General features: G+C 69.1%; 445 protein-coding genes, 5 tRNA genes and 7 pseudogenes (2 of these 457 only partly in view). 206 read left to right on the top strand and 251 right to left on the bottom strand.

Going from position 1 to position 449,601, the window contains the following annotated elements:
• A protein-coding gene (locus ACQPYK_RS04470) for an MFS transporter (RefSeq protein WP_433250611.1) crosses the window boundary here: on the bottom strand, nt 1-333 show its beginning. The gene continues 1,158 nt to the left of window position 1, outside the view; 333 of the gene's 1,491 nt are visible here — the first part of the coding sequence; it begins with the start codon at nt 331-333; the stop codon falls past the left edge of the window.
• Between the two features lie 59 nt (nt 334-392).
• Here ACQPYK_RS04470 and ACQPYK_RS04465 point away from each other — a divergent pair, with 59 nt between their 5' ends.
• Nucleotides 393-3,446: a BTAD domain-containing putative transcriptional regulator gene (locus ACQPYK_RS04465; protein ID WP_433250608.1), complete on the top strand. Its 3,054-nt coding sequence runs from the start codon at nt 393-395 to the stop codon at nt 3,444-3,446.
• Here the strand turns inward: ACQPYK_RS04465 and ACQPYK_RS04460 are convergent.
• From ACQPYK_RS04460 to ACQPYK_RS04450, 3 genes are all read right to left on the bottom strand, one after another.
• Nucleotides 3,443-3,889 (bottom strand): SRPBCC family protein, encoded by a 447-nt coding sequence (locus tag ACQPYK_RS04460; protein ID WP_433250605.1) that lies wholly within the window; start codon nt 3,887-3,889, stop codon nt 3,443-3,445. The genes ACQPYK_RS04465 and ACQPYK_RS04460 overlap by 4 nt on opposite strands.
• Nucleotides 3,890-4,209: 320 nt before the next feature.
• Nucleotides 4,210-5,580, bottom strand: a complete 1,371-nt coding sequence (locus ACQPYK_RS04455) for an MFS transporter (RefSeq protein WP_433250602.1) — start codon at nt 5,578-5,580, stop codon at nt 4,210-4,212.
• 14 nt (nt 5,581-5,594) lie between these two features.
• Complete coding sequence (locus ACQPYK_RS04450; protein ID WP_433250599.1) at nt 5,595-6,098, bottom strand: cupin domain-containing protein; 504 nt, start codon at nt 6,096-6,098, stop codon at nt 5,595-5,597.
• Between the two features lie 112 nt (nt 6,099-6,210).
• On the opposite strand from ACQPYK_RS04450, the gene ACQPYK_RS04445 reads away from it, so the two are divergent.
• Nucleotides 6,211-7,083, top strand: a complete 873-nt coding sequence (locus ACQPYK_RS04445) for a LysR family transcriptional regulator (protein ID WP_433250596.1) — start codon at nt 6,211-6,213, stop codon at nt 7,081-7,083.
• Between the two features lie 67 nt (nt 7,084-7,150).
• Here ACQPYK_RS04445 and ACQPYK_RS04440 read toward each other — a convergent pair whose 3' ends face one another.
• Both ACQPYK_RS04440 and ACQPYK_RS04435 read right to left on the bottom strand, forming a co-directional pair.
• Nucleotides 7,151-7,720 carry a TMEM165/GDT1 family protein gene (locus ACQPYK_RS04440; protein ID WP_433250593.1) on the bottom strand — a complete coding sequence of 190 codons (570 nt, stop codon included), beginning with the start codon at nt 7,718-7,720 and terminating at the stop codon, nt 7,151-7,153.
• A 279-nt stretch (nt 7,721-7,999) separates the two neighbouring features.
• Complete coding sequence (locus ACQPYK_RS04435) at nt 8,000-9,379, bottom strand: MFS transporter (protein WP_433250590.1); 1,380 nt, start codon at nt 9,377-9,379, stop codon at nt 8,000-8,002.
• Between ACQPYK_RS04435 and ACQPYK_RS04430 the strand changes: the two genes are divergently transcribed.
• Complete coding sequence (locus ACQPYK_RS04430) at nt 9,372-9,563, top strand: hypothetical protein (RefSeq protein WP_433250587.1); 192 nt, start codon at nt 9,372-9,374, stop codon at nt 9,561-9,563. The genes ACQPYK_RS04435 and ACQPYK_RS04430 overlap by 8 nt on opposite strands.
• Before the next feature lie 230 nt (nt 9,564-9,793).
• A complete protein-coding gene (locus tag ACQPYK_RS04425) occupies nt 9,794-10,600 on the top strand; it encodes an SDR family NAD(P)-dependent oxidoreductase (protein ID WP_433250584.1) in 807 nt (268 codons plus the stop codon).
• A gap of 90 nt (nt 10,601-10,690) precedes the next feature.
• Here the strand turns inward: ACQPYK_RS04425 and ACQPYK_RS04420 are convergent, their stop codons facing one another.
• Both ACQPYK_RS04420 and ACQPYK_RS04415 read right to left on the bottom strand, forming a co-directional pair.
• Nucleotides 10,691-11,323 carry a response regulator transcription factor gene (locus tag ACQPYK_RS04420; protein ID WP_433250581.1) on the bottom strand — a complete coding sequence of 211 codons (633 nt, stop codon included), beginning with the start codon at nt 11,321-11,323 and terminating at the stop codon, nt 10,691-10,693.
• Complete coding sequence (locus ACQPYK_RS04415) at nt 11,316-12,563, bottom strand: sensor histidine kinase (protein WP_433250578.1); 1,248 nt, start codon at nt 12,561-12,563, stop codon at nt 11,316-11,318. The genes ACQPYK_RS04420 and ACQPYK_RS04415 overlap by 8 nt, the downstream gene beginning before the upstream one ends.
• Nucleotides 12,564-12,795: 232 nt before the next feature.
• Here ACQPYK_RS04415 and ACQPYK_RS04410 point away from each other — a divergent pair, with 232 nt between their 5' ends.
• Nucleotides 12,796-13,347, top strand: coding sequence for a hypothetical protein (locus ACQPYK_RS04410; protein WP_433250575.1), 552 nt, complete (start codon nt 12,796-12,798; stop codon nt 13,345-13,347).
• Nucleotides 13,348-13,590: 243 nt separating this feature from the next.
• Here ACQPYK_RS04410 and ACQPYK_RS04405 read toward each other — a convergent pair whose 3' ends face one another.
• The 8 genes from ACQPYK_RS04405 to ACQPYK_RS04370 all read right to left on the bottom strand — a co-directional run bounded on the left by ACQPYK_RS04405 (nt 13,591) and on the right by ACQPYK_RS04370 (nt 18,520).
• Nucleotides 13,591-14,628 carry a UDP-N-acetylmuramate dehydrogenase gene (locus tag ACQPYK_RS04405; protein WP_433250572.1) on the bottom strand — a complete coding sequence of 346 codons (1,038 nt, stop codon included), beginning with the start codon at nt 14,626-14,628 and terminating at the stop codon, nt 13,591-13,593.
• A gap of 55 nt (nt 14,629-14,683) precedes the next feature.
• Nucleotides 14,684-15,931 carry a CysS/YqeB C-terminal domain-containing protein gene (locus ACQPYK_RS04400; protein ID WP_433250569.1) on the bottom strand — a complete coding sequence of 416 codons (1,248 nt, stop codon included), beginning with the start codon at nt 15,929-15,931 and terminating at the stop codon, nt 14,684-14,686.
• A 114-nt stretch (nt 15,932-16,045) separates the two neighbouring features.
• On the bottom strand, nt 16,046-16,474 hold the full coding sequence (locus ACQPYK_RS04395) for a MaoC family dehydratase (RefSeq protein WP_433250566.1): 429 nt from the start codon (nt 16,472-16,474) through the stop codon (nt 16,046-16,048).
• A 1-nt stretch (nt 16,475) separates the two neighbouring features.
• A complete protein-coding gene (locus ACQPYK_RS04390) occupies nt 16,476-16,922 on the bottom strand; it encodes a MaoC family dehydratase N-terminal domain-containing protein (protein ID WP_433250563.1) in 447 nt (148 codons plus the stop codon).
• 264 nt (nt 16,923-17,186) lie between these two features.
• Nucleotides 17,187-17,351, bottom strand: a complete 165-nt coding sequence (rpmG, locus tag ACQPYK_RS04385; RefSeq protein WP_433250560.1) for a 50S ribosomal protein L33 — start codon at nt 17,349-17,351, stop codon at nt 17,187-17,189.
• A 78-nt stretch (nt 17,352-17,429) separates the two neighbouring features.
• Nucleotides 17,430-17,503: transfer RNA gene (locus ACQPYK_RS04380), tRNA-Met, on the bottom strand.
• Nucleotides 17,504-17,704: 201 nt separating this feature from the next.
• Nucleotides 17,705-17,777, bottom strand: a tRNA-Thr gene (locus tag ACQPYK_RS04375).
• Nucleotides 17,778-17,917: 140 nt separating this feature from the next.
• Nucleotides 17,918-18,520 carry a hypothetical protein gene (locus ACQPYK_RS04370; RefSeq protein WP_433250557.1) on the bottom strand — a complete coding sequence of 201 codons (603 nt, stop codon included), beginning with the start codon at nt 18,518-18,520 and terminating at the stop codon, nt 17,918-17,920.
• 192 nt (nt 18,521-18,712) lie between these two features.
• Between ACQPYK_RS04370 and ACQPYK_RS04365 the strand changes: the two genes are divergently transcribed.
• The 3 genes from ACQPYK_RS04365 (at nt 18,713) to ACQPYK_RS04355 (ending at nt 21,404) form a co-directional block, all read left to right on the top strand.
• Nucleotides 18,713-20,179 (top strand): molybdopterin-dependent oxidoreductase, encoded by a 1,467-nt coding sequence (locus ACQPYK_RS04365; RefSeq protein WP_433250554.1) that lies wholly within the window; start codon nt 18,713-18,715, stop codon nt 20,177-20,179.
• Nucleotides 20,180-20,227: 48 nt separating this feature from the next.
• On the top strand, nt 20,228-20,878 hold the full coding sequence (locus ACQPYK_RS04360; protein WP_433250551.1) for a fasciclin domain-containing protein: 651 nt from the start codon (nt 20,228-20,230) through the stop codon (nt 20,876-20,878).
• Nucleotides 20,879-21,092: 214 nt separating this feature from the next.
• A complete protein-coding gene (locus ACQPYK_RS04355; RefSeq protein WP_433250548.1) occupies nt 21,093-21,404 on the top strand; it encodes a hypothetical protein in 312 nt (103 codons plus the stop codon).
• A 78-nt stretch (nt 21,405-21,482) separates the two neighbouring features.
• Here ACQPYK_RS04355 and ACQPYK_RS04350 read toward each other — a convergent pair whose 3' ends face one another.
• The 5 genes from ACQPYK_RS04350 to ACQPYK_RS04330 form a co-directional block, all read right to left on the bottom strand.
• Entirely contained in the window at nt 21,483-22,232 is a 750-nt protein-coding gene (locus ACQPYK_RS04350; protein ID WP_433250545.1) for a GNAT family N-acetyltransferase, read from the bottom strand.
• A 126-nt stretch (nt 22,233-22,358) separates the two neighbouring features.
• Nucleotides 22,359-23,000: a LysE family translocator gene (locus tag ACQPYK_RS04345; RefSeq protein ID WP_433250542.1), complete on the bottom strand. Its 642-nt coding sequence runs from the start codon at nt 22,998-23,000 to the stop codon at nt 22,359-22,361.
• Nucleotides 23,001-23,147: 147 nt separating this feature from the next.
• On the bottom strand, nt 23,148-23,744 hold the full coding sequence (locus tag ACQPYK_RS04340; RefSeq protein WP_433250539.1) for a TetR/AcrR family transcriptional regulator: 597 nt from the start codon (nt 23,742-23,744) through the stop codon (nt 23,148-23,150).
• The gene (locus ACQPYK_RS04335; protein ID WP_433250536.1) at nt 23,714-25,276 is read right to left on the bottom strand and encodes an FAD-dependent monooxygenase; all 1,563 of its coding nucleotides are present in this window, start codon (nt 25,274-25,276) and stop codon (nt 23,714-23,716) included. Before ACQPYK_RS04335 ends, ACQPYK_RS04340 begins: the two co-directional genes overlap by 31 nt.
• A 167-nt stretch (nt 25,277-25,443) precedes the next feature.
• Nucleotides 25,444-26,094, bottom strand: coding sequence for a TetR/AcrR family transcriptional regulator C-terminal domain-containing protein (locus ACQPYK_RS04330; protein WP_433250533.1), 651 nt, complete (start codon nt 26,092-26,094; stop codon nt 25,444-25,446).
• A gap of 17 nt (nt 26,095-26,111) precedes the next feature.
• On the opposite strand from ACQPYK_RS04330, the gene ACQPYK_RS04325 reads away from it, so the two are divergent.
• Entirely contained in the window at nt 26,112-26,810 is a 699-nt protein-coding gene (locus ACQPYK_RS04325) for a DUF4386 domain-containing protein (RefSeq protein WP_433250530.1), read from the top strand.
• On the opposite strand, the gene ACQPYK_RS04320 is transcribed toward ACQPYK_RS04325, so the two are convergent.
• Nucleotides 26,803-27,297, bottom strand: a complete 495-nt coding sequence (locus ACQPYK_RS04320; RefSeq protein WP_433250527.1) for a hypothetical protein — start codon at nt 27,295-27,297, stop codon at nt 26,803-26,805. The two genes, ACQPYK_RS04325 and ACQPYK_RS04320, sit on opposite strands and share 8 nt — an antisense overlap.
• A 25-nt stretch (nt 27,298-27,322) precedes the next feature.
• Between ACQPYK_RS04320 and ACQPYK_RS04315 the strand changes: the two genes are divergently transcribed.
• The 4 genes and pseudogenes from ACQPYK_RS04315 (at nt 27,323) to ACQPYK_RS04300 (ending at nt 30,865) form a co-directional block, all read left to right on the top strand.
• Nucleotides 27,323-28,438, top strand: a complete 1,116-nt coding sequence (locus ACQPYK_RS04315; RefSeq protein ID WP_433250524.1) for a serine hydrolase domain-containing protein — start codon at nt 27,323-27,325, stop codon at nt 28,436-28,438.
• Nucleotides 28,439-28,570: 132 nt separating this feature from the next.
• Nucleotides 28,571-28,714, top strand: a pseudogene (locus ACQPYK_RS04310) (helix-turn-helix domain-containing protein); the annotation flags it as partial.
• Nucleotides 28,715-28,870: 156 nt separating this feature from the next.
• Nucleotides 28,871-29,701 (top strand): SDR family oxidoreductase, encoded by an 831-nt coding sequence (locus ACQPYK_RS04305; RefSeq protein WP_433250521.1) that lies wholly within the window; start codon nt 28,871-28,873, stop codon nt 29,699-29,701.
• A 933-nt stretch (nt 29,702-30,634) separates the two neighbouring features.
• Nucleotides 30,635-30,865, top strand: a complete 231-nt coding sequence (locus ACQPYK_RS04300) for a hypothetical protein (protein ID WP_433250518.1) — start codon at nt 30,635-30,637, stop codon at nt 30,863-30,865.
• Nucleotides 30,866-31,182: 317 nt separating this feature from the next.
• On the opposite strand, the gene ACQPYK_RS04295 is transcribed toward ACQPYK_RS04300, so the two are convergent.
• Nucleotides 31,183-31,270 (bottom strand) — tRNA-OTHER (locus ACQPYK_RS04295).
• 392 nt (nt 31,271-31,662) lie between these two features.
• Between ACQPYK_RS04295 and ACQPYK_RS04290 the strand changes: the two genes are divergently transcribed.
• The 11 genes and pseudogenes from ACQPYK_RS04290 to ACQPYK_RS04240 all read left to right on the top strand — a co-directional run bounded on the left by ACQPYK_RS04290 (nt 31,663) and on the right by ACQPYK_RS04240 (nt 44,925).
• Entirely contained in the window at nt 31,663-32,202 is a 540-nt protein-coding gene (locus ACQPYK_RS04290; RefSeq protein ID WP_433250515.1) for a winged helix-turn-helix domain-containing protein, read from the top strand.
• The gene (locus ACQPYK_RS04285; protein WP_433250512.1) at nt 32,199-32,726 is read left to right on the top strand and encodes a transposase; all 528 of its coding nucleotides are present in this window, start codon (nt 32,199-32,201) and stop codon (nt 32,724-32,726) included. The genes ACQPYK_RS04290 and ACQPYK_RS04285 overlap by 4 nt, the downstream gene beginning before the upstream one ends.
• Before the next feature lie 516 nt (nt 32,727-33,242).
• Nucleotides 33,243-33,596: a hypothetical protein gene (locus ACQPYK_RS04280; protein ID WP_433250509.1), complete on the top strand. Its 354-nt coding sequence runs from the start codon at nt 33,243-33,245 to the stop codon at nt 33,594-33,596.
• Between the two features lie 181 nt (nt 33,597-33,777).
• Nucleotides 33,778-35,101, top strand: a pseudogene (locus tag ACQPYK_RS04275) (IS701 family transposase).
• Between the two features lie 331 nt (nt 35,102-35,432).
• Complete coding sequence (locus tag ACQPYK_RS04270; RefSeq protein ID WP_433250506.1) at nt 35,433-36,041, top strand: RICIN domain-containing protein; 609 nt, start codon at nt 35,433-35,435, stop codon at nt 36,039-36,041.
• A 340-nt stretch (nt 36,042-36,381) separates the two neighbouring features.
• The gene (locus ACQPYK_RS04265) at nt 36,382-37,116 is read left to right on the top strand and encodes a hypothetical protein (protein ID WP_433250503.1); all 735 of its coding nucleotides are present in this window, start codon (nt 36,382-36,384) and stop codon (nt 37,114-37,116) included.
• A 1,107-nt stretch (nt 37,117-38,223) separates the two neighbouring features.
• Nucleotides 38,224-42,237, top strand: coding sequence for a hypothetical protein (locus ACQPYK_RS04260; protein ID WP_433250500.1), 4,014 nt, complete (start codon nt 38,224-38,226; stop codon nt 42,235-42,237).
• A 120-nt stretch (nt 42,238-42,357) separates the two neighbouring features.
• Nucleotides 42,358-42,585, top strand: coding sequence for a hypothetical protein (locus tag ACQPYK_RS04255; RefSeq protein ID WP_433250497.1), 228 nt, complete (start codon nt 42,358-42,360; stop codon nt 42,583-42,585).
• Between the two features lie 24 nt (nt 42,586-42,609).
• Nucleotides 42,610-42,852 carry a hypothetical protein gene (locus tag ACQPYK_RS04250; protein ID WP_433250494.1) on the top strand — a complete coding sequence of 81 codons (243 nt, stop codon included), beginning with the start codon at nt 42,610-42,612 and terminating at the stop codon, nt 42,850-42,852.
• 1,108 nt (nt 42,853-43,960) lie between these two features.
• Entirely contained in the window at nt 43,961-44,257 is a 297-nt protein-coding gene (locus ACQPYK_RS04245; RefSeq protein WP_433250491.1) for an Imm32 family immunity protein, read from the top strand.
• A gap of 107 nt (nt 44,258-44,364) precedes the next feature.
• Nucleotides 44,365-44,925 (top strand): NUDIX hydrolase, encoded by a 561-nt coding sequence (locus ACQPYK_RS04240; RefSeq protein ID WP_433250488.1) that lies wholly within the window; start codon nt 44,365-44,367, stop codon nt 44,923-44,925.
• On the opposite strand, the gene ACQPYK_RS04235 is transcribed toward ACQPYK_RS04240, so the two are convergent.
• A complete protein-coding gene (locus ACQPYK_RS04235) occupies nt 44,906-45,949 on the bottom strand; it encodes an XRE family transcriptional regulator (RefSeq protein ID WP_433250485.1) in 1,044 nt (347 codons plus the stop codon). The genes ACQPYK_RS04240 and ACQPYK_RS04235 overlap by 20 nt on opposite strands.
• A gap of 293 nt (nt 45,950-46,242) precedes the next feature.
• Between ACQPYK_RS04235 and ACQPYK_RS04230 the strand changes: the two genes are divergently transcribed.
• From ACQPYK_RS04230 to ACQPYK_RS04175, 12 genes are all read left to right on the top strand, one after another.
• Nucleotides 46,243-46,653, top strand: a complete 411-nt coding sequence (locus tag ACQPYK_RS04230; protein ID WP_433250482.1) for a hypothetical protein — start codon at nt 46,243-46,245, stop codon at nt 46,651-46,653.
• 391 nt (nt 46,654-47,044) lie between these two features.
• Nucleotides 47,045-47,761 carry a GntR family transcriptional regulator gene (locus ACQPYK_RS04225; protein WP_433250479.1) on the top strand — a complete coding sequence of 239 codons (717 nt, stop codon included), beginning with the start codon at nt 47,045-47,047 and terminating at the stop codon, nt 47,759-47,761.
• Nucleotides 47,762-47,922: 161 nt separating this feature from the next.
• Entirely contained in the window at nt 47,923-48,261 is a 339-nt protein-coding gene (locus ACQPYK_RS04220) for a hypothetical protein (protein ID WP_433250476.1), read from the top strand.
• A 151-nt stretch (nt 48,262-48,412) separates the two neighbouring features.
• On the top strand, nt 48,413-48,844 hold the full coding sequence (locus tag ACQPYK_RS04215) for a plasmid replication, integration and excision activator (protein ID WP_433250473.1): 432 nt from the start codon (nt 48,413-48,415) through the stop codon (nt 48,842-48,844).
• Nucleotides 48,841-49,161, top strand: coding sequence for a hypothetical protein (locus tag ACQPYK_RS04210; protein WP_433250470.1), 321 nt, complete (start codon nt 48,841-48,843; stop codon nt 49,159-49,161). Before ACQPYK_RS04215 ends, ACQPYK_RS04210 begins: the two co-directional genes overlap by 4 nt.
• A gap of 87 nt (nt 49,162-49,248) precedes the next feature.
• Complete coding sequence (locus ACQPYK_RS04205) at nt 49,249-50,661, top strand: FtsK/SpoIIIE domain-containing protein (RefSeq protein ID WP_433250467.1); 1,413 nt, start codon at nt 49,249-49,251, stop codon at nt 50,659-50,661.
• Nucleotides 50,658-50,858, top strand: a complete 201-nt coding sequence (locus ACQPYK_RS04200) for a hypothetical protein (protein ID WP_433250464.1) — start codon at nt 50,658-50,660, stop codon at nt 50,856-50,858. Before ACQPYK_RS04205 ends, ACQPYK_RS04200 begins: the two co-directional genes overlap by 4 nt.
• Entirely contained in the window at nt 50,851-52,518 is a 1,668-nt protein-coding gene (locus tag ACQPYK_RS04195) for a replication initiator (RefSeq protein ID WP_433250461.1), read from the top strand. Before ACQPYK_RS04200 ends, ACQPYK_RS04195 begins: the two co-directional genes overlap by 8 nt.
• A complete protein-coding gene (locus tag ACQPYK_RS04190; RefSeq protein WP_433250458.1) occupies nt 52,515-52,709 on the top strand; it encodes a helix-turn-helix transcriptional regulator in 195 nt (64 codons plus the stop codon). The genes ACQPYK_RS04195 and ACQPYK_RS04190 overlap by 4 nt, the downstream gene beginning before the upstream one ends.
• Complete coding sequence (locus ACQPYK_RS04185; RefSeq protein ID WP_433250455.1) at nt 52,706-54,070, top strand: tyrosine-type recombinase/integrase; 1,365 nt, start codon at nt 52,706-52,708, stop codon at nt 54,068-54,070. Before ACQPYK_RS04190 ends, ACQPYK_RS04185 begins: the two co-directional genes overlap by 4 nt.
• A gap of 681 nt (nt 54,071-54,751) precedes the next feature.
• The gene (locus ACQPYK_RS04180; RefSeq protein WP_433250452.1) at nt 54,752-55,432 is read left to right on the top strand and encodes a GntR family transcriptional regulator; all 681 of its coding nucleotides are present in this window, start codon (nt 54,752-54,754) and stop codon (nt 55,430-55,432) included.
• A gap of 40 nt (nt 55,433-55,472) precedes the next feature.
• Nucleotides 55,473-56,381 carry a phosphotransferase gene (locus tag ACQPYK_RS04175; protein ID WP_433250449.1) on the top strand — a complete coding sequence of 303 codons (909 nt, stop codon included), beginning with the start codon at nt 55,473-55,475 and terminating at the stop codon, nt 56,379-56,381.
• Here the strand turns inward: ACQPYK_RS04175 and ACQPYK_RS04170 are convergent.
• Nucleotides 56,378-57,739, bottom strand: coding sequence for a hypothetical protein (locus ACQPYK_RS04170; RefSeq protein ID WP_433250446.1), 1,362 nt, complete (start codon nt 57,737-57,739; stop codon nt 56,378-56,380). The two genes, ACQPYK_RS04175 and ACQPYK_RS04170, sit on opposite strands and share 4 nt — an antisense overlap.
• Before the next feature lie 537 nt (nt 57,740-58,276).
• On the opposite strand from ACQPYK_RS04170, the gene ACQPYK_RS04165 reads away from it, so the two are divergent.
• The 21 genes from ACQPYK_RS04165 (at nt 58,277) to ACQPYK_RS04065 (ending at nt 75,755) form a co-directional block, all read left to right on the top strand.
• Nucleotides 58,277-58,528, top strand: a complete 252-nt coding sequence (locus ACQPYK_RS04165) for a hypothetical protein (RefSeq protein WP_433250443.1) — start codon at nt 58,277-58,279, stop codon at nt 58,526-58,528.
• Nucleotides 58,528-58,731: a hypothetical protein gene (locus ACQPYK_RS04160; protein WP_433250440.1), complete on the top strand. Its 204-nt coding sequence runs from the start codon at nt 58,528-58,530 to the stop codon at nt 58,729-58,731. Before ACQPYK_RS04165 ends, ACQPYK_RS04160 begins: the two co-directional genes overlap by 1 nt.
• Nucleotides 58,731-59,189, top strand: coding sequence for a hypothetical protein (locus tag ACQPYK_RS04155; protein WP_433250437.1), 459 nt, complete (start codon nt 58,731-58,733; stop codon nt 59,187-59,189). The genes ACQPYK_RS04160 and ACQPYK_RS04155 overlap by 1 nt, the downstream gene beginning before the upstream one ends.
• A complete protein-coding gene (locus ACQPYK_RS04150; RefSeq protein WP_433250434.1) occupies nt 59,186-59,443 on the top strand; it encodes a hypothetical protein in 258 nt (85 codons plus the stop codon). The genes ACQPYK_RS04155 and ACQPYK_RS04150 overlap by 4 nt, the downstream gene beginning before the upstream one ends.
• 127 nt (nt 59,444-59,570) lie before the next feature.
• Nucleotides 59,571-61,451 carry a hypothetical protein gene (locus ACQPYK_RS04145; RefSeq protein ID WP_433250431.1) on the top strand — a complete coding sequence of 627 codons (1,881 nt, stop codon included), beginning with the start codon at nt 59,571-59,573 and terminating at the stop codon, nt 61,449-61,451.
• 10 nt (nt 61,452-61,461) lie between these two features.
• Nucleotides 61,462-61,896 (top strand): hypothetical protein, encoded by a 435-nt coding sequence (locus ACQPYK_RS04140; RefSeq protein ID WP_433250428.1) that lies wholly within the window; start codon nt 61,462-61,464, stop codon nt 61,894-61,896.
• 26 nt (nt 61,897-61,922) lie between these two features.
• The gene (locus tag ACQPYK_RS04135) at nt 61,923-62,807 is read left to right on the top strand and encodes a hypothetical protein (RefSeq protein ID WP_433250425.1); all 885 of its coding nucleotides are present in this window, start codon (nt 61,923-61,925) and stop codon (nt 62,805-62,807) included.
• On the top strand, nt 62,804-64,264 hold the full coding sequence (locus ACQPYK_RS04130) for a hypothetical protein (RefSeq protein WP_433250422.1): 1,461 nt from the start codon (nt 62,804-62,806) through the stop codon (nt 64,262-64,264). Before ACQPYK_RS04135 ends, ACQPYK_RS04130 begins: the two co-directional genes overlap by 4 nt.
• A gap of 141 nt (nt 64,265-64,405) precedes the next feature.
• Nucleotides 64,406-65,440, top strand: coding sequence for a hypothetical protein (locus ACQPYK_RS04125; RefSeq protein ID WP_433250419.1), 1,035 nt, complete (start codon nt 64,406-64,408; stop codon nt 65,438-65,440).
• 183 nt (nt 65,441-65,623) lie between these two features.
• On the top strand, nt 65,624-65,869 hold the full coding sequence (locus ACQPYK_RS04120; protein WP_433250416.1) for a hypothetical protein: 246 nt from the start codon (nt 65,624-65,626) through the stop codon (nt 65,867-65,869).
• Between the two features lie 122 nt (nt 65,870-65,991).
• Nucleotides 65,992-66,681: a hypothetical protein gene (locus ACQPYK_RS04115; protein ID WP_433250413.1), complete on the top strand. Its 690-nt coding sequence runs from the start codon at nt 65,992-65,994 to the stop codon at nt 66,679-66,681.
• The gene (locus tag ACQPYK_RS04110; RefSeq protein ID WP_433250410.1) at nt 66,681-67,844 is read left to right on the top strand and encodes a DNA cytosine methyltransferase; all 1,164 of its coding nucleotides are present in this window, start codon (nt 66,681-66,683) and stop codon (nt 67,842-67,844) included. The genes ACQPYK_RS04115 and ACQPYK_RS04110 overlap by 1 nt, the downstream gene beginning before the upstream one ends.
• Nucleotides 67,841-68,017 (top strand): hypothetical protein, encoded by a 177-nt coding sequence (locus tag ACQPYK_RS04105; RefSeq protein WP_433250407.1) that lies wholly within the window; start codon nt 67,841-67,843, stop codon nt 68,015-68,017. Before ACQPYK_RS04110 ends, ACQPYK_RS04105 begins: the two co-directional genes overlap by 4 nt.
• Nucleotides 68,014-68,301, top strand: coding sequence for a hypothetical protein (locus ACQPYK_RS04100; RefSeq protein WP_433250404.1), 288 nt, complete (start codon nt 68,014-68,016; stop codon nt 68,299-68,301). Before ACQPYK_RS04105 ends, ACQPYK_RS04100 begins: the two co-directional genes overlap by 4 nt.
• 12 nt (nt 68,302-68,313) lie before the next feature.
• The gene (locus tag ACQPYK_RS04095; protein WP_433250401.1) at nt 68,314-70,188 is read left to right on the top strand and encodes a DNA polymerase; all 1,875 of its coding nucleotides are present in this window, start codon (nt 68,314-68,316) and stop codon (nt 70,186-70,188) included.
• Complete coding sequence (locus tag ACQPYK_RS04090) at nt 70,185-70,571, top strand: hypothetical protein (RefSeq protein ID WP_433250399.1); 387 nt, start codon at nt 70,185-70,187, stop codon at nt 70,569-70,571. The genes ACQPYK_RS04095 and ACQPYK_RS04090 overlap by 4 nt, the downstream gene beginning before the upstream one ends.
• Nucleotides 70,572-70,767: 196 nt before the next feature.
• A complete protein-coding gene (gene ssb, locus ACQPYK_RS04085) occupies nt 70,768-71,181 on the top strand; it encodes a single-stranded DNA-binding protein (protein ID WP_433250396.1) in 414 nt (137 codons plus the stop codon).
• A gap of 89 nt (nt 71,182-71,270) precedes the next feature.
• Nucleotides 71,271-72,173: a bifunctional DNA primase/polymerase gene (locus ACQPYK_RS04080; protein WP_433250393.1), complete on the top strand. Its 903-nt coding sequence runs from the start codon at nt 71,271-71,273 to the stop codon at nt 72,171-72,173.
• On the top strand, nt 72,170-73,954 hold the full coding sequence (locus ACQPYK_RS04075) for an ATP-binding protein (RefSeq protein WP_433250390.1): 1,785 nt from the start codon (nt 72,170-72,172) through the stop codon (nt 73,952-73,954). The genes ACQPYK_RS04080 and ACQPYK_RS04075 overlap by 4 nt, the downstream gene beginning before the upstream one ends.
• A gap of 32 nt (nt 73,955-73,986) precedes the next feature.
• Nucleotides 73,987-74,373, top strand: a complete 387-nt coding sequence (locus ACQPYK_RS04070; protein WP_433250387.1) for a helix-turn-helix transcriptional regulator — start codon at nt 73,987-73,989, stop codon at nt 74,371-74,373.
• Nucleotides 74,373-75,755, top strand: coding sequence for a tyrosine-type recombinase/integrase (locus ACQPYK_RS04065; protein ID WP_433250384.1), 1,383 nt, complete (start codon nt 74,373-74,375; stop codon nt 75,753-75,755). The genes ACQPYK_RS04070 and ACQPYK_RS04065 overlap by 1 nt, the downstream gene beginning before the upstream one ends.
• A 123-nt stretch (nt 75,756-75,878) precedes the next feature.
• Here ACQPYK_RS04065 and ACQPYK_RS04060 read toward each other — a convergent pair.
• A tRNA-Tyr gene (locus ACQPYK_RS04060) sits at nt 75,879-75,960 on the bottom strand.
• 403 nt (nt 75,961-76,363) lie between these two features.
• On the opposite strand from ACQPYK_RS04060, the gene ACQPYK_RS04055 reads away from it, so the two are divergent.
• Nucleotides 76,364-76,858, top strand: coding sequence for a YajQ family cyclic di-GMP-binding protein (locus ACQPYK_RS04055; protein WP_433250381.1), 495 nt, complete (start codon nt 76,364-76,366; stop codon nt 76,856-76,858).
• Between the two features lie 477 nt (nt 76,859-77,335).
• Here ACQPYK_RS04055 and ACQPYK_RS04050 read toward each other — a convergent pair whose 3' ends face one another.
• From ACQPYK_RS04050 to ACQPYK_RS04040, 3 genes are all read right to left on the bottom strand, one after another.
• Nucleotides 77,336-77,758: a carboxymuconolactone decarboxylase family protein gene (locus ACQPYK_RS04050; protein WP_433250378.1), complete on the bottom strand. Its 423-nt coding sequence runs from the start codon at nt 77,756-77,758 to the stop codon at nt 77,336-77,338.
• Between the two features lie 166 nt (nt 77,759-77,924).
• Nucleotides 77,925-78,677, bottom strand: a complete 753-nt coding sequence (locus ACQPYK_RS04045; RefSeq protein WP_433250375.1) for an SDR family oxidoreductase — start codon at nt 78,675-78,677, stop codon at nt 77,925-77,927.
• A gap of 88 nt (nt 78,678-78,765) precedes the next feature.
• Nucleotides 78,766-79,269, bottom strand: coding sequence for an SDR family NAD(P)-dependent oxidoreductase (locus ACQPYK_RS04040; protein WP_433250372.1), 504 nt, complete (start codon nt 79,267-79,269; stop codon nt 78,766-78,768).
• 334 nt (nt 79,270-79,603) lie between these two features.
• Here ACQPYK_RS04040 and ACQPYK_RS04035 point away from each other — a divergent pair, with 334 nt between their 5' ends.
• The 3 genes from ACQPYK_RS04035 (at nt 79,604) to ACQPYK_RS04025 (ending at nt 82,544) form a co-directional block, all read left to right on the top strand.
• Complete coding sequence (locus tag ACQPYK_RS04035; RefSeq protein ID WP_433250369.1) at nt 79,604-80,602, top strand: hypothetical protein; 999 nt, start codon at nt 79,604-79,606, stop codon at nt 80,600-80,602.
• 20 nt (nt 80,603-80,622) lie between these two features.
• Complete coding sequence (locus ACQPYK_RS04030) at nt 80,623-81,198, top strand: pyridoxamine 5'-phosphate oxidase family protein (RefSeq protein WP_433250366.1); 576 nt, start codon at nt 80,623-80,625, stop codon at nt 81,196-81,198.
• 437 nt (nt 81,199-81,635) lie between these two features.
• Nucleotides 81,636-82,544, top strand: coding sequence for a hypothetical protein (locus ACQPYK_RS04025; RefSeq protein WP_433250363.1), 909 nt, complete (start codon nt 81,636-81,638; stop codon nt 82,542-82,544).
• Nucleotides 82,545-82,550: 6 nt separating this feature from the next.
• Here the strand turns inward: ACQPYK_RS04025 and htpX are convergent, their stop codons facing one another.
• The 7 genes and pseudogenes from htpX to ACQPYK_RS03990 all read right to left on the bottom strand — a co-directional run bounded on the left by htpX (nt 82,551) and on the right by ACQPYK_RS03990 (nt 91,245).
• The gene (htpX, locus tag ACQPYK_RS04020) at nt 82,551-83,402 is read right to left on the bottom strand and encodes a zinc metalloprotease HtpX (RefSeq protein ID WP_433250360.1); all 852 of its coding nucleotides are present in this window, start codon (nt 83,400-83,402) and stop codon (nt 82,551-82,553) included.
• A 74-nt stretch (nt 83,403-83,476) separates the two neighbouring features.
• Entirely contained in the window at nt 83,477-85,171 is a 1,695-nt protein-coding gene (locus ACQPYK_RS04015; protein ID WP_433250357.1) for an NADH-quinone oxidoreductase subunit N, read from the bottom strand.
• Nucleotides 85,168-86,781 (bottom strand): complex I subunit 4 family protein, encoded by a 1,614-nt coding sequence (locus tag ACQPYK_RS04010; RefSeq protein WP_433250354.1) that lies wholly within the window; start codon nt 86,779-86,781, stop codon nt 85,168-85,170. The genes ACQPYK_RS04015 and ACQPYK_RS04010 overlap by 4 nt, the downstream gene beginning before the upstream one ends.
• 174 nt (nt 86,782-86,955) lie before the next feature.
• Complete coding sequence (locus ACQPYK_RS04005; protein ID WP_433250351.1) at nt 86,956-88,938, bottom strand: NADH-quinone oxidoreductase subunit L; 1,983 nt, start codon at nt 88,936-88,938, stop codon at nt 86,956-86,958.
• 200 nt (nt 88,939-89,138) lie between these two features.
• Nucleotides 89,139-89,447, bottom strand: a pseudogene (gene nuoK, locus ACQPYK_RS04000) (NADH-quinone oxidoreductase subunit NuoK); the annotation flags it as partial.
• A gap of 2 nt (nt 89,448-89,449) precedes the next feature.
• Nucleotides 89,450-89,986, bottom strand: a complete 537-nt coding sequence (locus ACQPYK_RS03995) for an NADH-quinone oxidoreductase subunit J family protein (RefSeq protein WP_433250348.1) — start codon at nt 89,984-89,986, stop codon at nt 89,450-89,452.
• Nucleotides 89,983-91,245 carry a 4Fe-4S binding protein gene (locus ACQPYK_RS03990; protein WP_433250345.1) on the bottom strand — a complete coding sequence of 421 codons (1,263 nt, stop codon included), beginning with the start codon at nt 91,243-91,245 and terminating at the stop codon, nt 89,983-89,985. The genes ACQPYK_RS03995 and ACQPYK_RS03990 overlap by 4 nt, the downstream gene beginning before the upstream one ends.
• Before the next feature lie 202 nt (nt 91,246-91,447).
• Here ACQPYK_RS03990 and ACQPYK_RS03985 point away from each other — a divergent pair, with 202 nt between their 5' ends.
• Nucleotides 91,448-92,944, top strand: coding sequence for a protein kinase domain-containing protein (locus tag ACQPYK_RS03985; RefSeq protein ID WP_433250342.1), 1,497 nt, complete (start codon nt 91,448-91,450; stop codon nt 92,942-92,944).
• 74 nt (nt 92,945-93,018) lie between these two features.
• Here the strand turns inward: ACQPYK_RS03985 and ACQPYK_RS03980 are convergent, their stop codons facing one another.
• From ACQPYK_RS03980 to ACQPYK_RS03955, 6 genes are all read right to left on the bottom strand, one after another.
• Complete coding sequence (locus ACQPYK_RS03980; RefSeq protein ID WP_433250339.1) at nt 93,019-93,639, bottom strand: dihydrofolate reductase family protein; 621 nt, start codon at nt 93,637-93,639, stop codon at nt 93,019-93,021.
• A 161-nt stretch (nt 93,640-93,800) separates the two neighbouring features.
• A complete protein-coding gene (locus ACQPYK_RS03975) occupies nt 93,801-94,745 on the bottom strand; it encodes a hypothetical protein (protein WP_433250336.1) in 945 nt (314 codons plus the stop codon).
• 235 nt (nt 94,746-94,980) lie between these two features.
• Complete coding sequence (nuoH, locus tag ACQPYK_RS03970; RefSeq protein ID WP_433250333.1) at nt 94,981-95,934, bottom strand: NADH-quinone oxidoreductase subunit NuoH; 954 nt, start codon at nt 95,932-95,934, stop codon at nt 94,981-94,983.
• Nucleotides 95,927-96,487: an NADH-quinone oxidoreductase subunit C gene (locus ACQPYK_RS03965; RefSeq protein ID WP_433250330.1), complete on the bottom strand. Its 561-nt coding sequence runs from the start codon at nt 96,485-96,487 to the stop codon at nt 95,927-95,929. Before ACQPYK_RS03965 ends, nuoH (ACQPYK_RS03970) begins: the two co-directional genes overlap by 8 nt.
• Nucleotides 96,484-97,005 carry an NADH-quinone oxidoreductase subunit B gene (locus ACQPYK_RS03960; RefSeq protein ID WP_433250327.1) on the bottom strand — a complete coding sequence of 174 codons (522 nt, stop codon included), beginning with the start codon at nt 97,003-97,005 and terminating at the stop codon, nt 96,484-96,486. Before ACQPYK_RS03960 ends, ACQPYK_RS03965 begins: the two co-directional genes overlap by 4 nt.
• A 53-nt stretch (nt 97,006-97,058) precedes the next feature.
• On the bottom strand, nt 97,059-97,430 hold the full coding sequence (locus tag ACQPYK_RS03955) for an NADH-quinone oxidoreductase subunit A (RefSeq protein WP_433250324.1): 372 nt from the start codon (nt 97,428-97,430) through the stop codon (nt 97,059-97,061).
• A gap of 167 nt (nt 97,431-97,597) precedes the next feature.
• On the opposite strand from ACQPYK_RS03955, the gene ACQPYK_RS03950 reads away from it, so the two are divergent.
• From ACQPYK_RS03950 to ACQPYK_RS03900, 11 genes are all read left to right on the top strand, one after another.
• Nucleotides 97,598-99,112 carry a polysaccharide deacetylase family protein gene (locus ACQPYK_RS03950; protein WP_433250321.1) on the top strand — a complete coding sequence of 505 codons (1,515 nt, stop codon included), beginning with the start codon at nt 97,598-97,600 and terminating at the stop codon, nt 99,110-99,112.
• Nucleotides 99,113-99,181: 69 nt separating this feature from the next.
• Nucleotides 99,182-99,271: a putative leader peptide gene (locus ACQPYK_RS03945; protein ID WP_433250316.1), complete on the top strand. Its 90-nt coding sequence runs from the start codon at nt 99,182-99,184 to the stop codon at nt 99,269-99,271.
• A gap of 258 nt (nt 99,272-99,529) precedes the next feature.
• The gene (locus ACQPYK_RS03940; protein WP_433250313.1) at nt 99,530-101,383 is read left to right on the top strand and encodes a 2-oxoacid:acceptor oxidoreductase subunit alpha; all 1,854 of its coding nucleotides are present in this window, start codon (nt 99,530-99,532) and stop codon (nt 101,381-101,383) included.
• Nucleotides 101,376-102,422, top strand: coding sequence for a 2-oxoacid:ferredoxin oxidoreductase subunit beta (locus ACQPYK_RS03935; RefSeq protein ID WP_433250310.1), 1,047 nt, complete (start codon nt 101,376-101,378; stop codon nt 102,420-102,422). The genes ACQPYK_RS03940 and ACQPYK_RS03935 overlap by 8 nt, the downstream gene beginning before the upstream one ends.
• Nucleotides 102,423-102,660: 238 nt before the next feature.
• Complete coding sequence (locus ACQPYK_RS03930; RefSeq protein ID WP_433250306.1) at nt 102,661-103,635, top strand: NAD-dependent epimerase/dehydratase family protein; 975 nt, start codon at nt 102,661-102,663, stop codon at nt 103,633-103,635.
• Nucleotides 103,636-103,810: 175 nt separating this feature from the next.
• Nucleotides 103,811-104,476, top strand: a complete 666-nt coding sequence (locus ACQPYK_RS03925; protein WP_433250303.1) for a polysaccharide deacetylase family protein — start codon at nt 103,811-103,813, stop codon at nt 104,474-104,476.
• Nucleotides 104,477-104,654: 178 nt separating this feature from the next.
• Complete coding sequence (locus ACQPYK_RS03920; protein WP_433250300.1) at nt 104,655-105,578, top strand: glycosyltransferase family 2 protein; 924 nt, start codon at nt 104,655-104,657, stop codon at nt 105,576-105,578.
• 227 nt (nt 105,579-105,805) lie between these two features.
• The gene (locus ACQPYK_RS03915; RefSeq protein WP_433250297.1) at nt 105,806-106,873 is read left to right on the top strand and encodes a GNAT family N-acetyltransferase; all 1,068 of its coding nucleotides are present in this window, start codon (nt 105,806-105,808) and stop codon (nt 106,871-106,873) included.
• A 144-nt stretch (nt 106,874-107,017) separates the two neighbouring features.
• Entirely contained in the window at nt 107,018-108,334 is a 1,317-nt protein-coding gene (locus ACQPYK_RS03910; RefSeq protein ID WP_433250294.1) for a nucleotide sugar dehydrogenase, read from the top strand.
• Complete coding sequence (locus ACQPYK_RS03905) at nt 108,324-109,502, top strand: glycosyltransferase family 4 protein (RefSeq protein WP_433250291.1); 1,179 nt, start codon at nt 108,324-108,326, stop codon at nt 109,500-109,502. The genes ACQPYK_RS03910 and ACQPYK_RS03905 overlap by 11 nt, the downstream gene beginning before the upstream one ends.
• A 48-nt stretch (nt 109,503-109,550) precedes the next feature.
• Entirely contained in the window at nt 109,551-110,309 is a 759-nt protein-coding gene (locus tag ACQPYK_RS03900; RefSeq protein WP_433250288.1) for a methyltransferase domain-containing protein, read from the top strand.
• Between the two features lie 22 nt (nt 110,310-110,331).
• Here the strand turns inward: ACQPYK_RS03900 and ACQPYK_RS03895 are convergent, their stop codons facing one another.
• Nucleotides 110,332-111,237, bottom strand: a complete 906-nt coding sequence (locus ACQPYK_RS03895) for a glycosyltransferase (RefSeq protein WP_433250285.1) — start codon at nt 111,235-111,237, stop codon at nt 110,332-110,334.
• Nucleotides 111,238-111,275: 38 nt separating this feature from the next.
• Here ACQPYK_RS03895 and ACQPYK_RS03890 point away from each other — a divergent pair, with 38 nt between their 5' ends.
• The 3 genes from ACQPYK_RS03890 to ACQPYK_RS03880 all read left to right on the top strand — a co-directional run bounded on the left by ACQPYK_RS03890 (nt 111,276) and on the right by ACQPYK_RS03880 (nt 114,922).
• Complete coding sequence (locus ACQPYK_RS03890) at nt 111,276-111,839, top strand: dTDP-4-dehydrorhamnose 3,5-epimerase family protein (RefSeq protein ID WP_433250282.1); 564 nt, start codon at nt 111,276-111,278, stop codon at nt 111,837-111,839.
• A gap of 6 nt (nt 111,840-111,845) precedes the next feature.
• A complete protein-coding gene (locus tag ACQPYK_RS03885; RefSeq protein WP_433250279.1) occupies nt 111,846-112,748 on the top strand; it encodes a hypothetical protein in 903 nt (300 codons plus the stop codon).
• A 329-nt stretch (nt 112,749-113,077) separates the two neighbouring features.
• Nucleotides 113,078-114,922 (top strand): DUF4082 domain-containing protein, encoded by a 1,845-nt coding sequence (locus ACQPYK_RS03880; RefSeq protein ID WP_433250276.1) that lies wholly within the window; start codon nt 113,078-113,080, stop codon nt 114,920-114,922.
• 43 nt (nt 114,923-114,965) lie between these two features.
• On the opposite strand, the gene ACQPYK_RS03875 is transcribed toward ACQPYK_RS03880, so the two are convergent.
• From ACQPYK_RS03875 to ACQPYK_RS03865, 3 genes are all read right to left on the bottom strand, one after another.
• Nucleotides 114,966-116,411 (bottom strand): O-antigen ligase family protein, encoded by a 1,446-nt coding sequence (locus ACQPYK_RS03875; RefSeq protein WP_433250273.1) that lies wholly within the window; start codon nt 116,409-116,411, stop codon nt 114,966-114,968.
• Nucleotides 116,411-117,193 carry a hypothetical protein gene (locus ACQPYK_RS03870; RefSeq protein WP_433250270.1) on the bottom strand — a complete coding sequence of 261 codons (783 nt, stop codon included), beginning with the start codon at nt 117,191-117,193 and terminating at the stop codon, nt 116,411-116,413. Before ACQPYK_RS03870 ends, ACQPYK_RS03875 begins: the two co-directional genes overlap by 1 nt.
• Nucleotides 117,194-117,379: 186 nt before the next feature.
• Nucleotides 117,380-118,405: a hypothetical protein gene (locus ACQPYK_RS03865; protein WP_433250267.1), complete on the bottom strand. Its 1,026-nt coding sequence runs from the start codon at nt 118,403-118,405 to the stop codon at nt 117,380-117,382.
• 227 nt (nt 118,406-118,632) lie between these two features.
• Here ACQPYK_RS03865 and ACQPYK_RS03860 point away from each other — a divergent pair, with 227 nt between their 5' ends.
• Complete coding sequence (locus ACQPYK_RS03860) at nt 118,633-119,826, top strand: acyltransferase family protein (protein ID WP_433250264.1); 1,194 nt, start codon at nt 118,633-118,635, stop codon at nt 119,824-119,826.
• A gap of 108 nt (nt 119,827-119,934) precedes the next feature.
• Here the strand turns inward: ACQPYK_RS03860 and ACQPYK_RS03855 are convergent, their stop codons facing one another.
• From ACQPYK_RS03855 to ACQPYK_RS03815, 9 genes are all read right to left on the bottom strand, one after another.
• A complete protein-coding gene (locus tag ACQPYK_RS03855; protein ID WP_433250261.1) occupies nt 119,935-120,831 on the bottom strand; it encodes a hypothetical protein in 897 nt (298 codons plus the stop codon).
• A 160-nt stretch (nt 120,832-120,991) separates the two neighbouring features.
• Nucleotides 120,992-121,912: a glycosyltransferase family 2 protein gene (locus ACQPYK_RS03850; protein WP_433250258.1), complete on the bottom strand. Its 921-nt coding sequence runs from the start codon at nt 121,910-121,912 to the stop codon at nt 120,992-120,994.
• 17 nt (nt 121,913-121,929) lie between these two features.
• Nucleotides 121,930-123,456, bottom strand: a complete 1,527-nt coding sequence (locus tag ACQPYK_RS03845) for an oligosaccharide flippase family protein (RefSeq protein ID WP_433250255.1) — start codon at nt 123,454-123,456, stop codon at nt 121,930-121,932.
• A gap of 59 nt (nt 123,457-123,515) precedes the next feature.
• On the bottom strand, nt 123,516-124,592 hold the full coding sequence (locus tag ACQPYK_RS03840; RefSeq protein ID WP_433250252.1) for a hypothetical protein: 1,077 nt from the start codon (nt 124,590-124,592) through the stop codon (nt 123,516-123,518).
• A complete protein-coding gene (locus ACQPYK_RS03835; protein ID WP_433250249.1) occupies nt 124,589-125,878 on the bottom strand; it encodes a DUF4910 domain-containing protein in 1,290 nt (429 codons plus the stop codon). Before ACQPYK_RS03835 ends, ACQPYK_RS03840 begins: the two co-directional genes overlap by 4 nt.
• Nucleotides 125,868-126,911, bottom strand: coding sequence for an NAD-dependent epimerase/dehydratase family protein (locus ACQPYK_RS03830; RefSeq protein WP_433250246.1), 1,044 nt, complete (start codon nt 126,909-126,911; stop codon nt 125,868-125,870). The genes ACQPYK_RS03835 and ACQPYK_RS03830 overlap by 11 nt, the downstream gene beginning before the upstream one ends.
• A 5-nt stretch (nt 126,912-126,916) precedes the next feature.
• On the bottom strand, nt 126,917-127,594 hold the full coding sequence (locus ACQPYK_RS03825; protein ID WP_433250243.1) for a PIG-L deacetylase family protein: 678 nt from the start codon (nt 127,592-127,594) through the stop codon (nt 126,917-126,919).
• Nucleotides 127,591-128,385, bottom strand: coding sequence for a sugar phosphate nucleotidyltransferase (locus ACQPYK_RS03820; RefSeq protein ID WP_433250240.1), 795 nt, complete (start codon nt 128,383-128,385; stop codon nt 127,591-127,593). Before ACQPYK_RS03820 ends, ACQPYK_RS03825 begins: the two co-directional genes overlap by 4 nt.
• Nucleotides 128,382-129,617 carry a methyltransferase domain-containing protein gene (locus ACQPYK_RS03815; protein ID WP_433250237.1) on the bottom strand — a complete coding sequence of 412 codons (1,236 nt, stop codon included), beginning with the start codon at nt 129,615-129,617 and terminating at the stop codon, nt 128,382-128,384. The genes ACQPYK_RS03820 and ACQPYK_RS03815 overlap by 4 nt, the downstream gene beginning before the upstream one ends.
• Before the next feature lie 131 nt (nt 129,618-129,748).
• On the opposite strand from ACQPYK_RS03815, the gene rfbC reads away from it, so the two are divergent.
• On the top strand, nt 129,749-130,369 hold the full coding sequence (gene rfbC / locus ACQPYK_RS03810) for a dTDP-4-dehydrorhamnose 3,5-epimerase (protein ID WP_433250234.1): 621 nt from the start codon (nt 129,749-129,751) through the stop codon (nt 130,367-130,369).
• Here the strand turns inward: rfbC and rfbD are convergent.
• The 7 genes from rfbD to ACQPYK_RS03775 all read right to left on the bottom strand — a co-directional run bounded on the left by rfbD (nt 130,359) and on the right by ACQPYK_RS03775 (nt 137,160).
• A complete protein-coding gene (gene rfbD / locus ACQPYK_RS03805; RefSeq protein ID WP_433250231.1) occupies nt 130,359-131,216 on the bottom strand; it encodes a dTDP-4-dehydrorhamnose reductase in 858 nt (285 codons plus the stop codon). The two genes, rfbC and rfbD, sit on opposite strands and share 11 nt — an antisense overlap.
• On the bottom strand, nt 131,213-132,205 hold the full coding sequence (gene rfbB / locus ACQPYK_RS03800; RefSeq protein ID WP_433250228.1) for a dTDP-glucose 4,6-dehydratase: 993 nt from the start codon (nt 132,203-132,205) through the stop codon (nt 131,213-131,215). Before rfbB ends, rfbD begins: the two co-directional genes overlap by 4 nt.
• Nucleotides 132,202-133,269 (bottom strand): glucose-1-phosphate thymidylyltransferase, encoded by a 1,068-nt coding sequence (locus ACQPYK_RS03795; protein ID WP_433250225.1) that lies wholly within the window; start codon nt 133,267-133,269, stop codon nt 132,202-132,204. The genes rfbB and ACQPYK_RS03795 overlap by 4 nt, the downstream gene beginning before the upstream one ends.
• Nucleotides 133,270-133,271: 2 nt before the next feature.
• On the bottom strand, nt 133,272-134,726 hold the full coding sequence (locus ACQPYK_RS03790; protein ID WP_433250222.1) for a sugar transferase: 1,455 nt from the start codon (nt 134,724-134,726) through the stop codon (nt 133,272-133,274).
• Between the two features lie 279 nt (nt 134,727-135,005).
• On the bottom strand, nt 135,006-135,356 hold the full coding sequence (locus ACQPYK_RS03785) for a hypothetical protein (protein ID WP_433250219.1): 351 nt from the start codon (nt 135,354-135,356) through the stop codon (nt 135,006-135,008).
• A 311-nt stretch (nt 135,357-135,667) separates the two neighbouring features.
• On the bottom strand, nt 135,668-136,291 hold the full coding sequence (locus tag ACQPYK_RS03780; protein ID WP_433250216.1) for a GntR family transcriptional regulator: 624 nt from the start codon (nt 136,289-136,291) through the stop codon (nt 135,668-135,670).
• Nucleotides 136,288-137,160 carry a DMT family transporter gene (locus ACQPYK_RS03775; protein ID WP_433250213.1) on the bottom strand — a complete coding sequence of 291 codons (873 nt, stop codon included), beginning with the start codon at nt 137,158-137,160 and terminating at the stop codon, nt 136,288-136,290. The genes ACQPYK_RS03780 and ACQPYK_RS03775 overlap by 4 nt, the downstream gene beginning before the upstream one ends.
• 100 nt (nt 137,161-137,260) lie before the next feature.
• Between ACQPYK_RS03775 and ACQPYK_RS03770 the strand changes: the two genes are divergently transcribed.
• Together ACQPYK_RS03770 and ACQPYK_RS03765 are read left to right on the top strand one after the other, a co-directional pair.
• Nucleotides 137,261-137,761 carry a ribonuclease domain-containing protein gene (locus tag ACQPYK_RS03770; protein ID WP_433250210.1) on the top strand — a complete coding sequence of 167 codons (501 nt, stop codon included), beginning with the start codon at nt 137,261-137,263 and terminating at the stop codon, nt 137,759-137,761.
• A gap of 5 nt (nt 137,762-137,766) precedes the next feature.
• On the top strand, nt 137,767-138,126 hold the full coding sequence (locus ACQPYK_RS03765; protein WP_433250207.1) for a barstar family protein: 360 nt from the start codon (nt 137,767-137,769) through the stop codon (nt 138,124-138,126).
• On the opposite strand, the gene ACQPYK_RS03760 is transcribed toward ACQPYK_RS03765, so the two are convergent.
• A complete protein-coding gene (locus tag ACQPYK_RS03760; protein WP_433250204.1) occupies nt 138,036-138,377 on the bottom strand; it encodes a hypothetical protein in 342 nt (113 codons plus the stop codon). The two genes, ACQPYK_RS03765 and ACQPYK_RS03760, sit on opposite strands and share 91 nt — an antisense overlap.
• 241 nt (nt 138,378-138,618) lie before the next feature.
• Between ACQPYK_RS03760 and ACQPYK_RS03755 the strand changes: the two genes are divergently transcribed.
• Together ACQPYK_RS03755 and ACQPYK_RS03750 are read left to right on the top strand one after the other, a co-directional pair.
• Nucleotides 138,619-140,601: a sensor histidine kinase gene (locus tag ACQPYK_RS03755; RefSeq protein ID WP_433250201.1), complete on the top strand. Its 1,983-nt coding sequence runs from the start codon at nt 138,619-138,621 to the stop codon at nt 140,599-140,601.
• Nucleotides 140,598-140,954 carry a DUF742 domain-containing protein gene (locus ACQPYK_RS03750; protein WP_433250198.1) on the top strand — a complete coding sequence of 119 codons (357 nt, stop codon included), beginning with the start codon at nt 140,598-140,600 and terminating at the stop codon, nt 140,952-140,954. The genes ACQPYK_RS03755 and ACQPYK_RS03750 overlap by 4 nt, the downstream gene beginning before the upstream one ends.
• Before the next feature lie 58 nt (nt 140,955-141,012).
• Here ACQPYK_RS03750 and ACQPYK_RS03745 read toward each other — a convergent pair whose 3' ends face one another.
• A complete protein-coding gene (locus tag ACQPYK_RS03745) occupies nt 141,013-141,504 on the bottom strand; it encodes a GNAT family N-acetyltransferase (RefSeq protein ID WP_433250195.1) in 492 nt (163 codons plus the stop codon).
• Between the two features lie 118 nt (nt 141,505-141,622).
• Between ACQPYK_RS03745 and ACQPYK_RS03740 the strand changes: the two genes are divergently transcribed.
• The gene (locus ACQPYK_RS03740) at nt 141,623-142,249 is read left to right on the top strand and encodes a GNAT family N-acetyltransferase (protein ID WP_433250192.1); all 627 of its coding nucleotides are present in this window, start codon (nt 141,623-141,625) and stop codon (nt 142,247-142,249) included.
• Nucleotides 142,250-142,360: 111 nt separating this feature from the next.
• Nucleotides 142,361-142,699: a hypothetical protein gene (locus ACQPYK_RS03735; protein ID WP_433250189.1), complete on the top strand. Its 339-nt coding sequence runs from the start codon at nt 142,361-142,363 to the stop codon at nt 142,697-142,699.
• Between the two features lie 71 nt (nt 142,700-142,770).
• Here the strand turns inward: ACQPYK_RS03735 and ACQPYK_RS03730 are convergent, their stop codons facing one another.
• The 3 genes from ACQPYK_RS03730 to lpdA form a co-directional block, all read right to left on the bottom strand.
• Entirely contained in the window at nt 142,771-143,940 is a 1,170-nt protein-coding gene (locus ACQPYK_RS03730; RefSeq protein ID WP_433250186.1) for a PP2C family protein-serine/threonine phosphatase, read from the bottom strand.
• Entirely contained in the window at nt 143,937-144,743 is an 807-nt protein-coding gene (locus tag ACQPYK_RS03725) for an alpha/beta fold hydrolase (RefSeq protein WP_433250183.1), read from the bottom strand. Before ACQPYK_RS03725 ends, ACQPYK_RS03730 begins: the two co-directional genes overlap by 4 nt.
• Before the next feature lie 207 nt (nt 144,744-144,950).
• On the bottom strand, nt 144,951-146,351 hold the full coding sequence (gene lpdA / locus ACQPYK_RS03720; protein WP_433250180.1) for a dihydrolipoyl dehydrogenase: 1,401 nt from the start codon (nt 146,349-146,351) through the stop codon (nt 144,951-144,953).
• Between the two features lie 328 nt (nt 146,352-146,679).
• Between lpdA and ACQPYK_RS03715 the strand changes: the two genes are divergently transcribed.
• Entirely contained in the window at nt 146,680-148,821 is a 2,142-nt protein-coding gene (locus tag ACQPYK_RS03715; protein ID WP_433250177.1) for a discoidin domain-containing protein, read from the top strand.
• 251 nt (nt 148,822-149,072) lie between these two features.
• On the opposite strand, the gene ACQPYK_RS03710 is transcribed toward ACQPYK_RS03715, so the two are convergent.
• The 4 genes from ACQPYK_RS03710 to ACQPYK_RS03695 are packed head-to-tail and all read right to left on the bottom strand — an operon-like array spanning nt 149,073 to nt 152,045.
• Entirely contained in the window at nt 149,073-149,711 is a 639-nt protein-coding gene (locus ACQPYK_RS03710) for an NAD(P)-dependent oxidoreductase (RefSeq protein ID WP_433250174.1), read from the bottom strand.
• Entirely contained in the window at nt 149,708-150,544 is an 837-nt protein-coding gene (locus ACQPYK_RS03705; RefSeq protein WP_433250171.1) for an SGNH/GDSL hydrolase family protein, read from the bottom strand. The genes ACQPYK_RS03710 and ACQPYK_RS03705 overlap by 4 nt, the downstream gene beginning before the upstream one ends.
• Nucleotides 150,541-151,257 carry a hypothetical protein gene (locus ACQPYK_RS03700; protein WP_433250168.1) on the bottom strand — a complete coding sequence of 239 codons (717 nt, stop codon included), beginning with the start codon at nt 151,255-151,257 and terminating at the stop codon, nt 150,541-150,543. The genes ACQPYK_RS03705 and ACQPYK_RS03700 overlap by 4 nt, the downstream gene beginning before the upstream one ends.
• A complete protein-coding gene (locus ACQPYK_RS03695) occupies nt 151,254-152,045 on the bottom strand; it encodes an SDR family NAD(P)-dependent oxidoreductase (protein WP_433250165.1) in 792 nt (263 codons plus the stop codon). Before ACQPYK_RS03695 ends, ACQPYK_RS03700 begins: the two co-directional genes overlap by 4 nt.
• Before the next feature lie 62 nt (nt 152,046-152,107).
• On the opposite strand from ACQPYK_RS03695, the gene ACQPYK_RS03690 reads away from it, so the two are divergent.
• On the top strand, nt 152,108-152,614 hold the full coding sequence (locus ACQPYK_RS03690; RefSeq protein WP_433250162.1) for a MarR family winged helix-turn-helix transcriptional regulator: 507 nt from the start codon (nt 152,108-152,110) through the stop codon (nt 152,612-152,614).
• Nucleotides 152,615-152,749: 135 nt separating this feature from the next.
• On the opposite strand, the gene ACQPYK_RS03685 is transcribed toward ACQPYK_RS03690, so the two are convergent.
• The gene (locus ACQPYK_RS03685; RefSeq protein WP_433250159.1) at nt 152,750-153,187 is read right to left on the bottom strand and encodes a MarR family winged helix-turn-helix transcriptional regulator; all 438 of its coding nucleotides are present in this window, start codon (nt 153,185-153,187) and stop codon (nt 152,750-152,752) included.
• Between the two features lie 77 nt (nt 153,188-153,264).
• Here ACQPYK_RS03685 and ACQPYK_RS03680 point away from each other — a divergent pair, with 77 nt between their 5' ends.
• Together ACQPYK_RS03680 and ACQPYK_RS03675 are read left to right on the top strand one after the other, a co-directional pair.
• Nucleotides 153,265-153,885: a TIGR03086 family metal-binding protein gene (locus ACQPYK_RS03680; protein ID WP_433250156.1), complete on the top strand. Its 621-nt coding sequence runs from the start codon at nt 153,265-153,267 to the stop codon at nt 153,883-153,885.
• A 599-nt stretch (nt 153,886-154,484) separates the two neighbouring features.
• Nucleotides 154,485-154,655 (top strand): hypothetical protein, encoded by a 171-nt coding sequence (locus ACQPYK_RS03675; RefSeq protein WP_433250153.1) that lies wholly within the window; start codon nt 154,485-154,487, stop codon nt 154,653-154,655.
• 146 nt (nt 154,656-154,801) lie between these two features.
• Here the strand turns inward: ACQPYK_RS03675 and ACQPYK_RS03670 are convergent, their stop codons facing one another.
• Nucleotides 154,802-155,230 carry a deaminase gene (locus tag ACQPYK_RS03670; RefSeq protein WP_433250150.1) on the bottom strand — a complete coding sequence of 143 codons (429 nt, stop codon included), beginning with the start codon at nt 155,228-155,230 and terminating at the stop codon, nt 154,802-154,804.
• Nucleotides 155,227-156,096, bottom strand: a complete 870-nt coding sequence (locus tag ACQPYK_RS03665) for an LLM class flavin-dependent oxidoreductase (RefSeq protein WP_433250147.1) — start codon at nt 156,094-156,096, stop codon at nt 155,227-155,229. Before ACQPYK_RS03665 ends, ACQPYK_RS03670 begins: the two co-directional genes overlap by 4 nt.
• A gap of 93 nt (nt 156,097-156,189) precedes the next feature.
• Here ACQPYK_RS03665 and ACQPYK_RS03660 point away from each other — a divergent pair, with 93 nt between their 5' ends.
• Complete coding sequence (locus ACQPYK_RS03660) at nt 156,190-156,636, top strand: Lrp/AsnC family transcriptional regulator (RefSeq protein ID WP_433250144.1); 447 nt, start codon at nt 156,190-156,192, stop codon at nt 156,634-156,636.
• Nucleotides 156,637-156,757: 121 nt separating this feature from the next.
• Here ACQPYK_RS03660 and ACQPYK_RS03655 read toward each other — a convergent pair whose 3' ends face one another.
• Nucleotides 156,758-157,504: a hypothetical protein gene (locus tag ACQPYK_RS03655; protein WP_433250141.1), complete on the bottom strand. Its 747-nt coding sequence runs from the start codon at nt 157,502-157,504 to the stop codon at nt 156,758-156,760.
• A gap of 164 nt (nt 157,505-157,668) precedes the next feature.
• On the bottom strand, nt 157,669-158,367 hold the full coding sequence (locus tag ACQPYK_RS03650) for a sulfotransferase family protein (RefSeq protein WP_433250138.1): 699 nt from the start codon (nt 158,365-158,367) through the stop codon (nt 157,669-157,671).
• A 339-nt stretch (nt 158,368-158,706) separates the two neighbouring features.
• Here ACQPYK_RS03650 and ACQPYK_RS03645 point away from each other — a divergent pair, with 339 nt between their 5' ends.
• On the top strand, nt 158,707-159,285 hold the full coding sequence (locus ACQPYK_RS03645; RefSeq protein ID WP_433250135.1) for a dienelactone hydrolase family protein: 579 nt from the start codon (nt 158,707-158,709) through the stop codon (nt 159,283-159,285).
• A gap of 82 nt (nt 159,286-159,367) precedes the next feature.
• Here the strand turns inward: ACQPYK_RS03645 and ACQPYK_RS03640 are convergent, their stop codons facing one another.
• The 5 genes from ACQPYK_RS03640 to ACQPYK_RS03620 form a co-directional block, all read right to left on the bottom strand.
• Nucleotides 159,368-159,751, bottom strand: a complete 384-nt coding sequence (locus ACQPYK_RS03640; protein WP_433250132.1) for a hypothetical protein — start codon at nt 159,749-159,751, stop codon at nt 159,368-159,370.
• A gap of 43 nt (nt 159,752-159,794) precedes the next feature.
• Nucleotides 159,795-160,709, bottom strand: coding sequence for an LLM class flavin-dependent oxidoreductase (locus ACQPYK_RS03635; RefSeq protein WP_433250129.1), 915 nt, complete (start codon nt 160,707-160,709; stop codon nt 159,795-159,797).
• A gap of 29 nt (nt 160,710-160,738) precedes the next feature.
• Complete coding sequence (locus ACQPYK_RS03630) at nt 160,739-160,939, bottom strand: hypothetical protein (RefSeq protein WP_433250126.1); 201 nt, start codon at nt 160,937-160,939, stop codon at nt 160,739-160,741.
• 33 nt (nt 160,940-160,972) lie between these two features.
• A complete protein-coding gene (locus ACQPYK_RS03625) occupies nt 160,973-162,064 on the bottom strand; it encodes an NAD(P)/FAD-dependent oxidoreductase (RefSeq protein ID WP_433250123.1) in 1,092 nt (363 codons plus the stop codon).
• An 86-nt stretch (nt 162,065-162,150) separates the two neighbouring features.
• Complete coding sequence (locus tag ACQPYK_RS03620; protein WP_433250120.1) at nt 162,151-162,633, bottom strand: MarR family winged helix-turn-helix transcriptional regulator; 483 nt, start codon at nt 162,631-162,633, stop codon at nt 162,151-162,153.
• A 419-nt stretch (nt 162,634-163,052) separates the two neighbouring features.
• Here ACQPYK_RS03620 and ACQPYK_RS03615 point away from each other — a divergent pair, with 419 nt between their 5' ends.
• Complete coding sequence (locus tag ACQPYK_RS03615; RefSeq protein ID WP_433250117.1) at nt 163,053-164,192, top strand: sensor histidine kinase; 1,140 nt, start codon at nt 163,053-163,055, stop codon at nt 164,190-164,192.
• A complete protein-coding gene (locus ACQPYK_RS03610) occupies nt 164,189-164,845 on the top strand; it encodes a response regulator (RefSeq protein ID WP_433250114.1) in 657 nt (218 codons plus the stop codon). The genes ACQPYK_RS03615 and ACQPYK_RS03610 overlap by 4 nt, the downstream gene beginning before the upstream one ends.
• Here the strand turns inward: ACQPYK_RS03610 and ACQPYK_RS03605 are convergent.
• Entirely contained in the window at nt 164,835-165,524 is a 690-nt protein-coding gene (locus tag ACQPYK_RS03605; protein WP_433250111.1) for a DUF2306 domain-containing protein, read from the bottom strand. The two genes, ACQPYK_RS03610 and ACQPYK_RS03605, sit on opposite strands and share 11 nt — an antisense overlap.
• Before the next feature lie 275 nt (nt 165,525-165,799).
• Here ACQPYK_RS03605 and ACQPYK_RS03600 point away from each other — a divergent pair, with 275 nt between their 5' ends.
• The gene (locus ACQPYK_RS03600; protein ID WP_433250108.1) at nt 165,800-166,786 is read left to right on the top strand and encodes an NAD(P)-dependent alcohol dehydrogenase; all 987 of its coding nucleotides are present in this window, start codon (nt 165,800-165,802) and stop codon (nt 166,784-166,786) included.
• A 143-nt stretch (nt 166,787-166,929) separates the two neighbouring features.
• Here the strand turns inward: ACQPYK_RS03600 and ACQPYK_RS03595 are convergent, their stop codons facing one another.
• From ACQPYK_RS03595 to ACQPYK_RS03585, 3 genes are all read right to left on the bottom strand, one after another.
• Complete coding sequence (locus ACQPYK_RS03595; RefSeq protein WP_433250105.1) at nt 166,930-167,205, bottom strand: PIN domain-containing protein; 276 nt, start codon at nt 167,203-167,205, stop codon at nt 166,930-166,932.
• 142 nt (nt 167,206-167,347) lie between these two features.
• Entirely contained in the window at nt 167,348-167,578 is a 231-nt protein-coding gene (locus ACQPYK_RS03590) for a hypothetical protein (protein WP_433250102.1), read from the bottom strand.
• Nucleotides 167,579-167,715: 137 nt separating this feature from the next.
• Nucleotides 167,716-167,850, bottom strand: coding sequence for a hypothetical protein (locus ACQPYK_RS03585; RefSeq protein WP_433250099.1), 135 nt, complete (start codon nt 167,848-167,850; stop codon nt 167,716-167,718).
• A 126-nt stretch (nt 167,851-167,976) separates the two neighbouring features.
• Between ACQPYK_RS03585 and ACQPYK_RS03580 the strand changes: the two genes are divergently transcribed.
• Complete coding sequence (locus ACQPYK_RS03580; protein ID WP_433250096.1) at nt 167,977-168,657, top strand: NADPH-dependent F420 reductase; 681 nt, start codon at nt 167,977-167,979, stop codon at nt 168,655-168,657.
• Between the two features lie 430 nt (nt 168,658-169,087).
• On the opposite strand, the gene ACQPYK_RS03575 is transcribed toward ACQPYK_RS03580, so the two are convergent.
• The gene (locus ACQPYK_RS03575; protein ID WP_433250093.1) at nt 169,088-169,657 is read right to left on the bottom strand and encodes a CGNR zinc finger domain-containing protein; all 570 of its coding nucleotides are present in this window, start codon (nt 169,655-169,657) and stop codon (nt 169,088-169,090) included.
• Between the two features lie 71 nt (nt 169,658-169,728).
• Between ACQPYK_RS03575 and ACQPYK_RS03570 the strand changes: the two genes are divergently transcribed.
• Both ACQPYK_RS03570 and ACQPYK_RS03565 read left to right on the top strand, forming a co-directional pair.
• A complete protein-coding gene (locus ACQPYK_RS03570; protein ID WP_433250090.1) occupies nt 169,729-170,484 on the top strand; it encodes a class I SAM-dependent methyltransferase in 756 nt (251 codons plus the stop codon).
• 372 nt (nt 170,485-170,856) lie between these two features.
• The gene (locus tag ACQPYK_RS03565) at nt 170,857-171,534 is read left to right on the top strand and encodes a GAP family protein (protein ID WP_433250087.1); all 678 of its coding nucleotides are present in this window, start codon (nt 170,857-170,859) and stop codon (nt 171,532-171,534) included.
• Between the two features lie 452 nt (nt 171,535-171,986).
• Here the strand turns inward: ACQPYK_RS03565 and ACQPYK_RS03560 are convergent, their stop codons facing one another.
• From ACQPYK_RS03560 to ACQPYK_RS03545, 4 genes are all read right to left on the bottom strand, one after another.
• Nucleotides 171,987-173,321, bottom strand: coding sequence for a Dyp-type peroxidase (locus ACQPYK_RS03560; RefSeq protein ID WP_433250084.1), 1,335 nt, complete (start codon nt 173,319-173,321; stop codon nt 171,987-171,989).
• 23 nt (nt 173,322-173,344) lie between these two features.
• Nucleotides 173,345-174,361, bottom strand: coding sequence for a hypothetical protein (locus ACQPYK_RS03555; protein ID WP_433250081.1), 1,017 nt, complete (start codon nt 174,359-174,361; stop codon nt 173,345-173,347).
• 43 nt (nt 174,362-174,404) lie between these two features.
• Nucleotides 174,405-174,938, bottom strand: coding sequence for a hypothetical protein (locus tag ACQPYK_RS03550; RefSeq protein ID WP_433250078.1), 534 nt, complete (start codon nt 174,936-174,938; stop codon nt 174,405-174,407).
• Between the two features lie 465 nt (nt 174,939-175,403).
• Nucleotides 175,404-176,321, bottom strand: coding sequence for a LysR family transcriptional regulator (locus tag ACQPYK_RS03545; RefSeq protein WP_433250075.1), 918 nt, complete (start codon nt 176,319-176,321; stop codon nt 175,404-175,406).
• Nucleotides 176,322-176,402: 81 nt separating this feature from the next.
• Here ACQPYK_RS03545 and ACQPYK_RS03540 point away from each other — a divergent pair, with 81 nt between their 5' ends.
• From ACQPYK_RS03540 to ACQPYK_RS03515, 6 genes are all read left to right on the top strand, one after another.
• Nucleotides 176,403-176,711 carry a hypothetical protein gene (locus ACQPYK_RS03540; RefSeq protein ID WP_433250072.1) on the top strand — a complete coding sequence of 103 codons (309 nt, stop codon included), beginning with the start codon at nt 176,403-176,405 and terminating at the stop codon, nt 176,709-176,711.
• 25 nt (nt 176,712-176,736) lie between these two features.
• On the top strand, nt 176,737-177,372 hold the full coding sequence (locus ACQPYK_RS03535) for a hemerythrin domain-containing protein (RefSeq protein WP_433250069.1): 636 nt from the start codon (nt 176,737-176,739) through the stop codon (nt 177,370-177,372).
• A gap of 617 nt (nt 177,373-177,989) precedes the next feature.
• Nucleotides 177,990-179,243: a glycosyltransferase gene (locus ACQPYK_RS03530; RefSeq protein WP_433250066.1), complete on the top strand. Its 1,254-nt coding sequence runs from the start codon at nt 177,990-177,992 to the stop codon at nt 179,241-179,243.
• A 267-nt stretch (nt 179,244-179,510) separates the two neighbouring features.
• A complete protein-coding gene (gene helR / locus ACQPYK_RS03525; RefSeq protein ID WP_433250063.1) occupies nt 179,511-181,661 on the top strand; it encodes an RNA polymerase recycling motor ATPase HelR in 2,151 nt (716 codons plus the stop codon).
• A gap of 121 nt (nt 181,662-181,782) precedes the next feature.
• Nucleotides 181,783-183,138 (top strand): FAD-binding oxidoreductase, encoded by a 1,356-nt coding sequence (locus ACQPYK_RS03520; protein ID WP_433250060.1) that lies wholly within the window; start codon nt 181,783-181,785, stop codon nt 183,136-183,138.
• Nucleotides 183,139-183,431: 293 nt separating this feature from the next.
• A complete protein-coding gene (locus ACQPYK_RS03515) occupies nt 183,432-183,719 on the top strand; it encodes a hypothetical protein (protein WP_433250057.1) in 288 nt (95 codons plus the stop codon).
• Nucleotides 183,720-183,748: 29 nt separating this feature from the next.
• Here ACQPYK_RS03515 and ACQPYK_RS03510 read toward each other — a convergent pair whose 3' ends face one another.
• On the bottom strand, nt 183,749-184,717 hold the full coding sequence (locus ACQPYK_RS03510) for a helix-turn-helix transcriptional regulator (protein ID WP_433250054.1): 969 nt from the start codon (nt 184,715-184,717) through the stop codon (nt 183,749-183,751).
• Nucleotides 184,718-184,780: 63 nt separating this feature from the next.
• Between ACQPYK_RS03510 and ACQPYK_RS03505 the strand changes: the two genes are divergently transcribed.
• Entirely contained in the window at nt 184,781-185,167 is a 387-nt protein-coding gene (locus tag ACQPYK_RS03505; protein WP_433250051.1) for a VOC family protein, read from the top strand.
• A gap of 343 nt (nt 185,168-185,510) precedes the next feature.
• Nucleotides 185,511-186,002 (top strand): HAD family hydrolase, encoded by a 492-nt coding sequence (locus ACQPYK_RS03500; RefSeq protein ID WP_433258693.1) that lies wholly within the window; start codon nt 185,511-185,513, stop codon nt 186,000-186,002.
• 300 nt (nt 186,003-186,302) lie between these two features.
• Here the strand turns inward: ACQPYK_RS03500 and ACQPYK_RS03495 are convergent, their stop codons facing one another.
• From ACQPYK_RS03495 to ACQPYK_RS03485, 3 genes are all read right to left on the bottom strand, one after another.
• The gene (locus ACQPYK_RS03495) at nt 186,303-186,602 is read right to left on the bottom strand and encodes a helix-turn-helix domain-containing protein (protein WP_433250048.1); all 300 of its coding nucleotides are present in this window, start codon (nt 186,600-186,602) and stop codon (nt 186,303-186,305) included.
• The gene (locus tag ACQPYK_RS03490) at nt 186,599-186,955 is read right to left on the bottom strand and encodes a type II toxin-antitoxin system RelE/ParE family toxin (protein WP_433250045.1); all 357 of its coding nucleotides are present in this window, start codon (nt 186,953-186,955) and stop codon (nt 186,599-186,601) included. Before ACQPYK_RS03490 ends, ACQPYK_RS03495 begins: the two co-directional genes overlap by 4 nt.
• Before the next feature lie 162 nt (nt 186,956-187,117).
• On the bottom strand, nt 187,118-187,273 hold the full coding sequence (locus ACQPYK_RS03485; RefSeq protein WP_433250042.1) for a hypothetical protein: 156 nt from the start codon (nt 187,271-187,273) through the stop codon (nt 187,118-187,120).
• A 270-nt stretch (nt 187,274-187,543) separates the two neighbouring features.
• On the opposite strand from ACQPYK_RS03485, the gene ACQPYK_RS03480 reads away from it, so the two are divergent.
• Entirely contained in the window at nt 187,544-188,479 is a 936-nt protein-coding gene (locus tag ACQPYK_RS03480; protein WP_433250039.1) for a type IV toxin-antitoxin system AbiEi family antitoxin, read from the top strand.
• Nucleotides 188,480-188,552: 73 nt separating this feature from the next.
• Nucleotides 188,553-189,299 (top strand): hypothetical protein, encoded by a 747-nt coding sequence (locus ACQPYK_RS03475; protein ID WP_433250036.1) that lies wholly within the window; start codon nt 188,553-188,555, stop codon nt 189,297-189,299.
• Nucleotides 189,300-189,521: 222 nt separating this feature from the next.
• Here the strand turns inward: ACQPYK_RS03475 and ACQPYK_RS03470 are convergent, their stop codons facing one another.
• From ACQPYK_RS03470 to msrA, 3 genes are all read right to left on the bottom strand, one after another.
• Entirely contained in the window at nt 189,522-189,878 is a 357-nt protein-coding gene (locus ACQPYK_RS03470; protein WP_433250033.1) for a hypothetical protein, read from the bottom strand.
• Entirely contained in the window at nt 189,875-190,345 is a 471-nt protein-coding gene (locus ACQPYK_RS03465; RefSeq protein ID WP_433250030.1) for a hypothetical protein, read from the bottom strand. Before ACQPYK_RS03465 ends, ACQPYK_RS03470 begins: the two co-directional genes overlap by 4 nt.
• 257 nt (nt 190,346-190,602) lie before the next feature.
• Nucleotides 190,603-191,292, bottom strand: coding sequence for a peptide-methionine (S)-S-oxide reductase MsrA (msrA, locus tag ACQPYK_RS03460; protein ID WP_433250027.1), 690 nt, complete (start codon nt 191,290-191,292; stop codon nt 190,603-190,605).
• 133 nt (nt 191,293-191,425) lie between these two features.
• Between msrA and rarD the strand changes: the two genes are divergently transcribed.
• Together rarD and ACQPYK_RS03450 are read left to right on the top strand one after the other, a co-directional pair.
• Nucleotides 191,426-192,355, top strand: a complete 930-nt coding sequence (gene rarD / locus ACQPYK_RS03455) for an EamA family transporter RarD (protein WP_433250024.1) — start codon at nt 191,426-191,428, stop codon at nt 192,353-192,355.
• Between the two features lie 164 nt (nt 192,356-192,519).
• On the top strand, nt 192,520-193,395 hold the full coding sequence (locus tag ACQPYK_RS03450) for an AEC family transporter (RefSeq protein ID WP_433250021.1): 876 nt from the start codon (nt 192,520-192,522) through the stop codon (nt 193,393-193,395).
• 51 nt (nt 193,396-193,446) lie between these two features.
• On the opposite strand, the gene ACQPYK_RS03445 is transcribed toward ACQPYK_RS03450, so the two are convergent.
• Nucleotides 193,447-194,946, bottom strand: a complete 1,500-nt coding sequence (locus ACQPYK_RS03445) for a purine-cytosine permease family protein (RefSeq protein ID WP_433250018.1) — start codon at nt 194,944-194,946, stop codon at nt 193,447-193,449.
• Nucleotides 194,947-195,027: 81 nt separating this feature from the next.
• Between ACQPYK_RS03445 and ACQPYK_RS03440 the strand changes: the two genes are divergently transcribed.
• Nucleotides 195,028-196,584: a helix-turn-helix domain-containing protein gene (locus ACQPYK_RS03440; protein ID WP_433250015.1), complete on the top strand. Its 1,557-nt coding sequence runs from the start codon at nt 195,028-195,030 to the stop codon at nt 196,582-196,584.
• 35 nt (nt 196,585-196,619) lie between these two features.
• Here ACQPYK_RS03440 and ACQPYK_RS03435 read toward each other — a convergent pair whose 3' ends face one another.
• The 4 genes from ACQPYK_RS03435 to ACQPYK_RS03420 form a co-directional block, all read right to left on the bottom strand.
• Entirely contained in the window at nt 196,620-197,489 is an 870-nt protein-coding gene (locus tag ACQPYK_RS03435; protein ID WP_433250012.1) for a polysaccharide deacetylase family protein, read from the bottom strand.
• A gap of 87 nt (nt 197,490-197,576) precedes the next feature.
• Entirely contained in the window at nt 197,577-198,743 is a 1,167-nt protein-coding gene (locus tag ACQPYK_RS03430; protein WP_433250009.1) for a tRNA-dihydrouridine synthase, read from the bottom strand.
• A complete protein-coding gene (locus ACQPYK_RS03425; protein WP_433250006.1) occupies nt 198,740-199,405 on the bottom strand; it encodes a DUF1989 domain-containing protein in 666 nt (221 codons plus the stop codon). The genes ACQPYK_RS03430 and ACQPYK_RS03425 overlap by 4 nt, the downstream gene beginning before the upstream one ends.
• Before the next feature lie 271 nt (nt 199,406-199,676).
• On the bottom strand, nt 199,677-200,909 hold the full coding sequence (locus ACQPYK_RS03420) for a serine hydrolase domain-containing protein (RefSeq protein WP_433250003.1): 1,233 nt from the start codon (nt 200,907-200,909) through the stop codon (nt 199,677-199,679).
• Nucleotides 200,910-201,061: 152 nt separating this feature from the next.
• On the opposite strand from ACQPYK_RS03420, the gene ACQPYK_RS03415 reads away from it, so the two are divergent.
• Nucleotides 201,062-201,637 carry a helix-turn-helix domain-containing protein gene (locus ACQPYK_RS03415; protein ID WP_433250000.1) on the top strand — a complete coding sequence of 192 codons (576 nt, stop codon included), beginning with the start codon at nt 201,062-201,064 and terminating at the stop codon, nt 201,635-201,637.
• 163 nt (nt 201,638-201,800) lie between these two features.
• Here ACQPYK_RS03415 and ACQPYK_RS03410 read toward each other — a convergent pair whose 3' ends face one another.
• The 18 genes from ACQPYK_RS03410 to ACQPYK_RS03325 form a co-directional block, all read right to left on the bottom strand.
• Entirely contained in the window at nt 201,801-202,205 is a 405-nt protein-coding gene (locus tag ACQPYK_RS03410; RefSeq protein WP_433249997.1) for a MarR family winged helix-turn-helix transcriptional regulator, read from the bottom strand.
• 189 nt (nt 202,206-202,394) lie between these two features.
• The gene (locus tag ACQPYK_RS03405) at nt 202,395-203,390 is read right to left on the bottom strand and encodes a polyprenyl synthetase family protein (protein WP_433249994.1); all 996 of its coding nucleotides are present in this window, start codon (nt 203,388-203,390) and stop codon (nt 202,395-202,397) included.
• 14 nt (nt 203,391-203,404) lie between these two features.
• Nucleotides 203,405-204,955, bottom strand: a complete 1,551-nt coding sequence (gene nuoN, locus ACQPYK_RS03400) for an NADH-quinone oxidoreductase subunit NuoN (protein WP_433249991.1) — start codon at nt 204,953-204,955, stop codon at nt 203,405-203,407.
• Complete coding sequence (locus ACQPYK_RS03395; RefSeq protein ID WP_433249988.1) at nt 204,952-206,481, bottom strand: NADH-quinone oxidoreductase subunit M; 1,530 nt, start codon at nt 206,479-206,481, stop codon at nt 204,952-204,954. Before ACQPYK_RS03395 ends, nuoN begins: the two co-directional genes overlap by 4 nt.
• On the bottom strand, nt 206,481-208,322 hold the full coding sequence (gene nuoL, locus ACQPYK_RS03390) for an NADH-quinone oxidoreductase subunit L (protein WP_433258691.1): 1,842 nt from the start codon (nt 208,320-208,322) through the stop codon (nt 206,481-206,483). Before nuoL ends, ACQPYK_RS03395 begins: the two co-directional genes overlap by 1 nt.
• A 70-nt stretch (nt 208,323-208,392) precedes the next feature.
• The gene (nuoK, locus tag ACQPYK_RS03385; RefSeq protein ID WP_306860411.1) at nt 208,393-208,689 is read right to left on the bottom strand and encodes an NADH-quinone oxidoreductase subunit NuoK; all 297 of its coding nucleotides are present in this window, start codon (nt 208,687-208,689) and stop codon (nt 208,393-208,395) included.
• Nucleotides 208,686-209,498 carry an NADH-quinone oxidoreductase subunit J gene (locus tag ACQPYK_RS03380; RefSeq protein ID WP_433249984.1) on the bottom strand — a complete coding sequence of 271 codons (813 nt, stop codon included), beginning with the start codon at nt 209,496-209,498 and terminating at the stop codon, nt 208,686-208,688. Before ACQPYK_RS03380 ends, nuoK (ACQPYK_RS03385) begins: the two co-directional genes overlap by 4 nt.
• Complete coding sequence (gene nuoI, locus ACQPYK_RS03375; protein WP_433249981.1) at nt 209,491-210,006, bottom strand: NADH-quinone oxidoreductase subunit NuoI; 516 nt, start codon at nt 210,004-210,006, stop codon at nt 209,491-209,493. The genes ACQPYK_RS03380 and nuoI overlap by 8 nt, the downstream gene beginning before the upstream one ends.
• The gene (nuoH, locus tag ACQPYK_RS03370; RefSeq protein WP_433249978.1) at nt 209,993-211,339 is read right to left on the bottom strand and encodes an NADH-quinone oxidoreductase subunit NuoH; all 1,347 of its coding nucleotides are present in this window, start codon (nt 211,337-211,339) and stop codon (nt 209,993-209,995) included. The genes nuoI and nuoH (ACQPYK_RS03370) overlap by 14 nt, the downstream gene beginning before the upstream one ends.
• Nucleotides 211,336-213,759, bottom strand: a complete 2,424-nt coding sequence (locus tag ACQPYK_RS03365) for an NADH-quinone oxidoreductase subunit G (RefSeq protein ID WP_433249975.1) — start codon at nt 213,757-213,759, stop codon at nt 211,336-211,338. The genes nuoH (ACQPYK_RS03370) and ACQPYK_RS03365 overlap by 4 nt, the downstream gene beginning before the upstream one ends.
• Nucleotides 213,760-213,826: 67 nt before the next feature.
• Nucleotides 213,827-215,113, bottom strand: a complete 1,287-nt coding sequence (gene nuoF / locus ACQPYK_RS03360; RefSeq protein ID WP_433249972.1) for an NADH-quinone oxidoreductase subunit NuoF — start codon at nt 215,111-215,113, stop codon at nt 213,827-213,829.
• A complete protein-coding gene (nuoE, locus tag ACQPYK_RS03355) occupies nt 215,110-215,769 on the bottom strand; it encodes an NADH-quinone oxidoreductase subunit NuoE (RefSeq protein WP_433258689.1) in 660 nt (219 codons plus the stop codon). The genes nuoF and nuoE overlap by 4 nt, the downstream gene beginning before the upstream one ends.
• A gap of 86 nt (nt 215,770-215,855) precedes the next feature.
• Entirely contained in the window at nt 215,856-217,181 is a 1,326-nt protein-coding gene (locus ACQPYK_RS03350; protein WP_433249969.1) for an NADH-quinone oxidoreductase subunit D, read from the bottom strand.
• Nucleotides 217,178-217,855, bottom strand: a complete 678-nt coding sequence (locus tag ACQPYK_RS03345; RefSeq protein ID WP_433249966.1) for an NADH-quinone oxidoreductase subunit C — start codon at nt 217,853-217,855, stop codon at nt 217,178-217,180. Before ACQPYK_RS03345 ends, ACQPYK_RS03350 begins: the two co-directional genes overlap by 4 nt.
• Before the next feature lie 133 nt (nt 217,856-217,988).
• Complete coding sequence (locus ACQPYK_RS03340; RefSeq protein WP_184755084.1) at nt 217,989-218,540, bottom strand: NuoB/complex I 20 kDa subunit family protein; 552 nt, start codon at nt 218,538-218,540, stop codon at nt 217,989-217,991.
• 2 nt (nt 218,541-218,542) lie between these two features.
• Complete coding sequence (locus ACQPYK_RS03335) at nt 218,543-218,902, bottom strand: NADH-quinone oxidoreductase subunit A (RefSeq protein WP_012887354.1); 360 nt, start codon at nt 218,900-218,902, stop codon at nt 218,543-218,545.
• 121 nt (nt 218,903-219,023) lie between these two features.
• Nucleotides 219,024-220,301, bottom strand: coding sequence for a geranylgeranyl reductase family protein (locus tag ACQPYK_RS03330; RefSeq protein ID WP_433249961.1), 1,278 nt, complete (start codon nt 220,299-220,301; stop codon nt 219,024-219,026).
• Nucleotides 220,302-220,450: 149 nt separating this feature from the next.
• Complete coding sequence (locus ACQPYK_RS03325; protein ID WP_433249958.1) at nt 220,451-221,176, bottom strand: demethylmenaquinone methyltransferase; 726 nt, start codon at nt 221,174-221,176, stop codon at nt 220,451-220,453.
• Nucleotides 221,177-221,254: 78 nt separating this feature from the next.
• Between ACQPYK_RS03325 and ACQPYK_RS03320 the strand changes: the two genes are divergently transcribed.
• Nucleotides 221,255-222,520, top strand: coding sequence for a hypothetical protein (locus ACQPYK_RS03320; RefSeq protein ID WP_433249955.1), 1,266 nt, complete (start codon nt 221,255-221,257; stop codon nt 222,518-222,520).
• Here ACQPYK_RS03320 and ACQPYK_RS03315 read toward each other — a convergent pair whose 3' ends face one another.
• On the bottom strand, nt 222,521-222,718 hold the full coding sequence (locus ACQPYK_RS03315) for a DUF4229 domain-containing protein (RefSeq protein ID WP_433249952.1): 198 nt from the start codon (nt 222,716-222,718) through the stop codon (nt 222,521-222,523).
• 262 nt (nt 222,719-222,980) lie between these two features.
• Here ACQPYK_RS03315 and ACQPYK_RS03310 point away from each other — a divergent pair, with 262 nt between their 5' ends.
• Nucleotides 222,981-223,220: a BldC family transcriptional regulator gene (locus ACQPYK_RS03310; RefSeq protein WP_012887349.1), complete on the top strand. Its 240-nt coding sequence runs from the start codon at nt 222,981-222,983 to the stop codon at nt 223,218-223,220.
• A gap of 138 nt (nt 223,221-223,358) precedes the next feature.
• Here the strand turns inward: ACQPYK_RS03310 and ACQPYK_RS03305 are convergent, their stop codons facing one another.
• Both ACQPYK_RS03305 and ACQPYK_RS03300 read right to left on the bottom strand, forming a co-directional pair.
• Nucleotides 223,359-223,598 (bottom strand): hypothetical protein, encoded by a 240-nt coding sequence (locus tag ACQPYK_RS03305; protein ID WP_433249947.1) that lies wholly within the window; start codon nt 223,596-223,598, stop codon nt 223,359-223,361.
• Between the two features lie 10 nt (nt 223,599-223,608).
• The gene (locus ACQPYK_RS03300) at nt 223,609-224,313 is read right to left on the bottom strand and encodes a hypothetical protein (RefSeq protein WP_433249945.1); all 705 of its coding nucleotides are present in this window, start codon (nt 224,311-224,313) and stop codon (nt 223,609-223,611) included.
• Between the two features lie 244 nt (nt 224,314-224,557).
• On the opposite strand from ACQPYK_RS03300, the gene ACQPYK_RS03295 reads away from it, so the two are divergent.
• Entirely contained in the window at nt 224,558-224,857 is a 300-nt protein-coding gene (locus ACQPYK_RS03295; RefSeq protein ID WP_433249942.1) for a PLD nuclease N-terminal domain-containing protein, read from the top strand.
• A 116-nt stretch (nt 224,858-224,973) separates the two neighbouring features.
• Here the strand turns inward: ACQPYK_RS03295 and ccsB are convergent, their stop codons facing one another.
• The 5 genes from ccsB to ACQPYK_RS03270 all read right to left on the bottom strand — a co-directional run bounded on the left by ccsB (nt 224,974) and on the right by ACQPYK_RS03270 (nt 229,702).
• Nucleotides 224,974-225,948, bottom strand: a complete 975-nt coding sequence (gene ccsB / locus ACQPYK_RS03290; protein WP_433249939.1) for a c-type cytochrome biogenesis protein CcsB — start codon at nt 225,946-225,948, stop codon at nt 224,974-224,976.
• Complete coding sequence (gene resB, locus ACQPYK_RS03285) at nt 225,938-227,596, bottom strand: cytochrome c biogenesis protein ResB (RefSeq protein ID WP_433249932.1); 1,659 nt, start codon at nt 227,594-227,596, stop codon at nt 225,938-225,940. The genes ccsB and resB overlap by 11 nt, the downstream gene beginning before the upstream one ends.
• Nucleotides 227,597-227,679: 83 nt before the next feature.
• Nucleotides 227,680-228,414: a cytochrome c biogenesis CcdA family protein gene (locus ACQPYK_RS03280; RefSeq protein WP_433249929.1), complete on the bottom strand. Its 735-nt coding sequence runs from the start codon at nt 228,412-228,414 to the stop codon at nt 227,680-227,682.
• A gap of 23 nt (nt 228,415-228,437) precedes the next feature.
• The gene (locus ACQPYK_RS03275; RefSeq protein WP_433249926.1) at nt 228,438-229,007 is read right to left on the bottom strand and encodes a TlpA family protein disulfide reductase; all 570 of its coding nucleotides are present in this window, start codon (nt 229,005-229,007) and stop codon (nt 228,438-228,440) included.
• 56 nt (nt 229,008-229,063) lie between these two features.
• Entirely contained in the window at nt 229,064-229,702 is a 639-nt protein-coding gene (locus tag ACQPYK_RS03270; RefSeq protein WP_433249923.1) for a histidine phosphatase family protein, read from the bottom strand.
• A gap of 126 nt (nt 229,703-229,828) precedes the next feature.
• Between ACQPYK_RS03270 and ACQPYK_RS03265 the strand changes: the two genes are divergently transcribed.
• On the top strand, nt 229,829-230,695 hold the full coding sequence (locus ACQPYK_RS03265; protein ID WP_433249920.1) for a hypothetical protein: 867 nt from the start codon (nt 229,829-229,831) through the stop codon (nt 230,693-230,695).
• Here the strand turns inward: ACQPYK_RS03265 and ACQPYK_RS03260 are convergent.
• Nucleotides 230,688-230,960, bottom strand: coding sequence for a hypothetical protein (locus ACQPYK_RS03260; RefSeq protein ID WP_433249917.1), 273 nt, complete (start codon nt 230,958-230,960; stop codon nt 230,688-230,690). The genes ACQPYK_RS03265 and ACQPYK_RS03260 overlap by 8 nt on opposite strands.
• Nucleotides 230,961-230,966: 6 nt before the next feature.
• Between ACQPYK_RS03260 and ACQPYK_RS03255 the strand changes: the two genes are divergently transcribed.
• Nucleotides 230,967-231,791: an FUSC family protein gene (locus tag ACQPYK_RS03255; protein ID WP_433249914.1), complete on the top strand. Its 825-nt coding sequence runs from the start codon at nt 230,967-230,969 to the stop codon at nt 231,789-231,791.
• 33 nt (nt 231,792-231,824) lie between these two features.
• The gene (locus ACQPYK_RS03250) at nt 231,825-233,168 is read left to right on the top strand and encodes an alpha-amylase family protein (RefSeq protein WP_433249911.1); all 1,344 of its coding nucleotides are present in this window, start codon (nt 231,825-231,827) and stop codon (nt 233,166-233,168) included.
• Between the two features lie 165 nt (nt 233,169-233,333).
• Here the strand turns inward: ACQPYK_RS03250 and ACQPYK_RS03245 are convergent, their stop codons facing one another.
• Nucleotides 233,334-234,236, bottom strand: a complete 903-nt coding sequence (locus tag ACQPYK_RS03245; protein WP_433249908.1) for a LysR family transcriptional regulator — start codon at nt 234,234-234,236, stop codon at nt 233,334-233,336.
• Nucleotides 234,237-234,310: 74 nt separating this feature from the next.
• Between ACQPYK_RS03245 and ACQPYK_RS03240 the strand changes: the two genes are divergently transcribed.
• The gene (locus ACQPYK_RS03240; RefSeq protein WP_433249905.1) at nt 234,311-235,219 is read left to right on the top strand and encodes an EamA family transporter; all 909 of its coding nucleotides are present in this window, start codon (nt 234,311-234,313) and stop codon (nt 235,217-235,219) included.
• 249 nt (nt 235,220-235,468) lie between these two features.
• Here ACQPYK_RS03240 and ACQPYK_RS03235 read toward each other — a convergent pair whose 3' ends face one another.
• Nucleotides 235,469-236,047, bottom strand: coding sequence for a TetR/AcrR family transcriptional regulator (locus ACQPYK_RS03235; RefSeq protein ID WP_433249902.1), 579 nt, complete (start codon nt 236,045-236,047; stop codon nt 235,469-235,471).
• Nucleotides 236,048-236,151: 104 nt separating this feature from the next.
• Between ACQPYK_RS03235 and ACQPYK_RS03230 the strand changes: the two genes are divergently transcribed.
• From ACQPYK_RS03230 to ACQPYK_RS03220, 3 genes are all read left to right on the top strand, one after another.
• The gene (locus ACQPYK_RS03230; RefSeq protein WP_433249899.1) at nt 236,152-236,997 is read left to right on the top strand and encodes an SDR family NAD(P)-dependent oxidoreductase; all 846 of its coding nucleotides are present in this window, start codon (nt 236,152-236,154) and stop codon (nt 236,995-236,997) included.
• A 261-nt stretch (nt 236,998-237,258) separates the two neighbouring features.
• Nucleotides 237,259-237,705, top strand: a complete 447-nt coding sequence (locus tag ACQPYK_RS03225; RefSeq protein ID WP_433249896.1) for an N-acetyltransferase family protein — start codon at nt 237,259-237,261, stop codon at nt 237,703-237,705.
• A 203-nt stretch (nt 237,706-237,908) separates the two neighbouring features.
• Nucleotides 237,909-238,469 (top strand): hypothetical protein, encoded by a 561-nt coding sequence (locus ACQPYK_RS03220; protein ID WP_433249893.1) that lies wholly within the window; start codon nt 237,909-237,911, stop codon nt 238,467-238,469.
• A gap of 55 nt (nt 238,470-238,524) precedes the next feature.
• On the opposite strand, the gene ACQPYK_RS03215 is transcribed toward ACQPYK_RS03220, so the two are convergent.
• The 5 genes from ACQPYK_RS03215 to ACQPYK_RS03195 form a co-directional block, all read right to left on the bottom strand.
• Complete coding sequence (locus tag ACQPYK_RS03215; protein WP_433249890.1) at nt 238,525-238,725, bottom strand: DUF397 domain-containing protein; 201 nt, start codon at nt 238,723-238,725, stop codon at nt 238,525-238,527.
• 227 nt (nt 238,726-238,952) lie between these two features.
• Nucleotides 238,953-239,396 carry a DNA-binding protein gene (locus ACQPYK_RS03210; RefSeq protein WP_433249887.1) on the bottom strand — a complete coding sequence of 148 codons (444 nt, stop codon included), beginning with the start codon at nt 239,394-239,396 and terminating at the stop codon, nt 238,953-238,955.
• A 189-nt stretch (nt 239,397-239,585) separates the two neighbouring features.
• Nucleotides 239,586-241,529, bottom strand: a complete 1,944-nt coding sequence (locus ACQPYK_RS03205; protein WP_433249884.1) for an FtsX-like permease family protein — start codon at nt 241,527-241,529, stop codon at nt 239,586-239,588.
• 3 nt (nt 241,530-241,532) lie between these two features.
• On the bottom strand, nt 241,533-242,303 hold the full coding sequence (locus ACQPYK_RS03200; protein WP_433249881.1) for an ABC transporter ATP-binding protein: 771 nt from the start codon (nt 242,301-242,303) through the stop codon (nt 241,533-241,535).
• 71 nt (nt 242,304-242,374) lie between these two features.
• Entirely contained in the window at nt 242,375-243,253 is an 879-nt protein-coding gene (locus tag ACQPYK_RS03195; protein WP_433249878.1) for a CPBP family intramembrane glutamic endopeptidase, read from the bottom strand.
• Between the two features lie 168 nt (nt 243,254-243,421).
• Between ACQPYK_RS03195 and ACQPYK_RS03190 the strand changes: the two genes are divergently transcribed.
• The 4 genes and pseudogenes from ACQPYK_RS03190 to ACQPYK_RS03175 all read left to right on the top strand — a co-directional run bounded on the left by ACQPYK_RS03190 (nt 243,422) and on the right by ACQPYK_RS03175 (nt 247,351).
• On the top strand, nt 243,422-244,762 hold the full coding sequence (locus ACQPYK_RS03190) for a sensor histidine kinase (protein WP_433249875.1): 1,341 nt from the start codon (nt 243,422-243,424) through the stop codon (nt 244,760-244,762).
• Complete coding sequence (locus ACQPYK_RS03185) at nt 244,732-245,406, top strand: response regulator (RefSeq protein ID WP_433249872.1); 675 nt, start codon at nt 244,732-244,734, stop codon at nt 245,404-245,406. Before ACQPYK_RS03190 ends, ACQPYK_RS03185 begins: the two co-directional genes overlap by 31 nt.
• Nucleotides 245,407-245,526: 120 nt before the next feature.
• Nucleotides 245,527-246,132, top strand: a complete 606-nt coding sequence (locus ACQPYK_RS03180; protein ID WP_433249870.1) for a Uma2 family endonuclease — start codon at nt 245,527-245,529, stop codon at nt 246,130-246,132.
• Between the two features lie 100 nt (nt 246,133-246,232).
• A pseudogene (locus tag ACQPYK_RS03175) lies at nt 246,233-247,351 on the top strand (IS630 family transposase).
• Nucleotides 247,352-247,474: 123 nt separating this feature from the next.
• On the opposite strand, the gene ACQPYK_RS03170 reads toward ACQPYK_RS03175, so the two are convergent.
• Nucleotides 247,475-248,662: an FAD-dependent monooxygenase gene (locus ACQPYK_RS03170; RefSeq protein WP_433249868.1), complete on the bottom strand. Its 1,188-nt coding sequence runs from the start codon at nt 248,660-248,662 to the stop codon at nt 247,475-247,477.
• Nucleotides 248,663-248,829: 167 nt separating this feature from the next.
• On the opposite strand from ACQPYK_RS03170, the gene ACQPYK_RS03165 reads away from it, so the two are divergent.
• On the top strand, nt 248,830-249,417 hold the full coding sequence (locus ACQPYK_RS03165) for a TetR/AcrR family transcriptional regulator (RefSeq protein WP_433249865.1): 588 nt from the start codon (nt 248,830-248,832) through the stop codon (nt 249,415-249,417).
• A 34-nt stretch (nt 249,418-249,451) separates the two neighbouring features.
• Here the strand turns inward: ACQPYK_RS03165 and ACQPYK_RS03160 are convergent.
• Both ACQPYK_RS03160 and ACQPYK_RS03155 read right to left on the bottom strand, forming a co-directional pair.
• A pseudogene (locus ACQPYK_RS03160) lies at nt 249,452-250,570 on the bottom strand (IS630 family transposase).
• A gap of 100 nt (nt 250,571-250,670) precedes the next feature.
• Complete coding sequence (locus ACQPYK_RS03155) at nt 250,671-250,919, bottom strand: hypothetical protein (protein WP_433249862.1); 249 nt, start codon at nt 250,917-250,919, stop codon at nt 250,671-250,673.
• A gap of 26 nt (nt 250,920-250,945) precedes the next feature.
• Here ACQPYK_RS03155 and ACQPYK_RS03150 point away from each other — a divergent pair, with 26 nt between their 5' ends.
• Nucleotides 250,946-251,218 carry a hypothetical protein gene (locus ACQPYK_RS03150; protein WP_433249859.1) on the top strand — a complete coding sequence of 91 codons (273 nt, stop codon included), beginning with the start codon at nt 250,946-250,948 and terminating at the stop codon, nt 251,216-251,218.
• Nucleotides 251,219-251,239: 21 nt separating this feature from the next.
• Here ACQPYK_RS03150 and ACQPYK_RS03145 read toward each other — a convergent pair whose 3' ends face one another.
• The gene (locus ACQPYK_RS03145) at nt 251,240-252,757 is read right to left on the bottom strand and encodes an FAD-dependent monooxygenase (protein ID WP_433249856.1); all 1,518 of its coding nucleotides are present in this window, start codon (nt 252,755-252,757) and stop codon (nt 251,240-251,242) included.
• 75 nt (nt 252,758-252,832) lie between these two features.
• Between ACQPYK_RS03145 and ACQPYK_RS03140 the strand changes: the two genes are divergently transcribed.
• Entirely contained in the window at nt 252,833-253,561 is a 729-nt protein-coding gene (locus tag ACQPYK_RS03140; protein WP_433249853.1) for a TetR/AcrR family transcriptional regulator, read from the top strand.
• Here ACQPYK_RS03140 and hemL read toward each other — a convergent pair.
• Nucleotides 253,558-254,853 carry a glutamate-1-semialdehyde 2,1-aminomutase gene (hemL, locus tag ACQPYK_RS03135; RefSeq protein WP_433249850.1) on the bottom strand — a complete coding sequence of 432 codons (1,296 nt, stop codon included), beginning with the start codon at nt 254,851-254,853 and terminating at the stop codon, nt 253,558-253,560. The genes ACQPYK_RS03140 and hemL overlap by 4 nt on opposite strands.
• 264 nt (nt 254,854-255,117) lie before the next feature.
• On the opposite strand from hemL, the gene ACQPYK_RS03130 reads away from it, so the two are divergent.
• Nucleotides 255,118-256,356 carry a serine hydrolase domain-containing protein gene (locus tag ACQPYK_RS03130; RefSeq protein ID WP_433249847.1) on the top strand — a complete coding sequence of 413 codons (1,239 nt, stop codon included), beginning with the start codon at nt 255,118-255,120 and terminating at the stop codon, nt 256,354-256,356.
• Between the two features lie 279 nt (nt 256,357-256,635).
• The gene (locus ACQPYK_RS03125) at nt 256,636-257,850 is read left to right on the top strand and encodes a low temperature requirement protein A (protein WP_433249844.1); all 1,215 of its coding nucleotides are present in this window, start codon (nt 256,636-256,638) and stop codon (nt 257,848-257,850) included.
• A 44-nt stretch (nt 257,851-257,894) separates the two neighbouring features.
• Here ACQPYK_RS03125 and ACQPYK_RS03120 read toward each other — a convergent pair whose 3' ends face one another.
• From ACQPYK_RS03120 to ACQPYK_RS03095, 6 genes are all read right to left on the bottom strand, one after another.
• The gene (locus ACQPYK_RS03120; RefSeq protein WP_433249841.1) at nt 257,895-258,536 is read right to left on the bottom strand and encodes a bifunctional DNA primase/polymerase; all 642 of its coding nucleotides are present in this window, start codon (nt 258,534-258,536) and stop codon (nt 257,895-257,897) included.
• 192 nt (nt 258,537-258,728) lie between these two features.
• The gene (gene hemB / locus ACQPYK_RS03115; RefSeq protein ID WP_433249839.1) at nt 258,729-259,715 is read right to left on the bottom strand and encodes a porphobilinogen synthase; all 987 of its coding nucleotides are present in this window, start codon (nt 259,713-259,715) and stop codon (nt 258,729-258,731) included.
• A gap of 123 nt (nt 259,716-259,838) precedes the next feature.
• Nucleotides 259,839-261,419 (bottom strand): uroporphyrinogen-III synthase, encoded by a 1,581-nt coding sequence (locus ACQPYK_RS03110; RefSeq protein WP_433249836.1) that lies wholly within the window; start codon nt 261,417-261,419, stop codon nt 259,839-259,841.
• Nucleotides 261,416-262,288: a hydroxymethylbilane synthase gene (gene hemC, locus ACQPYK_RS03105; RefSeq protein ID WP_433258688.1), complete on the bottom strand. Its 873-nt coding sequence runs from the start codon at nt 262,286-262,288 to the stop codon at nt 261,416-261,418. The genes ACQPYK_RS03110 and hemC overlap by 4 nt, the downstream gene beginning before the upstream one ends.
• Before the next feature lie 44 nt (nt 262,289-262,332).
• Entirely contained in the window at nt 262,333-263,655 is a 1,323-nt protein-coding gene (locus ACQPYK_RS03100) for a glutamyl-tRNA reductase (RefSeq protein WP_433249833.1), read from the bottom strand.
• Between the two features lie 94 nt (nt 263,656-263,749).
• A complete protein-coding gene (locus tag ACQPYK_RS03095; protein WP_433249830.1) occupies nt 263,750-264,457 on the bottom strand; it encodes a redox-sensing transcriptional repressor Rex in 708 nt (235 codons plus the stop codon).
• Between the two features lie 289 nt (nt 264,458-264,746).
• On the opposite strand from ACQPYK_RS03095, the gene ACQPYK_RS03090 reads away from it, so the two are divergent.
• The gene (locus tag ACQPYK_RS03090) at nt 264,747-264,995 is read left to right on the top strand and encodes a glutaredoxin family protein (protein WP_433249827.1); all 249 of its coding nucleotides are present in this window, start codon (nt 264,747-264,749) and stop codon (nt 264,993-264,995) included.
• On the opposite strand, the gene ACQPYK_RS03085 is transcribed toward ACQPYK_RS03090, so the two are convergent.
• Entirely contained in the window at nt 264,985-266,766 is a 1,782-nt protein-coding gene (locus ACQPYK_RS03085; RefSeq protein ID WP_433249824.1) for an antibiotic biosynthesis monooxygenase, read from the bottom strand. The genes ACQPYK_RS03090 and ACQPYK_RS03085 overlap by 11 nt on opposite strands.
• Nucleotides 266,767-267,016: 250 nt before the next feature.
• On the opposite strand from ACQPYK_RS03085, the gene ACQPYK_RS03080 reads away from it, so the two are divergent.
• The 3 genes from ACQPYK_RS03080 to ACQPYK_RS03070 all read left to right on the top strand — a co-directional run bounded on the left by ACQPYK_RS03080 (nt 267,017) and on the right by ACQPYK_RS03070 (nt 269,363).
• The gene (locus ACQPYK_RS03080) at nt 267,017-267,613 is read left to right on the top strand and encodes a sigma-70 family RNA polymerase sigma factor (RefSeq protein ID WP_433249821.1); all 597 of its coding nucleotides are present in this window, start codon (nt 267,017-267,019) and stop codon (nt 267,611-267,613) included.
• A gap of 107 nt (nt 267,614-267,720) precedes the next feature.
• Nucleotides 267,721-268,413, top strand: coding sequence for a DUF5667 domain-containing protein (locus tag ACQPYK_RS03075; protein WP_433249818.1), 693 nt, complete (start codon nt 267,721-267,723; stop codon nt 268,411-268,413).
• 83 nt (nt 268,414-268,496) lie between these two features.
• Nucleotides 268,497-269,363, top strand: coding sequence for an HAD family hydrolase (locus ACQPYK_RS03070; RefSeq protein WP_433249815.1), 867 nt, complete (start codon nt 268,497-268,499; stop codon nt 269,361-269,363).
• 3 nt (nt 269,364-269,366) lie between these two features.
• Here ACQPYK_RS03070 and ACQPYK_RS03065 read toward each other — a convergent pair whose 3' ends face one another.
• The 8 genes from ACQPYK_RS03065 to proC form a co-directional block, all read right to left on the bottom strand.
• Nucleotides 269,367-270,401 (bottom strand): alpha/beta fold hydrolase, encoded by a 1,035-nt coding sequence (locus ACQPYK_RS03065; protein WP_433249812.1) that lies wholly within the window; start codon nt 270,399-270,401, stop codon nt 269,367-269,369.
• A 137-nt stretch (nt 270,402-270,538) separates the two neighbouring features.
• A complete protein-coding gene (locus tag ACQPYK_RS03060) occupies nt 270,539-271,627 on the bottom strand; it encodes a lysophospholipid acyltransferase family protein (protein ID WP_433258686.1) in 1,089 nt (362 codons plus the stop codon).
• 229 nt (nt 271,628-271,856) lie between these two features.
• Entirely contained in the window at nt 271,857-272,900 is a 1,044-nt protein-coding gene (locus tag ACQPYK_RS03055; protein WP_433249809.1) for an NAD-dependent epimerase/dehydratase family protein, read from the bottom strand.
• 23 nt (nt 272,901-272,923) lie between these two features.
• Nucleotides 272,924-273,022, bottom strand: a complete 99-nt coding sequence (locus ACQPYK_RS03050; protein ID WP_018654693.1) for a 30S ribosomal protein bS22 — start codon at nt 273,020-273,022, stop codon at nt 272,924-272,926.
• A 279-nt stretch (nt 273,023-273,301) separates the two neighbouring features.
• Nucleotides 273,302-273,505: a helix-turn-helix domain-containing protein gene (locus ACQPYK_RS03045; RefSeq protein ID WP_012887307.1), complete on the bottom strand. Its 204-nt coding sequence runs from the start codon at nt 273,503-273,505 to the stop codon at nt 273,302-273,304.
• Nucleotides 273,506-273,827: 322 nt separating this feature from the next.
• Nucleotides 273,828-274,643 carry a phosphatase gene (locus tag ACQPYK_RS03040; protein WP_433249805.1) on the bottom strand — a complete coding sequence of 272 codons (816 nt, stop codon included), beginning with the start codon at nt 274,641-274,643 and terminating at the stop codon, nt 273,828-273,830.
• A gap of 84 nt (nt 274,644-274,727) precedes the next feature.
• Complete coding sequence (locus ACQPYK_RS03035; protein WP_433249802.1) at nt 274,728-275,891, bottom strand: acetoin utilization protein AcuC; 1,164 nt, start codon at nt 275,889-275,891, stop codon at nt 274,728-274,730.
• 294 nt (nt 275,892-276,185) lie between these two features.
• Complete coding sequence (gene proC, locus ACQPYK_RS03030) at nt 276,186-276,980, bottom strand: pyrroline-5-carboxylate reductase (protein WP_433249799.1); 795 nt, start codon at nt 276,978-276,980, stop codon at nt 276,186-276,188.
• Nucleotides 276,981-277,106: 126 nt separating this feature from the next.
• Here proC and ACQPYK_RS03025 point away from each other — a divergent pair, with 126 nt between their 5' ends.
• Together ACQPYK_RS03025 and ACQPYK_RS03020 are read left to right on the top strand one after the other, a co-directional pair.
• Complete coding sequence (locus tag ACQPYK_RS03025) at nt 277,107-277,364, top strand: type II toxin-antitoxin system VapB family antitoxin (protein ID WP_433249796.1); 258 nt, start codon at nt 277,107-277,109, stop codon at nt 277,362-277,364.
• A gap of 37 nt (nt 277,365-277,401) precedes the next feature.
• Nucleotides 277,402-277,866: a hypothetical protein gene (locus ACQPYK_RS03020; RefSeq protein ID WP_433249794.1), complete on the top strand. Its 465-nt coding sequence runs from the start codon at nt 277,402-277,404 to the stop codon at nt 277,864-277,866.
• Nucleotides 277,867-277,911: 45 nt separating this feature from the next.
• Here ACQPYK_RS03020 and ACQPYK_RS03015 read toward each other — a convergent pair whose 3' ends face one another.
• A complete protein-coding gene (locus tag ACQPYK_RS03015; protein ID WP_433249791.1) occupies nt 277,912-279,066 on the bottom strand; it encodes a CU044_5270 family protein in 1,155 nt (384 codons plus the stop codon).
• Complete coding sequence (locus tag ACQPYK_RS03010) at nt 279,059-279,652, bottom strand: RNA polymerase sigma factor (RefSeq protein ID WP_433249788.1); 594 nt, start codon at nt 279,650-279,652, stop codon at nt 279,059-279,061. The genes ACQPYK_RS03015 and ACQPYK_RS03010 overlap by 8 nt, the downstream gene beginning before the upstream one ends.
• A gap of 205 nt (nt 279,653-279,857) precedes the next feature.
• On the opposite strand from ACQPYK_RS03010, the gene dnaK reads away from it, so the two are divergent.
• The 6 genes and pseudogenes from dnaK to ACQPYK_RS02980 all read left to right on the top strand — a co-directional run bounded on the left by dnaK (nt 279,858) and on the right by ACQPYK_RS02980 (nt 287,545).
• Nucleotides 279,858-281,729 (top strand): molecular chaperone DnaK, encoded by a 1,872-nt coding sequence (gene dnaK, locus ACQPYK_RS03005; protein ID WP_433249785.1) that lies wholly within the window; start codon nt 279,858-279,860, stop codon nt 281,727-281,729.
• 28 nt (nt 281,730-281,757) lie between these two features.
• Nucleotides 281,758-282,339 (top strand): nucleotide exchange factor GrpE, encoded by a 582-nt coding sequence (gene grpE / locus ACQPYK_RS03000; protein ID WP_433249782.1) that lies wholly within the window; start codon nt 281,758-281,760, stop codon nt 282,337-282,339.
• Between the two features lie 28 nt (nt 282,340-282,367).
• The gene (gene dnaJ, locus ACQPYK_RS02995) at nt 282,368-283,561 is read left to right on the top strand and encodes a molecular chaperone DnaJ (protein WP_433249779.1); all 1,194 of its coding nucleotides are present in this window, start codon (nt 282,368-282,370) and stop codon (nt 283,559-283,561) included.
• 2 nt (nt 283,562-283,563) lie between these two features.
• A pseudogene (locus ACQPYK_RS02990) lies at nt 283,564-283,816 on the top strand (heat shock protein transcriptional repressor HspR); the annotation flags it as partial.
• 259 nt (nt 283,817-284,075) lie between these two features.
• Nucleotides 284,076-286,658, top strand: coding sequence for an ATP-dependent chaperone ClpB (gene clpB, locus ACQPYK_RS02985; RefSeq protein WP_433249776.1), 2,583 nt, complete (start codon nt 284,076-284,078; stop codon nt 286,656-286,658).
• Between the two features lie 146 nt (nt 286,659-286,804).
• Nucleotides 286,805-287,545 (top strand): hypothetical protein, encoded by a 741-nt coding sequence (locus ACQPYK_RS02980; protein ID WP_433249773.1) that lies wholly within the window; start codon nt 286,805-286,807, stop codon nt 287,543-287,545.
• Nucleotides 287,546-287,662: 117 nt separating this feature from the next.
• On the opposite strand, the gene ACQPYK_RS02975 is transcribed toward ACQPYK_RS02980, so the two are convergent.
• The gene (locus ACQPYK_RS02975) at nt 287,663-288,193 is read right to left on the bottom strand and encodes a hypothetical protein (RefSeq protein ID WP_433249770.1); all 531 of its coding nucleotides are present in this window, start codon (nt 288,191-288,193) and stop codon (nt 287,663-287,665) included.
• Nucleotides 288,194-288,366: 173 nt separating this feature from the next.
• Here ACQPYK_RS02975 and ACQPYK_RS02970 point away from each other — a divergent pair, with 173 nt between their 5' ends.
• A complete protein-coding gene (locus ACQPYK_RS02970) occupies nt 288,367-289,254 on the top strand; it encodes a hypothetical protein (protein WP_433249767.1) in 888 nt (295 codons plus the stop codon).
• Here ACQPYK_RS02970 and ACQPYK_RS02965 read toward each other — a convergent pair.
• The 3 genes from ACQPYK_RS02965 to ACQPYK_RS02955 form a co-directional block, all read right to left on the bottom strand.
• A complete protein-coding gene (locus tag ACQPYK_RS02965) occupies nt 289,230-289,877 on the bottom strand; it encodes a TetR family transcriptional regulator (protein WP_433249764.1) in 648 nt (215 codons plus the stop codon). The two genes, ACQPYK_RS02970 and ACQPYK_RS02965, sit on opposite strands and share 25 nt — an antisense overlap.
• A 32-nt stretch (nt 289,878-289,909) precedes the next feature.
• Nucleotides 289,910-291,658, bottom strand: a complete 1,749-nt coding sequence (locus ACQPYK_RS02960) for an SDR family oxidoreductase (protein WP_433249761.1) — start codon at nt 291,656-291,658, stop codon at nt 289,910-289,912.
• Between the two features lie 155 nt (nt 291,659-291,813).
• Complete coding sequence (locus ACQPYK_RS02955) at nt 291,814-292,926, bottom strand: CapA family protein (protein WP_433249758.1); 1,113 nt, start codon at nt 292,924-292,926, stop codon at nt 291,814-291,816.
• 222 nt (nt 292,927-293,148) lie between these two features.
• On the opposite strand from ACQPYK_RS02955, the gene ACQPYK_RS02950 reads away from it, so the two are divergent.
• The 3 genes from ACQPYK_RS02950 (at nt 293,149) to ACQPYK_RS02940 (ending at nt 296,926) form a co-directional block, all read left to right on the top strand.
• Nucleotides 293,149-295,314, top strand: a complete 2,166-nt coding sequence (locus tag ACQPYK_RS02950; RefSeq protein ID WP_433249755.1) for a molybdopterin-dependent oxidoreductase — start codon at nt 293,149-293,151, stop codon at nt 295,312-295,314.
• Between the two features lie 101 nt (nt 295,315-295,415).
• A complete protein-coding gene (locus tag ACQPYK_RS02945) occupies nt 295,416-295,970 on the top strand; it encodes an HD domain-containing protein (RefSeq protein ID WP_433258685.1) in 555 nt (184 codons plus the stop codon).
• Between the two features lie 89 nt (nt 295,971-296,059).
• Nucleotides 296,060-296,926 carry a Rieske 2Fe-2S domain-containing protein gene (locus ACQPYK_RS02940; RefSeq protein WP_433249752.1) on the top strand — a complete coding sequence of 289 codons (867 nt, stop codon included), beginning with the start codon at nt 296,060-296,062 and terminating at the stop codon, nt 296,924-296,926.
• A gap of 161 nt (nt 296,927-297,087) precedes the next feature.
• On the opposite strand, the gene ACQPYK_RS02935 is transcribed toward ACQPYK_RS02940, so the two are convergent.
• From ACQPYK_RS02935 to ACQPYK_RS02910, 6 genes are all read right to left on the bottom strand, one after another.
• A complete protein-coding gene (locus tag ACQPYK_RS02935; RefSeq protein ID WP_433249749.1) occupies nt 297,088-297,960 on the bottom strand; it encodes a hypothetical protein in 873 nt (290 codons plus the stop codon).
• Entirely contained in the window at nt 297,957-298,559 is a 603-nt protein-coding gene (locus ACQPYK_RS02930; RefSeq protein ID WP_433249746.1) for a hypothetical protein, read from the bottom strand. Before ACQPYK_RS02930 ends, ACQPYK_RS02935 begins: the two co-directional genes overlap by 4 nt.
• A gap of 562 nt (nt 298,560-299,121) precedes the next feature.
• Nucleotides 299,122-299,349 carry a hypothetical protein gene (locus tag ACQPYK_RS02925; protein ID WP_433249743.1) on the bottom strand — a complete coding sequence of 76 codons (228 nt, stop codon included), beginning with the start codon at nt 299,347-299,349 and terminating at the stop codon, nt 299,122-299,124.
• Between the two features lie 29 nt (nt 299,350-299,378).
• Nucleotides 299,379-300,134: a sulfite exporter TauE/SafE family protein gene (locus ACQPYK_RS02920; protein ID WP_433249740.1), complete on the bottom strand. Its 756-nt coding sequence runs from the start codon at nt 300,132-300,134 to the stop codon at nt 299,379-299,381.
• Between the two features lie 78 nt (nt 300,135-300,212).
• Nucleotides 300,213-301,130: an SPFH domain-containing protein gene (locus tag ACQPYK_RS02915; protein ID WP_433249737.1), complete on the bottom strand. Its 918-nt coding sequence runs from the start codon at nt 301,128-301,130 to the stop codon at nt 300,213-300,215.
• Between the two features lie 92 nt (nt 301,131-301,222).
• Complete coding sequence (locus ACQPYK_RS02910; protein WP_433249734.1) at nt 301,223-302,017, bottom strand: ABC transporter ATP-binding protein; 795 nt, start codon at nt 302,015-302,017, stop codon at nt 301,223-301,225.
• A 66-nt stretch (nt 302,018-302,083) separates the two neighbouring features.
• Between ACQPYK_RS02910 and ACQPYK_RS02905 the strand changes: the two genes are divergently transcribed.
• From ACQPYK_RS02905 to ACQPYK_RS02895, 3 genes are all read left to right on the top strand, one after another.
• Nucleotides 302,084-302,803, top strand: coding sequence for a hypothetical protein (locus ACQPYK_RS02905; RefSeq protein ID WP_433249731.1), 720 nt, complete (start codon nt 302,084-302,086; stop codon nt 302,801-302,803).
• A gap of 622 nt (nt 302,804-303,425) precedes the next feature.
• Nucleotides 303,426-304,136 (top strand): TetR/AcrR family transcriptional regulator, encoded by a 711-nt coding sequence (locus ACQPYK_RS02900; protein WP_433249728.1) that lies wholly within the window; start codon nt 303,426-303,428, stop codon nt 304,134-304,136.
• A 164-nt stretch (nt 304,137-304,300) separates the two neighbouring features.
• The gene (locus tag ACQPYK_RS02895; protein ID WP_433249725.1) at nt 304,301-304,723 is read left to right on the top strand and encodes a hypothetical protein; all 423 of its coding nucleotides are present in this window, start codon (nt 304,301-304,303) and stop codon (nt 304,721-304,723) included.
• 101 nt (nt 304,724-304,824) lie between these two features.
• Here ACQPYK_RS02895 and ACQPYK_RS02890 read toward each other — a convergent pair whose 3' ends face one another.
• Together ACQPYK_RS02890 and ACQPYK_RS02885 are read right to left on the bottom strand one after the other, a co-directional pair.
• Nucleotides 304,825-305,457, bottom strand: coding sequence for a response regulator (locus ACQPYK_RS02890; RefSeq protein WP_433249722.1), 633 nt, complete (start codon nt 305,455-305,457; stop codon nt 304,825-304,827).
• Nucleotides 305,454-306,614, bottom strand: a complete 1,161-nt coding sequence (locus tag ACQPYK_RS02885) for a GAF domain-containing sensor histidine kinase (protein ID WP_433249719.1) — start codon at nt 306,612-306,614, stop codon at nt 305,454-305,456. Before ACQPYK_RS02885 ends, ACQPYK_RS02890 begins: the two co-directional genes overlap by 4 nt.
• 125 nt (nt 306,615-306,739) lie before the next feature.
• On the opposite strand from ACQPYK_RS02885, the gene ACQPYK_RS02880 reads away from it, so the two are divergent.
• From ACQPYK_RS02880 to ACQPYK_RS02860, 5 genes are all read left to right on the top strand, one after another.
• Nucleotides 306,740-307,405 carry an SDR family NAD(P)-dependent oxidoreductase gene (locus ACQPYK_RS02880; RefSeq protein ID WP_433249716.1) on the top strand — a complete coding sequence of 222 codons (666 nt, stop codon included), beginning with the start codon at nt 306,740-306,742 and terminating at the stop codon, nt 307,403-307,405.
• The gene (locus tag ACQPYK_RS02875) at nt 307,402-308,517 is read left to right on the top strand and encodes an S-adenosylmethionine:tRNA ribosyltransferase-isomerase (RefSeq protein ID WP_433249713.1); all 1,116 of its coding nucleotides are present in this window, start codon (nt 307,402-307,404) and stop codon (nt 308,515-308,517) included. The genes ACQPYK_RS02880 and ACQPYK_RS02875 overlap by 4 nt, the downstream gene beginning before the upstream one ends.
• A gap of 480 nt (nt 308,518-308,997) precedes the next feature.
• The gene (locus ACQPYK_RS02870; protein ID WP_433249710.1) at nt 308,998-309,156 is read left to right on the top strand and encodes a hypothetical protein; all 159 of its coding nucleotides are present in this window, start codon (nt 308,998-309,000) and stop codon (nt 309,154-309,156) included.
• A gap of 236 nt (nt 309,157-309,392) precedes the next feature.
• A complete protein-coding gene (locus ACQPYK_RS02865; protein ID WP_433249707.1) occupies nt 309,393-309,950 on the top strand; it encodes a hypothetical protein in 558 nt (185 codons plus the stop codon).
• Between the two features lie 250 nt (nt 309,951-310,200).
• A complete protein-coding gene (locus ACQPYK_RS02860; protein ID WP_433249704.1) occupies nt 310,201-310,881 on the top strand; it encodes a response regulator transcription factor in 681 nt (226 codons plus the stop codon).
• Nucleotides 310,882-310,954: 73 nt separating this feature from the next.
• On the opposite strand, the gene ACQPYK_RS02855 is transcribed toward ACQPYK_RS02860, so the two are convergent.
• Nucleotides 310,955-311,818 carry a lysophospholipid acyltransferase family protein gene (locus tag ACQPYK_RS02855; RefSeq protein ID WP_433249701.1) on the bottom strand — a complete coding sequence of 288 codons (864 nt, stop codon included), beginning with the start codon at nt 311,816-311,818 and terminating at the stop codon, nt 310,955-310,957.
• Nucleotides 311,815-312,528, bottom strand: coding sequence for a GNAT family N-acetyltransferase (locus tag ACQPYK_RS02850; RefSeq protein WP_433249698.1), 714 nt, complete (start codon nt 312,526-312,528; stop codon nt 311,815-311,817). Before ACQPYK_RS02850 ends, ACQPYK_RS02855 begins: the two co-directional genes overlap by 4 nt.
• A 115-nt stretch (nt 312,529-312,643) precedes the next feature.
• Here ACQPYK_RS02850 and serB point away from each other — a divergent pair, with 115 nt between their 5' ends.
• Nucleotides 312,644-313,867: a phosphoserine phosphatase SerB gene (gene serB, locus ACQPYK_RS02845; RefSeq protein ID WP_433249695.1), complete on the top strand. Its 1,224-nt coding sequence runs from the start codon at nt 312,644-312,646 to the stop codon at nt 313,865-313,867.
• Here serB and ACQPYK_RS02840 read toward each other — a convergent pair.
• Nucleotides 313,848-315,935 carry an FUSC family protein gene (locus ACQPYK_RS02840; protein ID WP_433249692.1) on the bottom strand — a complete coding sequence of 696 codons (2,088 nt, stop codon included), beginning with the start codon at nt 315,933-315,935 and terminating at the stop codon, nt 313,848-313,850. The two genes, serB and ACQPYK_RS02840, sit on opposite strands and share 20 nt — an antisense overlap.
• 370 nt (nt 315,936-316,305) lie before the next feature.
• Entirely contained in the window at nt 316,306-317,178 is an 873-nt protein-coding gene (locus tag ACQPYK_RS02835; protein ID WP_433249689.1) for a LysR family transcriptional regulator, read from the bottom strand.
• 84 nt (nt 317,179-317,262) lie between these two features.
• Between ACQPYK_RS02835 and ACQPYK_RS02830 the strand changes: the two genes are divergently transcribed.
• Both ACQPYK_RS02830 and ACQPYK_RS02825 read left to right on the top strand, forming a co-directional pair.
• Nucleotides 317,263-317,472 (top strand): hypothetical protein, encoded by a 210-nt coding sequence (locus ACQPYK_RS02830; protein ID WP_433249686.1) that lies wholly within the window; start codon nt 317,263-317,265, stop codon nt 317,470-317,472.
• Between the two features lie 2 nt (nt 317,473-317,474).
• Entirely contained in the window at nt 317,475-317,864 is a 390-nt protein-coding gene (locus ACQPYK_RS02825; RefSeq protein WP_433249683.1) for a VOC family protein, read from the top strand.
• A 331-nt stretch (nt 317,865-318,195) separates the two neighbouring features.
• On the opposite strand, the gene ACQPYK_RS02820 is transcribed toward ACQPYK_RS02825, so the two are convergent.
• From ACQPYK_RS02820 to ACQPYK_RS02805, 4 genes are all read right to left on the bottom strand, one after another.
• Nucleotides 318,196-318,669, bottom strand: a complete 474-nt coding sequence (locus tag ACQPYK_RS02820) for a SixA phosphatase family protein (RefSeq protein ID WP_433249680.1) — start codon at nt 318,667-318,669, stop codon at nt 318,196-318,198.
• 249 nt (nt 318,670-318,918) lie between these two features.
• The gene (locus tag ACQPYK_RS02815; protein WP_433249677.1) at nt 318,919-321,252 is read right to left on the bottom strand and encodes a sodium-translocating pyrophosphatase; all 2,334 of its coding nucleotides are present in this window, start codon (nt 321,250-321,252) and stop codon (nt 318,919-318,921) included.
• Between the two features lie 424 nt (nt 321,253-321,676).
• Nucleotides 321,677-322,123 carry an ATP-binding protein gene (locus tag ACQPYK_RS02810; RefSeq protein ID WP_433249674.1) on the bottom strand — a complete coding sequence of 149 codons (447 nt, stop codon included), beginning with the start codon at nt 322,121-322,123 and terminating at the stop codon, nt 321,677-321,679.
• A gap of 2 nt (nt 322,124-322,125) precedes the next feature.
• A complete protein-coding gene (locus ACQPYK_RS02805) occupies nt 322,126-322,476 on the bottom strand; it encodes an STAS domain-containing protein (RefSeq protein ID WP_012887265.1) in 351 nt (116 codons plus the stop codon).
• A gap of 155 nt (nt 322,477-322,631) precedes the next feature.
• Here ACQPYK_RS02805 and ACQPYK_RS02800 point away from each other — a divergent pair, with 155 nt between their 5' ends.
• Nucleotides 322,632-324,983 carry a DEAD/DEAH box helicase gene (locus ACQPYK_RS02800; RefSeq protein ID WP_433249670.1) on the top strand — a complete coding sequence of 784 codons (2,352 nt, stop codon included), beginning with the start codon at nt 322,632-322,634 and terminating at the stop codon, nt 324,981-324,983.
• A 210-nt stretch (nt 324,984-325,193) separates the two neighbouring features.
• Here ACQPYK_RS02800 and ACQPYK_RS02795 read toward each other — a convergent pair whose 3' ends face one another.
• From ACQPYK_RS02795 to ACQPYK_RS02750, 10 genes are all read right to left on the bottom strand, one after another.
• Nucleotides 325,194-327,095 (bottom strand): hypothetical protein, encoded by a 1,902-nt coding sequence (locus ACQPYK_RS02795; RefSeq protein WP_433249667.1) that lies wholly within the window; start codon nt 327,093-327,095, stop codon nt 325,194-325,196.
• Nucleotides 327,096-327,518: 423 nt separating this feature from the next.
• Complete coding sequence (locus ACQPYK_RS02790) at nt 327,519-328,019, bottom strand: Rv3654c family TadE-like protein (RefSeq protein WP_433258684.1); 501 nt, start codon at nt 328,017-328,019, stop codon at nt 327,519-327,521.
• Between the two features lie 45 nt (nt 328,020-328,064).
• Nucleotides 328,065-328,397, bottom strand: a complete 333-nt coding sequence (locus ACQPYK_RS02785; protein WP_433249664.1) for a TadE family type IV pilus minor pilin — start codon at nt 328,395-328,397, stop codon at nt 328,065-328,067.
• Between the two features lie 62 nt (nt 328,398-328,459).
• Nucleotides 328,460-328,696 carry a DUF4244 domain-containing protein gene (locus tag ACQPYK_RS02780; protein ID WP_433249661.1) on the bottom strand — a complete coding sequence of 79 codons (237 nt, stop codon included), beginning with the start codon at nt 328,694-328,696 and terminating at the stop codon, nt 328,460-328,462.
• Nucleotides 328,697-328,862: 166 nt separating this feature from the next.
• A complete protein-coding gene (locus ACQPYK_RS02775; RefSeq protein ID WP_433258682.1) occupies nt 328,863-329,189 on the bottom strand; it encodes a MerR family transcriptional regulator in 327 nt (108 codons plus the stop codon).
• A 661-nt stretch (nt 329,190-329,850) separates the two neighbouring features.
• On the bottom strand, nt 329,851-330,408 hold the full coding sequence (locus ACQPYK_RS02770) for a type II secretion system F family protein (protein ID WP_433249658.1): 558 nt from the start codon (nt 330,406-330,408) through the stop codon (nt 329,851-329,853).
• Between the two features lie 444 nt (nt 330,409-330,852).
• A complete protein-coding gene (locus ACQPYK_RS02765) occupies nt 330,853-331,551 on the bottom strand; it encodes a type II secretion system F family protein (protein WP_433249655.1) in 699 nt (232 codons plus the stop codon).
• A 2-nt stretch (nt 331,552-331,553) separates the two neighbouring features.
• A complete protein-coding gene (locus tag ACQPYK_RS02760) occupies nt 331,554-332,867 on the bottom strand; it encodes a TadA family conjugal transfer-associated ATPase (RefSeq protein ID WP_433249652.1) in 1,314 nt (437 codons plus the stop codon).
• Complete coding sequence (ssd, locus tag ACQPYK_RS02755; RefSeq protein ID WP_433249649.1) at nt 332,864-333,910, bottom strand: septum site-determining protein Ssd; 1,047 nt, start codon at nt 333,908-333,910, stop codon at nt 332,864-332,866. Before ssd ends, ACQPYK_RS02760 begins: the two co-directional genes overlap by 4 nt.
• Before the next feature lie 1,191 nt (nt 333,911-335,101).
• The gene (locus ACQPYK_RS02750; protein WP_433249646.1) at nt 335,102-335,875 is read right to left on the bottom strand and encodes an oxidoreductase; all 774 of its coding nucleotides are present in this window, start codon (nt 335,873-335,875) and stop codon (nt 335,102-335,104) included.
• Between the two features lie 394 nt (nt 335,876-336,269).
• Here ACQPYK_RS02750 and acs point away from each other — a divergent pair, with 394 nt between their 5' ends.
• From acs to ACQPYK_RS02725, 5 genes are all read left to right on the top strand, one after another.
• Nucleotides 336,270-338,255: an acetate--CoA ligase gene (gene acs, locus ACQPYK_RS02745; RefSeq protein WP_433249643.1), complete on the top strand. Its 1,986-nt coding sequence runs from the start codon at nt 336,270-336,272 to the stop codon at nt 338,253-338,255.
• 286 nt (nt 338,256-338,541) lie between these two features.
• Nucleotides 338,542-339,768: a Na+/H+ antiporter NhaA gene (gene nhaA / locus ACQPYK_RS02740; RefSeq protein WP_433249640.1), complete on the top strand. Its 1,227-nt coding sequence runs from the start codon at nt 338,542-338,544 to the stop codon at nt 339,766-339,768.
• 26 nt (nt 339,769-339,794) lie between these two features.
• Nucleotides 339,795-340,271: a phage holin family protein gene (locus ACQPYK_RS02735; RefSeq protein WP_433249637.1), complete on the top strand. Its 477-nt coding sequence runs from the start codon at nt 339,795-339,797 to the stop codon at nt 340,269-340,271.
• Nucleotides 340,268-341,191, top strand: coding sequence for an alpha/beta fold hydrolase (locus ACQPYK_RS02730; RefSeq protein ID WP_433249634.1), 924 nt, complete (start codon nt 340,268-340,270; stop codon nt 341,189-341,191). Before ACQPYK_RS02735 ends, ACQPYK_RS02730 begins: the two co-directional genes overlap by 4 nt.
• A gap of 133 nt (nt 341,192-341,324) precedes the next feature.
• Nucleotides 341,325-341,681 carry a DUF309 domain-containing protein gene (locus ACQPYK_RS02725; protein ID WP_433249631.1) on the top strand — a complete coding sequence of 119 codons (357 nt, stop codon included), beginning with the start codon at nt 341,325-341,327 and terminating at the stop codon, nt 341,679-341,681.
• Nucleotides 341,682-341,726: 45 nt separating this feature from the next.
• Here ACQPYK_RS02725 and ACQPYK_RS02720 read toward each other — a convergent pair whose 3' ends face one another.
• A complete protein-coding gene (locus ACQPYK_RS02720; protein ID WP_433249628.1) occupies nt 341,727-342,926 on the bottom strand; it encodes a MarP family serine protease in 1,200 nt (399 codons plus the stop codon).
• Nucleotides 342,927-342,998: 72 nt separating this feature from the next.
• On the opposite strand from ACQPYK_RS02720, the gene ACQPYK_RS02715 reads away from it, so the two are divergent.
• On the top strand, nt 342,999-343,550 hold the full coding sequence (locus ACQPYK_RS02715; RefSeq protein ID WP_433249625.1) for a HEAT repeat domain-containing protein: 552 nt from the start codon (nt 342,999-343,001) through the stop codon (nt 343,548-343,550).
• On the opposite strand, the gene ACQPYK_RS02710 is transcribed toward ACQPYK_RS02715, so the two are convergent.
• Both ACQPYK_RS02710 and nth read right to left on the bottom strand, forming a co-directional pair.
• Nucleotides 343,500-344,141: an NUDIX hydrolase gene (locus ACQPYK_RS02710; RefSeq protein ID WP_433249622.1), complete on the bottom strand. Its 642-nt coding sequence runs from the start codon at nt 344,139-344,141 to the stop codon at nt 343,500-343,502. The genes ACQPYK_RS02715 and ACQPYK_RS02710 overlap by 51 nt on opposite strands.
• 118 nt (nt 344,142-344,259) lie before the next feature.
• Nucleotides 344,260-344,916 (bottom strand): endonuclease III, encoded by a 657-nt coding sequence (gene nth, locus ACQPYK_RS02705; RefSeq protein WP_433249619.1) that lies wholly within the window; start codon nt 344,914-344,916, stop codon nt 344,260-344,262.
• Nucleotides 344,917-345,066: 150 nt separating this feature from the next.
• On the opposite strand from nth, the gene ACQPYK_RS02700 reads away from it, so the two are divergent.
• A complete protein-coding gene (locus tag ACQPYK_RS02700) occupies nt 345,067-345,747 on the top strand; it encodes a Crp/Fnr family transcriptional regulator (RefSeq protein WP_433249616.1) in 681 nt (226 codons plus the stop codon).
• Nucleotides 345,748-345,831: 84 nt separating this feature from the next.
• Here the strand turns inward: ACQPYK_RS02700 and ACQPYK_RS02695 are convergent, their stop codons facing one another.
• The 4 genes from ACQPYK_RS02695 to ACQPYK_RS02680 form a co-directional block, all read right to left on the bottom strand.
• The gene (locus ACQPYK_RS02695) at nt 345,832-346,620 is read right to left on the bottom strand and encodes an MBL fold metallo-hydrolase (RefSeq protein WP_433249613.1); all 789 of its coding nucleotides are present in this window, start codon (nt 346,618-346,620) and stop codon (nt 345,832-345,834) included.
• Nucleotides 346,617-347,447, bottom strand: a complete 831-nt coding sequence (locus ACQPYK_RS02690; RefSeq protein ID WP_433249610.1) for an NUDIX hydrolase — start codon at nt 347,445-347,447, stop codon at nt 346,617-346,619. Before ACQPYK_RS02690 ends, ACQPYK_RS02695 begins: the two co-directional genes overlap by 4 nt.
• A gap of 72 nt (nt 347,448-347,519) precedes the next feature.
• The gene (locus ACQPYK_RS02685; protein ID WP_433249606.1) at nt 347,520-347,978 is read right to left on the bottom strand and encodes a RidA family protein; all 459 of its coding nucleotides are present in this window, start codon (nt 347,976-347,978) and stop codon (nt 347,520-347,522) included.
• Entirely contained in the window at nt 347,975-348,130 is a 156-nt protein-coding gene (locus tag ACQPYK_RS02680) for a DUF4177 domain-containing protein (protein WP_012887236.1), read from the bottom strand. Before ACQPYK_RS02680 ends, ACQPYK_RS02685 begins: the two co-directional genes overlap by 4 nt.
• A gap of 245 nt (nt 348,131-348,375) precedes the next feature.
• On the opposite strand from ACQPYK_RS02680, the gene ACQPYK_RS02675 reads away from it, so the two are divergent.
• Both ACQPYK_RS02675 and ACQPYK_RS02670 read left to right on the top strand, forming a co-directional pair.
• Complete coding sequence (locus tag ACQPYK_RS02675; protein WP_433249603.1) at nt 348,376-349,380, top strand: ArsA-related P-loop ATPase; 1,005 nt, start codon at nt 348,376-348,378, stop codon at nt 349,378-349,380.
• Nucleotides 349,377-350,561, top strand: coding sequence for an ArsA family ATPase (locus tag ACQPYK_RS02670; protein ID WP_433249600.1), 1,185 nt, complete (start codon nt 349,377-349,379; stop codon nt 350,559-350,561). The genes ACQPYK_RS02675 and ACQPYK_RS02670 overlap by 4 nt, the downstream gene beginning before the upstream one ends.
• Before the next feature lie 71 nt (nt 350,562-350,632).
• On the opposite strand, the gene ACQPYK_RS02665 is transcribed toward ACQPYK_RS02670, so the two are convergent.
• Nucleotides 350,633-350,929 (bottom strand): WhiB family transcriptional regulator, encoded by a 297-nt coding sequence (locus ACQPYK_RS02665; protein WP_012887233.1) that lies wholly within the window; start codon nt 350,927-350,929, stop codon nt 350,633-350,635.
• Nucleotides 350,930-351,194: 265 nt separating this feature from the next.
• Between ACQPYK_RS02665 and ACQPYK_RS02660 the strand changes: the two genes are divergently transcribed.
• A complete protein-coding gene (locus ACQPYK_RS02660; RefSeq protein WP_433249596.1) occupies nt 351,195-353,468 on the top strand; it encodes a transglycosylase domain-containing protein in 2,274 nt (757 codons plus the stop codon).
• A gap of 207 nt (nt 353,469-353,675) precedes the next feature.
• Here ACQPYK_RS02660 and ACQPYK_RS02655 read toward each other — a convergent pair whose 3' ends face one another.
• Nucleotides 353,676-354,131, bottom strand: coding sequence for a GatB/YqeY domain-containing protein (locus ACQPYK_RS02655; RefSeq protein ID WP_433249593.1), 456 nt, complete (start codon nt 354,129-354,131; stop codon nt 353,676-353,678).
• A gap of 80 nt (nt 354,132-354,211) precedes the next feature.
• On the opposite strand from ACQPYK_RS02655, the gene ACQPYK_RS02650 reads away from it, so the two are divergent.
• Together ACQPYK_RS02650 and ACQPYK_RS02645 are read left to right on the top strand one after the other, a co-directional pair.
• Nucleotides 354,212-355,135 (top strand): metallophosphoesterase, encoded by a 924-nt coding sequence (locus ACQPYK_RS02650; protein ID WP_433249590.1) that lies wholly within the window; start codon nt 354,212-354,214, stop codon nt 355,133-355,135.
• Nucleotides 355,136-355,168: 33 nt separating this feature from the next.
• Nucleotides 355,169-355,242 (top strand) — tRNA-Pro (locus ACQPYK_RS02645).
• A gap of 490 nt (nt 355,243-355,732) precedes the next feature.
• Here the strand turns inward: ACQPYK_RS02645 and ACQPYK_RS02640 are convergent.
• The 5 genes and pseudogenes from ACQPYK_RS02640 to ACQPYK_RS02620 all read right to left on the bottom strand — a co-directional run bounded on the left by ACQPYK_RS02640 (nt 355,733) and on the right by ACQPYK_RS02620 (nt 358,621).
• Nucleotides 355,733-356,059, bottom strand: coding sequence for a hypothetical protein (locus ACQPYK_RS02640; protein WP_433249587.1), 327 nt, complete (start codon nt 356,057-356,059; stop codon nt 355,733-355,735).
• Between the two features lie 700 nt (nt 356,060-356,759).
• Nucleotides 356,760-356,948 carry a helix-turn-helix domain-containing protein gene (locus ACQPYK_RS02635; protein WP_433249584.1) on the bottom strand — a complete coding sequence of 63 codons (189 nt, stop codon included), beginning with the start codon at nt 356,946-356,948 and terminating at the stop codon, nt 356,760-356,762.
• Between the two features lie 50 nt (nt 356,949-356,998).
• A pseudogene (locus tag ACQPYK_RS02630) lies at nt 356,999-357,654 on the bottom strand (DNA-methyltransferase).
• A 26-nt stretch (nt 357,655-357,680) separates the two neighbouring features.
• On the bottom strand, nt 357,681-358,067 hold the full coding sequence (locus ACQPYK_RS02625) for an MBL fold metallo-hydrolase (RefSeq protein ID WP_433249581.1): 387 nt from the start codon (nt 358,065-358,067) through the stop codon (nt 357,681-357,683).
• Between the two features lie 14 nt (nt 358,068-358,081).
• The gene (locus ACQPYK_RS02620) at nt 358,082-358,621 is read right to left on the bottom strand and encodes a DUF4396 domain-containing protein (protein WP_433249578.1); all 540 of its coding nucleotides are present in this window, start codon (nt 358,619-358,621) and stop codon (nt 358,082-358,084) included.
• A 341-nt stretch (nt 358,622-358,962) separates the two neighbouring features.
• Between ACQPYK_RS02620 and ACQPYK_RS02615 the strand changes: the two genes are divergently transcribed.
• From ACQPYK_RS02615 to ACQPYK_RS02605, 3 genes are all read left to right on the top strand, one after another.
• Nucleotides 358,963-359,298, top strand: a complete 336-nt coding sequence (locus tag ACQPYK_RS02615) for a BlaI/MecI/CopY family transcriptional regulator (RefSeq protein WP_433249575.1) — start codon at nt 358,963-358,965, stop codon at nt 359,296-359,298.
• Nucleotides 359,299-359,404: 106 nt separating this feature from the next.
• Complete coding sequence (locus tag ACQPYK_RS02610) at nt 359,405-359,911, top strand: hypothetical protein (RefSeq protein ID WP_433249572.1); 507 nt, start codon at nt 359,405-359,407, stop codon at nt 359,909-359,911.
• 50 nt (nt 359,912-359,961) lie between these two features.
• Nucleotides 359,962-360,846: a F510_1955 family glycosylhydrolase gene (locus ACQPYK_RS02605; RefSeq protein WP_433249569.1), complete on the top strand. Its 885-nt coding sequence runs from the start codon at nt 359,962-359,964 to the stop codon at nt 360,844-360,846.
• A gap of 100 nt (nt 360,847-360,946) precedes the next feature.
• Here ACQPYK_RS02605 and ACQPYK_RS02600 read toward each other — a convergent pair whose 3' ends face one another.
• Both ACQPYK_RS02600 and ACQPYK_RS02595 read right to left on the bottom strand, forming a co-directional pair.
• A complete protein-coding gene (locus ACQPYK_RS02600) occupies nt 360,947-361,747 on the bottom strand; it encodes an IucA/IucC family C-terminal-domain containing protein (RefSeq protein ID WP_433249566.1) in 801 nt (266 codons plus the stop codon).
• A 247-nt stretch (nt 361,748-361,994) separates the two neighbouring features.
• Nucleotides 361,995-362,123: a hypothetical protein gene (locus ACQPYK_RS02595; protein WP_433249563.1), complete on the bottom strand. Its 129-nt coding sequence runs from the start codon at nt 362,121-362,123 to the stop codon at nt 361,995-361,997.
• Between the two features lie 57 nt (nt 362,124-362,180).
• On the opposite strand from ACQPYK_RS02595, the gene ACQPYK_RS02590 reads away from it, so the two are divergent.
• A complete protein-coding gene (locus ACQPYK_RS02590) occupies nt 362,181-362,549 on the top strand; it encodes a methyltransferase family protein (RefSeq protein ID WP_433258681.1) in 369 nt (122 codons plus the stop codon).
• A gap of 4 nt (nt 362,550-362,553) precedes the next feature.
• Here ACQPYK_RS02590 and ACQPYK_RS02585 read toward each other — a convergent pair whose 3' ends face one another.
• The 8 genes from ACQPYK_RS02585 to ACQPYK_RS02550 form a co-directional block, all read right to left on the bottom strand.
• The gene (locus ACQPYK_RS02585) at nt 362,554-362,835 is read right to left on the bottom strand and encodes a metal-sensitive transcriptional regulator (protein WP_433249560.1); all 282 of its coding nucleotides are present in this window, start codon (nt 362,833-362,835) and stop codon (nt 362,554-362,556) included.
• A 62-nt stretch (nt 362,836-362,897) separates the two neighbouring features.
• Nucleotides 362,898-364,259, bottom strand: a complete 1,362-nt coding sequence (locus ACQPYK_RS02580; RefSeq protein ID WP_433249557.1) for an MFS transporter — start codon at nt 364,257-364,259, stop codon at nt 362,898-362,900.
• A 143-nt stretch (nt 364,260-364,402) separates the two neighbouring features.
• A complete protein-coding gene (locus ACQPYK_RS02575; RefSeq protein WP_433249554.1) occupies nt 364,403-364,567 on the bottom strand; it encodes a MarC family protein in 165 nt (54 codons plus the stop codon).
• Between the two features lie 77 nt (nt 364,568-364,644).
• Nucleotides 364,645-366,867 carry a heavy metal translocating P-type ATPase gene (locus tag ACQPYK_RS02570; RefSeq protein ID WP_433249551.1) on the bottom strand — a complete coding sequence of 741 codons (2,223 nt, stop codon included), beginning with the start codon at nt 366,865-366,867 and terminating at the stop codon, nt 364,645-364,647.
• Between the two features lie 27 nt (nt 366,868-366,894).
• Entirely contained in the window at nt 366,895-367,890 is a 996-nt protein-coding gene (locus tag ACQPYK_RS02565; protein ID WP_433249548.1) for a hypothetical protein, read from the bottom strand.
• Nucleotides 367,887-368,096, bottom strand: a complete 210-nt coding sequence (locus ACQPYK_RS02560; protein WP_433249545.1) for a heavy-metal-associated domain-containing protein — start codon at nt 368,094-368,096, stop codon at nt 367,887-367,889. The genes ACQPYK_RS02565 and ACQPYK_RS02560 overlap by 4 nt, the downstream gene beginning before the upstream one ends.
• A 26-nt stretch (nt 368,097-368,122) precedes the next feature.
• A complete protein-coding gene (locus tag ACQPYK_RS02555) occupies nt 368,123-368,392 on the bottom strand; it encodes a metal-sensitive transcriptional regulator (RefSeq protein ID WP_433249542.1) in 270 nt (89 codons plus the stop codon).
• Nucleotides 368,385-368,903, bottom strand: coding sequence for a carboxymuconolactone decarboxylase family protein (locus ACQPYK_RS02550; RefSeq protein WP_433249539.1), 519 nt, complete (start codon nt 368,901-368,903; stop codon nt 368,385-368,387). Before ACQPYK_RS02550 ends, ACQPYK_RS02555 begins: the two co-directional genes overlap by 8 nt.
• 64 nt (nt 368,904-368,967) lie before the next feature.
• Here ACQPYK_RS02550 and ACQPYK_RS02545 point away from each other — a divergent pair, with 64 nt between their 5' ends.
• Nucleotides 368,968-369,591 (top strand): MFS transporter, encoded by a 624-nt coding sequence (locus tag ACQPYK_RS02545; RefSeq protein ID WP_433249536.1) that lies wholly within the window; start codon nt 368,968-368,970, stop codon nt 369,589-369,591.
• 219 nt (nt 369,592-369,810) lie between these two features.
• On the opposite strand, the gene ACQPYK_RS02540 is transcribed toward ACQPYK_RS02545, so the two are convergent.
• Nucleotides 369,811-370,020 (bottom strand): heavy-metal-associated domain-containing protein, encoded by a 210-nt coding sequence (locus ACQPYK_RS02540; protein ID WP_433249533.1) that lies wholly within the window; start codon nt 370,018-370,020, stop codon nt 369,811-369,813.
• A 125-nt stretch (nt 370,021-370,145) separates the two neighbouring features.
• On the opposite strand from ACQPYK_RS02540, the gene ACQPYK_RS02535 reads away from it, so the two are divergent.
• Nucleotides 370,146-371,303 (top strand): NAD(P)/FAD-dependent oxidoreductase, encoded by a 1,158-nt coding sequence (locus tag ACQPYK_RS02535; protein WP_433249530.1) that lies wholly within the window; start codon nt 370,146-370,148, stop codon nt 371,301-371,303.
• Nucleotides 371,304-371,336: 33 nt separating this feature from the next.
• Complete coding sequence (locus ACQPYK_RS02530; RefSeq protein WP_433249527.1) at nt 371,337-371,642, top strand: BlaI/MecI/CopY family transcriptional regulator; 306 nt, start codon at nt 371,337-371,339, stop codon at nt 371,640-371,642.
• A gap of 237 nt (nt 371,643-371,879) precedes the next feature.
• On the opposite strand, the gene ACQPYK_RS02525 is transcribed toward ACQPYK_RS02530, so the two are convergent.
• The 4 genes from ACQPYK_RS02525 to ACQPYK_RS02510 all read right to left on the bottom strand — a co-directional run bounded on the left by ACQPYK_RS02525 (nt 371,880) and on the right by ACQPYK_RS02510 (nt 376,065).
• Entirely contained in the window at nt 371,880-372,230 is a 351-nt protein-coding gene (locus ACQPYK_RS02525) for a hypothetical protein (RefSeq protein ID WP_433249524.1), read from the bottom strand.
• Between the two features lie 28 nt (nt 372,231-372,258).
• Entirely contained in the window at nt 372,259-372,537 is a 279-nt protein-coding gene (gene pspAA, locus ACQPYK_RS02520; protein ID WP_433249521.1) for a PspA-associated protein PspAA, read from the bottom strand.
• Nucleotides 372,534-373,307 carry a PspA/IM30 family protein gene (locus tag ACQPYK_RS02515; protein ID WP_433249518.1) on the bottom strand — a complete coding sequence of 258 codons (774 nt, stop codon included), beginning with the start codon at nt 373,305-373,307 and terminating at the stop codon, nt 372,534-372,536. The genes pspAA and ACQPYK_RS02515 overlap by 4 nt, the downstream gene beginning before the upstream one ends.
• A 220-nt stretch (nt 373,308-373,527) precedes the next feature.
• Nucleotides 373,528-376,065, bottom strand: a complete 2,538-nt coding sequence (locus ACQPYK_RS02510) for a heavy metal translocating P-type ATPase (protein WP_433249515.1) — start codon at nt 376,063-376,065, stop codon at nt 373,528-373,530.
• Between the two features lie 391 nt (nt 376,066-376,456).
• Between ACQPYK_RS02510 and ACQPYK_RS02505 the strand changes: the two genes are divergently transcribed.
• On the top strand, nt 376,457-377,113 hold the full coding sequence (locus ACQPYK_RS02505; RefSeq protein WP_433249512.1) for a DUF305 domain-containing protein: 657 nt from the start codon (nt 376,457-376,459) through the stop codon (nt 377,111-377,113).
• Between the two features lie 517 nt (nt 377,114-377,630).
• Here ACQPYK_RS02505 and ACQPYK_RS02500 read toward each other — a convergent pair.
• Complete coding sequence (locus ACQPYK_RS02500; RefSeq protein WP_433249509.1) at nt 377,631-378,263, bottom strand: TetR/AcrR family transcriptional regulator; 633 nt, start codon at nt 378,261-378,263, stop codon at nt 377,631-377,633.
• 147 nt (nt 378,264-378,410) lie between these two features.
• On the opposite strand from ACQPYK_RS02500, the gene ACQPYK_RS02495 reads away from it, so the two are divergent.
• Complete coding sequence (locus ACQPYK_RS02495) at nt 378,411-379,862, top strand: MFS transporter (protein WP_433249506.1); 1,452 nt, start codon at nt 378,411-378,413, stop codon at nt 379,860-379,862.
• Between the two features lie 13 nt (nt 379,863-379,875).
• Here ACQPYK_RS02495 and ACQPYK_RS02490 read toward each other — a convergent pair whose 3' ends face one another.
• Complete coding sequence (locus ACQPYK_RS02490; RefSeq protein WP_433249503.1) at nt 379,876-380,409, bottom strand: C40 family peptidase; 534 nt, start codon at nt 380,407-380,409, stop codon at nt 379,876-379,878.
• A 271-nt stretch (nt 380,410-380,680) separates the two neighbouring features.
• Between ACQPYK_RS02490 and ACQPYK_RS02485 the strand changes: the two genes are divergently transcribed.
• A complete protein-coding gene (locus ACQPYK_RS02485; RefSeq protein WP_433249500.1) occupies nt 380,681-381,427 on the top strand; it encodes a hypothetical protein in 747 nt (248 codons plus the stop codon).
• Nucleotides 381,428-381,969: 542 nt separating this feature from the next.
• A complete protein-coding gene (locus ACQPYK_RS02480; protein WP_433249497.1) occupies nt 381,970-384,867 on the top strand; it encodes a BTAD domain-containing putative transcriptional regulator in 2,898 nt (965 codons plus the stop codon).
• A gap of 194 nt (nt 384,868-385,061) precedes the next feature.
• On the opposite strand, the gene ACQPYK_RS02475 is transcribed toward ACQPYK_RS02480, so the two are convergent.
• From ACQPYK_RS02475 to ACQPYK_RS02445, 7 genes are all read right to left on the bottom strand, one after another.
• Entirely contained in the window at nt 385,062-387,398 is a 2,337-nt protein-coding gene (locus ACQPYK_RS02475) for an FtsX-like permease family protein (protein WP_433258679.1), read from the bottom strand.
• Complete coding sequence (locus ACQPYK_RS02470; protein WP_433249494.1) at nt 387,398-388,129, bottom strand: ABC transporter ATP-binding protein; 732 nt, start codon at nt 388,127-388,129, stop codon at nt 387,398-387,400. The genes ACQPYK_RS02475 and ACQPYK_RS02470 overlap by 1 nt, the downstream gene beginning before the upstream one ends.
• Nucleotides 388,130-388,323: 194 nt before the next feature.
• Nucleotides 388,324-390,303 carry a histidine kinase gene (locus ACQPYK_RS02465; protein ID WP_433249491.1) on the bottom strand — a complete coding sequence of 660 codons (1,980 nt, stop codon included), beginning with the start codon at nt 390,301-390,303 and terminating at the stop codon, nt 388,324-388,326.
• A 70-nt stretch (nt 390,304-390,373) separates the two neighbouring features.
• A complete protein-coding gene (locus tag ACQPYK_RS02460) occupies nt 390,374-391,393 on the bottom strand; it encodes a hypothetical protein (RefSeq protein ID WP_433249488.1) in 1,020 nt (339 codons plus the stop codon).
• Nucleotides 391,394-391,688: 295 nt separating this feature from the next.
• Complete coding sequence (locus tag ACQPYK_RS02455) at nt 391,689-392,414, bottom strand: YqjF family protein (protein ID WP_433249485.1); 726 nt, start codon at nt 392,412-392,414, stop codon at nt 391,689-391,691.
• 302 nt (nt 392,415-392,716) lie between these two features.
• Nucleotides 392,717-393,055 (bottom strand): STAS domain-containing protein, encoded by a 339-nt coding sequence (locus ACQPYK_RS02450; RefSeq protein WP_433249481.1) that lies wholly within the window; start codon nt 393,053-393,055, stop codon nt 392,717-392,719.
• Between the two features lie 143 nt (nt 393,056-393,198).
• Nucleotides 393,199-393,600, bottom strand: a complete 402-nt coding sequence (locus ACQPYK_RS02445) for an STAS domain-containing protein (protein ID WP_433249478.1) — start codon at nt 393,598-393,600, stop codon at nt 393,199-393,201.
• Between the two features lie 290 nt (nt 393,601-393,890).
• Between ACQPYK_RS02445 and ACQPYK_RS02440 the strand changes: the two genes are divergently transcribed.
• On the top strand, nt 393,891-394,637 hold the full coding sequence (locus tag ACQPYK_RS02440; protein ID WP_433249475.1) for a GAF and ANTAR domain-containing protein: 747 nt from the start codon (nt 393,891-393,893) through the stop codon (nt 394,635-394,637).
• Between the two features lie 64 nt (nt 394,638-394,701).
• Here ACQPYK_RS02440 and ACQPYK_RS02435 read toward each other — a convergent pair whose 3' ends face one another.
• On the bottom strand, nt 394,702-395,622 hold the full coding sequence (locus ACQPYK_RS02435; RefSeq protein WP_433249472.1) for a dienelactone hydrolase family protein: 921 nt from the start codon (nt 395,620-395,622) through the stop codon (nt 394,702-394,704).
• Nucleotides 395,623-396,060: 438 nt separating this feature from the next.
• Between ACQPYK_RS02435 and ACQPYK_RS02430 the strand changes: the two genes are divergently transcribed.
• Nucleotides 396,061-396,549 (top strand): inorganic diphosphatase, encoded by a 489-nt coding sequence (locus ACQPYK_RS02430; RefSeq protein ID WP_433249469.1) that lies wholly within the window; start codon nt 396,061-396,063, stop codon nt 396,547-396,549.
• A gap of 88 nt (nt 396,550-396,637) precedes the next feature.
• Here ACQPYK_RS02430 and ACQPYK_RS02425 read toward each other — a convergent pair whose 3' ends face one another.
• Nucleotides 396,638-396,778 (bottom strand): hypothetical protein, encoded by a 141-nt coding sequence (locus ACQPYK_RS02425; RefSeq protein WP_433249466.1) that lies wholly within the window; start codon nt 396,776-396,778, stop codon nt 396,638-396,640.
• Entirely contained in the window at nt 396,775-396,984 is a 210-nt protein-coding gene (locus ACQPYK_RS02420; RefSeq protein ID WP_433249463.1) for a hypothetical protein, read from the bottom strand. The genes ACQPYK_RS02425 and ACQPYK_RS02420 overlap by 4 nt, the downstream gene beginning before the upstream one ends.
• Nucleotides 396,985-397,185: 201 nt before the next feature.
• Between ACQPYK_RS02420 and ACQPYK_RS02415 the strand changes: the two genes are divergently transcribed.
• Nucleotides 397,186-397,590: a nuclear transport factor 2 family protein gene (locus tag ACQPYK_RS02415; RefSeq protein WP_433249460.1), complete on the top strand. Its 405-nt coding sequence runs from the start codon at nt 397,186-397,188 to the stop codon at nt 397,588-397,590.
• A gap of 142 nt (nt 397,591-397,732) precedes the next feature.
• Here the strand turns inward: ACQPYK_RS02415 and ACQPYK_RS02410 are convergent, their stop codons facing one another.
• Nucleotides 397,733-398,707: a hypothetical protein gene (locus tag ACQPYK_RS02410; protein WP_433249457.1), complete on the bottom strand. Its 975-nt coding sequence runs from the start codon at nt 398,705-398,707 to the stop codon at nt 397,733-397,735.
• Nucleotides 398,708-398,752: 45 nt separating this feature from the next.
• Nucleotides 398,753-399,346 carry a PadR family transcriptional regulator gene (locus ACQPYK_RS02405; RefSeq protein ID WP_433249454.1) on the bottom strand — a complete coding sequence of 198 codons (594 nt, stop codon included), beginning with the start codon at nt 399,344-399,346 and terminating at the stop codon, nt 398,753-398,755.
• Between the two features lie 155 nt (nt 399,347-399,501).
• Here ACQPYK_RS02405 and ACQPYK_RS02400 point away from each other — a divergent pair, with 155 nt between their 5' ends.
• Both ACQPYK_RS02400 and ACQPYK_RS02395 read left to right on the top strand, forming a co-directional pair.
• Nucleotides 399,502-400,119 carry a type 1 glutamine amidotransferase family protein gene (locus ACQPYK_RS02400; RefSeq protein ID WP_433249451.1) on the top strand — a complete coding sequence of 206 codons (618 nt, stop codon included), beginning with the start codon at nt 399,502-399,504 and terminating at the stop codon, nt 400,117-400,119.
• Nucleotides 400,116-400,559: a MarR family winged helix-turn-helix transcriptional regulator gene (locus ACQPYK_RS02395; protein ID WP_433249448.1), complete on the top strand. Its 444-nt coding sequence runs from the start codon at nt 400,116-400,118 to the stop codon at nt 400,557-400,559. Before ACQPYK_RS02400 ends, ACQPYK_RS02395 begins: the two co-directional genes overlap by 4 nt.
• A 313-nt stretch (nt 400,560-400,872) precedes the next feature.
• Here ACQPYK_RS02395 and ACQPYK_RS02390 read toward each other — a convergent pair whose 3' ends face one another.
• From ACQPYK_RS02390 to rhaI, 4 genes are all read right to left on the bottom strand, one after another.
• The gene (locus tag ACQPYK_RS02390) at nt 400,873-401,700 is read right to left on the bottom strand and encodes an alpha/beta fold hydrolase (RefSeq protein WP_433249445.1); all 828 of its coding nucleotides are present in this window, start codon (nt 401,698-401,700) and stop codon (nt 400,873-400,875) included.
• A 782-nt stretch (nt 401,701-402,482) separates the two neighbouring features.
• The gene (locus tag ACQPYK_RS02385) at nt 402,483-402,764 is read right to left on the bottom strand and encodes a hypothetical protein (protein WP_433249442.1); all 282 of its coding nucleotides are present in this window, start codon (nt 402,762-402,764) and stop codon (nt 402,483-402,485) included.
• A 540-nt stretch (nt 402,765-403,304) separates the two neighbouring features.
• A complete protein-coding gene (locus ACQPYK_RS02380; protein ID WP_433249439.1) occupies nt 403,305-405,347 on the bottom strand; it encodes a bifunctional aldolase/short-chain dehydrogenase in 2,043 nt (680 codons plus the stop codon).
• Between the two features lie 254 nt (nt 405,348-405,601).
• Nucleotides 405,602-406,774, bottom strand: a complete 1,173-nt coding sequence (rhaI, locus tag ACQPYK_RS02375; protein ID WP_433249436.1) for an L-rhamnose isomerase — start codon at nt 406,772-406,774, stop codon at nt 405,602-405,604.
• Between the two features lie 428 nt (nt 406,775-407,202).
• On the opposite strand from rhaI, the gene ACQPYK_RS02370 reads away from it, so the two are divergent.
• Nucleotides 407,203-408,678 (top strand): rhamnulokinase, encoded by a 1,476-nt coding sequence (locus tag ACQPYK_RS02370; protein ID WP_433249433.1) that lies wholly within the window; start codon nt 407,203-407,205, stop codon nt 408,676-408,678.
• On the opposite strand, the gene ACQPYK_RS02365 is transcribed toward ACQPYK_RS02370, so the two are convergent.
• The 5 genes from ACQPYK_RS02365 to ACQPYK_RS02345 form a co-directional block, all read right to left on the bottom strand.
• Nucleotides 408,659-410,542, bottom strand: coding sequence for an ABC transporter ATP-binding protein (locus ACQPYK_RS02365; protein ID WP_433249430.1), 1,884 nt, complete (start codon nt 410,540-410,542; stop codon nt 408,659-408,661). The genes ACQPYK_RS02370 and ACQPYK_RS02365 overlap by 20 nt on opposite strands.
• 220 nt (nt 410,543-410,762) lie before the next feature.
• Nucleotides 410,763-412,010, bottom strand: coding sequence for a formamidase (gene fmdA / locus ACQPYK_RS02360; RefSeq protein WP_433249427.1), 1,248 nt, complete (start codon nt 412,008-412,010; stop codon nt 410,763-410,765).
• Nucleotides 412,011-412,142: 132 nt separating this feature from the next.
• A complete protein-coding gene (locus ACQPYK_RS02355) occupies nt 412,143-412,790 on the bottom strand; it encodes an AmiS/UreI family transporter (protein WP_433249424.1) in 648 nt (215 codons plus the stop codon).
• Nucleotides 412,791-412,985: 195 nt separating this feature from the next.
• Nucleotides 412,986-413,261, bottom strand: a complete 276-nt coding sequence (locus ACQPYK_RS02350; protein ID WP_433249421.1) for an FmdB family zinc ribbon protein — start codon at nt 413,259-413,261, stop codon at nt 412,986-412,988.
• A 242-nt stretch (nt 413,262-413,503) separates the two neighbouring features.
• Nucleotides 413,504-414,328 carry an AraC family transcriptional regulator gene (locus ACQPYK_RS02345; RefSeq protein WP_433249418.1) on the bottom strand — a complete coding sequence of 275 codons (825 nt, stop codon included), beginning with the start codon at nt 414,326-414,328 and terminating at the stop codon, nt 413,504-413,506.
• A 65-nt stretch (nt 414,329-414,393) separates the two neighbouring features.
• Between ACQPYK_RS02345 and ACQPYK_RS02340 the strand changes: the two genes are divergently transcribed.
• Nucleotides 414,394-414,804, top strand: a complete 411-nt coding sequence (locus ACQPYK_RS02340) for a DUF2000 family protein (protein WP_433249415.1) — start codon at nt 414,394-414,396, stop codon at nt 414,802-414,804.
• Nucleotides 414,805-414,873: 69 nt separating this feature from the next.
• Here ACQPYK_RS02340 and ACQPYK_RS02335 read toward each other — a convergent pair whose 3' ends face one another.
• Both ACQPYK_RS02335 and ACQPYK_RS02330 read right to left on the bottom strand, forming a co-directional pair.
• Nucleotides 414,874-416,121: an MFS transporter gene (locus ACQPYK_RS02335; protein WP_433249412.1), complete on the bottom strand. Its 1,248-nt coding sequence runs from the start codon at nt 416,119-416,121 to the stop codon at nt 414,874-414,876.
• Nucleotides 416,122-416,347: 226 nt separating this feature from the next.
• Complete coding sequence (locus tag ACQPYK_RS02330) at nt 416,348-417,625, bottom strand: aminotransferase class I/II-fold pyridoxal phosphate-dependent enzyme (RefSeq protein WP_433249409.1); 1,278 nt, start codon at nt 417,623-417,625, stop codon at nt 416,348-416,350.
• Between the two features lie 137 nt (nt 417,626-417,762).
• On the opposite strand from ACQPYK_RS02330, the gene ACQPYK_RS02325 reads away from it, so the two are divergent.
• On the top strand, nt 417,763-418,644 hold the full coding sequence (locus ACQPYK_RS02325) for a DUF4429 domain-containing protein (protein ID WP_433249406.1): 882 nt from the start codon (nt 417,763-417,765) through the stop codon (nt 418,642-418,644).
• A 223-nt stretch (nt 418,645-418,867) separates the two neighbouring features.
• Here ACQPYK_RS02325 and ACQPYK_RS02320 read toward each other — a convergent pair whose 3' ends face one another.
• Complete coding sequence (locus tag ACQPYK_RS02320; protein ID WP_433249403.1) at nt 418,868-419,602, bottom strand: HNH endonuclease family protein; 735 nt, start codon at nt 419,600-419,602, stop codon at nt 418,868-418,870.
• Nucleotides 419,603-419,989: 387 nt separating this feature from the next.
• Here ACQPYK_RS02320 and ACQPYK_RS02315 point away from each other — a divergent pair, with 387 nt between their 5' ends.
• The 6 genes from ACQPYK_RS02315 to ACQPYK_RS02290 all read left to right on the top strand — a co-directional run bounded on the left by ACQPYK_RS02315 (nt 419,990) and on the right by ACQPYK_RS02290 (nt 427,079).
• Nucleotides 419,990-421,123, top strand: a complete 1,134-nt coding sequence (locus tag ACQPYK_RS02315) for an aminotransferase class V-fold PLP-dependent enzyme (protein WP_433249400.1) — start codon at nt 419,990-419,992, stop codon at nt 421,121-421,123.
• A 112-nt stretch (nt 421,124-421,235) separates the two neighbouring features.
• A complete protein-coding gene (locus tag ACQPYK_RS02310; protein ID WP_433249397.1) occupies nt 421,236-422,564 on the top strand; it encodes an ABC transporter substrate-binding protein in 1,329 nt (442 codons plus the stop codon).
• Nucleotides 422,561-423,478, top strand: coding sequence for a carbohydrate ABC transporter permease (locus ACQPYK_RS02305; RefSeq protein WP_433249394.1), 918 nt, complete (start codon nt 422,561-422,563; stop codon nt 423,476-423,478). The genes ACQPYK_RS02310 and ACQPYK_RS02305 overlap by 4 nt, the downstream gene beginning before the upstream one ends.
• Nucleotides 423,475-424,293 carry a carbohydrate ABC transporter permease gene (locus ACQPYK_RS02300; RefSeq protein WP_433249391.1) on the top strand — a complete coding sequence of 273 codons (819 nt, stop codon included), beginning with the start codon at nt 423,475-423,477 and terminating at the stop codon, nt 424,291-424,293. The genes ACQPYK_RS02305 and ACQPYK_RS02300 overlap by 4 nt, the downstream gene beginning before the upstream one ends.
• Nucleotides 424,294-424,295: 2 nt before the next feature.
• Entirely contained in the window at nt 424,296-426,044 is a 1,749-nt protein-coding gene (locus ACQPYK_RS02295; RefSeq protein ID WP_433249388.1) for a glycoside hydrolase family 36 protein, read from the top strand.
• Complete coding sequence (locus ACQPYK_RS02290; RefSeq protein WP_433249385.1) at nt 426,045-427,079, top strand: LacI family DNA-binding transcriptional regulator; 1,035 nt, start codon at nt 426,045-426,047, stop codon at nt 427,077-427,079.
• Between the two features lie 42 nt (nt 427,080-427,121).
• Here the strand turns inward: ACQPYK_RS02290 and ACQPYK_RS02285 are convergent, their stop codons facing one another.
• On the bottom strand, nt 427,122-428,090 hold the full coding sequence (locus ACQPYK_RS02285) for a magnesium transporter CorA family protein (RefSeq protein WP_433249382.1): 969 nt from the start codon (nt 428,088-428,090) through the stop codon (nt 427,122-427,124).
• A 52-nt stretch (nt 428,091-428,142) separates the two neighbouring features.
• Nucleotides 428,143-429,198 (bottom strand): FAD-dependent oxidoreductase, encoded by a 1,056-nt coding sequence (locus ACQPYK_RS02280; protein WP_433258678.1) that lies wholly within the window; start codon nt 429,196-429,198, stop codon nt 428,143-428,145.
• A 125-nt stretch (nt 429,199-429,323) separates the two neighbouring features.
• Here ACQPYK_RS02280 and ACQPYK_RS02275 point away from each other — a divergent pair, with 125 nt between their 5' ends.
• On the top strand, nt 429,324-429,845 hold the full coding sequence (locus ACQPYK_RS02275; protein WP_433249379.1) for a hypothetical protein: 522 nt from the start codon (nt 429,324-429,326) through the stop codon (nt 429,843-429,845).
• A gap of 131 nt (nt 429,846-429,976) precedes the next feature.
• Here the strand turns inward: ACQPYK_RS02275 and ACQPYK_RS02270 are convergent, their stop codons facing one another.
• The gene (locus tag ACQPYK_RS02270) at nt 429,977-431,224 is read right to left on the bottom strand and encodes a benzoate/H(+) symporter BenE family transporter (protein WP_433249376.1); all 1,248 of its coding nucleotides are present in this window, start codon (nt 431,222-431,224) and stop codon (nt 429,977-429,979) included.
• A 207-nt stretch (nt 431,225-431,431) separates the two neighbouring features.
• Here ACQPYK_RS02270 and ACQPYK_RS02265 point away from each other — a divergent pair, with 207 nt between their 5' ends.
• Nucleotides 431,432-432,001 carry a helix-turn-helix domain-containing protein gene (locus tag ACQPYK_RS02265; RefSeq protein ID WP_433249373.1) on the top strand — a complete coding sequence of 190 codons (570 nt, stop codon included), beginning with the start codon at nt 431,432-431,434 and terminating at the stop codon, nt 431,999-432,001.
• A gap of 147 nt (nt 432,002-432,148) precedes the next feature.
• Nucleotides 432,149-433,369 (top strand): MFS transporter, encoded by a 1,221-nt coding sequence (locus ACQPYK_RS02260; protein ID WP_433249370.1) that lies wholly within the window; start codon nt 432,149-432,151, stop codon nt 433,367-433,369.
• Between the two features lie 103 nt (nt 433,370-433,472).
• Here ACQPYK_RS02260 and ACQPYK_RS02255 read toward each other — a convergent pair whose 3' ends face one another.
• Nucleotides 433,473-434,219 (bottom strand): MBL fold metallo-hydrolase, encoded by a 747-nt coding sequence (locus tag ACQPYK_RS02255; protein WP_433249367.1) that lies wholly within the window; start codon nt 434,217-434,219, stop codon nt 433,473-433,475.
• Nucleotides 434,220-434,415: 196 nt separating this feature from the next.
• On the opposite strand from ACQPYK_RS02255, the gene rho reads away from it, so the two are divergent.
• Nucleotides 434,416-435,588, top strand: coding sequence for a transcription termination factor Rho (gene rho / locus ACQPYK_RS02250; RefSeq protein ID WP_433249364.1), 1,173 nt, complete (start codon nt 434,416-434,418; stop codon nt 435,586-435,588).
• 27 nt (nt 435,589-435,615) lie between these two features.
• On the opposite strand, the gene ACQPYK_RS02245 is transcribed toward rho, so the two are convergent.
• Nucleotides 435,616-436,074 carry a hypothetical protein gene (locus ACQPYK_RS02245; RefSeq protein ID WP_433249361.1) on the bottom strand — a complete coding sequence of 153 codons (459 nt, stop codon included), beginning with the start codon at nt 436,072-436,074 and terminating at the stop codon, nt 435,616-435,618.
• Nucleotides 436,075-436,304: 230 nt separating this feature from the next.
• On the opposite strand from ACQPYK_RS02245, the gene ACQPYK_RS02240 reads away from it, so the two are divergent.
• Both ACQPYK_RS02240 and ACQPYK_RS02235 read left to right on the top strand, forming a co-directional pair.
• Entirely contained in the window at nt 436,305-437,135 is an 831-nt protein-coding gene (locus ACQPYK_RS02240; RefSeq protein ID WP_433249358.1) for a putative RNA methyltransferase, read from the top strand.
• 176 nt (nt 437,136-437,311) lie between these two features.
• Nucleotides 437,312-439,078 carry a prolyl oligopeptidase family serine peptidase gene (locus ACQPYK_RS02235; protein ID WP_433249355.1) on the top strand — a complete coding sequence of 589 codons (1,767 nt, stop codon included), beginning with the start codon at nt 437,312-437,314 and terminating at the stop codon, nt 439,076-439,078.
• Nucleotides 439,079-439,255: 177 nt separating this feature from the next.
• On the opposite strand, the gene ACQPYK_RS02230 is transcribed toward ACQPYK_RS02235, so the two are convergent.
• Entirely contained in the window at nt 439,256-440,800 is a 1,545-nt protein-coding gene (locus tag ACQPYK_RS02230; protein ID WP_433249352.1) for a PP2C family protein-serine/threonine phosphatase, read from the bottom strand.
• A 120-nt stretch (nt 440,801-440,920) separates the two neighbouring features.
• Between ACQPYK_RS02230 and ACQPYK_RS02225 the strand changes: the two genes are divergently transcribed.
• The 5 genes from ACQPYK_RS02225 (at nt 440,921) to ACQPYK_RS02205 (ending at nt 448,039) form a co-directional block, all read left to right on the top strand.
• Entirely contained in the window at nt 440,921-445,114 is a 4,194-nt protein-coding gene (locus ACQPYK_RS02225) for a HAMP domain-containing protein (RefSeq protein ID WP_433249349.1), read from the top strand.
• A 1-nt stretch (nt 445,115) separates the two neighbouring features.
• Nucleotides 445,116-445,748: a response regulator gene (locus ACQPYK_RS02220; RefSeq protein WP_433249346.1), complete on the top strand. Its 633-nt coding sequence runs from the start codon at nt 445,116-445,118 to the stop codon at nt 445,746-445,748.
• Nucleotides 445,749-446,374: 626 nt separating this feature from the next.
• Nucleotides 446,375-446,542, top strand: a complete 168-nt coding sequence (locus ACQPYK_RS02215) for a hypothetical protein (RefSeq protein WP_433249343.1) — start codon at nt 446,375-446,377, stop codon at nt 446,540-446,542.
• An 81-nt stretch (nt 446,543-446,623) separates the two neighbouring features.
• A complete protein-coding gene (locus ACQPYK_RS02210) occupies nt 446,624-446,794 on the top strand; it encodes a hypothetical protein (RefSeq protein ID WP_433249340.1) in 171 nt (56 codons plus the stop codon).
• Between the two features lie 267 nt (nt 446,795-447,061).
• Nucleotides 447,062-448,039 (top strand): phosphotransferase family protein, encoded by a 978-nt coding sequence (locus ACQPYK_RS02205; RefSeq protein ID WP_433249337.1) that lies wholly within the window; start codon nt 447,062-447,064, stop codon nt 448,037-448,039.
• Nucleotides 448,040-448,217: 178 nt separating this feature from the next.
• Here ACQPYK_RS02205 and ACQPYK_RS02200 read toward each other — a convergent pair whose 3' ends face one another.
• Nucleotides 448,218-448,514, bottom strand: a complete 297-nt coding sequence (locus ACQPYK_RS02200) for a hypothetical protein (RefSeq protein WP_433249334.1) — start codon at nt 448,512-448,514, stop codon at nt 448,218-448,220.
• 258 nt (nt 448,515-448,772) lie between these two features.
• Here ACQPYK_RS02200 and ACQPYK_RS02195 point away from each other — a divergent pair, with 258 nt between their 5' ends.
• The gene (locus ACQPYK_RS02195; protein ID WP_433249332.1) at nt 448,773-449,027 is read left to right on the top strand and encodes a GntR family transcriptional regulator; all 255 of its coding nucleotides are present in this window, start codon (nt 448,773-448,775) and stop codon (nt 449,025-449,027) included.
• A gap of 243 nt (nt 449,028-449,270) precedes the next feature.
• Here ACQPYK_RS02195 and ACQPYK_RS02190 read toward each other — a convergent pair whose 3' ends face one another.
• Nucleotides 449,271-449,601, bottom strand: partial view of a DUF7507 domain-containing protein gene (locus tag ACQPYK_RS02190; RefSeq protein WP_433249330.1) — the end only. 1,232 nt of this gene lie beyond the right edge of the window; the window shows 331 of its 1,563 coding nt (coding positions 1,233-1,563); its start codon lies off the right edge, out of view; its stop codon occupies nt 449,271-449,273.

Genomic DNA, 449,601 nt, shown 5'->3' with positions numbered 1-449,601 from the left:
CAGTGTGGCGCCCGCGACGCCGAGCAGCGCCCTGGCCACGATCAGCATCTCCGCGCTGGTGGAGAAGGCGGCCACCACCGACAGCACGCCGAACGCGGCGGCGCCGACGAGCAGGAGCCTGCGCCTGCCGATCCGGTCGCCCAGCGTGCCCATGGTCACCAGAAACCCGGCGAGCATGAACGAGTAGATGTCCATGATCCACAGTTGTTGCGGCGCGGAGGCGCCGAGCGAGGTGCTCAGTCGCGGCAGCGCGAGGTAGAGGACGCTGACGTCGATGGACAGCAGCAGGGCGATGGAGGCGAGGACGCCGAGTCCGAGCCGGTTTCTTGTCATGGCCTCACCATGTCGCGGGGCGGTTCAGGTCTTCTTTCGGTGGACTTAAGGTCGGTGATATGCGCTTTGGGGTGTTGGGACCGCTGACGGTATGGACCGATGCGGGGCAGAGCGTCCCGATCCCCGGTCTGAAGGTGCGCGCGTTGCTCGCCGACCTGCTGGCCCACGAGGGCAGGGTGGTCTCCACCGACCGGCTGGTGGACGACCTGTGGGGTGACGACCTGCCGGGCAACGCGACGGCCGCGCTCCAGGTGCGGGTCTCGCAGTTGCGCCGCGCGCTGGAGCAGGCCGAGCCCGGCGGCAAGAACCTGATCGTCTCCCGGGCGCCGGGCTACCAGCTGCAGGTGGATCCCGACGCGGTCGATGCCCTGCGTTTCACCAGGCTGCTGGGCGAATCCCGGCTGCGGGAGGCGCTGGAACTGTGGCGGGGCGCGGCTTTCGCGGATTTCGCGGACTTCGAGTTCGTCCGTCCGGTGGCGGCCCGGCTGGAAGAGGCTCGGCTGGGGGCGGTGGAAGAGCTCGCCGAGGCACGGCTGGCGGCGGGCGAGCCCGTCGAGGTGTCCGAGCTCGTCGGTGAGCACCCGTTGCGCGAGCGGCTGCGCGCCGTGCACATGAAGGCCCTGTATCGGGCCGGGCGGCAGAGTGAGGCGCTGGCCGGCTACGGCGAGCTGCGCGAGCGGCTCGCCGAGGAGCTCGGGCTGGACCCCTCCCCCGAGCTGGCCGCGCTGTATGAGCGGATCCTGCGCCAGGACCCCGCGCTCAGCGGGCCCGAGCGGCGCCCCTCGAGCAACCTGCCCGCGGCCGTCGGCGAGCTGATCGGGCGCGAGGAGGCGGTGGCCGACGTGCGCGCGCTGCTGGAGACGGGCCGGCTCGTCACGCTCACCGGTTCCGGCGGCGTGGGCAAGACCAGCCTCGCGTTGGAGACCGCGCGCAGGCTGGCCGGGACGTTCGCCGACGGCGCGTGGCTGGTGGAGCTGGCCGCCTACGACAGGCACACGCCGTCGCTGGCCGAGGCCGTGCTCGTGGCGATGGACATCAGGGACGGCGCCGACGCCCTCGGCTCGCTCGACCGGCTGTCGGCCGCGCTGTCGGCCAAGGACATGCTGCTGGTCCTGGACAACTGCGAGCACGTGGTGGACCAGGCGGCCAAGCTGGCCGAGTTGCTCTTGCGCGCCGCGCCGGGCCTGCGGATCCTGGCCACCAGCAGGGAGCCGCTGGCCGTGGCCGGCGAGGCGTTGTGGAGCGTGCCCGCGCTGGAGGTGCCCGCCGGGTCGGGGCTCAGCGAGGTGGCCGAGTCCGACGCGGTCCGGCTGTTCGTGGCGCGGGCCACCGCCTCCGCCCGGGGGTTCACGCTGGAGGCGGACAACGCCGAGGCCGTCGCGCAGCTGTGTCGCAGGCTGGACGGCCTGCCGCTGGCGTTGGAGCTGGCGGCGACCCGGGTGCGCGCCCTCGGCGTCCACGAGCTGGTGGCCAGGCTGGACGACCGTTTCCGGGTGCTGGCCGGGTGGCAGCGGGGCGCGCCCGAACGGCAGCAGACGCTCATGGCGATGATCGACTGGAGCTGGACCCTGCTCACCGACGAAGAGCGGATCGTGCTGCGGCGGCTGGCCGTGCACGCCGACGGCTGCACCATGGAGGCGGCGGAGGCGGTGTGCGCCGAGCCCGGGCTGGACGTGCTCGACCTGCTGGCCAGGCTGGTGGACAGGTCGCTGGTGACGGTCGTGGACGGGCCTTCGGGGGTGCGGTATCGCCTGCTGGAGTCGGTGGCCGCCTACTGCCTGCGGCGGCTGGACGATGTGGGGGAGACGTCCCGGGTACGGCAGGGGCATGTCCGGTATTTCGTGACGCTGGCCGTACAGGCCGAGCCGTACCTGCGGGGCGGCGAGCAGGCACGATGGATGCGGCGGCTGGACGCCGAGGCCGCGAACCTGCGCACCGCACTCGACGCCGCTCCCGCAGACGACGCGTTGCGGCTGGTGAACGCGCTGGCCTGGTACTGGTTCCTGCGCGGGAGGCTGAGCGAGGGCAGACGAGCGCTGGCCAAGGCGCTGGCCGGGCAGGCGCGTGGCGCGCGGTGGCAACGGGCGCGGGCGTGGGAGGCGGGGTTCGCGCTACTGCTGGGCGAGGAGGTGGACTGGACGGACGCGTTGCGCATCGAGGATCGGGGCGATCTGGCCAGGGCACAGTGGTTCATCGGGCTCGGACTGACCGACCAGCGGGCCGCGCAGGATTTGGTGGGCAGCGCGCTGGCCACATTCCACGAGATCGGCGACCACTGGGGCGTCGCGGCGGCACTGAGCAGGCAGGCCCGTGACGCCTTCACCCGACGTGACCATTTCACGATAGAACGCGACGGCGGCGAGAGCGCCCGGCTGTTCGCCGAGCTGGGCGACCGCTGGGGGCGGTTGCAGGCGGGTGAGTGGCTCGGCGGGCTGGCCGAGACACGGCGCGACTACGCCGGCGCCGCCAGGCTGTTCGCCGCGGACCTGAGCGCGGCCGAGGAGCTCGGGCTGTGGCCGGACGCCGTACGACGGATGTCCTGGCTCGGCTGGATCGCCATGAGCCAGGCCGACTACGACCGGGCCATGGACTTCTGCGGGCGGGCCCTGCGACTGGCCACCGGCCAGGGCTACCGCGAGGGGCAGATCTTCGCCGAGATGGGGTACGGCTTCGCAGCCCGACGCGCCGGGCTGCTGGAACTGGCGGAAAATCACCTCAACCACCTGCTCGAAGGCGTCCCCCGCGATGGTGAGCCGGTGGTGTTCCTGCCCGACGTGCTGGTGGAGCTGGGTTTCGTCAGCGAGCTGCGCGGCGATCTCGACACCGCCCGCGCGCTCTTCCTGGAATCGCTCGTCGCAGCCAGGAAGATCGGCGATCCCAGGACGGCGGTGCTCACCGTCGAGGGGCTGGCCGCCGTCTCGCCCGGTGAGAAGGCCGCCGAACTGCTGGGGCTGGCGGCCTCGGCCAGGGCGGCGCATCAGACGCCGCCCAGCGACTCCGAGCAGGCCGAGCTCGACCGGATCACCCGCCGGGTCAGGTCCCAGCTGGACGAGGACGCTTTCACCGCCGCCTACGCGCGCGGCGGTGAGCTGACCCTCGACGACGCGGGCTAGCTGCCCGCCAGGTGCTCCGCCATCCGGTCGAAGAACTCGCTCCAGCCCGCCCCGGCCTGCTCGGCGTGCTCCTGGTCGGTGTTGACGCCGTACTGGTGGAAGCGCATGACCGTCGTGCCGTCCCCCTCCTCCAGCGTGAGCGTGACGACCGAGGCGGGGCCGTCTCCGGGGTTGTCGGGGTCGCCCATGGTGAACACCAGCCGCCCGGGCGCGGCGACCTCGCGGTAGACGCCGTCGAGCGTCATCTCGAAGCCCTCCTCGCCGACCATCGTGGCCCGCCAGATCCCACCGGGCCTGGCGTCGAGAACGATCCGGTCGGCGGGGGTGGCGAAGATGCGCGGGCCGAACCAGTGCGAGAAGCGCTCGGGCTCGGTCCAGGCCTCGTAGACCAGCTCGCGGGGAGCGTCGAAGGTGCGGGTGATCTCGTACTCGGCGGTCGTCATCGTTCTGCCCTCACAGGGTTCGTGGTCGGTTTCGACGAGATCCACGATGCCGGGGGGCTCTTACGGTCGACTTCCCACCTCCTTAAGGTCGCGTCTCCTCAAGGTCGCGGTCGGGCATGCGCGGCGCCGCACGACCAAAGATCGCGATCGGGCATGTACGGTGCCACACGGCCACGCCTGTCCACGCCTGCCCATGCCTGTCCACGCCTCAGACGTTCGCGGCACCCTCGAACAGGCCGGTCAGCGCCTCAGACCTTCACGGGGCCCTCGACCACTCCGGTCAGCGCCTCAGACCTTCACGGGGTCCTCGAACAGGCCGGTCAGCGCTCCGGTCCGCTCTTCGGGGCGCGCACCGGTGTCAGCGCGAGCACCGCGGCGGCCAGCGGGAAGCACGCCACCACGACGAGCACCCGGGACAGGCCCATCGACGGGGCCAGCGCACCGGCCACGGCGGAGCCGACGCCGCCACCGACGAAGAAGGCGAGGTTGAGCAGGCCCATGCCCGCGCCGCGCAGCGGCAGCGGCAGCCGGGCCGACATCTCCCCCGTGAGCACCACCTGGGTGAGGGCGAAGGAGGCCAGCGCCAGCGAGGTACCGGCGACCAGGAGCCACGCTCCGCCGCCCACGGTCCCCGCCACGGCGACGATGACACCCGTCACCGTCGCGGCGCCGGCCAGCAGCCACCGGCCGGTGCGGGCGCCGAACCCGCCCGCCATGCGGGACAGCACGGCGCCCACCACGGCGCCCGGCAGCAGCGCGGCGCCGACCGTGAGCACGCTCCAGCCGTGGGTCCTGGCCAGGATCTGGGGCACCGCGTACATCGCGGCGAACAGTCCACCGTAGACGCCGACGCCGATGGCCGCCGCGATCCAGAACCCCGCGTCGCCCACCACCGGGCGCGGCACGAAGCCGTCCCCTCTGCGCAGGACCTGCCAGACCAGGCCCGCCGAGGACAGCGCCAGCACGGCCGCGATCACCGCCGCGACCGTACCCGGCAGGCCCAGCGCCGGCGCCTGGATCAGCAGCAGCAACGAGGCCGCCGCGGTGGCGAGCAGGGCCGCGCCGACCACGTCCACCGGCCTGCGCGATCCCGGCCTGGTGACCAGGCCCAGGCAGAACGGCACAGCCGGCAATGACAGCGCCGGCAGCACCAGGGTGACCCGCCACGACAGCCAGGTCGTCGCCACACCGCCGATCAACGTGGCGCCGGCCGCGAACAGCGCCATGACACCGCCGTAGGTGGCCAGCACCCTGGCACGCCTGGCCGGATCAACGGTGGCGAGCAGGGCCAGGCAGCCGGAGGTCATCGCCCCCGACCCGGCCGCGAGGACCAGGCGACCGGCGATCAGCACGCCCAGGTTCGGGGCGGCCAAGCAGCACAGGGCGCCGGCCGCCAGTACCAGCGAGCCGACGGTCAGAGAGACGCGCACACCCCAGGAGTCGGCCAGCCGCCCGAAGACCGCGGTGCCGATACCGAGCGCGAGAGCGTGCGCGGTGAGGACCCAGGCCACCGCGACGGGCCCGGCGTGCAGTGCGGCCGCGACTTTGGGCAGCGCGACGCCCGCCGCGGTGACGCCGAACACCGCGGGGCCGAACAGGGCGCCGAGCCGTACCGCGGTCGAGAACGGCCCGATCGGGGCTGGATCGACGGCCACGGCGGGCGGCTGTCCGAGGGCGGAGGGGGAAGACATGGACGGTGCTTCTTTCATCGGGTGACGGAGGTCCGTGCGGCCTGCCAGGCCGCGCTGCTCACGAAGTGGACGTCGTAGCGTTCCTGAACGGCCGACAGGCTGTCCCTGCTCTCCTGGCCGCGGGCGACGCGCCCGAGATGCCGGAAGTAGCCGAACCGCTCGACGCCGGGTGTCATGACCACCAGCACCTCGGCGGTCGAACCCGCGGCGGCGCCGAACGCGTGTGGCACCCTCGGCGGCACCACTATGAAGTCCCCCTCGGCCACCGTGGTCAGCCGGTCGCCGAGGAGGAACTCCATGGCCCCGCCGAGCACGTAGAACGCCTCCGAGGACAGCGTGTGGTAGTGCGGACCGGCTCCGTCGGCGCCGCTGCTCATCGTGAGCCGGTTGGCGCCGAGCGCGCCCCAGGTGTCGCTGGCGTCGGCCAGCAGCCGGAACGCGCTGCCCGCCGACAGTTCCACCGCCTCGGCGGTCTGCGCGCCGACGACCAGGGCACGGCTCATATTCGAATCGCTCATGGGCATGCCCACTCCTTTCAAATGCTCGCCTCCATTCGAGCGTGGGAACATCCCGCGAACCAGAAGCAGTTGTCACCTGCAGAAATCTCGAATCGAGATGAATGGGGGGAGCGTGGAGCTCCGGCAGATGGAATACTTCCTCGCCGTCGCGGAGGAGGGCGGATTCGGCCGGGCCGCCGAACGCCTGAACATCGTGCAGTCCGCGGTGAGCCAGCAGATCCGCAGGCTGGAGCGCGAGCTCGGGCTGACGCTCTTCGACCGCTCGACCCGGCACGTCCATCTGTCGGCCGAGGGCGAGCGCCTGCTGCCCGAGGCCAGAGCCGTGATCGCCGCGGCGCACCGCACCCGGCAGGTCGCGGCCGAGATCATGGCGGGCACGGACGGCATCCTGCGCCTGGGCACGATCCACGGCCCGGGAGATCGGCTCTACCGCACCCTGGCCGAGTTGGCCGCCATCGCGCCCCGCCTGCAGGTGCGGCTCAAGGACGCCCCGCTGGCCGACCGGCTGGCGGCCGTACGCTCGGGCGAACTGGACGCCGCGCTCGCTCGGGCCCTGACCTCGGCTCCGGATCTGCGGCTGATCCCCGTCTGGACCGACCCGCTGTACGTGGCCCTGCCCGCGGCCCACCCGCTGGCGGCCGAGCCCCTGCTGCACCTGGAACAGCTCGCGCGCCTGCCCCTCCGGCTGGCTCCGAGGGAGAAGAACCCGCCCTTCCACGATCTGATCACCGATTCCTGCCGCGAAGCCGGGATCGAGCCGCCGCAGGGACCGCCGTTCACCAGCCTGCAGGAGACCCTCGCCGAGATCGGGTCGGGCGTTCCCTCCTGGACGGTCTTCTACGAGGTCTCGGGACTGCCGCCCGCGCTGCGCGTGACGTACCGGCCGCTCGCCGAACCGGCCCTCGTCACCTCGCTCGCCGTCCGCGACCGGCCGCTCACCGCGGCCTTGCGGCACCTGCTCGCCTCGTTCGGAGCCGGCCCGTGAGACGGCGGGGGCCAGGCCTCGTGAGCGAACCCGATGGGCCGGGGCCGGTCCGGCGCGGGTCGCCAGATCAGGTCAGCAGGGGCTCGACCAGCAGGACGACGCCGAAGATCGCGAACGCGGCGGCGGCGCCGTACCGGATGATCTTCTCGGGCAGGTGCTTGCCGAGCATCCGGCCGACCGCGATGGCCAGCGCGTCAGCGGCGACCATGCCGACCGTGGAGCCGAGCCAGGTGCCGAACCAGCCGTGCTGGGTGGCCAGCGTGATGGTGGCGAGCATGGTCTTGTCGCCGAGTTCGGCGAGGAAGAAGGCGACGGTCACGGCGATGATCGCCGAACGGGTGGTGCGCTGCGCCTTCTGCGACTCCTCGTCGGTCAGCTCGTCCCCGCGCAGCGTCCACACGGCGAAGCCGAGGAACGCCAGGCCCGCGACGATCGTGATCGCCGTGGTGGGGATCAGGTCACCGGCCAGCCGGCCCAGGCCGACGCTGACCAGGTGGACGACCGCGGTGGCCAGGGTGATGCCGGCCAGGACCGGCCACGGCTTGAACCGGGTCGCGAACGTCATCGCCATGAGCTGGCTCTTGTCGCCGAGCTCGGCGACGAAGATCACGGCGAGACTGATCCAGAACGCTTCCAACGAGATTGCCCTTCCGCACGCGCGACCGGGCCGGAAGGTGACGCCCGGGGAGCCGGGCACGCTTCGGCCCGGCAGCATCGGTGTATGCCTGCCAGGCCGAAGGTCTCGTCCGCCTGGATCGGATGGATTCCAGGCCCGCGCGACCGGGCGCCCGGAGGCGCCAGTATGTCGATCACGCGATTGGGACTACTCCCCCTCGGGTGTTTCCACTCGACTTTAACAGCCGCGAGCACTCGCTGATTCCCCGAGCGGGGCCTTCGACGACTTCCGGGCGTCTCATCACCGGCGGTGACGCCTGGAGCCCACCCGGGAGTGCAGCCTGACCAGAACCGGGATGGCGAGAGCGAAGACGATCAGCAGGGCGAGGCCGCTCCGCAGGGCGCCCGTCCAGTCCGCCAGGCCCGGCCGGCCCGCCCCGGTCGCGGCCCCGCCGTCGAGAGCCGCGAAGAAGATGGCGCCGACGGCCGTGACGCCGAACACGCCCGCCATCTCCTGAACGGTGCCGAGCACCCCGGCCGCCAGGCCGGCGTGGCGGCCACGGACCCCGGCCAGCACCGACGCGATCAGCGGCGACATCACCCACCCCATCCCCATCCCGGCCACAGCCAGGCCGGCCGCCAGGCGCTCGACCGGACCGGCGGCGGCGTGGTGCATCAGGGCCAGTCCGGCGGCCAGAGCCAGGCCGCCGGCGAACGGCAGCCGCCAGCCCAACCGGCCGGCCAGCCGCCCGGTGACCGCCGAGCCGGCCAGGAACCCCGCGTTGAGCGCGGTGACCAGCCCACCGGCGGCGGCCGCCGCCAGCCCCCGGCCGTCCTGCAAGTAGAGCGTCAGCACGAACGACAACCCGGCCGAGCCGGCGAACAGCGCCAGCACCGCGACCAGCCCCAGCGCGAATCCCGGTTCCCGGAAGATCGTCAGGTCAAGCAGCGGGGCCCGGCCGGCCGCGGTCCGCCGGTGCTGCCTGCCGACGAACCCGGCCAGCAACGGTACGGCGGCCGCCAGAGCGGGCCACGTCCAGGCCGGCCAGCCCTGCTCACGGCCCACGCTCAGCGGTACGGCCAGCGCGAGCAGCCCGGCGGCCAGCAGCAGCGCCCCGACCCCGTCCAGCCCTCGCCGGCCCGGACGCTTCTCCCCGGGGCCGCCCACTTCGGGCAGCAGGAGCGGGACCGACGCCAGCGCGACCAGCCCGAGCGGCAGGTTGACCAGGAAGCAGGTGCGCCAGCCCAGCCCGGCCGGGTCGGCGGCGACCAGCAGACCACCGATCAGCTGGCCGCTCACCCCGGCCAGGCCGACCGTGGTGCCGTACCAGCCGAACGCGCGGGCCCGGCCGGCGCCGGGATACAGCGCCGCCAGCAAGGCCAGCACCTGCGGCGCCAGCAGCGCCGCGGCCAGACCCTGGCCGATCCGGGCGGCGACCAGCACGCTCGCGGTGGGCGCCGTTCCGCAGACCGCCGAGGCCAGGGTGAACAGCGCCAGGCCGGCGGTGAAGACGCGCCGGGGCCCGTACAGGTCGCCCAGCCGTCCGGCCAGGATCAGCCCGGCCGCGTAGGCCAGCCCGTACCCGGCGATCACGAGCTGCATCGCAGCCGTGCCGGCCTGCAGATCCCGCCGGGTGGCGGGGATCGCCACGGTGACGATGAAGAAGTCGAGCGTGGTCATGAAGACCGCGACCAGAACCACCGGCAGAGCCCACCGGCCACTCCGATCCCTGCCCGGCGCCTCGCGCGAGCCGGCGGGTCGCGGCGATGAGGCGTACGGCTCCGGCGCTCCACGCGACTCGGGAGGGCACGGCGGGGAGGCGGGCGGCGTGATGGTCGGCATGTGGGGGATCTCCAGCGTGTGATCGCCGGCCCGTACCGGCGACGCCCCACCTTGGCCATCGACGGCTCATGGCGCTGGCGCATTTCGGCCGCCGATGTACCGGGGCGGGCACGACGAATTACAGGTCCGAATTCAGCTGAATCTGCTGGTCCGAATTCCGCCAGGTCCGGGTCGCACGCTGGGCATACGTTTGAGCCGTGAAGATCCCCGCCGATCAAGCGGGGCTCGACGGCAACTACGAGAAGGACATCCATGGATCTGCAGCTTTCCGGCCGCGTCGCGGTCGTCACCGGTGCTTCCAAGGGCATCGGGCTCGCCGTCACGCGCACTCTGCTCGACGAGGGAGTCCGCGTCGTGGCCGCCTCGCGTAAAAGCACTCCGGAGCTCGATGAGCTCGGCGGCGCCGGCCTGATCCACGTCTCGGCCGACCTGATGGACCCCGAGGCGCCCGCTCAGATCGTGGCGCGGGCCGTGGAGGAGTTCGGCGGACTCGACATCCTGGTGAACAACGCCGGCGGCCCGCCGCCCGGTGTGGCCCTGCCGCGCTTTTCGTTCCTGGCCCCCACCGACGACGACTGGCGGGTGATGTTCGAGTTCAACCTGTTCTCGATCGTGCGTGCCATCCGTGCCGCCATCCCGCCGATGCTCCAGCGGGGCGGCGGTTCGATCGTCAACGTCTCCTCGGGGAGCGCCCGGCTGCCCGCCCCCATGAACGTCGACTACAACGCCGCCAAGGCAGGTCTGAACAACCTGACCAAGGCGCTGTCGGAGGAGTTCGCCCCGCAGGGGATCCGGGTGAACACGGTCTCTCCGGGGCCCGTGCGGACGGCCTGGTGGACCGAGGAGGGCGGCGCGGCCGACATCATCGCCGCCCAGGCGGGCACCGACCGGGACAGCGTGATGGACAGCGTCGCACCGGAGATGATGAAACTGTCGACCGGGCGCCTCGTCGAGCCGCAGGAGATCGCCGACGTGATCGCCCTGCTCGCCTCGCCGCGTTCGGCGAGCACGACCGGCGCGGACTTCGCCGTCGACGCCGGGTTCCTCAAGGAGATCTGACCCGTTGGGGCCCGCCGGGCCGCCCGCCGTACAGGTGACCGCCGGCGAGCCGGCGCGACCGCGGCGGGCCGCCGGAGGAGCCGCGGGTCGTCAGGGCAGCAGCCCGCGTTCCAACGCTGTGATCACGGCCGCGGTGCGGTCGGAGACGTTCAGTTTCTTGAACGCCCGTAGCAGGTGCGTCTTGACCGTGGCCTCGCCGACGAACAGTTCCCTGCTGATCTCGGCGTTGGTCATGCCCTGGCTGACCAGACGCAGCACCTCGCGCTCCCGGCCGGACAGCGGCTGCCGTTCCATCCCCCGCGCCCGGAACAGCTTGGTGGCCAGTGAGGGTGTGAGGACGGTGTCGCCACGTGCGGCGGTCCGGACGGCGTTGATCAGCTCCACTCGGGAGCTTCCCTTGAGGAGGTATCCGGCCGCGCCGGCCTCCACGGCGCGCAGGATGTCGGAGTCGCTCTCGTAGGTGGTGACGATGACCACTTTGCTCTGAGGTGAACGCCGCAGGACGTGCCCCGTGGCGCTCACCCCGTCCATCTCGCCCATCCGCAGGTCCAACAGCACGATGTCCGGTTTGAGGGCGATGGCCAACGCCACCGCCTCCTCGCCGGAACCGGCCTGCCCGACGACGGTGATGCCGTCCGCGGACTCCAGCATCGCGCGCAGCCCTTCTCTCACCACCGGGTGATCGTCGGCCAGCAGCACCTCGATCGCCTTCTCCTCACCCATCGGTTGCCTCCCCGGACGCCGACTCCGCGGGCACCGTCACCGTGACGGTGGTGCCCTCTCCAGGATGGCTGCTGACCGTCGCCGCGCCACCGATCTCCGCCGCGCGGGACCGCATACCGCGCAGCCCGAACCCCTGCCGGTCCGGGTGTACGGCGAACCCCTCGCCGTCGTCCCTGACGACGAGGCGGACGGCACCGTCGTCATACGCCAGGACCACATCCACCCTCCGCGCCTTTACGGCGTGCTTGCGCACATTGGCGATCGCCTCCTGCGCGGACCGCAGCAGCACGACGCCGGCCACCATCGGCAGGGGTCTCTCGACGCCCTCGACCGAGCATCGGACGTCCAGTCCGACCTGGGCGGCCAGGCCGTCCGCCTGCCGCCGCACGGCCTGCGCCAACGAGCTCTCCCGCAGCGCGGGCGGTGCCAGCGCGGCGACGAAGTCACGGACCTCGGCCAAGCTATCCTGGGCCACCCGCCCGGCCAGCCCGAGATGGGAGCGCGCGAGGCCCGGAGCCTCGTCCAGCTGGGACTCGGCGGCCTGCACCAGGCTGATGATGCTGGTCAGGCCCTGCGCCAGAGTGTCATGGATCTCCCGGGACAGCCGCTCGCGCTCGGCGGAGATCCCGGCTTCGCGAGACAGCTGGGCGACGCGCTCCCGGTTTCGCCGCAGCTCGCCGATCAACTCGGCGCGTTCCCGGCTCTGCCGTACCGTCCTGCCGATCCACAGCCCGATAAGGACCGACAGCGCGATGCCGAGCAGCGACGTCGGCAGAACGACACCTCCGGCGACCGCGAACGCGCTTCCGCCCTGGAGCCACATCACCGTGACCGGCAGGAGGTTGGCCGGCAGGACGAGCGCGATGGCCCACGAGGTGGGCAGGCTCATCATGAGCATGGGGACCACGGCGAACAGCGCGAAGGAGCCCATCAGGTCGAACACGGCGGCGAGGGCGAACAGCAGGAACAGGCCGGCCGAGAAAACGATGTTCTTGCGGCCGGCGGGGCGGTCGGCCACGAGCCCCCGGCCCAAGCCGGCATACCAGGGGACGACCAGGGTCAGCGCGCCGATCGCGATCGCCCGATGCGCCTGCTGGCCACCGGAGGTGAACAGCAGCGCCGTGGTGACGAAGTAACAGATCGCGAAATAGCCGTCCCACAGGCCGAGCCAGCGGATTCTCGCCTCGGGGACATCGTTCGCGGTCGGCTCGGCCGCATCCGCCCAAATGTGGACATGCACCGCACAAGTCCTATCACTCCCCGCGCGATCGCGCCGATCCGAGACGACGATGGGACGCCCGCCACGGGTCACCGATCATGATCGGCCCATTCGCCTGTCCACCGGTCGGTGGACAGAGCGGCCCCACCGTCCGGTCGTCGCGCCGGAACGGGTGACGTCCGTAGCGTTCCCGGCGGTGAAGTGAACTCCGGTGAACAAGAGATCCGGTGAGAAGAGAAAGGGCAGATGTCGAATGAGCCCGTTTTTGACCGCGCTCATCGCCAGCGGAACGATTCTGGTCATCATCCTGGCGACCGACCTCGGTCGGCGCCGCGTCACCACCATGCGGATGCTGCGATCCCTGATCGCGGTCGCCGTCATCGTCGCGATCTTCGTTCACTCCCTGCCCATGGACGGAAACGCCCCCTCCTTCCAGCTCGCCGGCATCGGGACAGGCGTGATCTGCGGCCTGATCGCGGGGGCCCTGCTCCCCGCCCACCGGGACGCCTCCGGCGAGATCTACACCGTCGGCGGCCTCGGGTACGCACTCGTCTGGATCGTCCTCTCCAGCGCGCGAGTCGTCTTCGCCTACGGTTCCGAGCACTGGTTCGGCGAGGAGATCGTACGTTTCAGCATCGATTACAAGCTCAGCGGGCCGGACGTCTACTCCAACGCCTTCGTCTTCATGGCGCTGGCCATGGTGCTGGCCCGGACCGCGGTCCTGATGAGGAAGAGCGCTCGCCTGCGTGCCGCGACAGCCGTACCCGGGGTCGAGTCCGAGCAGCGATCCGGCAGCACGCGGTGACCCGGGCCGGGCCGGTGACCCGGCCGGATGTCCCGGCCGAGCGGGTGTCCGGGCCGGATGTCCCGGCCGGGCGGATGTCCGGGCCGGGCGGATGTCCGGGCCGGGCGGATGTCCGGGCCGGGCGGATGTCCGGGCGGGGCGGATGTCCGGGCCGGGCGGATGTCCGGGCGGGTGTCCCGGCCGGACGGGTGTCCCGGCCGGACGGGTGTCCCGACGCCCGGGGGACGACGAGCCTCGCCCGGCTCAGAGGTGGGCGCCGACCATCACGGGCTCGTTGACGAGGATGACGCCGAACTTCTCGCGCACGCCGTCCCGGACCTCACGGGCCAGGTCGAGAAGGTCGGCGGTCGTTGCCGACAATTCCGGATTTGTCATGGCAAGGGTGTGCTTGGTGGAGATGCGTGCCGGGCCGCGCCGGTAGCCCTTGGGGAACCCGGCGTTCTCGATCAACCAGGCCGCCGGGACCTTGACCGAGCCGTCCGGCATGTCCCAGCGCGGGAACCCGGGGGCGCGCAACTCCAGCTCCGCCGCCTCCCGGGCGGTGAGGAGCGGGTTGGTGAAGAACGACCCCGCGCTACGGGAGTCGGGGTCGCGAGGATCGAGCACCATCCCCTTGCCCCGGCGCAGCTCCAGCACCGCCGCGCGGGCCTCGGCCAGCGGCACCCGCTCGCCGAGAGCGACGCCCAGCCGGCCGGCCAGCTCCTTGTAGGCGATCGGGCCGGACATCCCGTCCTCGGCCAGCTCGTAGGTGACCGCCAGCACGACGTGGCGCCCCAGCTCCTCCTTGAACACGCTGTGCCGGTAGGCGAACCCGCACTCCCGCGCGGGCAGATCGCGGACCTGCCCACCCTTGCGGTCGTACACCCGCACACCGGTGATCGTCTGCGACACGTCCTGCCCGTAGGCCCCGACGTTCTGGATCGGCGTGGAGCCGACCAGCCCCGGAATCCCGGACAGGCACTCGATCCCCGAGCGCCCGTCCGCCACCGTCCGGGCCACCAGCGCGTCCCAGTCCTCCCCCGCCTGCACGGTGATCCGGTCTCCGTCGACCTTGATCCCGCGCGACGCGACGCGCACGACCAGCCCGTCGAAGCCCTCGTCCGAGACCACCAGGTTGCTGCCGCCACCGAGGACGAGCACCGGCTCGCCCGCCCGGTCCGCCGCCGCCACCAGCTCGACGATCTCCTCCGCCGACCCCGCCGCCACGAACGCCCTGGCCGGACCGCCCAGCCCCAACGTCGTGTACGGCGCCAGCCGTACCCCTGCAACCCGCTCAGTCATGCGCTTCCCCACCAGCCGCCGAAATCCGCGACCAGCCTACGTGTCATGGAGCGGCCTACGTGTCGCGCAGCAGCCTCAGCACGCGCTCATAGGTTCTACGCGACTCCCTTTCGCGGTAGCCGGGATCGACGTCGTGGTAACCACGGTGCCGCTCCTGATGGACCGGCAGGTCCCCGCCGAGGGCGACGAGGGTGCCCGGAAGGGTGAGGGAGAACTCCAGGTCGGCGTTGCGGTAGTAGCGGGCGCCCTCGGGAAAGGCGCCCGCCGCGAGCGCCGCGTCGCGCCTGACCGCGAACAGGTGTCCGAGCAGCCCACGGACCTCGCCGGGCTCCGCATCGTGCCACTCGTGACCGTCCGCCCCCGGGTTCACGCCCCGCCAGCCCGCCGCCGCCACGTCGTCGGTCAGCGCCCTGACCAGCGGGGTGATCGCGTCGCCGTCCAGGATCGTGGAGGTCTCCATGACGACGTGCACATCGGAGGTGTCGAGCTTGAGCAGTTTGGTACGGCTCTCGCCCCACCCCGCCGAGCCTCCCCTCCAGTGCGGGGTCTCGGCCACGTGCCAGGCCTCCACCCGCCGGGGGAACTCCTCGGCCAACTCCTCCAGGACGGCGCCGGCGCCGTCGACGTTTCCCAGGTCCAGACCGATGATCTTCGCCTCGGTCCGGGCGACCAGGGCGCGGACGCACTTACGCAGGTCGTCGGGCCAGCCGTCGACCACGAGTCCGACCGTCACGGTCAGCGGCGCGGCCGGCTCCTCGTGTTCGACCGGGCTGAGCGCCTCGTCGAGCCGTGACACCGACAGGCTCCCGTCCCACAGCAGCTGGGAGGAGACCATCCGCTCGGGGTCGCCCTCGTTCTCGTCCGAGCGGCCGACGAGCTCGGAGCCCTCGGGCTTCTGTTTCGGCGCCGCCTCGGTCTCGGCGACCCGCTCGGCGTCCAGGTGGCCGAGCCGCTCGGGCCGGGCCGGCGGATCGGCGACCTCGGCGACCCTGCCGGTGTCCATGGCGGTGGCGTCACGGCCGGCGGGCTCGGAGCCCGCCCCGGCCTCCGAGCCGGGCTCTGTGTCGGATTCCGGGGAGCCGCCCCGGCCGCCCGCGCCCGGCACGGGGACGGAGCTCACCGTGGGCCACACCTCGAAGGGGGGCTTGGGGATGAGCTCGAACCCGTCGCCGGCGTCGCGGACGAGCCAGCCTTCGGCTTCGATCTCGTCACGGAGCGCATCGGCTCCGGCGTAGTCACGGTTTGTCCGCGCCTTGGCCCGCTGCTCGGCGAGCCCCGTCACGTGAGGTGGTACTTCGCTCATCTCCGGACGCTACCCACGGACCGGGGGAAGAATCAGCCCCCCCGGCGCACGAGCCCGTCGGACGAGCCGAACCACCGCCCGGAGCTGCCGGGAACCAGGCCACCGGGGGCCCCGCTAGGTGAGCTGGACCACCGCGCGCGCCTTGGAGAGCACCCGGGAGTCGCCGGACTTGGCGGTCAGCGCGATCACCACGCGCTTGTCCTCGAGTTTCTCCTCGACGACGCCGCTCACCGTGATGACAGCCCCCTGGTCGTCGTCGGGGACGACCACCATGGAGGAGAACCGCACGCCGTAGTCCACGACCGCGCCGGGGTCACCGGCCCAATCGGTGACGAACCGGCTTCCCTGGGCCATGGTGAACATGCCGTGCGCGATGACGTCGGGCAGGCCGACGGTCTTGGCGAAGCGCTCGTTCCAATGGATGGGGTTGAAGTCGCCCGAGGCGCCGGCGTACATCACCAGGTTGGCGCGGCGAACCGGGTAGTCGACGGGCGGGATCTGCTGGCCCGTCTCGACCTCGTCGTATCTGACAGTCGCCGCCATCTCAGGCCGCCCCTCCACGCTCGACGATGGTGTTGTAGGTCGTGCAGACGGGCTCGCCGTCGACGGTGCTGACGTCGCTCTTGACGGTGATCAGCTCGTTGCGGCCGACGCTGCGGATGTCGGTCACCGTGGAGACGCTGACCAGCTCGTCACCGGCGTGGATCGGACGCCGGTATTCGAAGCGCTGCTCGCCGTGGACCACCATGGCGAAGTTCAGGCCGAGTTCGGGGTCGGCCAGGATCGACCCACCGGCCAGGCTGAACACGATGGGGAAGGTGGGCGGCGCGATCACGTCCGGGTGACCGGCGGCCTGGGCGGCCTCCCGGTCCCGGTAGATCGGGTTGTTGTCGCCGATCGCCGTCGCGAATTCTCTGATCTTCACGCGGCTGACCTCGTAGGGCGCGGAAGGCGCGGACGCCCGCCCGACGAAATCACGGTTCAGAGCCATCGTGCTCCTTTGCGGATACCGAGCTGGTGAGGCCGACAGTAACAGAACAAGATTCCAGGGCGTACTTCCCCAGGGCCGGCCACCAGAAAACCGTAGCCCGGGCCACGTCCGGCATCGGCTGTCGAGCATGGTCAACACCCGGGCGGGAAAGCTGTGCAGACACGACAAACCGGCGCCCTCCATGAGGACGCCGGTCTGCGTTCAGTATGTGAGTGCTACTGAAGTAGCCATCTCCCGCGGAGATCCGGGAGGCTTCGCAGAGACTTAGCGAGTCTCGCGGTGCGCCCTGTGCACCTTGCAGTTGGGGCAGTACTTCTTCAGCTCAAGCCGATCCGGGTCATTGCGCCGGTTCTTCCGCGTGATGTAGTTGCGGTGCTTGCACTCCTGGCAGGCCAGCGTGATCTTCGGCCTAACGTCGGTGGCAGCCACTTGGGAGTGCCTTTCTACGTTCGGGACAGTGGACAACCCAGCCCAGTCCCCTCTTGAGGAGGGGACCCGGAAGGGTAGTAGCGGAGGCCGGACTTGAACCGGCGACACAACGATTATGAGCCGTTTGCTCTGCCTGGCTGAGCTACTCCGCCTTGGCCGACGAAATCGATCGACCCTCGCAAGGATACCCGACGCGTAGAGTGCCTGCGTACTTGTGCAGGTCAGGGGCATCGCTTCTGAGTTTCCCCAGTATGCCCGTTCACGCGTCGGGAACCTTGAGAGTTTTCGGGTGACCGTTACAGCCTACCCAAGCCAAAAGCCCCAACCGAATGGCCAGGGCTTTTGATCTGTCGAGCCCCTTTACGGAATCGAACCGTAGACCTTCTCCTTACCATGGAGACGCTCTGCCGACTGAGCTAAAGGGGCCTGTCTGCTTCGCTTTCGCGCTGCGGACAGGTGTAACCATACACGGCTCGGGAGCACGATGCGAAATCAATCAAGGACCACCCGGATCACCGCACCCCCGTCATCGACACGCCCGCGCCCCCGCCCCACGGACGTCGTGCTCACGGCGTGGGCAGCGTCCCGACCAACGTGTCGGCGGGCTCTTCCGGCTTGGGAAAGTCGCCGTCGATGCCGAACCGGGTGAAGTACTTCTTTCCTCTCACCTTCCGCACGGCACCGAGGGTGATCGTCGCGGTGTACGGCTCGGCCAGACAGCCCGGCAGGCACCAGGTCCCGCTCAACCTGCCCCTGCCGACCGCCTTCTCGGGCCCCCAAGTGCTCCAGTTCAGCTCCCGCAGCGAGCTGAACTCCGAGGCGACCAGGTTCGCCGGCCGCTGATCGGCCCGCCCCTCCTCGGCCCCGTAGAGGTTGAACACGTAGACCGACTCCCGGACCGGGCCACCGTCCCCGGTCCCGGTCTTGATCCCGATTCCGGCCTCAGTTCCGGTTCCGGTCCTGATTCCGGTTCCGGTCTTGGTCTCGGTCCTGGTCCCGGTTCCGGTCTTGGTCTCGGTCCTGGTCCCGGTTCCGGTCTTGGTCTCGGTCCTGGTCCCGGTTCCGGTCTTGGTCTCGGTCCTGGTCCCAGTCGCGGCCGTTCCTGACCCGGCGGCCACGATTCCCGGTGCGAGCACGGCGATCGCCGCGACAATGATGATCTTTCGCACGCCTCCCCCTCTGTTTCCACCGTTCTCGCATGCCGACAGGGTCGAGGGGAGGGTTTTCAGCCGTCCGGCAGCCCGGATTGTCCGGGCTGTCCAGCAACGAGGTGAAGATCACCCGCCGGACGGCTTTCGAATCGAGGGCGGATTCCGGCCGAGCCGCGGGCCCGAGGTCTCCGAATACCTTCCGTGGCGAACATGAGACGCGTGGTGAGAGCGGGCGGGGCCGGACTGCTGTCCGCACTGGCCGCGCTCGGTGGCGCGGAGCTGGTCGCGGGGGCGCTGCAGCCCCGGTCCTCCCCCGTCGTGGTCGTGGGCGGCATGGTCATCGACCTGGCCCCCACCTCCGTGAAGGAGTTCGCGGTCGGCACCTTCGGGACCGCCGACAAGCCCGTCCTGATCGGCACGATCATCGCCCTTCTGCTGTGTCTCGCCTTCATCCTCGGGATCCTCGCCGGGACCGGCCGGCGGATCCCGGCGGCGGCCGGAGTGGCGGGACTGGGGCTCCTCGGCGCCGCCGCGGCGGCGACCCGGCCGGCGGCGGCGCCACTCGACGTGGTCGCGTCCCTGGCCGCGGCCGCCGTGGGAGCCTGCACCCTGCTCGCCCTCACCCGGCCGACTCCGCCCGCGAGCGGCCGCAGGACCTTCCTCCTGACCGGGGCGGGATCCGTCGCGGCGATCGCGGCCGGCCGCCTGCTGGCCTCCCGCGCACCGGCCACCGCACCGGCCCTTCCCCCGCCCGCCGACCCGGCCCGCCCGCTGCCCGCCGGGGCCGATCTCCGGATTTCCGGCCTGAGCCCGTTCGTCACCCCCACCCCGGACTTCTACCGGGTCGACACCGCACTGGCGGTGCCCCGACCCGCCCTGGACGGCTGGACACTTCGCGTCCACGGCACGCGCACGATCGAGCTGACCATGGCCGACGTGCTCAAGCGCGGGCTGATCGAACGCGACATCACCCTGACCTGCGTCTCCAACGAGGTAGGCGGGCCGTACACCGGAAACGCCCGTTGGCTGGGCGTGCCGCTGGCCACGCTCCTGCGAGAGGCGGGCATCCCGGCGGACGCCGACCAGTTGCTGAGCCGTTCGGCGGACGGCTGGACCGGCGGGACCCCCGTGGACGTCGTCATGGACGGCAGGGAAGCCATGCTGGCCGTCGGGATGAACGGCCGCCCGCTGACGGCGGAACACGGTTTCCCCGCCCGGCTCGTGGTGCCCGGACTCTACGGCTACGTGTCGGCGACCAAGTGGGTCGTCGATCTCGACCTGACTCGCTACGCCGAGGCGCGGGCCTACTGGACCGAACGTGGCTGGGCCACGGACGGCCCGGTCAAGACCATGTCCCGCATCGACGTCCCGGCTCCGTTCAAGCGACTTCGGGCGGGAGCCGTACAGGTAGCCGGAGTCGCCTGGGCACAGCACCGTGGCGTCGCGGGCGTCGAGGTCCGAGTGGACGGCGGCCCCTGGCACGAGGCCACGCTGGCCACCGTTCCGAGCCCCGACACCTGGCGGCAGTGGGTCTGGACCTGGCAGGCCACCCCGGGCAGCCACACCCTGGAGGCCCGCGCGACCGACGCGGCGGGCCACACCCAGCAGTCGTCCCGAGTGACGCCGTTCCCCGACGGGGCGACCGGATGGCACTCGGTCGTGGTCACCGTCGAGTGACCGATCCTCCCCACCCGTGAAATTCCACCACCCTGAAGGAGAACGACCATGAAGAGCAAGGTGTTCACCGCGACCGCCCTCGCGATCCTGGCCCTCACCGCCGCCTGCGGGAACGACACCGAGGCGAGCGACGGCGCGGCGAACCGCGCCACCGCTCCGGCCTCGTCTCCCGCCGAGACGGCCGCCACTTGGGCCGCCACTCAGGCCGCCACAGGGCCGGCCACGGCCGGCGGCCCGTTCGGCGCCGCCTGCTCGGCCGTGCCCGCCTCGGGCGAGGGCAGCTTCACCGGCATGGCCGACGACCCGGTCGCCACCGCGGCGTCCAACAACCCGGTCCTGTCCACCCTGGTCACCGCGGTCAAGAAGGCCGGCCTGGTGGACACGCTCAACTCCGCCAAGGACATCACAGTGTTCGCGCCCACCAACGACGCGTTCGCCAAGATCCCCAAGGCGACCCTCGACAAGGTCCTGGCCGACAAGGCCACGCTGACCAAGATCCTGACCTATCACGTGGTCTCCGGGAAGAAGACCCCGGCGGACCTCGGTGGCGCCTCGCTGGAGACGCTCCAGGGCGGCAGGCTGACCGTCAAGGGCACGGGCGAGGACTACACCGTCAACGACGCCAAGGTCGTGTGCGGCAACGTGCCCACCGGCAACGCCACCGTCTACATCGTCGACACGGTGCTCATGCCGAAGTGACCGTGCCCCGGTCGGTGACGCGGCCGGAGACCGGCATGGCGGAGGGGAGACGACCGAAGGGCGCCCCTCCGCCATGCCGCGCGTTGTCGGAGGGGCGTTCGGGCGCCGTGAAGGACCATTAATCTCCACCTGAAGCGGACCGAGAACGCGCAGCATGGCAAGGGGCGGCAGCGACGCGCCCTCAATTGCCATGTGATCGACATTGAGGAGCACGATGCTGCAGGACCGACGCAAGGAGACGATTCGGGCGCTTGATGAGAGTGACAGACCGCACTGGTACTGGCACGGGGTGGACGACGACGGCCACGTGTGGCTGTTCGAGACCGTCATCGACGACGGCGGAGAGTATTGGCCCGTCAGGCACGCCGAACTCGGATCGGACGGCCTCGCCCGCCGGTATTCGTGGAGCCACATCGAAGACGAGCACGGCTTCCTGGCCGAGGGGCCGATCTATCCGGACGACTTCGGGTTGAATCCGCTGACCGCGCAGGAGTTCGCCACCCTGTGGGAGGCGCTCAACCGGTAAGGCCGTACGGCCCGCCGAACCGGGCGTCGAACGGGCCGGCCGCCGAGACGCTCGACGGCCCCACCGCCCACACGGGCTTCACTCCAAGGTCCGCTCGTCGCCCGCGTCGCTCACCGGCCCGAGCCGGACGCTGAACTGCACTCCCAGCTCGCCGAAGCCGAGCGCTCGGGCGACACGTCGCGACGGCTCCGGGCGAGCCCTCCACTGCGGCAGCAGCCGGTCTTCCAGCGCGTCCTCGACCGCGGCTGAGGCCGCCCTTCGCGCGAGACCATGGCCGCGATGCCGCGGAGCCGTCAGGACGGACAGATGCGCCACCGAAGCGGGCCAGGAACGGTAACCGGCGGCGGCGATCACCTCCTCACCGTCACGAACGGCGAAGACCTCCGAGGTGACCTCCTCCAGACCGCTCTCATCCGCGTCCGCCTCTCCGGCGGACACCACGAGCGCACGGACGGCGGGATGGTCGACCGGTAGCCTGTCGACCGTGCCGGCCTCGTGCGCCATCCGGAAATCCCCGGCGTCCAGATAGGCCAAGGTCGCCGGTCCCAACAGGTCGACCACGTCCAGCCTCGCCCGTAGGCGATCGAGGTCGACGGCCGATTCGGCGACCCGCGTGCGCAGCGCGTCGCGCAGCGGCTCGACCAGGCTGCCATCCGGCACCGTTGCGATCGCGGCTCCCCCCAGGACGACGACCCCGGCCCATTTCGGCGGACACAGCCACGACTCCGGAGAGACGACAACGTTCACCCCGTCCAGGGGAAAGGCGACGGGTACACGAGCCAGGCCCGCCCACATCTCACGGGCGCGCCCCAGGGAGGTGGAGATCATGGAGGCATGATCTCCACCTTGGCGGTCCGGCGCGAGCGGATTCGCGCCCGCCGCCATCGCCGGGTCAGCGACGCGGATCAGGCGTACCCGACCGAGGAGAGGCCCGTCATCCGTCCACCCCTGCCGCTAGTCCTGCGCGGTGACCAGCCGAACGGCCAACCCTGTGAAGACCGCCCCGCTGAAGACGTTGAGTCCACGTGCCACCCGACGGCTGCGCTGGAGCATCAACGAGAGCCGGCCGGAGAGCAGACCGACCGAGGCATCGACGGCGAGGCCGATCAGCACCAGCGTGAGACCGAGAATCAGGAACTGCACCACCATGTGCCCGAGGCCGGGGTTCACGAACTGCGGCAGGAACGCGATGTTGAACAGGATCACCTTGGGGTTGAGCAGGTTGGTGACCATTCCCTGCCGGAAAGCCCGCAGCCGTCCCGGGCCCGGGTTTCCTGGCGTCGCCCCGCCGTCTCCGGCGGCGGGAGCGGAACGGTCGCGGAAGGCCCTGATCGCGAGGTAGAGGAGATAGGCCGCGCCACCCCAGCGCAGCACGTGATAGAGCACCGGCAGATTGGTGAAGAGCGCCGACATCCCGAACATCGCCGCGAGGGCGTGCACCAGCGCCCCGGAAGCCACTCCCAGCGCGGCCATCACCCCCGTGGCGGGCCCACCGCGTCCACCCATGGCCACGATGAACATCATGTCGGGTCCCGGAGTGACGCAGAGCGCGAGAGCGGCGACGAGGAAAGCGGCGTACAGTGACACATCTACCATGACGGCGATTCTCGCCTGCCCTGCCGCCGAGCAGTACCCGATTTCACATGTTGGAACAACATGCCGGGGCAACGGCTCACGGAAGATTTCACACGTCGGAACAGCATGCCGGGGCAACGGCTCACGGGAGCCCGGCCGTCACAGGGATCAAGGCCGGTATCCGATGTGGTGCAGCAGGATCCGCAACCGGCGCTCGATCTGCGCCGCGGTCACTTCTTCCTCATGCTGCAGAAGGACGAATCCGATCGGGCTGGACAGGATGTCCTGGACGGCGCTTGGTTCGGTGTCCGGCGGGAAGCGGCCGGCGTCGATGGCCTGCCGCGCGACCTCCGCCATGGCGTCCAACCGTGGTCGCAGGTATCGCTCGGTATAGGCGGCCACCAGTTTCGGGTAGTCCACCGAGGCGCCTACGACCCGCGCCATCAGCGCGCGGAACCGGGGCCGGCTGAGGAGGCCGGCGATGAAAGTGACCAGTTCGTCGATCGACTGCGCGACAACGGGCGCGTCCATGTCGGGGTTGCGAGCGTGTTCCAGCGCGGCCGCCAGGAGGTCCTCCTTGGATCGCCAGCGCCGGTAGACGGTCAGTTTCGCCACGCCGGCACGCTGGGCGACCGCTTCGATGCTGGTGCCCCCGGCGCCGCGCTCTATCAGCAGGTCCAAGGCCGCCTCCAGGATGGAAGCGTCGTTGCCGGGGTCACGTGGGCGGCCGCGCTCTACGCCGGCCACAGCACCTGGTTCAGCCATGTCGCCAGTTTGTCCGGTGCCGGACGGCCGCGCCAACCGATGTGCCCGTCGGGACGGATCACCGTCACGTCAGGTGAATCCGTCTCCACCGGCGTGAGCGCGACGACCAGGTCGGCGCCCAAACGCGCCGCGGCGACCTCGGCATGCCGGGCGGCGTCGCGGCGGTCGCCGGCGAGCACCACCCAGCGTCCCGATATCGCGGCGTGGAGCGTGATCTCGCCCCCGTCGGGGCGGCGGCACCTGATGTCCGGCATTCGGTCACCCGGCCGCAGGCCCGGCGTCCACCGGTGCGAGGTGGGGGCCAACGGTCCGCCCCGGTAGCCGATGCCGAGCTGGGATGCGGCCAGCCACAGCCGGCGCCGTACGGCGGGCAGGCGGAGGACCGGCAGGACCACCTTGTCGCGGACCAGGCGTTTCCACTGTGTGTCGGGCAACATGATGTCCACCGCGGTGCTGGTGGCCCTCAGGACGTTGCGGGCCAGCGGGCGCCGCTCGCCTTCGTAGGTGTCGAGGAGTCGCCGGTCGGCGCGGCCGTGAGCCACCAGCACCAGCTTCCAGGCGAGGTTTTCCGCGTCGCCCAGTCCGGTGTTCTGTCCCTGCCCGCCGGTGGGGCTCTGGATGTGCGCGGCGTCGCCCGCCAGCAGGATCCGGCCGCGGCGATAGGCGTCGGCGAGACGGCGGTGGATCCGGAACTCCGAGGCCCAGTGGACTTCGGTGACCGTGTCGAGGCTGACGCCGCTGCGGCGGGAGAACTCCTTCAACACCCGATCGGTGATCTCGCGTTCGGACAGCCGGTTCGGCAGGTCTGCCGGTGGTTCGGAGAATACCCGCCAGGTGTCGTCCGGCAGCGCGGTCACCGACAGCATGTGACCGGCGTCCATCCAGGTCGTGCTGCCGTTCTTGTCGTAGGGCCACTGGGCCCGCACATCGACCATCAGCAGGCGTTCGATGAGCTTGCGCCCCGGAAAGGCGATCCCGGCGAGCTTGCGAACCGTGCTGTGCGCGCCGTCACAGCCGACCAGCCAGTCGGTCTCGATCTGCTGTTCGGTGCCGTCGTCCGTCTGGACGGTAACGGTGACACCCCTACCGTCCTGCCGTGCTCCGTCCTGCCGCGCTCCGTCCTGCCGGGTACCGTCCTGCCGCGCTCCGACCAACCGGGTACGCCACTCGACGTCGCCGCCCAGTTCGCGCAACCGTTGCCGCATGGTCTTCTCGACCTCGGCCTGCGAGATCAGCAGTGCCTGTTTCGGCTGGTCCGCGGTTGCCTGGCCGATATGGAACCGCAGCACGGTGCGGGATCCCTCGTTGTAGGACATGTTGAGCGAGCGCTGCGACCGTTCCGGCAGGGTGCCGAGGGCGCCGATCCGTTCCAGCACCTCGACGCCTCGTGGTTGCAGGCCGAGCGCTCGCGAGGTGGTGGCGGGGCCGGCGGCCGCGTCGATGACTCGAACGGGGATGGCGTGCAGCGCCAGATGGATGGCCAGGGCCAGGCCGGTAGGGCCGGCGCCCGCGATGAGTACGGTGTCCGTCATTTAATAAACGGTACGGTATCGATTACTAATTTGGCGAGGACGGACGGATGTGATCACATTCACCGACCCCGGAACCTTGAATGATCTTGAGCTGGCACGGTTCACCCGCTCACGGCGGACAACCGTCGCGGTGGCCCTTCATCGGGGACGGAGCGGCCGGCCCGGCGTCAGCCACCGCCAGGCGTCGTGCCGCCGTCCCGCCGGGATCGACCGGTGGACGTCCACCCCTGCTGCCGGAGCCTTTCGAATCCGTCCAGGAGGAGATCCAGCGCGAACTCGAACTCGAACTGATCATCGCAACCCCGACCCACGATCGACTCCTCGTCGTGGGCCGCCGCCGTCGCCATCTCCGCGATATGGGGGTATCTCCCCGCCAGCTCGCGGAGCACGTCCGCTTGCACGTCCAGGTCGGAGGCTTGTGAATCGTCGAACAACTCCTGGGTGAACCCCAACATGCGGCTGCCCATGGCGTGCATCACGTGGTGGGTGAGATCGACGGAGAAGCCACCGGCCCGGAACATTCCGATCATCGAGTCCATGTACTCCAGTACGGCCGGCGTCGGGTTGCTTCGCGCCTCGATCGCCCGAGGCATCCAGAGGTGACGTAGCAGCACTCGCCGAGCCGAGAGGATCCTCTGCCGGACCGCACCCTTCCAGTCGGCGCCATGGACCGGCGGATCGATCTCACCGACGACGACATCGACCATGCCGTCCAGGAGTTCTTCCTTGTTGGCCACGTGCTTGTAGAGCGCCGCACGAGTGCGGCCGAAGCCATCGGGCCGGCCGTCGCCCGTCGTCGTCACCCACCGTCGACCCATCAACGAAAGAAGTCCGGGTGAACCCAACCAGAAAGATCGCGACAGTCGCGGGCGTGTTCTTCATCGTCACCGAGGTCGCCGCAATCGCAGGACTGGCCCTATACGACCCGGTGCTGAACAGCCCCGACTACATCATCGGCTCCGGCGCCGACACTCGCGTGTTCTTGGGGGCGCTCTCCGAGGTGATCCTCGCGATTGCCGTCATCGGCACCGGGGTGACATTGTTTCCCATCCTCAGGAGGCAGAACGAAGGAGTCGCCCTCGGTTACGTCTGCGGCCGCCTTCTTGAGGCCGCCGTCATCGTCGTCGGCATCATCAGCGTCCTTTCGGTCGTGACGTTGAGGCAGGACTTGGCGGGAGCCGCGAACGCGGACGCGGTCTCTCTCGTCGCCGTCGGCAAATCCCTGGTGGCGATCCATGAGTGGACGTTTCTGTTCGGGCCCAACTACGCCTTGGGGGCGAACACGTTGTTGCTGGCGTACTTGATGGACAGGTCCGCACTGGCGCCACGGTTCATCGCCGTACTGGGGCTCGTCGGAGGCATGATGATCTTCGTTTCGGCGACCGCGGTGATGTTCGGGCTCTACGAGCAAGTCTCCGTGTGGGGGTCGATCGCGGCGGTGCCGGTGTTCGCCTGGGAGGTGACGCTTGCCGTACGGCTCATCGCCAAGGGGTTCAAGCCCTCCCCCTGGATCCGTGTCGTGGATCTCATCTGAGCCAGAGCAGCAGGCAGGCGTTGGCACAGCTGAGCGACAGCGGGCGACGGCGGGCGACGAGCTTGTCCTGGCGGGTCGCGACGCCCTTGAAGCGATCGAGCCGGGCCGACCCCACGCCTGGCAACGACCCCCGATGAACCTGATCCGCGAGGCCACGGGGATACTGAAATGGTCGATTCACCTGGTACCGCTCATTAGCGCGGTACTCGGCTCCTGGGGTAAAGGCTGTGATGCCGACGATGAGGATTCCCCCGGCGAAGAATGGACTGAACACGCGCCACGGAGGACGTCGTTCCCGCAAAGCGCGCCCCACCCGCATCGCGGGACTCGCGCCTTGCGTCGCCCTCTTGATCGCGAGTTGCTCATTCGCTTCTGGGCCGACGACCACGGCACTCTGGGACACGTCGATTGGGCCGACCCGTTCATCACAGCCCGGCACGCCCACCGTAACCCGCTCCGCACCGAGCCGACCGGCGCTGAAGCCCATCGATCCCACCGCATTTCAGGCCGTCGTGGACGCCGCCGCCAAGAAGCTACTGGTCCCCGGGGCGGTGGTCCTGCTACGCACCCCGCAGGGGAAATTCGAAGCGAGGGTCGGCACCACAAAGCTGGGCACGCAGACGCCGCCGGATGCGGACACTCATGTCCGGGTCGCCTCGAACACCAAGACCATGACGTCGGCGCTGATCGTGCTGCTCGCCCAGGACGGCAAGCTCCGGTTCAACGACCCGGTGTCCAAATACGTCCCAGACGTGCCCAACGGCAAGAACATCGCCATCGCAGAGCTGCTGAAGATGCGGAGCGGGCTTTACAACTATACGGATGCGCCCGAGTTGGCGGCGGCTCTGGATGCCGACCCGACGAAGGTCTGGACGCCGCAGGAGGTACTGGCCATCGCGTTCCGGCACCCGCCGCGGTTCCCGCCCGGCACGTCCTACGACTACAACAACACCAACTACGCATTGCTGGGTCTGATAGCCGAGAAGGCCGGTGGGCGCCCATTGGCCCAGCAGTTCCAGGACCGACTGTTCGGCCCGCTCGGGCTGCGGCAGACTTCGCTTCCCGCCGCCGACGACAACTCCATCTCGGATCGCTACTCGCATGGCTACATGTACGGCGGATCCTCCTACGCGCTGGTCGACAAGCAGTACCCCGCCGACATGCGGACCGCCGCACGGAACGGAACCCTCCAGCCCGTCGACTACACCGACCAGAACCCCTCCTACGCCACCGCTGCCGGTGGCGCCATCTCCACGGCGGACGACCTGGCCACGTGGATCCGAGCACTGGTTTCCGGCAAGGTCCTGAACGCCGAATACCAGCAACAATGGCTCCACAACCTGCAACCCGAGGACCCGAGCACATCCGGTGGGAAGCAATACGGCTACGGCATCGCCTATCAACGTTTCGGGCCGAACGCCTCGATGTACTACCACGGCGGTGAACTTCCGGGCTTCAACTCGTTCATCGGTTACGACGCAGATAACAACGTGACGCTCGTGATATGGACGAACTTGACCCTGTCACCCGAGGGCAGGACTACGGCGAATGCCCTGCTGCCGACAGTTCTCAATGAGATTTACGTCGGGCCGTCGCTGTCGCCCACACCATCTCCTACCACCGAGTAATGCGGTCCGACATGTCATCATCGCCGCGGTGCGCGGCAGTAGGAGCAGGTCGGTCGTCTTCCACAGGTCATGGGTCGTCTTCCACAGGTCATGGCGGCCATGAGTTGCCGGAGACGCCCCTGATCCGTTCTCATCCCCTGGACATGCCTGCTGCCGAACCCGAGGCAGCAGACATCGGTGGTGCTTTTTTACCTGCGCAAGGGCGAGACGTTCAGCGAGCTCGGGGCCGGATTCGGGGTGCCCACGGCAACCGCCTGGCGGGTCTTCTTCGGATGGCTGACCAGCATCAGGACTCTCTCCGATCACTTTCATGGCGGGGCCGCCAGCGAAGCGCTGCTAAGGGCTGGTCCGTTGCTCTTCAAGGACGTGCTCGTGATCATCGGTGAGACGATGGGCCGCTCATGCTGTCTGAAGTGAAAGACGAGAACCTTGATGCCCCCTGTTCCGTTGAAGACCGCGATCGTCACGGGCGTGAGCCGCCGCATCGGCATCGGTTACGCGATCGCGCGCCGGCTGGCCGCGGTGCCGATGAACGTCTTCGCCTGCTCGTGGTCGCCGCACGACGCCCACCAAGCCTGGGGCGCCGATCCGCTCGGGGCGGAGGGGGTCATCGCGGCGCTGCGGGAGGAACTGCCCGAAGGCGCCGGGCGCATAGAGCACCTGGCGATCGACCTGGCCGATCCAGCGGCGCCCGGCAGGATCATCGCCGCCGCCCGCGAGCGGTTCGGCCGGGTGGATGTCCTGGTCGCCAACCATGCCCGCAGCGCAGAAGCCGGGATAGGTGAGCTGACCGCCGACGAGCTCGACCTGTGCTGGGCGGTCAACGTCCGGGCGACTCTGCTTCTGGTGCAGGAGTTCGCCGCCCAGCGCGATCTGGACGGCGGGCGGATCGTCACCTTCACCTCCGGCCAGCATCTGGAGCCGATGCCCACCGAGTTGCCCTACAGCGTCACCAAGGGGGCCATACAGCAGATGACGATCAGCCTCGCCGCCCCATTGACCGCCCGCGGCATCACCGTCAACTGCATCAATCCGGGCCCCGTTGACACGGGATACGCTTCTCCCGAGGACATGGAGAGGCTGGCCGCCCGGCATCCGCAGGGCCGGTGGGGCGCACCGGAGGAGGCCGCCGGGCTCGTGCGGTGGCTGGTCAGCGATGAGACCTCGTGGATCACCGGGCAGACCATTGTCAGTGACGGCGGCTGGTCACTGCGCAACGGAGTGCCGCCCCGAGCCGCTACGTCTCCGTCCAGCGATCGATAAGCGGGCCGCTTCAGGACGTCGTCTGGGACCAACGAGACCGTCACGGCCAACCTCTGACCTGCCCGCCCGGCAAGACTCTGATGGTTGTCGCTTGACACCTCAGGCAGATCGGATGTCAGCGTAGGCTGAGCCGATGATTTTACAGTCGTGACTGTTCTCGGCAGTTCATGGTCTCTGACCTGCGGAAGAGCTTCTCTCCACAGCAGCGATGATCTTGATCATCGCACGCATGCTGCATGCCTTCCCGTACCTACCAGGATGGCTCGATGCTGCGGGCAAAGGCTGAGATGCTCACGGAGCACCGGGTCTACGGGATCGATGAGAGAGATCTATCTGCAGTGTGCGGTCGGCCACAGGCGAACGCTGAGCGGTCATCCCCTGGGGGGCTACGACGGCGTAGCAGGAGTCCGATGGCGGCAGCGAGGGCAAGAAGGAAGGCGGTCAATACGAGCATTCGCCCATCGGGGCCGGACTCACCGCCGCCTCCGGTCGCGGCTCCCCTGATGGCGTCTTGACTATCTTGCCTTTCCCCTCCGCATGGGTCGGCTGCGGGCTCGAAGTCGCCGGTACGGAATCGGGTAATTGAACGCCTGCGGTTGCCGTGGCCGTATGAGTCGGCTGTGGACTTGGGGTTACCTGTACGGAATCGGTTGGCTGGCCGTCCACGGAAGCGACGGTGAGGGTGTAGGTCGTCAGAGCCGCGGTGTTCTGCACCTCGCACTGGATCGACGGTTCGTTGGGCCCGGTCCCAAAGTTGATGGCGGCCGGCCGTTACCGCCGCCCAATGGCGAGAGCTTCGACCACCGGCCCCAACCTCTTCCAGGCTCTCCGGGTGCTTCGCCTTCGCGACGGCCGCTCAGTTCTTTTACTGTCAACGGTAACGGGTGAGCGTTTTACGTCCCTCCGCGCAGAACGATCAAGAGGAGAAGCACGGTGAGTGCATTCGCGTGGATCGTGCTGGTGGTGCTCATCGGGGCGGGAGCGATCTGGATTCGAGACATCGTGAAGTCCAAGGGCCGGCCCCGCCGAACACGGGTGTCCTCACGACCAAGCCTCTTGACTGGTTATTACCTCGAACAAACCCATGGCAACGCTCAGGGAGTGATGCTCCTGGACCAAGCAGCTCGGCACGCTCGCGAACGTGAAGCTAAAAAAACCGGCTGACTAAACCTCTGATCCCCAAGCGACGGCGACAGCCTGGCACCGAATCAATACCGCCCTGAAGATCGTCATGCGGTGGCTGGTCTCTACTCAGGGTCGGGGGCGATCGACGGTCCGGGACTTCGTTTCTCAGTCCCGGCCCACTGAGGCGGCAAGCATCCCTCGTAGCGAGCGGGGAGAGTGTCAGCAGCCTTGATCCCGTGCCACAGGCGTGCCAGATCTCACGGGAAACGGCGGGGGATCACGGGGACTCATGGGTGAAGAACGAAGAAGGCCTCGCACCGCGTTTCCACTGGTGAGGGGCCTCTTTCTACTGATGTGGCAGGTGCAGGACTTGAACCTGCGTAGGCTGAGCCGACGATTTTACAGACCATTCCCGTTCCCAGGATGGCCTGGCTTCTGACCTGCGGCGTTATGCCTCCCCGCCGCTCTCGCCGCCATGATCATTGCGCGCATATTGCACGTCATGACCGACCCTGTTCGAGCGGTGGATACGAGCCGGTGACGTGTGATCGTGTAAGGCAGCGTTGCTATATCCCGTTGCCGTACACCCCGTACGTGGACGCAACCGTGTCTCCTGCCCGGAGCCGCAGCGTCTCATGCCGGCCAGACAGCCCCCGATCCTGTCTGAGTACCTCATGCTCTCAGGCTGTCACCTGGGAAAACAATGCAGACAAGCACTCCGGGCAACCTATGACGCCCAACTTTCTTCGTCAGTAGGTGGAGGTGGCACATTACTGAGGCTGAACTCGTGGTGTCGTAGCTCCTGACGTGTGTTGATTGCCGGGTAGACCCACATCATGAGGTACGCACAAGGCGGAGGACTTTCCACCGAGCGAAGAGCGTTCCGCGAACGACTACGGCTGCAGGCGGCCGAGCGGTTCGCCCGCGATAAATCCAGCACGGTCATCGCCCGGGACCTGCGGATCAGCGTCCGGTCCATCCAGCGCTGGAGAAAGGACCGGCAGAGCGGCGGGGCCGGCACACCGCACTCACACGGGCCGGCCTCCCTGCCCCGACTCGGCGAACAGCAGCTCGCCGCGCTGGAACAAGAACTGCTCAAGGGACCCGTCCGGCACGGCCGGCCCGATCAGCGCTGGACCCTGTCTCGCATCACGACCCTGATCGGCCGGCGCTTCCACCTGACCTACACCCTCCAAGGGGTGCGCAAGCTGCTGATCCGCAACGGCTACTCCTGCCAGATCCCGGCCCGGCGCGCCCTGGAGCGCGACCAGGCGGCGGTGACCGGGCGGGTGAAGGAAACCTGGCCGAAGGTGGAAGATCCGCGGCGGCGCTCGGCGCCTGGATCGTCTTCGAAGACGAGACCGGTCTGTCGATGACGCCGCCGATCGCACGCACCTGGAGCCCGCGCGGCCAGACCCCCGTCATCACCGTGCGGGGCCGGTCCCGGCGCCGGATCTCAATCGCCGCTCTGGCCTGCTACAAACCCGGGCACCGCTCCCGCCTGATCTACCGGCCCCGCCCAGACACCCGCCCCGACGGGCGCAAATCCTTCGCCTGGAGCGACTACCGCGACCTGCTGATCGCCGCACACCGCCGGCTCGGCGGCCCGATCGTGCTCGTCCGGGACAATCTCAACACCCATCTGACCGGTGGGATGCGTGCCTTCATCGCCGCCCAGGACTGGCTGACCGTCATCCAGCTGCCCACCTACGCCCCCGATCTGAATCCGGTCGAGGGCATCTGGTCGCTGCTACGGCGCTGCTTCCTGGCCAACGTCGCCTTCACCGGCCCGGAGCACCTGATCCGCACCGTCCGACAAGGACTGCGCACCCTTCAATACCGCAGCGACCTCATCGATGGCTGCCTCGCAGGAACCGGACTGACCCTCACGCTGGCATAACCACACACGACACCACGAGTTCAACCTCAGTAGGCGGAGGTAGTCGAGGCATCATGACCCGCGTCCGCCGGGCCAAGACCCGTCGTGAGCAGGAGGCCGCGGCAAAGACCGCCGAGCTGGCGGCGGCGCCTTGAAGGTTGGGGCGTGGCGGCCGCGGTCTGATCTTGTGCCTTGCCGAGCCCACCACTGTGATGTCAATGTCCTCGGCGTCAACATCGCCTGGCAGTCTCTCGACAAGGGTGTGCTCAAGGAGATCCTCGTGCTCATCGCGCTCGTCCTGCTCAGGATCGATCTGCAGGTCCCAGGCGATGACCGTGCTCGATTCATCTCGGGCGATATTTCGGCCGCCTACAGACACAGCCTTTCATGGAAGGCTCTTCGCTCGGCGGACAACCCTCCGCCCTGCGTATAACTCATGATGTCGATGTATACCGTAATCAATACATGCTTTCGCGAAGAGTGAAATCATGGTAAGTATCGTCTATGCGCCGATCTCTGACTGTACCTCTGACCCTTGTGTGCATCATCGCCTTTGGGGCCGCTGCTGTCGCTACCTTAGCGCTGGTCCTCCCTGACCAAAATCCTGCCGTATCGTATCCTGTGGCTGCTTCGTCGGCAGAAGTAATTCCAGAATCGACCACCCCTTCTTCTGCCGCTTTGCCTAAAATGCCTAAACTCTGGAATCAAGATGCGGAGACTGCAAGAACTACTATCACTGATCTCGGATTCGACGCAACTTTCCAGCCGGTGAATGGCCAGGACGTGAAGGTCCCGGCGGATTGGATCGTGATCGGTCAATCTCCTTTTCCGGGGACCATTCTTAAGAGCACCATCCCGATCATGTTTCAGGTCGCTCCTAAGAACTCCTAACAGGATGCAATCAGCAATTGGAGCGGCGCCAGCAGATGATGGCCTAGTACTCCAGCCGTAGATCGCGAGGTTGGGCGATTGTGCGCATGCGAATCTGTGGGGATAGGGCCACAACTACAATGAACGGCCACCGCTGTGATCATTCAAGTGTGATGGATCTGAAGATCATGCGGTGGCTGCGTTGGCCAAACTAGAACACCTCAGCGCCGCTCGTCTGCAGGCCGGACTGGACGGCACCTTCGCCCAGGCGGCGAGCCGCTTCAAGGGGCGGGAAGTACGGCTGCGTGCCCGCGCCTGCCTCCAGGGGCTGCTATCCGTACTTCAACGCACGACCGGCTGGTTGTTGGTCGAGCATGCTGGGGAAGCGACGCCGGACGGCATGCAACGGCTAATGTCGGTCGCCCGCTGAGACGTTGACGGGGTCCGCGACCATGTGATCAACCATCTGGTGCCGCCGATGGCGTGCTGGTTGGCGACGACACCGGCTTTGAGAAGAAAAGCATGTGTTCAGCCGGGGTCCAGAGGCAGTACACCGGCACCACCGGGAAGATCACCAACTGTCAGATTGGGGTGTTCCTCGGCTACGCCGTACCCCGCGGGCACGCTCTGCTGAACCGGGAGCTCTACCTGCCCCGCACCTCCGGGATCGCCAACGCCGGCCGGTGCGCCACAGCGAAGATCCCCGAGGAGGTGGGTTTCGCCACCGAACCGCAACTGCTGCAGGCGATGATCAACCGGGCGATCGCCGCCGGGATCCCGTTCGGCTGGGTGACGGCCGATGAAGGCCTACGGCGACAACTGGCCACTACGCCGTTTCCTGGAAAACCAGCAGATCGGCTACGTGCTGACCGTGGCCTGTGACCATCAGATCACCACCGGCACGGGCAAGGTCTGCGTCGATGTCATCGCTACCAAGCTCGGTAGGACGGCCTGGCACCGCCTGTCGTGCAGCAACGGCGCTAAAGGAGAGCGGCGCTACGACTGGGTACTGATCGCTACCACCGCCCCCCGCGCACCCACTGCCGATCCACCGCTCCATCAGCAGGCCGACCGAGTTGGCCTTCCACCTGTGCCACACCCCAGCCCCGGTACCGCTTGCCCGTCTGGTGGCTGTCCGGCGCCCGCTGGACGATCGAGTAGTGCTTCCAGACCAGTAAGAACGAGGCGGCCTTCGACCACTACCAGGTCCGGCTCTATCCGGCCTGGTACCGGTACATGACGTTGGCATGCCGGCGCCGGCCTTCCTTGCCGTCACTCGAGCCGCGCTGTTGGACGAAGACGATGTGGTTGACCAGGACAAACAGGCAGAGCATTCAGGTATGGGCAAGAAGGCCGGTGTCCGATCGATGATCATCCCTGTCAACGAGATCCGCCGCCTGTTCGCGTCGCCGACCCGGCCACCGCTCGATGAGCACCATGTTCGCCGGTGGTCCACGTGGCGGTTATGCCATCAGAGCCGAGCTAGACGATGCCACTACCAGCGGCAATGCCTCAGAGATCACTAAGTAAGGCTGGAGTGCAGAACATTCCTTTTATAGCGAGCGCCGCTCACGGTTGACCGAAAAACATTTTCGGCCTTCACACAAAAGCTATCCAACTGCTTGTTTTGTGAATACATCTCTCCGGTTAACTAAAATTGTTACTCTGCGCAAGGAGGGGTTTACCATAAGTGTTTAACGATTACCGTATTGCACAACGGGCCACTTGATGCTTAAGATCACTTTGTTCCAATACGTGACGAACATGGAACACGTAAGGCTATCGAATAGAGACTGTCGGTGATTGATATTATCGTGTATTAGAACGTCTTTATGTCCACTTCGGAGAAAGGTTCACATGCGTCATATAGCCCACCGTTCTTACCGCGCGCGCTTTATTGCGGTGTTGACCATGTTCGCAATCCTTGTCAGCATAACCCAGATAGCGTACGCCGATCAGTGGAGTCCTATCGGGACAGCCCGATATCGCAACATCTCCATCGGTGCCGGCGTGATGGATAACTATAGAGCCAGAAACGTGAACGGCAATCCCGTTGTTCTATGGCAGAGAGATAGCAATCCATACACCGCTTCACAGATGTGGTCGGGCTGGGTTCGAGATACTGATAATGCGGTCGTTTATTACGCTTATGCCAATAACAGCTATCCATCGGACTATTACGTTCTGACTGGCCATGGCGCGTCGGGAACAAGCAGTGGCGCGCCAGTCTACGTTCACAACTACCTAGCTCAGAACAATCAGCGCTGGTACTTAACGTGGTATGCCCCCGAATACAATCAATGCCATACAACCGGCACTTATTGTCAGGCCATGCGGCCAGTCGTCAGTGCAGGAATGTGCATCGACAACCCAAACAGCGAGTGGACGTTTGGCCGCCAGCTATGGGTGTGGGGATGTAACGGCACCGCGGCCCAGCTCTTTGAGCCGCTCGGCCCCGGAGTCTAACCAGGCGACCACCCCCTTCATTCTTCAAACGTTATTCAATACGCCGATAAATGGAAAGTAGTCCATGCGCAGCAAACTTCCCGTCGTCATAGGTGTAGCAGCAGCTAGCATCGGTATTTATGCGACAGTGCCGGCGATGAGCGCTATCGCCGCAGGGTACTTCCAACCCTCCGTAACCCCTACTCCGTCGCTCCCTGCCCTTCCCCAGCCACTCACCTCACCCTCCGTTCCCCAACCGGATGTTTCGGCGCCACCATCAACAGCCGATCCGGATGAGTCCGCAACCAAGGTAGACGAGCCCGCGATCGGAGCCATTCCTGTCATTCGTAGGGCGGCGGACTTGAAGCTGCCTCTGGATCAGTTCCGCTTGTCGGCTGATCAGATCAACACACGCAACCAGGCATGGGAGCGTTTAGAGCAAGCATGTATGAGCCGCTTCGGATTGGAAGGTATCGTCGGTTCCCGCCGACTTCCGCCTCGCCAATCACCACTGAGTGTGTTTTTAGACATTGAACAGGCAAAACACTCTGGTTACGACGCTCTGCAGATCAACAATACCGACTCAGGCCACCTACGGCGCACAACCCCAGCAACGCTGGAGCAGCAGCAAGCTGCGACGGGAGTATTCACCGGCACGACCCAAACTTACAACGGCCAGCCGGTACCCGCCGGTGGTTGTGAGGGTGAAGCCCGCGCTGCGATCATGCCGAAGAACGCTACTCCAGTGCGCGAAGACGCCAGCGACTTGGCGTTTAAGGCTGGCGGTCTGGCCTCTAGAGACAGCCGCGTTGTGAAGGCTACACAAGAGTGGGTTGCCTGTATGAAAGCGGCAGGGTTTAACTACACCGGCCCAAACCAGGCTCGAAATGATCCTCGTTGGGCTGCCCCCAGCAGTGCCGAGGAGAACACCATCGCAACCACGGACGCTCAATGCCGCGCCCGTACCAATCTCCTGAATATTCAGGTGGCAGTAGAGGTCGCATATCAAAATCAGCTAATCAATCAGCACAAGGACGAGCTTGCCATCTCCAAGAAGCAGCTCAGTGCGATGGTTAATAACGCTCAGGGATCCTAAAATACAAACAGCTGAGCGCTTTAGATACAATCCAAAAGATTAAATCGATCAACATTCAAGACTAGATTATTATAATATTTCAGGCTCGGTTCGGAAAAATGCCGGGCCTGAAGTTTTATTCAAATATATTGAGCCATTCCGGTCTTATCTTGCGGGATGCATGCTAGCCACGATGAACCATCTTGTTTAAAACAAGGAATCTCTAATGAAGTGGTTGCGACCCAGGTAAACCATCGCGCCAAGGGACGTGTGCGATTTTACCGCGCCGGGCTGCTGTTATCACCTCGGACTTCTATTTACCTGACCGACGTCCTGCGTCAGCGCTGATCAAAGATCGATTCCCCTTGGCGCCAGCTCATCCCTGACAAGCAGTCTCTCTTTGTCCTGGCCTATTTGCACAAAGGTGAGACGTTCGCCGAGGTCGCAGTGGGATTTGGGTGAGTCAGCAGTCGCCTGCCACTACGCCCACAAGACCGTCGAAAACCATCACTCTACTCGCCCAGCGCCCATCCCTCCTGGGGACATCTCAATCCTATCCTCTCTCAGTTGCGCACAAAGTTCGAACAGGTGCCTTCTCATGAATCGACCGTGCCCGACGACGGCGGGCCATCGTATAGATGTCTTTCCCCTTCTCTGGAACAGATCACCGGCTCGCCTTCATCTTTCTGTTCTTGCGAATCGAGAAGGCTTCCTGGCTCGATTGTGGTGCAACACCCTCTTCGACCAGATCATCTTCTTTTCGGTTCACGACCCTAACCCTGGTGGTGCTTAGTGCCGCGTCCCGTACTCAAAAAACTCGTCCTTAGTTCGGTCGCCGTCGGAACGCTCCTGTCCGGGGTGCTGGCATCGCCTACAGGCGGTGCGAGGGCCGAGCCGATAGGAGACAAAAATAAGACGGAAGTGACATCGCAGTCACCTCCCGAACCGTCGCCCGCCCTCTCTTACGTGCCCCCCGAGCAGCGAGATCGTGTCTTGTCAGAGGGATGGCGAGCGTCGAAGGATGTCGCCCTCGCCACGTCGGGCGACTCCACCGGTTTCCACGTGCTAGCCGCAGAGAGAAGCACCGGCTATCAATGGCAAACAGTTACCACGCTCAGCGAGCCGGGCATGGACACCGATCAGTGGATCGGAAACGCCTGCTTGACCGGGTCGGGAGACCGCGTGATGGCCGTGTACGCTCCCCGTTATTTCACCAACAGGTCCGCGCTCTTCGCGAGGGGGGCCTTCGCGGCGGTCATCGACATCAAGACCGGCGCGGTTACCAAGCTCAAGGACCAGGCCAGCCTGGCGTACTTCAATCCGGGCTGCGGTGACGGCGACACCGTCGCGCTCACCCAGGGCGCAGATGAGCAGCACCCCACCAGCCGGCTGCTCAGGGTAGAGACCGGCACGGGCAAATCCGCCGACCCCGTAGTGATCCGGGGGCAGATCACCTCAGCGGTTCCCTACAAGGAGGGGTATGTAGCGGCCAGAGGTGCCTCCCTCGTCTCCATCTCCATGACGGGGAAGGTGAAATCCTTGGTCGGCACTGCCTCCGTTCCCTTCGACATCCGGGTAGACGATCAAGGCGGGATAGCCTTCGCCGAAGCGGTAGCCGGGCGTACGACCGTCCGTTATTACCAGGGCGGTAAGACTCGGACCTTGGCCACGGGCGCTCTCGGCGAGCTTTCGATCCATGCAGGGAGCGGGGGCAAGGTCTTCCTTCTCGGAAAAGCGGAGCAGGTCCAAAACCTTCCCGGCACGGTGACTGTCCTGACCGCCCCAGCCACCGGTCAGGTCTCCTCCAAAGGCGAACTCGTCGTCACCAGCGCCGCCCGCCACAGCCTGCGGGAAGGGCCTCTCGGGAATCCCAAGGACACCGCGATCAACGGCAGCAGCGGGGTAGCCGGCGTGGAGGCCGTCGACGTGGTCGCCACGGTCCCCGGAACGAAGTCGACCTACACCTTCGAGGTGATGCCGAATGCCCAGGTAACGCCTAAGGCCGACACTGGGACCACGGTGAACCCGCGCCTGGCGGCCGCTAGGTCTCGCGGGCAGAAGGCAGCCGGCCTCGCCGCCGCGGGTGACACCGTGGACGAGGGGTACACCTGCGCGATCCCACGTAACAACCCCAACATCCAGGTCTACCAGCCGCACTGGCGGCAGGTGGAGTGGGCGGTGGACCAGTTGGTCTTCCAGCGGCTGACGTTGAGCAGGCCAGTGAACTGGAAGGGGTCGGGGCTTCCCAACTGGTCCCCTCAAGCGATGTTCCCCGCCGAAAGCCTCCAAGGCGGCGGACGCGTCCCCACGAACATCATGCTCGGCATCCTGGCTCAGGAGTCGAACCTCTGGCAGGCTCAGCGAAGCACCCTCGAAGGAGAGACCGGCAACCCCCTCATCGGCAACTACTACGGTCTCAACCTGTACGACAACGATCCGTCCAACGACTGGGACATCGACTTCTCCTCGGCCGACTGTGGATACGGGATATCGCAGCAGACCGACGGAATGAGGAAAGCAGGCTCCGAACGCCCCGGGGAGACCGCCTGGCCGGCCAACGTGCAGAAAGCGGTCGCCGTCGACTACGTGACGAACATCGCGGCGGGCCTTCGGACGCTGAGCCAGAAGTGGAACCAGATCCGCAGTGACACCAACGGCACTATGTTGGCCAACAACGGCGACCCCTCCAAGCTCGAGAACTGGTACTTCGCCCTCTGGGCCTACAACTCCGGCTGGCACCCCAAGTCGCAGGCGGCGGCGAACGGCGGAGCGTGGGGGCTGGGATGGACCAACAACCCCTCCAGTTCGGTCTGGCGTCCCGGCCGGCACCCGTTCCTGGACGGCAACTCCTACGCGGATGCGGCGACACCACAGTACTGGCCGTACCAGGAGAAAGTTCTCGGTTGGGCGGCATGGCCCATCACGAAAAGCTACTACGACAGCAGTCAGGGTAAGTGGCAGGAGCAGGCCGGATACAACCCCTCCTGGTGGAACAGCGCCACCTATCGCACACAAGTGGTGCCCACGGTTCTGCCGGGTCAGAGCAGCACGTCGTTCGTGGTCGACCTGAACGCCTTCTGCGTCGCGCCGAGCGGTGGCGGCGACAATCACAACAACTGTAATCCTGCGACCGGCACCCCTCCGGGAAGCACCGCCGGCACGTGCACGAGAAGCGATTTCAAGTGCTGGTGGCATCTGCCCAAAGTTTGGAAGACTGACTGCCCGTCCACGTGTGGGAACGAAGGAGCGATTCGGTACGACGCCACCTGGGCCTCTACGGAACGAGCGGAGCCGACCGACTACTGGACTCCGTGCCTAACCCCGGGGTTGCCTGCGGGTTCCCTGATAATCGACGACGTCCCCCGCACGGCTCCCGCGATCCGCGGCGGCTGCGACAACAGCGGATGGACGAACTCCGGAAGCCTGACCTTCACGTTCGACAAGAACTCGGCAGGGAAAGAGGTGTCCAAGGCCGACTTCCACCAGCTCGGCAATGGTTTCGGCGGCCATCAGTGGTTCGCCTATGCCCGCAAGAGCAGCGAGACGGCCTTCAAGGTGACGGGAACATGGACGCTAGGCCAGCAGATCAACGGCGCCGCCAAAGTGTTCGTGCACATTCCAGACCACTACGCGTCAGCCAAAGAAGCGAAATACGAGATTGAAACGGCGAAGGGAACGAAGAGCCGAATAATAAACCTGGACGGCACAGGCAACCGGTGGACCTCACTGGGTGGCTTCCTGTTCAACGGCACTCCTAAGGTGCAGCTGAGCACCGTCATGGAGAGCGGGACGGGGAAGGAGACCGTGGCCTGGGACGCCATAGCCTTCCAACCCATACAGGGAAATTACGTCGAGCACACGGTGGAGGCCGTCGCCCTATTCGATGAGAACCAGGACATTGATGCGGATCCGGTCTCAACATGGATCATGAACACTCCGCTCAAGAGCCGGCAGGCTCTTTACGACTGGGCGTTGAACGTGACCGGAAGCGTCATCGCTCTTCCCACCCGCCAGAACGGCCCGGCCGCCTCATGCGTAATGTCACCGGTGAAGGAGGCCATGCAGCGCTGGCGGCAGGAAGTGATCGAAGCGGGTACCGACCCGGTCAACCACCAACCGGGGAAGGGAATCGCCAACTGGGTTCACTTTGCCAATCCCTATACCGATCGACCGACCAGCCCCACCAAGCCGGCGAGGTTCGATACCGACGACACGAGTCACAAGATCAAGTCTTTCGTGAAGGTCTCCTTCATCGCCGACGGCGCCGGTAAGATCATTAATGGAAGCGAAGACGTCAACTTCGAGCACCGGACAGGCAACACCACCCTTCCCCACTTCGTCCTGGACTCGCTGTCGGCTCTGGAACAGGGGTACGGATATACGGCCCCCGATCTGAGCTACCGGATCGCCAACCTGAACCATCACGACGGCCGACTTACCGCGACAAACCCCAACAGCGACGGCATCCTCCCGGGCCGGGCATGGATCGACAAGGGCGCATCGACCTTGGCGGACGAGCAGGGGAAGACGACCAGTGGCGACAGCAGCTGCATCAAGGTTCGCTACGCCTCAGGCGGCATCATCGGATACGGCCCGATGCTCGGAACCGACGTCCCGGGGAGAGTCGAAGCCTGGCGCACCCGAATCCACTACGACGCCTTAGAGGCCGACAACAACGGAAACCCCCTGAACCCCAAGGTTCCCCAGGCAGTGTCCAGGGTCGCGGACGAAATATACAACGCCTTCTTCAAGTCGGGTAATACCGGCTCGATCTTCTACAACGCCCCACCCATCTGGCAGCAACTGGAATTTCTCCTATGCGGGGACGGATCACTTCGACAGATCCCCAACAACGGCTATCCCCTTCCGATTCTCAACTCCAGCCTCATGCCCGACCAGTACCTCTATCACAATGGGCAGGCAATAACTCAGGGCGGTAGTTACTCGGGAAGCTCCTCCCCGGTGCTGAAGGGTGATTTCGTCGGCTTCAGCCGAATTCCGTCCCCCACCGTCGCGATCACTCCATGGGGAGCGTGCGCTACGCTGGCACAGCGCGGAGGGAACCCTTGGGGAGTCATACCCCCGGCTACTGGTCCAGCGGATCCTGCAGCTGGCAACTTCTGCATTCCACCTTCTAGCTGATTCATAGAGGTGAGCGCCAGAAGGATGACCTTCTGGCGCTCAGTCGTTCATTTGTCTTTGCATAGCCGAGGAGGGAGTGGCGTGGGAGCTGGAGTTTTCGCATGGGTAGGCGTTCTAATCGTGTCGATCGCCTGGGCCGCCGCCCCATGGCCGGGAAAATGGTTCAAAAGGACAGTCCTCCTCGCCCACCTGGTGGCAACGGCATATCTGACGGCTCAGATCCTCTCGCCATATCTGGCGAATCAAGCGTTTTCGGCGATCGACTTCATGTCTGCTCTGTTTTTTCTGGGATTCTTCCTGGGCCCAGGGGCGCTCATTTCAGCTATCCGCCTGTTCCGTGATTTCTGAGCCCGCCCTTATCCGACGAGCGCCGTGGCCGACTTCTGGACGATCGATGCCGCCGATGGCGAAGTTGAGGACCTTGGTGCGCAGGTTGGACCAAACGCCTTCAGCCGGGTTGAGGTCGGGAGCGTAGGCGGGCAGAGCCAATGCGGAGCGTCGATGGATCAGCTCACCATCCTGATCAAGAACCGACTCAAACCCATGCAGTACTGGCCCGACCTGCTGGACGGGTTCATCGCCGGGACCGGACTCGTGATTTCCGACCCGGAATAACCCCCAGCTTTCTCGCTTAGTACAGCCAAGGCACTATCAGTTTAGGAAGTCTCTATCGCGCCTGCCGCTGAGCGGGAAAGAGGCTGACCTGCGGGGGAGCGGGTCGAGTGGCCGTGAGTCCCCGTGATTCCCCCTTGATCACCCTCCTGACGGGCACGCAACGGGCACGCGAGGGACATGGGGAACGTCTGCACCTTCGTCGCTCTGATGCTCGGTGGGCCGGGGTCGAGGAACGAGACCCCGGCCCGTCGATCGCCCCCGACCCTGCACGTAGATCAGCCACCGCCAGGCGATCGTGAGGGTGGCACCGCTCAAGGAGATCTTGCCTGAAGTTCAGCCTGTGGCAGGATAATGCTATGTCGATCACACGAAAGGGTCATGGCGCGTAGGCGTCCGGCTCAGATCCGCACTGATGGTCCATGGCGTTCGCAGAGAACTGCCACGGGAGTTTCGGCAATCCCGGGCCTGTCGTACCGGGGGCGTATCGCAGTCGCTCGTCTGGAGTACGAGCGCTACTGGCCTGGCGCGGCGGAAGAGGCGTTACGCGCTTGGACGCTGTTCTTACGGGATCCATGGCACCGGCTTTTCGATCCGGTGCAATCCTGTGGGGAGATGCTGTGCTGTCCTGATCCCGTCGAGCTTCGTGCGCTCTTGGATGCCGTGGTTCACGTCCTGCCCAAGAAGGACGCTCGTGTGCTCCGGGAGAGGATCGGTGACCTCGACGATCTCTGGTAGTTACCTATGACGTGAGCGCGCCTGGCGTCGATCCGGGGCATCCGGACGGGGAGGCGATGGGCGGCGGCGCGTCGCTGGGGTCGGCGAGTGCATCGGTCGTGGCGGGCTCGCGGTGCGGCTACGGCCCGGGTCGCCGCCGACCGGGACCGGCGCCCACGCCGCACGCCCGGTCGGCGTGCGGCAGAGGGCCGGGTACGGCGGCGCGGCGCGGCGCCGCTTGATGCCTACAAGAACAATTCGGCAATTGGCCTCGGCCGTTATGCCGTCCTCTCCTGGAGATGCTTGATGCTCGGCGGGTCGTCTCACGCAACGGTCCGTAACCGTGCAGGCGAGCGGGGCACGGTCAGCCGGTGAAGTCCGGCATTGTGTGGGCGTGGACGAGGTAGAAACGAAGAAGGTCATGCTTGAGGTGCCGAAGTACTCCGCAGACGGTGGATTACCCCGTCTCTGGCCGGACAACTACTTCCTTCAGGTTCTGGTCAGCGATGGTTACGTGACGATCGAGGGTGACCCAGCGGGCCTGCGGGGCTTGGCGGTGCAATTGCTATCGCTGGCAGAGGCTGATGTGCCTCCGGGCTATGGGCACGATCTGGATGACTTGCCAGCCGAGCTTGACCCCGGCTCGGTGCCGCTCACTCTGCTTAGGACTCTCGACACTGGCCACGCATAGCTGACGCTTCTCGAGCCCTATGTGGTGCCACTCGACATCTCTGAGGACGTGGCGGCTTTGTGCTGATGCCCGTGTACGTCGGAGATGTTGGGCTGTAGCTTCGCTGTGTGGCTACCAATGAGGAGCAGACGCGCTGGATCGTCCATGGCGAGCGGCTGATCTATGACAACCGGTGGATTCGGCTGGGCCTGGTTGACGTCGCGATCCCGGATGGGGAGCGGTTCGAGCATCACGTGGTGCATCTGGATCGAGCGGCTATCGCTGTAGTGGTCGATGACCAAAACCGGGTGCTCCTGATGTGGCGACACCGCTTCCTCGCTGACCGATGGGGGTGGGAGTTGCCCGGCGGGCTGATCGACGCGGGCGAGGATGCCATGACGACGGCCGCTCGTGAAGTAGAGGAAGAGACGGGGTATCGGCCCAAGGAGATCGAGCACCTGATCACCTATCAGCCGATGGCCGGCATGGTCGACTCCGAGCACAACCTGTTCCTCGTGCGAGGTGCAGAGCTGGTGAGCAAGCCGACCGGGGAGATCGAGGCCGATCTCATCGAGTGGGTGCCGATGTCGGAGATTCCAGAGATGATCGCCCGCGGTGACATCTGGACGTCGGGGACGTTGATCGGTCTTTATGCGGCGCGGGAGCGGCTCAACGGAGTGAGCGGGTAACCGCTCGGGCGAGTTCCTCGATGCGCTTGCGCTGACGGCGGGAGCCGGTCATGGTCGCGAGTTGCTGGGCGCGTTGGATGTGGGGTTGGGCCGCATCGGCTTCTCCTCTGGCGAGGAGGGCGTGGCCCAGGTCGCAGCGCACCCCGGATTCGGCGCGGTTGTAGGTGCCGTCCATCCCGGCCAGCGCTGAGCGAAGATCTTCGACGGTGCCAGGGTCGCCGAAGCGCACCAGGCAGTTGCCGCGCCAGCGGGCCAGGTGGTGAGCGTCCAGGGAGAGATACGGCATGCTCGCGTCGGCGGCCCCGTCCGGCAGGAGTGTGGCGGCCTGGTCGAGCGCCATGCGGCAGGTGGTCTCGTCGCCAAGGATCGCGGCGGCTTCGGCCTCGGCTGCCGACAGCCATGTCCGTAGCCGGTCGGGAATGCGGTCGCGGTGGGTGGTGTGGATGTATTGGAGAAGCTCGGTGGCTTCGGCCGGCCGTCCGAGTTCCACCAGGACGTAGGCCTGTTCGGCGGACACGTAGGCGAGCACCGCGGGATCGTCGGCTTCGCGGGCGGCGGCTTTGGCGTGCTCGTAGTGGTTCCACGCGTCGTTCAGGGCGCCGGTGTCGATGGCCTGCCAGCCGGCGAGTGATGAGGTCTCGGCGAGGACGTGGGCGAGTTGGGCGCGGATGCCGGGCCGTACGGCGTGCCGGTGAGCGCGTTCTACTTGGGCGATCTGGGCGCGCATCTTGTCGGCGATGGCGAGCCCGCCGAGTTGGCGGTCCAGGAGACGCAGGTTGTTGGTGTCGGTGGTGAGGATCATGACCATGGTGGAGTCGACAGCGGCGGCGGCCTCGATCCGGGCCATCAGCTCGTCGGCCTGCTCCTGGTGGTTGTCGCCGTGGTCCCCGGTGGGGGACGCGATGTCCACGGGGGCCAGGCCGAAGAGCATGCGGGCGTGGTCGGGTAGTCCGAGACCGGTGGCGATGCGCTCGTAGACCTCCAGGTCGGTGACCTGGCGTTGTCCTCGGATGATCAGACTCACATGGCCTTGGGCTATTCCAGTCGCCGCGCTGAGACGGGTCTGGCTCGCACCGTTGTGCTTGACAGCGAGCTTGAAGAGACCGGCTACGTCACGGTTTTTGAGGATTTCTCTGCTTTCGTCACGATCCCAGACCCAAATCGGTATTTCGATCGGATCGAAAGCATTCCCGTGCATTCCGTCCTCCGGTCATCAGTGCCTGAGGTGATGCATCGCTGTAGATCGAGACTCTATATTCTCGGCGGTATACCTGCGTGGGATAGGGAAGGAAAATTCGCCGGGACATTCTTTCCGGCATGACAACACCAGTTAAGTGCGCGGAATGTGATGGGCGCGGCTGGAAGATCGTTACCCGTCGTGGATGCGTGGCGGCCATGGGCCTGCACATGGAACTGTCCGCACGGGAAGACTGCCTTTACTGCGGCGGCATGGAGCAGCTCGTCGAGATGTTCGAGTGGGAGGTGTTCGTCACCTCCGACGGGACCGATGAGCTCGGGCCGTGCGGGATCAGCTCGGGACAGGCCACGGCGATGGACACGCTGCGCACGGAACTGCGCCGGATGGAGTCGCCCGGGACGGCCTGGGGACGGATCACGCATCGGGTCTACGATTTCGGCACCGTCCCGGACGACTGGTCGCGGCGGGTGATCTTCCGGGCGACGGTGGATCCGGCGGGATCGGTGCGCTTCGAGCGGATCGCATCTTGAGGGAGCAGACGGCCGCGTGGGTGACACCCTGCCCGGCTTTCCACCTTCCGCCGGCGCAGGACGGGCACCGGACTCTGTCATGGAGCGATCCGCGCCGATTCGAGCGAATTCGCGTGGTGGAATGGACCTGTCACGAGCACCGGATGACGTCTTATGAATTCTGTCAGGCGGGCGGCTTGGCCTTCATCCGGCGGACGGTCAGCGATAAGAAGAAAACGGTCATCGCGCAAAGCGACGCATGGTCTCACCGGGAAGCCCGCACCGTGTGGACGGCTCTGTTGTCCGGAATGGTGAGATAGCCGTTCTTCCCGCTGGCGGAGGTCCTGACAAGCCTATGCTCAGCCGGTACTGTGCTTATGCAGACAAGTGGAAGAGTGATCGGGCGGTTGACATGAGCATGGACTTCGCTCCGCCGAAGTATGCCCAGGTGATGACAGCGATTCAGCAACGGATCGAGGCCGGCGAATACGCTCCGGGTGCCATGCTGCCGTCCGAGACGCAGCTTGTCCGGGAGTTCGGCGTGGGCCGTACCACCGTGGTGCGGGCGCTGCAGACCTTGGCCATGCAGGGCTGGATCGAGCGTGAGCACGGTCGTGGCTCGTTCGTGAAGGGTCGCCCGGAGAGCGCACCGGATCGCGTCCGGCCCGGCCTGGCGGTGGCCGAACAGGCGGAGCACCCCGAGAGCGTCACCGATGTGCAGCGCCTTCCGGCTCCCCGTCACATCGCCCGTCTCCTCGGCGTTGACGAGCGGACCCCGGTGATCGTCCGTCGGCGGACGGCCCAGCAGGGTGGCCGGCTGTCCGCGGTGGAGGCCTTGTGGTTCCCGTTGGAGATCGCGCTCGGCACCGACCTGGACAAGCCCGAACCGCTGCGGCACGGAGTCCGTCAGCACCTCCAGGCGGTCAAGCACCTACGGTTCGACCACATCACCGAACGGCTGACGGCGCGCAGTCCCCGAAAGGACGAGGCCGAGTTGCTCGGCAGTTCCAAGCCCGTCCTCGGGGTGCTGGCCACCGCTCACAACGCGGCGGGGGCCGTGGTCATGGTTATGGAGGTGGCCTTGCCAGGTGATCTTCATGAGCTGCAGGATGTCTATCCCGTGACATAGGCCGACTTCGGGTGGTGCCATGCAGACCGTTACTCCCGTGCAGGATGAACCCTTACCCGAGAAGCGGTCGTCGAGAGCCGGGCGGTTGGGGTGCCTTGCGGCGGTACTCATACCGGTGATCGGCCTGTTCCTCCTCGTCAAGATCTCCATGTGGGTCAACGATGGCAAGCTGGCGGACATGGTCGATCGGTTCGAGCGCCACCCTCTCCCACCGGACCGAGTTGCTGGACTACAGCGCCCCTGACGGGTCCATCGCGCTTCGCAGCAACGGCAACCACTGCGACTACCGTGCCCGATTCACGCTAAGTACCCAGCTCACCGGACGCGAGCTCACCGATTACTACGCCGGGGTGAACATCGCAGGGATCGAAGGAGGTCAGGCGGCCATCACCGTGTGGATGGCTCAGCCAGCGAAGCGCTCGGCGTACTTTGACCGCGGGGTGGCGATCGTGGAGCTCTACGACAGCACCGGCGACGGCTTCGATTTCCGTTGCACCTGATCTGCCCGAGATTGTCTACCGGGTGAGCTAAGCCTTCTTCCGTCCGCCACGCTCAATCACTTGTGCGGACGAGTTGGAGAAGCTACTCTCAACTCAGTCGGACAAGTGGACAACCGAATGTCGGGCTGTCCAAAGTGAAAGGAACACCATCATGGCCATCCAAGGCCCCATCCCAATCGGCTTCGACCAGGTCTTCCCGCACGGCTGCTACATCGTCGGCGAGGTCGAACAGGTCAAGGACTTCGACGCCTCATCCAACGGCCGGACCGTCTACGCCAAGGACAAGACCACCGGCGAACTCATCTGGCAGGTCGCCGTCATGGACGCCGACCCCACCGTCAAGGCCGGCCAGAAGACCGTCGCCGTCAAGATCCTGTCCTCCGTCCAGCCGGTTCCCCCTGCCCCGCTACCCGGCCTGCCGTTCACACCGGTCGAGTTCGACCACATGACCGTCACTCCCTATGTCGGCCAGAACACCGGCCGCCTGGCCTGGTCCATCCGAGCACGGGCCATGCGCGCTCCCCGCACCGTTGCCACTCCCGCCAAGCAGAGCGCTGCGGTCGCCAAGGAGGCGGCGGCGTGAGCGAGCACCTGCCCTACACCATCGCCTCGGTATCGCTCGATGAGGACGGCACCCGGCTCAGTATCTCCTTCAACACCCCAGAGGTGCTGGTCACGGCGCTGGGTGCTCAGCGGGAGCGGCCGTTTCTGAGCCTGTCCACCACTGAGGCCAATGTGACGATCACCACCACCGGCTCGGGGCCGGTCACCGAACGGGACGTGACCCTCGCCCGAAAGATCGCCGATGCCGCCGCGCGCTACCTGGCCGACTGCGAACAGCTTCACGCCGCGCAGGCGGCGACTCCGATGCTTCCCGGCCTCGACGAGGACGCGGCCTGACACGTAAGCGGGGCCGCCAGAAGGTGCAACTTCCGGCGGCCCCCGGTTCTCCCTCTCACGCGAATTCAAGGAAGAGAGCTCAGCCTAATGTTCAAAAAACTGCCTGGCGACGAGGCACAACATCTCGTCTCCACCACCCCCGATACCGCCGTCGTCTTCCGCCCGGCCGTGGTCCGCACCCCGGCGATGGTGACCCTGATTATCTTCGCCTGGCGGCTGCTGGCCGGCGCCGTACGCCTGCTGTGGCGCCACCCGATCGCCTCGGCCGTCGTCGCCATGCCGTGCGCGCTGGCCTGGTTGTACGGCTGGCGCCTCGCCCTGGTCGTGGCCACGGTCCCCGTCTCGGTTCTCCTGCCCTGGGCGTTCTTCGACCGGGCCTCGTTCAACGCCTGGATCGGCTGGCATCTGCTGGCCTGGTGGCGGCTGGTGTGGGTCTACCGGCGGCACTGGCACTCGGTCATGGTCATCTCCGGCCTCGGCCGGCACTTACGCGGCCGGGACTACCTGCCCCGCCTCGTCGGCGTCTCCTGCACCTCCTGGGCCGACCTGGTCACGGTGAAGATCCTCACCGGCCAGGCTCCCAAGGACTGGTCCGACCGGATCGAACACCTGGCGCACGGGTTCGGCGCGCGCTCCTGCCGCGTCTCCGTCGCGCGCTCCGGCCGGCTGCTGATCGTCTTCCCCCGACATGACCCCCTCGCCACCCCGCTTGCGGCCGTACCGATCCCCGAGGAGGCGTCGGTGGGGCCGGTGGAAGTCGGCACCTGCGAGGACGGCAGGCCGTGGCTACTGAAGGTGCACGGCACCCACGTTCTCGTCGCCGGGGCCACCGGGGCGGGCAAAGGATCGGTCATCTGGTCGGCGATCCGCGGCCTGCTACCCGCTGTACGGGCGGGCCTGGTCCAGGTGTGGGCGCTGGATCCCAAGCGGATGGAGCTGTCCTTCGGCCGGACCCTGTTCGGCGACCGCTACGCCGCCAGCCCGGCCGACTGCGCCGATCTGCTGGAAGCGGCCGTGGCAGTGATGCAGGAGAGGGCCGACCGGTTCGCCGGACTCCAGCGCAACCACACACCCACCGTCGAGGACCCGTTCGTCCTGGTGGTGGTCGACGAGGTGGCGTTCCTGACCGCCTACCAGTCCGACAAGGGCCTCAAGCTCCGCATCTCCGCCGCGCTCGCGACCTTGACCACGCAGGGACGGGCGGTCGGCGTGGGTGTGCTGGCCGCGTTGCAGGACCCGCGCAAGGAGGTCATGAACATCCGCAACCTGTTCCCCGACAAGATCGCCCTCCGTCTCGACGAGTCCGAACAGGTGGACATGGTCCTCGGCGACGGCGCCCGGGATCGCGGCGCGCTGGCCGATCACATCTCCCCGATCCCAACCCAGGGCGCAGGCATCGGTTACGTGCGGCTGGAGTGCTCACCCGATCCGGTCCGGGTCCGCGCGGCCTACGTCTCCGACGCCGACATCCGCGCGATGGCCGGGGAGGTGGCGGCATGAGGGTCTGCTTCTACGGCACCGACGAGGAGATCACCCGCGTGTGCGAGCGGCCCTTCCTGGCCGTCCTGGGGCTGCGTCACCCTCAGCCCGTCCTGGCCTTCGAGCTGTTCGACATCAAGGTCAACGCCGATCCCTACGGGACCGTCGTCCGACTGTCCGCCGAGTTGTCCGAAGTGGAGGGGAGCGAGCGTGACTGACCCGAACAATCGCGGCCTCTCCCACGCCGAACGGCAGGCCATGCCGGTGGCGCTGGACGTCGCGGTCGAGATCGCCAAGCACAACGGCGTGTGCATCCACCCGGTGGTCCTGCGGCGGTTGGACACCCACACCGGCACCACCGAGGACGTCAACGTCCCGTGCGGGACCACGATGGAGGCCAAGTGCCCGCCGTGCGCCAAGCGCAACCGCTACCTGCGCATGGCCCAGTGCCGGGAAGGCTGGCACCTGGAGGCCGAACCCTCCACCACGCCGGATGAGCCGAATGAGGAACAGCGCTGGCTGGTGGAGTTTCGCGCGGACATGCAGGCTCAGCGCGATGCCGCCGACAAGGCCGGCGAGGACACCACCGATCTGGACGCGATGCTCGCCGGGTTGGACGAGGAGATCAACGCGGCCGGGATGCGGGGCAACCTGCTCGGCCGTACCGCCGCCAAGCGCAACCGCTCGACGAGGCGTCGCCAGGACGCCCCCGATCTGCCCAGGAGGGTGCGGCAGAACACCACGCTCGGGCGGACCTTCACCGGTTCGGACGGGGCCGCCTACCGGCCGTCGCTGTTCATCACCCTGACCTTGCCCTCCTACGGCCGTGTCCGCGCCGGCCAAGGCGTGCCGGTCGATCCGGACGCCTACGACTACCCGCGGGCGGCTCGGGACGCGCTGCACTTCTCCAAGCTCGTCGACCGCTTCGTGCAGAACCTCCGCCGGGTGGCGGGCTATGACGTGCAGTACTTCTCCTCCGTCGAACCACAGAAACGACTCGCACCACACCTGCACATGGCCGTACGGGGCACCATGCCACGCGCGGAGATCAAGGCGATCGCCGCCGCGACCTATCACCAGGTGTGGTGGCCGCCCGTCGATGAGGTGAAGTTCGACGGCGACCATCTGCCCGTATGGACCGAGCGCCCCCAGCGGGAAGACGGCACCCCCCACCCGGACGGCCAAGACGGCGACTACCTCGACCCATCCACCGGTGAACTCCTGCCGACCTGGCACCAGGCACTCGACCGGCTCGACGCCGACGACGAGGCCGAACCGCTGCACGTGATCCGCTTCGGCCCCCAAATCGACGTCCAAGGCGTCCTCGCCGGCACCCCGGACGCCGACCAGTGCATCCGCTACCTGAGCAAGTACCTGACCAAGAGCCTCGGCGACACCCTCGACGCCGACGACCCCGCACGCCGGGATCACGCGGCCCGGATGGTCGAGGCGCTGCGCTACGAACCGTGCTCTGCGGCCTGCCCGAACTGGCTGCGCTACGGCGTGCAGCCCAAGAACGCCAAGGCGGACATGACCCCGGGCCGGTGCCGGGGCAAGGCGCACAAGCCCGAGCACCTCGGCTACGCAGGCCGCCGCGTCCTGGTCTCGCGCAAATGGTCCAACAAGACCCTGACCGAGCACAAGCGCGACCGCCGCACCTGGGTCATGGAAGCACTCGGCCTGGCCGACGAGGTCCCCGACCCGCACCGCTACGTCTGGAAGCCTGTCCCGGCCGGCGACGACAACATCCCCTCCCTCGCCCTGCGGCTACTGCGCATGGTCGCCGAACGCCAACGCTGGCGAGCGACCCTGCTGGCCCTGGAAGCCAGAGCCACCGGACAAGACCATTCGGCAGTCGAGTTACGGGAGGCGGCGTGAGCAAGAACCGCGACCAGCTCATGACCGTTCCGGAGATCCTCGACGAACTCGGCGGCGTGTCCCGGCGCACCTTCTACCGCTGGCGGGAGATCGGTCACGCTCCCCAAGGTCTCAAGCTCCCGAACGGTGAAATCCGCATCTGGCGCAGCGAGTTCACCACCTGGCTTGAGACTCTCCGGGAGGCGGCGTGAACACCTCCTACGACGTGAAGTTCTGGGAGATCCGCCGGAACGAGACGAGCAAAACGCCGTCCTACGTGATCCGCTGGAAGGTCGGCGGTCGCCAGAAGTCCAAGACCCTGCGGACCAAGGCTCTCTCCGAGAGCTTCCTGTCGGACCTGCGGCAGGCGGCCAAACGGGGTGAGGCGTTCGACATGGAGACCGGGCTCCCGCTCTCCATGCTCCAGGCCAAGAGTGCCCGCACGGTTTTCGAGTTCGTGCGGGCCTACATCGACATGAAGTGGCCTCACGCGGCAGCCAAGAGCCGGGACAGCATGTCCGACGCGCTCTCGACGGTGCTCCCCGCGCTGACCAAGGATCGGCCAAGCCGTCCCGACGCCGAGACTCTGCGCACCGCACTCCGCAAGTACGCGCTCCTCCCCGCCGGTAAGAGGCCCGACGCTCCTCATGAGATGGCACAGGCGATCCGGTGGCTTGAAAACGCTTCGCTGGACCTGGCCGACCTGGGAGAGACCAAGATCGTACGACTGGCACTCGACGCGCTCGCCCTCCGTCTCGACGGCAAGGCCGCGGCCCCGAACACGATCGCCCGTAAGCGGGCGGTTCTCCATGCCGTGCTGGAGTACGCGGTGGAGTTGGAAGAGCTGGACGCCAACCCACTGCACAAGGTCAGATGGAAGCCTCCCAAGACCACTGAAACCGTCGACCCGCGCGTGGCGGTCAATCCACGGCAGGCTCAGGAACTCCTGACCATGGTCACCTACGTGGGCGGGCGCGGCCGGGGCCGGCGGCTCATGGCGCTGTTCGCCTGCATGTACTACGCGGCGCTGCGCCCGGCGGAAGCGGTCGGCCTGCGACTCCAGGACTGCCACCTGCCTCTTAAGGGCTGGGGACGGCTGACGGTCGACGTCTCCCGACCGGAGGTCAACACGCAGTGGACCGACAGCGGGGACGCTCACGAGGAACGGGGCCTCAAGCACCGCGGGCGTGCAGACGTACGGCCGGTGCCGATCCCGCCCGAACTGGTGAAGATCCTGCGGCGGCACATCGCCGAGTACGGCACCGGCGGGGACGGCCGCATCTTCCGTAGTGAGCGCGGTGGCGTGATCGCCTCGACGGCCTACACCGAGGTCTGGCAGGACGCGCGGGTCCTCGCCCTCACCCCTGCCCAGGTCGCCTCCCCCCTCGCCCGCAGGCCGTACGACCTGAGGCACGCGGCGGTCTCCCTCTGGCTCAACGCGGGCGTCTCGGCTCCCGACGTGGCCGAACGGGCGGGGCACGGCGTGGACGTGCTCCTACGGGTCTACGCCAAGTGCATCGACGGGCACAAAGAGATCGCCAATCAGCGGATCAGCGACGCGCTGACCGTATGAGACTCACTTCGCACGACCAGGGTCCCGGACACCCCCGGGACCCTTCGACGTTGTATGGCCGATTCTCCCTCGCGAGCCACTCCGAAAGCCCGGCGCGACCTGGGAAAACGACCTCAAGATCATTGCGCGTATATTGCGCGACCACCGACATGGGACCGCTCAGGGCGGCATACGGCTGCATGTCCTGGAAAAGCAAAAGAGCCCCTCGCGGGGCTCTGAGCTGGGAAAATCCCTGGTGGCAGGTGCAGGACTTGAACCTGCGTAGGCTGAGCCGACGGTTTTACAGACCCACCGCGAGAAAAGTCTGACCTGCGCATATGCAGGTTCGTACGCCTTGTCGGGAACGCACTGGGAATGAACGGCCAGGCTACTGGGGGCGATCGTGTCTAGCGCTAGCCATGTACCACCGTCGAGGCGCTGAGAGGCTCTCTAACAAGACCAACTCCGCTGGTATGCATTCCCATAAGGACGTGTCAGTTCGTCCGTCTATGGAGCGCTCAGCGCCTCTGTTTTTGTCGCACCGACTCAACTGTTCGGAGGGACTTGCACACACCGGCAAGCGCCGGTGCGAACACTTCCAGCCGCCTACACGGGTCTCAGGAGCCGACCCGTCCGCGCCGCGCCCGACACCAGCGCTTACCGTCGTAGCCTGAGGGCAATGTTCCTCGGCGAGGGAGCGCGATGAGTCAGAGTAACGAGCAGCCCACTTACATCCGAATCGCGAATGACCTCCGCACCCGGATTCAGGCCGGCGACCCACCACCGGGCGGCATGCTGGATTCCGACGCCGCCCTTGTGCGGACGTACGGTGTCGCTCGGGGCACCGTACGACAGGCGGTTGCCGAGCTGGAGCTTCTGGGCCTGGTAGTAAGCGAGATGGGCAAAGGTCGACGTGTCGTCGGTGAGGTGCCCGGTGAACCCGGTCCCCCCTCGACACGGTACGAGGTCGTAGCCGCAGCCCTGCGCCAGGACATCGTCAGTGGCACGCTCTCACAGGGCAGTCAACTCCCCCAAGAGATGGCGCTGGCGGAGCAGCACGGAGTGTCCAAGGGGACCGCGCGTCAGGCGCTCCAGATGCTGGCCGCCGAAGGGCGGATCACAGCGGTTCATGGTAAGGGCTGGTTCGTGGGCGACGCGCAGGGCGCGTTGACTCGAACTGACGAAGTTGCGGAGTTCATTCGAAAAGCGATTCTTACGGGAGACTTCCCGAGAGAATCGCGCATTCCCGGAGAGTCCGCGCTTGCTGAGCAGTACGGCGTAGCACGAGTTACTGTAAGACGTGCCATAGCCCTACTAGAAGCAGAGGGAATCATAGAGAGCAGGAGAGGGGTTGGACGAATCGTCACCTACTCCCATCAATAAGCGATAGTCCGTGAAGTGCTCAAAGAACAGGCGGGCTCCATTGAACGAGTCGCAGACAACTCCCTCACACTTCACTGCCTCCGAGGCGCGCAAAACCCTTGATGCCGCATGCCAAAAAATCGGACTCCACGCAGAAGAAGCAGCACTCCTCCGCTTAGGTGAAAATGCCATATTTCAACTCGCAACAGAGAAGGTAATCGTCAGAATCGCTCGTAGTACCGAAGTCCTCCCCGATGCGAGGAAGGAAGTGGCCGTTGCCGAATGGCTACGCGAATCAGATCTACCAGCGGCAGAGCCTGCTGACTATGAACAACCATTGGTGATTCAAGGTAGGCCGGTCACCTTCTGGCGCCTGATTGACAATAAAGGCGATAAAGCGAGCGTGAAAGACCTTGCTCGGATTCTCCGGCGGCTCCACCATCTCCCGGTTCCTCCAGGGCTGCCTCTGCCTGAGTTCGACATCTTCGGTCGGGTTTCCGAGCGCATCGCGAAGACAGAGGCGCTCTCGGACCAGGATCATGAATTTCTTACAGCCCGTCTCATCGAACTGCGCAAGAAGTCTGAGGACCTTCGCTACCCGCTGACTCCGTGCGCGGTGCATGGGGATGCTCATCAGCAGAACCTGATCGTCACTCTCGACGGAACGGTCTTACTCATCGACTTCGAGCGGTTCGCCTTCGGTCCGCCGGAAACGGATTTGGCCGTCACCGCGACAGAACGCCTCATCGGTTGGCACACCGCCGAAGAATATAAGAACTTCGCTGACACCTATGGGTTCGATGTCATTTCCTGGGAAGGTTTCCCTATACTTCGCGCGATCAACGAACTAAAGATGACCACTTGGCTCATGCAGAACGTCAATGAGAATAAAAAGGTTGCCCAGGAATTCAGAAAGCGCTTTTCCTCGCTCCGTGACGATGAAGCACCACGCTCGTGGACGCCGTTCTAGGCAATCGACGGGTACTTGCCGGCCACCAGTTCCCGGAAACTCTCGACTTCGCGGTTTCCGCGATACCCCTTCAAATCTACACAGAGATCGGAGACGTATCGGAGATAGCGCATCGACTTGAGAGAGCCAGCAAGCTCAACAGCTTCGGTCGCCAGGACAGCGGCTTGGCACGGCTCCCCTTGGTGGACGTATGTAGCCGCCTGTACCAGACGAATGAACGCGAGGGTGCGAGCGTAAACAGGATCAGTGAGTTCGAGGCATCGCCCGACGAATTCTTGCGCGATAAGCGGTTTCCGTAAATCCCGAAAACAGTGCGCGCCCTCTCCCGCTAGTTCAGCATCATCGAAATAGCTGATCCACTCAGGATCGTGGGCAACGTTCCGGCTCTCGAAGAGCTTTTCTGCCTCGCGAAGTACACGAGAGCACGCCGCATCGTCGCCGTTCCCTGCATGGGCTCTCGCCTCCATGGCAAGAAAGCTCGCCATGGTGGTACCGCTCGCGACCCCCTTCGAGCCCTCCTGCGCAGCCCTGGCAAGCTGTATCGCCTGCTGGAAGTTCCCCAGATAATTCGCTTGGTGGCTCATGTTGCCGAGTAGCCGCCCCCCGAGCATGCGATCACCCGCAGCCTGGGCGAGGCGTAGCGCTTGGATCATGTAGCGCTGAGCAAGACCGTGACGTCCCAGGTCGTAGGCCGTCCAGCCAAGAAGCTGAGCAACTTCAGCAGCGGCAGAGAACAGCTCCCGTCCAACGGATTCGGTGAACTTCCCATCCAGGAGCGGACTGACATCGCGAACGTAGTACTGCGCCAGTGCCGCGCGAGCATGCCCCCCGCCGAACTGGAAGTCCAGCTTCATAAAGAGCTGGGTGGTCATGCGAACGGCCCAGACATCGGACTCTCCCACATTGACCTGTGTGCCACTCCCCGCCGACAGTGGTTCGGGTCTCGACAGCAACCACGTCAAAAGCGGCTGCGTCCACGCAGAGGGCACCACAACAGCCTCTACAGCAAGCGGATCGTCCACCAAATCCCTGCGGGTGAGCCCAAGCAGCCTGGGGCCGACCTCAGGCACGGCATCGGCGTATTCAAGCCCCCGCTCCAGGGTCGTCGGCGTGAGCACCCCGCCCATGCCGATGTCCTCTAGGGAGAACCCCACACCGACTTTGCGACTCAGCGCTTCCACTATGAACTTCGCCGTCGTAGGCCGCGGCTGGACTCCCTCAAGCCAGCGCTTGACGTCCACGTGAGTACACCTGAGCGTCACGCCCTCTTCCTGCGCGACGAGCTGGACCCTCGACGCAAGCCCTTTGTTTGAACAGTCAGCCCGGCGCATGGCTTCGGCCAGCACGAGGTTAGGCATCCGGGACATCCTCACCTCCGATCATGCGGTTAAGGCCAGGATGACTCGCGTCAAGGCTCTTCGGCCACTTCTTCGCCAGAATCAATAGATCTTGTTCGTCCAGCTCAGGAGATAAATCACCCCCGAAAATCACCCCCTGAGCAACTGAGCACCTCCGCGATCACGCTGCCCCGAACCCCCTGCCCTGCGGTTCCCTGGAGTCAGTTGCAGGGATCAAGGTCCGGCACGGCGGAATCTCAAAGAAGCCAACCCGCAAGCCTTGACTCCTTGGAACTGTACATGTTCTATGTCTCTTAGAACCTGTACAGCAAGTAAGCCACATGCACGTCAAGGGGCCCCGGACAGAGGGGGCCGAGGTTCCCGGCACCTTGGCAGCCGGAGGGCAGGGCTCTGCCTGCAACGGGAGCAACCCATACCTCCCGCAAAGAGCCCCCGATCTACTGCCCCGATGGTCGCAGGCAGGGTTCGACTCCCTGCCGGGGCACTCCGACCACCCCCACCAACCCCTCGCATCCACCAGTTCAGAGAGGTACTCCCATGACGCCCCGCCACCCCGCCGCCTCCTGCGCATCGCTCGCGAAAACCGAGGCGGCATCCTCCCGGGACATCGACGTTCGCCCCCTGGCCTACGTGCTGACGCACATGCACCCCGACCTCAGCAAACCGATCCTGCCCGGCGAAAGCTGGAACGACATGATGGCCCGCCGCGCCGCAGCCGCCGACATCCTTGACGACCTGCTCACCGAAGCCGCTGACGAGCTGACCGACGCCGAGTCGGTGATCTGGTGATGGGCACCGCGACCTACCTCACCGTCGTGGCCGACCTCGCCGCGGCGATGCAGGTGCTGACCGGTGCTATCGAACTGGCCGCCGCGGTGCGGGATTTGACCAGCACGATCCACGACCAGCAGCCCCGCCGGCGGTTCTCGTCCGCTGACCTGTCCGACTGCACGTTCGAGGTGGCGGGCGCCCTCGCGAAAGGAGTTCTTTGATGAGCAGAACTTCATCCGGGCCGGAGTGGTCCGGGGACATGCTGGACCGCCCGGAGATGGTGGATGCGTTCACCTCTCAACTGCGGCGGAGTTTGTCGGATCAAGCCGAGTGGCTGTCCCGCATCCGGCGGGATGCCGAGGCCATGTGGAAGGCCAACCCGCCGGAGGGCTACTCCAGCTTCGAAGCGTGGTGGCGGCACCGCCGCATAGCTGGCCCGTTCGGTGAGATCCAGGAACTCCTGGAGAAGGCGGCCACGCTGACGTTCCAGTTGGAGGCCCGTTACCGGCGTGGCCGCCACGAGATCCCCGCCGCTCGCCAGGCCGACGCACAGGCCAAGCAGGCTCCCGAACTCGCACGCGGCACGGACTTCGCCGATCGGGCCAGGTCTGCCAGGCCCCGGCCGGTGTCGTCTGACGGCAGCTTCATGGACATGATCCGCGGGGAGCGGTCGGCATGAGCGGCACGACGACCGGGATGCCTCCCGAGGTGATGCGGCGCTTGCAGAACTTGACGCGGTTCTGGAACGAGCGGGTCCAGGCCGTCTCGACCGACGCCGACCTTGCCAGGGTGTGCTTCGACCGGGCCAAGGCCGCTGCCCGCCGGGCGCAGCGCACCGGCAACAACCCGCGGGCGATGCACGAGCTGGCCGAGTTGCTCGCGTCATGGGCGGCGCAGCAGGAACGCGCTGAAGCCATGCGTCACAGGGCGTGATGTTCATCTTCATGTTCATGCGCCGAACCTGGGCTTCTCGGGGGCCCAAGGCGCGACGCGCGTACGCGCGACGCGCGCGAGTCTACCCGGCCATATCGAGATTCAACCTTCCAGAAAGGAGGCAAATGTGAGCGACGACGACAGCGATGACGGCGGCGCGGTCCTCCCCTTCCCCCGCGTAGTCCTGCCGGGCTCCTTCGACGCCCCCGACCGGCCGGGTCCCAGGCCCGACTTCGAGGCTGACCCTGTCGGTGGGGAGCCTTCTCCAAGCGGAGCCTTGCCCCGCCTGCCGGCGGTCTCACCGATGGGACCTCCCCTGCACCTGACCGTGCCGGGCACGCCCGAGCCCGAGCCCGAGCCCGAACCCGGCGACGAAGAGGGGGCATTCACCCTGCCACTGCTGCAAGACCCCGATAACCCCAACGGTCGGGATACGGTCCAGCTCGCCATGGCGTTGATGACGGCCCTGGGCGTGGCCGCCGCACAGGGTATGTGGCACCGGGCTCGACACCGCCAGGCGCTCGCGGACCAGGCTCGCGCGCACGCCGACCGGGCACAGGCCAAAGCGGGGGGCACCGGTCACCGCAGCGGCGGCCCCAGCAGTGGTCACGGTGGCGGCCGGGGCGGGTCGAAGGGCGGCGGCGGGCTCCTGACGGGCTCGCGCCACGAGGGCGGCGGCTCGCGCCGGCGCGGTGGCGGCTCGGGGCACCCGGGTGGCGGCAGCCACCGCACGAAGGACCCCAAGCGGCCAAAGGGCCCCAAGAGCCCTTACGGCGGCGACGCGCACAAGCGCGGCGGCAAGGACGGTTACAAGGCCCCCAGGTCAACGCGCGGCGGCCGGAGGGCCCACGATCGAGCCGGGTATGGGCCCAAACGGCGCAAGCGCGGGAAGGCCACGAGCGGCGGACTCGGGGACGCGCCGTGCGTCCAGACGCGCAAACGACGCCCGAGCGGCAAAGACAGCAAGGACCGCACGAACGACCGCAAGCGCAAGAACGGCAAGAACACGAACGCTGCGGGTAAGCAGATCAGGCAGCCGCGCCGCACGCTGCGGTGGAAAGCCCCGCGCGCGAGCAAGCCCGGCCCCGGTGGGGACAAGGCACTCACGCCCGGCCGCAAGCGCTGGACCCGCACCCCACCCGGCACAAGCAAGTCGAGCACGCGCAGGCCGGGCGCGGGCAAGCGAGGCTTCACCCGCGGGAAGGGCAAGCAGAGCGCCAAGCGCTCACGCAAGTCCCGGTTCGGCACGTGGTCCTGGAGGAGTACGCCGGGGTGGGTGAAGCGCTGGCGGACCCGCCGCAAGGCGACGGCGTCCAGCTCGACCGGCTCGCCAGGTGCGACGGACGCACGCGGTGCGCGTGGCCGGGAGTCCTGGACCCGTACGGAGCCGCCGCCGTGGTCGGAATGGATGCGGCCACCGCCGTGGGCTGACCGGACGGTGCGGGTGACCGTCGAGCGGGTCGATGACCGGCCCTGGCCTCGCCCTGAGGCGTCGGCGATCACCGTGGGACAAGCGGCGCTGACCGCAGGCCCCGCCGTGCCGCCGGCCGCACGTTCGGCCTCGTCATCGGCGTCAGCAGCGGATCAGCAAGGAGCACCGATCGTGAGCATGCCCGTGAGAACGACCCAGTACGCGGATGCTGACCTGACCATCTACGACGTGATCGAGGCCGACGCCGACATGGCCGAGGAGATCACCGACGGGGTCGCCGACGCACGTGCGACGGCGGATGGCTGTGAGCAGTTGATGACTCGGTTGGAGGCTCTGTACGCCGAGATCAGCGACCTGAAGGTGCCGGGTGTCCTGCTCGGCATGATGGCGCTGATCATGGACAAGACCCAGACGGTCAAGGCCCGCGCCGAGGCGATCGCCGCCAACCTGCCCGCTGCCGCTGAGGCCGTCTCCGTCGCCGGGACCAACGCCGCCGCCCGCCACAAGGGGCTGGCCGATGCCGTCCGCGACGCCGGCCACACCCGCCCGGCCGAGCGCCAGTACCACGACGAGTAGGAGAAATCCCATGCACGAGCTGAACAGCGCACACAGCACCGGCGAGGTGGTCGCGGACAGCGGCGGCGTCATCTCACGGGTCGTCCGGTACGGCATCCTGCTCGTCCAGCTCACCGCGGCCGGCCTGCGGCTGCGCGGGCTGAGTGAGCAGGTGCGCGAGACGTACCGCTACGTCGAGGGCTGCTCGGCCTCCGTTGACCGCCTGGCCGACCAGATGGGCCGCTTGAGCGTCGATCCCGACACCGTGGGCGAGCACCACGGCGCGGCGACCATCATGCGGGCGGTCCTGGCCGACGCCGAAGCGATGGCCGAGGCCACCGAAGACCTGGCGACATCGTTCGAGCAGACCGCCGCCGCCCACGAGGCCGACTACGGATCGGTCGCCGCCGCCGCCAACGCGATGCCCGTCGCCATGGCTGACGCCGAGTTCTACTCCAACCGCTGACCACCTGGACCGAAGGAGGAACGATCGTGACCAGGCCCGTGATCCCGCCACCGCTGGCGCCGGTGGATGTGGAGCTTCCGCAGTGGCCCGCGCTGGTCAAGGCGCGTCGCCGCCTGGCCGTCGTACGTAGCGCGACAGGGCGCATGGCGACCCTGGCCGGGGCCACCGCGGCGGCGGCGGGCCTGTTCACCGGCGAGCTGACCGGCGCGGCCCTGCTGGCGGACGCTGCCCTCACCCTGGGGGGCTTGGTGACCTTGCGGTTGTGGAAGCCGCAGGGTCACCAGCGGGCCACCGCAAGCGTGCTCTACCTGATGCCCGGCACCAGCCTGGCCGCCCTTCTGGTCGCCGAGCAGGTCGTGCCAGGCATCCACTGGGGTGAGGCTCTGGCCCTGACCGTCTGGACAGCGGGGACATGGGTGCTGCGCCCGGCCGGCGTCGCCCGCCGCATGGTCTGCCCGCCGGCCCCCGCGCCCTCAACCGACCTGGCCCCGGCGCAGGAAGCGGCCTACGACCACCCCGCCGCCCAGTGGTGGGCCGAGCACGTCGCCATCGACGGCGGCGCGGCCCCCGCCACCGTGCTGGACGACGTCCAGCGAACCGGTGAGATGTCCATGCGGGCCGTGATCCGCTCCGCCGCCCCCGGCTGCCCCGTTCCTGACGTCTCCATCCGGCACCTGTCGGCCCTCATGGACATCCCCGAAGACGAGATCACGATCACCTCGGTACCCGGCCGCGGCGCGGGCGTGCGACGTCTGACGATCGGCCGGCCCGACGACGACCTGGCCACCATCTGGGCCAAGCACATCGCCCCGGCGGCCATGTCCGGCGCCGTACTGACCGGCGTCCGGGTTGGCCGCCCAGGTGCCGACTACACGACCACCCCGACGCCCCCCACGGAGGAGGACACGTGAGCGCGGTCATCGCCTCGCCCGGCGACGTGGTCGAACTGACCCTGGAAGTGCCGCAGGGCAAGGTGATCAGCTACGACCTGGCCGCGCTGTGCTCGGCACTGAACATCAACGACCCGACCCGTGTGGCCGTCGAGACGGACGGCCTACGGCGCGCGCTGGTCACGGTCTACCCCTCCAACCCGTTGGCGCAGGTGCGGGCCGTGACCCGCGAAGACCTGGTCATGGACCGGCACGGCCGGATCGTCACCGGGCTCTACCACAACGGCAGACCGGTCAAGAAACGGCTCTACGACCCCTCGACCGGCTCGGCGCAGCGGTTCTTGCTGTTCGGAACCACCGGCGCCGGCAAGTCTCGCGCCCTGCAAATCGAGCTGATCGCCGAGAAGATCAACAAAATATGTACCTGGCTCGCCGATCTCAAGCTGGGACAGTCGGTCCCCGAGGCCGAGGGCAACGTCGACTGGTACGCCCGCAGCCAAGAAGAAGCAATCTTGATGCTGATGGCGGCGGTGGCCGTCGCCCAAGCCCGCATGCGCCGCTACAGCGCGGCCGGCCGCAACAGCTTCGCACTCGGCGCGGACCCATTGCTGCACGTCCGCATCGACGAGGCGAACCGCCTGCTTGAGCGAGGGGCACCCTATCGGGACCTGGCGACCTACCTGATCAAGGAGCTGGGACGCACCGGCCGCTCCGTAGGCGTCAGCATCGGCCTATCCGCCCAGGCGTCCCACCTGGAAGAACTCGGCGGAAGCGACACGCTCAGAGCCATGCTCAAGGAAGGCGAAGTGACCCTGCTGCGCTGGTCGTCGTCCATGATGCGCCAGTTGGTCGCCGACGGCCTGCTGCCGGCCGGGGAACAGCTCATGCCCATCCCCAAGACGCTCGCCCCGCGCGAGCTGCGCAGCCAGTTCGACCCCGAACCCAACGACGACGAGGACGATGCCCCAGGCACACAAGGCATGGGCTACCTGTTGTCCGGCCCGCGCCCGACCGCGATGATGCGGCACCTACGGCTCGGCTCCATCGCCCCCCTGCCCGGCAAGGACCCAGAAATCCTGGCCCTGTACGGGAACGACGAGCCCCGCCGCCTGGAGGAGGTCTCCCACGAGGCCGCCGGCGTCGCCTACATGCTCCGCCACGACCCTGCCGCCATGGCGGCGCTGTGCGAGCAGTTCCGTCAAGCCCAACAGCAGAAAGGCGCGGGCCAGGGGACGGGCGCGGCAGGGACCGGCGAAAGCGGCGGGGGCGCCCCGAAGAAGATCCGCCTGGAGGACCGCGTTCGGACCGTCCTGGCCGAGGCCGACGCCCCGATGACCGCCGAAGACGTGCTTGCCGCCGTCAACGACGACGGCGGCAAGCCGGTCTCCCTCGGCTCCGTCCGCACCACACTCGGCGGGCTCGTGAAGAGCGCCGCGGCCACCCGCGTGGAGCACGGCCTGTACGCCCCCACCCGCTGAATGCCCCGTGCTGAGCGCTGCCCCGCACACCCACCCGCATCGCACCCGAAAGGAGGGATGGCCGTGGCCACCCAGAAAACCGCTGCACCCCCCGACACGCAGGCCGGACATGGGACGGCCCTATGGTGGACCATTCTGATCATGGGCACCACCGTCTCGGTGATCCTCAACCTCTGGCACGCCCTGTCACTCACCGGCCCTGAGACCGTGGCCGCCGCGAAAGCCGCCGGCAAGACCGCACCCGAGGTCGGCACCGGGCACCCGGTGCTGGGCATCATCTTCGCCCTGGTTCCCGCGGTGTTCGCCGCGCTGCTCTCCCACGGCCTGGTCAGCCCCATGGCGGCCAAGTGGTTCCGTGCGGCGATCCTGGCACTGTTCGCGGTCAGCATGCTGACCTCCATCGCCTCCCAAGCCGCCGTCATGCGCCCCTACGGCGGCGGCTACGGCGCCGAGTGGTCGATCCCCCTCGTGCTGGACGCCTCCGCACTGCTGGCCCTGCACTTCATCACCAAGGCCGCCACCACCGCCCGCGAGGCCATCGTCTGGGAACAGCAGGAGGCGGAACTGGCCGTCATGAAGGCGGAACTCCGCCCCCTCGTCGAGGCGGAACTTCGAGCGGAACTGGAGGCGGAAGTACAAGCCCTCCGGGCGGAACTGGAGACGGAAGCCGCCCGCACCCGCGAGGCGGAACGTGATGCCGTCCGCGCGGAAGTACAGGCGGAACTCGGGACCGAACTCCAGGCATCCCGGCGCGAGATGGAGACCGCGTTGGCTGCACGCGAGGTCGAGTTGAACAAGCAGCTCGCCGACCGTATGGCGCAGGCCGAAACCCAGATCCGCCGAGACGCCGAGAGCGACACGCAGCGGCGAGTCCGTCGTGCCGAAGTCGAGACCGAGGCCCGCGTCCGGCTCGAACTCACCGCAGACGCCAAGCCCAAGACCAGGGCCAAGACCGCCGCAACGCCTGCGAAGAAGACCACGCGCACCGATCTGAGCACCAAGGACAGGGCCCGCATCCTGCGCATCGACCGGCCCGGCATCACCGGCACCGAACTCGGACGTGCCCTGAATGTGTCCGACCGATACGGTCGCCAGCTCCTTGAACAACTGCTGGAAGAAGAAGCAGGGGCGCCCGACGTCTCCGCCTCAGAGGTCGTTCTCCGCGCAGTCAACTAAGCGCCGACCACGCCCCTCGGTTCCGCCTCTGAATTCCGCTCTCGGAGCCAGGGGTTCCGCCCAGAGTTCCGGCCGAAGTTCCGCCTCGACGACGGGGCGGAGTTCCGCTTTCAAGGCGTCCAGTTCCGCCGCCTGGCTCCGCCTCCCCTTCGTGTCTTCAACACCCATGTCCGGGAGTTCCCCATGTCCATTCTGACCGCGCTGACCACCCTCGCGATCTACTCAACCGCCGTAGTCGTGCTCGCGCTCACCGCCGTGATCGCCTACCGGCTCAACCTCAAGCGCCACCCCTTCACCGACTGCCGCCGCTGCAAGGGCACCGGAGAACGGCGTAGCTGGGTGTTCGCGCACTCCTTCGGCTACTGCCCCGACTGCCACGGCAGCGGACGCAAGATCCGCGCAGGCGCCCGCCTGCTCAACATCCGCTGATGTGAAGTCCGCTCGGCACTGAATCCCAGACGGGCGCGTACCAGCGTGGTCACTCCCGCCAAGAAGGCCCACGCCGGACGCGCCCGCACCCACCGATCTCCAGATCAGGAGGCGACTCCATCATGACCGTACCCGCCATACAAGCCGCAGCCGGGCCACGTGGCCCGGCTCTGGCCACGGCGCTGGACGCCGAGGCCAGCATCCAGCAGAGCATGGCGCAGGCCGTTCGGCTCGGCTACCGCGTCGAACGGCCTCACAGCCCTCGACGTCCCGGCACTGTCACCCTTCTCACGCTGACCGGCAGCCAAATCGCCCAGCGCGAGGACGTGGCCCCGCGGGACGTCACCGCCACCATCGCCGAACTTGTCCAGCCCCTCGACCCGAGCGGCGACCTCGACCGCGGTCGTTGGGGGCGCGGGCTGCACGATCGCCGCCCTGGAGTCTGCCGCTTCTGCAACAGCGGTGGGCCGGACGGAGACCACCAGCGCACGGTGTGCCGCGCCTGCGACATGCCGCAATGCCTCTACCCGCACGAGTGCCGCATCTGCTACGTGGGCTACCTCGACGGCGTCTCCTACGGCCTGTACGGCGACGAGCGTCTCTGCGGCTACCGGAGGTGTGCCAACCCGGCGGTTGCCAAGGCACCCCGTGTGCAGCGGGTGTGCCGCGATCACCTGGCGCGGGTGACCCGCACGTGGGGCGGCCGGACGATCAACCTGGCCGACGACATCACCGAGCGGATCGCGCTGCTCGGCCAGACGTACGGCGTCCCCGACTGGCAGCGCGCCTACTGGTTCGACGGGGGGGCGTGATGGACGTGCTCACCGCCACCGACGACACCCGTAGGGGTGTGAGCGGCCACCGGGTTCTCGCGCTGTGCGCCGGCTTCGGCGGCCTGGAGATCGCCATCGCCGCGGGGCTCGGCGGCCAGGTCGTCGCGTTCGCCGAGAACGACCCGTTCGCGGCGGCCGTGTTCGCCGCCCACCACCCCGGAGTGTCGAACCTGGGGGACATCACCTGTGCCGACTGGCACACCGTGCGGGAGCTGTACCGGCCGACCGTCGTGGCCGCCGGGTTCCCGTGCCGCAACATCTCCAACGCCGGACGAAGGGATGGAATCGGTGGCCAGTGGTCGAGGATCTGGAAGGACGTCGCTGCGGCTGTGGGCGTCCTTCGACCGCGTCTCGTGTTCCTGGAGAACGTGGCGGCGATCCGCTCTCGGGGGTTGGACGTCGTCGCCGCCGACCTGGCCGCGCTCGGGTATGACGCGCGGTGGACATGTCTACGAGCTGGTGACCCCGACGTCGGGGCGCCGCACCCGCGGGACCGGTGGTTCTGCCTCGCCCATCCCGCTGATGCCGACCCCGACCACCTCGGACGGCACTGGCGGCCCTGGGACCTCACCCAAGCGGCGCGGCGGGATGAACCTGCGCACCGCGGTGATCACGCTCCCGGCCCCGAAGGACGACTGAGCCTGCTGCCCACCCCGGCGGCCCGGGACTGGAAGTCCGGAGCCTCCAACCTGCTGGGCAGCAACAGCCGGCCGTTGAACGAGGTGGTGGTCAACCTGCTGCCCACCCCGAAGGCGTCGGACGGCCCGCACGGCGAGCCGAACCAGCGCGACAGTGGCGGCCGGTACTACCTGCCCGGCCAGGCCGTCCGCCTGGATGAGCGGTGGATCGCCGCCGACGGCACCGACTTCGGCCCCGCGATCCGCCGCTGGGAAGCCGTCACCGGGCGGGCGGCCCCCTGCCCGACCGAACCCGGCACCCGCGGCAACCGCCGCCTGAGCCCGGCCTTCGCCGAATGGATGATGGGCCTTGCCGCAGGTCACGTCACCGCCCTCGGCCTGCCCCGCAAGGAGCAGTTGAAGGTCATCGGCAACGGTGCCGTCCCCCAACAGGCTCACCACGCCTACGGGCTGCTGCTCGGAGCCGGCGCGACTGCGGCGCTCACCGGGGAGCGTGCGGCATGAGCGAATTCGCGATCGGCGATCAGGTGTACGTCCACTACGACCCGATCGCCTACGGCGTGATCGAGAAGGTCCGCGGTGACGAGTACTTCTGCCACCTGCGTGACGAGATCAGTGATTGGTGGGACTGGTACCCGGCCTCCCTGCTGAACAGACGCACCCGGCGGGCGACGTGACCGCGGTCCAAGACGGCCTGTTCACCGAACAGGCCGTCACCCCCGCGGAGGCCATCTCCGCCCCCTACCTGGGGGCGGACCCCGCGCGGGCATCGGATGCTTTGGCCGGTGACGCCTACGGGTGGCTGGCCGCGTTCCTACCCGCGCCGCGGGCGTTGACCTGTCCGCGCTGCGGCCGGCCGATGAGCTTGGCCACGGTGCCGTTGCTGTGGCAGTGCCCGCCCTGCGACGCCCCGGCCACCGCTGACACGCCATCCCTGCCAGGACGTGACCTGGCCGCCTAAGGAGGTGTCCCCTTGACTGTTTACACCCGCACCCACGCGGGCCACACCATGACCATCCACGCCCCGGCCGACGACGCCGACTTCGACCCCGCCGCGTTCGCGGCGTTCGTCGCCTCCGACCTGGTGCTGGGGCTGGATGTGGAAGGCCGGGCGATCGTGTCGGGCGGCCCCGGACACTTCGGCCCCGACGCCGGAATGCGCCTCCTGCAACTCGGCACCCCCACCGCCGCCTGGGTCCTCGACCCGACCCTGCCGCGGCAGCGAGAGGCGATCGAGCAGGTGCTGCGCGACCCCGGCCGGCGCTTCGTCACCCACACCACCTACGACGTACTCGCATGCTGGTCGGCGTTCGGGATCGCACTGGGGCAACGGGTGGCCGACACCCACCTGCTGAGCAAACTCATCAACCCTGACGAGCGCGCCGGCCACGGCCTCAAAGACCTCACCCGCCGCTACCTGGACAACGGCCTCACCCAGGCCGAACAAGCGCTGCACGAGCGAGCCCGGCAGTTGGCGCCGCGCGGCCACCGCGCCGGCGGCGGGGCCATGACCTGGGGCTGGAACAACATCCCCGCCACCGATGAGGCATACGTGGTGTATGCCGGGCTGGACGCCATCTACGCCCGGCGGCTGCTGCCGATCCTGCTGGCCAAGTGCGGCGCCTTCTCCCACCTGGTGAGGATGGAGCACTGGCTGGCGGCCCAGTCCGCCGGGATCACCCTCCGGGGCTTGTTGCTGGATCGCCCTTACACCGCCGCGCTGCTGGCGGAGACCGAGGCCGAACACCACGCCGCCGACGCCCTCATTCGTGAGCGGCTGGGGACGTCGGGCGGTTCCCCGAAGTTCGCCGCCTGGCTGGCCGAGCAGGTCACCGGTGTCGTGCTGCCGCGCACGCCGACCGGCCGGCCGCAGGTCACCGCTGACACCCTGGCGCAGTTGGACGCCGACGTCCAAGCCGGGCGAGCGCACCTGGCGCCGGGAGCCGTCGAGCTGCTCGCGGCGCGGCGGGCGATGGCGGCCACCTCCAACACCATCGCCAACCTGCGGTCCTTCCTGGCCGCCGCGGACGCAGACGGCCGTGTCCACCCCTCCATCAACACCCTGCGGGCCCGCACCGGCCGCATGTCCATCACTGCACCCGCGCTGCAAACCCTGAAGAAGCACGACCCGCGGCTACGGCACTGCTTCCGCGCTGATCCCGGCAATGTGCTCGTGTCCTGCGACTTCTCCCAAGTTGAAGTCCGCGTGGCCGCCGCGCTGTCGCGTGACCCGACCTTGATGCAGGTCATCGCCTCCGGGGTGGACATCCACGACGCCACCGCCGAACTCATGTACGGCAAGAGCTTCACCAAAGAGCAGCGCACCGTCAGCAAGCGGGCCACGTTCGGCACCATCTACGGCGGCGGTGCCCGCGCGCTGGCCGCTCAGACCGGGGTGTCGGTGGCCACCGCCCGCGGCGTGATCGAACGCTGGCGCCGCACCTACCCCCGCGTCATCAGCTTCGGCCAGGACATCGCCCAAGCCTCCGTGGTGATCACCGGCTCTGGCCGGCGCATCCCCGCCGACCCCGACCGGCCGTACGCCAACAGCAACTACGCCATTCAATCCACCTCGCGCGACCTGCTGGTAGCCGCGGTATACGAACTGGTCACGGCCCAGGGCCTGCACGATCGGCTGTGGCTGTTCGTCCACGACGAACTCATCGTGCAGGTCCCCGAGCACCACGCCGAGGCCACCCGGCACCTGCTGGCCCAGGCCATGACCACCACCTTCCGCGGCGTGCCCATCGAGGCCGACGCCGAGATCCTCGGCACCCACTGGGGCCACCTCACCGAACCCACCCCATCGCCAACACACGAGACCACGAGAAAGGCGCTACCGCAATGATCATCACCAACGAGCAAGCAGCCGTCCTCGAGCGACGCCAGGGCGACCGCCGACCCCGAGATCAGCCAGACAACGGACAAAGCGCCCTGGCCGCCCATCACCAGCCAGGACCACCTGCTCAACCGGGAGTCCACATGATGACCGAAGGCTTCTATGTCACCGCGCGTTATCGAGGTAGGGCGGCGGCTCTGCTTGGTCCGTACGACACCCCTGAGGAGGCGCTGGCCAACGAGCCGCGCGCCCGCTCCTTCGCTGTGGATCACTTCCGCGACGGCGGTTGGTTTACTTACGGCATCGCCATGGTGCCCGCGCAGCCTGGCCAGCCACTGCCCCTCGGCAAGTTGAACAGCCTCATTGAGCTCACAGAGGTGCTGGGGCCCTGAGCAACGCCAGGGCGACCGCTACCCCCGTCATCCAGCCGTAGCCGCCTCCCAGGACAACACCGGCCCCGCCCTCAGCTCAGAGAGCGGGGCCTGCCCATATCGAAGTCAACGCACAAGAGCCTCGGCCGCCAGCGGCGCCGAGGCTCTTGTGCATCCCCCGGCCTCTGGCCACCACCTGTGTAAGGAGTGCTTCGCCATGCCCACCGGACAGACGACCTTGACCATCATCGGCAACCTCACCGCCGACCCCGAGATCAGCCAGACGAAGGACGGGGTCGCGATGGCTCGGTTCACCATCGCCTCCAACCCCCGCTTCTATGAGCAGAGCAGCGGCACCTGGCGCGACGGCGACCCGCTGTTCCTGCGCTGCACCGCCTGGCGCCACCTGGCCCAGCACATCGCAGGGTCCCTCGCCAAAGGTCAGCGCGTCATCGCCACCGGCGTGCTGCGCCAGTTCGACTGGACCGACGCCGACGGCATCCAGCGCACCGGCTACGGCCTGGAGATCGACGACGTCGGCCCGAGCCTGCGCTGGGCTCTCGCCCGCCCCACCGCGGTCCAGCGCACCGCCGCCAGCGGCGCATCCTCCGCCGACGAACCGCCGTTCTGATCACGCCGCGGGGCGGCCGGTCACGCCACCGGCACGCCAGCCGCCCCGCCCACCATCTGATCAACCACGAGAGCAAAAGGACCTTCACCATGCCCGCACACACCATGTCGCGCCACCGGCCGCCGGCCCCGGCGTGGATGGCCGCCCGTGCTCGCGCGCTGACCGCCGCTACCTGGGGTATGGCGGTCTTCCCTCTCAGCCGCACCAAGCTTCCCGCCATCGCCACCGCGCACCCCGGCGACACGGTCCGCTGCACCGGCGGCTGCGGCAACCTGGGGCACGGCGTACATGACGCCAGCGTCGATCCTGGCCGTATCCGGGAGATGTTCGCCGCCGCGCCGTGGGCGGCCGGGTACGGCATCGCCTGCGGCTGGGCCCCACACCACCTGATCGGCATCGACCTGGACCGTAAGAACGGCCTGGACGGACCCGCCGCCCTCAACGCCCTTGCCGGTAAGCAGGGCCACACCGTACCGGACACCGCAACCGTGCTCACCCCATCCGGGGGGCTGCACCTGTGGATGACCGCCCCGCCCCACCTGCGCATCGGCAACTCCGTCAGCAAGCTCGCCCCCGGCATCGACATCCGCGACAGCGGCGGCTACCTGGTCGGCCCCGGCTCCATCACCCGCCGCGGGCGCTACGTCTTCGCTCCCGGCAGCCACCCCGACCGCATCGCCACCGCCCCCGCCTGGCTGCTGGCCCTGCTGACCACCCAGCACGCCCCGACCTGCACCAGCCCCGCCAACACCCATCCGGGGGGCGCGGGCCGGCTGGAAGGGCTGGTGCGCGTTGTCTTGGACTGCGGCCCCGACGACCTCAACAACCGCCTGTTCTGGGCCTCCTGCCGCGCATTCGAAAGCGACCACATCGACCCTGAAACCGCCATGGCCGCGCTGCTTCAGGCCGCCGTCAGCCGCGGCCATCCCGAACTGCCCGCCCGCCGCACCATCGCCTCAGCCCACCGCACCGCGAAAGGGGTTCGACCATGAGCGACAAGGAAAAGGGCCCATCCCAAGCCTCCCAGCTCGTCGCCCTGGCTCGCGCGGGCTACGACCTGGTCATGAGCGAGGACGGCCGCCCCTACGGCGTACGCCGGCGCGGCCCCAACATCGCCTTGCCGCTACGGGGAAAGGCTGGCCTGCGCGCTCAACTGGCCCGCCAGTTCACCGACGCAAGCGGCGGGCAGGTCCCCTCCAGTTCCGCGCTCACCGACGCCATGGCCGTGCTGGAAGGCATGGCCATGGCCACCGACCCTGTCCCGGTCCATCTTCGTGTGGCCGGCGGACCCGACCAGATCGTGCTCGATCTGGGCACCGCCGACGGCCGCTGCGTCATCGTCACCGCCGACGGCTGGAGCGTCCACAGCCGCTCGCCGGTGCTGTTTCGCCGCTCCGGGGCGATGTCCCCGATGCCCGAACCCGCACACAGCGACGGTGATGGCCTGGCCATGCTCCGCGGCCTGGTCAACATGGACGACCCCACCTTCCACCAACTCGCCGCCTGGCTGGTCGCCGCCTGGGTGCCACACATCCCGCACCCGGTGCTCACCTTCAAAGGCGAGCAGGGCACCGGCAAATCCAAGACCGCTCAAATGGTCATCAACCTGGTAGACCCCTCTGCGGCAACCAAGCGCTCTCAGCCCCGCGACGTCAAAACCTGGGCCACCCAGGCGTTCAACTCCTGGGCCCTGTGCCTGGACAACGTCTCGACCATCGCGCCGTGGCTGTCGGACACCCTGTGCAAGGCCGTCACCGGCGACGGCATCATCGACCGCGCCCTCTACACCGACGACGACGTCGTCGTCCTGTCCTTCCGCCGCGTCCTGGCCATGACCACCATCGACGCCGGCGCCCTCGCCGGAGACCTCGCCGAGCGCATCTTCATGCTCGACCTGCAACTCATCAGCGAAGACCAGCGCCGCACCGAACAAGAACTCGACCAGCGCTTCGAGGCCGACCGACCCGCCATCCTCGCCGCCCTACTCGACCTGCTCGCCAAAGTCCTGAACCGCTTGCCCAGCATCCACCTGGACCGGATGCCCCGCATGGCCGACTTCGCCTGCGTCCTGGCCGCCGTCGATGCCGTCCAGGGCTGGAGCACCCTGGAGACCTACATCGCCTCCGCCAACAACGTTGCCGCAGACGCCCTGGAAGGTGACCCCTTCGGTAGCGCCGTGGTGGCCTTCATCCAGCAGCACGGGCAGTGGAGCGGAACCGCGGGGCAGCTCTTGGAGCAGGTTCCGCCGCCGGACGGCTACCACCCCAAATGGCCCAAAGACGCTACCCGCGCCTCGGGGCAGCTCAAGCGCCTCGCACCCATCCTGCGGTCGGTCGGGGTCATGTTCGACGACACCGCTCGATCAGCGGATCACTACAGGCATCGGCTGATCTCCCTGAAGGCTCCTTCAGATATTGGCTGCAAAACAGCGTCCACAGCGTCCGTAGCGTCCACAACGCCGTCTGACCTGCGGAACCTTGTGGACGCTGAGGGCAACGCCAGCGTCCACACAGCGTCCACTCAGCGTCCACAAGGCCGCCTTGTGGACGCTGTGGACGCTGATGTGGACACTACGGGTCCGCCAGTGTCCACAAGATCAAAGGCATCTGAGCTGCCCAAACACCCGGTTGTGGACGCTGTGGACGCTGTGGACGCTGGATTACAGCCAATATCTGGCGACCACCTCCTGTGCCCCCACTGCGACCGCCCCATGGACCCCGCACTCACCGCCGCCGGAGCCCTCACCCACCCCGAATGCCATCCGAGTAAGTGATCGCACCTGGTACCCGGAAGGACACGCGCGCCGTGACAAAAGCCGACGTCAAAACAATCACCGTTGACCAAATCTGCAAAGATCTCAAGATCGCACGCAGCACCTTCTACGACTGGCGAAGCAAAGGTCGTGCCCCCCAGTGCCTGAAATTGCTTAACGGCAGCCTGCGTGTCCGGCGAAGCGCCTACCACAAATGGCTTTTTGCCCTGGAAGAGACTCCCACCGCCAGAGTTAATTGGGACGAAGAGAAACTCACCATCGAATACATCTGCGACGATCTGCGCATCAACCGCTCAACCTTCTACGACTGGCGGCAAAAGGGGTGCGCCCCCCAATGCTCCAAGCTGCCCAACAGCGACTTGCGCGTTTACCTCTCCGACTACGAACGCTGGCTGTCCCGCATGGAGGACGCATCCTGATGAAGGACATCACCTACGACGTCCGCATCCACAAGACCGAGAAACGAAGGAATGGCGAAGGCACGGTTACCTCCTACCGGGTCCTGTGGAAGGTTGCAGGAAAGTCCTGGAAAGAGCCCTACGCCAACGCCGCACAGGCGGATGCCTTCCGGTCAGAACTGATGACCGCTGCCCGCCGCGGTGAGGCATTCAGCACGATCACAGGGCGCCCGATCTCGTGGAAACGGGAGGAGGCCGTATTGAGCTGGTACAGCTTCACGCTGGCCTTCGTGGACGCGAAATGGCCGTATGCCTCGCCGAACCATCGACGCGGGATCGCCGAAGCGCTGGTTGACGCGACCGAGGCAGCACTAAGCACCGAGATCGGGGTTCCTTCTCGCGATATACGACGCGCCGCGCTCCGCTGGGCCTACAGCACCCGCATTCGCGAGGGCGGAGGACCGCCGCCGGAACTGGAAAAAGTCGTTCGCTGGCTCGACGAGAACACCCTGCCCATGTCCACCTTCAGCGAGCAGGGCGCGGGAACTGCGCTGGCCCGAGGAATTCTCGACAGGATCAGCAAGACACTGAGCGGCAAGCCCGCTGCCGCGAACACCGCCAACCGTAAGCGCATGACGCTCAACAGCGCGATGGAGTTCGGTCAGGAAATCGGTGTACTCACGGCCAACCCGCTCAAAGCCGTGAAATGGACCAAGCCTCGGACACTAACCACGGTGGACCCGCGCACCGTCGTCAATATCAGCCAAGCAAGGAGATTTCTCGCCGAGGTTGAAGCCAACAGCCAGCGAGGAAAACGCATGAAAGCGTTCTTTGGGTGCATGTATTACGCAGCTCTGCGCCCCGAAGAGGTAGTAGATCTGCGCCGGGAACACCTTCACAGCCTTCCCGAAGAAGGGTGGGGGGAGATGCGGCTTACCAACGCGGAACCACGGGCCGGAAGTCGGTGGACCAACAGCGGTCGGCCGCGAGAGCGCCGCGGGCTCAAACACCGCGCCGAAGGAGACACCCGGCGAGTGCCGATCCATCCTGAGCTGGTGGCGCTACTTCGAGCGCACCTTAACGAGTTCGGCACCGGCCCGGACCGGCGCGTCTTTATCGGCCCACGTGGTGGATTAATGACCGATCGCGCTTACCTGAAGGTTTTCCATGAGGCGAGAGCAAAGGCGTTCACCGCCGAAGAAGCCCTGTCGCCGCTGATGGATGTCCCGTACGCGCTACGCCACGCGGCCGTGTCCACGTGGCTCAACGCCGGGGTGCCGGCACCCCAGGTCGCCGAGTGGGCTGGACACAGCGTGGACGTCCTGCTGCGGGTCTACGCCAAGTGCATCCACGGCCAGGACGGTGAGGCCATGCGCCGGATTTCGGAGGCCACCAAGGGCTGATCCCGTGGGAACGCATTGGGAACAGCCAGCCGTAGAGCACCGTTGACAGCCGTAGACAGCCGGACATACGAGAACAGCCCCCGCACCGCGTTTCCGCTGGTGAGGGGGCTGTTTCTGCTGGTGTGGCAGGTGCAGGACTTGAACCTGCGTAGGCTGAGCCGACGGTTTTACAGACCGCTCCCTTTGACCACTCGGGCAACCTGCCGCGTCATCCGCTCGAGGCGGCGACAGGAAGAAGAATAGCGGACTTCCGGGCGTGACGTGACATCGACGGAGACTGCCCATCGATAGCCTGCCGTACCAGGACTTTCGTGACCTATGAGTCTTGTTTGTTCCGGCATCGCGAGGCTGGCACACGGGTGTCGACGGCTTGCCGCGGGGTCCTGGTGACGGTCGGCGCCTGGGGTGAGCCACGGCGGTCTCCGGCGAGGAGGGCACGCGTCACCTCGCGGCGTGCGGCGATACGCGGGCCGGCACCGATCCGCGGAAGCTTCTCGATCTTCCGGCTTCCTTCGACACCATCGTCCAGGTGTTGACGGTCACGTTCATCATGAGCCGATAGGTGAAGCGCTAGGGTCGGCATGAGAGCTAGAAAGGATAGTCGACGCATGGCCGACAGCAGTTTTGACATCGTCAGCAAGATCGACCATCAGGAGGCCGACAACGCGCTGAACCAGACGGTCAAGGAGGTCGGGCACCGATTCGACTTCAAGGGCACCGGCGCGACCATCGCCTGGTCGGGCGGCCAGAAGGCTGTCGAGATCAAGGCCAACAGCGAGGAGCGCGCCAACGCCGTCCTTGACGTGTTCAAGGACAAGCTGATCAAGCGAGGGCTCTCGCTCAAGATTCTCGACGCGGATGAGCCCAAGCTGTCCGGCAAGGAATACCGCCTCCTGGTCACCCTCAAGGAGGGCATCGACCAGGAGCACGCCAGGAAGATCTCGAAGATCATCCGGGATGAGGGGCCCAAGGGGGTCAAGGCCCAGGTCCAGGGTGAGGAGCTGCGGGTGAGCTCCAAGAAGAGGGACGAGCTGCAGGAGGTCATCGCCCTTCTCAAGGGCAAAGACCTGGAAATCGCCCTTCAATTCACGAACTACCGCTAGCAGACGGGCACTCACGGCTCTGAACTGCGCGTTCAGGAATTGATCAGCTCGGAAGGCATATCCGGGGCACACGGCCAAGGACACCGTCCACCAGGGGGAGCCTTGTCCTGTGCCTCGGGCCGCTCCTTCGCATGTGCGGCGACATGTGTGCGGCGAGCATCTACACGGTGACCGTGGACACGCCGCGCCTTCGGCTTCCAGAAGCTCTCGGAAGCCTCGATGCCGGCGATATGACGCCGACCGCTCGCACCCCGGTGAACGCTCGCACTCGCCGACCGCTCGCACCCCGGTGAGCGCTCGCACCCCGGTGAACGGCAAGGTCGCCGAGCGACACCGGAGACGTGCGGGTCGGTCATCTCCTTTCGTGATTCCCGCCGCTGATTTCCGCCGCACGAGTCATCGGTGTCCAGCCACAGGCCCGGCCGTGAGCCCAGGTGGCTCGATGGGCGGACAGCGACTCCGCCCATGAGGGGGAGGTCAGTCGTCGGCGCTGATCGGCAACAGGCCTTGTTCGGCGAGGACCTTCTTCGCGACGAAAGTGGCGTTGAGCGCCCTGGGCATACCGCAGTAGACGGCCGAGTGCAGCAATGCCTCCACGATCTCCTCGGGGCTCAGACCCACGGTAAGAGCAGCGTTGACGTGCATCTCCAATTCGGCCTCGCAGCCGCCCAGCGCGGTGAGCATGCCGAGCGTCAGTAGTTGCCGATCACGGGGCGGCAGGGTGGGGCGGGCGTACATGTCACCGAAAGCCCAGGCGACCGCCTGATGTTCGAGCTCGGGTGAGATGTCGCGGAGGGACTTGATGATCTTTTCTCCGGCTTGGCCGTCGATCTGCCGCATCACCTTCAGACCTTGCTCATAGCGTTCCTCACGCGTCATGGCACCGTGTTTGCCGGTCATGGATGCCGTCTCCTCGATTCGATTTGTCATTGGTGAACGATGCGAGCGCATCGATCCGCGAAAAAGCGATCCATCGATGTACGGCCGGGCGTCACCCTGAGGAGAGGTCCCGCCGTCACCGGAGATGGGCGCCGAGGCGGGGTTGGGTATGCGCCAAGGCAGGAGCTCAGGTGGTGCCGGCGGACAGACCACCGTCGATGGTGACGATGACGCCGCTGGTGTAGGCGGAGCGGTCGGAGGCGAGGAAGGCCATCATGTCGGCGATCTCGCGCGGATGAGCGGCGCGGCCGTGAGGGAATCGGGCGGCCATCTCGCGGAAGCGGTCGCTGGTCTGGATGAGTTTGGTGATCCTCTCGGTGGCGACCGGACCAGGGTTGACGCCGACGACACGGATGCCGTCGCGCAGGCTGGCTCCGCCCAGGGCGCGGGTGAAGGCCATGAGGGCGGCGTTGGCGGTGCTGCCGGCGATGTATCCGGCGTCGACCCGCTCACCCGCGGCGCCGATGTCATTGATGATCACGCCATGGCCGCGGGCCTTCATCCGGGCGTAGATGTGCCGGGTGAGGTTGATGTAGCCGAACACCTTCAGCTCCCAGCTTTCCCGCCAGGTGCGCTCGTCCACCGTTTGGAGCGAACCGGCCGGGATGTCGCCGGCGTTGTTGATCAGGATGTCGAGGTCGGGCAGAGTCTCGACGAGGGTGGCGATGTCGTGGGATCGGCTCAGGTCGACGGGGTGGATGTGGACGTCGACGCCGTACTGCCCGCCCAGCCGGAGGGCGAGCTCCTCCAATGCGTCTTTGCTGCGGGCGGCCAGGTGAAGGTCGCAGCCCTCCTCGGCCAGGACTTCGGCGACCGCGGCCCCGATGCCCTTCGATCCACCGGTGATGAGCACGCGCTTGCCACGAAGATGAAGATCCATTGCTTTCCCTTGCTGTTCTGTTCTCGCCGGAGGACCGATCACGCTTTGCTGGTGGGGAACGCCTTGGGGCTGAGGCCGAAGGTGGACATCAGGACCGGTCGCGAAGCCGTTCGGGCAGGCGTAGCAGGATGGGCAGCCCGTATCGCGTTTCCAGGCCGACGCCGTAGCGAACGGCTGCGCCGCCGATGTTGATCACACACCCCTGGGCGGCTCGGATGAGGGGCAGGAAGACCTGGGTGATAGCGATCTTGCCGATCACGTTGACCTTGAACTGGCGGCGTGACGCCGCCGTCGGCACGAGTTCCACGGGGCCGTCGACACCGAGGCCGGCGTTGTTGATCAAGCCGTCCAGGCCATGCTCGGCCAGGTGATGGGCGACCTGCTCGTGGGCCTGGTGAAGCGAGGCTTCCCGGCTGACATCCAGCTCCACCGGCACCACCCCGTCGAGCCCATGGAACAGGGTGCGTCCTGCCTGCGGGAAGCGCATGCCGGCGAACACCTGCCAACCGAGGCCGCTGAGGCGCTGCACGGTTTCGCGTCCTATCCCGCCTGACGCACCGGTGATGAGGACGCTCTTGCTTGGTCTGGGCACCCATCCTCCTATTACCTAGTTTTCGCTAGGTCAGCGTTACTTAGCACTGACTAGGTTGTCAACGCCGAAGCTTTTTGAGCAGTTCACAGGCCTGAAGGTGATCTGGTGCGAGCCGCCGCCCGGTGATCACCCTCGGCGGCCAACGCGCCTGACACCTCGCTCGTCCGGTGATCACTCTCGGCGGCCAACGCGCCTGACGTCTCGCCCGTCCGGTTCACCCGCCCGAGCGGATGGCCGGTAGGCCGGCAGGGGCGACACAGCGGGAACGTGGCTGATCCGTGACACAACCTTTCGCACCTGAGCCGCATCTATCCAGGTGACGAAAGGAACGTCGATGAAACCCTCGCGCGGATTGGCCGCACTGGCGGTCGCGGCAGCGGCCGCAACCATGATCATGACTCCGGCGGATGCGAAGACGGGAGCCGCATCCACCGACTCCGTCCGGTACTCCTGGATCAAGAGCTGCGGAAAGAAGGAGCCCAAGTCTCCTTGCGGCGGTTGGAAGCTGACCATGCGCAGCGGCAGGACCATCAAGCTGACCGACGCGCGGGTGAACCCGAAGCAGGCCGGCGGCAAGGTGGACAAGAGCTCCACCACCATGTTCGCGATCAGCGGTGACGGCCGGTTCGTGAGCTACATCAGGGGTGACAAGCTCGTCATCCGCGATGTGAACCGCGGGCAGGTCCGTCCGCTCCCCGGCAAGGCGGCCGATCTGCCCAAGGGGCTCGACCAGAGCGGCGTGGACCCGATGATCTCCCCCGACGGCTCGATCGTCGTGGTCGACTACTTCGACGACGCCGAGAAGTTGCCGACCCTGGTCGCCGACCTGAAGACCGGCAAAGTGGCCAAGCTGCCGGCGAAGAACAACGTGATGAGCTTCAGTCCCGACGGGCGGCATCTGCTGACCGGTCGGTTCACCGATGACAACATCACCGAGTTCGCGGTCTTCGACATCGACGGCCACGAGACCTCGCGCCAGGTCGTCCCGCAGATCGTGTCCAACAACTCGCCGGTCGCGCTGGCCGACGACGGGACCACCGTCGCGCTGATCGTCACCGGCGCGTCGAGCAAGCCTCGCCTGCGCACCTACGACCTGTCCTCGGACACCGTCTCCGACGCGGTCCCGCTCGGCATGCCCAAGAACGAGAGCGCGCAGCGTCTCTACTGGGACAGCGCCGGCACCCTGACGCTGTGGAACACCAGCGGCAACGACGAGGGCACCGTCGTGTCGGCGGTGAAGCGGACGGTGAACGCCGAGACGGGAGCCACCCGCAAGCTGGACTCCTTCACGGTCAGGGCCGACCCGTGGACCTGGTGGCTGCCCGGCGAGTAGCGACCGTTTATCTTCCCTTTATGGGGAAAATTCATGACAGGATCAGCGGCCGGCTGCGCGAGTTCATCGAGGCGCAGCCGGTCTACTTCGTCGCGACCGCCCCGGAGCAGGGCGGGCACGTCAACGTCTCCCCCAAGGGATACGCCGACACCTTCGCCGTACTCGACGACACCACGGTCGCTTACCTCGACCTGGACGGCAGCGGCGTGGAGACCATCTCCCACCTCCGCCAGAACGGCCGCATCACGATCATGTTCTGCGCCTTCTCCGGATCTCCCAACATTCTCCGCCTGTACGGCGCCGGCAGGGTGGTCGTGCCGGACGGCCCTGACTTCCCCGAGCTGATCAAGCACTTCGGCCCGCACCCCGGCGTCCGGTCGATCATCGTCGTCGACTGCGACCGCATCTCCGACTCCTGCGGCTTCTCGGTGCCGTTCATGTCCTTCGACGAGGACCGGACCCTGCTGGACGAGTGGGCGGGTCGCAAGGACGTGCAGCAGAAGCGCACCTACCGTGCCAAGAACAACCGCGAGAGCATCGACGGCATCCCCGGGCTCTCTCCGGAAGAGACCGATCCGGTCACCCAGCATTCCTGAGGGTTCCGACCTCGCAGGCCTCCTCACCCGCTGGTGACGGACGAGAGGAGGCCGGATCGGATCGCCATGACGGCTTCCGTGAGTTCGTGTGCGCCCATCGGCAGTCGCTGACGCGGACCGCGTAACGGCTTCCGTGAGTTCGTGCGCGCCCATCGGCAGTCGCTGACGCGGACCGCGTACCCGTTCACGGGAGACGCCGCCGGGTCTGGAATCTCCGCGAAGGGTCCTTCTCAAGGTCGCCGGACACCGACCGGAGCTCCTGCGGGATGGAATCACGAGGCGTACACCTGAAAGTCACCGGTGACCCGGCCGGCTCGGAAATGCCGCCCAATCCGGGCTCCGGTGACACTCCTGGTCGTACCGGCGCAATGCCTTCTCCGGCGCGTACAGTGACCGTAGGCAATGGTCCCCCTGCCGATGAGTTCAGGGGGCTCACGATGAGATTGTTCCGCCGACCGGCCGTTCTCGCCGGTGCGATCGTCGTGGCGCTGGGTGCGGGGGTGTCGTCGAAGGCGGACGACACGGCCACCGGATCTTCGGTCCGTTACGCCGGGCTGGCCGGGTGCGTCTGCGCTCCCTGGACGCTCTGGACGTGGGACGGTCAGGTGATCAAGCTCACCGACGCCCGGGTGTTCGCGGGAAAAACGGACAGGCGGCGGGCACCGCTGGCCCTGTCCCCTGACGGGGAATATGTCGCCTATTTCCGGCGAGAAGGCGGGGCGCTCGTCATCCGGGACATGTCCACGGGAAAGGTGAGCGAGGTCCCCGGGGTGCGGTGGTCGCGCGAGCTGCGCTCCACCCGGATCGACCTCGCCCCTGCCGGGCGTTACGTGGTCATGGGCAGCGGGCGGGACGACAGGATCCTCAACGCGCGCAGCGGGAAGAGCTCGACGGTACCGCCGGGCCTGCGGCCGTGGAGCTTCAGCTCCGACGGCAAGCTGATGCTCGCCGTCGACGACGAGTTCAGAGCGGGGATCTACACGACGGCCACCCTGGCCGAGAAGGGGCGCGTCCCCGTGGGGGGTGCGCTCAGCCCGGACGGCACGACCGTCGCCCACTTCACCGACGACGAATCCGCCATCGGCCTGTGGAACGTGGCGGCGGGCCGGCCCGGCAGCGGGCAGCTGATCGCGCTTCCCACCGAGAAGATCCCCACCCGGCTCCGATGGGATGGCGCCGACCACCTCGACCTGCAGATGGTCGCCTCCCAGACGATCAGGAAAAAGGTCGACATCGTCTACACCTGGTACCGGGTGGATCGGGGCTCGGGGCTCGTCCAGCTCGTGGACACCTTCACCGTGCCCGGCTCCGTCCACAATCCGATCGTCGCCGGCCTCAGCCCCTGAGCCGGGTCAACGACGGTAGCCGGCCATTCGCTCCAGCCGGGCGATGCGCTCGGCGGTGGACGGATGGGTGGAGAACATCCGGCCGAGCCCGGCGCCGCGGAAAGGATTGGCGATCATGAGGTGGGAGGCGGAGGCGATGCGGCCGTTCTCGGGGAGCGGCAACTGCCGGGCACCCATCTCGATCTTCCTCAGCGCCGAGGCGAGAGACAACGGATCACCGGTCAGCCGGGCTCCGGACTCGTCCGCCTGATACTCCCGGGATCGGGAGATGGCCATCTGGATCATTCCCGCGGCGACCGGGCCGAGCACCATCATGAGCAGGGCTCCGAGGAAACCGGGGCCCTCGTCGTCGTCCCCGCCGCCGAAGAACAGGCCGACGTAACCGAGGTAGGTGATCATCGTGGCGAGCGCGCCCGCCACCGAGGAGACCAGGATGTCGCGGTTGTAGACATGGGACAACTCGTGTCCGATGACCCCGCGCAACTCGTGCTCGTTGAGGATCTGAGTGATGCCGTAGGTCACGCAGACCGCGGCGTTGCGTGGATTGCGGCCGGTCGCGAAGGCGTTGGGCTGCATGGTCGGCGAGACGTACAGCCGGGGCATGGGCTGGCGCGCTTCGGTGGAGAGCTCACGCACGATCCGGTAGAGGGTCGGCTGCTCGACCTCGCTCACCGGTCGGGCACGCATCGCGGACAGGGCGATCCGGTCGGAGAAGAAATAGGCGACACCGTTGGTCACCAGCGCGACCAGAACTGCGATCTGCACGCCGGCGCCGCCTCCCAGCCACGCCCCCACCGCGATGATCACCGCGGACAGTGCGCCGAGAAGGACCGCGGTACGCAGACCGTTGTGGTGCACTACACCCCCCTCTCGGTTGATGCCGATTCACCAGTGCCAACGTCTTCGGCCAGGTCGAACGTTCCCGAGCGTGTTCAGCCCGAAGCGATGAAGGTCTCCGGCAGAAGGTCGAGCACCACCTGCGGGGCGGCCGAGAACACCACGGCGACGATGCCTGCCAGCACGATCGCCACGGCCACCGGCACCCATTCGGTACGGCTATCGCCGGCCGCGGGAGCCTCAGCGCCCTCGGTCACCGGAATCGGAGTGAAGATCCGCATGACCCAGGCGACGTAGTAGTAGAGCCCGATGACCGTATTGACGGCCATCACCACGGCCAGCCAGGCTCCGCCACCGTCGACGATCCCGCGGAAGACCACGATCTTGGCGAACAGCCCGGCCAGCCCCGGTGGCAGTCCGGCCAGGCAGATCAGGAAGAAGGCCAGGGCCAGGCCGGCCGCCGGGTTGCGGAACGCCAGGCCGCGATAGTCGTCGACCTCGCTGCGGGCACCGCGCCGGGACACCAGCATGACCACCGCGAACGCCCCGAGGTTCATCGCCGCGTAGAACACGAGATAGGCGATCGAGGCGCCCATGGCCTCGTCGTCGCGGACTCCCAGGGGCGCGAGGATGTAACCCGACTGAGCGACCGAGGACCAGGCGAGCAGGCGCACGGCATGGTGCTGGCGCAGAGCCAGGAGGTTGCCGACGGTCATGGTCAGCGCGGCGATGATCGCCACCAGAGGCGCCCAGACCGCGGCCTGGCCACGCAGGGCGGCGACCAGGATGAGGATCAGACCGGCGAATCCGGCGGCCTTGGAGATCACCGAGAGCAGGGCCGCCACCGGGACCGGAGCCCCCTGGTAGACGTCGCCCGCCCACGCGTGGAACGGGACCGCCGCGACCTTGAAGGCGAATCCGGCGAGCACCAGGACCACGGCCACGGTGAGCACCGGTGGCAGGTCGTGGGCGATCTGGAGTGTGGAGGTGTAGGCGTCCGAAGCCGCCCCGGCGGCGGGGGCGGCCTGCTCCGAGCCGGCCGCAGCTCCCGTGACGGGCTCCCGCAGGACCTGGGCCAGCCGGTCGAGGTAGACCGTTCCGGTCATGCCGTACAGCAGGGAGACGCCGAAGAGCATCACGGCCGTGGAGACCACGGAGACCAGGAAGAGCTTGACCGCCGCCTCCGAACTCCGGCCGTCGTAGCGTTTGAGGGCCGTGAGCGCGAAGACCGGCAGCGAGACCAGCTCCAGCGCGACCACGAGCATGACCAGATCCCGGGAGGCGGGCAGGGCGGCCGCGCCGACCAGCGTGCAGAGCAGCAGGAAATACCACTCGCCGACGGGGACGTCGCCGGAGGAGAGCTCCGCCATCGACAGCAGCACCACGATGACTCCGGCAGCCAGCGCGAGCCCCGCGAAGATCAGCGTGAAGTCGTCGACCACGAACGAGCACGGTGCCGAAGTGGCGTTGACCGGCATCCCCCGCCCTGACCAGAACTGACCCGCATCTCCTGATTCGAGAATCTTGGGGTCGAAAGCGCTGATGCCGGCCCTGGTGGGGCCGGAGAGCCCGGCGGGCACGCAGAAGGTCCGCATCGGACCGCCGCCCCGCGTGGCCTGCGCGACCACCGCCCCCAGGGCTCCCAGCACTCCGGCCAGGGTGACCGCGCCCAGCAGGGGACGCGCGTACGGTCTGTGGGGCAGGAAGGCGTCGAGAAGCAGGACGAGCCCGGCGGTGAAGGCGAGAACCAGCAGCGGCGCGACCGCGTAGTAGTCGATCGACTGGATCACGGTGCCCCCAGGAGGGTCCGAACCACCGGGCCGGTGACGAGAAGAAGCGTCTTCGGCCAGAGACCGAGCAGCAGGATCAGCGCGATCAGGGGCACCCAGGCGGCCAGCTCGTAACCGGACACGTCTCGCACGCCCGCGATCCCGACGCGCAACGCGACCTTCGGTCGGTCGCCTCCCGCCCCGCCCACCGCGGCGAGCACCGGAGCGTGAACGGTTTCGGTGGGCCGGCCATGGGTGACGCGGGAGAGCATGACCAGGAAGTAGGCGGCGGTCAGGACGGTGCCGAGACCTCCCAGGGCCATGAAGAGCAGGTAGAGCGGACGGGACAGTCCCGCGGCGGGTTCGAAGGCGCCGAAGAGAGCCAACAGCTCTCCCCAAAAGCCCGCCAGGCCGGGCAACCCGAGGGAGGCGACGCAGGCGAAGGTGAGCAGGGAACCGAGGTGCGGCAGGCGCGACAGCATGCCGCCGCCGAGCGAGGGCATGTCGGCGGTGCCGTAGCGCTCCTTGATCGCTCCGGCGACGAAGAACAGCAGCGCGGTGATCAGACCGTGGGCGATGTTGCCGAACAGGGCGCCGTTGACGCCGACCGGGGTGAGCGTCGCGAAGCCCAGCAGGACGAAGCCCATGTGACCGATGGAGGAATAGGCGATCATCCGCTTGAGGTCGCGCTGGGCCAGGCAGGCGAGGGAGCCGTAGATGATGCCGATCACCGCGAAGGCGCCCAGCCAGGGCGCCATGACCGCGGCGCCGCCGGGCAGGATCGGGATGGCGATACGGGCGAAGCCATAGGTGCCCATCTTGAGCAGAACACCCGCCAGGAGCACCGACCCGACGGTGGGCGCCTCGGTGTGGGCATCGGGCAACCAGGTGTGCAGCGGCCACATGGGGGTCTTGACCGCCAGGCCGATGCCGACGGCGACGAAGGCGAGCACCTGCACCGCGTGGGACATCCCCGTTCCCCTGGCTCGGGCGAGGACGACCATGTCAAGGGTGCCGGTCTGCGCCCAGACGAGGAGCAGACCGAGCAGAAGCACGACGGATCCGAGCAGGGTGTAGAGGATGAACTTGATCGCTGCCGCCCGCCGGGCACGTCCGCCCCAGACAGCGATCATGAAGTACATCGGGATGAGAACGACCTCGAAGAACACGAAGAACAGCAGCAGGTCGAGCGCGAGGAACGTGCCGATCATGCCCATTTCGAGGATGAGCAGCGTGAACACCAGAGCCCGGGGCCGGTTGCCGCCCGGTTCGGGCCGCAGCAGCTGCCCCGGCCGGTCGGCACGCCCCCAGCACAGGTAGACGAAGCAGAGGAAGGTCAGCAACGTGGTCAGCAGGACCAGCGGCAGTGAGATCCCGTCCATCCCGACGTGAAATCTGAGATCCAGCCCCGGAACCCAGGCCAGGTCCGTCGAAAACTGCATCCGGGCGGCGTCTGCGTAGTCGAACGCGGCGGCCAGCACCACCGACAGCGCGAACGTGACCCCGGAAACGGCCAGGCCGTGCAGCCGGAGCAGCCGCCCTGCGGCTGCGGTGTCCGCTCCGGCCGGTGCGAGCAGCGCGGCGGCTCCCGCCAGCGGCACTCCGAGGAGCGCGATCAGCACCCAGCTCATGGTCCGGTCCTCTCACCCGTCGTCGAGGTCGTGAACCGGCCGACGCGCCTGGTCGACGCGCCGAGGACGGCGCATCCGGGAAACGCGAGCAGAACGGCACTCATCGGCGCACCACCGCCGCCGGACGGATCGACGGCCGCGCCGCGACGATGGCCGGGGAGAACGACGGGAATCTCATCCGAAGATCACCGCCCCGACCGCGATGAGGAGGACGCCGGCGAGCAGGCCGGTGACGTAGAGCTGGGCGTTACCGTTCTGGGCCAGGCGCGCCAATCCCGCCAGCCCCACGGTCGCCCGGCCCGAGCCACGCACCGCGCCGTCGACCACACGATTGTCGGCGCGGGCGACCAGGCGGGCGAGTCCGAGCACGGGCCGGACGAACAGCGTGGCGTAGAGGGCATCGACGTAGAAGGCCCGCTCGCACGGGACGCGGAAGGGGCCGAGCACGCGGGCTGGATCTCCCGCAGGGTCGCTGCGCCACATCGCGTAAACCACACCGGCGCCCAGCAGTGCCACCACGACGCTGAGGGCGGCCGTGCCCCAGTGGACGCCGCCCACTCCGGCCAAGCCCAGGAGCAGGGCGGGGACGGCGAGAACGACGATCGGCCAGCGCATGGTGGCCGGCGCCTCGTGAACATCGACAACGTGCGCGATGCCCGGCGCCGGCTCGGGGAGGGCGAGAGCGGGTCGCTCGCCGAAGAAGGTCCGCAGCCAGGCACGGGTGGCATAGGCGCCGGTCACCGCGACCGTGGCCAGAGCGCAGCCGTACAACAGCAGGGCCGCCGCGTCGGTGAGCGACCCTGCGGACAGCGCGCGCTCCATGGCCACCAGCACCTCGTCCTTGCTGAAGAACCCACTGGCCGGGGGCAGTCCGATCAGTGCGGCGAAGCCGATCGTCATCGTCACGAAGGTGACGGGCAGCTCCCTTCGAAGCCCTCCCATCGCGCTCATCAGGTTGGAGCCGACGGCGTGGATCACCGCGCCGGCGCAGAGGAAGAGCAGGGCCTTGAAGGCACCGTGGGTGACGAGATGGAAGATCGCCGCGTTCTCGGACCCTGCGGCCAGGGCACCGGCCATGTAGGCGAGCTGGCTGATCGTGGAGTAGGCGAGGACGCGTTTGAGGTCGTCCTGGGCCAAGGCGGCCAGAGCGGCGCCGAGCATGCCGAGCGCGGCGAGGACCGCCAGCACGTCGAGGGTCGGGCCGGAACCGAGGAAGACCGGGTAGAGACGGGCGACGATGAAGATCCCGGCCGCGACCATGGTGGCGGCGTGGATGAGGGCACTGATCGGAGTCGGACCGGCCATCGCGTCGGGGAGCCAGACGTGCAGCGGCACCTGGGCGCTCTTGCCGGCGACTCCGGCGAGCAGCAGCATGGTCGCGGCGACGATCGTGCCGGCGGACATCTCCGGCACCTTGGCGACGACCTCGGCGATCCTGAAGCTGCCGGCCGCCGTACCGAGAACGAAGAGGCCGAACAGAAAGCCGACGTCGCCGAGCCGGGTGACCAGGAACGCTTTGACCGCCGCCCGCGAGTTGGCCCGATCCTCCCACCAGTGCCCGATCAGCAGGTAGGAGCACAGCCCCATGATCTCCCAGCCCACGTAGAGGACGATGAGGTCGGCCGCGTAGACGACCAGGAGCATGGCACTGGTGAACAGGCTGATGAACGCGCTGTAGGAGGGGTAACGCCGGTCGTCGCGCAGATATCCGACCGAGTAGATCTGCACGGCCAGCGCGACCACGGTGACCAGCACCGCGATGGAGGCGGCGAGGCCGTCGACGAGCAGTCCGACCGAGATCGGCACCGAACCCGTGTCGATGACGTCGAGCGTTCCGGTGACGCCGGCGACCCCGGGCGAACCGGTGGGCCCGGGCGAACCGGTGGGCCCGGGCGAACCGGTGGGCCCGACGGATTCGGCGGGGGCGGCGAACGGCCCGCCCCGCCCCGCGCTCGCGCCGGTCCGGTCGGCGTAGGCCAGCCAGAGGGCGAGCGCCGTGGAGATCGCGGTGGGCACGACCGCGATCCAGGCGGCCCTGCGGTTGGCGACCGCGTCGGCGGTTCCACCGCGCAGGCCCCGGGGGAATCGGGACCCCAGAAGCCCGACGATCGCCGCGGCGAACGGCAGCAGGATGGCGAGTGCGGCGACGGTGATCATGTCGTGTCCCCCGACCGCGTGACGGTTTCGGAGACGGCCTGGCCCGAGCCGGTGACGTCGGTGCGGGAGCCGGTCGGGCCCCTTGTCGAGTCCTGGGTCGAGTCCTGGGTCGGGTCCTGGGCCTGGGCCGGGTTCCGGCTCTCGGCCCGGCCGGTGGCGACGTCGGCGTGGGCGTGGGCGTGGGCGTCGGCGTGGGTGCCGGCGGGTTCGGCCAGGGCTCGGAGACGGTCGAGGTCTACGGTATTGCGATTGCGGTAGAGCGCGAGGATGATCGCGAGGCCGAGACCGACCTCCGCGGCGGCGATCACGATGACGAACAACGTGAGCACCTGGCCACCGTGCAACCGGTCGCGCAACCACACGTCGAAGGCCACCAGGTTGAGATTGACCGCGTTGAGCATGAGCTCGACGGACATGAGGACGAGGATCGTGTTGCGGCGGGCGAGCACGCCGTACACGCCGATCGAGAAGAGCAGCGCCGCCACGACGGCCGGATAGACGACGTGCAACGTCAGTCCCTCCCCCGGATGTCGGTGCGGGACAGGACGATGGCGCCGATCAGAGCGGCCAGCAGGAGAACCGAGAGCGCCTCGAACGGAAGCACCCAGTTACGAAAGATGCTGGAGCCGAGGTCCTTGGCCGAACCTCTGCCAGGCTCCAGCGGCGCGTAGGCCGTACGGAAGCCGTCGATCACCACGGTGACCAGCACGACGGCTGTGGCGACCGCCACGATCGCGGCGGCCGGTCGGTTGCGGCTGTCGAGGTCGGCGGTTCTGCCGATCGGAGCGCGAGTGAGCATGATGCCGAACAGGAGGAGGGCCACGATCGCACCGACATAGATCAGGATCTGCACCCAGGCGACGAACTCGGCCGTCAGGACCAGATAACCCCCGGCGAGTGCGCCGAAGCAGACAACCAGCCAGAGGGCGGCGTGGACGAGCTGTTTGGTGGTGACCACCAGCAGCGCCGACCCGACGGCCACCGCGCCCAGCAGCAGGAAGACGATTTCCTGCCCGGTCGGCGACAGATAGGACGGCACTTCGGTCACATCTCCTCCTCAGGCTCTCCGGTCGGGTCCGTGGAAGAATCCTGCTCTGGTTTTCCCACCGCCGGGGGCACGCCACCCTCGCCTGTGGACAACTTCTCGGCAGCCGGCTTACCTGTGGACGAGTCGTCCTTCTTCGGTAGGGCTCCCGGCGGCCGGATGGCCCGGACGTTGGCGTGTCCCGCCGAAGCCGTCCGCGCGGGCCGCGGCGGCCTCCGGCCGGACGGCGCCCCCGCCGCATCGGGCCCGCCCGCGACTCCGGACTCGCCCGCCGCACCGGGCCGGCCGGTGACGTCCGGCTTGCTCGCGGTGCCGGAGGTGCGCGTGGCCTCTGGCCCGCTCATGGTTTCGGGGGCACGCGTGGCGCCGGGTCCGTCCACCATGTCGGGATTGCCCGCTGTACCGGTCTCACCTCCCGCCGCGGACCTGCCCACCGTGCCATCCGGTGCGGTGTCACCCGGTCTGAGGGACGAACCCCGGTCGGCTCCCGGGGAGCCGGGAATCGGGCCGGCGGGCTCGGGCGCGCCGGCGGCCGTGGCGGATGAACCAGCCGTGCCGGTCGTGCCGGCCGTACCGGCCGTGTCAGCCGTACCGGTCGTGTCAGCCGTGCCGATCGTGCTTGCCATGCTGGCCGTACCGGATGAACCGGCCATGTCGGCGGGACCGGTCGGACCGGGCGTGTCGGTACCGGAGGAGCCGACGCCAGGCGCGCCGGTATCGGAGGAGCGAGGGACGGAGGCGGCGGCGCGGGGAACGCCGGGACCCGCCGGACCGGGGCGGGTGGGACGGGAAGCGGCGGCCAGTTCCTTCGGGGGGTCGGCGTTGGGCTCGTGCGCCGGAGGCGGGGGGACGGTCTGGACCCAGGCGGCGAGCTTGTCCTTCTCGTGGACGAGATTACGGATGTCGCCCTCGGCGTACTCGAACTCCGGAGACCAGAACAACGCGTCGAACGGGCAGACCTCGATGCATATCCCGCAGTACATGCACAGGGAGAAGTCGATCGCGAAGCGGTCGAGCACGTTGCGGGCACGGGGACGGCCGCCTTCGGGGGCGGGGAGGGTCTCCTTGTGGGAGTCGATGTAGATGCACCAGTCGGGGCACTCGCGGGCGCAGAGCATGCACACCGTGCAGTTCTCCTCGACCAGAGCGATCACCCCCCGGCTCCGGGGAGGCAGGTCCGGCCGAACTTCGGGATATTGCCGGGTCACCGATCTGCTCAGCATGTGGCGAAGGGTGACGGACAGCCCCTTCGCCAATCCCACTCCTGGTATCCGTGCCACAACTCAACATCATGGCGCATGGGAGTGAGCTCGGGAATGCGGTGGTCCGGCATAGAGGGATCCCCGCCCCTCCGGTTATCCACAATAGTTATCCACAGACTGTGTGTTCGATAACCGCATCCGTCTGCGGAACCGATATGGAAGAGGACTGCAAGGATCCTCAGAAATACGTATTGTTCGCGACATGTCGCACCAGTACGGCCCTGCCTGGCATCCGCAGCCGCCTCCGCGCTCCAACACGGGGTGGAGCGTGGTGTGGGCACTGGTGCCTCTGTTCACCTGCGGATTCGGCACGCCGTTCATCATGGGTCACGCCGCCTACCGCCTGCGGAGCACCACCCTGACCCTCGTCACGGTCCTCTACGGCCTCGGCATCGGGGTGTTCGTCGTCGGTGCGGTCGTCTACGGAGACTCCGACCTGATCCCGGTCTGGCTGGACACCGCACTGATGATCGGGCTGTTCGGCAACTGGCTCGGCGGCCTGGGCCACGCCCTGATCATCAGAGGGGCGGTGTTCCGGCAGCACCCACCGCGGTCCCCGTTCTCCACACCCGCCCCCTACCGGCACCCCGCCCCCCACCCGAGCCCGCTTCCCCACCCGAGCCCGCTTCCCCATCCGAACCACGCTCCCGCCCCGAACCAGATCCCCCGACCGGGTCCGGGGTCGGGACCGGGTCCGTCGGCGCCGTACCCGGCCACCGTCCCCACCGTGCCCTCGCAGCGGCAGACGGTCGCGCACCGGCCGCAGACCCACCACACCCAACCGCAACCCCACCACGGCCGGCCGCGCTACAACCCGACCCTTCACGACCCGAACCGGCCCGACCAGGTACGACACGACACGACCGGACCCGGCCGGGCCCACGACCAGGCTCACCACGGCCGGCCCCAGGGCGGCGCCCGGTCCCCCGAGGGCTGGCTGGGGCCGTACCGGCTGATCGGCAGCCTGGGCAGGGGCGGCCAGGGAACGGTCCACCTCGCGCTCACCCCGCAGGGACAGAAGGTCGCGATCAAGGTTCTGCACGAGCACTTCAACGGCAACCAGGTGGTGCGGGACCGGTTCCTGCGGGAGGTGGAGGCGACGCGCAGGGTGGCGACGTTCTCCACCGCCCGGGTGCTGGACGTCAACATCAACGACGACCAGGCCTATGTCGTCAGCGAGTACGTGGACGGCGTCTCCCTTGAGCAGCTGGTTCGCGACCAGGGCCCGCGCAACGAAGACGGGCTGACCCGGCTGGCCCTGGCCACGGCGGGCGCGCTGGCCGCGATCCACCGGGCCGGGGTGGTGCACCGCGATTTCAAGCCGGCCAACGTGCTGATCGGCGCCGACGGCCCACGAGTGATCGACTTCGGCATCGCCCGCGCTCTCGACCAGGTCACCGCGACGTCGGGCAACATCATGGGCACTCCGGCCTACATGTCCCCCGAGCAGCTCGCCGGGGGTTCCATAGGCCCGGAGTCCGACGTGTTCAGCTGGGCGGCCACCATGATCTTCGCTGCCTCCGGCCGCGTGGCCTTCGGCGAGGACACCATCCCCGCCATCCTCAACCGGGTGATCAACCACCATCCCGATCTGTCTCCCCTGCCCCGGTCACTGCGTCCGCTGGCCGCCGCCTGCCTGGACAAGCAGCCCGAAAACCGGCCCACGGCCGCCGACATCATGCTGCGGATCGTGAACTAGGCCGTTTCCCTTCCCCGCCGGCCCTGAGCACGATGCCCACCGGCGCGGTCGAGGATCCGCGCGCCGACCGGGGATCACGCCTGGGCGGCGGCACGCCGGTGTCGTAGCAGCACGACCTGGGAGTCGAACGTCCGTGACTCGACGAGTTCGAGACCTACCCGGTGGCGCTGCTGCTGGAAGGTCGGCTTGCCTCCGCCCAGGACCACCGGATGGACGAAGATCCGGTACTCGTCGATCACGCCGTGCTCGGTGAGGTGGGCGGCCAGCTCCGATCCGCCGAACAACAGCAGCGTGGCACCGGACTCCTTCAGCGCGGTCAGCTCCTCGACGACGTTCCCGCCGATCACCCGGGTGTTCCAGTCGGCCTTCTCCAGCGTGCGCGAGACCACGATCTTGGACGCCTCACGCCAGACCGGGGCGAAGGCCAGGTCGTGCTCGTGCGTCGAATACTGCTCGGCTCGCGGCCAGAAACTCGACATCATGTCCCACACCACGCGTCCGTACAGGAACACCTTGTCGTCGCCGGTCAGCTCCTGCGAGTAGGCCGACAGCTCCGGACCCATCAGCGGCCAGTCGAACTCGCCGTCGGGACCCTCGATGAAACCGTCGAGGGACTGGTGCACGAAGTGGATGAGCTTGCCCATGATGGCGCCCTGTCTCTGCGGATCTCCCGCGCCCTCGGGGCGCGCTGTCATCCGGGAGTCGGAGCCGTCGCCTGGTCCTCGACATCCGTCGACGACTTTTCTCGACTTTTCTCGGAATTCCTTCGACCCGCTCCTGCCGCGCCGGCGTCGGCCTCCTGCCGTGGCTCGGGTATCGCTCGTGTATCGCTCGGACGAGCTCCGCAGGGCACCGGCTAGGGCACCGCGTCCCGGACCTGGGCCGTCAGGGCGAGATACTCCTCGCGGCTCAGCTCGCGAGTCCGCAGGTCCAGCCCGTTGCGTACGGCGAAGCGCTCCGCCTCCTCGGGGTCCCACTGCCCCGGCAGGTGGAACAGCCCGTCTCCGGCGATCATCCCGCCCACGCCGGGCCCCGCCGAGTAGAGCAGCAGACCGGAGACGTCGATCTCGCGTGTCCTGCGCTCGGTCTCCAGCAGCAGCCGGCCGTGGACGGCCACCAGGCGGCAGCGCGGCGCGCCGTGCCGCCGGAGCACGCGACCGTCGGTCGCCCGGTCACGGGTTCGGCGCCGGCGACGGCCGATCCCGACGACGACGAGGGCCGCGACGGCGGTCACCACGGCCAGGACCAGAGCCACGACCCCGAGCAGGCTCATGCCCCTGGTGACGTCGCGGCCGGGATGCGTCATGTTGAGGACCACCAGCGTCGCGAAGGCCACGCCGTAGGCGAGCACCAGCCACATGAGCGCGTAGAGCAGCTGTTCACGCCACCAGATCTTCGGCGAGCCCATGGGCGGCCGCAGGCTTCGCACCCCCGGCACGCGCAGCCGCGGCAGCGGCGCGGCCGGACGACCCCAGGTCACCACGTGCCACCCCGGCGACCTGCGAGCGAGCGCGATGCGCGCCTCCTCCCCCGTGGCGAAGCGCCGCAGCTCGAATCCCAGGCCGTTCTCCCGGGCGAACTCCTCCACCTCGCGGCGCGAGCGGGAGCCGGGCGCTTCCATCATCACCAGGCCGGACTCGTCCAGCACCGCCAGGCCGTATCTCGTCCTGCCCCGGCCCGGGTAGCCGAACAAGAGCAGCGTGCTCGCCCGGTCCCGGCCGACGAGCGGCAGCCGTGCCGGCGGATGCTCCGGCACCTCGACGACCAGGTCGTCATTCTCCACGGCGAGCGCGAGAGTCATGCGTTCCGTCCTTGGCCTGTGATGTCACATACGGGTGTTCCTCCTTGCCCGGCGCGCACGCTTCGAACGTGTCCGGAGGGCACGCTTCGAACACGGGCCCGTCTTCCACGGCGAGGCGAAGCGCCGGTCCATCTTGTACGGCGAAGCGGCGCGCGCCGGCGATCCGCCACGCCCATCCGTAGATCACTCCGCCACGCCCGTCCGGAGATCACGACGGCGACGAGATCGTCCCGCGTCATCCCGCGAGAACTTTGACGACTCCCGTCAGGGCGAGCTGGACCAGCGCCAGCGGCACCAGACCGACCCAGGCGAGCTTCTGCAACTGGTCCTCGCGGAGCCGGGGGAAGCTCACCCGGACCCAGATCACCACGAAGACCAGGGCGAAGACCTTGATGAGCATCCACACCGGTCCGGGCAGGAAAGGTCCGTGCCAGCCGCCCAGGAACAGCACGCTGGTCAGCGCGGAGACGACGATGATCCCGGCGTATTCGGCCAGCATGAACAGCGCGAACCTGATCCCGGCGTATTCGGTCAGCGGACCCATGATGATCTCCGAGTCCGCGATCGGCATGTCGAACGGCGGCCGGCGCAGCTCGGCGAGCCCCGCCACGAAGAAGATCACACCGCCGATCGCCTGCCAGGGCAGCCACCACCACTGCCAGGACTCCACGATGCCCGGCAGGGACAGCGTGCCCGCAGCCATCGCGACGCTGGAGGCCGCCAGGACCAGCGGCAGCTCGTAGGACATGAGCTGGGCCGCCGAGCGTATCCCGCCCAGGACCGAGTATTTGTTCCCCGACGACCACCCGGCCATGATCGAGCCGAGGACGCCGACCCCCATCACGGCCAGGACGAAGAACAGGCCGGCGTCCAGGTCCACTCCGACCAGGCCCGGACCGACCGGGATGACGGCCATCACCACAAGGTAGGGGATCAGCGCCACCCCCGGTGCCAGGGCGAAGACGCGGCGGTCGGCGGCGGCCGGGATCACGTCCTCCTTCTGGACGAACTTGATCCCGTCCGCGATGAGCTGGGCCCAGCCGTGGAAGCCCCCGGCGTACATCGGGCCCAGGCGCGCCTGCATGTGCGCCATGACCTTGTGCTCGGTCTGCCCGGCCACCAGCGGCAGCACGAGGAAGACGACGACGATCCCGACGAGCCGGACGGCGGCGTCGAACACCTCAGCCATCACGCCCCCAGTCGGCGGGCACGCCCGGCGGGAGGGTCTTGCGGCGGCTCGGCGAGCCGTGGTCGGACTCGCCGGGCTCCTTGGCGCCCGGCCAGGCCTTGGCGACCCGGGCGGCCAGCACGAAGTCCTTGCGCAGCGGGAAGCCCTCGAAGCCGTCGGGCAGCAGCAGCGGGATCAGGTTCGGATGCCCGTCGAAGATCACACCGAACATCTCGAAGGTCTCGCGCTCGTGCCAGTCGGCGCCCCGGAAGACGCCGACCGCGCTGGGCAGCCGGGGGTCGGCGCGCGGAATCCGGGTTCGCAGCAGCAGGCGCGCGTGCGAAACGGGGTCGAAGACGTGGGCGACGATCGAGAACCCGTCCGGCGGGTCGTCCACCGCGGTCAGCCAGTCGAAGAACTCGTAGCCCTCGGATCGGGCGGACTCCAGCAGGTCGATCCAGTCATCGGCCTGGACGTCCACCGTGATCTCGCCGAACGACTCCGACACCTGGGCGCGCGGGCCGTACCGTTCGCGGAGGGCGTCCGGCCCCGTCGTCGCCTCACCGTCGCTCATGTGCTCGGCTCCTCACGGGAGAGAACGTAGCGGTCACCCAGGTTCTCGGCGGCGATCTTCTCCTGGAGCATCATGATGCCGTGCAGCAGCGCCTCTGGCCGGGGCGGGCAGCCGGGGACGTAGACGTCGACCGGGATGATCTGATCGACGCCCTTGGTCACGCAGTAGGAGTCCCAGTAGGGGCCGCCGGAGTTGGAGCAGGCACCGAAGGAGATCACGTATTTGGGGTCGGGCATCTGTTCGTACAGCCGCTTGACCGCGGGGGCCATCTTGTCGGTCACCGTACCCGAGACGATCATCAGATCTGCCTGCCGCGGGCCGTTGGCGAAGGGGATGACCCCGAACCTGATGAAGTCGTGCCGGCTCATCGAGGTCGCGATGAACTCGATCGCGCAGCAGGCCAGGCCGAAGTTGAACGCCCACAACGAGTAGCGCCGTCCCCAGTTGAGGATGAAGCGCATGGGCTTGGGCGCCAGCCGGGAGGCCGGCCCCACCGTGGGCATCGGAAGGTCCGCCATGACACTCATTCTCCTTCAGTGTCGACGGTCTGGCTCGCCCGGCCCCGCCGATGTCAGGTCCAGGTGAGCACGCGTTTGCGCCAGGCGTAGAGAATCCCCAGCGCGATGAAGCCCAGGAAGACGAACATCTCCACCAGTGTGGTCATCCCGAAGCCGGGGGCGGAGAAGACGGTCGCCCAGGGGAAGAGGAAGACCGCGTCGACCGCGAACACCACGTAGAGGTAGGTGAAGACGTAGTAGCGGACCTGAGACTGGGCCCAGTCCCCGCCGACCGGGTCGACGCCGCATTCGTAGGTGAGCAGCTTCTCGGGAGTCGGGCGGTGCGGGCGGAGCAGCCGGTTGACCGACAGCGCCCCCACGACGATCAGCACGCCGATCGCGAACAGCGCGAGGACCACCGCGTAGGAGCCGAAATACCCGCCCATGGATCCTCCCCGAGAGCCCTGCCGAACGGGGCCTCACCACTCACCTATAGCAGTATCCGCCACGCTCGTCACCCGGTGGGAACACCAAACCTTGAGGGATCAAAACCTTCTCCCGATTAACCCCAAAGGGCAGCAAAAAGCCCAATTCACCATCTACCGTGACACTCATGCCCAAATTGCGGTTCTTCGGAGGAATCGCGCTAGTCGCCGCAACCATAACCGGATGCGGCACGGCCGCTCTCTCCCCCACCATGGAGCGCCCCCTCCCCTCCGAGCCGACGATGATCAACTATGTGGACCCGGCGTGGGTCCACGGGCTCGACATCCGCAACGTGAGCAGAGGCGACTCCGACGATCGCCGCGAGCACGTGACCTACCCCGCGTTCGACGACGCCCCCTACCTCACCGAGAAGCTCCGCCGGACGGTCGTCGGCCAGCTCGACCGTTTCACCCGGGACGCCTCCATGAACAGCACCCTCCGCTCGGAGTTCAACGTGGACTGGCAGCTCACGGCCGCGTCCGACGAGGTGTACGGCGTGCGGCTGCGCATCGGCGAGTCCACCGGGAGTGGATGGTCCGAGGCCCGCACCACCGTCTGGTACGACCGGACGGACCGGCGCGCCCTGGACTCCAGCGCCCTGATCAGAGACGACGCCGCGCTGGCAGAGCTGGCCGGGCTCGTCGGCGATAAACTGGCCGACCGCGGACCGCAGGTGGATCCGCACGCGGTCAGGCCTGACCCGAAGCTGTTCGACTCCATCGGCTTCAACCCTCACGGCGATCTCGTCGCGGAGTTCGACGACTACCAGGTGGGGGGAGGCTCCCTCGGCCGCGTGGCGGTGGCCGTACCGGCCTTCGACGCGGAGCCGCTGCTGTCGGCGACCGGGATGCGCGCGCGGCGGGCGGCCATGGTGCGGTCGCAGACGCCGCCGATGGGATCGGACGAGTCCATCCAGGCGGCGAGCAGGGCCAAGCCGCCGGCGCGCAGCTCCAGGGCCGGCAGCGTGGACTGCGCGCGCGCCAAGTGCATCGCGCTGACCTACGACGACGGGCCCGGTCCGAACACCGGGCGGCTGCTGGACGTCCTGCGCGAGAAGGACGCCAGGGCGACTTTCTTCTGTGTCGGCTCCAACGCCTCCGTCCGCCCCGATCTGCTGCGGCGGATGCGGCAGGAGGGCCACCTCGTCGCCAACCACACCTGGTCCCACCGTGACCTGACCGCCCTGCCCGGCAGCAGGATCGCCGACCAGATCAACCTCGGCCAGTACGCGATCACCCAGGCGATCTGGCAGGTTCCGACGCTGGTGCGCCCGCCGTACGGCGCGAGCAACCTCCAGGTCGCATCCGTGGCGCGCAGGCTGGGCCTGTCGGTGGTCCGGTGGAGCGTCGACACCGAGGACCGCAACGATCCCAACCCCCGTGCCATCGCCGACCGGGCCGTCTCCCAGGCCAAGCCGGGAGCGATCGTCCTCCTGCACGACATCAACGGCTCGACCGTCGACGCCACTCCCGAGATCTTGCGGCGACTGGCGAAGAAGGGCTACACCTTTGTCACGGTCCCCGAGCTGTACGGCCCGGGCGGCATGCAGCCGGGCCGGGCCTACGACTCAGCCGCCTCCGGCGCCAGCACGGGCGAGTCCGGTATCGTCACGCGTGCGCTCGAGAAGCAGACAATGCCATAACCTGCGGCTATGACCACATAGCCGGAGGCGATGAGGCCGGCTTCCCGGTGAGACATATAGTTAGGCATCGTGACGTCAACTGTCCTCTTCGGCCGCCTGCACGTGGATCTGTGCCGGCTCGCTGCCGGGCTGTGTCGGGCCAACCGTCCGCGACCGTGACCCCACACGGGCCGCGCCACCCTGCCGCGCCCGTGGCTCCGGCGCCCAGGCCCCCGGCGGCTGCCGAAGATGTGCGACACACGTCACCTTCCTCCGCCGAGTGGAGCGCGAAAGATGCCGAAGGGATCGCGGGAGATCACGCGTGACTTCGAGGAATCTAGCAACGCGAAAGATTACGCGTCACTCCGAGGGATCTAGCATGGAAATAAGAACGCGCAACCAGCAACGGCGCCCTGCCGCGTCGAGGAGGACCGAGCTGTGACCAAGCAGGTTCAGCAACTCGACCGCGTGATCATCCGGTTCGCCGGAGACTCCGGTGACGGCATGCAGCTGACCGGTGATCGATTCACCGCGGGAACCGCGGAGTTCGGCAACGACCTGTCGACTCTTCCCAACTTCCCGGCCGAGATCCGCGCACCCGCAGGAACCCTGCCGGGTGTGTCGAGCTTCCAGCTCCACTTCGCCGACCACGACATCCTCACGCCGGGTGACGCCCCCAACGTGCTGGTCGCGATGAACCCCGCCGCCCTGAAGGCCAACCTCGGCGACCTGCCGCGGGGCGCCGACATCATCGCCAACACCGACGAGTTCACCAAGCGCAACCTGCAGAAGGTGGGCTACGACGGCAGCCCCCTGGAGGACGACTCGCTCGCCGAGTGGCGCGTCCACCCGGTGCCGCTGACCTCGCTGACCGTCAAGGCGCTGGAGGGCTTCGAGCTGTCCAAGAAGGACGCCGAGCGCTCCAAGAACATGTTCGCCCTCGGGCTGCTGAGCTGGCTCTACCACCGGCCGACCGAGGCGACGATCAAGTTCCTGGAGAACAAGTTCGCCAAGAAGCCCGACATCGCCAAGGCCAACATCGCGGCCTTCCAGGCGGGCTGGAACTACGGTGAGACCACCGAGTCCTTCTCGGTCTCCTACGAGGTCAAGCCGGCCCCGCTGGCCCCCGGCGTCTACCGCAACATCTCCGGCAACCAGGCGCTCGCCTACGGCCTGATCGCCGCCTCCGTGCAGTCGAAGCTGCCGCTGTTCCTCGGGTCCTACCCCATCACCCCGGCCAGCGACATCCTGCACGAGCTGTCCAGGCACAAGCGGTTCGGCATCCGCACCTTCCAGGCCGAGGACGAGATCGCCGGCGTCGGCGCGGCGCTGGGCGCCGCCTTCGGCGGGGCGCTCGGCGTCACCACGACCTCCGGGCCCGGTGTGGCGCTGAAGGCCGAGACCGTCGGCCTCGCGGTGACCACCGAGCTGCCGCTGATCGTGGTCGACGTGCAGCGTGCGGGGCCGAGCACCGGCATGCCCACCAAGACCGAGCAGACCGACCTGCTGATGGCCATGTACGGCCGCAACGGCGAGTCCCCGCTGCCGATCGTGGCGCCGTCCACCCCGTCCGACTGCTTCGACGCGGCCATCGAGGCGGCCCGCCTCGCGGTGAAATACCGCACACCGGTCATGCTGCTGTCCGACGGCTACCTCGCCAACGGCTCCGAGCCGTGGAAGGTGCCCAGCGCGGCCGAGCTGCCGGACATCTCCATCGAGTTCGCCTCCGGGCCCAACGGCGACGACGGCGTGACCTTCCTGCCGTTCAAGCGCGACACCGAGACCCTGGCCCGGCCATGGGCCATCCCCGGCACCGCGGGCCTGGAGCACCGGATCGGCGGCATCGAGAAGGCCGACGGCGCCGGCAACATCTCCTACGACCCCAACAACCACGACCGGATGGTCCGCCTCCGCCAGGCGAAGATCGACGGGATCGCCCACGACATTCCGCCGCTGGAGGTCGACGACCCGGACGGCGACGCCCGCGTCCTGGTCATCGGCTGGGGCTCCACCTACGGCCCGATCGCGGCGGCCGTACGGCGGATCAGGAAGTCCGGCGGCAAGGTCGCCCAGGCTCACCTGCGCCACCTCAACCCGCTTCCGGCCAACACCGGCGAGGTCCTGCGGGCCTACGACAAGGTGTTGCTCCCCGAGATCAACCTCGGCCAGCTCGCGCTGCTGCTCCGCGCCCGTTTCCTGGTCGACATCATCAGCTACAACCGTGTGCGCGGGCTTCCGTTCAAGGCCGAGGAGCTGGCCGGCGTGATTCAGGACGTGATCGACAGTGAGTGAGATTGCCAACGGCAGGGGCCTGTCCCTGGTCCCGAAGTCCGATGTCAAGCTGGGGATGAAGGACTTCAAGTCCGACCAGGAGGTCCGCTGGTGCCCCGGGTGCGGTGACTACGCGATCCTGGCCGCCGTCCAGTCCTTCGTTCCCGAGCTCGGCCTCAAGCGCGAGAACATGGTGTTCGTCTCGGGCATCGGCTGCTCGTCCCGGTTCCCGTACTACATGAACACCTACGGGTTCCACTCGATCCACGGCCGTGCCCCGGCGATCGCGACCGGCCTGGCCGCCTCGCGCCCCGACCTGTCGGTGTGGGTGATCACCGGTGACGGCGACGCGCTGTCCATCGGCGGCAACCACCTGATCCACGCGCTGCGCCGCAACGTCAACCTGAACATCCTGCTGTTCAACAACAGGATCTACGGCCTGACCAAGGGCCAATACTCTCCCACCTCGGAGATCGGCAAGATCACGAAGTCCACCCCGATGGGCTCGCTGGACAAGCCGTTCAACCCGATCTCGCTGGCGATCGGCGCCGAGGCCTCCTTCGTGGCCCGGACCATCGACTCCGACCGCAAGCACCTGCAGTCGGTGCTGCGCGAGGCCGCCGAGCACCGGGGCACCTCTCTGGTGGAGATCTACCAGAACTGCAACATCTTCAACGACGGTGCCTTCGACCAGCTGAAGGACCCGGAGCAGCGTGACGACATCACGCTGCGCCTGGAGCACGGTCAGCCGATCGTCTCGGCCTCCAAGGCGGTACGACGGTCGGCCGACGGCGGCATCGAGGTCGTCGCGCGCTCGGAGGTGAGCGAGGAGGAGATCCTCGTCCACGACGCCCACCGCGCCGACCCGTCACTGGCCTTCGCTCTGTCGCGCCTCGACGAGCCCGCCTTCGAGCACGTCCCGATCGGCGTGTTCCGCAACGTGGAGCGCCCGTCCTATGACGAGCTGATGGCCAGGCAGTTGGAGGACGCCACCGCCGAGGGCGGCCGGGGCGACCTCGACGACCTGCTGCTCGCCGGGGACACCTGGCGCATCGGCTGACAGCATCGACCCAGCGCCGACTGACAGCGCCGGCTGACAGGGCGACTGACAGCGCCGGTCGAAGGGCAAGACGACGATGAGGGCCGTTCAGGTGAGCGGCCCTCATCGGTTTTCCGCCGTAAAATCGATATTGCCCGTCCCGCCACGCGGGACAAGGTATGAAATGCATGGGCCTACCGGCCAGGTCTGCCAGCGAGAGCGTCCGACATGACTCGTTAGACACACGAGGAGAACGCCCATGCTCACCGTCCCCGCGCCCGGCGACATCCATGCCCCCGAACAGGAAGGTCCCGGCTGGTACGGCATGCGCGTACTGGTGACAGGCGCCACCGGGTTCATCGGAGCCCATCTGGTGCGACGTCTGGGCTCGCTCGGAGCCCAGGTCCACGCGGTCAGCCGCAAGCCCCGGGAGAAGACCGGCCGGGGCGAGACCTGGCACGTGGCCGACGTCAGCGACGCGGACGCGATCGAGAACCTGGTCCGCTCCACCCGTCCGGCTGTCGTGTTCCATCTGGCCAGCGAGGTCGCCGGCGCCAGAGACCCGCGGCTGGTCCGGCCGATGCTGGAGAGCAACCTGGCCAGTGTGGTCAACCTCCTGACGGCGGTCGCCGACAGCCCGGGCACCCGGGTGGTGCTCGCCGGGTCGTTGGAGGAGCCCCGGCCGGGCGAGGGAGAGGCGGCGCCGTCCTCGCCCTACGCCGTCGCCAAATGGGCCGCAAGCGGCTACGCACGGATGTTCCATCACCTCTGGGACATCCCGGTGACCACCCTGCGCATCGGGATGGTCTACGGGCCGGGCCAGCAGGACACCAGGAAGCTGGTCCCCTACGTGACGCTCTCGCTGCTGCGCGGCGAGGAACCCCGCCTGAGCAGTGGAACCCGCCAGCTGGACTGGGTCTACGTCGACGACGTGGTCGACGCCCTCGTCGCCGCGGGACGGGTCCCCGAGGCCGCCGGTCAGAGCCTCGACATCGGCACGGGCACCCGGACGTCCATCCGGGACACCGTGGAGCTGCTGGGCCGGATCGTCGGCAGCTCGCTGCGCCCCCGGTACGGCGCGATCTCCGACCGCCCGCTGGACAGCGCCCGGATCGCCGACATCGCCCCGGCCGCCGAGGTGCTCGGTTGGCGTCCCGTCACCGGGCTGGATGAGGGCCTCCGGCTGACGGCGGCCTGGTACGCCGACCGCCTGCGGCGCGACGCCTCGGCGTGACGTCACGCCGGGACGTCTTGGCGAGACGCCTTGGCGAGACGGAACGCCGCAGGAGCCGGTGTCCCGCGGCGCCCCGGCGTAACGGAACGTCGCGGGAGCCGATATCCACGGGAAGCGGAACACCGTTCGGCGCCCTTCCTCCGAGCGGGGCGCCGGACCAGAAACGAGGACACGGGTGGATACGGTCGTCAACCTCACGGTGCACGGCATCGGCCCGACCAGCCGTGAGCTCGACCCGGGCGAGGACACGACCTGGGTCAGCGTCGAGCAGTTCGAGCAGGTTCTCGACGCGGCGATTGGCCGCCAGGATGTCCGCATCACCTTCGACGACGGCAACGCCTCGGATGTGGAGATCGCCCTGCCGCGGCTGCTCGAACGCGGCCTGACCGCGGAGTTCTTCGTGTTGGCCGGGCTTCTCGGCCGGCCGGGCAGGCTGGACGCGGACGGGGTCCGAGAGCTGGTGGCGGCGGGCATGCAGGTGGGTTCGCACGGCTGGGCGCACCGCGACTGGCGGCGGCTGGACGACGACCAGGCGGGTGAGGAGATCGCCGGCGCCAACCGGCTTCTCACCGAGCTCACCGGACGGCCGGTGTCGAGGGTGGCCATCCCGTTCGGGTCCTACGACAGACACGTGCTCGGCAGGCTGAGGCGAGCGGCGGTGACCTGTGCCTACACCAGTGACGGAGGACGCGCCCGGCCGGGTTCGTGGCTGCAGCCGCGTAACAGCCTGCGCCACGACATCGACGCCACGTGGGCTCCGCGGGTCATCGACGGAACGCCTCCGCTGCCGCTTCGCGCCCGCCGGGTCGCCGCGCGGGCCTTCAAGCGCGCCAGGGGCTGAGCCGGTGTGCTCGCCGACGCGCCCGGTGATCTCCCGGGATTCGGAGCCGGCGTGCTCGCCGGTGGACCGTTGGTGATCTCCCGGGATTCGGAGCCGGCGTGCTCGCCGGTGAGCCGTGGTGATTTCTCGGGATTTGGAACGTGGTAACGACACCCCCGAGCCTGACGATGACGCATATATGACACCTGGTACCCCCCGGATCGCCGTAGTGATCGTCACATACAACAGCGCGGAGGTACTCGAAGGCTGTCTGGGTTCCCTCGCCGAGGGCGCCCAGGGCGTGGATCTCGCCCATGTCGTCGTAGCCGACAACGCCTCCAGGGACGACTCGCTGGGGATCGCGGAGAAGGCGGTCGAGCTCCCCATTCGTACGGTCCAGCTCGGCCGGAACGCCGGTTACGCCGCGGCGGTCAACGCGGGCATCAAGACGGTGGACATCCGGGAGCTCGACGCGGTGTTCGTGATCAATCCTGACTGCAGGCTGCGGCCGGGCGCGCTCGCCTCGCTCGCCGGCGTCCTGCGGCAGCCGGGGTGCGGCATCGCCGTACCGCGCCTGGTCAATCCGGACGGCAGCCTGCAGCCCTCTCTACGGAGGATGCCCACCGTACGCAGGGCCCTGGTGGAGGCGGTGATCGGCGGAAACCTGGCCGGCCGGATCGGCACTCTCGGCGAACTGGTCACCGACCCCCGGGAGTACGAGCGGCCCGGTGTCGCGGCCTGGGCGACCGGCGCGGCCATGCTCGTCTCCACCGACGTCATCAGGGAGATCGGCCCGTGGGACGAATCCTTCCTGCTCTACAGCGAAGAGACCGAATTCGCGCTGCGTGCCGCTGACCGGGGCTGGACACTCTGGTACGAACCGGCATCGGTGGTCGAGCACATCGGCGGCGACTCGGGGATCAACCCCACCCTCGCCGCGCTGCTCATCGTCAACAAGGTGAAGCTGTTCCGCCGGCGGCGGAGCACACCCGCCTCGTCGGTCTACTATCTCGCGGTCGTCCTCGGCGAGGGACTGCGCGCGCTCGCGGGACGCCGTACGTCGAAGGCGTCGGTCGTGGCGCTGCTCAGGCCGTCGCGCCGGCTCCAGAAGCTCGCGGACTGACCCGACCGCCGACGAGGGGAACGACAATGACCATGTCCGAGAGCGAAGCATCCGGCGAGCCGGACGGATCCGAGCCCGCCGGGCTCGCGACGGCAAGGGCCACACCCGTGGCAGACACAGCGGGCACGGCGAGCACGGCGAACGCAGCGGACGCAGCGGACGCAGCCCGGGTGGCGCGGACAGCACAGGCAGCACAGGCAGCGCAGGCAGCGCAGGCAGCGCAGACGGTGCGGACAGCGCAGACGGTGCGGACGGTCGGGTTCGACGCGCTCACCGCGCAGGAACTGGAGGCCTGGCACCTGCTGCGGGCGGCCAACCCCCTGCTGGACAGCCCCTACTTCCATCCCGGCTTCGCCGCGGCCGTGCACGCCAGCGGCCGTGAGGTGCGGGTCGCCGTGGGCCGGGACCGCGCGGGCGAGGTCTGCGCCCTGCTGCCCCACCACCGTGAGCGATCGCTGATCAGGCCCGCGGGATGGCCTGCGGCCGACTTCCAGGGGCCCGTACTCGCCGCCGGCTCCTCCTTCCCCCCGCTGGCGCTGCTCGCCGACGGGGTGCGCGGGTTCGCGTTCGACCATCTGCTGGAGAGCTGCGCGGATTTCGAGCCGTGGGTGGAGTCCCGGCGGCCGTCGCCCTTCCTGGACGTCTCCGGCGGCCTGGAAGGCTATCTGGGCCGGGTCTCGCGCAGCGGCAAGGACAACATGGGGCAGGCCCGTCGCCGCGCCGCCAAGGCCGAACGGGCTCACGGCGCCGTGCGGTTCGTCGCCGACGCGGCCGACCCGGAGATCCTGCGCCGGGTGGTGGAGCTCAAGCGCGCGCAGTACGCCGCCACCGGCGCCCGGGACTACTTCGCCGAGCCGGATCGCCACGACCTGATGACCCGGCTGCTGCACACCCGGGACTCCTCGTTCGGGGGTGTGCTGTCCACGTTGCACGCCGGCCCTCACCTGGTCGCGGCGCACTTCGGAATACGTTCGGAGAACGTGCTGCACTGGTGGTTTCCGGTCTACGACCCGGCCTTCGCCGGGCTCGCCCCCGGGTGGATGCTGCTGCGCGAGCTCGTCTGCGCCGCTCCCGCCCTCGGCATCTCGCGCATCGATCTCGGACGGGGCGACGACGAGTACAAACGACGCGCCAAGACCGGCGAGACACAGGTGTGCCAGGGGATCGTGACCCGAAGTTCGGCTCGGCAGACATTGCGGCGGGCACGCGACTCGATGGTCACGGCGGCGAAATCATCCGCGCTCGGTCCCGGCCTACGGCACATCGCACGCAAACTCCGGACGTTCCCACGATGATCGCGCCCGGCTTCCCGGGCGAGCACTTCTCGAAATCGTAACGATCCAAATAAACCATCCGAGTAACGGGCGAATCGGGCGAGGCTTGGAGAACGCCTCCTGCCCCGCGACAGCCGGCAAGCGATGCGATGGAGGCAGCGCACAATGAGAATCAGTGTGTTCGGGCTCGGCTATGTCGGTTGTGTCTCGGCGGCGTGTCTGGCGGCCAGCGGGCACGAGGTCATCGGCGTCGACGTCAATCCCACGAAGATCGACCTGATCACCCGGGGCCAGGCGCCGGTCGTCGAGGAGCGGATCGGCGAGCTGACCGCCGAGGTCGTGCGCAGTGGTGCGCTGCGGGCCACCACCGACGTCGCCGAGGCGATCAACGGGACCGAGATCTCTCTGATCTGCGTGGGCACGCCGTCCGCTCCCAACGGGAGCCTTTCCACCGCCTACCTGGAGCGGGTGGCCGAGCAGATCGGCCAGGAGCTGGCGGGCAAGAGCGAGCGGCACACGATCGTCTTCCGCAGCACCATGCTCCCCGGCACCTGCACCGACCTGCTCATCCCGATCCTCGAACGGGCATCGGGGCTGCGGGCCGGAACCGGCTTCGGGGTGGCGGTCAATCCGGAGTTCCTGCGCGAGGGCACGAGCGTGCGCGACTTCTTCGAGCCGCCCAAGACCGTCATCGGCGAGGTGGACGCCGAGAGCGGTGACGCGGTCGCCGCGCTGTACGAGGGACTTCCGGGCGAGGTCTTCCGGGTCCCCGTGGCGGTCGCCGAGATGACCAAGTACGCCGACAACGCCTTCCACGGTTTGAAGATCAGCTTCGCCAACGAGATCGGGGCGATCTGCCAGGCGCTCGGACTGGACTCGCACCGGGTCATGGACGTCTTCCTCGCCGACCGCAAGCTCAACATCAGTCCGGCCTACCTGCGGCCTGGTTTCGCCTTCGGCGGTTCGTGCCTGCCCAAGGACCTCCGGGGCCTGGTCTACGCGGCCCGGCGAGCCGACGTCTCGGTGCCGTTGCTGTCCCACGTCCTGCCGTCCAACGAGGACCACCTGCGCCGCGCCTTCGAACTGGTGACGGCGGCCGGCAGCCGCCGGATCGGGTTGTTCGGGCTGTCGTTCAAGCCGGGTACCGACGACCTGCGGGAGAGCCCGCTGGTGGAGCTGGCCGAGCGCCTTCTCGGCAAGGGATACGACCTACGCATCTACGACGCCAACGTCTCGCTGTCCCGCCTGATGGGGGCCAACCGGGATTACATCGAAAGCAGGCTGCCGCATTTGGGGGATCTGCTGAGCAATTCTGCCGAGGACGTGCTCTCACACGCCGACGTGTGCGTCATTGGTTGTAAGGACCCGGCCGTGCTGAGCGCGCTCGACGGCGCGGGAGACCGCACGATCATCGATCTCGTCCGCCTTCCCGACGCCGAAGCGCGCCGGGCACATCCTGGATACGTGGGCCTTGGCTGGTAAAGCACTCATCCTCGTCGAGAACCTTTCCGTGCCGTTCGACCGGCGTGTCTGGCAGGAGAGCACCACGCTGCGCGACGCCGGCTGGGACGTGCACGTCATCTGTCCCCGGGGCACCAAGCGCGACAGCGAGCCGTACGTCGAGCTGGACGGGGTGAAGATCCACCGCTATCCGCTGCGTGCGGCGACCGGCGGTCCGCTCGGCTATCTGCAGGAGTACGGCTTGGCGCTGTGGCACACCTTCCGGCTCGCCCGCCGGGTCGGACCGGTGGACGTCGTGCACGCCTGCAACCCGCCGGACCTGCTGTTCCTCGTGGCGAAGATGCTCAAGCGACGTGGCGCGCGGTTCGTGTTCGACCAGCACGACCTGGTGCCCGAGCTCTACCTGTCGCGCTTCGACCGTGGCAAGGACTTCCTCTACCGCGCCGTGTGCCGCCTGGAACGGCTCACCTACCAGGCGGCCGACGTGGTCATCGCGACCAACGAGAGCTACCGCGAGGTCGCGATCACCAGGGGCGGCAAGGAGCCCGGGAAGGTGTTCGTGGTGCGCAGCGCGCCGGCGGTCGAGCGGTTCCACCAGGTCCCGCCGGAGGAGTCGATCAAGCGCGGGAAGCCGCACCTGCTGTGCTACCTGGGTGTGATGGGCCCGCAGGACGGCGTGGACTACGCGCTGCGGTCGCTGGCCAAGCTCCGCGACGACCTGGGCCGTACGGACTGGCACGCGGTGTTCGTCGGCGCCGGTGACACCTTCGAGGACATGATCGACCTCTCCCGCGAGCTGGGCCTGTCGGACTCCGTCGAGTTCACCGGCCGGATCCCGGACGACGACCTGCTGCGCTACCTGTCGGCGGCGGACGTCTGCCTGGCGCCGGACCCGCTCAACCCGCTCAACGACGTGTCCACCATGAACAAGATCATGGAGTACATGGCGATGTCCCGCCCGATCGTCTCCTTCGACCTCCGGGAGGCGAGGGTCTCGGCCGGGGACGCCGCGGTGTACGCCCCGGCCAACGACGAGTCGGAGTTCGCCAAGCTGATCGCCCGGCTGCTCGACGATCCGCAGGAACGCCGCCGGATGGGTGAGATCGGCAAGGCCCGTGTCACCGGCCCGCTGTCGTGGGAGCGATCCAGGATCGCGCTTCTGGCCGCCTACGAGGCCGCCTGTTCCTGACGTCGGAGTCACCGCCGGCACCCGAGCCAGAACCAGAAAGGAACGGCCATGAGCGTGCTCATCGAGAGCGTCACCGCCACGGAGATCTCCTCCCTGCTGGAAAGCTGCGCCGACACGGGGGCTGCGGCCGCGGCCGGGATGGTGGAAGGACTGCGGCGGTCCTACAAATGGCTGCGCCGCACCACCGGCCAGCTGTTGTTCGAGCGCCGGTACGGAGTGCGGACCTCGGAGGTCGTGAGCCTTGAGGAGTTCGGGTTGGCCCGGCACGATCGGGTCTACTATTCGGCGGCGAACTGGCGGACCCTGCGGCGCACGCTGCCCCGGCGCGACGTCGGCGAGCACGACGTGTTCATCGACCTCGGTTCCGGCATGGGCCGCATGGTGCTGGAGGCGGCGTCCCAGTACCCGTTCCGGAAGGTGATCGGCGTCGAGCTGTCCGAGCAGCTCAACGGCATCGCGCGGGAGAACCTCGCGGGCACCCGCCTGCGCCTGCGCTGCAAGGAGGTCGACCTCGTCCGGTCGGACGTGCTCGACTACGACATCCCCGACGACGTCAGCGTGGTGTTCCTCAACAATCCCTTCCGGGGTGAGACCTTCGCGACCGTGATCGAGAAGTTGATCGCGACCGTGGACCGGAACCCGCGCCCGGTCACGGTGATCTATTTCAACCCGGTCGAGGAGGCGTTCCTGCTGGGCACCGGCCGCTTCCACCACGTCCGCACGGTGGCGCGCAGACGCAGGCCTGCGCAGGACGGCCCGTTCGGCACGGTCCGGGTGTACGCGATCACCGAGCGGGCCGGTGCCTGACCTCGCAGAACCCCCGCGCGTGCTACTTCCCGGTCCGGGAGCGGCTGCCGGCGTCCGTGCCCCACTGGACCCGGCCGCCGCGAGAGGAGCGCAGCCGGGTCAACGCCCGGTCCATGAGCAGGACGGTGAGATAACAGCCCGCGTCGAACGGACTCACCTTCCGCGCCGCCACGAGAGCGCCCAGGGAACCCAGCCGCAGACGCCCCTCGGGTGCCGACCGGCCCAGCTCGGCGAGCTGCCGGTTGCCCAGACGCACTCTCACCCGGCGGTTCAGGTGTGCCGAGACGGTCCTCGCCGGGCGCACCAGCGACCGGGCCTCGGACACCACCACCCGCTCGTGAGGCGCGAAGCCGCCGTGCACCCAGCCGTCGTCGGAGAGCACGTCCGGCAGCGGGAAGACCCTGGCGTGCCCTCGCTCGGTCAGGACGTAGACCCCGACCCCGGCCAGCGCGCGCAACGGCGCGATCAGCTGGTCGTGCACCTTGTGCATGCGCCGGGCGACCCAGCCGACCCCGTCCATGTCCAGTGCCGGGACCGGGGCGCAGGCGAGCACGCCGGGCCGGCCGGCGGCGGCGACGAGCGCGCGCACCGACTCCGCACCCAGCTCGACGTCGGCGTCCAGGTACACGCGGGGAAAGGTCAGGCAGGCCTCGTCGCCGAGCCGCAACGCGTTGGCCTTGCCCGGCACCGCCGTCTCCACGACGCGCACGCCCACCTGCCTGGCGACCTCCGCCGTACGGTCGGAGCACGCGTTGGCCACCACCACCACGTCGAACTCGCCCGGCGCCGTTCCGGCGAGCAACAGGCTCAGTCCGCTCGCGATGACGGCTTCCTCGTTGTGCGCGGGCACGACGACGCTGACGACCGGCCACCGTTCACCGGATGGCCCGGGGGCCGGCAGAACGTCCTCATCCGCAGCGCCGTTCACCGCAACGCCTCCCTATCGCCTCTGAAAAGGATGACCAGATGAGAGTAGAACGAACCAAAATCGACGGGGTGCTGTTGTTCATACCGACGCCACACCGTGACGACCGGGGGCTGTTCACCCGGACCTTCGACAGGGCCGTCGCCGAGGAGGCCGGGCTGGACTTCACGGCCTTCGTACAGGACAGCCAGTCCCGTTCACGGCAGGGGACGGTCCGAGGGATGCACGGCCGTTCCGGCCGGGGTGAGGCCAAGCTGGTGCGTTGCGCGCGTGGGGCGGTGCACGACGTGCTGGTCGACGCCCGCCCCGACTCCCCCACCTTCGGCGAGCAGACCTCGGTGCTGCTCGACGACGAGGCGTTCGTCACCCTTTACGTGCCCCCGGGCCTGCTGCACGGCTTCCAGGCCCTGACCGAGCAGACCGACGTCTGTTACCGCATCGACCGCGAGCACGACCCGGCCGAGGACCTTTCCGTCCGATACGACGACCCCGAACTGCTGATTCACTGGCTGCTTCCCGTGTCGGCGATCAGTGAGCGCGATCTTTCAGCCGGATCATGGGCACAATTGCGAGATCGGCTCTGTGGTCCGAACACGATGGAGTGAACGACAATGCGATGGGTCAGTCTGCTCGCCGTCACCTCGACGGTCATCGTGACGTTCCTGACGGGGTGCACCTCTTCTTCGGCCAAGAGCCCGGCGGGCAAACCCACCGGCACCCCCGGCGCGCCCACCGGTGCCGCCGTCCGCTGCCTCGGCTATCCGACCCCGGCCTGCACCGGCGTGCCACCCGGCGTCCGGCTGACCACGCTGGCCCTCAACGAGGACAACGCCGCCTACCGGGTCAAGACTCCCGGCACCGTGCTGGACGGCGTGCACATCCCCGGCGATCTGCTGATCCACGCCCCGAACGTCACGGTCAGGAACAGCCGGATCGACGGGCTCGTCATCAACGCCGACGGTCCCCGGAGCTTCCGGTTCACCATCACCGACTCGACCATCGGGCCCGCGAAGGGCTGCCAGACCCTGCCCGGTATCGGGCAGGACAAATACACCGCCCGGCGGGTGCACATCCGCGGGCACGGCGACGGGTTCCGGGCCTCCGGCGACGACGTCGTCATCCAGGACTCCTACGTCGATCTGTGTTCCAACCCGGGCGACCACTCCGACGGCATCCAGACCTACAACACCGGCAGGGGCCTGGTCTTCGACCACAACACCGTCGACCAGCGTCACGCCAAGGACATCACCGCGCCGATCTTCCTGGTCGACGAGCAGATCGTGGACGCCGTCATCACCAATAATCTGATCATGGGAGGCACCTACAGCATCCAGTTGAGAAACGGCCGGGGAAAGCTGATCATGCGCGGCAACAAACTGGTCGATAAATCCTGGGTTTACGGGCCGGTCGATTCGGAGTGCAAGGCGATCGACTGGGCGGACAACTCGCTGGTGACCATCGACGATCGCTATCGGGTCACCTCGACCGTCGGCCCTCTGGCCTGCGTGGGGTGACCGCCACCGGGCATCGGCCCGTTTCGGCGCATCAGGCGGCACGTTCCAACGAACCCGGGACCTCCGGCATCGGATACTCCGGCAATCGGTATTTCATAACTCTTCTGGGCAATACTCGCGAAACTGATGCATCTCTGTGACCTCACCCGCAACAATGGCCTCTGCGCGAGGACCAAACGGACACATTGTCGAGCCGACCGCAAATCGGCGCGGAGGTCAGAGAAATGACCAGTGCACACCCCCCACGCCGGGGTGGAAATAGCGAAGGCGGATTACCCGGCCGCCGGCGACCACGACCGGGGCTGATAGCGGTCCTGATCGTGGCCCTCGTGGCGGTATCCGTACCCGTTGTCTGGTTCGTCACCCGCGGTGACGTCACCGTGAAACAGGCCGCCGCCGAGCGGCCCGCACCCTCCACCGCCGAGCCGCAGAAGCCTCAGGAGGCGAGCTTCTGGTCGCCGAGCACCGCGGTGAAAGCCCGGTCGCGTGCCGACCGCACACCCGTCGAGCTGGGCATGCGCTTCACCGCCGCGCAGAGTGGCTGGGTGACGGGAGTCCGCTTCTACAAGGCCCGCGGCGACAAGGGCAAGCACACCGGAAGCCTGTGGACCGCCGGCGGGAAACGGCTGGCGAGTGTCACGTTCGCCGGAGAGAGCGCCTCGGGCTGGCAGGAGGCCCGCTTCGCCTCGCCGGTGCAGCTACGGGCCGAGCAGCTCTACACGGTCTCCTACCACAGCGCGGACGGCAACTACGTGGGGAGCAAGGGCTTCGACCCCGTCCGATCCGGCCCGCTGACCACGACGTCCCGCGACGCGGGCGTGTTCGGGTACGGCAAGAGCGCCTACCCGAGCCGGTCGAACCCCAAGGGATACAACTACTGGGTGGACGTGATCTTCCGCTGGCGTAACCGCCACCCGGCGCCCAGGCCCACGCGCTCGCCCGAGCCGTCGCGGTCACCGTCGGCGACTCCCGCCCCCGGTCCGGACGAGACACCGGACCCGAGCCAGACGGCCGGCCCCAGCCAGACGGCCGGCCCGAGCGCCGACCCGAGCCTGACGAGCAGCCCGAGCGCCACTCCCACCTCGGACCAGACGACCGGCCCGATCCCGACCGGCAGCCCGACCGGCAGCCCGAGCGCCACCGGGACCACCCGCCCGACCCACGACCCGACCCCGACCCCGACCCCGAGCACCACCAAAACCACCCGCCCGACCCACGACCCGAGCGCCACCCCCACGCCCCGTCCCACCAGGACCGCCACCCCGGCTCCCACGCCCAGCAGGTCCGCCACCCCGACTCCCGCCCCCACCAGGACCGGCGAGCCCACCCCGAGCCCCACCAGGACCGCGACGCCGAAGCCGACCTTCTCCCCGAGGCCGACGCTGTCCCCCGACCCGGGTGGCGGCGGCTGCGCGGGCTACCCGACGCCGGCCTGCACCGGCGTGCCGCCCGGCACCAAGCTGTCCATGAAGGCTCTCAACGAGGACGGCGCCGCCTATCGGGTCACCACGCCCGGGGCCGTGCTGGACGGCGTGCACATCACCGGTGACCTGCTCGTCCACGCCGACAACGTGGTCATCAGGAACAGCGAGATCGACGGACGGGTCATCAACGCCGACGGTCCCGACACCTTCCGCTTCACCATCACCGACTCGACCGTCGGACCCGCGAAGGGCTGCCAGACCCTGCCCGGCATCGGACAGGACAAATACACCGCCCGGCGGGTGCACATCCGCAACCACGGTGACGGGTTCCGGGCCTCCGGCGACGACATCGTCATCGAAGACTCCTATGTCCACCTGTGCTCCAACCCTCAGGACCACTCCGACGGCATCCAGACCTACAACACCGGCAGGGGCCTGACCTTCAACCACAACACCGTCGACCAGCGGGACGCCACGGACATCACCGCGCCGATCTTCCTGGTCGACAAGCAGATCGTGGACGCCGTCATCACCAACAACCTCGTCATGGGCGGCACCTACAGCATCCAGCTGAGGAACGGCCGAGGGAATCTGGTCATGCGCGGCAACAGACTGGTCGACAAATCCTGGGTCTACGGACCGGTCGAGGCCGACTGCGCCAAGATCGACTGGGCCGACAACTCCCTGGTGACGATCGACGGCGGCTACCGCGTCACCTCGACCGTCGGTCCGCTGCCCTGCAAGGGCTGAGCGAGCCGGCCGTACGAACCGAGCAGCCGGGCCGGGCGGGGCGTCAGTCCCCCGTCCGGCCCGGTCTGCGGAGCAGGACCTTGGCGGTGCCGACGCGAACCCGCCAGGGGGCGCCGGACTCGCGGGACTGCCCGGCCGTCTCGACCGCGCTGCGCAGCAGCGACCCGGTGGCGCCGACCAGCAGGAACGACAGTCCCGTGACGGTGGCGAAGGACAGCAGGTCGAAGGTCGCCGCTCCGATCAGCGGGACCACCAGGCAGGCGGCCAGGGTGAGGCCGAGGTCGCGGGTGCCGGAGTCGGTGCTGAGATAACGAGCCCGCAGCCCCGCGTAGATTCCGCAGACGAACAGCGCGACGACGGTCGCGATGCCGATCAGGCCGGTCTCCACCGCCGACAGAAGATACTGGTTGTCGAAGACCTGATGCTTGGGGGCGTACCAGGTGCCGGCTCCACGCCCCAACCACAGGTGTTTGGCGATCTCGTAGGCGGCGACCTCGTAGTCGTGCGTGCGGTAACGGACGCTGTCATCGGTGCCGGCGTTGGCGAACAGGTTGTAGAAGGCGCTGATGAGTCCCGGGGACATGAGCCTCATCAGGACCAGAAACCCGATCGTGACGAGCAGGGCCTGAACCCGCCGCCTGTTGGGCCAGCCGAGGAACATCACGAAGGCGACACCCGCCAGGCTGAGCACCGCCGACCGGGAGACCGAGAACATCAGGCCCATCCCGATCAGCCCAGAGCACACCCACCATCGCAGGGCCGGCTCGCCACGCTCACGGGCCTGGAACCCGTAGTGCACCGCGATCGGAAGGAGCATCGCGCACACGACGCCGAACTCGATGGGATGGCCGGTGGTCGCGGCGACCCGGCGAAGGTCGGATCTCGCGCCGACGAAACCGTCCTCGGAGGTGTAGCGGAGACCCGGAAGCGCCAGGTAACGGGTGAGGTCGAGGTCCAGCAGGAACTGGCAGGCTCCGACCACCGCGATGATCGCGCCCGTCACCACGACGGTCTTGAGCACGAAGTCCAGGCGCTCGGTGCCGCGGACCCCGTCGCACACCATGAGCGCGAGTCCGGCGGCGGCCACCAGCAGGATCAGGGCGTGGTCGGCCAGTTTGAGCTCGTCGGCGGGAAGATAGCCGTAGGTGGCGTATCCGAAGGTGGCCACCATCGCGGTCACGAAGACGAACAACGCGGTGCGCACCGGCGTACGCCCCTTCGCCATCCCCAGCGTGAGGGTGAAATGCGCGCACAGCCAGCAGAGGGTGGCGATGAGGGCGACCAGGTTGGCCGGGGTGATCGACAGCGGCAGCGCCCGGAAGACCAGGCGGGCAGGAATGATCATCAAGGCCGCGACGAAGAAACAGACCAGGGTCGCGCCGTCGGCGCGCTGCCGGACCGGGAGTGCGGGATCGGTCGTCGTGTTCGTCGTCGGCGCCTCACCACCCGGGCCGCCCGGAGAGGGGGCTCGGGTCGCCGCGGTCGTCATCAGCGCCTCACCGCCGGGCCGTCGGCCGGGAGACGGCCGTTGAGCGCGGCCGGGGCCGGCGAGGCCTTCTTCGCCTCCCCGGCGTCGGCGCGGTCGAGGGCGTCGGCACGCTCCAGGGCGTCGGCGCGGCGTCTGGCCCTGCGTGCCCGGGCGAAACTCTCGGCCATGAACGCGGCGCACAGGCTGGCCACGGCGCCGAGGCCCACCGCGGCGGCGACGGCGCGCAACTTCTTGCCGCGCTGTGCCTCCGGGGTGGTCGGCGGCACCGCCTCGAAGGTGGTGATGTAGGTCGCCCGGGGCGCTCTGACGGCCTGCTGGCGCTGGAACAGCTCCCGCTTGGCACGGGCGATGACCTTCGTCACGATGTCGCGCGCCCCGTCGGCCGTCGGGCTCTCGCCCTCGATGAACAGGAAGGGGCCCGTGGCCAGCGCCTCCGGGTTGTCACTGCCGTTGGTGACCTTGAAGGAGGTGTCGCCGCCCGCGACCGCGCCGAGCTCCACCGCCATGTCAGGCGTCCCCATCACGGTGATGAGGATGGAGGCGGAGACGTTGAGCCCGCGGTCGAAGTTGAGCATGGGGTTGGTCAGGCCGTTGGGGATGTCCGGGTTGCTCGGCAGGCTCCCGCCGGTGGTCGGGGTGGTCAGGATGAGGACCGCGCTGGAGATGTAGGTGGTGGGAATCGTCGAGTAGACGCCCGCGGCGGCGGCGACGGACAGGGCGAACGTCGGCATGACGATGTACCAGCGCCGCAACAGGACGAGGACCGTCCCCCAGAAGTCCATGCGCATCCTCCCCGAACCGGGCAGCGGTCAGCCCGACCGAAGCCTGCCATTGGTGATCGCCCGGGCCCGGGCGGGGTGTTACTCGGCGCGGAACCGTGGTCACGGCGGAAGACGCGTCGTGGTGAGACACCCGATACGACCGCTGATGACGACAAGTGATCCACAGTATCCGCACCGTGCCCGGCTTTACTTCTCGTGCTCGTCCCGGCCGCCGGTGCGCATGAACACGACCGTGTCCCCGCCCTGCTCACCGCGGTGTGCGAACGGCTCCTCGTCCTCGTCCACCACGACGACGAGCTGCACGGAGTCGTCTTGGAACGGTCCTTCCTGAGATTCGTACGGCACCGGCGCAGGGTAGACGGTCATCGGAGGGTCGTCGACGTCCGAGTCGTCACTGTGATCCCCCGGCCTGAACCCGCCGCTCCAGTCCGAGCGCCCCAACCCGCCGCCGTCATCCGGGCGTTGGAGCTCGCCGTCGCGATCCGGACGCCTCTGCTCGTCCGCACCGCCCGTGCCCCCCAGGTCGCTCACGCCGTTCGCGGGAACGCGACGGGCGGCCCGCCGGCCTTCCCGGATCTGCGTCACGCCGTACGCGACGCCGAAGCCGACGAAGAGCATGGCGAGCATCGCACCGACCGCGGCCGTCAGCTTTCCGGAGATCTTGGCCTCGGGGGTGGACGAGGGCACCACGTCGACGACCGTGATGAAGGTGGAGCGCGGGGCCCTGAGCGCCATCTGGCGGCTGGTCAGCTCCTTGCGGATGCGCTGTTTGGCCTTCAGCACCACGTCCTGGGCCGCGGCGGCGGACCTGCTCTCGACCTCCACGTAGACGAACGGGCCGTTGGTGCTGATGCCCAGCAGGTCGGGGTTGGTACGGCCGTCGTTGATCGTGATCTGGGTGGGACCGTCCTTCACCACGCCCAGCTCGGCCGCGACCTCCGGAGTGTTCATGGACAGGATGAGGATCCCGGCCGTGACGCGGAGGCCGTCGCTGAACTGCAGCAGCGGGTTGGTCAGTCCGATCGGCCTGGTCGGGTCGGTCGAGAGCGTTCCACCGGTGGCCGGAGAGGTCAGCACCATGGACGCGGTCGACACGTAGTAGGTGGGGATCAGGAAGAAGACCAGGGCCGCGGCGACGAGCGAGAGCACCAGGAGCGGAGGGCCGATGAGTCTCCGTTTGACGAGGCCGAAAATGGCTTTCCAGAAGTCCATATATCTCCGCCCCCTATTTGTGCCGGGGCACTGCCAACCCCCGAGGCAATACGATTACCAATCGAGAAGTACGGACTTCCCGTTACATCGGACCGGCAGGACACCAAACCGGTCGGCATCCCCTCATGGGATGTTACGTCTGGTGACCATACAACGATAGTCCCGTCGATAGGCCAAAAAGGGGCAGATGCCAGGGCCCATACCGGCCCGAGACGGGGGTTGATCGGATGGAGTCCTCCGAAGAGGGCACCGCAGGCGACTTGACCAGCACCGCCCCTCCGATTCCCGTCGAGCGCGGCAGGCTCGTGGGGCTGGACGGGATCCGCGGCGTGGCGGCCCTGTTCGTCATGGTGCATCACTGCTGGCTGCTGTCCTTTCCCGGTTACCCGGCCAGCACCGGTCCGGGCTGGCTCGGCTGGCTTCTCTACGGGCACTTCGCGGTGGTCGTGTTCATCGTGCTGTCGGGCTTCTCGCTGGCCGTCTCCCCCGCCCGGTCGGGCTGGCGGCTGGGTGGTGCGCGCCGCTTCGCCCGGCGTCGCGCCTGGCGCATCCTCCCTCCCTACTGGGCCGCCCTGGCGTTCAGTCTGGTGATCGCCTGGACCCTGGTCTCCCAGCCGGGAGAGGGCGCCCCCACGGCCAAGTCGGTGCTGGTCTACGGCCTGTTGCTGCAGGACCTCTTCGGCGCGCCCAGCCCCAACGGGGCCTTCTGGTCCATCGCCGTGGAGGCCCAGCTCTACCTCGCCTTCCCTCTGCTGCTGCTGGTCCTGCGCCGGGCCGGCGCGATCGTGATGCTGGTGGCCGTCACCGTGGTCGTGGCGGCGATCGGGGTGCTGGCGCCCAGCGTGCACCTCGTCGACATGCTGATGCGGCTGACTCCCCAGTTCGCCGTGCTGTTCGCGGTGGGCGTGGTCGCCGCGGGCGTCATCGGCGCGGGCGAGCGCGCACGGCGGCTGCCCTGGCACTGGCTGGCGCTGCTCGCCGCGGTCCCGGTGTTCGCGGTGATCGTGATACGGGGCTCCGTCTGGACGGTGGAACACTACTTCTGGATCGACATCGCGCTCGGCCCCGCCGTCGGCCTGCTGCTGGCGGGGGTGGTGACGGGCCGGCCGGCGCCCCTGGTCCGGCTGCTCGACCTGCGGCCGATCCGGACCCTGGGCTCCTTCTCCTACACGCTCTACCTGATCCATGCCCCGATCGTCGTGGTGCTGTTCCAGATGGTCGTCGCTCCGCACCTGCCGACCGGCCTTCCGTCGTTCCTGACCGTCCTGGCGATCGCCGCACCGGTGAGCCTGCTGACGGCCCGGGCGTTCGCCGCCGTCTTCGAGCTCCCGTTCCAGCGTCACCGCAGCCGGTCCGCACTGCGCGCGGCGGTCCGGGCCAGGCTGGCGCGGATGCGCGCGGCCGTGCGCCCCGCGCCGTAGGCGCCGGCGACACGGACGACAGAACGGCACGGACGGCACGGACGAAGCTGGGCAACGTTGGGCGACGTTGGGCGACACGAACCACGCCGGACGACACGGACGAGACCGTCAGCTCACCCGGGCCCGAGCCTCCGCCTCGTACTCCAGCGCCAGCTCCTCCGGCATCGGGTCCAGGTCGGTACAGCGCACGAAGTCGCGCAGGGTGGTGCCCGTGCACGCCGCGTCCACGTTCGCCGCGCCCCGGCGCGCGCGCACGTCGTCGATGTTCACGGTGCGGAAGTCGATGCTGAAGCGGGTCCTGCCCGAGGTGTTGGGGACCGTCGAGTGCAGCTGCGCGCCGGAGAACAGCATCACCCCGCCGGGCTCGGGCACCACCCGGACCTGCGGATCGAGCTCGACCTGCTCCTCCGGCCGGGGCTGCTGCCTGGTGTCGCTGCGCACGTGCTGGGCCGCGGTGAGCCGGCTGGTCTGGTTCCACTCGGCGTAGTCGTAACGGGCGCTGCCGTTGCGGACCGGGTGGTCGAAATACTTCGGGTGGAAGGCCATCACGTTCTCCGGAACCACCGGGTAGATCGGGATCCACCAGTTGAGCTGGTTGAACGGCGCGGAGTACCAGCAGTCGCGATGCGGGTGGAAGGCGTAGGAGATGCCGGAGGTGAGGTAGTCGTTGGAGGTGGAGGTGCGCAGCCGCGGAACGTCGAAGTAGGTCCGGTCGAGCGAGCAGCCGAGATCCTCCAGTACGGCCGGCAGCAGCTCCTTGCACCGGGGGTGATGGATGAACCTCGGCTTGAGCTCGGCGAGCAGGGCCGCGAACTCCTCGACCGGCATGTCGAACTGGGCGGTCTCCGGATCACGACCGCCGAACGCCTCGGTGATCAGCTCATGGGCGAGGCCGACGAGCTCCTTGGAGGCCGGCGTCGCGGAGTAGGTGAACACCTTCCCCTCGTAGAGCAGGCCGCGCCGGGTGTCGTCGTCCACCACGCTGTTGGAAAAGACAGTGGTCATCCTGACGTCTCTCCTTGTTCGCCGTCCGCGACCCGCCGGCCATGGCCCGCCGGCCGCATCCTGTGACTCGCGGTTCGTCTTCTCGGTCCGTGCTTGGTACTTGGTGCTTGGTGCCTCGGGTTCGGGGACCCGGCCGGCCTCTCGTGACTCCGGCCGCCGATCAGCGCCCGGCCGCGGACCGCTGGGGAAGCCGGCCCTTCAGGACGAGCTCGGTCGCCATCCGCCCGAGTTTGCGGCTGCGATGGGACACGGTCCGCTGCTGGCGGCGGGCGTACATCCGGTGCACGGCGGCACGCGCGCGACGGCGCTGCCGCTCGTCGAGACCCGACTCCCGCACCAGGTTCAGCAACTCCATGTACTGCAGGGTCATCGAGAAGTGCGACTGCCAGGCGGGCACCCCGAGGCGGCGTCCGATCACCCCGATGCGCTCGTGCTTCCAGTGGCGATGGGCGAGCACCTCGGGCACGTGGCCCCACGGACCGGCCAGTGCCAGCTTCGCGGCGAACACCTCGTCCTCGCGGAGCATGTTGCGCCGCGGGATGTCCACGACGCGATCGCGGCGCATCAGGCCGTACAGGGGATCGATCAGCAGGTGGCTCTCGTTGAGCATGCGCAGCATCTCGGCGAACCGGTCGGCCGGGTCGTCGGACAGCAGCCCCGTCCCCTCGTAGACGCCGGTCTGGGTGGTGCCGTCGGGATCGGTGTAGGACACCTGCGTGGTGACCAGGATGAGCCGCTCGTCCTGGGCGAAGGCGCGCAGCGAGCGGGAGACGCAGTCGGGCGCCAGCCAGTCGTCGTCGCCGACCCAGCGGAAGAACGCCCCCCGGGCGACCCGTCCGGCGTGGATGAAGTTGTTGAGCAGCCCCACGTTCTGCGGCTGCCGGTGGTAGGCGATCCGGCCGTCGGATCGCGCCAGCTCCCGGCAGAGCTCCTCGGTGTCGTCGGTGGAGGCGTTGTCGCAGATCACCAGCTCGATGTTCCGGTGGTCCTGGGCCAGCACCGATTCGACCACGCCCTCCAGCCTCGCGGCGCCGTTGCGCACCGGCAGTCCGACGGACACCAGCGTGTTGGAATCAACCATCCGATTTCCTTCTCGAATCAGCGGGAGCGTGCGGGGATCAGGTCGCTCACCCTGCCGCCCAGCTGCTTGAGCGCGGCCTGCGGCACGACGATGAGGATGAAGGTGAGCAGTCCCGTGCCGCCCGCCACGCACAGTTGGACCAGCGCGACGCCGTGGATGAGCTGGGCCAGCGCCGTCATGACGACCGCCGCGACCACGCCGCCCAGCAGCGGGCGCACCAGTGCGGAGGCGATCGGGGCGAGTGCCACTCCCGCCCGGTGCAGGGCCAGCGTCGCCAGCGGCAGCGCGACGAGGACGGCGACCGCAGCGTGCCCGATCGCCGCTCCCTGGATGCCGTCCACGCGTGCGCCGACCATCAGCGCGGGCACCAGCACCACCGCCCAGCCGAGGTTGAGCCAGACGGTGGCCTTGGTGGCGCCCATCGCGGCCAGGATGTCGAACGCCAGGGCGGTCAGCATCCGCACCACCATCAGGATCGCCAGGAAGCTCAGCACCTCGGCGGCGGGCGCCCAGCGCTCGCCGTACAGGAACACCACCACCGCGGGGGCGAGCGTGCCCAGCACGATGGCGACCGGCAGCACGATGGAGACCAGCAGCGGCACCGCGCGCCGCACGCCCAGCGACAGCGACTCCTCGTTCTCCTCGGCGAGCCGGGAGAAGCTGGGCAGGGCGACGTAGCGTACGGCGGTGCCGATGAGGCCCGGCACCCAGCTGGAGATGTTGAAGGCCAGCAGGTAGAAGCCGAGCAGGGTGATGCCGAGCACGTCGCCGACGATGACGTAGTCGGCGTTCAGCAACACCCCCTCGATGCCGAGGCTGAGGCACAGCGGCAGCCCGAACACCAGCAGCTTCCTGGCGACCGCCCGGTTCATGCCGAGCTTGATCCGCACCCCGGCGTAGGCGACCACCAGCACCCCGGTGACCGCGGCGCCGCAGAGCTGCCCCCAGGCGAAGCTGAAGGCCCCGGCGCCGTCGGCGGCCAGCAGGATGGACACCGGTGCGTTCACCAGGAAGCCCACCAGGTTCGCCTTGGTCAGCTTGTCCTGCTCGAACCTGCGCAGCAACGCCGCGCTGCGCACCGCGGTCAGGCCGTAGACGACGTTGGTGGCGCTGAGCACCCGGATCACCCAGGTGGCGTCCTCGCTTCCGGAGGCCTGGGCGAAGTAGGGGGCGATGACCCAGAACACCGCGTACAGGGCGGTGCTGGAGGCGATGGCCACGACCGTCGCCGTGGGCGCCATGTCCTCCAGCTTGCCCCGCCACTGCACGGTGGCCGCGATGATGCCGGCGTCGTTGATGTGGATGACGAACTGGCTGGCCGCCATTGCGATGGCGTAGACGCCGAAGTCCTCCGGCACCAGCAGGCGGGCGAGGACCAGGCTCATGGCGAACGAGCCCACCCTCATGACCAGGTTGCCGAGCACGCTCCAGCGCAGCCCGCGACCGGCCTGGCGGCCGATCTCCCCCACCTGGGAGGTGGCCGCGTCCGGCCCTTCGGGCTCCGCGTGCGCCGCGACCGGCTCCGCACCCTGTCTGTCTTCCATCTCTTACCTTTCACAGCCACCTGCCGAACCGCGACCGCCGCCTCAGCGCCCCGATTCGGTCAGGCGGGCTCCTCGATCCGCTCCAGCCAGATCTCCCGCCAGAACGGGATGAACTCCCGGGGACAGCTGACGGTGTAGGCGCCCGCGCACACGATGCCCTCCAGGACGATGCACGGGTTCTTCATCTGGAGCATCCGGCCGGTCTTCTCATCGATGCATCGATCGACCCGCGAGAGCACCCGCGCCGTCTGCCCGCAGTAACGCGACATCTCCTCCTCGAACCCCATCCCGCGATTGAGCAGGTCCTGGTTGAGGGTCGCGACGATCTCCTCCTTGGACTTGATCCGGACGAGCTCTCCCGGCTGGAGGTCGAGGACGACACTCGGCGTCGCACCGACGAGCCGTCCCTTGACGAACCCCCACCGGAGGCCTCCCTTGATGCGCAGCCAGCTTGGCAGCATCCGTCCGCTGCGGTCCTGGAAGCGGTTGAAAAGGCCGACGAGGAAGGCGCGCAACGTGAAGAAGGGGCCCGCGTTGCCGGTGCGCACATCCGTGACGTACTGCCGCAGGTCCTTCAGCGGCAGGCAGGTGGGCGCGGCCCGCAGCAACTCGGTGGCCTGGCAGGAGAAGCGTTCCTCCCCGTCCGGGCCGGGTTCCTTCCTCGCGGAGGCCTCGACGATCGGCAGGAGGCGGCGGCCGGCCGCGAGGCCTCCCGCGCCGCCGGGCGTCACGGAGTCGAGTGCGCCGCCGGCCTCGGTGCCGGGGCCGGGCGAGGTGGGCGCCGGAGGATCGCCGGGCTCCACCCGCTTGAGCCAGGCTTCCTTCCAGTAGATCAGGCAGGCCGTCTGGCAGCCGCCGTGCGCCTGGCCGCCGCAACGCGACCCGGTCAGGTGGACGGCGCGCTCCATCCGCCGCATGCCGGTGCGGCTGATCGTGTCGCACAGCTTGTGCGCCACCTTGTGCACGGTGAGGCGCTGCCCGCAGAAGGCCAGCATCTCCGGCATGAAGGGCAGATCCTCCAGTTCGCCCTTCTCGTCGAGCGTGGCCAGGATCTCGGCCTCGCTGAGCACCTCCACCGTCTCGCCGACCCGAAGGTTGAGCACCTCCGGATTCACGATGGTCTGGACCCGCGTCATCTCTGTTGCTCCTTGACCAGTCCTGCACCACGCAGGGCCTGTGCCGCATCCGCCACGGCGGCGAAGGGCAGGTCGGACCGTTCCGCGATGTCGAGCAGGCTGTGCTCTCCGTCGGAGAGATTCAGCACCCACAACATCGCCATCTGTGCCTGTTTGGTATCACTGCGACCGCCCAGCGACCCGTACAGGCCCCGCCTGCCGAGTTGCGGCTCGCCGTACGGGCTGAGGTTGACGTAGTGACGGTTGCGCTCCAGCACCCGGGTGACCTCCCAGCAGGCCTCCAGGGTGTCCGTCATCGCCTCGAGCGAAACGAAGTCCGGATTGTCGGCCGAGGTGTGGTATTCCGGGTAGCCGGCGTACGGTGTGCGGGTCAGGGAGCCGACCGGCAGGTTGAACCCGGGCGAGCAGAACTGCCGCTCGTCGTAGCCGTACGGGGAGAAGTCCACGATCTCGTGGGGCCGCCCCGAGGTCCGCAGGACGTGCCGCACCGCCCGGTCGATCTCCGCGTCCCCGCGCCTGCTGCGCTTGTAGGTCAGCGCGCCACTGTCTCCGGCGCAGGCGAGCACGAGCCCGTGCTTGACCCTCCCGACGCGCTCCTGGTTACGCGCCAGCCAGGTGATCGCGCCGATCGTGCCCGGCATGAACAGGAAGCGGTAGGTGTACCAGGGGCGGGCCTCGGCCAGCCGCCGCGCGAGCTCGGTCGCCACGACGATGCCCGCCAGGTTGTCGTTGGCCAGCGAGGGGTGGCACACGTGGCAGGAGACGATCACCTCGTCGGAGACCTGGCCCGGCACCACGTGCTCGCCGTAGGTCAGGTGGCCGTCGGCCAGCGTCGAGTCGATCATGACCTCGTAGTCGCCGTCCGGCAGGCCCGCCAGGGTGTTCTCCGACAGGCAGAACCCCCAGGTCTCCGCGTAGTAGCTGGTCCGGTACGGGATCAGGTCGGGTTGCTCGGGCAGCGTGTGCAGATGTCCGCGCAGCTCCCGCAGGGACATGGTGGCCGACACCGGAACGCTGTAGCCGACCACGTGCAGGTTGGACCGCGCGAAGTCGACCACCCGGGCGCCCGAGGCGTCCTTGATGTAGGCGTCGCGGATGTTCCACTCCCTGGGGACCGTCCAGTCGAGGACCTCGGTCCCCGTCGGCACCTCGTGGATGCGCAGCGGGACGGACTCCCCGACGATCTCCAGCGTGCGGCGCACCCCGTCGCCGGTGATGCTCCGGCACAGCGGGTAGAGCCGCTCGACCAGGGCGTGCATCTCACGCCCCACGGTCTCAATCGTCACCGGCGGCCGCCTCGTGCGGGCGCAGCGCGTCGTCGACGGTGCCCTCGGCGCGCCGGGCCGACAATCGCGCGAGCCTGGTGAAACGGTGCTGGAAATCGTGCTCGGTCAGGCCGAACCGCTTGTAGGCGTCGACCAGCTCGACCGCGCCCTCCTTGACCGTCCAGCGTGCCTGGTAGCCGGGCAGCGCCGCGCGAACGCGCGAGAAATCCACCCGGTAGGAGCGCGGATCCGCCCCCGCCTCGCCGGTGATCACCAGCTCGGAGCCGGGCACCGCCTCGACGACCTCGGCGGCGATCTCCGCCACGGTCACGTTGTTCCGCTCGGTGCCCACGTTGAACGCCCTGGCGTGTACGGCCTCCCGGGGGGCGGCCAGGGCCAGGACGAAGGCGTCCGCGATGTCGCGGGCGTGCACCAGCGGCCGCCACGGGGTGCCGTCGGACAGCACCCGCACCTCGTTCGACAGCAGCGCGTGTCCCACGAGGTTGTTCAGCACGATGTCGGCGCGCAGCCGGGGCGAGAACCCGAACGCGGTGGCGTTGCGCATGAACACCGGGGTGAAGTCGTCGTCGGCCAGCTTGACCAGGTCGTCCTCGACGCGGACCTTGGACTCGGCGTAGGGGGTCACCGGACGCAGCGGCGCGTCCTCGTCGACCAGGTCGTCGCCGCCCGAGGCGCCGTAGACCGAGCAGGTGGAGGCGTACAGGAACCGGCGCACGCCCGCCTCACGGGCCAGCCGGGCCAGGTGCACCGAGGCGTGGTGGTTGATGTCGTAGGTCAGCTGGGGCGTCAGCGAACCCAGCGGGTCGTTGGACAGCGCGGCCAGGTGCACCACGGCGTCCACCCCCGCAAGCTCACCGGCGGTGACGTCCCGCAGGTCGACCGAGTGGCCGCGGGGATCGTCGGGCACGGGTCCCAGGACGCAGTCGGCGAACAGCCCCGAGTCCAGGCCGATCACCTCGTGGCCCGCCTCGGCGAGCGCCGGGGCCATCACACTTCCCAGGTAGCCCTGGTGCCCGGTCAGCAGCACGCGCATCCGGTTCATCCTCCAGCCAGATCGATGGTCATCTTGTTGACGTGGAACGCCTCCGCGTAGCGAGCGTGACACTCGATTCCGCGGATGCGGGCCAGCCCGAGGAACGCCTCGCGGTCGTACCAGGGACGTCCTTGTTGTGAGGGGTAGTGCCGTTGGAGCAGGGTCACCTTCGCCTCCGCCACTTCGGGCGTGAGCGGCTGGTAGACCGACGGCCGTCCGAGGTCGCCGTCCCACTTGACGATCTCGTAGCCGAGCACCTGGTGGTCGCGGAAGGCCGTGGGCACCAGCCGGGCCAGGCCGCGGTGGTCCTGGTGGGCGTCCCCGGGGTGCGGGGCGAACAGCAGGTCCGGGTCGGTGCGCGCGCGCAGTTCCTCCACGGCGCCCTTCGCCTCGTCCCAGTGCGCGGGCAGCCGTCCGTCGGGCAGCTTCAGCACGGTCAGCCGGAGGTCGGCGCCGGGGCAGAAGGCGGACAACGCCGCGTGCTCCTCGTCCTCCCGTTCGGTGCCGCCGCCGGAGAGCACCAGCGCGTCCACCCGTACGCCTGGGCGGGCCGAGCAGGCCGTCAGCAGGCTGCCACCCGCGCCGATGGCGATGTCGTCGCAGTGGGCGGCGAGCAGCGCGATGCTCCCCACCCCGCCCGCCGCGGCGTTCACGGTCGTTGCGGCCGGCCGGAATCCGATCATGCGGTCCGCACCGCCGATTCGCGCTCCCACAGCGCCCATGGCCGGTCGCCGCGCGAGTAGGCCTCGTCGAGGGCGACCCGCTCCTTGACCGTGTCGGTCGGCCGCCAGTAGCCCCGGTGGGGGTAGGCGAGCATCCGGCCGCGTTTGGCGAGCTCGGCGCAGCCGTCCGCGACGAGGTCGCCGCCCGGCGGGATGTGGTCGAAGACCTCCTGGCGAAGCACGAAATATCCGCCGTTGACCCAGAGTGGCATCTCGCTGACCGGCGTGATCCCGCCGACCAGCCCGCTCTCGCCCAGCTCGACGCAGTGGAAGGTGTCCGACGGCGGCACGACCATCATGGAGGCGCCCGCGTCGGACGCGGCGAAGCGGTCGATGATCTCCGGCAGCGGCGCGTCGGTGAGCACGTCGGCGTAGTTGGCCAGGAACATCTCCTCGCCGTCCAGGTGGTCGCGGACCCGGCGCAGCCGCTCGCCGATCGGCGACTCGATCCCGGTCTGCACGAACGAGATCGACCACTCGGAGATGTCGGTGGACAGCAGCTCGACCTTCCCGCCGCGCAGGACGAAGTCGTTGGAGGTGGTCTCCTGGTAGTTCAGGAAGAAGTCCTTGATGTGATGCGCCCCGTACCCCAGGCACAGGATGAATTCGGTGTGCCCGAAGTGCGCGTAGTAGCGCATCACATGCCAGATGAGCGGCCGGGGACCCACGAGCTGCATGGGCTTGGGCGCGTCACCGGGGGTGCCGGTGCGCATCCGGGTTCCGTACCCGCCGCAGAAGAGGACGACCTTCACGGGTTCACCTCGACGATCTCCAAGCCGGGGATGGGGAAGACCAGCCGGCCTCCCCAGGCGTGCACGAAGGACAGCTGGCCGGTGAGCTCCTCGCGGAGGTTCCACGGCAGGACCAGCACGTAGTCGGGCCGGTCCTCGGCGATCCGCTCGGGCGGCAGGATCGGGATCCGCGTGCCCGGAGTGAATCGGCCGTGCTTGTAGGGGTTGCGGTCCACCGTGTACTGGAGCAGGTCGGCCCGCACCCCGCAGTGGTTGAGCAGCGTGTTGCCCTTGCCCGGCGCGCCGTAGCCCACCACGGTCTTGCCCTGCTCCGCCGCCTCTACGAGGAATTTCAGCAGTTCCCGCCGCACCCGGGCCACCCGGGCGGCGAACTCGGTGTATCCGGCGAGCTCGTGCAGGCCCGCGGCCTTCTCCGCGGCGAGCACCTGGCTCACCCGCTCACCCGGCTCGCCGGCCGCCTCCTGCGGCCGCGCCCACAGGCGGATCGAGCCTCCGTGGGTGGGCAGCAGCTCCACGTCCACGAGCGACAACCCGCCGGCGGCCAGGGCGCGCTGCGCCGAGGCGACCGTGTAGTACTGGAAGTGCTCGTGGTAGATCGTGTCGTACTGGTTGTGCTCCATCAGGGTGAGCAGGTGCTGGACCTCGATGGAGACCCATCCGTCGTCGGCCACCAGCGCCCGCAGACCCTCGGTGAACCCGACGACGTCGGGGATGTGGGCGTAGACGTTGTTGGCCACCACGAGGTCGGCGGGCCCGTGCTCCTCGCGCACCGCGGCACCGGTCTCCGGGCCGAGGAACGCCGTGACGGTCGGCACCCCCCGGTCCCTGGCCGCCTGGCCGACGTTCTTCGACGGCTCGACGCCCAGGCACCGGATGCCCCGGCCGACCACGTGCTGCAGCAGGTATCCGTCGTTGCTGGCCACCTCCACCACGAACGAACCCTCGTCCAGGCCCAGCCGCTCGACCGCCCCGCCGACGAACTCCCGCGCGTGCTCCACCCAGGAGGTCGAGTAGGAGGAGAAGTAGGCGTACTCGGTGAAGGTGTCCTCCGGCGTGATCAGCGGCGGGATCTGCGCCAGCCAACAGCCCGTGCACACCCTCAGGTGCAGCGGGTAGGTGACCTCGGGCTCGTCAAGCTGCTCGGCGGTGAGGAACCGCTCGCAGGGGGGTGTCGCCCCGAGGTCGACGACGCTGGCCAGGCTCGTCGAGCCGCATAGCCGGCAGGTTGTCATCAATACGCTCCCTCGCCGCGGAACGCGGCTCGACCGATCTGTTTCAAGGTCACTTCAGCGGGCGCGAACCCTGGGTTCTCGCCCGATCTTTCGGCGGTGTCACACCGGTCCGCTATGACATGCTTCGGCCCATGGAACCCCTCAGCATCGACGGAACCTGGTGTCATACGCCGCGCATCCACGCCGACCCCCGGGGTGCGTTCCTGGAGAGCTACCGCTCCGCCGACCTGGAACGATCCGTCGGGCATCGGCTGGATCTCGCCCAGGTCAACTGCTCGGTGTCCAGCCGAGGCGTGCTGCGGGGCGTCCATTTCGCCGACGTGCCGCCCGGCCAGGCCAAGTACGTCACGTGCGTCTCCGGGGCCGTCCTCGACGTCGTCGTGGACATCCGTGTCGGCTCGCCCACCTTCGGCCGGTGGGAGGCCGTGCGCCTGGACGACGAGTCCCGGCGCGGTCTCTACGTCGCCGAGGGGATCGGCCACGCGTTCATGGCGCTCAGCGAGCAGGCCACGGTCGTCTACCTGTGCTCCCAGCCCTACGCCCCCGGGCACGAGCACGGGATCCACCCTCTCGACCCGGCGGTCGGGATCGACTGGCCCGCCGACGTGGAGCCGCTCCTGTCGGACAAGGACGCCGCCGCCCCCACCCTCAAGGAGGCCCTGGACGCGGGGCTGCTGCCGGACCACGGCGCCTGCCTGGCCCACTACGACCACCTCGCCGCGGCCGGTCGCGACCGCGCCCCTAGTCGTTGACGAGCACATCGGATTCCCGCAGCGCCTCTCGCCAGTCCCGCATCGGCGGCAGTCCCGCCCCGCTCCAGCGGTCGTGTCCCAGCACGCTGTAGGCCGGCCGCGGCGCGGGGCGCGCGAACTCCTTGGCGGAGACCGGGTTGATCCGGTCCGGGTCCGCGCCGACCAGCTCGAAGACCTCCCTCGCGAGGCCGTACCAGCTCGTCTGGCCGGAGTTGGTGGCGTGGTAGATCCCCGGCGGGGGTGCGGCGCGCCCCAGCTCGACGATCCAGCCGGCCAGGTCACCGGCCCAGGTGGGCTGGCCGAGCTGGTCGTCGACGACGTCCAGGACCGGCCTGGTCCGCTCCAGGCCGGCTATCGTGCGGACGAAGTTCTTTCCGGCCGCGCCGTACAGCCAGGCGGTCCGCACGACGTAGCCGGTCTCGGGCAGCACCTCCAGCACGGCGCGCTCGCCGGCCAGCTTGGTGCGCCCGTAGGCGTTGACCGGGCAGGGCCGCGCGTCCTCGTGGTAGGGGTCCAGCGCGGTCCCGTCGAAGACGTAGTCGGTGGAGGGCTGGATCATCCGCGCGCCCAGGCGCTCGCACGCCTCGGCCAGCGCCCGGGTTCCGTGCCCGTTGACGGTGAGCGCCTCCGCCTCGCGCGTCTCGGCGTCGTCCACCGCCGTCCACGCCGCGCAGTTCACCACGACGTCCGGTCGGCACGCCGACACCAGATGCTGTACGGCGGACGCGTCCCGCAGGTCGAGCTCGTCTCTGCGAAGCGCCAGGACGGCCTCTCCCGCGGCCTTCAGGCGGCCCGACAGCTCGGTCGCGAGCATGCCGGAGGCGCCGGTGACCAACCACCGGGTCATGCGGTCTCCTCGCCCCTTCGCCCGGCGCCGGTGGCCACGAGCGCCTCGTCGTGGTCCGCGGCGGCCTGCCACCAGCCGGGGTTGTCGGCGTACCAGCGGACGGTGTCCGCCAGGCCCTGGTCGAACGGGATGCCCGGCCGGTAACCGAGCGCCCGCAGCCGGGAGTCGTCCAGGGAGTAGCGGCGGTCGTGCCCCTTGCGGTCCTCGACGTGCTCGACCATGTCCCAGCCGGCGCCGCAGGCCTCCAGCAGGCGGGTGGTGAGCTCGACGTTGGTCAGCTCCGCCGTACCGGCGATGTGGTAGACCTCGCCGGGCTCGCCGCGCTCTGCGACGAGGCGGATGCCCGCGCAGTGGTCGTCGACGTGGATCCAGTCCCTGACGTTGCCGCCGTCGCCGTAGAGCGGGACCTTGCGCCCCCGCAGGAGGTTGGTGATGAAGAGCGGGATCACCTTCTCCGGATACTGGTTGGGCCCGTAGTTGTTGCCGCAGCGCGTGATGGAGACCGGCAGGCCGTGGGTGACCGCGTAGGCGAGAGCGATCATGTCACCGCCCGCCTTGGCCGCGGAGTACGGCGAGCGCGGCCGTACCGGTGCGTCCTCCTTCCAGGAGCCGACGTCGATGGATCCGTAGACCTCGTCGGTGGACACCTGCACGACGCGCGGGGTGCCCGCGTCGAGGCAGGCCTGCATCAGGGTCTGCGTGCCGAGCACGTTGGTCCGCACGAACTCCCCGGCGCCGTCGATGGACCGGTCCACGTGGGACTCTGCCGCGAAGTTGACGACGACGTCGTGGCCGGGCACCACGTCGGCCAGGAGCCCGGCGTCGCAGATGTCGCCGTGCACGAAGTCGTGGGCGGCCCCCTCCAGGTTCGCCGGGTTACCGGCGTAGGTGAGCTTGTCGAGAACGGTCACGGCGACACCGTCCGCGCTGAGCATGCGGACGTAGTGGGAGCCGATGAAACCGGCCCCACCGACGACCAGGATCTTCATGAGCTGATCTGAACCTTGCTGTGATCGCCCAGCACGAGGCGGTGGGCTCTGGGGGTGGTGGGGGCGGGGGTGACCTCGACGTCGTGACCGATGAGCGAGGCCTCGATCCGGGACACCCCGGAGATCGAGGATCTGGGTAACACGATCGAGTATTCGATCTCGCTCTCCCTGATCACGCAGTCGGCCGCGATGGAGGTGAAGGGACCGACGTAGCTGTCCAGGACCCGGGCTCCGGCGCCGATGACGGCAGGGCCGACGATGCGGGAGCGCTCGACCACGGCCCCCGGCTCGACGACCACCCGGCCGATCAGCTCGCTGACGTCGTCGACCAGGCCGTCGACGCGGGCGTCCAGGGACTCCAGGACCAGCCGGTTGACCTCAAGCATGTCGGTGACGTTTCCGGTGTCCTTCCAGTAGCCGGATATGACGGTGGACTCGACCTCGTGCCCCTGCTGGATCAGCCACTGGATCGCGTCGGTGATCTCCAGCTCACCCCGCCACGACGGCTTGAGCTCGGCCACCGCCTCGTGGATCGCGGGGGTGAACAGGTAGACGCCGACGAGCGCGAGGTCGCTCTTGGGCTCGGCGGGCTTCTCCTCCAGCCCGACCACGCGTCCGGAGGCGTCGAGCTCCGCGACGCCGAACTGCCGGGGGTCGCCGACCCGGGTCAGCATGATCTGGGCGGACGGCCGGTCATGAACGAACCGGTCGACGATGCCGCTGATGCCGCCGACGATGAAGTTGTCGCCGAGATACATGACGAAGTCGTCGTCGCCCAGGTAGTCGCGGGCGATCAGCACCGCGTGGGCCAGCCCGAGCGGAGCCTGCTGGCGCAGGTAGGTCACCTGCAGGCCGAGCGCGGAGCCGTCGCCGACGGCCGCCTCGATCTCGGCCTGCGTGTCGCCCACCACGATTCCGATCTCCCTGATCCCGGCGGCGGCGATGGCTTCGAGCCCGTAGAAGAGCACGGGCTTGTTGGCCACCGGGACGAGCTGCTTGGCGGAGGTGTGGGTGATTGGCCGGAGCCGGGTGCCCGATCCCCCTGCGAGCACGAGTGCTTTCACTGCTAGTAGGCCCCTTCTCCGCGGGTGACGGCGCTCCAGGTTTTCCAGAGGATCTGCAGGTCCAGGAAGAGCGACCAGTTCTCGACGTAGCGCAGGTCCAGGCGGACCGACTCCTCCCAGGTCAGGTCGGAGCGGCCGCTCACCTGCCACAGGCCGGTCATGCCGGGCTTGACGACCAGGCGACGGCGCACGTCCTCGCCGTACTGCTTGACCTCCTCGGGCAGCGGTGGCCGCGGCCCGACGAGCGACATCTCCCCGTGGAGCACGTTGAGGAGCTGCGGCAACTCGTCGAGGGAGTAACGGCGGAGGAAGGCGCCCACGCGCGTGATCCTTGGATCGTTCCGCATCTTGAACAGCACGCCGTCGGACTCGTTGTGCCGCTGGAGTTCGAGTTTGAGCCGTTCCGCGTCGTTGACCATGGTACGGAACTTCACGACCTTGAACTCCCGGCCGCCTTTACCCACCCTGACCTGGCGAAACAGTGCAGGACCCGGGCTGGTCGCGCGGATCAGCACGGTGATGACCAGCATGGGAACGGACAGCGCCAGCAGGACCAGCCCCGCTCCGACCCGGTCGAAGAGGCTCTTGGCGAGATGTTTGGCACCGTCGAACTCGGGATGCTCGACGTGGAGCAGCGGCATGCCGGCCACCGGGCGGATGCTGATGCGCGGACCGGCCACGTCCATGAGCGCCGGCGCCACGAACAGGTCGGTGCGGGCGTCCTCCAGACCCCAGGCGAGCCGGCGCAGCGCGGCGCCGTCCAGCTCCGGGCAGGCCAGGATGGCGACGGCGTCGGCATTGACCTCGGCGACCACGTCGGCCACGTCGGTGAAGCCGCCGAGCACCGGGACCCCGTCGACGTCGATGGCCTCGTGACCGGCCGGCAGGCACGCGGCGACCACCGTCATCCCGTGATGCGGCTGCCTTCGCAGCTGCATCACCAGATCGAGCACCGACTCCCGATGCCCGACGGCGACCACCTGGCGCATGTATTCGCCGACGGATCGACGCCGGTGAAGCCGCTTGCGCATCCGGTAGCGGAAGATGACCGTGAGAACGAGGGCGAGCGGAAACATCGCCATGACGAAACTACGGGCGATCGTCGTCTGCGTGGCGTACGCCCCGATCGCGACGGCGGCCGTCAGACCGACCCCGCCGTCGAAGACCGCCCGGAACTCCTCTGTCCCCTCTCCGTGGGCGCGCTTGCGGTAAGCGCCTCCCACCGCCAGCGAGAACGGCCACGCCAGGGCGAGACCGAGCCCCAGCAGCGCCTCCGTTCCCGGAATGAACGCGCCGAACCAGAGCCGGACGCCCAGGACCGACTCACAGGCGATCACCGCACACGCGAGATCTCCTGCGAGCAGGATCCGCGCATAGGAACGTGTCCAGATGCTCGGAGCGGTGCGTACCGAACCGTTGAGGAGCGCAATAGCGGGCTCCTCTGTCCCCACCCTCATACCACCCCACCCTGACGCCCCAGCGTTAACAGATAACGGGACGCTCAACGCGTTTCAATGGTTGACAGGTTTCCCTAATGCATCAGGAGCGTGGATACCCGTAGAAATCCTAGTGATCAAGATCTGGCAGCGGAATAGCGTCCCACTGTCCACTACTGGCCGAAGTCGGGCAGACAGAACATCTTGACGGAACGGTCCAAACATGTAGGTTTTCCCACCGGATTCGACGAGGTCCGCCCCTCGCTCGCCGCGCGGCGGCCGGTGAGCAGCGGCCGGTGATCAGTCGTATTCGAAATCCGGAAAGGCGGAAGGCGGCTCGGGGCTGCGCCAGACGACGACGTAGTCGTCACGGGCGGCGTGCACCGCCTCACCGAGCCGGTCGAGGTCGAAGTCCGGGAGATAGCGGAGGCGGGTCAGGAAGGCGGTGTCGGTGGCCGACTTCGGCACCACGCACCCCTGACCGTCCCGATCCAGAAGTATGTACAGGATGTCTGATTCCGGGTCACCCCCTACCCGCACCTCGACGACGTCCTCCCACGCGAGGGCGTCGACGCTGCCGTCCGCATAGTGACGGGCCACGCCTTCTTCGGTGACATAGACGTAGGAGTCCGGCACTGAATTGCCGTGCATGGCCGCGATTGTGACGACTTCAGGGTGCCCGGTGCAATAGAAACGTCCAAGTCGGACGACCGGTCCGGGCCATGACCACGGACCGCCACCACGCGACCGTCTTGCGGCCCATCCGGTGACACGGTGCGACCGCGGCCGGCCCGTTCCGCCGACGGCCCATCGACGGCCCGTCTGTGGCTTGCCCGGCCCATCAGTGGCCCGTGGCCCGGCCGCCGGCGGCCCGCCGGCGGCCCGCCGCGGATCGCCGGCTCGCACCCCAGCCGTGGTCCAGCGGATCGCCGGCTCGCACCCAGCCGTGGTCCAGGGGATCGCTAGCTCGCACCCCAGCCGTGGTCCAGGTGGGCGGCGACGGCCCGCCTCGCGGTCTCCACCGGCCCCTGGCCGATCGCGTCGAGCAGGTCCCGATGCTCGGCGACCAGCATGTCCCGGTCGGCGTAGACGGTGCGCAGCCGTACCAGGCCGAGGCGGGTCTCGGTGGCCAGCGCGGCGTAGAGCCGCTCCAGCCTGGGGCTGCCCACCGCCACGATCAGCGCCTGGTGCAGCGCCATGTGCTCGGCCACCACCTCCGACCAGGAGGCGTCGCCGGGCAACTCGGCCATCCGGGTCAGTGCCCCGTCGGCCTCCTCGACCCGCCGCCCGGCCAGAGCGGTGGCCATGAGGTCCTCCAGCGGGCGCCGGACGAACATGAGGTCGTCCAGATCGGCCAGCGTCACCTCGGCCACCTGGGCGCTGCGGTGCCGTTCGCGCCTGAGCAGGCCTTCGTGCACGAGCACGGCCAGCGCCTCCCGCACGGTCGGCCGTGCCACGCCGTACAGGGTGGAGAGCTCCTGTTCCGGCAGCGTGGTGCCCGGGGCGATCTCGCCGGAGAGCACCCGGCGGCGCAGGGCGTCGGCGAGGGCGTTGACGGCGGAGACGGGACGGAGCGGAATGGTCACATCGACGACTCTATTGCCGCGCTCTCCACCCGGCGGCCGGAGCGCCGTTCGGGAAGGGCCACCACGGCCAGGCTCACCCCGAGCAGCAGCAGCCCCGTGATCGCGGTGGGCGTGAGCTGTTCGCCGAGCACCACCACGCCGAGCAGTGCGGCGACCGCGGGCTCGGTGAGGGCGAGGGTGGCGGCGGTCGCCACGGGAGTGGTGCGCAGGCCCCTGCCGTACAGGACGTAGGCCAGCGCGGTGGCGACGCATCCGAGATAGAGGGCGGTGAGCAGGCCGCGCGGCTCGGCGAGCCAGGCGGTGCCCGTCCACAGAAGGACGGGGAGCATCACGATCCCGGCCCCGCCGAACATGGCGCCCATCACCGCGCCGGAGGGGGCTCCCGCGCCGATCACCCGGGCCGCCGTCACCGCGTAGAACGCGTAGAGCAGGCCGCCGAGGAGGGCGAGCAGTATCCCGTCCACCCGTGCCTCGCCTCCACCGCCGGTGAGCACGGCACAGCCCGCGATCGCCACCGCGGTCGCCCCTGCCCAGCGCCGGGTGGGCGGGACCCGATCGAGCAGCCAGGACAGCAGGCCGGTGAAGACCGGGCCGCTGCCGATGGCGACCACGGTGCCGATGGCCACCCCGGTCCGGCTGACCGCGGCGAAGAAACACAGCTGGTAGGCGGCCACGGCCACCGCGGCCGGCACCAGCAGGCCCTTGCGCGGCAGGGATCGGAGAGCCGGCGCCGCGGCGACCGCGAGCACGAGACCGCCGACCACCAGACGGGCCGCGGCGAGGGAGACCGGATCGACGCCGGCGACGAGCAGTCCGGCGGTGCCTGCGGTGCCCCAGAGCACGGCGGCTCCGACAATGGCGAGCTTCATGGCTAAATTGTCTGACAACTAGACAATCTGGTCAAGTGCTCGCGGTACGGCAGCGCGTCCCCCGCGGTTTCCGGGGGCGCCCGCGGGTAACTTTGACCGGGTGAAGTCTCAGGGAGTGGCCGCGACCCTGGCGGCGATGACGCTGGCGGCGGTGACGCTGCTGAGTGGATGCTCGCCCGCCGGGTCGTCCGCCCGGCCGGGCACCGGCTCGGGCATCGGCTCGGACGTCCGGCCCACGGCGTCCGCCGGATCGGGCGGCCGGTCCACGACCTCGGCCAGGCCGGCCGTCACACCCCGTCCCGACGCGCGCGGCGCCCTGCCCGTCAGGGCGCTGTCCGCGCTGCCTCCCGAGGCCGCCACCACCTGGCGGCTGATCCGCGACGGTGGGCCCTTCCCCTACCCGCGCGACGGCGTGGTCTTCCAGAACCGGGAGCGCGTCCTTCCGATCAGGGCGCGCGGCTACTATCACGAATACACCGTGCCGACCCCGCGAAGGTCCGACCGGGGCGCCCGGCGGCTGGTCAGCGGCGACGGCGCCGGCGAGCTCTACTACACCGGCGACCACTACCGGTCCTTCGTCACCGTCGACGTGCGAAGGTGACCGGGTTGCCCAGGGGAACGTTCGAAGAGGGATCGCCGGCGGTGTTCGGTGCCAGGCGGCACACCGCCGCCACCCACCGGATCGACGGCTCGGCGGTCACCACCTCCGCCGAGGCCGTGGACGCGATCGCCGAGGCCCTGTCGTTCCCCGACTATTTCGGACACAACCTCGACGCGCTCTACGACTGTCTGACCGACCTGGCGTGGCTGCCGGCGGGCGAGCACCTGCTGTTCTGGCAGCGGGCATCGGCGCTGCGGACCGGCGACCGCCCGGCCTACGAGGCGATCCGCACCGTGCTGGCCGAGGCCGTCGCCGACGACGCCCCCGGCGAGGCCTTCCTTTCGGTCCTTCTCCTGACCGACTGAGCCGTCGCCACGCAGTGCGCGCAGAAGACCCCGTCCCGGCCCTCCGCACAGGTGCAGTACCAGCGCATCGCCCCGTCGACGGCCCGGAACTCCACGCGCGCGGCCCCGTCGTCCACCTCCGCCGTTACCAGTGACGGACTGAACCTGACCAGTTGCACCGCACCCGATCTCTCCAGCTCACCGCCTCGGACCAGCGCGGCCGGTGTCGCGCGGTCCACCTCCGGGCCGATCAGCTCCGCGATCCCCACCATGGTCTCCTCCCCCTCCTATAACAAAGACGTACTAGGGCAGGTGTTGGTTCGCAGTCCCGCGAAAGCTAAAAATCCTTTCTTGATATGAATCACCCGCATCTCTGGCCGCCGATGACCTACGTTGCTAGGGTTTCGCCACTGTTAAACGCACATATCCGTAGTGCGAGGTATTATGGTCGGCCGCAAACATTCGATCAGGTTCAAGATTTTCACCCTCCTACTTGTGCCGATCGTCTCCCTTGTGGCGATTTGGGCGTTTGCGGCGACTCTCACCTTCCAGAGTGGCCGGGCGCTGTTGCGGGCCAGCGAGGGCTACGAGCGCGGCATTCTCCCCACCCGGACGGTGACCACCGCCCTTCAGCACGAGCGGCTGCTGTCCCTGTCCGTCCTGGGCGGCGCCACGAGCTCGCGGGCCGAGCTCGACGCCCAGCGGATCCGGACGAACACCGCCCGGGCGGAGCTGGAACGGCTGGTCCCCTCACTCCAGGAAAGCACGGATCCGGCCGTTTGGAACCGTCTGGTCCAGCTGCTGACCGCGATGGAACGGCTCACCGACATCCGCAGCGGGGTGGACACCCGCGCGACCGACCAGTTGCAGACCCTCGACGCCTACACCGCGATCGTCGGGGCGGCCTTCGCCGTGTACGACAAGATCCGGATCTCCTCTGACGTCGGCCTGAACGATCAGACCCGCACCGTCGTCCTGGTAGGACGCAGCCGCGAGATGCTCAGCCAGCAGGCCGCGCTGATCGCCGGCGCCGTGGCCGAGGGCGGTATGAGCCCCGCAGAGCGCACCAGATTCGGCGATCTGGTCACCGGCCGCAGGCTGCTCTACACCATGGGGGTCAGCCAGTTCGACGAGGAGTTCCAGGGGCTCTACCGGAACCTGCAGGGCTCGGCGACCTACGTCTCGTTCGAGCGGATCGAGAAGGCCGTCACCGCGGCGAACAAGCCGGACCCCTCCTGGGCGGCGGTGGCGGCGAAGCTCTCCGACACCTTCGACGAGCTCGGTGGAGACGTCAGCGAGGGCATCACCCGGCGATCGGGGTCCCTCGCCACCGGCATCCTGATTCAGATCGGCATCGCGGGCGGCCTCGGCCTGGTCGCGGTCACGGTGTCCATCTTCGTCTCGATCCGGTTCGGCCGCCGGATCGGCGCCGAGCTCGTCGGCCTGCGGCAGGCGGCACTCGACCTGGCCAACAAGCGGCTGCCGGACGTGGTCGAACGGCTCCGCCGGGGGGAGGACGTCTGCTCCGAGGCGCAAGAGCTCAACCACGGCACCACCACCGAGATCGTCGACGTCGGCCGGGCGTTCTCCTCCGTCCAGCGGACCGCCGTCGAGGCCGCCGCCGGCCAGGCCCAGATGCGCAAGAGCGTCAACAAGGTCTTCGTGAACCTGGCCAGGCGCAGCCAGTCACTCCTGCACCGGCAGCTCGCCATGCTGGAGACGATGGAGCGGCGCGCCAGCGACCCGGAGACCCTCGACGACCTGTTCGGCCTCGACCATCTGACCACCCGTATGCGCCGCCACTCCGAGGGCCTGATCATCCTGTCCGGCGCGGTCCCCGGCCGCGGCTGGCGGGTGCCGGTCACGATCTACGACGTGGTCCGTGCGGCCGTGGAGGAGGTCGAGGACTACCAGCGCGTGATGGTGAACGTGCCGCAGGGCCCCTCCATGGTGGGCACGGTCGTGACCGACGTGATCCACCTCGTGGCCGAGCTGGTGGAGAACGCCGCCATCTTCTCGCCCCCGCACACCACGGTGAACGTCCGTGGCGAGATGGTGGCCAGGGGCTACGTCATCGAGGTGGAGGATCGCGGACTCGGCATCACCCCGGCGGAGATGGCCCAGCTCAACGAGCGGCTGGCCGGCCCTCCGGAGTTCGACCTGGCCGACAGCGACCGGCTCGGCCTGTTCGTCGTGACGCAGCTCGCCGCCCGGCACGGCATCCGTGTCTCGCTGCGTCCGTCCCCCTTCGGCGGCACCACGGCGATCGTGCTCCTTCCGGGCGAGCTGGTGGCCGACGCGCCCGAGCCCGCGACCGCCCGCTCGGCCGAGGTCGAGTGGACCTCCACCGACAGCGGTCTTCCCAAGCGGGTACGGCAGGCCGTGCCCGAGCGGCGGGCCGTACCGGCCGAGGTGATCGGATCGACCCCGAGCAGTGTGATGACGTCGTTCCGCGATGGATGGCGCCGCGCGGAGCAGGAAAGTGGGGCGGAATGACGGAACGCTGGCTCGACCAGGACGCCGGGCCCATAGTCCGCCCCTACACCCTCACCCGTGGCCGCACCCGCGCCGCCGGGGCCCGGTTCGACCTGATCGCCGTCTTGGTGGCGACCAGGACCCCACCGCCGGACCTGCCGCCCGAGCACGCGCGGATCATGAGGGCCTGCCGTATGCCGGCGTCGGTCGCCGAGCTGGCCTCGGAGACCGGAATGCCGATCGGCGTGCTCAGGGTGCTCCTCGGCGACCTGCGCGAGTCCGGCCTGATCACGGTGCGGCTCCCGGGCAGCAACCTCGCACTCCCCCAGGAAAGCGTGCTTCGCGACGTGCTCGCCGGTCTCAAGGCGCTCTGAGTCGTCACGCCGGTCGGCGGCCCTGCCCACCGCCTGTGACGGCTCGATCGGCGACGGCTCAGTCGGTGGCCAGGCGAGCGTGTCGCTCCACGTCGTATCGCACGCCCTCGTAGCTCAACTTGGCCCGCTCGACCCCCTCGGCCAGGAAGCCCGCTCTGGTCGCCACCGCGCAGGAGGCGGGATTGTCGAGCCGGTGGCCCAGCTCCAGCCGGAACAGCCCCCGCTCCCGGAACGCCCAGTCCGCCAGCCTCCGGGCCGCGGCCACGGCCACTCCGCGCCCTCTGGCGTGCGGCACGGTCCAGTAGGACACCCAGCCGGTGGCGTGCGCGTCGATGTTGCTCACCGCCACGTTCCCCACGACCTGGCCGTTCGCCACCACGGCGAACGCCTGCGCGTCGTCGCGGAACCCCCACAGCCCGATCCATTCCAGTGCCGCCCGGGGCGTGTCGATCGGCCGGGCCGCCTGCTGCGCCATGTCCGGGGAGCCGAACGCGCCGAGCAGGACCGGCACGTCGTCGGGCCGCCAGCTCCGCAGTTCCACCTCGGTCATGCAGTGCAGGCTATTGCCGCGGCCGGTGGTCCGGGAAGACCGGCCGTGCCCGGCCGCGGGTTCAGAAAACCACCCCAGATCTTGTGAGAGCGCTCCCACGAAGGACATCATTGCCTCCATGACGACTGTTCGGCCCTACCGCTCCGATGACCGCACCGCGCTCTACGACATCTGCGTGCGAACCGCGCACGACGGTGGCGACTCCCGGCACCTCTACCCCGACCTCGACCTGATGCCCAGCATTTTCGCAGCTCCATACGCCTTTCTGGAGCCGGACCTGACCTTTGTCCTCGACGACGGGGAGCGGGCGGTCGGCTACGTCCTCGGCACGGCCGACACCGCCGCCTTCGTCGAGGCCTTCCGCTCCTCGTGGCTGCCGTCGATGAGAGAGCGTTTTCCGGCCCTCGACGGTCCGGCCACGACTCCGAGCGAGGTGATGATCGATCTGATGTACCGCCCGGAGCGCATGCTCCTGCCGGAACTGGCCGCCTACCCGGCGCACCTCCATATCGACCTGCTCCCGGAGCACCAGCGCAAGGGCCACGGCCGGGCGCTGATGAACGCCTTCCTCGACGCGCTGCACCGCAAGGGGGTGGGGACGGTGCACCTGGGCATGGTCACCGCCAACACCCCCGCCCGAGCCTTCTACGACCGTCTCGGTTTCCACGAGATCCCGGTTCCCGATCCCGGCCCCCTCACCTACCTCGGCCGGGGGACGGATCGCGCGGCGGAGCCCGGCGTGTAGGGCCCACCCTCCTCCGGCGGGCCGGCTCCCGTCCGGACGCCGTTCGCATGATCGTCCGCATCCGATCGGGAGTCCCAGATAGTTCCGGGGATGGATGGGCACTCAGCACGTATGAGTGACGATTCGCAGAGGCACGACTTCCGCCGAGACGGCTTCGGGGACGAAACTCTGGGCCGCCCCAAAACGATGGGCGAGATAGCTGTGAACCTGGCGGTCAGCGAGGCGCTCGCCAATCACGGCCATCACGCGCTGGTCAACGCGCATGAGAGCGCGGCCGACAATCATGAGCTCATGGCGAGAGCGGGTGTGGGGGACATCGACGAGCACCTCGATCTGGCGCAGTGGCATCGCTGGTGCGCGATCGTGGAGGATCAGATCGCCGACGAGGCCGATCGGCGGACTCCGGCCCGACGGGACAACGGACCGGCCAGACGGGACGGCGACTCCTGAGCGTGGTGCCCGCCGCGGCGGCCGTTTCCGGGGAAAGACGCCGGACCTTCGGTTGAGGCCTCCTCCGGAGGCTACGGGATCTTCAGCACCACGATGGCGATGTCATCGCTGGGCAGGCCTGACTGGAACGCCATCACCTCGCCCATCAGGTTCTCGGCGATGGCCGCCGCGCCCTCGTCCCGCGAGGCGGCGAGCGTCTCCCGCATCCTCTCCTCGCCGAAGAACCCCCCGGAGCCGCGCCCCTCGACGACGCCGTCGGTGTAGAAGACGACGACGTCCCCGGGCGCGAGCTCGACGGTGACGTCGTGGAGTTCCACGGCGTCCAGGACGCCCAGCACGGTTCCGGGGCGGCCGATCATGGTGATCCCACGCCGGGAGACGTGTACGGCGGGCGGGTGCCCGCCCAGGGACAGGGTGAGGCGGAACCGCTCCCGGGCGTCCCGGTGGACCTGTGCGTAGACGGCCGTCAGAAACCGGTCCGTGCGCTCGGCCAGCAGCATCTCGTTGAGGGCCGCCAGGATCTCCGAAGGACGGCTCTGCCGGATGGGCGCGGCCCGCAGGGTATAGCGGGCCAGGCTGGTGACGACGGCCGCCTCCACCCCCTTGCCGCACACGTCCCCAAGGGTGAGCGCCCAGCCGTCAATGATCTCGTACATGTCGTAGAAATCGCCGCCGACCTTGTCCCCCCGCCCGGCCGGCCGGTACAGCCCCGCGACGTCCATCCCGGGGACGCGGGGCAGCGCCGGGGGGATGAAGCTCCGCTGCAGGGTCCGGGAAAGCTCGAACGCCTGTCTTTCCGATCGTTCCGCCCGCTGCCGCGCGTGCAGGAGCTCGCGTTCGTACTCCCGGCGGTCGCTGGCCTCGACCACACCGATCCAGATCTGCTCCGTCCGGGTGGGGGTCCGCTCCTTGCGCACCGCGTTGAGCAGGACCGGGACCCGCTGCCCGTCCGCGCACCGCAGCTCGACCGCGATCTCCCTGACCTGTGCCTGCAACGCCAGCAGCGGGGCGAAATGCGTCTCGTAGAAGATGCGGTCGCCGACCGCCAGCAGGTCGTGGATCCGGACCCGGCCGATCAGGTCCTGCCTGCGATATCCCGTCAGGTCGAGCATCGTGCGGTTGACCCTGATGATCGTGCCGTCGCTCCCGGTGGAGAGGAGGCCGCAGGGGGCGTCCTCGTACAGATCCTCCAGGTCCCCGGCGGCGTTCCCGGACGCCCGTTCGTCATCACGAGCGGTCACGGATCACCCGCGGACAGGAAGGCCTTGATCGCGGTGATGGTCTCCTCCGGGGCGCTGAGGTTGGGGCAGTGCCCGGTCGCGCGCATCAGCGTCAGCACGCTGCCCGCGACCGCCCGGTGGACGTAGGCCCCCACCTGCGGCGGAGCGAGCGCGTCGCTGGAGCACTGCAGGATCAGCGAGGGGATGCGGACCTTCGGGAGATCCTCGCGGTTGTCGGACAGGAACGTCGCCCTGGCGAACCGCTTGGCGATCTCGGGGTCGGTACGGCAGAAGCTGTTGGTCAGCTCCTCTCCCAGCTCCGGGCGGTCCGGGTTGCCCATGACCACCGGCGCCATCCGGCTCGACCATCCGAGGTAGTTGCTGTCGAGCGAATCGACGAGCTCCTCGATGTCGGCGTCGCTGAACCCGCCCACGTAGTCCCCGTCGTCGATGTAGCGGGGTGAGGGCGACACCATGACCAGCGTGCCGATCCGGTGGGGGGCGCGGATGGCCGCGAGCACGCCCACCATCGCGCTGACCGAGTGCCCGACGAAGACGGCTCCGGTGAGGTCCAGCTCCTCGCAGACGTCGAGGACGTCCTGGGCGTAGCCGTCGAGCGAGGCGTAGCGCTCGGCGGAGTAGGCGGACATCTCCGACTGCCCGGCTCCGACATAGTCGAACAGGACGGTCTCGTAATCGTCCTCGAAGGCGGGGGCCACATAGCGCCACATGCTCTGGTCACAGCCGAACCCATGGGCGAAGACCATGGGAACCCCGCCCCGCCGGCCGGCGACCTTGACGTTGTTGCGAGCCATGATGTCCATCGCCCGACTTTAGCCATCGCACAGACAAGGAAGAACATATACATCTATACGGCGTGATATAAGTTTTTTACATTACAAAAGTAATTTAAAGCGACATAGCCGTATGCATGCATTGAACATCCCGTCCCCGGTACGCGCCGCGGCGCGTACCGGGGACGGCCGGCCGCCCGCCTCTTCCTTTCCGGCCGGCCCGGCCGCCGCCCGGTCTCACATGTTGATCATGTGGCCCGCCAGCCCGTGGATCGCCTCCTTGACCGCCTCACCGAGGGTGGGGTGGGCATGCACGTTGCGTGCCACCTCGTGGACCGTCAGGTCCCACTGCTGGGCCAACGTCAGCTCGGGCAGCAGCTCGGTGACCTCCGGCCCGATCAGATGGGCGCCGATCAGCTCCCCGTGCTCGCCGTCGCTGAGGATCTTGACGAATCCGGTGACGTCGCCCAGCCCGTGTGCCTTGCCGTTGGCGGTGAACGGGAACTTCGCCACCTTGACGTCGAAGCCCTGTTCGTGGGCCTGCGCCTCGGTGAATCCGAAACTGGCGATCTGGGGCTGGCAGTACGTCGCCCGCGGGATCATCACGTAGTCGAGCTCCATCGTCTCCGCCTCCGCGATGGTCTCCGCCGCGATGATCCCCATCGCCTCGGCGGCGTGCGCGAGCATCAGCTTGGCGGTCACGTCGCCGATGGCGAAGATGTGCGGCACGCTCGTACGGCACAGGCCGTCGACGTCGACGGCGCCGCGGTCGGTCAGCTTGACGCCCGTGTTCTCCAGCCCGTAACCGGTGACGCGGGGCTGGAAACCGATCGCCTGCAGCACCTTGTCGGTTTCGAGCACCTCCTGCCGCCCCTCGCGCGAGACCGTCACCCGCACCTTGTCGCCGGATTCGTCGATGGACTCCACGCGGGTCGAGGTCAGCACCTCGATGCCGAGCCGCTTGTAGCGCCGCGCGAGCTCCGCCGAGACCTCCTCGTCCTCCAGGGGGACGATGCGATCGAGGAACTCCACGATCGTCACCTTGACCCCGTAGTTGTGCAGCACATAGGCGAACTCGACCCCGATCGCGCCCGCCCCCGCGATGACGATGCTGCCGGGGAGGCTGTCGCTCAGGATCTGCTCCTCGTACGTCACGACCCGCTCGGTCACCGACGTCCCCGGCAGCAGCTTCGTGGTCGCTCCCGTCGCGACGATGCAGTGGTCGAACGTGACCGTCTGCGCGCCGCCGTCGGAGCCGGTCACCTGAAGCGTGTTGGCGTCGACGAAGGTGCCGCGGCCGTCGTATTCGGTGATGCCGTTCTTCTTCATCAGGTAGTGCACCCCCTTGACCCGCCCGTCGGCGACCTTGCGGCTGCGCTTGAAGGCCTCGCCGTAGTCGAAGGTGACCTGACCGTCGACGCGGATGCCGTACGTCTTGGCCTCGTGGGTGAACAGGTGGGCGAGTTCGGCGTTGCGCAGCAGCGCCTTGGAGGGGATGCATCCCACGTTGAGGCAGACGCCACCCCAGTAACGCTCCTCGACGACGGCGGTGCGCAGGCCCAGCTGGGCGGCCCGGATCGCGGCCACGTAGCCGCCGGGGCCCGCACCGAGGACGACGAGGTCATAGTGAGTGCTCATGCATCGGACGATAGCCAAACGGCCGCACCCGGCCCGCTCGGGGCCCGCTACCGGGCCTACCGGGCCACCGGTCGCAGGTGAACACGGCCTTGCCGCTCATTGCCGGGGCTCCGCGAGCAGGCCGCGAGGCCGGACGAGACGGGACGCATCGCCGGAAAGATCGTGCACCGCGTGAACCCGGAATGAATCTGGACTTCCACTCTTGACGCCCATATTTCAAAGAAGTTAAATCAAGTATCAAAATAAGACGTTTATTTACTGTGAGTCACAAATCACGCCTTACCCGCTGTTAGACCTTCCACCCCCCGGATCCCCTGTGGAGACAAGCATGAGAGGTCTATCCCGTCCTGCCGCTTCATGGACCGCTTCGGCGGTCCTGGCGGCTCTGATGGCCGTACCGTCGAGCCCGGCCTTCGCGGACAGCCTGTTGTCACAGGGCAAGACCACGACGGCCTCATCGACCGAGAACGGCGGCACCGGCCCGGCCCTGGCCGTCGACGGCGACACCGGCACCCGCTGGTCCAGCGCGAGCACCGATTCCCAGTGGCTTCAGGTGGACCTGGGGGCCTCGGCGAGCATCAGCAAGGTCGTGTTGAACTGGGAGGCCGCCTACGGCAGCGGATACAGGATCCAGTCGTCCGAGAACGGGACCACGTGGACGGACCTGAAGACCGTCACCGGCGGTGACGGCGGCATCGACGCCTGGGACGTCACCGGCAGCGGCCGGTACGTCCGGATGCTCGGCGTCACGCGGGCCACCGGTTACGGCTACTCGCTGTGGGAGCTCGCCGTGCACGTCAGATCCGACGGCCCGCAGGTGCCCGGCGGCGGGGACCTGGGCCCGAACGTCCACGTCTTCGACCCGTCCATGTCCAGCGCCGCGATCCAGAGCCGGCTGGACGCGGTCTTCAAGCAGCAGGAGTCCGCGCAGTTCGGCACCGGGCGTCACGCCTTCCTGTTCAAGCCGGGCTCCTACAACGTGAACGCCGACATCGGCTTCTACACCTCGATCGCCGGCCTGGGGCAGTCACCGGACGACGTCACCATCAACGGCGGCGTGACCGTCGACGCGGGATGGTTCAACGGCAACGCGGCCCAGAACTTCTGGCGGTCGGCGGAGAACCTGTCGATCCAGCCGACCGGCGGCAGCAACCGGTGGGCGGTCTCCCAGGCCGCGCCGTTCCGGCGGATGCACGTCAAGGGCGCGCTGAACCTGGCGCCGACCGGATACGGCTGGGCCAGCGGTGGCTACATCGCCGACAGCAAGATCGACGGCGCCGTCGGACCGTACTCGCAGCAGCAGTGGTACACCCGTGACAGCTCTGTCGGCGGCTGGGTCAACGGCGTGTGGAACATGGTGTTCTCCGGGGTGGAGGGCGCCCCCGCCGGCTCCTTCCCCGAGCCGCCCTACACCACGCTGAACACCACGCCGATCAGTCGTGAGAAGCCGTATCTCTACGTGGACGGCAACGGCGGCTACCGGGTGTCCGTGCCGTCCAAGCGGACCGGCGCACGCGGTGTGAGCTGGGCGAACGGTTCCACCCCCGGCAGTTCGCTGCCCCTGTCCCAGTTCTACGTCGCCAAGCCGGGCGACTCGGCCGCGACCATCAACACCGCGCTCGGCCAGGGCCTGAACCTGCTCCTCACCCCGGGCGTCTACACCGTCGACCGGCCGATCGACATCACCCGGCCGAACACGGTGGTGCTGGGGCTCGGCCTGGCCACGCTGATCCCGGGCAACGGGGTCAGCGCGATCAAGGTGGCCGACGTGGACGGCGTGCGGCTCGCCGGGTTCCTGATCGACGCGGGCACCCAGAAGTCCGACGTGCTCGTGGAGGTCGGCCCGCAGGGGTCGAGCGCCGACCACGCCGCCAACCCGACCACGCTGCAGGACGTGTTCGTCCGGATCGGCGGCGCCTTCGCCGGCAACGCCACCACCAGCGTCGTGGTCAACAGCGACGACGTGATCATCGACCACACCTGGCTGTGGCGCGGCGACCATGGCGCGGGCATCGGCTGGAACGTCAACACCGCCGAGACCGGCCTGGTGGTCAACGGTGACGACGTGCTCGCCACCGGCCTGTTCGTCGAGCACTACCGCAAGTACGACGTGGAGTGGTACGGCGAGCGCGGTCGGACGATCTTCTTCCAGAACGAGAAGGCGTACGACCCGCCCAACCAGGCGGCCTATATGAACGGCGCCACCAAGGGATGGGCCGCCTACAAGGTCGGCGACGCGGTCACCACTCACGAGGGCTGGGGCCTGGGCAGCTACGTCTACTTCAACGTCGACCCGACGATCGAGGTGGACCACGCGTTCGAGACGCCGGTGAAGCCGGGCGTCAGGTTCCACAGCCTGCTCACGGTGTCCCTCGGCGGCAACGGCCGGGTCAACCACGTGATCAACGACACGGGCGCTCCCGCCTCCGGGACGGCGACGATCCCGTCCAAGGTCGTCTCCTATCCCTGAAGCACTGAAGCCCTTGAGGCGTTTGAGGCAGCCGAAGCGGTTGAGGCAGCTGAGGCCCTGAGGCATCGAACCCGCCTGATCGGCGGCGATCCCCACTCCGTCCGCCGATCAGGCGCTCCACCCGCGGGCCGTGGGCCTCTCCATCGGGGAGACCCACGGCCCGCCGTTCGCCACCGACCGCGAACCGCCGGCTGGATCCACAGCCATGCCACGGACGCGCCCCCGCTCGCCCGTGATCGGCCGAGGCCGCTTCACGAGGAGATCTCGACCGTCCTGCACCAGGTGTCACGGTCCTCGATGCGGTTAAGCATGCAGTGGGCGAGGTCCGCCCGCGAGACGGTCTTCGGGTTCTGCAGGTGCCGATCCATCGCCACCCGGTAGCTTCCGGTGAGCGGCCCGTCGGTGAGCATCGGAGGGCGGATGATCGTCCAGTCGACGGCGCTGTCCCTGACGATGCCTTCCATGGCGGTCATGTCGGCGTAGCCGTGGCGGTAGAGACGCTGGATGAGGAATCTGGTGACGAGCCGCTGGGGCAGCGGGATCCCGGGAGGAATGTCGAGACCGGCCGACGACAGGCACACCAGGCGGCGCACCCCGGCGTGGCGCATGGCGTCGATGATGTTGGCCGTTCCCCGGGAGTAGACGGTGGTGGGATGCTTGCGGTCCCTGCTGCCCAGGCAGGACAGGACCGCGTCGTGGCCTTCGACGGCGGCCTGCCACGTTCGCGGCTCCAGCGCATCCCCGGTGATGACGGTCGGCCGGGCGCGGCCACCCGCGGGAATCCGGTCCGGGGTGCGGGCGACGACGGTGACGTCGTGACCGGCGTCGAGCGCCTGGGCCAGGAGCGCGGCGCCGGTGCCGCCGGTGGGGCCGAAGACGAGCAGTTTCACGGCCGGTCCGCGCGGGTGCCGGCCAGCGCGTCGACCAGGGCGGCGGCCAGGGCCTGCTGGCCGGCCAGGGAGAGGTGCAGGCCGTCGTCGAGGTGGAAGTGCTCCGCGTTCGGCCCGGAGATGGCGGGGTGGCTGTCGACCGTGAGGTCCGGTTGCGCGTTCAGGATCTTCCTGATGGCCTCGATATCACGGTTGACCCAGGTGATCCCGGCTCGCTGGAAGTGCGGGTAGGCCGCGACGCGCGCCTCGTTCAGCGGAGTCGGGGTGATCCACGCCCATCGCGCCGCGGTACGCCGTACGGCGAGATCGTGCAGGGTGCGCAGGTTGCGTTCGGTCTCGTCGAGGCTGACCAGGGTCGGCTCGCCGGCCGATCCCAGACGCTGGGCGTCGTTGCCGCCGAGCATGCACAGCACCCAGTCCGGGCGATGGAAGGAGAGCCCCGGCAGCGCGGCCAGGGCCTGGGTGGTCGTCTGCCCGGAGATCGCCGTGTTGACCAGGACGATGCCGTCGGCGGGACGACGGAGATCGAGGATGTGACGCAGGATCTCGAACCACGACAGGAGGTCGTCGGTGGTGCTCTCGCCGACGGCCACGACACGCTGGCCGGGGGCGAAGGGCAGCCGGTCGACCTTTTCCGCGAACCCGGGGTCGTCGAGCAGTTCCGCCGCCGCGCCGCGGGCCTGTTCTTCGTGGGATCGGCGCACCTGCCGGTAGGCGGCCGTGTCCAGCCCGAACAGGACGGCCAGACGATCGTCGTCGAGCCCTCCGAGATAGCCCAGGACCTTCTCGGGGTGCTGGAACCGTACGAGTCGTTCGATCAATGCGGTGTTCATGCGTCCGTGTCCTTCGTGCGGGAACCGCTCTTGTTGGCTCGGGTGCGGGGCAGCAGGAACCCCGCGGTGACGAGCCAGGCCAGGGCGGTGAAGCGGGCTATGGGCAGCGAGATGGCCGCGTCGGAGACCAGCAGGGTGAGCGTGGACAGTTCGGCCACCAGGGCGATGGCCAGGCCGGCGAACGCGAGCGGGCGCGGCAGCAGACCGGCCAGCAGTCCCGGTACGGCGATGCCCGCCACGAGCAGCCCGAGGAAGACGACGTGCCCGGTGCCTCCGGTGGCGAAGGCGAGGTCCTGCAAAGCTCGGACCACGGCGGACTCGGCGAGCACCTCCGGGCGTGACAGCACCCAGCTGAACATCGCGGACAGGGCCAGCATGGCGGCGGCCAGCGCGCCGCCGACCAGGGCGATGGTGGCACCGGGCGCGCGGACGCCGAGACTGTGCAGGCGGGCCGAGGCGGTGGCCGCGTAGATCGCCATCGGAACCGAGGCGGCGAACTGCAGGAACCCGCTCACCTGCACGGCGTTTTGGTGATCGTGGAAGTAGGCCAGGATCTCGGCCGAGGAGCCGAACGGCGAGGGGAAGGTCTCGCCGCCCGCCATGACCGTGCTGACCACGATCCCGGCGAGGAACAGCACCGTGAACACGACGGCGAGGATCCCCAGCGGCGGCCCGGACTGTGCCTGTCGCGGGGCGCGCTCGACGGTCGTCACACGATCACCCGCCCGCCGGTCAGGTCGAGGGTGACCCCGGTGATCCAGGATGACGCGTCCGAGGCGAGATACAGCACGGCCTGGGCGACGTCGCTGGGCTGCCCGATGCGGCCGAGAGGGTAGGTCGCGGCCAGTTCGTCCAGTTGCCCGGCGGACATGAACCGCTGCATCTTCTCGTTGAGCACGGCGGAAGGAGCCAGGCAGTTGACGCGGACGCCCTGCTCGCCGACCTCGTTCGCCAGGTGCTTGGTGAACATCACCACGCCGGCCTTCGCCGCGGCGTACGCGGCGTTCGCACCGCTCGGCCGGCGGCCCGCCGTGGAGGACATGGTGATGATCGTCCCTTCGCCCCGCTCGAGCATGGCGGGCAGGAACGCGGTCACCGTCAGGTAGACCGAGGTCAGCTCGGACTCGATGACCGCGAGCCACCGCTCGGCTCCGAGCTGGACGGTGGGCGTCGGCGCACCCTGGCCGCCCGCGAACGCCGCGAGGATCTCCACCGGTCCCAGCGCGCGCTCGACCGTGTCGCGCATGTTCCGCACCGCGGCCTCGTCGGTGACGTCGCCGGGCGCCGCCACCGCCGTGCCGCCGTCCGCCGTGATCCGCGCGACGACCGCGTCGATCGCCGCCCGGTCGCGGCCGTTCACCGCGACTGCGACCCCGTTGGCCGCCAGGGCGCGGCAGGTCGCCGCGCCGATTCCACGTGAGCCGCCGGTCACCAGCGCGACCTTGCCGGCCAGGGCCGGATAGCGCGGCCAGTCCTCACTTACGCCATCGAGCACGTCCATCTCCGTTCTCTAATGTGAACCATTTATAGCACAGAACTATTTCCTGCCAGTACTATCACTGCATGACCACGCAGCCGCAGACCGGCCACGACGACGGATCGGCGCCGCGGTCCCAGCCGAGGGGCACGGCGTTCCTGCTCTCCCAGGTGGGCGCGCACGCCGCGGCGCGGTTCGCCGAACGGATCGGCGGCCTCGGGGTGGTCCCCTCCGACACCGGGCTCCTCCGGATGATCGCCACCCGGCCGGGGCGCAGCCAGCAGTCCCTGGCCGAGGAGCTGGGAGTCGTGCCGAGCCGGGTCGTCGCGCTGGTCGACGGCCTGGAGCGAAAGGGGCTCATCGAGCGACGGCGGAACCCGCAGGACCGCCGCAACTACGCGCTGCACCTCACCGACGAGGGCACGCGCGTGATGGCCGGAATGCGTGATCTCGCCTCCGCGCACGAGGACGAGATCTGCGCCGCGCTCGACGACGCCCAGCGCGCGCAGCTCACCGAGCTGCTCGAGGCCATCGCCGTCCAGCAGGGCCTCACCCCGGGCGTTCACCCCGGATACCGGCACCTGACCCGATGACCGTGGCGGGGAGCCGAGCCGGCGGAAGGTAGGCGTCACCGGCGGCGGCCGGGACGGCCGTCCCCGCACTCGGGCGGCGGCGGGATCGCCGTCCCCGCACCCAGGTGACGACGGCCGGGATCACCGCCCCCGCACTCAGGCGCCGGTGATCTCCTCGGGGGGCAGGGCGGCGAGCGCCTGCAGGGCGCGCAGGAACCCGCGCCGGTCCTCGGCCGGGATGCGCGCCAGCAGGCGCTCCTCCTTACGCCGGATGCCCGCCTGCGCGGAGTCGCGAACGCGGCGGCCTTCGGCGGTCAACGACAGGACCCGGGCGCGCCGGTCGGCGGGGTCGGGAGTCCGCTCGATGAGACCCTTCCGCTGCAGGTCGTCGAGATATCCGATGATGCGGGTCTTGTCCGCGCCGATGGACTCCGCGAGCGCGGCCTGGGTCCGCAGCGGCCGCTCGTCCAGCGCGAGCAGGACCACGTAGGCCCACATCGACAGGCCATGCTCGTGCAGCACAGGCATCTCGGCGTCGATCAGCGCCCGGCTCAGCGGGCTGATCATCGCGGCCAGGTCGGGACGGTCGTACACGACATCACACTATACGGATTGACCGATGATAAACCTCCGTAGATAATATGCTAGCGCTTACTATTTAAGGAGCCATCATGGACATTCGAGACCTGGACCGGCGCGCGGTGCGCGCGAGCGTGGAAGTGGTCGCCAGGGCGACGGCCGATGATCTCCGCAGGCCGACGCCGTGCGCCGATTGGACGTTGGCCGATCTGCTCGCCCACATGACCGTCCAGCACCGTGGCTTCGCCGCCGCGGCGCGCGGAGCAGGGGACGACCTGGCGGTGTGGCGGGTCCAGCCGCTCGGCGACGACGCCGTCTCGGTCTACGCCGAGGCCGCCGAACACGTGCTGGCGGCGTTCGCGGAAGACGGCGTGCTGGAGCGCGCGTTCACCCTGCCCGAGCTCGCGCAGTCCGGGTCCGACCGGAGCCCGGCGTTCCCCGCGGCACAAGCCATCGCCTTTCACTTCATCGACTACCTCGTGCACGCCTGGGACGTCGCCCAGGCGCTCGGCGTCGAGTTCACGGCGGACCCGGAGCTCGTCGAGGTCGCCTGGCCGATCGCCCAGATGGTCCCGGACGGCGAGCAGCGTCGCCTGCCGGGTGCCGCGTTCCAGCCGAGCCTGGCCGCCCCCGAGGGCGGCACCCGCTTCGACCAGGTCCTCGCCCTGCTCGGCCGCTCCACCGCACGAACCACCTCGCTCCCGTCGGGGTGACCTCGATGACAGGGGCCGAGGTCACCCCGACGGCACATCCCGGGAACCGGAACGATCCGTGGGGAGAACAGCCGAAACCCCGGCCGGAGGATCGGCGTGGAACCCGACCGGGAGAATCCGGGAGAATACCGTCCCACCGATGAGTTCATGCCGGGAGCATCGTCACAGCCGGCATGACACGACTTCTCCTGAACAAGAACGTCATCATCTACGGCGCCGGCGGGATCGGCGGCGGCGTCGCCGCCCTCTTCCCGCAGTTCGGCCTTCCGCCCGTCCATGTCGAGCGGGGCGCGTCCGGGGAGAAGGTCGCCTACGTTCGCATGTTCTCGGGAACGGTACGCGTGCGAGACCGGCCGCGGTTCGGTCGGGACGGTAACGGGGACAACGGGGGACCGAGGGGAAGGCCACCGCGATCAGCGTTTTCGATCGCGGCTCGGACGTCAGGCGCGCGTCGATCGCCGCAGGGCAGATCGGCAGGCTCTGGGGGCTCGACGACGTCCGGATCGGCGACACGCTCGGCGTACCGCGAACGAAGGCCGTAGAGCGTCGCCATTTCGCCCCGCCGACGTTGGAAACGGTCGTCGTCCCCCGCCGGCCGGGTGCACGAACTGCAGCAGCGGCTACCGGCCCTGACACGTGGCGAGGGCGTGGCGGAATGCGCCTTCGACCGCTACCAAGCGGTCTCCGGCACGATTCCGGCCCGGCCGCGGACGGACCACAATCCGCTCGACCGCAAGGAATACCTGCTGCACGTCGTACGGCAGGTCTGACATCCCGCCCGCGTCCGCCGGCCGCGCGTCAACGCGGCGCACCGCCTCGCGGGTCGGTAGATGACGGCAGAGCGTGCCGACGCCGACTCCCGCGTCCTTCGCGGGCGCGTGGGGCGGCCCGCATGAGCCGCCACCCGGGGTCGATGTCAGTGGTAGTAGCCCTCCACCGGTATGCGCGCCTCGTCGAAGAGGGCGGGGCCTTCGGCGGGGGCGTCGGAGAAACCGCCGCCGGGCGGTTTGAGGGTGGCGAGCTGGTCGCCGGACAGGGCGTAGACGACGCGGCCCAGGCCTGAGCGCGCGATGGCGCCGGCGCACATGCCGCAGGGCTGGCAGCTGGTGTACATGGTGGTGGCGGCCGCGGCGGCGGGATCGAGCTCGCGGGCCGCCCACCGGGCCAGCTTCAGCTCCGGATGGGCGGTGATGTCACGGTCGGTGAGAGAGGTGTTGTGCTCTTCGACCAGGACGGTGCCGTCCGGACCGGCCAGCAACGAGCCGAACGGCGGGTTGCCGCCGGCGCGCGCCGTAGCGGCCAGTTCGATGGCCCGGCGCAGGAGTTTCTCGTCATCGTGTGTCACTGTTGCTCCTTCGAGGTGTGGTCGGCGATCAGATTCTCCCGGGCCGCGACGGTCGCCAGTGCCTGCCAGGCCGGCTGCGGGCGGCGGGTCTCGGCCGGATCGCCGTTGAACGGGTCGAGCACGACGGTCTCGGCGCCGAGCGCGCGCAGTTCCTGCAGATCGTCATGGATCTGGTCGGCCGTGCCCTCGCCCGCGAGGCGTCCGGGATCGGTGATCGGCGTGTCGGTGAGCCGTAGGGCGATGCGGGGTGCCAGGGCCGGCATCGGCCGCCGCTGCTCGTGCGCGAAGCCCTTCATCCGCTCCAGTACCTCGCGCAGCCGCGACGGGGTCAGGCGCAGCGGATGCCACGCCTCGCCCAGGCGTACGGCCCGGCGCAGGGCGGCGTCGCTGCTGCCGCCGACCCAGATCGGGATGTGCCCGGCGCGGTAGTCCTGCTCGTCGTCCCAGGCGGCGCGCATCGCGCGCAGGTATTCATCGGTCAGCGCGCCGCGCCTTTCGAACGGCACTCCCAGGGCGGCGAACTCCTGCCGCGCCCAGCCGACGCCCACGCCCAGAACCAGCCGCCCTCCGCTGAGCCGGTTGAGATTGGCGGCCATGCGGGCCATGAGCAGGGGGTGACGATACGGGACGATGAGTACCGTGGTGCCAAGCTGGATCCGATGGGTGACGCCGGCCAACCAGGCCAGGGTGGTGAAGGGCTCGTAGAACGGCGCCGGATACTGCTCGGCGACGTCGGGCGTCACCGCGACATGGTCGGAGACCATGAGCAGATCGAAGCCGAGGCCCTCCACCGTCTGCGCCCACTGCCGCAGCATGTCGGGGTCGGTGCCGGGACCGAAGTTCGGGACATTCACGCCTATTCGCACCGCTTCAGGCTATCCACTGCCTTCGAAGTCACTGAAGAGCTTTCTCCCGGCATATAGCGACTTTGGCAGGGTATCTGCCGGTATATTCGGCGAATGACCGTGATTCTCGATCAGATCGACTGGTCCATCCTGGCCGAGCTGCAGCACGACGGCCGCATCCCGCTCACCGAGCTGGGTCGCCGGGTGAGCCTGAGCGCCTCGGCGGTGACCGAGCGGGTCAGACGGCTGGAGACCGAAGGAGTCATCACCGGTTATCGGGCCGAGGTGGACCTGGCGAAGGTCGGTTTCGCGGTGCTCGCCGTAGTCCGCCTGAAATATCCCGGCAACCGGCACGAGCCGCTGCACCGGCTGCTGGAGGAACGCTCGGAGATCCTGGAGTGCCTGCGCACCACCGGTGACGACTGTTACACGCTGAAGGTGACCGCGACGTCCATGCCGCATCTGGAACGGCTCGTCGGCGAGCTGTCCGGCTTCGGCAGCACCACGACCAGCATCGTCTACAGCCAGACGCTGACCTACCGCGGCCCTCGAACCCCGTGACCGGGCGCGCGGACGGAGACCGAGGCGCACAGGATCATCGAGGGCATCGGGGCTTTAGGGACGGACCGGGAGAACGCCCGAGCCCGCGCGCGAAGCGCGGACGGCGAGGTCTGCGAAGTCGTCAGCCGGAGACGCCGAGGAAGAAGGCGACCGGAATCAGGGCGACGGTCAGGACGACGGCCCACCACCTGGGGAGAGGACTCTCCTTCAGGACCGTGACACCGAGCGGCACCAGGGCGACAGCCAGGCCGAGGACGGCCGCCAGCGAGATCGGGTCGCTGCTGCCCTTGAGCACGCCGAGCGGCAGTCCCGCCGCGAGGGCGAGCGCCAGGCAGCGCGCGACACCGGCCGCGCCGGCGCCGAGGGCCCTGGCGCGGAAGGCGCCGAGCGCGAGCACGATCCAGCCGGTCATGATGAAGACGTTGACCACCTTGAAGACGTGGAAAGCGCCATAGGTGCCGCTGACGGCCTTCTGCGCCGCCTCCAGACCGAGAGCGTCCACCATCTGGAAGGCCAGGTGGCCGGCCCCCGCGTGGAAGACGCGGCCGAACAGGCCGAGAACCACCAGCGTGACCCCCCACCTGGCCCAGCCGGGGTGGGAGACACCGATCCTGCGGGACAGAGAGGTCACCGCGGGCCACAGGAGCACGCATCCCGCGGCGAAGAGGCTGTAGGAAAGGACCATCTGCCCTGGCTGCGCGGCATAGGCCGCCAGCTGGCCGGGAAAGAAGTCGGTCTCCTCGATCCGCGCCAGCACGCCCGCCAGGAGCAGCAACGGCCCGAGGACCAGGCCGACGCCCTCGACCCAGGGGACGGGGAGCGTCACACGGTCGGACGAGGAAACCTGCGGGATGTCGGTGAGCGTCATGTGGATCATTGAATCGGTGGCGGCTCGCGAGCACATGGGCGCTGAGGCGAGAATCAGGGGTATACCTGGCGCTACCCCTCTCTGTCACGCGCGGGAAGGGCCTCGGACGGCCTTCCCGAGAAGCCACCCGGGAAGGCCGTGGATCGATCCGTGTATCAGTGGATCTAAGGGGCCGCGTCAAAGGGCGAGATCATGTGGTCGCCCCGCATGGATCTCTCGAAATTGCGCCGCAGCCACTCGCTGTCGTTGAGATGGGGGAAGGCCTCACCCTCCGGGCGCTCGACACCGAGGAAGTCGCACAGCGGATCCCAGCCCTGGCTCGCCTCGAAGACCAGCAGCCGATCCGCGGGCAGGCTCTCCTGGACGGTCGCGACGTGTCGCCGGAACGCCTCGACGGCGTGCTCCTCGTCCGGCAGGTTCTCTCCGAACCGCCACGTGTCGCCGAAGGTGGAGCGCCCCATCATGTCCATCACGGGCCGAAAGCGCATCATCGGCTCCATCATCGGGGGCACCTCGTCCGTCGCCTCCAGGATGGCCCGAGGCCCGGACATCAGCGTCCGGAAGCTCGCATACCAGCGGTGTGCGTCGCGCACGGTGAGGATGACCTTGGCATCCGGATAGGCCTCCGTCAGCTCCCGCCAGAAGTAGCCGGCCGGCCAGTCCACCGCTGAGCGGTAGCCGTCGAGCACCTGCTCCCAGTCGGTCGGGCCGTCGGACAGGACGGGAAGCCATCGCTCGGCCTGCCCGGGCCGCGAGAGCACTTCGAACATGTGATGGCAGGGGCCGAACCCCAGCCGGTCCAGGGCCGCTTTGAGCGAGGTGGTGCCTGTGCGCGGGAAACCCGCACCGATCACTTCCAACATCCTCTGCCTCCTGGGGTCAGCCTGTGGTCAGCCGTACCGGCAAAAATTCTCTCCGCGATGAATTCTAAGGCGTTTCCTATTTTTCGATCGAACTAGTCGAGAATTCATCTTAAAAACTGATTCCGGCGCTACCTGGGCTGAGCCTCGACGGCGGGCCGCCGAAGGTCATCTTCCCCGCACAGAGGAGGTGACCGGTTCTCCGGCGGGAGGCGACAGCGCGGCATGTCCGGCACCGAGGTCTCCACGGAGGATGTCGGGGACTCAGGCCATACTCGTCTCGGCGGAGCCGCCCGGGCATCGCAGAGGGAAGCCCGGGCACCGCGAAGGGAGGGGAGCCATATGGCCGAGATGCTGTTGTTCCATCACGCGCACGGACTGACGTCCGGCGTCCGCGAGTTCGCCGAGAGAATCGAGCGGGCCGGTCACACCGTCCATGTCCCGGACCTGTACGAGGGTCGGGTCTTCGACACCCTCGAACAGGGCGTCGCCTATGCCCAGGAGGCCGGATTCGACTCGATCATCGAGCGCGGACGAGTCGCCGCCGAAGGGCTGCCCGGCGACCTCGTCTATGCCGGATTCTCACTCGGCGTCCTGCCTGCGCAGATGTTGGCCCAGTCACGAGCCGGCGCGAAGGGCGCGCTGTTGTTCCACGCCTGCGTCCCGACCTCCGAGTTCGGCGACGCGTGGCCCCCGGGAGTCCCGGTCCAGATCCACGGTATGGACACCGACGAGTTCTTCGTCGAGGAGGGCGACCTCGAAGCAGCCCGCACTCTCGTCCAGACGACCACGGACGCCGAACTGTTCCTCTACCCCGGCGATCAGCACCTGTTCGCCGACGGCAGCCTGCTTTCATACGACGAGCACGCCACCACACTGTTGACCGAACGTGTGCTTGGCTTCCTCGACGGCGTCAGGTAGCCGCGCGCCAACGGCGTCAGGTAACCGCGCCGCGGTGACACCGCATGGCACGTCGATTCATATTTCATCCACGGCAGACACATCACGACCTGCGATGCCTCGACTTGAGGTATTCGTTCACCCACTTCTTGCTGCTACGCCACATGCCGTCGTCCCCCTTGACCGCACGAAGTCGACCCCGTGCGGCAGCAACCCGGAGCGCATCTTCGGTGACGTCACGCGTCGCGAGAGCGGGTAGAGGGACGAGTTTGACCGGGCCGGCCACCGCCGGCATGACGAAGCGGTACAGATTTGTCGTCACGCTGCGTGCGATGAGTTCACCCAATGGGCCGAACTCGTCATTGTCGGCCCGACGCATCGCCTGAAGGTACTTGTCGCGGTCGCGCTTGCCTCCCGGAAACTTGGCGATCTCGTGCTGCCGGAAGTTCCCCGGTTCTTCGCCCGGCGGGCATGGACCGCATGTCACCGGTGATCAGGATGCCCAGGAGCGGAGTGACGAGAGACCGACCTCAGCCATTTTCCCTCGCGATCGCCTCGCGTACGGCCGGGACGATCTCCCTGGCCCAGCGGCCGAGGGTGACGAGGTCAGAAGCACCATGACCGGCTGAGAAGAGGATGAAGCCCGACGCGTCGTGCTCCAGCACGGCCTCGGTCAGTTCCTCGACCCACTGGCCGACGGAGCCGCCGACCCAGCGGCCCTCGCGGTCACGGGTGGTGGGCAGTGGCCGGTCGGTGATGCGGCCGGGGAAGTTGTAGATCGTGCGGATCTCGCGCGGATCGCGGCCCGCGGCCGCCGCCGCTTCGTCGATGATCGGCCGCGAGGTCCGATAGCGCTCGCTGCGCCAGTCCGCCGCGTGGCCGGGGATCCAGCCGTCGGCCACCCGGCCGGTGGCGGCCAGGGATTTCGCGCCGTTCGATCCGGTCCACACCGGGGGCGCGGCCACGGGAGCCGGCTCGATCTGGTGCACCTGGTAGTGGCGGCCCTGGTGGGTGACCGGCGGGCCGCCGCCCGACAGCTTCTTGATCAGGGTGATCGCCTCCTCGAAGGCGTCCACCGCATCGGCCGGTGACAGCCGCGGCACGCCCATGTCGGCGATCCGGTCCCACAGCCCGCCGGCGCCCATGCCGAGCACGACGCGGCCGCCGGACAGCGCCGACAGCGACGTCGCGGTCCGGGCCAGCATGGGAGCGGGCCGGGTCGGCAGGTTGGTGACGTTGGCGAGGCCGGCGATGTGCTGCGTACGTCCGAGGATGAAGCCGAGGGAGGCGTAGGCGTCCAGCCGTTCGCCGAGGTAGGGATGGTCCGACAGCGAGAAGATGTCGAGCCCGTCGCGGTCGGCCTGTTGCGCCATGCGCAGCAGCTCCGACACTTCGTCGATACCGGTATGCGCGCCGAAGCCGAAGACGACGTCGTGTCCAGACATGGTTCTGCCTTTCCTTTCGAATTCACTGATCACCAGGCGTACGCCCCAGGCGCGGGGTTGGCCCCGTTCGGCGCGGGCGGCGGGAGCAACACCTCCGGCTCGACCCAGCGGCTCATCAGGTTGCAGATCGACTGTTCGCTGATCAGAGCGAGGAAGTACCGCGAGCGTGCGGCCTCCTGGGCCTGGGCGATGTGCCGGCCGGCGAAGCCGGACGAGCCGAAGTAGAGCACTTTCCCTGATGGGTGTATCTCACGTGTGGCTCTTCAGGCGGAGCCGAACTGTTCGGTGAAGCGGCCGGTGAACAGGTCGGCCCCCTTGTACCGGACGACCGTCTCGACCGGGACGACGGCCGGGCCGTCGGGGGTGGGCAGCTGGCCGACGCCGCCACTCGATCCGAGCGGAAGCAGGATCATCGGGTGGGGCAGGGGCCGGTAGGCGGCCGTGGGCAGCTCGCCGTGCAGTTGGGCGATGATGTTGCGCGCCACCACCTCGGCGTGCTGCATCGCGTACCCGGCCATCTTGGCCTCGGGGATGTCGGTGATGTCGCCGATCGCGTAGACATGGTCGTACCCGCGGACGTTGAGCGTCTCGGTGACCGGGACCCGCCCCTGCGGCGTGCGGGTGGTGAGCCGGCCGTCGGCGAGGTAGTCGCTGTTGACGCGCACGCCGTAGGCGCGGAACCAGATGTCGGCGGTGATCTCCTCCCCGCCGGTGGTGGTGACGGTGAAGGTCCCGGCCTGGCCGGGCTCGGTGGTCGGCGGCGCGGTCAGATCGGCGCCCAGCCGCAGGCGAATGTCCAGCTCGTCGAGCTGACGGTGCAGGTCATGGCGCAGCTCCGGCTCGAAGGCGGGCAGCAGCCGCTCGGCCGGGTCGACGACGGTCACGTGCTTGTGCGGCCAGACCTCCTTGATCTCCCCCGCCAGCTCCAGGCCGACCGGCCCCGCGCCCAGGACCAGCACCCGCTCGGCACCGGCCAGCTCCTTGTGGGTCAGGCGGAGGTCGTCCAGGATCCGCTCGGTGGAGTCGGCGGTGGGCTTGGCCGGGTAGGCGTAGCCGGAACCCGTGGCCAGGACCAGGTAGCCGGCCTCGACCCGCTCGCCTGAGGCCAGGGTGACGCCGCCGGGATCCACGGACACCACACGGTCGCGGATCACCGTGCCCCGCGTGAGCCACTCGTCGTAGGGGAAGAACATGTTGCCGGCCCAGTCGGGCCGGGTCAGCGCCCGCAGCGAGCCCGCCGTGTTGACGAACGCGTCCCGGGGATCGATGAGGACGACCTCGGCCTCGGCGGTCAGCGCCTTGGCGAGTGCCGACCCTCCGTAGCCGCCGCCGATGACCACCACTGTACGATTCATAATGTGCACCCCGATCATCCGAAGAGGTTGAGTTCGTGCTACGAACCATATTAATTCGTAGCACGAACTGCAATCCCAGGGCGCTTTTAACGCTCGTGTTCCCGGTCCGCCCCATCGCCGGGCTCCAGGAAGACCACGGGGACCTTGTTGTCCAGCACGACGCGGCCGAGCAGGCGGGCGAGCGTGTCGCGGTCGGCGTCGGCGAGTCCCGTCGTCAGGTTCTCGATCCGCCGGCAGGTCTCGACATAGAACTCCTCCGCGAGCCTGCCCCCCTTCCTGGTGAGCGCGATCCGCACCGCACGCGAGTCCTGCGGATCCGGTGTGCGCTGGACCAGGCCGTTGCGCTCGGTACGGTCCACCAGGCCGGTGAGGCTCGACTTGGCCAGCCCCAGCATCGCGCCCAGCTCGCTCATGCCGTACGGCTGTGCCATCAGCACGCACAGCAACTGCCCCTGCTGGGAGGTGAGGCCGTACTCCCGGGCGGACTCGGCGTACACGGCGTTCACCAGGAACGTGGACCGCACCAGCGCGGCCACCGCTCCGATCTGTCCCTCATCACGCTTTCCCACGCGCTCAGAGTAACATTCATACACCCTAAAATTCGTGGGACGAACTACCTCCCTGCGATAGATCACCGAGCTGTCGAGTCAGCCGCCACGCGTTCACACCCTGCCGGGAAGGACCAGCCGTCGAGGCACACCATGACCACGACGCGCTGTCCGCCGAAGCCGGGTGCGTTCGCGAGCCGGACTTCGTCGAGTCCACCTCCGAGTCGCACATGACGGAGCCGCCCTCGGCCGGCAGGCGCTCCGGTCCGATGGGGCACCTGGCTTGACGCTGGTGCCGCCGATATCGCAGTAACCCAGCGCCGAATGGCTCTCGCCGTGCACAGTTCCAACCCGTGAACGGCGACCACGGGCTAACGCGACCCCGAGCGGAACTCCGTCCACAGATCGACGGCCAGCATGGACTCTCGTACCATGACTGCGTGGAGGGTTTTCTTCGCTCCGTATGGCACGAGCCCCGTCCCCCCGACCCTCCGCAACGGATGTGGCGAGACTGGGTGCTCGTAGCCGTGCTCGTGGCGCTCGCGGTGCTCGAAGGGACAGTGCGGCCGGATCTCCCCTGGCGAGCCCTCTCGATGATCCTCACCATCGGGCTGGTGCCCACGTTGCTGTGGCGCCGGACCAGGCCGCTGCTGATGGTCGCGATCGTCTTCGTCAGCACGAGCCTGGCCCAGCTGCTCACCGGCGGCGAGTCCGCGGAGACGAACACGATGGCGTTTCTGCTGATCGTGATGTACGCGCTGTTCCGATGGGGGTCCGGACGCGAGGTCGTGATCGGACTGGCGATCATGATCGCCGGAGTCGCCGTTCCCATCGCCTCCGGCCGTCTCGCCCTCCCCGACACGATCGGCGCGTTCGCCGTCATGTTCTCGGCCGTCACCCTCGGCGGGACGTTCCGCTACCGGTCCAGGGCGAGGACGCGCGAGCTCGATCAGGTCAAGCTGCTCGAACGTGAACAGCTGGCCCGCGACCTGCACGACACCGTCGCGCATCACGTCTCGGCCATGGCGATCCGCGCCCAGGCCGGCCTGGCGACATCGGCGTCGCGGCCCGACGCCGCGATCGAGGCGCTCCAGGTGATCGAAGCCGAGGCGGCGCGAGCCCTCTCCGAGATGAACGTCATGGTCCGCGTCCTTCGCCGGGGTCAACCGGTGGAGCTGACACCCGGCCGGCGCATCACCGACCTCCGGGAACTCGCCGACCGTCCCCGCGTCGGTCCATCCGTCGACGTGGAGATCTCCGGCGACCTCGACGGCATCCCCCCATCGGTCGGGGCCGCGATCTACCGCATCGCTCAGGAGTCGGTCACCAACGCCAGGCGACACGCGCGTCACGCCACCCGCATCGAGGTTCGCGTCGCCGCCGACGACACGTCGGTGCGCCTGCGGGTGAGCGACGACGGCGACATCGGTTCTATACGCCCGGCCACGTCGCCGGGATACGGGCTCATCGGCATGGCCGAACGGGCCGACCTGCTCGGCGGCACCTGCGTGGCCGGGCCCGACCCCGGCCGAGGCTGGACCGTGACCACCGTGCTGCCTCGGACGGGGGCGGCCACGTGAACATCCGGGTGCTCATCGCCGACGACCAGGAGATCGTCCGCACCGGGCTCGTGATGATCCTCGACGCCCAGCCGGACATCGAGGTCGTCGGCCAGGCCGCCGACGGGCGGCGAGCGGTCGAACTCGCGCGGCGTCTCCGCCCCGACGTTTGTCTGTTCGACATTCGCATGCCCGGCGTCGACGGCATCCAAGCCACCCGCTCCCTCGCCGGACCGGGCGTCGAAGACCCCCTCGCCGTCGTCGTCATCACCACTTTCGACCTCGACGAGTACGTCTACGCCGCCCTGAGAGCCGGTGCCCGGGGTTTCCTGCTCAAGAACGCCGGCACCGCCCTGCTCTCCCAGGCCGTCCGCGCCGCCGCCCACGGCGACGCGCTCATCGCCCCGAGTGTCACGGCGCGACTGCTCGGCGCCTTCGCCCACGCCGGGCCCGCCTCACCGCCGGTGCAACCCGTCGAGGCGCTCACAGAGCGCGAGGAACAGATCCTGGTCACCGTGGCACGTGGGCGGACCAACAGCGAGATCGCCGGCGAGCTTCACATCTCTCTCAGCACGGTGAAGTCCCACATCGCCAGCCTGATGGCCAAGCTGGGCGCCCGCAACCGCGTCGAGATCGCGATGTGGGCCTACGAGACCGACCGTGTCAGGAACTGAGCCGGGTACGGCGTCCCTCCCGCGCCATGACCCCCGGTGACCGCCGGTGGTCATCGGCGTGGCCGGTGAGGGTACGGGGTGAACGGACCGGCCGCCTACGGATGAGCCACTCGGCCACCGCGAGGTTGATCATCCACCCGGCGCCCATGAGCAGGGCTCTGGCGAACTCGCCGGGCGCGCCGAAGAACAGGAACCAGGACAGATGGGTCAGCACCTGCGTACCCGCGCCCAGAGCGATCGCGTAACCGCGGATCATCCAGGCGCGGTGCCCGGTGACATCCCGTCGCCGGATCGCGGCGAGGCCGAGGAGGATGGACACGACCATGGCCGTGCCGAACACGAGCCGGAAGCCGGTGAGGAGATCGCCGTCACCGGCGGGGCGGGGATAGAACAGGGTCATCCAAAGACCCGTGAGCGCCGCGACGAGTCCGCACGGGATCAGCAGCCGCCCGGCGGCGCGATGCCAGCCGGGCCTCCGGCGGCGGAACCCGGAGGCGAACTGGAAGGCCCCCAGAACGCTGTACACGCCGACGCAGAAAATGTGCGTCACCACGGGCGTGGGCACCGCGAAGAACCGCGCGTTCTCCGGCGTGACCGCCGCGCCGGCGATCAGCTCGTTGAGGCGCACGGCACCCGCGATCACGGGAACGGCGCTGAGCAGGATCAGCGCGGCGGGCACGAACCACCCCGCCCTCATGGAGGAGGCCGCGGGGGAAGTCCCCGCTCTGTTCCGGTCGTCTGCAGGCCGGCCGCTCCGCGGCGACCTCGGGGACGGGAGGCGTCCCGTCGTGCTCTCGTCGGTCATACCCCGATCGTGACAACCGGGGCGGCGCGGATCATCGATAGAACGGCCCGATCCTAACCGGCCGATCGTCCACCCAATCAGGCGTACTTTCGGCCGATGAGCCCTTCTTGCAGAGCTTCTACATTGCTCCTCAGTGGAAGGAGGATGTGATGAAGGCGTTCATCCTACGCTCGTACGGCTCCCCCGACGTCCTGGACCTCACCGACGTCGACATACCCGTGCCCGGTGAGGACGAGGTGCTGGTCCGGGTGCGGGCCACCTCCGTCAACCCGTATGACTGGCACAACATGCGAGGCGAGCCGTACATCGCGCGCCTGATGGGCGGCGGCCTCGGGCTGCGTGACCCGAAGCTCGAAATCCTGGGCGCCGACATGGCGGGGCAGGTCGAGGCGGTCGGCAGGAACGTGACGGGGTTCCGCCCCGGCGACGAGGTGTTCGCGGTGCTCAAGCAGGGCGGCTTCGCCGAGTACGTGTGCGTCCGGGAAGACGAGCTGGCGCCGAAGCCGAAGAGCCTGTCGTTCGAACAGGCGGCGGCGGTGCCGATGGCGGCCAACACCGCCCTGCTGGGTCTGCGCGACGAGGGACGGATCCAGCCGGGGCAGAAGGTCCTCGTCAACGGGGCTTCGGGAGGTGTGGGCACGTTCGCCGTACAGATCGCCCGGGCGTTCGGCGCGGAGGTCACCGGCGTCTGCAGCACGCGTAACGTCGACCTGGTCCGATCGATCGGCGCGAAGGAGGTCGTCGACTACACCCAGGAGGACTTCACGCGGAACGGACGGCGCTACGACCTCCTGCTGGACATCGCGGGAAGCCGCCCGGCATGGGCGTGCCGACGGGCGTTGACCCCCGGGGGGACCCACGTCGTCGTCGGCGGACCGGCCGGCCGTTGGCTGCAGCCTGTCGGTCACGTGTTCTCGGTACTCGCGATGTCGCCGTTCGTCTCCCAGAGGGCGGCCATGGCGGACGCGGTCCGATGCACGGAGAACAAACGGAACCTGTTGACGCTGACCGAGCTCATCGAGGCCGGGAAGATCACACCGGTCATCGACCGGCGCTACCCGTTCGAGGAGATCCCGGCGGCCATCGGATATCTGGAGGAGGGGCACGCCCCGGGGAAGGTCGTCATCGCGGTTTGAGCGAGCCTTCCCTCGCGGCGTGGAGACATGGCCCATGGCAGAAGCCCGAAACCGTCCTCGTGGACGCCGGGACCCCACCCGGACGGGTCACCTGGCTTGACGTTGGTGCCCGCCAACGCGATGTAGTCGGTGGCGTAAGGAGATCAGCCAGGCACCAGCGTGAAGGCGGCGACGTGTGCGGGCCGGACCACCGAGAAGTCCCTGGTGTCCAGGGTGAACACCTCGGTGATTCGAAGACGCTCGGCGACGGCGGCCACCGAGGCGTCAGCCGATCCGAGCGGAAGATCTGAATAACGCTCTACCAGGTCGGCGACGCGGTCGAGATCATCGTCGATGAGATCGACCAGGTGAAAGACTCCGGAGTTCAGCGAGCGCAGAAATCCGGCCTCCACCTTGGCTCCGCCGACCTTGCCGAGCATGTAGGAAACCTCGCCGGCTACGAAAGCCGGAACGAGGAGTTCCCGCCGTCGTCTGCGGAACTGGTTGACACCTCGACATAGACATCGTGTTTACGGTCATTTCGGATGGCAGCGGCAACAATCGGGCCGGTGTCAACGACGATCACACTTCGCGACCATACCCCCGGTGCAAGATCTCCTCAGCGCATTCGGCGAGGTCGTCCTGCTCGGTGGTCACCGACCCGAACCAGGCAGGCGGCCACTCCTGGTCCGGCTCGCCCTCACCGGAGTGGACGAGACGCAGGGTATGCGCGCGCACCTCATGAAGCTGGTCCGGCGTCAGCCGATCAACCAGCCGATGCATGTCCTCGTACTCTTCAGGAGCAGCGGTCATAGCCGGAGTCTACGCCAGCCGATCTGGAAAGCACCGATCTACCAGCGCATCTGCACCGGACCAGTGCGTTCGACTCCGACCGGCGACGGCCCACGCCCGGAAGTCGAGCGTGGGCCGTACGGCAGAGCGCTGTGGAGTCACTCCTCTGCCGGGACCAGGCCTGTCTGGCAGGCGCCCCACCCGGACGGGTCACCTGGCTTGACGGCGGTGCCTCCGATGCCGCGGTAGCCGTTGGAGACCTTGAACGAATGCTGCTGGCGGTAGCGCTTCACTTCAGGCCGTAATTCTCAGGGGCACGTGGCGTTATCCGAACCTCCAGGGAGCGACCAAGGGCCGGCGGGCCGCTGGAGAACCGGCCGACGAGGAATGTCCGGCCCGCAGCGGGGGTTGTGGCGCCTATGACGACAATCGCACTCATCGGCAGCGGGAACATCGGCGGCACCGTCGCTCGACTCTCCGTCGCGGTCGGCCATGACGTCGTGCTGAGCAACTCGCGAGGTCCGGAGACGTTGAAGGATCTGGTCGACGAGCTCGGCCCGAGAGCCCGCGCGGCGACCCCGGCAGAGGCCGCGGCGGCCGGGGACCTGGTGGTCGTCAGCATCCCGCTGCGGGCCTACCGCGAGATTCCGGTGGAGCCGCTCACCGGCAAGACGGTCCTCGACACCAACAACTACTACTCCGAGCGGGACGGGCGGTTCCCCGAGCTGGACGACGCGTCGGCCACGTCGAGCGAGCTGCTGCAAAGGCACCTGTCGGCGTCAAAGGTCGTCAAGGTCTTCAACCACGTCTACTTCGAGCACCTGCGGGCGCTGGCCCGGCCCGCCGGCGCGGCGGACCGCAGCGCTCTGGCGATCGCCGGTGACGACGCCGGCGCGAAGGACGCGGTGACCGCGTTCCTCGACACGATCGGATACGACGCCGTCGACGCGGGACCGCTGGCGGAGGGGTGGCGCTTCCAGCCGGGGACCCCTGCGTACGGCTCCCCCTACGCCGGCGACAACGAGAATTTCTGGGAGTCACCGGGAGTGCCGACCGACGCTGCGACGATCCGCGCCGCGCTGGACGCCGCCAAGCGCTGACACGGCCTGGGCACCCTGACTACTAATCCGGTCGCCCCACGGACTCCTTGACGTCCCCGCACAGAGGCGCACACCGAACACCGTCCACCGCCGCTCGACCATGGCGTCCGATGCCCGATCACGGTGAATGCCCCGCCTGGTTTGAAAAGCGGAAGGTCAACGAAGCCACCACGAGCCCGCAGCGGTACGGCTCACGCTCGGAAGACGAACGTGAGCCGTACAACAAGATCCGGAAGACTGCTCCGCCATGGCCACCAGGCCCGTCTGGCAGGTGCCCCGCCCCGGCGGGGCACCTGGCTTGACGTTGGCGCCGCCTAGACCGCGGTGTCCGCGGTGGCCACATGGCCGCGGAAACGGTCGGCCTCGTATTCGGCCTGTCAGGCCTCCCGGTGATCTATGTCGGCGATCGGCAGCCGTCACAAGCGCGTCCTCACGGGACTTTGCCCCTGGCGCGGAAGGCCGCGGTCTTGACGCGATTCTGGCACGCGGTGCCGCAGAACCGGCGGGTGCCGTTGCGGGACACGTCCACGTACACCCGGTCACAGTGCGGCGCCGTACACACGCCGAGACGGTCGTGGAACTCGCTTCCCAGCACGATCGCCAGCCCGGTGGCGCAGCTCGCCGCCCAGTCGCCGGCCATGGTGCCGCCAGGGCCATGGAAGTGCAGATGCCACGGTTCCCCGTCGTGCCGTTCGAGCAGTGGCCGGGCGCGGGTCTCTTCGAGAAGACCGTTGACCTGCAGGGCCGCCGCGTCGATGTCTCCCGTTGTGACGGCGTCGAAGACCACGCGCAGCCGCGCCGCGATCTCGGCGAGCTCACCGGCCTCCCCATCGGTGATCTCTCGGTGACTCGGATAGCCGGTCCGCAGGCCGCTGGTGGCGGCGGCGGCGAGATCGCGCGGCGGCAGGAAGGGACGGCCTCGCCGCTCTCCGGGGGTCAGTTCGTTGACCAAGCCCATCGCCACTCGGACGATCGCATCGGCGTGACTGTTGAAATCCACTTGACCAGTTACATCCTCGTGTTTTAGTTTGTGACTGCCACAAGCTTAAACGACAGTCACAGGAGATGATTGTGCTCACCCCCGATGCCGCACTCGAATGGATCGCACGCTGGGACCGCCAGCAGGAGGGCTACCTTCCTGACCGGGAGGAGCGCTTCACCGCGTTGATCGACGCCGTCGAAGCGATGGGCCGTCCCGATCCCCTGGTCCTCGACCTCGGCTGCGGACCGGGCTCACTGTCCGCCCGGCTTCTGGAGCGGCTGCCCGGGGCGACGGTGATCTCGATCGACGCGGACCCACTGCTGCTCGGCCTCGGCCGGGCCGCCTACCCCCATCTCACGTTCGCCTCCCTTGACCTGCGCACACCCGGATGGACCGACTCCCTGGGCCTGGACCGGCCGGCCGACGTCGCGATGAGCACCACCGCGTTGCACTGGATCTCCGGACCGGATCTCTCGAAGATGTACGCGGAACTGGCGACCGCGTTGCGTCCGGGCGGACTCCTGCTCAACGGAGACCACATGGAGACCGACGACACCACGCCGACCATCGCCCGTCTCGAACGCGCCGTGCACGACCGGGAGACCGAGCGCAGGTTCGCCGGCCGGCGCCCCGAAGAATGGCGCCAGTGGTGGGACGCGGTCGCCGCCGATCCCGCCTTCGCCGACCTCCACTCCGCACGCACCACCGCGGGCGCCGGCCACCACGGCGCGGAGTCCCCCCTGCTCTCCGAACATGTCAACGCCCTCCGCGACGCCGGCTTCACCGAGATCGGTCCCCTGTGGCAACGCGGCAACAACCGCCTCCTCTGCGCCGTCCGCGCCTGATCCGGCCGCACCCGGCCACGCGGCTGACCGCCTTCGACCACGGTCGTGGAAAACGACTCCGGCCCACGACCGGCACCGGGCGAGCCGGGCGATCCTGGGCCGAGATTCAGCCGATTGCGCAGGTCTACGCGTCACCGGAGGCCGGACCGGCCGGGCATGAGGCGCCGGTCCCACCGGTATCGCGATGAACCGGCCGGCGCTTGCCCGATCGTCGCCCACGCCTGCGCCGACGCATGCCACACCGCAGATGCGATGATGTGGTTGGGAGGGCTCCCGGGCGCCTTGGTCACCCGCGCGACGGCTTCGAGCGCGCGAGTCCGATCCCGAGCGCCCGGTCAGCGAGATCGTCTCCGATCGTCGTTGGAGGACGCCATGGGTTCGGCTCTCGGCGATGTGCTGGGGCTGGCGGCCGCGGTCGCGATCAGCCCGCTCCCGATCATCGCCATCATCATCATCCTCGGTACGCCGAGCGGGCGTCTCAACGGACTGCTGTTCACCCTGGGATGGGTCGTCGGGCTATTCGTGCTCGGCGCGGTGATGCTGGCGATCGGCGGGTCCGCCCCCGGTTCGACCCCGTCGAAGCCGGCCGCCTGGGTGGGCGGCCTCAAACTCGGGCTGGGCGTGGTGCTTGTCCTGCTCGGCGCGCGACAGTGGCACAGGCGGCCTCCCTCCGGTGCGGAGGCGGAACTGCCGAAATGGATGGCCGCGATCGACCGCTTCTCCCCGGCCAAGGTTCTCGGGCTCGGGGTGGTGCTGTCGGCCGCCAATCTCAAGAACGCTCCGCTGACCATCGCCGCAGGCGCCTCGATCAGCGCGACCGCGCTTCCCGCAGGGCAAAAGATCGCGACGCTGGCACTGTTCGTGATCATCGCGTCGTTGGGACTCCTGGCCCCGCTGGCGGTCTTCCTGTTCACGGGAGAACGGGCCAAGGCCACGCTCAGCGGCTGGCGAAGCTGGGCCGCCCGGCACAACACCGCCATCATGGCGGTCCTGTTCGGCGTGCTCGGATTGAAGCTGCTCGGAGACGGCATCGGCATTCTCGTCCCATAAGCAGCGGTGCACAACGCTCTCATAAGCAGCGGTGCACAACGCTCTCATAAGCAGCGGTGCACAACGCGGCAACAACCGGCTCCTCTGCGCCGTCCGCACCTGGTCCGGTCCACCACACCCGCTTCGAACCGCGCCAACGCCGATCGGGTCATGTGGGTCATGCCTGCCGCGACGGACAAGGCGAGCCGTTCGTCGTCGACGGCGACATGAAGGGCGACAGGGTGATGGAAGCAACCGCATAGATCTGGCCGGTGCCTGTCGCGGTACTTCACCCTTCGAGATCGCCGAGCCGGCGCAGAGCGCGTCGCCGTACTTCACCCTTCGAGGCCGCCGAGCCGGCGCAGAGCGCGTCGCCGTACTTCACCCTTCGAGGCCGCCGAGCCGGCGCAGAGCGCGTCGCCGTACTTCACCCTTCGAGGCCGCCGAGCCGGCGCAGAGCGCGTCGCCGTACTTCACCCTTCGAGATCACCGAGCCAACGCAGGGCGCTCAGTCCGGGCATGAAGCAGTACTCGCCGCCACGCGTGACGACGAACCGCGGCAGCGATGGCAGTCGCCGCCGCACCGGTCGCCGGGGGACGATGAAGTCGCCGGTGCCGTCGTTGGATCCCACCACGGGGTCTTTCGCGTCGTCCGCGCCGAAGAAGACGCCATCGTTCACCCATTGGGACTGGACGAACTCGAACTGCCGCCCGAGGTGCGCTCCGACGAACGCGAACATCAGTCCGCGGTCGGCCCCGTCGTCTTCCAGGACTCCCTCGGGCAGCAGCGGGCCGTACGCGGTGCCGCGTCTGATCATTCGGTGCAGTCTCGGCACTCCCGCCACCGACGCGTCGCGGGGATTGGCCCGGCGGATATGGCAACCGCCGGGAGTCGTGAATCCCGTCGGATCGTCCTCCTCGTAGAGGAAGCTGTTGTTGCGGCTCCGGTCGGCGCCGAGGTCGGGGTCGTCGTGCGGCGAACTGAGCGCCAGTGGCGCGCCGCTGCGCCAGCGTCCCATGATCTTCGCTGCCAGCAGTTCCTCGTCCTCGGGATCGGTGGCGTTGTCCTTCAGGTACCGCCGGAACATGGCGACACGCTGGTGGAGTTTGCGGAAGGCCACGTAGGTGCCGTTGCGGCCCAGCACCTCGGGCTGCGGGGTCTGGACACCGCCCATCTCGTCGCGGTAGCCGAGCACGAACTCCCCGGCCTTGAGCGGCGTCTCCAGCTTGTTGGATCCCTCGATGCCACTGCCCTCGACGACCGGATGGCTGATGCCGTCACGGTAGCCGAAGGGTTCGGTCTCCGTGGGCAGCGCGTAGCAGTCCTGCCGCCAGATCGCGGTCACACCAGGGAGCCGGTGATACGCCGGGCGGGCATGCTCGATGGCCGCTTCCAGCCGTGCGCGGTCAGGCGCGAGTGCGGTGAGCACCACATGGACAGCGGGCGTGCCCAGCGGAGGTTCCCAGTTCTCGGGCCCGCTGTCTCCGGTGTCGCCCAGTGCTTTCGCCCGTGCGGCCATCCCCTGCCGGAACTCCCAGGAGAACGTGTCCAGCGACTCCTGCGGCACTCCCAGTGCCCTGAGTCCGTGATAGGTGACCGCGACGCTCACCCACGTCTCGCCCAGGGGGCTCATCGATTCGGCGGCCGAGGTCACCACCGCGCTCGCGCGCCGCATCAGCTCCCGCCCGTGCGCGCGGTCGTCGATGCGGAACAGGATGTACGTCGCCGCGTACGGGGTCGGCCTGGAGCTGAGAACCCCGCGCTGGATGTCGTCGAGTTCGAGCTTCATGTGGGTTTGCTCGCTCACCTCGAACTCGCCTCCTTACAGCGCTATTTCGCTGAGACGATGTTGTTCCAGAAGGTGCGCAACCCTTCGTCAACACCGAACAGCGAGCTGAAGATCGTGGTGTCGGCCATGATCACGTCACCGGCCCGGTCACCGCTGGGCGGCATCCACAGGAACATGTTGAACTCGGTGTTGCCGGCCTCGGTGAAGGGATGTGGCCTGGACAGGTCGATCGGCTGTCTGCCCAGCACGTGGACGGCGTTCGGGTCGTCGGTGATCACGGCGTAGTGGGGGAGGTGCATGTGGAAGTTGAAGCTGGACACGCCTTCCAGCCACCCCTTGGTGTCCAGATCCCTGGCGATGGACAGAGGGACGCTCTTCTTCCTTTCCGCCACCGCGGGACGGAGCCCGTAACGGTTCTCGACGGGCACCCCCAGACCTGCCATCAACGATCGGGTGTACCTGCCGAAGCGTTGCTGGCGGGGCACCAGTGCGTCGCCGTGATGGCGATATTCCATATCACGCACCGCCATGTCATCCGATGCGCCGACATCGTGATGAGGTCCGAGGGCCAGGCAGGTTCCTTCGCGGGTGAGGAACTCGCGCACCGCCTCGATCTCGTCGGGTGTGGCGTCCTGCCCGGTGATCATGTGGTCCAGTCCCCACACGAACAGGGTGTCGGTGTCGGCCAGCACTCGCTCGTCCAGCGGAGTGTGGAAACCGGCCTGGTCGATGCGCTGATAGACGGGCACGGGGTGCCCGGTGGTCTCCTGGACGAACTGCTGGAAGGGCAGCCAGCCCCAGAAGAACAGTTCCAGCCCGCCCGCGATGCCCTGCTGGAACCGCAATGGGTCGGACCATTTCGGGTCCTCGTAGGCCGGCCACGTCACGCGGCGCACCTCGGTCATCGTGGAGAAGCGATTGTCCAGCTCAGCCGGGTTCCTGCCGGCCTCTGCCGGATAACTCCATGCGACATAGATGCTCAGCCGTCGCCGACCGGGGGTGTATTCGCGCGGTACATGGTTCTGGTTGTACGTGCGCGCGGTCCTGTACTCGTTCATCCCTCTCCGATCTACAACAGGGCGCGTGGGCGGCGGGCCGATGTCACTGCAGCTGGTCGAGCATCTCCGACAGGGCGCTCTTGATCTGCAGAGCCTTTTTGATCTCGTCGGCGGTGACGTACGGATACTCTCCGTACTCGATGAAGCTCGGGCAATGATGCTCACGAACGAACCGGATGAACGCCTCGGGGTTGGTTTTCCAGTCTTCGGGGAATCCTTCGAGATTCTCGAAAGCCGTGCTCACTCCTGCCCTGCTGAACAGCATGATGGCGTCTTCGGTGTATTTGTCGAAGTCGGTGTCGAAGATGCCCTGGTACATGAAACGTGTGTCCTCGTCGAAGAGCACCCAGCGCAGATAGTGCAACTTGAGCGGCGCGAGAAGATACGGGTCGCCTTCCAGCGCCTTGGCCAGCGTGTAACCGTAGTCGCGCATCGCATCAGCCCTGCCGGGCTTCACCTTCGCGATGATGGTGAACCCGTAACACGCCGGGGTCCTCGGGAAGACAGGGCCGTACTTCCCCTGCTCGAGGTGGTCGGTCTCCTTGGGGATGACAACTGCCTGTGGCTTGATCTCCATGCCGGTTCCTCCGTCGTCTAGCACAGAGAAGCCCAGACTACGAACAACGAGGGATAAATATGGTCAGGACACCGCATAAGGCACCCCCACATCTGCTCGCATTTCGGTTGACCGTCTTTTACGTCCCGCTGGCGGCCGTGAACCCGCGGACACCGATTCGGCAGGCGCGATCGGCGGATGAACGGCCGCCCGCGCTCCGGTGTGCCGCGTTACGAGCGCCCGAACGGTGTGCCGCGTTACGAGTGCCCGAACGGTGTGCCGCGTTATGTGTGCCCGAACCTGCCGGGCACCGCGGCCCGCGGTGGGAGTGGCCGCCAACGTCGCCCGCACCGATGAGCACGTGCGGGACATGGTGCCGACCGCATTGGACTCCCCCGAGCCGGCCAAGCGGGTACGGCACCAGGCCGGAGACGATGACGACCACGCCCGGATTCGGTCTCGGGCCATCCGTCGACCGTCCTCCGGTCAGGGCGTGGGCTGTAGGGCGGTTGGCGTGAAGGTGAGGGCGCCGAGGTCGCGTACGGTTTGGGCGAGGGCGCGGATGAGGTCGTTTTCTGCTTCGGCGCGCCATATCAGGGCATACACCAGGGGCCGCATGTCTCCGATGGGCAGCCACTGGATGTGGGGCATGGACCAATACCTGGTCACGTGGGCGGGAAAATTATGGATGATCTCGCCGGTGCCGACGAGATTGATCAGCTCGTCGGCGCTGGTCACGGGATCGATGCGCTCGATCGTCCGGCCTTGGGGGGTGTGGAAGGGCAGGTAGCTGTCCTCCCAGTAGTCCGGCATGCGCGGGACCACGACATGCGGGAAGTCGGCGAAGGCTTCCAGCGGAACCGACGACCGTCCGGCCAGCTCGTGGCCGGTGGAGACGGCGAGCACCCGGGGATCGGTGAACAGGACCGGTCCCACGGTCAGATCGGGCTCTTCCACCGGCAGCCATGCGATCAGGACGTCCATGTCGCCGCCGCGGAGCCTGGCGAACGGATCGACGAAGGAGGAGCGGCGCAGCTGCAGCTCCCATTGCGGGTGACGGGAGCGGAAGGTCTCCCAGTAGGGATGCAGATCGTGGACGTTGAAGGGCATCATGCCGACGCGCAGGTATGCGGTCTTGCCGCGCGAGGCCAGCCGGGCGCGTTCGAGGCTGTCGCGCAGGCCGGCGTAGACCGGTCGCAGATCATCGCGTAGCTGTCGGCCGACGGGGGTCAAGCGGATCTGGCGGCGGTTGGAGCGGTCGAACAACGCGCTGCCGATACGGCGTTCCTGCTGGCTGATCGCCTGGCTGACGCGCGCTTGCGACACGTGCAGCCGGGCGGCGGTCCGGCCGAAGTGGAGCTCCTCGGCCAGGGTCAGGAAGATCTCAATGTCCCTTAGCTCCATTTTGCCCCACTCTGCGACATAAGCCGCATGTTATCGAGGCCATGCGGAATCCGGCGTTGTTCCCGGTCGTGGTCTCGCCCGATGCTGGACCGGCACCACCATCACCACCACGGGAGACCTGGATGCGGACACTCACCTATTTCTTTCATCGGCTCGACCATCGCCGGGTTCATCGCCGGTCCCGAGGGGCGGCTCGACTTCTTCTTCCCCGTCGCGGACGACGTCACGGCGGCCATCCTGGCCGAGTTTCCCGAGACGGTGCCGACGCCGTTCCGCGGGCCGGCAGGTCTGGCCGACACATGGCCGGTTGGTCGCCGGGCGGCGGACGACCATGAGGGCGTTGTCGAGTGCGGGGCATCGGCGCCGCCGGTGAGCCATCGCTGGGGATGAACCGGTTCGGTTGAAGGAGAATGCCGTGAGTGACACGCTCGACATGACGATGATGCACGCCATGCACAACGCCCTGCGGCGGGAAGCGGAGCATCTTGCCAGGGTCACCGCCCGCTTCGACGGCGACCCCCGGAGCACCCTGTGCACCGCCGTCGGCTGGGACCTGCTCAAGAAGTCCCTGCACGTCCACCACACCGCCGAGGATCAGGTGCTGTGGCCCGCATTGCGTCAGGCCCTGGCGAACCGGCCAGAGGACCTGACGCTCCTGGAGGCGTTGGAAGCCGAGCACGCCGCCATCGCCCAGGTCGTCGAGGTGATCGACTTGGCACTGACCGATCCCGAATTCGGGCTGGACAGGCTCGGCGACCTCACCGACTCCTTGGTCACCGGCCTCACCGGACACCTCACGCATGAGGAGGACAAAGCCCTGCCGCTGATCCATGCGGTCGTGTCCCAGGAACAATGGGCGCGCTTCGGAGAGGTTCACGGCCGGCAGATGGGCTCCGAGGCGCACCGGCTCCTGCCCTGGCTCCTGGACGGTGCGAGCGGTCAGACCATCACCACGATGCTGGCCTCCCTACCCGAACCGGCATACCAGGCGTACCGGCACCAATGGCAACCCGCCTACACGAGCCTGGACCGCTGGAGCGCCGCACCATAGCCCGGCCCCACGTAAAAGAGGAGGCTGGGACGTGGGTGTTCTCCCGAACGTGGCCCGAGCCCCGAAGTGGCTCTGTGATAGATCGCGGGCGCACTTCGTAATCATTACGAGTGGGGCGTACCGTGCCGTGGCGTCCGCTCGGGGTCTGATCGCGTGGCTCGTTCTCGGGGACCCTCACCAGGAGAAAGGGGCCACGGAGATACGTCGCGAGTGGGAGCCGGAAGAGCTGATCGTCGCCGGATGACGATTGGAAGCTCGTCGGGAACAAGTCGGCCGCGTCTGCCCGATGGTGCTCACCGATGAGTGCCTGCGCGCGGCGATGCTGTCACACTGCCGGAAACCGAAGGTCGAGCCGCCGGGCCGGACCGAGCGGATCGTACGCAGTTGCCGGGCCCGGTTCGGGCGGGCCTCCTGCCGGCAGGTGACCGGCCGCTTGTCGGCCGGGTCCGCCGCGGCGCTGGGAGGTTGTCCGTCCACAGCGGACGGTGAGTGGAAAGGGGGTACCCACTCCTTTCCACTCTTAACGTATAGCGCACTGGGGGGCTTGCCACAAGACCCGGGGCGTGCCGCAGAATCGTCCACCGAGGCCGAAACCTACGGAAATGGAGATTAGCTAAGTGCGTGTGTTGTTGTTGACGTATGGGTCGCGCGGGGACGTCGAACCGATGGTGGGACTCGCAGTGCGGTTGCGGGCACTGGGCGCGGAGGTGCAGATGTGCGCGCCGCCGGACTTCGCGGAGCTGCTGGACGGTTTCGGCCTTCCGCTGGTGCCGCTCGGCCAGTCGGTGCGCGAGATGACGACCGGGGCGGTGACCGGGACAAAGCCGCTGCCGGCGGCGAGCATGCCCCAGCGCGCGGCCCAGATGGTCGCCGCGACGTACGAATCGGTCGCCGCGGTGGCCGAGGGATGTGACGCGGTGGTGGCGACCGGCTTGATCCCGGCCGCGGCCGCCGCGCGGTCGGTGGCCGAGAAGCTGGGCATCCCCTACGTGTTCGTGGCCTATTTCCCGACCTACCTGCCGTCGCCGCACCACCCACCGCTCGCGTGGACCCGGCCGCTCCCACCGGGGGTGACCGACAACCGGGTGCTGTGGGACCTGAACACCGAGAACATGAACGCGCTGTTCGGCGAGGCGATCAACACCCACCGGGCATCGATCGGCCTGCCCCCGGTGGACAACGTCCGTGACCACGTCTTCACCGACCGCCCGTGGCTGGCTGCGGACCCGATCCTGGGCCCGTGGCTGCAGCCGGCGGACCTCGACGTGGTGCAGACCGGCGCGTGGATCCGGTCGGACGAGCGCCCGCTCCCGGCCGGTTTGGAGGCGTTCCTGGACGCCGGCACACCACCGGTGTACGTGGGCTTCGGCAGCATGCCCATGCGCGACTCGCAGGACGTCGCCCGGGTGGCCATCGAGGCGGTCCGCGTGCAGGGCCGCCGCGTACTCCTCTCTCGCGGCTGGGCCGACCTGGTTCTTACCGGCGACCAGGACGACTGCTTCGTCGTCGGCGAGGTCAACCAGCAGGCACTGTTCGGCCGGGTGGCCGCCGTCGTACACCACGGCGGCGCGGGCACCACGACGACGGCCGCCCGGGCCGGCGCGCCGCAGGTGGTGGTACCCCAGATGGCGGACCAGCCGTACTGGGCCGGCCGGGTGGCCGAGCTGGGCATCGGCGCGGCACACGACGGTCCGACTCCGACCACCGAGTCCCTGTCAGCCGCGCTCAAGACGGCCCTGACCCCCGAGACCCGCGCGCGAGCGAGGGCCGTGGCCGGCACGATCCACACCGACGGGGCGACGGTGGCCGCGACGCTGCTGCTCGATACGGTCAGCGCGGTCAGCCGGGAAAGGCCGCCCGTGTCGGCGTGAACCACGCGGGATCGTCGAGCCAGGACCCCGAAGCCGGGCCAGGACCCCGAACACGGGCCAGGACCCCGAAGCCGGGCCAGGACCCCGAAGCCGGGCCAGGACCCCGAAGCCGAGAACCCGCGAACCCCCGGCGGCCTGAACCGGCAACGGTTACGAGGTCCACGCCAGGCAGAGCGTTGATCGCCATGACCACCAGATTCGTCACACCGGTCCAGACGCCTTGCCACGCGCAACGGTCGCAAGCGACCTCAGATCGGAGCCGATGCCATGAACCCCCTGACCACCAGCGCGTTCGACCTTCCCGACCACCTCTCCCCCAAAGCCGACCCGACACTGATCGCCGGCGACGAGCAACACTTCACGGCCATCGCCGACAGCCTCGAACAATCGATCACCGAACTGTCCGACCGCCTCGATACCGCCCGCAAGGCGCCCGGCGGCATCGGCCGCCAAGCGATGGACCGAGACCTGGAAATCCACCGGCTGACCACGCGGCTGCGCGCCCTGCGCCGCTTCGGCCTGGACCTGTGCCTGGGACACATCATCAGCACAGACCACCCCGAACCCCTCTACATCGGACGACTCGGCCTCACCGACAGCGCGGGCCGCCGGCTGCTGCTCGACTGGCGCTCCCCGGCGGCCGAACCGTTCTTCGGCGCCACCCACGCCAACCCCATGGGGCTGGCCAGCCGCCGCAGATACCGCTGGACCCGCGGCCGCATCAGCGACTACTGGGACGAGGTGTTCACCGCCGACGGATTCGAAGGACACGCCGCGCTCGACGACCAGTCCGCCTTCATCGCCAGCCTGGGCGGCAGCCGCTCGCCCCGGATGCGCGACGTGCTCGCCACCATCCAGGCCGACCAGGACGCCATCATCCGCGCGGGATCTCGCGGCGCTCTGGTCGTCGACGGCGGCCCGGGCACCGGCAAGACCGTCGTCGCCCTGCACCGCTCCGCCTACCTGCTCTACTCCGACCCGCGCCTGGACCACCACCGGGGCGGCGTGCTGTTCGTCGGCCCGCACCAGCCCTACCTGGCCTATGTCGCCGACGTGCTGCCCAGCCTCGGCGAGGAGGGCGTGCAGACCTGCACCCTGCGCGACCTCGTCGCCGAAGGCGCCACAGCGACGATCGAGACCGACCCGCAGGTGGCCGCCTTGAAGGCATCGGCGAAGCTGGTGGAGGCGATCGAGCCGGCCGTCAGGTTCTACGAGAACCCACCCACCACCGGGATGACGATCGCCACCCCCTGGTCCGACATCTGGCTGAGCGCCGAGGACTGGGCCGAGGCCTTCCACGCACCCGACCCCGGCACCGCGCACAACGATGCGCGCGAGCAGATCTGGCAAGAGCTGCTGACGATCCTGATCGACAAGCACGACGACGAGGAGGTCTCGGCCGACCTGCTGCGCAGGGCGCTGCTGCAGGACCGGGAACTGCTCACCACCTTCAACAAGGCGTGGCCACTGATCGACGCGGCCGACCTCGTGGCAGATCTGTGGTCGGTGCCCGCCTACCTGCGGATGTGCGCTCCCTGGCTCAGCCCCGAGGAGGTTCGGGCTCTGCGGCGCGAAAACGCCCAGGCCTGGACGGTGTCGGACCTGCCGCTGCTGGACGCGGCACGCCAACGGCTCGGCGACCCGCAGGCGGCACGGCGCAAGCGCCGCCATGACGCCTCCGTCGCCGCCCAACGCGAGCGGATGGCGCAGGTCGTCGACAACCTGCTCCAAGCCGATGACGACGGCGAAGGTCTGGTGACGATGCTACGCGGACAGGACCTGCAAGATGCCCTGGTCGATGAGAGCACGCTGCCCGGCACCGACCCGGACCTGCTCGCCGGCCCGTTCGCGCACATCGTCGTGGACGAGGCGCAGGAGTTGACCGACGCGCAGTGGCAGATGCTGCTGCTGCGCTGCCCGTCGCGGAGCTTCACCATCGTCGGCGACCGCGCCCAGGCCCGGCACGGCTTCACCGAGTCCTGGCAGCAACGGCTGGAGCGGGTCGGGCTGGAGCGGATCACCCTGGCCGGCCTGAGCGTCAACTACCGGACGCCGGAAGAGATCATGGCAGAGGCCGAGCCGGTCATCCGGGCCGTACTCCCGGACGCCAACGTGCCGACCTCCATCCGCAGCGGCGACGTCCCCGTCGTCCACGGACCCGTTGCGGATCTGGACTCGATCCTCGACACCTGGCTCGCCGCGCATGCCGACGGGATCGCCTGCGTCATCGGCGATCCCACGTTCCGGGCGAGGTCTCGTGTGCGGTCACTGACCCCGGAGCTGGCCAAGGGGCTCGAGTTCGACCTGGTCGTCCTGATCGATCCCGAGGCGTTCGGCGAGGGCATCGAAGGAGCGGTCGACCGCTACGTCGCGATGACCCGAGCGACCCAGCGGCTCGTGATCCTCACCAGCTCCTGACGGCAGCCGGACGAACACCACCGGCATCCGACCGCCTGGACGTCATCGTCCGGCAGCCCGCCGGCGACTACCAGCCCGGCCGGTTCGGACAACGAGGATTCTCCTGTGTGGAAGGAACATCATGAGCTCAGCGCTTGAAACCCTTCGCCGCGACTTCGGCGGCGACATCATCGAACCGGGCGGAGCGGACTACGAATCGGCCGCTCGCTCGGTACTGGCTTCGGGTGACCCGGCCTATGTACTGCGGCCCAAAAGCGTCGGGGACGTGCAAGCGGGCATCGGATTCGCCACCCACGCGGGGCTTTCGCTGTCCGTACGAGGCGGCGGCCACGGCTTTGCGGGCTTCGGCACCAACGACGACGGCGTCGTGATCGACCTCGGCACGCTCGCGAACGTGGAGATCATCGACAAGGAACGCCACCTCGTGCGGATCGGCGGCGGCGCCACCTGGGGCCAGGTCGCGGCCGCCCTGGCCCCGCATGGCCTGGCGATCTCCTCGGGCGACACCAAGGGCGTCGGTGTCGGTGGGCTGACGTTGACCGGCGGCATCGGCTGGAAGGTCAGGAAGTACGGCCTGGCCCTGGACAGCGTGGTCGCCGCGGAGGTGGTCACCGCCAGCGGAGAGCTCGTGCAGGCGAGCGCGAAGGAGAACCCGGAGCTGTTCTGGGCGATTCGCGGTGGCGGCGGCAGTTTCGGGATCGTGACCGCCTTCGAGTTCCTGGCGCACCCGACGACAGACGTCTTCCACGGCAAGATCGCCTTCCCGGCATCGGAGGCGGCCACCGTGCTCCCGGGGTGGGCCGACCACCTCCGCACCGCCGCCGAAGAGCTCACCTCCATCGCGGCCTTCGCCGGCGGGCCCGAAGCGCCGATCGAGATCTACGTCGCCTTTGACGGCGATGACCCGCAGCGCGCGGCGCAGGCGATCGACCCGATCCGCCGGCTCGGCACGGTGATCGACGACGATATCGCGCTGAAACCCTATGCGGACACGCTCGTGGACGGCATGACCCCACCGCCCGGCATCCGGTTCGTCACCCGAAGCGCATTCGTCGATGAGGAATCGGTGGGCGAGGTCCTTCGGATCCTTGCCGGGGTCGGGGCCTTGGAGCGGTCGCCGTTCATCGCCGTTCGCAGCGTCGGCGGTGCGGTCTCCCGCGTCCCCGACGCTGCCACCGCCTACGCGCATCGCCGAGCGGAGTTGATGTTCGTGACCGCCACCGCGGGTCCGAAGCCGGTCGTCGAGGCCGCTCGTCCGGCACTGGAAGCGCTCTGGGGGAGACTCGCACCTCACGTCAACGGCGCCTACGCGAACTTCCTCGATTCTGCCACCGAGGAGGATGTCGCCGCGATCTATCCGGCGGAGACCTACCGGCGGCTCGCGGCGGTCAAGCGCCAGTACGACCCCGGCAACCTGTTCGCCCGCAACCACAACATCCGGCCTCAGGAGGCCTTGCGGGCAGGCGAAGCCGTCTGAGGCGCCCCGGCCGGTTCGGATAACGGCCTTGGGGAACCTCGGTACAGCCGTCGGCGCTTAGATTGATCTTGGATAGCGGGGGACCCCGGCCACCCTGCCGGGGTCCCCCGCTGTGTTGGGGATCGGCGTCGTTCGTCGGAGATCCAGGACAGCGGTCATCTGGCGTTCGTCGGGAGTGAGGCTTCTGGTCAGCGCCTCCGTCTCACTCCCACGATGAGTACGGCGAGCCGCTGGCTCCCGTCGCTGGACGTCAGGCCGACCGGACAGGAGACGATGACGGCCTGGCCGAGGAGGTGCGGGCGGATGAGGAGCAGTTGGAGGAGTTGGCCCAGGCGTGGGCGGCGCGGGAGATCAGCCGTAAGGAGTGGATGGCCGCCCGTGCTCCGATCGATGCGCGGTTGGAGAAGGCGCGCGCACAGTTGGCCCGCATGTCGCGCACGTCGCCGCTGCTGACCTACGACCTGGGCCGTCCTCCGGGGCGCCACTGTCGGCGGGTCGGTGACCGGATCGTGTTCGACAAACGGGTGAAGGTCCTGCAGTTCGGCCGGTTCATTTCTGGCGAGTGCGGTGACACCGGTTGAGGCTCAGACCTCATATTTCGGCGCAACGCCTACCGCGAGGACCGGCCGCCCCCGTTGTCCTCGAACAGTTCCCGGGTACGGCGCAGCAGAGCCTCCCGGGCGTCGTCCGGGGAGAGGACCCGTAGTGGGGTACCCAGGCCGAGGAGGTACTGGGCGAGCTGGTCGGCGTCGTTGGCGCCGATTTCGACGATGGTGGCATCGGGCCCGTCCGGGTGATGGGTGCCGATCGTCGGTGGAACCAGCCGCAGGGCCTGGTCCATGGGGTGCGGGAGCCGGACTCTCCCATAGAGGGGGTACACGACGCTCGCGATGCCTCGGGAGACGAGGAGGACCGGGTCGGGCGGGTCGACGAGTTCGACCGGCTGTCCGGTCGGCTGTACTTGCACTACCCGATCGGCCCGGAACGTCCGCCACTGGTCCCGGGCCACGTCCCGGGCGACGAAATACCAGCGGAGGCCCGTGTGTACCAGGCGGTAGGGGTCGACATCCCGGACACTGGCCTTGCCTGCATGGTCGCGGTACGACAGACGGGTGCGCTCACCACGGCGACAGGCGGCGGCCAGTTCCAGCAGCCCACCGGGGGAGATCTGACGCCCCTCTGGCCTGGGAGTGTGCACGAAGGTGGCGTCCATCTCACCCAGCCGGTCCGCGATCCGAGGCGGCAGGACCTGCCGCAGTTTCAGCAGCGCCGATACTGCTGCCTGGTCGCTGCCGAGGACGCCGCTGAGCGCGGCCTCGCGTAGTGCGACGGCCACGGCGAGCGCCTCCTCGTCGTCGAGGATCAGCGGCGGCACCCGGGTACCGCCGCCGAGGCGGTAACCGCCCCAGGGCCCGGGGTCGGACTCGATGCAGTAGCCGAGTTCCCGCAGCCGGGCAACGTCCCGCCGCACCGTGCGTCCGGTGACCGCCATCCGCTCGGCCAGCTCGCGGCAGGTCCAGGTCGGCCGTGTGGACAGCAGCGAGACCAGTCGCAGCAGGCGGGCGGAAGTGCTGATCACATCCTGCAGTGTTCCTCATGACCAGGACCGGATCTGTCCTGGTCTCGTCCTAATGTCTCTCCCATGAGTACTGGAACCACAACCACACCGGCGATCCGTTTGCTGTCCGTCGACTTCGACTGCCCGGACCCCGTCGAGCTGGCCCGTTTCTACGGCGAGGCTCTTGGCCTGCCCGTCGTCTACTCCAGCGACGACTTCGTCCTGCTCGGCCGAGAGGGTTCACCGGGACTGGGTTTCATCCGGGTTGCCGACTACCGGCGTCCGACCTGGCCGGACCCTTCCCAGGGGAAGCAGGCACACATGGAACTGGGCGTCGACGATCTGGAGGCAGCTCAGGCACGGATGCTGGCCCTGGGCGCTGTGGAGCCCCCGGCCCAACCACATCCCGAGCAGCGGAGGGTCTTGCTGGACCCCGCCGGCCACCCATTCTGCATCTCCACGCAGGGCTGAGTGTCATCGGCCGACGATGGCCACGACCACGCACCCCCGCGGGACGGCGAACTCACCGTTGTCCTCATGGGGTTGTGATGGGCCGTGGGACTTCCCGAGCTGTGAGATCTGTCTGATCAGCTAGGACGGAGCCGAGCGGACCGCGTATTCCCGTTGCTGCTTGGCGCGGTGGCCGTCACTCCGGACCGGCAGGCTGGTGGTGGGGTTCGGCCGGCAGGCTGGTGGTGCCGCTCCGCTGGTGACCGGATACCCGCGCCGCAGGTACGCCTCGAGGTGTCCGCCGAGTGGAGGCCGGTTCCGGGGTGTGCTGGCGTTGCTGTTCGTCCGCTGTCGTCCTGAGGTGATGGACGGGCTGGCGCGGCTCGGCGCGGGCGGATGGAAGGTGGCCATCGTCACCAACGGGACGGCGGACGACCAACTCGGGAAGATTCAGCGGACGGGACCGGCCGAGGCCGTTGACGCCTACGCGCTTTCTGGTACTGAAGGCGTCCGCAAGCCGGATGTCGGCCTGTTCGAGATCGCAGCCCGACGGTGTGGCATGGCCTTGACCGGTAGGGGGTGGATGGTCGGTGACCACCTCGTCAAGGACATCGGCGGGGGACGGGCCGCCGGCCTCCGTACGGTCTGGACCGAGGGACATGGCCGGATCAGGAGCACGAGGCGGACCACGTCGTCACGGACGTGCTCCAGGCGATGGAGAACCTGCACAGCGAGCGCTGATCGAGGGACCACGCCGCAGCTTGCGGAGGAGCGCTGTACAGCAGTGCCGTACAGCAACACCGTCTTACGTGATCACATCCCACCGAACCGCATCTACCGTCTGACCAGGGCGTGAGCCCTCCGACCTGGGCCCTGCCGTTGACTCGTAATGAAGGGGTGCAAGACGACATCAGGACGGTTGTTCCGTCCGGGACGAAGATGAGCAGCTTGACCACGCCTGGCAGCGATACAGCTCACGCTCGGAAGATGATCGTGAGCTGTATTGGGAAAGCCAGGAGTGCTACTCCTCGGTCGTGACCAGACCTGTCTGGCAGGCGCCCCACTCAGATGGGTCACCTAGCTCGACGTCGGTGCCGCCGATGTCGCAGTGGCCAGACGAGCCCCGACACAAGATCTGGGGTGTCTCGGGCAGCCCTCAAGCGGCTGGAGCCTTCGGTGTCAGACGAACCTCGACATCCGCGTCCAGGGCGCGCGCCAGACGTTCCAGAACCGGCAATGTGGGGATGGTCCCGCCTGCCTCGAAGCGAGCCACCGCGGACTGGGTCATGCCGGCCTCCCGGGCCAGGTCGTTCTGGCTCCATCCCCGCCCCTCGCGCATCGTCCGAACCGTTCTGCCCAGCTCGTAGGCAATACGCGCAGCCTCATACGCCTCGGCTGCACCCGGCTCGGCCATCCGGCGATCCCTGAGCTCTCGCCAGCTTCCCTGTTCGCTCATACCGCTTCTTCTTCCTCGTCAACGGTGTGCGCCAACTCGATGCAGCGACGCATGGCCCGCCGAGCCCGATCGATCTCCCGATCGTCGCGTACCCGCGTCTTGTGGAACACGGTCAGGAGCACGATCCGGCGACCGGGCGCGATCCAGTACGTGAGGCGCATCGCGAACTCGTCGAGATGGAACCGGAGCTCGCGCAGCTTGCCGTCCAGCTGCTTGGTGTAGGGCTCCCCCAGCAGAGGCCCCTCTGCCGCAAGGAGATCGACATAAAAGGCCACCCTTGCGAACAGCGCCGAAGGCAGGTCTTCAAGCCACTTGCGAACTTCTGGTTCCAGCTCCACGGTACCCCAGCTCATAGCATCGATGCTATGAGCCGCACCTCTGTCACACCTCGCTTTCGCCCCAACACAATGATGACAACCATCCACCACCGGCAGGAGCACACCGACAAGACCGATCGGGCACATACGGCTTTCGCCCGGAAGATAAGCGTGAGCCGTAGGGGCGAGATCTGCCGCCTACTCCTCGGTGGGAGCCAGGCCCGTCTGGCAGGCGCCCCACTCAGATGGGTCACCTAGCTCGACGTCGGTGCCACCGATGCCGCAGTAGCCGCCCGGATTCTTGAAAAGGTACTGCTGGTGGTAGCACTCTTCTTCCGGCAACAACTCGCCCACGCAGGAAACCGGGCTTCAGAGGCGCCACGCCGACAACCGCCTCCGCTGGTTGTTCGGGAAATCCCAGCCTTCCGCCTTCAACGGAGTTAGGATTTTTCCCGAACGCCGAGGGACTGGAGAGCACCAATGGAGGCGAGGCCACAGCCTCAGAACGAGGTTGAAGTTCTGCGAGCCGGAATGGCTGTGCTAGGTGACCGGCTGCCGGCCGGGTGGGACGTCCAACCACTGAGCCGCGGACTGCCCGATGCTCGCTTCGACGCTCTCTGGAAGGTGACAGCACCGGACGGAACCTCGGTCGTGCTAGTCGTAGAAGCCAAGCGCGTGGTGGAGAGACGTGACACCGCTACGCTGCTCCAGCAGTTGAATGACGCGGCGGACGAGCATCCGGGCAGCCGTGGGGTTGTCGTCTCCCGATACCTGTCGCCGCCCGTGCGTAAGCGGCTCTCGGAAGCTGGCCTGTCCTACATAGACGCGACAGGGAACATCACCCTGAACGTCTCTCAGCCCGGTCTATACGTTGCAGATCGAGGGGCCGACCATGATCCGTGGCGCGGTCCTGGAAGACCGCGCGGAACGTTGAAGGGCGCTCCCGCGGCGAAGATCGTGCGTGCGCTGTTGGACCACGAAAGATCGTGGGCGATCCGTGAGCTGATCAGCGTCGCTGACGTATCTACTGGGTCGACCTACCGGGTGATCGAGTTTCTCGAGAGCGAGAACCTGGCAACACGGACCAGCTCGGGTGCAGTCATAGTTCCCGACTGGGTCGCGCTGCTGAGGCGTTGGAGCGAGGACTACGGGTTCGTACGAAACAGTCGCGTCACACGGTGGATAGCACCGAGAGGCCTACCTAACTTCATGCGGCGGGCGGCTGATAATCCCGCCCAGTACGCCATAACCGGGACCTTGGCCGCAGCCAACTGGGCCCCCTATGCTCCAGCCCGCTCCGCCATGATCTACACGACGGACGCTGAGCACACCGCCCAACTCTGGGATCTTCGCCCTGCTGACGCCGGAGCGAATGTGATGTTGGCCGAGCCGGAAAGCGACGTCGTCTTCACCCGTACCCTTACCGACACTTCCGGTCTCACGATCGCAGCACCACCCCAAGTCGCCGTCGATTTGATGACAGGCCCTGGACGCAGCCCCTCTGAAGCCGAAGAACTCATTGAATGGATGGCGCGACATGAATCCTTCTGGCGTAAGTAGTAGCGACATCCTCGTCCGATCTCGGTCCGCGCTTCTCGATGCATTGGCCGCGTTGGATGCCCATCGTGACGCTGTGATCGTGATCGGAGCACAGGCCGTCTACCTGCACACCGCGGGAAGTCCTGTCGCACTCGCCGAGACGACGAAGGACAGCGATCTCGCACTCGACCCGAGGGTCCTGGAGGACGATCCGCTTCTGGAGCAATCTATGGGCCGCGCGGGGTTCTACCGTGACCCCATTGGCGGACAACCCGGAGCGTGGCTGAACCCCGCGGGCATTCCCGTCGATCTGATGGTGCCCGAGGCTCTTGCAGGAGCAGGTACGAGGAACACGCGGGGAGCCCGCATCCCACCGCATGATCGCCGTGCCACCCGGCGCGCTCGAGGTCTCGAAGCCGCTGTCATCGACAACACGGTCATGGACGTGGCCGCCCTTGACCCGGCCGATGCCCGCGTATATCGAGTCAGAGTCGCCGGGCCCGCAGCCTTGCTGGTTGCCAAGCTCCACAAGATCGCCGAACGGGTTTCGGCCCCCCACCGGCTGAATGACAAGGACGCACACGACACGTACCGCATCCTTATCGACGTCAACACCGCTGAACTGGCCACCACGTTCAGGCTCCTAGCTCGTGACCCCATCAGCAGCGAGGTCACCGAGCAGGCGGTCGAACATCTGGCGGCGCTGTTCGCGGCAGGACCGGACGCGCTCGGCTCAATGATGGCCGGACGCGCGGAAGAGGGAATTGGCGAGCCCGAGACGGTTGCTTTGGCAACGTCTCTGCTGGCTGCTGATCTCGTGCAGGCATTGGAACGTACTTGAGCCCTCCGACAACTCCGCAGAGGGCTCGACCTCGACTTCAAGGCCTGGCCCTCTACGCTGACGAGGTCAGATTCCACCCAAGGGACTGAGCTACTCACCTGCCGACACGATGCCCACGGGGCAGGAGACACCGGTGCCGCCGATCCCGCAGTGGCCGCCGGAGTTCGGGAAGCCGCCGTGGTCTGGATGAGAGATCGCATGGTTGGGTTCCCGTCTCCGGTTTCAGCCGTCGGTGTCTTTCGGGTGGCGGGGCGAGGCATAGACGATCCAGACAGTGCGAGTGGCGTCATCGATGGCATAGCGGACGCGTCCGCCACTGGTGACCTCGAACTCCCATTGCTCCAGGCCCTGGCCGTTATGACGATGAGTCGCGAGGTCACCGCGTAGGCGATGTTGACGCTCGTGATCCGCCCGTGAGCGTGGATCGGCGCGCAGTGCCTCGAAACATCGGCGCGTGTTGCCCAGGGCGTGACGGCACAACTCCTCCCAGCCCTTGACCGCATCACCGGTACCGAACCGGATATCCCATTCGCCATCCGAAGGCGGGACCGTGACCCGGTCACCACGCTTCGGACTCACGCCGAAACCTCTACCGGCCCGAAGTCGCCACTTGTGGCCTTACGAGCCTGGACGTAGTGCGCGGGGTCGGCCTTGATCCGAGCGGTCGCCCGCCAGCCTGCGATGACTTCCTGCGTGGTGACATCGACATCGAGTTCCGCGGCGTCAGAGAGCGCCTCCACCAGTTCGAGGGTGAAGGCACGCAGTTCGGCGGAGGTGAGGTGACGAACCCAGGGGAAGACCTCGGGCATGGCGATGACCAGCGCGCGGGCGGTCGGATCGTGCTTGATGAGGGCGAGGAACAGACGAGATGCCGTAGCCAGTGTCTGCCCGCGCTGATCCTCACGGTCGGCGGCGGTCAGGTAGAAGTCCGGGGCATCGCGGTGGGTGACGCGTACTCGACCCAGGCGCGCGGCGCGTTCGGCGACGGCTCGAGGGTTTCTCGACAGGTCCGAGAAGGTGACGGCGTCGGCGTTGCTGGTGCTCACCCTGCCATCGTAAGTCAGAACACATTCTGAAGTTGGTGAACCGGGAAGGAGCGTCACACGACCGCCCCTCAGCAAGCAGGCCAAACCGAGCGGCCAAACGACTCTCAGTACGAAGAACAGCCATGAATCGTGCAGCAGCCCTTAGAAAGTCGCCCTGAATCAGTTCCCAGCTCGATGAAGGAGCAACGGCGAAGCCACACGAACGGGTACGACTCACCCTCAGGAGGCGGGGGCGAGCTGTACCAGTGAAGTCGGCGTTACTCCTCGGTCGGGACCAGGCCCGTCTGGCAGGCGCCCCACTCAGATGGGTCACCTAGCTTGACGTCGGTGCCACCGATGCCGCAGTAGCCGCCCGGATTCTTGAAAAGATACTGCTGGTGATATTCCTCGGCGAGGAAATAGTCCCTCGCCGGGGCGATCTCGGTGGTGATCTGGCCGTAGCCGGATTCGGCGAGCACCTTTTGGTAGGCGTCACGCGAGGTCAGCGCGGACTTCTCCTGCCCGGGCGAGTGGAAGTAGATCGCCGAGCGGTACTGCGTGCCGACATCGTTGCCCTGGCGCATGCCCTGGGTGGGGTTGTGAGCCTCCCAGAAGACGCGCAGCAGTTCCTCGTAGGAAACCCGGGACGGGTCGAAGACCACGCGGACGACCTCGGTGTGGCCGGTCTGGCCGGTGCAGACCTCTTCGTAGGTCGGGTTCTCGGTGTAGCCGCCGGCGTAGCCGACCGAGGTGGACACCACTCCCGGGGTCTGCCAGAACTTGCGCTCGGCTCCCCAGAAACAGCCGAGGCCGAAATCGGCGATCTCGGTGCCCTCCGGGTACGGCGGAGCCAGCGGAGCGTCGAGGACCGCATGCCGTGCGGGCACCGCCATGCGGGTGGCGCGACCCGGAAGCGCGTTCTCCGGGGACACCATGGAAGTCTTGTCCTTGCCGAACAGCCAGCCCATTGCGAACCTCCTTCTGAACCTTCTGACAGAGGCAACCGCCGGGGGCGTCCCGGTGTTCCCGTAAGAGACTCTTAACGATTGGACAAGTATTACTAATTTGTATTAAATTTCATAAGCAGACAAAATAGGTGACATGCCTGAATCGCGCCGCGGAGTCCTGTACGGGATCGCTGCTTACACCATGTGGGGTCTGTTCCCGCTGTACTGGCCGCTCCTGAAGCCCTCCGGCGCCCTGGAGATCCTGGCCCACCGCGTCGCGTGGTCCCTCGTCGCCGTCGTCGCCATCCTGGCGGTGCGGCGCCACTGGTCCTGGGTCCGAGAGCTTCTTCGCACTCCCCGGAAGGTCGGACTCCTCGCCCTGGCCGCCGCGATCATCACGGTCAACTGGGGCGTCTACATCTACGCCGTCAACACCGGGCACGTGGTCGAGAGCGCGCTCGGATACTTCATCAACCCTCTGGTCAGCGTGCTTTTCGGCGTCTTCCTCCTCAAGGAGCGCCTGCGGCCGTGGCAGTGGGGCGCGGTCGGGCTGGGCACCCTGGCCGTCGTCGTCCTCACTCTCGACTACGGCCGGCTGCCGTGGATCGCGCTGGTCCTGGCCGTCAGCTTCGGCACCTACGGCCTGGTCAAGAAGATCGCGCAGGTCGGCGCCGCGGAGAGCATGACCATCGAGACGCTGGTGCTCCTGCTGCCCGCCCTCGGTTATCTGGTCTACCTGCAGGGCCAGGGAGGCGGCACCTTCGGGAGCCTGGGAACGGGACACACCCTCCTGCTGGCGGGAGGTGGCGTGATCACGGCGGTTCCGCTGCTCTGCTTCACCTCCGCCGCGATCCGGGTGCCGCTCACCACGATCGGCCTGCTCCAGTACATCGCCCCGGTGCTGCAGTTCCTCGTCGGCGTGTTCGTCGTCCACGAGGTCATGCCGCCCAGCCGTTGGGTCGGGTTCGCCATCGTGTGGCTGGCCCTGTCCCTGTTCACCTGGGACAGTCTCCGTGCCGCCCGCGAGGCTCGCCGTACCGTGGTGGAGGCGGCGAGCGCGCGGATGGCCGATTCCAGGGCGTAGTAGCGCAGGCCGGCCGCCAGGCCGTGCGCTGTTCACGGACGCGGCGGGCGGACTTGCGCTGTTCACGGGCGCACGGCGAACGAACCGCGTGCTGTTCACGGGCGCACGGCGGGCGGACCGGGGTGGTGCGGGGGCGATGACCGGGCCCGGCTACGGTGTGCCTGGTGCAGGCAGTCATCGCGGCGTTCACCCCGATCTGGCTCATCGGCGCCCTCGGCTGGCTGACCGCCCGTCTCAGGCCGGCGAGCGAGCAGCTCCGGCGGGCGCTCACGGAGTTCGCGTTCACCATGGCGATGCCCGCCGTGCTGTTCACCACGCTCAGCCGTACCCCGCTCAGCCAGATCCAGCCGCGCCCGCTGCTCGCCTTCGCGGTCAGCACCTTCGTCGTCGGCCTGTCGGCACTCGCGCTGCTCGGCGGCAAACTGCCCGATCGGGTGATCGGCGCGATGTCGGCCGCCTACGTCAACTCCGGCAACCTTGGCATTCCCATCGGCCTGTACGTCCTGCACGACGCGACGTTCGTGGTGTCGGTCCTGGTCTTCCAGGTCCTGGTGGTCTCTCCACTGATCTTCCTTGGCCTCGGCGCCGAGCGCTCGTCCATTCTGGCCCCGCTGCGGACGCCGATCGTGGCGGCCTCGGTCCTCGGCCTGGGCGCGTCCGCCCTCGGCTGGCAGCTGCCCGAGCCGGTGATGCGCCCGCTGGAGATCCTCGGTGGCGCCGCGGTGCCGCTGGCGCTCTTCTCGCTGGGCATGTCCCTGTACGGCTCGGCCGTCGCCTGGCGTGGAGCCGGCCCGGTGGTGGCGCTCAAGCTGCTGGCCCAGCCGTTGGTGGCGTTCCTGGCCGGCCGCTTCCTCTTCCATCTCGACGGTCACGCGCTCTTCGCGGCCGTGCTGTTCGCCGGGCTTCCCACGGCGCAGAACACCTACGTCTACGCCGCCGAGTACGGGCGTCCCACCGATCTGCCCCGCGACGCCATCCTGGTCTCCAGCTTCCTGTCCCTGGTCACCCTCTCCGTCATCGCCCTGCTGGGAGCGGGATGACCGGTCGCGGCGGCGACCCGGGGTCGCCGCCGCACGGTGTGTCCTGCGCGGCTACACCGAGCCCGCGTCCACCACTTCCTCGGTCGCGCGGAACGGCACGGCGGTCACAGGGCGCGGGCTCCGGCAGCAGAGCAGGTAGTACAGGCCGCCGGCGACCAGACCACCGGAGAGCCAGGAGAAGTCGGTGTTGCCGAGCAGGCGGGCGATCGGGCCTTGCATGGCGGGTACGAGCCCGAACTGCCAGGACCATCCGGCGAGTACGCCCAGGGCGAGGCTGACCAGCGCGCGGGTGTTGACACGTCCGTAGGGGGAGGTCGCGGTGTCGTCGTAGAGGGCGGCGACGTCGGGCGCGCCCCGGTGTTTGACGAAGAAGTCGATGAGCATGATCCCTCCCCAGGGGCTGATCCACACGAGGATGGAGGCCATCCAGTTGTCGAACGCGTGGGCGAAGCTGCCTGCCTGGATGAAGACGACGAGCACGACGGAGGCGATGACGCCGGCGATCAGGGTGAGCTTCCACCGGGCGACGCCGATGCCGACGGTCAGGGCGGCCAGCGAGCACGAGTAGAGATTGAGGATGTTGGTGGCCACGGGCCCGTGCATGAGCAGGAGCAGCACCGGCAGCGCCAGCGCGCCGAACGCCTGGATCACCAGGCCCGACGGGTCTCCGCTGTCGCCGGCGCTGGCCAGCGCGGCTCCCAGCGCGGCCAGCCACACGGTCGGGACGTACGTCCCGAGGGCGGTGGCCCAGAAAACCGACCTGCCCGACGACCGCGGGCGTACGAACCTGCTGTAGTCCGCCGAGTACGGCAGCCAGGACACTCCCCAGCCGATGCCGATCGCGGTGAGCAGCTGGGTGACGGCTGTGATCTTGTCTCCGGGACCGGTCGCGCTCGCACGCGTCCAGTCCACGTCCGCGTGGGCGAGCGCGACCACGGTCATGACCAGCATGACCACCACGGTCACCGGCACCGTGTATTTTTCGAAGGTGCGGATGGCGCGGAATCCGTAGACGGCCAGGCCGAGTTGGAGCGCCATGATGGCACCCGCCACGAGGTATTTCAGCCCCATGCCTCCCTGCACCCCCATCCGGGTGAGGACCGCGAGCACCAGGTCCAGCACCACCCAGGTGTTGACGCCGACCCAGCCCATGGCGAGCAGTCCCTGGATCACGCCGGGCACCGCGGCGCCCCGGCGCCCGAAGGCCGCCCGGGCGAGCAGCATCTGGTTGACGCCGGTACGGTGTCCCATCACGTTGAACAGGCCGAAGACGGCGCAGCCGACGAGGTTGCCCAGGAAGATGACGAGCAGGGTCTCCACGAGGCTCAGCCCCAGCGTGACGCCGAGGGCGCCGAGTACCCAGTTGATGGGCGCGATGTTGGCGCCCGCCCAGATCCAGAACTGTTCCCAAGGGGTGGAGTCCCGGGATGCGGCGGGGACGGGGGCGATTCCGTGGGCGTCGAATGCCGTGTCCGCCGTTCCGGCGGGATTCGGTTGAATGTCCTGCATCGTGATCTCCGGTGGAGTCGAGGCGTTGAGCCTGTGATCCACCTCACTCAAGCATCGCCGCACCGGAAAGGCCTATGGATGAAGCTCTAGTGAATTCCTTGGGGCATTGGATATTCTGACATCATGTTCACCTTGAGGTCCCTCTCAGCCGACAGCTCGCTGGAGCTGCACGTGCTCGTCGAGGGGGACGGCGAGGCGCTCGACGCCGAGGCCCTGTGGGTTCACAACACCGAGCTGCCCGATCCCTCACCATATGTACGCGACAGAGAGCTCGTGCTCACCAACGGCCTGTGGCTGGAGACGGAGTCGGCCGCGGAGTTCGTCGCGAACGTCGTCCGCGCCGGAGCCGTGGGCATCGTCTTCGGACTACGCGAGGCGATGCCCGCCACACCGGCCGAGCTCGTCCACGCCTGCCGGCAGGCCGGGATGCCGCTGGCGGAGCTGTCGGTCGACGTGCCCTTCACCGCCGTGTCGCGGGCCGCCGCCGCGGCGGTGGCCGAGCAGCGGCAGCAGGCGCTGGTGACCATGGTGCGACGGGGAAACGCGCTGGCGGACGCGATCTCGCAGGGGGCGGGGGCCTCGGGCGTGCTCCGCGTGCTCAGACGCGACCACGATCTGCCGCTCGTCGTCGTCGATCGCATGGGACGGCTGCTGGCGACCGCGGGGGCCGAGCTGGGCGAGGACGGGTCACAGGTCGTCGCGGAGGGACTGGCGCGCCGGCCGCCGCCGCTGGAGCTGAACCTCGGTGAGGCCGGTACGGCGACGCTGTTCCTCGTCGGGGCGCTCGGTGAGGCCGACGCGGGCCTGGTGTGCCTGCTTCCGGCGCGCGCGCTGAGCAGGACCGAGCACGACGCGCTCGCCCAGGCCGCCCATTTCCTCAGCCTGGAGGTGGCCAGGCGGCAGGCGGTGCAGGCGATCGAGATGCGCTTCGCCACCGAGCTCCTGGAAATGATCCTGTCCGGCAGTTCGCGCGCGGCCGAGGTGCCGGCGCGCCTGGAGGCGTTCGGCATCGACCCGTCAGGCCCGCTGGCGGTGTCGGCTCTGGCCTTCGCCGGTGACGAGGTCGCGACGCTGCCTGGCCTGGCCGAGGCCGTCGTCGAGTTCTTCACCGCCGATGCCATGCAGGTCGTCGTGGCCGGCGGCAGTCAGGACGTGGTCGCCGTGTATCCGTGGCGGCACTCCGAGACCAAGCTGCCGGAGATGGCGGAGCGGCTGACGGCCTCGCTGTCTCGCCGGTTCGACGGGCGCCGGGTCGTCGCCGGCCTCGGTGGCATCGCGAGCGGGTGGGCGATGCTGCGCCCTCCGCTGACGGAGTCCCGGGAGGCGTGCCGGGTGCTCCGCCGCGCCGCGGGCCGGGGCGTCGCCCGCTTCGCCGAACTCGGCACCTACCGCCTGCTGCTCGGGACGCAGGACGACGACGCGCTGCGGCGGCTCGCCGCCGGCGTCCTCGACCCGCTGCGCGCCCACGACCGCGGCCACGGCGGCCAGTTGGAGGCGACCCTGCGGGCGTTCCTCGACCACCATGGCCACTGGGCGGCGACGGCCACCGCCCTGTACATCCACGTCAACACCCTGCGCAACAGGCTGGCCCGCGTCACCGAACTGACCGGGCGGGACGTCGGCACGACAGAGGGCAGAGTCGATCTCTTCCTGGCGCTGCAGGCCGACCGCGGGATGTGATCGACCGTCTCCGGGGACGGGCTGTTCGAGACGAGCTATTCGATCGGATAGACGTTCGCGTCGACCGAGAGGGGGCGCGTCTCGCGCGGGCTGAGCGCGGCGTCCTGCCCCGCTCGCACCGCCAGGTCCCGGCAGCGGAGGAACTCGACGTCTCCGCACTCCAGGGCGTACTCGACCAGCCGGCGCAGGGCCATCGCACGAGCCGGCCGCCCGGACAGGAACGGATGGCTGGTGAGGTTGAACAGGCAGCCGTAGTGGCGCATCGCGTCGAGCTCTCCGCGCCACATGCGTTCCACCTTCTCCGGTTCCTCGATCATCCAGCCGATGTGCGGCTGGGGGAGGAACGCGTACTGCTCCCAGTCGTCGAGCGACCAGTGCACGGGAAGCTCGACGAGCTCCCCGGAGCGGGTGGAGAGCCGGTAGGGCCGGTCATCCGCCATGAGGGAGGAGTCGTACAGCAGGCCGTGCTCGGCGACGAGTTCGGCCGTGAACCAGGTGGCCTCCCACATCGCCGCCCGGTGCCCGGAGATCTCCACCCCCTGGCGGGCGAAGACCTCCAGGGCCCGTTCGAAGTCGGCCCGCTCCTCCCCTTTGCTCATCGAGGTCGGAGCGCGGTGGCTGTAGGAGTGGTGAGCCACCTCGTGGCCGCGCTCGACGATGCCCGCCGCCAGGCCGGGCCGTTGCTCGGCCACCCATCCGGGGACGAAGAACGTCGCCGGCACCCCGAGCTCGTCCAGCATGTCGAGCAGCCGTGGGACGCCCACCTCCGGGCCGTACGCCTGGTGGGACATCGTCATGGCGTGCCGCGCGTAGCGCCTGCCATGGGCGAGGATCGGCGTCTCGGCGTCGACGTCGAACGTCAGTGTGGCGACGGCGGCGGCTCGGCCGCGCCAGGTGTCGGTCATGGGCGGTTCTCCTCAGGACGGTGAGCGTGACGGCCGGCCGTGCCGTATGCCGTGAACGGTGAACACGGCGATCGACCGTACCGCCTGTCAGGCGGACGCCGCCACGGTCGACTCCGCCGTCCGGCGGGACTCGGCCCACTGCCGGGCGTTGCGCAGGTGGACCATGGGGTGGAGCATCGCGTGGTCGAAGGCCTCCAGGTCGGTGCCGGCGGCCAGCCGCTTCGGAAGGTCGGGGTTGGCCAGCGCTCCGCGGGCGATCGAGAGCAGGTCGGCGTGGCCTTCGGCGATGACGCGGGCGCCCTGGCCGGTGTGGTGCATGTTGCCGTTGGCGATCACCGGCAGGCCGCTGACCTCGCGGGCCAGCGCGGTGATGGTCTGCCCGCCGTCGAGGCGCGCGGTCTCGACCCAGTCGCGTCCCTCACTGGCCACGTGGAGGTAGGTGGCCCCGGCCTCGGCCAGCCGCGCGAAGATCAGCTTCGCCTCCTCGGCCCCGCCGGGCCAGCGGTACTCGAAGTCGTTCACCTTGGTCTGCGACAGGCGGACGCCCACGCAGAAATCCGGTCCGACGGCGGCCCTCACCGCGGTGGTCACCTCGGCGGTCAGGCGGACCCGGCCCGCCACGGAACCCCCGTACCCGTCGGTGCGCCGGTTGGTGTAGTCGGTGAGGAACTGGTCGAGCAGGTATCCGTTGGCGCCGTGGATCTCCACGCCGTCGAACCCGGCCGCCTGCGCGTTCTTCGCGGCCGCGACGAAGCCCGCCACGGCTTCGGCGATGTCCTCCTGCGTCATCTCCTTCGGGACGGGCCACGGGCCCCTGCCGCCGTACTCGGGCATCTGCACTCCGCGCGGCCGGATCGCCGACGGGCCGGCGGTGTTCGACCGGTAGTGGCTTCCCTGCGTCAGGGCTCCGGCGTGCATGAGCTGGGCGACCATCCTGGCGCCCGCCGCGTGCACCGCGCCGGTGACGGCCCGCCACCCTTCCACGTGCGCCTCGGACACCAGACCCGGCTGGTTGAGATAGCCCTGGCTGAAAACGGTGTCGGTGTAGGTGCCTTCGGTGATGACCAGGCCGAACCCACCGTGTGCGAATCCGGCGTAGTAGTCGGCCATCTCGGGCGTCGGAATGCCGTTCGGCGTGGCCGATACCCGGGTCATGGGTGCCACGGCGAGGCGGTTGGCGAGCTGCAAGCCGCCCAGATGGAAGGGTGCGAGCGCCGGATGGGCGTAGGAGTCGGGAGTGTGCGAACGGTTCATGACAGAGACTGCTTTCCGGATCGGTGGGTCGCCCCCTGAGGGGCCGGGTCTTCGGCTTCGAGGACGTCGATCGCCAGCGAGGTGGGCACTCCGCCGTTGATCACGGCGATGTCCTGCGGGCAGGAGGAGACGACGACGACGCAGTCCATCTCCGCCCGGAAGGTGATGCTGTCGCCCGCGCCGGTGGCGGCGGGCAGCCAGCTGAGGTCGTCGTGCTCATCGACGGGGATGCGCATGAAGATGTTGATGGGCTGGGGCACGACCGGGGGGGCCGGGGTGAAGGGGGCCAGCGCCAGGCGGAGATTGTCCGCGCACGAGGCGTGCCATCCGGCGACGCCGAGTGAGGCGTACCGCTCCGGGTCACACGCGGCGATGAGCATGTCGTGCCGTCCGACGGAGGTGTCCTCGACCAGCGTCAGGACGGGACGGCGCCGGTTGGTGAAGAACTGCTCCCCCACCTTCGGGAAGAGGCGATCGATCTGGGCCCGGGTGTGCGAGGCGCTGTGGTGTTCGGAAAGGTCGTCGCGGGCGAACACGAACACGTCGCCCACCTGGCCGCCTTCCAGGTCCACCACGCGCACGCGCTGCCCGGATGACACGAGGACGGCACGCCCTTCGCGGGCGGGGACGACGGTTCGCTGAAGAGTCGGACTGACTGCCATGACTCGATCAAAACAGCTTCTCCGCCGACCGGTCTATGGAGGAAAATCCTGCTTTTCTGGATTTAGCTGTATGAATCTCTACTTTAACGGCGTACCGGTACCGCGCCGATCGAACGGCGCGGGGAAATCCCGGTGCCACCGAGGTCTTCCGACGCATGGCCTGGCGAGCGGGATTCCCTCGGTCATGTCGGTGGCCACCGTCACCGCGGTGGCGGTGGCGGTGGCGGCTGGAGGGGTTCGACGGCGGACAGGGTTTGCGGCCCGGTACGGCTTATCGGGACGTGGTCGGGCAGAACTCGGCGTCGAGCACGTTGGTGAGGACGCCCAGTCCGCTCCAGTCGCCGTTGACCTGGCTGGTGAGCAGGTGCTTGCCGTCACGCGACCCCATGGCGTACACCCATGAACCATAGGTCGCGCCTCCGTTGCCCCAGACCGTGACGCCGCACGACAGCTCCTGGGTGAAGACGCCGAGGCCGTAGCGGGTGGCGGGGATCCACGGGTGGGCCTTGCCGTTCACGCTGGTGTCGACGGGGTCGTCGAACATCTGGTGCTGCTGGGCGGGCGGCAGCAGGCGTCCACCCAGCAGCGCGCCGAAGAAGCGCTGGAGGTCACCGGTGGTCGAGACGATACCGCCGGCCGCCCAGGAGAAGGACTGGTTCATCTCGGTCGCGTCGTGGATCTTGGGGTTGGGGTCCTGGGAGAACAGGGTGGAGTAGTGCCGGGGGTGGGCGCCGCGGATCTTCGCCTCACTTCCCGGCAGGTAGGTTCCGGTCAAGCCGAGCGGGCCGATGATGCGCTGGTGCAGCTGCTGGCCGTAGGTCTTTCCCGTCGCCTTTTCGATGATCAAGGCGGCCAGGTAGTAGTTGGTGTTGGAGTAGCCGAAGCCCTTGCCCGGATCGAAGTAGGGCCCGGCGGCGTTGGCCAGGCCGATCTTCACCAACTGCTGCGGGGTGTAGGAGTCGTAGCGGTGCTCGTACCAGGCCTCACCTACGCCCTTGGCGAAGAACTCCTCGTCGTTGCCGTAGTTGAAGATCCCGCTGCTGTGGTTGAGCAACATGCGGATGGTGATCTTGTGGCCGTCGTAGCCGTTGCCCTGAACGAGGCCGGGCAGCCACTTCTCCACGGTGTCGTCGAGCTTCAGCTTCCGCTCCGCGACCAGTTGCATGACCACGGTGGCGGTGAAGGCCTTGGTGGTGCTGCCGATGCGGAACCGCTCGTGCTGCTGCCGCTTGCGGCCGGTCGTGGTGTCGGACACGCCCGCCGAGCCGAACCATCTGCCGCGGCGGTCACGGACCTCGGCGACCATGCCGGGAGCGCCGCTGCCGGCCACGGCGTTGTCGAGAGCGCGTTGCACTTCGGCGTGGCCGGAGGCGGGCTGTGTGGCTGCCGCGGGGGCCGCGGGGGCCGCGGACGCCGCGGACGCCGCGGGGGCCGCCACGGTGGCCCCCACCATCGTCACTGCGGCGAGGAGCAGTCCCGCCTTGGCGGAGAAGGACGTGGTCATGTCAATTCCTCTCAGGTGAGGGACGTCAGCGTGAAACCGACTGTCTCACTCGCGGTAGCGCTCCTTCAGTACGAAGTAAAAGCTAGTTTGCATTTATGAAACTGTCAACGTGACTGCCAACCGTTTCTTGGTTTATCTAGGTCAATCTCGTCATGTTTTGCAATGACCTTGTGATCGAATGCAAGATGCGGCCATCGCTTCTTGCAATGAAATGTTCGCGAACGCAATACTGTCCGTCTGACCGGCAGACACGCCGAGCGGACCGGGGACGGCAGGAGGCGAACACCGATGCCGGGAGCAGACTGATCCACCAGGACCGCCGGCACATCGCCGGCGGACTGGCCGAAGGGCTCACCTACACCGAGATCACCAGGCGCCTGGACCGGCCGATCTCGACCATCAGGCGGGAGGTGCTCCGCAACGGCGGAGCCGACGGCCACCAGGCCGACCGGGCGCACCAGGCGACCGAGGGCCGCGCGCGGCGGCGCGACCGATACGTCATCGACGCGGACGTCTGGTTCCGAGGCCGGCCGGCCAGCGCCCGCAGAACACCATGCCGGCCGACATCGCCCGCCAGGGAGCCGAATCCCTCGGCGCAACCACACCCGCCGACACCCGACTGCAGGACATCAGCCGGTTCTTCGAACACGCCGGTCGCCACATGGTCCAGGCGGCCGAGCAATGGCGACAGGTCTCTTCCGCGAGGCGGACGACACAGACGCCCTTGACAGAGGCGCCCTCGACACGGACACCCTGAACAGAGGCACCCTCGACACGGACGCCCTGAACAGAGGCGCCCCCAAAGGATTGACGCACCACGCGCGCGTCGCCGCTGACAGCGGTCTCACCGACGGACCGGGACGGCGACGGACCGGGACGGCGACGGGCCGCTCAGTCCGAGCCGCGCACCGCCGCGACCAGGGACGTCAGATCGGGGTCGGCGCCCGCCTTCTCCAGCGCGGCGGCCAGGGACCGCTCGTAGGTGGGCGTCGCCTCGGCCAGGCGCGCCAGCCCCTCATCGGTGATCACCGAGTAGACGCCGCGGCGGTCGTTCGGGCACAGGCTGCGACGGGTCAGCCCCGCCTCCTCCAGGCGGGCGACCAGGCGGGTCACCGAGCTCTGGTTCAGCCCCACGGCCTCGGCCAGCTCCTGCATCCGCAGCTCCCTGGCGGAGGTCGCGGCGAGTCGTCCCAGCGCGCGATACTCCGACAGCCCGAGCCCGTGTCCCCGCTGCAGCGCCTTGGCCAGCTCGGCTTCCACCCGGCTGTGCAGCACCACGAACCTGTTCCAGGACATCGCCGAGCCTCCGCCTTCGATCAGAGTTGACGAGAGTCTACATGCACATGCAACATTTGCCGGCACCTGTAGAACATCCGTGCGCGAGGGCGATGGCGGTGAGCATCCGGACACCGTCGGCCGGTACGCCCCCTACGACCCACGGCCCCTCCCGGACCGTCAAGGACCGCCGGGGGCGGGAGAAGGTCGTCAGCCGGAGCGCTCGACGACGTAGTCGCACAGGGCGAGGTAGGCGGCGCGGGCGGGGATGTCCGGCAGTGCGGAGAGGTCCTCGCGAGCCCGGTCGACCCAGGCGGCCAGCTCCGCGCGGGCTCGGGCCATGGCCGGGTTCGCGCGCAGCAGACGCAGGGTCTCCTCGACGTCCTCCTCGGCCACCGGGCCGGCCAGCAACTCGCGCAGGCGGGCGTCCTGCGGCTCGTCCGAGGCCAGGACGTACAGCACGGGCAGGGTCCGGATGCCCTCGCGCAGGTCGGTGCCGGGTGTCTTGCCGGACTCGACCGACTCGGAGGCGACGTCGAGCAGGTCGTCGCCGAGCTGCCAGCCCACCCCGATCGCCTCGCAGGCCCGGGTCAGGCGCTCGACGATCTCGGGCGAGGCGCCGCTCAGCAGGGCGCCGAACCGGCCGGAGGTGGCGATGAGGGAGCCGGTCTTGTCGGCCAGGACGTCGATGTAGTGGGCCACCGGATCCTCGCCGGAACGGGGACCGATGGTCTCGCGGATCTGACCGCGGACCAGGCGGGAGAACGTCTGGGCCTGGATCCGGATGACGTCGGGGCCGAGGTCGGCGAGGATCTCCGAAGCCTGGGCGAACAGGTAGTCGCCGGTCAGGATGGCCACGGTGTTGTCCCAGCGGGCGTTGGCCGACGGGGAGCCCCTGCGTACCGGAGCCTCGTCCATGACGTCGTCGTGGTAGAGCGTCGCCAGATGGGTCAGTTCGATGACCACGGCCCCGGACACCACCTCGGGCGCCTCCGGCGAGCCGAACTGGGCGGCGAGCAGCACGAGCATCGCCCGAAACCGCTTGCCCCCCGCCTCGATGAGGTGCTTGGACGCCTCCGTGACGAAGGCGTCCTCGCTCTCCACCGAGGTTCGCAGCAGCTTCTCGACCTCGGCCAGCCCTGCCGCGAGGTCCTGCGCCAACCGCTCGTCGACGAACGGCAGATCAACAACCGGTGGCGCAGCCATGAAGCCTTACTCCTCTAACGAATGAACAGCGCGGACGCAGCCTGGTCCGCGAGGTCGAGCACCGGCTGCGGGAAAATCCCCAGCACTACGGTAGCCGCTGCCGCCAGGGCCACCACAGCCGAGGTGCCCACGGTGGGCGCGGCGATGGTCGGGCCGTCGGCGGCCGGCTCGCTGAAGAACATCAGCACGATCACGCGGACGTAGAAGAACGCGGCGATCGCCGAGCTCACCACACCCACGATGACCAGCGGCAGTGCGCCGCCGGAGATCGCCGCCGCGAACACGGCGTACTTCCCGAAGAAACCACTGGTGAGCGGGATGCCCGCGAAGGCCAGCAGGAAGAAGGCGAAGATGCCCGCCAGCACCGGGGAGCGCTTGCCGAGGCCGGCCCACCGGGACAGGTGCCCGGCCTCGCCGCCCGCGTCGCGGACCATGGTGACCACCGCGAAGGCGCCGACCGTGGTGAAGCCGTAGGCGGCCAGGTAGAACAGGATGGCCGACAGGGCCTGCGTGTTCTGCGCGAAGGTACCGATCGCGATCACGCCGGTGAGCAGGAAGCCCGCGTGCGCGACCGAGGAGTAGGCGAGCATGCGCTTGATGTCGGTCTGGGTGATGGCCAGGACCGCACCGACGATCATGGTCAGGATCGCCACGCCCCACATGACCGGCTGCCAGTTCCACTCCAGGCCGCCAAGGGCGACCCAGAAGACCCGCAGCACGGCGCCGAAGGCCGCCACCAGCACGGTGGAGGCCATCAGGGCGGTGACCGCGGTGGGCGCGCCCTGGTAGACGTCGGGCTTCCATGCCTGGAACGGCGCAGCGCCGATCTTGAACAGCAGGCCGACGCCGAGCATCGCGGTGCCGATGAACAGCAGCGTGTCCTGGCCGGCGACCGTGCTGAGCGAGCCGGCGATGGCCTTGAGGTCGATCGAGCCGGCGTAGCCGTAGACCAGGGCCATGCCGTACAGGAAGAAGGCCGAGGAGAACGCGCCGAGCAGGAAGTACTTGACCGAGGCCTCCTGCGAGAGCAGGCGGCGACGGCGGGCCAGGCCGCACAGCAGGTACAGCGGCAGGGACATGACCTCGAGGGCCACGAACATGACCAGCAGGTCGTTGGAGGCGGGGAAGAGCAGCATGCCGCCGACCGCGAAGAGCAGCAGCGGGTAGACCTCGGTCTGGGCGAACCCGCTGCGGACCGCCTCCTCCTCGTCGGCGCTTCCCGGTACGGCCGCCGCCTGCGCGACGAACTGCTCGTCGTCGTTGATCAGCAGCACGCTGACGAAGGCCAGGATGAGGATGATGCCCCAGATGAACAGGGACGGCCCGTCCACCGCGACCGCGCCCATCGCCGCGGCCTTCTCCGGCAGGCCGTTGGCGGCCGTCAGGATGGTGGTGACGAACCCGCCGACCAGGGCCAGCAGCGTGAGCGGCACGTGAATCGACTTGCGCAGGTATCGGGGCGCGAACGCCTCGACCAGCACGCCGATGATCGCCGCGCCGAACACGATCAGCATCGGGGACAGCAGCGCGTATTCGATCGTCGGAGCTTGGATGGTGCCGTTCACTGCCCGGCCCCCTTCTTGTCAGCGACGGCTGGGGTGAACTTGTCCACGTGGACGTTGGACAGTGTCTGGTCCACCGCGGGGTTGATCACGTCGAGCACCGGCTTCGGGAAGAAGCCGAGGGCGATGATCACCGCGATCAGCGGGGCCACCACCCAGCGCTCCCGGGCGTTCAGGTCGGTGAAGCCCTTGACCGACTCGGCCGTCGGGCCGTTCATCGTCCGCTGGTACATCCACAGGATGTAGATGGCCGCCAGGACGACACCGCTGGTGGCGATGATCGCCGGGACCATGTAGCGCTCGTAGGTGCCCAGCAGGACCATGAACTCGCTGACGAACGAGGACAGGCCCGGCAGGGACAGGCCGGACAGGCCGGCGATCAGGAAGGTTCCGGCGAGCACCGGGGCGACCTTCTGCACGCCGCCGTAGTCGGCGATCTGGCTGGAACCCCGGCGGTAGATCAGGAATCCGGCGATCAGGAACAGCGCGCCGGTCGAGAAGCCGTGGTTGACCATGTAGAGGGTGGCGCCGGCGCCTCCGTGCGCGGTCATCGCGAAGACGCCCAGCGCGATGAAACCGAAGTGCGAGATCGAGGTGTAGGCGATCAGGCGCTTGATGTCGGTCTGGCCGATCGCCACGATCGCGCCGTAGACGATGCCCACGACCGACAGCACGATCACCAGCGGCGTGAAGAACTTCGCCGCGTCCGGGAACAGCTCCAGGCAGAAGCGGAGCATGCCGTAGGTGCCGACCTTGTCGAGCACGCCGACCAGCAGCACCGCGGCGCCGGCCGGGGCCTGGGCGGCCGCGTCGGGCAGCCAGGTGTGGAACGGCCACAGCGGCGCCTTGACCGCGAACGCGACGAAGAAGCCGAGGAACAGCCACTTCTGCGTGTTCGGGTCCTTGATGACCCCGACCAGCTCGGGGAACATGAACGTGCCCTTGGCGGCGATCACGTAGAGCGCGATCACCGCGACCAGCATGAGCAGTCCGCCGAACAGCGAGTAGAGCAGGAACTTCACGGCCGCGTAGGACCGCTGGGCGCCGCCGTACGACCCGATCATGAAGTACATCGGGATCAGCATGGCTTCGAAGAAGACATAGAAGAGGAAGACGTCGGTCGCCGCGAAGACGCCGATCATCATCGCTTCCAGCACCAGCAGCAGCGCGAAGTAGGTCTTCACCGACCGCTTGGGCGGGGCCGCGGCCCCGGTTCCGTCGGCGTCGTGCCAGGAGGCCAGGATCACGATCGGCACGAGCACCGCCGACAGCGCGATCAGCACCAGGGCGATGCCGTCCACGCCGACGCCGTAGTGCACGCCGAAGCGGGGAATCCAGTCATAGACCTCGGCGAACTGGAAGCGCGTCCCCGAGGAGGGGTTGAACTGGGCCGCCACGACACCGGTCAGCGCCAGCACGACCAGCGAGACCCCGAGGGCCAGTTGCTTGGCGAGCTTGTCGCTCTTGGTGAGGGAGACCCCGACCGCGCCCAGCACGGGCACGGCCATCAGGATCGAGAGCCAGGGCATCACATGTTCCCTACGTAGAGCAGCGCGCCAACGACCACGGCGGCACCGAAGAGAATGGACAACGCATAGGACCGTACGTAGCCGGTCTGGACGCGGCGCAGCCGCCCGGAGGTGCCGCCGATCATCGCGGCCAGGCCGTTGACCAGGCCGTCGATGCCACGGTTGTCGACGAAGACCGCGATCCGGGCCAGCCACTGACCGGGGCGCATGAACAGCGTCTCGTTCAGGGCGTCGCCGTACAGGTCACGACGGGCGAACGTGGTGAGGAACGAGCCGCGCGGGGCGACCACGGGCACCTCGGCCGCGCCGTAGCGGAACCAGGCGAAGGCGGCGCCGACCGCCACCAGCGCGAGCGTGGCCAGACCCGGGGCGCTGAAGGCGTGGAACTGCGGCAGCTCCTCGGGACGGCCGACGGCCGGGGCGAGGAAGAGCATGAGCCGGTTGCCCAGGATCAGGAAGGCACCCAGGACGATCGAGCCGATCGACAGGATGATCAGCGGGACCGTCATCACCGCGGGCGACTCGTGCGGGTGGGCGTCGTCGGCCCAGCGCTTCTTGCCGAAGAAGGTCATGAAGACCATCCGCGACATGTAGAAGCCGGTGATGCCGGCGCCCAGGACCGCGAGCCAGCCCAGGATCTCGTTGTGCTCCATGGCCGTCTCGATGATGCCGTCCTTGGTGAAGTAACCGGACAGCAGCGGGAAGCCGATGATCGCCAGGTAGCCGATGAGGAAGGTGATCGCGGTGACCTTCATCACCGAGAACAGCCCGCCGTAGCGGCGCATGTCGACCTCTTCGTTCATGGCGTGCATGACCGAGCCGGCGCCGAGGAACATGTTGGCCTTGAAGAAGCCGTGCGTGATCAGGTGCGCGATGGCGAAGGCGTAGCCCACCGGACCGAGGCCCGCGCCGAGCATCATGTAGCCGATCTGCGACATAGTCGAGCCGGCCAGGCCCTTCTTGATGTCGTCCTTGGCGCAACCGATGATCGCACCGGCCAGCAGCGTGGCCACGCCGACGATCGTCACGACCAGCTGCGCGGTGGGGGCGGCCTCGAAGAACGCGCCGGAGCGGACGACCAGGTAGACGCCGGCGGTGACCATGGTCGCGGCGTGGATGAGGGCCGAGACCGGGGTCGGGCCCTCCATGGCGTCCAGCAGCCACGACTGCAGCGGGAGCTGGGCCGACTTGCCGCAGGCGCCCAGGAGCAGCAGCAGGCCGATCGCGGTCATCGTGCCGTCGGAGGCCTCACCCGCGAGCGGGAAGACCTTGCCGAAGGTGACCGAGCCGAACGTGGACCAGATCGTGAAGATCGCGATCAGCAGGCCGAAGTCGCCGACGCGGTTGACGATGAAGGCCTTCTTGGCGGCGGTCGCCGCCGAGGGCTTGAACTGCCAGAACCCGATCAGCAGGTAGGACGCCAGACCGACGCCCTCCCAGCCGATGAACAGGCCGACGTAGTTGTCGGACAGCACCAGCAGGAGCATCGCCGCGACGAACAGGTTCAGGTAGGCGAAGAACCGGCGCCGGTCGGTGTCGTGCGACATGTAGCCGATCGAGTAGATGTGGATCAGCGAACCCACACCGGTGATCAGCAGGGCGAAGCTGATCGACAACGGGTCGATCAGCAGCCCCATGTCGGCGATGCCGGGGATGAACTGGTACAGCTCGATCGCCCGGCGGCGCTCCGACTCGGGCAGGCCCAGCAGCTCGACGAAGGAGACGACGGCCACCACGAAGGCGGCCAGCGACATGGCGACACCGAGGAGGTGGCCCCAGCGGTCGGTACGGCGTCCGCCGAGCAGCAGGATCGCGGCACCGAGCAGCGGCAGCGCGATCATCAGCCAGGAGACCCCGATCACTCCACCGGAGTGCTGGACGATCTCAACAGGAGATTGCACCGGCCACCTCTTAGTACTTCAGCAGGTTGGCGTCGTCCACCGACGCCGACCTGCGGGTTCGGAAGATCATCACGATGATGGCAAGGCCGATCACGACCTCGGCCGCGGCCACCACCATCACGAAGAACGCGATGAGCTGGCCGTCCAGGTTGCCGTGCTGCCGGGCGAAGGTGACGAACGCGAGGTTGCAGGCGTTGAGCATGAGCTCCACGCACATGAACACCACGATCGCGTTGCGCCGCGTCAGCACGCCGATGCCACCGATCGCGAACAGCAGCGCCGAGAGCACCAGGTAGTGAGTGGTCACTTGGCGTCCTCCTGATGAGCCGCTTCGCCGGCGACGTCGTCTTCCTTCGCGACGACGTCCTGCGCGATGACCTGCTTGATGAGCGCGGCCTTCGCCGGGTCGGTCGGCCTGACGCCGTCGTCCTCGTCGTGCCGGGCGAGCACTCGGTTGATCGACTTGGGCGAGACCGAACCGTCGGGCAGCAGGGCCGGCATGTCGATGGCGTTGTGCAGCGCGTAGGTGCCCGGACCGGGCAGCGGCGACGGCTGCGGGCCGGTGAACCGGGCGCGGGACAGGTCGCGCTGGGTGGCCTTGGGCCGGATCCGCTCGCGGTGGGCCAGGACCATCGCGCCGAGCGCGGCGGTGATCAGCAGCGCCGAGGTGACCTCGAAGGCGAAGACGTGCCTGGTGAAGATGAGCCGGGCCAGGGCGGGGACGTTGCCGCCCGCCTCCTGGATGGCGCCGCCGATGCCCTTGGCGGGGGCGAGCACCGTGTTGCCGATCCCCAGGGCGAGCAGGGCGGCGAAGCCCAGGCCCGCGACGGCCGCCCAGAAGCGCTGCCCCTTGATCGTCTCGACCAGCGAGTCGGCGGAGTCCACGCCGACGAGCATCAGCACGAACAGGAACAGCATCATGACCGCGCCGGTGTAGACGATGATCTGCACCGCGGCGAGGAAGGGGGCCTCTTGGACGGCGTAGAGCACCGCGAGGGACAGCATGACGACGCCCAGCATGAGGGCCGAGTAGACCGCCTTGCGGCTGAAGACGAGTCCGAGGGCGGCCGACACCGAGACGACCGCCAGCACCCAGAACGTGATGGTCTCACCCATTGTTACGTCCCAGCCGGTAGTAGTCCTCTTCGGTCTCGCCGAGGCGCATGGCGTGGGGCGGGGCCTCCATACCGGGGCCGAGCGGCGCGAGCAGCATCTCCTTGGTGTAGATGAGGCTCTCGCGGCTGGAGTCGGCGAGTTCGTACTCGTTGGTCATGGTCAGCGCGCGAGTCGGGCAGGCCTCGATGCACAGGCCGCACAGGATGCACCGCAGATAGTTGATCTGGTAGGTGCGCCCGTAGCGCTCGCCCGGCGAGAACCGCTCCTCGTCGGTGTTGTCCGCACCCTCGACGAAGATCGCGTCGGCCGGGCAGGCCCAGGCGCAGAGCTCACAGCCGACGCACTTCTCCAGGCCGTCGGGCCAGCGGTTGAGCTGGTGCCGGCCGTGGAAGCGCGGAGCCGTGGGCCGCTTCTCCTCGGGGTAGTTGACCGTCTCGACCTTCTTGAACATCGTGTGGAAGGTCACGCCGAACCCCTTGATGGGGTTCAGCCAATCAGTTGCTCCCACTGGGAACCTCCTTGCGCTCTACCCCGTGGTAGTGCGGCAGGTCGAGCGGCGGCACGGGGAAGCCACCCGCGGTCGGCTCGGCTTCGAGCTGGTCGAACTCGGCCTGGACCTGAGCGGCCTTCTCCTCCTTGCGCCTCTGCAGCACGCTGTCGAATCGCCACCACACGGCGACGCATCCGATGAGCACGATCGCGGCCAGGATCAGCACGAGCGACCGGTTCACACCGTCCATCTGCAGGGCCCTGACGGTGGCCACCAGCAGGATCCAACCGAGGTTGATCGGGATGAGGATCTTCCAGCCGAGTGCCATGAGCTGGTCGTAGCGGACTCGCGGCAGCGAGGCGCGGCACCAGATGAAGAAGGAGAAGACCAGCACCATCTTGAGGAAGAACCACAGCAGCGGCCACCAGCCGGCGTTCGCCCCGTCCCACAGGGAGATCGGGAACGGAGCCCGCCAGCCGCCCATGAAAAGGGTGATCGACACGGCCGAGACGACGAAGACGTTGACGTACTCGGCCAGCATGATGACCGCGAACTTCAGCGAGTTGGAGTATTCGGTCTGGAAGCCGCCGACCAGCTCGCCCTCGCCCTCGGGCAGGTCGAAGGGCACCCGGTTGGTCTCGCCCAGCATCGTGATCGCGTAGATCAGGAAGGACGGGATCAGCAGGATCATGTACCACGAGGGCATCGGGATGTTGAGGCCGCCGAGGGAGAGGGTGCCGCCGGAGGCCTGCGCGCTGACGATCTCCGAGGTGGACAGCGTCCCCGCGAACAGGAACACGCCCACGAACGACAGGCCCATCGCGATCTCGTAGGAGACCACCTGCGCGCTGGCCCGCAACCCGCCCAGGATCGTGTACGGCGAGCGCGACCCCCAGCCGGCGAGCACGATGCCGTACACGCTGATCGAGGCCATCGCCAGCACCAGCAGCACCGCGACCGGCAGGTCGGTCAGCTGCAGCGGCGTCTTGACGCCGAACATCGACACCATCGGCCCCATCGGGATGACCGAGAAGGCCAGGAAGGCGGGGACCGCGAGGACGACCGGGGCGATGAAGTAGATCACCTTGTCCACGGTCCGCGGCATCAGGTCTTCCTTCAGACCCATCTTCAGGCCGTCGGCCACCGACTGCAGCAGGCCGAACTTCCCGGCCCGGTTGGGGCCGTAGCGGTTCTGCATGCGGGAGATCAGCTTGCGCTCGAACCACACGCCGAAGAGCACGCCCAGCATCAGGACGATGAAGATGACGACGGCCTTGATGATGCTGATCCAGAGCGGGTCCTTGCCGAAGTCGGCGAGGGTCGGATCGGCCGCGGCTAGAAGAGTCCTCATGAGGCACTTCCGATCTTGACGATGTCACCGGCCGTGGCGCGCAGGTCACGGGTCACCGAGCGGCCGGCCGAGTTCGACGGCAGCCACACCACCCTGTCGGGCAGGTCGGCGATCCGCACCGGCAGGCTCAGCGAGCCCTGCTCGGTGGTGACGATGATCTTGTCGCCGTCGGCGACGCCGGACTCGGCCGCGGTGGCCGCCGACACCAGCGCCTCGCCCGTCCGGGCGGTGCCCGCGAGGTACGGCTCGCCGTCCTGCAGGCGGCCGTCGTCGAGCAGCAGGTGCCAGGTGGCCAGGACGGCCTCCCCCGCCTTCGGGGCGGTGGCCGTCCGGGCGGCGACGCTCGGGGCAGAGGCCCGCGAGCCGCGCCAGGCGCCGATGGCGCCGAGCTCACGGCGGGCGGCGGCGGGGTCCGGCAGGCCGAGGTGGACGTCCATGTGGTCGGCGATCGCGGAGACGGCCCGCAGGTCGCTCATGATCCCGGGGACCGGGAGCGCCTCCTCGAAGGTACGGCCGCGCCCCTCCCAGTTGACGAACGTGCCGGCCTTCTCCGACACCGTGGCGACCGGCAGCACCACGTCGGCGCGGTCGGTGACCGCGCTGGCGCGCTGCTCCAGGCTCACGATGAACGGGGTGTTCTCCAGAGCCGCCAGGGCGGCCTCGGGGTCGGCCAGGTCGTAGGGGTCGACACCGGCGACCACGAGGGCGTCGAGCTCCTCGTTCAGCGCCGCCGCCAGGATGGCGGAGGTGTCGCGGCCCGGGACCTCCGGGAGCGAGGCGACGTTCCATGCCCTGGCCACCTCGGCGCGGGCGGTCTCGTCGTCGGCCGGGCGGCCGATCGGCAGCAGGTTCGGCAGCGCGCCGGCCTCGACGGCACCGCGCTCACCGGCGCGGCGCGGAACCCAGGCCAGGCGGGCGCCGCTGGAGTCGGCCAGCCGTACCAGGGCCGACAGCGCGCCCGGCGAGGTGGCGAGCCGCTCGCCGGCGAGGATGATCGCACCCGGCTGCTTGACCGCGTCGGAGATCGGCGAGACGCCGGAGATCAGGTCCTCGACGGCCGCGGCCTCGGCGCCGGGCAGCGCGCTCACCAGCGTGCCGCCCATCTTGGCCAGCGCCTCACCGGCGAACGGCGCGATCGAGAAGACCTTCAGGCCCTTCTTCCGCCACGCCTTGCGCAGGCGCAGGAAGACGATCGGCGACTCGTCCTCGGGCTCGAAGCCCACCAGGAGCACGGCCGGAGCCTTCTCCAGGTCGCTGTAACGGATCTCGATGCCCTTGCCGGCGACGGCGTGCGCGAGGAACCGCGCCTCCTCCGCCGAGTGGGGCCGGGACCGGAAGTCGACGTCGTTGGTGCCGAGCGCGATCCGGGCGAACTTGGCGTAGCCGTAGGCCTCTTCGACGGTGACGCGTCCGCCGACCAGCACACCGGCCCTGCCGCGGGCCGCGGCCAGGCCCTTGGCCGCGGCGGCGAGCGCCTCGGGCCAGGAGGCCGGCACCAGGTGGCCCTCCTCGTCACGGACGAGGGGGGTCTTCAGCCGGTCGGGCTGGGTCGCGTAGGTGAAGGCCCAGCGGCCCTTGTCGCAGTTCCACTCCTCGTTGACCTCCGGGTCGTCCCCGGCGAGCCGGCGGGTGACCTTGCCCCGGCGGTGGTCGGTGCGCAGCGAGCAGCCGCTGGCGCAGTGCTCGCACGCGCTGGGCGTGGAGACCAGGTCGAACGGGCGGGCCTGGAACCGGTAGGCGGCGCCGGTCAGCGCGCCCACCGGGCAGATCTGGACGGTGTTGCCCGAGAAGTAGGACTCGAACGGCCGGCCGTCGGCCGCACCGACCTGCTCCTTGGCCCCGCGCTCGAAGAAGTCGATGAGCGGGTCACCGGCGATCTCATCGGAGAAGCGGATGCAGCGGGCGCACTGGACGCAGCGCTCGCGGTCGAGCAGCACCTCGGTGGAGAGCGCGACCGGCTTGTCGAAGGTGCGCTTCTTCTCCTGGAAGCGGCTCTCGCCCTGGCCGTTGGACATGGCCTGGTTCTGCAGCGGGCACTCGCCGCCCTTGTCGCAGACCGGGCAGTCCAGCGGGTGGTTGAGCAGCAGCAGCTCCATGACGCCGCGCTGGGCCTTCTCCGCGACCGGGGAGGTGAGCTGGGTCTGGATGACCATGCCCGGCGCGACCTCGATGGCGCAGGAGGGCTGCGGCTTCGGGAAGCCACGGCCGTTGCCGGCGTCAGGGATGTCCACCAGACACTGGCGGCAGTTGGCCGCCGGCTCCAGGAGCGGGTGGTCGCAGAACCGCGGGATCTGGATCCCGAGCAGCTCGGCGGCCCGGATGATCATCGTGCCCTTCGGGACGCTCACCTGGAAACCGTCGATCGTGACGGTCACCAGGTCTACCGGCGCCTGGGCCGGGGTCGTCGCTTCGACGGTCATGGCGCCTCCTCCGTCGGCCCCATGACCGAAACGGTGCTGTGCTTGCTGGTTGCCTCGCTCCGCTCGCTCACTTGGTCCCCCACACCGTGGACGGAGCGTGATCGAACGGGCAGCCGCCGATCTCGAAGTGCTTGAGGTACTCGTCGCGGAAGTACTTCACCGACGAGTGGATGGGGCTGGTGGCACCGTCGCCCAGGGCGCAGAAGGAGCGGCCCAGGATGTTGTCGGCGATGTCGGTGATCGTGGTCAGGTCCTCCTCGGTACCCTGACCCTTCTCCAGCCGCTTGAGCACCTGCTTGAGCCAGTAGGTGCCCTCCCGGCAGGGAGTGCACTTGCCGCAGGACTCGTGCGCGTAGAACTCGGTCCACCGCAGCACGGCGCGGACCACGCAGGTGGTCTCGTCGAAGATCTGCAGGGCCCGGGTGCCGAGCATGGAGCCCTTGGCGCCGACCGACTCGAAGTCGAGCGGGACGTCGAGGTGCTCGTCGGTGAAGATCGGCGTGCTCGACCCGCCGGGGGTCCAGAACTTGATCTGGTGGCCCGCGCGGATGCCGCCCGCCATGTCGAGCAGCTCGCGCAGCGTGATGCCGAGCGGGGCCTCGTACTGGCCGGGGCGGGTGACGTGGCCGCTCAGCGAGAAGATGCCGAAGCCCTTGGACTTCTCGGTGCCCATCCCCGCGAACCATTCGGCGCCGTTGGAGATGATCGAGGGAACACTCGCCACCGACTCCACGTTGTTCACGACAGTCGGCGAGGCGTACAGGCCCGCCACCGCCGGGAAGGGGGGCTTGAGCCGAGGTTGGCCGCGATAGCCCTCCAGGGAGTCCAGCAGCGCCGTCTCCTCCCCGCAGATGTAGGCGCCCGCTCCGCTGTGGACCACGAGCTCCAGGTCGAAGCCGGAGCCGAAGAGGTCCTTGCCGAGCAGGCCCTTGTCGTAGGCCTCGGCCACGGCCGCCTGCAGGCGGCGGATGACGTGCAGCACCTCGCCGCGCACGTAGATGAAGGCGTGGTTGGCGCGGATGGCGTAGGAGGTGATGATGACGCCCTCGACCAGCGAGTGCGGGTTGGCCATCATCAGCGGGATGTCCTTGCAGGTGCCCGGCTCGGACTCGTCGGCGTTGACCACCAAATAGTGCGGCTTGCCGTCGCCCTGGGGGATGAAGCCCCATTTCATGCCGGTGGGGAAGCCCGCGCCGCCACGGCCGCGCAGGCCGGAGTCCTTGACGGCCTGGATGACGGCGTCGGGGTCCATGCTCAGCGCCTTCTTGGCCGCCGAGTAGTCGCCGTAGCCCTCCAGGGTGAAGGAGTTGGGCTGGTCCCAGTTCGCGGTGAGGACCGGGGTGAGAGTCGTCATGGTGCCTCGGGGGCCTTCCATCCGTTGGCCTTGGCGATCTTGAGGCCCTCCAGGGAGGGGCCGCTCGCCGAGGGACCGTCACCGGCCAGGCCGTCGGGCAGCCCGGACAGCACCCGCGAGGCCTCCTTGAAGGAGCACAGCTTCTTGGGGCCGCGGGTCGGCGAGATCTCCTTGCCGTCCCTCAGGTCGTCGACGAGCTGCTTGGCCGAGGCGGGGGTCTGGTTGTCGAAGAACTCCCAGTTGACCATCATCACCGGGGCGAAGTCGCAGGCGGCGTTGCACTCCAGCCGCTCGAGCGAGACCTTCCCGTCCGGGGTCGTCTCGTCGTGACCGACGCCGACGTGCTCGGACAGCTCGTCCCAGATCTGGTCGCCGCCCATGACCGCGCACAGCGTGTTGATGCACACCCCGACGTGGTAGTCGCCCATCGGCTTGCGCTTGTACATCGTGTAGAAGGTGGACACGCCCACGACCTCGGCCTTGCTCAGGCCGAGCATCTCGGCGCAGAACTCCTGGCCGTCGTCGGAGACGTAGCCGTCCTCCGACTGCACCAGGTGCAGCAGGGGCAGCAGGGCCGACCGGGGCTTGGGATAGCGGCCGATGATCTCCTTGGCGTCCCGTTCCAGACGCTCGCGGACTTCCGGTGTGTACCCGATGCCCATGGTCGCGCTCCCCTCCTCATTCGCTACGCGGGCGGCCTCGTTCCTCGGCCGACCACTCCGCTCACTCGTCGGCTCGCCGCTCAACGGTCCACACCTCCCATGACGGGGTCGATCGAAGCCACTGCCGAGATGACGTCGGCGACCATGCCGCCCTCACACGTCGCGGGCATGGCCTGCAGGTTCGTGAACGACGGGTCGCGGAAGTGCACGCGGTAGGGCCGGGTGCCGCCGTCGCTGACCACGTGGGCGCCGAGTTCGCCGCGGGGCGACTCGACCGAGGCGTAGGCCTGCCCGGCCGGGACCCGGAAGCCCTCGGTCACCAGCTTGAAGTGGTGGATCAGCGCTTCCATCGAACCGCTCATGATGTGCGCGATGTGGTCGGGCGAGTTGCCCAGACCGTCGGGGCCGAGCGCGAGCTGCGCGGGCCAGCCGATCTTCTTGTCGTCCACCATGACGCGGTCGCCCTTGAGCGGGCCGGACAGGCGGTCCAGAGCCTGCTCAATGATCTTGAGCGACTCCTCCATCTCGGCCACGCGCACCAGGTAGCGGCCGTAGACGTCGGCGGTCTTCTCGGTCGGGACGTCGAACTCGTAGGTCTCGTAGCCGCAGTAGGGCTGCGACTTACGCAGGTCCCAGGGCAGGCCCGCGGCCCGCAGCATCGGGCCGGTGACGCCCAGCGCCATGCAGCCGGTGAGGTCGAGGTAGGCGACGTCCTTGGTGCGGGCCAGGTAGACCGGGTTCGCGTCGAGCATCTTGCGCATGTCCTTGATGCGCCCCGGCATGACCTTGAGCAGCTCGCCGACCTTGTCCACGGCGCCGGCCGGGAGATCGACGGAGACGCCGCCGGGCCGGATGTAGGCCATGTTCATCCGCAGGCCGGTGATGTACTCCATCACGTCGAGCACCATCTCGCGCTCGCGGGACCCGAAGAGGAACGGCGTGGTCGCGCCCAGCTCCATCCCGAAGGTGCCGATGGCCACCATGTGAGAGGAGATGCGGGTGAGCTCCATCATCATCACGCGGATGGCCTGGGCCCGCTCGGGGATGCGGTCGGTGATGCCCAGCAGCTTCTCGACGCCCAGGCAGTAGGCCGTCTCGTTGAAGATCGGCGCCAGGTAGTCCATCCGGGTGACGAAGGTGGTCCCCTGGGTCCACGTCCGGAACTCGATGTTCTTCTCGATGCCGGTGTGCAGGTAGCCGATGACCGTGCGGGCCTCGGTGACCGTCTCGCCGTCCAGGTTCAGGACCAGGCGGAGCACGCCGTGCGTGGACGGGTGCTGCGGGCCCATGTTGATGACGAGCTGCTCGTCCTGCTGGCCGGTGAGGGTCTCGACCAGTTCCGTCCAGTCGTTGCCGGAGACGGTGTAGACCTTGCCCTCGGTCGCCTCCTCGTAGGAAGCACTCACTTGTAAGACCTCCTCTGGTCCGGCGCGGGGACCTGGGCACCGCGGTACTCGACCGGAATGCCGCCCAGCGGGTAGTCCTTGCGCTGGGGGTGACCGTCCCAGTCGTCGGGCATCATGATGCGGGTCAGCGCCGGGTGACCGTCGAAGACGATCCCGAAGAAGTCCCACGTCTCCCGCTCGTGCCAGTCGTGGGTCGGGTAGACCGAGACCGTGGAGGGGATGTGCGGGTCGGCGTCGGGGCAGGACACCTCAAGGCGCAGGCGCCGGTTGTGCGTGATCGAGCACAGGTGGATCACCGCGCGCAGCTCCTCCCCTTCGAGGTGGGGGTAGTGCACGCCGGAGACGCCGAGCGACAGCTCGAAGCGCAGGGCCGGGTCGTCGCGCAGGATCCTGGCGACCTCCAGCAGGCGCTCGCGCTTGACGTGGAAGGTCAGCTCGCCGCGGTCGACGACCACGCGCTCGATCGCGTCGCCGAGGTCGCCGCCCAGCGCGCGCTCCAGTTCGTCGGCGACGGTGTCGAAATAGCCGCCGTAGGGGCGGGGAGTCGACAGCTGAGCCTGGCGCCGTACGACCAGGCGACCGTAACCGGAGGTGTCACCGGTGCCCTTGGCGCCGAACATGCCCAGGTGGGCGATCGGCTCCTCGGGGACGTCGGGGAGATTGTCCGTGCTCATCGGTCCCTCACCGCTCCTCGTTCGCTGCGCGGGCCACTCGTACCTCGCGGACCGCTGCGCTCACTGCGTCGGATTCGCTCCAGCTCATCGGTCCCTCACCGCTCCTCGTTCGCTGCGTCGGATTCGCTCCAGCTCATTTGGCGGTTCCCTGGTCGATCAGCGGGAGCGTCCGCAGCGCCTGCAGTTCGAGCTCGTCGATCTGCTTGGCGCGGTGCGCGCCGAACTTCATGTTCTGGATCTTGTCGTGCAGCTTCACGATCGCGTCGATGAGCATCTCGGGCCGCGGCGGGCAGCCGGGCAGGTAGATGTCGACGGGGACGACGTGGTCCACGCCCTGCACGATGGCGTAGTTGTTGAACATGCCGCCGCTGGAGGCGCAGACGCCCATGGCGATGACCCACTTGGGCTCGGCCATCTGGTCGTAGATCTGGCGCAGCACCGGGGCCATCTTCTGGGACAGCCGGCCCGCCACGATCATCAGATCGGCCTGGCGCGGAGACGCCGAGGCGCGCTCCATGCCGAAGCGCGCCAGGTCGTGCTTGGGACCACCGGTGGACATCAGCTCGATGGCGCAGCAGGCCAGACCGAAGGTCGCCGGCCACACGGAGTTCTTGCGCGCCCAGCCGGCGACCTGCTCGACCGTGCTGAGCATGAACCCGCTCGGAAGTTTCTCTTCAAGACCCATATCTAGTCCCAGTCCAGACCCTTGCGGCGCCACACGTACGCGTAGGCCACGAGCACGGTGACGATGAACAACACCATCTCGACCAACCCGAACATGCCGAGCTGGTCGAACGCGACCGCCCACGGGTAGAGGAAGATGATCTCGATGTCGAACACGATGAAGAGCATCGCGGTGATCATGTACTTCAGCGGGAAGCGACCGCCACCGACCGGCTGGGGCGTCGGCTCGATACCGCATTCATAGGCGTCGAGCTTCGCGCGGTTCCAACGCCTGGGACCGGTGAAGGGTGCGATCGTCACTGAGAAGACCGCAAATCCCGCCGCGAGAACGGCGAGCACCAGGATGGGTGCATACAGCTCCATCGCTACGCCTCCTCTCCCATCTCCACGCGCGCCGGCGCGCAGCTCATCATGTTGTTTTGTTTTGCAAGTTTATGCAGGGGGGTCATCGCTCTGGTTCCACGTGCGAAGGCGTCCGATGCGGTCATGCCGGTGGCGCGACCTTCGACAGAGCGTTGATGATGCGATCTGACGCATCGCCTCGCCGGTCCGTGAGATTAGCAAGGAGTTTGAGCGCGAAGCGCATCAGGTGGGGGTGCGGCAGCGCGTGACGGGTGAAGAAGTCCATCACCCCGCGGTGGCCGATGAGCTCCACGAAGCCCCGGCCCAGGGTGAAGTAGCCGCCGTAGGCGTCCTTCAGCGTCTGCGGATAGGCGCGCAGCACGCGCTCGCGCTGGGCGGAGGTCGCCCTGGCCAGCGCCTGGACGATGGTCTCGGCCGCGATCTGACCGGTCTCCATGGCGTAGGCGATGCCCTCGCCGTTGAACGGGTTGATCATGCCGCCCGCGTCGCCGACCAGCACCAGCCCTCGCGTGTAGTGCGGCTGGCGGTTGAAGGCCATCGGCAGCGCCGCCCCCCTGATGGGGGTGGTCATGTTCTCCTCGACGTAGCCCCACTCCGGGGGCATGCCCTTGACCCAGCGCTTGAGCAGGTCGCGGTAGTCCATGCCCTTGAAGGACTCGGAGGTGTTGAGCAGTCCCAGGCCCACGTTGGACGTGCCGTCGCCGACGCCGAAGATCCAGCCGTAGCCGGGCAGCAGCGTGTCGCCGTCCCACAGCTCCAGCCAGGTCTCCAGATAGTCGTCGTCGTGGCGCGGGCTCTCGAAGTAGGTCCGCACGGCGACGCCCATCGGGCGGTCCTCGCGCTTGTGCAGCCCCATCGCCAGGGAGATCCGGGTGGAGTTGCCGTCGGCGGCGACCACCAGGCGGGAGCGGTAGGAGACCTCCTCGCCGTCCTTCTTGGCGACCACGCCCACGATGTGGCCGCTGCGGTCGTCGAGGATCGGCGCGGTGACGTTGACCCCCTGCAGCAGGCGGACCCCGCCGCGCACCGCGTTGCCCGCCAGGATCTCGTCGAAGTCCTGCCGGGTGCGGACCAGGCCGAAGTCGGGGTAGCTGGACAGTTCGGGCCAGTCGAGCTCGAAGCGCATCCCGCCACCGACCACGCGCAGGCCCTTGTTCCTGACCCAGCCGGGAGCGTCGATGTCGATCCCCATGGCGATGAGCTGCTTGACCGCTCGGGGCGTCAGCCCGTCGCCGCAGACCTTCTCACGGGGGAATGTGGTCTTCTCCAGCAACAGGACGTCGAGCCCGGCCTGTGCGAGATGGAAAGCGGTTGTCGAACCGGCGGGCCCGGCGCCGACGACGATGACGTCGGCGTCAGCCTCAGCGACATTCCGCTGTACGGCGGCTGGCACGGTCACGGGACCTGTCCTGTCCTACAAGCTTCAACGGCCTCGGGGTGAGGGGCCCTTCGTTCCTTTGTGAAGGTCTTCACAAACTTGTCGGCCCGAAGTCTAACCCCTTTGAGGGGCGAAGTGTCAGTCGGGTACGGCTATCGCCTGCGAATCTTCTATGCGGGCTTATATGCACGATGAAGCGCCACGATGCCGAGGGTGAGGTTGCGCCAGGCGACCCGTTCCCAGCCCGCCCCCTGAATGACCTTCGCCAGGGCGGCCTGGTCGGGCCACTCCCTGATCGACTCCGCCAGATACTCGTAGGAGTCGTCGTTGGAACCGACCAACTTGGCGGCCTGCGGCATCAGCCTCATGAGGTACTGGGAGTAGATCAGGTCGAACGACTTGTTCGTCGGGTGGGAGAACTCGAGGATCACCAGGCGCGCTCCCGGCTTGGCGACCCGGAGCATCTCGCGCAGCGCCTGATCGGTGTCGTGGACGTTGCGCAGCGCGGTCGAGATCGTCACCGCGTCGAAGACCTCGTCGGCGAAGGGCAGCCGCAGCGCGTCACCGGCGACGAAGGTGACGCCCCGCACACCGCCGCCCGACAGGCCGGAGCCACCGCGCCGCCGCACGCCCGTGCGCAGCATGCCCAGCGAGAAGTCCGAGGCGATCGCCCTGGCGCCCAGCGTGGTGAAGGCGTCGGTGGAGGTGCCGGTGCCGGCCCCGAGGTCGAGGACGAGCTCCCCGGGACCCGCGTCGACGGCCGCCGCGGCCGCCTTGCGCCACAGCCGGACCTGCCCGAGAGAGATAACGTCGTTGACCAGGTCGTATCGCCGGGCCGTGCGATCGAACATCGCGGCGACCTCATGCGGTTGCTTGTCCAGCGAAGCGCGCGTCATGAGGACAAGCCTAGGGCTGCTCGGACAATCCACGGAAAGTAGCCGCTTGATTACCAAGAGTCTGCTAGAAATTGCCGAATGTTTGCCAGAACCACTTCCGTACTGGCCGCGGCCTTGATGCTGGTCCCTACCGGAGTCGCCGCCGCCGGCACCACGAAGCACAGCAGGGTCGTCTCGGCCGACCCGGTGAACACCACCCCGCACGTGCTCGACGGGATCGTCAACGCCATCACCCTGGTGGGCGGCACGGTGGTGGTCGGCGGCTCGTTCAGCCGGGTGCGCGACGCCGGGAGCGAGACGGTCCTCAGCCGCGCCAACATCTTCGCCTACGACCTGGCCACCGGGCGGGTCGTGCCCGGCTTCGAACCACGCCTCGACCGCCCGGTCAACGCGCTGGCCGCGGGCACCGGCGACACCGTCTACGCCGGCGGCGAGTTCGCGGCCGCCGGCGACGCGCGGACCCGGGGCCTGGCCCTGCTGCGCCTGTCGGACGGCTCGCCGGTGACCGGCTTCGACGCCCCGGTCCACGGAGGCGTGGTCACCAGCCTGGCCCGGCGTGGCTCGCAGCTCTACGTGGGCGGCGACTTCATCGGGGTGGGCCGCGCCTTTCGTACGGCCCTCGCCCGGCTGGACGCCGCCACCGGCGCGGTGGACCCGGGCTTCGCGATCCAGCCGGGCATGTCCCGGGGTGGCCGGGTCAAGGTGCAGGCGCTGTCGCTGGGCCGGGACCGGCTGGCGGTCGACGGCGACTTCACCACCCTCGACGGGTTGCCGCGTCCCCAACTCGGTCTGATCGACGTCGGCGCCCTGCCCGCGAAGGTCGCCGACTGGCGGACCGACGCCTACGCCGCCGACTGCCTGGAGGTCTTCCCGAGCTATGTCAGGGGCCTGGACTTCGCGCCCGACGGCAGCTATTTCGCGGTCGTCACGACCGGCGGGCCTTCGGAGGCCGGGAGCACCGTGACCGGGAAGATGTGCGACACCGCCGCGCGCTTCGAGACCTACGCCCGGGGCGAGGTGAGCCCGACGTGGGTGAACCACACCGGCGGCGACTCCCTCTACTCGGTGGCGGTCACCGGGGCGGCCGTCTACGTGGGCGGCCACCAGCGCTGGCTGGACAACCCCTTCGGCCGCGACTCGGCGGGGCCGGGCGCGGTGGAACGGCCGGGCATCGGGGCGATCCACCCGCGGACCGGGAAGGCGCTGAAGTGGAATCCGACGAGGGCTCGCGGAATCGGCGTCAAGGCATTCCTGGCCCACCGCGGCGGGCTACTGGTTGGTAGCGACACAACGCGGCTCGGCCACGAGTACCATGCCCGAGTCGGCATGTTCCCCTTGCCGTGATCACTCCCGATTCTTGGCGATTCGCGCACTCACCGCGTCGCGCTGCTTGGACAGCAGGACGTAACTGGCCACACCACTGACCAGGAATGCGGCGACCAGAAGGATCAATGGCTGACGCAGGCCGAGGAGATAGAGCACACCGGTGGTCACAAGCAGCAGACCTATCCGGGACGCGGTGTAAACGAAGACAGGATGCACAGCGTCGAGGTTACGTCACTGTGTCCGCCTGAGCACGACCATGAAGACGGAGCGGACGCTCTTCGCATCAGGCACGAGCGCTGCTAGTCTGCCCAACAGATGTGTTTCGTAAAGAAACAACCACGAGAGTCTCAAAGAGGCTCTATCATATAACAATCGGGCAGTCAGTCGATAACAACCCGTGATCTTTGATGAAAAGCACGGATAAATCAGGCTTCGCTCGGCACACTGGTTACCTGTCCGCCCGCTGGCAGGAAGCGGGATGCGAGGGGGAGAGATTGTGGAGAGTAGCAGCGAGCGTCTGCTGACGCCCGGAGAGGTTGCCGCCCTCTTCCGGGTCGACCCAAAGACGGTTACACGCTGGGCCGCGGCAGGCCGTATCAGCAGCATCCGTACCCCCGGAGGGCACCGGCGGTTCCGTGAATCGGAAGTGCACGCCCTTCTGCGTGGAGAGGACGTACTGACGGCCGAACGGCCGGCAGGCGAGTCCCCGCGCGTCTGACGACTTATGACGTCACACCATCGGTGATCCTGCGCGCCTTACCCGGAAGCCGCAGGGTCACCGTGGAGTCGTACGACTCCGCGCACCGCCCCGCAAGAATCGGGCAGCCTCCCCGTGACCGGCCGCCACTCCCTGGCGCTAGCTGTCCTGCTCGGCCTTGAAGGCCAGGAACTCCCGCTCCAGCTCGTCGTTGTCCTCAAGCCAGCGCAGCCGCCGCCGTGCCGACTCCTCCTCGGTGAGCGCCTCGGGCAGCCAGCGGTCGTAGTCCGGATCCCCCGGCGAGAGCTCCACGTACGCGTCACCGATCAGACGCCCGTCATCGCTGGACAGGCTCTGCGGCACTCGCAAAGTCCCGTCAGCGAGCCGGATGACGTACATCCCAGATCACCTAGATTCCGTAACGCCGGTTGAAGAACAACATGACATTGAGCGCCATCCGCGTGTCGCCGCCCAGCATGTCCACCAGGGCGGGGCGCTGCCGGGAGGCGATGGCGGCGAAGGCGTCGGCGAAGAACTCCCTGCGACCCAGCTCCCCCGCCTGGCGGTGGAAGCCCGAGGTCAGCACGGGGACGCACCGCTCGTAGAGGGCGGCGAACTCCGGCGAGTCCGAGACCCAGTCCCCGTGGGGCGCGTCCACGTCGTCCAGAGCATGGCCGACCTCGTGCATCATCACGTCGGGAGTGGGCGAGGGCCGGTCCCCCACCACGATCTTCCGGTCGCCGTAGGCTCCGGCGCAGATGTCCCAGGTGGCCCGGCCCGAGGGCAGCGGAGCACCGCGCAGGTAGCCCATGTCGTCCAGGTCGGGGACCCCGCCCTCGCCGACGTATATGCCCTGCAGGCCGTCGGCCAGCTTGTCCTTCAGCCGGTCCGGCAGCCTGGCGAGGCTCTCCACCGCCCGCACGACCTCGGGGGACGGCGGCCCCTGCCAGGAATCCCACTGACGGTGCAGGATGCGCTCAAGGCTGCCACAGTGCCGCAGGCCGTCACCCAGGTCGGGCAGGTCCGGAGCATTGGGGCGGGCTCTGGGGCGCTCGTCCTCCAGCTCGAAGTCCCGCCAGGTGTACTGCGGGCGGTCCACCACCGGGGCCGTCACGGTCCCCGCCCGCCGCTCGATCGGGGGAGGGATCTCACGCGGTGTCTCCCTGACGGCACTGTCAGTACGCTGCGATGGGCCCCGCTGCCACCAGCGTCGTCGATGACGGCCTTTGTCCGCCGAATTCGCCATCACACCCCCAGGGGAAGTGGCAACAGGTCCCACCGTACGACGCAGATCTTCGCCAGTCACCCGGAACGGAAGCGTTGCCACACCTCGGCGCCGGATGGCTTACAGTTCGGGCATGCCCCTGCTTGTCGGTCTGGCACTGCTCGCCTTCTGGCTCTACTGCTTGTTCGACGCCATCACCACGCCGGACGAGGAAGCCAGAAACCTGCCCAAACTCCTGTGGGTGATCATCATCGTGCTGCTGCCGCCCGTCGGCGGCCTGTTCTGGTTACTGCTCGGCCGCCCCGTCGGCCCCCACGCGCCCCGCACGCTCCTGCCCAAGGACAGGCCGGTGCGCCCCCAGGCGCCGAAAGGCCCCGACGACGATCCCGACTTCCTCAAGGACCTCGACCGCCGGCTGCGCGACGAGGACTAGCCGAGCGCGGCACGGGAGACGGCGGAGCAGGAAGGAGCGGGAAGGAGCGGGACGGGAAGGAGCGGGACGGGAAGGAGCGCGCCGGGGTTCGCCCTATCCGGCGCGCGGAGCCTCGATCAGCCCGGAACCTCGGCGTAGGAGTGCAGACCGCCGAGGAAGATGTTCACCCCGACGAGATTGAACATCAGGCAGCCGAAGGCGATGAGCTGCACGATCATGGCGGCCTTGCCCTTGAAGCCCGCGGTGGCCCGGGCGTGCAGGTAGGCGGCGTAGGCGATCCAGGTGATGAAGGCCCAGATCTCCTTGGGGTCCCAGCCCCAGTAGCGGCCCCAGGCCTGGTCGGCCCAGAGGGCGCCGGCGATGACGGCGAAGGTCCAGATCGGGAAGCCGATGACGATGGCCCGGTGCGCGACCCGGTCCAGGTCCGCCAGGGACGGCAGGCGGACGGCGGTGTCCTTCCTGACCAGGTAGAGGATGCCGGAGACCCCGGCCATGATGAACAGGCCGCTGGCGATGATCGCCGCCGTCACGTGGATCGCGACCCAGTAGGAGTTGAGCGCGGGCACCACCGGACCGGCCTGCACGTGCAGATACCGTACGGCGAAGCCGAGCCCGAGGGCCGCGGCCACCGTGACGAACGCGCCGAGGAAACGGGTCCCGTAGCGGATGTTCATGAACAGGAACGCGCTCACCGCCGCCAGGCACATCGCGACCACGAACTCGTACATGTTGCCCCACGGCCACCGGCCCACGGCCAGCCCCCGGGTGAGGACGGACGCCAGATGGGTGGCCCAGCCGAGCCAGGTCAGCCCGACCGCGACCGGACCGGCCCACACCGTCCAGGCGGAAGGCGCCTTCTCGACGGGGCCCGCCTCCTGCCCGGAAGCGGGCGGGGAGTCCGGCGGGGCGGTGGCCGCGCCACCGCCGACCGCGACGAGCGCGGGTTCCGCCTGCACCCCGGCCTTGGCCTTCGCCCGGCCGAAGCCCAGGTCGAGGGCGTAACCGATCATTGCGAAGACGTAGAGCAGCACCGTCGCCAAGATGAGCTGATCGCTCAACGTGGCGAGGCCGGCGTCGACCTCAGCGGGCATCCTTCACTCCTGGATTCAAAGCGGAGACGATCTCGGCGAACTCCTCGCTGAAATCGCTGCCTTCGGTGCGCGTCAGACCGCCCACCTCGACGTGTTTGCGGTGTCGTGTCGTCTGGTTCGCGGAGCCGCCCGGCGCCTCGCCCTCCGATGAGCCCTCCGCCGGATCTCCCACTGGGTCTCCCGCCGGATCTCCCGCCGAGAGCGTGCCCGTCGGGGCGTCCTTCACGCGCACCCACACCCTGCGGCGGCGGACGGTCAGGGAGAGCACCAGGCCGGCGACGGCCAGGGCGGAGGCCACGAACGCGGGCACCCGGCCCGGGTCGTAGGCGATCTGGAGGGCGATCCACTCCTTGACGCCGGTGAACTCGATCGAGCCCGCGCCGCCCGGCAGGTCGAGCTTCTTGCCCACGGCCAGCGGATCGGCCTTCATGACCAGCGGCTTCATCTTCTTCAGGCTCGTCGGATCGAGCTCGTAGACCGACTGGGGGCGGCCGTTCTTCATGCCCAGGTCACCGGCGAACGCGCCGTACACCTGGGCCGTGGGGTTGGCCGCGCCGGGGAAGACCGACACCCAGTCGCCGTCCATCGGCACGGTCGTCGGACGGAAGGCCACCAGGAGGCCCAGCTGTTGCGGCTGGGCGTCCGGCACCTTGATCACGCATTCGGAGGTGAAGTTGGCCGGCTGGACGACCAGGCACGGCACCGGGCCGTCGAAGGCGACCTGCCCCTTGCCATCCGTGATCTTGAAGGTGGGCGCGTACCCGTGGTCGATCAGGTAGGTCAGCGTGCCCCTGACGGTCAGCGGCTCGTTGACCTTGAGGACGTAGTCGCGCTCGGGCGCCCCGGGGGCGTCGGCGACCTTGAGCTTCGCCGCGAAGTCCAGGGGCTGGCCCTGCCGCTCGCCCCGGGCGATGTAGCTGGCCTGGAAGTCGTCGAGGGTGAAGGAGAACGGCTCCAGCGACTCGGCGTTCACCTGCTGGCCGGGCATGTAGCGGTCGTAGGCCGCGACCGTGTTGGCGAACCCGTCCCCCTCCACGACCAGCACGTTGCCGCGGTAGCCGTACAGCGCGCCCACCCCGACCGCGACCAGCAGCCCGAGCAGCGCGACGTGGAACAGCAGGTTGCCGGTCTCGCGCAGATAGCCCTTCTCCCCCGCGACCCAGCCGGGGCCCGTGGTCACCCGGAAGCGCTTGGCGCGCAGACGCGCCGCCGCCTCCTCGACGGTCAGATCACCGTCGAAGGAGGCGTACTGGGGCAGCCGGACCAGGTTGCGCGGCGGCGCGGGCGGCTTCCTGCGCAGCTCGCGCAGGTGAGCCGTGGTGCGCGGGAGCACGCAGCCGATCAGCGAGAGGAACAGCAGCAGGTAGATCGCGGCGAACCACGGCGCCTTGAACACGTCGAACAGCCAGAACCGGTCCAGCCACTCGGCCGCACGCGGGCTGTCGGTGAAGTATTGGGCGACCTTGGCGTCGGAGACGCCGCGCTGCGGCCAGATCGACCCCGGGATCGAGGCGAGGGCGAACAGGAACAGCAGGATCAGCGCGGTCTTCATCGACGTGAGCGTGCGCCAGAACCAGCGCGCCCACCCCACGGGGCCGAGCTGGGCGGGCCGCGCCTCGGGCCTGTTCTCGGTCAGAGTCGTGTTCACGCTCGCACTCGCTCGGCTGCTCGTCGGCTCGGGACTGGTTTCGCGCACCGCTCGCCCTCCGGCGACCCGCTCGGTTTCCTTCATCAGATCACCGGCTCGAATCCGCCGACCCATCCCTGCATCGTCACGATGAGCTCTCCCCAGAGCCCGGTGACGAGCAGCAGGCCGACCGTCACCAGCATGGCCCCGCCCACACGGGTGATCAGCGGCGAGTGGCGGCGGATCGCCTTGAAGGTGTGCAGGGCCTTGCGGTAGGCCAGCCCGGCCGCCAGGAACGGCAGGCCCAGACCGAGGGCGTAGGCGAAGGCGAGCAACGCGCCGCGTCCGGCGCTGCCCTCGGTGAGGCCGAGCGTGAGCACGACGCCGAGGGTCGGGCCGATGCAGGGGGTCCAGCCGAGGCCGAACACCACGCCGAGCAGCGGCGCCCCGGCGAGCCCCGCGGCCGGAAGGCGGTGGATGCGGAAGTCGCGCTGCAGACCCGGGATGACCCCCATGAAGGCCAGGCCCAGCACGATGGTGAGCGCGCCCAGCACCCGGGTGATGATGTCGGCGTTGCCGAGCAGTGCTCTGCCCAGCCCGCCGAAGAGCGCCCCGCCCGCCACGAACACCGCGGCGAAGCCGAGGACGAACAGCGCGATGCCCGCGACCATGCGCCCCCGTCTGGGGTCGGCGCTCATCCCGGTCACATACGACAGGTAGCCGGGGACCAGGGGCAGGACACACGGGGAGAGGAAGGAGACCAGACCGGCCGCCACCGCGATCGGCAACGCGAGGACGAGCGAGCCGCTCGCCACCGTGCTCGCCAGATCAGCGCTCATCGTGAGTCCACCGCCGCTTCGGGTTACCTCTCATCGCCGACCTTGGTGACCACGGCGAGAAGGTCGTTGTATTTGACCGCGCCGAGCGCGCGGGCGGCGATCCGGCCCTGGCGGTCGATGATCAGGGTGGAGGGGACGGCCGCCGGGGGGACCGTGCCCTGGAAGGAGAGCGCGACCTTGCCCGGCTGGTCGAAGATGCTCGGGTAACCGGACTGCTGGACGCGCTCGAAGGCGAGCGCGTCGGCCTTGCGGTCCTTGAAGTCGACGCCGAGGAACTCCACGCCGCCGGCCTTGGTCTTGGCCGCGATGTCCTTGAGCACCGGTGCCTCGGCCCGGCAGGGAGCGCACCAGGAGGCCCAGAAGTTCATCACCACGACCTTGCCCCTGTGCGCGGCGAGTGTGGCCGAACTCCCGTCGAGGGTCTCCCCCTGCACCGCCGGGGCGGGCTTGCGGTCGGCGGCCTCGAACATGGTGATCTTCCCGTCGCCGGCCACGAAACGGGTGTCCCCGGTCTGCGGTTGCGTCCCCTGGTTACCGGCGCACCCGGCCACGGTCAGGAGCAGCACGGCGGCGACGAAGGATTGTGCGCGCATCAGAGGCAGGGTCTCCCTGTACTACAACCGGTAGAGCAGTCACTCTACCGGCGAGGTCACGCGCCTGGCACAGTGGGGCGCTTGACGAGCCCACCTGCGGGTTCGCTGTAACCCACGCTGATCAGCCGGCCTCCCTCGAAGGAGAAACTGGTGAGGCTGGCCAGGCCGCACTGCCTGCGGCGGGGGTCGTGCGGCAGCCGCCTGCCCTCGGCCGCGAGCCGCATGATCCAGATCGGGAGCTGGTGACTGACCATCACCGCCTCGTGGCCGCGCGCCGCGTCGCGGGCGGTGTCGATCGCGCCCTTCATCCGCCGGACCACCTCGATATAGGGCTCGCCCCAGGAGGGACGGAGCGGGTTCCACAGGTGGCGATAGTGGCGCGGATTGCGAAAGAGCTTGTCGCCGTTGCCGACCGAGACGCCCTGGAAGATGTTGTCCGCCTCGATGAGCCGGTCGTCGAGCGTGACCTCCAGGCCGAAGGTCGCGGCGAGCGGGGCCGCGGTCTCCTGAGCCCGCTCCAGCGGGGAGGAGAACAGGGCGACGACGTCACGTCCGGCGATCGCCTTGGCGACCGTCTCGGCCATCTGCCGGCCGGTCTCCGAGAGGTGGTATCCGGGCAGCCTGCCGTACAGGACGTTAGCGGGGTTGTGCACCTCACCGTGGCGCAGGAGGTGGACGACGGTGGTCTCAGCCATGGTTACGCCAGCCTACCGATTAGTAGGGGCCGATAGCGCGGATAGACGAGTGGTTCTGGTCATGCCCTGGGGACGGGATTAGGGTCGTAACGGTCATCTTCGGCTTTCACTCCTAAAGGGTCGCTTTTGAGCCCGTTCGCGTTGGTCCTCGTCTTGTCCTCGGCCGTGGCCCACGCGAGCTGGAACCTGCTGAGCAAGCAGGCGGCCAAAGCCGACGGGATCGTCTTCATCTGGCTGGTGGCCGTCGCGTCCACGGTGCTCTGGAGCCCGCCCGCGCTCGGTTATCTGATCCTCACCGGCGCCCGCCTGTCCTGGACCGGCGCCGGGGTGATCGTCGCGAGCACCGCGCTGCACCTGGGCTACTTCCTGCTGCTTCAGCGCGGCTACCGCCACGGCGACCTGTCGATGGTCTACCCGATCGCACGCGGCACCGGGCCGCTGCTGGCCAGCCTGGTCGCCATCCTCTTCCTGGGCGAACACCCCGGCCCGGTGGGGATCACCGGCATCCTGCTGGTCGGGACGGGAGTCCTGCTGCTCGGTGCGGCCCGCAGGCCCAGCCGCGCGGATCTGGCCGGAATCGGGTTCGGACTGGCCACCGGGCTGTTCATCGCCGGCTACACCGTCTGGGACAAGCAGGTGGTGAGCGCCTTCGCGGTCGCGCCGATCCTGCTCAGCTACGGCGGCGAGTTCTGCCGGGCCCTCGCGCTCACCCCGTCGGCGCTGACCGCCCGCCGCCGGGACCTGCTCCTGCCCGTCTGGCGGGAGCACCGCACGCGCGTGCTGGGCGCGGCGGTGCTGGTGCCGCTCTCCTACCTTCTGGTGCTCATCGCGTTCACGTTCTCGCCGGTCAGTGTGGTCGCCCCGGTGCGGGAGATCGGCGTGCTCGTCGCGGTGGTGCTCGGCGGCAGGCTGCTGGCCGAGGGCGACCTGCGCCGGCGACTGCTGGCCGCCGCCGTCATCGTCGGCGGCGTGGTGACGATCGCCCTCAGCTGACGTCCTCCCCGGGCGCGGGCTTCTCCCTAGGCGCTGGGTCGTCCCCGGACGCGGAGTCGTCTCCAGGCACTGGGTCGTCCCCGCCGCCGTCGTCGTCGAGAACCTGGTCGATGAGGTCCGCGGCCAGACGCAGCATCCGGCGCTCCGCCGGAGACAGTGCCCGTGTCATCGCCCGGGCCAGCCAGGCATCGGAGTCGCGCGCCTGGCCGGCGCGGTTGCGACCGCCGCCGTCGCCGGGTTCACCGGCGCCGCCGTCACGGGCCACGGGTGGGTGACGGCGGCCGCGGTCGTGGTGATCGCCGCTCTGGCGGCGGCGCTCGGCGGTTTCAGCCGGTCCTCCGCCGAGTACAGCACCCGGTTCATCACGTTCGTCGTCATCACCACCGGCCTGGGACCGGTCGCCGACCCGGTCGCGGTGGGCGTGGTCTTCGGCCTGGGAGCCGGCGGGGCCGCAGCCGTCACGCTGCTCGCCGCGCTCACGACACGCGCCCTCGCCACCCGGCGCGGGCGTATGCCCGTCGGCGGGGAGAGCACGCCCTCGCCGCCGCCGCGGGCCCTGTTACGCCACTGGCGGGCGTCGCTGCGCACCCTGCGCGGGTGGCGGTACACGCTGCGGCTCACCCTGTGCCTGGCGCTCGCCGAGGTGATCGGGGTCCTCTGGCACCACTCCAAGGCCTACTGGATCGCCGTCACGGTGGTGATCGTGGTGCGGCGCGATCTCGGTGAGGCCCTGACCCGGCTCGTCCAGCGGGCCGCCGGAACCGCCGCGGGCGTGATGGCGGGCTCCGCGGTGCTGCTGTGGGTCCTGCCACCCTGGCTGCTGGTGCCGGTCGTGGCCACGCTGGCCGCGCTGCGGCCGACGTTGAAAAACCGCAACCACATGATGTACGCGATGGTGATGACGCCACTGGTGCTGCTGCTGCTGGGCGCCGGCGACGCCGTGTCGCCCACCACGATCGCCTACCGGATGGGGGACACCGTCGTCGGGTGCGTCATCGCCCTCTGCGCCGGTTACCTGCCCTGGCTCCATCCCCGGCTGAACCCGCCGCCCCGCGTCCCGGCGGGGCAGGAGTCCTCCGACGAGAACAGACCGTGAGTTCCAGGGAGAACGACCATGACAGGAGTGCCCGTGGCATCGTGGACCGATTACGCGATCTGGTGGCAGGTGTATCCGCTCGGTTTCACCGGCGCGCCCGCGGAGGCGCCGCCCGAGGGTACGCCGATCCGGCACCGGCTGCGCCGGTTGGAAGGGTGGCTGGACTACACGGTCGAGCTGGGCTGCTCGGGAGTCCAGCTCGGACCGATCTTCGCCGCCGAGACGCACGGATACGACACCGTGGACCACTTCCGGATCGACCCGCGCCTCGGCGATGACGCCGACTTCGACCACCTGGTGGCCGCCGCCGGGCGGCGCGGACTGCGCATCGCGCTGGACGGGGTGTTCAACCACGTCGGCCGCGCCTTTCCCGCCTTCGCGCGAGCACTGGCCGACGGTCCGGACTCCCCGGCCGCCCGCTGGTTCCGGCATCGGCCCCAGCCGGACGGGACGGTCGGCTACGACGTCTTCGAGGGCCACCGGCATCTGGTCGCCCTGAACCACGACGAGCCCGCCGTGCTCGACCACGTCGTCAACGTGATGAACCACTGGCTCGACCGGGGGGCGGCCGGCTGGCGACTGGACGCTGCCTACGCGGTCCCGCCCGGCTTCTGGCGGCGGGCGCTGTCAGAGGTACGGCGCCGGCATCCCGACGCCTGGTTCGTCGGGGAGGTGATCCACGGCGACTACGCCGGCTACGCGTCCCGCGGCGGGTTGGACTCGATCACCCAGTACGAGCTGTGGAAGGCGATCTGGAGCTCGCTCAACGACGGCAACCTCTTCGAGCTGGCCTGGACGCTCAACCGGCACAACGAGATCCTCGATTCTCTCGTGCCCCTGACCTTCGTCGGCAACCACGACGTGACCAGGATCGCCAGCCGGCTCACCGACCGGCGGCATCTCGGCCACGCCTTGGCCGTGCTGTTCACCGTGGGCGGCACGCCGAGCGTCTACTACGGCGACGAGCAGGCCATGGAGGGGGTCAAGGAGGAGCGGGCGGGCGGTGACGACGCGATCCGGCCCGAGTCGCCCGACGGTCCGGACGACCTGGCGCCGACCGGCCGGCCCGTCTACCGGCTGCACCAGCGGCTCATCGGCCTGCGCCGCCGGCACCCCTGGCTGGTCAGGGCCCGCACCACGGTCGAGCACCTGTCCAGCCGGGCGATCGCGTTGCGATCGCACACCGGCGACGGCGAGGACTGCGTCGTCGTGCTGCTGAACATCCACGACCATCCGTACCGGTTCCCGCTCGACCTCGGCGACCTCGGGGTCGCCGAGACTTCCGAGCCCGCGGGGAGCCCCGGCGATCCGACGCTCGTGCCCGCATACGGCTGGAGCGTCCTCATCCCCCTGCGCCCGGCCCGGCCGCCCCGGTGAGAAACCCCGCCCGACGCCCCGGTCAAAGACCCGCTCAGGCAGGCCTGATCAGGGAGGCCTGATCAGGAGCACCCGGTCGAAGAGGCCCTGTCGGGACGGCACTCGCGTGTTCGGACACCCGCGTGTTCGGACACCCGCGTGTTCGGGCGTCAGCGCGTTCGGGCATCAGCGGTGGTCGGCGGAGACCGCCCTGAGCGCGTCGACGGCGGCGCGGATCGCCGGGCGGCGGGCCGCGTCGCTGCGCCAGATCGCGTAGATCTTGCGGATCGGGCGCGGCCGGATCGGGACCACCCGGACCCCCTCGGGAACGAAGTCACGGCCGAGGCGGGGGATGATGGCGCATCCCTGCCCGGCGGCCACGAGGGCGAGCTGGGTGGGGTATTCGTCCGCCCGGCAGGTGATGTCGGGCTCCAGTTCGGCCGCTCGCAGCGTGTGGACCAGCCAGTCGTGGCAGATCGTGCCGGGCGAGGAGCTGATCCATCGTTCCCCCGCCAGCTCGGCCAGCTCGATCTCGGGCCTGCCGGCCATCGGGTGGCCGGCGGGCAGGATCGCGTCGGCGACGTCGTCGAAGAGGGTGGCCCGTGACAGCCCCTCGGGAATGGCCAGCGGCCGGTTCATCCAGTCCTGGATCACCGCGAGGTCGAGCTCTCCCCTGGCCACCTCGCGGACCTGCCGCTCGGGCTCCCGCTCGAACATCTCAAGCCGGAGGTCGGGGTGGCGCTCGTGCAGGTAGGTCAGCGCCGCGGGCATCAGCCCCCGGGCCGCAGTGGGGAAGGCCGCGATGCTCAGCCGTCCCACGACCTCCCCGCGCAACGCCTCGAAGTCGGCTTCGGCGGTCTCCACCAGCGCGAGGATGCGCTCGGCGTGGTCGGCGAGCAGCCCGGCCGCGTCGGTCAGCCGCACCCCGCGCCCGTTGCGCTCCAGCAGCGTCGCGCCGGTCTCCCGCTCCAGCTTGGCCAGCTGCTGCGACACCGCCGACGCGGTCACCATGAGCGCGTCGGCCGCCGCGCCGACCGATCCGTAGACGGAAACGGCGTGCAGGGCCTTGAGACGGTTGAGATCCAACATGTAAGCGATTCTAAATGGCCAAGGTAAGAAAGTCTCGCTTGTGCTGAATTATCGCCACAAACAAGGATGGAGAGATGAGAACACGGCATCTCTTCCTGGCCATCGGCCTCGCCGCCGTCTGGGGTTTCAACTTCGTCGTCATGGAAGCGGGCCTGCGACACTTTCCGCCACTGCTCTACGTGGCTCTGCGCTTCGGCCTGGCCGCATTCCCCGCCGTATTGTTCGTCGGCGGCCCGCGCGTGCCGTGGCGGTGGGTGCTGATCGCCGGAGCCACTCTCGGCGTCACCCAGTACGGCCTGCTCCTGCTGGGCATGCGGGCGGGCATGCCCGCCGGTCTCACCTCGCTCGTCGTGCAGGTCCAGGCGGTCTTCACCGTGATCCTCGCCGTGGTCCTGCTCAAGGAACGGATCACCACCCGCCGGATCGCCGGGATGGCCGTCGCGTTCGCGGGGCTGGCCCTGATCGCCCTGGACCTCGGCAACGGCGGCCCGGTCGGCGCGTTCGTCCTGGTCGTCGGTGCCGCGGCGGGCTGGGGCGCGGGCAACATCGCGGTCAGGAAGGCCGCACCCCCGGACTCGTTGCGCTTCATGGTCTGGCTGAGCGCGGTGGCGGCCGTGCCCATGCTGGGTCTTTCCCTGCTGGTGGAGGGGGTTCCCCGGCTGGAGTTCTCGACGGAGGGCACCCTGTCGGTCCTCTACGTCGCCCTGGTCTCCACCCTGGGCGGCTTCGGCGTGTGGGGTTTCCTGCTGAGGCGCTACGACGCCTCGGTGGTCGCCCCCTACAGCCTGCTCGTCCCCGTCTTCGGCATGTCCTCGGCCGCCCTGTTCACCGGCGAGCCGATCTCCGCCACGAAGCTCGCCGCCGCCGTACTCATCATCTTCGGCGTCCTGTACGCCAGCACCCGCCCGCGCGGCGCGGCCCGTGCCGTACCGGCCGCCTCCCCGGCACACCCCACGACGGCCGGAACGACGGCGAGCCCGTGACACTCCGGGCCGCCGCCCGGGAGCGGTGAGGTTCGCCGCCCGGAAGCGGTGAGGTTCGCCGCCCGGAAGCGGTGAGGTTCGCTACCCGGGAGCCGTGAGGTTCGCCGCGGTCCCGCCCGGGACGGCACAGGCGGGGCCCGGACCGGTCTCGCCACCGGACACCTCGTCCCACCCGGCGTCTCCCCGATGTCTCACCCGGCGTCTCCTCGATGTCTCACCCGATTCCTCACCCGGCGTCTCGCCGACGTCTCACCCGGCGTCCAGGACGCGCTCGGCCAGCCGGCGGGCGATGCGACCGGAGTCCACCTCCGGCCGGGTGGCGCCGGAGATGAGGGCACCCTCGACGATGAACAGCAGCTCGTCCGCCGCGCGGTCCGGGTGGGGATGCGGAAGCCCCTCAAGCTCGGCGCGCAGGATCTCATGGAGCCACTGCCGGTAGGCATGGGTCTCGGCGTGGACCGGATGATCCGGGTCGGTGAGCGCGAGGTCGGCCGCGATGTAACGGCAGCCCCGGAAGTCCGGCGAGGACACGATCCGGGTCAGGACGTCGAAGACGCTCATGATCCGCGCGCGCGGGTCGGTGCCGCCGGCCTCGATCGCGACCCGGTAGCGCTCCTCATCCTCGGCCGCAGCCACCCGGATCACCTCCACCAGCAGGCCGTCCTTGCCGCCGAAGTGCTGGTAAAGCGAACGGCGGGCCACATCGGCCTGCTTCAGGATCGCGTCGACGCCCACGCCGACGCCCTGGGTGTAGGTGAGCTTCCGGGCCGCGTCGAGCAACCGCTCGCGGGGTCCGGGCTTGGCCGCGGCCTTCGTCTCGGTAGTCATGAGACCAATTCTCGCTCGCACTTGACAGTAGATCAACCGGTTCATCTATTATGGCTTCAAGCGAGTAGATCGCTCGGTCTATCTACCAACGAGGGAGCAGCGTCATGGGAGTTCTGGACGGCAAGGTCGCGGTCGTCACCGGCGGCACCAGCGGCATCGGAGCCCGCACGGCCACGCTGTTCGCGGCGGAGGGCGCCCGGGTCGTGATCGCCGGACGCCGGACGGAGGAGGGCGAGAAGCTGGCCGCGGAGTTCGGCGGCACCTTCGTCCGCACCGACGTGTCCGTCGAGGCGGATGTGGAGGCCCTGATCGCCCACGCCGTCGAGCGGTACGGCCGGCTGGACGTGCTGGTCAACAACGCGGGCGACCCGGGGGCGGGCGGCAGCGTCGCCGACGCCGACCTCGCCCGCTTCGAGCAGACCTTCGCCGTGCACCTGGGCGGGGTGCTGACCGGGATGAAGTACGCCTCCCGGGTGATGCTCGGCCAGGAGTCGGGCAGCATCATCAACATCGCCAGCACCACCGCGCGCCTTGGGGGCTGGGCCGGCCTGGGCTACTCCGCGGCCAAGGCCGCGGTCATCCAGCTCACCCGGGGCGCAGCCGTCGAGCTGGGCGAGCACGGCATCAGGGTCAACAGCATCTCACCCGGCCCGATCCTGACCGGTATCTTCGCCAAGGGCGCCGGGATGGACGCGGCGGAGGCCGACCGCACCGCCGCCGCCATGGAGTCGGCCTTCACCGCCGCCCTGGAGATCTACCAGCCGATCCACCGGGCCGGCACCCCCGACGACGTCGCCCAGGCCGCCCTGTGGCTGGCCGGCGACGGCTCGGCCTTCGTCAACGGCCACGACCTGGCGGTCGACGGCGGCATCTCCGCGGGCCGCCCCGCCTCGGTCGCCCTGGCCGAGCGGGCGAAGCTGGCCAAGGCCTTCGCCGACCTGCGCGGCTGAACAGGCCGTGACGGCACGGCCCACGAAGCCGCCCGGCCTGGCCGCGTCCACCCCCGCCAGGCCGGGTGGCGAGACGACGCCGGCCGGAAGTGGTCACTCGCTTTCACTGGAAAGTGGCCGTATGACGACAGGCCACTCGTCCTTAGGCTGTGACGCCTGAACTCGTCGCGGCCGATCGGCGGGACACTCCCCTGTCACGCCGGGAAACGGACCGGGCCGGCCGCGCGGACCCTCGGCCCGCGCGATCCAGGGAGAGACCACATGATCGACGTCCGCAGGCTCCTTCCATCCGACAGGGATGCATGGGAGGGCCTGTTCCGCGCGTACATCGACTTCTACCAGCGAGTCGAGCCGGCGGAGATGTACGACAGGGCGTGGCGGGAGTTCCAGGCGGACACGCGCCTGCACGCCCTCGGGGCGACGCTGGACGGCGAGCTCGTCGGCATCACCCACTTCCTCGTCCACGCCAGCACGTCGGCCCCCGACTCCGACATCTGCTATCTGCAGGACCTGTTCACCGATCCGGCCGCACGCGGCAGGGGCGCGGCCCGCGCGCTGATCGCGGCCGTGACCGACTGGGCTCGGGCCCGCGGCTGCCACCGCGTCTACTGGAACACCCACGAATCGAACGACACGGCGCGACGCCTGTACGACAAGATGGCCGAGAATCGCGGCTTCATCCGGTACCAGATCGAGCTGCCGCACTGACGCCCACCCGGCCGATCGCGGAACGCGTCCCCCGGCGACGGCTCCGGCTTCGCCGCCCCGGGATGACGGGTGGGCGGGTGTGGACGGAAGCAGCCGTCCGGCGGCGGGACGACCCCTCGAATACGCCAGAACTTGCCGGGCCTTTGGCCCGCCTGAAGTGGAGTCCCCTTCCCCCACGTGTCACGGTGGGGAAGGGGAGTCAATTGTCATACATCCGCAGCTTCGTGCCTTGGATCGCGTTCGCGATCGTCAACGGGATCGACGTCCGTCACGGCGCGCTGACGGGCCTCGTCCTGGCCGCGGTGCTGATCGCGCTCAGCCTCCGGCAGGGCGCGGGCTGGGACGAGCTGGTGATCGAGCTCAGCGGCCTGGTCTTCTTCGGGGTGCTGGCCCTGGTCACCCTGGCCGTCCCGAACGCGCTACTGGAGGAGTACGCCACCGCGCTGTCCCTGGGCTGGCTGGCCGTCACCGCATGGGGGTCGCTGGCCGTCCGCAGGCCGTTCACCCTGGGCCTCGCCCGCCGGGTGACACCGCGCGAGGTCTGGGAGAACCCGCTGTTCCTGCGGGTCAACCGGGTCATCACGGCGGTGTGGGCGAGCGCCTTCACCCTCACCGCCGTGACGCTCGTCGTCCTGGCCCTCACGGCCCCGGACAACCAGATCGCGTCCGTCGCCGTCCAGATCGCGGGCTTCGCCGTACCGGCCCTGTTCACCGCCCGCTATCCGAGAACCGTCGCCCGCAGGCCCACGCCGTCACTGCCCTGACCTCGGCACCCGGCCCGTACGGCCGTCCCGAGTGTCGACCAGCACGGGGAGCCGATCAGCTCGGGCCGTCGAACTCGCCGTCCTTGACGCCGCCGACGAAGGCCCGCCATTCACCCGGGGTGAAACGGAGCCGGGGACCGTCGGGGTTCTTGGAGTCACGGACGAGGTAGTGGTCGCCTACCCGCGCGACCTCGACGCAGTCGGCACCGTTGCCGCTGCGGCTGCTCTTGCGCCAGGTGATGAGGGGAGAGTCCATCGGGGCTCTCCTGCGCTTTCTTCGTGTGAACGGATGGATCTCAGGAGAACCGCTCGGCCGCTCGCGCGATGAGCGACTTCGATTCCTCCGGGCTGAGCGCCGCCGCTCGCAGGCGGTCAAGTGTGAGCGTGTACCAGTGGATTTCAGTTTTGCGGGACACGACCGGCCGCTGTGACCGTCTGCGACCGGTCCTTCCTACGGATGTCCCGGGGATGTCCGGTTCAGTGCTACCGATCCGTTTCGGTGGCCACCCGGCCCGCCAGCCGCTCGTAACGCTGCCTGGCGGCCTGGGAGGTGCCGAGGCCGAGGCCGAAGGCGATCTCCTGCCAGGTGAGGCCGCGTCCCCTGGCCATCAACAGGAGCCCGGCCTCCAGCTGGTCCATCTCCGCGCGCGCCAGCGGCATGAGGGTCAGGGCGGCGGTGATGTCGGCGTTGTCCACCTCCGGCTCGCCCTCCTCCCGCACCGCGCCGCCTCCCGCGAGGAACGACACGAGCCTGATGGCCTCGTGCGGGCCGAGGACGTCGGGATGGACCTGTCGGGAGCGCTGCGCCTCGGTGGCCGCGTGCCGCTCGGCGATGCGCATGAGCGAGGCGTACACGCGATGCGCGCGCACCTGGCCTGCGTCAGGAGGGGTGAAGGGGTCGGACGACCGATCGGGCTCGAAAGACATGCGTCCAGGATGAACCATCAAACTATTTGTTGTCAACAAACTAAAGCAAACAAATTGTTTACAAGGAGAGAGTCCGGGCCTGCCCACCATCGCCACTGGCCGATCGGTCGCCGCTCAAGCCCCGAGTCCACGCGGACGGACACACCCCACCCTCGACGGTGGAACGGGAGAGCAGGACAGTGCCCCGGATCACTCCTTACCGCTGATCAGCGTCACCGGCCGTGACCTGGTCGCCGACAGCGTGGTCCATACGCTCGTCGCGCCGGTTACCACGAACGCCCCAACGACCAAGATCCCGAGCAGCTCCCATGGAATGTCGACGACCGGTCTCCCGACGGCTCGCACGGTGCTGGAGCCGATTCCGGCCAGTGCGCCCGCCGCCACCGCGCAGCCGAGGAGCACGCCGATCAGAGCCACCGCCCACGACTCGATCAGCGCCATCCGTACGACCTGCGCCCTGCTCAAGCCGGTCATCCGGGCGTTCGCGAACTCCGCTTTCCGCTCGGTACCGGCGATCACCACCGCGTTGATCACGGCTACCAGCGTGTAGAGGGCGGCCAGTCCCATGAGCACGGCCAAAATCCCCATGTTGCCTCGCCACTCGGCGGCGGACCTGGCGTCGGCCCACTCGGACACGGTGCTCACCCCGCCGATGCCGGCCGCGCCGATTCGCTCGGCGACCGCCGCGGGGTCGGCGCCGGGTACGACCTGGACGACGGTTTGGGCCGGCGCGCCCGCCACCAGTTCGGCGGGGATCAACTCGCGGGGCACCAGGAAGCTGTCGGCGTAGTTCTCCAGTGTCGCCGGCAGCATGGCGACGATCCGCAGCCTCAGTTTCCGCGCACCGATGCGCGCCGACACCGTGGAGCCGAGTCTCAAGCCCTCGCCGGCCATTCCTGGGCCGACCGCGATGGTCCGGCCGTGGAGCCTGTCCAGCGTGCCGAATCGCGGAGCCGGCCGGTACGTCCGCCGGTAGGCCGCCGCGTCCACCGCGACGACCCCCGAGTAATGGGTCCTCCGCAGTGCTCTTCCCTCGTCATGGTGCGTGGCGGTCACGGCCATCGGCACCGTGACCCGTACCGAGGCGACCGCGACCCCCGGCACCGCCGTGATCCGTTCCGCGTTCGATCCGGTCGAGTCCACGACCAGATCGCCCGCGACGATGCGCTTGAGATCCTCCCCGATGAGCCGTCCCAGCGATCCCAGCGTGCCGGACAGGCCCAGCAGCATGGCGACGAGCACGATCAGCGGTGCCGCGGTGGACGCGCTGCGGCGCACCCCGTCACGCAGGTTCGCCTGTGCGATCTCACCGAGTGTGCTCGCCCGCAGCACGAGCCCGAACAGCCTGCCGACGAGCGGGACCACCAGCGGGCTCAACTGGCTCAGCGCGACCGCGCCGGTCATCGAGACGGTCATCGCCACGACGAGTGCGCCCAGCAGGTCGGCCGACCGCGCGACCATCACCATCCAGACGGACAGTGCCAGGGAGGACAGGCCGAAGCACCACCTGAAGAAGGTCATCACCCGCGCGGCGGCGCCGGTTTCCCTCAGGGCTTCCAGCGGACCTACCTTCGCCGCCCGCCAGGAGGCCGTGAGCGCCCCGAGCAGTGCCACCCCGACGCCGACGGCAACGGAGACCAGGAGAATCCAGCTCTGCCAGCCGACGGAGAATCCGTCGGGCAGGAAGCCGAGCGCGATCAGCAGGCGGGACTGCACCCACGCCGCCGGCAGGCCGAGCACCGTACCGGCCCCGGTGCCGATCAGGCCCAGCAGCAGCGACTCCGACAGCAGCAGCCGGACCAGTTGGCCGCGGCTGCCGCCGACCAGCCGCAGCAGCGCCAGATCCTTACGCCGTTGCGCCACGGTGAAGGAGAAAGTGGAGGCGACGACGAAGACCGCGAGGAACCACGACAGCATCGCCGTCATGCCCAGCACCGTCGCGGCCCCGACGTATCCCTCCCGGATGCTCTCCTCGGCCTGCTTGGACACACCCGGCGGGATCTTCGGCTTCCCGGTGGCGACCAGCGCCAGCAGCGAGGACTGCACCAGGGCGACCCCCATCGCCACGGACAGGATCCCGCCGACGAAGAGCTGCCAGCGCTCGGAGAACGTGCTCATCGACAACCGCAGCACGACTCAGCCCTCCAGTCGCGCGAGCCGTTCGGCCACCTCACGCGCGGACGGACGCGTCAGGCGATCGACGATCCGGCCGTCGGACAGGAACACCACCGCGTCGGCGTGGGCCGCCGCGACCGGATCGTGAGTGACCATGATGATGCTCTGGCCCACCGAGCCGACCATGCCCCGCAGCAGCCTGAGCACCGTACGGGCCGAGGTCGAGTCCAGTGCCCCGGTCGGCTCGTCGGCGAAGAGCACGGCGGGCCGGGTGATCATCGCCCGAGCGATCGCGACCCGCTGTTGCTGGCCGCCGGACAGCTCCCGCGGCCGGTGCCGGAGGCGGTCTTCCAGTCCGACGCCGGCCAGCACCGCGCGTACCTCTTCGCCGGACACCTTCACGCCGGCCAGCTTCAGCGGCAGGGCGACGTTCTGCTCCGCGGTCAGAGAGCCGATCAGGTTGAAGCTCTGGAAGACGAAGCCGACGGTGCGCCGCCGCATCGCGGTGAGCACGCTGTCCGGGGCTCGCGTGATGTCCTGTCCGGCCAGGAGGACCTGCCCTCCGTTCACCTTCTCCAGACCGGCCGCGCAGTGCAGCAGGGTGGACTTCCCCGAACCGGACGGCCCCATCACCGCGGTCCACGAAGCGGCGGGGAAGCCGACGCTGACCCCCCTGAGCGCCAGCACCCGTCCGTCCCCTGCCCCGTACTCCCTGGTCACCTCGCGCAACTCCACCGCGGCCCGGGAAGTGCCGGCAGCCCACGATCGCCCGATTCCACCTGTCACCGTCATGGAGTCGATCCCATCGCCGAAACCGTCCCGGGTCTTCAGCCCTGGCCACCAACTCCGAGGTGTGCCTAGCCCTACCTGCCGCGGTGGGCCGGAGCGGGATCCCGGGCCGGGTCTCGGCGGGCATCTCCCGGAGAGGAACGCCGAGCCGGCACGAGCTGCCGGCTGATGACGATCCAGGCGGCGGCGACGGCCAGAGGTACCGCGGTGAGCACCGTGAGGGCCGTTTCGTCGAACTGCCCGCCCAGCAGCAACCCCGTGAGCAGAAAGAAGACCATGTTGTTTCCGGAATGAGCCAGACTCGCCGTCCAGATGCTGCCGCTGCGAAAACGAAGCCAGGCGAGAATGGTCTCCTGAAACAGAAGGGAAATCGTCCAGACCAGCAACCCGAGAGCGACGTTGCTGAAATTGATGTATCCAAGAAAAGCGAGAGGATAGTGCCAGACGGCCCAGATGATCCCCGTCGCGGCGACCGACGGCAGCGGGCGATCGGTGAACAGGCGGAGCCGCAGGTAACCGGTCCACCCGAACTCCTCACCCCAGTAGACGGGGACGAGCACGAGGACCACTCCCATCAACAGGGCAAGCGACGCCCATCCCGGGAGGCCGGGGACGAGATCGCCGAGCGGGGAGAGGTCCGGACTCCACACTCCCAGCGCCGCCGCCAGCCCGGCCGTCGCGGCCACCAGCACCAGCGGTCCAAGCCAGGCCACGAGGTAGTAGGACCACCCGCTCCTCAGGCGGAGAGCGAGTCCCGCGTCGCCGAATCCCTCTTTCGTCACCCAGCGGCGTACGATCACCGCCGCGCCGGCGGGAGCGAACCCGGCGGGAAGCTGCACCAGCGGGTTGACCACCGAAAGTCCCAGGAGCAGATGGGCGCAGAACAGCCACCCCCAGGCCACCCCGAAGGAAATGAGCAGAAATACCAGCAGCCCTTTCCTGTGCAAGGACATGAACCCGTCACCTTTTCCTGAACCAATGATCACGACATTTGCCCGGGTTCAGAAAATCACGCGGCCCGGCGGGCGACATCATCACCAGCCCCCAATCAGAGGTGGGGCCAGGCCCACCATGCCGGTTAGGGCCGGCCGGGTGGGCACACGAGCGGGTTAACCTGGCGCATGCTCCCCCGGAATCCACGAACTCCATTCGAATCGGTCGTCCGGCGCCGGTTCCTGGTCACCGGCTGGCCGTGGCGATCCCTGGGCTACCTGCTGACGTCGGCGGCGCCCATGCTCATGGCGGCGGTGCCGCTGGCCTTGCTCAGCCTGCCCTGGACCTTCGCGCTGCTGCGGACGACCGTGCCGGGCGACCGGCCGCCGCTCGGCACATTGGTGTTCCTCATCGCGCTCGGCGCCTTGCTGATCATGGGGTTCGGGCCGCTGATCGCTCTGCCGCTGGCAGAGCTGGAGCGTCTGCGCCTGCGCCTGGTGGATTCCCGGCCGGTCGCGTCCGGGCATCGCCGGCCACCGGCCCCGGGGCCGTGGGCATGGCTGCGTACCCGCTATACCGAGGCGACCACCTGGCGCGAGCTGGGCTACGCCTGCCTGCTCGTCACCGTGATACCGGCGATGTACCTGGCAGTCACGCTGCTCCTGCTGCTGATCGGCGTGTTCATCGCGAGTCCGCTGCTGACGCGCGGCGACACGGTGGCGCTCGGGTTCGGCCAGATCACCGCTGATGACGCACTGCCGTACGCGCTCATCGGTCTCGCGTCGCTCCCCACCCTCCCGTACCTGCTGGCGGTGCTCGCCGGCGCGCAGGGCGCCGTCGCGCGGACGATGCTCCAACCCGGATCCAGCGAAGATCTGCGCGCCCACCTGGTCGAAGTGTCGCGCTCACGCGCCCGGCTGGTGGACGCCTTCGAGGCCGAACGCCGGCGGATCGAGCGCGATCTGCACGACGGCGCCCAGCAGCGGTTGATCGCTCTGACGTTGCAACTCGGCCTGGCCCGGCTGGATCTGCCGCCCGACTCGCCCGCGAACCAGAGCGTGGCCGGCGCGCACGAGCAGGCCAAGCAGCTCATGGTCGAGTTACAGGAGCTCATCCGCGGCATCCACCCCCGGGTCCTGACCGACCTGGGACTGCCGGCGGCGCTGGGCGAGATCACCGATCAGACCCCGTTCCCGATAAGGGTCAGCACCGACCTGCCCGGACGGCTGCCGAGCCATATCGAGGGCACGGCGTACTTCGTGGTCGCCGAGGCGCTGAACAACATCACCAAGCACAGCGGCGCGACGGAGGCCGACGTGACCGCGCGCTGGCGGGGCGACGTCCTGACCGTCGAGATAAGCGACAACGGGAACGGCGGGGCGACTCCTGACGGCGGCACCGGCCTCATCGGCCTAGCGGACAGGGTGGCCGTGATGAACGGCAGAATGTTGCTGTCAAGCCCGGTCGGAGGGCCGACTCTCCTACGTGTGGAGCTTCCGTGCAGCCAGAACGACCTCCCATCCGAGTAGTTCTCGCCGAGGACGGAGTGCTGCTGCGCGAAGGTCTCAGCGGCCTGCTCGACAGATTCGGGTTCGAGGTCGTGGCCGCGGTCGGCGACGCCGACGCCCTCAGGGCCGCCGTCGCCGAGCAAGCCCCGGATCTGGTGGTGACCGACATCCGGATGCCGCCGGGATTCACCGACGAGGGGCTGCGCGCCGCGGTGCAACTGCGCCGCGCCCGCCCCGGCCTCGCGATAGTCGCCCTCAGCCAGTACGTGGAGCTGAGTTACGCCTCCGACCTGCTCGACACCGGTGACGGCAACCGGATCGGCTACCTCCTCAAGAACAGGGTGGTCGACGTCCAGGAGTTCGTCACCACACTGCGCCAGGTGGTCGACGGCGGGACCGTGATCGACCCCTACGTCGTCCGCCAGCTTCTGCGCCGGCATCACGACCCGTTGTCCCGGCTCTCCCCTCGCGAGCACGAGGTCCTCTCCCTCATCGCCGAGGGGCACTCCAACGCCGCCATCGCCAAACGGCTCGTCGTCTCCGAGACGACCGTGGGCAAGCACGTCGGCGGCATCCTCGCCAAGCTCGACCTCCCTCCTACCGAGGACACGCACCGCAGGGTCCTGGCCGTGCTCGCCTATCTCAGGAGCGGGGCCGGCCGGTAGAACGCGTCAGCCGTGCACAATGCGCCCCTTCTGCCCTCGACGGCGAAAGCGGGAGAGAATGAACGCAAGACAACGGAGATGATCTGAATGAACACACCGGGTGACGGGGACGATGTTACGGTGACCGACGTGAGTAGCGCACTCGACTACTGGCCTTCCCCTCCCCCATGGGGATGGACCGCCGACGATCTCGATCACCTTCCGGCAGAGGGACCGAACGGCGAGCCCGACTTCTTCAAGCACGTCGAACTCATCGATGGAGCTCTCGTCTTCATGTCCCCCCAGAAGCGCTTCCACCAGCGCATGATCCGCCGGCTCACCGAGGCTCTCGACAGCCAGACGCCGGAGCGCCTGTCGGCGGTTGATCAGATGGACGTCAAGCTCGGCCATCGGATGCGCCCCTGTCCCGACGTCGTCGTCGTCGACGCGGAGGCCGCCGACGACGACGAGCGGACGTTCTACACCCCCGCCGAGGTCCGCCTCGTCGTCGAGGTCGTCTCCCCCGAGTCCGAGGACCGCGACCGCAAGACCAAGCCGTTGCGCTACGCCGAGGCCGGGATCGCGCACTTCTGGCGGGTCGAGAACAACGACGGCAGCCCCGTCGTCTACGTCTACGAGCTCGACCCCGCCACCGGCGCCTACGGCCTCACCGGCATCCATCACGGACGGCTGACCGTCCCGGTCCCCTTCGCCATCGACATCGATCTGGACAGGCTGCCCCGCTAGTGCGGTGACCGGGAGGGTTCACCGGGTCGCTGCTCGCGGCGGTGGGGCCTAAGCGGGTTGGATGTGAGTCGTCAGATCCAGCTCGGCGCGGGGAGGCGTAGTGGCAGAGCCCGTCAGGGTCCGAAGACTCACCGACCAAGAAGGACAGAAACTCCAGCAGATCGTGCGCCGGGGCAGCGCCAGCTCCGTGCGTTACCGGCGGGCGATGATGCTGCTTGCCTCGGCCGGCGGCAACACCGTCCCGGTCATCGCCCGCCTGGTCGCCGCAGACGAGGACACCGTGCGCGATGTGATTCACCACTTCAACGAGGTCGGCCTGGCCTGCTTGGACCCTGGATGGGCGGGAGGCCGTCCCCGCCTGCTCAGCCCTGACGATGAGAACTTCGTCGTGGCGACGGCCACCACCCGCCCGATGAAACTCGGTCAGCCCTTCACCCGCTGGTCGATCCGCAAACTCCTCGCCTACCTGCGCACAGCACCCGGCGGATGATCGGGATCGGCCGGGAGGCGCTGCGCTGCCTGCCGGCCCGCCGCGGCGTCACCTTCCAGCGCACCACGACCTGGAAGGAGTCCACCGATCCGGACTACGACGCCAAGCTGAACCGGATCGAGCACGTCCTGGAACATTTCCCGGCCGGGTGTTGGCCTTTGATGAGTTCGGGCCGCTGGGCATCCGTCCCACGGCTGGTTCGGGCTGGGCCCGCCGTGGGCGGCCGGACCGGCTGCCGGCCACCTACCGGCGCACCCACGGCGTGCGCTACTTCCACGGCTGCTACTCCATCGGTGACGACACCTTGTGGGGGATCAACCGGCGCCGCAAGGGCATCGATCCCCCCTGGGCCGCGCTGAGTCGATCCGCGCCGCCCGCCCGGACGCCGCCCCGATCTACGTCATCCTGGACAACCTCTCGGCGCACAAGAACTGGCGCATCCGCACCTGGGCCAGGCGGCACAAGGTCGAGTTGTGCTTCACCCCGACCTACGCCTCCTGGGCCAACCCGATCGAGGCGCACTTCGGGCCGCTGCGGCAGTTCACCATCGCAGGCTCTGATCATCCCAACCACGTCGTGCAGACCCGGGCGCTGCACGCCTATCTGCGCTGGCGCAACGCCAACGCCCGCCACCCCGACGTCCTGGCCGCCCAGCGTCGTGAACGTGCCCGGATCCGCAGTGAAAAGGGCATCCGCTTCGGCGGACGCCCCCTCCCACTCGCTGCGTGATCACTCAACCCGGTGAACGTATGTGATCACCGCACTAGGTGCCAGCCGTGAACGGCTCAGGCGCCGAGGAGGGCCAGCAGGATTCCGGCGGTGGCTCGGCGTCGCGGAGAACGTCCCCGAAGGTCAGCCGAGCAGGGCTGATTGCAGGGCGTACTGCTTCAAGGTGATGGCCTCGGCGGTGCGGCGGGAGGAGTTGGCGGCCATCTGCTTGCCGGGCAGGTAAGGCATCAGGCGCATGTACTGGTTGAGGAAGGCGGTCAGCAACCGGCCCTGGGGGACGATCATCTTGCTGACGCCTTCGCCGGACTTCTGGGCGCCGTCGACGTAGCCGCGCATGGCTTCCTCGTAGCGGGCGAAGCCCACGCGGTGGTCGCCGCCCGCTGCCGCCAGCTCGCCGGCCAGGACGTACGCGCCGACCACGGCCAGGCCCGAACCCATGCCCGACAGCAGGCAAGGTGAGTAGGCGGCGTCTCCGAGCAGGGCGATCCTGCCATTGGACCAGGAATCCATGCGGACCTGGGCGACGGAGTCGAAGTAGAAGTCCGGAGCGTCCCACATGGCCGACAGCAGCCGCTGGGCTTCCCAGCCGACGCCGTCGAAGGCCTGGGCCAGGATCTTCTTTTGCTGCATGGTGTCGTGCCGGTCGTAGGCCAGCGGGGGCGTGCCGAACAGGAACATGGCTCTGGCCTCGGTGTTGTGGCGGGCGCTGTAGACGGCGACCATCTTGCCCGGCGGGCGGTAGGTGAGCCCGGTGTGGTCAAGGTCGAGGTAGTTGGCGATGGGGAAGACCGCGCAGTGCACGCCGAGGTGGCGGACGTAGGCGCTTTCGGGGCCGAAGGCGAGCGCGCGGACGGTGGAGTGCAGCCCGTCGGCCCCGATGACCAGGTCGAAGCGGCGGGCCGGGGCCGTCTGGAAGGTGACCTGCACGCCGGACTCGTCTTGGGTCATGCTGGTGATGGTGTCGTTGAACAGGTATTCGACGTCGGTGGCCGCGTAGAGGATGCGCGACAGGTCGCTGCGCAGGATCTCCACGTCTCCGGCGAACAGGTCGGCGGACATGTTGCTGAGCTTCTTGCCCGCGGCGTTGACGTAGGACATGGCGCCCATGCCCGTCTGCTGCCGCATGACCTCCCCCAGCACGCCCATCTCGTCCAGCACGGACAGGTGGGCTCGGCCGCGGAAGTCCACGGCGTGGCCGCCGGTGCGCAGGGCGGGGGCGCGTTCCACGACGGTCGGGGTGAAGCCGTAACGGCGCAGCCAGTAGGCCAGGGCGGGGCCGGCGACGCTGGCGCCGGAGATGAGGATGTTCACGCTTGCTCCATGGTCGTTTGCCGCGGGAGCCGACGCCCCAAGGCGGGTGCGGGAACCGGGCTCCCGCCCTTGGAAACGTAACGTAACGTTCGGCTGCTGTATTAACGCAGTCCGCGACCTCGACTGTCAAGAACGCAACGTCACGTTCTACGTGGTAGGTTCGGCGGGTGACTGGAAAGGCCGGCGCAAGCGCGCGCTCACGAGCGGTGATCCTCCAGGCTGCCCTCGACCTGTGCGCCGAGCAGTCCTACGCCGCGGTGACCATGGAGGCGATCGCCACCCGCGCCCGGGTAGGCAAGCCGACGCTGTATCGCTGGTGGCCCTCGAAGGGCATGCTGATCCTGGAGGCGGTGACCGAGCGGCTGGGCGAGCCGTACTTCACGATCCCCGACACCGGCGACCTCGCGACCGACATCCGCACCTGGATCCACACCGTCACCACGATCTTCACCGAGGAGGAGCTGCGTGGCATCCTCGCCGGCGTGGTCGGCTCGGCCCAGCACGACCCCGATCTCGCCGCCATCCTCCACACGCAGGTCCACATCCCCCTGTCGGAACGCAACCGCGAGCGGATCCGCGCCGCGCAGGAGCACGGCCAAATGGCCGGCCTCGACCCTTACCTGATGGAGGACATGCTCGTCGCGCCGCTGTGGTACCGGCTGCTGATCACCGGTCAGCCGATCGACTCCACCTACGCCGACATGGTCGTGGACGCTGTCATCAACGCCACCTCAGAGCCATCCCGAGACCACTAGTGCGGTGATCACATACGTTCACCGGGTTGAGTGATCACGCAGCGAGTGGGAGGGGGCGTCCGCCGAAGCGGATGCCCTTTTCACTGCGGATCCGGGCACGTTCACGACGCTGGGCGGCCAGGACGTCGGGGTGGCGGGCGTTGGCGTTGCGCCAGCGCAGATAGGCGTGCAGCGCCCGGGTCTGCACGACGTGGTTGGGATGATCAGAGCCTGCGATGGTGAACTGCCGCAGCGGCCCGAAGTGCGCCTCGATCGGGTTGGCCCAGGAGGCGTAGGTCGGGGTGAAGCACAACTCGACCTTGTGCCGCCTGGCCCAGGTGCGGATGCGCCAGTTCTTGTGCGCCGAGAGGTTGTCCAGGATGACGTAGATCGGGGCGGCGTCCGGGCGGGCGGCGCGGATCGACTCAGCGCGGCCCAGGGGGGATCGATGCCCTTGCGGCGCCGGTTGATCCCCCACAAGGTGTCGTCACCGATGGAGTAGCAGCCGTGGAAGTAGCGCACGCCGTGGGTGCGCCGGTAGGTGGCCGGCAGCCGGTCCGGCCGCCCACGGCGGGCCCAGCCCGAACCAGCCGTGGGACGGATGCCCAGCGGCCCGAACTCATCAAAGGCCAACACCCGGCCGGGAAATGTTCCAGGACGTGCTCGATCCGGTTCAGCTTGGCGTCGTAGTCCGGATCGGTGGACTCCTTCCAGGTCGTGGTGCGCTGGAAGGTGACGCCGCGGCGGGCCGGCAGGCAGCGCAGCGCCTCCCGGCCGATCCCGATCATCCGCCGGGTGCTGTGCGCAGGTAGGCGAGGAGTTTGCGGATCGACCAGCGGGTGAAGGGCTGACCGAGTTTCATCGGGCGGGTGGTGGCCGTCGCCACGACGAAGTTCTCATCGTCAGGGCTGAGCAGGCGGGGACGGCCTCCCGCCCATCCAGGGTCCAAGCAGGCCAGGCCGACCTCGTTGAAGTGGTGAATCACATCGCGCACGGTGTCCTCGTCTGCGGCGACCAGGCGGGCGATGACCGGGACGGTGTTGCCGCCGGCCGAGGCAAGCAGCATCATCGCCCGCCGGTAACGCACGGAGCTGGCGCTGCCCCGGCGCACGATCTGCTGGAGTTTCTGTCCTTCTTGGTCGGTGAGTCTTCGGACCCTGACGGGCTCTGCCACTACGCCTCCCCGCGCCGAGCTGGATCTGACGACTCACATCCAACCCGCTTAGGCCCCACCGCCGCGAGCAGCGACCCGGTGAACCCTCCCGGTCACCGCACTAGTCGACACGGCCGGCGAACCGGGTCGCGTTGACGATCCGCTCGATCTCGTCCTGTCCGGCCGTCGCCTCGCGCCCACGATCCGGCGCCACCGGCGGCAGGCGCCGCACGGCCGTTCGGGCGCGGCCGCAAGGGCGAGCCGGCCACGGTGTGAAACCCTCCACCCCCGCCGGCAGCGGCATGCCCGCCGGGTACGGCCGCAGCCTGTCGACATCAAGCATCTTGACGTCGAGATCAATATGGGGCAAGCCGCCTCCGGATCTCTTGATGTCGAGTGCGCCCGTTGCTGATCGGCGCGGTGATGACCGCCGGACCGGCGGGCTGGCGCGTGCTCGGGGCGGCGGTCGCGGGGCTGTCGGTCGCGCAACGGCGCGCCTGCCTGCGGCGGCTGGGCAGCATGCTCCCGGCAGCCGACTCCGACGTGCCGTCAGGGACCGTTCCCGCACGGGCACGTCCCGATGGTCGGGACGCCGCGGCTCCTGCCGGCGCGAAGGCGGCCAGGATCGCGATCGCCGACGAGATCCCCGAGCGGACGGCCCGCGCCTGAAGGCGTCGGCCGAAACCGCGACTAGAGGACGTCCTCGCCGGTACGGCCCAGCAGGCGGGCGAGGACGGGTTCGAGCCGGTCGGTGGCACCGGCCTCCGCCCGCCAGGCGACGAAGCCGTCGGGGCGGACCAGGAGCGCCCCTCCCCGGGGGATCTCCGGCAGATCGACGATGTGGGCGGCCAGGTCCAGGCGGGCGGCGGCGTCGAGCCAGGCCGCGCCTTCGGGGGTGGTCAGGACGGTGAAGCGGGAGGCGATCAGGTCGAGCGTCGAGACGCCCTCGGAGATCCAGACGTGGGGGACGCGGGAGCCCGGGGAGCCGTCGAGGTCGAGGGCGACGTCCTCGGTGGAGGGGAGCTCGGGCCGGGGGTCGATCACCGCGGCCGAGGAGTAGCGGTAGCCGAGGTTGACGACCGGGGCGTTGATGACGCCGGCTCTGGCACGGGCCTCCACCTGGGCGGGGCCGTGCTCCCAGTGCAGGCTCGGGTCGGCCAGCCGTAGGACGGCCTGCTCCAGGGTCAGCAGCGCCACCGGACGGCGCTCGGCCTCGTAGGTGTCCAGCAGCGCGGGTCCGGCCTCGCCGCGCAGGACCAGCGCCAGCTTCCAGGCCAGGTTGTGGGCGTCGGCGATGCCGGTGTTCATGCCGAAGGCTCCCAGCGGCGGCACGACGTGCGCGGCGTCGCCGACCAGGAACACCCGCCCGTCTGCGAAGCGGTCGGCGACCAAGCCCCTCATCCGCCAGCGCAGCGTGCTCAGGATCTCGATCTCCAGGTCCGGGGCGCCGAGGGCGGTGCGGATCATCTCGGGGGTGGGCTCGCGGTCGCCGCCGGTGAGAAAGGCCCACTCCTTCGCGCCGTCGATGGTCATCAGCATCCCCTGCGCCCGCGGGTGGGTGGTGTTGCAGGAGATGAAGCCGCGGCCGCCGGTCAGCTCGCTCAGGTCGGCGTGGAACAGGGTGTTCGTCATGGGCTCCCCCAGGTTTCCGGGGCCCGAGGCGGCGATGCCGAGCGCGGAGCGCACCCGGCTGCGGACGCCGTCGGCGGCCACCAGGTAGCCCGCACGGATCGTCCTGCCGTCGGAGAGCACCGCGGTGACCCCGTCGGCGTCCTGCTCGAAGGAGACGAGCTCGGCACCGTACTCCACGATCGCGCCGCGCTCGCGGGCCGCGGGCAGCAGGACCGAGTCCAGCCGGTTCTGCGGGCAGGTGCCGCGGAGCATGTTCGGGGTGTAGGTCATCGCCGCCATCGTCTGGGCGCGGGTCGGCCCCTCGGGGAGCGAGGGCAGCGCGGCCGCGGCCAGCGTCTCGGCGGTGATCTTCCCGAGGCTGCCGGCCGTCATGTCGATGGCCACCTCGTCCACGGCGCGGTCCAGGCCGACCTCGCGGAGCAGCTCCACGGTCCGCATGCCCACGCCCGTGGCGCGGGGGTGGACCTGCGGCCCGTCCTGGCGCTCGACCAGGTGCACCCGGACCCCGTGGTGCGCCAGGAACACCGCGGCGCTCAGGCCGACCGTGCCGCCTCCGGCGATCAGGACTTCGGTCACGATTTCTCCTCCATAATTCGGGAACACTGTACCCATTTCTGGGAACACTGTACCCACATAGGTACGATATGTGCCATGGGTGAAGAGAAATCAGTTCCCGAGCTGGTGTGGAACCGGCAGCCGTACGCGCCCCGGCGGGGGCTGAGCGTCGAGCGAATCGTCGAGACGGCGATCGGCATCGCCGATGCCGAGGGACTGGACGCCCTGTCGATGCGGCGCGTCGCGACCGACCTCGGGTCCGGCACCACCTCGCTCTACCGCTACGTGACCGGCCGCGACGAGCTACTGGACCTGATGGTCGACGCGACGGAAGGCGAAGACGTGCCGGAGCCGCCGTCCGGCGACTGGCGCACCGACATGAGAGGGATCGCCCGCAGGCGGCGGGCCGCGCTCCTGCGCCATCCCTGGCGGGGCTCCGTCATGGTGACCCGCCCGGTTCTCGGCCCCAACTCCCTGCGCCAGATGGACGTCGCGCTCACCGCGGCCGGCGGCCTGACCTCCGACATCACCCTGGCCTCCGACATCATCGCCCTCCTCGCCGACTACGTCTTCGGCGCCGTCGCGCGGGAGCTGGCCGAACAGCAGACGCAGCGCCGTACCGGGATGACCGAGGAACAGTGGCGCGCCGGCGTCGCTCCCTACATCCGCAAGGTCGTCGAGAGCGGCGTCTACCCCCAGTTCGCCCGCCGGATCATCGAAGCCGAGGACCACACCTTCGAAGAGCAGTTCGAGTTCGGTCTCGCCTGCCTGCTGGAGGGGATCGCCGGCCGGGCGGGCGAGACCGGCGATCCGCGAAACCCCTAGGAGGCCTGGGCGGCGGCCTTGGCGGCGAGCGGGAGGGCCTCGGCGATGCGGGACAGGGCCTCGTCGTCGTGGGCGGCCGACAGGAACCAGGCCTCGTAGGCCGACGGGGGCAGGTAGACGCCCTGGTCGAGCATGGCGTGGAAGAACGCCCGGTAGGCGGCGGTGTTCTGCCGCTGGGCTCCGGCGAAGTCGGTGACCTGCTCGTCGGTGAAGAAGACGGAGAACAGGCTGCCGGCCCGCTGCAGGCGGTGCGGCACCCCGGCGGCGGCCAGGGCGTCGGCGGCGGCGCGGCCGATGATCAGGGCCGAGGCGTCGACCCGGTCGTAGACCTCGTCGTCGCAGGCGCGCAGGGTGGCCAGCCCCGCGGCGCAGGCCAGCGGGTTACCGGACAGGGTGCCGGCCTGGTAGACCGGGCCCTCGGGGGCGAGGTGGGCCATCACGTCGGCCCGGCCGCCGAACGCGGCGGCGGGCAGGCCACCGCCCATGACCTTGCCGAAGGTCATCAGGTCGGCGTCCACCGGGTCCAGCCCGTACCAGCCGGCCTCCGACACCCGGAAGCCGGTGAGCACCTCGTCGACGATCAGCAGGGCACCGTGCGCGGTGCACAGCTCGCGCAGCTTGGCGTTGAAGCCGTCCAGCGGCGGGACCACGCCCATGTTGGCCGGGCAGGCCTCGGTGATCACACACGCGATCTCGGCGCCGAAGGCCTGGAAGGCCTCGGTCACGGCCTCGACCGAGTTGTAGGGCAGCACCACGGTGTCGGCGGCCGAGGCGCCGGTCACACCGGGGGTGTCGGGCAGGCCGAAGGTGACCAGGCCGGAGCCGGCCGCGGCGAGCAGGGCGTCGACGTGACCGTGGTAGCAGCCGGCGAACTTGACGACCTTGGACCGGCCGGTGAAACCGCGCGCCAGCCGCACCGCGGACATCGTGGCCTCGGTACCGGAGCTGACCAGGCGGACCTTCTCCACCGGAGCCACCCGCTCGACGATCTCCTCGGCGAGCTCGACCTCGCCGGGCGTCGCCGTACCGAAGGAGGTGCCGTCGCGCAGCGCCTCCTCCAGGGCCTGCACCACGGCCGGGTGCCGGTGGCCGAGGATCATCGGCCCCCACGAGCAGACCAGGTCGACGTAGCGGTTGCCGTCCACGTCGGTGATGTAGGGGCCCTGGCCGGAGGCCATGAAGCGGGGCGTGCCGCCGACGGCCCCGAAGGCGCGGACCGGGGAGTTGACACCTCCCGGGACGATCTCACGTGCGCGGGCGAACAGGTCCTCGGAGTTCTCAGTACGGCTCACGCCCTCCAGGGTAGTCACGGCGGCGACAGCCCCCGTCGGCACCGGTGGCCGGCCAACCGGAAACGCCGGTTCATCGCGGGAAACACCCGGGGCCCCCGGAATCCTCGCGGGACCGCCGAGCTCCGGTACGGCCGGCACTCACTCCCGCGCCCGAGGCGGCTCCCTCTCGCGGGGGAGCTCCAGGACCGCTCTCACCGGCGATCCCCGCCGGGCCCGCGATCTCCAGGATTGGTCCCGGCAGAAAGAACCGATCTGGAGGATGACATGAGGATTCGCCGCACCGTACTGGCCGGGCTCGCTCTCGCCGCGATCACCGTGGGGACGGCCGCCCCGGCCATCGCACAGACGGCCCAGACGGCCCGCACGAGCCCGGCCGCCCACGCCGGCACGTCCGCCGCCGCGCGGCAGGCCCTGCCGCCGGTGAACCCGGACGCGCTGAGCCGGGCGATCGCGGGGCTCCCCGACGCCGAGGGGACCGCCGCCCAGGTCCGGGTGGGCGGCTCCGGGGGAAGCTGGCAGGGCGTGTCCGGCGTGCGGGACCTGCGCTCCAAGCGGCCGGTGCCGGCCAACGCCCGCTTCCGGGCGGGAAGCGTGACGAAGGCCTTCACAGCCGCCGTGGTGCTCCAGCTCGTCGCCGAAGGCAAGCTGGACCTCGACCAGACCGTCCAGCACTACCTGCCCGGCCTGCTGCCCGACGGCTACCGGCCGGTCACGGTCGGCCAGCTGCTCAACCACACCAGCGGTCTGCCCCCGGCGGACCGGTCCAAGGGACTCCCCGCCGAGGAGACGGCCGACGGGTTCACCTGGATCTACAAGCGCCGCTTCGAGCACTGGACACCGGAGCGGATCGTGGCGCTGGCCGTACAGGATGACATGGAGTTCGAGCCGGGCACCGCGCAGCACTACCTCGACATCAACTACACCGTCGCGGGGATGCTGATCGAGAAGGTCACCGGGTCGAGCTACGAGCGGCAGGTGCGCGACCGTATCCTGCGCCCGCTGGGGCTGCGCGACACCTCCCTGCCCACCGACGACCCGTCCATCCACGGCCCGCACACCCACGGCTACCAGGTGCTGGACGGCAAGACGATCGACGTGACCGTCTGGGGCCACTCGATGGAATGGGCGGCCGGCAACCTCGTGTCCACGACCGCCGACCTCGACCGCTTCACCAGGGCGCTGTTCCGGGGCGACGTGGTCCCGGCGCCCCAGCTGGAGCAGATGTTCACCGTGCCGCCCAAGGAGGTCAGGATGTACGGCGACGCGAAGAAGGACGCGATCTACAGCATGGGGCTGACCCGGCTGGAGCTGCCCGGCGTGGGCGTCCTGTGGGGCAAGACCGGCGGCCGGTACGGCTATCTCACCGGCATCGGCGGGCTGCGCAACCCAGCGGGCACGGGCGAGTCGCCCCGCACGGTCGTCTACTCCTACAACTCGGTGGACGCCAAGTCCGAGAGCGTGAAGCCGAGGACACTCAAGATCATCATGGCGGCGTTCTCCTGACGGGCTGGTCGTAGACGTCGGCCAGCAGGTCGAGGACGCGCAGCGGGTCGGGCAGCGGGCGGCCCGGGGGACACGACCACACACGATCACCCACCCGCGATGCCTCGAACTTCGGCAGCGGACCGCCACCGCGCCCTGGGCTCTGTCTCAAAAGCGGCGTATGTCACCTACGATGATGGCCGACCGACACAGACGATCTCCATAAAAGTCGGGGAGGGCTCTCCTTCACGGGCGCGGCGGTCGTCGAGGTGGACGACATCGTGTTCCAGGGGAGAGCAAGTGGCAGTCCAGATTCTCCGATCACGACAGGAGAGCGCCAAGGTCGCCCCTGTCGAGCTGTTCTTCGACCTCGTCTACGTTTTCGCGATCACGCAGCTGTCGCACCTCCTCCTCGCCCACCTCGATGCGGCCGGGGCCGCGCAGACTCTGCTGCTCACGCTGGCCGTGTGGTGGGCGTGGATGTACACCGCGTGGACCACCAACTACTGCGACCCCGACCATCCGGTGCTGCGGCTGACGCTGACCGGGTTGATGCTGGCCGGCCTCGTCATGGCTGCGGCGCTACCGCAGGCGTTCGGCGCGCGGGCGCTGTGGTTCGCAGGCGCCTACGTGGCCATCCAGGTCGGGCGGACGATCGTGGTCTCGATCGCGGCACGGGCCCACCCGATCGGCCACACCTTCAAGCTCATCCTGGTGTGGCACGTCCTGAGCAGTGTGCTGTGGATCACGGGCGCCTTACTGGGGGGAACGGCCCAGGTGGCGCTGTGGGTCGTGGCGCTGCTGGTGGAGTATCTCGCGCCCTGGCACGGCTACCGCACGCCGTTCCTCGGCAGGGCGACGATCGTCGACTGGTCGATCGACGGCGCCCACATGGCCGAGCGCTGCGAGCTCTTCGTGATCATCGCGTTGGGCGAGTCGGTTCTGGTCACCGGGCTGACTCTGGCCGAGAACGACCACCTGACGGCGGCCACGGTCGCCGCGTTCGTGGTGGCCTTCCTCGGCAGCGTGGCGATGTGGTGGGTCTACTTCGACCGCACCGCCGAGGCCGCGGCGGAGGCGATCGCCGAGTCCGACGATTCGGGACGGCTCGGCAGATCGGCCTACACCTTCATGCACATCCCCATGGTCGCCGGCATCATCGTCACCGCGGTGGGCGACGAACTGGCGATCGCGCACCCCTCCGGGGGGACCTCGCTCGGCACCGCGCTGACCGTGCTGGGCGGGCCCGCGCTCTTCCTGACCGGGCACGCGCTGTTCAAGCGGGCCGTGTTCGGCTACATGCCGGTCAACAGGATCGTCGCGATCGGGGTGCTGGGGGCGGCCGGGGCGCTCGTGGCGCTCATGCCCTCGCTGATGCCGCCGCTCGCGCTCGCCGTCCTGGCCACCCTGGTCGTCTGGGGCGTCGCGGCCTGGGACTCCGTGCTGGCTCGCAGGCTGTCAGAGACACCTGCCGGCGACGAGCGACCGGCGGTCACGATGGACGTCGTCGGGTAGGGCGTCGCGGACAACCTCGGCGGGCGGAGCCCACGGAACGGGCCCTAGTCGCAGACGTCGGCCAGCAGGTCGAGGACGCGCAGCGGGTCGGGCAGCGGGCGGCCGTCCGGGGGACGCAGCCACGAGGCGGCCTTACCGGACGGCAGCGTCGAGGGCGGGGCAAGGACGTAGCTGTCGCGGCAGTGCCAGCGCAGGCCGGGCATCTCGTCGATGGTCGCCGGGCCGAAGTCGAGAGGGCAGGACCACCATTCGTCCTCGTCCTCGGCGACGTTGCGGGTGGCCACATAGAAAAGGACCCGGTCACCGTTGGCGGCGACCGGGCCCGTTGCGGAGCCGGCGGAGTCCATGCCCGCGAGGGCGGTCAGTCCGGCGGCGGCCGGTACGTCGAAGACGTCGAAGACGCGGCCCGTGGGGAGGATGACGTTCGCCTCCGGGTCGGACTGCCACCAGTGGCCGAGCAGCGCGGGGTCGGTCGTGGCCTGCATCTGCCAGGCCCGCGAGAGCGGGTGCGCGCCCGGGTCGGGACAGCCGACGCGGTCGCAGGAGCACGCGCGGGCGCCGCTGTGCAGCGGGCGCGCGCCGGGACAGCTCGCCCAGCCCAGGGCCGCGTACTCCAGCACGGAACCGATCGTCTGCTTCGGATGAGCTCGTCGCCTGCTACGACGAGTTCGTGGTACCCCCACCATTGTGTCCTCCGTCGTCCGCCCATCCCGGGTGCCCCCCGGATGCGATGACGTATCCACACTCTGATCAGCAAGGGAACTCAGACGGTCAGGGGCCACGCCACCTCGGACACATCCGCACCGGTATTCGCACTCTAACGCACAGACCACACGAGCAAGCGGCAAACCCCCAGTTCTCGGTATGTGCCGCTGGTCTCACCGGAGCTTCTTGGCCACCTCGGTCGCCCAGTAGGTGAGGATCATGTCGGCCCCGGCCCGGCGAATCGCGATCAGTGACTCCATGATCACTCGATCCCGGTCGATCCACCCGTTCGCCGCCGCGGCCTCGATCATGGCGTACTCCCCGCTGACCTGGTAGGCGGCCACCGGCACGTCCACCGCGTCACGCACCTGGCGCAGGATGTCGAGATAGGCCATCGCGGGCTTGACCATCACGGCGTCGGCGCCCTCGTCGAGGTCCAGCCGCACCTCGCGCAGCGCCTCGCCGGCCGATCCGGCCGCGTCCTGCTGGTAGGCGTTGCGGTCGCCGAACTGCGGCGCGCACTCGGCGGCCTCCCGGAACGGCCCGTAGAACGCCGAGGCGTACTTCACCGAGTAGGCCAGGATCGGGATCTGCTCGAAGCCGTCGGCGTCCAGCGCCGCGCGGATCGCGGCGACCTGGCCGTCCATCATGCCGCTGGGCGCGATGACCTGCGACCCCGCGCGGGCCTGGGACACCGCGGCGGCCGCGTAGCGCTCCAGGGTGGCGTCGTTGTCGACCTCGCCGCCGGGCGTCAGGATGCCGCAGTGCCCGTGGTCGGTGAACTCGTCCAGGCAGGTGTCGGTCATCACGACCATGCTGTCGCCCACGTCGGAGACCAGGTCGGCGACGGCCCGCTGGACGATCCCGTCCGGGTCGTCGGCGGCGGACCCGCGCGCGTCCTTCACCGCGGGGACACCGAACAGGATCAGCGCGCCGACCCCCGCCTCGGCCGCCTCGTGGGCGGCCTTGCGCAGCGAGTCGCGGGTGTGCTGGAACACCCCGGGCATCGAGCCGATCGGGTTCGGCTCGTCGATGCCCTCCTTGACGAACATCGGCAGCACGAACTCCGCCGGGTGCAGCCGGGTGCCGGCGACCATCCGGCGCATCGTCGCCGTACGGCGAAGCCTGCGTGGACGCGCGACGGGGAACTGGGCGGTCATCGTCTCTCCCTCTCCCCCGGCCATAGGGGATCAGGAACCGGGGGCCGTGTCAGGACATGGCTGGCTGAACTCGCGGGAACCGCCACGAGGTCCTCGGGCGCGAGCGTTCGCGACGGTTCCAGATTACTTGGCGCGGCGCCGGGCTCCTCGACGGGTCTGGGAGGGCCGGCGAGGAACGTCTCCGGCCGCGAGCGCGGCCTGCCGCTGCTTGGCACCATACTCGGCCAGCGCGGACGCGAGGGCCGAAGCCGACGGTTTGTCGGCCATAACGTCGACGCGGAGACCGAACTCCTCGGCCGTTTTGGCGGTCTGCGGGCCGATGACGGCGATGACCGTGACGTTGTGCGGCTTGCCCGCGATGCCCACCAGGTTGCGCACGGTGCTCGACGAGGTGAACAGCACCGCGTCGAAACCGCCGCCCTTGATGGCCTCCCGGGTGGGCGCGGGCGGCGGCGCCGCGCGGACGGTCCGGTAGGCGGTCACGTCGTCGCACTCCCAGCCGAGCTCGGTCAGCCCGGCGACCAGCGTCTCGGTCGCGATGTCGGCTCGGGGCAGCAGCACCCGGTTGATCGGGTCGAGCATCGAGTCGTAGGGCGGCCACTCGGCCAGCAGGCCCTCCGACGACTGCTCGCCGGACGGCATCAGGTCCGGCTTGACGCCGAACTGCACCAGCGCCCGCGCGGTGGCCTCGCCCACGGCCGCGACCTTGAGGCCGGCGAACGCGCGAGCGTCCAGACCGTACTCCTCGAACTTCTCGCGCACCGCCTTGACCGCGTTCGCGCTGGTGAACGCCACCCATTCGTAGCGGCCGGTGACCAGGCCCTTGATCGCCCGATCCATCTGCTGCGGCGTGCGCGGCGGCTCGACGGAGATCGTGGGGACCTCCTCCGGCACCGCGCCGTAGGAGCGCAGTTGCTCGACCAGCTTGGCCGACTGCTCCTTGGTCCTGGGCACGAGCACCCGCCAGCCGAACAGCGGCTTGGTCTCGAACCACGACAGCCGATCGCGCATGCCGACGGCCTCGCCGACCACGATCAGCGCGGGCTCGGTCATCCCGGCGTGCTTGAGGTCGGGGCCGATCCGGCCGAGCGTGGTCACCACGGTGTACTGCTCGGTGGTGGTGCCCGCGCTGCTGATCGCGACCGGTGTCGAGTCCGGGCGGCCCGCGGCGATCAGCGCCTTGCCGATCGCGACGGCCCCGGAGACGCCGTTGTAGATCACCAGGGTGCCGGCGCCCGCCGCGTGGACGCTCCAGTCGTCGACCTGGGTCGCGTCCACGACCCGGAACTCCGGCACCGACACCGCCGCGGGGATGCCCGCGTAGGTGAGCACCGCCGTCGCCGGGGGCACGCCCGGCACGATCTCGAACTCCACCTCCGCCTTGGCGCAGGCCGCGACCTCCTCGGTGATCGAGGAGAAGAACATCGGGTCGCCGGCGCAGAGCCGCACGACGCCGCATCCACCCTTGGCCGCCGTGACCGCCCTCAGCGAGACCGCGTCCTCCTCGGCCGCGTCGATGACCTCGACGTTCTCCCGGCAGTGGCGGAGCAAGGCGCCGTACGCCTCCCGGTCGAGCACGACGACATCGGCCTTTGAGAGCAGGTCGGCGCCACGGAGCGTGAGCAGGCCCTCGTCACCGGGGCCCGCGCCCACGAAGGCGACGAACCCGGCCGGGCGCTCGAAGGTGGTACTTCCGGAGCTCAATGTGCTTGCTCCCCTATCAACGTGCCTGCCCCTTCAGCGATCATCTCGGCCGCGAGGTCGCGTCCGAGATCCATGGGCGCCGAAAGGGTCCCGGCGGTGGACTTGCGCACCGCCCGCTTGCCGTCGACGGCGACGACAGCGGCGGTCAGAATTAGATTTTGCCCGTCATCGGCCGAATACGCACCCACCGGAGCCGCGCACCCCGCCTCCAGGGCGTTGAGCACCGCGCGCTCGGCGGTCACCGCGGCCCGGGTCCGGGCGTCGTCGAGCACGCTCAGGAACTCGATGAGGTCGGTCCGGTCGGCCCGGCACTCCACCGCGAGCGCGCCCTGACCGGGGGCCGGGAGCATCTCCTCGACCTCGAAGATCTGGGAGATCTCGGCCTCGCGGCCCAGCCGTCCGAGTCCGGCGGCGGCGAGCACGACGCCCTGCAGCTCGCCGGAGGTGACCTTGCCGATCCGGGTGTCGGCGTTGCCGCGGATCGGGACGTAGTCGAGGTCGGGACGGAGCACCCTGAGCTGGGCGATCCTGCGGGGAGAGCCGGTGCCGACCTTCGCCCCGGACGGCAGGTCGGCCAGCTTCGCGGCGCTCACCAGGGCGTCCCTGGGGTCGTCGCGCGGCGGGATCGCCGCGATGACCACGCGCGGGTCCTGCGTGGTGGGGAGGTCTTTCAGCGAGTGAACCGCGAAGTCGATCTCACCCTCGATCAGCTTGTCACGCAGCGCGCTGACGAAGACGCCGGTGCCGCCGAGCTGGGTGAGGCTGGCCTTGGTCACGTCGCCGAAGGTCGTGACGCCGACGAGCTCGACGGCCCGGCCGGTCAGCTCGGTGAGCCGGGCGGCGACCAGACCCGACTGGGTCGTCGCCATGAGGCTGCGCCTGGTGCCCAGCCTGAGTGGAGGGAGAACGCCGCTCACCTGCCCACCTCCTTCTTGCCGGTCTCCGCGTCGGTCCTTTCGATGCTTCTCACCGCGCGGGGGACCTTCGGGTCCAGGTCGAACAGCTCACGCAGCGCCTCCGCATAATGATCGCCTGCCGGGGACTCCGCGAGCTGTTTGACACGCACGGTGGGCTCATGGAGCAATTTGTCGACCACGCGCCTGATTGTCTGCGTGACCTCGTCCCGGACCCGCCCGTCGAGCTCCGGAACCCGGGCGACGAGCCGTCCGAGCTCCGCCTCGACCACGTTGGCCGCCTTGCTCCGCAGGGCGACCACGGTCGGGGTGACCCGTGCGGCGCGCTCGGCCGACAGGTAGGCCGCCACCTCGTCGGCGACGATCGCGCGCACGGCGGTGACCGCTTCGGCACGCCCGCCGTCGTCGGTGTCGGCGTCGGCCGCGCCGTCCTGCATCGACTCCAGGTCGACGAGGGTGACGCCGGGCAGCTGCCGTACGGCGGGGTCCACGTCGTGGGGCAGCGCGAGGTCCAGGAAGAACATCTCCCTGGCCGTCACCATGTCGGCGGTGATGACCACGTCGGTGGCGCCGGTGCACGAGATGACCAGGTCGGCCTGGGCCAGCTCGCGCGCCAGGTCGCCGAACTCGGCGGCCCGGCCGTCCACCTGCTGGGCCAGCCGTACGGCGCGCTCATGGGTCCGGTTGACCACCACGATGTCGGTGACGCCCGCCCGCTGCAGGGTCGCGGCCGACAGGGCGCTCATCGAGCCGGCGCCGACCACCAGGGCGCGCCTGCCCTGGATCGGGCCGAGGACGCGCTCGGCGAGGGTGAGGCCCACGCCCACGAGGGAGGCGCCGGCCCGGTCGATGCCGGTCTCGGCGTGGGAGCGCTTGCCCACCCGCAGGGCCTGCTGGACGAGCTCGTTGAGCGTCGGACCGAGCGTGCCCTCCTCCTGCGCGAGCTTGAGGGCCGAGCGGACCTGGCCGAGGATCTGCCCCTCGCCCAGGACCATCGAGTCGAGGCCGGAACCGACCGAGAACAGGTGCTCGACGGCCCGGTCCTCGTAATGCACGTAGAGGTGGTTCGACAACTGCTCCATCGGGACGCCCGAATGGATGCCGAGCAGCTCGGAGATCGCGGTCACCGCGGCGTGGAAGCGGTCCACCTCGGCGTAGATCTCGACCCGGTTGCAGGTCGAGACGACCATGGCCTCGGAGACGCAGGCGTCCTGCTGGACGGCGTGCAGCAGCTTGGCCAGCGCGTCACCGGAGACGGACACCCGCTCCAGCAGGGCCACCGGAGCCGTCCGGTGGCTGAGGCCGACGACGAGGACGCTCATCTGCCGTCCTCGACTCTCCGTGGACGTGGACGGGCCCGGTCTCCCTCGTCCTTTCGAGAAACGCGGCGTCCTCGGGCTTGCTCGTCGCGCTCGCTCACAAGTCCACCGCCTCGGGCCACTCCTCGGCCATCGCGGGCCCCCCAGTCATCCGATCCGTTTTGCGTTGCTCATGAAACGCAAGGATCTGCAATTCAATCGATAGGTCGACTTTACGGATATCGACGTCTTCAGGCACGGCAAGTACGACGGGGGCGAAGTTCAGGATGCTGGTGACCCCCGCGGCGATGACCCGGTCGGCCACCTGCTGGGCCGCCGCCGCCGGCGTCGCGAGCACCACGATCGACACTCCCCGCCGCTTGATCACGGCTTCCAGCTCGTCGATGTGCTCCACATTCAATCCCGCGATATGGTCGCCCACCACCTCGGGGTCGGCGTCGAGCAGGGCGGCGACCCGGAATCCTCGGGAGACGAACCCGCCGTAATTGGCCAGTGCACGACCGAGGTTACCCACTCCGACGATGGCAACGGCCCAGTCCTGGGTCAGGCCCAGCTCGCGGGAGATCTGGTAGATGAGATATTCGACGTCATATCCGACCCCACGGGTGCCGTAGGAACCCAGGTGGGAGAGGTCCTTGCGAAGCTTGGCCGAGTTGACCCCGGCGGCTACGGCCAGGTCCTCCGAGCTCACGGTCGCCAGGCCTCGCTCGGCCATGCCGTTCAGCGCGCGCAGATAGAGCGGCAGCCGGGCGACGGTCGCCTCGGGGATGCCACGTTCACGAGCTTGGGACAGACGGCGGATCACGTGCCGGAGCTCCAGGGGGACAGGCGGCCGGCGCGGCCCGGACGCGACGGATGACGAGGTGAGGCCACTGTCTTTCAGGTTAGTCCCTTTGTGAACCGATGCACAAAGTGGGGGCCGACGGGACCGGCCGGAAACCGGCGGCGGGTGCCCTGCCTCGTTACTCCCTACCTGTGGAAGGATCACCCACCCTGGTAGAAGAAGCGTAACCCGCCCTGCTACAGAGGTGTTTCTCCCTTATTGCGGAAAGGGGCTGCCTGCGGGAGCCCGGGACTCGGCTACCGTGGCGGACATGGCACCGCAGGACCACCGCATCACGCTGCTCGGCAAGCCCGGCTGTCACCTCTGCGACGACGCGCGGGCGGTGATCGACCGGGTCGCCACGGAATTGGGCGTTCCCTGGGAGGAGCGCGACATCACCGTCTCCGAGGAGGACCAGGCCGCATATTGGGAGATGATCCCGGTCACCCTCATCGACGGCGTCCAGCACGACTTCTGGCGCGTCGACGAAACCCGCCTGCGCGCCGCGCTCACAGCCTGAAGACCGCCGGAAGCGGCATCACCTTCGCGGCGTTCACGGTGAGCTCGATCACGTTGGTGGCGAGCACCATGTTCTGCCGCTCGCTGACGAACCGCTCCACGTGCGGCTGGCGCTGGTGGTCGGCGTAGGCGACCTCATCGCGATAGATCTCGTAGACGATGCGCTGGAGCGGAGCCGACTTCACCGAGTGACACGCGTAGATGAGCGTGTCGGGCTCGGAGCGGCGCACGGCCTCGACCGTCTCCTCGGCCAGCCGGTCGAACCTCTCGCCGGTGCCGTCGATCAGGGTGAGGACGGTCAGCATGCCGAAGGTGCTGGGTGAGGGACGGGAAGAGCCGCCCGGCTGCTCGGCCCCGCCCGGATATCCCGCGGCGGGCGGAGCGCCGAACCCCCGGTCGGGCCCCTGACCGTGACCGGAGGCACCGCCGAGGCCCCGGTCCGGCACCTGGCCGTGACCCGGGACACCGCCGGGGCCGGGGTCACGACCGTAGGCCGCGGACGCGCCGGCGGCCTGGTCGTACCCGGGCGGGGCGCCGAACGCCTGGTCGTATCCGGGCGAGGTGCCGAACGCCTGGTCGGCGGGCATGGGCTGGAGACTGCCGCCGGGATGAGCGCCATAAGCCGCGTCGGGCATGACGAACTCGCCGGTGCTGGGCCCGGACGGCCTGCCGGCGGCCTGTCCGGGGGGCCTGCCGTACTCGTTGACCGGGATGTCGTACTCGCCGGTCGCCTGATTGCCGGCCGGCATGCCGAACTGGCCGGTCACCGGAGGTTGCCGGGTGTACTCGCCGCCGCCGGCGGGCTGACCGGGGGCCGGCATGCCGTACTCGCCGGCCATGAAGGTGCCGGTGGCGGGACCGCCGAACGCCTCGTCCTGGCCGGGGGCCTGCTGCCGCATGCGCGCGGCGTAGTCGACGTCCTGCTCGCCCGCGCGGTATTCGGCCACCAGGTCGCCGAGACCGGAGCGGCGCGGGGACTCCTCCGGCAGGGCACGGCGGCCCGCCACCTGTACGTCCCGGGGGGGCGAAGAGGCCGCGCGCCGGCCGGTCGGCCGGCGCTCCTGCCCGCCGTCCTCCGGCTCGTCCTCGTCCTCGTCCTCGTAGGGCGCCAGCGGGCGGAGCACGGCGTACCAGACGGCGGCGGCGGTGACGCACAGCAGCAGCACGGTGAAGACCCCGGGCACCGTGAAGCTCACGGCTCCCAGCAGGGCCAGGCCGGTCGGGCCGAGCGCCAGGAGCGCGTGCATGTTGTCGGCGTCGTAGTCGTCACCCCCGCGCCAGCGCATGACCGCGATCGCGACGCCGCCCAGCAGGACGAGCACGACGGCCACGTGGACGGCTCGAAGCAGATAGGTCGGCGGCAGCCCCCAGTGCAGGCCGCCTGGCGGCAGGACCTTGGTGAACGCCGTGGCCTGCAGGATCGGGTCGACCATCATGATCACTGAGGCGATGACGGTGAACGCGGTGCCCAGCAGCCAGGCGGCGAACCTCGCGCCGGACTTGCGGGCCAGGAGCTGGATGACCCCGATGGCCAGCCACAGCGGGGCCAACATTGATCCGGCCAGCTGATAAATCCGGAACGTGGCCGACCCAAACCCCACTAAATGACCGGTTGCGATCACTCCGAGTGACACGCACAGTGCCGCCGTCGTGATACTCCAGGCGATCAGCCAGCCCTTGGGCTCGCTACGGAGCCGGCCGACGAGGGCGACGGTGGCGATGGCTGCGAGCAACGCACCGGCAAACGCGATGACAGCGACGAGGACTTCCATGGTGGCTCCAATGCTGCCGGACATTAGCCCCCAACCGGTAGCCGAACTGGTAGTCGACCCATCGGTCCGATTGAAACGACCGGCCCCACACCGTATCGGGCGATTACTGCTAGTCACGACGTTACGAAGTAGATTGTGGAATTGCCGGTTGATTTCTAGAGTGATCGGGCACGCCGCACCCCCTCCCCCACCGGGATAACGGATGCCAGACACGTGGCCATTCGCCGGGCCTCTCCGTACCGCTTCCGCGGTGGCCCAGCCGGTCCACAGAAATGAGCTCGCTGGACGCGAGGACGCCTCGGAGGATCTCCGGAGGCTCGTTCTGCGTGCCAAAACGGGGGACGCGGATGCATTTGGCACGCTCTACGACCGTTATCTCGACCTTGTCTACCGCTACGTCTACTTCCGGGTCGGATCCCATCCGCTGGCCGAGGACCTCACGAGCGAGACCTTTCTCCGGGCGCTTCGCCGGATCGCCGACTTCACCTGGCAAGGACGCGATTTCGGCGCATGGCTGGTGACCATCGCCCGGAACCTGATCACCGATCACTTCAAATCCGGTAGATACCGCCTGGAGGTCTCGACGGCCGAGGTGATCGACACCCCGCTCGACGGCCCGCACATCCCGGAGAACGCCGTCGTCACCGCGATGATCAACGACCGGGTGCTCAGCGCCGTCCGCGATCTCGGCCCCGAGCAGCAGGAGTGCGTGGTCCTGCGGTTCCTGCACGGCATGTCGCTGGCGGAGACCGCGCTCATCATGGGCAAAAAGAGCGGGGCGATCAAGGCGCTGCAGTTTCGGGCGATCCGTTCCCTCGCCCGCGCCCTCCCCTCCGACCTCGGCTGACCCCGGCTCCGATGTCGATGGCCGCCTACCGCGTAACCCGGCGCGCCGAGCCGTCGTTAGGCAAGTGACATCGATGGATCGTGTTCTGGGGGCGGCAGGGAGCGTTCATGGGTAAGTGGCTGCCCGGAATCTCGCGAAGATCGCAAGCGCGTACCCGGAACCGCGTGTCGGTGCTCGGCGCCCGGATGGGAGGCGGGCCGTGCCCCGAGTTCCGCACGGAGCTGCGCGAGCGCCTCGTCAGCGCCGCCGAGCAGGACGCCCTCACGGGCGCCGCCGGGCCGGACGGCCTTCCCGTCGGGCGGGCCGCCCCGCTGCGGTCCAGGCCACGCCTGTCGCCCCAGCTGCTGAGCCTGAGCCTGGCGGCCACGATGGCCCTGGCGGGACTGGCGACATACAGGTCGATGCCCGGGGACACGCTTTACCCGCTCAAGCGCGCCGCCGAGAGCACGCTGTTCCACCTGAGCGCCGACGACGCCGAACGGGCGGACCGCTCCTTCGACTACGCCGAGACCCGCGCCCGTGAGGTGGAGGAGCTCCTCGGCGCCACCCAGCGCGAGAACCGCCTGATCAAGGAGACCCTCCAGGCGATGGAGGACACCACGCGCTCGGCGGTCACCTCCCTCACCCAGGTGCGGCGCCACGACGCCAAGGACGAGGTGAAGAGCACGCGCAAGCTCAAACGCTTCGTCCAGAAACAACGCAACCAGATCGAAGGAATGCTTCCCAAAATGGATGTGGAGGAGCAGCGCCGGGCCCACGGCTATCTCAACTACATCGAGGGGCTGGAACCGCCCGAATGAGCGTTCTTCCCGCCGGGACGTCATCGCCCGCCGGTGCGACGCGCACCAATCACACCCGCCTGTGCCGGTTAAGCTGAGGTGCTATGAGGCGGCTGATACGACAGCGGGACGAACCGGAGATCGCCGGAGAGGTGGCGGCCGCGGCGGCCGTCGCGATGCCGATGGCCGACCCCGATCCGACCGCGGCCGCTTTCTTCGACGTCGACAACACGATGATGCGCGGAGCCTCCATCTACCACTTCGCCCGGGGCCTGGCCTCGCGCGGCCTGTTCACCACCAAGGACCTGCTCAAGTTCGCGCTCGGCCAGGCGGTGTTCCGGGTCCGCGGCGACGAGAACCCCGAGCACATCGCCCAGGCCCGCGAGACGGCGCTGGCGTTCGTGGCGGGCAGCAAGGTGGAGGACATCATCCGTCTCGGCGAGGAGATCTTCGACGAGGCCATGGCCGACCGGGTCTGGCCCGGCACCCGCGCCCTGGCCCAGAGCCACCTGGACGCCGGCCAGCGCGTCTGGCTGGTCACCGCGACCCCGGTGGAGCTCGCCCGGGTGATCGCCCAGCGCCTCGGCCTGACCGGTGCGCTCGGCACCGTCTCCGAGACCGTCGACGGCGTCTACACCGGCCGCCTGGTCGGCGACCTGCTCCACGGCCCCGCCAAGGCGGAGGCGGTCCGGGCGCTGGCCCGCCGGGAGGGCCTCGACCTGTCCCGCTGCTCCGCCTACAGCGACTCGGCCAACGACCTGCCGCTGCTGTCCCTCGTGGGCCGCGCCGTCGCGATCAATCCCGACAGCGAGCTGCGCGACTTCGCCCGGGAGAGCAAGTGGGAGATCAAGGACTTCCGCACCGGCCGTAAGGCCACCATGATCGCGCTGCCCGTCGCCGCGGGCATCGGCGCCGTCGCCGGCGGCGTGGCGGCCGCCGTCGCCCTGCGCCGCGTCTACCGCACCAGGTGAGCGCTATCGTCGCGGGTGAGCCCCCGTACGGCGGGCGACCCTGTCGAGCAGGCCGATCAGCGCTTCGTTGACGACCTCCGGGCGTTCGAGGCCGATCATGTGACCGGCCTCCGGGACCACGATCAGCCGGGCGCCGGGGATGGCCGCCGCGATGCGGCGGCTGTGGACCGGCGGGGTGAGCCGGTCACGGCCGCCGACCATGACAAGCGTCTCCACCGAGCCGAGCGCGGCCAGCGCGGCGGCCTTGTCGTGGACGAGGAAGTCGCGGAAGAAGCCGACCGTCACCTCGGTCGGAGTGGCCGCGGCCATGTCGTTGACGAAACGCACGTGTTCGCGCGAGGCACGCGGGCCGAAGGCGATGTAACGGGTCACGGGCAGATTCGTGCGTGACTTGAGGGCCGCGCTGCGGTCGATGACCGTGGCGCGGGTCAGCATGCGATCGAACACCAAAGGCGTGACACGGGGAACGAGCCGCCCGATCGGTCCGGGAAGCCCGAACGTGCTGCCGCTCAGCTGACCGGACGAGGTGCTCAGCAGCGCCACCCCGGCCACTCTCGCGGTGAAGACGTCGGGGTGGCGCCCGGCGAACGCCATGACCGTCATGCCGCCCATCGAGTGACCGGCGAGCACCACGGGCAACCCTTCGGGAACGGCCTTCTCGATCACCGCGGCCAGGTCGTCGCCGAGCCGGTCGATCGTGCACGCGCCGAGGGACCCGGCGGAGGACTCCCCGTGCCCGCGCTGGTCGTAGAAGACCAGGGTGGCCCGGCCCGCCAGCGCCTCCCGCTGGAAGTGCCAGCAGTGCCGGTTCATCACCCAGCCGTGCGGCAGGACCACGGCGAACTCCGGCGACTCGGCCTCCTCGACGTCCACCGCGAGCCGTACCCCGTCGTCGGTGACGACGGTGACCGACCTCCCACGATGCCCGCCGAGCACCGTCCGCGCCCGCGCCCCGCGCCGCCGTGAGACGACACCCAGGGCCGCTCCCACGGCGAGCCCCGTGACGGCGGCTTTTACGGCGGTACGGCGTGCGCCCATGGATGCTCCCGCGCTCGGGGGGTCGATGCTGAGCACACCATACCTACCGGATCCACCCGTTGTTAGACGCACCGCCTAATAAAAATCGGCGTAACCCGTCGCCGCGGACAACGCGGCGGGCAGCGGTCGGAAAGCCGTCAGAAGAAGGGCGGGAAGGCGTGGCCGCGCCGGAGGCGGAGCTCGTTCAGCTGCTGCTGGATCACCTCGCGCACCTGGTCGGTGAGGTTGAAGACCAGCATGGGGTCGTCCGCCTCCGCGGGATCGAACTGGTCGGTGCGGATGGGCTCGCCGAACCCGATCATCCACTTGGACGGCAGCGGCACCAGGCCGAGGAGCCCGAACCAGGGAAACAGCGGGGTGATCGGCAGGTACGGCAGGCCCAGGGCCCTGGCCAGGAAACGCAGGTCACCGATCTTGGGATAGATCTCCTCCGCCCCCACGATCGAGCAGGGGACGATCGGCACGCCGGCGCGGATGGCCGAGGCGACGAAGCCCCCTCGGCCGAAACGCTGCAGCTTGTAGCGCTCGGAGAACGGCTTGCCCACGCCTTTGAAGCCCTCGGGGAAGACGCCGACGAGCTCGCCCTTGCGCAGCAGGCGGTCGGCGTCGTCGCGGCAGGCCAGGGTGTGACCGGTCTTGCGGGACAGGTGGCCGAGCAGCGGAAGCTGATAGACCAGGTCGGCGCCGAGGAGACGGACCGCCCGGCGCTCGGGGTGGTCATCGTGCAGCGCCACCTGGAGCATGAGCCCGTCCAGCGGGAGGGTGCCCGAATGGTTGGCCACCACGAGGGCCCCGGAGTCGCCCGGAACGTTGTGCATGCCGACGGTCTCGACGCGGAACCAGTGCCGGTACAGCGGGCGGATCAGCTCCAGCAGCACCTTGTCGGTCAGCTCGGAGTCGAAGCCGAACTCGTCGACCTCGTACTCCCCCGCGACGCGGCGGCGCAGGAAGGCCAGCAGCTCGGCCAGGCCCCGGTCGTCGTCCAGGTCGCCCTGCTCATCGTCCCGGTCGCCCCGGTCATCGTCCCGGTCGCCCCGGTCATCGTCCCGGTCGCCCCGGGATGACGCCGGCCCCTCGCCCCCGGGCGGGAAGCCGTGCCCGCCGGCCGGGGAGTCGTGCGGCACGGACGAGGGCTCATCCGGCACGGACGGGGACTCGTGCGAGGAGCGGGCCCGGGTGATGGGAATCACCTGGGCGTCGTCCGCCTCCGCGGGCTCACCTGCTATGTCGGTCACCAGGCACCTACAGCGTCAAGGCCCCGTCCTTCAGGGCGAGAAGGAAAAATGCGGAACGGTTCTACATTATGGTCTTTGTCTTTCGTTGTGATCGGGTGAAGGTGCCCCGGCCGGCGACGGCCGGACCGGCGCCGTCCGATCGCCCCGGGGACGCGACGGCGCGACGATGATCCTCCAGCCGTCAGGCGGGGCCGCGAACCGCCGGGCCTCGACCGGTCCGTCAGGAAGTGGGGGAATGCCGGCTCGTCACCACGTGGGACAGCAGGTCGATCATGGCCGAGGGGAGGCCGCCGGACAGGTCCCGGGCGCGGACGAAATCCTCGAAGGCGGCGGCGGTCGAGAACTTGGGCCTCCAGCCGAGGGCGGCGGTCAGCCGGGTGGTGTCCACCGCGCGGCCGTGACACATCAGACGCAGCTGCTCCGGGGAGAAGTCGACCAGCCCCGCGCCGCGGGCGAGGTCCCCCAGGAGACGGAACGCGGGAGAGGGCACGGGCAGCGAGAGCAGGCCCGCCCTCCGGGCGCACTGCGACAGCAGGAGCACGCCGTCTCCGGCCACGTTGAACGTGCCGGGATGATCCTCCATCGCCATCCGCCTGAGGACCTCGACCGCGTCGTCCTCGTGGACGAACTGCAGTCGGGGGTCGAACCCGAACACGGTCGGCAGGACGGGCTGGGTGAAGTAACGGGTCAGCGGCGAATCGACGCCGGGCCCCATGAAGTTGGCGAACCTGAGCGTCGAAACGGTCACGTCGCCTCGCCGCCTGGCGAAGCCACGGATGTAGCCCTCGACCTCCGAGGCGTCCTTGGCGTAACCGTGGGTCGGCGGTTCTCCCGGCTCGGCGTCCTCGGTGAAGACCGCGGGGTCGTTCGGGGACGAGCCGTACACCGCGGTGGTGGAGCGCACGACGACACGGCGGACCGTCGCGGACCGCTGACAGGCACCGAGCAGTTGCATGGTGCCGATGACGTTGTGCTCCTTCATGAGCATCCGGCCACCGCTCCGGGGAGGAGCGCTCACCAGGCTCATGTGGATCACCGTGTCGATGTCGGCGGCCGCGATCACCTGGGCGATGTCGGGGCTGCGCAGATCGACGCGGACGAACTCCGTCCGGCCGAGAGGTACGCCGCCATCACGTGAGAGCGAGGGCGGCGGCACCGTGTCTACTCCGATGACCCGGTCGATGTCCGGGTCGGCAGCGAGAACGCTCGCCACTCGGGCGCCGATGTGGCGCGAGACCCCGGTGACAAGCACGGTGTGGGTCATCGGCGCCTCGCAGATCCGCGTTACTACTTCTTGTTACGCCGCTGAATACGGGTCTTCTTCAGAAGCTTGCGGTGCTTCTTCTTCGCCATGCGCTTACGGCGCTTCTTGATCACAGAGCCCACGGGACCCCCAGGTAGCTGGTAGCCGAGATTGTCAAACCGGTGTGCGAACAACACACCGGCTCAACAGACTACCGGCGATCCACGGTAGATCTCCCCCTGGGGGGATCCCGGGCACTTGGAACTCACGACGTGACGACCACGCCGCTACCTCACTGAAGCCTGGACCCGCCGTCCCGGTCCGACCGGGACACCCGGGCCCGCTGGTCGCCCGCCGCGCCGACCTCGTGACCGGTGCGTCTGTCACCGGTCACTCCACTCGTCACCTCGGGCTCGCTCGCTTCAACCCGCCTCGATGTAGGCGTCCCTGAGATAGTCGTGCACCGCCTGCTCCGGCACCCGGAAGGATCGACCGACCCGGATGGCCGGCAGCTCGCCCGAATGCACGAGTCGGTACACAGTCATCTTGGACACCCTCATGACCGTGGCCACTTCGGCCACCGTCAGGAACTTCACCTCGCTGAGAGGTCTTTCGCCTGCACCCATCGGACGCCTCTTCCGCACGTGTTTCCGGGTTATCCCCACTGGTGCCATTGCTCACGCACGTGTACTGCCGTCAGCGTAAGTCGGGACTCCGAGCGCGCAAACCCCCTACTTTCTCAGCCTTCGCAGTCCCACGTCAGCGAAATCAAGAAACTCGCTGGCCAGCAGCAGGACCGCACCCTTCGCCTCGATCTTGGAACGGACCAACTGTCTCTTATTAGAGTCGCCCACAATCCTCAAAAAGTTGGCAAACGGTCGGCGAGCGCGATGGAATGCAGGCGCGAAAAGCCCGTATAGGTATGGCCCGATTTGCGCAACCCTCGCCTCAGAGGGCTCGCACGACCCTCTCGACCAAGTGGTTCGTCAGCGGATCGTAATGTCTGGGTAGCACGTTGTCATCAAGCGGGACGGTCACCGCGATCTTGCCTTCCGCCTCGCCGACGAAGAGAGCCGGGTCGTTGCTGTCGGCGAATCCGACCGTGAGGATTCCCGCCTCACCCGCCGCGCCGGCCCAGCCGTGGTCGGCGACCACCAGGTCCGGGCGGTCGTCGCCGAGCTCTGCGAGCATGGCCCGCATCGGGGCCGGGTCATGGGTGTGCACGAAGGCGCCCCGGTCGGCCAGCATGGCGACGTCGTCCATGTAACGGATCTCACGCTTGCGGCCGAGTCCGGTGCTCCAGTAGGACCAGCCCTCGGCCGGCCCCATCAGGGTCGCGTCGCACTCCCTGGCCAGCCGGGCCAGGGCCATGTGGACGGTGAGCAGGCCGGTGGGGTGACCGGTGGCGAAGAGGATCCGGGCGCCGCCGGTCCGCAGCACCGCGGCGATCGTGTCGCCCATCGCCTCGACGGCGTCGATCGTGCGGTCCGGATCGATGGTGTCCTGACCCTCGCGGTGCTCCGGGTCGGCCACCACCCCGGCGGACTTGGCCATCAGCTCCAGCACGTCGTGATAGGACCAGCGGCCTTCCGGGACCAGGCCGAACATGTAGTGCGGGTCCCGGTTGCCCAGCGACCTGTAGTGGTCGAGGTTGTTCTCCCGGCTGGTCGCCACGTCACCGGCGATGCGGGTGCGGATCAGATGCTCACGAAGGTCGTCTCGTGTCAACGGCGACGCTGCGCGTCGCAGCTGCGGCGCTGCCAAGCTGTGATCTCCCTCGTCACTCATCCGTTCGCCCCTCTCGCGCTCCTCGCGCCCCGATCCGGCTCGCCGGCGCGATCCTCGCGGTCACGGCAGGGGGTCCAGACCGTGGAAGGGGAACACGGCTTTCCTGGTCGCCATGATGGCCCGGTCGATCGGGTCCGCTGGGTCATAACCAGCGGAGAAATCACTAAATTCCGGGCTCCTGCCATCGGTCAGCGTCAGCGGCGGCGTCTGCCCGGTCCGCTCCCTGACCAGCCGGCGCCACGCCTGGGGGGTGACGGTGGCAGGGTCGAGCGGGTGCCCGGAGACCTCGGCGATCAGGTGGGTCCACGCCCGGGGCACCACCTGCACCAGCTCGTATCCCCCGCCGCCGGTCACGACCCACCGGCCGCCCGCGGTCTCGTGGGCCAGCTCGTGCAGCGCGGCGTAGGCGGCGCGCTGGGCGTCGAGGCTGAGCATCATGTGGGCCAGCGGGTCCAGCGCGTGGCTGTCACAGCCGTGCTGGGTGACGAGGATCTCCGGGGCGAACTCCCGCAGAAGCGGCGGGACCACCGCGTGGAAGGCCCGCAACCAGCCGCTGTCGCCGCAACCGGCGGGCAGCGCCACGTTGACCGCCGTGCCCTCCGCGCCGCGCTCCTCGGGGAAACCGGTGCCCGGGAAGAGCGTGCGGGGGCTCTCGTGCAGGCTGATGGTCAGCACCCGCGGGTCGTCGTAGAACAGCGCCTGGACGCCGTCCCCGTGATGGACGTCCACATCGACGTAGGCGACGCGGGAGGCCCCCTGCGCCAGCAGCCAGCCGATCGCCGCCGCCGGGTCGTTGTAGACGCAGAACCCGCTCGCTGTGGCGGCCATCGCGTGGTGCAGGCCCCCCGCGACGTTCACCGCGTGCTCGGCCTCGCCCGTCCAGACCGCGCGGGCCGCGGCCAGGCTCGCACCGGTGATCAGGGCGGAGGCCTCGTGCACCCCGGCGAAGGCGGGGTTGTCCTCGGTGCCGAGCCCATGAGCCGGATCGGGCCGCCCGGTCGCGGAGACCCGCTTGACGGCCTCGATGTAGTCGCGACTGTGGACCAGAGCCAGCTCGTCGTCGGTGGCGGGGGCGCAGCCGGTCACCTCGACCGCGTCGAGCACCCCGAGCTCCTTGGACAGCGCCATCGTCAGCTCGATCCGCACGGGCGCGAGCGGGTGCCCGGCCCCGAAGTCGTAGGAGGTGAGCGCGTCGTCCCAGACGACCCGTACGGACCGGCTCATGCGCCCTCCCTGTTCGATCGCGACGTTGCGCGTCACTCGATCGCGACGTTGCGCGGCACGGCGCGCTCGCTGATCGATCTTCCCCGCCCCGGCCGACGTTACCGCACGGGCGCGGAAGCGGGTTTACACAGTTGCGACAGAGGACAGAACGGTTTTCATCTGAGCGAAATATCAGCACTTATTGCGGTAACTCCGCGCCCTTCGTCCCGGTACGGCATGCCGTACCGGACCATCAGGCCGGGACCGCCCGGCGCAGCCCCCGCACGGCCGGCACCAGGAGCAGGCCGTGAGCCGTCAGCCGCCGGCGAGCTGGCGGCTGCGGTCCCTGGCGGCCTCGATCGCGGCCAGGAAGGCGGCTCGGACGCTGTGCCGCTCCAGCTCGGCGATGGCCGCGATGGTCGTGCCGCCCGGGGAGGTGACGGCCTCGCGGAGGATCACCGGGTGCTCCCCGGAGTCGCGCAGCATGATGGCCGCCCCGACGATCGACTGGGTGACCATGTCGAGGGCGGCGGCGCGCGGCATGCCCAGCAGGATGCCCGCGTCGACCATGGCCTCGACGAGATAGAAGAAGTAGGCGGGGCCGCTGCCGGACAACGCGGTGGCGGCGTCCTGCTGCGACTCGGGGATGCGCAGCACCTTGCCGACCGGCCTGAGCAGGTCCTCGGTCCGCCTGAGGTGCTCCTCGGCGGCGTGGGCGCCCGCCGAGATCACGCTCATCGCCTCGTCCACCAGGACCGGCGTGTTGGACATGACCCGGACCACCGGGATGTCCGCGCCGAGCCGCGACTCCACGAACGACGTCGTGATGCCCGCCGCGGCCGAGATCACCAACCGGTCGGCCGGGACGTGCGCCGCGATCTCGGTCAGCAGGGACCCCATGTCCTGCGGCTTGACCGCGAGGATGATGGTGTCGGCGCTCTTGGCGGCCTCGGCGTTGGAGACCACCTGCACGCCGTAGCGCTCCCGCAGGGCCTCGGCCCGCTCCGCGCGCCGCGCGGTGACCAGCACGTCGCCCGGTTTGAAGCCGGCCCGGAGCAGCCCGGACAGCAGCGCCTCGCCCATCTTGCCGGTTCCCAGAATCGCGATCATGTCGGCGCACCTTGCGTGAGAAGAAGTGGTTGACCAGCCTAGGGGATCGGCTCCCGCGAGCGTCCGAGGTCATGCATGGTGGCTGTGTGCAGCACATTCAAGGGTTGTCGACATCGGAGGGTTGACATGGCCGTCACTCGGATCGACATCGATGACGAGGCCCTCGCCGAAGCCATGAGGATGCTGGGCACCTCGACGAAGAAGGACACCGTGAACGCGGCCCTGCGGGAGCATGTGGCCCGGGTCAAGCGGATCGAAGCGCTGGAAAGGCTCTCTGCGCGTGCGGAGCGAGGCGAGTTCGACGACGCGATCGAAGCACGGCGGGCAAGCAAGGCGGCACGGCGGCAGATCCTCCCTCGACCCGCGGTCTCGCCGATGCGCTGAACCTCTCCGGGTTCCGATCCGTTGCAGGGGTATGCGTATGATCGCGACCTCTCTTCTGGCCGGAAGCCTGCTGCTGGTCCTGGGCTGCGGCGCCGAACACAGCGCCGCGACCACCGGAGCCGGCTCCTCCGCCGCCCGCGGCCCCTCCCAGCCGGTGAGCCACACGGTGCCTCCCCGGGTCGAGCCCACGCACGGCCCCGAGCCGACGACGCCCAAGGGTCACACCGACCACCCGCGCAGGGTGCGGTGGCTCTCGGCGAAGCCGTCCAAGGACGGCCGGAGCCTGCGGATCACCTGGTGGTCCGGGGTGGAGCCCTGCACCGTGCTCGACCGGGTCACCGTGCGGGAGACCCCCAAGCGGGTGACCGTCACCCTCTGGGAGGGCCCGAGCAGCAAGGCCCGCGACGTCGCCTGCATCGCCGTCGCCGTCCAGAAAGTGACGACCGTCAAGCTCAAGGTCCCCCTCGGCGACCGCAAGGTCGTCGACGGCGCCAGGCCCTGAGGGCCGGCGCGACTCCCGCGTCCAGTCGGGAGTCGCGCCGGAGGGTCAGGGAAGGAAGGGGACCTTGCGGCACCCCTTCAGGGGCTCGGGCCGCTGGTCGGTCCAGTCCTGCTCGAGGAAGAGCGTGTAGCCCACCACGGTGCCCTTCGCCATGTCGGGAAGGCCCTCAAGGGCGGTGTGCTGCAGGGCGAGCACCCGGCCCGTCCGCCGGTCCAAGACGAGCTGCCAGTCCATGTGCACCCCCTCGTCACCCACCCGCGAGCTCAGCGACCTGCCCGTCGTGTTGACCCTGACCCCGAGCCCGGTACGGCCGAGCGGGTCGGTCACCTCCCCCAGGACCTCGGTTCCGGGCAGCTCGGCGAGCATCCGCAGCACTCCGGCCTGGAGCTTCGGGCTGGCGGGAAACTGCAGCAGCCAGTTCCCCGCCGTCGCATAGGTCCCCTCGACCTGCTCCTCGGTGAGGTTGGCCTGTCTCCGCTGGTCGTGGAGAGGGCGGAGGAACCGCCGCAGCCCCTCCGGATCCGTGGGGATCGAGTCCAGGTCCCCGGGAGTCAGGGGGCCGTCCCACCTGCCGTTCCGGATCGCCGCAGGGTCGGCCTTCCAGGCGTATCGGCAGTCCGCGGGCGCCGCGGTGACCTTGGCCGGCTCGCACTTCTTCTCCTCGGGGAGGCACCCCTCGGTGTACCGCCACTGCGTGGGGGAACCCGCCGCACGCCACCTGCTCTCGTCCTGCGGCCGGGCGGGACGGCCCTGGGTCCGGGTCTGCCTGAGAGTCGTCTCCCCCGCCTTGCGGGGATGCCATGAAGACCTCTCGGTGGTGGCGTAGATCAGGTAAGACTTGGAGCCTTTGACCAGCGGACGTTCGAGATGACCGTCGACCAGCTTCCTGTACCAGTAGGCGCCGCTCCCCTCGGGGACGCGCTCCGCGGCGGCGGCGAGGTCGTACAACGCCTGCTTCCCGCTCGGAGACGTCGCCACCCTTGTGGCGGGACCGCCTCCTGCTCCGACGCCGGCCGTGACGGCGACAGCCACGGCCGCCGTCGCCGCGGCGGTGGCGACGGCCCACGTCCAGTGCCGGCGTCCGTGTGGAGAGCGCCGGGACTCGGGGGCAGTCAGGCGGTCGCGGGCGCGGGCGACCACCTCGGGGGACGGCGGCGGGGCGTCCGGCAGCGAGGACGCCAGCAGGGTGATCTCATCCATCGTGGTCCTCCTTCAGCGGGTTGACCTCGCCGAGCGCCTTGCGGAGCTGCCGGCGGGCTCGGTTGAGCCGGGACGCCACGGTCCCGTAGGGGATGCCGAGCGCGGCGGCCACCTCGGCGTGGGCGAGGCCGCCGAGCGCGACGAGCAGGACGACGTCGCGGTCGCGCTTGGCCAGGGCGGCCAGCGCCCCCGCGAGCCGGCCGGTCACCTGCCCGGCGGCGACCCTGGCGGTCACGGCGTTCTCGTGGCCGTCCACCTGACCTGCCGCCTCGGTACGGCTGAGCGCCTTCCAGCGGCGCACCTCGCTCCGCCGGTGTTTGGCGAGGAGGTTGGTGGCTATGCCGTACAGCCAGGGCCGGACGCCGCCCCGCGCGGCGTCGAAGCGGTCGCGGTCGCGGAAGGCGACCAGGAAGGTCTCGGATGCGATGTCGTCGGCGGCGTCGGTGTCCAGGCGGCGGGCGACGTAGCGGTGGATCTCGGCGACGTGGGCGTCGAAGACCCGGTCGAAGTCGTCGCGCGGCGACCACTCTCCGGTCTCGCGCCCGAGATCGAGACCGGAAGAGCCGAGATCGGAAGAGCCGATCACGTCCCGGTCCTCGGACCGGGATCAGGGGGAGCGATCACGCGTGCTCCTTCGTTGGGAGACAGGGAACGCCTGCTGTTTCCCGAAGGGCGGGAATGCTTTCACGCCGCACAGGGTTGAGCGGCATAGACTCAAGTCGTTTGACAAACCTCGCACGAGGTTCCACTATGAGTCTGACCGACTCAACTTTGACCACAAGGACGTACTCATGGCACGTGCGGTAGGTATCGACCTGGGGACGACCAACTCCGTCGTCTCGATCCTCGAGGGCGGTGAGCCCACCGTCATCGCCAACGCGCAGGGCTCGCGGACCACGCCGTCCGTGGTCGCCTTCGCCAAGAACGGCGAGGTTCTCGTCGGTGAGGTCGCCAAGCGGCAGGCCGTCACCAACGTGGACCGCACGATCCGCTCGGTCAAGCGCGAGATGGGCACCAACTGGTCCGTCGAGATCGACGGCAAGAAGTTCTCCCCGCAGCAGATCAGCGCCTTCGTCCTGCAGAAGCTCAAGCAGGACGCCGAGGCCTACCTGGGCGAGAAGATCACCGACGCGGTGATCACCGTCCCGGCGTACTTCAACGACGCCCAGCGCCAGGCGACCCAGGAAGCCGGCACCATCGCCGGCCTCAACGTGCTGCGCATCATCAACGAGCCCACCGCCGCGGCGCTCGCCTACGGCCTGGACAAGGAGAAGGACGAGACCATCCTCGTCTTCGACCTCGGCGGCGGCACCTTCGACGTGTCCCTGCTCGACGTCGGCCAGGAGGACGGTCACGGCTTCGTCGAGGTCAAGGCCACCAGCGGCGACAACCACCTCGGTGGTGACGACTGGGACCAGCGCGTCGTCGACGAGCTCGCCACCCGGTTCAAGAACGCCCACGGCGTCGACCTGACCAAGGACAAGATGGCCCTCCAGCGCCTGCGCGAGGCGGCGGAGAAGGCCAAGATCGAGCTCTCCAGCCAGTCGGAGACCTCCATCAACCTGCCCTACATCACCGCCTCGGCCGAGGGCCCCCTCCACCTGGAGGAGAAGCTCACCCGCGCCGAGTTCCAGCGGATCACCGCCGACCTGCTCGAGCGGTGCAAGGGCCCGTTCAACCAGGTCGTCAAGGACGCCGGGATCAAGGTCTCCGACATCGCCCACGTGGTGCTCGTCGGCGGCTCGACCCGCATGCCCGCGGTCGCCGAGCTCGTCAAGGAGCTGACCGGCGGCAAGGAGCCCAACAAGGGCGTCAACCCGGACGAGGTCGTGGCCATCGGCGCCGCCCTCCAGGCCGGCGTGCTCAAGGGCGAGGTCAAGGACGTCCTGCTGCTCGACGTGACCCCGCTGTCGCTGGGCATCGAGACCAAGGGCGGCATCTTCACCAAGATCATTGAGCGCAACACCACGATCCCGACCAAGCGCTCGGAGGTCTTCACCACGGCCGAGGACAACCAGCCGTCGGTGCAGATCCAGGTCTACCAGGGCGAGCGTGAGATCGCGGCCTACAACAAGAAGCTGGCCACCTTCGAGCTGACCGGCATCGCCCCGGCGCCGCGCGGCATCCCGCAGATCGAGGTCACCTTCGACATCGACGCCAACGGCATCGTCAACGTCTCCGCCAAGGACCTCGGCACCGGCAAGGAGCAGACGATGACGATCACCGGCGGCTCCGCGCTGCCGAAGGACGACATCGAGCGCATGATGCGCGAGGCCGAGTCCTACGCCGAAGAGGACAAGAAGCGCCGCGAGGACGCCGAGACGCGCAACAACGCCGACTCGCTCGTCTACCAGACCGAGAAGTTCCTCGGCGAGAACGCCGAGAAGGTCCCGGACGACATCAAGACCGAGGTCAACGAGTCCCTCGCCGAGCTCAAGAAGACGCTCGAGGGCACCGACTCGGCGGAGATCCGCACCGCCGCCGAGAAGCTCGCGACCGTCAGCCAGAAGATGGGTTCGGCGATCTACGCCCAGTCGCAGGCCTCCGAGACCGCCGCCGGCGCCCCCGGTGCCGAGAACGCGGCCGGGCAGGAGTCCGACGACAACGTGGTCGACGCCGAGATCGTGGACGACGAGCCGAAGCGCGAAGACGGCAAGAAGTGACGGCGGGAAAGCCGAGGGGAGCGCGAGCGTGAACACGCGTGAGAACGGTTCCGGAGAGGAGCCGGTGATCCGCGACAACCGCAAGATCGACCCGGAGACGGGCGAGGTGCGCGAGGCGGTCAAGGAGCAGGTCGACAAGGCCGCTCCGGCCGCCGACCTCGCCTCGGTCGAGCTGGCCACCCAGCTCGCCGAGCGCACCGCGGACCTGCAGCGTCTCCAGGCGGAGTACGCCAACTACCGCAAGCGGGTGGAGCGGGACCGGACCGTGGTCAAGGAGCAGGCGGTGGCCGGCGTGCTGGCCGAGCTGCTTCCGGTCCTCGACGACATCGGCCGGGCCCGTGACCACGGGGAGCTCACCGGCGGCTTCGCCAAGGTGAGCGAGTCACTGGAGGCGGCCACCGGGAAACTGGGGCTGAGCACCTTCGGCACCAAGGGCGAGCCCTTCGACCCGACGGTGCACGAGGCGCTCCTGCACAGCTACTCCCCGGACGTCACCGAGCCGACGTGCGTGGAGATCCTGCAGTCCGGCTATCGGATCGGCGAGCGGGTGCTCCGCCCGGCGCGGGTCGCGGTCGCCGAGCCCGAAGAGCCCACGTCAACCGACAACTGATACTCCCATATCTGCGAAGGAACGGAAGATGAGCACCAAGGACTACCTGGAGAAGGACTACTACGCCGTCCTTGGTGTGCCCAAGACCGCCACCGCCGAAGAGATCAAGAAGGCGTACCGGAAGCTGGCCAGGCAGTATCACCCGGACGCCAATCAGGGCAGCACGGAGACCGAGGCGAAGTTCAAGGACGTCTCCGAGGCCTACGACATCCTGTCCGACACCAAGCGCCGCAAGGAGTACGACGAGGCGCGGACGCTGTTCGGATCCGGACTCGGCGGTTACGCGGGAGGTGGGGGGGCCGCCCGCGGGGGCGGGTTCCCCTTCGACCTGGGCGACCTGTTCGGCGGCACCGGCCAGCAGCAGCAGGGCGGCGCCGGCGAGCGCATCGGCGACATCTTCGGGGGCCTGTTCAACCGGGGCGGTGCCGCCGGCCGTACCGGCGGCACGACCACCAGGGCGCGGCGCGGCCAGGACATCGAGTCGGAGGTCACGCTCTCGTTCGGCGAGGCCGTGGACGGCGCCACCGTCTCGCTGCGCCTCACCAGCTCCGCGGCGTGCACGGGATGCGGCGGCACCGGCGCCAAGGCCGGGACCACCCCGCGGGTCTGCCCGACCTGCGAGGGCACCGGCGCGGCCAGTCGCAACCTGGGCAACTTCGCCTTCTCCGAGCCGTGCCGCGACTGCAAGGGCCGCGGCCTGCTGGTGGACGACCCGTGCCCGGTGTGCGAGGGAAGCGGTCGGGGCAAGAGCACCCGCACGATCCAGGCGCGCATCCCGGCCGGGGTCGGCGACGGCCAGCGCATCAAGCTCAAGGGCAAGGGGGCGCCCGGCGAGAACGGCGGCCCGGCCGGTGACCTCTACGTTCAGATCCACGTGAAGCCGCACCCGGTCTTCGGCCGCACCGGCGAGAACCTGACGATCACCGTGCCGGTCACCTTCGCCGAGGCCGCGCTCGGCGCCGAGATCAAGGTGCCGATCCTGAAGGGCCTGCCGGTCACGCTGCGCATCCCCGAAGGCACTCCGAACGGCCGCACCTTCCGGGTGCGGGGCAGGGGGGTGCCCCGCAAGGACGGCACCAAGGGCGACCTGCTCGCCACGGTCGAGGTGCTGGTGCCCCAGCACCTGGAGGACAAGGCACGGGGCGCCCTCGAGGAGTTCCGCGACGCCACGGCGGGCGGTGACCCCCGGGCCGACCTCATCCAACAGGCCAGAAGCGAGTAGCCATGGAAGCCAACTACTTCGATCTGTCGGACGACACCCCCGTATACGTGATCTCGGTGGCGGCCCAGCTCTCGGGCCTCCACCCGCAGACCCTGCGACAGTACGACCGTCTCGGCCTGGTCAGTCCAGGCCGCACGTCGGGGCGCGGGCGCCTGTACTCCACCCGTGACATCGTGATGCTCCGCGAGGTCCAGCGGCTCTCCCAGGAGGAGGGCATCAACCTCGCGGGCATCAAACGAATCCTGGCGCTGGAGACCGAGGCCCTTCGCCTGCGTGACGAGAACCACCGCCTGCGCGCGGAGATGGCCATGATCCGCGCGCTGATCCAGTACCAACTGCCACCCGCCTGACTCCACGAGGCAGGGGGCGAGCCGCGACGCGGAGCGTCGCAACCGACACGCGGGGGCGCGCCGGTGGCCTTCACCCACGGAGCGCGGGGGAAGGGCGGCCCCGCGGCCAGTGAAGGCGCCGGTTACCGGCGCCCCAGCCGCCGAACGGAGTGAGGCAGACAAGCATGGACTACAAGCTCACCCAGAAGAGCCAGGAGGCGGTCTCCTCCGCCATCAGGCGCGCCGCCGCCGAGGGCAACCCGGAGGTCGCCCCGGCACACCTGTTCACCTCGCTGCTCGGCCAGACCGGCGGCACCGCCGTACCCCTGCTGGAGGCCGTCGGCGCCGACTGGAAGCAGCTGCGCACCGAGGCCGAAAAGCAGCTCGCGACCCTGCCGAAGGCGCAGGGCGCCACGGTCAGCGCCCCGTCGAGCTCCCGGCAGCTGCTCACCGTGCTGAACACCGCGGCGCAGCGGGCCAACCAGCTCGAAGACCAGTACGTCTCCACCGAGCACCTGCTGGTCGGGCTCGCCGCGGACGGCGGCCCGATCGCCGCGCTGCTCAAGGCCGCCGGCGCCACCCCCAACGCCCTGCTCGACGCCTTCGAGAAGGTGCGCGGGCACGCCCGGGTGACCAGCGAGACGCCGGAGGACACCTACCAGGCGCTGGAGAAGTACGGCGTCGACCTGACCGAGCAGGCCAGGGCGGGCAAGCTCGACCCGGTGATCGGCCGTGACTCGGAGATCCGCAGGGTCGTCCAGGTGCTCAGCCGGCGGACCAAGAACAACCCGGTGCTCATCGGCGAGCCCGGCGTCGGCAAGACCGCCGTGGTCGAGGGCCTGGCCCAGCGGATCGTCGCCGGCGACGTCCCCTCCAGCCTGCGCGACAAGCGCCTGGTGGCGCTGGACCTGGGCGCGATGGTCGCCGGCGCGAAATACCGCGGCGAGTTCGAGGAGCGCCTCAAGGCCGTGCTCAGCGAGATCAAGCAGAGCAACGGCCAGATCGTCACCTTCATCGACGAGCTGCACACCATGGTCGGCGCGGGCGCCGCCGAGGGCGCGATGGACGCGGGCAACATGCTCAAGCCCATGCTGGCCCGGGGCGAGCTGCGGATGATCGGCGCGACGACGCTGGACGAATACCGCGAGCGCATCGAGAAGGATCCCGCGCTGGAGCGGCGCTTCCAGCAGGTCTACGTGGGCGAGCCCACGGTCGAGGACACCATCGCGATCCTGCGCGGCCTCAAGGGCCGCTACGAGGCGCACCACCAGGTCCAGATCGCCGACAGCGCCCTGGTCGCCGCCGCCGCCCTCTCCGACCGCTACATCACCTCCCGCTTCCTGCCGGACAAGGCGATCGACCTCGTCGACGAGGCCGCCTCCCGGCTGCGGATGGAGATCGACTCCCGTCCGGTGGAGATCGACCAGCTCCAGCGGAACGTGGACCGGATGAAGATGGAGGAGCTCGCGCTCGCCAAGGAGACCGACGAGGGCAGCCTCCAGCGCCTGGAGCGGCTCCGCAAGGAGCTCGCCGACCGGCAGGAGGAGCTCAACGCCCTGGTCGGACGCTGGGAGCGGGAGAAGGCCGGGCTCAACCGGGTCGGCGACCTGAAGAAGAAACTCGACGAGGTGCGCGGCGCCGCGGAGCGGGCACAGCGCGACGGCGACTTCGAGGCCGCCTCGCGACTGATGTACGCCGAGGCTCCCAAGCTGGAGGCCGAGCTCGCCGAGGCCAGCGCGGCCGCCCAGCCCGACGATCCCATGGTCAAGGAGGAGGTCGGCTCGGACGACATCGCCCAGGTCATCTCCTCGTGGACCGGCATCCCCGCCGGACGCCTGCTCGAAGGGGAGACCGCCAAGCTGCTGCGCATGGAAGAGGAGCTCGGCGCCCGGCTGATCGGCCAGAAGCAGGCCGTCCAGGCGGTCTCCGACGCCGTACGGCGGGCACGCGCGGGCATCTCCGACCCCGACCGGCCGACCGGCAGCTTCCTGTTCCTCGGCCCCACCGGCGTCGGCAAGACCGAGCTGGCCAAGTCGCTTGCCGATTTCCTGTTCGACGACGAGCGGGCGATGGTCCGCATCGACATGAGCGAGTACGGCGAGAAGCACAGCGTGGCGCGCCTCGTGGGCGCCCCGCCCGGCTACGTCGGCTACGAGGAGGGCGGTCAGCTCACCGAGGCCGTACGGCGCAGGCCGTACACCGTGGTGCTGCTGGACGAGGTCGAGAAGGCCCACCCAGAGGTCTTCGACGTCCTGCTCCAGGTGCTCGACGACGGGCGGCTGACCGACGGACAGGGCAGGACCGTCGATTTCCGCAACGTGATCCTGGTCCTCACCTCCAACCTCGGCTCGCAGTTCCTCGTGGACCCCACGCTGGACAAGGAAGCCCAGCAGACGGCCGTGATGAACGCGGTCAGGAGCGCTTTCAAGCCGGAGTTCCTCAACCGGCTCGACGACGTGATCCTGTTCGACGCGCTCGGCGTGGAGGAGCTGTCCAGGATCGTGGACCTGCAGGTGGCGCATCTGGCCAGGCGGCTGGCCGACCGGCGGCTCACGCTGACCGTGACCCCGGCGGCACGCGACTGGCTGGCCCTGACGGGCTACGACCCGTTGTACGGCGCACGCCCGCTGCGCCGCCTGGTCCAGTCGTCGATCGGCGACCGGCTGGCCAAGGAGGTGCTCTCCGGCGAGGTGCAGGACGGCGACGAGGTGCTGGTCGACCTCGACAAGGCGAACGACGTCCTGGAGATCGGCCCGGTGCGGGCCTGACCGCCCCGGCCGCCTGACCGCCCCGGCCGAACCGGCCGGGGCCCGGGTAAGGGCTTGACCACCATTGGGCTAAGCCCGCCCCTTGTCAATTCCCCGCTGTTACCTTCGGCAGTCGTCGTACTACCGAAAGCAACAGGAGGATGTGAATGTCCAACGCATCACGGAACATCCGGGGGATCCTCGCGGTGGCGGCGCTCACGGCCGGCGTGAGCTGGGTGGTGACCGCTCCGGCGTCGGCCGGCGGCATGTCCTGCCACGGGCAGGACGTGGTCGAGGTGTTGCAGACGCCGGGATCCGTGGCGGCCGTCTGCGAGGAGACCGGCGGCGTCAGAGGGGGCACGGCCGTCGGCAGGATGACGGCGCCCGGCGGTGAGGCGGCGGCGACCGTGGACCGGCTCGCGCGGATCGCCGGCCTGCCGGGCCTCTCCCGGGCCTCGGCGGTGGTCAGCTTCGCCGACACGGCCGGCGTCGCGGCGGGCGCCGGACTGCCCGCCCTGCCCTCCGGGATGCCGGGCTTCTCCGGCCACTCCCCGGCCGGGACCCTGGCCTCCGCACCGGACCTGCCCGGCCTGCCGGGCACCCCGGGCGCCGAGCTCACCAGGCTCCCGGTCTCGACGGTGCCCTCGGTTCCCGCCTTCACCGATTCGGCGGGCGCGCTGTCCGACGGCGCGGCCCTGCCGCTCCGGCTACCGCACCCGGCCTCGGTGAAGGCCGTGACGGAGGACCTGCCGGCCGCGATCGAGCCGAAGGTCCCGGCCCTGCCGGAGACCGGCCCGGCCGACATCGCCCCGTCGAAGGTCACCTCGAAGGTCACGTCGGAAGTCGCGGAGGGGACCTCCGAGCTCCCGGCACTGGACGGGGTGCTGCCGGCCCTCGGGATCGAATAGGTCCCGCGGCCGCCGTACACGAAGAGGGTCACGCCCGTGAGGCGCGGCCCTCTTCCGATCCGCCTCCCGGCCGGGCACGGCTCAGGGCCGGCGTCCCCGCCCAACGTGACTCACGTGTCAGTGGGACGCGTCGAGCAGGGCGTCGAGCTCGTCCTCCGGCAGGCCCAGGTCCACCCGGATCCGGTAGCGGGTGCGTAGCAGCGCGGTGTACTCCCAGCTGCCCTGCACCGCTGTCTGCGCTCCCTCGGTGGCCCAGTAGTGGGCCTCCCGCAGCTCTCCGTAGGCGACCAGGGTTTCGGCGACCGTGAGCGCGGTGGCCGGGCTCACCCCGCCGTCGGCCCGGATCGCCTGGATCACCTCCCGCCCCTCGTCCGGCTGTTCGAGCTCGAAGAGGGTGTCGGCGATCCCCGCCCGGGGATCGACGCTCACCTCGCCGCCGTCGTCCACCGCCCGCTGGAAACAGTCGAGAGCGCGGGCGGGCTGTCCGGCCTGCCGCCACTCCTCCGCGGCGAGCACGAGAATCGCCGCCCGTGAGATATCACCGGACACGTATACCTTCACCAGCGTTTCCAGCCGCCGGGCGAGGTCTTCGTGGTCGTCGTCCAGGAGTGCCTGCTCAAGCAACCGATCAAGTTGCTCATGTGTCACATGCGCCACATCGCGAGAGTACCGAGCGGCGCTCGACTTCGTCCGCACAACGGCAGGTATTCCTTGTGCAACCCCACGTAAACGATTGCCTACGGTGCGCGTGTTTCCGCAGGAAAACGGGGATATGGCAGGCGACTCCTGCTATCGGGACGCTGCTGTTCGAAGGAGCTGCGATGGGTATGTCCAAGCAGACCACCTTCACGCTGACGTTCCTGGTAGGTCTCTCCGTGCTCGTTCCCGGGTCGGCTGGATATCTGTCCGCCAAGATGGACGCCGTCCAGCGGGCCTACCGCGATCTCCTCTCCCTGGAGAGCCGTCTCCACGAGGAGCGGCTGCTCGCGGCGGCCGAGCAGCCCCGGCTCCAGACGATCGCCGTCCCGGCGATGCCCTGCGCGATCCTGCCGCTGTCCCCGACGAAACGCGGGAAGCCGCACGCACCCCCCGCCCTCATCCCCGTGCCGGTCGAGGCCCTGCCGCGGGAGGCGCTCCCGGCCGAACCCGAACCGGCCGAGGGCCTGCGGATCGAGCCCCTGCCCGCCGAACTTCAAGCGGCCGAACCGGCTGAACCTGCGGAACCGGACGGCGGGAGGATCGGAGACCGGCCGGCCCTGGCCGAAGACGAGCGCGGAAACGGGAGCGAGAACGGGAACGGGCGGCGGGACCACCGGGAGCGGATCATCATCTCCGAGCAGGACGCCGTCGAGGAGGAGCCGCTGCCGTCCGGGTCGCTGCGGAAGATCCCCGCGAGGACCGACGGCGCCACGGCCGATCGGGGAACCACGGCCGATCGGGGAACCGGCCGCCCCGGCTCTGATCGGGCAACCGGCTACTCTCCCGGGCGGAGCGCCGGCCGACCCGCTTCCGAGCAGGCCGATGGTTACTCCCCGCCCGGCCGGAGCCCCGGCGACTCCGGCTCCGGCCCCGGGTTCGACTCCGGCCCCGACGGCTCCGACCCCGGGTTCGACTCCGATCCCGACGGCTCCGGCTCCGACTCCGGTTACGGCTCCGGGCAGGAGGCCGGCCGCCCCGGCCCCGGTCAGACCGAGGCGCCGGCGAACTGACGGTTCAGGTAGCCCCGCACCAGGCGCTTGGCCTCGGCCACGATCTCCGGGGCCCCGCAAGGATCGCGCCGGAAGGCCAGCTTGAGCACCGCGTCTCCGGCCTCGACCGCCACGAGGATGGCCAGGTCGAGCTCCTCGCTGTCGGTCAGGCCGTACTCCTGGAGAAGGAGCCCGCGCAGCCGGCCGGCGATCACCGTGTTGTTGTCGGACACCCCGTCGAGCAGGTTGAGATCGACCACGTCACCGAAGTGCAGGGAGCGGAAACCGGGGACGGTCCGGTGCATCTCCACGTATTCGTCGATGATCGCGTCGACCGCGTCCCACCAGCCGGCGTAGTCCTCCCACAGGAAACGCCGCCCGACGCGGGAGACGAAGCGCTCCACGTGGCGCCGGGTCACCGCCTGGACGATGGCCCGTTTGTCGGGGAAGAACTGGTAGACCGAGCCGATCGCGACACCGGCGCGCTCGGCGATGCGGGTGGTGGACATCGCGTCGTAACCGACCTCGTCCAGGAGGTCGGCGCACGCGTCGAGCATCCTCTCGACACGCCGCGCGCTCCGTCGCTGGGTGGGCTGACGCCGCAGCGAGGCCTCGCCGGGCTCTTCGACAGGCAGGGGGGACACCCCACCATCTTGCCCGCCCGACCCCCTTCGGGTCAGTCCCTATCCAGCAATCGCGAGATTTCTCCGGTCCCGGAGAGCCTGGCCAGGCGGCGCAGGGCCGCCGGAGAGATCCGCGAGAGCGCGTAACCGATCTTCCCCTCGGCGTTCACGGCGACGAGCGGCCGGTCGTGGTGCACCGCCCGGAGGATGTGCGCGGCCACCCGCTCCGGTGGATATCCGCGCCGGGCCAGCGCCCGGTCCGCACCGGCGGCCAGGGCCGCGCGGTCCACCGGCGCGTCGCCGCCGCCCACGTAGGTCGCGTTGTCCGCGATCGCCGTGGAGACGAAGCCGGGGCAGATCGCGGTGACCCCGATCCCCTGACCCGCGAGATCCGCGCGCAGGCAGTCGCTGAGCATCTTCACCGCCGCCTTCGACGTCGAGTAGGCGGGCAGCGTCCTGCTGGGGACGAACGCGGCCAGCGAGGCGATGTTCACGATGTGGCCGCCCTCGCCGCGCTCGGCCATCTGGGCGGCGAACAGGCGGCAGCCGTGGATGACGCCCCAGAGGTTCACGTCCAGGGTCCGCCGCCAGTCGTCGGCCGAGTGGTCCAGGAATCGGCCGGCGACCGCGATGCCGGCGTTGTTGACCACGATGTCGGGCACGCCGTGCTCGCCCCGGACGCGCTCGGCGAAGCGCTCCATCTCCGCGGCGTCCGCGACGTCCACCCGGTAGGCGTGTGCCGTACGCCAGGTCTTGGAGATGGCGTCGGCGGTGCGCCGGGCGGCGGCGAGGTCGATGTCGGAGCAGATCACCTCGGCCCCGTGCGAGGCGAAGGCCCGCGCGGTGGCCCGTCCGATCCCGCTGCCCGCCCCGGTGATCACCACCAGCCGGTCCTCGTACGGCCGGCGCTCCCCCACCCGGGCCCGGCGCAGCTCCCTGGAGGGCGGCGCGCCCTCGATGTGCCCGGCGAACTCGGCGATCATCCTGGCGATGACCTCCGGATGGCTGCGCTGCGCCCAGTGCCCGGCGGCGATCCGCCGGTGCCACATCCGCGGCACCCACCGGTGCAGGGAGGCCAGGAGCGCGGGCGAGACGAAGACGTCCCCGGTGCTCTCGATGAGCTGGACCGGCGTCTCGACGACGGGCTCGGCGCGAGGGGGGCGACCCGTGGCGAACATGTTCGTCCGGTACAGGCCGAGGCCGTTCACCGCGTCCTCGACGAGGGTGTCCGCCGGGTGGCCGGGACGCGGGGTGATCCCCTCGGAGAGCCGCATGGTCCGCTCCAGGATGCGGGGCATCACGGTGCGCCAGGCCAGCTCGGGGACCACCGGGGCCTGGAACGCCCCTATGTACCAGGAGCGCAGGAGCTGCCCGGCGACCTCGCTGCGCCTGCCGTGTCTCATGAAGTGGGCGGCCTGCTCCAGGCCGGGACCGCCGAAGGAGGTGAAGGAGGCGATCCGCTCCTTGATTCCCGGCCTGCCGGCCAGCTCCCATCCCTGGATGGAGCCCCAGTCGTGGCCCACGAGGTGCACGGCCGGCTTGCCCACGGCGTCGAGGACGGCCGCCAGGTCGGCGGCCAGACGGTCGTAGGCGTAGCCGGCGTGGTCGCGCGGAGCGCTGGAGCTCCCGGCCCCCCGGACGTCGTAGCGGACCACGTGGAAACGGTCCTTCAGCAGGCCGGCGACCTCGTCCCAGACGCGGTGCGTGTCGGGGTAGCCGTGCATCAGCAGCACCGTGGGAGCGGCTGGATCGCCCTCCTCGAACAGCGCCAGCCGTACGTCACCGGACTCGACCCATCGCATCGCGGCCTCCTACTGGACGGATTGTCCAAACAGTAACCCGGCGAGACAGGGCTCCCCCAGCCGGGCCCGCGGCCGAGACCGGCGGGCTGGGCCGAGGGCTGCGGCGGACTCGGCCGAGGCCGGTGGGGGGTTCGGCGGACAGGCCGGTGGCGGGCTCAGCCGAGGCCGGTAGCGGGTTTGACGGACAGGCCGGTGCAGCCGCGCAGCGCCTTCCAGCCGGCGACGGCCTGCTGCCGGCCGGCGCCGTTGAGCGGGATGGGCACCCCGCCCTGGATCGTGGCCGGGGTCCACTGCTCCTTGAGCACCTTGCGGCCGTCGATCGTCAGGGTGAGCACGCCGGTCCTGCCGGTCTCCGGGCCCGAGTTGTAGAAGGCGAAGTTGCCCATGCCGTAGTTGACGTAGCTGTTCTTCAGGTAGCCGCCGCCGAGCAGGATGTGCGCGTGGCCGCCCACCACGACGTCGGCTCCGGCCGCGACCAGCTTGGGGGCCAGGTCGCGCTGGGCCTCGTTCGGGCACTTCTGCAGCTCGGTGCCCCAGTGCAGGTGGACGATGACCGTGTCGGAGTTCTTACGCGCCCTGCGCACCTCCTGGATCAGCCGCGCCTCGTTCTTGGCCGAGGCCAGGCCGCCTTTGTCACCGCTCGCCGTCCACGCCTGGATGAACTCGGAGTCGAGCACCTGGGTGGCGCCGATGACGGCGACACGGTTGCCGTTCACGGTCGTCCGCCACGGCCGGTAGGCCTCGGCCTCGTTCCTGCCCACACCCACGATCGGGAACTTCGAGCGCTTGATCGCGGCCAGGGAGTCGGTCAGCCCGCTCTGCATGTAGTCCATGCCGTGGTTGTTGGCCATGGACGCGACGTCCACCCCGGCCGCCTTCAGCGCGGTCAGCGCGGAGGCGGGAGCCCGGAAGGTGAACTGCTTGCCCGGCGCCGGGGTGCCGCCGGTGGTGATCGCGGTCTCCAGGTTGACCATCGCGAGGTCGGAACGGCTGAGTACCTTGGCGATGGGGCCGAGCGCGGTCCGCGGGTTGGCGTCCAACCGGGATCGCAGCACCCCCTCGAAGTGCACGTCGCCTCCGAAGGAGATCGTGTACGGCTCGCGCTCGGGGGTGGGCATGGCCTCGTCCGGCGTGGTCGGCTTCTCGGCGACGTCCGGCGTCGTCTTCGGCGTCGAGGATTCGGCCGCCGAGCAGGCCACCAGGAGCAGAGCGGAAAGGGCGGCGGCGGCGGCGGCCATACCGAGGCGGCGCGGGATATACATGTCCATCGGTATCTGAGGATGCCATCTGATCAGTGGTATGTGGCACAACTTGGCCGTCGAAGACCCGATTCCTCCAAACTTGGATGACTCAATCATTTCAATCGTTCACGTTATGGGCATGGCGTGTGCCGCGTGGAGGACGACCGACCGCGCGAGGCCCTCCGAGCGCCTTCCCCTCGTCCTTGAGCCGGGCCATGATGGGTTCATTCGTCGAACCCAGGAGTGCCGATGAGAACCGCGCACCGGACCTGCCCCCTCTGCGAGGCCGTCTGCGGCCTGCGGCTCACGCTCGACGACACCGAACGCGTCACATCGGTCAAAGGTGATCCGGACGACCCCTTCTCCAAGGGGTTCGTCTGCCCCAAGGGCGCGAGCCTGGGCCGCCTCGACGAGGATCCCGACCGGCTGCGCGTCCCGCTGGTCCGCACCGGCGACCAGTGGCGTGAGGTCACCTGGGAGGAGGCCTTCCGGGTGGTCGAACGGGGCCTCGGGAGTGTCGTCGACGCCCACGGCCGCCAGTCCCTGGCCGTCTACCTCGGCAACCCGAACGCCCACTCCATGGCCGGCGCCCTGTACGGCCCGGCGCTGATCCGCGCGCTCGGCACCCGCAACGTCTTCTCCGCCAGCACCGCCGACCAGATGCCGAAACACGTCTCCTGCGGCCTGATGTTCGGCGACCCGCTGGCCATCCCGGTGCCCGACCTGGACCGCACCGACCACCTGCTGATGCTCGGCGCCAACCCGCTGGAGTCCAACGGCTCGCTGTGCACCGCCCCCGACTTCCCCGGTCGGCTCAAGGCGCTGCGCAGGCGCGGCGGCAAGCTCGTCGTCGTCGATCCGCGCCGCACCAGGACGGCCGCCCTGGCCGACGAGCACCTGTTCGTACGGCCCGGCACCGACGCCTATCTGCTGCTCGGCATCGTCCACACCCTCTTCGCAGAGAGCCTCACCGCGGTCTGCGTCGAGGTCGAGGGCCTGGAGGAGGTCCGGCGGCTGGCGAAGGAGTTCGCGCCGGAGACGGTGGCGCCGATGTGCGGGGTGCCCGCCGGGGAGATCGCGCGGCTGGCGCGCGAGCTGGCCGCGGCTCCCACGGCCGCCGTCTACGCCCGCATCGGCACCTGCACCGCAGAGTTCGGCACCGTCGCGCAGTGGCTGGTCGACGTGGTCAACGTCCTGACCGGCAACCTCGACCGGCCCGGAGGCGTCATGTTCGCCAAGCCCGCCGTGGAGACCGGCCGCAGGAGCAGGCCGTACACCACGGGACGCTGGCACAGCCGCGTCCGCGCGCTGCCGGAGGCGAACGGCGAGCTGCCGGTGGCCACTCTCGTCGACGAGATCGAGACCCCGGGCGAGGGACAGGTCAGGGCGCTGGTCACGGTGGCGGGCAACCCGGTGCTGTCGGCGCCGGGCGGTCACCGGCTGGACCGGGCCTTCGGCGGCCTGGAGTTCATGGTCTGCGTGGACCCGTACCTGAACGAGACCACCAGGCACGCGCACGTCATCCTGCCGCCGCCGCGCGTGCTGCAGACGCCGCACTACGATTTCTCGCTGCTGTCCTTCGCGGTGCGCGACTACGCCAGGTTCTCCCCGCCGGTCCTGCCGCTGGAGCCGGGACGGCCGTCGGAGGCCGAGATCCTGGCGCGGCTGACGATGATCGCCTCGGGGCGGGGGGCGGACGCCGATCCGGCCGCCCTCGACGAGTCGATCATCGACCAGATGCTGCGCAAGGCCGTCGAGACACCCGGCTCGCCGGTCGAGGGCCGGGAGGCGGCCGAGCTGCGCGCCTCGCTGGAGGGGTCCACCGGGGCCGAGCGGCGGCTGGACGCCATGCTCAGACTCGGCCCCTACGGTCTGTCCCTGGCCGAGCTCCTGGCCAACCCGCACGGCATCGACCTGGGCGCGCTGCGGCCGCGGCTGGCGGAGGTGCTGCGCACGGCCTCGGGACGGGTGGAGCTGGCTCCGCGGCAGCTGGTCGCCGACCTCGCGCGGCTGCGGGAGCGGCTGGCCGTACGGCCCGCGGAGATCGTGCTGATCGGACGGCGCCACCTGCGCTCCAACAACAGCTGGCTGCACAACGTGGGACCGCTGGTCGGTGGAAGCAACCGGTGCACGCTGCAGATCAACCCGGCCGACGTGGCCAGGCTCGGGCTCGGCGGGCACGCGCTCGTGCGCTCGGCCGGCGGGCAGCTCGTCGTGCCGCTGGAACCCACCGATTCGATCATGCCCGGAGTGGTGAGCCTGCCCCACGGGTGGGGACACGCCGGGACCGCGCAGGCGGTCGCGGCCGAGCACGCGGGAGTCAACGCGAACATGCTGACGGACGAGTCGGTGATCGACATCCCATCCGGAAACGCCGTGTTCAACGGGGTTCCGGTAACGGTCAGCCCCGCATGATCCCATGATCGTTCGGAAAAGGGGGATCGGCTCGCATTAGGCTTGCGCGGGTGACCACCCCTCCAGAACAGGACCGCCTGCACGCTCAGCTCACCTTCGCCATGGAGATCGACAAGCTCAGACGCGTCGTCCGCCGCAACACCCTGATGGACGGGTCGCGGCGGGAGAACGACGCCGAGCATTCGTGGTACGTGGGCATGCTGGCGATGGTCTTGGCCGAGCACGCCCCCGCGGGCACCGACCTGGACAAGGTCGTCGCGATGCTGCTCGTCCACGACATCGTCGAGATCGACGCCGGAGACACGTTCATCTACGACGCCCGCGCCGTCGAGGCCCAGCTCGGCATCGAGCGCAAGGCCGCCGACCGGATCTTCGGGTTGCTCCCCGACGACCAGGCGAAGCGGCTGCGCGCGCTGTGGGACGAGTTCGAGGAGCGCAAGACCCCCGAGGCCAGGTTCGCCAAGGCCCTCGACAGGATCGCGCCGATCATGGCCAACCACCACAACGAGGGCGGCACCTGGTCGCTCTACAAGGTGACGGCCGAGCAGGTGCTGGAGAAGGTGAGGATCATCGAGGAGGGCTCGGTGACCCTGGGCGCCTATGCCACCGAGATCATCGAGCTCTCCGTCAGCCGGGGGCATCTGGCGCGTGCATAACCTCATTCCCGGGTAGGTCCCTATGGGTTGAAAGGGGGGCGAGAGTGAAGGAAACAGTGAAAACAGGACGTCAGACTTTCAGGCGTCTGGTGGGTCCGGTCGACCTCACCGACCGGGTCGAGCGGTCGACCAGGATGGACCGGCCGATCCAGGCGGTGGCCAAGGCCGTGCGCCGGCGGATAGGGCCGGGACGGCTACGTGACCTGCTGCACGGGGTGCCCCTCGGTAAACCCCTTCATCCGCCGCTCGCCAACGCCAGCGTGGGCTTCTGGGCGGCCGCAGCGGTGCTCGACGTGATCCGCTCCGATCCGCGGGCGATACGGGCACTGCTCGCCAGCGGGATCGCCACCGCGGCGCCCGCCGCGGCGGCGGGCATCACCGACTGGTCGGTGCTCCACCGGGAACAGCAACGGGTCGGGTTCGTGCATGCGATCGCCAATCTGACCGCTTTGGGCCTCTACACCGGCTCGCTGGCCCTGCGGTTCGCCGGAGACGAACGGCGTGGCCGGCTGTTGTCGTTCGCCGGGCTGGGCGCCGCGAGCCTGGGAGGCTACCTCGGTGGACACCTGGCCTACCGGCAGGCGGCCGGGGCCAATCACGCCGAGTCCGTCGGCCACCTGGTCCCGCTGGGCTGGCACGATCTGTGCGAGATCAGCGACCTGCCCGACGGACGCCCGGTGACCCGGCGACTCGGCTACATCGACCTGTTCGTGCTGCGGGTGGGCGACGGCGTCACCGTGCTCGCCGACAACTGCTCCCACCTGGCCGGACCGCTGCACCAGGGACGCCTGATCTCCGAGGAGGGCACCGCCTGCGTGGTGTGCCCATGGCACGGGAGCACCTTCCGGCTGTCGGACGGAACGGTCGCGCACGGCCCCGCCACGGCCCCGCAGCCGTCCTTCGAGACCCGGGTGCGCCGCGACGGGGTACTGCAGGTCCGCCCCGCCCTGACCTAGCACGGCGATCGCATTCCCTCACCGTGTTCGGTGTCCTCCGGGGCACCGGTACGGCGAGCGGTGACGCCGGGCGGGTCCTGGTGCCCGGTACGGCGAGCGGTGACGCCGGGCAGGTCGTGCCCCGGTACGGCGAGCGGTGACGCCGGGCGGGGTCGGCGCGGTCATGGCGGGGGCGGCGGGACGAACTGGACCCGGACCGCGGAGTCGAGCGGAACGACCAGCGTGCCGTGGTGCTCGGCCCAGGTCGCGGGCACGAGGAAGAGCCGTCCGTTCGACTCCGCCAGGAGACGCAGCCCTCGATAGCGGTACCGGAACGCCTTCCCCTTCTTCAGCCGGTGTTCCCGGACGCCGGGGACGACGATCTCCAGTGCCTCCTTGGTGTCCAGGATCACCTCGGGCCGCTGCGGCAGTCTCTCCAACTGGGTCACCGCCTGCCCCCGCCCGGTGGCATGGGCGAAGCTGTTGGTCGCCCAGATCAGCGAGAGCACCACCACCCCTGCCGCCAGCAGCAGGGCCGCACGCTCCGCTCGATGCGGCGCACGGCCCAGCGCGCGCAGCAGGAGCCGCTGTCCCGCCGTGAGCAGCAGGACGCCCACGGCCATGCTGAGCGGCGTCAGGGCGATGGGCCGTTCCGTCGCCGCGATCTCCGGCACCACCACGCCCATGATGCCGCGGATCGTGAGGGCGACGCCGACGGCGACGGCGGCGACCGTGACCACCACCCGCGCCCTCCTGCCGACGCGGTCACCGTAGGCGGGCCAGGCCAGCAGGTAGAGCAGCACCCCGGCGAGCACCACGAGGATGATCAGCCCCAGCGGGACGTACAACGCCTCCACCCCGAGCAGCACCAGGTCCTGGGGGGCGAGGTCGACCACCTCGAATTCCACGCCGAAATACAGGAAGCGCGCGTAGGTGGCGACGTACCCGAAGTAGAGGAGCAACCCGCCGATCACCGTCGTCGGCGCGAGGACGCCCGCGACGGCGACCAGCCTGTTCTCCAGTTGCCGCCCCTGGCCGGCTTCCTCCTCCGTCACGAGCCGTCCGGGGCGGACGGCTCCGACGACGTGCCGGCGCTCTGGGAGACGTCGGCGGTCGGGGAGGCGTCGGCGGTCGGGGGCGGCTCCGGGCTCGCGGACGGTTCGCCGCCGGAGTTCTCGTCAGGGTTCCCGTCGAGCGGCGTGCACTCCTCCTCGGGTGTTCCGCCGCTCGGGGCGGCGCACGCGCGCAGGATCCAGGAGGAGTCGGTCCAGCGGACCGGGACGGGCCGGTCCGCTGAGGGCCGGGGATCCTTGTCCGTCAACCCGGCGCAGGGACCGTCCGCGGGTTCGGGATCGCGGCACTCCGTCTGCAGGGTCAGCACCAGTGTGCCGTGCGCGTCGACCGCGGGCCGGCTGCGTACCCGGACCGCGACGACGCATATGCCTTCGTGAAGGGGGCCCTCCCAGAGCGGCCGGAACTCGTCCACGTTGATCCGCGGCAGGGAGGAGCCCGCACACGTGCGGCTCAGCGTGTAGGAGGGCTCGCCGCATCGGGTGCCGGCGCCCGCGATGGTGAAGACCTGCGGCGTGGCCGGCCGCTGCGACACGGACACCCCCACCACTTTCACTTCCGCGTCCGTCTTGTCGTTGTACATGAATATGCACTGGACGCTGGGGAACGGACCCGACGGTGAGAACTCACCGAGAATGGCGGGGAAGTCTCCGGAAAGGGTGGGGCCCGCCACCTTGATGACGGGCTCCTCTTCCTTCCCTTTCCCGTTCAGGCCGGTGCCGCCGTTACCGTTATTGTTTCCCGACTTTCCGATTTTTCCGTAATCCCCGTTTTTGGAATGCCCGGAAACACCCGGGTCTCCGGCACCGGAGCTCTGCCCGGCAGGGTCGGCGGAACAGGCGGCAAGGGAAAGGGACAAGGATGTCAGCAGCGCGGCGAATATGCGAATGGCACGCACGGGGCGGGGTCGCGACACATGCCCATGATTACCCCCGGCACGGTCACGCCGCGAGACTTCTCCGCTGAATTATCGCGATTTATCAAATCGTGCTTTACGATGCCCGGATGATTCACTGCTCCGCCGTCACCCCCTGCCGTCACCGGACCCGGCGACAGGTCCGGCGGCGGGTCCGGCACGCGGCCGACACCGGGCTGACGCAGGGCCCGGCACAGAGCCGACGTCCGGCCCGTCCGCCCGGAAGACCTCAGTCCGGCTTGCCGTCGGCCGGGTGCTCGACCAGGGCAAGGATCCGGCTGGACATGAACCGGGCGGTGCGCACGGCCGTACCGCTACGGGTGACCTCGCTCACCTCGACCACGCCACCACGGCGGTTGGCCACCTCGACCCGGCGGCCCGCCTTGGTGGCAACGACTTCGTAGGTACGCGAACTGTCGCCCGCGTCGATGACGATCTCTACCTTGTCGCCCTTCATATCCGTTTCATACCCAAAAACTGATCAGTTTATCCGTACACCAGTTTGATTATCGCCAGAATACCGATGCAAACGATGAAACCGCGCAGAATGGGGGCCGGCAGCTTTCTGCCGACCTTCGCACCCAGGAAACCGCCGATCGTGGCACCCAGGGCGACCAGCGCCACCGCTCGCCAGTCCACCTCCGCGACCACCGTGAAAAGGACCGCGGCGGTGGCGTTGACCAGCAGCGAGAGCACGTTCTTGGCGGCGTTGACGCGCTGCAGGTCATCGTCGAGGAAGCTGCCGAGCAGCCCGATGAGCAACACTCCCTGGGCCGCGCCGAAATAGCCTCCGTAGATCCCGGCGGCGAACACCCCGATCCACAGCCACGGCCCGCCGTGCGGATGGGGATCCTCCCTGCGGGCGCTCAACCAGCTGTTGAGCCGCGGCTGGATCACCACGAGAACGCACGCCAGAGCGATCAGGACCGGCACGACCACGTTGAAGGTGCGGGAGGGGAGGAAGAGCAGCAGCACGCCGCCGATGAGGGAGCCGAGGATCGAGGCGACGCCCAGCCTGATCAGCCGCTCACGCTGTCCTTTGAGCTCGGCGCGATAGCCGAGCGCGCCGGTCAGCGACCCGGGCACCAGACCGATGTTGTTGGAGACGTTTGCGACGATCGGCGGCAGCCCCACGGCCACCATCGTCGGGAACGTGATCAGCGATCCCGAACCGACGACGGCGTTGATGCCCCCGGCTCCGACTCCGGCCGCGAAGATCGCGGCGGCCTCCCACGGCGTCATGACGCCCTCCTCACTCGTACGGCTCGCGCCCATGAACGGTGCACGGCACTCACCGGATGCTAGGAGGAAGGTCACCGCTCAGTCGGCGGCGGGGGTGTCCTTGGCTCCGAACAGGCCTCCGAGGCTCTCCAGCGCCCCGCCCATCTCCGACGGCACGATCCACACCTTGTTGGCGTCGCCCTTGGCGATCTCCGGGAGCGTCCGGAGGTATTGGTAGGCGAGAAGCCGCTGGTCCGGCCTGCCCTCGTGGATCGCGCGGAAGACCATGCCGATCGCGTCGGCCTCCCCTTTGGCGCGCATCGCCTGCGCCTCGGCGTCGGCCTGCGCCCTGAGCACCACGGCCTCCGCCTCGCCCCGCGCCTTGAGCACCTCGGCGTGCTTGTGCCCCTCAGCGGTGAGGATGGCCGCCTGCTTGTGCCCCTCGGCGGCGAGAACGGCGGCCCGCTTGTCGCGGTCGGCGCGCATCTGCCGCTCCATCGAGTCCTGGATGGACGCGGGCGGGTCGATCGACTTGAGCTCCACCCGGTTGACCCGGACGCCCCACTCCCGGGCGACGTCGCCGAGCGCCCCGCGCAACCCGGCGTTGATCTCCTCGCGCGAGGTCAGCGCGCGCTCCAGCTCGACGCCGCCGACCACGGTGCGCAGCGTGGTCACGGTGAGCTGCTCCATCCCCGTCAGGAAGTCGGCGATCTCGTAGGTCGCGGCCCGGGGATCGGCGATCTGGAAGTAGACGACCGTGTCGATGGAGACGACGAGGTTGTCGGAGGTGGCCACCGGCTGTGGTGGAAACGAGACGACCTGCTCACGCAGGTCGATCGTCTGCCTGATCCGGTCGATGTACGGGACCACCAGGTTCAGCCCGGGCTTGAGCGTCCGGTGGTAGCGGCCGAGCCGTTCCACGATCCCCGCGGTGGCCTGAGGAACGATGTGGACCGCCCGGAAAAGCGAGAAACCCGCGCCGGCCATCACGACAAGTGCGGCGATAAGCGATTCCATAGGTCACCCCGGACGGTCGAGTCAAGTGGATCTCCCGCCCGGAAATGATATTTCGTTTTCCCGTTGTCAACCCTTGAACGACTTATCAGGTCTCAGAAATGATGCGCCCGGGCGTACCAGCGGCCGTCGAGCCCGCGCTCCAGGTTGAGCGGGACGCCGAAGGTCCGCGACAGGTTCTCGGCGGTCATCACATGGTCGATCGGCCCCTGGGCGACCACCGAGCCGTGCCGCAGCAGCAGCGCGTGGGTGAATCCGCTGGGCACCTCCTCCACGTGGTGGGTGACCAGCACCATCGTCGGCGCCTTGGGGTCGTGCGCGAACGTCGCCAGCCGGCGGACCAGGTCCTCCCGGCCACCGAGGTCCAGCCCCGCGGCGGGCTCGTCCAGCAGCAGCAACTCGGGGTCCGGCATGAGCGCACGGGCGATCTGCACCCGCTTGCGCTCGCCCTCGGACAGCGTGTTGAACCGGCGGCGGATCAGATGGGCGCAGCCGAGCTGGTCGATCAACTCGACGGCACGGGTGACGTCGTTGGAGTCGTACTCCTCCGTCCACCGGCCGAGGATCGCGTAGGAGGCGGTGAGCACCAGATCGATGACCTTCTCCTCCGGAGGCACCTTCTCGGCCAGCGCGGCGCTGGCGAGCCCGATGCGGGGTCGTAGATCGAACACGTCACTTTGGCCGAGCCGCTCGCCCAGGATCTCCACGATGCCCTCGGTGGGGAACAACATCGCCCCGACGACCTGCAGCAGCGTCGTCTTCCCCGCGCCGTTGGGACCGATGACGACCCATCGCTCGTCCTCGTGAACGGTCCAGTCGATGTCCCGCAGCAGGGCCGCCCCGTCCCTGCGGACGGTGACGTCCTGTAGCCGAAGCACCTGACCGCCCATCCCTCACGCCTCCTTGAGAATCGCTCGAACAAAACCTATTGCAGGACAAGCGCATATCGTGGATCGGTGCACCCTGATTCACCGATCTCGGCCACCTTCGTCTGCTGGGGCAACGCCTGGCTCGCCGGACAGGTCGGCCTCGACGAGGCCGCCGACCGCGTGGAACGGCAGGCCGGTCCCCAACTCGTCGCCGGAGAAACCGGCGACGTCCCCCTCCGCGGCTTCCTCGCCGACCTCCGGGTCGAGGGTATGAGATCCCTGCGCCTGGCCCTTCCCGTCGCGGGCGACCCACTCGGACTCACCGGACCGCCCCCCTTCAATTCCGCGGCCATCGAGGCCGGACAGGCGGCGATAGCCGTGCTCCCCAGCAGGTGCCTCGGCCTGGTCCCCGTGCGGGACCGCCGCGGGTCATCGTACGCCGGGGTGCGCTGGAGCGTGCTGGAGGCCAGCGTCAACGCCCCGGACATCCCCTCCCTCGCCGAGGCCGAGCACGCCCTGACCCTCGCGATGCACGCGGCCACCGACGCTCTGCTCGGCGTGGAAGGCCCGGCTCAGGGGCACCGGCGGGTGAAGACCGTCGACGACGGTCTGGCCCCCGGCTACCCCGCCCGCGCCCACCGGGTCGCCGCCCTCGCCGCCCGGCTCGCCGCGGTGCTCCGGGTCGCCGACGACCGGGGACTCACCTCCGGCCAGATCACCATCCGCGGTAACGCCCTGCGCGAGCTCGACCGAGCGGTACGGCGGGCGCGCGTGGCCGCCCACCACGCCATCACCGAGCTCGTCTAGCCGATGGTTCGTCGAGGCGCCGGACGTCGACCTCCTGCCGATCTCGGAGCGACGCCGGGAGGCGTGAGACGTCCCCGCGGCGTCAGTGGGCATGCGGGCCACCGATTCCCTGCGGCCTGCCCGCAGGTACGAGCCAGAGGGCGAGGACGGCGGAACAGGATGACGGCGAGCGCGAGCGGCACCAGGGTGGCGGCCACCGGCCGGCCCGTGTCACCGGCTTCGACCAGGCCGTAGATGAGCGAGGCGGTGGCGGCGGTGACCAGCGGCGCGCCCGGCACGTCGATGCGTGGCCGGGCCTGGCGGCGACTGGCGGCCGGGAGGGTGAACGGGGATGTTCACCACGGTCACATCGAGGATCAGCATGAACTGAGCCACCCCGATCAGGGCGAGCGTCCACCGGCGGCGCGGCTGCGACGGCGGCTCGGCTCGGCTCGGGGAAGCGCGTGTGTCGGGTCATGCGCGGTATGGCTCATCGGAGGGTTCTCTTCTCGCCGTCCCGGAGCGGTCCGCCGCCACGAGACGCTAAGTCGAACATCGGTGTACGATTTAATGAAAATACCGGGGAGGGGTATCTCCAAGACACGCAGATCCGGCCCCGCAAGATCGGTCGTACGCTGGGCCCATGACGCCAACCAGCGGTCGGCGGGGCCGTACGGATTCCACGGAGGGCTCGCCACGACGGCGGGCGGACGCCGAGCGGAACATGGCGGCGATCGTCGAGGCCGCCCAGCTCTGCTTCCGCGCGAACCCCGACGTCACCATGGCCGACATCGCCCGCACCACCGGAGTCGGCCGCGTCACCCTGTACGCGCACTTCCCCTCCAGGGAGGTGCTGCTGAAGGCCGTCGTGGTGCGCGCGATCGCCGAGGCCGACGTCGCGCTCGCCGACGCCATCGGCAGCGACGACCCCGCCGACCAGGCCATGGCGCGACTGATCCGGAGCTCATGGCGCACGCTCGACCGATTCGGCAGCCTCTCGGCGGCGGCGACCCGCCACCTGGACCCCGACTGGCTCCGCGACCGGCACGACAAGCCGATGCGCCGCGCCGAGCTGCTGATCACCCGCGGCCAGGAGGAGGGCGTCTTCCGCGGCGACCTCCCCCGCCACTGGCTGGTCACGGCCGTCTACAGCCTGCTGCACGCCGCCGCCGTCGAGGTCGATGCCGGACGTCTGGAGACCGCCGACGCGGGACGGGTCCTGGAGGCCACCGTCCTCAGCGCACTCACCCACACCCCCGGACACGCCGAGGTTCCGCCCTACCGGCCCGAAGCTCCCGAGCTCGGACCGGATCGGCCGTCCCCGGCGGACCATCCCCCGGAACCGATCGCATGAGTCACCCGGCCCCCGGCCTCGGTGCGGCAACCGGCTCTCGTGACAGCCTCACGGAGTGCGTGAACGGGTTGCTTGACGTGTGATCCGGCAGCCTTCACCATAAACTGAACATATGTGTTCAGTTTATCGAGAGGTGCCCGATCATGGGTAGAGGTGGCGCAGCGGTGCTGAGCACGGACACCACGGTGGTCCTGCTGGCGGCAGGGCTGATCTTCCTGTCGGCGTTGGTGCTGGGCGTATGGAAGTACCGGCAGATGACCGTCTCGGTGGAACACGTGGCTCACCCCTACGTGGACATGGCGCATCGAGCCGCCTTGCTCTACTCGTTCGCGACGTTGCTGCTCGCGGTGTTCGTCGAGCTCAGCGGCTGGTCGGCATCGGTGAATCTGGTGGCGGCCGGTGTCGTGATCCTGTTCTTCGTGGCCGCGATCGCGACCTACGTCCACCACGGCCGGCGTCGTGACACCGACAACCAGCTCCGCCACCCCGTGCGCGGCACATCCGCGTTCATGGTCTCGCTGATCGTCGGCGAGATCGGCGGCTTCACCGTCCTTCTGGCCGGTTTCGTACAGGCACAACTGTTGTGAGCCGAGTGTCGACGCATGAGGCCGCGCCATCCGGGGCCGAGCCGGCGGGCCTCGAAACGGCCGGCACGCCAGGGCCGTCATGAACCGCCGGGATCACGCGATCAGGCCAGGCCGTGCCGTACCGCGTAGAGGGCGGCCTGGGTCCTGTCCTGCACGCCCAGCTTCATCAGCACGTTGGAGACATGGGTCTTCACGGTCTTCTCCGCCACCGCCAGCTCCCGGGCGATCTCGCGGTTGGACCGGCCCGAGGCGATCAGCGTGAGAACCTCGCGCTCCCGGTCGGTCAACGGCACCGCATGCCTGGCGACCGCGGGCGTGGAGGCCGGAGCGGACAGCATGGCCTCGGCGGCCTCGGGGGCCAGCAGCACCTGGCCTCCGTGGACGGCGCGGATGGCCTGGACGAGCGCGGCGGGATCGACGTCCTTGTAGAGGAACCCGGAAGCGCCTGCCCGCATCGCGGGGGCGACGTCCTCCCGATCGCTGACCGAGGTCAGCACCAGCACGCGCGGCGCCAGCCCGTGCTCCCCCAGCCGGATCAGCGTGCCGAGACCGTCGAGAACCGGCATCTTCAGGTCGAGCAGCAGCACGTCGGGGTCGAGGGAGGCGACCAGGGCGACCGCCTCGGCGCCGTCGGCCGCCTCCCCCACCACGTCGAGGTCGTCCTGCAGGTCCAGGAAGGTGCGCAGGCCCTGCCGGACGATCGGATGATCATCGGCGATCAGCACGCGGATCACGCGGGCACCTCCATCCGCACCAGGGTCCCGCGGCCGGGCTCCGACGTCACACGCACGCTCCCTCCCAGGGCCTGCGCCCTGTCCTCCATCGACGCGATGCCCAGCCCCCGCCCCGCGGCGGCGACCACGTCGAACCCGGCCCCGTCGTCACGCACCTCCAGGATCACACGGTCTGCCTCACAGCCCAGCCGTACGGCGACGGCCTGCGCCGCCGAGTGCCGGGAGGCGTTGTGCAGCGCCTCCTGAGCCACCCTCAGGACGGCCACCTCCGTCGCCGGTTCAAGTGCGCGGACCGGGGTCTCCTCGAACGTGAACGACGCCGGATGCAGCCGGTCCAGCAGACGCACGTGCTTGCGGAGCGTCTCGGCCAGGCCATGGCGGTCGAGCTCGGCCGGACGGAGCTCGACGATCACCGCGCGGAGCTCGGCCAGCGCCTCCCCCGCGAGCCGCTCCACCCGCTCCAGCTCCCCCAGCGCCCTGGCGGGGTCACGGGTCACCAGCGAGGCCGCCGCCTGGGCGGTGAGCCGCAGCGAGAACAGCTTCTGGGTCACCGCGTCGTGCAGCTCGCGGGCCATCCGGGTGCGCTCCTCCGCCAGCGCCAGCTCCCGGCCGCGCTCGTAGAGGCGGGCGTTGGTGAGCGCGATCGCGGCATGCGCGGCGAACATGGTCAGCAGCCGCTGGTCGGCCTCGGTGAAACCGCCGGGGATCTGCTTGTTGGACAGGAAGATGATGCCGAGCACCTGGTCGCCGTCGCGGATCGGCACCCCGAGGAAGTCCTTGAGCACCGGATGGGCGCGCGGCCAGTATTCGAACCTCGCGTCCCTGCGGATGTCGGGCAGCCGGACCGGCGTCCCCTCGCGCAGCATCGCGCCGAGCATGCCGTGCTGGCGGGGCATGGGCCCGATCGCGTCCCATTCCTCCTCCGAGATGCCCTCGGCGACGAACTCGGCGAACGCCCCCTCGTCGTCGGGCACGCCGAGCGCGGCGTAGCGGGCGTCCAGCAGCTGCCTCGCCGACCGCACGATGACCTGGAGCACCTCTCGGACGGACAGGTGCCGGGTCACCGCGAGAACGGCGGAGCTGACCGCGTACAGGACCGCGTCCCGGCCCTCGGCGGAGCCCGCCCCATACGGGGCCGCGTCCTGGTCTTCGTTCACGGAAAGACTTTAGGCGCCGTGACCGACCGGCCGCGTTACGCCGTGGGTCCTAGGTCCATCAGCCCATGGGGGGACCGGCCCTACGGCCGATGCGCATGAGATGTCCGGTTCCTACCGTCGAGGACATGACGAAGACCGCACTCATCACCGGTGCCTCCCGAGGACTCGGCCTGGCACTGGCCCGTTCCCTGGCCTCCGACGGCTGGCGGCTCATCCTCACCGCGCGAGGCGCGGACGCGCTTGAGTCCGTCGCCGGTGAACTCGGCGCCGTCGCCCTCCCCGGGGACGTCGCCGACCCGGCCCACCGGGATCGGTTGGCGCACGCCGTACAGGACCACGGCGGCCTGGACCTGCTGGTCAACAACGCCTCCGGGCTGGGCGCGGTCCCGCTCCCGCGCCTGGCCGGCTACCCGCTCGACACCCTTGAGGATCTGTTCAGGTCCAACGTGCTGGCCCCGCTGGCGCTGGTCCAGCTGCTCCTGCCCGGACTCAGGGAGCGGCGGGGAGCGATCGTCAACATCTCCTCCGACGCGGCGGTACAGGCCTACGAGGGCTGGGGCGGTTACGGCGCGACCAAGGCCGCCTTGGAGCAGCTGTCCAACGTGCTGGCCGTCGAGGAAACGGAGATCGCGGTCTGGTGGGTCGACCCGGGCGAGATGAACACGGCGATGCTGGCCGACGCGGTCGGCGCCGGGGACGCGGCGGCGGCCCCGGAGCCGGAGACGGTCGTGCCCACCCTGCGGCGGCTGATCGGGGAACGTCCGGCGAGCGGCCGGGTGAGCCACTCATGAGCGGGCTCGTGACGGACGCCATGGCGTCCGGCTTCGTGCTCCCGCACGAGCTGGAGGCGAACGAGCCACCGGAGGCGCGAGGACTGGCCCGCGACGGGGTACGGCTGCTGGTCTCGCGCGGCGACACCGGGGAGATCGGCCACCACACGTTCGCCGACCTGCCCGGCCTGCTCCGCCCCGGCGACCTCCTGGTGGTCAACAACTCCGCCACCCTTCCGGCCGCGGTCCGGCTCGACCGGCTGGCGGTGCACTTCTCCACCGAGCGCGAAGACGGGAGCTGGCTGGTGGAGCTGCGCCGCCGTACGGGAGGACGGACCGACCCCGGGAGCGCGGGCGCCGACCGGGACCCGCGCAAGCGGCGCGCGTCCGCAGGTCGCGCGGCCGTGAGCACGGACACGGCCGACGAGCCCTACGGGGGCGGCGCGGCCGGAGAGTGGCTGCCCCTGCCGGGCGGGGCCACGCTGCGTCTGCTGGAGCGGGAGACGCCGCGCCTGTGGCGGGCCCGGCTGGACCAAGACGTCCCTTCCTATCTGCGCCGGTACGGCGTGCCGATCCGCTATTCGTACGTGGATCGGGACTGGCCGCTGGCCGACTACCAGACCGTCTTCGGGGTTCGGCCCGGCAGCGCGGAGATGCCCAGCGCCGGGCGGCCGTTCACCGCCGGGCTGGTGACCCGGCTGGTCTCGTACGGGATCGGCCTCGCGCCGATCACTCTGCACACCGGGGTGGCCTCACCGGAAAAAGACGAGCCCCCCTACCCGGAGCGCTTCGAGGTGCCCGAGACCACCGCGCGACAGGTCGAGTCCACCCTCCGGTCCGGAGGCCGGGTGATCGCGGTGGGCACGACCGTGGTGCGGGCGCTGGAGACGGCCGCCCTGGCCGACGGCCACGTGCGGGCCGCGCAAGGCTGGACCTCCCACATCGTGACCCCCGCGGCCGGGGTACGGGCGGTGAGCGGCCTGATCACCGGCCTGCACGAGCCGCGCTCCAGCCATCTGCTGATGCTGGCCGCGATCGCCGGGTCCGAACTGCTCTCGCGGTCCTACGCGGCGGCGCTCGGGGAGAGCTACCTCTGGCACGAATTCGGCGACACCCATCTGATCATCCGGTAGCCAGTCAGGCACAAGGGGTTTCCAAGTCGGTCGTCCCATGCTGGGACGGCAATCGACGGGGGAACACCGAATTCCGACTGGAGTAAGAAATGCGCCGGCACCTGACCGCCTTCGCCGCCATCGCCCTGGCGGGAGGCATGCTGCTCACCCCTGCCACCGCCAACGCCGACACCAACGCCGACGCCGCCACGGCCGCGTCCGCCGCGGCCCGCCTGGCACCGGCACTGTCACCGCTGAAACTGACCGCCTACTATCCGCGCCGGGCCTACGCCGGCGACACGATCACCTACACGCTCAAGACCAGGAACGTCGGCGACTGGGCCACCGACATCGCCTACGTCGGAGGTTACGTTCCCAAGCAGGCGCGCAAGGTCCGGATCACCGGCCCCCTCGGGCTCCTACTGCGAGGTCGACGGGCGCGAGGCGGGCTGCCTGCTCGACACCCTGAAGCCGGGCAGGTCGGCCACGATCAAGGTCAAGGTGTGGCTCAGGGACAGCGCGCGGGGCACCGCGACGGCCGAGTTCGCCTCGGCGTCGATCGACGTGCCCGCGGGCGGTCTCGACACCCTGAACATCCGCGGCATCGACACCGGCACCGACCTGAAGTACGTGCGGGTGAAGACCAGGATCCTCCGGTGACCCGCAACGGTCCGGGACACGGCTCGCATCCGGGTTCCGGGCGCCCGCGGGCGGCTGCACGAAGCGAGTCGCCCGCGGTGGGATTCACGCCATTCCATACGGCCGGCGCACAACGTCTTCATGATAAATCACTTGAAAAGGTAGATTTTTACTTTACCTAATATTTGTGATAAAACGCTGCGGACTTCGACGGGGGCGGTCGCAGCGCCTCCGTACCCTCAGCTGGGAGACGTTTGATGCGCCACCCGATCTCCAAGATCGCCGCTCTTGCCCTGGTCGCTCCGCTCGCGGGCACGATGCTGCTCGCCACGCCGGCCTCGGCCGCTCCCACCAAGGCTCCCGCCGCGGCCGTCAAGAAGGCCGACGACCCCTACTCCTCGTTCGACATCCGCGTCTTGGCTCCGAGCAAGGTCCGGACCGGCGGAAAGATCTCCTACACCATCCAGGCCACCAACAAGGGCCCCCACCTGGCAGACTCGTTCTTCATCGGCGGCGTGCTGCCCAAGGGCTCCAGGATCATCCAGGCCTACGGCCCCAAGGACGCCGAGTGCGACTCCTACAAAGACGGCTTCTGGTGCTGGTACCCCGACGCCCTGAAGGTCGACGACAAGGCGGCCATCAGGATCGTGGTGAAGCTCGACAAGAGCTCCAAGCGCACCGCCACCGCCGTCCTCGGCGTCGACACCGTCGACCTGCCGACCGGCGCGGAGAACCTCAGCCGTGACGAGTTCGAGCGCATGGGCTTCAAGCGCTGGTACTTCGTGAAGAAGGTCAAGACCAAGATCACGCGCTAGGTCCTGTCGCACCTCGTGAAAGCCTCCACCCCGCCAGGGGCGGAGGCTTCCCGCGTTCCTGGGGCATGGTTCACCGGACACGGGCTCGCCGGACGCAGGTTCGCCGGACACGGGCTCGCCGGGCATGGCTCGCCGGACACGAGAGCGAGAGACGGGAGCGGAACGCGGGAGATGCGGACAACCTCATATGCGCCGGCGCCCCCGACCCGGCAGGATTTCCCCATGACCGCTTCCGAGCACCGCACGGCCCATGGCTGAGCTGAGGATCGTCCTGGCCGAGGACCACTACCTGGTACGAGAGGGCACCCGCCGCCTCCTGGAGGCCTCCGGGGAGATCGACGTGGTGGCGGCCGTGGGCAGCGCCGACGAGCTGCTCGACGCCGCCCGGCGGCTGCGGCCCGACGTGGTGGTGACCGACATCAGGATGCCCGGCTCGGCCGGCATCGTGCGCGCGGGCATGGAGGGGATCGACGCCGCCCATCGGATCCGGGAGTCCTCGCGGGACATCGGAGTCGTGGTGCTCTCCCAGTTCTCCGACGCGCTGTTCGCGCTGGACCTGTTCCGGGACGGCACCGAAGGCCGGGCGTACCTGCTCAAGGACCGGGTCGGGGACATCGACGAACTGCTCGGCGCGATCCGGTCGGTGGCCGCGGGCGGATCGGTGATCGACCCCAAGGTCGTGGAAGGCCTGCTGGCCAAGCGCGGGGTGAGCGACGCCCCGCCGCCCGCCGAGCTGACGCCCAGGGAGCTGGACGTGCTGCGGGAGATGGCTCACGGCCTGTCCAACGGAGGCATCGCCCGTGCCCTGCACCTGTCGGTCTCCGCCATCGAGAAACACGTGAACTCGATCTTCATGAAGCTGGCGCTGGAGAACAGCCCCGACACCCACCGCCGGGTGGCGGCCGTCATCGCCTACCTCGGGCCGCGGTGACGGGAACGCCCGTCTTCAGGCCGTACCGACGCAAGCGCCCGCTATCGGACCGCGGTGACGGGAGCGCCCGCTTTCAGGCCGCGATCCTGGCGCTGTGGACGGACGGGGCGACCACCACGGACGCGATCGACGACTCCGCCGCCCAGGCCAGGGACCTGCGATCGCGGGCCTGGACCGCGGGCAGCAGCGTCACCTCCACGGTCAGCCGCCGAGCCGCGGCCACCCGGCGGATCGAGGCCGACAGGGTGTCGTCGCCGACGTAGGCGGCCACGGCGGCAGGGACGCCGTCCGGACCCAGGTATCTGATCGCCACCGGCCGCACCGGGGCCCCGGCGTCCAGCGCCGCCTGGAACACCGCCGGCCGGAAGGCGCCCATCTCCCTGCCGCACCAGGTGGTGCCCTCGGGGAAGGCCGTCACCGGGTGGCCCTCGCCGAGAGACTCCGCCACCCGGCCGACCGCCCCGGGCAGCGCGGACAACCGCTGCCTGTCGATGAACAGCGCACCGGCACCCATCGCCAGCGCGCCGATCACCGGCCAGCTCAGCACCTCCTGCTTGGCCAGCGGGCGCGACGGCAGCACAGCGGCCATGACCAGCGGGTCCAGCCACGACACGTGGTTGGCCACGATCAGCGGAGCCGCCTCGGAGGCGGGGACGGCACGCGGCCCGGCGGCCGAACCGGCCAGGAAGGCGAAACCCTGCCGCACCTCGACCCGGACGCCGAGGACTCGTAGCACCAGCCGGGACCAGGCGCTCGCCAGCCGGATCCGCCCGGTCACGTCGAACCCGCGGGCGACGAGCGCGAGCACCGTCCCGACGAGAACCACCAGCGTGGCGGCCGCCACCCGCAGAACCCTGCGCGGCGGGGACACCGTGCCCTCGACGGGCGTGAGGCAGGTGGCGGGCATGCACGGCGCCACGGGGAGCCACGGATTCATGCGGAAGCTCCCAGGAAGTGTCGCAGGTAGCGGGGATCCAGATTGGCCATCGACAGCAGGACGAAGAAGTCGGCCGTGCCGAAGTCGAGGTCGTGAGCGGGCGGGCCACAGACCCACGCGCCCAGCCGGATGTAGCCCCGCAGCAGGGCGGGCACCTCGACCCGCTCGGGGCTCGGACCGCCGTGCCAGGGGCGGTGCGGGGTGACGCGGTACTGCGAGGGCGAGAGCGGCAGCCGGTCCATGACCCCGGCGGCATCGGCCACCGGCACCGAGCAGCACCCGGCCAGCCAGCCGTACCCTCCGGCGAGCATGTAACGCGCGATCCCCGCCCACATCAGCCCGACCACCGCGCCGCGCCGATGATCGGCGTGCACGCAGGCCCGGCCCGCCTCGACCATGTCCGGCCGGATGCCGGCCAGCGCGCCGAGGTCGAACTCGGAATCGGAGTGGAACCGATCGGCGTTGCGGGGGGTGAGCAGCCGGTAGGTGCCGACGACCTCGCCCGTGTCGCCGCGCCGTACCAGCAGATGATCACAGTAGGCGTCGAGCGGATCGACGTCCAGGCCGGTGATGGGAGTGTTCAGCCGGGCGCCCATCTCCTCGGCGAACACCTGATGGCGCAGGCGCTGGGCCTCACGCATCTCGGCGGCGGTGGTGGCCAGCCCGACCGTGTAACGAGCGACGCGGTGCTCCGTGGAGGTGGTCGTCATGGCTTCATGAAGACAGCCGCAGGTGACGTGGGACGGAAGGGGACCGCGAACTTCAGGCGTCCGGATGATGAACCGCATTCACGCTCGTTTCCAGGGCCAAGTAGCTTAGATATCGATGAACCAGCGCACGCTTCTGATCACGTTGACCGGCCCTGACCGACCGGGCGTCACCTCGAGGCTCTTCTCCGTCTTGGCCGGTTTCCCCGTCGTCGTCGCCGACGTCGAGCAGGTCGTCATCCGCGGCCGGCTCACCCTGGGCGTCCTCGTCGCCTACGCCGGCGACACCCCCACCGGGACGGGCAGCACCATAGGCGCCCTGTGGACCGCCGTTGAGCGGGCCGCCGAGGACATGGGGTTGCAGGTGGAGCTGTCAACCGGCTCCGACCCGCAGGAGAAGCGACGGCGTGGCCGGCTGCACGTCACCGTGCTCGGCTCGCCCCTGCAGCCCTCCGCGATGGCCGGCATCGCGGGCCGGATCGCCGCGGCCGGCGCCAACATCGACCGGATCGAGCGGCTGTCCAACTATCCGGTGACCTGCATCGAGCTGGCCGTCTCCGGCGCCGACCCCGACGCCCTGCGGGCCGAGCTCGCCGCCGAGGCGTACGCCCAGCAGGTGGACGTGGCCGTGCAGCGCACCGGCCTGCACCGCAGGGCCAAGCGGCTCATCGTGATGGACGTCGACTCCACGCTCATCCAGGCCGAGGTGATCGAGCTGCTGGCGGCGCACGCGGGCTGTCTGCAAGAGGTCGCCCGGGTCACCGAGGAGGCGATGCGCGGTGAGCTCGACTTCGCCGAGTCGCTGCGCCGCCGGGTCGCGCTGCTGGAGGGCCTGCCCGAAGAGACGTTCGAAAAGGTCCGCAAGGAGCTGGTGCTCACCCCCGGCGCCCGCACGCTGGTACGGACGCTCAAGCGCCTCGACTACCGGTTCGCGATCGTCAGCGGCGGATTCACCCAGCTCACCGACGCCCTCGTCGCCGATCTCGGCATCGACTACTCCGCGGCCAACACCCTGGAGGTCGTGGACGGCGTGCTCACCGGGCGGGTCGTCGGCGACATCGTCGACCGTCCTGGCAAGGCGCGGGCGCTGGAGCGTTTCGCCCGCGAGGCGGGCATCCCGATCACCCAGACCGTGGCCATCGGCGACGGCGCCAACGACCTGGACATGATCGCGGCGGCCGGCCTGGGCATCGCGTTCAACGCCAAGCCGGTGGTCCGCCAGGCCGCCGACACCGCGGTCAACGTGCCCTACCTCGATTCCATCCTCTACCTGCTCGGCATCCCGCGCGCCGAGGTCGAGGCCGCCGACGCCGAAGACGGCGTCACCGTCGTGGAGCGGTGAGCGAGGCCAACCGAACGGCCTCCGCGCTGAGCCCCTTCAAGGTCGGTCGCGCCGCGGCGGCGTGCATGATCCCGCGGCGCACCCCGGTCATCCGGTCGGCCGCGCCCTCGGCCACCTCATCCAGCCGGCGCGCGGCCAGCACGTCCACATGCGCGCCCAGCTCGTCCAGGACACCGTCCAGGTCGTCGGCCGGCGCCTCCGGACGCTCCGTCCTGATCGCTTCGGCGACGTTCTCCAGCCGGTCGGCGACCATGTCGAGGACCGTCGCCGTGGGTCCGGACTCCTCGCTGGGCGGTGGCACGGCGAACAGTGCCAACGCGTTGTCCCGCAGCCGCTGAGCGGCCGTCACGGCGTCCCTGAGCCGCCGCGGCGCGCCGCCCCCGGGTTCCTTGTCCAACCGATCCAGCGAACCGGAGAACCGGTCGGCCGCATTCGCCGCGGCGGAGACCCTGGCGCGCACCTCGTCGGGGTCCTGGTCGATCAGCGACCGGACCAGCGCCGCGTGCTCTTCGAGCATGTCGGCCATCCTGCGGGTCAGCTCCACCCGCTGCCCCCGAGGCCACAGCAGCCTGGCGAAGAGCAGCGCAAGCGCCCCGCCCGCGATCGTGAGAGCCATCCGGACGGCCGCCGCGCCCCAGCCGAGGGGCACGGAGAAGTCCGACAGCATCAGCGACAGCGGCGTGGCGAAGACCGTCCAGTAACCGTAGCTGGCCCCTCGCAGCGCGAACCCCGGCACCGCGCAGACCGCGATGAACAGCAGCAGGTAGAGATGGCCGGGCGCGACCGCCAGCACCACCGCCGCGGCCGCCGCGCCCACCGCCGTGCCGATCGTGCGCAGCGCCACCCGCTCCACCGTGTCGCGGTAGGCCGGACGAAGGCTGACGATCACCGTCACCACGAACCACTTCGCGTAGTGCTCGTGGGTCACCAGCATCAGCGCCATGGCGAGGGTCACCGCCAGGCCCAGCCGTACCGGATGACGACCGGTCGAGAACACGGGCTTGCGCAACCGGCCGAACCTGGGCAGGCGCGGCCCGACCTCGACCCCCTCGACCGCCTGCTGCGCCACCGACCGCACGGCCATCCCGATCCGGTCCAGGCATCGGCGGACCTGCCCGAGGAGCGCCGCCGCGGGCAGCGGCGCGCCACCCGTGTGAGCGGTCCGGCGGATCTCCTCGACCCGGTCGGCGAAGCGCCCCATGGCGGCCAGCGCCTCGGGCAACGCCACCGGGCCGCCGAGCGTCACGGCCTCCCGCAACGCGCCGGCCAGCGCCCCGGTCGCCGCATCCAGCTCCCCGGCCCACTCCACGCCCATGTCCTCCCGTACGGCCGCCGCCCGCAGCACGCGCAACGCGACGGTCTCGTGGAAGACACGGGTCAGTGTGGCCAGCAGCCGCTCCAGGGCGCGGTCGTCCTCCTCGGAGACCCGGTAGAGGGAGAAGGCCCTGGCCGCCTCGTCCCGCGCGGTGACCCCGCGGCGGCGCAGCGCCTCCCAGCTCTCGTCGGACAGCGGGGCCCGGCCCGCGGCCTCCAACAGGTCGGCGAGTGCCGTACCGGCCTCCTCGAAGGCCGCACGCAACGGTTGCAGCCGGCGCACCGGCCATAGCACGACCAGGAACGACGTCATCAGCAGGCCACCGGCCGCGGTGATCCCCATGTGGACCGGCACGCTCATGTCCGACGGGGCGAAATACGTCAGAGCCACGGCGAGCACCGACGAGACACTGATCACCGGCCAGTAACCGCCCGCCATGGCGACCAGACCCACCACCACGGCGGCCGGCCAGGGATGAGGCTGGATCAACGCGCCGAGACCCGATCCGAGCGTGACCATGAGCGCGGCGACGAGCAGCTTGCGGGCGCGCTCCCCGTACGGCAGGCCCGGGGCGTCCCCGAAGGCGGTGAGATAGCCTCCCAGAGCCATCGCGGCGCCCTGGGGGACATGGCCGAGCCTGACCCCCAGCAGCAGCGGCAGGCAGATGCCCAGCGCGCACAGCAGGCCGTATCCCCAGGCCGGGCGGCCGGAGATCACGAAGTCGCCACGCAGCGCCTCGGCGATCCTCCGCATGCCACCCTCCGAGGTCGTCAGGACGGGGAGGTGGAACCGCTCCGCCCGTCTTCCGGGTGCATAATGCTCCCCGCCTTCCAGGGGTTTAATGCGCGTCGCGCCCCTGGCGCCGGATATCGGGGTTGAGAAACGCGGGAACAGCCGTTGCCGCCAAGAAGGATCTTGAAGGTTGACGATGCCGAGACGGGTGCCAGGAACGACACCAGATCCTGCGATGGTCGATAGCCTGTCGCCTATCGGATGAAAGGAGCCGTGCATCCGGCTTCTGATGGGAGCTCCCCAGCTCATTCGAGGCCGAGCACCACCGATCGCCGCCCGCGCCGGCTACAGCGACCCGCATGCCCTGTGCCGCGCCGTACCTGGCAGCGAGTCAGCCCGCGGCCTCGACGAAGGCACGCATTCGCGCGGTGACGCCCTTGGCGCGCCAGATCAGACCCCATTTCAGAGGCTTGGCGTCGTTGAACGGGACGTACACGATGTCGGGGCGCGCGTAGTAGAGCCGGGCCTGCTCCCCCACGGGGAAGACTCCCTGCCCCGCGCTGACGAGAGCCAGGATCTCCTGGAAGGTATCGGCCGACGGGCCGGGCTCGATGGGCCGGCCCGAGGGGGTTTGCCTGGGCGTTCGGTCCTCGCGCCAGGAGTCGGGGATCGCACCCGCCGCCTGGATCACCTTGTCCCGCGCCAGGTCTTCCAGGGACACCGAGGTACAGCGGGCGAAGGGATGCCCGGCCGACACGGCCAGCAGCCGCGGCTCGGTCATCAGCACCGGCCCCATGACCAGGTCCGGGTCGCGGAGGGGGAAAGCGGCGACCAGGAGGTCGACCTCACCGATCCGCAGCCACTGGACGGCCACGCTGATCTGGGCCTCGCGGATCTGCACCTCACAGTCTGGATGGCGCATGTTGAACCGGGCCGCGGCCTGGACCAGCAGCTGGCCCGCGGCGGCGCTGACGAAGCCGATGCGCAGCGTGCCGCTGACGCCGCGACTGGCGTCGGTCGCCCTCTTCAGCCCTGCCTGGATCTGCTCGTAGGCGGGCCGGAGATCCTCCAGCAGCTTCTCCCCGACCGGCGTCAGCCGGACGCTGCGACTGGAGCGTTCGAACAGCGCACCGCCGATCAGCCGCTCCTGCTTCCTGATCGCCTGACTGACCCGCGCCGGGGACACATGCAGCCGCTCGGCCGTGCACCCGAAGTGCAGCTCCTCGGCCAGGGTCAGAAAGATCTCTATGTCCCGCATCTCCATGCACGCCCCCTTAACCACAGGATTAAGGATTGTTGCAGGATTCGTCGTTGATCCGCGCAGCAGATCGAACGGATGCTTGACCTCGTGCGCAAGCCCGTTTACTACATCGACGGCTTCATCGCCGGCCCCGAGGGGTGGTTCGACTTCTTCGCCTTCGAGGGCGACCTCGCGGCGGCCGTCCTGGCCGACCACCCCGAGACCATGCCGGGCCCCGCCCGCGAACCGCTGGGGATCGCCGGCAAGATCTCGATATCCGGACTCCCGGACCACGAGCTGGCCCATCACGGGAGATAACTGTGAACATCATCGCCTCCACCGTGTCGCTCACCGTCGACGACGTGGCCGCCTCCAGCCTGTTCCTCACCTCCCACCTGGGCTTTCGGGAGGTGATGGCCGCCGAGGGGTTCGTCTCCCTGACCCGGGACGACGCGGCGCCCGACATCGTCCTGCTGCGGCGCAGCACCGAAGTGCTGCCCGAAGGCCTGCACGACCAGCGCCTGGCGGACCTCATCGTGGCCTTCACCGTGACCGGCATCAACGCCGAGGAGGAACGCCTACGCGGTGAGGGCGCCAACATCACCATGCCACTGCGCACCGAACCCTGGGGCGAGCGACTGCTCCAGCTCACCGATCCCAACGGCGTGGTGGTCCAACTCGTCGAATGGATCGCCCCCGCCGGAGCCTGATCAGAACGTCTCCAGATCCGTCGATGACGGCAACTCGGTGAACGTCGAGTACGCGGCGACCTTCTCATCGGTCAAGGACTCCACGGGCCTGAGCGCCAACCGTGTAGATCACCTGTTTCCGCCACGTGATTCACCGTTGAACCCCAGATCACCTTCACCTCAACCGCAGCTCAACGCCATGATCCTTCTCAGCGCCAACGGCCGTTCCTACGTTTCTCGACCCCGGATATGTCCCCGCGGTCTTCGGGTGCTCAGTGCTCCTCGGACTCAGTGCTCCTCGGACTCAGTGCTCCTCGGACTCAGTGCTCCTCGGACTCAGTGCTCCTCGGACTCAGTGCTCCTTGGGACGCCAGCGGGCGATGCCACGGCCCGCGTCGAGCCCGGACCATTCACCCTTGGCCTCGATGACGGCGAACGCGCCGGGCGGGAACCCGGTGTCGCCGTCTCGCGTGGTGAGCTGCATGACCAGCTCGTGGACACCCGGGTTGTGCCCGACCAGCGCCAGCGTGCGGACCTCGGGATCGCTGCGCCGGATCAGCGTCAGGAGCTCGTCGGCGTAGGCCTCGTAGATGGCCGGCTCGAAGGTGATGTCCGCGTCGGGCAGCGCCAGGGTGGCGGTCTGCCTGGTCCGCATCGACGGCGAGCAGAGCACCAGGTCGGGGCGGAGGTCCAGGTCGGTGAGCGTCTGGCCGGCCTTGCGGGCGTCGCGCTCGCCGCGCGCGGTGAGAGGACGCTCGCGATCGGCCAGACCGGGGATGTGCGCCGCCTTGGCGTGCCGCAGCACGACCAGCGTGCGGGTCGTCACCTCGCCGCCCACATGGCGAGCCCCACGATCACCGCGAACACCGCGACCATCGCCAGCAGGATCAATACGAGCGTCTTGCCTCCGGAGGGCTGCTGTTCCATACCGCCAGTTTCCCATCGAAGGGCCCCGCTCATGCGGAAGGGGTGCGCGGCATCGCACACCCCTTCCGGACGACCTCGTTCACCCCTTCCAGGTGATCTCGTTCACCCCTTCCGGATGACCTCGCTCACCTCTTCCGGATGACCTCGCTCAGCTCGAAATCGGCTCGCGCTCGCGCTTGACGTTGTTCTCCTCGGTCGGGGCGATGCTCGCCGACCGCCGCTTGGAGACGACCACCGCGCCGACGACGATGCCCGCCGCGACCACGGTGACGCCGATCCGCAGTGCCACATTGTCGGCGTAGGTCACCACGGCAGGAGCGATCAGCAACGCCACCAGGTTCATCACCTTGAGCAGCGGGTTGATCGCCGGGCCCGCGGTGTCCTTGAACGGGTCGCCGACGGTGTCACCGATGATGGTGGCCTCGTGGGCCTGCGAGCCCTTGCCTCCGTGGTGGCCGTCCTCGACCAGCTTCTTGGCGTTGTCCCAGGCGCCGCCGGAGTTGGCCAGGAACACCGCCATCAGCGTGCCGCAGGCGATGGCGCCGGCCAGGAACGCGCCCAGCGGCGCATAGCCCAGGGCGAAGCCGACGGCGATCGGCGTGAGCACGGCGAGCAGGCCGGGCGTGGCCAGCTCACGCAGCGAGTCGCGGGTGCAGATGTCCACGACCCTGCCGTAGTCGGGCAGCTCCGTGCCGGCCATGATCCCCGGCTTGGTGCGGAACTGCTCGCGCACCTCGAAGACCACCCGCCCGGCGGCCCGGCCGACCGCCATGATGGCCAGACCGGAGAACATGAACACCACCGCCGCGCCGATGATCAGACCGACCAGCACGTTCGGGGAGTCGACGCTGAGGCTGAACGCGCTGAAGGAGCCCAGCACGTCCTTGACCCCCTGGGTCGCCTTGGCGAGCTGGGTCTCGATCGCCGTCCGGAACGCGCCGAACAGCGCCGTCGCGGCGAGCACCGCCGTCGCGATCGCGATGCCCTTGGTGATGGCCTTGGTGGTGTTGCCCACCGCGTCCAGAGACGTGAGCGCCTGGGCACCCTCCCCGTCGACGTCCCCCGACATCTCGGCGATGCCCTGCGCGTTGTCGGAGACCGGGCCGAAGGTGTCCATCGACACGATCACCCCGACCGTGGTCAGCAGCCCGGTGCCCGCCAGGGCCACGGCGAACAGGGCGATGGTGACGTTGCCGAAGCCCAGCAGGAACGCCCCGTAGACGGCGGCGCCAATGATCAGCGCCGAGTAGACCGCCGACTCCAGGCCGACGCTGATGCCCGACAGGATGACGGTGGCGGGGCCGGTGCGGGCGCTCTCCCCGATGTCCTTCACCGGGCGACGGTTCGTCTCGGTGAAGTAGCCGGTGAGGATCTGGATGGCACTGGCCAGCACCAGGCCGATGAGCACCGCCCCGATGGCGATCAGGCGCGGGTCGGTGGTGATCGCGGCGATCTCCGGGCTCACCCCGGTCAGGTCGGCGAAGCTGCTGGGCAGGTAGAGGAAGGCGGCCCCGGCGACGAGGATCGCCGAGATCACGGCGGAGATGAAGAAACCGCGGTTGATCGCGGCCATGCCGGAGCGGTCGCCGCTTCGCGGTGAGGTGGTGAAGATGCCGATGATCGCGGTGATCACGCCGATCATCGGCACGATCAGCGGGAACACCAGGCCCTCGGTGCCGAAGGCGACCTTGCCGAGGATCAGGCTGGCGACGAGCATGACCGCGTAGGACTCGAACAGGTCGGCGGCCATGCCCGCGCAGTCACCGACGTTGTCGCCCACGTTGTCGGCGATGGTCGCGGCGTTGCGCGGGTCGTCCTCGGGAATGCCCTGCTCGACCTTGCCGACCAGGTCGGCGCCGACGTCGGCGGCCTTGGTGAAGATGCCGCCGCCGACGCGCATGAACATGGCGAGCAGCGCGGCGCCGAAGCCGAAGCCCTCCAGCACGGCCGGGGCGTCGCCGCCGTAGGTGATCACCACGATGGCGGCGCCGAGCAGGCCGAGACCCACGGTGATCATGCCGGCCACGCCACCGGTGCGGAAGGCGATCCGCATCGCGACCTTCTCGCCGGACTCACGCGCCGCCGCGGCGACGCGGACGTTTCCACGGACCGCCAGCCACATGCCGATGAAGCCGGTCAGCGCGGAGAAAACCGCGCCGACCACGAAGAAAACCGATCGGCCGATGGCCACACCGGTCGATTCGGCGGGGAGGAGATAGAGCAGGAAAGGGATCAGGATGACGAACACCGCGAGCGTCCGGAACTGCCGCGCCAAATACGCGGAGGCTCCTTGCTGTACGGCGCGCGCGATGTTCTGCATGCGCTCGGTGCCTTGACCCGCGGCGAGCACCTCCCGCACGAGGACGCCGGCGACGGCGAGTGCGAGCAGGGCCACGACGGCCACCACTATCACGATGTTGAAATGGGAACCGCTCAGGGACACCGCTGGCTCTTCGGCAACGGCTAGATGGAGCTCAGACATCGACTCTCCTCGGCAAGACGGGAACACGTCCTGCCCGGAGCACGCCGCGGTGGGTGGTCGGCAGACGGAGCGGCGCACTCCGGGTGTTGGCAGTGCCGCTTCCGGTTGCGTCCGCAGACTTCCCACGGAATTGAGCCCGTTTACGGGTCGATCCGAAGGACAAACCTTGGCCGGTGCCGGGAGTCTACGCAGCTACGACGCGGATATGAAGCCTCTGCGCGCGGCCAATTAATGGCGCGCCCAGTAATCGCTGTCGACCAGCCTGCTTATAGGGTCATTTCGCCTGTCGCATCAAATTCCAAACCCCTATTTCCCCCCTGTTTCGGTCTGGACATATCAAAATTATGTTTTGACCGAAAATGAGGGCTCCATACGAGTAGCCGGGCGCGTCCGATGGACGCGCCCGGCTACCGAAGCTCCGCTGTCAGGCCGGAGACAGGCCGTTGGTCGCCGCGGGCCAGCTCATGCGAATGCGCATGCCCTTGGGGCTCGGGTAGACCTGGACGTCATCAGCCAGTCCCACGATGACCGCAATGCCGAATCCGGTCATCAGAGTGTCGGGAAGCTGCCCGAGCGGATCGTCGAACCGTAACAGCTCGCGTTCCTGCTCAAGCTCGTCACTGGGGGCGGAGTCGGTGACGATCACCTCGAACCGCCCCAGATCATCACGCAGCTCGATGCGGATCGGCTCTCCCGGGCAGTGAAGGCGGTGTGCCTCAACAGCCCGGGAGCATGCCTCACCGACGGCGAGCCGTACCTCGTCCAGCAATGACTCCTCAACGCCGGTGCGCCTGGCGATCGCCGTGGCGACCAGGCGTGCCGTGCGCACGTGCGCGGGGAGAGCGCTGAACGTCAGCTCGACGGTAGCCACGACTACTTGTCTCGACCGTGGGCTTCCTTGGCCTCTTCCACCGAGGCGTAGATCCCGAAGACCTTGGTCAGCCCGGTGATCCGGAAGATCTTCAGGATGCGCTCCTGGGTGCAGACCAGCTCCAGAGAGCCGTCGTGCGCCCGAACTCGCTTGAGCCCGCCGACCAGGACACCAAGGCCCGTTGAGTCAAGGAAGTCCACCTTCTCCATGTTGACCAGAAGATGGAAGTTCCCCTTGTTGACCAGGTCGATCAGGAGCTCACGCAATCTGGGCGCGGTGTAGACATCGATCTCACCCTCGACCTCGACGATGGTGAGACGGTCCTCGGAATGGTGGTCCAACTTCAGATCCACAGATCCTCCAGCGCCTTGCCTGCGAAAAGTACCTATTCAGGCGTGACTCCTGGGACCGGGTGGCCCCCAGACGACAAGCCCCGACGCGCGGCATTCAACCATGCGTACGCTCAGTGTCTATACGAAATCACGATTCCCGGCGACTCTGCCCACAGATGCCAGACTGGAAACCAGTGACTCCGCCCTCATCCTCCTCGCTCCGAGCGGGTTCCGCGCTCACTTACCTGCTCGGCGTTCCCGCACGTCGTGACCGCGTGACCCACGTGGAGCACGTTCCCGCACGTCAGGCCGGTCAGGCCCGCTGGCCGGACTGGGTTCCCGAGAGCCTGGTTACGCGCTGGGCGAACCACGGCATTTCGGGCCTATGGCCTCATCAGGTCGAGGCAGCTGAACTGGTTCATCGTGGTCAAAACGTGATCATTGCCACAGGGACCGCCTCGGGCAAATCCCTCTCCTACCTGGTACCCGCCCTCTCCTCGGTGATCGAAGGCGGCACGATCCTTTACCTCACCCCTACCAAGGCGCTGGCCGCCGACCAGCTCCGCGCCCTCGACGAACTCGGCGTCTCCGAGCTGCGCGCGGCGACCTTCGACGGCGACACCTCCTTCGAAGAGCGCGACTGGGTCCGCCGGCACGCCAACTATGTGCTGACGAACCCGGACATGCTTCACCGCACCCTGCTGCCCCGGCACGCCCAGTGGTCGTCCTTCTGGCGGCGGCTGCGGATGGTCGTGGTGGACGAATGCCACGGCTACCGGGGCGTCTTCGGCTCCCACGTGGCGCAGATCCTGCGCCGCCTGCGCCGGATCTGCACGCGGTACGGCTCCCGCCCGGCCTTCCTGCTCTCCTCGGCCACGGCCAGCGAGCCCGGGGCCTTCGCCGCACGCCTGACGGGCCTGCGGACGGCCGAGGTGACCACGGACGCCTCGCCTCGGGGGGCGACCACCTTCGCCCTGTGGGAACCTCCCCTGACCGATCTGCGCGGCGAGGGCGGCGCCCCCCTTCGCCGCCCCGCCACCGCCGAGAGCGCCGACCTCCTCGCGGACCTGGTGATCGCCGACGTCCGTACCCTGGCCTTCGTCCGCTCTCGCCGCGCCGCCGAGTCCGTGGCGCTCACCACCCGGGCGAAACTCCAGGACCTCGTGGTCGAGGTGGGGGCGCCCGGAGACCTGCCGGACAGGGTGGCGGCCTACCGGGCCGGATATCTGGCCGAGGACCGGCGCGGACTGGAGAAGGCGTTCCGATCGGGTGACCTGCTCGGGCTGGCGACGACCAATGCCCTGGAACTCGGCGTCGACGTGTCGGGACTGGACGCCGTGCTCATCGCGGGATGGCCGGGGACCCGCGCCTCGCTCTGGCAGCAGGCCGGACGGGCGGGACGAGCGGGACAGGACGCCCTGGCAGTGCTGATCGCCCGGGACGACCCGCTGGACACCTATCTGGTCCACCACCCCGAGGCGCTGTTCGGCCGACCCGTCGAGGCGATCGTGCTCGATCCCGACAACCCCTACGTGCTCGGCCCGCACCTGTGCGCCGCCGCCGCGGAGATTCCGCTCACCCGGGATGAGCTGGAGATCTTCGGCCCGACCACCAAGGAGGTGCTCGCGAGTCTGACGGGAGAAGGCCTGCTCAGGGAACGCGCCACGGGCTGGTTCTGGACCAGGCGGGAACGGGCCACCGACCTCGCCGACATCCGGGGCGCGGGCGGTGCGCCGGTCCAGGTGGTGGAGGCGTCGACCGGCCGGCTGCTCGGCACCGTGGACGAGCCGTCGGCCCACACGAGCGTGCACACCGGAGCCGTCTACGTCCATCAGGGTGAGACGTATCTGGTCATCGAGCTCGACCTGGAGGCGGAGGTCGCGCTCGTCGAGGCCGGAACCCCCGACTACACGACCTTCGCGCGGGACGTCACCGACATCTCCGTCCTGGAATCTCTCCGCTCGCACCCACTCGGTCCGGGAGAGCTCCATTTCGGCTCCGTGGAGGTCACCCGCCAGGTCGTCTCCTACCTCAAGCGCCGCGCCCAGAGCGGCGAGCTCCTCGGCGACGAGACCCTCGACCTGCCCCCGCGCACGCTGCGCACCCGCGCGGTGTGGTGGACGCTGCCCGCTTCCGTGATCGTCTCCCTGGCCGAGGAGGGCCTCGATCTCGGCGGAGCCGCGCACGCGGCGGAGCACGCCTCCATCGGCCTGCTGCCGCTCTTCGCGACCTGCGACCGCTGGGACATCGGCGGTGTCTCCACCGAGCTCCATCCCGACACCGGGCTGCTCACCGTCTTCGTCTACGACGGTCACGAGGGGGGCGCGGGCTTCGCCGAACGCGGCTACGCCCGTGCTCTCGACTGGCTCACAGCCACCCGCGAGGCCATCGCCTCCTGCGAGTGCGAACGCGGCTGCCCTTCGTGCATCCAGTCGCCCAAGTGCGGCAACGGCAACGAGCCCCTGGACAAGGCGGGAGCCCTCCGGCTCCTCGCCGTCCTGCTCTCTCTCGACGCTCCGGAGCCCTGACGGCCCTCGGGAACCGGACACCACTGAGAAGCCCCGACCCCAGGAACCCGGGCACTGCGGAGAAGCTCCGATCCCGGTAGCACGGGCACCACGGAGAAACCCCGACCCCGGTAGCACGGGCACTGCCGAGAAGCCCCGACCCCAGGAACCCGGACACCACTGAGAAGCTCCGATCTTGGTTGCCCACGCCTTCATCGTGGAGGCGGCCGGTCAGTCACCACCGTCGCGACGGCCGCCGGGGTAAGAGGGATCCTCTTCGTCTGCGGCCCAGAAGTCGGTAGCTCCCGGCTGCGGGCGCTCCCAGAAACCGCTGTCTTCCATGGATCGGGGCGCGGGAGGGAGGTAGTCGTCCCACCGGTCACCGATCCGGACTGCGATCGGAGCGACCGCCCTCACCTCGGGAATCGGCGCTGCCACGGGCAATGCCTGAAGAGAGGGCTCAGACCGGGATATGACCGCGGGTCCGCGGACTCCGGATCCGGAAGCTCCCGATTCGGCTTCGGGGCATGTGTCCGGCCGCTCGGGAACCCGGTCGGGCGAGGCTTCCCGAGCGAGGGCCGAGGCGTGAGGGGCGGAAAGCGGCTGTACCGGAGAGTGAGTGGAAACCCGCCGCACCGAGGAAGGCCGCACGGAAGCCGAGTGCGCCGAACCCTGCTGGAAGTCACGAGTCTTGACCACGGCGAGAATGACCGCGGGCCGCCGGACGGCGGATGCCGTGGAAGCAGCCGTCGCCGGAGCGGCCGTCGCAGGAGCAAATGACCCGGAAGCGGATGTCCTGATGTTTCCGGCCATCTTGGAAGCGATCTTGGGCGTGTCGTCATCGCTGGGGTCGAAGTCCGTCGCCACCGCTTGGCCACCACTGGTGTGCGCGGCCAGCAGTTTGCGGCGGAACCAGGCACCGCCATGTGCACCGAGCAACAGCAGGATGAGGGCACCTGCGATGAAGATGCCGTACTGGCTGATCCCGCCGACCGGAGACTCCGAAGATCGCGCCATGATGTCGGTCTTCGTCGCCGGCATGGTGTCCGTCCCGGTGCTCATGGAGTCAGCAGCCGACTCCGGTTCGGCCTCGGCTCTCCCCTTGGTGTCAATCCCCTTGTCGTTTCGCTTGGCAGGCGGCCGTGCGACCTTGTTCGCCCCTTTGTCCTTGCCCCTGTCTCCGCCCTTGTCTCTGACCGTCTCCGAGTCTCTGCCCTTGTCTCTGACCGTTTCCGAGAGACCGGGCCTCCTCGCGGGCACGACCGCCGACTTCGGCGACCGTGTCGGGGCCGTCGTGGGCTTCCTGGCAGGCAGCCGCGGCAGGTCCTGAATCCCACTCTGCCTCTTGTCGGCCTTCTTGCCGCCGCTCTTTCGGCCCTGCTGGTCGCTTGTCGGGTTTTTGCCGGTTTTCTGCTGATCCGCGCTGTCGCGCGTCTCGGCGCCTTTCTGGGTGTCGGTGCTCTGGTCGTTCTGCGGGACCCCCGGGGCGGGGACTCTGATCGAGACGACGGCCGATTCTCCCGAGGAGAGGGTGCCGCCATTCCCGTTGCTGCGCAGCGCCTGCACCATGAACCCGATCCGCTGGCCGGCCGCCTTCGCGGGAACCGACAGGGTCGCCCTGCACGAACCGCCGGAACAGGCGCTGCCCACCTGCACCGAACCGACCTTGCCGGTCTGGCTCGTGGAAATCTCGTAGCCCTGCAGGTCGGGCTCTGCCCCCTTGTTCCAGGTCACCACGGCGTGGTCGCCTTGCAATCTGGCGGCCACTCCGCTCGGCGGTGCCGGAGGAACGGCCTGCGTCAGGGTTTCACTGGTTTGATGCCATTCTCCGCCGAGGATCTTGCCTTTCTGCTCAAGCCTGATCTCATAACTTCCGTTGGGGCGATCGCGAGGATCCCACGAGTAGGAGACCTTTCGATCCCCTTTCGCCACCTGCCGGCCATTGACGAAAAGGACGGCGTCGAAAAGCGGATCGACGGTGCCGGAAAGTGTCACCGCCTGGTTGGAAGTGACTCGCGAGGGGACGTCCAACCGCGCCACGGCCTGCGCCGGGCCCGGGGCTGCCAGCACTACCGACACGGACACGATCGGTGCGATGACCGCCACGGCGATCAGCCTGCGAACCGTCGTCACGACGTTTCCCTTCGTCGAGATCCGCACGCCGCTCGGCCACTCGCGGTGCGAGTGGTCGCACGGCGACCGGACGCGCCAGTCCTCCAGGCCGACTCGCATCGGCCCGGCCCGCCGAACCTGCCGTCGCGATCAGAACGGGCGGCTCGGCAGCGCCGTGCAGCCCTGGAACTCGCGACCTCCCCTTCCCATGGCTGGGAACGAGACAGCATGGACCATGGGTAAGCGGAACCTTACGTGAGATTTCCGATTTTTGGACATGCCGTCTAAGAAGTCGTGATTCGATTGCGACCTTGCCTCTCAATGACTCGGTAGCCTTGTCGAATCCCTCTTTTCCCGGAGTCCTCACTTGTCCTCACCGGCTTCTCAACGCCGAACTTCTCAACACCGAACTTCTCAGCACCGAGCTTCTCAACGCTGAACTTCTCAACCGATGGGGCCGGCGATGTGAACGGGACCGGCACGTGCGTCGGCCGTGATCGCCCGGTCGCCGACGACGGGCAGCGAAAGCCGCACCACCGCCTGGACGTCGGCGATTCCGTCAGCGCCGACGACGCATCGCATGATCCTGGCTCCATTGGATTCGGCCAGCGAGGAGGCCTCGGCGCATCCGCGATCTGGAGCGGCGAACGCCAGCCGCGCGGCGGCGAGTGCGCTCAGATCGGCGGCAGCCTGGACCCGATGACGGGCCACCCTGGCCGCGCCGGCGAACATGACCGCCGTGGCCACCGCAAAGATCAAGGCAATGAGCCCGACCGCCCAGATCGTCGCCGATCCTCGGTCTCTTTCTCTCGACTCTCCGGCCCCGACCCCTCCCGGCCTTCTCCCCCCGACCCCTCCCGGCCTTCTCCCCCCGGGCTTTCTCGGCTCTCTGACCCCAGGCTTTCTCGGCTCCCCGGCCTCGGACCCTCCCCGCTCTCTGCTCACAGGCTCCCCGCTTCCCACTCTTGAGGCCGACGTCTCCAGCTCGGCTCACCGTTCCACCCCCGGCTCGGTGGCGGAGAACGCGGTCGCGCCAACGGTGACGCTCGGAAGCGAAGCGCCCCATCGAGGTCTGACGCTCGCCGACACCTCCACCCGGGTCATCTCCGCACTTCGGGTCACCACGACGTGCGCGCCGGCCGGAGCAGCTGCCAGAACACCGTCTCGCACCTGCTGCAGCGGCTCACCCCGCGACGCGGCCCGAGCCCCGGCCCGAGCCGCGTCCACGCACTCCAGTTGCGCCCCGACCGCCGACACCGCCCACAGTGCGGCGGCCAGCACCACCACGACACCCGGCAGAACCATCGCGGTCTCCGCGGTCACCGACCCCCTCGACCGGTAGGACCGATGGGACCGGTGGGAGGAGACTCTTCGCCCGTCGGCAGTCACCCGGCCACGGTCAACGCCCGGTTGATCAAGCCTGAGATCATTTGCTGGACCTCTGGGCTCGTCACCACCTTGAAAAGGAGCGCGGCGAAAGCACAGGCGGCGATTGTGCCGACCGCGTATTCAGCGGTGGACATGCCCCGATCGCGACCCGCGCCGGTTGTCAGCAGCGCCCATCGGGCGCGCAGCCACCGTGATCGGTCACGCAGGGCGCCGTCAGCGGTCGATCGAGCCATCGTTTCCTCCCGGAAATCCGGCCGGGTCCAACGCCCGGCATCTGTTGCACCAGATTTCCCTACGGACACGCAGCCGCGTGGACGCGAACGGCATTCTGTGGAATTCGCCTCACCGCCTGTGGACAACGATGAAGCGTGGTCACCGGAAAGACTCGGGTAGCCGCGGTTACGCCGGCTCGTCCCGTTTGGCCAGCTCGGCGTTGAGCCGTAGAGCCTCCGCCAGTTGATCTTCCAAAATGATGATGCGGCAAGCAGATTCCAGGCCGGTTCCCTGGTCGACCAGTTCGCGCGCCCGAGCGGCGAGGCGGAGCTGGTAGCGGGAGTAACGGCGATGGCCGCCACTCGACCGCTGTGGCTCGATCAACTTCGCGGTCCCGAGACTGCGCAGAAACGCGGGGGTGACGCCGAGAATCTCCGCGGCGCGACCCATCGAGTAAGCCGGATAGTCATCGTCGGCGAACTTGTCGGCCGAAGCCGAAGGAACTGAACCCATCACACCTTCCGGGAACGCGGACAAGGGCCCCGGTGCATATAAGCACCGGGGCCCAGAGAGTTTCAACACCATCTACCGACTATCACGTCGGCTTTTCGATTTAGCACAAACCTCCTCGTATGGGCAGGGCACTGGAGCGCATATTCGCAACCGGAGACCACCTTCCATTTCGTGGAGCTGTGTCACCCGTCCGGCAATGCCGCATCCGCCACGGGCGATCCTGATGGCGCCTGAACCTCCCCTTCCTCTTATACGAAGACTTGCGATTCTTCCATCGCGGCTCGATGGCCGCCTGTCGGCCGGTCGCCCCGCCGGAGCCCTTTCACTGTCCTGGCCCCGCCGAGCCCGAGCGTGCCGTCGAACTTCCACGGCAGGTCATCGTCGCCATGCCGCATTGATCTTCACTGCGACAAGACAAAGACTAGCCGCATAGGCTCAGGATGTCTACCATGGCCACAACAGATTTAAGCCGATGGTCAAGCTAGACAATCTGCACATCGGACAGCATGCCCGCCGGCCGAGATGGCCGCCAGGCAGGGAGGAGCCGATGCTCGACTCCTCAAAAAAGATCCTCCATCACCGGCGACCCTTCCCGCCTGTCCACAGGCCCTACCTCCACCTGTGGACAAAATTGGGGCAGTCAGTAGAAACCTGTGGATAACTAAGGAAGCAGCACGTCACCGGCGAGACCGGCCACAACGGGAACGATGCCGAGGAAGACGAAGGCCGGCAGGAAGCAGAGGCCCAGCGGGGCGACCGCCTGAACCCCGACCCGTCGAGCAGCGGCCGCCGACGCGGCGCGGGCGGCGTGGCGCGAGTCGTCGGACAACCTGGCGAGAACGTCCGCCACCGGGGCTCCGCTGACGGCGGCCCGGCTCATCGTGCGGGCCAGCGGAGCCAGCGCGCGTTCGGCCGCAAGGACCTGCCAGGCACGCTCCGGCGCGGCACCCAACCTCAACTGCCCGCTCACCCAGGCCAGCCGGTCACCGAGCGGACCGCCGAGAGCCTCAACGGTGACATCGATGGCCCCGGTGATGGGCTGCCCGGCACGCAGGCAGGCGACCATGAGATCGGCCGCCAGCGGTAGATCGGCCATCACCCGATCGCGTTCCCGGCGAAGCCGGGCCGGCTCCCGTCTTCGGACGAGCACCAACGCGACCACCGAACCCGCCACCCCGGCCACGACTCCCGGCACTCCACCGACGAGGAGAAACACCATCAGCCCGATGGCGATGGAAAGTGCCGTCTCTCCCCGGCTCGGCCGCCGGCTTCCAGTCGAATCGCGGACCGCTCCCGTATGTGGGGAGAAGGAGGACATCCGGGCCCCGGACGATGCTTCAGCCGGCCCCGCCGAGCGCTTCCGCCAAACTCGATGGAGGCGCTCGGCGGGATCATCGGGTGAAACCCACAGCCACCCGACGACCCCGGCGAGGGCACCGGCAAGCAAGATGATCACTAGTTTCGCTCCTCACATTCGCCCGGCCACGAACCGGGACAACGAGCCGCACCCGAATCCACCGGGAACCGGGGTGTCGTATCGACACCGTTCTCCAGAGCCGGCAGGCAGCCGCAGCTGACCTGACGCCGTTGAACGGAGAGCGGCCCGGGCGCGACAGCCTCCGACGTCTCACGAGCTGGAGAGTGCGTTGCCGGCCGGAGAGGGTCAGGCCTGTTGGGCATGAGTGATCAGCCGATGAGTCCACCACAGGCCGCAGCCGTCGAGCCCGAGACCGACCACCAGGCAGACCAGACCCGCCGGGCTGCCGAGCAGGAAATGCAAAGGGCGCATGCCCAGGCCCATCGCCATCAGGAGGCCGAGCACGGGGAGCCCTGCCAGCAGGCGGGCGGTGGCGCGGGGGCCGGCCAGCTGGGCGGTGACGTCCTGGCGGTGGGCCTGCGCCTCTCTGAGAGAACCGGTCACGCGATCGACCAGGACCGACAGGGCTGCCCCGACGGTCACACTCGCCTGCCAACAGGCGGCCAGCCCGCGGAAGGCCTCGCCCCCCTGCTCGGGTGCCGCAGCCAGCAGCGCCGCCGGGACATCGCCGCCGTCTCTCGCGGCGGCGATCAACGGCCGCAGTGCGACCGGATCGGGAAATTCGGCGGCCGACACGGCTCTGGCCAGTGCCTCACCGGCCGTTCGGCCGGCGGCCAGCTCGGCCGCGAGCCCCTGGCACAGCTCGATCGACGCGGCCCGCCAGGCAGCCGTTCGCCTGGACGGCCGTGAGCGGCCGATGAATCTCGTGCGAAGCGAACGCGATTCGCCCTGGGAACGTCGCCGTATCCACCACAGGCGCGCCGTTTCAGGATCGGGCCCGGTCCACAGCCACGCGGCCAGGGCGGCAAGGAGAACGGCCATCATCGTCATGACGGTGTCCCATGGACGTCCGGGACACGGCCCTCGGGTGGCCGGGGTGTCATGGCGGGGTCGTGCGTCCGCTCGCGGTGACGGTCGAGCCGCCCGGGATCGTATGGTCTGCGCGTCGGGCCGGATGAGGCGGTGAGTCCGGACGCTCGAGCCGCGAGAGCGGGAAAACCCGGGCCGGTGGTCACTCGACCGTCCGAGGAGAACGCGAGGGCGGCCTCGGCATCGACCAGGCCCGAGGGGCGGCGGGTCATCATGCAGATCTCGGCCACCCGGCGGCGGCCATCGGCGTGATCGCGGACCAGATGGATGACGACGTCCAGCGCGGCGGCGATTTGGCTGTGCACCGCCTCACGGCTGAGGCCGGCCGCGCATCCCAGCGCTTCCAGACGGGGCGGCACATCGGCCGCGGTGTTGGCATGGAGGGTGCCACAGCCGCCCTCATGCCCGGTGTTCAGGGCGGCGAGAAGATCGACGACCTCGGCGCCCCGGACTTCACCGACGACGAGACGGTCCGGGCGCATGCGCAGAGCCTGGCGGACGAGGTCACGTAGACAGACACCACCGGCTCCCTCAAGATTGGCCGGACGCGACTCCAGGCGCACGACGTGAGGGTGCAGCGGTCTCAGCTCCGCCGAGTCCTCGACCAGAAGCAGCCGGTCACCGGGGTCCGCCAGGGACAGCAGGGCCGACAGCAGAGTCGTCTTTCCCGTGCCCGTGCCGCCGGTGACGAGGAAGGCGAGCCGGGACTCGATCACCGCGGTGAGCACGGGGACGGCGTCGGATCTGATCGTGCCGGCTTCGACCAGGTCGGGAAGGGTGAAGGTGCGGCGAGGCGGAAGCCGCAGGGACAGACAGGTGCCGCCGGCCGCCACGGGCGGCAGGACCGCGTGCAGCCGGACTCCTCCTGCCAGGCGAGCGTCGACGTAAGGGGAAGCATCGTCGAGACGCCTGCCGGCGGCGGCGGCGAGGCGCTGGGCGAGCCGCCGGACGGCGTCCTCTCCGGGGAACACCACCGAGGTCCGGCGCAGACCACGGCCGTCGTCGACCCACACCTCGCGCGGGCCGTTCACCAGAACGTCGGTGACTTCGGGCTCGGCGAGCAGCGGCTCCAGCGGGCCCGCGCCGATCAGATCGGCGCACAGCACACGGGCCACCGCCAGGATCTCCGCGTCGCCGAGCACCGCCCGTTCAGCCCGGAGCGCGACCGCGACGTGTGCGGCGCTGGGCTCGACCCCGGCCCGCGCCAGCCGTACCCGGACCGCTTCGACCAGCTCGGGGGAGACCGATGTCGCGATGTCGGGCTGTTTCATGTCTCTGCGCCGAGCATCGAGTGGAGGAACGAGGCGCAGAACCGGCCGAGGGAGGTCCGGCGGCCGATCGGGGGGACGTCGCCACGGTTGAGGGCGGCACTGAGACGGGGCTGATCGGGAAGGCTACCCGCATACGGCATGCGGAGTGAGGTCGTCACTACCTCGTCGTCCAGGACACCGCCACGCACGACGGCCCGCACATCGCCGGTGTGCTTGCGCAGCCCGGCCAGCACCTGGGCCGCCGCGAGCACGCCGCGCACGTCGGCGGTGACGACCAGCAAGGTGACGGCGGCCCTGCTCAGCGCCTCCGCGGCAGCCTGGTCGGGGTGGCGGGGCAGATCGACGACCACCAGGTCGAAGCCCCTTCGACCGGCTTCGAGGACCGAACGCATCGCCTCGGCCGGGATGGGCTCGACCTCACCACGGTGGAAGGAGAGCAGGGTCAACTCGGCGAAGGTGGGCAGCGCGGCCTGAAGCGCGGTGAAGCTGACCCTGCCCTCACGGGCGACCAGGTCGGACCAGCGAGCCCCATCGGCTTCCTCCTGGCCGAGAAGCAGGTCCAGGCCTCCACCGAGCGGATCGGCGTCGATGAGCAGGGTGCGCAGGCGCCGCCGGGAAGCACTCAGCGCCAGCGAGGTGGACAGGACGCTGGCCCCCGCTCCCCCACGCCCACCCGCGACGCACACCACGATCCCCGCTCTGGCCGCCGGCTCCACGACATCGGCGAACTCGTCGACCAGCTGTCGCTCAGCAGAGGGCAGCTCCAGCACGGCCTGTGCGCCGACCGTGACGCATTTTCGCCAGGTGTCCGGATCTTCGGGAGTGCGGGTGACCAGGATGACCCGGTGCCGGGGCGGTGGCCCGGTCGCGGCCAGGGCGTCGGCCATGTCACTGCCGACCACGACCAGTGGAGCGCGGTTCCAGTGGGGCCGGGCGTGTGCGGGAACATGCGCGACGTCAAGCTCGGCTCCGGCGGCGGCGGCGACGCGGAGCAGATCGTCGAGCAGGTCATGATCTTCGGTGATGACCAGAGGGCGGTCCAAGGGTGCCTCCCTGAAGTGCGGAGGACCTACTCTCCGGGGGAGTTCGCCTTGGCCGAGTTACCGAACGCCGCTCTGTGGACAACCTCGACGAGGCCGACGTCACCTGTGGACGAGACTCCGCACCTCCACCGCCCGCAATCGCCTGTCCACAGTGGATCCCATGCGAGGAGACGGGCAGCCCGCCGAACCGCGGCGCGGCGACCCCGGAAAAGCGGCGATCCCGGGCCGACTGGCGGCCCAGGGGAAGCGGCGGCCCCGGGCCGGCTGGTGTTCCAGGGGAAGCGGCGGCCCCGGACTGTTGGCGACCCAGGGAAAGCGGCACCTTCGAGTCGGCTGGTGTCCCCAGGAAAGCGGTGTCCCCGGAAAAGCGGCGATCCCGGGCCGACTGGCGGCCCAGGGGAAGCGGCGGCCCCGGGCCGGCTGGTGTTCCAGGGGAAGCGGCGGCCCCGGACTGTTGGCGACCCAGGGAAAGCGGCACCTTCGAGTCGGCTGGTGTCCCCAGGAAAGCGGTGTCCCCGGAAAAGCGGCGACCCCCGCTGGGGGGTAGCGGGGGTCGCCGACCGGTCCGGCTCTGGGGGGGTAGAGCCGGTCCCGTTTCAGAAGAAAGCCTTCAACGGTTCACCGGAGCACGGCAAGGGATCGAAGAGCCACCCGTGCACAGTCACTCCAGTAAGGGGAGATACCACCTCATGCTGCCCGATCAACTCAAGTTTCGTCGAGGAGTAATCCCTGTTTTTGATGGTTTTTCGGAGTAACGGTTGTGTCGCGGCGCGCCATTCAATGACATAAGTCCCAAATGACCTATTTTGATCACAGAGAGTGATCGAACATACCTTCCACCCGAGCCGTCGCCCTCCATCTACCCCTCCGGGGTACCGGGCGTTTTATCCACGAATGTCCCCCGATCTGTAAAGGTCTTGGTCTCAGGGGTTCCCATCTCTCAGGATCCGGCATAGAAAGGTGACACGGACCACATGTCCGGGCACGGCCGCCGGGCACCCACGTGCCGCCGAGCCGCGGGAGGCACCGTCGGGACGGGCTTGTCCCATCCCGAGGATCTACTGGTGCACGCTTGGTAACCCGGCTGGACGTGCCGGCGACGGCGTCCCATACCAGGGGCGCCGTTTGCCACGGAAGACGGCGTCCCCACATCGGGGGCGCCGTTCGCCGTGGAGGTGGGAGTGCCCGCGATCAGCCCCGCTGCATGGCCTCACAGATCGCCGTGGCCTCCCTGACACCGAGGGTCACCGCCGAGGCACAGTGCCGCACCCAGGTGGCGACCCCGTCGGGAGTCCCGCTCAGGTAGGCCTTCAGGCCCTCGGCATAGGCCGGCCCGAGTTCGAGGTGCCCCAACTCGACGGCCGCCAGCGACTTCGGATCGAGACCGAACTCCACCAGCGTCAGCCGCTCCGCCGCCCGCGCGACCACCCCGTCAGCCGATCCGAACGGCCGAAGCACCGCCAGCTCCGCGTGCACGATGGCGGCGAGGACCACGGCGGACGCCTTGGAGGTCCGCGTCACCAGCTCGACCAGCCCGTCCACCCGGACGACCGTCTCCTCCGGCCCCGGCGCGGCGCCCAGCCCCAGAAGGTCGGGCGCCTCGACGGTGTCCCGGGGCCGGCCGAGGTCGTCGGTGAGGCCCGCGGCGGCGAGGGTGTGCAGCCTGGCCAGCACCTGGCGCGGGGCCGTGCGCCAGGTCGGGCCGAGCCGTCCCAGCTCGGCCGACACGCGCAGCGCGCCCTGAACGACGGGGTCGGTGACCTGCGGGATGGCCTCCAACGGAACGTCCACCCCCTCCAGGGCGGCGGAAGCCCGCGCACCGCGCAGGGCCGACCTGGCCGACACCTCCGGACTCTTGCGCCGCAGCACGCGATGCCCGTAGAGCCGGTCCACAGCCTTGCGCGCGTCGGTGACCGCCTCGGACACTCCGGGCAGTTCGGCGATGACAGCCAATGGGTCGCTCACGCTCCCCGACCCTACCGGCCGGTTAACAAGACCCCGACCGCGCCACCGGACACCTCACCGGGCGGTCCCGGCCCCGCTCGCCGGACACATCGGCGGGCGTTTCACCGAAACGCGCGACGGGCCGTTCGGCGAACACATACCGCCGTCCACCGCACTGCCCTGATAAAAGGCTTGGAACGCGTTAAAGAGCGTGAAATAACGCTTTATACATTCTTATGGTGTCGAAAACACAACGGTTCCGCCGCAGTTGTTACACGGCGTCATGGTGGTTGTGAACCACATGCCCCGCTGCCACCGGTTGGTACAGACCTGTCTAGACCTCTTGTGGCAGGTACCTCTGGCCTGGTGAAGTGGGACACGACCAGTTCGCCTAGCAGTACGTAAGGAGTGCGCAGTGGCCCCGGAGACCCCTGGTTCCGAGTCGCGTGAGACCCAGGAGACCTTGTCGAACCTGCTGCACGAGACCCGGCGGTTCGCACCTCCAGCCGACCTGGCCGCGGCCGCGAACGTGACCGCCGACGCCTACGACGAGGCAGAGCAGGACCGCCTGGCGTTCTGGGAGAAGCAGGCCGACCGGCTGGCCTGGTCCAAGCGCTGGGACACCACCCTTGAGTGGAACCCGCCCTTCGCCAAGTGGTTCGTCGGCGGAGAGCTCAACATCGCCTACAACTGCGTCGACCGCCACGTCGAGGCGGGCCGCGGTGACAAGATCGCCTACCACTGGGAGGGCGAGCCCGAGGGCGACAGCCGTACCCTCACCTATTCCGACCTGCAGCGCGAGGTCGCAAAGGCGACCAACGCGCTGCAGGAGCTGGGTGTCGGCAAGGGCGACCGCGTCGCCATCTACATGCCGATGATCCCCGAGCTGCCGATCACGATGCTGGCCTGTGCCCGCATCGGCGCGATCCACTCGGTGGTGTTCGGCGGTTTCTCCTCCAGCGCGCTCAGCGGAAGGATCCAGGACGCCGACGCCAAGATCGTGGTCACCGCCGACGGCGGCTACCGCCGGGGCGCGCCCAGCGCGCTCAAGCCGACCGTGGACGAGGCGGTCGAGGAATGCCCCGGCATCGAGCGCGTCCTGGTCGTGCGGAGGACCGGCCAGGAGGTGGGCTGGACGGACAAGGACGTCTGGTGGCACGACCTGGTGGATCGGCAGCCGGACGTCCACGAGGCGCGCCCGAACGACGCCGAGGACCCCCTCTACATCCTGTACACCAGCGGCACGACCGGTAGGCCTAAGGGCATCCTGCACACCACCGGCGGCTACCTGACCCAGGTCGCCTACACCCACCACGCGGTGTTCGACCTCAAGCCGGACACCGACGTCTACTGGTGCACCGCCGACATCGGCTGGGTGACCGGCCACTCCTACATCGTGTACGGCCCGCTGGCCAACGGCGCGACCAGCGTCATCTACGAGGGCACCCCGGACACCCCGCACCGGGGCCGGTTCTGGGAGATCGTGCAGAAGTACAAGGTCACGATCCTCTACACCGCCCCGACGGCGATCCGCACCTTCATGAAGTGGGGCGACGACATCCCCGCCAAGTACGACATGTCGTCCCTGCGCATCCTGGGCAGCGTCGGCGAGCCGATCAACCCCGAGGCCTACGTCTGGTACCGCGAGCACATCGGCGGCGACCGCTGCCCGGTCGTGGACACCTGGTGGCAGACCGAGACCGGCGGCATCATGATCAGCCCGCTGCCCGGCGTCACCGCGGGCAAGCCCGGCGCGGCCATGCGCCCGCTGCCCGGCATCAGCGCCGACGTGGTCGACGACCAGGCCAACCCCGTCGGCAACGGCGGTGGCGGCTTCCTGGTGCTGAACGAGCCGTGGCCGTCCATGCTCCGCACGATCTGGGGCGACGACCAGCGCTACATCGACACCTACTGGTCCCGCTTCGAGGGAATGTACTTCGCCGGCGACGGTGCCAAGAAGGACGAGGACGGCGACCTGTGGCTGCTCGGCCGCGTGGACGACGTCATGCTCGTCTCCGGCCACAACATCTCCACCACCGAGGTGGAGTCCGCGCTGGTCTCCCACCCGAAGGTCGCCGAGGCGGCCGTGGTCGGCGCGACCGACCCGGTGACCGGCCAGGCGATCGTGGCGTTCGTGATCCTGCGCGGCAGCGCCGAGGAGAGCGACGACATCGCCACCGAGCTCCGCAGCCACGTGGCCAAGACCCTGGGCCCGATCGCCAAGCCGCGCCAGATCCTGGTCGTCCCCGAGCTGCCGAAGACCCGCTCCGGCAAGATCATGCGGCGTCTCCTGCGCGACGTGGCGGAGAACCGCAGCGTCGGCGACGTCACCACGCTGGCCGACAGCACGGTGATGAACCTCATCTCCGAGAAGCTGCCCAGCGCCAAGAGCGACGACTGAGCAGACGACCGAGCGCCGGAAGGCGCTGAGGGCGCGGATCCCCGTCACGGGGTCCGCGCCCTTCGCACGGGCACCCCCGCCCGCCTGTCCGCGCGTTTCACACAGGCACCCCCGCCCTTACGTCCCGCCCGCCTGTCCGCGCGTTTCACACAGGCACCCCGCCCGCGGGAGAAGCCGCACCCACCCAGAGTCCCGTTTGAGATACTTCGATAGGGTTTAACCAGGTGTGCCGGGAAGTCTGGTCGGCCGGCGAGGGAACCGCCCTCGCCGCATTCCCGGAGGTCCCATGCGTCACGCCGTCGAACTCTGGCCCTTGCGGCCGACCGTCCGATACGCCCGCCAACTCGCCGAGGCGCTCCGCACCGAGACCGTCGGCGGCGTCATCATGCTGCTGGCCACGGTCGCCGCGCTGGTCTGGGCCAACGTCTCGCATGACTCCTACGAGACGCTCCGCACCGCGACGTTCGGCCCGGCCTTCCTCCACCTCGACCTCGAACTCGTCGAATGGGTCCAGAACGGCCTGCTCACGATCTTCTTCTTCGTCGCGGGAGTCGAGGTCAAGGAGGAGTTCGTGCACGGCGAGCTCGCCAACCTCCGCAAGGCCGCGCTGCCCATCCTCGCCTCGATCGCGGGCATGGTCGTTCCCGCTCTGGTCTACCTCACGGTGAGCTGGGGCGCACCGGACGCGGGCCGCGGCTGGGCCGTCCCCACGGCCACCGACATCGCCTTCGCGCTGGCCGTACTGGCCGTGACCGCCAGCGCGATGCCCGCCGCGTTGCGCGCGTTCCTGCTGACCAGCGCCGTGGTGGACGATCTCGGCGCGATCACCGTGATCGCCGCCTTCTTCACCCGGCACCTGAACCTCCTGGCCCTGCTGGGCGCGGTGGCGGTCATCGCCCTGTACGGCCTGCTGCAGGCCCGGCACGTGCGCGGCCTCTGGCTCTATCTGCCGCTCGCCCTCCTCGCCTGGTATCTCGTCGAGATCAGTGGCGTTCACGCGACCGTCGCCGGGGTAGCTCTGGGCTTGATGACCCGTGTACGCAGCGGCCCGGACGAGGACAGATCCCCCGCCGAACTGGCCGACCACTACATCCGCCCGGTGTCGGCGGGCTTCGCGGTGCCCGTGTTCGCGTTCGTGTCCGCAGGGGTCGTGCTCAGCGCGGAGAGCCTCGGCGCGATGCTCACCGACCGCGTGGTCCTCGGCGTTATCGCCGGGCTGGTCGTCGGTAAGTTCCTGGGCGTCTTCGGCGGGGCGTGGCTGGCCGTACGGCTCGGCTTGGCGAAACTGTCGGAGGAACTGCACTGGCGGGACATGGCCGCTGTCTCGATACTGGCAGGGATCGGGTTCACCGTTTCCCTGCTCATCGGCAGCCTGGCCTACGGCGATGATCCGGAACGGGTGAACGCGGTGACCACCGGGGTGCTCGTGGCGAGCCTCATGGCCTCGGTCCTCGCGGCGATCCTGCTCCGGGTGCGCGTGCGCAACCACCTCAACGCGCAGGATGATGTCTGATACCGGCGCTTGATAGGAGATCGCTCATGACACTGAATCCATCCACGGAACCACAGCAGGAGGAATCGCTGGGCGCGCTGGTCGCCGCGGCCAGCGACCAGATCTCCACCCTGGTCCGCGCCGAGATCGAGCTGGCCAAGACCGAACTGCGGTTCGACGCCAAACGGGTCGGCGTGGCCGCGGGGCTCTTCGGGGCCGCCGCGTTCATCGCGCACCTGTGCCTGATCCTGGCCTCCTTCGCCATCGCCTACGGCCTGGTCGCGCTCGGCCTGTCGACCTGGCTGGCCTTCACCATCGTCACGGTGTTCTACCTGATCGTGGCCGGCCTGCTGGTCTTCTTCGCCACCCGGCGGCTCAAGGGCCTGACCGGGATGAAGCGGACGTTGCGCTCGCTCAAGACCCTCAAGAGCGGCGAGGGCGAGTCCGGCGTCGCCGTCTCGCCCGCCCCGCCCACCGCGGGTCAGGTCGGCTCGCATCGCGCGCCGGTGAGCCCGGGCCGGTGAGCCGTCCCGACGAGTCCCTGGCCAGGGTCGAAGGCCCGTGGACCCACCGTTCCGTGCACGCCGGCGGCACCCGCTTCCACATCGTGGAGGCCGGTGAGGGCCCGTTGGTGCTGCTGCTGCATGGATTCCCGCAGTTCTGGTGGAGCTGGCGCAACCAGCTCGTCTCGCTGCCCGCGGCGGGCTACCGCGCCGTCGCCGTCGACCTGCGGGGCTACGGTGCCAGCGACAAGCCGCCGCGCGGCTATGACCTGCCCACCCTGGCCGGCGACGCGGCGGGGCTGATCCGGGCGCTGGGCGAGACCGGCGCGATCGTCGTCGGCCACGACTGGGGCGGGCTGCTGGCCTGGACCATGTCCGTGCTGGACCCCAAGGCGGTCCTGCGGCTGGTCCCGGTTTCGGCGCCCCATCCGCTCAGGCTCCGCTCCGCGCTGCTCTCCGATCCGTTCGGCCAGCTCAGGGCGAGCGCCTACGCCCTGGGATTCCAGCTGCCGTTCCTGCCCGAGCACCGCCTGACCGCCAACGAGGGCGCGATGGTGGGGCGGCTGCTGGATGAGTGGTCCGGGCCGAGCTGGCCGGAGGAGGAGGTGGCGAGGACCTATCGCGAGGTCTTCCGCATTCCCACCGTCTCCCACTGCGCGGTGGAGTATCACCGCTGGTTCGCCCGCTCCCAGCTCCGCCCCGACGGCCTGCGCTACGCCAGGACCATGCGGGGCGAGATCGACGCGCCCACGCTGCAACTGCACGGCGCGCTGGACAGGCACGCCCTGCCCCGCACCGCCCAGGGCTCGGGGCGCTACGTGACGGCCCCCTACCGATGGCGGCTGATCGAGGGCGCGGGTCACTTCCCGCACGAGGAGCGCCCGGAGGAGTTCGACGCCGAGCTCATCGGCTGGCTGTCCGACTCGGAACCCGACCGATGACCGCGGCGGGCCCACACCCGGACGAAAGGCCGCGTGAGCGATGACCGCCAGAGACCGGGACCCGGACGGAAGGCCCCGCAACCAGCGTCCCCGGGACGCGTTCGGACGTCCGCTGCCCCACGGAGCACAAGGCGTGGAGCGCGTTCCGGACGACTACGCGCCGAGCGCGGAGGAGGCCCTGGCCGAGGCGCGCCGGCTGCTCGGCGAGAACCGGCCGTTCCACGCCCACGAGGTGCTCGAAGGCCGGTGGAAGACCAGCCCCGGGCAGGAGCGCGAGCTCTGGCAGGGGTTGGCGCAGATCTGCGTCGGCCTCACCCATCTTCAGCGGGGCAACCGGCGGGGGGCGGCGGCACTGTTCGCGCGGGGCGCCGACAGGATCGGCCGGTACGGCGAGCCGTACGAGAAGATCGCCCTGACCGCCCGGGGGCTGGGCGGCGCGGAGGCCCCGGACGCCGCGGCGGCCATCGCCGCGATCAGGGACCTGCTCTAGTCCTCGGCGGTCACGGGCCCTCGGACCTGCTGCCTGCCGCGGAGCCTAGTTGCTCCGGTCGCAGTCCTGGGTGCCCACCGGGTTGAACAGCTTGGAGCCGTCTTCGGCGTCCGGCGCCACCTCGGCGGCGGTCAGCACGAAACCGGTCTCCTGCTGGTCGAGGGCGGCCGCGAAGACGACTCCGTAGACCCTGCCGTCCGGGGTCAGCAGCGGGCCGCCGGAGTTGCCCTGCCGGACCAGGCCGCGGATCGAGTAGACCTTGCGGATGACGTTCTTGCGCTCGTAGATGTCGGCGCCCTTGGCCTGCTGCTGCCGTCGGATGCGGGCCGCGTTCATGGTGAAGCCGTGACCGTGCGGGAATCCCGCGACGATGGCGTCGTCGCCCTTCTCCGCGGTGCCGTCGAAACGCAGGATCGGCATGTTCAGGTCGGGGACGTAGAGGATCGCGATGTCCCTGTCGGGGTTGTAGAGCACGACCTTGGCCGCGTGGGTGTTGTTGAGGTAGTCGGTGACCTCGAGGTCCTGGTCGACCCCGGCGACCACGTGCGCGTTCGTCATGATCTTGTTCTGCGAGTAGACGAACCCGGTGCCCTCGATGTGCCTGCGGCAGCTGGAGGCGACGCCCTGCACCTTGACGATGCCCCGGCGAGCCCGGGTGAGCTGCGCGCCCTTGGGCACGCTCTGGTCGGGCGGCGGCACCTCGGTGAACTGGTTGCCTCCTATGCCGTCGAACACCTTGGGGAAGCCGGAGGTGTCGATGAAGGTCTTGATCGGCTTCTGCATGTCCTTGGCGACCTGCGGTATCGCCTGGTCGACGGTGCTGATCAGCAGGGATTTGTGCACCTGCTCGCTGAGCAGCGTGAACTGCGAGAAGGTGATCAGGGAACCGATCAGCCAGGCCACGATCAGCACCGAGAACGCGCTGGCGAAGGTGCCGCCGACCGCGTCGACCACCTTCGCGGGCTCCCAGGTGACATGGCTGCGGACCACCGCCCCGATGGTCGAGGACGCGAACTGCCCGATCGTCGCGGCGAGGAAGACGATGACGATGGCCAGCAGCGCCCGCTCGGTGTCACCGTCGACCAGGGCGCCGGCGATCGGCGGGGCGATGAACATGCCCAGCAGGGCACCACCGACGAACCCCACGAAGCTCAGGGCGCCGATGATGAACCCTTGACGGTATCCCGACACGGCGAAGGCCACCATCAGGGCGATCAGGATGAGGTCCAGGAGATCACCGCTCACCCCTTAACGGTATCCAGCCACCGGCCCGCGCGTGCACCCCTTCTGGTAGGCGCCTGCGGTTATCGTGGCCATATGGCAACGATCGGGGGGTCGGCGGCCGTGGAGTCTCTCATCGAGACCGCGCTGCGGGACCAGGACCACGACGGCACGATCCGCTGGCAGGCGGTCACCGTGCTGCACGCGCGGGGTGATCTGGAGACCTTCACCGCGGCCCGGCGGCTGTGCGCGAGCGAGGCCGCCGCCGAGCGGATGCTCGGGGTCGACATCCTGGGCGGGCTCGGCTTCGTCGACCGGAGCCTGCCGGTGCTGCGCTTCCTGGCCGCCAGCGAGGACGACCGCATGGTGCTCTACTCGGTGCTGATCGCCTTCGGCCACCTCAGGGACCGCCGCGCGCTGCCCTCGGTGATCGCTCTGGGCGAGCACGCCGACCCCAGGGTGAGGTACGGCGCCGCCTACGCGCTGCCCAACATCATGGGCAGCCCGCCCGACCCGATGGGCCTGGCGGCCCTGCAGCGGCTGACCGAGGACCCCGACGAGGACGTGGCCGACTGGGCCCGCCTCGGGCTTGCGCTGTCAACGGGAGGCGAGGTTGAGCACGTCCGGCGGCAGGTCTTCGATCCGTGACCGGTCCCAGGGAAGCTCGAAGCCCGCGTCAGAGAGCACCCCGTCGAGCACTCCCGCGGTGAAGCCCCACACCAGCAGCCCGCGCACCCGGAACGCGGGGCCGGAGTAGCCGCTCGGGTGGCGCAGCCTGAGCCGGTTGGCCGGATCGACGAGCTCGGAGATCGGGACGCGCTCCACCGCCTCCACCTCGTCGGGCGAGGCCGCGTGCACCACGCAGGGCGTGTGCCACCAGCCCAGCACCGGGGTGACCCGGTTGTCGCTGCGCCAGACGTAGAGCTCGGGCATCGTGCCGACCACCTGGACGCCGGCCGGGTCGAGGCCGGTCTCCTCCCGGGCCTCGCGCAGCGCCGCGGCGATCGGTCCGCCGTCCTCGGGATCCACCCCGCCGCCGGGAAAGGCGGGCTGTCCCGCGTGACGGCGCCCGCGCGAGCTGCGCTGGATCAGCAGCACGTCGGGGCCGAGCGGGCCCTCACCGAACAGCAACAGCACCGCGGCCGGACGGCCGCCCGACTTCGGCGGGCGCAACGGCAGGGGCACCGGCGTCCCCGCGACCCGCTCGGCCAGCGTCTCCAACCATCCGGGCACTTCCACGGGCACACCTCCGGTCTCTGCAACACGGCGCCCCCTCCCGTTGCTTCCCGGTCGCGCGGCCGATTCCGAAAATCGCACGGCCGATCACGAGAAGGGGCCGGTCACGGGAAGAAGCGGGTCACGAGAAGGGGCCGGGGCGTACCAGTTTGGCGGCCTGGACCGAGTCGACGGGGCCGATGCCGTACGAAGGGCACAGCGCGGCCAGCGGGCACACGCCGCAGGCGGGCCGGCGGGCGTGGCAGATGCGGCGGCCGTGCCAGATCATGCGGTGGGACATCATCGTCCAGTCGCGTTTCGGAATGAGTCCCGCGACGACATGCTCGATCTTGACCGGGTCGGTCTCCTCGGTCCAGCCGAAGCGGTGGGTGAGCCGTTGGAAGTGGGTGTCGACCGTGATGCCGGGAACCCCGAAGGCATTGCCGAGCACCACGTTGGCGGTCTTGCGGCCGACGCCCGGCAGTGTGACCAGGTCCTTGAGCTTTCCGGGGACCTCGCCGCCATAGCGGTCGCACAGCACCTGGGCCATGCCCATGATGCTGTTGGCCTTGGCCCGGAAGAAGCCGGTGGAGCGGATGACGTCTTCCAGCTCGGCCCGGTCGGCGCTCGCGTAATCCTCCGCCGACTGGTATTTCGCAAACAGTGTCGGGGTAACCATGTTGACCCTTTTGTCCGTACACTGCGCAGACAAGATCGTCGCGACCAGCAGCTCCAACGGGGTGCGGAAGTCGAGTTCGCAGTGCGCTTCTGGGTAGGTTTCCGCCAGAATGCGATCCATTCGCCGAGCGCGACGAACCAGGGCAAGCTGGGATTCACCAGCACGACTGACGTTGCGGGGCACCCGGACAGCCTACGCGCATGGGCCCCTTGAGAGTCGCTCGGTGGGATAGGTCACAATGACTGCGTGAGCCGTGAAACAGGAGGCACTGTGAACACCGACGACGTGCTGGGCAGGGCCCCTCTGTTCTCGGCGCTCGACCGCGAGGGCGCCGCCGCGCTGCGCACGAGCGTCTCGGAGGTGGAACTGTCCAAGGGACAGACCCTGTTCAGCGAGAACGAGACCGGGGACCGCCTATACGTGGTGCTCGAAGGCAAGATCAAGCTTTCCAGGACCGCTCCCGACGGCCGGGAGAACCTGCTCAGTGTGCTCGGCCCGGGCGAGATGTTCGGCGAGCTGTCGCTGTTCGACCCCCGTCCCCGTACGGCGTCGGCCACCGCATTGACCGACGTGCGCCTGGCCGGGTTGGGCCACGACGACCTCCGCCCCTGGCTGACCGGTCGTCCCGAGGTCGCCCTGCACCTGCTGCGCGCCCTGGCCCAGCGGCTGCGCCGTACCAACGACGTGCTGGCCGACCTGGTCTTCACCGACGTCCCCGGCCGGGTCGCCAAGGCCCTGCTCGACCTGGCCGAGCGCTTCGGCCAGCGGATCGACGACGGCGTCCGGGTCCACCACGACCTCACCCAGGAGGAGCTGGCCCAGCTGGTCGGCGCCTCGCGCGAGACCGTGAACAAGGCCCTGGCCGACTTCGCCCAGCGCGGCTGGCTGCGCATCGAGGCCAAGGCCGTGGTCATCATGGACCTGGAGCGACTGCACAACCGCTCGCGCTAGTCGTCGCGACGGACCTGAAGCCACTGCACGACCGCTCGCACTGACCGTCGAGACGGATCTGGAGCCATTGCACGACCGCTCGCGCTAGCCGTCGAGATAGGCGAGCTGGGCCCGGACCGACATCTCGGCGGCCGGCCAGAGCGACCTGTCGACATCCGCGTAGACGATCTCGACGATCTGCCCCGGAGTCTTCGCGCCCCGCCCGCGCGCGTCCCGGATCTGGTCCAGCCGCCGCCTGCGGTGGGCGATGTAGCCGTCCAGCGCGCCGATCGGGTCGGGCAGCACCGGGCCGTGACCGGGCAGCAGCGCCTCGGCACCGACCTGCTCGGCCCTCGCGCGAAGCCGGTCGAGGGATCGTAGATAGTCGGCGAGGTCGCCGTCGGGGGCGATGACGGTGGTGCCCCGGCCGAGCACGGTGTCGCCGGTCAGCATCGCCCGGTCCTCCGGCAGCCAGAAGCACAGCGAGTCGAACGAGTGGCCCGGCGTGCCCACCACGTGGAGCTCCAGCCCGTCCACGGTGAGCACGTCGCCCTCGGCGAGGCCCTCGTCGCCGAGCCGGTGCCCCGGATCCAGGGCCCTGACCGGCGCGCCGACCAGCTCGGCGAACCGCCCGGCGCCGCCGCTGTGATCGTGGTGCCCGTGGGTGAGCAGGATCGTCGTCACCCTGCGCCCGTGGAGATGGGCGGCGACCCGTTGCAGGTGGGACTCGTCGTCCGGTCCCGGATCGACGACCAGCATCTCCTCCCCGCGGCCGATCACCCACGTGTTGGTGCCGTCCAGGGTCATCGGGGACGGGTTCGGGGCGAGGAGGCCGAACGCGTGGGTCGTGCCCGACCCATCGGGCCCATCGAGGGGGATCCGCAGCCCGCTCATGCGGTGCCGAACCTTTCGTAGTCGTCGTCGAGCACGATGCGCATCTCCCCGTCCACCTCGGCGATCTCCGGCATGAAGGTGACGATCTCACGCTCGGCCGCGAGCACGTCGGCCACGGTGGTGTAGTCGCGCAGCTCGCCGAGCGTGCGGTAGGTGGGGGGCATCAGGAAGATCTGGCCGTTCCTGGCCCGGTCGACCGCGTCGGCGGGCCGTACCCAGGCGACCTGGTCGGCCTCGCCGCCGACGTCGCGGGTGCGCTGGCCCGGCGGGAGGGCGGCGACGAAGAAGCGGGTGTCGAATCGCCGGTGCTCGATCTCGGGGGTGATCCAGTGGGTCCAGGGGCGCAACAGGTCGGAGCGCAGGACCAGGCCGCGCGCGTCCAGGAAGTCGGCGAACGACAGACTCCGGTCGATCAGAGCGAGCCGGTCGGCCTCCCAGTCGTCGCCGGTGGTGTCGGCCACGACGGACTCCGCGGACGGCCCGGCCAGCAGCACGCCCGACTCCTCGAACGTCTCCCGCACCGCGGCGCAGACCAGGCCGCGCGCGGTGCTGTCGTCCGCGCGGAAGATCGCCCCCCACTCGGCGGGCGAGGGCCCGGCCCAGGCGATCGCGTGGTCGGTGTCACGGGGATCCACCGAACCGCCCGGGAAGACGTAGGCCCCCGCGGCGAAGGCCATGCTCGCCTTGCGCCGCAACAAGTAGACCTCGACGCCCTCGCGGAGGATGACCACTGTGGCGGCGTCCCTGGCCGGGACGGGTTTCACCCGCCCGGCCAGGATGTCACGCGCGCGCTCGCCGAACTCGCCAGGAAGCGGAACCCCACCCATACCGACCCTCCACCCGAACAACACTCGGTTTCAGGATCCATCATGTGGCACGGCTCCCGCGGCCGACAATCGTCAGCGAACCTCGGCGATCAGCTCGACCTCGACCGGCGCGTCCAGCGGGAGGACGGCCACGCCGACCGCGCTGCGGGCGTGCTTGCCCGCCTCTCCCAGAACCTCGGTGAGCAGCTCGCTGGCGCCGTTGACGACCTGCGGCTGGCCGCTGAAGGCGGGGTCGCTGGCCACGAAGCCGACGACCTTGACGATCCGGACGATGTTCGACAGGCCCCCGGCCACCGAGGCGACCGCGGCGAGGGCGTTGAGCGCGCAGGTCCGGGCGAGCTCGCGGGCCTCCTCGGGGCTGACCTCGGCGCCGACCTTGCCGGTCGCCGCGAGCTTACCGTCCACCACCGGCAGCTGGCCCGAGGTGTAGACGTAGTCACCCGAGCGGACAGCCGGGACGTAGGACGCCAGCGGCGTCACCACCTCGGGCAGCGTCAGGCCGAGCTCCGCCAGCCTCTCCTGCGCCGTCACTGCTTCGGCCGCTTCAGGTAGGCGACCAGCTGCTCGGGGTTCGGCCCCGGCACGACCTGGACGAGCTCCCAGCCGTCCTGGCCCCAGTTATCGAGAATCTGCTTGGTCGCGTGGACCAGCAGTGGCACCGTCGAGTACTCCCATTTCGTCATGTGGGACACATTAGCGAGACGGCTCCGGCCGGCGGTTCCCTACCGGCCTTCCGGCACGCGGGAAGCCGGTCGCGGCCTCCGCGTGGACGCGAATACCTCCGAGCGAACGCCGAGCGAACGCGAACGCCTCCGAGCGGACGCGAATGGCACGAGTGGGCAGGATCACTATGACAATCCGCATCTGGAGTCCCACCAGTGGACGGTCCCGGCGAATCGTCAGGTGGCCGTTGGGTAGCCTTCGAAACGTGAGAGCTCGCGACACCGATTGGGACGGCGTACGCCTCCACGTCGTCACCGGCAAGGGCGGCACTGGGAAGACCACGGTGGCCGCCGCCCTCGCCCTCGCCCTCGCCGCGGACGGCCGCAAGGTCCTGCTGGTGGAGGTCGAAGGCCGACAGGGGATCGCGCAGGTCTTCGACCTGCCGCCACTGCCGTACGAGGAGAGGAAGATCGCCGTCGCGCCCGGCGGCGGAGACGTCTACGCGCTGGCCATCGACCCCGAAGAGGCCATGCTCGACTACCTTGAGATGTTCTACGGCATGCGCCGGGCGGGCAAGGCCCTGACGAAGATGGGCATCGTCGACTTCGCCACCACCATCGCCCCCGGCTTCCGCGACGTCCTGGTCACCGGCAAGACGAGCGAGGCCGTCCGCCGCAAGGGCAAGGACGGCAGGCGGGTCTACGACGCGGTCGTGCTCGACGCGCCGCCCACCGGCCGGATCACCCGCTTCCTCAACGTCACCAACGAGGTCGCCGGCCTGGCCAGGGTGGGACCGATCAAGAACCACGCCGACCTGGTGAACGGCGTCGTGGCCTCCCCCGAGACCGCGGTGCACTTCGTCACGGTCCTGGAGGAGATGCCGGTCCAGGAGACCATGGACGGGCTCGGTGAGCTTCGCGCGGCCGGCCTGCCGCCCGGCGGGATCTTCACGAACATGGTCAGGGAGTCGCTGCTGCCCGCGTCCGTCCTCGACGACGCCGGCAAGGACAGTTTCGACCCGGCCGAACTGGCGCTGGGCCTCAAGGCGGCCGGGCTCGCGGACGGCAGCTCCGACGCCGCCGTCGTGGCAGAGGCCCTCGCCGAGGAGATCGCCGAGCACGCCCGCCGTACGGAGCTGGAACGCCGTGAGAGGCTGTCGCTGGCCGAGTCCGGACGCCCTCGCTACGAGCTGCCGCTGCTGGCCGACGGCGTGGACCTGGCCGGGCTGTACGAACTGGCGGAATCGATCCACACCCAGGGAGCGGCATGAGCGAGCGGGCCGGCAGGCAGCGGACCGTCCCGGTCCTCGACCTCGACGCGATCATCGACGACCCGGGCACCCGGATCATCGTCTGCTGCGGTTCCGGCGGCGTCGGCAAGACCACCACCGCGGCCGCGCTGGGGCTGCGCGCGGCCGAGCGCGGCCGTTCGGCCGTGGTGCTCACCGTGGACCCGGCCCGGCGGCTGGCGCAGTCGATGGGCCTCACCGAGCTGGACAACACTCCCCGGCTGGTCGCGGGTGTGCAGGGCGAGGGCCGGCTGCACGCGATGATGCTCGACATGAAGCGGACCTTCGACGAGATCATCGAGGCGCACGCCGACCCCGAGCGCGCCCGCCAGATCCTGACGAACCCCTTCTACCAGTCCCTGTCGTCCAGCTTCTCCGGCACGCAGGAGTACATGGCGATGGAGAAGCTCGGCCAGCTGCGCCGGTCGGGCGACTGGGACCTGATCATCGTGGACACCCCGCCGTCCCGCTCCGCGCTGGACTTCCTCGACGCTCCGGAACGGCTCGGCCGCTTCCTCGACGGCCGGTTGATCCGGCTGCTGATGGCTCCCGCCAAGGCGGGCGGGCGCAGCGCGTTCAAACTGCTCAACGCGGGGTTCGGCCTCGTCGCCGGCGCCATGACCAAGCTGCTGGGCGCGCAGGTGCTCAAGGACCTGCAGACGTTCGTCTCCGCGCTCGACGCCGTCTTCGGCGGGTTCCGGGTTCGCGCTGAGCAGACCTACAAGCTGCTGCAGGCCCCCGGAACCGCGTTCGTCGTCGTGGCCGCGCCCGAACGCGACGCCATGCGTGAGGCGTCGTACTTCGTGGAGAGGCTGGCAGAGGAGCGCATGCCCCTGGCCGGGCTCGTGGTCAACCGGGTGCACCGCGCACCGGCCGCCGTGCTGTCGGCGGCGCGCAGCACCGCGGCGGCCGAGGACCTGGAATCACGGGGCGAGCACGAGCTGACCGCAGCCGTGCTGCGGCTGCACGCCGGCCGGATGCAACTGGCCGCCCGCGAGCACCGCGAACAGGAGCACTTCGTCTCCGCCCATCCCACGGTGCCCGTGGCACAGGTCCCCGCGATGTCGGAGGACGTGCACGACCTGGAGGGACTGCGCCGGATCGGCGAGCTGCTGGCCGCGCGGACGGGGCTCGGATCGGAGGGCCTGAGGCAGGGCGCCTGAGCGGCGCCCGCCCCGGACACGCCAATGTACGGCTGGCGCCCCGGCGCCAGCCGTACGGAATCGGCGCGAACTCAGCCCGCGATCAGCTCGTTCGTTCGCTCGTACTCTTCTTTGGCCAGCTCCAGCAGGTCCCGCCAGGAGTCGACGTCCGGTCGCCGGCGCAGCAGCGCCCGGCGTTCGCGCTCGGTCATCCCGCCCCACACCCCGAACTCGATGCGATTGTCCAGCGCATCGGCGAGGCACTCGGTCCGGACCGGGCATCCTCGGCAGATCAGCTTTGCTCGGTTCTGGGCAGCGCCCTGAACGAACAGCGCGTCAGGATCCGCACCCTTACAGGCCGCACGGGAGGTCCAATCCGTGATCCACATTCGACCCCACTCCCCTTAGGTGGTCAGTCGTGACTTGGGGCCGACGGGCGCGGGCGTCGAGCCTCCGTATTCAATTGCCGCAGAAGGAGAACGTACGCAACCAGACGTTCAGGCCGACAGACCCCGGCGGGACCAATTTCTCGCATGGTCATCCACGGCCATCTGGCCGGGAATGACTAGTCACCTGACCCGGTACGTGCGCGACGCGTGTCGAAATAGTGTTCCGTTACCGTTTGGGTCATCCGTCCGACGTACCCTTGGACACGTGCAAGCTCAAGGCAAAGATCGGAAATCGGCGGCCGGCAACGTGGTACGGCTGCTCGCAGCGGCCACGGCCGCCGGCGTATTGGTCGCTGCCATCGCGCTTCCGGCGGTGGGCGGCGCGGGGTTGACCGTGAACTCCACCACGGAGGAGCTGCACCTGCTCCCCGAGGAGCTCAAGGAGCCCCCGCTTCCGGAGAAGACCACCCTGCTGGACGCGAACGGCAAGCAGTTCGCCCAGTTCTATTTCGAGAATCGCGAGTCGGTGACGCTCGACCAGGTCGCCGACGTCATGAAGACCGCGATCGTCTCGATCGAGGACTTCCGGTTCTACCAGCACGGGGCGATCGACCTTGAGGGCACCTTCCGCGCGGCGGTGCGGAACGCGACGAGCGGCTCGGGCACCCAGGGCGGCTCGTCCATCACCCAGCAGTACGTCAAGCAGGTGCTGTACAACAGCGCCGAGACCCCGGAGGAGAAGGCCGCCGCGATCGCGCCGACCCTCTCCCGCAAGCTGAACGAGCTGCGCTACGCGATGGCCGTCGAGGAGAAGTACACCAAGGACGAGATCCTGGAGCGCTACCTCAACATCGCCTACTTCGGCGCCGGCGGCTACGGCATCCAGGCCGCCTCCAAGCGGTTCTTCGGCAAGCCGGCCGACAAGCTGAACCTGTGGCAGGCGGCCACCCTGGCCGGGGCCGTGCAGGACCCGAACGGCACCGACCCCAACGGGGGCAGGGCCAAGCAGAAGCTGCTGCTGGAGCGGCGCAACATCGTCCTGGACCGGATGGCCGAGCTCGGCAAGATCACCAAGCCGGAGGCCGCAGAGGCGAAGACCAAGAAGCTCGGCTACAAGGACGTCCCGGCCCCCGGCGGCTGCGAGACGAGCCAATACCCCTACTTCTGCGTCTACGTCCGCGAGGAGATCCGCAACAACTCCGAGTTCGGCAAGACCCTCGACGCGCGCGTGAGACTGCTGCAGCGCGGCGGCCTGACGATCAAGACGACGCTCGACCCGAAGATGCAGGATGCCTCGGAGAGGGCCATCCGGAAGTTCGTGAGGACCAGCGACAAGCCGGTCGCGGCGCAGGCGATGGTCGTGCCCGGCACCGGCGCCATCAAGGCGATGGCGACCAGCCGGACGTTCGGTGGGGCCAAGAAGAAGAACGAGACCATGATCAACTTCGCCGCCGACGGCCTGCACGGCGGCGGCGCGGGCTTCCAGGCCGGCTCCACGTTCAAGCCCTTCACCCTGCTCACCGCCCTGGACCAGGGCATGAAGCTCAACGACGGCAACACCACCGGATCGGTCTACACCGCTCCCAGCTACAGCTCGTTCCGCGACTGCGAGGGCAACACGCGCGGCGCCCCCGACCACGACGTCCACAACTCCAGCGAGGGCGGCGGCGGCTTCAAGTCCCTGACGACCGGCACGCTCGGCTCGGTCAACACCTTCTTCCTGAAGCTGGAGGAGCGGGTCGGCCTCTGCAACGTGGTCAAGATGGCCAAGAAGCTGGGCATCAAGCGGGCCGACGGGGGCAAGCTGCAGGAGGTCGAGACCTTCACGCTCGGCGTCAACGAGATGGACCCGGTGACGGTCTCCGCCGCCTACGCGACGATCGCCGCCCGCGGCACCTACTGCAAGCCCATGGCCATCACCGAGGTCCGCGACCGCAACGGCAAGGCCACTCCGTACAAGCCGAAGTGCAGCCAGGTCCTGGACGAGGAGGTCGCCGACGCGGCCACCCACATCATGTCCGGGGTGTTCACCAAGGGCACGATGAGCGAGTACGGCGGCATCGACCGCCCGGCGGCGGGCAAGACCGGCACCACCGACGGCTACACCGCCGCCTGGTTCGCCGGCTTCACCCCTGACCTCGCCTCCGCGGTCAGCCTCGGCGACCCGCGCGGCGCCTTCAAGCACGACCTGGTCGGCGTGACCATCGGCGGGCGCTACTACAGCTACATCTACGGCGCCACGATCTCCGGCCAGATCTGGCGCAACTCCATGCCCGCCGCGCTGAAGGGGGTCGAGCCGACTCCCTTCACGCCGGTGAACATGAGCCGCTTCGGCGGCTGCTCGGGTGCCTGCGCGCCCCCGCCGCCGGCCAAGAAGCCGGGCAGGACGGACGGCGACAGCCCGGGCGACAACGGCTTCGTCGTGAACAACGGTGACGGCAACGGCGGCTTCCCCTACGACGGCGACCGCGGACTCTCCGACGACGGCGACGGGTTCTCGGGCGACGGCGGCGACGCCAACGTCCCGATCGTCCCGTAGAACTCCTCCAGAGACGCCGGAGCCCTCCCTGAGACATCAGGGAGGGCTCTTGCCGTATGGGCGCGAGAAGCCCGTCAGGCGGGCGTGGAGCCCTTCCCAGGCCGCGTCAGGCGGGCGTGAAGCCCCTCTCAGGCCGCGTCAGGCGGGCGCGCACGGGCCTGAACCCTTCTCCGGTCGTCAGCCGGCGCGCACGGCCTGCGCCCTTTCTCAGGCCGTCAGGCGGGCGCGCACGGCCTGAGCCACCCGGCCGCCCTCGGCCCGCCCGGCGACCTTGGGGGTCAGGACCTTCATGACCTGCCCCATCGCCTGCGGCCCGGCCGCGCCGCTCTCCGCGACGGCCTCGTCCACGAGCCTGCCGAGCTCCTCGTCGGAGAGCTGGGCCGGGAGATACTCCTCCAGCACGGCCTGCTCGTCCACCTCGGCCTGCGCCTGCTCCGTGCGACCGGCGCCGCTGAACGCCTCGGCCGCCTCGCGGCGCTTCTTGGCCTCCTTGGTCAGCACCTTGATGATCTCGTCGTCGGAGAGCTCACGCGCCGTCTTCCCCGCGACCTCCTCGACGTTCACGGCCGCCAGTGCCATGCGGATCGTGCGGGTACGGATCTCGTCCCGGCTCTTCATGGAAGCCGTGAGATCGGCCTTCAGCTTGTCCTTCAATGCGCTCATGCGGTCCATCTTGCCGTCTCACCAGCTCCGCCGTATCCCAAGTTTCCTTCAGGGAGCCCGATGTCAGGCATGATGAGAAGGTGAGGAAAGCAGCCGCGGTGCCCCTGTCCCTGCTCGGTGTCGGCATGGCCGGCCTCGCCTACGCCTCGGTCGTCGAGCGCAACGCGTTCCGCCTGCGGCGCTTCGACGTGCCCGTGCTGAAGCCCGGCCAGCGTCCGGTGCGCATCCTGCACCTGTCCGACCTGCACCTCACCCCCGGCAGGCGGATGCTCATCAACTGGGTCCGCTCGCTGGGCGACCTCAAGCCCGATCTGGTGGTCAACACCGGTGACACCATCGCCCACCCAGACGCGGTCGGCCCGCTCCTGCACGCCCTGGAGCCCCTGCTGTCACGTCCGGGCCTGTTCGTCTACGGCTCCAACGACCTCTACGCCCCGCGCCCCAAGAACCCCGCGCGCTACCTCTGGCGCACCTCCAAGGGGGACCACCGCCAGACGATCCCCTCGCTCCCCTGGGAGGAGCTGGGCGCAGGCATGGCCGTCGAGGGCTGGCTGGACATGAACAACACCACCGCCCGCATCAAGGTCGGCGACCTCGACGTGGCCGTGGGCGGCATCCACGACTCCCACATCAACCGGGACCGCTACGACCTGATCGCCGGCCCGGCCCCGGCGGAGGCGGATCTCCGCCTGGGCGTGATGCACTCCCCCGAGCCACGCAACATGACCCGCTTCGCCGCCGACGGCTACCAGCTGCTGCTCGCCGGCCACACCCACGGCGGTCAGCTCTGCATCCCGTTCTACGGCGCTCTGGTCACCAACTGCGGCATCGACCGGGCCCGCGTCAAGGGCCTGAGCCGCCACGACTCCGCCTACCTCCACGTCTCCGCCGGCCTCGGCACCAGCCCCTATTCCCCGGTCCGTTTCGCCTGCTTCCCCGAGGCCAGCCTCCTCACGCTCGTCCCCCGCCGCCGAAGCGACGCAAGCACCCGCGAAGTCCGCTAGACTTTCCCAAGCACGAGCAAGACCGACGTGCACCGGGGTGTGGCGCAGCTTGGTAGCGCGCTTCGTTCGGGACGAAGAGGTCGCAGGTTCAAATCCTGTCACCCCGACTCCATTTCCCGAGGTCAAGGGCCTGGTCATCAGAAATGATGATCAGGCCTTTTGCTTGTGGACCGCAGTTGGACCGCGGCAGTGAACGGGCCTGGACGACCCTTACAGTCCTAAGCCGACACTGTGCGACCCTCATCACAAACAGGTTGAACACTCGCTCACAAGTCCTCGGTCTTCGCTCTGGACCGCGTAAGGGCTACGAGTCACGGAAACCCACCTGAAGCTTCCAGCTCAACCGAACGCGCCAACATCCACATCGACTGCGCCACCGGCGTGAAGGCCTCCCGCCCCTAACCCGACATCGTGTTGCGAATGCTGCGCGGCGGCGACACCTTGAAGGTCACTCAGCTCGATCGACTCCCCCTCAGCCCCCTGCCTGAGGAGTATCACGGTTGTCGGGTCGGGCCGGAGCGCGGTGCCGACCTGCGGTCAGTCCGTTTCCCCGGCCCGACCGCCGACCCGTGGGCCAGGTCATGGGCACTGCGAGCTTTAGAACAGACCCAAGCTCGCCATGATCAGTAGGGCGAGAGTCACCGTTCCGGCGAACGCCACACCACCTTTGCTGATGGCGGCAGGAAGCTCTGCTCCACCAGCTCTGGCCAGGAAGCCAGCCATCTGGGCGATGATGATCCCGATAAGGACGGCCACGATGACAAGCAGGGCCTTCAAAGGGGTCATGCTCATTTCTCTTTCACGGGGGATGGAGTGCGGTGCGCTGGTTGCCAACGCACAGCACATAGGGCCAGTGGTTGATTCACAGAACATCGGATAATCCGCATGATGATGTTTGGTGACCGCGCTGGCTGGAGCCGTCATCCCCACGTGCTCCGTCCACGCACGTTGTTGGGTCCTTGTGGGACCCACTCCGCGCTATGGCGCTTTCTCCGACAATTTTGGCATACACCTACATGTCGCCGGGTCGAAATTTGCTTTCGTAACCAATCATCTAATTCAGACATTGGAGACGTCTCGCATGCCCACAGCAAGAATCGCGCGGGTCGGTTCTACCGTCGTCTGCGTGACCAGGTCCGCACGGCTGCCAGGTCCACCGGATCTACAGTCACGCCATCGACCTCAACGTCCAGCCATCGACTCGATACGGTCATTGAGCCCGCGGTTTTCGTTGAGGACCAGTACCATGCCCACGGATCCGGGGTCGCTCCCAGATGCCCTGAGACTGATCTCGCCCCAGGGACCTAGAGGATGATCGCCTCGGTGGCCAGGAGTGACGGACGACGGGAGAGACGGAAGCCGATGGTGCGGCGATGAGAGTCGCGGCGCTCTCCCGGTCGGCTCCGCAGGTCATGAGCCCGAAAGTCATGCGGGTTTGCGGGACTTGCCGATGACCGAAGGATCCGACGTCGATCTACTATCGATGATCAATGAGCCATACCAGTCAACGGAGGAGCATTTGCGCATCTCCTACCCGACTTCGTGAACCCGCGCCCTTCATTTAATGCCCGTACATCGGCATATCTAGTGCCCGGAAAGATAGTTTCCGGGCACTAGAAGAGCATCAGCAGCGGCGACGTTCATCGCCGAGGGTCTCGTCCTCAGCGGATTGGGGCATAAGCAGTCGGATCAGATCCGATGTCGAGACTCGGTACAGATCTCCGATCCGGACGATCCGAACAGGGAACTCGTCAGCTCGGGCGAGTTCGTACGCCTTGGTTCTGCCGATGCCAAGCACGCGAGCTGCAGCCATCAAGCTGAGGGTGGGCGGGAGATCCTGAAGATCGCGGTGAGTTAAATCCTTCATGGCTGGGCCCCGTCAGTAATCTCCACCTCTCGGATCCGGGCGATGGCGAGTTTCGCGAATGGCTCGCAGAGTTCGATGCCGGTGAACTGCCGTTCGAGTTGCCGGGCGGCAAGAGCGGTCGTTGCCGTTCCGGAGAACGGGTCGAGGACGGTGCCGCCGGGCCGGCAACCGGCGGCAATGGCCCGTGGGGGATGCCGATGGGGAACGGGGCGTAGTGGACGCCCTTGTAGGGGCGGGTGGAGATCGCCCAGACGTCGCCGGGGTTGTGACCGCCGGGGTGGGCGGTGTCGTGTTCCTGGCCGATGGGGTGTCGTGTTCCTGGCCGATGGGCTGCGGCGCGGTGCCGTACTGTCTGCCGGACGCTGCCGCCTGGCCGTACTTGCCGTCGGGCGGCCAGGGCGCCTGGATGGCGTTCGGTTTCATGCCGCCTCGGCGGGACCGGCGTGAGAGGGGCCGATCTGCGGTGTACGGCTCGCGAATGGCGTCCAGGTCGAACCCAGTAGTAGCGCTGCTTGACGAGCAGGAAGATGAGCTCGTAGCGGGTGGAAAGCCGGTCCAGGGCAGGCTGCGGCATCGTGTTGGGCTTGTGCCACACGATGGCGTTGCGCAGGATCCAGCCGCCCTGCTGAACTGCCGACCCCTGCTCATCAATGAGGCACGGCCTGCTGAGTGGGCCGGTCAGGGCGAACCGAGGAGCGTGAAGCCAGCGCCCTTCCTGCGGACCGTTCCCGTGCGGGTGAGATGCGTGGCCAGGAAGACGCCTTCACGGTCGGCGAGGTCGTTGAGCACGCGGTGGCGGGAAACCGCCGCCTGGCCGGGGTCGTCGCACAGCGATGAGGAGATGTCCGGGCGGCTCAGCTGCAGGGGATGATGAATCAGGTCGCCTCCGATCACCGCGGTCCGGCCGCCGTCGCTGATCTCTACGACGAGATGGCCGGGGGTGTGCCCGGGAGCGGGCAGCAGTCGTACGACGTCGTCGATCCGATGGACTCCGGTGACCAGGTCCAGCAGGGCGTCCTGTACGGCTCGCCGGGTGCGGCGCACCCGGCGATCGGTCCGGTCCACGGGGGCCTTCGTCGTCAGTGGTGGTAGGCGTGGACCACCGCGTGCCCCTTGCCCCTGCCGATGATCCACTTGTTGATCGGGGTGGTGACCAGGAAGGCCACCAGCAGGGAGAGCGCCAGAGCGCCCCAGAACAGACCGGAGGCGAGGCTGGCGTTCATGGCGCCGGGGAGCACCATCATCACGCCGTTGTCGGCGATCTCCATGACGATGATCGACACGGTGTCCGCGGCGAGCGCCAGCCGTACGAGCTCACGCCAGCCCAGACCGGCCCTGCGCAGCCCCATGATGGTGAGCGCGTAGCCGAAGAAGAACGCCAGAACGATGGCCAGGACGATGGTGGGCCCGTTTGCCAAATCCAGCGCCGTGCCGATCACCATGCCGAGTACCTCGCCGATGGCGCACCCGGTCAGGCAGTGCAGGGTCGCCGACGCGGCCGTCCGCCACGTCACCTTCCCCGTGTGACCAGCGTGAGAGTGCCCCATGTGCGCGTGTGCATCGTGGCCGTGGTGCCCCTCGTGCCCGGCGTGATCCATGTGGTGGGCGGCTTCCGACATCCCAATCTCCTGACTCATACGTCATCTCGCCCGGCGACCATATACGTACGGGGGGTATCTTGCAATGACTTTTCGGTCGGAAGGCTCAAAAGCATCGAGACCGCACGGATAGATCACTTCACCCCAAAAGGGAATTCCGGGAGACGCGACTCTACTACGGGCGATCGGTGTGGGAGTCGAGAGGGTATCGGTGATCACCATGTCGCCGACTCGGCAGCTCACAGGTCGGCGGCGGGAATGACGCATGGCCGGGCGTCTACGACGGCCAGTAGCATTGAATGATCGCAGGTAGAGGGGAGTCTCGCACGATGCGTGGTCTGGGAGACCTGGAGTAGGCGATCATGGATCGTCTGTGGTCGTATCACCGGCCCGCCTCGGTGAGAAACGTGCTCGAAGACCTGCGCCTCGAGCGAGACATCGCTTACACCACCGTCATGACAGTGATGGACAAGCTGCACACCAAGGGCCTGCTCCGCCGCAAGCAGGTCGGACGCGCCTACATCTACGAGGCGGTCGCCACGAAAGAGGCCTACACCGCTGAGCTGATGCGCAACACGCTGGCCTCCAGCGGTAACCAGGCGGCCACGCTCGTTCACTTCCTGGAACGGCTGACCCCGCAGGAGGCCGCGGCGCTCGATGCCGCGCTCAAGGTGTGTCCGCCCCGGAGCCGCGCATGACGGCCGCCGCCGTCCTGATGTCGTACGCCGTGATCGCCACGGCCGTGTTTCCCGGCTACTGAGCCGGGGTGAGTGGGCCGAGCGCGCTCCTCGTCTGGCGATCTCCGTGTGGTTGGCCGCCTGCATCTCCGCGGCCGCCTCCGCGGTCCTGTCGGCACTCGCCGCCGCGATCCCCGCTAACGTGATCGGACACAGGCCGACCGAGTTCTTCCAGGCGTGCGCGGACATGCTCTCCGATGACGCGGCCGTCGCCGAAGCCTTCCCCCGGGCCTTTTCCCGCCTTCCGCTGTTCGCCCGGGCGAGGAGCTCGATCGCGCGGCTGATCGAGCTCCTCGCCGACGTCGCGGCTCGCCGCCATCCCTGTATCCATATCGCCGCTGCCCTGGTACAGCCGGCCACCGGCCGAGCTTCGTTCTTGCTGGGGGCCGGCGGCGAGACCGCTCTCACCCGTGTCAAGCGCATGCTCAGCCCGGCCGTTCCCCTCGGGTGCCGGGAACGTATCGCAGGGCTCGCCGCCGTGGCCCTCCTCCTCGCCGGCCCCGTGGTCGTGGCCGCGATTCCCGGTCTGGGCTCGTTCCTGGCCCACCGCTGTCATGGCATCTCGATCTTCTAGCCGCCGAGTTGTCTACGATAGTAAGTAGTAGCCAAGGATAGGCTGCTGGTGTGGCCTCCATCGATCAACATCTCCGCCTGCGCACCGGCGCCGTCCTGGCACTTCTGGCTTTTTTCGGTACGGCGTGCACCGAGGGGCCGTCTGAGGAGGCGGCCGGTCCAGCCGATCCCGGAATCGGTCACGTCCACGGCCTTGGTATCGATTCCTCCGACGGCACGGTCTACATCGCGGGGCACTACGGACTGTTCCAGGTTGGGGCCGCGGGCACGGCCCGGCGCGTCGCCGACCGTATTCAGGACCACATGGGCTTCACCGTGATCGGTCCGAAGACCTTCCTCGCCAGCGGGCACCCGGCGGCAGCGGACGTTCCGTCTGGTGGCTCTCCACACCTGGGCCTGATCCGCACGACGGACGCCGGCGTCACCTGGACCTCGGTGTCGGAGGCGGGCACCGCCGACTTCCATTCGATCCAACCGGCGGGAGCGGACCTCTACGCCTATGACAGTCAGAAAGGACAGGTACGGCGCAGTGCCGACGAAGGGCAGACCTGGGTGCCGGGAGCGAAGGTAGAGGTGATCGACCTGGCTGGTCACAAGGAGGAGCCGAATCGCGTGTACGCGACCACACCGGACGGCCTCCAGGTCAGCTCTGACGGCGGCATGAATTTCACCGTGATCGCCGGCGCCCCGTTCCTCTCCCACGTGGACTCTCCGAGCAAAGACGAGCTGATCGGGCTCGACGCCGACGGCCAGGTGCAAGCCAGCAAGGACGGCGGCGAGACTTGGCGGGCATCTGGCCGCCTGCCTGGCCAGGCCTCTGCCTTCACCGTCGTCAGCCGGCAGCGTCTCCTCGCGGCCATGGAGGACGGGACAGTCATGGAGTCGCCAGACGGAGGGCGCACGTTCTCGACCATCTACCGGTCCGCTTCGAGTTGAATCGGGAACAAGATGCGGCCGTCTCCCCGGGACTCATGTCGGCTTTCTGAATGCGGGCCGGTCGACCTGCGGGTAAGGCGTTGTGAACCGTGCAGCCGGATCAGTGCGGGACGGCACCACCTGTGAGGATCCGACGGTAGTTGGCCACGCGGTCCTCCACGCTGTCGAGACAGCAGCTGGCGCATTTCTCGCCGTGATCCGCGGTGTAGAACAGGCAGCACGTCCGGCGCAGATAGAACAGTCCTTCCCGGCCCCCCTCGGCGAGCCGGACCGTCTCGCCGAGCCTGCCCAGCTCCTGAGGGCAGGCCGCGAGGAACTCCTCATGCGCGCGCTGCAGCGCGTCGACGTCGGCGTCCGGGATCCTGCTCGCGGCCCCGAAGGCCGCGGCGCATCCCTGGGCGATACCGCCGTTGAGCTGGCGCCTGCCTGCCCGGCTGCGCACGCGCAGCGCGTCGGCGAGAGGAAACAGGTGATCGTCGAGTACCTGGTTCACGAGCAGCCCCAGCCGTTCGCCGGCGGTCATGCCCGAGACATCGGCCAGCTGCGGCCTGCGCAGCGCGACGGCCTCGAACCCGTGATGATCACTGAGTCGGAGCGCCACGTTCTCCGGCCGGACATCCAATACCACGCCGTACAACGCCCAGGCCAGCAGCGCGGAAGCGGTCACGGTGCCGGCGTAGACCGCCATGACCGTGAGAGCGACCGCGTGTGCGGACACCTGGCCGCTGCCCACGCGCTCGGCCTCGAGAACCTGAGCCAACTCCGTCGATGCGGGGTCCAGCAACCTGTCTGCGGGGATCCAGCCCTCCTCCGAATCCAGGCCGACTTCCAGCCGATAGCGCTCCCCGTAGCTCGCGAGGGTCTCCAGCATGGTGATGAGGTCAGTGGAGGGATGGGTCACGGTCTGCAGCTCCTGGAGTGACGGACGGCGGTGGCCGCGAACAATTCTGCGCTATCGCGCCACCTAAGCCGATCTGGGTATCCATGGGGCACATCGGGCCAATTGCCCTAATGTCGCCCCAAGGCCTGCCACTTGCCGAGCATGAGCCCTCCTCTAGGCGAACGCGGCCCGAGGGCGCCCTCAAAGTGCTGAAAAGCCGACGGAGTCAGACATGAGCCATGCCTGACGCCGTCGGCTGTCACGTGATCTAGAGCCGGTCGAGGAGCTTCTGCATCTGCTCGATCTCCATCTGCTGCTGAGGGACATCCGCGCCGGCGGGCACCTGTGGAACGAACTGATCGGCTGGACGGGCGATCCGCACCTGAGCCCGTTCCACCTGGCCGGCTATTTGGCGATCGGCGGCGGATTCTGGCTCATCTCCGCGGCCTGGAGGGTGCTGCGCGACGCCGCTCAGCACGACCGCCTGGCGGCCACCGGCCCGTACGCGTGGGTCCGGCACCCGCAGTACGACGGCTTCATACTGATCATGATCGGGTTCCTCCTGCAGTGGCCGACCATCCCCACGTTGATCATGTTCCCGATCCTGGTGCTCGTGTACGCGCGACTGGCCCGTAGCGAGGAACATGAGGTCGCCATCCGGTACCGCGACCAGTGGGAACCCTACGCCGCCCGCACTCCCACGTTCTGGCTCTCGTGTTCCTGCTCTGCGCCACGGGGTTGGCGGTGTACAGACCGAAGGGGCGGATCAGGCTCAGTGCGCCCTCGACGGCGTAGGCGGCGGCACTCTCTCGATTTACTTTGAAGAATCAGGAACGGACAAGTCTTGCGATGGCGTCCGAGGCCTCCTTGACCTTCTCCTGGGCCTCGGGGCCGCCGTTTCTGGTGGCCTCGGCCACGCAGTGAGCCAGGTGCTCCTCCAGGAGGGAGAGGGCGAACGACTGGAGCGCGCTGGTGGCCGCGGACACCTGGGTCAGGATGTCGATGCAGTACTTGTCGTCGTCGACCATGCGCTGCAGACCGCGGATCTGACCCTCGATCCGGCGCAAACGCCGGAGATGGTCTTGTTTGGTGTCGCTGTATCCAGCCATGTCCACTCCCTCTTCCTATCTCACCACCGTACGTCCCTGGGGTATCTGAGAGTGGGTTCTTTTCACGCAAGGGCTGCCGGCTGCTGCGCCTCCTGCGCGACAGCCTTGGGCCGCCTCATGAACGACACCGTGGCGACCACGCCGATCGCCGCGACCACTGCCGCGCCGACGAAGGCTGCGTTGGTGGAGCCCTGGCCGGTGGCGATGGCCGTCATCACGGCCAGGCCGAGCGCGGAGCCCACGTTGTACGTGGTGTTCACGATGCCGGAGGCCAGGCCTGCTTCTTCCGGCCGCACGCCGGACATGGCTGACATCATCGCGGGGATGTAGGCCAGCGACATGCCTACCGCCGCGATCAAGCTCGCGGGCAGCACATCGGTGACGAACGATCCGTTCGCGCTGGCCAAGCTCAGACCGGCGATTCCCACAGCGAGGACGCCCAGGCCCAGCACGATGAGCGGCTTCGCGCCGAAGCGACCGAGCAACCTGGCGGTGATGCCGACCATGAAGATCATGACGGCGACGGTCATGGGCAGCAGCGCCGCGCCGCTCGCGAAGGAGCCGTAACCGAGGGTCTTCTGCAGGTAGAGGTTGAGGAAATACCACATCGGGATCCACGCGGCGCCCAGGAGTGCCATGGCCAGGTTGGCAGCGGTCAGGCCAGGGGTCTTCCAGATGGCGAGCGGCATGAGGGGCTCGCGGACCGAACGCTGGATGAGCAGGAAGGCAACCAGGAGAACGACAGCGCCGACTCCGGCGAGCCAGTCGGCGGTGACGATCGCGTAGACGGCGAGGGCGACGCCCGCGGTCACAGCGATTGCGCCGAGCCAGTCGACCGACCCGCGCTTGCCCTCGGTCTTGGGCAGCAGCGCAGGAATGGCGGCCAGCGTGGCCAGGCCGATCGGGATGTAGACGATGAACACCCAGGGCCAGCTCAGGTACTCGGTGATCACGCCGCCGAGGAAGACGCCTGCCGTACCGCCCGCGGGTGCGGCGGCGCCGTACAGGGACATGGCCTTGCCCAGCTCACGCGGGTTGTGCCCGAACAACATCATCAACAGCGTCATCGCGGCGGGGGCGATGAGGGCTCCGCCGACGCCCTGGACGGCGCGCCCCAGGATCTCCACCCACGCGGTGCCTGCTGCTGCGGCGATGACCGAGCCGGCGGTCAGGACGACCCAGCCGGTGGTGAAGATCTTGCGGGCGCCGACCAGGTCGGAGAGCTTGCCGCCCAAGAGGAGCAAGCCGCCGAAGGCGACGACGTAGGCGTTGAACACCCACTGCAGGCTGCTGTCGGTGAAGCCCAGCTCGCGCTGCATATCCGGCAGGGCCACTCCGATGATGGACGTATCCATGATCACCATGAACTGCGCGGCGGCAAGCACGACGAGCGCCCACCACCGACGCGGATTAACGGTAGACACGACGTTCTCCTTTCGCCTGATACCTAGGAGGGGTATCTGAGATGCAAGGAACGTAACATACCCCCCAGGGGTAAGACAAGGTGGCGGCGGGCCGGGTTACGCCGGAGGCCCCGTGGCCTCCGGCGTTGGGCTGCTGTATCGCCTCAGACCCAGTGCAGGACCGCCCCGGCGACGAGCTCCACGGCTATGGCCGCAGCCAGAAGCCCCATGATCCGGGTGACCAGGTTGAGCCCGTTGTCCTTGAGCAGCCGCCCGGCGGGATGGACTCGGTAGCCGTGGAGAAGCAGGGGATCGTCCAGCGCAGCCACACCGCGACCATGTTCGTCCCTCCTCTCGAGCAATCTGGTGTCCGGTGGCCCGGGATTCCCGGACCACCGGCGTCTTGTTACTTGAAGCTGCGCAGGCGCAGGCTGTTGGTGACCACGAAGACGCTGGAGAAGGCCATCGCCGCTCCCGCGATCATCGGGTTGAGCAGGCCCAGCGCCGCGAGCGGCAGGGCGGCCACGTTGTAGGCGAAGGCCCAGAACAGGTTGCCCTTGATGGTGCCCAGCGTCCGGCGGGAGAGCCGGATCGCGTCAGCGGCCACTCGAAGGTCGCCGCGGACCAGGGTGAGGTCCGAGGCCTCGATCGCCGCGTCCGTCCCCGTGCCCATCGCCAGGCCCAGGTCGGCCTGGGCGAGCGCGGCGGCATCGTTGACGCCGTCACCCACCATCGCCACTGTCTTACCCTCGGCCTGGAGCTTCTTGACGACGTCCACCTTGTCCTTGGGCAGGACCTCGGCGATCACCTCGTCGATGCCGACCTCGGCCGCGACGGTCTTGGCGACCGCCTCGTTGTCGCCGGTGAGCAGCACCGGGGTGAGGCCGAGCGCCCGCAGTTGCCGGATGGCCTCCTTGCTGGTCGGCTTCACCACGTCGGCCACCACGAGGATGGCCCGGGCCTTACCGTCCCAGCCGACGGCGACCGCCGTACGGCCGGCGGCCTGAGCCTCCTGGAAGGCGCGCTCCAGTTCGACGGGCAGGTGCTGCGACCACTCGGCCAGCAGCTTGGGCCGGCCGACCAGGACGGCGTGGCCGTCCACGATGCCCTGGACGCCGAGGCCCTCGACGTTGGCGAAGTCCTCCACCGTGGCGGTGGACTGCGCGGCGCGGGCGATCGCCTGGGCGATCGGGTGCTCGGAGGCGTGCTCCAGGGCTCCGGCGAGCTTGAGGACCTCGTCGCGGTCCTCACCCTCGGCCAGGTGCACGTCGGTGAGGGTCATCTTGCCCTCGGTCACGGTGCCGGTCTTGTCGAGGACGATCGTGTCGATCTTGCGGGTGGACTCCAGCACTTCCGGGCCCTTGATCAGGATGCCCATCTGAGCACCCCGGCCGGTGCCGACCAGCAGCGCGGTCGGTGTGGCCAGGCCGAGCGCACAGGGGCAGGCGATGATCAGCACGGCCACCGCGGCCGTGAAGGCGGCCGCCGCGCCGGACCCGGCACCGAGCCAGAAGCCGAGGGTGCCGAGCGCCAGAGCGATCACGATCGGGACGAAGATGCCCGAGATGCGGTCGGCCAGCCGCTGGACCTGGGCCTTGCCGGTCTGGGCCTCCTCCACCAGCTTGGCCATCTGGGCCAGCTGGGTGTCGGAGCCGATGCGAGTGGCCTTGACGATCAGCCTCCCGCCCGCGTTGACGGTGGCGCCGGTGACGGAGTCGCCCTGCCGTACCTCCACCGGGACCGACTCGCCGGTCAGCATGGAGGCGTCGATGGCGGAGATGCCCTCTTCGATCACGCCGTCGGTGGCGATCTTCTCGCCCGGACGGACCAGGAAGAGGTCGCCGACGTTGAGCTGGTCGGTGGGAATCCGCCGGCCGTCGACGAGCTCGACCTCCTTGGCGCCCAGTTCGAGCAGGGCGCGCAATGCTGCTCCCGCGCGGCGCTTGGATCGCGCCTCGAAGTAGCGTCCGGCCAAGATGAACGCGGTCACACCGGCGGCGGCCTCGAGATAGATGTTGCCGGAGCCGTCACTGCGGGCAATCGTGAACTCGAACGGGTGCGTCATACTCGGTACGCCTGCCGTACCGAAGAACAAAGCCCACAACGACCAGCCGAGCGCGGCTAGCGTGCCCAGGGACACCAGAGTGTCCATGGTCGCCGCGCCATGCCGCAGGTTGGTCCAGGCGGCCTTGTGGAAGGGCCAGCCCGCATAGACCACCACCGGAGCGGCCAGCGTCAACGACAACCACTGCCAGTTGGTGAACTGCAGCGGTGGGATCATTGCCATCGCGATCACCGGAACGCTCAGTACCAGGCTCGTGATCAGGCGGTTGCGCAGCGGACGGAGCTCGTCCTCCGGCTCCTGGACCTCCTGGCCCGACTCCGCCTTCGGCGGGGCGGGGAGAGCCGCGGTGTAGCCGGCCGACTCCACTGTGGCGATCAACCGCTGCGGGTCAATGCCCTCGGGAAAGGTCACCTTCGCCTTCTCGGTGGCGTAGTTGACCGTCGCGGTGACGCCGTCCAGCTTGTTCAGCTTGCGCTCGATCCGGTTGGCGCAGGACGCGCAGGTCATGCCACCAATGGATAGCTCGATGGCGCCTTGGCGCTGGTCATCGGTAAGCGGAGACATCACCGCTCCTTTCTGTGCGTCCTGCTATCAGTGCTTGTGGTCGTCGCCGTGCTCGGTGGAGCTGGGCGTGGGCTTCGCACTCGGCTTCACGGTGGTGTCCTGCCCGGCGCCGAGGGTGAAGTCGGCGGTCCGGACCTTGCCCTCATGCTGGAAATCGAGGAAGAGCCGGTAGTCGCCGCGGCTGGGCACTTCGGCGTAGAAGACGATCTCCGGGCCGGGCCGGGTCTTGCCGTCGCCGGGCTCGCCGTCGGGGTGTACGTGGAGGTAGACCAGGTCGCTGCCGCGCAGGGCCACCAGGTGCCCGTAGGCGCCGAGGTAGGGCTGCAGGTCGGTGACCGGCTTGCCGTCCTTGCTGACCTTGAGGGTGAGCTTGCTCGCCTGGCCGGGGAGCAGCTCGCCGTCGAGGGTGACGGTGTAGCCGTCGACCTCGGACGTACGGCTGGCCGCGGGCAGCGCCTTGGGCGTGTAGTCGCCCGCAACGAGCAGGTCGCCGCCGAGCGTCAGGGCCTGACCGCCGGTCGGCGCGAAGTCGGCGAAGGCCCGGTAGGCCCCCGCCTCGGGCAGCGTCAGCTTGACCGACCAGACGCCGCCACCGGCCTCGACCGGGTGGAGATGCTGAAAGGTGCCCAGGTCACGCGAGACGACGATGAAGTGGAGCTTCTTGTCGTGCTGGACCTGGTAGTCGGTGACCGCCTTGCCGTCAGGGCCGGTCACGGTGAACTGGAAGTCTGTCGGCTCGCCCGGCTTGATCGTCGCGGTGAGCGGGGTGAGGGTATAGCCGTTCTCGGACACTTGGAGCCCTCCAGGGGTATCGTTCTCGACCTGTTGCGCAGGAGCGGTGTGCTCTCCGTGGCCTGCGGTGGCTTGCGGAGCCGAAGTCGCCGCGGCGTGGCCGCCGCTGTCATGGCCCGGCTTTGCCGGCTCCCCGCCCAGCGGTCCGACGACGTTGCCGAGCCCGAGCGTTCCGCCGAAGATCACGGCGAGGCCTGCCACGTAGGCGCCGAGCTTCGCTGCGGTGTTCATGGGTTCACCACTTCGTATCCGGCCTCTTCGACCGCGGCGCTGATCTGCGCTGCGTCGACCGGGCTTTCACTCGTCACGGTCAGCAGCCCGGTGGCCAGGTCGACTTCGACCTCGGTCACGCCGGCGACCTCGCCGACCTCCTCCTTGACGGAGCTGACGCAGTGTCCGCAGGTCATGCCCTTAACGGTGTAGGTGGCGGTAGCCATGACAATCACCTCTCGTCTTGTGACTCTTATGAACGGACCAGGCGCGCGATCGCGTCGGCCGCTTCCTTGATCTTGATGTCCGCCTCGGCGCCGCTCTTCCGCGTCGCCTCCACGACGCAGTGGGCCATGTGCTCTTCCAGGAGGACCAGGGAAAAGGACTGCAGGGCGCTGGTGGCCGCCGAGACCTGGGTCAGGACGTCGATGCAGTACTTGTCTTCGTCGACCATCCGCTGCAGGCCTCGCACCTGCCCCTCTACCCGGCGCAGTCGCCGCAGGTGAGCCGCTTTGTCATTCATCGGGCTCGAGTCCGATCAACAGGTTGAAGGCGCCGGTCAACAGGTTCAGCGACACCAGGCCGACGATCTCCGCGATCACCCGGTCGCTCCAGCCATGAGCTCGCAGCTCGGCCACGTCCTCGTCAGAGAGGGACGAAGGCTCGGCCAGCACCCGCACGGCCACGGCGATCAAGGCGGCCTCGCGTGCGTCGGTCGAGGTGCCCTGGCGGGCCAGCTCGATGTCCCCTTCGCTGAGCCCTGCTGCTCGCGCCGCCTTGGTGTGCGCCGACAAGCACATGGCGCAACCGATCCACTCCTGCACTGCGAGCGAGATCTTTTCGCTCAGCGGGCGGGGGATCTTCACTCGCTTGATCGCGCGGGAGAAGTCCAGGTAGCCCTGAAGTAGTGCGGGCGAGTGGGCCATCGTGGCCACCATGTCGCCCACCCCGCCGCGCCTGGCGACGATGTCGCTCAGGATCTCGCGGGACTTGTCGGGGGCTTCCGATGGGTCAAGTGCTTGAAGGCGTCTCATTGTGTCCTCCTCATCTGCCGCTAACGCTATACCCCTAAGGGGTATTCCGGAACCCCCTATGGGTATGCATAATCCGAACGCGAGTGTTCGGATTATTGGCGGATGCATGAAGAACCGAGGCTGGGCTGTACTGGTCCTGCTGTGCTTGGCGCAGTTCATGTTGATCATCGACATCACCGTGGCGCAGGTCGCACCACCTGCGATCGGCAGCGGACTGGAACTCGACCGAGAAGCCCTCACCTGGGTCGTCACTGCCTACACGCTGCGCTTCGGCGGACTCATGGTGCTGGGCGGCCGGTTGGCCGACACCCTCGGCGCTCGGCGGACGCTGCTCGCCGGACTGGCCGTCTTCACCGCGGCTTCATTGCTGTGCGGTCTGGCCTCGACCAGTGCGCGGCTGATCGCGGGCAGGGCGTTGGCGCCGCGCTCCTTTCCCCGGCCGCGCTCGCCATCATCACCGCCACGTTCGAGGCGAGAGGCGCAACCGCGCGCTGGGTGTTTGGACGGCTATCGGCGGCAGGCCGGTGGCCATGGGCGCCTTCGTGCTCACCGCCGTCGGGGTCGCGCCGATGACCCGCATCTCGCCGGATTCGAACGCCTACGCCACCCTGCCGCCGACTCTGTCATCGCCGCCTTCGGCATCGGGCCAGCGTTCCCCGCGGCGAGACCGGTGTGGCTTCGGGTGTGATCAACAGCTTCCAGCGCAGGGCCTGCTCATCTTGCAGGTTGCCGGCGTAGAAGATGTCCCAGCGTGTACATGCCGCATACGCCGAGTGCGAGCATGATGAGCAGGAGTCCGCGCAACAGGCGCGAGCGCCCTTTCTCGGCCAGCTTCCCACCGGCCGTCACCATCCACATTGATAGCCGGGCGTCGGGCCCGAGACGTGCCGCGCCCGACGCCGGCCGATCAAACCAGAACTACCTCGTATCCCGTCTCCTCGATGGTGTCCATGATGACGGCGTTGTCGATGGGGCTTTCCGCGGTCACGGTGACGTGACCAGTGGCGAGCTCGACGTCCACGCTACTGACGCCCGCGACCGTACTGACCTGGTTCTTCACCTTGGTGGCGCAGCCGTTGCACGTCATGCCCGTGACCTTGTAGGTAGCGGTGCTCATTTCGTCCTCCTTGTGAGGATACCCCCCATAGGTATCGCCTTGTGCACCATATGTTGATCTCCTTCTCATGTACACGTGATCCACATCACATCCATATATATACCCCTACAGGGTATGTTCGCCCCATGAACCGAATCACTGTGGTTGGTGCGTCGCTGGCCGGGCTGCGAGCGGTGCAGGCTCTTCGACGCGAAGAATTCGACGGCGAGGTCACGCTGATCGGCGCGGAGACCCATTTGCCTTACAATCGCCCTCCGCTGTCCAAGAGCGTCCTGCAGGGCGACGACGACGTCACGCTGCCAGGAGCCGAGGAACTTGGCGACCACTGGCTGCGAGGGCGCCGGGCTGCCGCCCTCAACACAGCCGACAAGATCGTCACGCTCGACGACGGCTCGGAGATCGGCTACGACGGGCTTGTCATCGCAACCGGCGCACGGCCGAAGCGGCTGGCTGAGCATCCTGCAGGCGTGCACACCCTGCGTACCATCGAGGACTCTCTGGCTCTCCGTGCCGAGCTGGAGGGAGGACCGCGGCAGGTCGTTGTGATCGGCGGCGGCTTCATCGGCGGTGAGGTGGCCTCCACCGCCCGGTCACTCGGCCACCAGGTGACTCTGATCGACAGTGCTCCCCATCCCATGCTCGCCACCGTGGGATCCGACACCGCGCTCTGGCTTGCCGCTCATCACCGTCGCAACGGCGTGGAACTGGTGTCCGGGGTCCGGGCGATCGGCTTCGAAGGTGAGACGCGAGTGGAAGGAGTACGGCTGAGCAACGGCGTGACCGTCCCCGCCGATCTCGTGATCGCAGGCATGGGCGTCGTGCCCAACACCGAATGGCTCGCGGGCAGCGGCTTGACCGTCGAGGACGGCGTGGTCTGCGAGCCGACCTTGTACGCCAAGGGAAGCACCGACGTCGTGGCAGCCGGGGACGTGGCCCGTTGGCCGCACGGCCTGTACGGTGACTCGCTGGTCCGGGTCGAGCATTGGGCGACGGCCAACGACCAGGGCGCGGTGGCCGCTCTCAACCTGCTGGCCGGACCGGAGAACGCGAAGCCGTACGCGGACCTGCCCTCGTACGCCACACACATGCACGGAGCCCGGATCCAGACGGCGGGTCTCCCGCACCTGGCCGACGAGGCCAGGGTGCTCGCGGGCTCGGTGGAGGAGGACAGCTTCGCGGTCGGTTTCGCTCGGAATGGTCTCCTGGTGGGCGCGGTGGCCGTCAACGCCCCCAAGGAGCTGATCCGCCTCAAGCGCCGGGTTGTCGCCGGTGAAGCTCTCTAGCTCCGCATCCACGATCCTCGTTAGCGTTGACGGATGCGCCGCCTGGGTGAACTCGAGTCCGCGATCATGGAACGCATATGGTCGTACAACCGTCCGGCCTCGGTGCGCGACGTGGTCGAGGACCTCCACATCGACCGGGAGATCGCCTACACGACGGTGATGACCGTGATAAACAAGCTCCACACCAAGGGCCTCCTGAAGCGCCAGTTCGTCGGCAAGGCGTACATCTACGAGACGGTGTCGTCGAAGGAGACCCACACCGCAGAGCTGATGCGGGAGTCGCCGGCCAGCAGTGGCAATCGGGCGGGCACCGGCTTTCGCGCTCGGCGTGGGTGGTGAGACGGTGATCCTCCGCGTTGCGACGAAGGGCGCACTGTCCGATAGGCGATGACTGCCAGCAGCGCACCCGCCAGGGCTCCGGAAGAAGAAAGGTTCAGCAGGCGGGCGGCCTGTCGTCTTCGATCCGGAGCGCTACCGGCAGCGCAACACCGTCGAACGCTGTTTCCAGAAGATCAAGACCTGGCGCGATCCGGCTATCCGCGACGACAAAGCCCCGGAAGGCTACGAGGCCGGACTCTACCTCCGAGGCTCGGTCATGTGGCTGAAACTCCTCACCTCAACCACATGATCCGAACTCTGAACAGCTCTTAGAGCCTGCCCCGCCGCCTCAACCTTGGCGAGGTCCGTTCCTGACTTATCGGGCGCTTCAAGGGCGTCCTCGATCCGCTCGGCGATCGCCTCCCGGTTCTCGGGGGTGTTGAGGACGAACGAGATCGCCTGCAGCACCAGATCATGGGACTCATCACTTTCATCGGGCTCGTCGGCATTCGCGGCCAACGAAAGCGCGGCGAGAATGAGGACGGCGGCGTCCAGCATCAAGATCACGCGGCTGAGCCGCCGCGGCACGATGGCCTGTGCGATGTTCACGCCACGCATCCCTGATGCGCGGTCCCGGTCAGCCGGGGATGAGGCCCTCCTCGGCGAGAAGCGAGCGCACCTGTTCCAGGGTGGTGTCCTCATCGGGCAGGACCAGTTGCGAGGCGGCCAGGACATCGGCCGGAAGCGCCGTGCCGAGACGGCGGACGGCCTCCAGCAAAGCCTGGAGGGTGGCGGCGAACGTCTCGGCGTCACCGGTCTCGACGGCGGCCTGCAGCCGGTCGTCGAGCGCGTTGAGTTCATCCAGGTATCGGTCGGCGATGTCGAACTGCCCTTCGCCGAGAATGCGCACGATCATGATGTGCCCTCCTGTCCGCGTCGTTCGTCGCCGGTGGATTCGGTGGACAGGGCCGGAGGGGCAGGTGCGGCGTGCAGCTGCCGCTTCATCTGGGCCAGTTGTTCATCGATGTCGCCACCTGCGGTGATCCCGTCCAGTTGAGCTTGGAGGTCATCGTGTCCCGCGGGCAGTGTGGCGTCCTCCAGGGCGCCGGAGGCGAGCAGCTCGTCCAAGGCGCCCGCGCGGGCCTGCAGCTGAGCGGTCTTGTCTTCCGCTCGTTGGACGGCCAGCCCGACATCGCCCATCTCCTCGGAGAGGCCGGTGACGGATTCACGGATCCGGGTCTGGGCCTCGGCCGCGGTATAGGTGGCCTTGATCACCTCTTTATGGGTGCGGAACGCCTCCGTCTTGGCCTGCAAGCGCTGGCTCGCGAGGGTGAGCCGGTCCTCCTCGGCGCGGAGCGAGGTGTGCTGGCCCTTGAGGTCCTCCGCTTGGGACAGGACGGCCACGCGACGGGTCAACGCCTCCCGGGCGATCTCCTCCTTGCCCGAGGACAGCGCCTGCTGCGCCTGCCCCTGGAGCTTGGCCGCGGATTCCTGCAGCTGGTTCAGTTGTAGCTCCACGCGCTTACGGCTGGTGGCCACGTCCGCCACACCGCGGCGGACCTTGTTCAGCAGCTCCAGCTGCCTGGAGTAGGAGTAGTCGAGCACCTCGCGGGGATCTTCCGCGCTGTCCAGTACTTTGTGCGCCTTGATTCGAAACAGGTCCGCGATGCGGCGGGCAAGGCTCATCCCGGTCCTCCTGCTCAGATCGGGTGGGCACTCCCGAACGGAGACCCCCTTTGTGAACCACAGTGCACCCTCGGCATCGGAGGGGGACGTCTCTTTGGTCCCGATCACAGGGGACCAAGGTCCTACGATGAATAGTTGAATCGTGGGCTTTGGAAGCGTTCTATGTCCTCGACATCGAACACCACCCAGGCGTGACTCGGCGGAATCTTCCGGGTGCCGATCACGTCCGGGTGCTCTCGCCCGGTGGCGACTCGGTGGGGGCGGGCAGGTGAAGCCTCTTGAGGGTCAGGGCGTTGACGGCGACGATGACGCTGGAGCCCGACATCGACAGCGCGGCGATCTCCGGGCGCAGCACGAGGCCGAAGGCGGGCTCGAACAAGCCCGCGGCGATGGGCAGGGCGACGGTGTTGTAGCCGATCGCCCAGCCGAGGTTCTGGCGCATCTTGCGCAGGGTGCCGCGGCCGATGCGCAGCGCGGCGGGCACGTCCAGCGGGTCGGAGCGCATGAGCACGACGTCGGCGGTCTCGATGGCCACGTCCGTGCCGGCGCCGATGGCGATACCCAGGTCGGCCTGGGCGAGGGCGGGGGCGTCGTTGACGCCGTCGCCGACCATGGCGACCTTGCGGCCCCCGGCCTGCAGTGCGGCTATCCTGGCCGCTTTGTCGCCGGGCAGCACCTCGGCGACGACCGTGTCGATGCCCAGCCGCCGCGCGATCCGCCGCGCGGTGGCGGCGTTGTCGCCGGTGAGCATGACCACTTCGACGCCGAGCTCGTGCAGGACGGCCACCGCCGCCGCGGAGGTCTGCCGGGGCGCGTCCGCGAGGCCGATCACCCCGGCCGCGACGCCGTCGACCGCGACCATGACCGCGGTGCGGCCACCGGCGGCCACCTCGTCCCGTTGCGCCGCCAGCCCGCCGAGTTCCACACCGTCGCGCTCCAGCAGGCGGCGGTTGCCCACCGCCACCCGATGCCCGGCCACGTCGGCGACGGCGCCGTGGCCGGGCACGTTCTCGAACCGCCCGGCGCGCAACGGTTCCAGGCCGTGGGCGTCGGCGTGGCGGACGATCGCCTCGGCCAGCGGGTGTTCGGACTCCCGCTCGACCGCGGCCACCAGCCGCAGCAACTCGTCGTCGGCGATCCCTTCGGCGATGACGTCGGTGACCTCCGGCTCGCCCCTGGTCAGGGTGCCGGTCTTGTCCATCACCACGACCTGGACGCGGGCGGAGGTCTCCAGCGCGACCGCGTTCTTGAACAACACGCCGCGCTTGGCGCCGAGCCCGGTGCCGACCATGATCGCTGTCGGGGTCGCCAGGCCGAGCGCGTCGGGGCAGGTGATGACCACGACGGTGATGGCGAACAGGATCGCCACACCGAACGGCGCGCCGGCCAGCAGGAACCAGGCGGCGAAGGTGAGGCCGCCGCCGATCAGCGCGACGAGCACCAGCCAGAAGGCCGCCCGGTCGGCCAGCCGTTGCCCGGGGGCTTTGGAGTTCTGGGCCTGCTGGACGAGCTTGACGATCTGCGCCAGGGCGGTGTCGGCTCCGATCTTGGTGGCCCGCACGCGCAGCGTGCCGTTGCGGTTGATCGTCGCGCCGATGACGGCGGATGCCGGCTGCTTGTGCACCGGCAGGCTCTCACCGGTGACCATGGACTCGTCCACCTCGCTCTCGCCGTCCTCGACGACCCCGTCGACCGGGATCTTCGCCCCGGGGCGCACCAGCAGCAGCTCGCCGGCGGCGACCTCGGCGGTGGGCACCTCGACCGGCTCGCCACCGCGGATGACCACCGCCCTGGGCGGAGCCAGGTCGAGCAGGGTGCGGACGGCGTCGTTGGCGCCGCCCCGGGCGCGCATCTCGAACCAGTGCCCCAGCAGCACGAAGGCGGCCAGCACGGTGGCGGCCTCGTAGAACACCTCGCCGCCGCCGGTGAAGGTCACGACCACCGAGTACAGCCAGCCCGCGCCGACCGCCACCGCGACCAGCACCATCATGTCCAGCGTGCCCGCGCGCAGCGCCCGCACCGCCCCCGTGAAGAAGATCCGGCACGAGTAGAAGATCACCGGCAGGCTGAGCAGCAGCGTCCACACATCCCGGCGCAACCCGAACGGGACCGGCAGGTCCAAGCCGAGCACCTCGGTTCCGATCGGCGACCACATCACGATCGGGACGGAGAACAGCAGCGCCACCAGGAAGCGGTTGCGCATGTCGGCCACCATCGCGGCCATCGACATCCCGGCGTGCCCGCCGTGGCCCGTCATCTCGTGCGGGGAAGGCGGTGCCTCTGTCCCACCACGGGGCGCGTGCTCCGCATGGTCCATCGCCGCAAGCCCGATGTGAACGTCGTGGTCAGCATGCCCGACGGGCGTTTGCCGGCCGGGCCGGTGGTGCTCCGGCAGCACGGCGATATCAACCTGCCCCCGTTCTCGGGTGACTGTGCGGTGTTCGCCATAGCCGGCTGCCGGCGGGTCCGGCTCGGCCATCGGATCGCAGATATGGGAGGGCACCGACTGGCCGGCGCAGTGGTAGCCGCACTCGATCACCCAGATGCGCAATTCGGCCAGCGAGGTGCGGGCCGGGTCGAACACCACGGTCGCCGTCTGGGCGACCGGGTTGACCTCCACCTCCAGCACTCCGGGACGACGGCCGAGCCGGGCCGCCACGACGTTCTGTTCCGAGGCCCACTGCAGTCCGCTGACATCCAGGATCGCGGTGCCGCGCTCTTTGCCCTCGCTGTGACGAGCGCGCAGGTGATCCGTCACAGGCCGGCCTCCTTCACGGTAGGAGGGCGCCGGAGCCGAAACGCTCCTATCGTTCATCGTAGATCCGTCGCTATGCGAGTCATTCGCATGACGTTTCGCCCAGGCATGGCCATCAGGGTTCGACCCCGGTGGTCTGACTGGCGGTGCCAACCGCGACTCCGGCCCTGATTACCTATTGCGGCACTTTCCGGTCAAAACGTCAATCTTTCGCCGATCCTGTCAAAACCTGCAGGTCACCCCGTATGGCCAGGTCGTCTCCCGGGCACATACGCGCTACGTCTGGCGCGGCTTTCGACTCTCCTTATGCGGGCCGAGCGCACACGCGGGAAGCCCGCGACCAGCCCCGGCAAGGCATGACGGGATTCGAGGATCCGGAAAAGGAGCGACACCCATGTTCATCGGCCGATCCGTCAGCCGCAGGCTCGCGTTGACCGTCACGGCGGGAATCGGCACGCTCGCACTACTCACCGCCTGTGGGGGTGACAAAGGCGCCATGGCCGGACTCGTCGACACGCCCAGCGCTGCAACCACCTCCCCGGGCCAGCAGCCGAATGCGCCCGTCAACGACGCGGATCGCATGTTCGCGCAAATGATGATCGAGCACCACAAACAGGCCGTGGAGATGGCCGAGCTCGCCGAGACGCGCGCCAAGAGCCCGCAGGTCAAGAGCCTGGCCGCCAAGATCAAGGCCGCTCAGGAGCCAGAGATCGCCACCATGACAGGTTGGCTGTCGGAGTGGGGCAGGCCTGCAATGCCCTCTGGAGGTGAGGAGCACGACATGTCCCCGATGCCCTCCCCGGGGATGGAGGGCCACATGCCCGGAATGATGACCGACGAGGACATGAAGAAGCTTGAGGCGGCCAAGGGCACGGAGTTCGACCGCATGTTCCTGCAGATGATGACCGATCACCACAAGGGCGCGGTCGAGATGGCCCAGATGGAACAGAAGCAGGGAGTGAATCCCGCAGCAAGGAAACTCGCCGAGACCATCGAGATCACGCAGCAGATGGAGATCGAGCAGATGCGGAAGCTGCTCGATCGGCTCTGATCCATGGTCTCGCGATCCGCTGGATGGGGCCCATGTCATCGTGTCTTTGTGCCCAGCAACAGGCCGACCTGCTGTGGCATTGGCCGTACCGCCGTGCCGGTGATTTCGATTATTACTATGATTAATAGTAATAATCGCTCTGAATGCTCCTCGCGTTTGCCAGGGCAGAAGAGCAAGGGGGTGAGGGAGGGATGAGACGGGAAGGAGCTCTCACCGGGAACGACGGCGAGACCTTAGCGGGATCTGCCATGAAGACACACCCGTCCGCAGACAAGAACGGTAGAGGTGATCGTCGACGCGCATGCGGCATGCCAGTGCGATCATCGGCCGAATGTCCGCGCTCTTCGCCCTCCTCGCCGGAGCGAGCAGGAAGTGACAAGATTCCTGGCCGAATTCCTGGCTGATCAGGATGGTTCTTGAGGCTGCGGCTCCGAGATGCCCTCGTCCCCTGCGGACTCACCGGCCAAGCACGCATTGCCGAAGAGAAGCCAGAGCATGGAGACACGCCGTCGGCGGGCTATGCCCCGATGGCGGACAGGAGCGTCGCCTCCAGCACCTCGGGGGCGGCCTCCGGCCGTAGGCGGCCGGAGTCGACCTCCGCCGCGGCCGTGTGCAGCAGGCTGTAGAAGACGGAGACGAGCCAGCCCTCGGGCAGGTCGTCGCGGATCGTCCCCTCCCGACGCCCCCTGTCGATCATGTTTCGGACCCGGATCAGTGGCTCGTCGTGATGTTCGCGCATGCGCTCGGGGCCCAGCACACGCAGGGCGGCCTCCTGCAGGCGGCCATACCGGCTGAGAACCTGCCAGGACGAGCGGATCAGGCTGCCCAGTGCCCGCCGTGCGGTCGCCTCCTCTGATGTCTCTCCGTCGAGTACGGCGTTGGCTTCCCGGACGGCGTGCGCCATGACCGCGTCCACGAGCTCCTCCCGGGAGGAGAAGTGGCTGTAGAGGGTGACCCTGCCGACCCCGGCCACACGCGCGATGTCCACCATGCTGACCTCAGGGTTCTCGCTGAAGGCCGTCACCGCGGCGTCGATGATGGTCGCGATGCTCCGTTCGGCGTCGGCCCGGCGCCGGCCGCGTGCGGAGGATCCGGGGCGGGGGTCGCGCGCCGGTGCTCCAGCGTCTGCTTCCTTGTGCGTGGTGGCCATGACGGAAGAGTAGGCGATGCCTTCCCCGCACCTCGATCGCATTCCATGTTCGACATACCGTACCCCAGCATGGTTAGACTAACCCGAACATAGGTGTTCGATTTATGGGGCCGGGTATCAAGCCGCCCATCATCAGGAGGTCACGTCATGAGTCATGGTCATCCCGTGCACGTCGCGCGGCCCGACACCCAGGCAGCACCCGATTCCCGAGGATGGACGGCACTCGTCCTGCTCTGCTTGGCGCAGTTCATGCTGGTCGTCGACATCACCGTCGTCCAGGTCGCCCTGCCGAGCATCGGCGGCGACCTCGCCCTCGACCGTGAGGCGCTCACCTGGGTGGTGACGACGTACACGCTGTGCTTCGGCGGCCTGATGGTGCTCGGCGGACGGCTCGCCGACGCGTTCGGGGCGCGGCGCACGCTGCTGGCGGGGCTCGGCCTGTTCACGCTCGCCTCACTGGCCTGCGGCCTGGCTCCGGACGGCATCGTCCTCATCGCGGGGCGCGCCGTGCAGGGAGTGGGCGCCGCCCTGCTGTCGCCATCGGCTATGGCGATCATCACGACCACCTTCCACGGCCCCCGGCGCAACCGCGCCCTGGGCGTATGGGCGGCGATCGGTGGGACGGGAGCCGCCGTGGGCGTGTTGTTCGGCGGCGTTCTCACCGCCGGTCCGGGCTGGGAGTGGGTGTTCTTCGTCAACGTGCCCATCGGGCTGCTGGTCCTCCTCATCCTTCCCCGGGTCGTACATGCCGATGGTCCGCGGCCGGAGCGCCGACGGCTGGACGTGCCCGGTGCGCTCATCGTCACCGCCGCGACCGCTCTGCTGATCTACGGCCTGGTCAACGCCGGTGACGCCGGTTGGAATGTGGCCGAAACCCTTCTCTCCCTGGGAGGGGCGGCGATTCTCTACGTGGTCTTCGTGATGGTCGAGCGCAGCGTCAAGGCGCCCCTGATGCGAGCCGAGACGCTCGCCCGCCGTCCGGTGATCTCGGGCGCGTTCGTGATGCTGATCGCGACGGGCCTGATGCTCGCGCTGTTCTTCCTCAGTTCGCTGTACCTCCAGCAGGTGCTCGGGTTCGGCGCGCTGCAGACCGGCCTGCTGTTCCTGCCGGTCGCGATCGCCATCACCATCGGCGCGCACCTGGGCGGCCACCTCATCGGGAAGGTCGGCGGCCGGCCCGTCGCCGTGACCGCGTTCCTGCTCACCGCTGCCGGCGTGGCCCTGATGACCCGGATCTCCCCCGGGAGCAGCGCCTACACCACCCTCCTGCCCGGCTTCATCGTCGCCGCTGTCGGTATCGGCCCGGCGTTCGTCACCGCCACCACCACGACCATGGCCAACGTTCCCCACTCCGAGGCAGGTGTGGCCTCCGGCGTCATCAACACCTTCCACGAACTCGGCGGGTCAATCGGGATCGCCGTCGTCTCCACGGTGGCTTCCGCAAGTCTCGTGCCCGGCACCGCCGACATCGGCGGTTTCACTGCCGCGCTCACCTCGTGCGCGGTCATCGCGGCAGTCGCGGCAGCGGTCGCGCTCGGACTGGTGCCGCCCGGCAAGCCGTCCGGGTCCTTCGTCGGCCACGGGCATGGAGGACACTGAAGGTCCACCCTCATCAAGGCCGGACGGCGCCGAGGAGGCGCCCCCACCAGTAGTCATCGAGGTCGACGACCTTGACGATGTCACCGGTCGGTGGGGCGTACACCATCTTGCCGCCACCCGCATACATTCCCATATGACCGAGACCCTTGCTGAACAGCAGGTCGCCGGGCTGTAACCGGTTCAGGTCCAGTGGTACTCGCCTGCTGGCTCCCCAGCTCCATTGTTCCCAGGTGGTGCGAGGGAGATCGAGCCCGGCCCTGCGCCAGGCGGCCTGAACGAGGCCTGAACAGTCGTACGATCCTGGACCTTCACCGCCCCTGTCAGTTTTAGAAAGGGGCAGCGCGGCTTCTTCACCCGCGACGACGGCGGCGCGGTCGTGGGCGTCGACCTGGCCGGCCGGCTCTTCAGCCGGGTCCCGGTCACACCCAGAGCAAACGGGCGAAAGGGCGAGGAAGGACGGGCCGTAGGTCGCGGCGGTGTTCAGGTGGCGAAGCCCAGTGCCATGGCGGCGATGACATAGGCGGTGGACATCAGAGAGGCTCCTCATCGGGCGGGTTCCGGATCGGACCGGTCCGGCCGGGTGTTTCAGTCCGTCACTGGCTCGACTCCGCCCGGCACGCGAACGTGACGGCAAGGGCGGATGATTCTGCCGACCGGGGGGCGACGCGATCGCGTAGGCCTGGTGACGCGAGCCTTGGCGACACCCCGGCCCCGCCTTGGCGACACCCCGGCCCCGTAAAGCGCTCTGCAATCGGTTCCGGATCGCCGGGGTGGAGGCTGTGACCATCTCACAGCCATCCACACCGAAAGGCACCGCGATGGAGCAGACGTTCGCCTCCCTGCCGGCAGATGAGGACCTGGTTCCCCACACCGATCTCAAGGGCTGGGCACAGAAGGCCCGCATGTTCCTGCAGGAAGCGATCAAGACCGACCAGTCCAGCGGGGCCTTCGCGGACGCTCTGGAGGCGCTACGGCGCAGGATGGCCTCCCTGGAGAGCTCCCTGCTCGGCGGCACCACCGAGAGCGAGGCGCGCAAGGCGTTCATCACCTGGGTACGAGAGAAGAGCACCGAGGGCGCCTGGGCCTACTACGCGGCCAAGAAGGTCGAGGCCGACCGGCTCAAGGCCGTCGAAGAAGCCCGCAAGACACACGCTCTACGGATCGACCGCGCCAGGAGCGAGGCCATCAAGTTACGCAACACCCCTGCCGTCATGGGCTCCGCCTACGGCACCGTGGTCGCCGGACTGTCCGACACGGCCTCCGACGACTACTGGATCGGCACCAGCGGCGCCTACACGCGCGCCGACCAGCAGCACCCGGTGATGCGGGAACTGCTCGCCGACGTCGGGCAGGCGGAGGCATGGCCGGTGGAGGCATGCGCCGAGGTCGACGCCATGAACCAGTACCTCATCGCGCGCGGCTTCACCAGGAAGAACCAGATCCCGCTCGGCACGCTGTACTTCCACGCCGAGACCTGGAACTACGAGGCGTCCAAGTGGCAGTCCCGCAAGACCTGTGGAAACTGCTCGGCCTGGATCAAGAAGATCGACGGGCGCCGCTGCTGAGCCACGCCCGGCCAACGGTTCCGCTACCGGCTTCGTCCGTAGTGCTCCTGCCTTCCGGCCGGGGGTGAAGCGACGACGTCGACCCGGTCCTCCCGGACCTGGTTCTCGACCAGCTCGGCCGCCCGTCGTCCCAGGGGCGTGCCTGACGCGGTGGGGGTTGCTCGTGCCGCAGGCCAGGCACACCACCCGGTCCCACAGCTCACCGTCTTGCTCCCAGACCTCGCCGGCGACAGGGGAGTCACGTCCCAGCGCGTCGCCTCGCGGAGGTCCGGCGGCGTCCTCCACGAGCAGGACTCCGACGGGTGAGGATCGCCTCAGCCGTCTGACTCCGTAGACGATACGAACGGTGACGTCCTCGGTGCCGCAGAAGCGGGAGATGCCGTCGATGAGGCCGTCATCAGAGTCTGACCAGCATCTTGCCGAGGTCGGCGCCGCGCGTCATGTCCAGGAAGGCCTGGGGATCCTGCTCGATGCCCTCGGCGACGGTTGTGCAGGTGGCCACGCACGATCGGCTGGGAGTCGGCTGGGGCTAGCCTGGCCTGATGCGATTCGGAGTTCTCGGTCCGCTCTCGGTGTGGGCTGCCGATGGGACGCCCATACGCGTTCCCGAGCTGAAGGTCCGCGCGCTGCTCGCCGACCTGCTGATGCACGAGGGGCGAGCGGTGTCGGCCGACCGGCTCCTGGACGACCTGTGGGGCGAGGAGCTGCCGGGCAACCCCTCCAACACGCTGCAGACCAAGGTCTCCCAGCTGCGTCGCGCGCTGGGCGATCGGGAGTTGGTGACCTACCAGCCGACCGGATACTCCTTGGTCAGCGACTCGGTGGACGCCATCCAGTTCGCCGGGTTGATCACCGACGCGCTGGCGAGCGAGGACCTGCGGGCGAAGGCCGACCTGCTGTCCGACGCGCTGGCACTGTGGCGCGGCCCCGCGTACGCCGACTTCCGCGACTCCTTCGCCCACGCCGCCGCCTCCCGTCTCGACGAACAGCGCTTGACGACGCTCGAAGAACAGGCGGAGGTACGGCTGGCACTCGGCGAGCACAGCCGCCTGGCCGACGAGCTGGGAGAGCTGGTGGCGGCGCATCCCCTTCGGGAGCGATTGCGGGCGGCTCATCTGCGCGCGCTGTACCGGTCCGGCCGGCAGGGCGAGGCGCTGGCCGGGTACGCCGAGCTGCGCGCCCAACTGGCCGACGAGCTGGGTCTCGATCCCGGTCCCGAGCTGGTCGCGCTCCACCAGGCGATCCTGGTGCAGGACCCGGCGCTGGCGCCCGCGCCCGTGTCGCCTTCGACGAACCTCCCCGCGCAGGTCACCTCGCTCGTGGGCAGGCAGGAGGCGGTGGCGGAGGTTCGGGCGCTGGTGGATTCCTCCCGGCTGGTCACGTTGACCGGTCCGGGAGGGGTGGGCAAAACCCGGCTGGCGCTGGCCGCCGCTTCTTCGTTCGAGTTTCCCGACGGTGTGTGGCTGGTGGAGCTGGCGGGAGCCACCGGGCAGGTGGCCGAGCTGGTGGCCGCCGAGCTGGGTGTTCGGGACGAGACTTCCTCTCCGCCTCAGGTCCCCGTGGCGGATCTGGCGAATCGTCTGGCCGAGGCGTTGCGGCGGCGGCGGCTGCTGCTGGTGCTCGACAACTGCGAGCACCTGGTCGACGAGGTCGCCTCGTTGGTGGAGCTGCTGCTGCGGACGGCTCCGGGGGTACGGGTGATCACCACCAGCCAGGAGTCGCTGGCTCTGCGGGGAGAGGCGCTCTTCGTGGTGCCGCCACTCGACCAGGCGAGCGCGGTCGCGATGTTCGCGGCCCGCTCGGGCTTGTCGCCGGACGCGTCGTCGGAGGCCGAGAACGCGCGGTGGGTTGAGATGATCTGTCGGCGTTTGGATGGGTTGCCGCTGGCGTTGGAGCTGGCGGCGGCCCGGGTGCGGGCGCTGGGCGTGCGGGGGGTGGCCGAACGGCTCGACGACCGGTTCCGGCTGCTGGGGAGCTCGGGGCGGGGCCGGCCCGCCAGGCAGCAGACGCTACGGGCGGTGATCGACTGGAGCTGGGAGCAGCTCACCGAGCCGCAGCGGGCCGCGATGCTGGCGCTGGCCGTCCATCCGGGCGGGTGCACGCTGGAGGGAGCCGAGGCGGTCGGGGTCGATCTCGACCTGCTCGACCAGCTGGTGAACAGGTCGATGGTGACGGGCGCGCCCAGATACCGGCTGCTGGAGAGCGTGGCGGCCTACTGCCTGGAGCGGCTCGACCGGGACGATCCGGTGATCGGGCTCAGGGACGCCTACTACACCGAGCTCGCCGTGCGGGCCGCGCCTCACCTGTACGGCAGCGCCCAGCGGCATTGGCTGGGGCGGCTCGACGAGGAGGTGCTCAACCTTCGGGCGGTGCTGGACTCGGGAGGGTCCACGCGACTGGTCGAGGCGCTCACCTGGTACTGGTACCTGCGGGGCAGGCATCAGGAGGGGTATCGGCACACCAAGGGGACGGCCTGGGGTGCCGGGTTCGCGATGTTGGCGGGTGCCGGCCGTACCGAGGTGAAGGAGTTTCCCGACGCGAGGTCGCGCTGGTTCCTCGCACACGCCTGTCTGCACTTCGGGGACGTGAGCACGGCGGCGGGGCTGCTGGACGAGGCGTTGGCGCGGTTCAGGGCGCTGGATGATCGATGGGGCGAGGCGGCGGCGCTGGCCGGCCGTACCAAGCAGGCGATGTTCCAGGGCGACTTCGCGCTGGCTTCGCGGAGCGGCGCCGAGAGCATGGCGATCTTCGGTGAGCTCGGGGATCGGTGGGGGCAACTGCAGGCGTCGGACATGCTCGGGTACCTGGCGGAGGTCACCGGCGATCACGCGCGCGCTGGACGGCTGCATCGGCAGGGGTTGCGGATCGCGGAGGATCTACGGTTGTGGACGGACGCGTCCTACCGGTTGTCCAGTTTGGGAAGGGTCGCGCTGCTGACTGGTGATTTAGAGCGTTCTGTGGAGTTCCACGAGCAGGGGTTGCGGCTGGCGAGCGAGCAGGCGAATCGTTTCGCCGAGGAGTTCGCCAGGGTGGGGCTCGGACTGGTGGCCCGTCGATCAGGTGACCTCGATCGGGCGGAGGAGCTGTTCCTTGAGTCGCTGGCGTGGAATCGGCGGCTTGAGACGGAGTTCGGGGTGCCGTTCTACGGGGTGACGTTGATCCTGGCCGAACTGGGGTTCATCGCCTCGGGGCGGGGCGAAGTGGGTGCCGCTCGGGCGCTGCACCTGGAGGGGCTGGCCGCCGCTCGCGAGGTCGGCGATCCGCGCTCGGTGGCGCTGGCGCAGGAGGGGCTGGCGGAGGTGGCGGCGCTGGAGGGGTCTTTCGAGGAGGCGGCCCGGCTGCTTGAGGAGGCGGCCGTGCTCAGGGAGTCGGTCGGTGCGCCCCTGCCGCTGGCCGAACGCGGCGACGTGGACCGAATCCGCGAGATGATCGCCCCCTGACCTCCGCCCCCTGGCCTCCTCGCCCTCCCCTGATCACCCGTCAGAGCTCCGGGTGGCCGCGCCGGAGCTCCGGGTGGCGGCCATCCGGCCAGAGCTCCGGATGGCCGCCATCGCGCCGCTCCACCGCCGTGGGTACCGGTGGACAGCCGACCCGCCGTGCCCGGCGAAGTCGGCCGGCCACCGAGGACGACCCGTTACTCGCGGGCGCCGAGCGCGTCGGTCGGGCGGACCCTCAGCGTGAACCTGGCCGGGACCGCTGTGGCCACCAGCGCCAGGGCCGTCACGGCGGCGACCACCGCGAGGTAGGTGTACGGCGGCACGTACGGCAGCACCGATCCCGTCATCCCCACGCTGAAGGCCGCCAACGTCACCAGCGAGATCACCGTTCCGATGGCCACCGCGACGGCCGTCGCCGTCAGCGTCTCCGTGCGCAGCATCCGCGCCGCCTGCCGCCGCGTGGTACCCACCACGCGCAGCAGGGCGAGCTCCCGGGATCTGGCCAAGGTGGACATGGCCAGCGTGTTGACCACGGCGATCGCGCAGAAGGCGATGATCAGGCCCATCGCGACGTAGGTGACCGCCGCGTTGGGAGTGCCCGTCTCCGCCGCCTCGACCTGGTCGAGCACGTTCACGGCGGGTAGCGCCCGCTTCAGCGCTTCGCGGTCCCCGCCAGAGACCAGGACGGAGCCCCGGGGGTCGTCGACATGGCCGGAGACCAGCCGGTGGGAGAGGATCAGGTCACCGAAGCCGAGGCCGCGGGCGTAGATCGCGGCGACCCGCACCACGGCGGGTTGGCCGTCGCCGAGCACCAGCCGGATCTGGCCGCCCAGGCCGACGTCGAGGCGGTCGGCGGCGGTACGGCTGACCGCCGCCGACGTGTCGCCGAACCCGTCCAGCGAGCCCGCCACCACGCCCAGGTCCATCGTCTGGTTCAGACCGTCCGGTGTGACGGCCTGGACGGCGTATTTCTCAAGGTCGATCCTGACCGAGGTACGCAGCACCTCGGTGGCGGCGCGTACCCCGGGCACCGCGCGCGCCGCGGCCGCGGACGCGCCCGGGCCGAGCACGTAGTCGGCCTTGACCCCGGCGCTCACCTCGCCTTGGGCGGCGTGTCCCATGGTGGTCTGCACGAACAGGATCGTGCACGTCATCGCCATCATCAAGCTCAACGGTGTGATCATCGAGGCCAGCCGCCCGCTGCCGGCGCGCAGGTTCTTCTTCGCGAGGTGGCCGGCGACGCCGGGCGCCCGCAGCGGCAGCGCCGTCGCCGCCCGGGCGATCAGCGGCGCCAGCAGGGCGACCGCGGTCGTCCACACCAGCGCGGTCAGCATGGTGACGGGGCTGGAGGCCGCCTCGACGGACAGGAAGGACAGCAGGATCGTCAGCGCCACGCCGCCGGCGAGGGCGAGCAGGCCGGCGATCAGACGTGTCCGCGGGAGCCCGGCCTCGGGCATCGCCGTCTCGCCCAGCGCCTCCACCGGCCTGATCCTGGTGATACGGCGGGCGGAGACGCGCGCCGCCACCCAAGCGGCCACCAGAGTGGTCACTACCGCGACGATCGAGGGGAACGGGCTGACGATCAGCTCCAGGTTGCCCGGCATGGCCCCCAGCGCGACGAACCTGGTCCGCAGCCAGAACCCCAGCAGGATCCCGGCACCGGAGCCGAGCAGCCCGGCGACCACGCTGATGAGCAGAGCCTCGCCGCCGATGAGCTTCCTGGTCTGCCGCGGCGTCGCGCCGACGGCGCGCAGCATGGCGATCTCACGCCGGCGCTGCTGCATGGACAGGGCGAACGTGCCCACCACGACCAGGATCGCCACCAGCAGCGAGGTGCCGCCGAGCGCGCCGCCCAAGCTGATGAGCTTGACCCTGGCGTCCTCCGCCTCGGGAAACTCGACCGCGCCGCGCTCGTCGCCGGTGTACGCGACCGCGCCCCGGATGGTAACGTCGACCTGGGGGAAGACGCCGATCGCCGTCACCAGTCCGGTGTGTCCAGCCAGGCGGCGGGCCTCGCCGGTGGTGAAGAAGATCGTGTCCTGGCTGGGCAGAGCCTGCTCGGTCACTCCGACCACACGGTAGCCGGGGACCGCTTGACCGGAGTGGCGAGCGTCCACGACCACTTCGTCGGCGGCTCTGGGGGCGCGCCCCTTCGCGATCGTGAAGGGGGTGAGCGCGGCGGACTCCCAGCCGTGGGCGGTGAACCCGGCGTAGGGGAAGGTCACCTCGGTGACCACCTTCGTGACGGCGGGCAGACGCTCGATCTGCGCCGCGACGGAGGCGGGGATCCACCTGCGCTCGGACAGGGGCTTGGCCTTCTCCTTGCCGCTGTCCTTGGTCTGCCTGACGTACTGGTCGCCCGCCACGATCACCGGGGCGCCGGCGTACCGCTCAGGTGACACGCCGCCTCGCAGGCCCGTCTCCAGCAGCATCCCGCACGCCGTCACCAGCGCGGCAGCGCACAGCAGGGCCACGAACGCGCCGGCGAATCCGGCCTTGCGATGCCTGAGCGTGCTCAACACGAAGGAGATCATCACTTCCACGCCCCCAGCCTGGTCATGCGCTCGGCCACCTTGTCGGCGGTCGGAGCCGTCATCGCGTCCACGATCCGGCCGTCGGCCAGGAACAGCACGGTGTCGGCGTACGCGGCGGCCACCGGGTCGTGGGTGACCATCACCACGGTCTGGCCCAGCGCGGAGACCACCTCCCGCAGCAGGGTGAGCACGTCGCGAGCGGTCATGGTGTCCAGCGCGCCGGTCGGCTCGTCACCGAACACCACCTCCGGCCTGGTCACCAGTGCCCTGGCGAGCGCCACACGTTGCTGCTGGCCGCCGGAGAGCTGGGCCGGACGGTGATCGGCACGTCCACCGAGCCCCATCCTGTGCACGATCTCGTCCAGCCAGGCCCGGTCGACCCGGGCGCCGGCCAGCATGAGCGGCAACGTGATGTTCTCGGTCACGGTCAGTGCGGAGACCAGGTTGAAAGCCTGGAAGACGAAGCCGACGCGGCTGCGCCGGAGCTCGGTCAGCGCGTTCTCATCCATGCCCGTCAGGTCGGTGCCGCCCAGCCGTACCGCTCCCGAGCTGGGGAGATCGAGACCGGCCGCGCAATGCAGGAACGTGCTCTTGCCCGAGCCCGAGGGGCCCATGACGGCGGTGAAGGTTCCCCGGGGGATGCCGACCGACACCTCACGCAGGGCCGCCACCGCGCTCTGGCCCCTGCCGTACACCTTGCTCACCGCGTCCAACCGCACTGCTTCTGTCATGGGCTCAAGCATTGTGATCTGCGCTTTCCGTCACCAGAGAGCTGATCACGACCCCGTCATGACTTCATCATGATCCGGACATAATGGACAGGCGACCCGCGTCACGATCGTCGCCGAGCTCGACATCCGTGGCCGCGCCGATACCGTGCATGTCGCATGTGTCGCGTGCGTGTCGCGTCCGGTGCGGGCTGCACCTAGGCGGGAACCCAGGCGAGCGTCGGAACCGTGGCGATCAGCTCGAACCAGTCGTCCTGCCGGGAGACGGCCAGCCGTCCGTCGAGCGCCGCCAGCCGGGTGGTGAGATTGCCGATTCCGGCCGAGTCCCGGCGCCCCTGCGGGGAGCGCACTCCGTCGTTTCGGACGCTCAGCCGTACGGTACCGTCCTGTACGGACGTCGTGATCGTGCACCGGCGGGCCGAGCTGTGCCGCAGGATGTTGGTGACGGCCTCCCTGAGCACGATGCCGAGCGTGGTGTCCACCTCCCTGCCGAGAGTGGAGCGGTCCAGGTCGAGCACGACCTCGATGCCCGTCGCCGCCAGTAGCGAGCGGGCCGACTCCGCCTCCGCGGTCAGTGACAGCTCCCCGTGCTCGCCCGACACCGTCCGCAGGTCCGCCATCGCCCGCTCGGTCATCGTCAGGACGTCGTCGAGCTCCTTGCGCGCCCGCTCGGGGTCGAGCCGACGGGCGAGCTCGCATTTGAGCAGGATCGCCGCCAGGGTGTGCCCGAGGAGGTCGTGCAGGTCGCGAGCGGCACGCAGCCGTTCCTCGACTATGGCCGCGCGTGCCGGGCCGTCCCTCGACTCGTGCAGTTCCCTGGCCAGCCGGGCCAGGGTGAGGAGCCCGTACACGACCAGGCCGCTCACCACCGTGCTGATGGCGTAGTTCACGGTCAGCGGGACCGGCAGGCCGAGCAGCACGGCGGCGATCGCGACGACCGCCACCACCACCGCCACCAGCGGCACGGCCACCGCCCACGAGAAGGCCAGCAGGATCGGCCCCGCCAGGAACCCCGCCACTCCCAGCCAGGCCTGTCCGAACACGGGGATCGGCGCGAACGTCAGCACCGCCATGATCGACAGCGCCACCGGGTGACGCCCCTCGACCGATCGAAGCTGCATGAAGACGATGACGGCCAGCAGCGCGGCCGGCCACAGCGAGCCGGCCAGCAGCAGCGCCTTGACCGAGAACCCCACCAGCATGGTCGCCAGCAACGCCATCGACAGCATGCTGTCGCGGGCGGGCGGGACGGGTGGGTGCGTGGTGGGCAGCGTGGCCGCCACGGTCATCACGGCATCACCGGTGAGCTCGACGGTGAGTGTGCCTCCCGCCGCCTCGACCTGGGCCGGCAGGTCGCCGAGGCTCTCGTCGCCCGCGGTTCGCGCACCGTCGTTGGAGACGCGCAGCCGTACGGTGGCCCCCTCCGTGAAGGTCTCGATGAGGCAGGTGGTGGCCGTGCGCCGCCGCACGATCTCCGTCACGACCTCGCGAAGCACCGCCGCCAGGAGCGCGCCCGCCGGGCCGAGCGGTTCCGCGTGGCCCACGCGCACGTCCACGGCGACGTCCGCGGCGGTCAGCATCGCCTTGGCGGTGGATATCTCGGGAGCCAGGGACATGGCCCGATAGTCCGCCGCCGCGGCCCGGGCATCGGCCAGCGAGCGGCGCGCCGTCTCCACGTCGGGGGTCCCCACCCGCGCGCCGGCGGCGATCGTGGTGAGCGCTCCGCCCAGGCCCGCGCTCAGTTCGGCGGCGATGCGCAACCGTTCCTCGGCCGCCGCCGTCATCGCCAGCGACAGCCTGGCCGCGTTCACCTCATCGATCCGGTCGATCATCCTGGTCAGGCCGTAGACGATCAAAGAGATCAACACCATGCTGATCACCGAGTCGACGGGGCCGAGCAGGGCGGCACTCGCCATCACCACCAGGGCGAGCGGCCACAACGGGGTCAGCAGCAGTGACCCGCCGACGAAGCCGAGGACGCCGACGGAGGAATCGAACAACAGCACCGACCCGTACGCCAGGACGGCCTGGAGTGCGACCAGCCACCGCGAACGCCACCTGACGAAGGCGACCTGCGCCCCGAACACGGCCAATGCCAGGGGAGACCCGGCCACCACGTAGACACTTGCGAAAGCCGCGAACACCACGACAACGATCAGTTTTGCCCGCTTTTGCACCCGTGCAGCCTAGAAGGCGGCTTCTCGCCGCCCGGAGACGGGGACCGGTCTTCACCGGCTCTTCACCGGCTCAGCGAGAACCGGCGGGGGCGGGCGATCCGGCGAACGCCCTGGACGGGGCGGCGGGAACCCGCCGGGCGGAGACGGCCAGGATCACGGCCGCACCTGCCGACACCAGCCCGGCGAGACCGGCCGCGGCCTGGAGCGTCAGCGCGTCGGGGTGGACGAGGGCCTGTCCGCGCTGTGCCTGCCACAGCACCAGCGCGGTGAGCCCCGCGTAGCCGAACGCGGCGACGATCACCAGGGCCGTGCGGGTGGCGGTACCCGCGAGGACGGGGAAGCGGCGAGAGAGCAGGCGCAGACCGATCGCGACCAGCGGCAGCACCTGAAGGGCGTGCAGGCCGACGAAGTGCGCCACCCGCAGGTCGCCCGAGCCCGTTTCCCAGCCGGTGACCGGCATGGCGGCGCCGCCGTCGGGCCCGCCCACACTGTGCGCGCCGATCGTGGCCAGCTCCAGCCCGCTCGCCAGTCCCTGCGCCTGGCCCGGGGTCGGAGCGGTCATCAGGTAGCCGACGGACATGCCGGCGAGCGAGATGACCAGCCCGAGCGGAATCGCCCACGCCATCGCCCGGTCCACCCGGCGCTGCGCCACCAGGAAGATCCCGATCCCGAACGTCAGCAACCAGCCCAGGTATGCGGCGCCGCCCATGACCATGAACATGGTCTCGTCCAGCCCGGTGGAGAAGTTGTAGTGGCTGTGGACGCCGCGTGCCGCCTGGAAGGTGATGACCGAGATCTCCGGTATGACGAACCCGCCCACGGTCACGGTGCCCAGCCACCACAGCGTCCGCCGCCACCGCTCGGTCTGCCCGATCATCCAGGCCAGCGTGATCGCGTACAACCCGAAGGACATCGCGAATTTGAACGGCTTGAGCCACACTCCCTGGCCCAGCAGCGTTCGCTCGTCGACCACGAGCCCCACCGCGCTGACGACGGTCAGCACCGCCATGGCCGCCGCACAGTAACTGAGCGGGCCGTGCCACGAGAACGCGGCCTTCCGAAATTCCCGGCGCTGAAGCAGGGCACCCATGATGACTCCTTCGCATCGACTGAGTACAACCCTGCTGATCGGCGAACGCGCCGACCAGAGACAGGATCACCAGCCCGGCATGACCTCATCACGAACCAGACATCTCGCACGTTCGCCCAGGGAGCGCCGAACAGCGGCAGGCGATCGCCAACGCGCCGCCCGCCCTGAGCCGCCTCGCGGAACTCGGGCAGGACCTGTCGTGAGACGGCACCGGTCGACCTCTTGGACGTGCTCGCTCAGCCTCTCCCCTGCCACACGCCGAGTGCGCCGTCCACGCCACCGGACCCTCCTGGCCCTACGGCCGGCTCCAGTTCCACATCCCCACCCGCACTCGCACCCCCGCAGAGGCGTGCACGATCGGATCGTGGTCCGGAGCGCAGAGACCTCCCGCCTGGACGAGCCCCTGATCGAGGTGGGTCAGCCGGGCGCGCTGCAGCGGCCACGGCCGATGCTCGACCTCGGCGTGGGCCGGCCTGCCCCCGATGACGGTGAACAGCCGATAGCGTTCGGTGAGGAAATCCGTCAGCTCATCCCGCTCGGAGTCGGCCAGCGGTGCGCCCAGCTCCACGCCGACGTCGCATCGGGCGCCGGCAGGTCCTGGCCAGCGGCGCCGGCAGCGGTAGGCGTGCCGGCCGCTCTCGGCCCGCACGGACATGTCGGACCAGTGGTAAGGCAGCCGGTAGCCGGCCCGGGCACCGAGAACAGCGGCAAGGCGCCCGGCGTCCAGCGACAGGAACCACAGGCCGCTGCGCCCCCGCGCGTCCCGTACGTACGTGCGCACGTTCGTCTCGGGAAACCGCGACAGCCACGGCAACACCGGCATGCCGGGCACGCGTACGTCCGTCATCAGGAAGGGCGTCAGGCCGACCCAGGCGGAGCCGTCGAACTCCTCCACCGTGAGCCCGCCGGGGAGCAGCGACTGGACCAGCGCGGAGGGGTAGCGCCAGTGGATGAAGGTCATATGCGACCACCGGTGGTACATCACCGGCTTGGTGACCCGCGGGACCTGTGTCGTTCGCACCCTTCGCCCCTACCCCGGTGAAGACGATTCAGCGCAGCACCCGACGGGTTCACCGGCCGGCCGCGGCGGAACGCGGCCGGTATCGGCACGACGGAATCACCAGGGCGCACCGCGGGAAGGCAGGGCGGCGAGTGGTGGAACACGCCGGACAAAGCTGGATCCACCCGGAAAGGCGCGGGATCCAGCTTTGTCCGGCGAGGCTCGGGGATCCATCGGGCGAGGCCCGGGTGGGGCCCGGGGAGAAGCCCGGGTGGCGCAGGTGAATCCTCCTCCGGAGGGCCGATGTCGATGCACCCGGGTGGCTACCGGTCCATGACCACCATGAGGTCGATGTCGGCGAGGCAGATTCCGGCCGATCTGCTCACCTGAAGAATCCGTTTCAGGGTTCCGTGGGCGTAGGCCAGTCGCAGCCAACCGCCCGCCATGGCCGCGCGGTGGTGGCCTTCCAGCAGGGCCCACACGCCGGCCGAGTCACAGAAGGTCAGGTCGGCGACGTCAGCGACGATGCGAGCACGGCCCTGGCCGATCATCCGGTCGATCACCCGGCGAAGACGGCCGACGGAAAACCGGTCGAGCTCACCGGTCAGCGTGATCACCGAGCAGGCGCGGTGATCGGTGACGGTGATCGACAGCTTGGTCATGCGGACTCCTCTCGCATGGAGGCGGAGACGACGTCCGCGGGCGGAACGCGTGGACAGGCCTTCGAGACGAGGCGGTTCACCGGGTCGTGACCGGCTCCTGTCGTTGTGGCGGGGCCGCCGGCGGTCGGGACGAGGCTCGCAGGTCAGGGAGGTCCGAGGGCGGCCACGGAGGACAACGGCCGGCCGGCCTCCTCGCGCAGGGCTTGGACGACGGTGGCGTACACCCGGATCGGGGAATCGGACAGACTTGTCGGCGGCCGCTGCATCAGGTCTGTCAGCCGCCGCAGCACAGGCGTGGGTTCGGCGAGGACCAGGGCTCCGCCGATGGCGACCAGGATGGTGTGCATGCCGGCCAGCACCCGGAATCCGCACACGTCGCAGAAGCGCAGACGGTCGGCGGCCACGATCAGATGGCGGACGCCCTGGCCGGGCAGCGGCAGCAGCACCGCCTCCAACAGGGCCGCGGTGCTGACGTCGAGCTCGCCGTCGACGGCGACCACGGCCGTGTCCTGCCGCACGCCGGACACGTGTACCGAAAGGTTCATCGAAGGCTCCCGACGGGCCGGTCCGGGCCGTCGGCGGTCGGACGGGCGCTGCGGGAGCGGGTAAGGAGAGATCCGATCGAGAACACGAGGCGCTCACCTCCGCGGGCGTGGCGAAAAGGCGGCCACGTCTCTGGACCTACCCTTACCTATACCCACCGGCGCGGTCTTAGCCACCTTTCCGGCCGTGCGATGCTGGAAGGGTCGCCGGGGGCACTTCGCACCCGTCGTCCAGACGTCTCGTCGCCGGTGGCCGGTGGGGCGCACCCCCAGAAATCACAGGCGATCCGCTCGTGACCTCGCCGTTCACCACCTCCGATCCCGCCTGGCCGGACGGGCTGCTGGGGCTGCTGCTGTCCACCGACACCTTCGAGACCTTCCTGCACGAGCTGACCGCGCTGACCGTCAAGGCGCTGCCCGAGGGCAGCATGTGCGGCATCACCGTCGCCCGCGACTCCAAGGCGGCGACCATCGCCAGCAGCGACGACCTCACCCTGGCCGTCGACCGGATCCAGTACCGCACCGGCGAGGGCCCGTGCCTGGACACCCTGTCCGGCGGCGGCATCCACTACATCACCGACACCTCCGCCGAGCCGCGCTGGCGCGCCTTCTGCACCGAGGCCTTCGCCCACGGGGTGCGCAGCTGCCTGTCGCTGCCGCTGCCGTTGATGGGGTCGGCCGGCATCGTGGGCGGCTACAACCTCTACAACACCCACCCCGACGCCTTCGACGACGACGCCCAGACGCGGATGCGCGCCTTCGCCAGCAACGCCGCCGGCACCGTCGCCCTGGCCCTGCGCATCACCGACCAGTCCCGGGTGAACACCGACCTGCGCAACACCCTGGCCTCGCGCAGCGTCATCGACCAGGCCATCGGCATCATCATGGCCCAGCAGCGCTGTTCCGCCGCTAACGCGTTCGCCCTGCTCAGCCGCGCCTCGCAAAACCGCAACCTCAAAGTCCGCGACCTGGCCGCCGAGATCGTCACCACCGTCGGCGGCCAGGAACCCGACCTCGACACCTTCGAACCCTCCGCGTGAAGGACGGCCCGAAACTCCTCGGCCAGGCCAGATGGCGGCTCGGCTAGGCCAGGTGGCGGCTCGGCTAGGCCAGATGGCGGCCGAACCAGTCGAGGGTGCGCCGGTAGGCCTGGGCGGCGGCGCCGGGGTCGTAACGCTGGCCGGTATCGTTGAAGAAGGCGTGATCGACGCCGGGGAAGGTGACGATCTCGTACGTCAGGCCCGCTCTTTCCAGGGCGGCCTTCGCCCGGTCACGGGTGGCGTTGACCCGGTCGTCCCGCCCGGCGTAGATCGCCAGGACGGCGGCCGTGGAGCCGGAGAAGTCGGCGTTCTCCGGAAGCGGACCGTAGAACGGGACGGCCGCTGACAGGCGCAGCTCGTCCGAGGAGAACAGCAGCCAGACCATGCCGCCGCCGAAGCAGAAGCCGACGGCGCCGAGCTTCTTACCGGGAGCGCGCCGCTGCAACTCGTCCAGGGCGGCCTTCATGTCCGCGGCGAAGCGCTCCCCCGAGATGCCGCCCAGGGCCGCGGTGACCCGCGCCGGATCACCGAAAGAGGCGGTTCCGCCCTCTCTGGACAGCAGGTCGAGGGCGAGCGAGGAGTAGCCGTCGGCCGCCAGGCGTCCGGCCACCGACCGGATGTGGTCGTTGAGCCCGCGGTTCTCGTGGATGACCAGCACCGCGCCCCGCGGGTCCGCAGCCGCCGCCCAGGCGCCCTGGAGGGTGATCCCCTTTTCGGGGCCCGGGAAGGTGACGGCCTCGGTGGCCAGGGGCGACGGGCCGACCGGAGAGGCGGAGGCCGACGGAGTTCCGGTGGAGGTCGCGGGTGTGCCGGTGGAGGTCGCGGCGCTCTCCCGGTCGGCTCCGCAGGCCGCGAGCAGAGCGGTGGCGGCGGGCAGGGCCAGTCCCAGGAGGGTCAGGCGGCGCAACGCCTCACGACGTGGGATGAGCCCGTCGACGTGGTCGAGCGCGACCTCTTCTGCGAGATACCGCTGGAAGGGCGTCATCGCTACACGTTAGAAGGGGACGGCGAAAGCCAGCGTGAACCAGGGTGTCATGCGGTCTTCAAAACTTGTCGATGGCCGGGAAACGCCGGTCACGCCTTCGACCGCCGACCATGTCGTCCGGGCTCCGGTCGCGCCGCGGGCCGGAGCCCGGCCCGGCACCTCGACCTCTCGGCACCTCAGCCACACGACACTTCGGCCACGCGACACTTCGGCCACGCAGGAGGGATGCTTCCCGCTCCTTTGCGGCTCGGGGCGGGCTTGTGAGTCGAACGCCCGACCGGCCTACCATCGAAGAAGCGGCGACGTCCGCTCGGCGGTGGACCTCGCCGTGGTCGTCCGCTCGTGACCGCCTCGCCGTACGGCCGGCGGGTCTCGCTTCTCGAACCAGCAGGACAGTGAGAGCCCGCAGGCTCCACGCGTCGGCCGGAGGGGGATGAGATGCGCTTCGACATCATGGTGGAGACGCCACGGGGTTCGCGCAACAAGTATGAGATGGACCAGGACAAGCAGCGGATCCGGCTGGACCGGCTGCTGTTCACCGCGACCGCCTACCCCTACGACTACGGCTTCATACCCGGCACCCTCGCCGAGGACGACGAACCGTTGGACGTGCTGGTGCTGGGTCAGGCACCGACCTTCCCGGGCTGCGTGATCAGCGTGCGCCCGGTCGCGGTCTTCTGGATGCACGACCAGCAAGGCCCCGACGCCAAGGTGTTGTGCGTCCCCGACGACGATCCCCGGTTCGCCCACGTCCAGGACATCGGCGATGTCGCATCGCACGTGCTCAACGAGATCGGCCACTTCTTCGAGGTCTACAAGGACCTCGAACCGGACAAGAGCAGCGACACCCGTGGCTGGGAGTCCCGGATGAGTGCCGAGGCCCTGGTGCGGAAGGCTCGGCACCGCTTCGCCGCGCTGCCCTTGTGAGGGCCGGGGTCGTCTCCTGGCGCAAGGGACAGGTGACGCCGCTCTCTGACGCCGGGCCGCGGCGTCTCGTGCCGGCCGCGAACCTTCCTCAGGCGGCTCCCGTCAGGCCCCGCAGGGCCAGCCCCAGCCCCACCAACCCGCGCCGCGAGCGCACAGCGCCCTCGCTCCGCTCGGACCGCGCCCGTTCCAGCAGCGCCACCTGGACGCCCAGAGTGTGGGTGACGGTCACGATGGCCCCGACGACGAGGGCGTCGCGGTGATCTCTCGCCAGCCCATCCGGTCGGCGAGAAAGCCGTCGCTGAACGTCACCGTGCCCGGCGTCGCCACGGTGACGAACAGGTGGCACGTCAGACGGCCGGTCACCAGTCCGCCCTGGCCGGGCGCATAGGCGAATCCGGTCCCGGAGAGCCGCCAGGCCATGGTGGCCCCGTTCACCGCCAGCCGCTGCGCGGCGGCGAGATCGGCGCATCGGGTGGCGCCGTACGCGGACCGGTCGGCTCACTGGATCTCGGATCGTCCGCGGACATGTGCGCGCCCCGGCGCCGGACGGTCATCTCAAGGGATGGGACCGGCCAAGCCTGGCCTGCGGTGGTCGGGTGATGTAGCTTTCTACGCTCCCGAGCGAAGGAGTTCACCATGCCCGCGACCGCGCAAGAGATCTTCGAACGTTATGTCTGGGCCGGGATGACCCGCGACGCCGCCGCGCTGGCCGAGATGTTCACCGTCGACGGCGTCTTAGAGGCGCCGCTCGTCCCGGCCGATCACGCCTTCCCGCGGCGGCTGGAGGGACGCACGGAGATCCACCGGGCGATAGCCGCGTACTACGAACGATCGACCGACACCGACCGCAAGGTGAACGTGGCCGAGTCCCGGTACGTGCTGCACGCCACCGCCGACCCCGACGTGTTCATCGCCGAGATCGACACCGCCCTCGACGGAAGCGGCGGGACCACGCGCATGTCGCTGGTACAGATCTTCCGTCTCCGCGACGGGAAGATCGCCCTGCTGCGCGACTATTTCGCGCCCGAACAGATGGATTGAGGAGACACCGGCCGCCCGGACGCCCGACACTCCCGTCCGCGAAAGTCTCAGTCGATGCGCCGCGTCGCCCGGTCGACCGTGGTCACCCGCTTCCGCGGACGGGAGAGAAGGAGAGAAGAGGTCGGGAACGTGCGTCGGGGCCTTATCCGCCGATCTGCTCGATGAGCTTGCGGTAGGTGGTGAAGGCGGGCTTGGGGGTGTAGTCGTCGGTGAGGAGGCCGAACTGGTGGAATATGTCGGGGACGGCGCTGTCGGCGTCACGTAGGGAGAAGTGGGTGTAACCGCTGACGTTGAGCCTGGTACGGCAGGCCGCGATCGCCTGGACGATCGTTTCGAGCACGTGGGCCTGGTGGTCCGGCGTACGCCCCGGTCCGGTGGGCCAGCCGTTCTCGGTGATGTGCAGGGGAGTGGCCTCGTCGATGCCCGCGGGGGTCAGGCACTGGGTGCGGTGGTGGTCGAGCAGGCCGATGACGGCGTCGTGGAGCTGCTCGACGGGGATGGGCTGGAAGACGTCGGGGAAGAAGTCCAGGCCGATGTAGTCGAGGGCGTCTAGGAACCGCCGCCCGCCGGCGCCGGTGATCGAGGCGATGAAACCGGCGGCGGGGCCGAACAACGGCGTGGTGTTGAACCCGACCTTGAGATGGTCCATGCCCTGGCGGCGTGCTTCGTCCTTGGCCGCGACGACACCCTCGATGAGGGCCTCGCTCACCCGAGGATGGCGTCCGTCGTAGGTCGGCAGGTTCGGCTCCTCGGTCACCTGCAGGGTCGCGGTGTGGGCCCCGTGGCGGCGGACCAGGTCACGGACGAAGTCGGTGTATCCGGCGACGTCGCCGCTTCGCGACTGGTACTGGGCGACGAGGTCGAGGACACGCCCGTCGCCGGTGTACTGCTCGACCCGGTCCGGGGCGGGCGCGGAGGCGTCGCCGGGGTCGGCGAAGCCGACGTAGCCGCGCACCAGGAAGGGTCGGCCGTCGGGCTGCAGCAGGGAGAGAGCTTCGATGATCCGGCGCGGGTCGTCGGCGGGGCCCTGGGTGAGGCCGCCGACGTCATCGCCGATCATTCCACCGGGATAGATCCCGAAGACGAAGCCGTCAGGGGTTTCGCTGGACGAGGTCATGCTGGAGTCCCTTCGATGGTCACGGTGTCGTGCCGGTCTGGTGGATCACGGTGTAGTGCCGGTCTCGTGGTCGCCGGGCCATACGAGGGTTCCGGCCCTGATCTGCTCGACGGTGCCCGTCACCCAGTCGAGTTCGCCGCGCGTCATGTGCAACGCGTATTCGGCCTCGATGACGAACAGGCGCGGCACCTGCCCGGATGCCAGCGCCTCGGCAAGGGCCCGCTGGTCGTCGGCGATGACGGCACGGAGCCGATCGGCCCGTTCGAGCAGCGCCGCCTCCGCCCCGCCGGCCCCCAGGGCGCCGAGGTAGGCGACGGCGGTGAGGAAGAGCGGGTACTCACGCCGGGGGTTACGGATCTGCTCGTCGAGCCGCCGGACGAAGGCGTCCCGACCGGCACCGGTCAGCGCGTACACCGTACGGGCCGGTCTGTTCCCCTCCTGGACACGAGAGTGGACCGTGATCCACCCTTCTCCCTCCATAGCGGCCACCACGTCGTAGAGCGATCCCCGGTTGATCCGCACGCTGGCGTCCTTGCCGCGCTCGCGGAGCACGGCGGCCATCTCGTAGGGGTGCATGGGCCGCTCTATCAGCAGGCCCATCACGGTGAGGGCCAAAGGATTGTCCGCGCTGCGCGCCATAGTCGCCTCCTGATATCAGGAATCGACTATAGCGGAGCACCAAAGCTCGTCGAGCGGTACGGCCGGTGCCCCGCGCATGAACACGCCCTCACGGCGACCTCCGGCGGAGGCTCTATGGCTTTGACAACATGTTGTCGTTATGACAATATACTGTCATGAACAAGATCTACCACGCGGTATACGAGACCATGGCGGACTGGGAGACCGGGCACGCCACCGCCCACATCAGGAACGGCCAGTACCACAGGGAGCCTGGCCGCTATGAGCTCGTCACCGTCGGCCTCACGACCGAACCGATCACCACCATGGGCGGCCTGCGCGTCACCCCTGACATCTCGATCGACTCGATCAAGGATGCGGCGATGCTCATCCTGCCCGGTGCCGCACTCTGGGACGAAGGTGACGAGCTCGCCCCCTTCGCCCGCAAGGCTCGCGAGCTGCTGAAAGCGGGCGTGCCGGTCGCGGCCATCTGCGGCGCGACGGCCGGACTGGCTCGCGAAGGGGTTTTCGACACTCGTGGCCACACCAGCGCCGCGCTGCCGTACCTGCAGATGCAGCAGGGGTACGGCGGCACGGAGCACTACGTCGAAGCGCTTGCCGTGACCGACGGAGACCTCATCACGAGCACGCCCACCGCACCGGTCGACTTCGCCCGCGAGATTTTCGCCAAGCTGGATCTGTACACCCCGGAGGTGCTGGACGCCTGGTATCGGCTGTTCGCGCACAGCGACGCCTCGGCTTTCGAAGCACTGATGGCACCATCGAGCCCATGAGTGAGACAGGAGATCTGCTGTCGGAGGCCGCGCTCACCGTCTACCGCCTCAACGGGCAGTTCCTCGGTGTCGGCGACATGCTCGCCAAGCCGGTGGGGATGACCGTCGCCTGGTGGCAGGTGCTGAGCGCGGTCCTCGACCACCCCATGTCCGTGGCCGAGATCGCTCGGCTACGCGGGCTCACCAGGCAGGGTGTGCAGCGGGTCGCCGATCTGCTGGTGGATCAAGGCCTGGCCGGGTACGAGCCCAATCCCGCCCATCGCAGAGCCAAGCTACTGCGGCCCACCGCGAAGGGCGTGGCTGCGGTAGAACGGATCGACCCCGACCTGGAGGCACTGGCGAACCGGGTGGTGGACGAACTCGGCCTCGACGGCCTGAAGCAGATCATCGAGGCGCTCAAGCAGCTCTCTGCCGCCCTCGACCAGGTCACTGGTCGGTGAGCGTCGCGTTCCCCCTCGCCGTCGCCGACGCGATCTACGTCGGCTCGGGCGGCTACGGGCTGTTCAAGTAGCTCACCCCCGCCGCCGACGGAACCGGAAGGTCGCCGGACGGACCGCCTCGTGCCGGCTTCGTACGGCCGGCAGGAATGCCGTGGCGGCTCGGATGATGACGACCGGCCACGACCCGGGTCGAATGTCACGGCCGACGACCGTTTTCAGGGAATGCCGACCGGGCATACGCCGATCCGGCCGGGAACCTCGGGGACGAGGTTCCCGGCCGGATGCCGTGCCGAGCGTCGCGGTGCTCCTCTCATCAGGGCTTGAAGTAGTCCACCAGCACGGGGGCCAGGGCCTTCATCGACACGTTGTGGTTCTGCCCCTCCAGCGCACGATGCCGCGCGTTCGGCACCACCCCCGCCACCTCCCGCGCCGCCTGCCGCAACACCACCGGACTCTTCTCCCCCGCGATCACCAACGTCGGCACCGCCACCGACGCCATCTGCTCCACCGGCAACGAGTAATCCCCCATCACCGCCGCGTCATACGGCAACGTGTTGGCCACCGCCTTCAACCGCGACCACATCGGCAGCAACCGCATCACCGCCACGAACACCCCCGGCACCCCGAACACCTTGCTCATGAAGTACTTCGCCGCCTCCCCCCGCCGACCCGCCGCCACCAACTCCTCCAACCGCTCCCGATGATCCGCCGGCGGCCGATGCCCCTGCTCCCCCACCATGAACGGCGGCTCGTACAACGCCAACCTGCCGATGGGAAGCCCATGCGCCGCCGCCTTCAACGCCAGCACCGCCCCCGACGACAACCCCCACACCGACGCCGACCCCCCGGCCTCCCGAATCAACGCCTCGATGTCCTCGATCTCCCGCTCCACCGCGTACGACGCGCTGTCGCCGCTGTCACCCCGCCCCCGCCGGTCATAGTTGAACACCGTGAAATGCTGCGACAACAGCTCCGTCAGCTCCACCAGCCCCGGAAACGCCCGGTAACTGAACGCCCCACCCACCAAAATCAGCGCCGGCCCCCGGCCCACCCGGTCATAGGCGATGGCCGTGCCGTCCTTGGAAAGGACCTTGCTCATGGTGGGGGTGCTGCTGCTGTTGCTCGACGTCACCTTGGTCATGGAATTCTCCTTGTCATCGTGTGCGCGGTCCGGGATGGACATGCGTCGCGCTCTACCGGCCGGGCACGCGGGCTTCAACGCGTGATGGCTTCGAGTAGTCCGGCATGGGTCACCGGGGAATCCGGCGTGGATCACGAGAAAACGGGCCGATGTCATGGTCGGCAGGTAGGGCCTGCCCGTCCTTCCGGACGGCCGTCAGGTCTGATGGTGGGAAATGGACAGGGTGGACTGGGCTGTTGGTTCGGGACGGGTCGGGTGATCGGATGGTCGGGTCGTATTGGTCCGGGTGGTCGGGTCGGTTCGGTCCAGGTAGTCGGGTCGGTTCAGGTGGTCGGGTCGAACTGGGCGGGTCGGTTCAGGTGGTCGGGTCGGACTGGTCGGGTCGGTTCGGGTAGTCGGGTCGGTTCCTTTCCGTTCCACGGCGGCGCAGGCCGGTGGAAGCGTCGTGTGCGGGTGCGCCTCGCGGTGGCGCGAAGTGTGCAGGTGCGCCTCGCGATGGCGCGGAGTGAGTGGGCAGATCTGCCGTGTCGGAGTGCCGTGGGTGTCGAGCACGGGTGGCGGCGGTGTCGAGAGCCGCGGTCGTCGTGGCGCGGATCCTTGCGCCGGTCGTGTCCTCATCCGGTCGGGCCGGAGGACGACGTCTTCAATCTTCCATGTCTGATGTCTTTACGTCATTTCCGGAAATATGATCGCCCTGTCGTCCTCCTTTTTCTTACAATTTTCTATGGTTTCAAAAGGATTTATCGCATCAATTGAGGGGCTCATTTCGCCGAGTGCCCCGTTCAGTCCCAGGTGGTACCGGCGGTCGTGGCGGTGGAGTCCCAGGTGGTCCCGTCGGTGGAGTCCCACGTGGTGCCGTCCGTGGAGTCCCAGGTGGTGCCGGTGGTGGAGTCCCAGGTGGTACCGGTGGTCGCCGTGAGGGCGGCGACGTGGGCCTGGTCGCCGGCGGAGGAGAAGGCGGTGTAGCCGCCGACGGCGACGGCGCAGGCGATCACGCTGGAGACGAAAGCGGTGGAAATCCTGGCGGCGGTGGAGCGGACCGGGGCGGTGGCGGAGTTCGTCATTTTCAATCCCTTTTCCCTGGGGCCGTGTATTTGTCCTCGCACAAACAACTTTGCGCTATGCACAGCCCGGGAACCAGGGAAATCAAAGTCAGCAAGTTGCCCGCCGATGACCACTTCCTGTCAGGCACACGCTGGACAGGAATGCGTCCTCTGCCCGGAGAGAGGCGTCCCGAACCACCCCGACCTGCGACGATACGCCGCGGAGCCCGCGGTGCAGGAAACTGCCACCGCCACGGAGAGCGCGTTTCTCCTGGTCAGGAGGGTGTGCCGGGTCGCAGCGGGAGGGTGCCGTGCTGGCCGGGCTCAGCTGCCACGATCTCGGGATCACGTGCCGGCGCGCCGGCGGCCGACCGCGTCGTCAACGCCGTCGCCGCCCATGCCATCCGGCAAGATCTCGCCTTCTACCGTAGACGCCCGGGCGTGCGATGTCACCGGTGGCGTGAACCGCGTGCGCAGGTGGCGGCCCAGACCGACCCCCGCCAGAAGCGATCTCCGCGTGGACAGCCCCTACGGGGCCCTCGATGGCTACCGACGCCGGGGTCACCGCAGGAAGGCGGCGGCGACCCCGGCGTCAACGGGAATGTGCAGGCCGGTGGTGAGCGACAGCTGTCCGCCCGTGAGCGCGAAGACGGCCGCGGCGATGTGCTCGGGCAGCACCTCGCGCTTGAGCAGAGTCCGCCGGGCGTAGAACTCGCCGAGCTCGTCCTCCGGCACGCCGTAGACCGCCGCCCGGTTGGCGCCCCACCCGGAGGCGAAGATCCCCGATCCACGGACCACGCCGTCGGGGTTGACACCGTTGACCCGGATGCCGTGCCCGCCCAGCTCGGCGGCGAGCAGCCGGACCTGGTGGGCCTGGTCGGCCTTGGCCGCGCCGTAGGCGAGGTTGTCAGGACCGGCGAAGACCGCGTTCTTGGAGGTGATGTAGACGATGTCGCCGCCCATGCCCTGGTCGATCATCACGCGCGCGCTCTCCCTGGAGACCAGGAACGAACCGCGGGCCATCACGTCGTGCTGCAGGTCCCAGTCGGCGACGCTGGTCTCCAGCAGGGATCGCGACAGTGACAGCCCGGCGTTGTTGACGATCAGATCGACACCGCCGAAGGCCAGCACCGCCTGCCGGACGGCCGCGACGACCTGCTCCTCCTCGGTGACGTCCACCTGTACGGCGGTCGCGACGTCCCCGGGCCGGTGGGCTCCGCCATCGAGCTCGGCGGCGACCTTCTCCGCGGCGGCGATGTCACGGTCGGCGACGACCACGCAGGCGCCCTCGGCCGCGAGCCGCCGGGCGGTGGCGGCGCCGATGCCCGATCCGCCGCCGGTCACCAACGCGACCCGGGCGGCCAGAGGCCTGGCGGAAGGCATCCGGCGGAGTTTGGCCTCCTCCAGCTCCCAGTACTCGATGCGAAACTTCTCCGCCTCCTCGATCGGCGCGTAGGACGACACCGCCTCGGCGCCGCGCATCACGTTGATCGCGTTGACGTAGAACTCGCCCGCCACCCGGGCGGTCTGCTTGTCCCTGCCGAAGGAGAACATGCCCACGCCGGGGACCAGCACGATGGCCGGGTCGGCGCCGCGCATCGGCGGCGAGTCCGCCGTGGCGTGGCGGTGGTAGTAGGCCGCGTAGTCCTCGCGGTAGGCGGCGTGCAGTTGCGCGAGCCGTACGGTCACCTCCGCGAGGGGCGCGTCGCCGGGCAGGTCGAGCACGAGCGGGGCGACCTTGGTGCGCAGGAAGTGGTCCGGACAGGAGGTGCCGAGCGCGGCCAGCTCGGGGTGGCGCTCACGGGACAGGAAGTCCAGGACCACGGCGGTGTCGGTGTAGTGGCCGACCTGCGGCAGGTCGGTGCTCGCCAGTCCCCGCAGGAGGGGGAACAGCGCCGCCGCCCGTTCTCGCCGCGCCGCCCGCGCCAGCGGCTCGTGAATCATCGGGCCGAACGGTTCGGGCCTGCCGTGCTCGGCGAGGTAGGCCTCGGCGGTGCGGATGACGTCCAGCGAGTTGGCCTCGCATTCGGCGGAGGTGTCGCCCCAGGTGGTGACGCCGTGACCGCCGAGGATGCAGCCGACGGCCCGCGGGTTGGCGTCCTTGATCGCGGCGATGTCCATGCCGAGCTGGAAGCCGGGCCTGCGCCACGGCACCCAGACCACCCGGTCCCCGAAGATCCGCGCCGTCAACTTCCTGCCGTCGGCGGCGGTGGCGATCGCGATGCCCGCGTCCGGGTGCAGGTGGTCCACGTGCGCCGCCTCGACCAGGCCGTGCATGGCGGTGTCGATGGACGGCGCGGCGCCTCCCCTGCCGAAGGCGCAGAAATCGAACGCGGCGACCATCTCGTCCTCGCGCTCCACCCCCGGATACACCGCGGTGAGTGCCCGCAGCCGGTCCAGCCGCAGTACGGCCAGGCCGTCCTCGGCCAGCGTGCCGAGATCCCCGCCGGAGCCCTTGACCCACAGCAGCTCCACCTCGGAACCGGTCACCGGATCGATGGCCAGGCCCTTGGCCGAGGCGTTGCCGCCCGCGAAGTTGGTGTTGCGCGGGTCGGAACCGAGCGCGTGCGAGCGCCGCAGCAGTTTCTCAACCGGCGAAGACATGAAACATCCCCCAGGAAGTCAACAGTGATCTCACGGTGTTCCGGTCCCCGCCTCGCCACCCGGAGTTCCGGCGGTACCGGGCCCCGAGATGAGAGCCCGGCGATGAGGGCTCCGGCGACTCGGGAGGCAGGAGGCGGGAGGCAGGAGGCAGGAGGCGGGAATCGAGCGGGACACGGAAATACGGCGGAAGCGGAATCAGTCGGGCCACGGGAAGCAGGCGGGACGCGGAAATACGGCGGGACGCGGCACCGGCATCAGGCGCCCCAGCCCGCCTGGACGCCGCCGGCACGCTCGGCGACGATCTTCTCGAAGTAGCCGGAGCGGGCGTAGGCCGCCATCGGGTCCGGGTCGAGGCCCATCTCCTGACGCAGCTCGGCGAGCAGCGGCCGGACGTCGGTGTCGTAGGCGTCCATCAGCACGGCGTTGGCGGCCAGCACATCGCCCTCGGCCTGGGCCTTCGCCAGCGCGTCCCCGTCGACCCGCAGTGCCTTGGCCGTGGCCTCCTGGATGTTCATCACCGAGCGGATCTGGCCGGGAATCTTCGGCTCGATGTTGTGGCACTGGTCGAGCATGAACGCCACCCCTCGCTCCGGTTCGGCGTGCCGGTCGGAGAGGGCGCCGCCGCGGATCACCTCATACATGATCCGGAAGAGCTGGAACGGGTCGGCCGCGCCCACCATCAGGTCGTCGTCGGCGTAGAAGCGGGAGTTGAAATCGAAGCCGCCGAGCTTGCCCGCGCGGAGCAGGAAGGCGACGATGAACTCGATGTTGGTGCCCGGCGCGTGGTGCCCGGTGTCCACCACCACCTGCGCCCGGTCGCCCAGCCGCAGGCAGTGCGCGTAGGCGGTGCCCCAGTCGGGCACGTCGGTCGTGTAGAAGGCGGGCTCGAACAGCTTGTACTCCAGCAGGAACCGTTGTCCCGCGCCCAGCCGTTCGTAGACGGCCGTCAGCGCCTCGGCCAGCCGGTCCTGCCGGGAGCGGATGTCGTCCTGGCCCGGATAGTTGGTGCCGTCGGAGAACCACAGCTTGAGCGTGCCGGACCCGGTGGCGTCCATGACGTCCACACAGGCCAGCAGGTGGTCCAGTGCCTTGCGCCGCACCGCCGGATCGGGGTTGGTGACGCTGCCCAGCCGGTAGTCGTCGTCCTGGAAGACGTTGGAGTTGACCGCGCCGATCCGCACGCCCAGCTCGGACGCGTGCCGGGCCAGGTCGGCGTAGTCGTCCACCCTGTCCCACGGGATGTGCAGCGCCACCGTCGGCGCGATCCCGGTGAAGGCGTGCACCTGCGCCGCGTCGGCCAGCTTCTCGTAGGGGTCGCGCGGCACGCCCCGCTGGGCGAACACCTTGAACCGGGTGCCGCTGTTGCCGTACGCCCAGGAGGGGGTCTCGATGGCCTGCGCCCGCAGCGCGGCCTTGACGTCGCTCATGAAAGTCTCCTCGCCGCGGGCACGGCGTGCGCGAACCGGGCGCACGCCGTGCCCGTGCCGACCGCGCCACACCCTTCCACGTTAAAAACGTTTTAGAAGATTGCCCGGGACACTAATTCCGGGAATCAAGACTTGTCAATGGGTCGTGAAGAGGCTGTTTCCAAAGAGTTACGGCACTCTCGCCGAGAGGAACGGCACCGCGCCGAGCCCCGATTCGAGCAGAGTCTTGCCCATTATGGCTAACACGTTTTAATCTATGCCGAGCCAAGGGAACCGTAGGCGGGCGAGGTCGGCGTCGAGGAGACCGACCGGCTCGCGCGGATCCTCCCGGCACGGTCTCGAACGTGCTCGACCGGCCGGAGCGCGTGCCCCTCACGATCCGGGCGCGGGCCGGTGGCGACCGCCCGACGACGAGGGGTGAGTGACGAATGAGCGTTCACGCGGCGGTGGATCTGGGCGCCTCCAGCGGGCGGGTGATGACCGCGAGGATCGACGGCGAACGGATGAGCTTCACCGAGGTGCACCGGTTCGCCAACCGCCCGGTCCGGATCGGGGGGACCCTGCACTGGGACGTCCTCGCCCTGTACCGGGGGGTGCTCGACGGGCTGCGTGCGGCCGGGCCCGTCGACTCCATCGGCATCGACTCCTGGGCGGTCGACTACGGTCTGCTCGACGGCGACGGACGGCTCATCGGCAACCCGGTGCACCACCGCGACGAGCGAACCGCCGGGATCATGGAGCGGGTGACCGCCGAGCTGGGCGCCGACGCGCTCTACCGGGTCGGCGGCGTGCAGTTCCTGCCGTTCAACACGCTCTACCAGCTGCTCGCCGAACAGGGCCTCGACCGCGCCAGAACGCTGTTGATGATCCCGGACCTGCTGACCCACTGGCTGACCGGCTCCGTCGGCGCGGAGACCACCAATGCCTCCACCACCGGGCTGTACGACGTGCGGACCGGCGACTGGTCCTGGGAGCTGACCGGCCGGCTGGGCCTGCCGGCCGCGATCCTCCCGCCGCTGCGGCAGCCGGGATCGGCGTCCGGCACGCTCCGCGCCGAGGTCGCCGCCGAGACCGGGCTGCCCTGCTCGACCCCGGTCATCACGGTGGCCTCGCACGACACCGCCTCGGCGGTCGCTGCGGTGCCCGCCGGCACCGGCCGCTTCGCCTACGTCTCCTCCGGCACCTGGTCGCTCGTCGGGCTGGAGCTCCCCCGGCCCGTCCTGACCGAGGAGAGCCGTCTGGCCAACTTCTCCAACGAAGGCGGCCTGGACGGCACCATCCGCTACCTGCGCAACGTGATGGGCCTGTGGATCCTGCAGGAATGCGTGCGCGCCTGGGGCGACGCCGACCTGGCCGGGCTGCTCGCCGCCGCCGCGCATGCCCCGCCGTTCCGCGCGGTGATCGACCCCGACGACCCGGCCTTCCTGCCGCCCGGCGACATGCCCGCGCGGATCGCCGCGTTCTGCCGGTGCACCGGCCAGCGGCCCCCGGCCGGCCGGGCCGAGACCGTGCGATGCGTGCTGGAGAGCCTCGCCCTCGCCTACCGCCGCACGATCCGCGACGCCGTACGGCTCAGCGGCCAGGACGTGGAGGTCGTGCACGTGGTGGGCGGCGGCGCCCGTAACGGGCTGTTGTGCCAGATGACCGCCGACGCGACCGGCCTGCCGGTGGTCGCCGGCCCCGTGGAGGCCGCCGCCCTGGGCAACGCCCTGGTCCAGGCGCGCGCCCAGGGTCTGGTCTCCGACATCCGCGCGTCGGTACGGCGCAGCGAACGACTCGACACCTACCACCCTCGCGGCGAGGAGGAGGCATGGGCCCGAGCCGAGGCCCGGCTGGCCATCGATGATCGACGCCTGCCCGCCGCCCCGGTCGGAGGCGGCCCGGTCAGTGCACCGCCTCGATGACCGGCTGCTGGTCGAACTGCGTGCGGTACAGCTCCTCGTAACGACCGCCCGCGGCGAGCAGGTCGGCGTGCGTGCCGCGCTCCACGATCCGTCCGTCCTCGACCACGAGGATGAGGTCGGCGGCCCGGACGGTGGAGAGCCGGTGCGCGATCACCACCGAGGTCCGCCCGGCCAGCGCCTCGCCCAGCGCCTCCTGCACCGCCGCCTCCGAGGTGGAGTCGAGGTGCGCGGTGGCCTCGTCGAGGATCACCACCCTCGGGCGAGCCAGCAGCAGCCGCGCGATCGTCAACCGCTGACGCTCTCCGCCGGAGAGGCGGTATCCGCGCTCACCGACGACGGTGTCGAGCCCGTCGGGCAGCGCCGCGATGAGGTCGGCGAGCCGGGCGCGGCGCAGCACCTCCCACAGCTCCTCCTCCGGCGCCCCCGGCTGGGCCAGCAGCAGGTTCGCCCGGATCGACTCGTGGAACAGGTGCCCGTCCTGCGTCACCATCCCGAGCGTCTCGCGGATCGACTCGGCCGACAGGTCGCGGACGTCGACACCGGACAGGCGCACCGTGCCCTCCTCGGCGTCGTAGAGGCGCGGCACCAGCTGCGCGATCGTCGACTTCCCCGCCCCCGAGGACCCCACCAGCGCCACCATCTGCCCCGGCTCGGCGCGGAACGAAACTTCGTGCAGCACCTCGACGCCGCCGCGCGTGTCGAGGGTCGTGACCTCCTCCAGGGAGGCGAGAGACACCTTGTCCGCCGACGGGTAGCCGAAGCGCACCCCGTCGAACTCCACCGACACCGGCCCCTCGGGCACTCTCCGGGCGTCCGGCCGCTCGCTGATCAGGGGCTTGAGGTCCAGCACCTCGAAGACCCGCTCGAAGCTCACCAGCGCGCTCATCACCTCCACCCGCGCGCCGGCCAGGGCGGTCAACGGCGCGTAGAGGCGGGTGAGCAGCAGCGCCATCGCGACGACGGCACCCGGCTCCAGCCGCCCGCGCAGCGCGTAGAACCCGCCGAGGCCGTAGACGACGGCCAGGGCCAGCGCCGAGACCAGCATCAGCGCGGTGACGAACACCGACTGCACCATCGCCGTGCGCACCCCGATGTCGCGCACCCTCCGGGCCCGCGCGGCGAACTCGGCCGACTCGTCGGCGGGCCGGCCGAAGAGCTTCACGAGCGTCGCCCCGGGCGCGGAGAACCGCTCGGTCATCTGCGTGCTCATCGCGGCGTTGTGGTCGGCCGACTCGCGTCTGAGCCGCGCCAGCCGGGTGCCCATCCGCCGCGCGGGCAGCACGAACACCGGCAGCAGCACCAGCGCGAGCAGGGTGATCTGCCAGGAGGTCCCGATCATCACGGCGAGCGTGAGCACCAGTGTCACGAGGTTGCCGACGACGCCGGAGAGGGTGTCGCTGAACGCCCGCTGCGCGCCGATGACGTCGTTGTTCAGCCTGCTGACCAGCGCGCCGGTGCGGGTGCGGGTGAAGAAGGCGATCGGCATGCGCTGCACGTGGTCGAAGACCGCGGTGCGCAGGTCGAGGATCAGGCCCTCGCCGATGCTCGCCGACAGCCACCGTGTCAGCAGCCCGAGCCCGGCCTCGGCCACGGCGATGACGGCGATGAGCACGGCGAGGACCACGACGACGTCCGCCGCCTCGCCGTTGACGATCGCGTCGACGACCCGGCCGGCGAGCACGGGGGTCGCCACCGCCAGGGCCGCCGTCACGACGCTCAGCGGCAGGAACCACATCAGCGCCCGGCGGCGGGGCCGCGCGAACCCGCCGATGCGCCGCAACGTGGCCATGGAGAACGGCCGCCGCTCCTCCTGCGCGTTCATCGCCTGGTAGAGCGACGTCCACGCGGTCGCTTTCATGTCCATCGCGCTGTCTCCAGGGTCCGGGGTGGTTTACGACGATCCCATAGGGCACCGACAGAAATCCCTCGCGGGCCGCCGTCGCCTCCGATGAGAGGGCGATACGGGAGAACCATAAAACCTCAACAATGCTTGAGGTCAATTCCTCGTCCGGAGCCTGAACAGCCGAAAGGCCTGCCCCGTGACGGGGCAGGCCTGTGAATCTCATCCGGTCACGTCCCACCGGTCAGGACGTCACGGCACATTGCCCCCTGTCCTTCTTGACGGGTCCCTCCGGGTTCGGGCGCACGTCGAAGTCGAAGATCTCCGTGGGCAGGTAGAGGGAGCAGCAGGCGTTGGGGATGTCGACGATGCCGCTGATCCGACCCTCGATGGGCGCCGAACCGAGGAGCAGGTAGGCCTGCTCGCCGGTGTAACCCCACTTCTTGAGATATTCGACGGCGTTGAGACAGGCACGTCGGTAGGCGACCGTCGCGTCGAGGTAGTAGTTCGTGTTCGTGTCGTGGTCGACCGAGACGCCGATGAACGACATGAACTCCGAGTAACGCGGCTCGACGTTGCCCGGCATGAAGATCGGGTTGGTGCTGACGCCGTACTTCTCCATGCCCCCCTTGATGAGGTCGACGCGGAAGTCGATGAAGCCCCCCATCTCGATCGCCCCGCAGAAGGTGATCTCACCGTCGCCCTGGCTGAAGTGCAGGTCCCCTCCCGAGAGCTTGGCGTCCTTCACATGGACGGGGTAGAAGACCCGGGCCCCGCGGGTGAAGTTCTTGATGTCGTGGTTGCCGCCGTTCTCCCGGGCGGGAACGGTGCGGGCGCCCTCGGCGGCGACCCGCTCGGCCACCTCGCCGGTCGCGGTTCCGGCGAGGGCGTTGTCGCGCAGCGGCGGCAGGCCCAGCGGCGGAACCCGGTTCGGGTCGGTGTCGATGAGAGCCTGCTCCCGCTGGTTCCAGCTCGCGAGCAGCTCCGCCGACGGCGCCGTGCCGAACAGGCCGGGGTGGGTGATCCCGGCGTACCGGACGCCGGGCAGGTGACGGGATGTGGCGTAGATGCCGTGGAAGTCCCAGATCGCCTTGTAGGCGTCCGGGAAGTAGTCCGTCAGGAAGCCACCGCCGTTCACCTTGGCGAACACGCCGGTGTAGCCCCATCCCTGGCCTGGCGCGCCGCCGACCTGCTGGGGCACCGGGCCGAGATCGAGGATGTCGACCACCAGGAGATCTCCCGGCTCCGCCCCCTCGACCCCGATGGGACCGCTCAGCATGTGGGCGTGGGTGAGGTCGACGTCCCGCACGTCGTTGGCCGAGTCGTCGTTGTGCAGTTGGGCGTCGGTCCACTCACGGCACTCGACGCGGAACTCGTCCCCGGGGCGCACCGTGGCGGCCACCGGTATGTCCGGGTGCCATCGGTTGTGACCCGGTACTTTCTGATCACGCATCGACCTTGCCTGGTCCACGCTGAACACGACTTCTGGCATGACGAGCCCTCCTCTTGAATCAGATGCGCGCTCTTTCGAAGCGGATGCGCGCCGGTGGTGCATCGACGGGTCACATCACCTCCTCCCGGACGGGCTCGCGGCCGGACCCTCGGGAACGGCCGGCGGGCGGGTCTAGTGGGCGGGGATCGTCTCCCCGCCGGCGGGTCCCGCCCGGCTGGAAAGCGCCCCGCGCTTCCTCGTCAGCGGCCACAGGGCCGCGAACACCACCACGCCGAAAACGAGCAGGACCGTGGCGACGATGTTCTGGTTCCAGCGCTGCCAGTAGCCGGTGAGGAGGAGGAACGACGGGATGGCCGCCGTGACCCATCCCTCGATCGCCGTCACCCAACCCGTGTAGGTGGTCAGGTTGGCGTGCTTCAACCCCAGCAGCAGGAAGAACAGGAACCACAGGAACGCCCAGTAGAGCCAGATGACGGAGAAGGGCCGGTCCCGCAGGACCCGGAAGTTCGCGAACGAGTACCCCAGCGCCATGACGGCCACGAACAGCGAGAAGTAACCGACCCCGGTGGTGTCGAAGGTTCCGAGCAGCCCGACCCCCACATACAGATAGGTGAATCCGAAAAGGAAGATCCCCGAAGCGCCGAGGATCGCATCGGCCCTGTTACCAGCGGTGATGATCAGCACGATGGGCGTGATGACCTGGAGCGCTCCGACGAAGAGGTTCAGGATGCCCGCGGACCGCGGGTCGACCCTGCCCAGGAGCATCAGCCCATTGATGAAGAGCACCGCGCCGACGTAGAGCAGTCCGACTACTCCCATCCGTGACACCCCCTAGTGCCTGTGACAGGGATTCAGGTGGGCACCGTGATCCACGCCATGCGGCGACACGACCGTGCCCGTGACCATGTCAGCCGGGTAGGCGTCTGTACGCCGGCCTTCGCCGGGCCCAGGCATCGCCGAACCGGACATGCAGTGGATGTGTAGGTGTAAACGTGTTGTGTCGTGTTCTGCCGTTCACGGCCGGGGCAGGTGCGCCAGCGCCGGATGCGGCGGCCGCGGAGACCGCCGGTGGGGAACGCCGGAGACCACCTCGGGCGCCTCCCGGCTCCGCTCCTCGCGATCGAACGCGCCGGACAGCGCCGGATGCGTCCGGTAAATGTTGGGCGGAGAGAAGGCGCGATGGGCGTCGCGCCCGCACGTGAGGCAGTCACGAGACGCCGGTGCGGTTCCTATCGGCAGGTGAACGTCGAACCGACCGCAGTCCGGGCAGACATATTCGTAGGTCGCCATAGGCACCTCCACTCCGCCCGTCCGGAGAGGAGGCCTGTCGCCTCGGGCTCTCCGGCTGACGGCACGGCGGATCCGCGACGAATCGGGTCCACAGCTCCCGGATTACCCGAATGCAACCGGCCTGTCAAGACATGAAACACACCCGTCGCCCGACTCTCGGTAAGGCACCTACCGCAGGTCAGAGGCGTATTACGGGCTCTCTCGGCCGCGTTGTCGCCGGTTCGCCCGACACGCTCGGCGGTTCAGCCCGAAGCACGGCGATAAGTGCCCGGTGTGATCCCGTAGGAGCGGACGAACCAGCGGGTCAGATGGCTCTGATCGGCGAACCCGGTCTCCGCGGCGACAGTGGTGATCGACGTGCCTGCCGCCAGGAGCTTGCGGGCGGCGTGCAGGCGGACCTGGCGCTGGTAGTCGCTCGGCGCCATGCCGTACGTCGCCCGGAAGGCGCGGTAGACGGCGAAGCGGCTGGAGCCGGCGGCCGTGGCCAGCGCGTCGGCGGTGAGATCTGTTCGGTAGTCGTCCCGGAGCAGCTCGGCCACCCGTCCGGCGACGGCGGCTCCCGGGGAGCGGCCGGTGCTGCGCCGTCCTGGGCCGCGGACGGCCGCGCGGCGCACCATGGCCAGGACGACGGCGTCGAGCAGCTCGTCGCTCAGCAGCGCGGGCGCCCCACCGAGAAGAGCGGCCTGCAGGCGGCGCAGCCCGGCGGCGAGCTCCGGGTCGTGGACGACCGGATCGGCGAACAGCGGCAACCCGGCGGGGCGTCCCGCGGACTGGGTCAGCGCGTCGGTGACGAGCTCCGGTCCGATGTGGACGATCCGATAGGTGAACCCGAGCGCGTCCGCCGCCTGGCCGTCGTGCGGCTCGTCCGGGTTGAACGCCATCACCATTCCGGCCGTGCTCGTGTGGCCGGAACCCCGGCAGGTGAACGCCTGCGCCCCGTCGTCGGTGACGCCGAAGGAATAGGTCTCGTGGCTGTGCCGGTGGTAGACATGCCGCTCGAAGTGGGCGTGCATCGCCTCCAGCCGCCGCTGGGGCGACCTCCAGTAGCGGGACCAGTCACGTGCCATGGGCATATTGTGCTCACCGCACGAGCGTTCAAGACCGGCGGGACCGGCGTGGCCATGCTGGGTCCATGCGTTTCGACACGAAGATCGGCATCGTGGTGCGTGCGGACCTCGCCGCCTGGCAGAAGCTCAACGTCACCGCGTTCCTGGCGAGCGGGGTGGCGGGCGGCGGGCCGCAGGTGATGGGCGAGCCGTACGCCGACGGATCGGACAACCGTTACCTGGCGATGTTCCGCCAGCCTGTCCTCGTCTACGCGGCCGACGCCGCGGGCCTGTCCGCCGCCCACTCCCGCGCGCTGGCACGCGGGCTGGACGTGGCGCTCTACACCGAGGAACTGTTCAAGACCGACAACGACGACGACAACCGGGCTGCGGTGCGCGCCGTGCCCGGTGACGAACTCCGGCTGGTCGGCATCGCGGTGTACGGGCCGCGCACCGCCGTCGACAAGGTGCTCAAGGGCCTCGCACTCCATCCTTGAAGATCACCGGCCCCTCAAAGGCATGGCCTCTGAAAGGCGCCGACCACGAAGGACGTCCGGCCCCGGCGGTCAGGGAGAGGGCACCTGCCGAAGAACGCCGGTCGCCGGGGCCGCCGCCCGGGTCCGCTCGGCCCAGCGTACGGCCGGCCCCATCGCGAAGCCCGCCAGCAGGAACAGCCCGCCCAGCAGGAACCAGCCCGGCGGACCCCAGGTGACGATCAACGCGGTGAGCAGCAGGGGGCCGAGCATCCTCGCGACCGCCGTACCGGCGCCGAAGAAGCCCTGGTACTGCCCCTGCTTGTCCGCCGGGGCCAGGGCGAACCCGATCTCCCAGGCGCCCGAGGCCTGCATCATCTCGCCCAGCACCTGCAGGCAGGCCGCCACGAGCAGGACGGCTCCGGTCACCCACGCCGTGGACCCGGCCGCCGACAGCGCGAACACCGCGCACGAGGCGAGCATCACCAGGCCGGCATGCCGTACGGCCCGCGAGGCGGTGCCCAGGCCGGTCACCCGCCGGGCCACCCGCACCTGGAAGAGCACGACGCTCAGCGTGTTGAGCACCAGCAGCGCCGACACCGTCCAGCTCGGCGCCGCGGTCCGCTGCACGATCCACAGCGGGATCACCAGGCTCAGGAGCGGCATGTAGAGCAGCATGATCATGTTGAGGAGGGAGATCAGCGCGTACGGCCTGTCCCGGAGCACCGCCAGCGCGGGCTCTCCGGCGGGAGCGGGCGGCGAGGGCGGCACGACGGGAAGCCGGAGCAGCACCAGGGCCGAGGCCAGGAAGCTCAGGGCGTCCATCGCGAAGACCGCCAGATACGCCTGCCGGGTGTCGAAGTGCAGCGCCAGGCCGCCGATGGCCGCGCCGACCGCCAGGCCGGCGTTCACCGTCGCCTGCAGGTAGGCCCGGATCTCGGTCCGCTTCGCCTTGTCCACCAGCCCGGCGAGCAGCGCCTGCCGGGCGGCCCCGAGACCGCACTGGCAGCAGGTGTAGAGGCAGGCGGCCAGGACGAACAGGGCGAAGGACCGGACGAACAGGAACGAGCCGACAGCCGTGCCGGTCGCCACGGCCAGCAACGCCGCCGTGCCCCGGGCTCCCCGCCGGTCGGCGAGGTGCCCGAGCGGGACCCCCGCCACGAACCCGAGGGCCCAGCCGAGGGTCAGTCCGAAGCCGACCTGGGTCGGGGAGAGCCCCACGATCCGGGTGAAGTAGAGCGCCGAGCACACGTAGTAGGCGCCGTCGCCGAAGGCGTTGGTCAACTGCGCCAGGGCGAGAACCCGCGGCGGTCCCGAGGAGGGGATGATCCTGCTGAACATGGGGCTCCCTGGTCATCACCGATGAGCCGGGTGATGTGGACGCCGACCGCCGCGTCCCGCTCTCCTCGCCCGCCGTGAGCGCTGTGTGGACCACACCCTGCTGTGTAGATCACACTCTAAGGAGCGCGCCACTTTCCCATAAGGTCCAAAAGCCACCAAATCGGTTGGGCCACATCGCGCTGTTCTCGCCCGCGACGTGGCCCGATGTCCTCTACCCGCCCGTCCTCTACTCGGCCTGCGCCAGCAGCTTCTCGGTCCCGACGAGACGCACGCAGACGGCCAGACCGGCGATGGCGAGTTCAAGCTCGTCCAGCTCCGGGTAGGTGGGCGCGATGCGGATGGTGCTGTCGCGGGGGTCGTTCCCGTACGGGTGGGTGGCGCCCGCGGGCGTCAGCGCGATGCCCGCCTCGGCCGCCCGGCTCACGACCTGGCGCGCGCAGCCCTCAAGCACGTCGAGGGCGATGAAGTAACCGCCCGGCGGATTGGACCAGGACGCCAGGCCGGTGCCGCCCAGCTCCTTGGCGAGGATCAGGTCCACCGCGTCGAACTTCGGCCGGATCAGCTCGCGATGCCGCCGCATGTGCTCCAGCAGGCCGTCCTCGTCACGGAGGAACTCCACGTGGCGAAGCTGGTTGATCTTGTCGGGGCCGATGGTCCCCTTGCCCATGTGCCCCAGGAGCCAGGCCACGTTGGCCGGAGACGAGCCGAAGAAGGCGACGCCGCCACCGCTGAAAGTGATCTTCGAGGTGGAGCCGAAGACGAAGGCGCGGTCGGGGTTGCCGTGTTCGGCGCAGAGCGCCAGCAGGTCGGCGATCTCCACCGGCGTGTCCGTGAGGTGGTGCACGGCGTAGGCGTTGTCCCAGAAGATCCGGAAGTCCGGCGCCGCCGCGGGCATGGCCGCCAGGCGCCGCACCGTCTCGTCACTGTAGGAGACACCGCTGGGGTTGCTGTATTTGGGCACACACCAGATGCCCTTGACCTGGGGGCCTTCGCTCACGAGCCGCTCCACGACATCCATGTCGGGGCCCTCGTCGTTCATCGGCACGGCGATGAGCTCGATGCCGAACCGCTCGCACAGGGCGAAATGACGGTCGTATCCGGGAACCGGGCACAGGAACGCGATCCGCGGCTCCTCCACCCAGCGGCGCCCGGCGCCCGGCAGCTTGCTCAGGAGGGCGTGCACGATGGAGTCGTGCATCAGCGAGAGGCTGGAGTTGCCCGCCGCGACCAGCTGGCCGGCGGGCACCTGCAGCAGGCCGCTGAACAGCGCCCGGATCTCCGCCAGGCCCTGCAGCCCGCCGTAGTTGCGGCAGTCGGTCCCGGCGGCGGCGGTGTGACCGTCGGGCAGGGTCAGCAGGGCGGAGGACAGGTCGAGCTGCCGCCCCGACGGTTTGCCCCGGGTGAGGTCGAGGGAGAGTCCTCGCCGGACCAGGGCGTCGTAGTCGCGCAGGGCGCGGTCACGCTGAGCGGTCAGCTCATCGAGGTTCAGGGCCGAAAAGGTCACGGGGGTTCCTCCGCCTGCCGGTCGCGGGTGGACTTCGAAGGATAGAAGACCTTCCGGCACGACCGGAACCCGAGCCCGAGCAGAGTCGCATGTCAGGCGGGCCCGTACATCGGCGACGATCGCCATAAGATCCCGATATGGCGGAGGTCATGGTTCGAGACGGGACGTGGACGTTCGACGGCGAGATCCTGCGGATCGTGCCCGGCCACGATCGGGGGGTGCACAAGCTGCGGCAGCTGCTGGGCGAGGTGGCCGTTCCGCTGGCGGCCGTGGGCGGCATCGCCTACGAGCCCGGCAAGAAGGGCGGTCGGCTGCGACTGCGGCTGCGGGAGGGCGCGGACCCGTTCACCCGCGCGACGCGCGGGCGGATCGCCGACACCGCCGACCCCTACCAGCTGGTCATCGACGCCGACCGTACGGGCGTCGCCGAATACTTCGTCGACGAGGTGCGCAACGCCCTGGTGATCGAGCAGGTGCCCGACGGCCCCAGCGACCGCTACCTGCTGCCCGGCCCCCAGCTGCCGGTGACGTTGCCGGGGGGCGACGGCACCGCGACGTTCGACGGCGAGTCGATCCGCGTCGAGTGGAACTGGTCGGTCGAGAGCGTCAAGAAGTCCGCAGGACCCCAGCTGTTCGCGCTGCGGGACCTGACCGGCGTGGACTGGACCCCGTCCGCCGGACTGGAGAACGGGCACCTTCGCTTCCACGTCAGAGGCTCGGCGCACAAGCTGGCTCCCAAGCACGACCCGTACTGCCTGGTGCTGTGGGGCTGGGAGAAGGAGACCCGGATGGCCGCGTTGTTCGTCGCCGCCCTCGTCGCCCGGCTGCCGCACCCCTCGGACGCCTCGCAGCCGCCCGCCCTCGAAGCCGCCGCGCCGGCGGCGCCCGCCCCCTCGGGCGATGGTGACCCGGACGCGCTCCTGCGCCGCCTGCGTGAACTGGGCGAGCTTCGCCGTGACGGCGTGCTCACCGAGGAGGAGTTCATCACCGCCAAGCAGGCGCTGCTCCGGCGCCTCTGACGGACACCGCTCCGCCGTGCGCGGAGGACGCCGTACACGGAGGACCCGGGGAGCGGGAGAACGCGGAGAGCGGGAGGACGCCGTGCGCGGAGGACCCGGGGAGCGGGAGGACGCGGCAGACACGGGGACACAAGGGATACGGCGGACACCGAGAACGCGGCGGGCACGGGAAACGTGGCAGGCACCGGGATCGCGGCGGGCGCGGCTCGTGGGGACCCGTGGCCTAGCGGCACTGGGCGAGCATGATGGCCTTGTCGGCCCGGGTGACCGGCAGGGCGTATTTCACCGCGACCTGGGCGAAACGCACGACATAGGCGCAGCGCACCCGGCGTACCGGCGGAAGCCATGAGGCCGGTCCCGAGCCGCCCTTGGCCTGGTTGGCGTCGCCGTACACGGGGATCAGGTTGAGCGGGTCGTTGGCGATCCGCAGCCGCTTGGCCATCGGCCAGCGGGAGGCGCCCATCCGCCACTCGTAGGACAGCGGAATCACGTGGTCGACCTGCACCTCGCCCGGCCGCTGCTTGCGCCACCGGATCGTCCTGCCGGTGTAGGGGTCGCGCAGCTTCATCGAGACGACGACGCAGCGCGACCCCCGTCGGTATTTCACGTACTCGCCGTCTCGGGCGAGCAGGTCGTTTCGGGTGCCACAGCCGTTGCGCGCGTACGGCACGCCCTTGGCCGTATCGGCCCAGTTGTCGCCGAAGCGGGCTCGCGTGTATCCCCTTTTCGGCCCCATCCTCCTGACCCGCAGCTTCTTGATGAGCCGGATCGCCACGACCCTGTCGCGCCCCGATCTGAGGGGGGCCAGACCGGGGCGCGTGCCCCGCGGGTTGTCGAGCGGGGCGACCCTCGCCTTGGCCGCCGAGGCGGAGGCCCTCGCCCGGTCGTCCCCTTGAGTCGCCAGCCCGAACATCACCGCGGCCCCCAGGACGACGGCCATCACACCCCGACTGCCCACCCGTGCCTCCGTAAAGGATCGCAGACCGAAACATGACCGATTCCCGTAACGACGCCGTTGACACGGACCATTGGGATGGATCTTCGTAGCGCCCCACGGACGAACGCCTCACGGGCGGGAAAGGGCTGATGCCGGGCGACGACGAGCGATCAAGAGAACAGATGTGACATGTCACATCTGGAGCCCCGTTATGAAAACTTCCCCCGTCCACATCTTGCCAAGTCCTCCATGTGGCGTGATATGAACGTTCAAACAAAATTTTGCCGTCATATCGGGCATCCGAAAAGTCTCGACCAGACATCCTGCCCTCCACGGCTTCCCAGTTGCTCCGACACCGCGCCGCCCCTCACTCCGCGAAAGCCTCCCGAGGTGTTTCCCCCATTGAATATGAACGTTCAACTTACTTGGGACGACTACCTGACCCAGTTCGGTGAGCCCGCGGGCTACCTCGACTTCGCCAGGATCGGTCCGACCTCCCATGAGGTCGCGACGACGCTCATCGACGCCGCCCGGCTGAGCAGGGGGGACTCGTCGGCGGCTCTGGCCTGGTTCGAAAGCGTCGCCGCCGACGCGCGTTCCCGCGCCGCGGAGTTGCTGCGGGCAGCCGAGCACGAGGTGGCCTTCGTCTCCTCCACCAGCCACGGCCTCTTCGCCGCCGCCGCCGCGCTGCCCGCCCAGAGCACAGTCCTCGTCCCCCGCGGCGAGTTCCCCGCCAACGTCTACCCCTGGCTGCGCCGCGCGGAGCGCGACGGCACACAGGTGCGCTGGATCGACTCCCTCCGCGTCACCCCGGAGATCGTCGCCGAGCACCTCGACGGCTCCGTGGGAGCCCTCACGATCAGCGCCGTCGACGCGCTGACCGGATACCGCGCCCCGCTGGGTGCGCTGAAGGAGGCGCTCGGCCCCGACCGCCTGCTGATCGTGGACGCGATCCAGGGAATCGGCGCGGTGCCGCTGGAGGTCGAGGCCGCCGACGTGCTCGTCTGCGGCGGGCAGAAATGGCTGCGGGCGGGCTGGGGCGCGGCGATACTGCTCGTCCGGGACCGGGTCGCCGACAGGCTCCTGCCGGGCCTCGGCGGCTGGTCGGGGGTCGAGGATCCGTTCGCCGACGGAGACGCCGCCCATCCCCGGCCGCCGCTGCGCGGGGCGATCGCCCACACGCTGACCAACCCCGACTACCCCGCCGTCGCCGCGCTGCGTGCCGCGATCGACCTGGTCCTGACCGCGGGCATCACCCGGATCGGCGACCGGGTCACGGAGACCCTGGGCATCCTGCTCGACACCGCCCGCGGCGCCGGGGCACAGGTGCTGCTGGACGACCTGCCCGCCGCCGAACGCGGTGGCATCGGCTGTTTCCGGCTGCCCGGGCGCGACCCGCTCGACGTCCACCGGGCTCTGTCCGCGGCGGGCCTGGTGACCACCACCCGCAACGGGTGGATCCGCGTCTCTCCGCACGCCACCACCTCGGACGAGGCGGTTCGGCGCCTCGCCGCCGGCCTGCGTGCGGTGAGCAGACCCTGACCGGGTCGACCCCGGACTCTCCGCCTCCGGCATCCCCCATCGAGGGACGGATTCGCCGGCTCCCCTTTTCACCGCCGTCGGGGGCGGCGTTCCACCTTGAAAGGAACAGAAAATGATCAACCCCATCACCAACCGCCGCGCCCTGTTGCGGCTCGCGGTAGCGGGCACCATCGTCCTCGGCGCCGCCGCCTGTGGAGGCGGCGGCGCCGAAGAGAAGGCGTCCGGCCCCACGAAGATCACCGTCTGGACCTGGAAGCCCGCCTCCGCCGGGCTCGCCGCGGTCGCCAAGGACTTCGAGAAGGCCAACCCGAACGTCAAGGTCGACGTCCAGGACATCGGCAACCCGGCGATCTGGGACAAAATTACCGTCGGCATGGCCTCGGGCGGCAAGGGGCTGGCCGACGTGATGCACATCGGCGTCGACTACCTGCCCGGCTACATGGACAAGTTCCCCGGCGGCCTGGCCGACCTGCGCAAGCTCGGCGCCGACAAGTACAAGGACGCCTTCGCCAAGGGGCTGTGGCCGACGGTCACCGGCAAGGACGGCGGCGTCTACGCACTTCCCTGGGAGGTCAACCCGATCGGTTTCTTCTACCGCTCCGACCTGTTCGAGAAGGCCGGAGTCGACCCCGAGTCGATCAAGACCTGGGACGACGCCATCGAGGCCGGAAAGAAGATCAAGGAGAAGACCGGGGCCTACCTGATCGGCATCAACAAGCCGGCCACCACCGAGAGCGACATGGACTTCTACCAGTCGCTGCTCCAGCAGCAGGGCGCGTTCTACTTCAACCTGCAGGGCGACGTCACGCTCAACTCGCCGGCCGCCGTACAGGCCATGTCGATCATCAAGCGGATGAACGACGCCGGGGTGATCGCCGACACCTCCGGCACGGGCACCAAGAAGCAGTTGATCAACAGCGGGAAGATGGCGGTGCTGCCGTGGGCGGCATGGGCGGTGGGCTACATGAACGAGGGCTTCCCCGACCAGAAGGGCCTGTGGCGGGTCATGCAGCCGCCCGCGGTCACCGCGGGCGGCAAGCGGACCGCGATCGTCAACTCCACCTACCTGTCGGTCTCCGGCACCAGCCCGCACCAGGCCGAAGCGTACAAGTTCGTCGAATACGCGCTGACCAAGCCCGAGACCATCAACAAGGTCTTCAAGGAGGGCGGCGTCTTCCCCGCGCTCACCGCCGCCTACGCCGACCCGATGTTCTCCTCCCCGTCCGACTATTTCGGCGGGCAGCCCGCGCTCAAGACCTTCGTGGACTCCCTCACCGAGGGCGCCGACGCCACCTACTACTCGGGTGACTACGCGCGGGCACTGAAGATCGCCAATGACGCGCAGACGAAGGTCCTGCTCAAGGGCGCCGATCCGGCCGCGGCGCTGACCGAGGCCGCCCAGCAGCTCACCCAGCAGACCGGCAGGAAGCTCGCGGAATGACACTCACCGCGACCCGGGAGGCCGCTCACGCGAGCGGCCTCCCCGCCCGGCGCACGCTGATCACCAGGCGCAACATCCCGTACGTCCTGATCCTCCCCGCCCTCACCGGGTTCCTGGCCTTCAAGGCCTACCCGATCCTCGCGGCGCTGTACATCAGCCTGACGACGGGTGCGGGCGCGGCCCGGACCTTCGTGGGCCTGGACAACTACGTCCGGCTGGTGAGCGACCCGCTGTTCTGGACCGCGCTGTGGAACACCGCGCAGATCCTGATCGTCCAGGTCCCGCTGATGCTGTTCCTGGCGCTGCTGCTGGCACTCGGGCTCAACTCGTCCTTCGTACGGCTGCGCAGCGTGTGGCGGCTCGGCGTCTTCATGCCGTCACTGACCGGCCTGGTCGCCTACGGCGTGATGTTCTCGGTGATCCTCAACAAGGAATCCGGACTGCTCAACTGGGTGCTCGACCTGGTCGGCATCGAGCAGATCGACTGGCTGGGCAGCCCCTTCTGGGCGCGTGTCTCCATCATCCTCGCGCTGACCTGGCACTACACCGGCTACAACGCGGTGATCTATCTCGCCGGGCTGCAGAGCATCCAGAAGGAGCTCTACGAGGCGGCGATGGTCGACGGCGCCGGGACACTGCGCCGCTTCGCGTCCATCACGATCCCGCAGCTGCGGCCGATCCTGCTGCTGACGGTCGTGCTGTCCACCATCGGCACGCTGCAGCTCTTCGACGAGCCGTTCGTGCTCACCGGCGGAGGCCCGGACAACGCCACCCTCACGATCTCGCTCTACCTCTACCAGAACGGCTTCCGCTACTTCGACTTCGGCTACGCCGCGGCGATCGCCTACGCGCTCGCGTTGATCGTCGCCGGGTTCGGCATCGTCCAGATGAGGCTGCGGGGAGGTAAGAAATGAGCAGGATCAAGGGCTGGCCGCTGACCTTCGCGCTGGCCGCGGTGTTCGCGCTCTGTGTCGGCCCGTTCTACTGGCTGGCGATCGCCGCCACCCACTCCAACTCCGACATCTTCTCCTGGCCGCCGAAGTTCTATCCGGGCGGTCACCTGCTGGACAACCTGGCGACGCTGGAGAGCTCGATCGGCCTGGGGCGGGTGCTCGGCAACACGGTGCTCGTCGCGGCCGTCCAGTCCGTGATCGCGATCGTGGTGTCGCTGCTGGCCGGGTACGCGTTCGCCAAGTTCGACTTCCGCGGCAAGAACGTGTTCTTCGTCCTGCTGCTGTCCACGCTGGTGATCCCCAGCGGTGTGACGATCATTCCGATCTTCGAGATGATGAACGACCTCGGCCTGATCGACAGCTATTCGTCGCTGATCCTGCCGAACCTCTCCGTGCCGTTCGGCATCTTCCTGATGCGCCAGTCGCTGCTGGCGGTGCCCGACGAGCTGCTCGACGCGGCGCGGGTGGACGGCGCGGGCGAGCTTCGGGTGCTCTGGCGCGTCGTGGTCCCGGTCATGCGCCCGGCGCTGGCGGCGCTGGCCGTCTTCCTCTTCCTCGGGGCGTGGAACGACTTCCTGTGGCCGCTGATCGCGCTGCGCACCCCCGAGATGTACACGTTGCCGGTCGCCCTGGCCAGCCTGCAGAGCGTGGCCAAAACCGACTACGGCCAGGTCATGATGGGGACCGCGATCTCCTCGCTGCCCATGATGATCCTCTTTCTCGTTCTCCAGCGACAGTTCATCTCCGGCCTGCTGGCCGGGGCGACGAAGGGATAGACATGGTGTTGTGGCAGCCCCACGCTCTCGCGGGCGCGAACAGCGTCCAGGCCGGGGACGTCACCATCGAGGTGACCGGGGCGGACGACGTCACGATCGCACCGATCTCCGACGGGGTCTGGCTGGTCGAGGCGCGCGCGGAGTCCCGGGCGACGATCCTGGCGCAGTGGCGCATCCCCTGCGTGTCGGTCACCGCGTTCTGGACCCCCGACAGCGGCGCCCACCGATGGGTGCCGCCCATCTGGAACGCGCCGAAGACCTCCTCCCTGACCGCCGGCGCCCCGGTGGTCTGCCTGGTCGGCACGGCCGACGCCAACGTGTGCACCGTCGCCGCCGCCGAGTCCGTCAGCGAGGTCCGTTTCGGCAACGGCGCCATCGAGGAGACCGGGGAGTTCCTGTTCACCGTCGAGCACGAGGGCGAGACGCTCCGGCTCCGGCTGGATCTGTCCGACCGGCCGTTCTCCCGGGCGCTGACCGACGTGGCGGCCTGGTGGGCCGAGGGGCGCCACCTGCCGGTGACCCCGGCCGCGGCGCGGATGCCCGCCTACTCGACCTGGTACAGCATGCACCAGGAGGTCAGCGAGAAGTCGGTGGAGCTCCAGGCGCGGCTCGCCCGCGAGCTGGGTTGCGAGACGATCATCGTGGACGACGGCTGGCAGACGGCGGACCGGGACCGGGGCTACGCCCACTGCGGTGACTGGGAAGCGAACGAAGTGGCATTCCCCGACATGTCGGCGCATGTGAAGCGGGTGCGCGAGCTGGGCATGGCCTACATGCTCTGGTACGCCATCCCGTTCGTCGGCAGGCAGAACGCGGCCTTCGAGCGCTTCTCCGGAAAGCTGCTGCGCTTCCTCGACCACATGGAGGCGGGGGTGCTCGACCCCCGTTACCCGGACGTGCGCGCCCACATCCTCGACCGCCTCTCCCAGGCGGTCGAGGCCTGGGACATGGACGGACTGAAGATCGACTTCGTGGACCGCTTCACGGTGCCGGAGCCGCCCGCCCCCGCCGACGGGATGGACTGCGACGAGGTCTCCGAGGGCGTCCGGCGGCTGCTGCACGAGCTGGACGCGCGGCTGCGCCGTACCAGGCCGGACGTCCTGATCGAGCACCGGCAGCCGTACGTGAGCCCGGGGTTGTGGCCCTACGCCAACATGATCCGCGCCGTGGACTGCCCGCTCTCCCCGCAGGAGAACCGGCAGCGCACGGTGGACCTGCGGCTGCTGGCCGGGCCGATCGCCGTGCACTCCGACATGATCCTGTGGCACCCCACCGAGCCCGCCGAGCAGGTCGCCGTGCACCTGATCAACGCGCTGTTCTCGGTGCCCCAGATCTCGGTGGACCTGTCGGCGCAGACCGCCGAGCAGCGGGCCGTGATCGAGTTCTGGCTGGGGATCTTCCGGCGGCACCTGGCCACCCTCCAGCTCGGTGTACTCGACCCCATCCGGCCCGAGCACGGATACCCGCTCGTCCGGGCCTACGATGAGCAGATCATGGTCATCGCCCGTTACGCGCCCGTGCCGGTGGAGGTTCCCGCCTCCGGCTGGCGGGAGCTTCTGGTGGCCAACGCCGACCCCGATCAGAACGTGGTCCTCCTCGGCCGGGTCGCCGGGCGGGTGCGGGCGAGCGTGTACGACTGCCGGGGGACGCTGATCTCGTCCGAGACGCCGCGCCTGGACGCCGGGACGGCCCTGGTGCCCGTGCCGATGGGCGGTCTGCTGAGACTTCACCGCGACGCCGAGGAGGAGTAGGTGGAAACACGCCGGTCGCGCGAGCGCGGAGTGACCATCGAGGATGTCGCGCGCGCGGCCGGTGTGTCCCGGCAGACCGTCTCCAACGCGCTCAACGCCCCCTTCCGGCTGAAGCCCGAGACCCTGGAGAAGGTCACCGCGCTCATCGAGGAGATGGGCTACCGGCCCGACCAGTCGGCGCGCAGCCTCCGCTCGGGCACCCGGCGGATCATCGCCTACACCACGACGGAGGACGATCCGGCCAACCCCAACCCGCTGATGGGCGGCTTCCTGGAGGCCCTCGTCGCGGCGGCGGGCGAGGTCGGCTACCGGATCCTGCTGGTGCGGCCCCGTCCGGGCCAGGACCAGGCGCAGGCGATCGAAGAGGTGATCGCCGCGCGCACCGCGGACGGTTTCATGATCGCCGATGTGCTCCACGACGACCCCCGGGTGATCCATCTGTCGGAGCGGGGTTTTCCCTTCGCCGCGTTCGGCAAGATCGACCCCGGCCGGCCCCAGTCTTGGGTGGACGTCGACACGGTCCAGGCGATGATCGACCTGGTCGGCCTGCTGGCCGCCCGCGGACACCGCAGGATCGCGTTTCTCGGGCAGGCCGCCGGGCTGCCCTGGATGGACGACCGCCTGGAGGGTTTCCGCGCGGGGGTGCGCCGGTTCGGCCTCAGCACCTCCGCCGCCCTGGAAATCACCGCCCCCAGCGACGATCCCGCCGAGATCACCGAGGCCGTACGGCGACTGCTCCGGGGTAACCGGCCCTCCGCGGTGGTCGCCGACGGAGACTGGCTGGCCATGGGCGCCTACATGGCCGCCCGCCAGGAGGGCCTGACCGTGGGCGCCGACCTGGCCGTCACCGGTTTCAACGACCTGCCCGTCACCGCGTTCCTGCAACCCGCCCTGACCACGGTGCGGCTGCCGCTGCGCCGCATCGCCGACGCCCTCGTCAGCCGGCTGCTCCAGATCATCGACACCGGTGCGGCCCCCCAGGCCGGGCTCCTGCTTCCCGGCGAGCTCGTCATCCGCGACAGCATCGGCGGCTGAGGCGGCCGGCCCCTCCTCGCCGGCCGCCGGAGGGGCCCGACGCTAGAGCCAGCCCCTCTTCTTGAAGATCAGATAGAGGATGGAGGAGGCCACGAGGATGGCGATGGTGGAGGTCCAGAAACCGAGCGGGTGACCGAAGCCGGGATAGGGCACGTTCTGGCCGTAGTAGCCGGTGATCATCGTGGGCACCGCGATGATGGCGGCCCAGCTCGTGATCTTCTTCATGATGTCGTTGAGCCTGAACCCCTGCTGGTTGATGTGGGCCTCCCGGACGTTGCCCACCAGCTCCCGCAGGGAGTCGGTCCACTCGGCGGTGCGCAGCGCGTGGTCGTAGAGGTCCTGGTAGTAGGGGGTCATCGCGGGGTCCAGCATCTCCACGCCCCTGCGCAGCAGGCTGCCCACGACCTCGCGCATCGGCACCGCCAGCCGCCGGAACCGCACCAGCTTCTTGCGCATCTCATAGGTCTGGCGCTGGATGTACGCCCGGTCGCCGGACTCGTCCTCGAAGAGGTCGTCCTCCAGCTTCTCGATCCGGTCGTCCATCGTCTGCAGCACCTCGAAGTATCCGTCCACCACGTGGTCGAGCAGGCCGTGCAGCAGGTACGGCACGCCGTACCTGGACATCTCGCCGTTGGCGTCCCAGCGCCTGAGCACCTCGTCGATCTCGAATTCGGGGCTCTCCCTGACGGTCACCAGGGCGTTCTTCACGACGAAGATCGAGACCTCGATGAGGTCGAGACGGCTGTTCACCAGCTTGGCGCCGTAGACGGTGATGAACAGGTGGCTGTCGTAGGTGTCGAGTTTGGGGCGCTGGTTGCTGTGGAGGGCGTCCTCGACTGCCAGCCGGTGCAGGCCGAGCTCCTCGCTGATCTTCCCCAGGTCCTCCGGTGAGGGCGCGCACAGGTCGAACCACACCACGGCCGACGGATCCTCGATGTGATCGGAGACGTCGTCGATGGGAAACCCCTCGGCCTCCAGAACGCCGTTGCGGTAAAGGCGAGTACGCTCCATGCCGGTCAACCCTAACCGGCGGGGTCGAGGGCCGGCATCTCCGTTCGGCCCGTCAGGCGGCCACGGGCGCGCCGAGGAGCCGGCGGATGTGCCGGACGGCGGTACGGCCCGCGCGGGCGGCGCCGATGGTGCTGGCCGAAGGGCCGTAACCGACCAGATGGACGCGGGGATCCAGGACCGCCCGGGTGTCCTCGACCCGGATGCCGCCGCCCGGCTCGCGCAGGCGCAGCGGGGCCAGGTGGTTGACGACCGGCCGGAACCCGGTGGCCCACAGGATCACGTCCGCCTCGACCAGACGGCCCGGCCCGGTGTCCGCATCGTCCCAGACCATCCCGCCGGGAACGATCCGGTCGAACATCGGCAGGCGATCCAGGACCCCGGCCGCCAGGGCCGCCCGGACCTGCGGCGTCAGCGGGTAGCCGGTGGCCCCGACCACGCTGCCCGGCGGAAGGCCGGCGCGGACGCGGGCGTCGACCAGGGCGACGGCCGCGCGGCCCGCCTCCTCATCGAACGGGCCCTCCCGGAAGACGGGGGGACGGCGGGTCACCCAGGTGGTCGTGGTGACCTCGGCGATCTCGGTCAGGAGCTGGATGGCCGAGGCCCCCGCGCCGACCACCACGACGTGCTTTCCGACGAACTCCTCGCGGGTGACGTAGTCCGCGGTGTGGAGCTGCCGTCCGAGGAACCTCTCCTGACCCGGGTAGCGCGGCCAGAACGGCCGATCCCAGGTGCCGGTGGCGTTGATCAGCGCGCGGGGCGACCAGTCGCCGGCCGAGCTCTCCACCAGCAGCCGCCCTCCCGTGCCCTCGCGCACCGCCCGCACCTCGACCGGGCGGCGCACCGGCAGACCTTCGGCCCGCTCGTAGGCGGCGAAGTATTCGGAGACGACCTCCGAGGACGGTCGGGTCGTGTCGGCGGCGCCCATCGGCAGACCGGGAAGGTCGTGCACGCGGTGCGCGGCGCCGAGGGTCAGGGACGGCCACCGAAACTGCCACGCGCCACCGGGGCGGGGTGAGCGGTCGAGGACCACGAAGTCGAATCCGGTCCTGCTCAGGAAGTGGGCGCTGGACAGTCCCGCCTGCCCCGCCCCGATGACCACAACGTCGATGTCCGTCACGTTTCCTGGTAACCGCCGACGCCGGGCGAATAATCCTGTCCTCGCGGGGCAGCAGCACCTCTACCACAAACAGACGCAGCCCGAGATGAGGTCACATGATAGTGCTGGGACTCCTCTTGATCCTACTCGCGGGCGCGGCCGTGGTCGCGGTCTCCTGGGACGAGGCCGCCACAGCCACCACCCCCGCGTCGTTCACGGTTTTCGACCAGACGGTCCAGCTCTCCCAACTGGAGTTCTTCTTCGCCGGCGCCGTCACCGGGGCGCTGTTCCTGCTCGGCCTGACGGTGATGTTCAGCGGTATGCGCCGCTCCGCCGTGCACCGGCGCAAGCTCCGCGCGTCCCGGATGGAGGCGCGTGACCGCGTCGCCCGCCTGGAGGAGGAGAAGCGAGAGCTGGAGCGCAAGCTTGAGGAGACCCCGGAGACTTCGGCGACCGCCGCTCCGGTGGTGGACCGGGACCGCGACGGCGTCGACGACCGCGTCCAGACGACGGCACGTCCCCGGATCGACCGGGACCGCGACGGCGTCGACGACCGCGGCGAGACGACGGCCCCTCACCCGCGGGTCGAAGTGCCTCGCCAGCACAGCACCGACCAGCTCGTCGCCGGTCGCCACGGGCGTCCGGGAGACGACCGGTAATCGGCTCCCCTCCGCTCCTGTCGCCTTCTGTCGCCGGTACGGCATGCCGTACCGGCGACAGGCTTTTCCGGAAGTCTTCAATCCCACGGACCTTCCGGTCCCGCGGATCCTCCGATCGCGGGGCGTGACGCTCACCGCCGGCTGAGCTCCTCCGGGCCGCTCGCCGGCTCCTCCACCCGTTCCGATTCATCCGGTTCGGAAGAGGGTCGCTCCCGCCCGGAAGAGGATCGCGGGGCGCTGCCGCGCTGCAGGAGTGTCATGAGGCCACCGGCGGCCAACCCCCAGAACGCCGCCCCCACCCCGAGCAGCGTGAGCCCGGACGCGGTGACCACGAACGTCACCACGGCCGCCTCCCTGCCCCGCGGCTCGGCCACCGCTGCGGCGATGGCCGAGGCGAGCGCACCGATCAGGGCGAGGCCCGCGACGGCCTCGATGAGCACCGGCGGGGAGAGCAGTACCAACGCGGTGGCCAGGCCGGAACCGACCCCGAGGACGATCATCGAAGCCCCGGCGGTGACCGAGGCGATCCACCGGCGGCCCGGGTCCGGGTCGGCGTCCGGGCCGGCGGCCAGCGCCGCGGTGATGGCCGCCAGGTTCACCGCGTGTCCGCCCAGGGGCGCGCCGAGGGTGCTGGCCAGGCCGGTGCCGAGGAGGATGCCGCGCAGCGGGGGGCGGTAGCCGTACCCGGCGAGGACCGCCATGCCCGGCACGTTCTGGGAAGCCATCGTCACCAGGAAAAGCGGGAGCGCGATGCTGATCATCGCCGTGGCGCTCCAGGACGGCACGGTCAGCTCGACCACCGGGCGCACGTCCACCGAGCCGAGGCCGGGCCCGGTCAGCGCGATGGCGACGACGGCGGCCAGCAGGGCTCCCGGGATCGCCCACTGACGGGCGAAGCGGCTCAGCAGCGCCCAGACGAGCACCACGGGGCCGGCCATCAGCGGCACCTCGCCGAGGGCACGGACCGGCGCGACGCACAGGTTGAGCAGAACCCCCGCGAGCATGGCGCCGGCGATCGGGGTGGGGATGGCCGCGATCCAGCGTCCCAGCGGGGGGAAGAGTCCCGCGGCGGTGATGAGCAGGCCGGAGACCACGAACGCGCCGACCGCGACGGGGAACCCGCCCTGCACGGCGCCGGTCGCGACCAGCAGCGCCGCGCCGGGCGTGGACCAGGCGACGGTGATCGGCATGCGTCGTCGCAGACCCAGCCAGATCGCCACCACGCCGTTGGCCAGGCAGAGCGCGAGCAGGCCGGACGCCGCCTGCCGCTGGTCGGCGCCCACCGCCCGCAGCCCGGCCAGGACCACGGCGAAGGAGCTGGCGAAGCCGACCAGCGCGGTCACCACTCCCGCCAGCATGGGCTGTAGAAGGCGTGTCATCTTCGCCGTCCCCTCCTCCCGCCGCGCTTGCGCGCGATCCGCGATCCCCCGAACTCTCCGCCCGAGCCACCTGTCCGAACCCGAGCGCTTCCGGCCCTCCGCCCGAACCACCTGTCCACCTGTCCGGCTGTCCGGGTCCCCGGCTGCCTCCACCTGACACCGCGTTCCGGCGTGGCGCCGGTCGTTCCGTAAACGGAACGACCGAGCATGTTGCACCATATCCACATGAAGCCCGGCGCACAAAGCTCTCGTACCGCCCAGGAGGCCGACGCACCAGACGTAGGCCAGCGAATACGCAGATTGCGTGAAGAGCGCGGCATCTCCCTGTCCGAACTCGCCCGGCGCGCGGGCGTCGGCAAGGCCACCCTCTCCGGACTGGAGAACGGCACCCGCAACCCCACCCTGGAGACGTTGTGGGCGGTCACCGCCGGGCTCGGCGTGCCCCTGGCGCTGGCCCTGGGCGCCGATCCCGTCATCCGTGGCACCGCCGTCGAGGGCGTGCTGCTCCAGGTCTTCGAGGACGAGTCCGTCACCTACGAGCTCTACCGGCTGGTGATCCCGGCGGGGTCCACGCAGGTCTCCCCGGCCCACCACGAGGGCGTCACCGAGCACCTCACGGTCTTCGCCGGGGTGCTGGTCGCCGGCCCGCGGGACGCGCCCCTGCGGGCCGGACCGGGCGAACACCTCACCTGGCGTTCGGACGTCCCGCACACCTATTCCGCGATCGGCGCCCAGGACGTCCACGCCAGCCTGCTCATCCGCTACCCGCGTCGCTGAGCACCGGCGAGAGCCCCGCCCGCACGGGGGGAGAGCGTACGGCGGCCGGTCCCTCTCGACGGGGGATCGCACGTGAGCCTCGCCGCTCCCTAGCGGCTCTGACGCCCCGGCGCATCTTCCAAAATGCCTAAAAGTAATATTCAGCCCATGACACCACGGTCCACGGCAGTGATGTTCTGGGCCGCCGGTGTGCTGGCCTATGCCGTCGCGATCTTCCACCGCCAGTCCCTCGGCGTCTCCGGCATCGAGGCCGCCGCGCGGCTCGGCGTCGGCTCGTCCGGGCTCGCCACCCTCGCCATGCTGCAACTGCTGGTCTACGCGGCCATGCAGGTGCCCGTCGGCGTCCTGGTCGACCGGCTCGGCTCCAAGCGAATGCTGGTCGTCGGAGCCACCGTGATGGCCTGCGGCGAACTCGTCTTCGCGCTGTCCGGCGGGCTGCTGTCCGGCGTCGCGGGCCGGGCGCTGATCGGCTGCGGCGACGCGATGACCTTCATCAGCGTGATCCGGCTGGTCAACCTCCACTTCCCCGCCCACCGCAATCCGGTGATGGTCCAGCTCACCAGCCTGATCGGGCAGCTCGGCGCGATCGCCTCGGCGGTGCCCCTGATCCACTCCCTCCACGCCTACGGCTGGACGCCCACCTTCCTGGCCGCCGCCGGACTGGGCGTGCTGTCGGCGTTCCTGCTGCTGACCGTGCTGCGCGACTCACGCCCGGAGCGCACGGGCGAACCTCCCGGTCTCAAGGCCGCCTGGGCCGAGCCCGGCACCCGGCTGGGCATGTGGACCCATGCCGCCACCCAATGCTCGGCCGCGGCGTTCCTGCTGCTGTGGGGCTATCCCTTCCTGGTTCAGGGACAGGGTCTGGCCCCCTCCACGGCCGGCGTGCTGCTGTCGACGTTGACATTGTGCGGCATGGCGTGCGGGCCGCTGCTCGGCCATCTCGCCGGGCGGTTCCCGTTCCACCGCTCCCGGATGGTGCTCATCGTGATCGGCACCACCACCGGGGCGTGGACCGCCGTGCTGGCCTGGCCCGGCCGGGCGCCGCTCTGGCTGCTCGTCCTGCTCGTGGTGGTGCTCGCGGCCAACGGACCGGGATCGATGATCGGATTCGACTACGCCAGGACCTTCAACCCGGCCGGGCGGATCGGCGCGGCCTCCGGCATCGTGAACGGCGGAGGCTTCGTCGCGTCCGTGTCGGTGATCGCTCTGGTCGGCGTCATACTCGACCTGGTCGGGGAGACCGGCCTGGACGCCTTCCGCTGGGCCTTCGCCGTGCAGTACCCGATCTGGGCGCTGGGCGCGGTTCAGGTCCTCCGCTACCGGGGCAAGACCCGGCGCCTGCTGCTGGCCGCCCAGACCGTTACCTGACGGCGCGGCCGGCCGATCACGACACAGCCGACCGATCACCGTGCGATGGACAAATCACGACGCGGCCAGCGAATCACGGTGCGGTCGGCGAATCGCGACGCGGTCAGCGAATCACGGTGAAGGGCTCGGCGAAGTGGGCGGTGGCGATCATTCCCCCTTCGGCTCTGACCCGCTCCAGCAGCTCCACCCGCGTCGCGGCGGCGAGCTCGGGGTCGGCGTCGTAGAGATAGGTCACCTTGGGGTCGGCCAGCTGCGTCGGGTGCAGCACCACGTCTCCGGACAGCACCAGATCGCCCACCTGGACGACCTGGTGGCCGAGGGTGTGCCCCGGCGTGTGGATCACCCGGATGCCCGGCAGCACGTCCGCCTGGCCGTCCACCACCTGCACCCGCTCGCCCAGCGGCCGGACGACGTGGTCGAGGATCTCCTCGGCGGCCGTGTCGATCTCGGCCCGCTGGAAGACGTGCCGGGCGTTGGCGAAGACGGGCACGCCGCCGATCACGGTTCCGCTCGCGTGGTCGCTGTGCAGGTGTGTGATGACCACCGCGTCCACCTCCTCGGGGCTCACCCCCACTCGCGCGAGCTCGGCGCCGAGCACCCCGGGGACCGGCGCCCAGCTCGCCGCCGGTGAGTCCTCCGGACCGATCCCGGTGTCCACCAGCACGACCCTGCCCACCGCGTCACGCAGCAGGTAGCAGTGGAAGTGCAAGATCCACTCGTCGGACTCTCCGTGGCAGCCGCCGGGGAACATCTCCGGCAACGGACGCCGGATCGAGTCACCCATCGGTCCCACGGCGTCACACAGCGGGAACACTTCGACGCCCGCGACCGTTATGGGGTGATGCGGCATCCGGTCTCCTGTTAAGTGTGGATTGACAGTGCTACTGTGATACCGGGCGTGACGCACTGCTGGCTAGGCCGCGTGCGACGATCCGCCCCCGTTCCTCTTTTTTCTCACCGCGCCTTCCCCGGCATGCGGTTCTTCCTCCGCGAAAGGTCAGTCATGACCTTTCCCGCGTGAAAGGTCACTCATGACCACCGAAACCATGACCACAGAAACCACCAGAAAGCGTTCGCGCACCCCCCGTCCTCCGCGCCCCCGCGACAGCGACGCCTACGTCGAGCGTGACAACGACACCCCCGTCGAGACCGTGGCCGGCCTGCTCGACGTCCGTGACAAGACCGGCTACATCCGCACCCGCGGTTATCTCCCCGGCCCCGACGACGTGCGCGTGCCCCACGCCCAGATCCGGCAGTACGGCCTGCGTCCGGGCGACCACGTCACCGCCACCGCGCGCAGGCCGTACGAGAGGCTGGAGGAGGTTCAGAGCGTGAACGGCGCCGCCGACTGGCGGCGGCGGCCCGACTTCGCGGACATGACGCCGGTCCACCCGCACGAGCGGCTCCGCCTGGAGACCGAGTCGATGACCACCCGGGTCGTCGATCTGTTCGCGCCGATCGGCAAGGGCCAGCGCGGCCTGATCGTCGCCCCGCCCAAGGCCGGCAAGACCATGGTCCTGCAGGACCTGGCGGCCGCGATCACGCGCAACCATCCGGACTGCCACCTCATGGTCGTGCTCGTCGGCGAGCGCCCCGAGGAGGTCACCGAGATGCGCGAGTCCATCCACGGCGAGGTCGCCGCGTCCACGTTCGACCGTCCCGACCGCGACCACACCGCCCTGGCCGAGCTCGCCGTCGAACGCGCCAAGCGCCTGGCCGAGAACGGTCACGACGTCGTGGTCCTGCTCGACTCCCTGACCCGTCTCGGCCGCGCCTACAACAACCTCGCCCCCGGCGGCGGGCGCACCCTCGCCGGCGGCCTCGACGCCGCGGCCCTGCTCCCCCCGCGCCGGTTCTTCGGCGCCGCGCGCAACCTGCGCGACGGCGGCTCGCTGACGATCCTCGCCACGGTGCTCGTCGAGACCGGCTCCCGGATGGACGACAACCTCTTCGAGGAGTTCAAGGGCACCGGCAACATGGAGCTGCGCCTCAGCCGCGCTCTCGCCGACAAGCGCCTCTACCCCGCCGTCGACCTCGACGCCTCCGGCACCCGGCGTGAGGAGATCCTCCTCGATCCGCAGGAGCGACAGCTCACCTGGCGCCTGCGCCGCACCCTGGGCGGCCTGGAGAAGCAGCAGGCCCTGGAACTCCTCACCGACAGGCTGCGGGAGACCCCCTCCAACGCCGCCTTCCTCCAGCAGATCCAGCTGACCACCTGATCATCCGACCGCCCGGTCGTCACCGGCCTAGCGGGGCCAGTCGGCGATGGTCTCGGCCCGGATGGCGTCGACGTGGCAGTGGGAGGCCGTGCGCGTGCCACGATCCAGGACGCAGACCCGCACGTCCACCCGGGTGATCTCACCGTCCGAGGACAGTTCGAAGGCCTCGCCCGCACGGCAGGTCGAGCGCGGCCGAGCCCAGCCCGTGCCGCCACCGGTGTAGTGGAACCTCGCGCGGATATAGGCGCAGTGGCCAGGGTGGGAGTCACGGTCGCGCAGCGTGCCGGACACGGTGAACGTCTCGGCGCTGAAGTCCGTGATCCATACATCCGCCACCGCGTGACCGGAGTGTCCGGTGGCCGACCGTACCGGTCCCCAGTGATGCCTGACGGTCGCGGCGGCCTCCGCCGCCGCGGGCAGGGCCGTGGACAGGGCCGCCGCGAGCACGAACGCCGACAGCCCGCCGATGACAGATCTCTTCCTCATGCCTCCAACAAGTAGTCGGTGTCACTTGGAGCGCTCTTGCGGCCCGCTGGTCACCCCGTGCCCTGCGCCCCGGTCGGGGTCCCGTCGGGGTCCGGGCGGGGTCCGGGCGGACGCGACGGGCGGGGTCCGGGCAGACGCGACGGGCGGGGTCCGAGCGGACGCGGCGCGGGCGGCGGTCCGGCCGCACCCGGAGAGATTCCGCCGCACCCGGAAGGCGGGATGATGAGGGGATGCTGGCTGATGTCGTCGAATACCTCACCTGCCCGGTCTGCGCAGACGGGTTCGACCTCGGTGATCGGGTCCTGCGCTGCCCGCAGGGCCATTCCTTCGACATCGCCAAACAGGGATATGTCAGTCTTCTGATCGGATCCCAGGCACCCGGTACGGCCGACAGCACGGCCATGGTGGCCGCCAGGGAGGCGTTCCTCGGGGCGGGCTATTTCGGTCCGCTCTCGGAAGCCGTCGCCGACGCGTGCCGTACCGACGCGAAGGTGGTCGCGGACGCGGGCGCGGGGACGGGACATTACCTCGCACGGGCACTCGACCGGCTCCCGGACGCCGTCGGGATCGCGCTGGACGTGTCCAAGCACGCCGTCAGGCGGGCCGCGCGGGCGCACCCCCGGCTGGGGGCGGTCGTGGCCGACGTGTGGCGGCCGTTGCCCGTCGGCGACGGCACGGTGGATGTGCTCCTCAACGTGTTCGCCCCCCGCAACGGGGCGGAGTTCGCCCGCGTGCTCGGGCGGGACGGCACGTTGATCGTGGTCACGCCCACCTCGCGGCACCTCGAACCGCTGGTGGAGCGACTCGGGCTGCTGTCGGTGGACGAGTCGAAGGAACGGCGGGTGGCGGAGAGCCTGAGTGATCACTTCGTCGAGGCCGGCCGGACCGTTCACGAGTTCGGGATGACGCTGGGACACGAGGCGATCGAGGCCGTGGTGGGGATGGGACCGAGCGCCTGGCACACCGATCCAGAAGTTATGCGGAGAAAAATCACTGAACTGCCTGAAAAAAGCAATGTAGCTGCTTCTTTCCGTATGTCTATCTTTCATTCCCGGTTCTGATCAAGTGAAGCGCTTGACAGCTGCCTTCGGGACGCATGTTACTGAAGTGGCATTTAGCCCGAAATTCCCACACATTACCCAAGCAAATCCGGGGCGGAGGCGACATACTGGACGGCAATCCGGCGAGCCCGCGCCTGGACGCGTGAAGCGAATGCCTTGACGGAGGGAAGCCCCATATGAAGGCGGAGGAGCGCTGGCAGGCCAGGTTCCGAGCGCCGCGCGTGACACTGCCCGTGTGGGCACGTCAGGCTCCCGCCCGGGCCGTCTACCGCAGCAACGCCTCCGGCGCCTGGGAGATCTACGCATGGGACCGGACGACGGGATCCACGCGTCAGGCGACCGCCCGCCCCAAGGGCACCGCGCACGGCGCGATCGACCCCACCGGCCAGTGGATCTGGTGGTTCTCCGACACCGACGGCGACGAGTGGGGCCACTGGATGCGTCAGCCGTTCACCGGCGGCCCCGACGAGCCGGTAGAGCTCGAAGCCGGCTGCCCGGCGGGGATCGCGCTGTCGGCGACGGGCGAGGCCGCGATCGGCGTCGCCCGCCCGGATGACGGCTTCAGGGTCTATGTCGTACGGCCCGGCCAACCGGCCCAGATGATCTACGAGCACACCGAGGCCGCCTCCGTGGCCGCCATGTCCCTGGACGGCTCGCTGATCGCGATCAGCCACAGCGAGCACGGCAACTCCCGGCACCCCGCGCTGCGCGTGCTCCGGCAGAACGGCGACACCGTCGGCGACCTGCACGACGGCCCCGGCAAAGGCGTCCTGGGCCTGCGGTTCGCGCCCGTCCCGGGCGACCGCCGGCTGCTGGCCCTGCACGAGCGCAGGGGACGCCGCGAGCCGCTGGTCTGGGACCCGGAGAGCGACGAGCAGCGAGAGATCTGGCTGCGCGACTCCGGCGAGATCACCGCGGACTGGTACGCCGACGGCCGCTCGCTGCTCGTCGTCCGGGCCAACCGCGGCCGTACCCACCTGCACCGCTACGACCTGCCGGGCGGCAGGCTCTTCCCGATCGAGACCCAGCACGGCGTGATCGACGCCGCCACGCCCCGCCCCGACGGCTCGGTCGAATACTCCTGGTCCAGCGGCGCCCACCCGCCGGTGATCCGCTCCAGCAACGGTCACGTGGTGCTCAACCACAGCGGTTCGACCTCGCCGCCGTCCGTCCCGGTCGAGGACGTGGACGTGGAGGGCCCCGGCGGGCGCATCCACGCCCTGGTGTCGCGCCCGGAACGCGGTCTGGGACCGTTCCCGACGGTCTTCCTGCTGCACGGCGGGCCGACCTCGCAGGACGACGATTCCTTCGTGCCGCAGGTGGCGGCGTGGGTGGATCTCGGCTTCGCGGTCGTCCGGGTCAACTACCGCGGCTCCACCGGTTACGGCTCGGCCTGGCGGGACGCCCTGACCGGGGAGGTCGGGCACATCGAGCTGGCCGACGTGGCCGCCGTCAGGGAGGTCATGGTCGAGCGCGGCATCGCCGACCCCGACCGGCTCGTGCTGTCCGGCGCCTCCTGGGGCGGCTACCTCACCCTGCTCGGCCTGGGCACCCAGCCCAAGATGTGGGCGGCGGGCATCGCCACGGTGCCCATCGCCGACCATCTGGCCACCTACGAGGAGGAGACCGAGGCGCTGCGGGCCTACCACCGCGCGCTCCTCGGCGGCTCGCCCGGCGAGCAGCCGGAACGCTACGCGATCTGCTCGCCGATCACCTACGTCGACCAGGTCGAGGCGCCGGTGATGATCCTGGCCGGGGAGAACGACCCGCGCTGCCCCATCGGGCAGATCGAGACCTACGTGGCCCGGCTCGCCGCGCGCGGTCACGAGCACACCGTCTACCGCTACGACGCGGGCCACGGCTCGCTGGTCGTCTCCGAGCGCATCGCGCAGATGTCGGCCCAGTTCGAGTTCGCGCGCAAGCACGTGAGAACGGACGCCTAGCGACACCCGCCCGCCGTACGCGCCCGCCCGCCGTACACGCCCGGCCGCCACACGCGCCCGGCCGCGCCGCTCCTGACACGCGGCCCCTCACGGGAGGCCCGGGAACGCCCGCGACCGGCCGCGCGGGACCGGGCCACCTGGCGTGGACCGGCGATCGTCATCCGCGCCGAACCCGGATCACCGGGCGCGCAGGACCACGATCGCCATGTCGTCCGCGCTCGGCTCGGGGGCGAAGTCCTGTACGGCCCGGCGGATCCGCTCGGCGACCGCCCCCGCCGACAGGCCCACGCACTCGGCGAACAGCTTGGCCAGGCCCCCGTCGTCGTCGAGCAGCCGGCCGTCCTGGCGACGCTCGGTCACCCCGTCGGTCACCGCGAGCAGGACGTCGCCCGGGTCGAGATGGACGAGCTCGGCCTTGAAGCTCGCCTCGGGGAAGACGCCCAGCAACGACTGGGAGGTCACCACCGTCTCCACGACCCCGGTGGGCCGCAGCCGCAGCGCCTCGGGATGACCTGCGGAGACCATCCACACGTCCAGCCCGTTCGACACGGGCTTGATCTCCCCGTGCAGCAGGGTCAGGAAGCGGGCCCGGTCGCCCTCGTCCAGGATCGCCTGGTTGAGCCGGTCGAGGACGGCCGCCACGCCGTACCCCTCCCTGGCGAGCAGGCGCAGGGTGTGGCGGGCCAGGCCGGTGACCGCGGCGGCTTCGGGTCCGGTGCCGCAGACGTCGCCGACCGCGAACCGCCAGGAGCCGTCCCCCGCCGCGAACAGGTCGTAGAAGTCGCCACCGACCTCGTTGGTCTCCCCGGCGGGTTCGTAGACCACGGCGGGGTCGAGTCCCGGGATCTCACCCGGCTCGTTGGGCGGCAGCAGGCTGCGCTGCAACGCCCGGTTGGCCGCCGCCTGAGTGGCGTAGAGACGGGCGTTGTCCATGGCCAGGGCCGCGCGGCGGCCGATGTCCTCGGCGTACTGGAAGACGTCCTCGGCGAAGCGGTCAGGCCGTCCCAGGCACATCGCCCCCAGCGCCCGCCCCCGGGCGAGAAGCGGGATGACGAGCATATGCGAGTCGCCGAGCTGGATGGAGCCGCCGGACTGCGGGACGTGGACCGTGGCGAGCTCCTCGCGCAGCCCGTCGATGCGCCGCTCGTCGGTGTGCCAGAGGTAGGCCGGACGCTGCGGGCCGCCCACCCCGCCATCGCTCCAGGTGTAGACGGCGCACCAGGTGGCCAGCCGGGGCACGACGATCTGCGAGATGATCGCCGGGACCATGTCCGGGTCGAGGGTGCCGGCCAGCAGGTCGCTGGCGTCGGCGAGGAAGCCCATCCAGATCGGTCCCCGGCTCGGCTCCTCGGTGGACCACTCCGCGGCCGTCCGCTCGGCCGATCCGGGCAGCGGCAGGCGCGCCCAGTGGATGCGATGCTCGCCGGTGAAGGTGACGCCCCACTCGTCGACCGGCACGCCGGGCGGGTCGGGGATCTCCCCGGAGGCGCCCTTGCGGCGCACCTGTATCTGCACACCGTCGTCGAGGTGGCTCCAGACCACCTCGAACGGCACCTCGGTCATCCCCACGGTGAACTCCTCCGCCAGCCGCTCGGCCGCGGTGAGCACGGACGCGGCGGCCCAGGCGGTCATCACCTCTCGGGTGAACCGCCTGGCAGCAGGAACGGCCGTGTCTCCTGGAGCGAACGTGGCGGCCAGGACGGCTCGGGGAGCATTGGTCACTGTTCCGTGCCTACCACACTTGACGGCGTCATGGTGTAAATCGAAGGCGGGACTCCGAGTTGCGCACCGTGACAGACTGGGATGACTCGCGGCTGCGCCCCCGGGAGTCAAGGAGGTCTCATGACCACGGCCAATACCGTGCCCGACGTCGAGGAGCGACGTTACAGCGAATCGGATCTGAAGCCGATTCTTCAGACACTCATCACCTGGCGCGACGGCGACTTCCGCCGCCGGGTGCCGCATGCCCCGCCGGGCATCCTGAGTGAGATTCGCCTGCTGCTCAACGAGGTCGCCGACCGTCGCGAGCACCTGGCCAACGAGCTCCACCGGGTCCGCCGCGAGGTGATCAAGGAGGGCCGGTTCGGCGAACGCCTCACCGCGGGTCCGGGCGTGGGCTCCTGGGCGGAGAGCGTCGACTCGGTCAACTCGCTGATCGACGCCCTGGTCGGACCGGTCAGCGGTGCGGCGGATGTGATCGACGCGGTGGCCAAGGGAGACCTGTCCCGCCGGATAGACCTCGATCGCAGGGCACGGGGCGAGGTGCGCCGCCTCGGCAAGGCGATCAACGGCATGGTCGACCAGCTCTCCCTGTTCACCTCCGAGGTGACGCGCGTGGCGCGCGAGGTGGGCACCGAGGGCCGCCTCGGCGGCCGGGCGAACGTGCGCGGCATGTCGGGAAGCTGGCGTGACCTCACCGAGGCCGTCAACACCATGTCCAGCCGCGTCTCGGCGCAGGTGCGCGACATCGCGCTGGTCACCACCGCGGTCGCCAGGGGCGACCTGAGCCGCAAGGTCACCGTCGACGCGGTCGGCGAGATGTTCGAGCTGAAGAACACCGTCAACACGATGGTGGACCAGCTGTCGGCCTTCGCCGAGGAGGTCACCCGCGTGGCGCGCGAGGTCGGCACCGAGGGCCAGCTCGGCGGCCAGGCCCAGGTGCGCGGCGTGTCGGGGGTCTGGAAGGACCTCACCGACAACGTCAACGTCATGGCGAGCAACCTGACCACCCAGGTACGCGCCATCGCGGCGGTGTCCACGGCGGTGGCGCAGGGCGACCTGTCCAAGAAGATCACCGCGGACGCGCAGGGCGAGATCCTCCAGCTCAAGGACACCCTGAACACGATGGTGGACCAGCTGTCGATGTTCGCCGACGAGGTCACCCGCGTCGCGCGCGAGGTCGGCACCGAGGGCCAGCTCGGCGGCCAGGCCCGCGTCCGCGGCGTGTCGGGGGTCTGGAAGGACCTCACCGACAACGTCAACTCCATGGCCAACAACCTGACCTACCAGGTGCGCAACATCGCCGAGGTCACCACCGCGGTGGCCACCGGCGACCTGACTCGCAAGATCGACGTGGACGCCCAGGGCGAGATCCTCGCGCTGAAGACCACCATCAACACGATGGTCGACCAGCTGTCCTCCTTCGCCTCCGAGGTGAGCCGGGTCGCCCGCGAGGTCGGTTCGGAGGGGCAGCTCGGCGGCCAGGCCCAGGTGCGCGGCGTCTCCGGCACCTGGAAGGACCTCACCGACAACGTCAACGTCATGGCCAACAACCTGACCACCCAGGTGCGTCAGATCGCAGCGGTGTCCACCGCGGTGGCGCAGGGCAACCTGTCCAAGAAGATCACCGCGGACGCGCAGGGCGAGATCCTCCAGCTCAAGGACACCCTGAACACGATGGTGGACCAGCTGTCGATGTTCGCCGACGAGGTCACCCGCGTCGCGCGCGAGGTCGGCACCGAGGGCCAGCTCGGCGGCCAGGCCCGCGTCCGCGGCGTCTCCGGCGTCTGGAAGGACCTCACCGACAACGTCAACTCCATGGCCAACAACCTGACCTACCAGGTGCGCAACATCGCCGAGGTCACCACCGCGGTGGCCACCGGCAACCTGACCCGCAAGATCGACGTGAACGCCCAGGGCGAGATCCTCGCGCTGAAGACCACCATCAACACGATGGTCGACCAGCTGTCCTCCTTCGCCTCCGAGGTCACCCGCGTCGCCCGCGAGGTCGGTTCGGAGGGCCAGCTCGGCGGCCAGGCCCGGGTAGAGGGCGCCGAGGGCATCTGGAAGCGGCTCACCGAGAACGTCAACGAGCTGGCGGGCCGCCTCACCACCCAGGTCCGCGCGATCGCCGAGGTCACCACCGCCGTCGCCCGCGGCGACCTGACCCGCTCGATCACCGTCGACGCCGGGGGCGAGATCGGCGAGCTCAAGGACAACATCAACACGATGGTGTCGGTGCTGCGCGACACCACCACCGCCAACCAGGAACAGGACTGGCTGAAGTCCAATCTGGCGCGGATCTCCCGGCTCATGCAGGGCCACCGCGACCTGATGGAGGTCGCCAAGCTGATCATGAGCGAGCTGACCCCGCTGGTCTCCGCCCACTACGGCGCCTTCTACCTGGCCGAGCCCGTCGGCGACCACGACCTCTACCTGATCGCCGGATACGGCGCGCGCCCCGGCTCGACGATCCGCCAGCGCTTCGCGGTCGGCGAGGGGATCGTCGGACAGGCCGCCCTGGAGGGCAAGCGGATCGTCCTGGAGAGGGTGCCCTCGCACTACCTCACCGTGGACACCGGCCTCAGCTCCTCCGCCCCGGCCCAGATCGTCGTGCTGCCGATCCTGTTCGAGACCCAGGTTCTGGGCGTCGTGGAGCTGGCGTCGTTCAGCCAGTTCGGCGAGGTCCACCACGACTTCATGACCCAGCTCGTCGAGACCATCGGCGTCACGATGAACACGATCATCGCCAACTCCCGGACCCAGGACCTGCTGACCGAGTCGCAGCGCCTCACCACCGAGCTACAGGAGCGCTCCGACGAGCTGCAGCGCCAGCAGGAGGAGCTGCGCCGCTCCAACGCCGAGCTGGAGGACAAGGCCGCGCTGCTGGCCAAGCAGAACCGGGCCATCGAGATCCAGAACTTCCAGATCGAGCAGGCCCGCCGTACGTTGGAGGAGCGCGCCGAGCAGCTCGCGGTCTCCTCCCGCTACAAGTCCGAGTTCCTGGCCAACATGTCCCACGAGCTGCGCACCCCGCTCAACAGCCTGCTGGTGCTGGCCAAGCTGCTCACCGAGAACGCCGAGGGCAACCTCACCGTCCAGCAGGTGGAGTTCGCCAGGACCATCCACGGCGCCGGCTCCGCCCTGCTCCAGCTGATCAACGACATCCTGGACCTGTCCAAGGTCGAGGCCGGGCGGATGGACATCCATCCCCAGCAGATCTCCCTGCCCAAGCTCGTCGACTACTTCGAGGCCACCTTCGCGCCGCTGGCCCAGGACAAGGGACTGTCGTTCGCGGTCGAGGTGGACCCGTCGATCCCGCAGGAGCTGCGCACCGACGAGCAGCGCCTGCAGCAGGTGCTGCGCAACCTGCTCTCCAACGCGATCAAGTTCACGCCCAGGGGCGAGGTACGGCTGCGCGTGATCCACGCCCAGCGCGCCGTGGCCTTCGTGGACGACACCCTGCGCGGCGCCGACGGCATCCTGGCCTTCGAGGTGGTGGACACCGGCATCGGCATAGCCGCCGACAAGCTGGAGGTCATCTTCGAGGCGTTCCGCCAGGCCGACGGCACCACCAGCCGCAAGTACGGCGGGACGGGCCTGGGCCTGTCCATCTGCCGCGAGATCGCCCGCCTGCTCGGCGGTGAGATCCACGTGGTCAGCGAGGTCGGCCAGGGAAGCACCTTCACCCTCTACCTGCCGCCCTCCTACGGCGGGCCGCTCGCCTCGCGCGACGGCGGGGCGGCCGCCCCCAACTCCTCCTCACGCGGCCAGACCCTCGTCGGGGTGCTGGAGGAGCCGGACGACCTGCCGGAGATAGCGATGTCGGAGGACCTTCCGGCCTCGCACTTCCCGCAGGAGGACTTCCCGCAGGGCGACGGCAAGACGTGGAAGGGCGGTGACGACCCCCTCGCCGGGGCCAAGATCCTGATCGTGGACGACGACATCCGCAACGTGTTCGCGCTGACCAGCGTGCTGGAGCGGTACGGCTCGACGGTGGTCTACGCCGAGAACGGCCGCGAGGGCATCGAGCAGCTCGAACGCAACGAGGACGTCGCGCTGGTCCTGATGGACATCATGATGCCCGAGATGGACGGCTGGGCCACCACGTCCGCGATCCGCCGGATGCCCCAGTTCGCCGATCTGCCGATCATCGCGCTTACCGCTAAGGTCATGCAGGGCGACAGGGAGAAGAGCATCGCTTCCGGCGCCTCCGACTACGTGCCCAAGCCCGTAGACGTCGACCGGTTGCTGGAACGTCTGCGCGGCTGGCTCACCCGGGGCAAGCCAGCCGTTGCCACAGACGAAAGGGCGTGAGATGCCGGACCGAGCCAAGATCCTCCTTGTGGACGACCGGGAGGAGAACCTGATCGCGCTCGAGGCCATCCTCAGCTCGCTCGATCTGGTGCCCGTGCGAGCCAGGTCGGGCGAGGAGGCCCTCAAGGCCCTGCTCAACACCGAGTTCGCGCTGATCCTGCTGGACGTGCGCATGCCCGGCATGGACGGCTTCGAGACCGCCTCCCACATCAAACGCCGGGAACGCACGCGCAACATTCCGATCATCTTCCTGACCGTGGTCGACAGCGCGCCCGACTACGCCTTCCGCAGCTACGCCGCCGGAGCCGTCGACTACCTCACCAAGCCGTTCGACCCCTGGGTGCTGCGGGCCAAGGTCGCGGTGTTCGTCGAGCTCTACAACATGAACCGCCGCCTGGCGGAGCAGGCCTCCATGCTCCGCGAGCGCCTCACCACCGAGCTGCCCCCGGGCGACGCGGCGGACCAGGGAGCCGTGCTCCCCGAGCTGTCCAGGCGGCTGACCGCGGTCGAGGACGAGCTGACCCGGGTCAGCGAGCTGGCGCGCAAGGCCAACGACCCCAGCCTCGCGGGCCCCTTGGCCGACCTCTCCCACCGCCTCAGCCACCTCCGGGCCGGCTTCGACGCGCTCACCTGACCGGCGGGACGCGCCCTTCCGGTTTCCGGGGGCGGCGCCATTTTCCCGGGGTTCGCGTTTCCCGGGGTTCGTGTTTCCCGGGGTTCGTGTTTCCCGGGGTTCGCGGGGCGGCGGCGCCGGCGGGACGCTCCGGCCCGCCGCCGTCGGCCCACCACGGCCGGATCGGCCTGTGATACCACGGTGATCTGGTCCGCTTATCGGGGATCTCTGCAGGAACCGCCTCCGGCACGGGGAATCGCCGATCGATCGCGAACCGATGTGGGAGCGCCGCGCCGAGGTCGGGGCCGAAGCCGGGCCGCCACCCAGAGAGCTTTCCGCCATCAGGAATATTGGAATCTGTTTCCACGGTCAGGAATGTTGGGACCTGTCCAAAGCCGGCCGCGCAGGCGCCGGGACCAGCCCGTTAGTGATCCACGAACCAATGTCAAGATCACAAACTGTTGAAACGCGCCCATCCGACACGGCGATCTCTCCCATTATTTCTTGATCTTGATCTGGCTTACGTTGCAGGCGCGAAAGAGCGATGATCACCCACTCCGGCGTCGCAAGACGGCGGCGGGCGAAGTGCTCATCGCTTACGAACAACCGGTGTCGATCACACCGCACGGCTCCACAGAGGAGATCTCATGATCCGTTCCCTCGGCAAACTGGGCGACCGCATTCTCGACAAACTGCTTCCCACGACCTCCGCGGCCGCCGACACGTGCTGGCAGGAGTGGAAGGACGTCGGCTACATCGTGTTCCGGACGTGCTGCATCGCCGGCGGCCGTACGGGCTGCACTCCCTGGCGCTGATCGACACCCCCACTGAACGATCACCATGCGACACGTGGCGCCGGCCGGAATGAAGCCGGCCGGCGCCGTGCCCTCGGCGCCGTGCCCTCGGCGCCGCCGGTGGCGGTCGTCTGGCTGACCGAACCGGTCATCGACGGGCTGACCGGCAGCCGGGGCCGGGGCGTGCTGCTTCCGCTCGCCGCCGTGACGACCGCCGGCCTGCCGCAGGCCGGCGGCTGGAAATTCACCGCGAAAGCCTCCGCCTCGCCGTAATCACACTCCTGTCGAGGGTGTTCTCCCGAATGTGTCCTGAGCCCCGAAGTAGCTTTGTGTGACAGTGGCTACTCTGCGCTGGGTTTGCTCGGGGGTGGACGGCATCGGCCGATCAGATGGTGTCGGTGACGCGGTAATCAGGACGGCAGACGCCGTCCGCCGGGCACGTCGGCTGCGTGGACGCATGGCGGCCCACCCGCCGCTGACTCGATTGCGAGGTACCGCTGACTCAGGCAGCATGGTCGGTCGACCTGACGAAAGGCGATCATGACACGGGCGTTCTTGCAGCCGGACGATGTGCGCGACTTGGTAGCGGAACAGTTCGGCGGTGGCCGGCGGCTCGCCGCGCTGGACCGATTGACCGGCGGCAGCAAGAAGGGCGTCTACCGGCTCCGTCTGGACGACGAGACGACCGCGATCCTCTACGTATGGGCGACCGGCGAGAACTACTGGCCGCCGTCGCCGACCGTCCCGGACGACCCGTTCACCGACGCGTCGGGCGCGGAACTGTTCGCCACCAACCACGCGGCCCTCGCCGCCGCAGGCGTGCGGACCCCACGGCTGCTGATGCTCGACCGCGACGGCCGCTATCTCGAGGCCGACGTCGCACTGGTCGAGGACGTCGGCGCGGTGAAGCTCGAAGAGTTGATGGAACACGACCCGGCCGCGGCTGCCATGCCGTTGTCCACGCTCGGTGACGCCTTGCGCCGCATGCACACCACGCTCGGCCCGAAGTACGGCAAGCTCGCCGCCATCACCCGCGGCAAGGCGCCCCAGACCCGACGCACCGAGGACATCATCGTGGACCGGGCGCTCGGCCACCTCGACGCCGCGGCGACCCGCGACGCCCGGCTGGCGGACGCACATGACCGGATCGCGGGACATGTGCGTCACCTTCGTGGCGTGGTGACGGCACGCGAGACGTACGGGCTGGTACACGGCGAACTCGGACCGGACCACGTGCTCGTCACTCCTGCCGGCGAACCCGTCATGATTGATTTCGAGGGCCTGGCGTACTTCGACGTCGAGTGGGAGCACGCCTGGCTGCAGATGCGCTTCGGCGACGCATACCCGGTGCTGCGTCCGGTCGATCTCGACCCCCACAGGTTGGAGCTCTACCGGTACGCCCAGGTGCTGTCCCTGATCGAGGGCCCGCTGCGGATCGCGGACACCGACTTCCCGAATCGGCAGTGGATGCTGGACCTGGCCGAGTGGAACATCACCAAGGCGCTCGCCGTCGTCTGACGCCTTTGCTCCGGGAATGAGGCCGGAACAGCCGCACGAATCAAGGACGTCGTCGCCAGCGTGATCGACCAGCTTGAGACCGAGCTCGGCCACACCAGACGCGAGGTTTCCGAGAGCATGGCCCGGACCCGGCCGATCTGAGGCGCACCCGCGCCGAGGCCGACGCCGTACAAGCCGATCACCGCGCCTGACCGAGGAGAAGCAGCCGCCACAACGGCTCCGCCTCCCCCGTCCGCAGCCAGTCGCTCTCGTGCACGACCACACCGCCGGACCTGTACGTCCGGCGGACGAACATCAGTCCGCCTCCCTGGCACAGCTCGTAGCTGATCGTGCGGCAGTCGCAGGTGTGCTCACGGATCCGTATCCGGTCCGCGCGCGGAATAGCCGTCCGCCAGGCCACCAGCTCGTGCTCCTTCTGCAAGGGAGCCACGTGGATGCCGTGATGCCGCTCCCCCATACGGTTCAAGGCGTTCACGACCCGCTCCCTGCGCTCCGTCCGCACGTCACCAATCAATGTGGACATCGATGAGCAGCACACCGACCGTGTCGCACAGCACCCTTCACGATCACTGCACTTCAGGACGGCACGGGGAAGCCCGCCCCGGAACGACTTCACCTGCTGCCCACCGATGCCATGCCCTCACTCTAAAACTCAATGACTATCCTTGTCTATAGACATGGATAGACGTAGGCGAATAAAGGTCCCTGACCAGCGATTTCTATCGTTGTCAGCATGATCGAGTTCGAGCCGGATCGGCCCAAGTGGCGGCAGATCGCCGACGTGATACGCGAGCGCATCGTCTCCGGCACGTACCCGCCGAAGTATCTGGTCTCCGAGCTTCAGCTCGTTCAGGAGTTCGGCGTGGCCAGGGAGACCGCCCGCAAGGTCGTGCGGCAGCTCAGAGAAGAGGGACTGCTCTACACCGTTCCTCATATGGGCAGTTTCGTCACCCTTCCCGAGGAACGCGACAACGCGTCAAAGGAGTAGTCGCCCGCATCAGGAGCAGGGCCAGAGCTCTTCCGGTGCGGGTCGTGAGTCGGGGAAACAAGAAAAGCCCCCACCGATTTCGACCCGGCCACCACATCCTGGAGCCTGTCCCGGCCGCGCTTGCGCGACGGCAGGCACCGTGCCGTCGCAGGCGGTCGGGACAGGCTCAGGAGTTAGAAGTCAGGCTTCAGAAGCCCGGACGGCCGCCGCGACAGCACGGCTCCGCGTCGGCCGTCCCGGGGATCACCCCTTCGGCCGTGGCGAGCAGGATGCGCATCGGGTGGGGTCACAGTCCGCGCAGACCGGGGCGGGGTCGACGCAGACCCTGACGGTGTCGGTGTCGTTCGTCGGGTCGAGGTCCTTCTGGTCGCCGCCGACGGTGGCGGTGTTGATCTTTGTTCCGGCGGCGATGGCCTTGGCGTGGATCGTCAGCGTGGCCGTGCTGCCCTTGGCGAGCGCGCCCACCGTCCACACCCCGGTCCCCGGGTCGTAGGCGCCGGCCGAAGACGTCGCCGAGACGAGGGAGAGGCCGGCCGGCAGCACGTCCTTGACGGTGACCCCGGTGGCGTCGTTG

It is taken from the genome of Streptosporangium sp. CA-135522 (genome assembly GCF_050949235.1).
In the GTDB taxonomy this organism is placed as follows: Bacteria; Actinomycetota; Actinomycetes; order Streptosporangiales; family Streptosporangiaceae; genus Streptosporangium.
This window is presented reverse-complemented; position numbering and strand designations above follow the sequence as displayed.

What these genes read in the sequence shown, in the direction of transcription:
- ACQPYK_RS04465 (WP_433250608.1), top strand. Translation starts at nt 393, where the DNA reads ATGCGCTTTGGGGTGTTGGGACCGCTGACGGTATGGACCGATGCGGGG.
- ACQPYK_RS04460 (WP_433250605.1), bottom strand. Translation starts at nt 3,889, where the DNA reads ATGACGACCGCCGAGTACGAGATCACCCGCACCTTCGACGCTCCCCGC.
- ACQPYK_RS04455 (WP_433250602.1), bottom strand. Translation starts at nt 5,580, where the DNA reads ATGTCTTCCCCCTCCGCCCTCGGACAGCCGCCCGCCGTGGCCGTCGAT.
- ACQPYK_RS04450 (WP_433250599.1), bottom strand. Translation starts at nt 6,098, where the DNA reads ATGAGCGATTCGAATATGAGCCGTGCCCTGGTCGTCGGCGCGCAGACC.
- ACQPYK_RS04435 (WP_433250590.1), bottom strand. Translation starts at nt 9,379, where the DNA reads ATGACCACGCTCGACTTCTTCATCGTCACCGTGGCGATCCCCGCCACC.
- ACQPYK_RS04425 (WP_433250584.1), top strand. Translation starts at nt 9,794, where the DNA reads ATGGATCTGCAGCTTTCCGGCCGCGTCGCGGTCGTCACCGGTGCTTCC.
- ACQPYK_RS04420 (WP_433250581.1), bottom strand. Translation starts at nt 11,323, where the DNA reads ATGGGTGAGGAGAAGGCGATCGAGGTGCTGCTGGCCGACGATCACCCG.
- ACQPYK_RS04410 (WP_433250575.1), top strand. Translation starts at nt 12,796, where the DNA reads ATGAGCCCGTTTTTGACCGCGCTCATCGCCAGCGGAACGATTCTGGTC.
- ACQPYK_RS04405 (WP_433250572.1), bottom strand. Translation starts at nt 14,628, where the DNA reads ATGACTGAGCGGGTTGCAGGGGTACGGCTGGCGCCGTACACGACGTTG.
- ACQPYK_RS04400 (WP_433250569.1), bottom strand. Translation starts at nt 15,931, where the DNA reads ATGAGCGAAGTACCACCTCACGTGACGGGGCTCGCCGAGCAGCGGGCC.
- ACQPYK_RS04395 (WP_433250566.1), bottom strand. Translation starts at nt 16,474, where the DNA reads ATGGCGGCGACTGTCAGATACGACGAGGTCGAGACGGGCCAGCAGATC.
- ACQPYK_RS04390 (WP_433250563.1), bottom strand. Translation starts at nt 16,922, where the DNA reads ATGGCTCTGAACCGTGATTTCGTCGGGCGGGCGTCCGCGCCTTCCGCG.
- ACQPYK_RS04365 (WP_433250554.1), top strand. Translation starts at nt 18,713, where the DNA reads ATGAGACGCGTGGTGAGAGCGGGCGGGGCCGGACTGCTGTCCGCACTG.
- ACQPYK_RS04360 (WP_433250551.1), top strand. Translation starts at nt 20,228, where the DNA reads ATGAAGAGCAAGGTGTTCACCGCGACCGCCCTCGCGATCCTGGCCCTC.
- ACQPYK_RS04355 (WP_433250548.1), top strand. Translation starts at nt 21,093, where the DNA reads ATGCTGCAGGACCGACGCAAGGAGACGATTCGGGCGCTTGATGAGAGT.
- ACQPYK_RS04350 (WP_433250545.1), bottom strand. Translation starts at nt 22,232, where the DNA reads ATGATCTCCACCTCCCTGGGGCGCGCCCGTGAGATGTGGGCGGGCCTG.
- ACQPYK_RS04345 (WP_433250542.1), bottom strand. Translation starts at nt 23,000, where the DNA reads ATGGTAGATGTGTCACTGTACGCCGCTTTCCTCGTCGCCGCTCTCGCG.
- ACQPYK_RS04340 (WP_433250539.1), bottom strand. Translation starts at nt 23,744, where the DNA reads ATGGCTGAACCAGGTGCTGTGGCCGGCGTAGAGCGCGGCCGCCCACGT.
- ACQPYK_RS04335 (WP_433250536.1), bottom strand. Translation starts at nt 25,276, where the DNA reads ATGACGGACACCGTACTCATCGCGGGCGCCGGCCCTACCGGCCTGGCC.
- ACQPYK_RS04330 (WP_433250533.1), bottom strand. Translation starts at nt 26,094, where the DNA reads ATGGGTCGACGGTGGGTGACGACGACGGGCGACGGCCGGCCCGATGGC.
- ACQPYK_RS04320 (WP_433250527.1), bottom strand. Translation starts at nt 27,297, where the DNA reads ATGGGCTTCAGCGCCGGTCGGCTCGGTGCGGAGCGGGTTACGGTGGGC.
- ACQPYK_RS04305 (WP_433250521.1), top strand. Translation starts at nt 28,871, where the DNA reads ATGCCCCCTGTTCCGTTGAAGACCGCGATCGTCACGGGCGTGAGCCGC.
- ACQPYK_RS04290 (WP_433250515.1), top strand. Translation starts at nt 31,663, where the DNA reads ATGAGGTACGCACAAGGCGGAGGACTTTCCACCGAGCGAAGAGCGTTC.
- ACQPYK_RS04285 (WP_433250512.1), top strand. Translation starts at nt 32,199, where the DNA reads ATGACGCCGCCGATCGCACGCACCTGGAGCCCGCGCGGCCAGACCCCC.
- ACQPYK_RS04270 (WP_433250506.1), top strand. Translation starts at nt 35,433, where the DNA reads ATGCGTCATATAGCCCACCGTTCTTACCGCGCGCGCTTTATTGCGGTG.
- ACQPYK_RS04260 (WP_433250500.1), top strand. Translation starts at nt 38,224, where the DNA reads ATGGACACCGATCAGTGGATCGGAAACGCCTGCTTGACCGGGTCGGGA.
- ACQPYK_RS04230 (WP_433250482.1), top strand. Translation starts at nt 46,243, where the DNA reads ATGACAACACCAGTTAAGTGCGCGGAATGTGATGGGCGCGGCTGGAAG.
- ACQPYK_RS04225 (WP_433250479.1), top strand. Translation starts at nt 47,045, where the DNA reads ATGAGCATGGACTTCGCTCCGCCGAAGTATGCCCAGGTGATGACAGCG.
- ACQPYK_RS04220 (WP_433250476.1), top strand. Translation starts at nt 47,923, where the DNA reads ATGGCAAGCTGGCGGACATGGTCGATCGGTTCGAGCGCCACCCTCTCC.
- ACQPYK_RS04215 (WP_433250473.1), top strand. Translation starts at nt 48,413, where the DNA reads ATGGCCATCCAAGGCCCCATCCCAATCGGCTTCGACCAGGTCTTCCCG.
- ACQPYK_RS04205 (WP_433250467.1), top strand. Translation starts at nt 49,249, where the DNA reads ATGTTCAAAAAACTGCCTGGCGACGAGGCACAACATCTCGTCTCCACC.
- ACQPYK_RS04200 (WP_433250464.1), top strand. Translation starts at nt 50,658, where the DNA reads ATGAGGGTCTGCTTCTACGGCACCGACGAGGAGATCACCCGCGTGTGC.
- ACQPYK_RS04180 (WP_433250452.1), top strand. Translation starts at nt 54,752, where the DNA reads ATGAGTCAGAGTAACGAGCAGCCCACTTACATCCGAATCGCGAATGAC.
- ACQPYK_RS04170 (WP_433250446.1), bottom strand. Translation starts at nt 57,739, where the DNA reads ATGCCTAACCTCGTGCTGGCCGAAGCCATGCGCCGGGCTGACTGTTCA.
- ACQPYK_RS04165 (WP_433250443.1), top strand. Translation starts at nt 58,277, where the DNA reads ATGACGCCCCGCCACCCCGCCGCCTCCTGCGCATCGCTCGCGAAAACC.
- ACQPYK_RS04160 (WP_433250440.1), top strand. Translation starts at nt 58,528, where the DNA reads ATGGGCACCGCGACCTACCTCACCGTCGTGGCCGACCTCGCCGCGGCG.
- ACQPYK_RS04155 (WP_433250437.1), top strand. Translation starts at nt 58,731, where the DNA reads ATGAGCAGAACTTCATCCGGGCCGGAGTGGTCCGGGGACATGCTGGAC.
- ACQPYK_RS04150 (WP_433250434.1), top strand. Translation starts at nt 59,186, where the DNA reads ATGAGCGGCACGACGACCGGGATGCCTCCCGAGGTGATGCGGCGCTTG.
- ACQPYK_RS04140 (WP_433250428.1), top strand. Translation starts at nt 61,462, where the DNA reads ATGCACGAGCTGAACAGCGCACACAGCACCGGCGAGGTGGTCGCGGAC.
- ACQPYK_RS04125 (WP_433250419.1), top strand. Translation starts at nt 64,406, where the DNA reads ATGGGCACCACCGTCTCGGTGATCCTCAACCTCTGGCACGCCCTGTCA.
- ACQPYK_RS04120 (WP_433250416.1), top strand. Translation starts at nt 65,624, where the DNA reads ATGTCCATTCTGACCGCGCTGACCACCCTCGCGATCTACTCAACCGCC.
- ACQPYK_RS04115 (WP_433250413.1), top strand. Translation starts at nt 65,992, where the DNA reads ATGACCGTACCCGCCATACAAGCCGCAGCCGGGCCACGTGGCCCGGCT.
- ACQPYK_RS04110 (WP_433250410.1), top strand. Translation starts at nt 66,681, where the DNA reads ATGGACGTGCTCACCGCCACCGACGACACCCGTAGGGGTGTGAGCGGC.
- ACQPYK_RS04105 (WP_433250407.1), top strand. Translation starts at nt 67,841, where the DNA reads ATGAGCGAATTCGCGATCGGCGATCAGGTGTACGTCCACTACGACCCG.
- ACQPYK_RS04090 (WP_433250399.1), top strand. Translation starts at nt 70,185, where the DNA reads ATGATCATCACCAACGAGCAAGCAGCCGTCCTCGAGCGACGCCAGGGC.
- ssb (WP_433250396.1), top strand. Translation starts at nt 70,768, where the DNA reads ATGCCCACCGGACAGACGACCTTGACCATCATCGGCAACCTCACCGCC.
- ACQPYK_RS04080 (WP_433250393.1), top strand. Translation starts at nt 71,271, where the DNA reads ATGCCCGCACACACCATGTCGCGCCACCGGCCGCCGGCCCCGGCGTGG.
- ACQPYK_RS04075 (WP_433250390.1), top strand. Translation starts at nt 72,170, where the DNA reads ATGAGCGACAAGGAAAAGGGCCCATCCCAAGCCTCCCAGCTCGTCGCC.
- ACQPYK_RS04065 (WP_433250384.1), top strand. Translation starts at nt 74,373, where the DNA reads ATGAAGGACATCACCTACGACGTCCGCATCCACAAGACCGAGAAACGA.
- ACQPYK_RS04055 (WP_433250381.1), top strand. Translation starts at nt 76,364, where the DNA reads ATGGCCGACAGCAGTTTTGACATCGTCAGCAAGATCGACCATCAGGAG.
- ACQPYK_RS04050 (WP_433250378.1), bottom strand. Translation starts at nt 77,758, where the DNA reads ATGACCGGCAAACACGGTGCCATGACGCGTGAGGAACGCTATGAGCAA.
- ACQPYK_RS04045 (WP_433250375.1), bottom strand. Translation starts at nt 78,677, where the DNA reads ATGGATCTTCATCTTCGTGGCAAGCGCGTGCTCATCACCGGTGGATCG.
- ACQPYK_RS04035 (WP_433250369.1), top strand. Translation starts at nt 79,604, where the DNA reads ATGAAACCCTCGCGCGGATTGGCCGCACTGGCGGTCGCGGCAGCGGCC.
- ACQPYK_RS04030 (WP_433250366.1), top strand. Translation starts at nt 80,623, where the DNA reads ATGGGGAAAATTCATGACAGGATCAGCGGCCGGCTGCGCGAGTTCATC.
- ACQPYK_RS04025 (WP_433250363.1), top strand. Translation starts at nt 81,636, where the DNA reads ATGAGATTGTTCCGCCGACCGGCCGTTCTCGCCGGTGCGATCGTCGTG.
- ACQPYK_RS04010 (WP_433250354.1), bottom strand. Translation starts at nt 86,781, where the DNA reads ATGAGCTGGGTGCTGATCGCGCTCCTCGGAGTGCCGCTGGCGGGAGCC.
- ACQPYK_RS04005 (WP_433250351.1), bottom strand. Translation starts at nt 88,938, where the DNA reads ATGATCACCGTCGCCGCACTCGCCATCCTGCTGCCGTTCGCCGCGGCG.
- ACQPYK_RS03985 (WP_433250342.1), top strand. Translation starts at nt 91,448, where the DNA reads ATGTCGCACCAGTACGGCCCTGCCTGGCATCCGCAGCCGCCTCCGCGC.
- ACQPYK_RS03980 (WP_433250339.1), bottom strand. Translation starts at nt 93,639, where the DNA reads ATGACAGCGCGCCCCGAGGGCGCGGGAGATCCGCAGAGACAGGGCGCC.
- ACQPYK_RS03975 (WP_433250336.1), bottom strand. Translation starts at nt 94,745, where the DNA reads ATGACTCTCGCGCTCGCCGTGGAGAATGACGACCTGGTCGTCGAGGTG.
- nuoH (WP_433250333.1), bottom strand. Translation starts at nt 95,934, where the DNA reads ATGGCTGAGGTGTTCGACGCCGCCGTCCGGCTCGTCGGGATCGTCGTC.
- ACQPYK_RS03965 (WP_433250330.1), bottom strand. Translation starts at nt 96,487, where the DNA reads ATGAGCGACGGTGAGGCGACGACGGGGCCGGACGCCCTCCGCGAACGG.
- ACQPYK_RS03960 (WP_433250327.1), bottom strand. Translation starts at nt 97,005, where the DNA reads ATGGCGGACCTTCCGATGCCCACGGTGGGGCCGGCCTCCCGGCTGGCG.
- ACQPYK_RS03955 (WP_433250324.1), bottom strand. Translation starts at nt 97,430, where the DNA reads ATGGGCGGGTATTTCGGCTCCTACGCGGTGGTCCTCGCGCTGTTCGCG.
- ACQPYK_RS03950 (WP_433250321.1), top strand. Translation starts at nt 97,598, where the DNA reads ATGCCCAAATTGCGGTTCTTCGGAGGAATCGCGCTAGTCGCCGCAACC.
- ACQPYK_RS03930 (WP_433250306.1), top strand. Translation starts at nt 102,661, where the DNA reads ATGCTCACCGTCCCCGCGCCCGGCGACATCCATGCCCCCGAACAGGAA.
- ACQPYK_RS03920 (WP_433250300.1), top strand. Translation starts at nt 104,655, where the DNA reads ATGACACCTGGTACCCCCCGGATCGCCGTAGTGATCGTCACATACAAC.
- ACQPYK_RS03910 (WP_433250294.1), top strand. Translation starts at nt 107,018, where the DNA reads ATGAGAATCAGTGTGTTCGGGCTCGGCTATGTCGGTTGTGTCTCGGCG.
- ACQPYK_RS03900 (WP_433250288.1), top strand. Translation starts at nt 109,551, where the DNA reads ATGAGCGTGCTCATCGAGAGCGTCACCGCCACGGAGATCTCCTCCCTG.
- ACQPYK_RS03890 (WP_433250282.1), top strand. Translation starts at nt 111,276, where the DNA reads ATGAGAGTAGAACGAACCAAAATCGACGGGGTGCTGTTGTTCATACCG.
- ACQPYK_RS03885 (WP_433250279.1), top strand. Translation starts at nt 111,846, where the DNA reads ATGCGATGGGTCAGTCTGCTCGCCGTCACCTCGACGGTCATCGTGACG.
- ACQPYK_RS03875 (WP_433250273.1), bottom strand. Translation starts at nt 116,411, where the DNA reads ATGACGACCGCGGCGACCCGAGCCCCCTCTCCGGGCGGCCCGGGTGGT.
- ACQPYK_RS03870 (WP_433250270.1), bottom strand. Translation starts at nt 117,193, where the DNA reads ATGGACTTCTGGGGGACGGTCCTCGTCCTGTTGCGGCGCTGGTACATC.
- ACQPYK_RS03865 (WP_433250267.1), bottom strand. Translation starts at nt 118,405, where the DNA reads ATGGACTTCTGGAAAGCCATTTTCGGCCTCGTCAAACGGAGACTCATC.
- ACQPYK_RS03860 (WP_433250264.1), top strand. Translation starts at nt 118,633, where the DNA reads ATGGAGTCCTCCGAAGAGGGCACCGCAGGCGACTTGACCAGCACCGCC.
- ACQPYK_RS03855 (WP_433250261.1), bottom strand. Translation starts at nt 120,831, where the DNA reads ATGACCACTGTCTTTTCCAACAGCGTGGTGGACGACGACACCCGGCGC.
- ACQPYK_RS03850 (WP_433250258.1), bottom strand. Translation starts at nt 121,912, where the DNA reads ATGGTTGATTCCAACACGCTGGTGTCCGTCGGACTGCCGGTGCGCAAC.
- ACQPYK_RS03845 (WP_433250255.1), bottom strand. Translation starts at nt 123,456, where the DNA reads ATGGAAGACAGACAGGGTGCGGAGCCGGTCGCGGCGCACGCGGAGCCC.
- ACQPYK_RS03840 (WP_433250252.1), bottom strand. Translation starts at nt 124,592, where the DNA reads ATGACGCGGGTCCAGACCATCGTGAATCCGGAGGTGCTCAACCTTCGG.
- ACQPYK_RS03830 (WP_433250246.1), bottom strand. Translation starts at nt 126,911, where the DNA reads ATGCGCGTGCTGCTGACCGGGCACCAGGGCTACCTGGGAAGTGTGATG.
- ACQPYK_RS03825 (WP_433250243.1), bottom strand. Translation starts at nt 127,594, where the DNA reads ATGATCGGATTCCGGCCGGCCGCAACGACCGTGAACGCCGCGGCGGGC.
- ACQPYK_RS03815 (WP_433250237.1), bottom strand. Translation starts at nt 129,617, where the DNA reads ATGACAACCTGCCGGCTATGCGGCTCGACGAGCCTGGCCAGCGTCGTC.
- rfbC (WP_433250234.1), top strand. Translation starts at nt 129,749, where the DNA reads ATGGAACCCCTCAGCATCGACGGAACCTGGTGTCATACGCCGCGCATC.
- rfbD (WP_433250231.1), bottom strand. Translation starts at nt 131,216, where the DNA reads ATGACCCGGTGGTTGGTCACCGGCGCCTCCGGCATGCTCGCGACCGAG.
- rfbB (WP_433250228.1), bottom strand. Translation starts at nt 132,205, where the DNA reads ATGAAGATCCTGGTCGTCGGTGGGGCCGGTTTCATCGGCTCCCACTAC.
- ACQPYK_RS03790 (WP_433250222.1), bottom strand. Translation starts at nt 134,726, where the DNA reads ATGAGGGTGGGGACAGAGGAGCCCGCTATTGCGCTCCTCAACGGTTCG.
- ACQPYK_RS03785 (WP_433250219.1), bottom strand. Translation starts at nt 135,356, where the DNA reads ATGCACGGCAATTCAGTGCCGGACTCCTACGTCTATGTCACCGAAGAA.
- ACQPYK_RS03775 (WP_433250213.1), bottom strand. Translation starts at nt 137,160, where the DNA reads ATGAAGCTCGCCATTGTCGGAGCCGCCGTGCTCTGGGGCACCGCAGGC.
- ACQPYK_RS03760 (WP_433250204.1), bottom strand. Translation starts at nt 138,377, where the DNA reads ATGGTGGGGATCGCGGAGCTGATCGGCCCGGAGGTGGACCGCGCGACA.
- ACQPYK_RS03750 (WP_433250198.1), top strand. Translation starts at nt 140,598, where the DNA reads ATGACGGAACGCTGGCTCGACCAGGACGCCGGGCCCATAGTCCGCCCC.
- ACQPYK_RS03745 (WP_433250195.1), bottom strand. Translation starts at nt 141,504, where the DNA reads ATGACCGAGGTGGAACTGCGGAGCTGGCGGCCCGACGACGTGCCGGTC.
- ACQPYK_RS03740 (WP_433250192.1), top strand. Translation starts at nt 141,623, where the DNA reads ATGACGACTGTTCGGCCCTACCGCTCCGATGACCGCACCGCGCTCTAC.
- ACQPYK_RS03735 (WP_433250189.1), top strand. Translation starts at nt 142,361, where the DNA reads ATGAGTGACGATTCGCAGAGGCACGACTTCCGCCGAGACGGCTTCGGG.
- ACQPYK_RS03725 (WP_433250183.1), bottom strand. Translation starts at nt 144,743, where the DNA reads ATGGACATCATGGCTCGCAACAACGTCAAGGTCGCCGGCCGGCGGGGC.
- lpdA (WP_433250180.1), bottom strand. Translation starts at nt 146,351, where the DNA reads ATGAGCACTCACTATGACCTCGTCGTCCTCGGTGCGGGCCCCGGCGGC.
- ACQPYK_RS03715 (WP_433250177.1), top strand. Translation starts at nt 146,680, where the DNA reads ATGAGAGGTCTATCCCGTCCTGCCGCTTCATGGACCGCTTCGGCGGTC.
- ACQPYK_RS03705 (WP_433250171.1), bottom strand. Translation starts at nt 150,544, where the DNA reads ATGAACACCGCATTGATCGAACGACTCGTACGGTTCCAGCACCCCGAG.
- ACQPYK_RS03695 (WP_433250165.1), bottom strand. Translation starts at nt 152,045, where the DNA reads ATGGACGTGCTCGATGGCGTAAGTGAGGACTGGCCGCGCTATCCGGCC.
- ACQPYK_RS03690 (WP_433250162.1), top strand. Translation starts at nt 152,108, where the DNA reads ATGACCACGCAGCCGCAGACCGGCCACGACGACGGATCGGCGCCGCGG.
- ACQPYK_RS03680 (WP_433250156.1), top strand. Translation starts at nt 153,265, where the DNA reads ATGGACATTCGAGACCTGGACCGGCGCGCGGTGCGCGCGAGCGTGGAA.
- ACQPYK_RS03660 (WP_433250144.1), top strand. Translation starts at nt 156,190, where the DNA reads ATGACCGTGATTCTCGATCAGATCGACTGGTCCATCCTGGCCGAGCTG.
- ACQPYK_RS03655 (WP_433250141.1), bottom strand. Translation starts at nt 157,504, where the DNA reads ATGACGCTCACCGACATCCCGCAGGTTTCCTCGTCCGACCGTGTGACG.
- ACQPYK_RS03650 (WP_433250138.1), bottom strand. Translation starts at nt 158,367, where the DNA reads ATGTTGGAAGTGATCGGTGCGGGTTTCCCGCGCACAGGCACCACCTCG.
- ACQPYK_RS03645 (WP_433250135.1), top strand. Translation starts at nt 158,707, where the DNA reads ATGGCCGAGATGCTGTTGTTCCATCACGCGCACGGACTGACGTCCGGC.
- ACQPYK_RS03635 (WP_433250129.1), bottom strand. Translation starts at nt 160,709, where the DNA reads ATGTCTGGACACGACGTCGTCTTCGGCTTCGGCGCGCATACCGGTATC.
- ACQPYK_RS03625 (WP_433250123.1), bottom strand. Translation starts at nt 162,064, where the DNA reads ATGAATCGTACAGTGGTGGTCATCGGCGGCGGCTACGGAGGGTCGGCA.
- ACQPYK_RS03600 (WP_433250108.1), top strand. Translation starts at nt 165,800, where the DNA reads ATGAAGGCGTTCATCCTACGCTCGTACGGCTCCCCCGACGTCCTGGAC.
- ACQPYK_RS03595 (WP_433250105.1), bottom strand. Translation starts at nt 167,205, where the DNA reads ATGCTCGGCAAGGTCGGCGGAGCCAAGGTGGAGGCCGGATTTCTGCGC.
- ACQPYK_RS03590 (WP_433250102.1), bottom strand. Translation starts at nt 167,578, where the DNA reads ATGACCGCTGCTCCTGAAGAGTACGAGGACATGCATCGGCTGGTTGAT.
- ACQPYK_RS03580 (WP_433250096.1), top strand. Translation starts at nt 167,977, where the DNA reads ATGACGACAATCGCACTCATCGGCAGCGGGAACATCGGCGGCACCGTC.
- ACQPYK_RS03565 (WP_433250087.1), top strand. Translation starts at nt 170,857, where the DNA reads ATGGGTTCGGCTCTCGGCGATGTGCTGGGGCTGGCGGCCGCGGTCGCG.
- ACQPYK_RS03555 (WP_433250081.1), bottom strand. Translation starts at nt 174,361, where the DNA reads ATGAACGAGTACAGGACCGCGCGCACGTACAACCAGAACCATGTACCG.
- ACQPYK_RS03550 (WP_433250078.1), bottom strand. Translation starts at nt 174,938, where the DNA reads ATGGAGATCAAGCCACAGGCAGTTGTCATCCCCAAGGAGACCGACCAC.
- ACQPYK_RS03545 (WP_433250075.1), bottom strand. Translation starts at nt 176,321, where the DNA reads ATGGAGCTAAGGGACATTGAGATCTTCCTGACCCTGGCCGAGGAGCTC.
- ACQPYK_RS03540 (WP_433250072.1), top strand. Translation starts at nt 176,403, where the DNA reads ATGCTGGACCGGCACCACCATCACCACCACGGGAGACCTGGATGCGGA.
- helR (WP_433250063.1), top strand. Translation starts at nt 179,511, where the DNA reads ATGAACCCCCTGACCACCAGCGCGTTCGACCTTCCCGACCACCTCTCC.
- ACQPYK_RS03520 (WP_433250060.1), top strand. Translation starts at nt 181,783, where the DNA reads ATGAGCTCAGCGCTTGAAACCCTTCGCCGCGACTTCGGCGGCGACATC.
- ACQPYK_RS03505 (WP_433250051.1), top strand. Translation starts at nt 184,781, where the DNA reads ATGAGTACTGGAACCACAACCACACCGGCGATCCGTTTGCTGTCCGTC.
- ACQPYK_RS03500 (WP_433258693.1), top strand. Translation starts at nt 185,511, where the DNA reads ATGGACGGGCTGGCGCGGCTCGGCGCGGGCGGATGGAAGGTGGCCATC.
- ACQPYK_RS03495 (WP_433250048.1), bottom strand. Translation starts at nt 186,602, where the DNA reads ATGAGCGAACAGGGAAGCTGGCGAGAGCTCAGGGATCGCCGGATGGCC.
- ACQPYK_RS03490 (WP_433250045.1), bottom strand. Translation starts at nt 186,955, where the DNA reads ATGAGCTGGGGTACCGTGGAGCTGGAACCAGAAGTTCGCAAGTGGCTT.
- msrA (WP_433250027.1), bottom strand. Translation starts at nt 191,292, where the DNA reads ATGGGCTGGCTGTTCGGCAAGGACAAGACTTCCATGGTGTCCCCGGAG.
- rarD (WP_433250024.1), top strand. Translation starts at nt 191,426, where the DNA reads ATGCCTGAATCGCGCCGCGGAGTCCTGTACGGGATCGCTGCTTACACC.
- ACQPYK_RS03440 (WP_433250015.1), top strand. Translation starts at nt 195,028, where the DNA reads ATGTTCACCTTGAGGTCCCTCTCAGCCGACAGCTCGCTGGAGCTGCAC.
- ACQPYK_RS03435 (WP_433250012.1), bottom strand. Translation starts at nt 197,489, where the DNA reads ATGACCGACACCTGGCGCGGCCGAGCCGCCGCCGTCGCCACACTGACG.
- ACQPYK_RS03430 (WP_433250009.1), bottom strand. Translation starts at nt 198,743, where the DNA reads ATGAACCGTTCGCACACTCCCGACTCCTACGCCCATCCGGCGCTCGCA.
- ACQPYK_RS03425 (WP_433250006.1), bottom strand. Translation starts at nt 199,405, where the DNA reads ATGGCAGTCAGTCCGACTCTTCAGCGAACCGTCGTCCCCGCCCGCGAA.
- ACQPYK_RS03420 (WP_433250003.1), bottom strand. Translation starts at nt 200,909, where the DNA reads ATGACCACGTCCTTCTCCGCCAAGGCGGGACTGCTCCTCGCCGCAGTG.
- ACQPYK_RS03415 (WP_433250000.1), top strand. Translation starts at nt 201,062, where the DNA reads ATGTTTTGCAATGACCTTGTGATCGAATGCAAGATGCGGCCATCGCTT.
- ACQPYK_RS03410 (WP_433249997.1), bottom strand. Translation starts at nt 202,205, where the DNA reads ATGTCCTGGAACAGGTTCGTGGTGCTGCACAGCCGGGTGGAAGCCGAG.
- ACQPYK_RS03405 (WP_433249994.1), bottom strand. Translation starts at nt 203,390, where the DNA reads ATGGCTGCGCCACCGGTTGTTGATCTGCCGTTCGTCGACGAGCGGTTG.
- ACQPYK_RS03395 (WP_433249988.1), bottom strand. Translation starts at nt 206,481, where the DNA reads ATGCCCTGGCTCTCGATCCTGATGGCCGTGCCCGTGCTGGGCGCGGTC.
- nuoL (WP_433258691.1), bottom strand. Translation starts at nt 208,322, where the DNA reads ATGATCGCGCTGCCGCTGCTCGGTGCCGCGATCCTGCTGCTCGGCGGA.
- ACQPYK_RS03380 (WP_433249984.1), bottom strand. Translation starts at nt 209,498, where the DNA reads ATGGGTGAGACCATCACGTTCTGGGTGCTGGCGGTCGTCTCGGTGTCG.
- nuoH (WP_433249978.1), bottom strand. Translation starts at nt 211,339, where the DNA reads ATGAGGACTCTTCTAGCCGCGGCCGATCCGACCCTCGCCGACTTCGGC.
- ACQPYK_RS03365 (WP_433249975.1), bottom strand. Translation starts at nt 213,759, where the DNA reads ATGACCGTCGAAGCGACGACCCCGGCCCAGGCGCCGGTAGACCTGGTG.
- nuoF (WP_433249972.1), bottom strand. Translation starts at nt 215,113, where the DNA reads ATGACGACTCTCACCCCGGTCCTCACCGCGAACTGGGACCAGCCCAAC.
- ACQPYK_RS03345 (WP_433249966.1), bottom strand. Translation starts at nt 217,855, where the DNA reads ATGAGCACGGACAATCTCCCCGACGTCCCCGAGGAGCCGATCGCCCAC.
- ACQPYK_RS03340 (WP_184755084.1), bottom strand. Translation starts at nt 218,540, where the DNA reads ATGGGTCTTGAAGAGAAACTTCCGAGCGGGTTCATGCTCAGCACGGTC.
- ACQPYK_RS03335 (WP_012887354.1), bottom strand. Translation starts at nt 218,902, where the DNA reads ATGGAGCTGTATGCACCCATCCTGGTGCTCGCCGTTCTCGCGGCGGGA.
- ACQPYK_RS03325 (WP_433249958.1), bottom strand. Translation starts at nt 221,176, where the DNA reads ATGACGCGCGCTTCGCTGGACAAGCAACCGCATGAGGTCGCCGCGATG.
- ACQPYK_RS03320 (WP_433249955.1), top strand. Translation starts at nt 221,255, where the DNA reads ATGTTTGCCAGAACCACTTCCGTACTGGCCGCGGCCTTGATGCTGGTC.
- ACQPYK_RS03310 (WP_012887349.1), top strand. Translation starts at nt 222,981, where the DNA reads ATGCGAGGGGGAGAGATTGTGGAGAGTAGCAGCGAGCGTCTGCTGACG.
- ACQPYK_RS03305 (WP_433249947.1), bottom strand. Translation starts at nt 223,598, where the DNA reads ATGTACGTCATCCGGCTCGCTGACGGGACTTTGCGAGTGCCGCAGAGC.
- ACQPYK_RS03295 (WP_433249942.1), top strand. Translation starts at nt 224,558, where the DNA reads ATGCCCCTGCTTGTCGGTCTGGCACTGCTCGCCTTCTGGCTCTACTGC.
- ccsB (WP_433249939.1), bottom strand. Translation starts at nt 225,948, where the DNA reads ATGCCCGCTGAGGTCGACGCCGGCCTCGCCACGTTGAGCGATCAGCTC.
- ACQPYK_RS03280 (WP_433249929.1), bottom strand. Translation starts at nt 228,414, where the DNA reads ATGAGCGCTGATCTGGCGAGCACGGTGGCGAGCGGCTCGCTCGTCCTC.
- ACQPYK_RS03275 (WP_433249926.1), bottom strand. Translation starts at nt 229,007, where the DNA reads ATGCGCGCACAATCCTTCGTCGCCGCCGTGCTGCTCCTGACCGTGGCC.
- ACQPYK_RS03270 (WP_433249923.1), bottom strand. Translation starts at nt 229,702, where the DNA reads ATGGCTGAGACCACCGTCGTCCACCTCCTGCGCCACGGTGAGGTGCAC.
- ACQPYK_RS03245 (WP_433249908.1), bottom strand. Translation starts at nt 234,236, where the DNA reads ATGTTGGATCTCAACCGTCTCAAGGCCCTGCACGCCGTTTCCGTCTAC.
- ACQPYK_RS03240 (WP_433249905.1), top strand. Translation starts at nt 234,311, where the DNA reads ATGAGAACACGGCATCTCTTCCTGGCCATCGGCCTCGCCGCCGTCTGG.
- ACQPYK_RS03235 (WP_433249902.1), bottom strand. Translation starts at nt 236,047, where the DNA reads ATGACTACCGAGACGAAGGCCGCGGCCAAGCCCGGACCCCGCGAGCGG.
- ACQPYK_RS03230 (WP_433249899.1), top strand. Translation starts at nt 236,152, where the DNA reads ATGGGAGTTCTGGACGGCAAGGTCGCGGTCGTCACCGGCGGCACCAGC.
- ACQPYK_RS03225 (WP_433249896.1), top strand. Translation starts at nt 237,259, where the DNA reads ATGATCGACGTCCGCAGGCTCCTTCCATCCGACAGGGATGCATGGGAG.
- ACQPYK_RS03215 (WP_433249890.1), bottom strand. Translation starts at nt 238,725, where the DNA reads ATGGACTCTCCCCTCATCACCTGGCGCAAGAGCAGCCGCAGCGGCAAC.
- ACQPYK_RS03210 (WP_433249887.1), bottom strand. Translation starts at nt 239,396, where the DNA reads ATGTCTTTCGAGCCCGATCGGTCGTCCGACCCCTTCACCCCTCCTGAC.
- ACQPYK_RS03200 (WP_433249881.1), bottom strand. Translation starts at nt 242,303, where the DNA reads ATGACGGTGACAGGTGGAATCGGGCGATCGTGGGCTGCCGGCACTTCC.
- ACQPYK_RS03195 (WP_433249878.1), bottom strand. Translation starts at nt 243,253, where the DNA reads ATGTCCTTGCACAGGAAAGGGCTGCTGGTATTTCTGCTCATTTCCTTC.
- ACQPYK_RS03190 (WP_433249875.1), top strand. Translation starts at nt 243,422, where the DNA reads ATGCTCCCCCGGAATCCACGAACTCCATTCGAATCGGTCGTCCGGCGC.
- ACQPYK_RS03140 (WP_433249853.1), top strand. Translation starts at nt 252,833, where the DNA reads ATGGGTGAAGAGAAATCAGTTCCCGAGCTGGTGTGGAACCGGCAGCCG.
- ACQPYK_RS03130 (WP_433249847.1), top strand. Translation starts at nt 255,118, where the DNA reads ATGAGGATTCGCCGCACCGTACTGGCCGGGCTCGCTCTCGCCGCGATC.
- ACQPYK_RS03120 (WP_433249841.1), bottom strand. Translation starts at nt 258,536, where the DNA reads ATGGTGGGGGTACCACGAACTCGTCGTAGCAGGCGACGAGCTCATCCG.
- hemB (WP_433249839.1), bottom strand. Translation starts at nt 259,715, where the DNA reads ATGACCGCCCAGTTCCCCGTCGCGCGTCCACGCAGGCTTCGCCGTACG.
- hemC (WP_433258688.1), bottom strand. Translation starts at nt 262,288, where the DNA reads ATGGCGACGACCCAGTCGGGTCTGGTCGCCGCCCGGCTCACCGAGCTG.
- ACQPYK_RS03100 (WP_433249833.1), bottom strand. Translation starts at nt 263,655, where the DNA reads ATGAGCGTCCTCGTCGTCGGCCTCAGCCACCGGACGGCTCCGGTGGCC.
- ACQPYK_RS03090 (WP_433249827.1), top strand. Translation starts at nt 264,747, where the DNA reads ATGGCACCGCAGGACCACCGCATCACGCTGCTCGGCAAGCCCGGCTGT.
- ACQPYK_RS03085 (WP_433249824.1), bottom strand. Translation starts at nt 266,766, where the DNA reads ATGGAAGTCCTCGTCGCTGTCATCGCGTTTGCCGGTGCGTTGCTCGCA.
- ACQPYK_RS03075 (WP_433249818.1), top strand. Translation starts at nt 267,721, where the DNA reads ATGGGTAAGTGGCTGCCCGGAATCTCGCGAAGATCGCAAGCGCGTACC.
- ACQPYK_RS03070 (WP_433249815.1), top strand. Translation starts at nt 268,497, where the DNA reads ATGAGGCGGCTGATACGACAGCGGGACGAACCGGAGATCGCCGGAGAG.
- ACQPYK_RS03065 (WP_433249812.1), bottom strand. Translation starts at nt 270,401, where the DNA reads ATGGGCGCACGCCGTACCGCCGTAAAAGCCGCCGTCACGGGGCTCGCC.
- ACQPYK_RS03055 (WP_433249809.1), bottom strand. Translation starts at nt 272,900, where the DNA reads ATGACCCACACCGTGCTTGTCACCGGGGTCTCGCGCCACATCGGCGCC.
- ACQPYK_RS03045 (WP_012887307.1), bottom strand. Translation starts at nt 273,505, where the DNA reads ATGGGTGCAGGCGAAAGACCTCTCAGCGAGGTGAAGTTCCTGACGGTG.
- ACQPYK_RS03035 (WP_433249802.1), bottom strand. Translation starts at nt 275,891, where the DNA reads ATGAGCCGGTCCGTACGGGTCGTCTGGGACGACGCGCTCACCTCCTAC.
- proC (WP_433249799.1), bottom strand. Translation starts at nt 276,980, where the DNA reads ATGATCGCGATTCTGGGAACCGGCAAGATGGGCGAGGCGCTGCTGTCC.
- ACQPYK_RS03025 (WP_433249796.1), top strand. Translation starts at nt 277,107, where the DNA reads ATGGCCGTCACTCGGATCGACATCGATGACGAGGCCCTCGCCGAAGCC.
- ACQPYK_RS03020 (WP_433249794.1), top strand. Translation starts at nt 277,402, where the DNA reads ATGATCGCGACCTCTCTTCTGGCCGGAAGCCTGCTGCTGGTCCTGGGC.
- ACQPYK_RS03015 (WP_433249791.1), bottom strand. Translation starts at nt 279,066, where the DNA reads ATGGATGAGATCACCCTGCTGGCGTCCTCGCTGCCGGACGCCCCGCCG.
- dnaK (WP_433249785.1), top strand. Translation starts at nt 279,858, where the DNA reads ATGGCACGTGCGGTAGGTATCGACCTGGGGACGACCAACTCCGTCGTC.
- dnaJ (WP_433249779.1), top strand. Translation starts at nt 282,368, where the DNA reads ATGAGCACCAAGGACTACCTGGAGAAGGACTACTACGCCGTCCTTGGT.
- clpB (WP_433249776.1), top strand. Translation starts at nt 284,076, where the DNA reads ATGGACTACAAGCTCACCCAGAAGAGCCAGGAGGCGGTCTCCTCCGCC.
- ACQPYK_RS02980 (WP_433249773.1), top strand. Translation starts at nt 286,805, where the DNA reads ATGTCCAACGCATCACGGAACATCCGGGGGATCCTCGCGGTGGCGGCG.
- ACQPYK_RS02970 (WP_433249767.1), top strand. Translation starts at nt 288,367, where the DNA reads ATGGGTATGTCCAAGCAGACCACCTTCACGCTGACGTTCCTGGTAGGT.
- ACQPYK_RS02960 (WP_433249761.1), bottom strand. Translation starts at nt 291,658, where the DNA reads ATGCGATGGGTCGAGTCCGGTGACGTACGGCTGGCGCTGTTCGAGGAG.
- ACQPYK_RS02955 (WP_433249758.1), bottom strand. Translation starts at nt 292,926, where the DNA reads ATGGACATGTATATCCCGCGCCGCCTCGGTATGGCCGCCGCCGCCGCC.
- ACQPYK_RS02950 (WP_433249755.1), top strand. Translation starts at nt 293,149, where the DNA reads ATGAGAACCGCGCACCGGACCTGCCCCCTCTGCGAGGCCGTCTGCGGC.
- ACQPYK_RS02945 (WP_433258685.1), top strand. Translation starts at nt 295,416, where the DNA reads ATGGAGATCGACAAGCTCAGACGCGTCGTCCGCCGCAACACCCTGATG.
- ACQPYK_RS02930 (WP_433249746.1), bottom strand. Translation starts at nt 298,559, where the DNA reads ATGTACAACGACAAGACGGACGCGGAAGTGAAAGTGGTGGGGGTGTCC.
- ACQPYK_RS02925 (WP_433249743.1), bottom strand. Translation starts at nt 299,349, where the DNA reads ATGAAGGGCGACAAGGTAGAGATCGTCATCGACGCGGGCGACAGTTCG.
- ACQPYK_RS02920 (WP_433249740.1), bottom strand. Translation starts at nt 300,134, where the DNA reads ATGACGCCGTGGGAGGCCGCCGCGATCTTCGCGGCCGGAGTCGGAGCC.
- ACQPYK_RS02915 (WP_433249737.1), bottom strand. Translation starts at nt 301,130, where the DNA reads ATGGAATCGCTTATCGCCGCACTTGTCGTGATGGCCGGCGCGGGTTTC.
- ACQPYK_RS02910 (WP_433249734.1), bottom strand. Translation starts at nt 302,017, where the DNA reads ATGGGCGGTCAGGTGCTTCGGCTACAGGACGTCACCGTCCGCAGGGAC.
- ACQPYK_RS02900 (WP_433249728.1), top strand. Translation starts at nt 303,426, where the DNA reads ATGACGCCAACCAGCGGTCGGCGGGGCCGTACGGATTCCACGGAGGGC.
- ACQPYK_RS02880 (WP_433249716.1), top strand. Translation starts at nt 306,740, where the DNA reads ATGACGAAGACCGCACTCATCACCGGTGCCTCCCGAGGACTCGGCCTG.
- ACQPYK_RS02875 (WP_433249713.1), top strand. Translation starts at nt 307,402, where the DNA reads ATGAGCGGGCTCGTGACGGACGCCATGGCGTCCGGCTTCGTGCTCCCG.
- ACQPYK_RS02865 (WP_433249707.1), top strand. Translation starts at nt 309,393, where the DNA reads ATGCGCCACCCGATCTCCAAGATCGCCGCTCTTGCCCTGGTCGCTCCG.
- ACQPYK_RS02860 (WP_433249704.1), top strand. Translation starts at nt 310,201, where the DNA reads ATGGCTGAGCTGAGGATCGTCCTGGCCGAGGACCACTACCTGGTACGA.
- ACQPYK_RS02855 (WP_433249701.1), bottom strand. Translation starts at nt 311,818, where the DNA reads ATGAATCCGTGGCTCCCCGTGGCGCCGTGCATGCCCGCCACCTGCCTC.
- ACQPYK_RS02850 (WP_433249698.1), bottom strand. Translation starts at nt 312,528, where the DNA reads ATGACGACCACCTCCACGGAGCACCGCGTCGCTCGTTACACGGTCGGG.
- serB (WP_433249695.1), top strand. Translation starts at nt 312,644, where the DNA reads ATGAACCAGCGCACGCTTCTGATCACGTTGACCGGCCCTGACCGACCG.
- ACQPYK_RS02840 (WP_433249692.1), bottom strand. Translation starts at nt 315,935, where the DNA reads ATGCGGAGGATCGCCGAGGCGCTGCGTGGCGACTTCGTGATCTCCGGC.
- ACQPYK_RS02835 (WP_433249689.1), bottom strand. Translation starts at nt 317,178, where the DNA reads ATGGAGATGCGGGACATAGAGATCTTTCTGACCCTGGCCGAGGAGCTG.
- ACQPYK_RS02815 (WP_433249677.1), bottom strand. Translation starts at nt 321,252, where the DNA reads ATGTCTGAGCTCCATCTAGCCGTTGCCGAAGAGCCAGCGGTGTCCCTG.
- ACQPYK_RS02800 (WP_433249670.1), top strand. Translation starts at nt 322,632, where the DNA reads ATGCCAGACTGGAAACCAGTGACTCCGCCCTCATCCTCCTCGCTCCGA.
- ACQPYK_RS02780 (WP_433249661.1), bottom strand. Translation starts at nt 328,696, where the DNA reads ATGGCTCGATCGACCGCTGACGGCGCCCTGCGTGACCGATCACGGTGG.
- ACQPYK_RS02775 (WP_433258682.1), bottom strand. Translation starts at nt 329,189, where the DNA reads ATGGGTTCAGTTCCTTCGGCTTCGGCCGACAAGTTCGCCGACGATGAC.
- ACQPYK_RS02770 (WP_433249658.1), bottom strand. Translation starts at nt 330,408, where the DNA reads ATGGTGTTTCTCCTCGTCGGTGGAGTGCCGGGAGTCGTGGCCGGGGTG.
- ACQPYK_RS02765 (WP_433249655.1), bottom strand. Translation starts at nt 331,551, where the DNA reads ATGATGGCCGTTCTCCTTGCCGCCCTGGCCGCGTGGCTGTGGACCGGG.
- ACQPYK_RS02760 (WP_433249652.1), bottom strand. Translation starts at nt 332,867, where the DNA reads ATGAAACAGCCCGACATCGCGACATCGGTCTCCCCCGAGCTGGTCGAA.
- nhaA (WP_433249640.1), top strand. Translation starts at nt 338,542, where the DNA reads ATGCGTCACGCCGTCGAACTCTGGCCCTTGCGGCCGACCGTCCGATAC.
- ACQPYK_RS02735 (WP_433249637.1), top strand. Translation starts at nt 339,795, where the DNA reads ATGACACTGAATCCATCCACGGAACCACAGCAGGAGGAATCGCTGGGC.
- ACQPYK_RS02715 (WP_433249625.1), top strand. Translation starts at nt 342,999, where the DNA reads ATGGCAACGATCGGGGGGTCGGCGGCCGTGGAGTCTCTCATCGAGACC.
- nth (WP_433249619.1), bottom strand. Translation starts at nt 344,916, where the DNA reads ATGGATCGCATTCTGGCGGAAACCTACCCAGAAGCGCACTGCGAACTC.
- ACQPYK_RS02695 (WP_433249613.1), bottom strand. Translation starts at nt 346,620, where the DNA reads ATGAGCGGGCTGCGGATCCCCCTCGATGGGCCCGATGGGTCGGGCACG.
- ACQPYK_RS02690 (WP_433249610.1), bottom strand. Translation starts at nt 347,447, where the DNA reads ATGGGTGGGGTTCCGCTTCCTGGCGAGTTCGGCGAGCGCGCGCGTGAC.
- ACQPYK_RS02680 (WP_012887236.1), bottom strand. Translation starts at nt 348,130, where the DNA reads ATGACGAAATGGGAGTACTCGACGGTGCCACTGCTGGTCCACGCGACC.
- ACQPYK_RS02670 (WP_433249600.1), top strand. Translation starts at nt 349,377, where the DNA reads ATGAGCGAGCGGGCCGGCAGGCAGCGGACCGTCCCGGTCCTCGACCTC.
- ACQPYK_RS02665 (WP_012887233.1), bottom strand. Translation starts at nt 350,929, where the DNA reads ATGTGGATCACGGATTGGACCTCCCGTGCGGCCTGTAAGGGTGCGGAT.
- ACQPYK_RS02655 (WP_433249593.1), bottom strand. Translation starts at nt 354,131, where the DNA reads ATGAGCGCATTGAAGGACAAGCTGAAGGCCGATCTCACGGCTTCCATG.
- ACQPYK_RS02640 (WP_433249587.1), bottom strand. Translation starts at nt 356,059, where the DNA reads ATGACGGCTCCAGCCAGCGCGGTCACCAAACATCATCATGCGGATTAT.
- ACQPYK_RS02635 (WP_433249584.1), bottom strand. Translation starts at nt 356,948, where the DNA reads ATGGCTGCAGCTCGCGTGCTTGGCATCGGCAGAACCAAGGCGTACGAA.
- ACQPYK_RS02620 (WP_433249578.1), bottom strand. Translation starts at nt 358,621, where the DNA reads ATGTCGGAAGCCGCCCACCACATGGATCACGCCGGGCACGAGGGGCAC.
- ACQPYK_RS02615 (WP_433249575.1), top strand. Translation starts at nt 358,963, where the DNA reads ATGGATCGTCTGTGGTCGTATCACCGGCCCGCCTCGGTGAGAAACGTG.
- ACQPYK_RS02585 (WP_433249560.1), bottom strand. Translation starts at nt 362,835, where the DNA reads ATGGCTGGATACAGCGACACCAAACAAGACCATCTCCGGCGTTTGCGC.
- ACQPYK_RS02570 (WP_433249551.1), bottom strand. Translation starts at nt 366,867, where the DNA reads ATGTCTCCGCTTACCGATGACCAGCGCCAAGGCGCCATCGAGCTATCC.
- ACQPYK_RS02565 (WP_433249548.1), bottom strand. Translation starts at nt 367,890, where the DNA reads ATGAACACCGCAGCGAAGCTCGGCGCCTACGTGGCAGGCCTCGCCGTG.
- ACQPYK_RS02560 (WP_433249545.1), bottom strand. Translation starts at nt 368,096, where the DNA reads ATGGCTACCGCCACCTACACCGTTAAGGGCATGACCTGCGGACACTGC.
- ACQPYK_RS02555 (WP_433249542.1), bottom strand. Translation starts at nt 368,392, where the DNA reads ATGAATGACAAAGCGGCTCACCTGCGGCGACTGCGCCGGGTAGAGGGG.
- ACQPYK_RS02550 (WP_433249539.1), bottom strand. Translation starts at nt 368,903, where the DNA reads ATGAGACGCCTTCAAGCACTTGACCCATCGGAAGCCCCCGACAAGTCC.
- ACQPYK_RS02545 (WP_433249536.1), top strand. Translation starts at nt 368,968, where the DNA reads ATGCATAATCCGAACGCGAGTGTTCGGATTATTGGCGGATGCATGAAG.
- ACQPYK_RS02540 (WP_433249533.1), bottom strand. Translation starts at nt 370,020, where the DNA reads ATGAGCACCGCTACCTACAAGGTCACGGGCATGACGTGCAACGGCTGC.
- ACQPYK_RS02535 (WP_433249530.1), top strand. Translation starts at nt 370,146, where the DNA reads ATGAACCGAATCACTGTGGTTGGTGCGTCGCTGGCCGGGCTGCGAGCG.
- ACQPYK_RS02530 (WP_433249527.1), top strand. Translation starts at nt 371,337, where the DNA reads ATGCGCCGCCTGGGTGAACTCGAGTCCGCGATCATGGAACGCATATGG.
- pspAA (WP_433249521.1), bottom strand. Translation starts at nt 372,537, where the DNA reads ATGATCGTGCGCATTCTCGGCGAAGGGCAGTTCGACATCGCCGACCGA.
- ACQPYK_RS02515 (WP_433249518.1), bottom strand. Translation starts at nt 373,307, where the DNA reads ATGAGCCTTGCCCGCCGCATCGCGGACCTGTTTCGAATCAAGGCGCAC.
- ACQPYK_RS02505 (WP_433249512.1), top strand. Translation starts at nt 376,457, where the DNA reads ATGTTCATCGGCCGATCCGTCAGCCGCAGGCTCGCGTTGACCGTCACG.
- ACQPYK_RS02500 (WP_433249509.1), bottom strand. Translation starts at nt 378,263, where the DNA reads ATGGCCACCACGCACAAGGAAGCAGACGCTGGAGCACCGGCGCGCGAC.
- ACQPYK_RS02495 (WP_433249506.1), top strand. Translation starts at nt 378,411, where the DNA reads ATGAGTCATGGTCATCCCGTGCACGTCGCGCGGCCCGACACCCAGGCA.
- ACQPYK_RS02490 (WP_433249503.1), bottom strand. Translation starts at nt 380,409, where the DNA reads ATGAGGAGCCTCTCTGATGTCCACCGCCTATGTCATCGCCGCCATGGC.
- ACQPYK_RS02485 (WP_433249500.1), top strand. Translation starts at nt 380,681, where the DNA reads ATGGAGCAGACGTTCGCCTCCCTGCCGGCAGATGAGGACCTGGTTCCC.
- ACQPYK_RS02480 (WP_433249497.1), top strand. Translation starts at nt 381,970, where the DNA reads ATGCGATTCGGAGTTCTCGGTCCGCTCTCGGTGTGGGCTGCCGATGGG.
- ACQPYK_RS02475 (WP_433258679.1), bottom strand. Translation starts at nt 387,398, where the DNA reads ATGATCTCCTTCGTGTTGAGCACGCTCAGGCATCGCAAGGCCGGATTC.
- ACQPYK_RS02470 (WP_433249494.1), bottom strand. Translation starts at nt 388,129, where the DNA reads ATGACAGAAGCAGTGCGGTTGGACGCGGTGAGCAAGGTGTACGGCAGG.
- ACQPYK_RS02460 (WP_433249488.1), bottom strand. Translation starts at nt 391,393, where the DNA reads ATGGGTGCCCTGCTTCAGCGCCGGGAATTTCGGAAGGCCGCGTTCTCG.
- ACQPYK_RS02450 (WP_433249481.1), bottom strand. Translation starts at nt 393,055, where the DNA reads ATGACCAAGCTGTCGATCACCGTCACCGATCACCGCGCCTGCTCGGTG.
- ACQPYK_RS02445 (WP_433249478.1), bottom strand. Translation starts at nt 393,600, where the DNA reads ATGAACCTTTCGGTACACGTGTCCGGCGTGCGGCAGGACACGGCCGTG.
- ACQPYK_RS02435 (WP_433249472.1), bottom strand. Translation starts at nt 395,622, where the DNA reads ATGACGCCCTTCCAGCGGTATCTCGCAGAAGAGGTCGCGCTCGACCAC.
- ACQPYK_RS02430 (WP_433249469.1), top strand. Translation starts at nt 396,061, where the DNA reads ATGCGCTTCGACATCATGGTGGAGACGCCACGGGGTTCGCGCAACAAG.
- ACQPYK_RS02415 (WP_433249460.1), top strand. Translation starts at nt 397,186, where the DNA reads ATGCCCGCGACCGCGCAAGAGATCTTCGAACGTTATGTCTGGGCCGGG.
- ACQPYK_RS02410 (WP_433249457.1), bottom strand. Translation starts at nt 398,707, where the DNA reads ATGACCTCGTCCAGCGAAACCCCTGACGGCTTCGTCTTCGGGATCTAT.
- ACQPYK_RS02405 (WP_433249454.1), bottom strand. Translation starts at nt 399,346, where the DNA reads ATGGCGCGCAGCGCGGACAATCCTTTGGCCCTCACCGTGATGGGCCTG.
- ACQPYK_RS02400 (WP_433249451.1), top strand. Translation starts at nt 399,502, where the DNA reads ATGAACAAGATCTACCACGCGGTATACGAGACCATGGCGGACTGGGAG.
- ACQPYK_RS02395 (WP_433249448.1), top strand. Translation starts at nt 400,116, where the DNA reads ATGAGTGAGACAGGAGATCTGCTGTCGGAGGCCGCGCTCACCGTCTAC.
- ACQPYK_RS02390 (WP_433249445.1), bottom strand. Translation starts at nt 401,700, where the DNA reads ATGACCAAGGTGACGTCGAGCAACAGCAGCAGCACCCCCACCATGAGC.
- ACQPYK_RS02385 (WP_433249442.1), bottom strand. Translation starts at nt 402,764, where the DNA reads ATGACGAACTCCGCCACCGCCCCGGTCCGCTCCACCGCCGCCAGGATT.
- ACQPYK_RS02380 (WP_433249439.1), bottom strand. Translation starts at nt 405,347, where the DNA reads ATGTCTTCGCCGGTTGAGAAACTGCTGCGGCGCTCGCACGCGCTCGGT.
- rhaI (WP_433249436.1), bottom strand. Translation starts at nt 406,774, where the DNA reads ATGAGCGACGTCAAGGCCGCGCTGCGGGCGCAGGCCATCGAGACCCCC.
- ACQPYK_RS02370 (WP_433249433.1), top strand. Translation starts at nt 407,203, where the DNA reads ATGAGCGTTCACGCGGCGGTGGATCTGGGCGCCTCCAGCGGGCGGGTG.
- ACQPYK_RS02365 (WP_433249430.1), bottom strand. Translation starts at nt 410,542, where the DNA reads ATGGACATGAAAGCGACCGCGTGGACGTCGCTCTACCAGGCGATGAAC.
- fmdA (WP_433249427.1), bottom strand. Translation starts at nt 412,010, where the DNA reads ATGCCAGAAGTCGTGTTCAGCGTGGACCAGGCAAGGTCGATGCGTGAT.
- ACQPYK_RS02355 (WP_433249424.1), bottom strand. Translation starts at nt 412,790, where the DNA reads ATGGGAGTAGTCGGACTGCTCTACGTCGGCGCGGTGCTCTTCATCAAT.
- ACQPYK_RS02350 (WP_433249421.1), bottom strand. Translation starts at nt 413,261, where the DNA reads ATGGCGACCTACGAATATGTCTGCCCGGACTGCGGTCGGTTCGACGTT.
- ACQPYK_RS02345 (WP_433249418.1), bottom strand. Translation starts at nt 414,328, where the DNA reads ATGGCACGTGACTGGTCCCGCTACTGGAGGTCGCCCCAGCGGCGGCTG.
- ACQPYK_RS02340 (WP_433249415.1), top strand. Translation starts at nt 414,394, where the DNA reads ATGCGTTTCGACACGAAGATCGGCATCGTGGTGCGTGCGGACCTCGCC.
- ACQPYK_RS02335 (WP_433249412.1), bottom strand. Translation starts at nt 416,121, where the DNA reads ATGTTCAGCAGGATCATCCCCTCCTCGGGACCGCCGCGGGTTCTCGCC.
- ACQPYK_RS02325 (WP_433249406.1), top strand. Translation starts at nt 417,763, where the DNA reads ATGGCGGAGGTCATGGTTCGAGACGGGACGTGGACGTTCGACGGCGAG.
- ACQPYK_RS02315 (WP_433249400.1), top strand. Translation starts at nt 419,990, where the DNA reads ATGAACGTTCAACTTACTTGGGACGACTACCTGACCCAGTTCGGTGAG.
- ACQPYK_RS02310 (WP_433249397.1), top strand. Translation starts at nt 421,236, where the DNA reads ATGATCAACCCCATCACCAACCGCCGCGCCCTGTTGCGGCTCGCGGTA.
- ACQPYK_RS02305 (WP_433249394.1), top strand. Translation starts at nt 422,561, where the DNA reads ATGACACTCACCGCGACCCGGGAGGCCGCTCACGCGAGCGGCCTCCCC.
- ACQPYK_RS02300 (WP_433249391.1), top strand. Translation starts at nt 423,475, where the DNA reads ATGAGCAGGATCAAGGGCTGGCCGCTGACCTTCGCGCTGGCCGCGGTG.
- ACQPYK_RS02295 (WP_433249388.1), top strand. Translation starts at nt 424,296, where the DNA reads ATGGTGTTGTGGCAGCCCCACGCTCTCGCGGGCGCGAACAGCGTCCAG.
- ACQPYK_RS02285 (WP_433249382.1), bottom strand. Translation starts at nt 428,090, where the DNA reads ATGGAGCGTACTCGCCTTTACCGCAACGGCGTTCTGGAGGCCGAGGGG.
- ACQPYK_RS02270 (WP_433249376.1), bottom strand. Translation starts at nt 431,224, where the DNA reads ATGACACGCCTTCTACAGCCCATGCTGGCGGGAGTGGTGACCGCGCTG.
- ACQPYK_RS02265 (WP_433249373.1), top strand. Translation starts at nt 431,432, where the DNA reads ATGTTGCACCATATCCACATGAAGCCCGGCGCACAAAGCTCTCGTACC.
- ACQPYK_RS02260 (WP_433249370.1), top strand. Translation starts at nt 432,149, where the DNA reads ATGACACCACGGTCCACGGCAGTGATGTTCTGGGCCGCCGGTGTGCTG.
- ACQPYK_RS02255 (WP_433249367.1), bottom strand. Translation starts at nt 434,219, where the DNA reads ATGCCGCATCACCCCATAACGGTCGCGGGCGTCGAAGTGTTCCCGCTG.
- rho (WP_433249364.1), top strand. Translation starts at nt 434,416, where the DNA reads ATGACCACAGAAACCACCAGAAAGCGTTCGCGCACCCCCCGTCCTCCG.
- ACQPYK_RS02245 (WP_433249361.1), bottom strand. Translation starts at nt 436,074, where the DNA reads ATGAGGAAGAGATCTGTCATCGGCGGGCTGTCGGCGTTCGTGCTCGCG.
- ACQPYK_RS02240 (WP_433249358.1), top strand. Translation starts at nt 436,305, where the DNA reads ATGCTGGCTGATGTCGTCGAATACCTCACCTGCCCGGTCTGCGCAGAC.
- ACQPYK_RS02235 (WP_433249355.1), top strand. Translation starts at nt 437,312, where the DNA reads ATGAAGGCGGAGGAGCGCTGGCAGGCCAGGTTCCGAGCGCCGCGCGTG.
- ACQPYK_RS02225 (WP_433249349.1), top strand. Translation starts at nt 440,921, where the DNA reads ATGACCACGGCCAATACCGTGCCCGACGTCGAGGAGCGACGTTACAGC.
- ACQPYK_RS02220 (WP_433249346.1), top strand. Translation starts at nt 445,116, where the DNA reads ATGCCGGACCGAGCCAAGATCCTCCTTGTGGACGACCGGGAGGAGAAC.
- ACQPYK_RS02215 (WP_433249343.1), top strand. Translation starts at nt 446,375, where the DNA reads ATGATCCGTTCCCTCGGCAAACTGGGCGACCGCATTCTCGACAAACTG.
- ACQPYK_RS02205 (WP_433249337.1), top strand. Translation starts at nt 447,062, where the DNA reads ATGACACGGGCGTTCTTGCAGCCGGACGATGTGCGCGACTTGGTAGCG.
- ACQPYK_RS02195 (WP_433249332.1), top strand. Translation starts at nt 448,773, where the DNA reads ATGATCGAGTTCGAGCCGGATCGGCCCAAGTGGCGGCAGATCGCCGAC.